Source organism: Variovorax sp. 160MFSha2.1 (assembly GCF_048305075.1).
Classification (GTDB): Bacteria; Pseudomonadota; Gammaproteobacteria; order Burkholderiales; family Burkholderiaceae_C; genus Variovorax; species Variovorax guangxiensis.
Window position 1 is genome coordinate 1,376,118 of sequence record NZ_CP157624.1, and the last position, 450,851, is coordinate 1,826,968.

At 67.5% G+C, this 450,851-nt stretch carries 414 protein-coding genes, 2 tRNA genes and 1 pseudogene (2 of these 417 cut by a window edge); 245 read left to right on the forward strand and 172 right to left on the reverse strand.

All coding sequences use genetic code 11. The annotated features are described in order from the left end of the window. Window positions 1-912, reverse strand: the 5' portion of a protein-coding gene (gene ilvA / locus ABL838_RS05875) for a threonine ammonia-lyase, biosynthetic (RefSeq protein ID WP_418124653.1). The gene continues 705 nt to the left of window position 1, outside the view; 912 of the gene's 1,617 nt are visible here — the first part of the coding sequence; it begins with the start codon at window positions 910-912; its stop codon lies beyond the left edge, outside the window. 50 nt (window positions 913-962) lie between these two features. On the opposite strand from ilvA, the gene ABL838_RS05880 reads away from it, so the two are divergent. Next, window positions 963-2,093: a hypothetical protein gene (locus ABL838_RS05880; RefSeq protein ID WP_418124654.1), complete on the forward strand. Its 1,131-nt coding sequence runs from the start codon at window positions 963-965 to the stop codon at window positions 2,091-2,093. 123 nt (window positions 2,094-2,216) lie between these two features. Here ABL838_RS05880 and ABL838_RS05885 read toward each other — a convergent pair whose 3' ends face one another. Beyond that, on the reverse strand, window positions 2,217-3,455 hold the full coding sequence (locus ABL838_RS05885; RefSeq protein ID WP_418125836.1) for a porin: 1,239 nt from the start codon (window positions 3,453-3,455) through the stop codon (window positions 2,217-2,219). A 270-nt stretch (window positions 3,456-3,725) separates the two neighbouring features. Between ABL838_RS05885 and ABL838_RS05890 the strand changes: the two genes are divergently transcribed. Then, window positions 3,726-4,175: an OsmC family protein gene (locus ABL838_RS05890; protein WP_126025708.1), complete on the forward strand. Its 450-nt coding sequence runs from the start codon at window positions 3,726-3,728 to the stop codon at window positions 4,173-4,175. Between the two features lie 10 nt (window positions 4,176-4,185). Here the strand turns inward: ABL838_RS05890 and coq7 are convergent, their stop codons facing one another. Then, complete coding sequence (coq7, locus tag ABL838_RS05895) at window positions 4,186-4,815, reverse strand: 2-polyprenyl-3-methyl-6-methoxy-1,4-benzoquinone monooxygenase (protein WP_126025688.1); 630 nt, start codon at window positions 4,813-4,815, stop codon at window positions 4,186-4,188. Window positions 4,816-5,097: 282 nt separating this feature from the next. Between coq7 and ABL838_RS05900 the strand changes: the two genes are divergently transcribed. From ABL838_RS05900 to ygiD, 8 genes are all read left to right on the forward strand, one after another. After that, window positions 5,098-6,360, forward strand: a complete 1,263-nt coding sequence (locus tag ABL838_RS05900; RefSeq protein ID WP_418124655.1) for a porin — start codon at window positions 5,098-5,100, stop codon at window positions 6,358-6,360. Between the two features lie 184 nt (window positions 6,361-6,544). Beyond that, window positions 6,545-7,525, forward strand: a complete 981-nt coding sequence (locus ABL838_RS05905; protein WP_418124656.1) for an ABC transporter permease — start codon at window positions 6,545-6,547, stop codon at window positions 7,523-7,525. Window position 7,526: 1 nt separating this feature from the next. Further along, a complete protein-coding gene (locus ABL838_RS05910) occupies window positions 7,527-8,801 on the forward strand; it encodes a M20 aminoacylase family protein (RefSeq protein ID WP_418124657.1) in 1,275 nt (424 codons plus the stop codon). Between the two features lie 31 nt (window positions 8,802-8,832). Further along, on the forward strand, window positions 8,833-10,419 hold the full coding sequence (locus ABL838_RS05915) for an ABC transporter substrate-binding protein (RefSeq protein WP_184634999.1): 1,587 nt from the start codon (window positions 8,833-8,835) through the stop codon (window positions 10,417-10,419). A 171-nt stretch (window positions 10,420-10,590) separates the two neighbouring features. Further along, window positions 10,591-11,502: an ABC transporter permease gene (locus tag ABL838_RS05920; protein ID WP_126025693.1), complete on the forward strand. Its 912-nt coding sequence runs from the start codon at window positions 10,591-10,593 to the stop codon at window positions 11,500-11,502. Window positions 11,503-11,635: 133 nt separating this feature from the next. Beyond that, complete coding sequence (locus ABL838_RS05925) at window positions 11,636-12,706, forward strand: ABC transporter ATP-binding protein (protein ID WP_126025694.1); 1,071 nt, start codon at window positions 11,636-11,638, stop codon at window positions 12,704-12,706. Beyond that, window positions 12,703-13,710, forward strand: a complete 1,008-nt coding sequence (locus ABL838_RS05930) for an ABC transporter ATP-binding protein (RefSeq protein WP_418124659.1) — start codon at window positions 12,703-12,705, stop codon at window positions 13,708-13,710. Before ABL838_RS05925 ends, ABL838_RS05930 begins: the two co-directional genes overlap by 4 nt. 82 nt (window positions 13,711-13,792) lie before the next feature. Beyond that, window positions 13,793-14,695, forward strand: coding sequence for a 4,5-DOPA dioxygenase extradiol (gene ygiD / locus ABL838_RS05935; protein WP_418124660.1), 903 nt, complete (start codon window positions 13,793-13,795; stop codon window positions 14,693-14,695). A gap of 22 nt (window positions 14,696-14,717) precedes the next feature. Here the strand turns inward: ygiD and zwf are convergent, their stop codons facing one another. Beyond that, window positions 14,718-16,190, reverse strand: a complete 1,473-nt coding sequence (gene zwf / locus ABL838_RS05940; protein WP_418124661.1) for a glucose-6-phosphate dehydrogenase — start codon at window positions 16,188-16,190, stop codon at window positions 14,718-14,720. A 180-nt stretch (window positions 16,191-16,370) separates the two neighbouring features. Here zwf and ABL838_RS05945 point away from each other — a divergent pair, with 180 nt between their 5' ends. The 4 genes from ABL838_RS05945 (at window position 16,371) to ABL838_RS05960 (ending at window position 21,497) form a co-directional block, all read left to right on the forward strand. After that, the gene (locus ABL838_RS05945) at window positions 16,371-17,387 is read left to right on the forward strand and encodes an ABC transporter substrate-binding protein (protein ID WP_126025698.1); all 1,017 of its coding nucleotides are present in this window, start codon (window positions 16,371-16,373) and stop codon (window positions 17,385-17,387) included. Further along, window positions 17,388-19,637 carry an ABC transporter permease gene (locus ABL838_RS05950; RefSeq protein ID WP_418124662.1) on the forward strand — a complete coding sequence of 750 codons (2,250 nt, stop codon included), beginning with the start codon at window positions 17,388-17,390 and terminating at the stop codon, window positions 19,635-19,637. It abuts the gene before it with no gap. Window positions 19,638-19,778: 141 nt separating this feature from the next. After that, entirely contained in the window at window positions 19,779-20,822 is a 1,044-nt protein-coding gene (locus ABL838_RS05955) for an ABC transporter ATP-binding protein (protein ID WP_418124663.1), read from the forward strand. A gap of 12 nt (window positions 20,823-20,834) precedes the next feature. Beyond that, on the forward strand, window positions 20,835-21,497 hold the full coding sequence (locus ABL838_RS05960; RefSeq protein WP_418124665.1) for an HAD family hydrolase: 663 nt from the start codon (window positions 20,835-20,837) through the stop codon (window positions 21,495-21,497). Here ABL838_RS05960 and ABL838_RS05965 read toward each other — a convergent pair. Beyond that, window positions 21,443-22,105 carry a lipocalin family protein gene (locus ABL838_RS05965; RefSeq protein ID WP_418124666.1) on the reverse strand — a complete coding sequence of 221 codons (663 nt, stop codon included), beginning with the start codon at window positions 22,103-22,105 and terminating at the stop codon, window positions 21,443-21,445. The two genes, ABL838_RS05960 and ABL838_RS05965, sit on opposite strands and share 55 nt — an antisense overlap. Window positions 22,106-22,406: 301 nt before the next feature. On the opposite strand from ABL838_RS05965, the gene tal reads away from it, so the two are divergent. From tal to ABL838_RS05980, 3 genes are all read left to right on the forward strand, one after another. Further along, the gene (tal, locus tag ABL838_RS05970; protein ID WP_418124667.1) at window positions 22,407-23,360 is read left to right on the forward strand and encodes a transaldolase; all 954 of its coding nucleotides are present in this window, start codon (window positions 22,407-22,409) and stop codon (window positions 23,358-23,360) included. Between the two features lie 2 nt (window positions 23,361-23,362). Continuing rightward, window positions 23,363-24,916 carry a glucose-6-phosphate isomerase gene (gene pgi, locus ABL838_RS05975; protein ID WP_418124668.1) on the forward strand — a complete coding sequence of 518 codons (1,554 nt, stop codon included), beginning with the start codon at window positions 23,363-23,365 and terminating at the stop codon, window positions 24,914-24,916. 144 nt (window positions 24,917-25,060) lie between these two features. Further along, the gene (locus ABL838_RS05980; protein ID WP_126025705.1) at window positions 25,061-25,399 is read left to right on the forward strand and encodes a DUF805 domain-containing protein; all 339 of its coding nucleotides are present in this window, start codon (window positions 25,061-25,063) and stop codon (window positions 25,397-25,399) included. 73 nt (window positions 25,400-25,472) lie between these two features. Here the strand turns inward: ABL838_RS05980 and ABL838_RS05985 are convergent, their stop codons facing one another. Both ABL838_RS05985 and ABL838_RS05990 read right to left on the reverse strand, forming a co-directional pair. Beyond that, a complete protein-coding gene (locus ABL838_RS05985; protein WP_418124670.1) occupies window positions 25,473-26,537 on the reverse strand; it encodes a 4-hydroxythreonine-4-phosphate dehydrogenase PdxA in 1,065 nt (354 codons plus the stop codon). 65 nt (window positions 26,538-26,602) lie between these two features. After that, entirely contained in the window at window positions 26,603-27,592 is a 990-nt protein-coding gene (locus ABL838_RS05990) for a Bug family tripartite tricarboxylate transporter substrate binding protein (protein ID WP_418124671.1), read from the reverse strand. Window positions 27,593-27,685: 93 nt separating this feature from the next. On the opposite strand from ABL838_RS05990, the gene ABL838_RS05995 reads away from it, so the two are divergent. The 11 genes from ABL838_RS05995 to xylB all read left to right on the forward strand — a co-directional run bounded on the left by ABL838_RS05995 (window position 27,686) and on the right by xylB (window position 39,662). Then, a complete protein-coding gene (locus ABL838_RS05995) occupies window positions 27,686-28,615 on the forward strand; it encodes a LysR family transcriptional regulator (protein ID WP_369659472.1) in 930 nt (309 codons plus the stop codon). Between the two features lie 186 nt (window positions 28,616-28,801). Continuing rightward, window positions 28,802-30,112, forward strand: coding sequence for an ABC transporter substrate-binding protein (locus tag ABL838_RS06000; protein WP_418124672.1), 1,311 nt, complete (start codon window positions 28,802-28,804; stop codon window positions 30,110-30,112). Between the two features lie 138 nt (window positions 30,113-30,250). Beyond that, entirely contained in the window at window positions 30,251-31,108 is an 858-nt protein-coding gene (locus tag ABL838_RS06005) for a carbohydrate ABC transporter permease (RefSeq protein WP_184635025.1), read from the forward strand. A 13-nt stretch (window positions 31,109-31,121) separates the two neighbouring features. After that, window positions 31,122-31,958, forward strand: coding sequence for a carbohydrate ABC transporter permease (locus ABL838_RS06010; protein WP_418124674.1), 837 nt, complete (start codon window positions 31,122-31,124; stop codon window positions 31,956-31,958). 119 nt (window positions 31,959-32,077) lie between these two features. Continuing rightward, complete coding sequence (locus tag ABL838_RS06015) at window positions 32,078-33,118, forward strand: ABC transporter ATP-binding protein (RefSeq protein WP_418119305.1); 1,041 nt, start codon at window positions 32,078-32,080, stop codon at window positions 33,116-33,118. A gap of 88 nt (window positions 33,119-33,206) precedes the next feature. Next, complete coding sequence (gene dalD, locus ABL838_RS06020; RefSeq protein ID WP_418125837.1) at window positions 33,207-34,598, forward strand: D-arabinitol 4-dehydrogenase; 1,392 nt, start codon at window positions 33,207-33,209, stop codon at window positions 34,596-34,598. Further along, the gene (locus tag ABL838_RS06025; RefSeq protein ID WP_418124675.1) at window positions 34,595-35,383 is read left to right on the forward strand and encodes an L-iditol 2-dehydrogenase; all 789 of its coding nucleotides are present in this window, start codon (window positions 34,595-34,597) and stop codon (window positions 35,381-35,383) included. Before dalD ends, ABL838_RS06025 begins: the two co-directional genes overlap by 4 nt. Window positions 35,384-35,390: 7 nt before the next feature. Beyond that, window positions 35,391-36,065 carry a transaldolase family protein gene (locus ABL838_RS06030; RefSeq protein WP_418124677.1) on the forward strand — a complete coding sequence of 225 codons (675 nt, stop codon included), beginning with the start codon at window positions 35,391-35,393 and terminating at the stop codon, window positions 36,063-36,065. 21 nt (window positions 36,066-36,086) lie between these two features. Then, window positions 36,087-37,061, forward strand: a complete 975-nt coding sequence (locus ABL838_RS06035) for a carbohydrate kinase family protein (protein ID WP_418124678.1) — start codon at window positions 36,087-36,089, stop codon at window positions 37,059-37,061. 14 nt (window positions 37,062-37,075) lie between these two features. Beyond that, window positions 37,076-38,020: an AraC family transcriptional regulator gene (locus ABL838_RS06040; protein ID WP_184635034.1), complete on the forward strand. Its 945-nt coding sequence runs from the start codon at window positions 37,076-37,078 to the stop codon at window positions 38,018-38,020. A 175-nt stretch (window positions 38,021-38,195) separates the two neighbouring features. Further along, window positions 38,196-39,662, forward strand: a complete 1,467-nt coding sequence (gene xylB, locus ABL838_RS06045; RefSeq protein WP_418124679.1) for a xylulokinase — start codon at window positions 38,196-38,198, stop codon at window positions 39,660-39,662. Between the two features lie 160 nt (window positions 39,663-39,822). Here xylB and groL read toward each other — a convergent pair whose 3' ends face one another. Together groL and ABL838_RS06055 are read right to left on the reverse strand one after the other, a co-directional pair. Continuing rightward, entirely contained in the window at window positions 39,823-41,475 is a 1,653-nt protein-coding gene (groL, locus tag ABL838_RS06050) for a chaperonin GroEL (protein ID WP_126022952.1), read from the reverse strand. A gap of 31 nt (window positions 41,476-41,506) precedes the next feature. Then, window positions 41,507-41,797 carry a co-chaperone GroES gene (locus ABL838_RS06055; protein ID WP_007835162.1) on the reverse strand — a complete coding sequence of 97 codons (291 nt, stop codon included), beginning with the start codon at window positions 41,795-41,797 and terminating at the stop codon, window positions 41,507-41,509. 597 nt (window positions 41,798-42,394) lie between these two features. On the opposite strand from ABL838_RS06055, the gene ABL838_RS06060 reads away from it, so the two are divergent. Beyond that, window positions 42,395-43,162, forward strand: coding sequence for a response regulator (locus ABL838_RS06060; protein ID WP_418124680.1), 768 nt, complete (start codon window positions 42,395-42,397; stop codon window positions 43,160-43,162). A 22-nt stretch (window positions 43,163-43,184) separates the two neighbouring features. Here ABL838_RS06060 and ABL838_RS06065 read toward each other — a convergent pair whose 3' ends face one another. The 4 genes from ABL838_RS06065 to ABL838_RS06080 are packed head-to-tail and all read right to left on the reverse strand — an operon-like array spanning window position 43,185 to window position 46,498. Further along, a complete protein-coding gene (locus tag ABL838_RS06065) occupies window positions 43,185-44,411 on the reverse strand; it encodes an NAD(P)/FAD-dependent oxidoreductase (RefSeq protein WP_418124682.1) in 1,227 nt (408 codons plus the stop codon). Window positions 44,412-44,429: 18 nt separating this feature from the next. Continuing rightward, on the reverse strand, window positions 44,430-44,747 hold the full coding sequence (locus tag ABL838_RS06070; RefSeq protein ID WP_126022960.1) for a non-heme iron oxygenase ferredoxin subunit: 318 nt from the start codon (window positions 44,745-44,747) through the stop codon (window positions 44,430-44,432). 8 nt (window positions 44,748-44,755) lie between these two features. Next, a complete protein-coding gene (locus ABL838_RS06075) occupies window positions 44,756-45,226 on the reverse strand; it encodes an aromatic-ring-hydroxylating dioxygenase subunit beta (protein ID WP_126022961.1) in 471 nt (156 codons plus the stop codon). Between the two features lie 3 nt (window positions 45,227-45,229). Next, window positions 45,230-46,498, reverse strand: coding sequence for an aromatic ring-hydroxylating dioxygenase subunit alpha (locus tag ABL838_RS06080; RefSeq protein ID WP_126022962.1), 1,269 nt, complete (start codon window positions 46,496-46,498; stop codon window positions 45,230-45,232). Window positions 46,499-46,636: 138 nt separating this feature from the next. On the opposite strand from ABL838_RS06080, the gene ABL838_RS06085 reads away from it, so the two are divergent. Then, a complete protein-coding gene (locus tag ABL838_RS06085) occupies window positions 46,637-47,554 on the forward strand; it encodes a LysR family transcriptional regulator (RefSeq protein WP_418124683.1) in 918 nt (305 codons plus the stop codon). Between the two features lie 19 nt (window positions 47,555-47,573). Here the strand turns inward: ABL838_RS06085 and ABL838_RS06090 are convergent, their stop codons facing one another. Beyond that, window positions 47,574-49,175 (reverse strand): phospholipase D family protein, encoded by a 1,602-nt coding sequence (locus ABL838_RS06090; RefSeq protein WP_418124685.1) that lies wholly within the window; start codon window positions 49,173-49,175, stop codon window positions 47,574-47,576. 178 nt (window positions 49,176-49,353) lie between these two features. Between ABL838_RS06090 and ABL838_RS06095 the strand changes: the two genes are divergently transcribed. The 4 genes from ABL838_RS06095 to ABL838_RS06110 all read left to right on the forward strand — a co-directional run bounded on the left by ABL838_RS06095 (window position 49,354) and on the right by ABL838_RS06110 (window position 55,129). Further along, a complete protein-coding gene (locus tag ABL838_RS06095; RefSeq protein ID WP_418124686.1) occupies window positions 49,354-51,468 on the forward strand; it encodes a TonB-dependent siderophore receptor in 2,115 nt (704 codons plus the stop codon). Between the two features lie 29 nt (window positions 51,469-51,497). Further along, the gene (locus ABL838_RS06100) at window positions 51,498-52,697 is read left to right on the forward strand and encodes a PepSY-associated TM helix domain-containing protein (protein WP_418124687.1); all 1,200 of its coding nucleotides are present in this window, start codon (window positions 51,498-51,500) and stop codon (window positions 52,695-52,697) included. Next, complete coding sequence (locus ABL838_RS06105) at window positions 52,694-52,906, forward strand: hypothetical protein (RefSeq protein WP_184635052.1); 213 nt, start codon at window positions 52,694-52,696, stop codon at window positions 52,904-52,906. Before ABL838_RS06100 ends, ABL838_RS06105 begins: the two co-directional genes overlap by 4 nt. A gap of 63 nt (window positions 52,907-52,969) precedes the next feature. Continuing rightward, the gene (locus ABL838_RS06110) at window positions 52,970-55,129 is read left to right on the forward strand and encodes a TonB-dependent receptor domain-containing protein (RefSeq protein ID WP_418124688.1); all 2,160 of its coding nucleotides are present in this window, start codon (window positions 52,970-52,972) and stop codon (window positions 55,127-55,129) included. Between the two features lie 24 nt (window positions 55,130-55,153). Here the strand turns inward: ABL838_RS06110 and metK are convergent, their stop codons facing one another. Further along, entirely contained in the window at window positions 55,154-56,338 is a 1,185-nt protein-coding gene (gene metK / locus ABL838_RS06115) for a methionine adenosyltransferase (protein WP_126022969.1), read from the reverse strand. A gap of 219 nt (window positions 56,339-56,557) precedes the next feature. Between metK and ABL838_RS06120 the strand changes: the two genes are divergently transcribed. Both ABL838_RS06120 and ABL838_RS06125 read left to right on the forward strand, forming a co-directional pair. Next, window positions 56,558-57,448: a lysophospholipid acyltransferase family protein gene (locus tag ABL838_RS06120; protein WP_418124689.1), complete on the forward strand. Its 891-nt coding sequence runs from the start codon at window positions 56,558-56,560 to the stop codon at window positions 57,446-57,448. Next, window positions 57,445-58,329, forward strand: a complete 885-nt coding sequence (locus tag ABL838_RS06125) for a lipid A biosynthesis acyltransferase (protein WP_418124690.1) — start codon at window positions 57,445-57,447, stop codon at window positions 58,327-58,329. The genes ABL838_RS06120 and ABL838_RS06125 overlap by 4 nt, the downstream gene beginning before the upstream one ends. On the opposite strand, the gene ABL838_RS06130 is transcribed toward ABL838_RS06125, so the two are convergent. Both ABL838_RS06130 and yihA read right to left on the reverse strand, forming a co-directional pair. Beyond that, entirely contained in the window at window positions 58,292-59,254 is a 963-nt protein-coding gene (locus tag ABL838_RS06130; RefSeq protein ID WP_418124692.1) for an alpha/beta fold hydrolase, read from the reverse strand. The genes ABL838_RS06125 and ABL838_RS06130 overlap by 38 nt on opposite strands. A gap of 88 nt (window positions 59,255-59,342) precedes the next feature. Beyond that, window positions 59,343-60,092, reverse strand: a complete 750-nt coding sequence (gene yihA, locus ABL838_RS06135; protein ID WP_369659459.1) for a ribosome biogenesis GTP-binding protein YihA/YsxC — start codon at window positions 60,090-60,092, stop codon at window positions 59,343-59,345. A gap of 72 nt (window positions 60,093-60,164) precedes the next feature. On the opposite strand from yihA, the gene ABL838_RS06140 reads away from it, so the two are divergent. The 5 genes from ABL838_RS06140 to ABL838_RS06160 all read left to right on the forward strand — a co-directional run bounded on the left by ABL838_RS06140 (window position 60,165) and on the right by ABL838_RS06160 (window position 66,386). Next, window positions 60,165-60,839 carry a c-type cytochrome gene (locus ABL838_RS06140; RefSeq protein ID WP_176667929.1) on the forward strand — a complete coding sequence of 225 codons (675 nt, stop codon included), beginning with the start codon at window positions 60,165-60,167 and terminating at the stop codon, window positions 60,837-60,839. A 114-nt stretch (window positions 60,840-60,953) separates the two neighbouring features. Then, window positions 60,954-63,116, forward strand: a complete 2,163-nt coding sequence (locus ABL838_RS06145; protein ID WP_418124693.1) for a cytochrome c biogenesis protein ResB — start codon at window positions 60,954-60,956, stop codon at window positions 63,114-63,116. A 14-nt stretch (window positions 63,117-63,130) separates the two neighbouring features. Beyond that, the gene (gene ccsB, locus ABL838_RS06150; protein ID WP_418124695.1) at window positions 63,131-64,447 is read left to right on the forward strand and encodes a c-type cytochrome biogenesis protein CcsB; all 1,317 of its coding nucleotides are present in this window, start codon (window positions 63,131-63,133) and stop codon (window positions 64,445-64,447) included. 118 nt (window positions 64,448-64,565) lie between these two features. Further along, on the forward strand, window positions 64,566-65,603 hold the full coding sequence (msrP, locus tag ABL838_RS06155) for a protein-methionine-sulfoxide reductase catalytic subunit MsrP (RefSeq protein WP_418124696.1): 1,038 nt from the start codon (window positions 64,566-64,568) through the stop codon (window positions 65,601-65,603). Between the two features lie 138 nt (window positions 65,604-65,741). Then, window positions 65,742-66,386, forward strand: a complete 645-nt coding sequence (locus ABL838_RS06160) for a sulfite oxidase heme-binding subunit YedZ (RefSeq protein WP_418124697.1) — start codon at window positions 65,742-65,744, stop codon at window positions 66,384-66,386. A gap of 49 nt (window positions 66,387-66,435) precedes the next feature. On the opposite strand, the gene lysA is transcribed toward ABL838_RS06160, so the two are convergent. Together lysA and lptM are read right to left on the reverse strand one after the other, a co-directional pair. After that, a complete protein-coding gene (gene lysA, locus ABL838_RS06165; protein ID WP_418124698.1) occupies window positions 66,436-67,719 on the reverse strand; it encodes a diaminopimelate decarboxylase in 1,284 nt (427 codons plus the stop codon). Continuing rightward, the gene (gene lptM, locus ABL838_RS06170; RefSeq protein ID WP_418119321.1) at window positions 67,716-67,997 is read right to left on the reverse strand and encodes an LPS translocon maturation chaperone LptM; all 282 of its coding nucleotides are present in this window, start codon (window positions 67,995-67,997) and stop codon (window positions 67,716-67,718) included. The genes lysA and lptM overlap by 4 nt, the downstream gene beginning before the upstream one ends. A 36-nt stretch (window positions 67,998-68,033) precedes the next feature. On the opposite strand from lptM, the gene cyaY reads away from it, so the two are divergent. After that, entirely contained in the window at window positions 68,034-68,366 is a 333-nt protein-coding gene (gene cyaY, locus ABL838_RS06175) for an iron donor protein CyaY (protein ID WP_184635074.1), read from the forward strand. Between the two features lie 16 nt (window positions 68,367-68,382). Here cyaY and ABL838_RS06180 read toward each other — a convergent pair whose 3' ends face one another. Further along, window positions 68,383-70,791 carry a penicillin-binding protein 1A gene (locus ABL838_RS06180; RefSeq protein ID WP_418124699.1) on the reverse strand — a complete coding sequence of 803 codons (2,409 nt, stop codon included), beginning with the start codon at window positions 70,789-70,791 and terminating at the stop codon, window positions 68,383-68,385. A gap of 241 nt (window positions 70,792-71,032) precedes the next feature. Here ABL838_RS06180 and ABL838_RS06185 point away from each other — a divergent pair, with 241 nt between their 5' ends. From ABL838_RS06185 to ABL838_RS06345, 33 genes are all read left to right on the forward strand, one after another. Further along, on the forward strand, window positions 71,033-72,112 hold the full coding sequence (locus tag ABL838_RS06185; protein WP_093196407.1) for a pilus assembly protein PilM: 1,080 nt from the start codon (window positions 71,033-71,035) through the stop codon (window positions 72,110-72,112). Then, complete coding sequence (locus tag ABL838_RS06190) at window positions 72,109-72,729, forward strand: PilN domain-containing protein (RefSeq protein WP_126022982.1); 621 nt, start codon at window positions 72,109-72,111, stop codon at window positions 72,727-72,729. The genes ABL838_RS06185 and ABL838_RS06190 overlap by 4 nt, the downstream gene beginning before the upstream one ends. Window positions 72,730-72,735: 6 nt before the next feature. After that, window positions 72,736-73,413: a type 4a pilus biogenesis protein PilO gene (locus ABL838_RS06195; protein ID WP_184635075.1), complete on the forward strand. Its 678-nt coding sequence runs from the start codon at window positions 72,736-72,738 to the stop codon at window positions 73,411-73,413. Next, a complete protein-coding gene (locus ABL838_RS06200; RefSeq protein ID WP_184635077.1) occupies window positions 73,410-73,949 on the forward strand; it encodes a pilus assembly protein PilP in 540 nt (179 codons plus the stop codon). The genes ABL838_RS06195 and ABL838_RS06200 overlap by 4 nt, the downstream gene beginning before the upstream one ends. Next, entirely contained in the window at window positions 73,946-76,096 is a 2,151-nt protein-coding gene (gene pilQ / locus ABL838_RS06205) for a type IV pilus secretin PilQ (protein ID WP_126022985.1), read from the forward strand. The genes ABL838_RS06200 and pilQ overlap by 4 nt, the downstream gene beginning before the upstream one ends. A gap of 23 nt (window positions 76,097-76,119) precedes the next feature. Next, entirely contained in the window at window positions 76,120-76,668 is a 549-nt protein-coding gene (locus ABL838_RS06210; protein WP_369659452.1) for a shikimate kinase, read from the forward strand. Window positions 76,669-76,703: 35 nt separating this feature from the next. Continuing rightward, window positions 76,704-77,816 (forward strand): 3-dehydroquinate synthase, encoded by a 1,113-nt coding sequence (aroB, locus tag ABL838_RS06215; RefSeq protein WP_418124701.1) that lies wholly within the window; start codon window positions 76,704-76,706, stop codon window positions 77,814-77,816. Then, complete coding sequence (locus ABL838_RS06220) at window positions 77,813-78,943, forward strand: deoxyguanosinetriphosphate triphosphohydrolase (protein WP_184635084.1); 1,131 nt, start codon at window positions 77,813-77,815, stop codon at window positions 78,941-78,943. The genes aroB and ABL838_RS06220 overlap by 4 nt, the downstream gene beginning before the upstream one ends. Further along, window positions 78,940-80,202, forward strand: coding sequence for a CynX/NimT family MFS transporter (locus ABL838_RS06225; RefSeq protein WP_418124703.1), 1,263 nt, complete (start codon window positions 78,940-78,942; stop codon window positions 80,200-80,202). Before ABL838_RS06220 ends, ABL838_RS06225 begins: the two co-directional genes overlap by 4 nt. Further along, a complete protein-coding gene (locus ABL838_RS06230; RefSeq protein ID WP_418124705.1) occupies window positions 80,199-80,774 on the forward strand; it encodes a DUF1415 domain-containing protein in 576 nt (191 codons plus the stop codon). The genes ABL838_RS06225 and ABL838_RS06230 overlap by 4 nt, the downstream gene beginning before the upstream one ends. Beyond that, window positions 80,771-81,649: a class I SAM-dependent methyltransferase gene (locus ABL838_RS06235; protein ID WP_418124706.1), complete on the forward strand. Its 879-nt coding sequence runs from the start codon at window positions 80,771-80,773 to the stop codon at window positions 81,647-81,649. Before ABL838_RS06230 ends, ABL838_RS06235 begins: the two co-directional genes overlap by 4 nt. Window positions 81,650-81,676: 27 nt before the next feature. Next, window positions 81,677-82,372, forward strand: a complete 696-nt coding sequence (locus ABL838_RS06240) for a transposase (protein WP_418124707.1) — start codon at window positions 81,677-81,679, stop codon at window positions 82,370-82,372. Between the two features lie 185 nt (window positions 82,373-82,557). Continuing rightward, the gene (locus tag ABL838_RS06245) at window positions 82,558-87,324 is read left to right on the forward strand and encodes a glutamate synthase-related protein (protein WP_184635092.1); all 4,767 of its coding nucleotides are present in this window, start codon (window positions 82,558-82,560) and stop codon (window positions 87,322-87,324) included. Between the two features lie 38 nt (window positions 87,325-87,362). Further along, a complete protein-coding gene (locus tag ABL838_RS06250) occupies window positions 87,363-88,841 on the forward strand; it encodes a glutamate synthase subunit beta (RefSeq protein WP_418124708.1) in 1,479 nt (492 codons plus the stop codon). A gap of 171 nt (window positions 88,842-89,012) precedes the next feature. Next, on the forward strand, window positions 89,013-89,843 hold the full coding sequence (locus ABL838_RS06255; RefSeq protein ID WP_418124709.1) for an ABC transporter ATP-binding protein: 831 nt from the start codon (window positions 89,013-89,015) through the stop codon (window positions 89,841-89,843). A gap of 82 nt (window positions 89,844-89,925) precedes the next feature. Continuing rightward, window positions 89,926-90,708, forward strand: a complete 783-nt coding sequence (mlaE, locus tag ABL838_RS06260; protein WP_184635095.1) for a lipid asymmetry maintenance ABC transporter permease subunit MlaE — start codon at window positions 89,926-89,928, stop codon at window positions 90,706-90,708. A 136-nt stretch (window positions 90,709-90,844) separates the two neighbouring features. Continuing rightward, a complete protein-coding gene (gene mlaD / locus ABL838_RS06265) occupies window positions 90,845-91,333 on the forward strand; it encodes an outer membrane lipid asymmetry maintenance protein MlaD (RefSeq protein WP_019654418.1) in 489 nt (162 codons plus the stop codon). 26 nt (window positions 91,334-91,359) lie between these two features. Further along, the gene (locus ABL838_RS06270) at window positions 91,360-92,094 is read left to right on the forward strand and encodes a VacJ family lipoprotein (RefSeq protein ID WP_206169519.1); all 735 of its coding nucleotides are present in this window, start codon (window positions 91,360-91,362) and stop codon (window positions 92,092-92,094) included. A 158-nt stretch (window positions 92,095-92,252) separates the two neighbouring features. Beyond that, window positions 92,253-92,909, forward strand: coding sequence for an MlaC/ttg2D family ABC transporter substrate-binding protein (locus tag ABL838_RS06275; protein ID WP_126022998.1), 657 nt, complete (start codon window positions 92,253-92,255; stop codon window positions 92,907-92,909). A gap of 16 nt (window positions 92,910-92,925) precedes the next feature. Beyond that, window positions 92,926-93,201, forward strand: a complete 276-nt coding sequence (locus ABL838_RS06280; protein ID WP_418124711.1) for an STAS domain-containing protein — start codon at window positions 92,926-92,928, stop codon at window positions 93,199-93,201. An 86-nt stretch (window positions 93,202-93,287) separates the two neighbouring features. Continuing rightward, entirely contained in the window at window positions 93,288-94,235 is a 948-nt protein-coding gene (locus tag ABL838_RS06285) for an ABC transporter ATP-binding protein (RefSeq protein ID WP_126023000.1), read from the forward strand. A gap of 5 nt (window positions 94,236-94,240) precedes the next feature. Continuing rightward, window positions 94,241-94,996: an ABC transporter permease gene (locus tag ABL838_RS06290; RefSeq protein ID WP_418125838.1), complete on the forward strand. Its 756-nt coding sequence runs from the start codon at window positions 94,241-94,243 to the stop codon at window positions 94,994-94,996. A gap of 21 nt (window positions 94,997-95,017) precedes the next feature. Continuing rightward, window positions 95,018-95,260 carry a BolA family protein gene (locus ABL838_RS06295; RefSeq protein WP_019654412.1) on the forward strand — a complete coding sequence of 81 codons (243 nt, stop codon included), beginning with the start codon at window positions 95,018-95,020 and terminating at the stop codon, window positions 95,258-95,260. Window positions 95,261-95,302: 42 nt separating this feature from the next. After that, a complete protein-coding gene (gene murA / locus ABL838_RS06300; RefSeq protein ID WP_418124712.1) occupies window positions 95,303-96,595 on the forward strand; it encodes a UDP-N-acetylglucosamine 1-carboxyvinyltransferase in 1,293 nt (430 codons plus the stop codon). A 28-nt stretch (window positions 96,596-96,623) separates the two neighbouring features. Further along, a complete protein-coding gene (gene hisG, locus ABL838_RS06305; protein ID WP_019654410.1) occupies window positions 96,624-97,265 on the forward strand; it encodes an ATP phosphoribosyltransferase in 642 nt (213 codons plus the stop codon). A 13-nt stretch (window positions 97,266-97,278) separates the two neighbouring features. Further along, window positions 97,279-98,649: a histidinol dehydrogenase gene (gene hisD, locus ABL838_RS06310; protein ID WP_418124713.1), complete on the forward strand. Its 1,371-nt coding sequence runs from the start codon at window positions 97,279-97,281 to the stop codon at window positions 98,647-98,649. A 38-nt stretch (window positions 98,650-98,687) separates the two neighbouring features. Further along, entirely contained in the window at window positions 98,688-99,542 is an 855-nt protein-coding gene (locus ABL838_RS06315) for a hypothetical protein (RefSeq protein ID WP_418124714.1), read from the forward strand. A gap of 5 nt (window positions 99,543-99,547) precedes the next feature. Then, window positions 99,548-99,898, forward strand: a complete 351-nt coding sequence (locus ABL838_RS06320) for a hypothetical protein (RefSeq protein ID WP_126023007.1) — start codon at window positions 99,548-99,550, stop codon at window positions 99,896-99,898. Next, window positions 99,895-100,992, forward strand: coding sequence for a histidinol-phosphate transaminase (gene hisC, locus ABL838_RS06325; RefSeq protein ID WP_184635106.1), 1,098 nt, complete (start codon window positions 99,895-99,897; stop codon window positions 100,990-100,992). Before ABL838_RS06320 ends, hisC begins: the two co-directional genes overlap by 4 nt. Then, on the forward strand, window positions 100,989-101,615 hold the full coding sequence (gene hisB / locus ABL838_RS06330) for an imidazoleglycerol-phosphate dehydratase HisB (protein WP_418124715.1): 627 nt from the start codon (window positions 100,989-100,991) through the stop codon (window positions 101,613-101,615). The genes hisC and hisB overlap by 4 nt, the downstream gene beginning before the upstream one ends. A 19-nt stretch (window positions 101,616-101,634) precedes the next feature. Then, the gene (gene hisH, locus ABL838_RS06335) at window positions 101,635-102,294 is read left to right on the forward strand and encodes an imidazole glycerol phosphate synthase subunit HisH (protein ID WP_126023010.1); all 660 of its coding nucleotides are present in this window, start codon (window positions 101,635-101,637) and stop codon (window positions 102,292-102,294) included. 63 nt (window positions 102,295-102,357) lie between these two features. Beyond that, window positions 102,358-103,098 carry a 1-(5-phosphoribosyl)-5-[(5-phosphoribosylamino)methylideneamino]imidazole-4-carboxamide isomerase gene (hisA, locus tag ABL838_RS06340; RefSeq protein WP_093299818.1) on the forward strand — a complete coding sequence of 247 codons (741 nt, stop codon included), beginning with the start codon at window positions 102,358-102,360 and terminating at the stop codon, window positions 103,096-103,098. 19 nt (window positions 103,099-103,117) lie between these two features. Further along, on the forward strand, window positions 103,118-104,290 hold the full coding sequence (locus tag ABL838_RS06345) for an AAA family ATPase (RefSeq protein ID WP_369659438.1): 1,173 nt from the start codon (window positions 103,118-103,120) through the stop codon (window positions 104,288-104,290). 9 nt (window positions 104,291-104,299) lie between these two features. On the opposite strand, the gene ABL838_RS06350 is transcribed toward ABL838_RS06345, so the two are convergent. Then, window positions 104,300-105,217, reverse strand: coding sequence for an amino acid ABC transporter substrate-binding protein (locus ABL838_RS06350; protein WP_418124716.1), 918 nt, complete (start codon window positions 105,215-105,217; stop codon window positions 104,300-104,302). Window positions 105,218-105,228: 11 nt separating this feature from the next. Further along, complete coding sequence (locus ABL838_RS06355; RefSeq protein WP_184635111.1) at window positions 105,229-106,533, reverse strand: dicarboxylate/amino acid:cation symporter; 1,305 nt, start codon at window positions 106,531-106,533, stop codon at window positions 105,229-105,231. Between the two features lie 170 nt (window positions 106,534-106,703). Here ABL838_RS06355 and ABL838_RS06360 point away from each other — a divergent pair, with 170 nt between their 5' ends. From ABL838_RS06360 to tatC, 9 genes are all read left to right on the forward strand, one after another. Continuing rightward, on the forward strand, window positions 106,704-107,537 hold the full coding sequence (locus tag ABL838_RS06360; RefSeq protein WP_418124717.1) for a D-hexose-6-phosphate mutarotase: 834 nt from the start codon (window positions 106,704-106,706) through the stop codon (window positions 107,535-107,537). Between the two features lie 26 nt (window positions 107,538-107,563). After that, window positions 107,564-108,349, forward strand: coding sequence for an imidazole glycerol phosphate synthase subunit HisF (gene hisF, locus ABL838_RS06365; RefSeq protein WP_126023015.1), 786 nt, complete (start codon window positions 107,564-107,566; stop codon window positions 108,347-108,349). A 58-nt stretch (window positions 108,350-108,407) separates the two neighbouring features. After that, window positions 108,408-108,806, forward strand: coding sequence for a phosphoribosyl-AMP cyclohydrolase (gene hisI, locus ABL838_RS06370; RefSeq protein WP_184605003.1), 399 nt, complete (start codon window positions 108,408-108,410; stop codon window positions 108,804-108,806). Beyond that, window positions 108,803-109,198 (forward strand): phosphoribosyl-ATP diphosphatase, encoded by a 396-nt coding sequence (locus tag ABL838_RS06375; protein ID WP_126023016.1) that lies wholly within the window; start codon window positions 108,803-108,805, stop codon window positions 109,196-109,198. Before hisI ends, ABL838_RS06375 begins: the two co-directional genes overlap by 4 nt. A gap of 13 nt (window positions 109,199-109,211) precedes the next feature. Then, complete coding sequence (locus ABL838_RS06380) at window positions 109,212-109,601, forward strand: DUF4870 family protein (protein ID WP_126023017.1); 390 nt, start codon at window positions 109,212-109,214, stop codon at window positions 109,599-109,601. Continuing rightward, a complete protein-coding gene (locus ABL838_RS06385) occupies window positions 109,591-109,950 on the forward strand; it encodes a histidine triad nucleotide-binding protein (protein ID WP_184635116.1) in 360 nt (119 codons plus the stop codon). Before ABL838_RS06380 ends, ABL838_RS06385 begins: the two co-directional genes overlap by 11 nt. A 65-nt stretch (window positions 109,951-110,015) precedes the next feature. Further along, entirely contained in the window at window positions 110,016-110,264 is a 249-nt protein-coding gene (gene tatA, locus ABL838_RS06390; protein ID WP_093196339.1) for a Sec-independent protein translocase subunit TatA, read from the forward strand. A gap of 16 nt (window positions 110,265-110,280) precedes the next feature. Continuing rightward, entirely contained in the window at window positions 110,281-110,742 is a 462-nt protein-coding gene (gene tatB, locus ABL838_RS06395; protein ID WP_019654392.1) for a Sec-independent protein translocase protein TatB, read from the forward strand. Between the two features lie 66 nt (window positions 110,743-110,808). Next, window positions 110,809-111,618 carry a twin-arginine translocase subunit TatC gene (gene tatC / locus ABL838_RS06400; RefSeq protein ID WP_126023018.1) on the forward strand — a complete coding sequence of 270 codons (810 nt, stop codon included), beginning with the start codon at window positions 110,809-110,811 and terminating at the stop codon, window positions 111,616-111,618. Between the two features lie 160 nt (window positions 111,619-111,778). On the opposite strand, the gene ABL838_RS06405 is transcribed toward tatC, so the two are convergent. Then, a complete protein-coding gene (locus ABL838_RS06405; protein WP_126023019.1) occupies window positions 111,779-112,939 on the reverse strand; it encodes a trypsin-like peptidase domain-containing protein in 1,161 nt (386 codons plus the stop codon). 294 nt (window positions 112,940-113,233) lie between these two features. Between ABL838_RS06405 and ABL838_RS06410 the strand changes: the two genes are divergently transcribed. Genes ABL838_RS06410 through pdxA form a run of 3 tightly spaced genes read left to right on the forward strand, consistent with a single transcriptional unit; the run spans window position 113,234 to window position 116,396 of the window. Continuing rightward, on the forward strand, window positions 113,234-114,589 hold the full coding sequence (locus ABL838_RS06410) for an MFS transporter (RefSeq protein ID WP_418124718.1): 1,356 nt from the start codon (window positions 113,234-113,236) through the stop codon (window positions 114,587-114,589). Beyond that, a complete protein-coding gene (locus ABL838_RS06415; RefSeq protein ID WP_418124719.1) occupies window positions 114,586-115,359 on the forward strand; it encodes a Nif3-like dinuclear metal center hexameric protein in 774 nt (257 codons plus the stop codon). Before ABL838_RS06410 ends, ABL838_RS06415 begins: the two co-directional genes overlap by 4 nt. Then, the gene (gene pdxA, locus ABL838_RS06420; RefSeq protein ID WP_418124720.1) at window positions 115,356-116,396 is read left to right on the forward strand and encodes a 4-hydroxythreonine-4-phosphate dehydrogenase PdxA; all 1,041 of its coding nucleotides are present in this window, start codon (window positions 115,356-115,358) and stop codon (window positions 116,394-116,396) included. The genes ABL838_RS06415 and pdxA overlap by 4 nt, the downstream gene beginning before the upstream one ends. Here the strand turns inward: pdxA and mscL are convergent, their stop codons facing one another. From mscL to ABL838_RS06435, 3 genes are all read right to left on the reverse strand, one after another. After that, window positions 116,397-116,828 (reverse strand): large conductance mechanosensitive channel protein MscL, encoded by a 432-nt coding sequence (gene mscL, locus ABL838_RS06425; protein WP_126023023.1) that lies wholly within the window; start codon window positions 116,826-116,828, stop codon window positions 116,397-116,399. A 59-nt stretch (window positions 116,829-116,887) separates the two neighbouring features. Then, a complete protein-coding gene (locus ABL838_RS06430; protein WP_418124721.1) occupies window positions 116,888-119,377 on the reverse strand; it encodes a tetratricopeptide repeat protein in 2,490 nt (829 codons plus the stop codon). A gap of 177 nt (window positions 119,378-119,554) precedes the next feature. Continuing rightward, window positions 119,555-121,807: a beta strand repeat-containing protein gene (locus ABL838_RS06435; protein ID WP_418124722.1), complete on the reverse strand. Its 2,253-nt coding sequence runs from the start codon at window positions 121,805-121,807 to the stop codon at window positions 119,555-119,557. 741 nt (window positions 121,808-122,548) lie between these two features. Here ABL838_RS06435 and ABL838_RS06440 point away from each other — a divergent pair. From ABL838_RS06440 to ABL838_RS06600, 33 genes are all read left to right on the forward strand, one after another. Then, a complete protein-coding gene (locus ABL838_RS06440) occupies window positions 122,549-123,352 on the forward strand; it encodes a LuxR C-terminal-related transcriptional regulator (RefSeq protein WP_418124723.1) in 804 nt (267 codons plus the stop codon). Between the two features lie 177 nt (window positions 123,353-123,529). Beyond that, the gene (gene petA, locus ABL838_RS06445; RefSeq protein WP_126023027.1) at window positions 123,530-124,147 is read left to right on the forward strand and encodes a ubiquinol-cytochrome c reductase iron-sulfur subunit; all 618 of its coding nucleotides are present in this window, start codon (window positions 123,530-123,532) and stop codon (window positions 124,145-124,147) included. Window positions 124,148-124,161: 14 nt separating this feature from the next. Then, window positions 124,162-125,598 carry a cytochrome b gene (locus tag ABL838_RS06450; protein ID WP_126023028.1) on the forward strand — a complete coding sequence of 479 codons (1,437 nt, stop codon included), beginning with the start codon at window positions 124,162-124,164 and terminating at the stop codon, window positions 125,596-125,598. A gap of 36 nt (window positions 125,599-125,634) precedes the next feature. Continuing rightward, entirely contained in the window at window positions 125,635-126,408 is a 774-nt protein-coding gene (locus ABL838_RS06455; protein ID WP_184635135.1) for a cytochrome c1, read from the forward strand. A gap of 96 nt (window positions 126,409-126,504) precedes the next feature. Continuing rightward, entirely contained in the window at window positions 126,505-127,116 is a 612-nt protein-coding gene (locus tag ABL838_RS06460) for a glutathione S-transferase N-terminal domain-containing protein (RefSeq protein WP_007835362.1), read from the forward strand. A gap of 157 nt (window positions 127,117-127,273) precedes the next feature. Further along, window positions 127,274-127,843 carry a ClpXP protease specificity-enhancing factor gene (locus ABL838_RS06465; protein ID WP_418119345.1) on the forward strand — a complete coding sequence of 190 codons (570 nt, stop codon included), beginning with the start codon at window positions 127,274-127,276 and terminating at the stop codon, window positions 127,841-127,843. 65 nt (window positions 127,844-127,908) lie between these two features. Next, window positions 127,909-127,984 (forward strand) — tRNA-Thr (locus ABL838_RS06470). A gap of 229 nt (window positions 127,985-128,213) precedes the next feature. Continuing rightward, window positions 128,214-128,480 carry a flagellar biosynthetic protein FliQ gene (locus ABL838_RS06475; protein WP_418124724.1) on the forward strand — a complete coding sequence of 89 codons (267 nt, stop codon included), beginning with the start codon at window positions 128,214-128,216 and terminating at the stop codon, window positions 128,478-128,480. Between the two features lie 27 nt (window positions 128,481-128,507). Beyond that, on the forward strand, window positions 128,508-129,296 hold the full coding sequence (gene fliR, locus ABL838_RS06480) for a flagellar biosynthetic protein FliR (RefSeq protein WP_418124725.1): 789 nt from the start codon (window positions 128,508-128,510) through the stop codon (window positions 129,294-129,296). Beyond that, a complete protein-coding gene (locus ABL838_RS06485) occupies window positions 129,296-130,393 on the forward strand; it encodes an EscU/YscU/HrcU family type III secretion system export apparatus switch protein (RefSeq protein ID WP_418124726.1) in 1,098 nt (365 codons plus the stop codon). Before fliR ends, ABL838_RS06485 begins: the two co-directional genes overlap by 1 nt. Further along, a complete protein-coding gene (gene flhA, locus ABL838_RS06490) occupies window positions 130,390-132,480 on the forward strand; it encodes a flagellar biosynthesis protein FlhA (RefSeq protein ID WP_418124727.1) in 2,091 nt (696 codons plus the stop codon). Before ABL838_RS06485 ends, flhA begins: the two co-directional genes overlap by 4 nt. Before the next feature lie 18 nt (window positions 132,481-132,498). Further along, on the forward strand, window positions 132,499-133,281 hold the full coding sequence (locus ABL838_RS06495; protein WP_418124728.1) for a flagellar hook-basal body protein: 783 nt from the start codon (window positions 132,499-132,501) through the stop codon (window positions 133,279-133,281). Between the two features lie 41 nt (window positions 133,282-133,322). Further along, a complete protein-coding gene (gene flgG, locus ABL838_RS06500; RefSeq protein ID WP_418124729.1) occupies window positions 133,323-134,111 on the forward strand; it encodes a flagellar basal-body rod protein FlgG in 789 nt (262 codons plus the stop codon). Further along, window positions 134,095-135,171 (forward strand): flagellar basal body P-ring formation chaperone FlgA, encoded by a 1,077-nt coding sequence (flgA, locus tag ABL838_RS06505; RefSeq protein ID WP_418124730.1) that lies wholly within the window; start codon window positions 134,095-134,097, stop codon window positions 135,169-135,171. The genes flgG and flgA overlap by 17 nt, the downstream gene beginning before the upstream one ends. Further along, window positions 135,168-135,770 (forward strand): flagellar basal body L-ring protein FlgH, encoded by a 603-nt coding sequence (locus ABL838_RS06510; RefSeq protein ID WP_418124731.1) that lies wholly within the window; start codon window positions 135,168-135,170, stop codon window positions 135,768-135,770. Before flgA ends, ABL838_RS06510 begins: the two co-directional genes overlap by 4 nt. 77 nt (window positions 135,771-135,847) lie before the next feature. After that, a complete protein-coding gene (locus ABL838_RS06515; RefSeq protein WP_418124732.1) occupies window positions 135,848-136,909 on the forward strand; it encodes a flagellar basal body P-ring protein FlgI in 1,062 nt (353 codons plus the stop codon). 61 nt (window positions 136,910-136,970) lie between these two features. Continuing rightward, window positions 136,971-137,354, forward strand: coding sequence for a flagellar basal body protein (locus tag ABL838_RS06520; RefSeq protein WP_418124733.1), 384 nt, complete (start codon window positions 136,971-136,973; stop codon window positions 137,352-137,354). A gap of 3 nt (window positions 137,355-137,357) precedes the next feature. Beyond that, on the forward strand, window positions 137,358-137,831 hold the full coding sequence (flgC, locus tag ABL838_RS06525) for a flagellar basal body rod protein FlgC (protein WP_418124734.1): 474 nt from the start codon (window positions 137,358-137,360) through the stop codon (window positions 137,829-137,831). Next, window positions 137,828-138,193 carry a flagellar hook-basal body complex protein FliE gene (gene fliE, locus ABL838_RS06530; RefSeq protein WP_418124736.1) on the forward strand — a complete coding sequence of 122 codons (366 nt, stop codon included), beginning with the start codon at window positions 137,828-137,830 and terminating at the stop codon, window positions 138,191-138,193. The genes flgC and fliE overlap by 4 nt, the downstream gene beginning before the upstream one ends. After that, window positions 138,190-139,731 (forward strand): flagellar basal-body MS-ring/collar protein FliF, encoded by a 1,542-nt coding sequence (gene fliF / locus ABL838_RS06535; protein ID WP_418124738.1) that lies wholly within the window; start codon window positions 138,190-138,192, stop codon window positions 139,729-139,731. The genes fliE and fliF overlap by 4 nt, the downstream gene beginning before the upstream one ends. Then, window positions 139,731-140,393 (forward strand): hypothetical protein, encoded by a 663-nt coding sequence (locus ABL838_RS06540; protein WP_418124739.1) that lies wholly within the window; start codon window positions 139,731-139,733, stop codon window positions 140,391-140,393. Before fliF ends, ABL838_RS06540 begins: the two co-directional genes overlap by 1 nt. Further along, complete coding sequence (locus ABL838_RS06545) at window positions 140,390-141,295, forward strand: FliH/SctL family protein (protein ID WP_418124741.1); 906 nt, start codon at window positions 140,390-140,392, stop codon at window positions 141,293-141,295. The genes ABL838_RS06540 and ABL838_RS06545 overlap by 4 nt, the downstream gene beginning before the upstream one ends. 1 nt (window position 141,296) lies before the next feature. Then, complete coding sequence (locus tag ABL838_RS06550) at window positions 141,297-142,709, forward strand: FliI/YscN family ATPase (protein WP_418124743.1); 1,413 nt, start codon at window positions 141,297-141,299, stop codon at window positions 142,707-142,709. Next, window positions 142,706-143,221 carry a hypothetical protein gene (locus tag ABL838_RS06555; protein ID WP_418124745.1) on the forward strand — a complete coding sequence of 172 codons (516 nt, stop codon included), beginning with the start codon at window positions 142,706-142,708 and terminating at the stop codon, window positions 143,219-143,221. Before ABL838_RS06550 ends, ABL838_RS06555 begins: the two co-directional genes overlap by 4 nt. Then, window positions 143,218-144,087 (forward strand): hypothetical protein, encoded by an 870-nt coding sequence (locus ABL838_RS06560; protein ID WP_418124746.1) that lies wholly within the window; start codon window positions 143,218-143,220, stop codon window positions 144,085-144,087. The genes ABL838_RS06555 and ABL838_RS06560 overlap by 4 nt, the downstream gene beginning before the upstream one ends. Next, a complete protein-coding gene (locus tag ABL838_RS06565; RefSeq protein WP_418124747.1) occupies window positions 144,087-144,488 on the forward strand; it encodes a flagellar hook capping FlgD N-terminal domain-containing protein in 402 nt (133 codons plus the stop codon). The genes ABL838_RS06560 and ABL838_RS06565 overlap by 1 nt, the downstream gene beginning before the upstream one ends. Before the next feature lie 36 nt (window positions 144,489-144,524). Beyond that, the gene (locus ABL838_RS06570) at window positions 144,525-145,715 is read left to right on the forward strand and encodes a flagellar hook protein FlgE (protein ID WP_418124749.1); all 1,191 of its coding nucleotides are present in this window, start codon (window positions 144,525-144,527) and stop codon (window positions 145,713-145,715) included. After that, entirely contained in the window at window positions 145,712-146,680 is a 969-nt protein-coding gene (locus ABL838_RS06575; protein WP_418124750.1) for a FliM/FliN family flagellar motor C-terminal domain-containing protein, read from the forward strand. Before ABL838_RS06570 ends, ABL838_RS06575 begins: the two co-directional genes overlap by 4 nt. Further along, window positions 146,677-147,114, forward strand: a complete 438-nt coding sequence (locus tag ABL838_RS06580; RefSeq protein WP_418124752.1) for a FliM/FliN family flagellar motor switch protein — start codon at window positions 146,677-146,679, stop codon at window positions 147,112-147,114. The genes ABL838_RS06575 and ABL838_RS06580 overlap by 4 nt, the downstream gene beginning before the upstream one ends. 57 nt (window positions 147,115-147,171) lie before the next feature. Next, complete coding sequence (locus tag ABL838_RS06585; RefSeq protein ID WP_418124754.1) at window positions 147,172-147,666, forward strand: flagellar biosynthetic protein FliO; 495 nt, start codon at window positions 147,172-147,174, stop codon at window positions 147,664-147,666. After that, complete coding sequence (fliP, locus tag ABL838_RS06590; protein WP_418124756.1) at window positions 147,663-148,628, forward strand: flagellar type III secretion system pore protein FliP; 966 nt, start codon at window positions 147,663-147,665, stop codon at window positions 148,626-148,628. Before ABL838_RS06585 ends, fliP begins: the two co-directional genes overlap by 4 nt. Before the next feature lie 14 nt (window positions 148,629-148,642). After that, window positions 148,643-149,527, forward strand: a complete 885-nt coding sequence (locus ABL838_RS06595; protein ID WP_418124758.1) for a sigma-70 family RNA polymerase sigma factor — start codon at window positions 148,643-148,645, stop codon at window positions 149,525-149,527. 40 nt (window positions 149,528-149,567) lie between these two features. Continuing rightward, a complete protein-coding gene (locus ABL838_RS06600; protein ID WP_418124760.1) occupies window positions 149,568-150,806 on the forward strand; it encodes a tetratricopeptide repeat protein in 1,239 nt (412 codons plus the stop codon). Here the strand turns inward: ABL838_RS06600 and ABL838_RS06605 are convergent. Together ABL838_RS06605 and ABL838_RS06610 are read right to left on the reverse strand one after the other, a co-directional pair. After that, window positions 150,803-151,270: a hypothetical protein gene (locus tag ABL838_RS06605; RefSeq protein ID WP_418124761.1), complete on the reverse strand. Its 468-nt coding sequence runs from the start codon at window positions 151,268-151,270 to the stop codon at window positions 150,803-150,805. The genes ABL838_RS06600 and ABL838_RS06605 overlap by 4 nt on opposite strands. Before the next feature lie 48 nt (window positions 151,271-151,318). Then, the gene (locus tag ABL838_RS06610) at window positions 151,319-151,903 is read right to left on the reverse strand and encodes a tetratricopeptide repeat protein (RefSeq protein WP_418124762.1); all 585 of its coding nucleotides are present in this window, start codon (window positions 151,901-151,903) and stop codon (window positions 151,319-151,321) included. Window positions 151,904-152,078: 175 nt separating this feature from the next. Between ABL838_RS06610 and ABL838_RS06615 the strand changes: the two genes are divergently transcribed. Continuing rightward, window positions 152,079-153,194 carry a tetratricopeptide repeat protein gene (locus ABL838_RS06615; protein ID WP_418124763.1) on the forward strand — a complete coding sequence of 372 codons (1,116 nt, stop codon included), beginning with the start codon at window positions 152,079-152,081 and terminating at the stop codon, window positions 153,192-153,194. Here ABL838_RS06615 and ABL838_RS06620 read toward each other — a convergent pair. The 3 genes from ABL838_RS06620 to ABL838_RS06630 form a co-directional block, all read right to left on the reverse strand. Next, complete coding sequence (locus ABL838_RS06620) at window positions 153,191-153,988, reverse strand: hypothetical protein (RefSeq protein WP_418124764.1); 798 nt, start codon at window positions 153,986-153,988, stop codon at window positions 153,191-153,193. The genes ABL838_RS06615 and ABL838_RS06620 overlap by 4 nt on opposite strands. 372 nt (window positions 153,989-154,360) lie before the next feature. Next, window positions 154,361-154,783 (reverse strand): SMI1/KNR4 family protein, encoded by a 423-nt coding sequence (locus ABL838_RS06625; RefSeq protein ID WP_418124766.1) that lies wholly within the window; start codon window positions 154,781-154,783, stop codon window positions 154,361-154,363. A gap of 45 nt (window positions 154,784-154,828) precedes the next feature. Next, window positions 154,829-169,720 carry a deaminase domain-containing protein gene (locus tag ABL838_RS06630; RefSeq protein WP_418124768.1) on the reverse strand — a complete coding sequence of 4,964 codons (14,892 nt, stop codon included), beginning with the start codon at window positions 169,718-169,720 and terminating at the stop codon, window positions 154,829-154,831. Window positions 169,721-170,112: 392 nt separating this feature from the next. On the opposite strand from ABL838_RS06630, the gene ABL838_RS06635 reads away from it, so the two are divergent. The 3 genes from ABL838_RS06635 to ABL838_RS06645 all read left to right on the forward strand — a co-directional run bounded on the left by ABL838_RS06635 (window position 170,113) and on the right by ABL838_RS06645 (window position 174,301). Beyond that, complete coding sequence (locus ABL838_RS06635; RefSeq protein ID WP_418124769.1) at window positions 170,113-171,150, forward strand: hypothetical protein; 1,038 nt, start codon at window positions 170,113-170,115, stop codon at window positions 171,148-171,150. Between the two features lie 20 nt (window positions 171,151-171,170). Continuing rightward, window positions 171,171-173,432 carry a YcaO-like family protein gene (locus tag ABL838_RS06640; protein WP_418124770.1) on the forward strand — a complete coding sequence of 754 codons (2,262 nt, stop codon included), beginning with the start codon at window positions 171,171-171,173 and terminating at the stop codon, window positions 173,430-173,432. 209 nt (window positions 173,433-173,641) lie between these two features. Further along, the gene (locus ABL838_RS06645) at window positions 173,642-174,301 is read left to right on the forward strand and encodes a 2OG-Fe(II) oxygenase (protein ID WP_418124771.1); all 660 of its coding nucleotides are present in this window, start codon (window positions 173,642-173,644) and stop codon (window positions 174,299-174,301) included. A gap of 108 nt (window positions 174,302-174,409) precedes the next feature. Here the strand turns inward: ABL838_RS06645 and ABL838_RS06650 are convergent, their stop codons facing one another. From ABL838_RS06650 to ABL838_RS06690, 9 genes are all read right to left on the reverse strand, one after another. After that, the gene (locus ABL838_RS06650; protein ID WP_418124772.1) at window positions 174,410-176,578 is read right to left on the reverse strand and encodes an SWIM zinc finger family protein; all 2,169 of its coding nucleotides are present in this window, start codon (window positions 176,576-176,578) and stop codon (window positions 174,410-174,412) included. Continuing rightward, the gene (locus ABL838_RS06655) at window positions 176,575-177,699 is read right to left on the reverse strand and encodes a VWA domain-containing protein (RefSeq protein WP_126023031.1); all 1,125 of its coding nucleotides are present in this window, start codon (window positions 177,697-177,699) and stop codon (window positions 176,575-176,577) included. The genes ABL838_RS06650 and ABL838_RS06655 overlap by 4 nt, the downstream gene beginning before the upstream one ends. Then, window positions 177,696-180,164: a DUF5682 family protein gene (locus ABL838_RS06660; RefSeq protein ID WP_418124774.1), complete on the reverse strand. Its 2,469-nt coding sequence runs from the start codon at window positions 180,162-180,164 to the stop codon at window positions 177,696-177,698. Before ABL838_RS06660 ends, ABL838_RS06655 begins: the two co-directional genes overlap by 4 nt. Before the next feature lie 245 nt (window positions 180,165-180,409). Beyond that, on the reverse strand, window positions 180,410-181,546 hold the full coding sequence (locus tag ABL838_RS06665; protein WP_418124775.1) for an ATP-binding protein: 1,137 nt from the start codon (window positions 181,544-181,546) through the stop codon (window positions 180,410-180,412). Window positions 181,547-181,554: 8 nt separating this feature from the next. Continuing rightward, window positions 181,555-185,706 carry a DUF4132 domain-containing protein gene (locus tag ABL838_RS06670; protein WP_418124776.1) on the reverse strand — a complete coding sequence of 1,384 codons (4,152 nt, stop codon included), beginning with the start codon at window positions 185,704-185,706 and terminating at the stop codon, window positions 181,555-181,557. Between the two features lie 207 nt (window positions 185,707-185,913). Further along, window positions 185,914-187,062, reverse strand: a complete 1,149-nt coding sequence (locus ABL838_RS06675; protein ID WP_418124777.1) for a diguanylate cyclase domain-containing protein — start codon at window positions 187,060-187,062, stop codon at window positions 185,914-185,916. A 149-nt stretch (window positions 187,063-187,211) separates the two neighbouring features. Further along, window positions 187,212-188,063, reverse strand: coding sequence for an SDR family NAD(P)-dependent oxidoreductase (locus ABL838_RS06680; RefSeq protein WP_418120443.1), 852 nt, complete (start codon window positions 188,061-188,063; stop codon window positions 187,212-187,214). A gap of 177 nt (window positions 188,064-188,240) precedes the next feature. Beyond that, window positions 188,241-189,962, reverse strand: a complete 1,722-nt coding sequence (recJ, locus tag ABL838_RS06685) for a single-stranded-DNA-specific exonuclease RecJ (RefSeq protein ID WP_418124778.1) — start codon at window positions 189,960-189,962, stop codon at window positions 188,241-188,243. After that, on the reverse strand, window positions 189,959-190,927 hold the full coding sequence (locus tag ABL838_RS06690) for a hypothetical protein (RefSeq protein ID WP_418124779.1): 969 nt from the start codon (window positions 190,925-190,927) through the stop codon (window positions 189,959-189,961). The genes recJ and ABL838_RS06690 overlap by 4 nt, the downstream gene beginning before the upstream one ends. A 55-nt stretch (window positions 190,928-190,982) precedes the next feature. On the opposite strand from ABL838_RS06690, the gene ABL838_RS06695 reads away from it, so the two are divergent. Both ABL838_RS06695 and lolD read left to right on the forward strand, forming a co-directional pair. Continuing rightward, window positions 190,983-192,239 carry a lipoprotein-releasing ABC transporter permease subunit gene (locus ABL838_RS06695; RefSeq protein WP_132796925.1) on the forward strand — a complete coding sequence of 419 codons (1,257 nt, stop codon included), beginning with the start codon at window positions 190,983-190,985 and terminating at the stop codon, window positions 192,237-192,239. Beyond that, the gene (gene lolD / locus ABL838_RS06700; protein ID WP_418124780.1) at window positions 192,232-192,993 is read left to right on the forward strand and encodes a lipoprotein-releasing ABC transporter ATP-binding protein LolD; all 762 of its coding nucleotides are present in this window, start codon (window positions 192,232-192,234) and stop codon (window positions 192,991-192,993) included. The genes ABL838_RS06695 and lolD overlap by 8 nt, the downstream gene beginning before the upstream one ends. Before the next feature lie 35 nt (window positions 192,994-193,028). Here lolD and ABL838_RS06705 read toward each other — a convergent pair whose 3' ends face one another. After that, a complete protein-coding gene (locus tag ABL838_RS06705; RefSeq protein ID WP_418124781.1) occupies window positions 193,029-193,802 on the reverse strand; it encodes a sigma-70 family RNA polymerase sigma factor in 774 nt (257 codons plus the stop codon). Window positions 193,803-193,911: 109 nt separating this feature from the next. Here ABL838_RS06705 and ABL838_RS06710 point away from each other — a divergent pair, with 109 nt between their 5' ends. Beyond that, window positions 193,912-194,508 (forward strand): ATP-dependent Clp protease proteolytic subunit, encoded by a 597-nt coding sequence (locus ABL838_RS06710; protein WP_418125839.1) that lies wholly within the window; start codon window positions 193,912-193,914, stop codon window positions 194,506-194,508. Here the strand turns inward: ABL838_RS06710 and ABL838_RS06715 are convergent, their stop codons facing one another. Beyond that, window positions 194,509-194,898: a RidA family protein gene (locus ABL838_RS06715; protein ID WP_093196278.1), complete on the reverse strand. Its 390-nt coding sequence runs from the start codon at window positions 194,896-194,898 to the stop codon at window positions 194,509-194,511. It lies immediately after the preceding gene. Window positions 194,899-195,105: 207 nt separating this feature from the next. On the opposite strand from ABL838_RS06715, the gene ABL838_RS06720 reads away from it, so the two are divergent. Genes ABL838_RS06720 through ABL838_RS06760 form a run of 9 tightly spaced genes read left to right on the forward strand, consistent with a single transcriptional unit; the run spans window position 195,106 to window position 205,515 of the window. Further along, window positions 195,106-196,680, forward strand: coding sequence for an ABC transporter substrate-binding protein (locus tag ABL838_RS06720; protein ID WP_418124782.1), 1,575 nt, complete (start codon window positions 195,106-195,108; stop codon window positions 196,678-196,680). 38 nt (window positions 196,681-196,718) lie between these two features. Continuing rightward, window positions 196,719-197,978 carry a lactonase family protein gene (locus ABL838_RS06725; protein WP_418124784.1) on the forward strand — a complete coding sequence of 420 codons (1,260 nt, stop codon included), beginning with the start codon at window positions 196,719-196,721 and terminating at the stop codon, window positions 197,976-197,978. A gap of 11 nt (window positions 197,979-197,989) precedes the next feature. Further along, a complete protein-coding gene (locus ABL838_RS06730) occupies window positions 197,990-198,931 on the forward strand; it encodes an ABC transporter permease (protein WP_418125840.1) in 942 nt (313 codons plus the stop codon). Between the two features lie 5 nt (window positions 198,932-198,936). Beyond that, window positions 198,937-199,776 (forward strand): ABC transporter permease, encoded by an 840-nt coding sequence (locus tag ABL838_RS06735; protein ID WP_093196271.1) that lies wholly within the window; start codon window positions 198,937-198,939, stop codon window positions 199,774-199,776. Between the two features lie 2 nt (window positions 199,777-199,778). Further along, window positions 199,779-200,822: an ABC transporter ATP-binding protein gene (locus ABL838_RS06740; RefSeq protein WP_418124785.1), complete on the forward strand. Its 1,044-nt coding sequence runs from the start codon at window positions 199,779-199,781 to the stop codon at window positions 200,820-200,822. Beyond that, window positions 200,819-201,817: an ABC transporter ATP-binding protein gene (locus tag ABL838_RS06745; RefSeq protein WP_418124786.1), complete on the forward strand. Its 999-nt coding sequence runs from the start codon at window positions 200,819-200,821 to the stop codon at window positions 201,815-201,817. Before ABL838_RS06740 ends, ABL838_RS06745 begins: the two co-directional genes overlap by 4 nt. After that, complete coding sequence (locus tag ABL838_RS06750) at window positions 201,814-203,115, forward strand: amino acid deaminase (RefSeq protein ID WP_418124787.1); 1,302 nt, start codon at window positions 201,814-201,816, stop codon at window positions 203,113-203,115. The genes ABL838_RS06745 and ABL838_RS06750 overlap by 4 nt, the downstream gene beginning before the upstream one ends. A 10-nt stretch (window positions 203,116-203,125) precedes the next feature. Next, a complete protein-coding gene (locus ABL838_RS06755; protein ID WP_126023046.1) occupies window positions 203,126-204,037 on the forward strand; it encodes a MurR/RpiR family transcriptional regulator in 912 nt (303 codons plus the stop codon). Continuing rightward, complete coding sequence (locus ABL838_RS06760; RefSeq protein ID WP_418124788.1) at window positions 204,034-205,515, forward strand: N-acyl-D-amino-acid deacylase family protein; 1,482 nt, start codon at window positions 204,034-204,036, stop codon at window positions 205,513-205,515. Before ABL838_RS06755 ends, ABL838_RS06760 begins: the two co-directional genes overlap by 4 nt. 6 nt (window positions 205,516-205,521) lie before the next feature. Here ABL838_RS06760 and ABL838_RS06765 read toward each other — a convergent pair whose 3' ends face one another. Together ABL838_RS06765 and ABL838_RS06770 are read right to left on the reverse strand one after the other, a co-directional pair. Then, window positions 205,522-206,772 carry a lactonase family protein gene (locus tag ABL838_RS06765; protein WP_418124789.1) on the reverse strand — a complete coding sequence of 417 codons (1,251 nt, stop codon included), beginning with the start codon at window positions 206,770-206,772 and terminating at the stop codon, window positions 205,522-205,524. A gap of 29 nt (window positions 206,773-206,801) precedes the next feature. Further along, window positions 206,802-208,334 (reverse strand): BBE domain-containing protein, encoded by a 1,533-nt coding sequence (locus ABL838_RS06770; RefSeq protein ID WP_418124790.1) that lies wholly within the window; start codon window positions 208,332-208,334, stop codon window positions 206,802-206,804. 313 nt (window positions 208,335-208,647) lie between these two features. Between ABL838_RS06770 and ABL838_RS06775 the strand changes: the two genes are divergently transcribed. After that, a complete protein-coding gene (locus ABL838_RS06775) occupies window positions 208,648-208,842 on the forward strand; it encodes a hypothetical protein (RefSeq protein WP_126023050.1) in 195 nt (64 codons plus the stop codon). A 38-nt stretch (window positions 208,843-208,880) separates the two neighbouring features. Here ABL838_RS06775 and ABL838_RS06780 read toward each other — a convergent pair whose 3' ends face one another. Beyond that, a complete protein-coding gene (locus tag ABL838_RS06780) occupies window positions 208,881-209,831 on the reverse strand; it encodes a LysR family transcriptional regulator (protein WP_184635173.1) in 951 nt (316 codons plus the stop codon). A 134-nt stretch (window positions 209,832-209,965) separates the two neighbouring features. On the opposite strand from ABL838_RS06780, the gene ABL838_RS06785 reads away from it, so the two are divergent. Together ABL838_RS06785 and ABL838_RS06790 are read left to right on the forward strand one after the other, a co-directional pair. Then, window positions 209,966-210,862, forward strand: a complete 897-nt coding sequence (locus tag ABL838_RS06785; protein ID WP_418119378.1) for an amino acid ABC transporter substrate-binding protein — start codon at window positions 209,966-209,968, stop codon at window positions 210,860-210,862. Window positions 210,863-210,865: 3 nt separating this feature from the next. Next, on the forward strand, window positions 210,866-212,161 hold the full coding sequence (locus tag ABL838_RS06790; RefSeq protein WP_418124791.1) for an aminotransferase class V-fold PLP-dependent enzyme: 1,296 nt from the start codon (window positions 210,866-210,868) through the stop codon (window positions 212,159-212,161). Here the strand turns inward: ABL838_RS06790 and ABL838_RS06795 are convergent. From ABL838_RS06795 to ABL838_RS06820, 6 genes are read right to left on the reverse strand one after another with little or no spacing between them, the layout of a single operon-like run. Next, window positions 212,149-213,600: an aldehyde dehydrogenase gene (locus tag ABL838_RS06795; protein ID WP_184635178.1), complete on the reverse strand. Its 1,452-nt coding sequence runs from the start codon at window positions 213,598-213,600 to the stop codon at window positions 212,149-212,151. The genes ABL838_RS06790 and ABL838_RS06795 overlap by 13 nt on opposite strands. Window positions 213,601-213,640: 40 nt before the next feature. Beyond that, window positions 213,641-214,360, reverse strand: a complete 720-nt coding sequence (locus tag ABL838_RS06800; protein ID WP_369659409.1) for an ABC transporter ATP-binding protein — start codon at window positions 214,358-214,360, stop codon at window positions 213,641-213,643. After that, window positions 214,357-215,109 (reverse strand): ABC transporter ATP-binding protein, encoded by a 753-nt coding sequence (locus tag ABL838_RS06805; protein ID WP_369659408.1) that lies wholly within the window; start codon window positions 215,107-215,109, stop codon window positions 214,357-214,359. The genes ABL838_RS06800 and ABL838_RS06805 overlap by 4 nt, the downstream gene beginning before the upstream one ends. Beyond that, on the reverse strand, window positions 215,106-216,044 hold the full coding sequence (locus tag ABL838_RS06810; RefSeq protein ID WP_184635184.1) for a branched-chain amino acid ABC transporter permease: 939 nt from the start codon (window positions 216,042-216,044) through the stop codon (window positions 215,106-215,108). Before ABL838_RS06810 ends, ABL838_RS06805 begins: the two co-directional genes overlap by 4 nt. Beyond that, complete coding sequence (locus ABL838_RS06815) at window positions 216,041-216,919, reverse strand: branched-chain amino acid ABC transporter permease (protein WP_418124794.1); 879 nt, start codon at window positions 216,917-216,919, stop codon at window positions 216,041-216,043. The genes ABL838_RS06810 and ABL838_RS06815 overlap by 4 nt, the downstream gene beginning before the upstream one ends. 4 nt (window positions 216,920-216,923) lie before the next feature. After that, a complete protein-coding gene (locus ABL838_RS06820) occupies window positions 216,924-218,114 on the reverse strand; it encodes an amino acid ABC transporter substrate-binding protein (RefSeq protein WP_418124796.1) in 1,191 nt (396 codons plus the stop codon). A 229-nt stretch (window positions 218,115-218,343) separates the two neighbouring features. Here ABL838_RS06820 and ABL838_RS06825 point away from each other — a divergent pair, with 229 nt between their 5' ends. From ABL838_RS06825 to ABL838_RS06835, 3 genes are all read left to right on the forward strand, one after another. After that, the gene (locus ABL838_RS06825; RefSeq protein WP_126023060.1) at window positions 218,344-219,300 is read left to right on the forward strand and encodes a helix-turn-helix domain-containing protein; all 957 of its coding nucleotides are present in this window, start codon (window positions 218,344-218,346) and stop codon (window positions 219,298-219,300) included. Between the two features lie 179 nt (window positions 219,301-219,479). Then, window positions 219,480-220,145 carry an N-acetylmuramoyl-L-alanine amidase gene (locus tag ABL838_RS06830; RefSeq protein ID WP_126023061.1) on the forward strand — a complete coding sequence of 222 codons (666 nt, stop codon included), beginning with the start codon at window positions 219,480-219,482 and terminating at the stop codon, window positions 220,143-220,145. Beyond that, complete coding sequence (locus ABL838_RS06835; RefSeq protein WP_418124798.1) at window positions 220,142-220,714, forward strand: hypothetical protein; 573 nt, start codon at window positions 220,142-220,144, stop codon at window positions 220,712-220,714. Before ABL838_RS06830 ends, ABL838_RS06835 begins: the two co-directional genes overlap by 4 nt. A 40-nt stretch (window positions 220,715-220,754) precedes the next feature. On the opposite strand, the gene ABL838_RS06840 is transcribed toward ABL838_RS06835, so the two are convergent. Then, the gene (locus ABL838_RS06840; RefSeq protein ID WP_418124800.1) at window positions 220,755-222,416 is read right to left on the reverse strand and encodes a SulP family inorganic anion transporter; all 1,662 of its coding nucleotides are present in this window, start codon (window positions 222,414-222,416) and stop codon (window positions 220,755-220,757) included. Window positions 222,417-222,537: 121 nt separating this feature from the next. On the opposite strand from ABL838_RS06840, the gene ABL838_RS06845 reads away from it, so the two are divergent. Together ABL838_RS06845 and ABL838_RS06850 are read left to right on the forward strand one after the other, a co-directional pair. After that, window positions 222,538-223,170, forward strand: a complete 633-nt coding sequence (locus ABL838_RS06845; RefSeq protein ID WP_418124801.1) for a DUF4337 domain-containing protein — start codon at window positions 222,538-222,540, stop codon at window positions 223,168-223,170. 174 nt (window positions 223,171-223,344) lie between these two features. Beyond that, window positions 223,345-223,599, forward strand: coding sequence for a hypothetical protein (locus tag ABL838_RS06850; RefSeq protein WP_418124802.1), 255 nt, complete (start codon window positions 223,345-223,347; stop codon window positions 223,597-223,599). Between the two features lie 21 nt (window positions 223,600-223,620). Here ABL838_RS06850 and ABL838_RS06855 read toward each other — a convergent pair whose 3' ends face one another. Continuing rightward, complete coding sequence (locus ABL838_RS06855) at window positions 223,621-223,863, reverse strand: hypothetical protein (RefSeq protein ID WP_184635203.1); 243 nt, start codon at window positions 223,861-223,863, stop codon at window positions 223,621-223,623. Between the two features lie 234 nt (window positions 223,864-224,097). Here ABL838_RS06855 and ABL838_RS06860 point away from each other — a divergent pair, with 234 nt between their 5' ends. After that, entirely contained in the window at window positions 224,098-225,414 is a 1,317-nt protein-coding gene (locus ABL838_RS06860; RefSeq protein ID WP_418124803.1) for an Nramp family divalent metal transporter, read from the forward strand. Between the two features lie 16 nt (window positions 225,415-225,430). On the opposite strand, the gene ABL838_RS06865 is transcribed toward ABL838_RS06860, so the two are convergent. Further along, window positions 225,431-225,922 (reverse strand): hemerythrin domain-containing protein, encoded by a 492-nt coding sequence (locus tag ABL838_RS06865; RefSeq protein WP_369659399.1) that lies wholly within the window; start codon window positions 225,920-225,922, stop codon window positions 225,431-225,433. Window positions 225,923-226,233: 311 nt separating this feature from the next. On the opposite strand from ABL838_RS06865, the gene ABL838_RS06870 reads away from it, so the two are divergent. After that, complete coding sequence (locus ABL838_RS06870) at window positions 226,234-226,386, forward strand: hypothetical protein (RefSeq protein WP_184635207.1); 153 nt, start codon at window positions 226,234-226,236, stop codon at window positions 226,384-226,386. Between the two features lie 35 nt (window positions 226,387-226,421). After that, window positions 226,422-227,621 carry a cardiolipin synthase ClsB gene (clsB, locus tag ABL838_RS06875; RefSeq protein ID WP_418124805.1) on the forward strand — a complete coding sequence of 400 codons (1,200 nt, stop codon included), beginning with the start codon at window positions 226,422-226,424 and terminating at the stop codon, window positions 227,619-227,621. Here clsB and ABL838_RS06880 read toward each other — a convergent pair. The 7 genes from ABL838_RS06880 to fusA all read right to left on the reverse strand — a co-directional run bounded on the left by ABL838_RS06880 (window position 227,614) and on the right by fusA (window position 233,443). Then, window positions 227,614-228,486: an SDR family oxidoreductase gene (locus ABL838_RS06880; RefSeq protein ID WP_184635211.1), complete on the reverse strand. Its 873-nt coding sequence runs from the start codon at window positions 228,484-228,486 to the stop codon at window positions 227,614-227,616. The two genes, clsB and ABL838_RS06880, sit on opposite strands and share 8 nt — an antisense overlap. A gap of 32 nt (window positions 228,487-228,518) precedes the next feature. Further along, window positions 228,519-229,154, reverse strand: a complete 636-nt coding sequence (locus ABL838_RS06885) for an isochorismatase family cysteine hydrolase (protein ID WP_418124807.1) — start codon at window positions 229,152-229,154, stop codon at window positions 228,519-228,521. A gap of 26 nt (window positions 229,155-229,180) precedes the next feature. Further along, window positions 229,181-229,453 carry a hypothetical protein gene (locus ABL838_RS06890; RefSeq protein WP_221297374.1) on the reverse strand — a complete coding sequence of 91 codons (273 nt, stop codon included), beginning with the start codon at window positions 229,451-229,453 and terminating at the stop codon, window positions 229,181-229,183. 142 nt (window positions 229,454-229,595) lie between these two features. Further along, the gene (locus ABL838_RS06895; RefSeq protein WP_184635215.1) at window positions 229,596-230,099 is read right to left on the reverse strand and encodes a DUF421 domain-containing protein; all 504 of its coding nucleotides are present in this window, start codon (window positions 230,097-230,099) and stop codon (window positions 229,596-229,598) included. Window positions 230,100-230,110: 11 nt separating this feature from the next. Further along, window positions 230,111-230,653, reverse strand: coding sequence for a DUF421 domain-containing protein (locus tag ABL838_RS06900; RefSeq protein ID WP_184635217.1), 543 nt, complete (start codon window positions 230,651-230,653; stop codon window positions 230,111-230,113). Window positions 230,654-230,778: 125 nt separating this feature from the next. Beyond that, a complete protein-coding gene (locus tag ABL838_RS06905; RefSeq protein WP_418124809.1) occupies window positions 230,779-231,252 on the reverse strand; it encodes a hypothetical protein in 474 nt (157 codons plus the stop codon). Window positions 231,253-231,379: 127 nt separating this feature from the next. Then, window positions 231,380-233,443 carry an elongation factor G gene (fusA, locus tag ABL838_RS06910; protein WP_418124810.1) on the reverse strand — a complete coding sequence of 688 codons (2,064 nt, stop codon included), beginning with the start codon at window positions 233,441-233,443 and terminating at the stop codon, window positions 231,380-231,382. Between the two features lie 334 nt (window positions 233,444-233,777). Between fusA and ABL838_RS06915 the strand changes: the two genes are divergently transcribed. Together ABL838_RS06915 and ABL838_RS06920 are read left to right on the forward strand one after the other, a co-directional pair. Beyond that, window positions 233,778-235,349, forward strand: a complete 1,572-nt coding sequence (locus tag ABL838_RS06915) for a TerC family protein (protein ID WP_418125841.1) — start codon at window positions 233,778-233,780, stop codon at window positions 235,347-235,349. Window positions 235,350-235,364: 15 nt separating this feature from the next. Further along, complete coding sequence (locus ABL838_RS06920) at window positions 235,365-235,973, forward strand: flavin reductase family protein (RefSeq protein ID WP_369659391.1); 609 nt, start codon at window positions 235,365-235,367, stop codon at window positions 235,971-235,973. Window positions 235,974-235,990: 17 nt separating this feature from the next. On the opposite strand, the gene ABL838_RS06925 is transcribed toward ABL838_RS06920, so the two are convergent. The 7 genes from ABL838_RS06925 to ABL838_RS06955 form a co-directional block, all read right to left on the reverse strand. Next, window positions 235,991-236,797, reverse strand: a complete 807-nt coding sequence (locus tag ABL838_RS06925) for a lysostaphin resistance A-like protein (protein WP_418124811.1) — start codon at window positions 236,795-236,797, stop codon at window positions 235,991-235,993. Between the two features lie 50 nt (window positions 236,798-236,847). After that, a complete protein-coding gene (locus tag ABL838_RS06930) occupies window positions 236,848-237,672 on the reverse strand; it encodes a ChbG/HpnK family deacetylase (protein ID WP_418124812.1) in 825 nt (274 codons plus the stop codon). Next, complete coding sequence (locus ABL838_RS06935; RefSeq protein WP_418124814.1) at window positions 237,665-239,284, reverse strand: ArnT family glycosyltransferase; 1,620 nt, start codon at window positions 239,282-239,284, stop codon at window positions 237,665-237,667. Before ABL838_RS06935 ends, ABL838_RS06930 begins: the two co-directional genes overlap by 8 nt. Next, the gene (locus ABL838_RS06940; RefSeq protein WP_418124815.1) at window positions 239,281-240,336 is read right to left on the reverse strand and encodes a glycosyltransferase family 2 protein; all 1,056 of its coding nucleotides are present in this window, start codon (window positions 240,334-240,336) and stop codon (window positions 239,281-239,283) included. The genes ABL838_RS06935 and ABL838_RS06940 overlap by 4 nt, the downstream gene beginning before the upstream one ends. Continuing rightward, the gene (locus ABL838_RS06945; protein WP_126023072.1) at window positions 240,333-240,929 is read right to left on the reverse strand and encodes a phosphatase PAP2 family protein; all 597 of its coding nucleotides are present in this window, start codon (window positions 240,927-240,929) and stop codon (window positions 240,333-240,335) included. Before ABL838_RS06945 ends, ABL838_RS06940 begins: the two co-directional genes overlap by 4 nt. Before the next feature lie 168 nt (window positions 240,930-241,097). Then, entirely contained in the window at window positions 241,098-241,550 is a 453-nt protein-coding gene (locus tag ABL838_RS06950; protein WP_184635231.1) for a hypothetical protein, read from the reverse strand. A 179-nt stretch (window positions 241,551-241,729) separates the two neighbouring features. After that, entirely contained in the window at window positions 241,730-242,362 is a 633-nt protein-coding gene (locus ABL838_RS06955; RefSeq protein ID WP_418124817.1) for an OmpA family protein, read from the reverse strand. Between the two features lie 345 nt (window positions 242,363-242,707). On the opposite strand from ABL838_RS06955, the pseudogene ABL838_RS06960 reads away from it, so the two are divergent. Further along, window positions 242,708-242,965, forward strand: a pseudogene (locus ABL838_RS06960) (hypothetical protein); the annotation flags it as partial. 92 nt (window positions 242,966-243,057) lie between these two features. Here the strand turns inward: ABL838_RS06960 and ABL838_RS06965 are convergent. The 15 genes from ABL838_RS06965 to ABL838_RS07035 form a co-directional block, all read right to left on the reverse strand. Then, window positions 243,058-243,618, reverse strand: a complete 561-nt coding sequence (locus ABL838_RS06965; RefSeq protein ID WP_418124819.1) for a methyltransferase family protein — start codon at window positions 243,616-243,618, stop codon at window positions 243,058-243,060. A 29-nt stretch (window positions 243,619-243,647) separates the two neighbouring features. Continuing rightward, window positions 243,648-244,406 carry an SDR family NAD(P)-dependent oxidoreductase gene (locus ABL838_RS06970; protein ID WP_418124820.1) on the reverse strand — a complete coding sequence of 253 codons (759 nt, stop codon included), beginning with the start codon at window positions 244,404-244,406 and terminating at the stop codon, window positions 243,648-243,650. Window positions 244,407-244,435: 29 nt separating this feature from the next. After that, entirely contained in the window at window positions 244,436-246,508 is a 2,073-nt protein-coding gene (gene paaZ, locus ABL838_RS06975; RefSeq protein WP_369659384.1) for a phenylacetic acid degradation bifunctional protein PaaZ, read from the reverse strand. A 152-nt stretch (window positions 246,509-246,660) separates the two neighbouring features. Further along, window positions 246,661-247,392, reverse strand: coding sequence for an ABC transporter ATP-binding protein (locus ABL838_RS06980; protein WP_418124821.1), 732 nt, complete (start codon window positions 247,390-247,392; stop codon window positions 246,661-246,663). After that, window positions 247,389-249,299 carry an ABC transporter permease subunit gene (locus ABL838_RS06985; RefSeq protein WP_418124822.1) on the reverse strand — a complete coding sequence of 637 codons (1,911 nt, stop codon included), beginning with the start codon at window positions 249,297-249,299 and terminating at the stop codon, window positions 247,389-247,391. The genes ABL838_RS06980 and ABL838_RS06985 overlap by 4 nt, the downstream gene beginning before the upstream one ends. Next, a complete protein-coding gene (locus ABL838_RS06990; RefSeq protein ID WP_418124824.1) occupies window positions 249,296-250,324 on the reverse strand; it encodes a branched-chain amino acid ABC transporter permease in 1,029 nt (342 codons plus the stop codon). The genes ABL838_RS06985 and ABL838_RS06990 overlap by 4 nt, the downstream gene beginning before the upstream one ends. Window positions 250,325-250,455: 131 nt before the next feature. Beyond that, window positions 250,456-251,601, reverse strand: coding sequence for an ABC transporter substrate-binding protein (locus ABL838_RS06995; RefSeq protein WP_418124826.1), 1,146 nt, complete (start codon window positions 251,599-251,601; stop codon window positions 250,456-250,458). A gap of 170 nt (window positions 251,602-251,771) precedes the next feature. After that, window positions 251,772-252,857 (reverse strand): 1,2-phenylacetyl-CoA epoxidase subunit PaaE, encoded by a 1,086-nt coding sequence (paaE, locus tag ABL838_RS07000; RefSeq protein ID WP_418124827.1) that lies wholly within the window; start codon window positions 252,855-252,857, stop codon window positions 251,772-251,774. 13 nt (window positions 252,858-252,870) lie between these two features. Beyond that, a complete protein-coding gene (gene paaD / locus ABL838_RS07005; RefSeq protein ID WP_418124829.1) occupies window positions 252,871-253,398 on the reverse strand; it encodes a 1,2-phenylacetyl-CoA epoxidase subunit PaaD in 528 nt (175 codons plus the stop codon). Next, complete coding sequence (gene paaC / locus ABL838_RS07010; RefSeq protein WP_184635253.1) at window positions 253,392-254,171, reverse strand: 1,2-phenylacetyl-CoA epoxidase subunit PaaC; 780 nt, start codon at window positions 254,169-254,171, stop codon at window positions 253,392-253,394. The genes paaD and paaC overlap by 7 nt, the downstream gene beginning before the upstream one ends. 10 nt (window positions 254,172-254,181) lie before the next feature. Further along, entirely contained in the window at window positions 254,182-254,478 is a 297-nt protein-coding gene (gene paaB / locus ABL838_RS07015) for a 1,2-phenylacetyl-CoA epoxidase subunit PaaB (protein WP_126023084.1), read from the reverse strand. Continuing rightward, window positions 254,475-255,485 (reverse strand): 1,2-phenylacetyl-CoA epoxidase subunit PaaA, encoded by a 1,011-nt coding sequence (paaA, locus tag ABL838_RS07020; protein WP_369659378.1) that lies wholly within the window; start codon window positions 255,483-255,485, stop codon window positions 254,475-254,477. The genes paaB and paaA overlap by 4 nt, the downstream gene beginning before the upstream one ends. A 38-nt stretch (window positions 255,486-255,523) precedes the next feature. Beyond that, window positions 255,524-256,834 carry a phenylacetate--CoA ligase PaaK gene (gene paaK, locus ABL838_RS07025; RefSeq protein ID WP_184635255.1) on the reverse strand — a complete coding sequence of 437 codons (1,311 nt, stop codon included), beginning with the start codon at window positions 256,832-256,834 and terminating at the stop codon, window positions 255,524-255,526. Between the two features lie 13 nt (window positions 256,835-256,847). Continuing rightward, window positions 256,848-257,312: a hydroxyphenylacetyl-CoA thioesterase PaaI gene (gene paaI, locus ABL838_RS07030; protein WP_184635257.1), complete on the reverse strand. Its 465-nt coding sequence runs from the start codon at window positions 257,310-257,312 to the stop codon at window positions 256,848-256,850. Between the two features lie 4 nt (window positions 257,313-257,316). Beyond that, a complete protein-coding gene (locus ABL838_RS07035) occupies window positions 257,317-258,120 on the reverse strand; it encodes an enoyl-CoA hydratase-related protein (protein WP_418124831.1) in 804 nt (267 codons plus the stop codon). A gap of 168 nt (window positions 258,121-258,288) precedes the next feature. Between ABL838_RS07035 and ABL838_RS07040 the strand changes: the two genes are divergently transcribed. Continuing rightward, entirely contained in the window at window positions 258,289-258,891 is a 603-nt protein-coding gene (locus tag ABL838_RS07040; protein WP_418124832.1) for a phenylacetic acid degradation protein PaaY, read from the forward strand. A 73-nt stretch (window positions 258,892-258,964) separates the two neighbouring features. Continuing rightward, window positions 258,965-259,603, forward strand: coding sequence for a TetR/AcrR family transcriptional regulator (locus ABL838_RS07045; protein ID WP_418124834.1), 639 nt, complete (start codon window positions 258,965-258,967; stop codon window positions 259,601-259,603). On the opposite strand, the gene ABL838_RS07050 is transcribed toward ABL838_RS07045, so the two are convergent. From ABL838_RS07050 to ABL838_RS07065, 4 genes are read right to left on the reverse strand one after another with little or no spacing between them, the layout of a single operon-like run. Next, the gene (locus tag ABL838_RS07050) at window positions 259,587-260,624 is read right to left on the reverse strand and encodes a VWA domain-containing protein (RefSeq protein WP_126023091.1); all 1,038 of its coding nucleotides are present in this window, start codon (window positions 260,622-260,624) and stop codon (window positions 259,587-259,589) included. The genes ABL838_RS07045 and ABL838_RS07050 overlap by 17 nt on opposite strands. Further along, entirely contained in the window at window positions 260,621-261,610 is a 990-nt protein-coding gene (locus ABL838_RS07055) for a DUF58 domain-containing protein (protein WP_418124835.1), read from the reverse strand. Before ABL838_RS07055 ends, ABL838_RS07050 begins: the two co-directional genes overlap by 4 nt. Next, complete coding sequence (locus tag ABL838_RS07060) at window positions 261,591-262,610, reverse strand: AAA family ATPase (RefSeq protein ID WP_418124836.1); 1,020 nt, start codon at window positions 262,608-262,610, stop codon at window positions 261,591-261,593. The genes ABL838_RS07055 and ABL838_RS07060 overlap by 20 nt, the downstream gene beginning before the upstream one ends. A 44-nt stretch (window positions 262,611-262,654) precedes the next feature. After that, window positions 262,655-263,665, reverse strand: a complete 1,011-nt coding sequence (locus ABL838_RS07065) for a S1C family serine protease (protein ID WP_418124837.1) — start codon at window positions 263,663-263,665, stop codon at window positions 262,655-262,657. A 97-nt stretch (window positions 263,666-263,762) separates the two neighbouring features. On the opposite strand from ABL838_RS07065, the gene ABL838_RS07070 reads away from it, so the two are divergent. The 7 genes from ABL838_RS07070 to ABL838_RS07100 all read left to right on the forward strand — a co-directional run bounded on the left by ABL838_RS07070 (window position 263,763) and on the right by ABL838_RS07100 (window position 270,568). Further along, a complete protein-coding gene (locus ABL838_RS07070; protein WP_418124839.1) occupies window positions 263,763-264,623 on the forward strand; it encodes a TatD family hydrolase in 861 nt (286 codons plus the stop codon). 132 nt (window positions 264,624-264,755) lie between these two features. Further along, window positions 264,756-265,175, forward strand: a complete 420-nt coding sequence (locus tag ABL838_RS07075) for a hypothetical protein (RefSeq protein ID WP_126023096.1) — start codon at window positions 264,756-264,758, stop codon at window positions 265,173-265,175. A 101-nt stretch (window positions 265,176-265,276) separates the two neighbouring features. Next, window positions 265,277-265,810 carry a DNA-deoxyinosine glycosylase gene (locus tag ABL838_RS07080; RefSeq protein WP_126023097.1) on the forward strand — a complete coding sequence of 178 codons (534 nt, stop codon included), beginning with the start codon at window positions 265,277-265,279 and terminating at the stop codon, window positions 265,808-265,810. Between the two features lie 12 nt (window positions 265,811-265,822). Further along, entirely contained in the window at window positions 265,823-266,599 is a 777-nt protein-coding gene (locus ABL838_RS07085; protein ID WP_184635266.1) for a spermidine synthase, read from the forward strand. Between the two features lie 16 nt (window positions 266,600-266,615). Next, window positions 266,616-268,412: a GspE/PulE family protein gene (locus tag ABL838_RS07090; protein ID WP_126023099.1), complete on the forward strand. Its 1,797-nt coding sequence runs from the start codon at window positions 266,616-266,618 to the stop codon at window positions 268,410-268,412. 136 nt (window positions 268,413-268,548) lie between these two features. Then, on the forward strand, window positions 268,549-269,037 hold the full coding sequence (locus tag ABL838_RS07095; RefSeq protein ID WP_019654302.1) for a tripartite tricarboxylate transporter TctB family protein: 489 nt from the start codon (window positions 268,549-268,551) through the stop codon (window positions 269,035-269,037). A 19-nt stretch (window positions 269,038-269,056) separates the two neighbouring features. After that, window positions 269,057-270,568 carry a tripartite tricarboxylate transporter permease gene (locus ABL838_RS07100; protein ID WP_126023100.1) on the forward strand — a complete coding sequence of 504 codons (1,512 nt, stop codon included), beginning with the start codon at window positions 269,057-269,059 and terminating at the stop codon, window positions 270,566-270,568. Window positions 270,569-270,761: 193 nt separating this feature from the next. Here ABL838_RS07100 and ABL838_RS07105 read toward each other — a convergent pair whose 3' ends face one another. Next, window positions 270,762-271,688: a LysR family transcriptional regulator gene (locus ABL838_RS07105; protein ID WP_418124840.1), complete on the reverse strand. Its 927-nt coding sequence runs from the start codon at window positions 271,686-271,688 to the stop codon at window positions 270,762-270,764. Window positions 271,689-271,787: 99 nt separating this feature from the next. On the opposite strand from ABL838_RS07105, the gene ABL838_RS07110 reads away from it, so the two are divergent. From ABL838_RS07110 to ABL838_RS07130, 5 genes are all read left to right on the forward strand, one after another. Next, window positions 271,788-272,762 carry a Bug family tripartite tricarboxylate transporter substrate binding protein gene (locus ABL838_RS07110; protein ID WP_418124842.1) on the forward strand — a complete coding sequence of 325 codons (975 nt, stop codon included), beginning with the start codon at window positions 271,788-271,790 and terminating at the stop codon, window positions 272,760-272,762. A 131-nt stretch (window positions 272,763-272,893) separates the two neighbouring features. Then, window positions 272,894-274,507 carry a gamma-glutamyltransferase family protein gene (locus ABL838_RS07115; protein ID WP_418124843.1) on the forward strand — a complete coding sequence of 538 codons (1,614 nt, stop codon included), beginning with the start codon at window positions 272,894-272,896 and terminating at the stop codon, window positions 274,505-274,507. A 40-nt stretch (window positions 274,508-274,547) separates the two neighbouring features. Then, window positions 274,548-275,504 (forward strand): DMT family transporter, encoded by a 957-nt coding sequence (locus ABL838_RS07120; protein WP_418124845.1) that lies wholly within the window; start codon window positions 274,548-274,550, stop codon window positions 275,502-275,504. 36 nt (window positions 275,505-275,540) lie between these two features. Beyond that, window positions 275,541-276,332, forward strand: a complete 792-nt coding sequence (locus ABL838_RS07125) for an SDR family oxidoreductase (RefSeq protein ID WP_418124846.1) — start codon at window positions 275,541-275,543, stop codon at window positions 276,330-276,332. A 32-nt stretch (window positions 276,333-276,364) separates the two neighbouring features. Beyond that, window positions 276,365-278,119: a DUF5672 family protein gene (locus ABL838_RS07130; protein WP_418124847.1), complete on the forward strand. Its 1,755-nt coding sequence runs from the start codon at window positions 276,365-276,367 to the stop codon at window positions 278,117-278,119. 9 nt (window positions 278,120-278,128) lie between these two features. Here the strand turns inward: ABL838_RS07130 and ABL838_RS07135 are convergent, their stop codons facing one another. After that, complete coding sequence (locus ABL838_RS07135; protein ID WP_418124848.1) at window positions 278,129-279,037, reverse strand: DMT family transporter; 909 nt, start codon at window positions 279,035-279,037, stop codon at window positions 278,129-278,131. Window positions 279,038-279,155: 118 nt separating this feature from the next. Between ABL838_RS07135 and ABL838_RS07140 the strand changes: the two genes are divergently transcribed. The 3 genes from ABL838_RS07140 to ABL838_RS07150 all read left to right on the forward strand — a co-directional run bounded on the left by ABL838_RS07140 (window position 279,156) and on the right by ABL838_RS07150 (window position 281,863). After that, a complete protein-coding gene (locus tag ABL838_RS07140) occupies window positions 279,156-280,142 on the forward strand; it encodes a quinone oxidoreductase family protein (protein WP_418124850.1) in 987 nt (328 codons plus the stop codon). A 116-nt stretch (window positions 280,143-280,258) separates the two neighbouring features. Beyond that, on the forward strand, window positions 280,259-280,660 hold the full coding sequence (locus tag ABL838_RS07145) for a response regulator (RefSeq protein WP_418124852.1): 402 nt from the start codon (window positions 280,259-280,261) through the stop codon (window positions 280,658-280,660). 192 nt (window positions 280,661-280,852) lie between these two features. Beyond that, the gene (locus tag ABL838_RS07150; protein WP_184635278.1) at window positions 280,853-281,863 is read left to right on the forward strand and encodes a bile acid:sodium symporter family protein; all 1,011 of its coding nucleotides are present in this window, start codon (window positions 280,853-280,855) and stop codon (window positions 281,861-281,863) included. Between the two features lie 27 nt (window positions 281,864-281,890). Here the strand turns inward: ABL838_RS07150 and ABL838_RS07155 are convergent, their stop codons facing one another. The 10 genes from ABL838_RS07155 to ABL838_RS07200 all read right to left on the reverse strand — a co-directional run bounded on the left by ABL838_RS07155 (window position 281,891) and on the right by ABL838_RS07200 (window position 293,969). Continuing rightward, on the reverse strand, window positions 281,891-283,552 hold the full coding sequence (locus ABL838_RS07155) for a Na/Pi cotransporter family protein (RefSeq protein ID WP_126023110.1): 1,662 nt from the start codon (window positions 283,550-283,552) through the stop codon (window positions 281,891-281,893). Window positions 283,553-283,625: 73 nt separating this feature from the next. Further along, window positions 283,626-284,477, reverse strand: a complete 852-nt coding sequence (locus ABL838_RS07160; RefSeq protein WP_418124855.1) for a phosphodiesterase — start codon at window positions 284,475-284,477, stop codon at window positions 283,626-283,628. Then, the gene (locus ABL838_RS07165; RefSeq protein ID WP_418124856.1) at window positions 284,474-285,538 is read right to left on the reverse strand and encodes an ABC transporter ATP-binding protein; all 1,065 of its coding nucleotides are present in this window, start codon (window positions 285,536-285,538) and stop codon (window positions 284,474-284,476) included. The genes ABL838_RS07160 and ABL838_RS07165 overlap by 4 nt, the downstream gene beginning before the upstream one ends. Continuing rightward, window positions 285,528-286,328: an ABC transporter permease gene (locus tag ABL838_RS07170; RefSeq protein ID WP_418124858.1), complete on the reverse strand. Its 801-nt coding sequence runs from the start codon at window positions 286,326-286,328 to the stop codon at window positions 285,528-285,530. Before ABL838_RS07170 ends, ABL838_RS07165 begins: the two co-directional genes overlap by 11 nt. Before the next feature lie 10 nt (window positions 286,329-286,338). Then, a complete protein-coding gene (locus tag ABL838_RS07175; protein WP_418124859.1) occupies window positions 286,339-287,178 on the reverse strand; it encodes an ABC transporter permease in 840 nt (279 codons plus the stop codon). Window positions 287,179-287,194: 16 nt separating this feature from the next. Then, window positions 287,195-288,205 (reverse strand): ABC transporter substrate-binding protein, encoded by a 1,011-nt coding sequence (locus ABL838_RS07180; RefSeq protein ID WP_418124860.1) that lies wholly within the window; start codon window positions 288,203-288,205, stop codon window positions 287,195-287,197. Window positions 288,206-288,255: 50 nt separating this feature from the next. Next, a complete protein-coding gene (locus ABL838_RS07185; RefSeq protein WP_418124862.1) occupies window positions 288,256-289,290 on the reverse strand; it encodes a LacI family DNA-binding transcriptional regulator in 1,035 nt (344 codons plus the stop codon). Window positions 289,291-289,435: 145 nt separating this feature from the next. After that, a complete protein-coding gene (gene lspA / locus ABL838_RS07190; protein ID WP_019654284.1) occupies window positions 289,436-289,951 on the reverse strand; it encodes a signal peptidase II in 516 nt (171 codons plus the stop codon). Further along, a complete protein-coding gene (gene ileS / locus ABL838_RS07195; protein ID WP_418124863.1) occupies window positions 289,951-292,800 on the reverse strand; it encodes an isoleucine--tRNA ligase in 2,850 nt (949 codons plus the stop codon). Before ileS ends, lspA begins: the two co-directional genes overlap by 1 nt. Before the next feature lie 131 nt (window positions 292,801-292,931). After that, window positions 292,932-293,969, reverse strand: coding sequence for a bifunctional riboflavin kinase/FAD synthetase (locus ABL838_RS07200; protein ID WP_176668057.1), 1,038 nt, complete (start codon window positions 293,967-293,969; stop codon window positions 292,932-292,934). A gap of 166 nt (window positions 293,970-294,135) precedes the next feature. On the opposite strand from ABL838_RS07200, the gene ABL838_RS07205 reads away from it, so the two are divergent. Next, the gene (locus tag ABL838_RS07205; RefSeq protein WP_176668058.1) at window positions 294,136-294,696 is read left to right on the forward strand and encodes an HNH endonuclease; all 561 of its coding nucleotides are present in this window, start codon (window positions 294,136-294,138) and stop codon (window positions 294,694-294,696) included. Window positions 294,697-294,709: 13 nt separating this feature from the next. Here the strand turns inward: ABL838_RS07205 and ABL838_RS07210 are convergent, their stop codons facing one another. From ABL838_RS07210 to ABL838_RS07225, 4 genes are all read right to left on the reverse strand, one after another. Beyond that, window positions 294,710-295,501: an enoyl-CoA hydratase gene (locus ABL838_RS07210; RefSeq protein ID WP_418124864.1), complete on the reverse strand. Its 792-nt coding sequence runs from the start codon at window positions 295,499-295,501 to the stop codon at window positions 294,710-294,712. An 18-nt stretch (window positions 295,502-295,519) separates the two neighbouring features. Beyond that, complete coding sequence (locus tag ABL838_RS07215; RefSeq protein WP_418124865.1) at window positions 295,520-296,878, reverse strand: alpha/beta fold hydrolase; 1,359 nt, start codon at window positions 296,876-296,878, stop codon at window positions 295,520-295,522. 92 nt (window positions 296,879-296,970) lie between these two features. Beyond that, complete coding sequence (locus tag ABL838_RS07220; RefSeq protein ID WP_418124867.1) at window positions 296,971-298,086, reverse strand: acyl-CoA dehydrogenase family protein; 1,116 nt, start codon at window positions 298,084-298,086, stop codon at window positions 296,971-296,973. 13 nt (window positions 298,087-298,099) lie between these two features. Continuing rightward, window positions 298,100-299,281: an acyl-CoA dehydrogenase family protein gene (locus ABL838_RS07225; protein WP_418124868.1), complete on the reverse strand. Its 1,182-nt coding sequence runs from the start codon at window positions 299,279-299,281 to the stop codon at window positions 298,100-298,102. A gap of 132 nt (window positions 299,282-299,413) precedes the next feature. On the opposite strand from ABL838_RS07225, the gene purN reads away from it, so the two are divergent. Continuing rightward, window positions 299,414-300,010 carry a phosphoribosylglycinamide formyltransferase gene (purN, locus tag ABL838_RS07230; protein ID WP_126023124.1) on the forward strand — a complete coding sequence of 199 codons (597 nt, stop codon included), beginning with the start codon at window positions 299,414-299,416 and terminating at the stop codon, window positions 300,008-300,010. A gap of 37 nt (window positions 300,011-300,047) precedes the next feature. Next, window positions 300,048-300,368, forward strand: a complete 321-nt coding sequence (locus ABL838_RS07235; RefSeq protein WP_184635304.1) for an I78 family peptidase inhibitor — start codon at window positions 300,048-300,050, stop codon at window positions 300,366-300,368. Window positions 300,369-300,438: 70 nt separating this feature from the next. Here ABL838_RS07235 and ABL838_RS07240 read toward each other — a convergent pair whose 3' ends face one another. Further along, the gene (locus ABL838_RS07240) at window positions 300,439-300,672 is read right to left on the reverse strand and encodes a DUF1653 domain-containing protein (RefSeq protein WP_126023126.1); all 234 of its coding nucleotides are present in this window, start codon (window positions 300,670-300,672) and stop codon (window positions 300,439-300,441) included. A 53-nt stretch (window positions 300,673-300,725) separates the two neighbouring features. On the opposite strand from ABL838_RS07240, the gene ABL838_RS07245 reads away from it, so the two are divergent. From ABL838_RS07245 to ABL838_RS07255, 3 genes are all read left to right on the forward strand, one after another. Further along, window positions 300,726-302,579 carry a M48 family metallopeptidase gene (locus ABL838_RS07245; protein ID WP_418124869.1) on the forward strand — a complete coding sequence of 618 codons (1,854 nt, stop codon included), beginning with the start codon at window positions 300,726-300,728 and terminating at the stop codon, window positions 302,577-302,579. Between the two features lie 40 nt (window positions 302,580-302,619). Then, window positions 302,620-303,891, forward strand: a complete 1,272-nt coding sequence (locus ABL838_RS07250; protein WP_418124871.1) for an RsmB/NOP family class I SAM-dependent RNA methyltransferase — start codon at window positions 302,620-302,622, stop codon at window positions 303,889-303,891. A 136-nt stretch (window positions 303,892-304,027) separates the two neighbouring features. Further along, the gene (locus ABL838_RS07255; protein WP_126023129.1) at window positions 304,028-305,242 is read left to right on the forward strand and encodes a fatty acid desaturase; all 1,215 of its coding nucleotides are present in this window, start codon (window positions 304,028-304,030) and stop codon (window positions 305,240-305,242) included. 182 nt (window positions 305,243-305,424) lie between these two features. Here ABL838_RS07255 and rpmG read toward each other — a convergent pair whose 3' ends face one another. From rpmG to trxB, 3 genes are all read right to left on the reverse strand, one after another. After that, on the reverse strand, window positions 305,425-305,598 hold the full coding sequence (gene rpmG / locus ABL838_RS07260; RefSeq protein ID WP_007830291.1) for a 50S ribosomal protein L33: 174 nt from the start codon (window positions 305,596-305,598) through the stop codon (window positions 305,425-305,427). A gap of 11 nt (window positions 305,599-305,609) precedes the next feature. Continuing rightward, window positions 305,610-305,843, reverse strand: coding sequence for a 50S ribosomal protein L28 (gene rpmB, locus ABL838_RS07265; protein WP_019654270.1), 234 nt, complete (start codon window positions 305,841-305,843; stop codon window positions 305,610-305,612). 171 nt (window positions 305,844-306,014) lie between these two features. Next, on the reverse strand, window positions 306,015-306,974 hold the full coding sequence (gene trxB, locus ABL838_RS07270) for a thioredoxin-disulfide reductase (protein ID WP_126023130.1): 960 nt from the start codon (window positions 306,972-306,974) through the stop codon (window positions 306,015-306,017). A gap of 183 nt (window positions 306,975-307,157) precedes the next feature. Here trxB and ABL838_RS07275 point away from each other — a divergent pair, with 183 nt between their 5' ends. The 8 genes from ABL838_RS07275 (at window position 307,158) to ABL838_RS07310 (ending at window position 316,484) form a co-directional block, all read left to right on the forward strand. Beyond that, on the forward strand, window positions 307,158-307,832 hold the full coding sequence (locus ABL838_RS07275; protein ID WP_126023131.1) for a Crp/Fnr family transcriptional regulator: 675 nt from the start codon (window positions 307,158-307,160) through the stop codon (window positions 307,830-307,832). A gap of 112 nt (window positions 307,833-307,944) precedes the next feature. Further along, a complete protein-coding gene (locus tag ABL838_RS07280) occupies window positions 307,945-310,401 on the forward strand; it encodes a DNA translocase FtsK (protein ID WP_418124873.1) in 2,457 nt (818 codons plus the stop codon). Window positions 310,402-310,558: 157 nt separating this feature from the next. Continuing rightward, entirely contained in the window at window positions 310,559-311,191 is a 633-nt protein-coding gene (gene lolA, locus ABL838_RS07285; RefSeq protein ID WP_176668072.1) for an outer membrane lipoprotein chaperone LolA, read from the forward strand. Between the two features lie 25 nt (window positions 311,192-311,216). Further along, window positions 311,217-312,509 (forward strand): replication-associated recombination protein A, encoded by a 1,293-nt coding sequence (locus ABL838_RS07290; RefSeq protein WP_418124875.1) that lies wholly within the window; start codon window positions 311,217-311,219, stop codon window positions 312,507-312,509. Window positions 312,510-312,760: 251 nt separating this feature from the next. Continuing rightward, the gene (locus ABL838_RS07295) at window positions 312,761-313,690 is read left to right on the forward strand and encodes a branched-chain amino acid ABC transporter permease (protein ID WP_019654264.1); all 930 of its coding nucleotides are present in this window, start codon (window positions 312,761-312,763) and stop codon (window positions 313,688-313,690) included. A 13-nt stretch (window positions 313,691-313,703) separates the two neighbouring features. After that, window positions 313,704-314,912, forward strand: a complete 1,209-nt coding sequence (locus ABL838_RS07300; RefSeq protein WP_126023134.1) for a branched-chain amino acid ABC transporter permease — start codon at window positions 313,704-313,706, stop codon at window positions 314,910-314,912. A gap of 20 nt (window positions 314,913-314,932) precedes the next feature. Beyond that, a complete protein-coding gene (locus ABL838_RS07305) occupies window positions 314,933-315,706 on the forward strand; it encodes an ABC transporter ATP-binding protein (RefSeq protein WP_126023135.1) in 774 nt (257 codons plus the stop codon). Window positions 315,707-315,722: 16 nt separating this feature from the next. Continuing rightward, entirely contained in the window at window positions 315,723-316,484 is a 762-nt protein-coding gene (locus ABL838_RS07310) for an ABC transporter ATP-binding protein (RefSeq protein WP_369662473.1), read from the forward strand. 24 nt (window positions 316,485-316,508) lie between these two features. Here ABL838_RS07310 and ABL838_RS07315 read toward each other — a convergent pair whose 3' ends face one another. Beyond that, window positions 316,509-316,967: a (2Fe-2S)-binding protein gene (locus tag ABL838_RS07315; RefSeq protein WP_184635311.1), complete on the reverse strand. Its 459-nt coding sequence runs from the start codon at window positions 316,965-316,967 to the stop codon at window positions 316,509-316,511. An 11-nt stretch (window positions 316,968-316,978) separates the two neighbouring features. After that, window positions 316,979-319,165 carry a xanthine dehydrogenase family protein molybdopterin-binding subunit gene (locus tag ABL838_RS07320; RefSeq protein WP_184635313.1) on the reverse strand — a complete coding sequence of 729 codons (2,187 nt, stop codon included), beginning with the start codon at window positions 319,163-319,165 and terminating at the stop codon, window positions 316,979-316,981. Between the two features lie 144 nt (window positions 319,166-319,309). Between ABL838_RS07320 and ABL838_RS07325 the strand changes: the two genes are divergently transcribed. Then, the gene (locus ABL838_RS07325) at window positions 319,310-320,068 is read left to right on the forward strand and encodes a Crp/Fnr family transcriptional regulator (protein WP_126023138.1); all 759 of its coding nucleotides are present in this window, start codon (window positions 319,310-319,312) and stop codon (window positions 320,066-320,068) included. Here the strand turns inward: ABL838_RS07325 and ABL838_RS07330 are convergent. Beyond that, window positions 320,040-321,020, reverse strand: coding sequence for a Bug family tripartite tricarboxylate transporter substrate binding protein (locus tag ABL838_RS07330; protein WP_418124877.1), 981 nt, complete (start codon window positions 321,018-321,020; stop codon window positions 320,040-320,042). The two genes, ABL838_RS07325 and ABL838_RS07330, sit on opposite strands and share 29 nt — an antisense overlap. 34 nt (window positions 321,021-321,054) lie before the next feature. After that, window positions 321,055-322,119, reverse strand: coding sequence for a CDP-6-deoxy-delta-3,4-glucoseen reductase (locus tag ABL838_RS07335; RefSeq protein WP_418124878.1), 1,065 nt, complete (start codon window positions 322,117-322,119; stop codon window positions 321,055-321,057). 85 nt (window positions 322,120-322,204) lie between these two features. Here ABL838_RS07335 and ABL838_RS07340 point away from each other — a divergent pair, with 85 nt between their 5' ends. Then, window positions 322,205-323,146, forward strand: coding sequence for an SDR family oxidoreductase (locus tag ABL838_RS07340; RefSeq protein WP_418124879.1), 942 nt, complete (start codon window positions 322,205-322,207; stop codon window positions 323,144-323,146). 203 nt (window positions 323,147-323,349) lie between these two features. On the opposite strand, the gene ABL838_RS07345 is transcribed toward ABL838_RS07340, so the two are convergent. Continuing rightward, window positions 323,350-323,434 (reverse strand) — tRNA-Leu (locus ABL838_RS07345). Between the two features lie 42 nt (window positions 323,435-323,476). Between ABL838_RS07345 and cysM the strand changes: the two genes are divergently transcribed. The 3 genes from cysM to ABL838_RS07360 all read left to right on the forward strand — a co-directional run bounded on the left by cysM (window position 323,477) and on the right by ABL838_RS07360 (window position 325,237). Further along, complete coding sequence (gene cysM / locus ABL838_RS07350; protein ID WP_126023198.1) at window positions 323,477-324,379, forward strand: cysteine synthase CysM; 903 nt, start codon at window positions 323,477-323,479, stop codon at window positions 324,377-324,379. 65 nt (window positions 324,380-324,444) lie between these two features. After that, window positions 324,445-325,020, forward strand: coding sequence for an NUDIX domain-containing protein (locus ABL838_RS07355; protein ID WP_019654253.1), 576 nt, complete (start codon window positions 324,445-324,447; stop codon window positions 325,018-325,020). Next, window positions 325,010-325,237, forward strand: a complete 228-nt coding sequence (locus tag ABL838_RS07360) for a sulfurtransferase TusA family protein (RefSeq protein WP_081265854.1) — start codon at window positions 325,010-325,012, stop codon at window positions 325,235-325,237. Before ABL838_RS07355 ends, ABL838_RS07360 begins: the two co-directional genes overlap by 11 nt. Before the next feature lie 68 nt (window positions 325,238-325,305). Here ABL838_RS07360 and galU read toward each other — a convergent pair whose 3' ends face one another. Continuing rightward, window positions 325,306-326,196, reverse strand: coding sequence for a UTP--glucose-1-phosphate uridylyltransferase GalU (gene galU / locus ABL838_RS07365; RefSeq protein ID WP_418124881.1), 891 nt, complete (start codon window positions 326,194-326,196; stop codon window positions 325,306-325,308). Window positions 326,197-326,295: 99 nt separating this feature from the next. Then, window positions 326,296-329,175, reverse strand: a complete 2,880-nt coding sequence (locus ABL838_RS07370; RefSeq protein WP_418124883.1) for a valine--tRNA ligase — start codon at window positions 329,173-329,175, stop codon at window positions 326,296-326,298. 104 nt (window positions 329,176-329,279) lie between these two features. Between ABL838_RS07370 and yaaA the strand changes: the two genes are divergently transcribed. The 10 genes from yaaA to ABL838_RS07420 all read left to right on the forward strand — a co-directional run bounded on the left by yaaA (window position 329,280) and on the right by ABL838_RS07420 (window position 338,840). Beyond that, entirely contained in the window at window positions 329,280-330,065 is a 786-nt protein-coding gene (gene yaaA, locus ABL838_RS07375; RefSeq protein WP_418124884.1) for a peroxide stress protein YaaA, read from the forward strand. Window positions 330,066-330,222: 157 nt separating this feature from the next. Then, the gene (locus tag ABL838_RS07380) at window positions 330,223-331,065 is read left to right on the forward strand and encodes a 2OG-Fe(II) oxygenase (RefSeq protein WP_184635326.1); all 843 of its coding nucleotides are present in this window, start codon (window positions 330,223-330,225) and stop codon (window positions 331,063-331,065) included. A 14-nt stretch (window positions 331,066-331,079) separates the two neighbouring features. Next, a complete protein-coding gene (locus ABL838_RS07385) occupies window positions 331,080-331,985 on the forward strand; it encodes an alpha/beta fold hydrolase (RefSeq protein WP_418124885.1) in 906 nt (301 codons plus the stop codon). Next, the gene (queF, locus tag ABL838_RS07390) at window positions 331,982-332,860 is read left to right on the forward strand and encodes an NADPH-dependent 7-cyano-7-deazaguanine reductase QueF (protein ID WP_418124887.1); all 879 of its coding nucleotides are present in this window, start codon (window positions 331,982-331,984) and stop codon (window positions 332,858-332,860) included. Before ABL838_RS07385 ends, queF begins: the two co-directional genes overlap by 4 nt. A gap of 122 nt (window positions 332,861-332,982) precedes the next feature. After that, window positions 332,983-333,888, forward strand: coding sequence for an SDR family NAD(P)-dependent oxidoreductase (locus ABL838_RS07395; protein WP_418124888.1), 906 nt, complete (start codon window positions 332,983-332,985; stop codon window positions 333,886-333,888). 82 nt (window positions 333,889-333,970) lie between these two features. Further along, complete coding sequence (locus tag ABL838_RS07400) at window positions 333,971-334,861, forward strand: LysR substrate-binding domain-containing protein (RefSeq protein WP_418124890.1); 891 nt, start codon at window positions 333,971-333,973, stop codon at window positions 334,859-334,861. Window positions 334,862-334,874: 13 nt separating this feature from the next. Further along, the gene (locus ABL838_RS07405) at window positions 334,875-335,762 is read left to right on the forward strand and encodes a LysR family transcriptional regulator (protein WP_418124892.1); all 888 of its coding nucleotides are present in this window, start codon (window positions 334,875-334,877) and stop codon (window positions 335,760-335,762) included. 113 nt (window positions 335,763-335,875) lie between these two features. After that, window positions 335,876-337,030, forward strand: a complete 1,155-nt coding sequence (locus tag ABL838_RS07410) for a mandelate racemase/muconate lactonizing enzyme family protein (protein WP_418124894.1) — start codon at window positions 335,876-335,878, stop codon at window positions 337,028-337,030. A gap of 71 nt (window positions 337,031-337,101) precedes the next feature. Continuing rightward, entirely contained in the window at window positions 337,102-338,115 is a 1,014-nt protein-coding gene (locus ABL838_RS07415) for a Bug family tripartite tricarboxylate transporter substrate binding protein (protein WP_418124896.1), read from the forward strand. A gap of 2 nt (window positions 338,116-338,117) precedes the next feature. Further along, window positions 338,118-338,840: an arylmalonate decarboxylase gene (locus tag ABL838_RS07420; protein WP_369659341.1), complete on the forward strand. Its 723-nt coding sequence runs from the start codon at window positions 338,118-338,120 to the stop codon at window positions 338,838-338,840. A gap of 6 nt (window positions 338,841-338,846) precedes the next feature. Here the strand turns inward: ABL838_RS07420 and ABL838_RS07425 are convergent, their stop codons facing one another. From ABL838_RS07425 to ABL838_RS07435, 3 genes are read right to left on the reverse strand one after another with little or no spacing between them, the layout of a single operon-like run. Then, a complete protein-coding gene (locus ABL838_RS07425) occupies window positions 338,847-340,208 on the reverse strand; it encodes an MmgE/PrpD family protein (protein WP_418124897.1) in 1,362 nt (453 codons plus the stop codon). A gap of 22 nt (window positions 340,209-340,230) precedes the next feature. Continuing rightward, on the reverse strand, window positions 340,231-341,394 hold the full coding sequence (locus ABL838_RS07430; protein ID WP_418124899.1) for an acyl-CoA dehydrogenase family protein: 1,164 nt from the start codon (window positions 341,392-341,394) through the stop codon (window positions 340,231-340,233). Window positions 341,395-341,404: 10 nt separating this feature from the next. Further along, window positions 341,405-342,190 (reverse strand): citryl-CoA lyase, encoded by a 786-nt coding sequence (locus ABL838_RS07435; protein WP_418124900.1) that lies wholly within the window; start codon window positions 342,188-342,190, stop codon window positions 341,405-341,407. Window positions 342,191-342,296: 106 nt separating this feature from the next. Here ABL838_RS07435 and ABL838_RS07440 point away from each other — a divergent pair, with 106 nt between their 5' ends. From ABL838_RS07440 to ABL838_RS07450, 3 genes are read left to right on the forward strand one after another with little or no spacing between them, the layout of a single operon-like run. Next, the gene (locus ABL838_RS07440) at window positions 342,297-344,618 is read left to right on the forward strand and encodes an acyl-CoA dehydrogenase (protein WP_418124902.1); all 2,322 of its coding nucleotides are present in this window, start codon (window positions 342,297-342,299) and stop codon (window positions 344,616-344,618) included. Window positions 344,619-344,660: 42 nt separating this feature from the next. After that, a complete protein-coding gene (locus ABL838_RS07445) occupies window positions 344,661-345,647 on the forward strand; it encodes a Bug family tripartite tricarboxylate transporter substrate binding protein (RefSeq protein WP_418124904.1) in 987 nt (328 codons plus the stop codon). Window positions 345,648-345,649: 2 nt separating this feature from the next. Further along, window positions 345,650-347,152 carry a class I adenylate-forming enzyme family protein gene (locus ABL838_RS07450; protein ID WP_418124905.1) on the forward strand — a complete coding sequence of 501 codons (1,503 nt, stop codon included), beginning with the start codon at window positions 345,650-345,652 and terminating at the stop codon, window positions 347,150-347,152. A 5-nt stretch (window positions 347,153-347,157) separates the two neighbouring features. On the opposite strand, the gene ABL838_RS07455 is transcribed toward ABL838_RS07450, so the two are convergent. Then, window positions 347,158-347,574: a nuclear transport factor 2 family protein gene (locus ABL838_RS07455; RefSeq protein ID WP_126023218.1), complete on the reverse strand. Its 417-nt coding sequence runs from the start codon at window positions 347,572-347,574 to the stop codon at window positions 347,158-347,160. Window positions 347,575-347,765: 191 nt separating this feature from the next. Here ABL838_RS07455 and ABL838_RS07460 point away from each other — a divergent pair, with 191 nt between their 5' ends. Both ABL838_RS07460 and ABL838_RS07465 read left to right on the forward strand, forming a co-directional pair. Then, a complete protein-coding gene (locus ABL838_RS07460; RefSeq protein WP_126023219.1) occupies window positions 347,766-347,945 on the forward strand; it encodes a DUF3606 domain-containing protein in 180 nt (59 codons plus the stop codon). Between the two features lie 191 nt (window positions 347,946-348,136). Continuing rightward, entirely contained in the window at window positions 348,137-348,817 is a 681-nt protein-coding gene (locus ABL838_RS07465; protein WP_418124906.1) for a hypothetical protein, read from the forward strand. On the opposite strand, the gene ABL838_RS07470 is transcribed toward ABL838_RS07465, so the two are convergent. Continuing rightward, entirely contained in the window at window positions 348,760-349,998 is a 1,239-nt protein-coding gene (locus tag ABL838_RS07470) for a DNA topoisomerase IB (RefSeq protein ID WP_418124908.1), read from the reverse strand. The genes ABL838_RS07465 and ABL838_RS07470 overlap by 58 nt on opposite strands. 149 nt (window positions 349,999-350,147) lie before the next feature. Between ABL838_RS07470 and ABL838_RS07475 the strand changes: the two genes are divergently transcribed. After that, window positions 350,148-351,206 (forward strand): purine-nucleoside phosphorylase, encoded by a 1,059-nt coding sequence (locus ABL838_RS07475; RefSeq protein WP_418124909.1) that lies wholly within the window; start codon window positions 350,148-350,150, stop codon window positions 351,204-351,206. A 2-nt stretch (window positions 351,207-351,208) separates the two neighbouring features. Beyond that, window positions 351,209-351,754, forward strand: coding sequence for a hypothetical protein (locus ABL838_RS07480; protein ID WP_418124911.1), 546 nt, complete (start codon window positions 351,209-351,211; stop codon window positions 351,752-351,754). A 13-nt stretch (window positions 351,755-351,767) separates the two neighbouring features. Here the strand turns inward: ABL838_RS07480 and ABL838_RS07485 are convergent, their stop codons facing one another. Continuing rightward, window positions 351,768-352,463 (reverse strand): TIGR02117 family protein, encoded by a 696-nt coding sequence (locus tag ABL838_RS07485; RefSeq protein ID WP_418124912.1) that lies wholly within the window; start codon window positions 352,461-352,463, stop codon window positions 351,768-351,770. A 7-nt stretch (window positions 352,464-352,470) separates the two neighbouring features. Next, a complete protein-coding gene (gene dinB / locus ABL838_RS07490) occupies window positions 352,471-353,664 on the reverse strand; it encodes a DNA polymerase IV (protein ID WP_221297428.1) in 1,194 nt (397 codons plus the stop codon). 192 nt (window positions 353,665-353,856) lie between these two features. On the opposite strand from dinB, the gene ABL838_RS07495 reads away from it, so the two are divergent. Next, a complete protein-coding gene (locus tag ABL838_RS07495; protein ID WP_418124913.1) occupies window positions 353,857-354,429 on the forward strand; it encodes a putative glycolipid-binding domain-containing protein in 573 nt (190 codons plus the stop codon). A 10-nt stretch (window positions 354,430-354,439) separates the two neighbouring features. On the opposite strand, the gene ABL838_RS07500 is transcribed toward ABL838_RS07495, so the two are convergent. Together ABL838_RS07500 and ABL838_RS07505 are read right to left on the reverse strand one after the other, a co-directional pair. Continuing rightward, window positions 354,440-355,435 carry a Bug family tripartite tricarboxylate transporter substrate binding protein gene (locus ABL838_RS07500; protein ID WP_418124914.1) on the reverse strand — a complete coding sequence of 332 codons (996 nt, stop codon included), beginning with the start codon at window positions 355,433-355,435 and terminating at the stop codon, window positions 354,440-354,442. After that, window positions 355,432-356,352: a LysR substrate-binding domain-containing protein gene (locus ABL838_RS07505; protein WP_418124916.1), complete on the reverse strand. Its 921-nt coding sequence runs from the start codon at window positions 356,350-356,352 to the stop codon at window positions 355,432-355,434. The genes ABL838_RS07500 and ABL838_RS07505 overlap by 4 nt, the downstream gene beginning before the upstream one ends. 121 nt (window positions 356,353-356,473) lie before the next feature. Here ABL838_RS07505 and ABL838_RS07510 point away from each other — a divergent pair, with 121 nt between their 5' ends. Genes ABL838_RS07510 through ABL838_RS07520 form a run of 3 tightly spaced genes read left to right on the forward strand, consistent with a single transcriptional unit; the run spans window position 356,474 to window position 361,597 of the window. Beyond that, window positions 356,474-359,221 (forward strand): tannase/feruloyl esterase family alpha/beta hydrolase, encoded by a 2,748-nt coding sequence (locus ABL838_RS07510; protein ID WP_418124918.1) that lies wholly within the window; start codon window positions 356,474-356,476, stop codon window positions 359,219-359,221. Continuing rightward, the gene (locus ABL838_RS07515; protein ID WP_418124919.1) at window positions 359,218-360,585 is read left to right on the forward strand and encodes a hypothetical protein; all 1,368 of its coding nucleotides are present in this window, start codon (window positions 359,218-359,220) and stop codon (window positions 360,583-360,585) included. Before ABL838_RS07510 ends, ABL838_RS07515 begins: the two co-directional genes overlap by 4 nt. Before the next feature lie 34 nt (window positions 360,586-360,619). Continuing rightward, window positions 360,620-361,597, forward strand: a complete 978-nt coding sequence (locus ABL838_RS07520; protein ID WP_126023231.1) for a tripartite tricarboxylate transporter substrate-binding protein — start codon at window positions 360,620-360,622, stop codon at window positions 361,595-361,597. A 10-nt stretch (window positions 361,598-361,607) separates the two neighbouring features. On the opposite strand, the gene ABL838_RS07525 is transcribed toward ABL838_RS07520, so the two are convergent. The 3 genes from ABL838_RS07525 to ABL838_RS07535 are packed head-to-tail and all read right to left on the reverse strand — an operon-like array spanning window position 361,608 to window position 363,594. Further along, complete coding sequence (locus ABL838_RS07525; RefSeq protein ID WP_418124921.1) at window positions 361,608-362,030, reverse strand: hypothetical protein; 423 nt, start codon at window positions 362,028-362,030, stop codon at window positions 361,608-361,610. A 54-nt stretch (window positions 362,031-362,084) separates the two neighbouring features. Further along, complete coding sequence (locus ABL838_RS07530) at window positions 362,085-362,621, reverse strand: GrpB family protein (RefSeq protein ID WP_418124923.1); 537 nt, start codon at window positions 362,619-362,621, stop codon at window positions 362,085-362,087. Window positions 362,622-362,640: 19 nt separating this feature from the next. Further along, window positions 362,641-363,594: a GlxA family transcriptional regulator gene (locus ABL838_RS07535; RefSeq protein ID WP_418125842.1), complete on the reverse strand. Its 954-nt coding sequence runs from the start codon at window positions 363,592-363,594 to the stop codon at window positions 362,641-362,643. Window positions 363,595-363,702: 108 nt separating this feature from the next. Between ABL838_RS07535 and ABL838_RS07540 the strand changes: the two genes are divergently transcribed. Continuing rightward, complete coding sequence (locus ABL838_RS07540) at window positions 363,703-364,716, forward strand: SLAC1 anion channel family protein (RefSeq protein WP_418124925.1); 1,014 nt, start codon at window positions 363,703-363,705, stop codon at window positions 364,714-364,716. Between the two features lie 7 nt (window positions 364,717-364,723). Here ABL838_RS07540 and ABL838_RS07545 read toward each other — a convergent pair whose 3' ends face one another. Together ABL838_RS07545 and ABL838_RS07550 are read right to left on the reverse strand one after the other, a co-directional pair. Continuing rightward, window positions 364,724-365,212 (reverse strand): DUF2938 domain-containing protein, encoded by a 489-nt coding sequence (locus ABL838_RS07545; RefSeq protein WP_418124927.1) that lies wholly within the window; start codon window positions 365,210-365,212, stop codon window positions 364,724-364,726. Continuing rightward, complete coding sequence (locus tag ABL838_RS07550; RefSeq protein WP_418124928.1) at window positions 365,205-366,068, reverse strand: class I SAM-dependent methyltransferase; 864 nt, start codon at window positions 366,066-366,068, stop codon at window positions 365,205-365,207. Before ABL838_RS07550 ends, ABL838_RS07545 begins: the two co-directional genes overlap by 8 nt. An 87-nt stretch (window positions 366,069-366,155) precedes the next feature. Here ABL838_RS07550 and ABL838_RS07555 point away from each other — a divergent pair, with 87 nt between their 5' ends. Further along, a complete protein-coding gene (locus ABL838_RS07555) occupies window positions 366,156-366,593 on the forward strand; it encodes a helix-turn-helix domain-containing protein (RefSeq protein WP_418124930.1) in 438 nt (145 codons plus the stop codon). Here ABL838_RS07555 and ABL838_RS07560 read toward each other — a convergent pair whose 3' ends face one another. Further along, a complete protein-coding gene (locus ABL838_RS07560; protein WP_311736981.1) occupies window positions 366,594-367,409 on the reverse strand; it encodes an IclR family transcriptional regulator in 816 nt (271 codons plus the stop codon). A gap of 161 nt (window positions 367,410-367,570) precedes the next feature. Between ABL838_RS07560 and ABL838_RS07565 the strand changes: the two genes are divergently transcribed. The 8 genes from ABL838_RS07565 to ABL838_RS07600 all read left to right on the forward strand — a co-directional run bounded on the left by ABL838_RS07565 (window position 367,571) and on the right by ABL838_RS07600 (window position 375,044). After that, window positions 367,571-368,458, forward strand: coding sequence for an amidohydrolase family protein (locus tag ABL838_RS07565; protein ID WP_418124932.1), 888 nt, complete (start codon window positions 367,571-367,573; stop codon window positions 368,456-368,458). Continuing rightward, complete coding sequence (locus ABL838_RS07570; protein ID WP_418124933.1) at window positions 368,455-369,972, forward strand: sugar ABC transporter ATP-binding protein; 1,518 nt, start codon at window positions 368,455-368,457, stop codon at window positions 369,970-369,972. Before ABL838_RS07565 ends, ABL838_RS07570 begins: the two co-directional genes overlap by 4 nt. A 28-nt stretch (window positions 369,973-370,000) precedes the next feature. After that, complete coding sequence (locus tag ABL838_RS07575; RefSeq protein ID WP_184635385.1) at window positions 370,001-371,041, forward strand: ABC transporter permease; 1,041 nt, start codon at window positions 370,001-370,003, stop codon at window positions 371,039-371,041. 58 nt (window positions 371,042-371,099) lie between these two features. Continuing rightward, window positions 371,100-372,056, forward strand: coding sequence for an ABC transporter substrate-binding protein (locus ABL838_RS07580; protein ID WP_418124935.1), 957 nt, complete (start codon window positions 371,100-371,102; stop codon window positions 372,054-372,056). A gap of 32 nt (window positions 372,057-372,088) precedes the next feature. After that, complete coding sequence (locus ABL838_RS07585) at window positions 372,089-373,366, forward strand: L-fuconate dehydratase (RefSeq protein ID WP_418124936.1); 1,278 nt, start codon at window positions 372,089-372,091, stop codon at window positions 373,364-373,366. A 25-nt stretch (window positions 373,367-373,391) separates the two neighbouring features. Then, on the forward strand, window positions 373,392-374,168 hold the full coding sequence (locus ABL838_RS07590; protein WP_418124937.1) for an SDR family oxidoreductase: 777 nt from the start codon (window positions 373,392-373,394) through the stop codon (window positions 374,166-374,168). A gap of 30 nt (window positions 374,169-374,198) precedes the next feature. Beyond that, a complete protein-coding gene (locus ABL838_RS07595; RefSeq protein WP_418124938.1) occupies window positions 374,199-374,528 on the forward strand; it encodes an L-rhamnose mutarotase in 330 nt (109 codons plus the stop codon). A 72-nt stretch (window positions 374,529-374,600) separates the two neighbouring features. Further along, window positions 374,601-375,044, forward strand: a complete 444-nt coding sequence (locus ABL838_RS07600) for a helix-turn-helix domain-containing protein (RefSeq protein ID WP_418124939.1) — start codon at window positions 374,601-374,603, stop codon at window positions 375,042-375,044. A gap of 36 nt (window positions 375,045-375,080) precedes the next feature. Here the strand turns inward: ABL838_RS07600 and ABL838_RS07605 are convergent, their stop codons facing one another. The 3 genes from ABL838_RS07605 to ABL838_RS07615 form a co-directional block, all read right to left on the reverse strand. After that, a complete protein-coding gene (locus ABL838_RS07605; protein WP_369659312.1) occupies window positions 375,081-376,415 on the reverse strand; it encodes an MFS family transporter in 1,335 nt (444 codons plus the stop codon). A 131-nt stretch (window positions 376,416-376,546) separates the two neighbouring features. Continuing rightward, window positions 376,547-377,704: an alpha-hydroxy acid oxidase gene (locus ABL838_RS07610; RefSeq protein WP_418124940.1), complete on the reverse strand. Its 1,158-nt coding sequence runs from the start codon at window positions 377,702-377,704 to the stop codon at window positions 376,547-376,549. 141 nt (window positions 377,705-377,845) lie between these two features. After that, a complete protein-coding gene (locus ABL838_RS07615) occupies window positions 377,846-378,739 on the reverse strand; it encodes a LysR substrate-binding domain-containing protein (RefSeq protein WP_418124941.1) in 894 nt (297 codons plus the stop codon). A gap of 106 nt (window positions 378,740-378,845) precedes the next feature. Between ABL838_RS07615 and ABL838_RS07620 the strand changes: the two genes are divergently transcribed. Then, complete coding sequence (locus ABL838_RS07620; RefSeq protein WP_418124942.1) at window positions 378,846-380,507, forward strand: L-lactate permease; 1,662 nt, start codon at window positions 378,846-378,848, stop codon at window positions 380,505-380,507. Here ABL838_RS07620 and ABL838_RS07625 read toward each other — a convergent pair. Continuing rightward, window positions 380,485-381,120, reverse strand: a complete 636-nt coding sequence (locus ABL838_RS07625) for a TetR/AcrR family transcriptional regulator (RefSeq protein WP_418124943.1) — start codon at window positions 381,118-381,120, stop codon at window positions 380,485-380,487. The two genes, ABL838_RS07620 and ABL838_RS07625, sit on opposite strands and share 23 nt — an antisense overlap. A gap of 86 nt (window positions 381,121-381,206) precedes the next feature. Here ABL838_RS07625 and ABL838_RS07630 point away from each other — a divergent pair, with 86 nt between their 5' ends. Together ABL838_RS07630 and cynS are read left to right on the forward strand one after the other, a co-directional pair. Further along, the gene (locus tag ABL838_RS07630) at window positions 381,207-381,629 is read left to right on the forward strand and encodes a DUF1348 family protein (protein WP_126022571.1); all 423 of its coding nucleotides are present in this window, start codon (window positions 381,207-381,209) and stop codon (window positions 381,627-381,629) included. A 177-nt stretch (window positions 381,630-381,806) separates the two neighbouring features. Then, window positions 381,807-382,250: a cyanase gene (gene cynS, locus ABL838_RS07635; protein WP_418124944.1), complete on the forward strand. Its 444-nt coding sequence runs from the start codon at window positions 381,807-381,809 to the stop codon at window positions 382,248-382,250. 2 nt (window positions 382,251-382,252) lie between these two features. On the opposite strand, the gene ABL838_RS07640 is transcribed toward cynS, so the two are convergent. After that, window positions 382,253-383,023, reverse strand: coding sequence for an SDR family oxidoreductase (locus ABL838_RS07640; RefSeq protein WP_369659306.1), 771 nt, complete (start codon window positions 383,021-383,023; stop codon window positions 382,253-382,255). A gap of 361 nt (window positions 383,024-383,384) precedes the next feature. Between ABL838_RS07640 and ABL838_RS07645 the strand changes: the two genes are divergently transcribed. Then, window positions 383,385-383,948, forward strand: a complete 564-nt coding sequence (locus ABL838_RS07645) for a nucleoside 2-deoxyribosyltransferase (protein WP_418124945.1) — start codon at window positions 383,385-383,387, stop codon at window positions 383,946-383,948. A 60-nt stretch (window positions 383,949-384,008) separates the two neighbouring features. Continuing rightward, the gene (locus ABL838_RS07650) at window positions 384,009-384,887 is read left to right on the forward strand and encodes an alpha/beta fold hydrolase (RefSeq protein ID WP_418124946.1); all 879 of its coding nucleotides are present in this window, start codon (window positions 384,009-384,011) and stop codon (window positions 384,885-384,887) included. A gap of 69 nt (window positions 384,888-384,956) precedes the next feature. On the opposite strand, the gene ABL838_RS07655 is transcribed toward ABL838_RS07650, so the two are convergent. From ABL838_RS07655 to ABL838_RS07665, 3 genes are all read right to left on the reverse strand, one after another. Then, complete coding sequence (locus ABL838_RS07655; RefSeq protein WP_418124947.1) at window positions 384,957-385,352, reverse strand: DUF1161 domain-containing protein; 396 nt, start codon at window positions 385,350-385,352, stop codon at window positions 384,957-384,959. A gap of 23 nt (window positions 385,353-385,375) precedes the next feature. Beyond that, window positions 385,376-387,607 carry an NADP-dependent isocitrate dehydrogenase gene (locus ABL838_RS07660; RefSeq protein WP_184635420.1) on the reverse strand — a complete coding sequence of 744 codons (2,232 nt, stop codon included), beginning with the start codon at window positions 387,605-387,607 and terminating at the stop codon, window positions 385,376-385,378. 148 nt (window positions 387,608-387,755) lie between these two features. Beyond that, a complete protein-coding gene (locus ABL838_RS07665; RefSeq protein ID WP_418124948.1) occupies window positions 387,756-388,685 on the reverse strand; it encodes a LysR family transcriptional regulator in 930 nt (309 codons plus the stop codon). 117 nt (window positions 388,686-388,802) lie between these two features. On the opposite strand from ABL838_RS07665, the gene ABL838_RS07670 reads away from it, so the two are divergent. Further along, window positions 388,803-389,669 carry an oxidoreductase gene (locus tag ABL838_RS07670; RefSeq protein ID WP_418124949.1) on the forward strand — a complete coding sequence of 289 codons (867 nt, stop codon included), beginning with the start codon at window positions 388,803-388,805 and terminating at the stop codon, window positions 389,667-389,669. A gap of 9 nt (window positions 389,670-389,678) precedes the next feature. Here the strand turns inward: ABL838_RS07670 and ABL838_RS07675 are convergent, their stop codons facing one another. Then, window positions 389,679-390,317 carry an ABC transporter ATP-binding protein gene (locus ABL838_RS07675; protein WP_418124950.1) on the reverse strand — a complete coding sequence of 213 codons (639 nt, stop codon included), beginning with the start codon at window positions 390,315-390,317 and terminating at the stop codon, window positions 389,679-389,681. Window positions 390,318-390,372: 55 nt separating this feature from the next. Between ABL838_RS07675 and ABL838_RS07680 the strand changes: the two genes are divergently transcribed. Continuing rightward, entirely contained in the window at window positions 390,373-391,164 is a 792-nt protein-coding gene (locus ABL838_RS07680) for a hypothetical protein (protein ID WP_418124951.1), read from the forward strand. Between the two features lie 16 nt (window positions 391,165-391,180). Here ABL838_RS07680 and ABL838_RS07685 read toward each other — a convergent pair whose 3' ends face one another. Next, a complete protein-coding gene (locus tag ABL838_RS07685; protein ID WP_418124952.1) occupies window positions 391,181-392,533 on the reverse strand; it encodes a CynX/NimT family MFS transporter in 1,353 nt (450 codons plus the stop codon). Next, a complete protein-coding gene (locus tag ABL838_RS07690; protein WP_126022587.1) occupies window positions 392,533-393,210 on the reverse strand; it encodes a FadR/GntR family transcriptional regulator in 678 nt (225 codons plus the stop codon). Before ABL838_RS07690 ends, ABL838_RS07685 begins: the two co-directional genes overlap by 1 nt. Before the next feature lie 354 nt (window positions 393,211-393,564). Between ABL838_RS07690 and ABL838_RS07695 the strand changes: the two genes are divergently transcribed. Further along, window positions 393,565-394,458: a LysR family transcriptional regulator gene (locus tag ABL838_RS07695; protein ID WP_184635428.1), complete on the forward strand. Its 894-nt coding sequence runs from the start codon at window positions 393,565-393,567 to the stop codon at window positions 394,456-394,458. Between the two features lies 1 nt (window position 394,459). Here the strand turns inward: ABL838_RS07695 and pbpC are convergent, their stop codons facing one another. After that, a complete protein-coding gene (gene pbpC, locus ABL838_RS07700) occupies window positions 394,460-396,733 on the reverse strand; it encodes a penicillin-binding protein 1C (protein WP_418125843.1) in 2,274 nt (757 codons plus the stop codon). Between the two features lie 278 nt (window positions 396,734-397,011). Here pbpC and ABL838_RS07705 point away from each other — a divergent pair, with 278 nt between their 5' ends. Continuing rightward, window positions 397,012-397,218 (forward strand): hypothetical protein, encoded by a 207-nt coding sequence (locus ABL838_RS07705; protein WP_126022590.1) that lies wholly within the window; start codon window positions 397,012-397,014, stop codon window positions 397,216-397,218. 96 nt (window positions 397,219-397,314) lie between these two features. Here the strand turns inward: ABL838_RS07705 and ABL838_RS07710 are convergent, their stop codons facing one another. From ABL838_RS07710 to ABL838_RS07730, 5 genes are all read right to left on the reverse strand, one after another. Continuing rightward, window positions 397,315-397,941, reverse strand: coding sequence for a LysE family translocator (locus ABL838_RS07710; RefSeq protein WP_184635434.1), 627 nt, complete (start codon window positions 397,939-397,941; stop codon window positions 397,315-397,317). Window positions 397,942-397,993: 52 nt separating this feature from the next. Beyond that, complete coding sequence (locus tag ABL838_RS07715; RefSeq protein ID WP_126022592.1) at window positions 397,994-398,395, reverse strand: GFA family protein; 402 nt, start codon at window positions 398,393-398,395, stop codon at window positions 397,994-397,996. 95 nt (window positions 398,396-398,490) lie between these two features. Beyond that, a complete protein-coding gene (locus tag ABL838_RS07720) occupies window positions 398,491-399,177 on the reverse strand; it encodes a class I SAM-dependent methyltransferase (RefSeq protein WP_418124953.1) in 687 nt (228 codons plus the stop codon). 55 nt (window positions 399,178-399,232) lie between these two features. Next, entirely contained in the window at window positions 399,233-399,514 is a 282-nt protein-coding gene (locus ABL838_RS07725) for a DUF2277 domain-containing protein (protein ID WP_418124954.1), read from the reverse strand. Window positions 399,515-399,563: 49 nt separating this feature from the next. Continuing rightward, on the reverse strand, window positions 399,564-400,628 hold the full coding sequence (locus ABL838_RS07730) for a hypothetical protein (RefSeq protein ID WP_418124955.1): 1,065 nt from the start codon (window positions 400,626-400,628) through the stop codon (window positions 399,564-399,566). Window positions 400,629-400,906: 278 nt separating this feature from the next. Here ABL838_RS07730 and ABL838_RS07735 point away from each other — a divergent pair, with 278 nt between their 5' ends. The 3 genes from ABL838_RS07735 to ABL838_RS07745 are packed head-to-tail and all read left to right on the forward strand — an operon-like array spanning window position 400,907 to window position 403,113. Continuing rightward, entirely contained in the window at window positions 400,907-401,173 is a 267-nt protein-coding gene (locus ABL838_RS07735) for a hypothetical protein (RefSeq protein WP_418124956.1), read from the forward strand. A gap of 16 nt (window positions 401,174-401,189) precedes the next feature. Further along, entirely contained in the window at window positions 401,190-402,353 is a 1,164-nt protein-coding gene (locus ABL838_RS07740; protein WP_418124957.1) for a DUF3182 family protein, read from the forward strand. Beyond that, complete coding sequence (locus ABL838_RS07745) at window positions 402,337-403,113, forward strand: alpha/beta hydrolase family protein (protein WP_126022598.1); 777 nt, start codon at window positions 402,337-402,339, stop codon at window positions 403,111-403,113. The genes ABL838_RS07740 and ABL838_RS07745 overlap by 17 nt, the downstream gene beginning before the upstream one ends. 16 nt (window positions 403,114-403,129) lie before the next feature. Here ABL838_RS07745 and ABL838_RS07750 read toward each other — a convergent pair whose 3' ends face one another. From ABL838_RS07750 to ABL838_RS07795, 10 genes are all read right to left on the reverse strand, one after another. After that, window positions 403,130-404,476 carry an amidase gene (locus tag ABL838_RS07750; protein WP_418124958.1) on the reverse strand — a complete coding sequence of 449 codons (1,347 nt, stop codon included), beginning with the start codon at window positions 404,474-404,476 and terminating at the stop codon, window positions 403,130-403,132. 2 nt (window positions 404,477-404,478) lie between these two features. After that, window positions 404,479-405,213 carry a DUF2848 domain-containing protein gene (locus ABL838_RS07755; protein ID WP_418124959.1) on the reverse strand — a complete coding sequence of 245 codons (735 nt, stop codon included), beginning with the start codon at window positions 405,211-405,213 and terminating at the stop codon, window positions 404,479-404,481. A gap of 3 nt (window positions 405,214-405,216) precedes the next feature. Next, window positions 405,217-406,545: an MFS transporter gene (locus ABL838_RS07760; RefSeq protein ID WP_418124960.1), complete on the reverse strand. Its 1,329-nt coding sequence runs from the start codon at window positions 406,543-406,545 to the stop codon at window positions 405,217-405,219. A 54-nt stretch (window positions 406,546-406,599) separates the two neighbouring features. Next, the gene (locus tag ABL838_RS07765; protein ID WP_418124961.1) at window positions 406,600-407,280 is read right to left on the reverse strand and encodes a hypothetical protein; all 681 of its coding nucleotides are present in this window, start codon (window positions 407,278-407,280) and stop codon (window positions 406,600-406,602) included. A 144-nt stretch (window positions 407,281-407,424) separates the two neighbouring features. Beyond that, window positions 407,425-408,342, reverse strand: a complete 918-nt coding sequence (locus ABL838_RS07770) for a LysR family transcriptional regulator (protein WP_184635449.1) — start codon at window positions 408,340-408,342, stop codon at window positions 407,425-407,427. 93 nt (window positions 408,343-408,435) lie between these two features. Further along, the gene (locus tag ABL838_RS07775) at window positions 408,436-408,801 is read right to left on the reverse strand and encodes a SnoaL-like domain-containing protein (RefSeq protein WP_418124962.1); all 366 of its coding nucleotides are present in this window, start codon (window positions 408,799-408,801) and stop codon (window positions 408,436-408,438) included. Between the two features lie 107 nt (window positions 408,802-408,908). Beyond that, on the reverse strand, window positions 408,909-409,262 hold the full coding sequence (locus ABL838_RS07780; RefSeq protein ID WP_418124963.1) for an NIPSNAP family protein: 354 nt from the start codon (window positions 409,260-409,262) through the stop codon (window positions 408,909-408,911). Continuing rightward, window positions 409,259-409,663: a 2OG-Fe(II) oxygenase gene (locus tag ABL838_RS07785; protein ID WP_126022605.1), complete on the reverse strand. Its 405-nt coding sequence runs from the start codon at window positions 409,661-409,663 to the stop codon at window positions 409,259-409,261. Before ABL838_RS07785 ends, ABL838_RS07780 begins: the two co-directional genes overlap by 4 nt. A 43-nt stretch (window positions 409,664-409,706) precedes the next feature. Further along, complete coding sequence (locus ABL838_RS07790; protein ID WP_418124964.1) at window positions 409,707-410,426, reverse strand: hypothetical protein; 720 nt, start codon at window positions 410,424-410,426, stop codon at window positions 409,707-409,709. A 97-nt stretch (window positions 410,427-410,523) separates the two neighbouring features. Then, window positions 410,524-416,550: an alpha-2-macroglobulin family protein gene (locus ABL838_RS07795; protein WP_418124965.1), complete on the reverse strand. Its 6,027-nt coding sequence runs from the start codon at window positions 416,548-416,550 to the stop codon at window positions 410,524-410,526. Between the two features lie 185 nt (window positions 416,551-416,735). Here ABL838_RS07795 and opgC point away from each other — a divergent pair, with 185 nt between their 5' ends. After that, the gene (gene opgC, locus ABL838_RS07800; RefSeq protein ID WP_126022608.1) at window positions 416,736-417,878 is read left to right on the forward strand and encodes an OpgC domain-containing protein; all 1,143 of its coding nucleotides are present in this window, start codon (window positions 416,736-416,738) and stop codon (window positions 417,876-417,878) included. A gap of 15 nt (window positions 417,879-417,893) precedes the next feature. On the opposite strand, the gene ABL838_RS07805 is transcribed toward opgC, so the two are convergent. From ABL838_RS07805 to ABL838_RS07815, 3 genes are all read right to left on the reverse strand, one after another. Then, on the reverse strand, window positions 417,894-418,652 hold the full coding sequence (locus tag ABL838_RS07805; RefSeq protein WP_418125844.1) for an SGNH/GDSL hydrolase family protein: 759 nt from the start codon (window positions 418,650-418,652) through the stop codon (window positions 417,894-417,896). 102 nt (window positions 418,653-418,754) lie between these two features. Further along, a complete protein-coding gene (locus tag ABL838_RS07810; protein ID WP_418124966.1) occupies window positions 418,755-419,510 on the reverse strand; it encodes an anti-sigma factor in 756 nt (251 codons plus the stop codon). Between the two features lie 46 nt (window positions 419,511-419,556). Next, window positions 419,557-420,150: an RNA polymerase sigma factor gene (locus tag ABL838_RS07815; RefSeq protein ID WP_418124967.1), complete on the reverse strand. Its 594-nt coding sequence runs from the start codon at window positions 420,148-420,150 to the stop codon at window positions 419,557-419,559. 139 nt (window positions 420,151-420,289) lie between these two features. Here ABL838_RS07815 and ABL838_RS07820 point away from each other — a divergent pair, with 139 nt between their 5' ends. Continuing rightward, complete coding sequence (locus tag ABL838_RS07820; RefSeq protein WP_126022611.1) at window positions 420,290-420,829, forward strand: hypothetical protein; 540 nt, start codon at window positions 420,290-420,292, stop codon at window positions 420,827-420,829. Between the two features lie 32 nt (window positions 420,830-420,861). Then, complete coding sequence (locus ABL838_RS07825; protein ID WP_418124968.1) at window positions 420,862-422,184, forward strand: hypothetical protein; 1,323 nt, start codon at window positions 420,862-420,864, stop codon at window positions 422,182-422,184. Window positions 422,185-422,206: 22 nt separating this feature from the next. On the opposite strand, the gene ABL838_RS07830 is transcribed toward ABL838_RS07825, so the two are convergent. From ABL838_RS07830 to ABL838_RS07840, 3 genes are read right to left on the reverse strand one after another with little or no spacing between them, the layout of a single operon-like run. After that, window positions 422,207-423,682 carry a rhomboid family intramembrane serine protease gene (locus tag ABL838_RS07830; RefSeq protein WP_418124970.1) on the reverse strand — a complete coding sequence of 492 codons (1,476 nt, stop codon included), beginning with the start codon at window positions 423,680-423,682 and terminating at the stop codon, window positions 422,207-422,209. A 31-nt stretch (window positions 423,683-423,713) separates the two neighbouring features. Then, complete coding sequence (gene argH, locus ABL838_RS07835) at window positions 423,714-425,111, reverse strand: argininosuccinate lyase (RefSeq protein WP_418124971.1); 1,398 nt, start codon at window positions 425,109-425,111, stop codon at window positions 423,714-423,716. A gap of 43 nt (window positions 425,112-425,154) precedes the next feature. Next, complete coding sequence (locus ABL838_RS07840) at window positions 425,155-425,337, reverse strand: hypothetical protein (RefSeq protein WP_260319190.1); 183 nt, start codon at window positions 425,335-425,337, stop codon at window positions 425,155-425,157. Here ABL838_RS07840 and ABL838_RS07845 point away from each other — a divergent pair. From ABL838_RS07845 to ABL838_RS07855, 3 genes are read left to right on the forward strand one after another with little or no spacing between them, the layout of a single operon-like run. Beyond that, window positions 425,312-426,250, forward strand: coding sequence for a sensor histidine kinase (locus tag ABL838_RS07845; RefSeq protein ID WP_418125845.1), 939 nt, complete (start codon window positions 425,312-425,314; stop codon window positions 426,248-426,250). The two genes, ABL838_RS07840 and ABL838_RS07845, sit on opposite strands and share 26 nt — an antisense overlap. Then, complete coding sequence (locus tag ABL838_RS07850; RefSeq protein WP_184635464.1) at window positions 426,247-426,996, forward strand: LytR/AlgR family response regulator transcription factor; 750 nt, start codon at window positions 426,247-426,249, stop codon at window positions 426,994-426,996. The genes ABL838_RS07845 and ABL838_RS07850 overlap by 4 nt, the downstream gene beginning before the upstream one ends. Beyond that, window positions 426,993-428,246, forward strand: coding sequence for an AI-2E family transporter (locus tag ABL838_RS07855; RefSeq protein ID WP_418124972.1), 1,254 nt, complete (start codon window positions 426,993-426,995; stop codon window positions 428,244-428,246). The genes ABL838_RS07850 and ABL838_RS07855 overlap by 4 nt, the downstream gene beginning before the upstream one ends. A gap of 15 nt (window positions 428,247-428,261) precedes the next feature. On the opposite strand, the gene ABL838_RS07860 is transcribed toward ABL838_RS07855, so the two are convergent. The 3 genes from ABL838_RS07860 to ABL838_RS07870 all read right to left on the reverse strand — a co-directional run bounded on the left by ABL838_RS07860 (window position 428,262) and on the right by ABL838_RS07870 (window position 430,636). Next, window positions 428,262-428,747, reverse strand: coding sequence for a winged helix-turn-helix transcriptional regulator (locus tag ABL838_RS07860; protein ID WP_369659277.1), 486 nt, complete (start codon window positions 428,745-428,747; stop codon window positions 428,262-428,264). 89 nt (window positions 428,748-428,836) lie between these two features. Continuing rightward, window positions 428,837-430,090, reverse strand: coding sequence for an MFS transporter (locus tag ABL838_RS07865; RefSeq protein WP_418124973.1), 1,254 nt, complete (start codon window positions 430,088-430,090; stop codon window positions 428,837-428,839). A gap of 12 nt (window positions 430,091-430,102) precedes the next feature. Then, the gene (locus ABL838_RS07870) at window positions 430,103-430,636 is read right to left on the reverse strand and encodes an N-acetyltransferase family protein (RefSeq protein ID WP_418124974.1); all 534 of its coding nucleotides are present in this window, start codon (window positions 430,634-430,636) and stop codon (window positions 430,103-430,105) included. A gap of 49 nt (window positions 430,637-430,685) precedes the next feature. Between ABL838_RS07870 and ABL838_RS07875 the strand changes: the two genes are divergently transcribed. Continuing rightward, on the forward strand, window positions 430,686-431,609 hold the full coding sequence (locus ABL838_RS07875) for a LysR family transcriptional regulator (RefSeq protein WP_418125846.1): 924 nt from the start codon (window positions 430,686-430,688) through the stop codon (window positions 431,607-431,609). A 31-nt stretch (window positions 431,610-431,640) separates the two neighbouring features. On the opposite strand, the gene ABL838_RS07880 is transcribed toward ABL838_RS07875, so the two are convergent. From ABL838_RS07880 to ppc, 4 genes are all read right to left on the reverse strand, one after another. Further along, on the reverse strand, window positions 431,641-432,894 hold the full coding sequence (locus tag ABL838_RS07880) for an MFS transporter (protein WP_126022621.1): 1,254 nt from the start codon (window positions 432,892-432,894) through the stop codon (window positions 431,641-431,643). Window positions 432,895-433,075: 181 nt separating this feature from the next. Then, window positions 433,076-433,618, reverse strand: coding sequence for a hypothetical protein (locus ABL838_RS07885; RefSeq protein ID WP_418124975.1), 543 nt, complete (start codon window positions 433,616-433,618; stop codon window positions 433,076-433,078). A 4-nt stretch (window positions 433,619-433,622) separates the two neighbouring features. Continuing rightward, window positions 433,623-434,024 (reverse strand): GFA family protein, encoded by a 402-nt coding sequence (locus tag ABL838_RS07890; protein WP_418124976.1) that lies wholly within the window; start codon window positions 434,022-434,024, stop codon window positions 433,623-433,625. Window positions 434,025-434,116: 92 nt separating this feature from the next. Next, a complete protein-coding gene (gene ppc / locus ABL838_RS07895) occupies window positions 434,117-436,960 on the reverse strand; it encodes a phosphoenolpyruvate carboxylase (protein WP_418124977.1) in 2,844 nt (947 codons plus the stop codon). 103 nt (window positions 436,961-437,063) lie between these two features. On the opposite strand from ppc, the gene hemC reads away from it, so the two are divergent. From hemC to ABL838_RS07915, 4 genes are read left to right on the forward strand one after another with little or no spacing between them, the layout of a single operon-like run. Beyond that, window positions 437,064-437,969 carry a hydroxymethylbilane synthase gene (gene hemC / locus ABL838_RS07900; RefSeq protein ID WP_418124978.1) on the forward strand — a complete coding sequence of 302 codons (906 nt, stop codon included), beginning with the start codon at window positions 437,064-437,066 and terminating at the stop codon, window positions 437,967-437,969. A 16-nt stretch (window positions 437,970-437,985) separates the two neighbouring features. After that, on the forward strand, window positions 437,986-438,759 hold the full coding sequence (locus ABL838_RS07905) for a uroporphyrinogen-III synthase (RefSeq protein ID WP_418124980.1): 774 nt from the start codon (window positions 437,986-437,988) through the stop codon (window positions 438,757-438,759). Then, a complete protein-coding gene (locus ABL838_RS07910; protein WP_184635486.1) occupies window positions 438,756-439,853 on the forward strand; it encodes a uroporphyrinogen-III C-methyltransferase in 1,098 nt (365 codons plus the stop codon). The genes ABL838_RS07905 and ABL838_RS07910 overlap by 4 nt, the downstream gene beginning before the upstream one ends. Before the next feature lie 10 nt (window positions 439,854-439,863). After that, window positions 439,864-441,147: a heme biosynthesis protein HemY gene (locus ABL838_RS07915; protein ID WP_418124981.1), complete on the forward strand. Its 1,284-nt coding sequence runs from the start codon at window positions 439,864-439,866 to the stop codon at window positions 441,145-441,147. A 16-nt stretch (window positions 441,148-441,163) separates the two neighbouring features. Here ABL838_RS07915 and ABL838_RS07920 read toward each other — a convergent pair whose 3' ends face one another. After that, window positions 441,164-442,711, reverse strand: coding sequence for an MFS transporter (locus ABL838_RS07920; RefSeq protein WP_418124982.1), 1,548 nt, complete (start codon window positions 442,709-442,711; stop codon window positions 441,164-441,166). Window positions 442,712-442,830: 119 nt separating this feature from the next. On the opposite strand from ABL838_RS07920, the gene ABL838_RS07925 reads away from it, so the two are divergent. Further along, window positions 442,831-443,709, forward strand: coding sequence for a LysR family transcriptional regulator (locus tag ABL838_RS07925; RefSeq protein WP_418124983.1), 879 nt, complete (start codon window positions 442,831-442,833; stop codon window positions 443,707-443,709). A 47-nt stretch (window positions 443,710-443,756) separates the two neighbouring features. On the opposite strand, the gene ABL838_RS07930 is transcribed toward ABL838_RS07925, so the two are convergent. Further along, window positions 443,757-446,933, reverse strand: coding sequence for an Rne/Rng family ribonuclease (locus tag ABL838_RS07930; protein ID WP_418124984.1), 3,177 nt, complete (start codon window positions 446,931-446,933; stop codon window positions 443,757-443,759). A 553-nt stretch (window positions 446,934-447,486) separates the two neighbouring features. Here ABL838_RS07930 and ABL838_RS07935 point away from each other — a divergent pair. From ABL838_RS07935 to ABL838_RS07950, 4 genes are read left to right on the forward strand one after another with little or no spacing between them, the layout of a single operon-like run. After that, complete coding sequence (locus ABL838_RS07935) at window positions 447,487-448,584, forward strand: RluA family pseudouridine synthase (protein WP_418124985.1); 1,098 nt, start codon at window positions 447,487-447,489, stop codon at window positions 448,582-448,584. Then, window positions 448,577-449,248 carry an HAD family hydrolase gene (locus ABL838_RS07940; protein ID WP_418124986.1) on the forward strand — a complete coding sequence of 224 codons (672 nt, stop codon included), beginning with the start codon at window positions 448,577-448,579 and terminating at the stop codon, window positions 449,246-449,248. Before ABL838_RS07935 ends, ABL838_RS07940 begins: the two co-directional genes overlap by 8 nt. 23 nt (window positions 449,249-449,271) lie before the next feature. Beyond that, complete coding sequence (locus ABL838_RS07945) at window positions 449,272-449,643, forward strand: Rieske (2Fe-2S) protein (RefSeq protein ID WP_184635494.1); 372 nt, start codon at window positions 449,272-449,274, stop codon at window positions 449,641-449,643. A gap of 5 nt (window positions 449,644-449,648) precedes the next feature. Further along, window positions 449,649-450,665, forward strand: a complete 1,017-nt coding sequence (locus ABL838_RS07950) for a S49 family peptidase (protein ID WP_126022635.1) — start codon at window positions 449,649-449,651, stop codon at window positions 450,663-450,665. A 7-nt stretch (window positions 450,666-450,672) separates the two neighbouring features. Here the strand turns inward: ABL838_RS07950 and ABL838_RS07955 are convergent, their stop codons facing one another. After that, window positions 450,673-450,851, reverse strand: the final stretch of a protein-coding gene (locus tag ABL838_RS07955) for an MFS transporter (RefSeq protein ID WP_126022929.1). It continues 973 nt past the right edge of the window; only the last 179 of its 1,152 coding nucleotides appear in the window; its start codon lies beyond the right edge, outside the window — the gene reads right to left on this strand; it ends in the stop codon at window positions 450,673-450,675.

A 450,851-nucleotide genomic window follows, 5' to 3' on the forward strand; every position in this document is an offset into this window, starting at 1 on the left:
GATGGCAGCGACCGCCAGCGCACCCGCCGGTTCGACGATGCTGCGCGTGTCCACGAAGATGTCCTTGATGGCGGCGCACACGGCATCGGTGTCGACGGCGATGTAGTCGTCGACCAGGTCGCTGGCGACGCGGAAGGTTTCCTCGCCGACGAGCTTGACGGCCGTGCCGTCCGAAAACAGGCCGACATCGGGAAGGTTCACGCGCTGGTGGGCCGCGACCGATTGCATCATCGCGTCGGAGTCGTTCATCTGCACGCCGATCACCTTGATCTCGGGGCGCACCGCCTTGATGTAGTTGGCCACGCCGGAGATCAGGCCGCCGCCGCCGATCGCAACGAACACCGCATCCAGCGGGCCCTGGTGCTGTCGCAGTATTTCCATGGCGATGGTGCCCTGGCCCGCGATGACGTCCGGGTCGTCGAAGGGATGCACGAAGGTCAGGTTTTGCTTTGTCTGCAAATCGAGTGCGTGCAGATAAGCATCCGAATAGCTGTCGCCATGCAGCACGATTTCTCCGCCGAAACCGCGCACCGCATCGATTTTGAGTTTCGGAGTGGTCACCGGCATCACGATCACCGCACGCGTGCCGAGCTTGCGGGCACCCAATGCAACGCCTTGTGCGTGATTGCCGGCCGATGCGCAAATCACGCCGCTTGCCAATTGGGCTGCACTCAGATGAGCCATCTTGTTATAGGCGCCGCGCAGCTTGAAGCTGAAAACCGGTTGCTGGTCTTCGCGCTTCAATAGAACTGTGTTGCCGAGTCGCTCGCTCAGCGCGCGCGCTTTCTCCAGCGCGGACTCGACAGCAACGTCGTAGACCCGGGCATTGAGAATTTTTCTGAGATAGTCGGCGGGCGTCAGTGTTGTTTTAAGAGGTGCGTCTTGCACGATTTTTTCCAAGGGAGTTTTCATTTGCTAACTGCCGATGATAAGAGGCATCGAGATTGCATGCGAGATATGGCATGGACACAAATGTCATAAACCTCCTCCACAAGGCACCAGCTGCAAATGATTCGGGATTTTTTGGACGCACCTATCCCGCGATCCATATGGCCGCCGATCAAATTACAAATGAGCAAAATCTGTTATCAATTTCTGTCAGCGACCTTTCGAAGAGGCTGATGCAGGCGGAAGCCGCGCGCGTTCAGAGAAAGGAAATCGGGCGTGCCACGTGGCAAGTGATGGGCAACAGATTGCGTGCGCACATCGTTCCGTTGCTGGGTGATGTGCCGGCGCAGTCGTTTGCAACGGCTGACGCGCAACGCCTGATCGATCACCTCGGCGAACAGGGTTTCACCAGCACGACCATTGCCCAGTACCTGGTGCTGCTGCGCAAGGTCGTGATGCATGGCGTCCACATCGGCGCGCTTCGCGATGCGCCTGCATTCCCGAAGGTCAAGGTGCGCAGCCAGCCGCGTGGCAGCTTCAGCGTTGCGGAGTACCGCGCGATCATCAGGACTGCGCGCAGCTTGCGCGGGCACTCGCACCCGGTGCTCGATCAACTGGCGGCGGGAGAGCGTTTCTGGATAGCGCGCGAACTGCTCGTGATGCCGGACGAACTGCCTTGGCTGGTCCGCTGGATGGTGAACACCTTCGTGCGTCCGAGCGACATCAAGTTCATGAAGCACAAGCACATCGAAGTCGTGCGCGGCAAGCACGTCTATCTGCGGATGAGCCTGCCGGAGACCAAGCGGCACAGCCAGCCCATCGTGAGCCTGTGCCCCGCCGTGCGGGTTTACGAATGCCTGATCGCCTATCGAGCGGAGCGTGGATATGGTGGCGCGGAAGACTACGTCTTCATGCCGCAACTGAAGAACCGCGAGCACGCCCTGGCGGTGCTCAACTTCTTCTTCCACTGGGTGCTCGAAAAGGCGGGGCTCGAGAAGGGGCCGCTGGGCCAGTCGAGGACCTTGTACTGCCTGCGCCATACCGCCATCACGTTGCGGCTTCTGTACGGGCAAGGAATCGACATGCTGACCTTGGCGCGCAACGCGCGCACGAGCGTCAATATGGTCGAGCGTTTCTACGCCTCGGTATTGAGCGGAGAAATGAATGTGGGGTTGCTGCAGAGCCGGCGTAGCCGGGCAACCTGAAACGGGACGGGGGACACGACAAAAAGCCGCCCGGCGCGAGCCGGGCGACTTGAGGCTTGGTTGCCGCTTCGAACTGGCAGGAGCCAGCATCGGGGTCAGGCAAAGAACTTGAAAGTTCGACGGTCAGAACGCGTGGCGAATGCCGAAGTCGTAGCCCGTCGACGTCTTCGGCTTGAACACGTTTTCGGAGGCCTGGTAGAAGCCAGGGCCGCCTACCGTCAGCGATGCGCCGTTCTTGTTGCTGACACGAGCGATGGTCGCGTACAGAGCCGTTCGCTTCGACAGGTTGTGCACGTAGCCCAGCGCGAGCTTGTTCGCCTTCGGATCGCGATTGTTCAAGCCGAACGGATTGAACGGCTGGTTGTAGTCGTACTTGACGGCCGAATAAGACGCACGGATGAGTCCTGCGCCGACGGGGACGGTCACACCGAGCAGGTAGCCGTTCAGATCCACGTCGGGGCGGGCTCCGATGATGGGTGTGATTGCATAGTCGCGCGAATTCTTGGCACGCGACAGTTCGCCGAACAGCTTGACAGGACCGAAGTCGTAGGAAGCACCCAGGTTGAACGTCTTCACGTAGTCCGTGGTACCTGCGTAGTACTGATCGGCGACCGTGCTGCTGCCGTATGCCACTGCGACGTCCAGCGGGCCATTCGCATAGCCGAAGCGACCACCGACGTAGCGCCCGGCGCGGCTCTTGGAGGTGCTGCTGTCCTTGGGTGTGAACCCGCCGTTGCTGTACTTGTCGTTCTCGTGGAAAGCGTACATCACCTGGCCATAGAAGCCGCCCAGGTTGGGCGGCAGGAAGTAGCCGATGGAGTTGCTGGCACGGGCATAGTTCTGGTTGCCCCCGAAGCCGCCGGTGTCCTTGGCGCCATAGGTCTCTGCGTTGTAGCCGTTGGCCGTGAATATCAGGTTGGCGCCCACACCGCTGGTGCCGAAGGGGTCGAAGACGGTGTCGTTCCAGAAAGTCGGGGTGTAGTCCCGACCGATGCGCAGTTCACCAAACCCGCCCGACAGGCTCACGGTCGAGCGACGAGCAAACGTCGAAATGCCGGTAGCGCCGTCGTCAGCAGTGATGGGAGCTTCGAGCCAGAAGCTGGCGGCCAGACCGCCGCCCAGATCTTCAGTGCCGCGGAAGCCAAGGCGGCTCGAGTTGTACCCAGAATTGAACACCCCCGTACGGCTGACCTTGACGCTGCCCCGGTTCGTGTAAGTGGCTGCCCCGAAGCTGTTGGGCAGAACGGTAGGCTTCAGATCACGCGAACTCGACGAGTAGCCGCTGATCGACGCGTCGACCACACCAAACAGCGTGACGGACGACTGAGCCGAGGCAACACCGGCAACAGCCAGGGCAGCCAGAGCAACTGCCCTTTTCGAGTGAAAGCTAGAGTGGTGACAGGGCGGACGAGGCCGTTCGGGCAAGAAAAAAGCCCCGAGCTTTGCAGCTCGGGGCTAAATCCACCAATTGGAAGGGTGGAGGAGACAACTGGGTGCGCATACGTTTGCGCAATGAAATAAAGTATATCGACTGTTTGTTGCGTTGCAACAAGCGAGTGATGCTTTTCCCACACACAAATGGATGTTGGCGTGCATTTTGCCCTGCATCCCAGACCTGGAAACCCGAAAACCATGGAATGCACAGTAAGTTGGACCGGCGATGCCGGCACGCGATCGGCCATGGGCTTCGTTGCCGAGACGGGCAGCGGCCACGTCCTGATGATGGACGGCGCCCCCGATGCCGCGAAGCCTGAGAATGGCGGCCAGAACCTGGCGGCGCGGCCGATGGAGACCGTTCTGGCCGGTACCGGTGGGTGCACCGCCTATGACGTGGTGCTGATCCTGAAGCGTGGACGGCACCGTGTCGAACGCTGCAGCGTCAAGCTGACCAGCGAGCGAGCCGAGAAAGATCCCAAGGTCTTCACCAAGATCCATATGCATTTCACCGTGGCGGGCAAGGGAATCCCGGCCTCCGCCGTGGAACGCGCGATTGCCCTGAGCCACGACACCTATTGCTCCGCCAGCATCATGCTGGCGAAGACGGCCGAGATCACCACCAGTTTCGACCTGATCGAAACCTGAGCCGCTCAGCCTAGATGCGGTGTGCCAGCGTGGTCATCACGCGGGAGGCGGCACGCATCATCGCCTTGGCTGGCGCCGGCAACTCCGCCGCGCCGGCGTCGACGGCCTGCGACGCATGGCGGGCTTCGTCGACTTTCATCTGCTCGACCACTGCCCTCGAGGCGCTGTCTCCAGATGGCAGGCGGTCGAGGTGGCTGTCCAGGTGGGCCTCCACCTGGCGTTCGGTTTCGGCGACGAATCCCAGGCTCAGCGGATCTCCCAGTCGGCCCGCGACCAGGCCGAGGCCGAAAGCACCCGCATACCAGAGCGGGTTCAGGATCGATGGGCGGGCGCCCAGTTCATCCAGCCGTTGCCGGGTCCATGCCAGGTGGTCGGTTTCTTCGTGCGCCGCCTCGATGAAGCGAGCGCGCAGCGCCGGATCGCGTGCCACAGCCGCCTGGGCCGTGTAAAGCGCCTGGGCGCAGACTTCGCCGACGTGGTTCACGCGCATCAGGGCCCCGGCTTCCCGACGCTCTGCTTCGCTCAATTCGCCCGTCGCCTGGGAGGGTGCTGGAATCGCCCGGGTAGCGTGGGGGCGGGCAAAAAGCGTGCGCAACGCCGAATCTGCCGCGGTCAGAACTGAGTCGATCATGAGCGTCATGGGGCTATTTGAACGCACATGGGAAATGCCCCGCCACCGGTGCACGATTTTTCACAATATGGTGTATCTCGGGGCATAAGTCCTTTGTTGCAGGCGTGCAACGAAACGCGCGGGCCATCCAAGATTTCGGGCGATTTGTTTTGCCCTGCCGCAGCGGCTCTGGTGCAATAGCATCAACTTCCCAAAAGGAGGTTGGCCCGGGGTCCGGTGGGAGCACAAAAGTGCCAGTCACGGTGAGCCCTTCGCACCGGAGCCCTATGTTTAACCTTGGAGAAACTTGCAATGAAAAAATCTCTAGTTGCTCTGGCTGCCCTGGCTGTTGCCGGTGTTGCCTCGGCTCAGTCGTCCGTCACGCTGTTTGGTGTGGTCGACGCGTCGATCAGCGGCTACTCGAACACCGCGCGCGACAACCGCGCGACCGTTTTCCCCAACGCTTTCGGCATTCCCGTCTACCTGAACCAAGGTTCGGTCAAGACCAGCCGTCGTGAACTGGCTAACTCGGCTTACAACTCCAGCCGTCTGGGCTTCCGTGGTACGGAAGACCTGGGTGGTGGCCTGGCAGCCAGCTTCTGGCTCGAAGCCCCGATCAACAACGACGACGGCAGCCAAGGCGTTGCAACGTTCGCTCGTCGTTCGACCGTCAGCCTGTCGGGCGGTTTCGGTGAAATCCGTCTGGGCCGTGACTACACCCCGACGTTCTGGAACGACACCGTGTTCGACCCGTTCGGCACCAACGGCGTTGGTACGAACCTGATCTCGACGGCTAACAACGGCTTCGGCGGCTTCGGTACCCCCGCAGCTACCGTTGGTTCGTTCGCCAACGTCGGTTCGAGCAACTACGTTCGCGCCAGCAACACCGTCGGCTACTTCCTGCCGCCGAACCTGGGCGGCTTCTATGGCCAGTTCCAGTACGGCTTCGCCGAGAAGACCAAGTACAACTCGGGCATCTTCACGCCTGACGTTGCTAACAGCCAGCGCCAAGGCCGTTACATCGGCGGCCGCTTCGGCTACGCAAACGGTCCTCTGGACGTTGCACTGGCTTACGGCAGCAGCACGGTTGGCGACAACTACTACGCTGGCACGACCACCAAGGTCAACACCCTGAACCTGGGCGCTTCGTATGACTTCGGTCCCGTGAAGCTGTTCGGTGAACTGTCGAAGGCCAAGAACAAGATCGACTACGAAGTGACGCCTCTCCTGGGCGGCCGTCCCGACATCGATCTGACCGGCTACCTGCTCGGCGTGACCGTGCCGGTCGGCGCTGGCCTGATCCGCGCTTCGTGGTCGCACGTCAAGTACGACACGAACACGCCTGCGACCCTGTTCGCTGTGAACACGCCTGATCCCAAGGCCAACAAGATCGCTCTGGGCTACGTGCACAACCTGTCGAAGCGCACGGCTCTGTACGCAACGATCGCTCGCGTCAGCAACAAGAACGGTGCTGGCCTGACGGTTGGCGGCCCGGCCTTCTACAACAACGCAGCTGGCGCCTTCACCCCGAAGAGCTCCACCGGCTACGACTTCGGTATCCGTCACGCTTTCTAATCTGACGCTGGCGCAAGCCAGCTTCGGTTAAAAAGTCAAAAAGCCACTCGGCGCAAGCCGAGTGGCTTTTTTTCGTCCGCCCTCGGCGTGAAGCCTCGGGGAAATCACGATGCGCACCCCCGGGGAACCACCGTGCGGGCACGCACCTTGCACTGCTAGCATGCCCGTTCACTTTGCTTGCTGAATGATCGCCTTTGTACTGCGCCGCCTGATCCAGGCCGTGATCGTGATGATCGCGGTCGCGTTCATCGCCTTCCTTCTTTTTCAATACGTCGGCGACCCTGTCGTGTTCCTTCTGGGCCAGGACGCCAAGCCCGAGCAGATCCGCGAGCTGCGCGCCGCATTGGGGCTAGACCAACCCTTCTTCGTGCAGTTCTGGCACTTTCTCGTGAATGCGGCGCAGGGCGAGTTCGGCCTGAGCCTGCGCCAGGGCGCGAAGGTGTCGCGCCTGATCGGCGAGCGCTTCCCGGCCACGCTCGAGCTTGCGCTCGTGGCGGCGGTGCTGGCGCTCTTCATCGGCATCCCGATGGGCGTGTACACCGCGCTGCGCCGCGGCACCTTCATGAGCCAGGTGTTCATGACCGTCTCGCTGCTCGGCGTGTCGCTGCCCACCTTCCTCATCGGCATCCTGCTGATCCTGGTCTTCGCTGTCACGCTGGGCTGGTTCCCGAGCTTCGGCCGCGGCGAGACAGTGAAGTTCGGCTGGTGGACCAGCGGGCTCTTCAGCGCCGATGGCTGGCAGCACATCGTGCTGCCGGCGGCGACGCTGGCGATCTTCCAGCTCACGCTGATCATGCGGCTGGTGCGCGCCGAGATGCTGGAGGTGCTGCGCACCGACTACATCAAGTTCGCGCGCGCACGCGGCCTGTCGAACCGCGCCATCCATTTCGGCCACGCGCTCAAGAACACGCTGGTGCCCGTGATGACCATCACCGGCCTGCAGCTCGGCGGCCTCATCGCCTTCGCGATCATCACTGAGTCGGTGTTCCAGTGGCCCGGCATGGGCCTGCTCTTCATCCAGGCCGTGACCTTCGCCGACATCCCGGTGATGGCCGCCTACCTGTGCCTCATCGCCCTGATCTTCGTGGTGATCAACCTCGTGGTCGACATGCTGTATTTCGTGGTCGATCCGCGCCTGCGCGTGGGCAAGGCGGGAGGACACTGACATGGCCGCAGCAGCCACGCCCATGGTTCCGCGCCTGAAGGCCTCCGGCCGTGCCTTCGCGCACATCGCGAACTTCTACCCCGAGATCGAGGCTTTCCGCCGCGACCTCCATGCCCACCCCGAACTCGGTTTCGAAGAGGTCTACACCTCCGGGCGCGTGCGCGAAGCGCTACGCGCCAGCGGCGTCGACGAGATCCACGAGGGCATCGGCAAGACCGGCGTGGTCGGCGTGATCCGCGGCCGCTCGACGGCCAGCGGCCGCATGATCGGCCTGCGCGCCGACATGGACGCGCTGCCGATGCGCGAGGACAACGACTTCGGCTGGCGCTCCGCCTGCGACGGCCTGATGCACGGCTGCGGCCACGACGGCCACACCGCAATGCTGGTCGGCGCCGCGCGCTACCTCGCCGAGACGCGCGACTTCGACGGCACCGCGGTGCTGATCTTCCAGCCCGGCGAGGAAGGCTTCGCCGGCGCGCGCGTGATGATCGAGGACGGCCTGTTCGACCGCTTCCCGGTCGACGCCGTCTACGCCATGCACAACTGGCCCGCGATGCCGGCCGGCACCGTCGGCATCAACCGCGGCGCGATGATGGCTGCGGCCGACCGCATCACCATCGAGATCAAGGGCAAGGGCGGCCACGGCGCGCACGCCTACCAGACCATCGACCCGGTGATCGTCGCGGCGCATATCATCACCGCGGCGCAAACGATCGTGTCGCGCAACGTGCGCCCGATCGACGCGGCCGTCATCAGCATCTGCGCGATGCAGGCCGGCGACCTCGGCGCGATGAGCGTGGTGCCCGGCGAGGCCACGCTGGTCGGCACCGTGCGCACCTTCAGCTCGCGCGTGCAGGCACAGGTCGAGCAGCGCCTGAACGAGCTGTGCGCGGCCATCGCCTCCGGCTTCGGCGCCACCGCCAGCGTCAGGTACGAGCGCATCTACCCGGCCACCATCAACACCTCGCCGGAGGCGATGTTCGCCGCCGACGTGGCCGAGTCGCTGGTCGGCGCGCGCAATGTCGAGCGCAGCATGGAGCCCAGCATGGGCGCCGAGGACTTCTCCTTCATGCTGCAGAAGAAGGCCGGCGCCTATCTGCGCATCGGCCAGGACGTGCGCGACGGCGCCTACCTCCACAACAGCCGCTACGACTTCAATGACGAGATCCTGCCGCTCGGCGCCGCGCTGCATGCCGGCCTGATCGAGCAGGGCATGCCGCTCGCCGCTACCCGCGGCGCGCAGCCAGGGAAAGCAGCCGCCACCGCGGCGACGTGATTTGTTCGATTCCAACCCGAGGAGTGTTCCCATGAGTTTCATCAAGAAGAATGTGGCCGCAGCCGCCGTTTTGTGCGCCTTGAGCGCCGTCAGCATGGTCGCCGGCGCGCAGACCATCCGCATCGCGAACCAGGGGGATGCGCTATCGCTGGACCCGCACTCGCTGAACGAATCGCTGCAGCTGAGCGTCACCGCCAACGTCTATGAAACCCTCGTGGGTCGCAACAAGGACCTGACCCTTGCCCCGCTGCTGGCCACCAGCTGGAAGCAGACCTCGCCCAACGTCTGGCGCTTCGAACTGCGCAAGGGCGTTGTCTTCCACGACGGCACGCCGTTCACCGCCGATGACGTGGTCTTCAGCTTCGCGCGCGCCCAGGGCGACGGCTCCGACATGCGCGCCACGCTCAGCGACATCAAGGCGGTGCGCAAGGTCGGCGACCTCGCCGTCGAGATCGAGACCAACGGTCCCTTCCCCATCCTGCCCGACGTGATCTCGCTGACGATGATCATGAGCAAGAAATGGTGCGAGGAGAACCAGGCCACCAAGCCGGTCGACCGCCGCAAGGGCATCGAGAACACGGCTTCGTTCAAGGCCAACGGCACCGGCCCGTTCCGCGTGCGCGAGCGCCAGCCGAACGTGCGTACCGTGTTCACGCGCAACGGCACCTACTGGGGCAAGATCGAAGGCAACGCGCAGGAGATCGTCTTCACGCCCATCGCCAACCCCGCTACCCGCGTGGCCGCGCTGGTCTCCGGCGAAGTCGACGTGATGGAGCCGGTGCCGGTGCAGGACATCGCCCGCATCAACGCCGCGCCCAACGCCCGCGTGATCACCGGCCCCGAGCTGCGCACCATCTTCCTGGGCATGGACCAGAAGCGCGACGAGCTGCAGTACTCGAACATCAAGGGCAAGAACCCGTTCAAGGACAAGCGCGTCCGCCAGGCCTTCTACCAGGCCATCGACATCGCCGGCATCCAGCGCACCGTGATGCGCGGCGCCTCGCGCCCGACCGCGCTGCTGGTGGGCCCCGGCATCAACGGCTGGAGCGCCGAGCAGGACAAGCGCCTGCCCTACGACGTCGATGCCGCCAAGAAGCTGCTGACCGAAGCCGGCTACCCCAACGGCTTCGAGGTGTCGCTGAACTGCCCGAACGACCGCTACGTCAACGACGGTCAGGTCTGCCAGAGCGTGGCCTCCAACCTGGCGAAGATCGGCGTCAAGGTCAACCTGGTCGCCGAGACCAAGGGCACCTACTTCCCGAAGGTGCTGCGCCGCGACACCAGCTTCTACATGCTGGGCTGGACCCCGACCACCTACGACGCGCACAACGCGCTGAGTTCGCTCACCGCCTGCCCCGACGACAAGGGCACCGGCCAGTTCAACCTGGGCGCCTACTGCAACCCCAAGCTCGACGAGCTGACCAAGAAGATCCAGTCGGAAACCGACAAGGCCAAGCGCAACGAGATGATCAAGGAGGCCTTCAAGATCCATGCCGACGACGTGGGCCACCTGCCGCTGCACCAGCAGTCGCTGGCCTGGGGCGTGAGCAAGAAGGTCGAGTTGGTGCAGCTGGCCGACAACTTCATGTACTTCAAGTGGATGAGCATCAAGCCCTGATGCCGCCGGCCGCCGGCTGATCGATCGAACAAGGCGGCCTGTCCATGGGCCCGCTTCCTGCGGGCCCATTCCTTTTTGCTTCACGATGAAAATTAACCCCCACGCTTCCCTTGCTGCGCAAGGTCCGCTGCCCCCCGAGGGGGCCGCTTTTCATCTTGGGGCGGCCCGGCGATGAAGAAGACACTCGCTCGTTGGCTCGACAGCGATGTCGGCTACAGCTTCCGCACATCGCCCGTGGCCATGGCCGCGGCGCTGATCGCGCTGGTCTGCGTGTTCTGCGCGGTGTTCGCCGGCTGGGTCTCGCCTCACAACCCCTTCGACCTCGCCACCCTCGAGCTGGGCGACGCGCGGCTACCGCCCGCATGGAGCGCCGAAGGCTCTTCCAAATACCTGCTGGGCACAGATGACCAGGGCCGCGACATCCTCTCGGCCGTGATCTACGGTGCGCGCATCTCGCTGATCGTCGGCCTCGTGTCGGTGGTGCTGTCGGTGGCCGTCGGCGTGGTGCTGGGCCTGCTCGCCGGCTTCTTCGGCGGCTGGCTCGATTCCTTCCTCATGCGCGTGTGCGACGTGATGCTGTCGTTCCCGCCGATCCTGGTCGCGCTGCTGATCGCTGGCGTCGGGCGCGCGCTCTTTCCGGGGGCGCACGAGTCGCTCGCCTTCGGCGTGCTGATCATCTCCATCTCGCTGACCGGCTGGGTGCAATACGCGCGCACGGTGCGCGGCTCCACGCTGGTGGAGCGCAACAAGGAATACGTGCAGGCCGCGCGCGTGACCGGCGTGGCGCCGCTGCGCATCATGTTGCGCCATGTGCTGCCCAACGTGCTGGGGCCGGTGACGGTGCTCGCCACGATCCAGGTGGCGACGGCGATCATCACCGAGGCCACGCTGTCCTTCCTGGGCGTGGGCGTGCCGCCGACCTCGCCCTCGCTGGGCACGCTCATCAGCATCGGCAACCAGTACCTGTTCTCGGGCGAGTGGTGGATCACGGTGTTTCCGGGCCTGATGCTGGTGCTGATCGCGCTCAGCGTGAACCTGCTGGGCGACTGGCTGCGCGACGCGCTCAACCCCAGGCTCAGATGATCACCCCCAGTCTTCGCGCACTTCGTGTCGCTTCGCCAACCCCCTTGCAGGGGGCAACACCTGCGGCCCGGCAAAGCCGGTTCCGCGGTGTTCCTGATATGTCACCCCGTGGAGTTCGGTGGAAGGTAGCGCCATGAGCCTGTTGCAAGTCAAAGACCTCGTCGTCGAATTCCCCCATCGCCGCGGCACGCTGCGCGCGCTGGACCGCATTTCCTTCGACATCGCGCCCGGTGAAATCCTGGGCGTGGTGGGCGAATCGGGCGCCGGCAAGTCGCTCACGGGCGCTGCCATCATCGGCCTGCTGGAGCCGCCGGGCCGCGTGGCCGGCGGCGAGATCGTGCTGGAGGGCCAGCGCATCGACAACCTCGGCTTCGAGGCGATGCGGCCCATTCGCGGCCGAAAGATCGGCGCGATCTTCCAGGACCCGCTGACCTCGCTGAACCCGCTCTATACCGTGGGCCGCCAGCTGGTGGAAACCATCCGCGCGCACCTGCCGGTGACCGAGGCCGAGGCACGCAAGCGCGCCATCGGCCTGCTGCAGGACACCGGCATTCCGGCCGCCGAGCAGCGCATCGACCACTTCCCGCACCAGTTCTCCGGCGGCATGCGCCAGCGCGTGGTGATCGCGCTCGCGCTCGCGGCCGAGCCCAAGCTCATCGTGGCCGACGAGCCGACCACCGCGCTCGACGTGTCGATCCAGGCGCAGATCATCCAACTGCTCAAGCAGGTCTGCAAGGAACGTGGCGCGGCGGTGATGCTGATCACGCACGACATGGGCGTGATCGCCGAGACCTGCGATCGCGTGGCCGTGATGTATGCCGGGCGGATCGCCGAGATCGGTCCGGTGCACGAAGTCATCCACCAGCCCGCGCACCCCTACACCTCGGGCCTGATGGGCTCGATTCCCGACATGACCAGCGACCGCGAGCGCCTCAACCAGATCGACGGCGCGATGCCGCGGCTCAATGCCATCCCGGCCGGCTGCGCCTACAACCCGCGCTGCCCGCGCACCTTCGCGCGCTGCCTGGTGGAGCGGCCCGAGCTCATGCATGCCGGCGCCACTCGCGCCGCCTGCTGGCTGCACGACGCCGCCGATCCGCATGCAGGCCAGGCCGAGATCGCCGCGAGGCACCACGACGCGATGGCGGCCGGCGAACGCGCCACGCCCGAAGCGGCCGAGACCATCGTGGAGGTAACCAGATGAGCGCTGCCGTGAACGAGCCGCTCGTCGTCGCCCACGACCTCGCGCGCACCTTCGACGTCTCGCCGCCCTGGCTCAACCGCGTGCTCGAACGCAAGCCACGCGTGCTGCTGCACGCGGTGGACGGCGTGAGCTTTTCCATCGAGCGCGGCAAGACGCTGGCGCTGGTGGGCGAATCGGGCTGCGGCAAGAGCACCGTGGCGCGCCTGCTGGTCGGCCTCTACGCGCCCACGCGCGGCGGCCTGAAGTTCGACGGGCAGGACGCGCACGCCGCCTTCAAGACCGCCGAAGGCCGCAAGCTGCGCCGCCGCATCCAGATGATTTTCCAGGACCCCTACGCGAGCCTCAATCCGCGCTGGATCGTGGAAGACATCATCGGCGAGCCGCTGCGCGAGCACGACATCCTCAGCGACAAGGCCGCGCTGCGCGAGCGCGTGGGCGAGCTGCTGAAGTCGGTCGGCCTCTCGCCGCTGGACATGAGCAAGTACCCGCACCAGTTCTCGGGCGGCCAGCGCCAGCGCATCTCCATCGCGCGCGCGCTCGCCACGCAGCCCGAGTTCCTGGTGTGCGACGAGCCCACCTCCGCGCTCGACGTGAGCGTGCAGGCGCAGGTGCTCAACATCATGAAGGACCTGCAGCGCGAGCAGGGCCTGACCTACCTCTTCATCTCGCACAACCTCGCCGTGGTGCGCCACGTGGCCGACCAGGTGGGCGTGATGTACCTGGGCCGGCTGGTCGAGGTGGCGGACAAGCAGGACCTGTTCTCGGCACCGCGCCATCCGTACACGCGCATGCTGCTGGACGCCATCCCGCAGATGAAGCAGACCGGCCGCGCCCGCACCCCGGTGCAGGGCGAGGTCCCGAACCCGCTGAACCCGCCCGCGGGCTGTGCCTTTCATCCGCGCTGCCCGTATGCGAATGCGCGCTGCTCGGCGGAGCGGCCGAAGCTCTCGAGCATCGGGGGCGTGCAGGTGGCCTGCCACGCGGTGGAAGAAGGGCGCATCTAGCGGCCGCCTTTTCGGCTTGCGGAAAAGTGTGCGTAAACGCACGGCGTTGCACCGCGAACCGCCGCAGAGTCGGGTGATGCCCATGACCACGACCCTCGCTACCTCCGACCTCGGCCGCCGCGGCTTTCTGATGGGCACCGCGCTCGGTGCGACTGCGGTGCTGGCTTCGCTGGCCTGCAGCGTGCAGGCCGCGGGCACGGCCGGGCGCCGCATGCCGGTGATCTTCATCGGCCACGGCTCGCCGATGAACGCCATCACCGACAACGCCTTCACGCGCCGGCTGGCGGCGTGGGGCAGGGAGCTGCCGCGGCCGTCGGCGATCCTCAGCGTGTCGGCGCACTGGCTCAGCCGGGGCGCCACCGGCGTCGGCATCCAGGAGCGGCCGAAGACGATCCACGACTTCGGTGGTTTTCCCCAGGCACTGTTCGACATCGAGTACCCCGCACCAGGTCATCCAGGGCTCGCCCGCGAGACCGTCGGGGTGGTGAAGCAGGCGCCGGTCATCGCCACCGACCAGTGGGGCCTGGACCACGGCACGTGGACGGTGCTGAAGTACCTCTACCCCAAGGCCGACATCCCGGTGTTCCAGCTCAGCATCGACTACGACAAGCCGGCCGCATTCCACTATGCGGTCGGGCGCGACCTGGCCGCGTTGCGCGACAAGGGCGTGCTGGTGATGGGCAGCGGCAACGTGGTTCACAACCTGCGCGCCACCGACCGTGGCACGCCGGACGGCCTGCGCGCGAGCCGGCCGTGGGCGCAGTCTTTCGACGATGCGGTGAAGTCGGCGCTCGCGGGCCGGGACGACGGGGCGCTGGTCGACTACGCGAAGCTGGAAGGCGCATCGACCGCGGTGGCGACGCCCGATCACTACTACCCGTTCCTCTACGCGCTGGGCGCCGCCGGAAGCAGCGAGCGCGCGAAGACGGTCTACGAGGGGTTCCAGTCGGGCACGCTCAGCATGCGTTGCCTGCAGTTCGGCTGAGCGGGCCCGGGGCGGCCAGGGCTTACTGCTCCTCGCCCCACGAGAAGCCGTCGCGCGCGATCATCGCGCTCGATGCGCTCGGGCCCCAGGTGCCGGCCGCATAGGGACGCGGGCCGCCGTCCGACTCCCAGCTGTCGAGCAGCGGCTCGACCCAGCGCCATGCTTCTTCCTGCTCGTCGCTGCGCACGAACAGGTTCAGCCGGCCGTCGATCACGTCCAGCAGCAGGCGCTCGTAGGCGCCCACGCGCTCGGAGCCGAAGCGCTTGTCGAAGTCGAGGTCGAGCTGCACGGGCGCCAACTGGGCGGCCGTGCTCTGGTTGCCGTTGGTGCGCTGGCGGTTGTCCTGGGCCTGCGCGAGCATGTGCAGCTCCAGCCCGTCCTTGGGCTGCAGGTTGATCACCAGCTTGTTGACGTTGCCGGCCGGCGCGCGGTAGATGGCGTGCGGCGTGGGCCTGAAGTTGACCTCGATGCGCGCGTCGCGCGAGGCCAGGCGCTTGCCGGTACGGATGTAGAAGGGCACGCCGGCCCAGCGCCAGTTGGCGATCTCGGTGCGCAGCGCCACGAAGGTCTCGGTGCGGCTGTCGGGGCTCACGCCCGGCTCGTCGCGGTAGCCCTGCACCCGCTCGCCGTAGGCAGTGCCGGCCGTGTACTGGCCGCGCACCGTGTGCAGGCCCAGGGTTTCGGGTGTCCAGGGCTTGAGTGCGCGCAGAACCTTGAGTTTTTCGTCGCGGATGGCGTCGGCGTGCGAGTTGATCGGCGGCTCCATGCCGATCGCGCACAGCAGCTGCAGTGCGTGGTTCTGCACCATGTCGCGCAGCGCGCCGGTCTGGTCGTAGAAGGCGCCGCGCTTTTCCACGCCCAGGTCTTCGGCGATGGTGATCTGGATGTTGGCGATGTGCTCGCGGCGCCAGATGGGCTCGAACAGCGCATTGCCGAAGCGCATCGCGAACAGGTTCTGCACCGAGGGCTTGCCGAGGTAGTGGTCGATGCGAAAGACCTGCTTCTCCTCGAGCACCTTGCCCACGGCGGAGTTGATGGCGCGGTTGGACGCCAGGTCGTGGCCCAGCGGCTTCTCCAGCACGATGCGGGTGCGCGGGCCGTTCAGGCCGGCCGCGGCGATCTGCTCGACCACCTGGGTGAAGAGCGCCGGGGCGGTGGCCACGTACATCACGACCGTCTTGGCGTCGCGCTGCTTGAGCAGGTCGGCCAGGCGGGCGTAGTCGTCGGGCTTGGAGAGGTCCATGCGCAGGTAGTGCAGCATGGAGGCGAACTTCTTGAACTCCTCGGGCGAGGGCCGCTTGGCGCCTTCGACGGCGCTGAAGCGCGACTGGATCAGGTCCCGGTACTGGTCGTCCGACAGGTCGTCCCGCGCCACGCCGACGATGCGCCCGTCGGGTGGCAGGCTGCCGTGGCGGAATGCCTGGAACAGCGCGGGCATGAGCTTGCGCCACGCGAGATCGCCAGTACCGCCGAACAGAACGAGATCGAAGCTCATGAGAAAACTTTCCTTCCTTGTCTGAATGCCTGGCCAGGCCGCCCTGGTCGCGACTCCTCGTCGCAAAGGCGACTGCGCCACCCGCGATGGTACTTGTACGGATTCGCGAAGCCTGTACTAAAGCTACGCTGCCCGATGGCCGCGAGGCCTTTTTTTATTGCTCAGAGGAAGAGAGACCAGATGAACAAGAACAAGTTTCTTGCCGCGGCAGCGCTGTTGGGCCTGTCGGCCACGGCTTCGGCCCAGACCGTCAACGTGATCTGCTCGGTGCAGGCCGAATGGTGCAGCGTGATCTCGACGGTCTACGCCCGCACCACGGGCGTGCGCATCAACATGGCGCTCAAGGGTTCGGGCGAGGCCCTGGCCCAGCTGATCGCCGAGAAGGACAACCCCAAGACCGACGTCTGGTTCGGCGGCACCGGCGATCCGCACCTGCAGGCGGCCGAGCAGGGGCTCACGCTCGAATACAAGTCGCCCACGCTGCCGCAGCTGCACCCGTGGGCGCAGCAGCAGGCCAAGCAGTCGGGCTACAAGACCGTCGGCATCTACTCGGGCCCCCTGGGCTTCGGCTACAACCCCGAGCTGCTGGCCAAGAAGAAGCTGCCCGTGCCCAAGACCTGGGCCGACCTGCTCAAGCCCGAGTACAAGGGCGACATCCAGGTGGCCAACCCGGCCTCCAGCGGCACGGCCTACACCATGATCGCCACGCTGGTGCAACTCATGGGCGAGGACAAGGCCTTCGACTACCTGAAGGCCCTGCACAAGAACGTCGGCCAGTACACCCGCTCGGGCACCGGCCCGATCAAGGCGGTGGCGCGCGGCGAGACGGCCGTGTCCATCAGCTTCGTGCACGACGGCCCGGGCGAGAAGATGCAGGGTTTCCCGGTCGAGACCATCACGCCCAGCGACGGCACCGGCGCCGAGATCGGCTCCATGAGCATCGTCAAGGGCGCGCGCAACCTCGACGCCGCCAAGAAGTTCTACGAATGGGCGCTCACGCCCGCCGCGCAGGAACTGGGCGCCGCCAACAAGCAGTTCCAGCTGCCGAGCAACGTGAACGCCAAGCTCGATCCGCGCATTCCCGACTTCAAGAAGATCAAGTTCATCAACTACGACTACGCCAAGTACGGCGCCAGCGCCGAGCGCCGCCGCCTGATCGCGCGCTGGGAGAAGGAAGTCAACTCGCTGCCGCGCTAAGTGAAAGCGGGTGCTATCGACGCGGGCGCGCCGGCCAATCCGGCATCGCTCGCCGCGGCCCGGCGCTCGCAGCGCTGGGTTCGGGCGTGGATCGCTCTGGGCTTCGCGGCCTACCTGCTGCTGCCCTGGTATGCGATCCAGGATTCGACCTGGTACGAGGCCGTTCCGCAGGTCTTCGGCCAGGGGGAGGGCGCCAACGGGCTGATGCAAGCCGCCACGCAGGGCCGCGTCTGGCTCTTCGTGGGCCTGGCCGGCCTGCTGCTGTGCGCCGTGGGCGCGTGGCTTCCGGCCGGCAGGACGCAGGGGCGCTGGCTGCTGGCCGGCGGCCTGATCGGCGCGCTGGGGCTCGCCGCTACCGGCTTCACCATCGGCGCGCGCGGCTGGAGCGTGGCCGTGCTCAACGCGCAGTTCGGCGAGCTGGCGGTCAACCAGTTCGGCCTCGGCGCGGGCGGCTTCGTGGCGCTCACGGCGCTGGTGCTGCTGGCGGCCTTCGGCATCGCGCGGCTGGGGCTCTTCAAGGGCGACCTGTTCGTGTCCGCCGCGGTGGTCGGCTGCGGCGTACTGATGGCGCTGTTCATCGCATACCCGGTGAGCAAGGCGCTGTCGGGCGCTTTCTTCGATGAAGATGGGCAGTGGTCGGCCGCCGCCTTCTTCGCTCGCGTATTCACCGAGCGCATCTGGGGGCTGGGCTGCCTTGCGGGCGGCGTGCGTTGCGGCGTGGCCTGGAACACGCTGGTGCTTGCGCTGCTCACGGCCGCCGGAACCACCTTCCTCGGCACGCTGATGGCGCTGATGGCCGAGCGCGGCAGCAAGCGCGGGCAGGGCGCGCTGCGGGTGCTGGCGCTGCTGCCGATCATCACGCCGCCCTTCGTGGTGGGGCTGGGTTTGATCCTGCTCTTCGGCCGCGCGGGCATCGTCAACCAGGTGCTGGAGAGCGCCTTCGGCATCGAGCCCACGCGCTGGTTCTACGGCATGCCGGGCGTGCTGGTGGCGCAGCTCTTCGCCTTCACGCCCATCGCCTTCATGATCATGCGCGGCGTGGTGCAGGGCATCGCGCCCAGCCTGGAGGAGGCCGCGCAGATGCTGCGCGCCGACCGCCGCCGGGCCTTCTTCACCATCACGCTGCCGCTGCTGAAGCCCGGGCTGGCCAACGCCTTCCTGGTGGGCTTCATCGAGAGCATCGCCGACTTCGGCAACCCGGTGGTGGTGGGCGGGCAGTTCTCGGTGCTGTCGACCGACATCTTCTTCGCCATCGTCGGCGCGCAGTACGACCAGGGCCGCGCGGCCTCGCTGGCCTGGGTGCTCACGCTCTTCGCGCTCGGCGTGTTCGCGCTGCAGCGCGGCCTGCTGGGCAGGCAGAACTACACCACCGTCAGCGGCAAGGGCGACGCCGGCATCCCGATGGCGCTGCCCGACGGCGTGCGCCGCACCATCCTGTGCATCGCGCTGCCGTGGATCGCCTTCACCGCGGTGGTCTACCTGTTCGCCTTCGCGGGCGGCTTCGTGCAGACCTGGGGCCGCGACTACACCTTCACGCTCAACCACTTCAAGACGGCGTTCTCGCTCGAATGGGGACAGTTCGGGCTGGTGTGGGCCGGCACCGCGTGGAACTCGCTGATCACCACGCTCAAGCTAGCGGGCATCTCGGCGCCCATCACCGCGGCGCTGGGCCTGCTCATCGCCTGGCTGCTGGCGCGCAACGAGTTCAGGGGACAGGGCCTCTTCGAGTTCGGCGCGCTGCTGGCCTTCGCGATTCCCGGCACCGTGCTCGGCGTGAGCTACATCCTGGCCTTCAACGTGCCGCCCTTCGAGCTCACGGGCACGGGGCTGATCATCGTGCTGTGCTTCATGTTCCGGAACCTGCCGGTGGGCGTGCGCGCCGGCACGGCGGCCTTCAAGCAGCTCGACCGCTCGCTGGACGAGGCCTCGCTGATGCTGCGCGCATCGACCTCGCAGACGCTCTTCCGGGTGGTGCTGCCGCTGTTGAAGCCGGCGCTGGTGGCCGCGCTGGTCTACAGCTTCGTGCGCGCGATGACGACGGTGAGTGCCGTGATCTTCCTGGTCACGGCCGAGAACGAGCTCGCCACCACCTACATCATCGGCCGCGTGGGCAACGGCGACTACGGCATCGCGCTGGCGTACTGCACGGTGCTGATGATCCTGATGTCGCTGGCCATCGCGCTGGTGCAGTGGGTGGTCGGCGAGCGCAGGCTGGGACGGCGCGGCACCGCGCCGGTGTTGACCCAGTGAATACGGGCAGCCGAACGCAGAGGTCGCAGAAGTTGCGCAGAAGTCGCGAAAGGAACATCCAGAAATTTCCTTTGGTTTTCTTTTGCGACTTCTGCGCAATCTTCGCGACTTCTGCGTTCTGAAATTTGGGGTTCTGACTTCATGAGCAACGGCATCGAATTCCGCAACGTCACCAAGCGCTACGGCGCAGACAAGAACGCGCCGCTGGCCGTCAAGGGCATCAGCTTCGAGGTGCCGGTGGGCACGCTCACCACCATCCTCGGCCCCTCGGGCTGCGGCAAGACGACCACGCTGCGCATGATCGCGGGGCTCGAGTCGCCCACCTCGGGGTCGATCCTGATGGGCGGGCGCGACGTCACCACGCTGGGGCCGGCCGAGCGCAACGTGAGCATGATGTTCCAGAGCTACGCGCTGTTCCCGCACATGAACGTGATCGAGAACGTGGCCTACGGGCTGCGCATGAGCGGCGTGAAGAAGGAGGAGGCCGCGGCGCGGGCGCGCGAGGCGCTGCGCGGCGTGGGGCTGGTCGGCTTCGACGAGCGGCTGCCCAGCGAGCTCTCGGGCGGCCAGCAGCAGCGGGTGGCGCTGGCGCGCGCGCTGGTGCTGGAGCCGGCGGTGCTGCTGTTCGACGAGCCGCTGTCGAACCTCGACGCCCGGCTGCGCCGCGAGATGCGCGAGGAGATCCGCGCGCTGCAGCAGCGGCTGAAGCTGACTGTGGCCTACGTCACGCACGACCAGAGCGAGGCGCTGGCGGTGAGCGACCAGATCATCGTGATGGACCACGGCGTGATCGCCCAGCGCGGCACGCCCGAACAGCTCTACGGCCGGCCCGAGAGCGAGTTCGTCGCCGGTTTCATGGGCGAGGCGATGGTGTTCCCGGCGGTGGCCGAGGCCGACGGCAGCGTGGCGCTAGGCCCCCTGCGCCTGCAGCCGCGCTATGCGGTGGCGCCCGGCACGGTGAAGGTGGCGGTGCGGCCGGAGGCGTGGCAGATCGGTGCTCCGGGTGGCTTGCCGGCCACGCTTCGCAAGGCCGCCTACCTCGGCAGTTTCTACGAATACGGCTTCGACACCACCCTGGGGCCGGTCTTCGTGGTGTCGACCGACCTGTCCAGCCCGCTGGCGACCGGCGCGCAGACCACCCTGTCCCTGGGAGCCCATGGCGTGAGCGTGGTGCCCGGCGCATGAAACAATGGGGCCATGAACGTGGTTTTCGACCTGGGCGCCGTGCTGTTCGCATGGGAGCCCACCCGGCTGGTACAGGCCCATCTCGCTCCACACGCACCCACTGAAGCCGCCGCGGCGGCCATGGGCCGCGCGCTCTTCCATCACGACGACTGGACCAGCTTCGACTGCGGCACCCGCACGCTGGCCGATTCCATCGCCCGCATGTCGGCCCGGCTGGCGCTGCCGCCGGAACCGCTTTTCGCCATGCTCGACGGGCTGGGCGAGCGGCTGGAGCCGATCGGCGTCACCGTCGAGATGCTCGAACGGCTGATCGCCCACCGCGACGCCGGTCAGCCGCTGCGGCTGTACTACCTGTCGAACATGCCCTCGCCTTATGCCCGTGCCATCGAGCGCCGGCATGCCTTCATGGGGCGCTTCGACGGCGGCGTGTTCTCGGGGGACGTGAAATTCCTCAAGCCAGAGCGCGAGATCTACGAGGTCCTGGCGACGCGCCATGCGCTCGACCCGGCGCAGACCGTGTTCATCGACGACTCGGCGGCCAACGTGGAGGCGGCGCGCGCCTTCGGCTGGCAGGCCATCCACTGCACCTCGCCGGCCATGCTGCCCTCGCAGCTGCAGCGTTACCTGCCGGTCAGCGTCACCTTGCCGGTGTCGAACCCCAGGCTGCGGGCGTAGTCCAGCTCGGCCTGCAGCACCGCGTCTTCCAGGCGCGGTGCGCGCGAGAGCACCCAGAGGTACTTGCGGTCGGGCGTGCCGACCAGAGACACCTGGTAGTCGCGGTCCAGCTTCAGGATCCAGTAGTCGCCCCAGACCATCGGCAGCCATCCCAGCCAGGCCGGGGCGAAGCGCACTTCGAGGCGGCCCGCGCCGGGCTGTCCTGCCACCGGCACCACGCGGGCCGTGCCGACGGCCTCGTCGAAATTCCCGTCGTCCCGCAGGCAGCGGTTGCGAACCTGCACCGTGCCATCGGGCTGGGGCGTGTACTCGGCGCTCACCGGGCCCGCGCATTGCTTCTGGAAGCGGTTCGGCAGACGGGCCTGTTCGTGCCAGATGCCGGCATAGCGCTGCAGGTCGACGGGCGCCACCACCTGCAGCGGCGCGCGCATCAGCGGGGCGCCATCGGCGGGGCCCGCGGGCTGGGCACGCGCCGTGCGTGCGGCACCCAGCGCGAACCACGTTGCCACCCCGCCCACGACGAAGGCCGTGGCCATCGCGCCGATCGCATGGCTGGTGCGGCGGTCGTCGAAGGGCCTGACGTTGGCGGGAGGTCGGCGAGTGGTCATGAGGGCTCCTGAAGGGAAAGACTTTGCGTCTGCTGAAACTGCTGAAGACATTCGCAGTACGGCAAAGCCTAGCCGTGCGGCGGGCGCCGGGCCGTCAGCCACGGACCACAGGCGCTGTAGGGCGCCAAGGGGAGAGCCAGGGGACACCAGCGGGGGCGGAAACCGTAGAAGAAACCGACAACCCCACTCGGCTCAGGCCGATGGAGCCGCGCGGAAACCCGTGCTACGGTGCGCATGAAAACATCGGCCGACGCGCAACTGCGTGCAGGTCTTGTCACAACCGGCACAGGATAATGATTTCATGAACCAACTCGATGCACTCCGCCAGTGGACCACCGTTGTCGCCGACACCGGTGACTTCAAACAGCTCAGCATGTCCAAGCCGCAGGACGCGACCACCAACCCGTCGCTGATCCTCAAGGCCGTGCAGAAGCCCGAGTACCGGCCTCTGCTCGACGAGACCGTGAAGAAGCACGCAGGCAAGCCGCTCGACGAAGTCATCGACCGCTTGCTGGTGCGCTTCGGCACCGAGATCCTCTCCATCATCCCGGGCCGCGTCTCCACCGAGGTCGATGCCCGCCTGTCCTTCGACACGGCCGCGACCGTCGCGCGCGGCGAGCGCATCGTGGCGCTGTACAAGGCCGAAGGCATCGACACCGAAAAGCGCCTGCTCATCAAGGTGGCCTCCACCTGGGAAGGCATCGAGGCCGCGCGCCAGCTTGAGCGCAAGGGCATCCGCACCAACCTGACGCTGCTGTTCTCCTTCGCACAGGCCGTGGCCTGCGGCGCGGCGGGCGTGCAACTGATCTCGCCCTTCGTGGGCCGCATCTACGACTGGTACAAGAAGTCGGCCGGCGCCAACTGGAACGAGGCGGAGAGCGCCGGTGCCAACGACCCCGGCGTGAAGTCGGTGCGCCAGATCTATGCCTACTACAAGCAGCACGGCATCAAGACCGAAGTGATGGGCGCGAGCTTCCGCAACGTGGGGCAGATCAAGGCCCTGGCCGGCTGCGACCTGCTGACCATCAGCCCCGAGCTGCTGGCGGAGCTGGCCGCGAGCAACGAGCCGCTGCAGCATGCGCTCGACCCCAAGGCCACCGGCGCCGACATCGCCAAGGTCAGCTACGACGAGGCGAGCTTCCGCTTCGCGCTCAATGAAGACGCCATGGCCACCGAGAAGCTGGCCGAAGGCATCCGCGCCTTCGCGGCCGACGCCGTGAAGCTCGAGAAGCTCATGCAGGAAAGCGGCAAGTAAAGATGGCCATGACCCTTCGCTGCGACCGCGCGCCGTCCTGGACGCAACTGCAGGCCGGCTTCGACACCGCGGGTCGCCAGTTCGACCTGCGTCATGCCTTCGTGGAAGACGCCGGCCGCTTCGAGCGCTTCAGCCAGGAGGCACCCTTCGTGTTCGCCGACCTGTCGAAGAACCTGATCGACGCGCGCACCGAGGAACTGCTCTTCAAGCTGGCGCGCGAATGCGGCCTGGAAGCGCATCGCGACGCCATGTTCGCCGGCGAGCACATCAACAACACCGAAGACCGCGCCGTGCTGCACACGCTGCTGCGCGCGCCGGCCGACGCGCCCACGGGTCCGAAGACGGCCAGCGAACTGCGCGAAGTGCATGCCACGCTCGACGCGATGCTGGCCTATGCAGAGAAGGTGCGCGCCGACCACACGATCACCGACGTGATCAACATCGGCATCGGGGGCTCCGATCTCGGCCCGCAGATGGCGGTGCTGGCGCTGGCCGAATTCGCCGCGCCGGGCAAGCGCTTCCACTTCGTCTCGAACGTCGATGGCCACGAACTGGCCGGCGTGCTGCAGGGCCTGGCGCCCGAGCACACGCTGTTTCTCATCGCCTCCAAGACCTTCACCACGGCCGAGACGATGACCAATGCGCAATCGGCCAGGCGCTGGTACGAGCAGTCGGGCGGCACCGACATCGCGGGCCATTTCGCCGCACTCACCACCAACGTGGAAGCGGCGAAGAAGTTCGGCATCGACACCACCTTCGGCTTCTGGGACTGGGTCGGCGGGCGCTATTCGCTGTGGTCGGCCATCGGCCTGCCGATCGCGCTGGCGATCGGTGCCGAGGGCTTCCGCCGGCTGCTGGCAGGCGCGCATGCGATGGACGAGCACTTCCGCACCGCGCCGCTGGAGCGCAACCTGCCGGTGCGCCTCGGGCTGCTCGATGTCTGGTACCGCAACTTCCACAAGTTCACGAGCCGCAGCATCGCGCCGTACCACAGCGCGTTGAAGCGCGTGCCGGCCTACCTGCAGCAGCTCGAGATGGAGAGCAACGGCAAGCAGGTCGACGCGGGCGGCAAGCCGCTGGCCTTCGGCACCTCGCCGGTGCTGTGGGGCGAGCCCGGCACCAACGGCCAGCACGCCTACTTCCAGATGCTGCACCAGGGCACCGACGTGACGCCGCTCGAGTTCGTGGCGGTGCGCGATGCCTCGCACGACCTCGAAGGCCATCACCCCAAGCTGCTGGCCAATGCGCTCGCGCAGGCGCAGGCGCTGATGGTGGGCAAGCTCGACGAGGGCGGCCACAGGAACTTCCCTGGCAACCGGCCGAGCAGCTTCTTCGTGTTCGAGAAGCTCACGCCCGAGGCGCTGGGTGCGTTCCTCGCGATGTACGAGCACCGCGTGTTCACCAGCGGTGCGCTGTGGGGCATCAACAGCTTCGACCAGTGGGGCGTGGAGCTCGGCAAGGTGCTCGCCAAGGACATCGAGCCGCGCCTCGCATCGGGCGACATCACGGGGCTCGATGCCTCCACCGCGGGGCTGCTGAAGCGGCTTGGAAGCTGATCGAGGGCCGCGGGAAAAGCGATTTCGGAGCCTTTTGTTTTAAGCCAGGCTATGGCTTCCGGCTGTATTTGCCGTTGAAAGACGCATCGATATGATGGCCCCGGGAAATTTCCCTGGGACCAATCACAAAAGAGGAGTCGAACAATGGATTTTCAAACAGCGGTCAAGACCTGCTTCAACAAGTACGCCGATTTCAACGGCCGTGCATCGCGTTCCGAGTACTGGTGGTTCGTGCTGGCCGAGGTGATCGTTCTGATCGTCGCCAGCCTCATCCACCAGTACGTCTACGGCATCGCGGCCCTGGCCTTCCTGCTGCCCGCGCTGGCAGTGGGCGCCCGCCGCCTGCATGACATCGGCAAGAGCGGCTGGCTCCAGCTCCTGATGATCATCCCGATCGTCAACCTCGTGCTGATCTACTTCTACGTCCAGCCTTCGCAGCCCGCGTCCAACAACTACGGCGAAGCGCCGGTTGTCTCTGCCTGAGTCTTCCGGGTTTTCAATGCAAGAGGGCCGCGCAAGCGGCCCCTTTTCTTTTTGCCTTGCTTCATGCGATGCGTCAGGCCGTCACCGCCTGTGCCTGCTCGCGCACGGGCGCGCCGCTGGCCATGCGCACGCACAGGTCGAAGGCCTGCTGCAGCCCCTCGATCTTCGCGATGCCCTTGCCCGCGATGTCGAATGCGCTGCCGCTGGCCGAGGTGGCCACCGGCACCGGCAGGCCACCGTGCAGCGTCACGCCCTGCTCGAATCCCATGAGCTTCATCGCGATCTGGCCCTGGTCGTGGTACATCGACACCACAGCATCCACGTCGCCGCGCCGCGCACCGATGAACACCGTGTCGGGCGAGAAGGGGCCGCGTGCGTCGAGACCCTCGGCGCGCAGTTGCTCGATGGCGGGCGCGATGATCTCGATCTCCTCCATGCCGATGGAGCCGCCGTCGCCCGCGTGCGGGTTGAGCCCCGTCACCGCGATGCGCGGCTGCGCCACGCCCGCGCGCTGCAGGGCATTGGCGATGATCTTCACCGCGTCGCTCACGCCCTGCACCGTGATGTGGCCGGCCACGTCCTTCAGCGGAATGTGCGAGGTCACGCGCGAGGTCCACAGCGAGCCCGTGAGGTTGAACTCGCAGACGAAGCCTTCCACTGCGAAGCGCTCCTGCATGTAGCGCAGCTCGTCCTCGTGCACGAGGCCGCCCAGGCGCAGCGAATGCTTGTTGAGCGGCGCGAAGAGGATGCCCTCGGCCTGCCCGCGCCGAACCGCCAGCGTGGCCAGTTCCAGCGCCTCGAACGAGGCCCGGCCCGAGTGTTCGTTCGACTCGCCGAGCACCGGCTCGCGGCCCTCCATCCAGTCCCTGGCGAGGAGGGTGGGGCGGCCGTCCTCGAAGCGCACTGCATCGAGGCTGTCGACCCGCAGCGGGTTCAGCTTTTCGCCCGCGATGCGCTCGCCGGACGCGAGCACGACCGGGTCGGCGATCAGCAGCACGCGCGCGGCGTCAAGGTTGCGCTGCCGCGCGAGCAGCTTCACCGCCATCTCGGGGCCGATGCCGCTCGGGTCGCCGAGCAGCACGGCGATGCGGGGCTTGGCGGAAGTCACGCCTGGAGTCTGGGAGGAGGAAATGGACATGGTGTCGGTCGGATGCGGTTGAAGGGGAAGGGCAGGGGGAAGGAGTGAAAGAGAGTCCGGCCGCCTCATTCGGCCTTGATGTTGGCGTCGCGCACAAGCTGGCCGTAGTGGTCGAACTCCTGCCGGTTCATCGCCGCGAAGGGTTCGCCGGTCAGCCCGCCGGGCTCGCCGCCCAGGGCCTTGATGCGCGTCTGCACGTCGGCCAGCTTCAGCGTGCGCGAGAGTTCTGCGCTCAGGCGCTCCACCGCAGGGCGCGGCGTGCCGGCGGTGACGTAGAGGCCGTACCAGGTCGACACGTCGGCGCCCTTGATGCCCTGCTCGGCCAGCGTGGGCACGTCGGGCAGCTCGGGCGAGCGCTGCGGCGCGCTCACCGCGAGCGCGCGGAACTTGCCGGCCTTGATCTGGCCCATGGCCGAGGAGGTGCTGTCGAACATCATGTCGACCTCGCCCGCGATGATGTCGACGTGCGCCTGCGAGCTGCCCTTGTAGGGCACGTGGATCGACTTCATGCCGGTGGCCAGGTTGAAGGCCTCGCCGCCCACATGCTGCGTGCTGCCGATGCCGGAAGAGGCGTACTTGAAGCTGCCGGGCTTCGCGGCCATGGCCGCCACCAGGTCCTTCACCGACCTGTAGGGCGAGCTGGCGGACACCACCAGCACGTTGGGCATCACGGCCACCAGGCCCACGGGCTGCAGGTCTTTCAGCGGGTCGTACTTGAGCTTGAGGATGTGCGGCGCCACCGCCTGCGCCGTGTTGGTGGCCAGCAGCAGCGTGGCGCCGTCGGCCGGCGCGCGGGCGGTGAGCTCGCCGGCGATGGTGTTGGATGCGCCCGGCCGGTTCTCCACCACCACGGGCTGCTTGAGCGCGGGCGAGAACTTGTCGGCCAGCACGCGCGCCAGGATGTCGGTGCCGCCGCCGGGCGAGGCGCCGACCATGATGCGCATGGGCTTGTCGGGGTAGGTCGGCTGCTGCGCGCCGGCCGGTGCCGCCGCCAGCAATGCCATGGTGGCCAACCCTGCCAGCCTTGCGGCGCGGGCGATAAAAGAAGGCTTCATCGGGTTTGTCTCCTGCTTGTTGTGGGGCAAGCGTAAGGAGCAACGCCCGCGCGATCCAATCGAAAAAGGCCGGGGCTCCATATACTTTTGTGCATGACCCAAGGGCCTTCCGACGCCTCGCTGATGCTCCTCGTGCGGCCGCGCCAGCTGCTTCTGCTGGCCCGGCTCGACACCCATCGCCACCTGGGCCGGGCGGCCGAGGCCATGAACATCAGCCAGCCGGCGGCCACCAAGCTGCTGCAGCAGCTGGAGGATTCGCTGGGCGAGAAGCTTTTCGAGCGGCTGGCGCGCGGCATGGAGCCCACGCCGTATGGCGAGATCCTGATCCGCTACGCCCGCCGCGTGCTCAGCGACTTCGGCACCGCCCGCGAGGAGATGCTGGCCCTGCGCTCGGGCCTCAGCGGCGCACTGCGCGTGGGCAGCGTGCCCGGCGCGGTGCCGCAGCTGCTGGCGCCGGCGCTGGTGGAATACCACCGCAGGCATCCGCAGGTGGCGGTGTCGGTGGTGGTCGAGACCAGCGACGTGATCCAGGCGCAGCTGGAGCAGGGCGACGTCGATTTCGTGCTGGGCCGCCTCACCGACGGCCACGACGAGGCGAAGTACGCGAGCGTGCCGCTCCTGGGCGAGTCGCAGGTGGTGGTGGTGCGCGCGGCCCACCCGGTGTTCGAGCGCGGCACCGTCACGCTGGCCGAGATGGCGGGCTGGTCTTGGGTGCTGCAGCCGCCGGGCTCGCCGCAGCGCGGGCGCTTCGAGGCGGCGATGCGCGAGGCGGGCATACGGGAGCGGCTGGACATCATCGAAACGGCATCGCCCATTGCCATCACCGCCTTGCTGGAGAACTCCGACATGGCGGCCGTGATGCCCGCCTCGCAGGCCGGCCACTACGCCCGTCTCGGCGTGCTGCGTGTGGTGCCGGTGGAGTTGCCGGTGCGCGTGCCGCCGATCTGCCTGATCACCCGCACCGACCGGGCGCTGTCGCCCGCGGCGGCGCAGCTGCGGCGCCAGCTGCTGGGCGGCGCCTGAAGCCTTTGTGCTGCTGTTTTCCATGCTGTATTGCGTTAACTAGGGAATTCACTAGCCAACTGGTGCATGAAAGTACTGGTGCTGGCGGCGCCAGTACCAAAACCGCAGGCACGCTTCTCCAGAATTCGCGGCACGGCGACCCGACAGGCAGAAAGAGGGCGTCGCTCACTTCCTCTAGGAGACAACATGAAGCGTTTTCTGAAAGCGGGCCTCGTCCTCGCACTCATCGGTACGGGCGTCGTCTCGCAGGCCGCCACCGAACTCGTGATCGCGACCGTGAACAACGGCCACATGATCGAGATGCAGAAGCTCACCCCCTTCTTCGAGAAGGCCAACCCCGACATCAAGCTCAAGTGGGTCACGCTGGAGGAAGGCACGCTGCGCCAGCGCGTGACCACCGACATCGCCACCAAGGGCGGCCAGTTCGACGTGATGACCATCGGCCTGTACGAGACGCCGATCTGGTCGAAGAAAGGCTGGCTCAAGCCCATCGCCACCGATGCCGCCTACGACGTGGACGACCTGCTGCCCGCCATCCGCGACGGCCTGTCGAACGAGGGCAAGCTCTACGCAGCGCCCTTCTACGGCGAGAGCTCCATGCTCATGTACCGCAAGGACCTGGCCGACAAGGTGGGCGTGAAGTTCCCCGATCAGCCCACCTGGGCGCAGGTGAAGGAGTTCGCCGACAAGGCCAACGATCCGAAGGCGGGCGTGTACGGCATGTGCCTGCGCGGCAAGCCGGGCTGGGGCGACAACATGGCCTTCCTCACCACGCTGGTCAACACCAACGGCGGCCAGTGGTTCGACATGCAGTGGAAGCCGCAGATCGACACCAAGCCCTGGAAGGACGCCATCACCTTCTACGTCGACCTGATGAAGAAGGACGGACCTCCGGGCGCCTCGGCCAACAGCTTCAACGAGAACCTCGCGCTCTTCAACGAAGGCAAGTGCGCGGCCTGGGTGGACGCGACCATCGCGGCATCGTTCATCAGCGATCCGAAGCAGTCGAAGGTGGCCGACAAGGTGGCCTTCGCGCAGGCGCCCACCGCCGCCACGCCCAAGGGCGCCAACTGGCTGTGGTCGTGGAACCTCGCCATCCCGGCCAGCTCGACCAAGGACGAGGCGGCGCAGAAGTTCATCAAGTGGGCCACGTCGAAGGACTACATCGCGCTGGTGGCCAAGGAAACCGGCTGGGCCTCGGTGCCGACCGGCACGCGCAAGTCGACCTACGCGAACCCCGAGTTCCAGAAGGTCGCCAAGTTCGCAGCGGCCGAAAAGAAGGCGATCGACAGCGCGAACCTGACGGACAGCACGCTGCCGAAGTCGCCTTATGTGGGCGTGCAGTACGCGGCCATTCCCGAGTTCCAGGCGATCGGCGTGGCGGTGGGGCAGCAGATGAGTGCGGCGCTGTCGGGCAAGGTCACTGTGGACCAGGCGCTGAAGACCTCGCAGACGGCGGCTGAGCGCGAGATGAAGAAGGCGGGCTACTACAAGTAAGCCGCCTTCTTACCCTCTCCCCTCGGGGAGAGGGCAGGGTGAGGGGGCGGCGCGCCCACCGCATGTGTCGCATGCCCTCACCCCAACCCTCTCCCGCAAGCGGGAGAGGGGGCAACAGCCCCCAGAGAGGAACACACAATGAAAAGACTCCTGCCACGCGCCCTCATGGCGCCCGCCGTGCTCACGCTCTTCCTCTGGATGATCGTGCCGCTGGTGATGACGTTGTACTTCTCGTTCGTGAACTACAACCTCATGCAGCCCGGCGAGCGCACCTTCGCGGGCATCGAGAACTTTCACTACTTCATCACCGACCCCGACTTCTGGCCGGCCACGTGGAACACGCTGCTGCTGATCGGCAGCGTGATCGTCATCACGGTGGTGCTCGGCGTGCTGCTCGCGCTGCTGGTGAACGAGCCCTTCCCGGGGCGCGGCATCGTGCGGGTGCTGCTGATCTCGCCCTTCTTCGTCATGCCCGCTGTCAACGCGCTGCTGTGGAAGCACATGATGATGAACCCCATCTACGGCATCCTGGCCGACGTGTGGCGCGCCTTCGGCGCCGAGCCTGTCGACTGGCTCACCGACGTGCCGCTGCTGTCGGTGATCATCATGGTGGCCTGGCAGTGGCTGCCCTTTGCCTGCCTGATCTTCATCACCTCGCTGCAGTCGCTCGACCGCGAGCAGATGGAGGCCGCGCGCATGGACGGCGCGAGCGCCATCCAGCGCTTCTTCTATCTCACCATTCCTCACCTCGCCCGTCCGATGGCGGTGGTGATCATGATCGAGATGATCTTTCTGCTCAGCGTGTTCGCGGAGATCGCCATCACCACCAACGGCGGCCCGGGCAACGAGAGCACGAACATGACCTACATGATCTTCAAGCAGTCGCTCATGAACTTCGACGTGGGCGTGGCCTCGGCGGGCGCGCTGTTCGCGGTGGTGTTGGCCAACATCGTGGCCGTGTTCCTCATCCGAATCATCGGCAAGAACCTTGACTGAGGAGCCGCGCACCATGCAACAGACACAAGCTCCCAGCAACTTCCTGCCGCAGCTGCTGCGCACCGCCGGTGCGTGGATCGTCGCGCTGCTGCTGTTCTTCCCGCTCGGCTGGCTGTTCCTCACGGCCTTCAAGACGGAGCTGCAGGCGATCCACGTGCCGCCGCTGTTCATCTTCGAGCCCACGCTCGACAACTTCGGCGAGGTGCAGCGCCGCAGCGACTACCTGCTGTACGCGCGCAACTCGCTCATCACCAGCCTGGGCTCGACCATCCTGGGCCTGCTGATCGCGGCGCCGGCCGCGTACTCGATGGCCTTCTTCCGCACGAAGAAGACGCGCGACATCCTGATGTGGATGCTCTCCACCAAGATGATGCCGGCCGTGGGCGCGCTGGTGCCGATCTACGTGATCGCGCAGACCGCGGGCCTCTTGGATTCGCTCACCGCGCTGACCATCGTGTTCACGCTGTCGAACCTGCCGATCATGGTGTGGATGCTCTACAGCGCCTTCAAGGACATTCCGCCCGAAATCCTGGAGGCCGCGCGCATGGACGGCGCGAGCCTCTGGACCGAGTTCCGCCACGTGGTGATGCCGCTGTCGGTGGGCGGGCTCGCATCCACCGGCCTGCTGTGCCTGGTGCTGAGCTGGAACGAGGCCTTCTGGGCGCTCAACCTCAGCTCGGCCAAGGCCGGCACGCTGGCCACGCTCATCGCCTCCTACTCCAGCCCCGAGGGCCTGTTCTGGGCCAAGCTGTCGGCCGCCTCGCTGATGGCCATCGCGCCCATCGTGGTGTTCGGCTGGTTCAGCCAGAAGCAACTGGTGCAAGGCCTGACCTTCGGCGCCGTGAAATGAACACCCCCAGTCTTCGCGCACTGCGTGTCGCTTCGCCAACCCCCTCGAGGGGGCGCTGCGCGCTTTCGAACAACGTCGGCGCATCGCTCGCCTGCTGGCAAAACATCAAGGAGTCGTGAATGGCCTACCTCGAACTCAAGAACATCAAGAAGAGCTTTGGTGAAGTCAACATCATCAAGGGCGTCGACCTGCAGATCCAGAAGGGCGAGTTCATCGTCTTCGTCGGGCCCTCGGGCTGCGGCAAGTCGACGCTGCTGCGGCTGATCGCGGGGCTGGAGCCGATCACCAGCGGCAACCTGCTGCTCGACGGCAAGGACATCACCTGGGCACCCTCGGGCAAGCGCGACCTCGCGATGGTGTTCCAGAGCTACGCGCTCTATCCGCACATGAGCGTGTACGACAACATGTCCTTCGCGCTCAAGCTGGCGGGCGTCTCCAAGAGCGAGATCAAGACGAAGGTGGAGTACGCGGCGAAGACGCTGAACCTCACGCAGTACCTCGACCGAACGCCCAAGGACCTCTCGGGCGGCCAGCGCCAGCGCGTGGCCATCGGCCGCGCCATCGTGCGGGCGCCGAAGGTGTTTCTGTTCGACGAGCCGCTTTCGAACCTCGACGCCGCACTGCGCGGCAACACGCGCGTGGAGATCCACAAGCTGCACCGCGCGCTGGGCGCGACCACCATCTACGTGACGCACGACCAGGTCGAGGCCATGACGCTGGCCGACCGCGTGGTGGTGCTGAAGGACGGGCTGATCGAGCAGGTCGGCACGCCGCTGGAGCTGTACGACCGCCCGGCCAACCAGTTCGTGGCGCAGTTCATCGGCATGCCGTCGATGAACATGGTGGCGGCCAACGCCATTCCTTCCTTTTCCGCCGCGACCGGCGGCAGGCTGCCCGCCGACGGCTTCCTGGGCGTGCGCCCCGAGGGGCTGCGCGTGCATCCGAAGCAGGGCGCGCCGGTGACCGACGTGCTCGGCCGCGTCGAGCTGGTCGAGGCGCTGGGTGCCGACACGCTGATCCACGTCGACGTGGGGGGCGTGCCGCTGATCGCGCGGCAGAACGACCGCACGCCGCTGCAGGCCGGCGACGACGTGGCCGTGGAGCTCGATCCGTCGGTGCTGCATCTCTTCAACCGCGAGGGCCGCTCGGTCGCCGCGTGACCTGACCCATCTACTCCTGTCCACCGTCTTTTCAACGGACCTTCTCGTGACCATTGCGCAAACTCCACCGGCTCTCTCCGAGTTCACGGTGCTCCATCTCGGCCTGGGCTCGTTCCACCGCGCCCACCAGGCCGTGTACCTGCAGCGGCTGATCGACGCGGGCGACACCCGCTGGTCGCTCTCGGGCGCCAACATCCGGCCGGACATGGCCGAGGTCGTCGCGGCGCTGCAGACGCAGGGCGGGCGCTACACGCTCGAAACCGTCTCGCCCGCGGGTGAGTACCGCTACGAAGAGATCTCCGCGATCCGCGAGGTGCTGCCCTGGGAGCGTTCGCTGGCGGGCGTGATCGCCCGCGGCGCGGCGCCTTCGACGCGCATCGTGTCGTTCACCGTGACCGAGGCCGGCTACTACCTCGATGACAAGGGCAAGCTCGATCTCTCCTTCAGCGACCTCGCGGCCGACGTGGAGCGCGCACGGCGCGGCGAGACGGGTGGCGACGGCGTGACCATCTACGGCGCCGTCTGCGCCATCCTGCGCGCGCGCAAGGCCGCGAACGCGGGCCCGCTGACGCTGCTGAACTGCGACAACCTGCGCCACAACGGCGACCGCTTCCGCGCCGGCCTGCTGGAGTTCATCGGCCTGGCGGACGATGCCGACCTGCTGGCCTGGGTGAACGCGAACACCCGCTGCCCCAACGCCATGGTCGACCGCATCACGCCGCGCCCGCCGCCCGAGTTGCGCGCGCGCGTGAAGGCCGCCACCGGACGCGACGACGCAGCCGCCATCACCGGCGAGAGCTTCATCCAGTGGGTGATCGAAGACGACTTCGTGGCCGGCCGCCCCGACTGGGGCCGCGTGGGCGTGGAGCTGGTCGAGTCGGTGCAGCCGTATGAAGAAGCCAAGATCCGCATCCTCAACGCCACTCACAGCTGCGTGGCCTGGGCGGGCACGCTGATCGGGCTGGGCTTCATCCACGAAGGCACGCACGATGCGGCCATCCGCAAGATGGCCTTCAATTACGTCACGGACGACGTCATTCCCTGCCTGAGCCCCAGCCCCATCGACCTTGCGGCCTACCGCGACGTGGTGCTCGACCGCTTCGGCAACCCGGCCATCCGCGACACCAACCAGCGCGTGGCGGCGGACGGCTTCTCGAAGATCCCGGGCTTCATCGCGCCGACGGTGCGCGAGCGCTTGGCTGCAGGCCAGCCCATCGAGAGCGTGGCGATGCTGCCCGCGCTGTTCCTGGCCTTCCTGCAGCGCTGGCACAAGGGCGCGCTGCCCTACGCCTACCAGGACCAGGGCATGGACGAGGCCGTGGCGCACGCGATCTGCGACGCTGCCGACCCTGTGGTCGCGCTGTGTTCCGACGCGGGGCTGTGGGGCAACATCGCGGGCGATGCGCGGCTGATCGATGCCGTGCGCCGCGCGGGAGAACGCGTCGCGCGCTTCGTGCAGGCCGCGGGGCACAAGCCATGAGCGGCAGGCTGCAGGGCAGGCACGTGCTGCTGACCGGCGCGGGCGGCGGCATCGGCCTGGCCGTGGCCGCGGCCTGCATCGCCGAAGGTGCGCGCTGCACGGTGATCGACCGCGCGCCCGCCGCACCCGAGGCCGTGCGCGCGCTGCAGCAGGGCCACCCCGACAGCCTGGCCTACATCGCGGCCGACGTGACCGACACGCAGGCCATCGCGCACATGCTGGCCGAGGCGCAGGTGGCCTTCGGGCCGGTCCACACGCTGTTCAACAACGCGGCGGTATTCGACCTCGCGCCGCTGCTCGACAGCGACGAGGCTTCGTTCGACCTGCTCTTCGCCGTCAACGTGAAGGGCATGTTCTTCGTGATGCAGGCGGTGCTGCGCCATATGGTGGAGGCCGGCACGCAGGGCGCGTCGGTCATCAACATGGCCTCGCAGGCCGGGCGGCGCGGCGAGGCGCTGGTGTCGCACTACTGCGCGACCAAGGCGGCCGTGATCAGCTACACCCAGAGCGCGGCGCTGGCCATGGCGCCGCACGGCATCCGCGTCAACGGCATCGCCCCCGGTGTGGTCGACACGCCGATGTGGGACTATGTCGACAGCCTGTTCGCCAAGGCCGAAGGACTGCAGCCCGGGGAGAAGAAGCGGCAGGTCGGCCTGGCGGTGCCGCTCGGACGCATGGGCGTGCCGGACGACATCGCGGGGGCGGCGGTGTTCCTCGCCAGCGACGAGGCGCGCTACATCACGGCGCAGACCCTCAATGTCGACGGCGGCAACGTCATGAGCTGAAGACCCGATGAACCAAGACTTCCACCTGTACCTCGACAGCGCCGACATGGCCGAGCTGCAGGCCTGCCTGCCGCACCCGGTGGTGCACGGCGTGACGACCAACCCCACGCTGCTCAGGCGCGCCGGCATCGGCCGCGCCGACGTGCCCGGCCTGCTGCGCCGCTGCATCGAGCTGGGCGCGCGGCAGGTGCAGGCCCAGGTGTATTCGCAGGACGCCGACGGCATGCTGGAGGACGCGCGGGCGCTGCTCGCGCACTTCGCGCCGGGCCAGCTGGTGGTGAAGATCCCGGCCACACGCCAGGGCTTCGCGGCCGGCGCGCGGCTCATCGAACAGGGCGTGCCCGTTACCTGGACTGCGGTTTACGCGCCCGAGCAGGCCCACTTCGCGGCGCAGCTGGGCGCCGCCTATGCCGCGCCCTACCTCGGCCGCCTGGAAGACTCCGGCGCCGACGGGCTGGGGCTGGTCGCGCAGATGCAGGCGCTGGTCGCGAAGCGGCCCGCGTCGGGCACGCGGCTGCTGGTGGCGAGCATCCGCTCGCGCGAGGCCTATCTTTCTCTGCTGCGGATCGGCGTGGGCGCCATCACCATTCCGCCGCGCCTGTTTTCCGAATTGCTCGATCATCCCGCCACGCTGGCCGCGGAAGGCGGTTTCCTCGCCGACGCGCGCGACCTGCCGGCCTGACCGCGCCAGAATCCAGACACCATGCGCATTGCACTTACGGGCGAAGCCCTCATCGATTTCACCGCCAGCGAGGCTGGCACCCTGGCGTTCCTCGGGCACGAGGGCGGTTCGCCGCTCAACACGGCCGTGGCCTGTGCGCGGCTGGGCCAGCCGACGGGCTTTCTCACGCAGCTCTCGACCGACCTGTTCGGCGAGCGGCTGATGGGCTTCCTGCAGCGCAACGGCGTGGACACCAGCTTCATCCTGCGCAGCGGCGCGCCTTCGACGCTGGCCTTCGTCGAGCGCACGCCACAGACCAACCGCTACGCCTTCTATACGCAAGGCAGCGCCGACGCCACCTGGGCGCCCGAGCCGCTGCCCCAGTTGCCGGCGGAGTGCCGCTTCCTGCACTTCGGCTCGATCTCGCTGCTGCAGGACCCGGCCGCCACGCGCATCGCCGACCTGGTCGCGGCGAACCGCGGGCAGCGCGTGATCGTGTTCGACCCGAACGTGCGGCCCAGCCTCATCACCGACATGGCCGCCTATCGCGAGCGTGTGAACGGCTGGTTCGGCATGGCCGACCTGGTCAAGCTCAGCGACGAGGACGCCGCGCTGCTCGCGCCCGGCCAGCCGGTCGATGCGCTGGCCGCCGAGTGCCTGAAGGCTGGCGCTCGCGCCGTGATCGTCACGCGCGGCGGCGACGGCGCGACGCTCTGGCGCACCGGCCATGCGCCGCTGAGCGTGGCGGCGCCGCGCGTGACCGTAATCGACACCATCGGCGCGGGCGACACCTTCACGGCAGGGCTGTCGGTGGCGCTGCTCTCGCACGGCATCGAGCAGCCCGGGCAGCTCGACGCGCTGACCGACGACGACTGGAAGGGCGTGATGGGCTTCGCCGCCACCGCCGCCGCCCTCAACTGCACCCGCGAGGGTGCCGATCCACCGACGCTGGAGGCGGTTCACGCCGCGCTGGCGAAGGCACAAAATACCGCTGTTGCTGCTGCTTCCCGGCCCTGAGCCGGGCTGCCATCATGACGACGTCCACCCGCAAGCGCTCGATTCCCCGCCAGCGTCAGCCCGAACTGGAGCGCGACTTCGCGCGGTCCCCCTCGCTGGGCTACGAGGCCCCCGAAGAAACCGGCGTGGTGCGCTGCCTGGCGCACGGCTTCCCGAGCCCGCTGGTGCGGTGGCACTTCCATGAAGAGTACGAGCTGCACCTGATCACCGAGACATCGGGCAAGGCCTTCATCGGCGACTGGATCGGGCCCTTCCAGCCCGGGCATCTGGTGCTGTGCGGGCCGAGGCTGCCGCACAACTGGATCTCGCTGGACGTGCCCGAAGGCGGCGCGGCGGGGCGCGACCGCGTGATCCAGTTCCGCCACGAGCCCATCGAGCACGCGGCGGCGCAGATTCCCGAGCTGCGCGAGGTGATGCAGCTGCTGGAGCGGGCGCGCCACGGCATCGAGTTCTTCGGCATGTCGCAGCAGGCGCAGTCGCACTGGGACCGCATCAAGGCCGCGCGCGGCGTGCGCCGCCTGGGCCTGTTCCTCGACTTCATGGCCGACCTGGCGCAGTGCACCGATTACCGGCTGCTGTCGAGCGTGCAGATGCAGGGTGCGCAGGGGGCAGACGGCGACGCGCAGGTCGACCAGATCAACGGCATCGTCAACCGCATCACCAACAACATGGCCGAGCCGATCTCGATGTCGGACGTGGCGGCCGAACTGGGCATGAGCGAGAGCCGCTTCAGCCGTTTCTTCAGGCGCTCCACCGGCAACAGCTTCACCGACTTCGTCAACCGCGTGCGCATCAACAGCGCCTGCCACCTGCTGATGCAGACCGACCACTACGTGACCGACATCTGCTACCAGGTGGGCTTCAACAACGTGGCGAACTTCAACCGGCGCTTTCTCGAGATCAAGGGCATGACGCCGAGCGAATTCCGCAAGCAGGCCGACACGCGCTTCGGGGTATGAGGTTCGCCGCCAGGCTGCGCGCACTCCGCGTCGCCTCGCCAACCTCCTCGCCGGGGCTACGCCTGAGGCCCGGCAAAGCCGGTTCCTCGGTGTTCCTTGAAAGGAAAGCGAGCTCTTCGTACATCCGCCGCGCGAAAGCACGGCTAGTCTGAACAAATCAAATAAGGGGCTCATCTTGTATCTGGGACTCGACCTCGGCACGTCCGAGCTCAAGGCGCTCTTGCTCGCCGACGACCATCGCATCGTGGGCGTGGCCCGCGCGCCGCTCACGGTCGAACGGCCGCAGCCGTTGTGGTCGGAACAGGCGCCGCAGCAGTGGTGGCAGGCGCTCGAAGAAGTGATGCGTGCGCTCGGCAAGTCGCACCCCGAAGAACTCGCGGCGGTGCGCGCCATCGGCCTTTCGGGCCAGATGCACGGTGCCACGCTGATCGACGAAGCGGGCGAGGTGCTGCGCCCCGCGATCCTGTGGAACGATGGCCGCAGCGGTGCGCAGTGCGAAGCGCTCGCGCGCGCCGTGCCCAGGCTCGGCGAGATCGCGGGCAACCTCGCGATGCCGGGTTTCACCGCGCCCAAGCTGCTGTGGGTGCGCGAGCACGAGCCCGAGATCTTCAGCCGCGTCGCCCGCGTGCTGCTGCCGAAGGACTGGCTGCGCTTCATGCTCAGCGGCGAGGCCGTCAGCGAGATGTCGGATGCGGCGGGCACGTTGTGGCTCGACGTGGGCGCGCGCGACTGGTCCGACGAACTGCTCGCCGCCACGGGGCTGACGCGTGCCCACATGCCGAGGCTGGTCGAGGGCAGCGAGGTGTCGGCGCAGCTCAAGCCCGAACTGGCCGGGCGATGGGGCTTGCCCGATGGCGTCAAGATCGCCGGCGGTGCCGGTGACAACGCGGCGAGCGCGGTCGGCATGGGGCTGGTCGAGCCGGGGCAGGGCTTCGTGTCGCTAGGCACGTCGGGCGTGGTGTTCGTGTCGACCGACCGCTTCCTGCCGAACCCCGCACAGGCGATGCACGCCTTCTGCCACGCGCTGCCGAAGCGCTGGCACCAGATGTCGGTGATGCTCTCGGCCGCCAGCGCGGTGAGCTGGGCCGCCAAGACTTTCAGGTTTGCCGACGAGGCGGCGCTGCTCGAAGCTGCCGCAAGCGTTGCGCCGGCGCAGCGCGAACGCTGCCCGCTGTTCCTTCCGTACCTGTCGGGCGAGCGCTCGCCGCACAACAACCCCAACGCGCAGGGCGTGCTCTTCGGGCTCACGCATGCGCACGGGCCGGCGGAGATCGCCTATGCCGTGGTCGAGGGCGTGAGCTTCGGCCTGCGCGACGGCTTCGACACCCTGCGGCTGCCGCAAGACATGCCGATGCGCGAGATGGCGCTGGTCGGCGGCGGCGCGCGCAGTGTGTGGTGGGGGCAGTTGCTGGCCGACATCTTCCAGGTTCCGCTCACGCTCTATGCGGGCAGCGAGACTGGTGGGGCGCTGGGCGCGGCGCGGCTGGCCTGGCTGGCGGATGGGGGCGAGGTGGCAGAGGTGTGCACGCTGCCGGCAGTGAAGCAGAAGCTGGTTCCCTCGACCGATGGAGCCGATGTCCGCAGGACGAGGCATACGCGCTTCCAGGCGCTCTACAAGGCGGTGCAGGCGCAATTCCAGTAGCAGAGCAATCACGACCGCCCATGAAAAAAGCCCGGCGCAAGCCGGGCTTTTTTCATTTCGCGAGACACCGCGGATCCGGCTCTGCCGGTCCGCAGGTGTCGCCCCCGGTAGGGGGGAGGCGTAGCGGACACGAAGTGCCGCGCAGCCTGGGGGCGAGCAATTACATGCCCATGCCGCCCATGCCACCCATGCCACCCATGTCGGGCATGCCGCCGCCGGCAGGAGCGTCGTCCTTCGGAGCGTCAGCCACCATGGCTTCGGTCGTCAGCAGCAGCGAGGACACCGAAGCGGCGTTCTGCAGTGCGGTGCGGGTGACCTTCGTCGGGTCCAGGATGCCCAGCTCGAGCATGTCGCCGTACGTGTCGTTGGCGGCATTGAAGCCGTAGTTGCCCTTGCCGGCCAGAACCGCGTTCACCACCACCGAGGCTTCGCCGCCGGCGTTGTTCACGATTTCGCGCAGGGGAGCTTCGATGGCCTTCAGCACCAGCTTGATGCCGGCGTCTTGATCAGCGTTGTCGCCCTTGACCTTGTCGCCCACGGCTTGCTTGGCACGCAGCAGAGCCACGCCGCCACCAGCCACGACGCCTTCTTCCACTGCAGCGCGGGTGGCGTGCAGGGCGTCTTCGACGCGAGCCTTCTTTTCCTTCATTTCGACTTCGGTGGCCGCGCCGACCTTGATCACGGCAACACCGCCGGCCAGCTTGGCCACGCGCTCTTGCAGCTTTTCACGGTCGTAGTCGCTGGTGGCTTCCTCGATCTGCACGCGGATCTGCTTCACGCGGGCTTCGATGTCCGGAGCAGCGCCCGAGCCGTCGATGATGATCGTGTTTTCCTTGCCCACTTCGATGCGCTTGGCCTGGCCCAGGTCGGCCAGGGTCACCTTCTCGAGGGTCAGGCCCACTTCTTCTGCGATGACCTTGCCGCCCGTCAGGATGGCGATGTCTTCCAGCATGGCCTTGCGGCGGTCGCCGAAGCCGGGAGCCTTGACGGCCACGACCTTCAGGATGCCGCGGATGGTGTTCACCACCAGCGTAGCCAGGGCTTCGCCTTCGACTTCTTCAGCGATGATCAGCAGCGGACGGCCGGCCTTGGCGACTTGCTCCAGCGTGGGCAGCAGGTCACGGATGTTGCTGATCTTCTTGTCGAACAGCAGGACGAACGGGTTGTCCAGGATCGCCGATTGCTTCTCGGGATTGTTGATGAAGTAGGGCGACAGGTAGCCGCGGTCGAACTGCATGCCTTCGACGACGTCGAGTTCGCTGTCCAGCGACTTGCCGTCTTCCACGGTGATCACGCCTTCCTTGCCGACCTTGTCCATCGCGTCGGCGATGATCTTGCCGATGGTTTCGTCGCTGTTGGCCGAGATCGAGCCGACTTGAGCGATTTCCTTCGACGTGGTGGTGGGCTTCGAAGCCTTCTTCAGCTCTTCGACCAGGGCAGCAACTGCCTTGTCGATGCCGCGCTTCAGGTCCATCGGGTTGATGCCGGCGGCCACGTACTTGAAGCCTTCGCGAACGATGGCTTGAGCCAGCACGGTCGCGGTGGTGGTGCCGTCACCGGCGTTGTCGCTGGTCTTGGAGGCCACTTCCTTCACGAGCTGGGCGCCCATGTTCTGGAGCTTGTCCTTCAGTTCGATTTCCTTGGCGACCGACACGCCGTCCTTCGTGACGGTGGGGGCGCCGAACGAGCGCTCGAGCACCACGTTGCGGCCCTTGGGGCCCAGGGTCACCTTGACTGCGTTGGCCAGGATGTTCACACCCTCGACCATGCGTGCGCGGGCTTCGCCGCCGAAGACTACGTCTTTTGCTGCCATGTCTAATTACTCCGAATGGGGATCTGTTGAATTACTTCTCGACGACCGCGAACAGGTCGTCTTCCTTCATGACGAGCAGCTCGTCGCCGCCGACCTTGACGGTCTGGCCGCTGTACTTGCCGAACAGGACGCGGTCGCCGACCTTCACGGTCAGAGCTGCCAGTTCGCCCTTGTCGTTGCGCTTGCCCGGGCCCACTGCCAGGACTTCACCCTGATCGGGCTTCTCGGCGGCTGCGTCGGGGATCACGATGCCCGATGCGGTCTTGGTTTCGCTGTCAACACGCTTGACGATCACGCGATCGGCCAAAGGACGAAGTTTCATTGCATCTCCTGGATGTATGGATAAGAAACGGGTTTGTGGTCGGGCGCCGGACCGGAGGCCGGCAGCCCATCAGCTGGAAGCGAGGGCTGTTAGCACTCGTCAGCAGCGAGTGCTAATCATAAGGGCAATCGATGACGTTTCAAGGCTGGGCGGCCGCTGGCGCCAGTTCCGCAGTCAGGAAATCCGAAATCGCACGGCCGTGCTCTTTCTGTCGCCGATGCGGCAGGAGGTGGCTTCCGGAGGCCCGGGAGGGGCGGCAGGGAACCGGGGCCATCAGTCGATGCACGGATCGATGATTCAGGCCCGACGCCGCTGCTCGCCAGGCCGGCAAGTCGCTCTTCGGGGCCAGGCAAGTGATGAGGCACGCGGGACGGCGCTCATGGGGCTGCTAATGGATTAGATCAATCAACGGCCCCGGCCCTATAAATCCCGGTTTTTCACCCGGCCTTGGGGCCGATGCCGAACTTGGCGGATCGAGCCGGTTTCCATGATTTTGCATTTGATTTTACGCAGGGCCGATGGCTCGCGCGGGCTGCGGGGAACGATGAGTTCGAGAAACGAGGCCCATCGCAGCCCGCCACCGAAAGACCCGCTCGCATGACCGCTTCCCCTCGCTGCGATGCGATCGCGGTCGTCGACGACGACCCGCGCCTGCGGCAACTGGTCGGCGGCTATCTCTCCCAGGAGGGCTACGAGGTGTTCGAGGCCGAGAACGGCAGTGCGCTTTCGTCGATCCTGCAGCGCCGCGCCATCGACCTCATCGTGCTCGACGTGCTGCTGCCGGGCGAGGACGGCTTCTCGGTCTGCAGGCGCCTGCGCGCCACGGGCACGCGCACGCCGATCATCATGCTCAGCGCGAAGGCCGAGGACGCCGACAGGATTGCGGGCCTGACGATGGGCGCTGACGACTATGTCTGCAAGCCCTGCAATCCCCGGGAACTGCGTGCCCGCATCCAGGCGATCCTGCGGCGCAGCCCTCCGAAGGAGGAGCCGGGCGGGCCTTCGATCGCGAACGAGGTCGTGCGTTTCGGGCCTTTCGAATTCAACATGGGCACGCGCACGCTTCGCAGGGACGGGCGCATCCTCGGCATCACCACCGTGCAGATCGCGATTCTCAAGGTGCTCGTGCGGCACACGGGCCAGCCGATGTCGCGGGAAAAGCTCGCGCAGGTGGCGCGCGGGCGCGAACTCGGCGCCTTCGACCGCAGCCTGGACGTGCAGGTCTCCCGGTTGCGCAAGCTGCTGGAGGACGGGGCGTTTTCCTATATCCAGACGGTATGGGGCGTGGGCTACATGTTCGAGCCCAGCGGCAAGGATGGCGGCATCCGGTATCCGTCAGGGCCCGGCCACGCGGCATCCTGGTAGCTCCGGGCTGCCTCGGCGCCGCTCAGAGCCTGGACAGCGGCACCTGAAGATCGGCAAGCTGCTCCGGCGTGACCTCGGTGCCGCGCTCGATGAGCCTTCGCGCAAACCGCAGATCGCGCGCCGCGTTCGGCCCCAGCGCGGCGGCGACCTTGCCGCCATCCAGAAAGAACACGACGAAGCTGTCGCTCTCCATGTCGCCGCGCACCACGGCGCGATGTCCCGGCGCCGGCATGCCGAATATCTGGAGGTTGATGCCGTACTGGTCGGACCAGAACCACGGAAGCGGCTGGTGATCGACCGCGATGCCCAGCGCGGAGCGCGCGGCCGCGATGCCCTGCTCCTGCGCGTTCTGCCACGACTCCAGCCGCATCCGCCGGCCGGCGCGCTCGCAGTGCCAGACGGCGACGTCGCCGGCGGCGAGGATGTCCGGGTCGGAGCTGCGGCATTGCGAGTCGACCACGATGCCGCCTTCGCACCGCAGGCCGGCCTCGCGCGCGAGCTCGTCGTTCGCGATCAGGCCGATGCCGGCCAGCACCACGTCGCATGCCAGCGTGCGTCCGTCGGCGAGCGTGGCGATCAGGCCGTTGCCGTCCGCGTCTTGCGCCAGGCGCTCGATGCCCATGCCCAGTTCGACATGAACGCCGTGCAAGGCGTGGAGCCGAAGCAGGTAGCCGGATATCTCAGACGGAACGGTGCGCTCGCAGAGGCGCTGCATCGCTTCCACGACCGTGACCTCCAGCCCCTTCCTGCGGGCGGTCGAGGCCACTTCGAGCCCGATCCATCCGCCGCCGATGACCAGCAGCCGCCTGCCCGGCATGAGCGCGGCTCCCAGCGCCGCGGCATCGTCGAGGTTGCGCAGCGTGAAGACGCCGGGCAGCTCCGATCCGGGAATGCCCAGCCGCCGGGCACGGCCGCCGGTGCAGAGAATCAGTTTGTCGTAGCCGACGACGTCGCCGCCGCTCAGGTGCAGTCGCTTCGCCGCGCTGTCGATGCGCGTCGCGCTCACTCCCGGGCGCCAGTCCACGTTGAGCGCGTCGAAGGCTTCGGGCTTCTGCAGGCTGGTCGTCTCTGGAAGGGCTTCACCGGCGAGAACCGATTTCGACAGGGGAGGGCGCTCGTAGGGGCGATGCGCCTCGTCGCCGATCAGCACGATCCTGCCGCCGAAGCCTTCGCTGCGCAGTGTCTGCGCGGCCCATCCGCCGGCCTGGCCGGCGCCGACGATCGCGATCGTCTTTTCTTCAGCGCTCATGGTTCGTACCGTTGCAGATCAGCCCAGCGAAAGAAACACCCGCCCGCCCTCGATCTTCACGGGATAGGAGCGGATCGCTTCGGTCACAGGCGCGCAGGTGGGCTTGCCGTTGCGCACGTCGAACTTGCCCTGGTGCAGCGGGCACTCGATCTCGTGCCCTTCGAGAAAGCCTTCGCACAGGCGGGCATGCCCGTGCGTGCAGATGTTGTCGGTGGCGTAGACGTTGCCTTCGACGCTGTAGAGCGCGACTTCATTGCCGCCCACGAGGACGGCGATCACGTCGTCCGCCGGTACGTCGTCGACCGCGGCGGCGTCGGTCCATTGCAGCTCACTCATGGCGGTCCTCAGATCGGATAGATGACGGAGTTCGGGATCATTTCGCTGTCGTAGATGACCTGGCGCGAGGCGAACTTCAGGCCCTCCTCGGTGCGCACCACCACGTCGATGTAGCGGCCCACGCTGAAGACGCTCGAAAGCTCCGAGAGCTTGGTGCGGAAGACGGCGTAGTTGGCCTCCGACTCGATGCGCCCGGGTTCGGCCTTCAGCACCACCGGCGCGCCCACCACGTGGCGCTGATAGTACGGGTCGTGGAAGAGGGTCTCGCGGATGCCGTAGACACGATCCTTCAGCATGCCCTTGCTCTCGAAGGAAAGCGTGGCGAGCGGAAAGCCGCGCTCGTGGTTCTCGCGCGGCTGCAGCCGGTAGACGCAGTCTTCCGTGAAGAACTCGGGCCAGAGTTCCCACTGGCTGGAGCTCACGGCCTGGGCGTAGCGGGCGTAGAGCTGCGAAAGCTCGAAGTACTCCTGGAAGTCCATCGCTCAAGCCTCCATCACCTTGCGCCAGTACTCGTACATGCCCCGGATCAGCGTCTCGGTGACCATGTGGTCCGTGTCGCCGACCTCGCGGCCGCCGAGTTCGGCGAGCGTGCGGTGGAATGGCTTCTGCTCGAAGCCCTTCTGCGAGAGCTCGATCACCTCGCCGTCGTCGGCCGACACGAAACCCGCGGGGCCGAAGAGGTTGGCCTGGCGCAGCCGGCGCTGCGTCATCTCTTCCGTGTCGTCCTCGAAGCCGAAGTGCGTCCAGACGAAGTCGAAGGCGCCGGGACCGCTGGGCTGGATGTGCCGCGTCGAGACGCTGTTGACCTGCTGCTGCAGGATCACGCTCGGGAAGAGCGTCATCATCACCGCCGTCGGCCCGCCCCACCAGGGCTCGGGCACGATGTCGAGGAAGCGCGGGTCGTTGAGCTGCATGCTTTCCTTGAAGCTCGACACCTGGGTCACCTGGTCTGCCTTGCCGCTCGCGCCGCGCGTGGAAATCATGGCGGCGTGGCGGTGGTGCCGGTCCATCTTCAGCTCCGACTTGTTGTCCGCGCGCCAGAGCCCGAAGGTCACGAACCAGGTGTGCAGCAGGCCCGGGTGGTACGGGTCCTTGATGTTCTCCTGCATGAGCTTCCAGTTGCCCGGAATGCGCTGGCGGTTGTAGCCGAGGATGGTGAGCTTGCGGCCGTTGAAGAGCCGGTCGAAGTAGCCGAGGATCTCCGGGCCCATGAAGTCCTCGAGCGATTCGACCTCGGGGTCGAAGGCCGCGAAGACCACGCCGCCGCGCCGCGCCACCTTGAGCTTGTTGAGGCCGTGCTCGGCCGGCTTGAAGTCGGCCGGCATGCCGCCGTTGACCTTGCCGTCCTGCTTCACGCCGCGGCGGAAGGGCACGCCCTGCAGGTCGCCTGCGAGCGTGTAGTTCCATTGGTGGTAGGGGCAGGTGAAGCCGCCTTCCTTGCGGTTGCCGTGCCGCTCGCGGCAGAACTGCATGCCGCGATGGGCGCACACGTTCTCGACCACGCTGATGGAGTCTTCCGCATCGCGCACCATGATCACCGAGCGCTCGCCCACCACAGTGCGCTTGAAGTCGCCGACAGCCGGAATCTCGGCCTCCAGGCCGACGTAGCTCCAGTGGTTGCGATAGAAGAAGCGCTCCAGCTCCTGGCGGTGCAGGTCGGCCTCGGTGTAGGCCATGAAGGGGATGCGGCTGGTGCCCTGGCTCTCCCAGTGGATCTTCTGGGGGAAGACCGCCGATGCGGTGTCGTCCATTCTTGTGTCTCCTTGGCCGTCCGGTGGAGGGCGGCGTTCGTCTCTCGTGGGTGCGTCGATGATCCGCATTCGGGCGTCATCGCTCAATAGAATGTGATCAATAGTTCATATTGATTTCAAGAATGTGAGAAGCCGGCGATGGAGCTGAAGGACATCGATCTCAACCTCTTGGTCGTCTTCCAGCAGCTGCTCGTCGACCGCCGGGTCTCCAAGGTGGCCAGCAGCCTCGGTCTCTCGCAGCCGGGCGTGAGCAACGCGCTGGCGCGGCTGCGCAAGCTCACCGACGATCCGCTCTTCCTGCGCACGCCCAACGGCATGGAGCCCACGCCCTATGCGCAGCAGCTCGCGGAGCCGACGGCGCGCGCGCTGCAGGTCATCCACGCGGCGATGAACCAGAAGGCCTCGTTCGATCCGGCCACGTCGAAGCGCGCCTTCACCGTCGGCATGACGGACATCGGCGAGATCTACTTCCTGCCCAGGCTGATGAAGGAGATCGCGCGCGTCGCGCCCAACGTGTCGCTGAGCACCGTGCGCAACACGGCGGTGAACCTGCAGGACGAGATGGAGGCGGGCCACGTCAGCCTCGCGATCGGCCTGCTGCCGCAGCTGAAGGCTGGCTACTTCCAGCGCAGGCTCTTCAGGCAGAACTATGTGTGCATGTTCAGGCGCGGCCATCCGCTGGACGGCAGGAAGAAGGTGGCGCTCGACGACTTCTCCGCCGCCGATCACGTCGTGGTGGTTTCGGACGGCACGGGCCACGGCAAGGCAGACGAATTCCTCGACCGCAAGAAGATCACACGCAAGGTGGTGCTGACCGTGCCGCACTACGTGGCCGTGGGGCACATCCTGCACGACTCCGACCTCGTCGCAACCGTGCCCGAGAGACTCGCGCAGGCACTGGCGGGGCCCTTCGACCTGTCCTACGTGCGGCATCCGGCGAAGCTGCCGGAGATCGCGATCAACCTGTTCTGGCACGGCCGCTTCCACAAGGACCCAGCCATCGCGTGGCTGCGCTCGCTGATCATCGGGCTCTATGGCGAGGGCGGGTCGGGCTGAGGAGCGGGCTTCGCCGCTGCTACAGCTGGTCGGTGGGTACGAACCACGAGAAAAGCAGCAGCTGCAGCCGGGTCAGCATGCTCGAGTCGGGTTCGCTGTCCAGCACCTCGTTGTCGACGTCGCCGGTACCGACCCACTGCACGCTCTGGCCGTCGGGCTTGAGGGTGACGCGGTACACGCCCTCGATGTCGTCGAGCTGGTAGGCGAAGAGCAGGGCCTGGGTCAGGTCGAAGCTGCGCACGCGCACGCCGAACTCGGTGTTCAGGCGGGCGGAGCGCGGGTCGAGGTTCATGGAGCCGAGCAGCACCCATTGCCGGTCGACCAGCGCCAGCTTGGCATGCAGCCGCCCGCGCGCCTTCTTGAGCAGGGTGCGGAACTGGTCGCTGCGCTTCAACTGCTGCGTGCTCACCTCGTACAGGTTCACGCCGAGCTTGAGCATGTCGACGCGGTAGCGGTTGTAGTTGATGTTGACCAGCGGCTCGTCGCTGTCGGCCAGCGAGTTGGTGATGACGGTGATGTTCACGCCATGCTCGCGGCCCATGCGGATGCGCTCCATGCCCTCGTCGCCCGGAATGAAGTAGGGCGAGATCACGACCACGCTCGAACGGGCCGTGGCCAGCATCTCGTGGAAGCGCTGCGCGAGCGGCTCGACCGGGTGGGCCATCACGCCCAGCGCCTTGTTGGGGCTGTCCGCGGAGGCGTGGGCCTCGGCGCGCATCCATTTCGCCTCGTCGATGTCGGCAAGCTGCGCGCCCAGCGGCGGATCGCCGAGCAGGTCGGAAAACGGCAGCGGGTCGGGCGGCGGCGCGTGGGCGGGGGAAGTCGCTTCCTCGAAATCGGCCTTCAGCGCCTGCGGCGTGCGGCTGGTACCGGCCACCCGCTGCAGCGGGTAGACCACGTCGCTGTTCCAGTAGGTGTCGAAGATGGCGGCGGATTCGGGCACCACGGGGCCGGCCAGGAGCAACTCGAAATCGATGAAGTTGGCGCTCTCGCTGCGCAGGAAGTACTCGTCCGCGAGGTTGCGGCCACCCGCGATGGCCATGGCACCGTCGGCCACGAACAGCTTGTTGTGCATGCGGTGGTTGAGCCGGCGGAAGTCGGAGAAGAACTCCAGCCAGCGCCCGGAGGAATGGTCGCGCGCATTCACGAAGGGGTTGAAGAGCCGCACCTCGACGTTGGGCTCGGCTGCGAGGCCGAGCAGCAGGCGGTCCATGCCTGCCGTGTAGAAGTCGTCGAGCAGCAGCCGCACGCGCACGCCGCGGCGGGCGGCGTTGCGCATCTCGCGAAGCAGCAGGCGGCCGGTCTTGTCGTTGCCGAGCTGGTAGGTCTGGATGTCGAGCGACGACTTCGCACGTCGCATCAGCTCGAGCCGCGCGTCGAGCGCGAAGGAGGCCTCGATCAGCGGCCGCATGCTGCTAAGGCCGTCGGGCGGGGTGTTGAGGCTGATGGCCGCGCGGCCCAGTTCGGTGACCGGCGAGGCGGGGATGGCCAGCGTGGGCGGCTCGGGCGTGCGCGGCGGCAGGCCGGCGCAGCCGGTGAGCGCGGCGACCGCCACGAGCGCCATCAGCCGCAGAGCCGGACCGCGCGATGCGGGAAACAGAAGGGCGATGAGCTTGAGCATGAAGGCTGCCAACGCACGGTGAGCGTGCGGGCGGCATCGTAGCCGTTTCGCCTTCGCGCAGAAGACGCAATTTCGCAACGCAACGCCCTTCATCCAAGGCGGTGATTCGGGAAGGCGGAAATTTGTCACGCATAAAATGCGAATCGTTCTTATTAATTTGTAGAGGAGCGGAGCGGGAATGAAGAGGTTGGTGGCGCGGCGCAGGGTCGCATCAGTGCTGGCGGGATGCCTGGCGGTCTACACACAGCATCAGGTGCTGGCCCAGACGACGAATGCAGCCTCGCTGCCGGAAGTGCGGGTCGATGCCGGGGCCGAGACGGCGACCACGCCCGTTATCGGCTACCGAGCGAAGAACGCCGTCACTGCCACCAAGACCGACACGCCGCTTGCCGAGACGCCGCAGTCCGTCACGGTGGTCACGCGCGACCAGATGGTCGACCAGGGCGCGACCAACCTGCAGGACGCGCTCACCTACGCCGCGGGCGTGCGTTCCGACGCCTACGGCATCGATTCCCGTTCTGACAGTTTCTCCGTGCGCGGCAGCGACCCGACCATCTACCTCGACGGCCTGCAGACCTACTCCTCCGGCTGGTACACCGCCACCGCGCGGCCCGACCCCTACACCCTGGAGCGCCTCGAAGTGCTGCGCGGGCCCTCCGGGATGCTCTTCGGAGCGGGCACCGCGGGCGGCGTGGTCAACATGGTCAGCAAGCGGCCCCAGCAGGAGGCCTACCGCGAGGTCGGCGTGCAGTTCGGCTCCTTCGGCCGCAAGCAGATCCAGGCCGACCTGACCGGCCCCCTGACGGCGGACGGCGACTGGTCGTACCGGCTGGTGGCGCTGCACCGCAAGTCCGACACGCAGGTCGACCATGTTCCCGACGACCGCTCCCTCATCATGCCGTCGCTCACCTGGCGGCCGAACGCCGCCACGTCGCTGACGCTGCAGGCCCTGTGGCAGAAGGACAAGACCGGCAGCACCTCGCAGTTCTTCCCGTGGCAGGGCACGATCCTGCCGAACGTCAACGGCCCGCTGCCGTCGAGCCGCTTCATCGGCGAGCCGGGCGACGGCTACGACACCGAGCGCAAGACCTTCGGCTGGCTGTTCGAGCACAAGTTCGGCGACCGGTGGACCTTCCGGCAGAACTTCCGCGCGTCGCGCACCTTCAACGACTCGCACTACCACTACGCCGATTCGTTCTCCGAGCCCGGCGGCTGGTCGCTCGACCCGGTCGGCCAGCGCCTGCTCGGCCGCTACAACGACAAGTCGCTGGCCTGGACCAGCATGGCCGGCATCGACAACCACGTCGAAGGCCATTTCGACACCGGCGCGGTGCGCCACACGCTGCTCGTGGGGGCCGAGTACTCCCGCCAGCGCCAGGACAAGACCGAAGGCTCGGTCTACAGCACCATCGACGCCTATGCACCGGTCTACGGCCTCGGCTACGTGCCGGTCACCGAGTTGACGCGCAAGCCCCGCACCACGCAGCGCAATGCCGGCATCTACGTGCAGGACCAGATGAAGTGGAACAACTGGATCTTCGTTGCCGGGCTGCGCCATGACCGCAGCACCGCCGGCACGGCGGGCAGTGCTTCTGAAACGACGAGCGCCACTTCGCGCCGCCTGGGCGTGATGTACGCGCTGCCCTCCGGCTTGTCGCCTTACCTGAGCTACACCGAATCCTTCACCCCGCAGGCAGGCACCGACGCCGACGGCAAGCTGTTGAAGCCGTTGCGCGGCGAACAGGTGGAAGCCGGCGTCAAGTACCAGCCCCAGGGCTCGCCCACGAGCTTCACTGCCTCGGTGTACTCGCTAAAGGAAAAGAACCGTACCGTCTTCGACAGCACCAATCCGAACTATGGCCGGCAGGTCGACGCGACGAAGAACAAGGGCGTGGAGTTCGAGCTCAAGACCACCCTGGCGCGCGACTTCGATCTCATCGCCAACTACACCTACATCGACGTCGACCACAAGCTCACCGACACGCCGCGCAACCAGGTGTCGGTGTGGGGCAAGTACCGCTTCTCGATCGCGGGCGTGCCGGGCTTCTCGGCCGGCGCCGGCGTGCGCTACATGAGCGGCTTCCGCGATGTGGAAGGCGCGGGTGCGGGGCCCTACGTGCCTTCGGTCGCACTGCTCGACCTGATGCTCGCCTACGAGTCGGCCAAGTGGCGCTACGCCCTGAACATCAACAACGCCACCGACAAGACCTACTTCAGCACCTGCCTCGCGCGCGGCGACTGCTGGTACGGCGCGCGCCGCAACATCGTCGCCAGCGCGACCTACCGTTTCTAGAACCCCTTCCTCGATAGAACAGCCACGACATGAACAGCAGAAAGATCAAGACCTGGGCCTGGGTGCACAAGTGGAGCAGCCTCGTGTGCACCGTCTTCATGCTGCTGCTGTGCATCACCGGGCTGCCGCTGATCTTCCACCACGAGATCGGCCACCTGCTGGGCACCGAGGTCGAGGCGCCGAAGATGCCGGCGGACACGCCGCGCGTCAGCCTCGACCGCGTGCTCGAGGTCGCGAAGGCCAGGCACCCCGACCGCGTGGTGCAGTTCGCCTCGCAGCCCGAGGACGATGACGGCCTGTGGTTCGTCACGCTCACGCCCACGCCGGCGCCCACGGACGACTTCAAGTCGGTCGCGGTCGACGCGCGCACGGGCGAGGTGCTCGCGCAGCCCAAGTTCGACGAGGGCTTCATGTACGTGATGTTCAAGCTGCACGTCGACCTCTTCGCGGGTCTGCCGGGCAAGCTGTTCCTCGGGTTCATGGGCCTGCTGCTGCTGGTGGCCGTGGTCTCGGGCGTGGTGCTGTATTCGCCCTTCATGCGCAAGCTCGACTTCGGCACGGTGCGGCGCGAGAAGCGTCCGCGCCTGAAATGGCTCGACCTGCACAACCTGCTGGGCATCGTCACGCTGGTGTGGGTGTTCGTGGTGGGCGCCACCGGCATGATCAACACCTGGGCCGACTTGGTCATCAAGTACTGGCAGTACGACCAGCTCAGCGCGCTGCTGACGCCCTACAAGAACGAGCCCGTCGTGGCGGTGAACGACCGCGCCTCGGTGCAGCGCTCGATGGAAGCCGCGATCCAGGCGACGCCCGGCATGAAGCTGTCGTTCATCGCGTTCCCCGGCACGTCGTTCTCGAGCCCGCACCACACGACCTTCTTCCTGCGCGGCAACGAACCATTCACGTCGAAGCTCTTCCAGCCGGTACTGGTCGACGCCAAGACGGCGGAGGTGACCGCATCGCCCAAGCTGCCCTGGTACCTGTGGGCGCTGCTGGTGTCGCAGCCGCTGCACTTCGGCGACTACGGCGGCATGCCGATGCAGATCATCTGGGCACTGCTCGACATCGCGACCATCATCGTACTGGGCAGCGGCCTGTACCTGTGGCTCAAGCGCGGCAACACCGCGCCGGCGGCCTCGAGGAAGGTGCTGGAACATGAAGAGAGCAAGCCCGAGCACGTCGGCGTCTCGCAACCCGAGCCGGCACCGGCGATGAAGGCGCAGGCATGAAGCCGCAGCACCATCATCACGGCTTCTGGCAGATGTGGGGCTGGCCCATCGTGCTGGGCGTGCTCACCACCTTCGGCCTGATCTCGGCGCTCTTCAGCGACGGCGGCCTGGGCGACGTCCTGGCCTGGATCGCGCTGGGCATCCCGTGCGTGGTGTGCGTCTGGTACGGCTGGTGCAGGAAGCGGGCCGAGAAGGCCAGCGAGTCCTAGTTTTCCCTGAGAGTCGCGCCACCGCGACACGCGCGGCCGGCGCGCCAAAGCAGAATCGGCGCGATGAAGAACCTCGCGCCCGTTGCCTTCACCGCCGCCGGCCTCCTCCTTCTGCTCGCCGCGCCGCCGGCCGCGCGGGCGCAGCAGGATCAGCCCGCCGCCGGCCCGGGCCCCGGCAGCAACGCCCCGAGCCTGCGCGAGATCACCGTATCCGTTCCCCGAGGCGAGGTCGCACCCTTCAACGTGCCCGGCTCGGTCGACCGCGTCGATGGCGACGAGATGCGCGACAGCCGCCTGCAGGTCAACCTGTCCGAAGGCCTCGGCGCGGTGCCGGGCCTGCAGGTGCAGAACCGGCTGAACTACGCGCAGGACCTGCAGCTTTCCATCCGCGGCTTCGGTGCGCGCTCGACCTTCGGCGTGCGCGGCGTGCGCCTCTACGTCGACGGCATCCCCGCGACCCTGCCCGACGGGCAGGGCCAGACATCGAACATCGACATCGGCTCGCTGGACCGCGTCGAAGTGCTGCGCGGACCGTTCTCCGCCCTCTATGGCAACTCCTCAGGCGGCGTGGTGCAGGCCTTCACCGCCTCGGGCGAGGGGCCGCCGCGCCTGTCGTATTCGCTCGCGGGCGGCAGCTTCGGCACCTGGCGGCAGTCGTTGAAGCTCAGCGGATCGCAGGGCGCGGTGGATTACCTGCTCGACGCGAGCCGCTTCCACACCGATGGCTGGCGCGAGCACAGCGCCGCGAAGCGCGACATCGCCAACGGCAAGCTCGGCATCGCGCTGGACAACGGCGACAGGCTCACGCTGGTGTTCAACAGCGTGCGCATAGCCGCGCAGGACCCGCTGGGCCTCACCGCCGACCAGTACGCCCTGGCGCCGCGCAACGCGCCGCTGGCCACGCAGTACGACACGCGCAAGACGGTCGAGCAGACGCAGGCCGGCCTGCTCTACGAGCACCGCATCGACGCCACGCAGGGGCTGCGGCTCATGGTCTACGGCGGCCAGCGCAAGACCGTGCAGTTCCAGTCGATCCCGCCGTCTGCGCAGCAGAACCCGCTGCACGCGGGCGGCGTGATCGATCTTTCGCGCCAGTACGGCGGTGTCGACCTGCGCTGGAACGCCGCGCTCACCCTGGCCGGCCGGCCCTTCGACATCGTGGCCGGCCTGGGCTACGACAGCCTGCGCGAAAAGCGCCGGGGCTACGAGAACTACCTCGGGCCGGTGTCGGCTCCCGTGCTCGGCGTGCGGGGACGGCTGCGGCGCAACGAGCTCAACGAGGCATGGAACCTCGACCCGTACGCGCAGGCCACATGGCGGCTCACCGACCGCTGGACGCTCGAGGCTGGCGTGCGCCGCAGCAGCGTGCACTTCGACTCGCAGGACCGCTACATCGTCGGCACCAACCGCGACGACAGCGGCAGCGCGCGCTACAGCAAGACCCTGCCGGTAGCCTCGCTGCGCTACCAGGCGACGCAGGACCTGGCGCTGTACGGCTCCATCGGGCGCGGCTTCGAGACGCCGACGCTGAACGAGCTTTCCTACCGCGCCAACGGCGCGAGCGGCCTCAATTTCGCACTGCGCCCGTCGGTCAACGACAGCATCGAGATCGGCGCCAAGGCGCGGCTCGCCGGCGGCCTGCTCACGGCAGCGCTGTTCCAGACCCGCACGCGCGACGAGATCGTGACCGACACCAACGTCGGCGGCCGCGCCACCTTCCAGAACGCGGGCCGCACGAAGCGCAACGGCCTCGAACTGGGCTGGCAGCACGAGACAGCGAACCACTGGCGCACGCAACTGGCCTACACGTGGCTGGACGCGACCTATCGCGACGCTTTCTGCTCGCCGTCTCCGTGCGGCACCGCGAACACCGTGGCTGCGGGCAACCGCATTCCTGGCATCGCGCGGCAGTCGCTGTTCGCGTCGCTGGGCTGGGTGCCGCCCGAGGGCTGGCGCGCCGGCATCGAGATGCGCGCGCTCGGGCGCATCCAGGCCAACGACGCCAACACGGCGAGCGCGCCGGGCTACGCCGTGGCGGCGGTGTATGCGGGCTACCTGAAGAAGTGGGAGCGCTGGGAGTTCAACGCCTTCGCGCGCGTCGACAACCTGTTCGACCGGCGCTACGTGGGCTCGGTGATCGTCAACGAAGGCAACGGCCGCTACTACGAGCCGGCGCCGGGCCGCAACTGGACGGTGGGGCTGAGCGGCGCCTACCGCTTCTGACGCCCCACCATCTTTTTCTCTTGCTTACTTGAGGCCGGCTGCCGCGCGCAGTGCGGCGGCCTGGGTGGTCGCTTCCCAGGTGAACTCGGGCTCCTCGCGGCCGAAGTGGCCGTAGGCGGCGGTCTTCTGGTAGATCGGGCGCAGCAGGTCGAGCATCTGGATGATGCCCTTCGGACGCAGGTCGAAATGCTCGCGCACCAGTTCGGCGATCTTCTCGTCGGGGATGACGCCCGTGCCTTCGGTGTAGACCGTGATGTTCATCGGCTGTGCCACGCCGATGGCGTAGGCCACCTGGATCTGGCACTGGCGCGCCAGGCCGGCGGCCACGATGTTCTTGGCGACGTAGCGCGCGGCGTAGGCGGCCGAGCGGTCGACCTTCGACGGGTCCTTGCCCGAGAACGCGCCGCCGCCGTGCGGGCAGGCGCCGCCGTAGGTGTCGACGATGATCTTGCGGCCGGTGAGGCCGCAGTCGCCCTGCGGGCCGCCGATGACGAAGCGGCCGGTCGGGTTGATCAGGTAGCGCGTGTCCTTCAGCCACTCCTTGGGCAGCACCGGCTTGATGATCTCCTCGATGATGGCTTCGTTGAACGATGCCTTCATCTTGGTGGGCGTCTCGCTCTGGTCGGGGCTGTGCTGGGTGGAGAGCACCACGGTGTCGATGCTGTGGGGCTTGCCGTCCACGTAGCGCATCGTCACCTGGCTCTTGGCGTCGGGACGCAGGAAAGGCAGGCGGCCGTCCTTGCGCAGCTGGGCCTGGCGCTCGACGAGGCGGTGCGCGTAGTAGATGGGCGCGGGCATCAGCTCGGGCGTTTCGTCGCAGGCGTAGCCGAACATCAGGCCCTGGTCGCCGGCGCCGGTGTTCAGGTGGTCGTCGCTCGCGTGGTCCACGCCCTGGGCGATGTCGTTGGACTGCTTGTCGTAGCAGACCATCACGGCGCAGCCCTTGTAGTCGATGCCGTAGTCGGTGTTGTCGTAGCCGATACGCTTGATGGTGTCGCGCGCGACCTGGATGTAGTCGACGTGCGCGTTGGTGGTGATCTCGCCGGCCAGCACGACCAGGCCGGTGTTGGTCAGCGTCTCGGCTGCCACGCGGCTGCGGGGGTCCTGCTCGAAGATCGCGTCCAGGATGGCGTCCGAGATCTGGTCGGCGACCTTGTCGGGATGGCCTTCGGAGACGGATTCGGACGTGAAGAGGAAGTCGTTCGCCATTTGTTCAAAACTCCTTGAATGACTTGGCGCGTTGCCAACTCTGCGGAGCTCTGGCGAACGCTTTAGCAGATGCCGATTTCTCGACCCGGCACAATCGCATTGCTGCGCTTGTGTTTGTCGCCCTGCAAGTTGTTCCGTAACTCGGCGACAATTTGCATTCTATTCGAGCCGCGCAATACCATGCGCGCGCGTCCGTGTTTTGACCCCCTCCCGTATTCGATGATCACCCTGTTCCGCCTGCTTGCCCGCGTGCCGATGCCGCTGATGCATCGGCTCGGTGCATTGCTGGGCTGGCTGGTCTGGTGGAGCGCGCCCGGCTACCGCCGCCGCTTCAAGGCCAACGCCGAGAGCGCGGGCTTCGGCCCCGAGCAATACCGTCCCGCCATCGCCGCCGCCGGCAAGATGGCGTCAGAGCTGCCGTGGCTCTGGCTGCGGCCCCAAGGGGAAACCGTGCTGCATCGCGTGGTGCGCTGGGAGGGCGTGGAGGCCTTCGAGGCGGCCATGCAGGCGAAAAAGGGCGTCATCCTCGTCGCGCCGCACCTCGGCAGCTGGGAGATGTGCGGCCAGGCCATCGGCGAGCGCTTTCTTTCCACCTACGGACCCATCACCGCACTGTTCCGCCCGGCCCGCAAGAAATGGATGGCCGACCTGATCGCCGCCGGCTCGCGCGACAGGCCCGGCCTGCAGACACTGCCCACCAACAACACCGGCGTGCGCGGCCTGATCCGCACGCTGCGCAGCGGCGGCTACACCGGCATCCTGCCCGACCAGGTCCCGCCGCTCGGCCAGGGCGTATGGGCGCCTTTCCTGGGCCGCCCGGCCTACACCATGACCCTGCTTCCCCGACTCGCGCAACAGACCGGCGCGGCCTGCTTCCTCAGCGTGTGCGAACGCCTGCCGAATGCGGCCGGCTACGTGATCCGCTTCGAGCCCATCGTCGGCACCGCGCTGACCGACCCGTCCGCTCCCATCGAGGATGCCGCTGCCGCGATGAACGATGCCATCGGCCGCCTCATCCACAGCCTGCCGGGCCAGTACGTCTGGGACTACGCCCGCTACAAGGAGCCGCGCGCCGAGCGCGTGGTTGCCGCCGCCGGGGAGGCCGCATGAGCCTGGGTTCCCGACTCGGCATCGGCTTCATGCGGGTGATCGCGCCGCTGCCGCTGCCCGTGGTGCGCGGTTTCGGTGCGTTCCTCGGCCGCATCCTGCACACCGTCGCGGTGCCGCGGCGGCGCGTGGTCGACACCAACCTGGCGGTCTGCTTCCCCGAGAAGTCGCAAGCCGAGCGCCGTGCGATCGCGAAAGAGACCTTCGTCTACGTGGCGCAGTCGTGGTTGGACCGCGGCTGGCTCTGGCATGCGCCCGAGAAGACGGTGGCCAGCCGGCTGAAGATCGTCGGCGCGGCCTCGGAGATCAGCGAGATCGCCCACGGCGACGAGCCCATGATCCTCTTCGCACCGCATTTCTACGGCCTCGACGCGGCAGCCACCGCGCTCACGATGCACACGGCGCGCCCCTCGGCCACCATCTACACGACCCAGCGCGACCCCATGATCGACGCCTGGATCCGCGAGGGCCGCACCCGCTTCGGCGACGTGGCGGCGCTCAACCGGGTGGACGGCATCAAGCCTGTGCTGCAGGGCCTGCGCAAGGGCGGCCTGCTGTACCTGCTGCCCGACATGGACTTCGGCCGCGACCAGACCATCTTCGTGCCGTTCTACGGCGTGCAGGCGGCCACCGTGCCGTCGCTGTCGCGCTTCGCGCGGCTGGGCAAGGCGAAGGTGGTGCCGGTGGTGGCGAAGCTCACGCGCGAGGGCTACGAGATCGAGATCCTGCCGACCTGGCAGAACTTTCCGACGGACGACGTCGAGGCCGACACGGCGCTCATGAACGAACGGCTGCAGGGGTATATCGACACGATGCCTTCGCAGTACTACTGGGTGCACCGGCGGTTCAAGACCCGCCCCGAAGGCGAGCCTCCCATCTACTGATCGACGCGGCCCAGGGGTTGCGCTGCAGGAAGCCCTCGATCTCGCGCGCGACCAGCTGCGGCTGCTCATGCACGATCCAGTGGGTCGCGTTCGGCACCTTCTTGATCTCGAGCTTGGGCACGTATTCGTCGAGCCCTTCGAGCAGGCCGGGCAGCAGGGCCGCGTCGTCGAGTGCCCAGAACACGAAGGTCGGCACTTCCACCATGAGCCGCTCGCGCGGCAGCACGGGGATGCCGTCGACGGTCTGGCCGGGCAGCGGCGGCTTCATCGGCGTCACGCGGTAGAGGTTGCAGGCGCCCGTGAGGCCCGCGCTCCAGACCTCGCGGTACTGCTGCTTCACTTCCTCGGTGAGCCAGCCGAAGCCGTCGGGGCCGGCCTTCATCAGCAGGAAGAAGGGCCACATGCGCTTGAAGTCGTCGGCCGCGAGCAGCGCCTCGGCGTCGGGGCGCGCGAGGAAGTTCATGTAGGCGCTTGCCTGCTGCTGCGCCGGGTTGTTGCGCAGCTCGCGGGTGAAGGTGCCCGGGTGCGGCGAATTGATGATGACCAGGCGTCCGACCTGCTGCGGGAAGGCATTGGCATAGCCCCAGCCGAAGGCGCCGCCCCAGTCGTGGGCGACCAGCGCGGCCATGGTGCCGTCGGCGCTCTCGGTGGCGGCGAGCTGCTGGATGTCCTGGATCAGCAGGGGCGCCTTGTAGGCAGCCACGTCGGCGGGCGAGCTCGACTTCTCGAAGCCGCGCAGGTTGGGCGCCACGCAGCGGTAGCCGCCGTGGGCCGGATCGGCGAAGTACTCGAGCAGTTCGTCCCAGATGAACGCGGCCTCGGGGAATCCGTGGAGGAACACCATCAGCGGCCGGCCCGGCTGGCCGGCGGCGCGGCAGCTCAGGGTGGTGCCGTTGGGCAGGCTGCGCTGGAATGTCTCGATCATGCTTCTTGTCTCCTTCGGGTTGACTGGTGTCGCTATTATTTTGATAGTGAACTTCGCAGACGGGACGATCGGTACAGCCTGTTCCGTATCAGGCGTCTTCCGGTGGTGGCGTCGGCTCGGGGCCGGCGGCCGGTGCCTGGGCGTCTTCGGGGTGCACCCAACGCCACAGCAGCTGCGCCGCCTCGCCCACGCCCTGCTTCTTCAGGGCCGAGAACAGTTTCACCTCGCCGCCACCGGCCTGCAGTCGCGTAATGGACAGCACCTTGGCGCCCTCGCTGCGGGTGAGCTTGTCGGCCTTGGTGAGCAGCACGAGGAACTTCAGGCCCTGCTGCACGCGCGGGCGGATCACGTCGAGCAGGATCTCATCGAGCTCGGTCAGACCGTGGCGCGGATCGCACATGAGCACCACGCCGCGCAGGTTCTCGCGCGTCATCAGGTAGTTGCCCATCACGCGCTGCCAGCGCAGCTTGGCCTCGCGCGGCACGGCCGCGTAGCCGTAGCCGGGCAGGTCGGCAAGCACCGCGTCATCGACCTTCTGCTTGCCGATGCCGAACAGGTTGATGTGCTGCGTGCGGCCGGGCGTCTTGGAGGCGAAGGCCAGGCGCGTCTGCTGGGTGAGGGTGTTGATGGCGGTCGACTTGCCCGCGTTGGAGCGGCCGACGAAGGCGATCTCGGGCAGGTCGAAAGGGGGCAGATGCTCCAGCTGGGGCGCGCTGGTGAGGAAGTGGGCGGTGTGCAGCCAGCCCAGCGCCATGCGTTCGCGTTCGGCAACCTTGGGGTCTGCGGCGGGCGCCGCGCGGGGAGGATAGGCGGCGGGCTTGGCGCGCGGGGAGGGCATCTACGGACTTTCGAAACAGGGCCCACATTGTAGAATCGTGAGGTTTTGCGCCATAAATTCGAAGCCCCCGATATGAAGTTGTTTGCCAATATTGTGCTTGCGGCCCTCGTGGGCATCGCATCCAGCGTGAGTTTTGCAGCCGATGAACACGCGGCCGCTCCTGCCGCCCCGGCGGCCGCCAAGCCGGCCAAGCCGGACCCCGCCAAGGGGGATGCGCTCTTCAACGCAACGCCGGCAAACAGCCAGAGCTGCGCCTCCTGCCACAACGCCGACGGCAACTCCGCCATCGCCGCCAACCCGAAGCTGGCGCAGCAACACCCCGAATACATCCTCAAGCAGCTGCAGGACTTCAAGTCCGGCGCCCGCAAGAGCGCGATCATGAAGCCGCTGGCCTCGGCGCTGTCGGAAGAAGACATGCGCAACATCGCCTGGTTCGTCGGCTCGAAGAAGGTCAAGCCGGGCTTCTCGAAGGACAAGGACACCATCGCCCTGGGCGAGAAGATCTACCGCGGCGGCATCGGCGACCGCCAGATCCCGGCCTGCGCCGGCTGCCACAGCCCCAACGGCGCCGGCATCCCGGCCCAGTACCCGCGCCTGGGCGGCCAGAACGCCGACTACACCGTGGCCCAGCTCACGGCCTTCCGCGACAACGTCCGCCTGAACAGCCTGCCCATGACCGGCGTCGCCGCCAAGCTCAACGACAGGGAAATCAAGGCGGTCGCCGACTACATTGCCGGTTTGCGTTGATGATGGCGCTCCCTGGAGCGTGACCAGCCGCCGATAACAACCCCAAACAAAGGGCGGGCCGATCCAGCAGGATGGCCCGCCTTTTTTGTTTTTTTCTCTTCCTACTCTCGCCCGATGTCCGTCTCCACCCATGGCCTTCGCGTTCATCGCGGACCGCAGATGCTTCGCGCCGCGGTGGAACTGCTGTCGTCGATGCGCTTCGCGATCGCGCTGCTCACGATCATCTGCATCGCGTCGATCATCGGTACGGTGCTCAAGCAGCACGAGCCGATCAACAACTACATCAACCAGTTCGGCCCGTTCTGGGCCGAGCTCTTCCGCGCCGCGCGGCTCGACTCGATCTACAGCGCCTGGTGGTTCCTGCTGATCCTGCTGTTCCTGGTGATCAGCACCACGCTGTGCATCGTGCGCAACACGCCGCGCATCCTGGTCGACCTCAGGACCTTCAAGGAAGACATCCGCGCTCAGAGCCTCAAGGCCTTCGGCCAGCGCGCCGAGAACCGTCTCGGTGAAACGCCGGACGTCGCCGCCAACCGGATCGGGCAACTGCTGGTGAGCGGCGGCTGGAAGGTCAAGCTGCAGCAGCGCGAGGCAACTGGCGACGGCAGGCAGGCCGCGGGCTGGATGGTCGCGGCGCGTGCCGGCGGTGCCCACAAGCTGGGCTACATCGCCGCCCACAGCGCCATCGTGCTGGTGTGCATCGGCGGCCTGCTCGACGGCGACCTGGTGGTGCGCGCGCAGACCTGGTTCAACGGCAAGAGCGTATTCACCGGCGGCGGCATGATCGCCGACGTGCCGCCGCAGCACCGGCTGTCGGCGAGCAACCCGACCTTCCGCGGCAACATCCTCGTGCCCGAGGGCGGGCAGGGCAGCGTCGCCATCCTGAACCAGTCCGACGGCGTGCTGCTGCAGGAGCTGCCGTTCTCCATCGAGCTGAAGAAGTTCATCGTCGACTACTACTCGACCGGCATGCCCAAGCTCTTCGCGAGCGAAGTGGTGCTGCACGACCGCGAGACCGGCGAGCAGGTGCCCGCGCGCATCGAGGTCAACCACCCGGCCAGCTACAAGGGCGTGGAGATCTACCAGTCGAGCTTCGATGACGGCGGCTCGAAGGTGAAGCTCAAGGCGGTGCCGATGGCCGCCGCGGCCAAGCCCTTCGAGGTGGAAGGCGTCATCGGCGGGCCCAGCACCGAGATCACCAACGGCAAGGACAAGCTCACGCTCGAGTACGCCGCGCTGCGCGTGATCAACGTCGAGAACTTCGCCGACGCCAACGCCATGGGCAGCGGCGCCGACGTGCGCAAGGTCGACCTGCGCCACGACATCGAATCGCGCCTGGGGGCAGCCAACAAGACCAACAAGCCGAAGGTGCTGCGCAACATCGGCCCGAGCATCGGCTACAAGCTGCGCGACGCCGCCGGACAGGCGCGCGAGTACCAGAACTACATGGTGCCGGTCGACACCGGCGACGGCCAGCCGGTGTTCCTGCTGGGCATGCGCGAGAAGCCCGAGGAGCCCTTCCGCTACCTGCGCGTGCCGGCCGACGAGCAGGGCTCGATGGACGGCTTCGTGCGCATGCGCGCCGCGCTAGGCGACGCCGCCACGCGCGAGCGCGCCGTCGAGCGCTACATCGCCAAGGCCACCGATCCCAAGCGCCCCGAGATGGCGGAGCAGCTGCGCGTGTCGGCCACGCGCGCGCTGGCGCTTTTCGCGGGCAGCGAGCGCGCCAAGGCCGACGCCACCACCGCGGGCGGCTGGCAGGCGATTGCCGAATTCATGGAAACCAACGTGCCCGAGGCCGAGCGCGAGCGCGCCGGCGGGGTGCTGGTGCGCATCCTCAACGACGTGCTGTTCGAGGTGCTCAACCTGAGCCGCGAGGGCGCCGGCCTGGCCGCGCTGCCCAACGACGAGAAATCGCAGGCCTACCTGACGCAATCCGTGCTGGCCATCAGCGACGCGCACTTCTACCCGGCCCCGGTCGCGATGATGATGACCGACTTCACCCAGGTTCAGGCCAGCGTGTTCCAGGTGGCGCGCGCCCCCGGCAAGAACATCGTCTACCTGGGCTGCCTGTTGCTGATCGTCGGCATTTTTGCCATGCTGTACGTGCGCGAGCGCCGCCTGTGGGTGTGGCTGGCACCCGACGGCACGGCTTCCGAAGGCGACGCACCCGCGACGACGGCCGCCACGATGGCTTTCTCGGTGAATCGCAAGACCATCGACAGCGACCGCGAATTCGAGCATCTCAAACGCAAGCTGCTCGCCCTGAACGCATAAGACCACGAGACGACATGAACACCACGACCCTCACGCTCAATGAAAGCTGGCTCTCGCGCCGCAACCTGTTCGACTGGGTGTTCGCGGCGCTGGTGGTGGCCGGCGGCTTGTTCGCCTTCGCGCGCTATGCGGGGTCGATGGATTACTACGAGAAGCCGATCCTCATCGCGGCGGTGATCGCGACCATCGCCATCGGCTGGTTCTGGCGGCCGCTGCGGGTGCTGGCCATCGTGGTGGCTGCGGCCTCGCTGCTGGCCATTGCCTCGTACCAGGGCGACCTGGCGCGTGCCGACACGGTGTTCTGGCTCAAGTACTTCCTGTCGAGCCAGTCGGCCATCCTGTGGATGAGCGTGCTGTTCTTCATGAGCACGCTGTTCTACTGGCTGGGCTTCTTCGGCGGCAGGCAGTCGGATACCTTCGACGCCATCGGCTCGCGCCTCGCGTGGGCTGCGGTGACGATGGCGCTGATCGGCACCATGGTTCGCTGGTACGAGAGCCACCAGCTCGGCCCGGACATCGGCCACATCCCGGTGAGCAACCTGTACGAGGTGTTCGTGCTCTTCTGCTGGCTGACGGCCGCCTTCTACCTGTACTTCGAGGAGCGCTACGGCACGCGCGCGCTCGGTGCCTTCGTGATGCTGGTGGTCAGCGCGGCGGTGGGCTTCCTGCTCTGGTACACGATCGTGCGCGAGGCGCATGAGATCCAGCCGCTGGTGCCGGCGCTGCAGAGCTGGTGGATGAAGCTGCACGTGCCGGCCAACTTCATCGGCTACGGCACTTTCGCGCTGGCGGCCATGGTCGCCTTCGCCTATCTCATCAAGGAGCAGGCCGAGGAGAAGCGCTGGTACAAGCTCACGCCGATCTGGCTGCTGGGCGTGGCACTGTGCTTCGTGCCGGTGGCGTTCCGCCAGCGCGTGCAGGAGGCCGGCGGCAGCTACTGGGTGATCTATGCGGGCATTTCCGCGCTGATCGCCGCGGGCATCCTGCTGGGGCGCAAGCGCATCGCCGCGCGCCTGCCGGCCAACGAGGTGCTCGACGACGTCATGTACAAGTCGATCACCGTCGGCTTCGCCTTCTTCACCATCGCCACCGTGCTGGGCGCGCTGTGGGCGGCCGACGCCTGGGGCGGCTACTGGAGCTGGGACCCGAAGGAGACCTGGGCGCTGATCGTCTGGCTCAACTACGCGGCCTGGCTGCACATGCGGCTGGTGAAGGGCCTGCGCGGCACCGTGGCGGCCTGGTGGGCGCTGGGCGGGCTGGCGGTGACGACCTTCGCCTTCCTGGGCGTGAACATGTTCCTGAGCGGGCTGCACAGCTACGGCACCCTGTGAGTGCAGGCCCGCGGGCTTTCGCGAAGAATTATTGAAACCGCGCGCTCCGGCGGCGCGTAACCGAATCGGGGTTGGCCACGAACTACCCTGAGAACAACGATTCCGCGAAAGGCCCGTCATGTCGTTCCCTTCCCATCCCAGCCGCCCCATCCGTCGTACCGCCAGCAACAGCGGCGACAACGGCTTCATCCATCCGCTGTCCAGCGAGATCACGTCCCGAGAGGTCTACGAGGGCCGCCGCGACATGCTCAAGCTCATGGCCGGCGGCGCAGCGGGAGCCGCGCTGGCGGCCTTCGCCTCGCGCGAAGCCCTGGCGCAGACCGAGCGCCCCAACAAGCTGGCGCCGCTGCCCGGCGCGAAGTCGGCGGTGCCCGGCGCCATGTCGATGGAAAAGGTCACCGACTACAAGGATGCCTCCACCTACAACAACTTCTACGAGTTCGGCACCGACAAGGCCGACCCGGCCAAGAACGCCGGCACGCTGAAGACGCGGCCATGGACGGTGGAGGTGGAAGGGCTGGTCAAGAAGCCGGGCAAGTACGGCATCGAGGATCTGCTCAAGCTCAGCGCGCAGGAGGAGCGCATCTATCGGCTGCGCTGCGTCGAGGGCTGGTCGATGGTGATTCCGTGGGTCGGCTACTCGCTGGCCGAACTCATCAAGAAGGTCGAGCCGCAGGGCAACGCCAGGTTCGTCGAGTTCGTGACCCTGGCCGACCCCAAGACCATGCCCTTCGTCGGCTCGCGCGTGCTCGACTGGCCCTACACCGAGGGCCTGCGCATGGACGAGGCGATGCATCCGCTCACGCTGCTGGCCTTCGGCATGTACGGCGAGGTGCTGCCCAACCAGAACGGCGCGCCGGTGCGGCTGGTGGTGCCGTGGAAGTACGGCTTCAAGTCGGCCAAGTCGATCGTGAAGATCCGCTTCGTCGAGAAGGAGCCCAGCACCGCCTGGAACAAGGCCGCGGCCAACGAATACGGCTTCTATTCGAACGTGAATCCCAACGTCGACCATCCGCGATGGAGCCAGGCCACCGAGCGCCGGATCGGCGACGGCGGCGGCCTCTTCGCAAAACGGCGCAAGACGGAGCTGTTCAACGGCTATGAAGCACAGGTCGGCCAGCTCTACGCGGGCATGGACCTGAAGAAGAACTACTGAAATGGAGCTCGCCCCCAGGCTGCGCGCACTTCGTGTCGCTTCGCCAACCCCCTACCGGGGGCAACACCTGCGGCCCGGCAAAGCCGGTTCCGCGGTGTTTCTCGAAGGTGCGATGCCTCTTCTTTCATGGAGTGCCTTGTGAACAAGCTGCTCATGCATCCGGCGACCAAGCCGGTCATCTTTTTGCTGTGCCTGCTGCCGTTCGCGCGGCTGGCCTACGGCGCGTTCACGGACGGGCTGGGTGCCAACCCCGCGGAGTTCCTGATCCGCGCCACCGGCGACTGGACCCTGCGTTTCATCTGCATCGTGCTGGCGGTGACGCCGCTGCGGGTGATGAGCAAGTGGAACGCGCTCGCGCGCTACCGCCGCATGCTGGGCCTGTTCGCGTACTTCTATGTGGTGCTGCACCTGCTGTGCTACAGCTGGTTCGACATGGGCTTCGAGTGGGGCGACATTGCGAAGGACATCGCCAAGCGGCCGTTCATCCTGGTGGGCTTCTCTGCCTTCGTGCTGCTGACGCCGCTGGCTGCCACGTCTTTCAACCGCGCGATCAAGGCGATGGGCGCGAAGCGCTGGCAGATGCTGCACAAGCTGGTCTACCTGATCGCGGGGCTCGGCCTGCTGCACTTCTTCTGGATGCGCGCGGGCAAGAACAACTTCGCGGAAGTGTTCGTCTACGCCGCGATCATCGCGGTGCTGCTCGCGTGGCGCGTGTGGAACTACTTCGCGAACAAGCGCGGGAAGGTGAAGCCGGCGTCTGCGGGTGCTGTGCGCACCGGCTGACGCCGGGAAGACCGGGAAGACCGGGAAGACCGGGAAGAGCGATCGGCGATCAGCCGTCGATCTCGCTGCGCAGCTGGTCTTCCATCGTCTCGCGACGGCGGATCAGCTTTGCGCTCGCGCCGCTCACCAGCACCTCGGCGGCGCGGCCGCGGGTGTTGTAGTTGCTGGACATGCTCATGCAGTACGCGCCCGCCGACAGCACGGCCAGCAGGTCGCCCGACACCACGTTGAGCGCGCGGTCGCGGCCGATCCAGTCGCCGCTCTCGCAGACCGGGCCGACCACGTCGTAGGTCGTGGCATTGCCCGCGCGGGTGCGCACCGGCACGATGCGCTGGAAGGCCTGGTACATCGCGGGGCGCGGCAGGTCGTTCATGGCCGCGTCGACGATGCAGAAGTTCTTGTCCTCGCCCGGCTTGGTGTAGAGCACTTCGGTCACGCACACGCCGGCATTGCCGACCAGCGAGCGGCCTGGCTCGATCACCAGCTTGCGCCCTCCGAAGCCGCGCGCGTCGAGCTTGGCCAGCAGCTGCTGCCACAGCGCATCGGCCTTGGGTGGCACCTCGCCGTTGTAGTCGATGCCCAGGCCGCCACCGAAGTCCAGGTGATGGATCGGCACCCCGGCTGCCTCGATGGCTTCCACCAGGTCGAGCACGCGGTCGCAGGCGTCGAGGTAGGGCGAGGCTTCGGTGATCTGCGAGCCGATGTGGCAGTCGATGCCCACCACCTCCAGCCCCTGCAGCCGTGCGGCATGCTTGTAGGCCTCGACGGCGCGGTCGTGCGCGATGCCGAACTTGTTGCCCTTCAGGCCGGTGGAAATGTAGGGGTGCGTCTTCGGATCGACGTTCGGATTGATGCGGATGCTGATCGGCGCGCGCTTGCCTTCGGCCACCGCCACTTCGTGGAGCACGTCGAGCTCGGCTTCGCTCTCGACGTTGAAGCAGGCGATGCCGGCAGCGAGGGCCTGGCGCATCTCGGCGCGGGTCTTGCCGACGCCCGAGAAGATGATCTTCTTCGGATCGGCACCGACGGCCAGCACGCGCGAGAGCTCGCCGCCGGAGACGATGTCGAAGCCGCAGCCGGCTTCCGCGAACACGCGCAGCACGCCGAGCGAGGAGTTGGCCTTCATCGCGTAGCAGATGAGCGCATCACGACCCTCGAAGCCGCGCTGGTAAGCCGCCAGGGCGTCCAGCATCCACTGCCTGGAGTAGACGAAGAGAGGAGTGCCGTGTTCGCGGGCCAGCGCGTCGAGCGCCACGCCTTCGACGTGCAGCGTGCCGTCGCGCTCGGCGACGTGCGGCTGGCCGGGCAGGGAGATGGGGGTGCCGGAACTCACTTGCGCTGCTCCGTGCTGGTGGTGCTGGTGCTGGTGCTGGTGCTGCCGGCTGGCGCGCTGGCCGCGGCAGCCGGAGCGGGCGCCGCCTGGCTGGAGGACGAAGATGACGACGAAGACCGCAGGCTGTCCGGCGTCATGAGCTCCGGCAAGGTGGCGCGCCCGGCGGCTGCCGGATCGGTCGGCAGGTACAGCGCACCGCGCTGTCCGCAGGCAGCGACGAGCCCGGCGGTGCCCACGGCAAGGCAGACCATGAGCGCGGCGCGGACGCGGGTGCTCACTAGAATTTGGTGAACGTTCAACATGGCGAAATTGTAATGACCGACACCGAATACATGGATCGCGCCGAGGCTGCGCTTGCCGCCATCGAGCTGGGCTGCGACCGCATCAACGAAGCGACCGACGCCGACATCGACAACCAGAGGGTGGGCGGGATGATCACGATTTCATTCCGCAACGGCAGCCAGCTGATCGTGAACCTGCAGAAGCCGTTGCAGGAAATCTGGCTTGCCGCGCGTTCCGGCGGCTACCACTACCGCCATGACGGCAAGGCCTGGGTGGACACCAAGACCGGCGAGGAATTCTTCGGCAACCTGTCGCGCGAGGCGACGCTGCAGGCCGGGCAGCCGCTGGACTTCGCGGCTCCCTGAACTCTGCCTGCGACGCTCAGTTGCGGAACAGATCGAGGATGCGGTTGCGCTCCTCGGGTTGCGCAGGAGCGCCGATCGGACCACCCGCCGGGGCTTCGACCGGCGCCGCCGGTGCGGACTCGACACCCAGGCTGGCAACGCCGCGTCCCGGCGCGTAGTCGTCGTAGTACCACTCGCCACCCACATTCACGATGCCCGCTGGCGGGTTGGCCGACAGTTCAGTCACCGGCACGCCCTTGATGGCGGTTTCCATGTAGGTGATCCAGATCGGAAGGCTCAGGCCGCCGCCGGTCTCGCGGTCGCCCAGGTTGCGCGGGGTGTCGTAACCGATCCACGAGATGGCCGTCATGGTGGGCTGGAAGCCGGCGAACCAGGCGTCGAGCGAGTCGTTGGTGGTGCCCGTCTTGCCGTAGAGGTCGGGGCGCTTGAGCATGGCCTGCGCCTTGGCCGCGGTGCCGCCGCGAGCGACGGAATTCAGCAGCGTGTCCATGATGAAGGCGTTGCGCTGCGGGATGACGCGCAGCGATTCGTTCAGGAGCGGCGGCTGCTTGTCGACCAGTACCTTGTCCTTGTGGTCGGTGATGCGCGTGACGAGGTACGGATTGACGCGGTAGCCGCCGTTGGCGAAGACCGAATAGCCCACCGCCATCTGCATCGGCGTGACCGAGCCCGCGCCCAGCGCCATCGGCAGGTAGGCGGGGTGCTTTTCCTTGTCGAAGCCGAAGTTGGTGATCCACTCCTGCGCATAGCGCGTGCCGATGGACTGCAGGATGCGGATGGACACGAGGTTCTTCGACTTCATCAGCGCGGTGCGCATCGACATCGGGCCGTCGTAGCCGCCGCCGTAGTTCTTCGGCTCCCAGGGTTGGCCGCCGGTGGTGCCGGCGTCGAAGAAGAGCGGGCCGTCGTTGATGACCGTGGCGGGCGTGAAGCCCTTTTCGAGCGCCGCTGAATAGATGAAGGGCTTGAAGCTGGAGCCCGGCTGGCGCCAGGCCTGCGTCACATGGTTGAACTTGTTCTTGCCGAAGTCGAAGCCGCCGACCAGCGCCTTGATGGCGCCGTCGCGCGGGTCCATGGCGACGAATGCGCCCTCGACCTCGGGAAGCTGCGTGATTTCCCAGGTGTTCTTGGGCGTCTTCACCACGCGGATGACCGCGCCGCGACGGATCTTGATGTTCGGCGGGGCCTTGTCGGAGAGGCCCGACTGGGCCGGCTTGAGCCCTTCGCCGGTGATCTGGACGGGATCGCCATTGCCGCGCACCGCGTCGATCTGCTTGGGCGTGGCCTTGAGCACGACCGCGGCCATCACGTCGCCGTTGTCGGGGTGGTCGTTGAGCGCGTCGTCGACTGCTTCGTCGAGGTCCTTGGGGTCGTTCGGCAGGTCGACGAACTTCTCGGGGCCGCGATAGATCTGGCGGCGCTCGTAGTCCATGATGCCCTTGCGCAGCGCCTTGTAGGCGGCCGCCTGGTCGGCCGCGACCAGCGAGGTGTAGACCTTGAGGCCGCGCGTGTAGGTGCTGTCGCCGTACTGGGCGTACATCAACTGGCGAACCGTTTCAGCCACGTATTCGGCGTGCAGGCGGTTCGGGTCGGCGGCGTCGCGCAGGTGCAGCTCTTCCTTCTTGGCTTCCGCCGCCTGTTCGGCGGTGATGAAGCCGGCCTCCTGCATGCGGTCGATCACGTAGAACTGGCGGCCGCGCGCGCGCTGCGGGTTGTTGACCGGGTTGTTCGCGCCCGGTGCCTTGGGCAGGCCGGCCAGCATCGCGGCCTGGGCGGTCGTGAGTTCCTGCAGGGGCTTGCCGAAATAGGCCTCGGAAGCGGCGGCGAAGCCATAGGCGCGGTTTCCGAGGTAGATCTGGTTCAGGTAGATCTCGAAGATCTGGTCCTTCGTGAGCAGGTGCTCCAGCTTGAAGGTCAGCAGCACCTCGTAGATCTTGCGGGTGAGCGTCTTCTCGGAGCTCAGGTAGACGTTGCGCGCCACCTGCATCGTGATGGTCGATGCGCCCTGGCTCTTCACGCGGTTCATGTTGGCCAGGCCGGCGCGGACCATGCCCTTGTAGTCGACGCCGCCGTGGTCGTAGAAGCGTGCGTCTTCGGCCGCCAGGACGGCGTCCTTCACGACCTTCGGGATGGCCGAGATGGGAGTGAGGTTGCGGCGCTCCTCGCCGAACTCGCCGATCAGGATGCCTTCGGCCGAGAAAACCCGCAGCGGCAGCTTGGGCCGGTAGTCGGAGAGCTCGCTGATGTCGGGCAGGTTCGGATACGCCACCGCGAGGGCCACTGCCACCACGCACAGCACTGCCAGCGCGCCGGCCAGGGCGATGCCGAAGCTCCAGAAGAAAAGGCGCAACAGCCATTTCAGCCAGGTCGGGCGAGTGGAGGGGGAGTTCTTGGCTGGCCCTTTGGGGCTGGAAGTTTCTTGCATGAGGGGCCGCACAGAGTCACCCGACATTATAAAAAGCCGCCCCTTCCGAACGATCCGATCTTTGCGGGGCTTGCATTGCCCTAATTCAAAAGTTACAAAATGCGGTTTTGCCGTCAGGTTTTGACAACGCTTGAGGAATTTGCCCTGCGGCGTCGCTTGGTTGCCGCTACGCCTGCTGCTAGCATGCAACCGAATTCAATTTTTTCTATTGGTTACAAATACAGGGGAAGAGGAACCTGCCTTGGCTGCTCTTGGATCATTGTTTCGTCGTCAGAACGCTCCCCTGCTGGGGCTGGACGTAAGTTCGTCCAGCGTCAAGCTGGTCGAGCTCGGCCGTGAGGCCAGCGGCAAGCTGGTCCTGGAGCGCTGCGCCATCGAGCCCCTGGAACGCGGCTGGATCACCGACGGCAACGTCGAGAAGTTCGACGAGGTGGCGGAAGCCGTCCGTCGCGTCATCCGCAAGAGCGGCACGCGCACCCGCAACGTGGCACTGGCATTGCCCCCGTCGGCCGTGATCACCAAGAAGATCATTCTTCCGGGCGGCATGAGCGAGCAGGAGCTCGAGATCCAGGTCGAGTCGGAAGCCAACCAGTACATCCCGTTCTCGCTCGACGAGGTGAGCCTCGACTTCTGCGTGACCGGTCCGAGCACCACCTCCGCCGGCGACGTGGAAGTGCTGATCGCCGCGTCGCGCAAGGAAAAGGTCCAGGACCGCGAGGGCCTGGCGGAAGCCGCCGGCCTGAAGGCGATGATCCTCGACGTCGAGTCCTACGCATCGCGCCTGGCGACCGCCCGCCTGATCGAGCAGCTGCCCGGCAAGGGCGTCGATTCGATCGTCGCTCTCTTCGAAGTGGGCGCCTTCACCACCAGCATGCAGGTGCTGCGCAACCAGGAAGTGCTGTACGACCGCGACCAGGCGTTCGGCGGTGCCCAGCTCACCCAACTGATCGTGCGCCAGTATGGCTTTTCAGCCGAGGAGGCCGAGGCGAAGAAGCGCAGCGGCGACCTGCCCGACGACTACGGCTCTGGCGTGCTCAAGCCCTTCGTGGAAAGCATCGCGCAGGAAATCGCCCGCGCGCTCCAGTTCTTCTTCACCAGCACGCCGCACAACCGCGTCGACTATGTGCTGCTGGCAGGCGGATCGGCCTCGCTGCCCGGCCTGACCAACGCGGTGACGCGGCAGACCTCGTTCGCCTGCTCCTTGCTGAATCCCTTCGAAGGCATGGAAATCAGCTCGAACGTCCGCGAGAAGAAGGTCCGCCGCGAGGCGCCGTCCTATCTGACCTCTTGCGGCCTGGCCATGCGGAGGTTCCTGCAGTGATCCTCATCAATCTGCTCCCGCACCGCGAAGCTGCGCGCAAGCGCAGGCGCGAGGCGTTCTACGGCACCTTGGGTGCCGCGGCGATCCTGGGCGTCCTGATCGCCGGCCTTGGTTATCTCTGGTTCGAGGCGCAGATCTCGGCGCAGCGTTCGACGAACGGCTTTCTGCAGGCCGAGATCAAGAAGCTCGAAGTCGAGATCAAGGAAATCTCGACGCTGCAGGAAGAAATCGCCGCGCTGCGCGCCCGCCAGCAGGCGGTCGAAGACTTGCAGGGCGACCGCAACCTGCCCGTGCACCTGCTCAACGAACTGGTCCGGCAACTGCCCGATGGCGTGTACCTGACCAACATGAAGCAGGACAACCAGACTGTCACCCTGCAAGGCATGGCGCAGTCGAACGAGCGGGTTTCGGAGTTGCTGCGCAACCTCGGCAACAACAGTCCCTGGCTGGTTAAGCCCGAGCTGGTCGAAATCACGTCGGCGAACGTGAACCTGAACCCGCGCGATCAGCGTCGCGTGGCGAACTTCACGATGCGCATTGGCCTGAAACGCCCCACCGATGCTCAGAAGGCTGCCGCCGAAAAGGCCCTGGCCGCAACGGCGCAGTCCAAGGGGTAACCGATCATGGCAAGCAATCGCCCCTCCCAGAAAATCGACGTCGCCGCTGCGTTCCAGCGCTTCGGCGACCAATTCCGCGGACTCAATCCGAACGATCCCTCGGCATGGCCGGCGGTGCCCCGCTATGCGCTCTGCCTGGTGGTCACGGCACTTGTGCTGGTCGCCCTCTGGTTCGTCTGGCTGACCAATTCGAACGACGAGCTCGAAAGCGAGCGCGCCAAGGAAGTCACGCTCAAGGCCGACTACCAGAAGAAGGTGGCTCAGGCCGCCAACCTCGAGTTGCTCAAGAAGCAGCGCGAGCAGGTGCAGCAGTACGTGACCCTGCTCGAGAAGCAGCTGCCCAGCAAGGCCGAAATGGACGCCCTGCTGTCGGACATCAACCAGGCAGGCCTTGGCCGCAGCCTTCAGTTCGAGCTGTTCCGTCCGGGACAGGTGTCGGTCAAGGACTACTACGCCGAACTCCCGATCGCCGTCCGGGTGACCGGCCGGTACCACGACATGGGTGCTTTCGCTGCCGACGTGGCGGGCCTGTCGCGGATCGTGACGCTGAACAACATTTCCGTCACCCCGCAGAAGGACAAGGACGTGCTGACGATGGACGCCACCGCGCGCACCTATCGTTACCTCGATGACGAAGAACGGGCCGCGCAGAAGCGCGCCTCCGCACCGAAGGCGAAGAAATGAAGATCGTCGCCAAAGTACTGTGGCTGACGCTGGCGGCGTCGGCACTGAGCGCCTGCGATTCGGGCCAGGAAGACATGCAGCGCTGGATGGCCGAGCAGCGTGCCCAGGTGAAGCCCTCGGTGCCGCCGATTTCCGAGCCCAAGAAGTTCACCCCGCAGGCCTATACCGAGGCCTCGGCATTCGAGCCCTTCAACATCCTGAAGCTGACGCAGGCGCTGCGCCGCGAATCGAATCAGCCGAGCACCTCGGAGCTGATCGCGCCGGAGCTCGCGCGCCGCAAGGAAGCGCTCGAAGCCTTCCCGCTCGACTCGATGGCCATGGTCGGCAGCATGAACCGCAATGGCCAGCCGGTGGCGCTGCTGCGCGTCGACAAGCTGCTCTACAAGGTGCGCGTCGGCGAATACCTGGGACTCAACTACGGGCGCATCACCCGTATCAACGAAACCGAAATCGCCTTGCGTGAAATCGTGCAAGACGCCGCCGGTGAATGGATCGAACGCGTCGCGACGCTGCAGCTGCAAGAGAGTGCGAAATGAACCAAAAGAAATCAAAAATGGCACAGTGGCTGCGCGCTGCCGGCCTGGGTCTGCTGGCCTTCGGCGCATTGGCCGTGGCTCATGCGCAAAACGCCATCGAGGCGGTGACGAGCTCGACGCAGTCGGGCTCCGAAGTGATCCGCATCGATCTGGCACAGCCGCTCACCGCGGTTCCTGCCGGATTCGCCGTGCAGACGCCTGCGCGTATTGCGCTCGACTTTCCTGGTGTCACGAATGCCATCGGCCGCTCCGCCATCGAGGTGAACCAGGGCAACCTGCGCTCGGTGAACGTGGTGCAGGCCGGTGAACGCAGCCGCGTGGTGCTGAACCTGAAGCAGGCGACCGCATACAAGGCCGAGATCCAGGGCAAGTCGCTGCTGGTGACGCTCGAGCCGGTGGCGGGCCCGGCGCTTGTCGCGTCGGCTTCCACGACCTTCGCGGAAAACCGCAATCGCGACACGCTGCCCCTGCGGGATGTCGATTTCCGTCTCGGTTCCGACAGCACCGGCCGGGTCATCGTCGATCTGCCGAACAACCAGGTGGGCGTGGACGTCAAGCAGCAGGGCAAGAGCCTTGTCGTGGAGTTCACCAAGTCGACGCTGCCCGAAGGGCTGCGTCGCCGCCTCGACGTGGCCGACTTCGGAACCCCGGTCCAGCTCATCACTTCGCAGCAAGCCGGCGACCGCGTCCGCATGACGATCGATGCCAAGGGCGACTGGGAGCACAGTGCCTATCAGAGCGAGAACCAGTTCGTGGTCGAGGTCCGTGCCCGCAAGGTCGATCCGACCAAGCTGACGCAGGGCGTGGGCTACAACGGCGAGAAGCTGTCGCTGAACTTCCAGAACATCGAGATCCGTTCGCTGCTGCAGGTGATCGCCGATTTCACGAACTTCAACATCGTGACCTCGGATTCGGTGACCGGCGCGCTGACGCTGCGGCTGAAGGACGTGCCGTGGGACCAGGCGCTCGACATCATCATGCAGGCGAAGAACCTGGGCATGCGCAAGAACGGCAGCGTGCTGTGGATCGCGCCGAAGGATGAGATCAACGCCAAGGAAAAGCTCGAGTTCGAGGCCAAGGCCGCGATCGAGAATCTGGAGCCGCTACGGACCCAGTCGTTCCAGCTCAACTACACCAAGGCGATTGCCATTGCTCAGGGCTTGACTGGCACGGGCGCTTCTTCTGGCGGTGGCGGCGGCAGCGGTACGACCACCCGGATCCTGAGCCCGCGCGGCAGCGTCATCGCCGAATCGCGTACCAACCAGCTCTTCGTTTCGGACATCCCTTCGCGTCTGGCCCAGGTGACCGAGCTGATCCAGAAGCTGGACGTCCCCGTTCGCCAAGTGCTGATCGAAGCCCGTATCGTCGAGGCGTCGGACACCTTCGGCAAGTCCCTTGGTGTACGACTTGGGGGCGGTATTGCTGGCGAGCGCTTCGCATCGTCCGCTGGCAACCGGGCGTTCGCCAATGTGGGTGCGATGCCCACCATCACGGCGGGCACCAACGGCGGTGCCAGCACGGCCACCACCACCTGGACGAACTCCAACTTCATCAACCTTCCCGCAGGCGATGCCGGCGGCACCGGCAACGCGGCAGGCACCTTCGCGATCTCGCTGTTCAATTCGAGCTTCTCTCGCATGCTGAACCTCGAGATCTCGGCGCTCGAAGCCGACGGCAAGGGCAAGCTGGTGTCCAGTCCCCGCGTGATCACGGCCGACCAGACCAAGGCGCTGATCGAGCAGGGCGAGGAAATCCCGTACCAGCAGGCCACTTCCAGCGGCGCCACCTCGATCTCGTTCCGCAAGGCGGTGCTGAAGCTCGAAGTCACGCCCCAGATCACACCCGAAGGCAACATCATCCTGACGCTGGACGTGAGCAAGGACGCCCGCGGCGTGAATACTTCGGCGGGTCCGGCGATCAACACCAAGCACGTGCAGACCGAGGTGCTGGTCGAGAACGGCGGCACGGTTGTCATCGGTGGTATCTTCGAGCTCACCGAAACCAATGACGAATCGCGCGTGCCGGTGCTGGGTGAAGTGCCCTATGTGGGTGCACTGTTCCGCAAGCGCGAACGCGTTGCCAACAAGACTGAAATGCTCGTCTTTATCACCCCGAAGATGATTACCGACCGCAACGCCGCGCGCTGACGCGCGGGCGTAGCAGCCACCGCGTGGCGGTCGCACTCGTCGGCTTGCCCGGCGCCGGAAAATCCGCAGTGGGCCGGCGCCTGGGGATGCGGCTGGACCTTCCCTTCGTAGATACGGACCACGTGATCGAGCAGCGCATCGGCTGCTCGATCCGTGATTACTTCGAGCGCGAGGGCGAAATCGCCTTCCGCGACCTCGAGCAGACGGTGATCGCCGACCTGGCCGCCAATCCCCAGGGCATTCTGGCCACCGGCGGCGGTGCGGTGCTCCGGGAGGCGAACCGCAAGCAACTGCGCGATCACTTCCATGTGATCTACCTGCGCTCCTCCCCCGAAGACCTGTTCCGGCGCCTGCGCCATGACGTCAAGCGGCCCCTGCTGCAGGTGGCCGATCCGCTGGGGCGGCTGCGGGAGCTGCACGATGCGCGCGACCCGTTCTACCGGGAAACCGCCCACGACGTGGTCGATACCGGCCGTCCGACGATCGCGATGCTGGTGAACATCATCGTGATGCAGCTCGAACTGGCCGGCATCGTCGAGCCGGGCGCCCACCCCGAAGAGCCCCCCGCCTGAGCCTGCCCGAGCCGCAGCGCCTAAACTCGCTGCCCATGTCCCTGTCCGAACTCTCCGCCCCGCCAGAACGCGTCGACATCCAGCTCGGCGACCGCAGCTATCCGATCCTGATCGGCGCCGGCCTGCTGGACGACCCGCGGAGCTTCGATGCCACGCCCGCCTCGGCCGCAGCCCTCATCGTCAGCAACACCACGGTGGCGCCGCTCTATGCCAGGGCGCTGCAATCCGCCCTGGCGGGCCGGTTCCGGGCGGTCCACCTGCTCGAGTTGCCCGACGGCGAGGCGTACAAGAACCTGCAGACGCTGAACCTGATCTTCGACGAGCTCCTTGGCCGCGGCAGCGACCGCAAGACCGTGCTGTTCGCCCTGGGCGGCGGCGTGGTGGGCGACATGACGGGCTTCGCGGCCGCCAGCTACATGCGCGGCGTGCCTTTCGTGCAGGTGCCGACCACGCTGCTGGCGCAGGTCGACTCCTCCGTGGGCGGCAAGACCGCCATCAACCATCCGCTCGGCAAGAACATGATCGGCGCGTTCTACCAGCCGCAGCTTGTGGTCTGCGATCTGGCGACGCTCCAGACTTTGCCCCCGCGCGAACTCAGCGCCGGCCTGGCCGAAGTCATCAAGTACGGGCCGATCCACGACATGGCCTTCCTCGACTGGATCGAGGCGAACATCGACGCCCTCGTCGCGCGGGAGCCGGCGGCGCTGGCCCATGCCGTCAAGCGCAGCTGCGAGATCAAGGCGCTGGTGGTCGGCCAGGACGAGCGCGAGACCGGGCTGCGGGCGATCCTCAACTTCGGCCACACCTTCGGCCACGCGATCGAATCGGGCCTCGGCTATGGCGAATGGCTGCACGGCGAGGCGGTGGGCTGCGGCATGGTGATGGCGGCACGGCTGTCGCAGCGGCTCGGCGGTGTCGATGCCGCCTTCGTCGAGCGGCTCACCCGGCTGATCGAGCGGGCCGGCCTGCCGACCGTCGGGCCCGCGCTGGGCGCCGACCGCTACCTGGAGCTGATGCGCGTCGACAAGAAGTCGGAGGCCGGCGAGATCCGCTTCGTGGTGGTCGACCGCCCCGGCTCCGCGGTGGTCCGCAGCGCGCCCGACGCGCTCGTGCGCGAAGTGCTCGCCCAGAGCTGCGCGCCGCGATGAGCCTCGCGGCCTACGCCTGCCAGCCCGCGCGCTCGCGCGGCCGTCGGCATGCGGAGCCGCCCGCGCCCACGCGCGATGCCTTCCAGCGCGACCGCGACCGGATCGTGCATTCCACCGCCTTCCGCCGGCTGGTCTACAAGACGCAGGTGTTCCTGAACCACGAGGGCGACCTGTTTCGCACCCGGCTCACGCATTCGCTTGAAGTGGCCCAGCTGGGGAGGTCGATCGCGCGGGCGCTGCGCATCAACGAGGACCTGGTCGAGGCGATCGCCCTGGCGCACGATCTGGGCCACACGCCCTTCGGCCACGCCGGGCAGGACGCGCTCAACGACTGCATGGCCGGGCACGGGGGTTTCGAGCACAACCTGCAGAGCCTGCGCGTGGTCGATGCGCTGGAGCATCGCTATCCGCAATATGACGGCCTGAACCTGAGCTTCGAGACCCGCGAGGGCATCCTCAAGCACTGCTCGCGCGCGAACGCCGAGCGGCTGGAGGCGGCGGAGCCCAATGGCGTCGCCCGGCGTTTCCTCGACCGCACCCAGCCGGGGCTGGAAGCCCAGCTGTGCAACCTGGCCGATGCCATCGCCTACAACGCCCATGACATCGACGACGGCGTGCGCTCGGGCCTCATCACCGTCGAGCAGCTGTCCGACGTGGAACTGTTCGAGCGTCATCGCCGCGAGGCACTGGCCGAGCATCCTCAGCTGCGGGGCCGTCGCGTGCTCTACGAAACCATCCGCCGCATGCTGAGCGCGCAGGTCTACGACGTGATCGACGCGACCCGCGCTGCGCTCGAAGCGCTCGCGCCGGGCGATTCCGACGCTGTGCGCAAGGCCCCGCCGGTCGTTTCGTTCAGCGAGACGATGCAGGCCCAGTCGGAAGACCTGAAGCGCTTTCTCTTCCGCAACCTCTACCGCCATCCCCAGGTCACCCAGACCACCGATCAGGCGCGGCAGGTGATGCGGGAACTGTTCGAGGCGTATCTGGAGCGCGGCTCCGAGATGCCGGCGTCCTATGCCGAGCGGCAGGACAGGCATCGCGCCGTGGCCGACTACATCGCCGGCATGACCGACCGCTTCGCCGTGCGCGAGCATGAGCGGCTGACCGGCCGTCGGGGCATCGCATGAGCGGCCAGGCCGGGCGCCCCCGCATTCCCGCTGCCGCGCTGGCCGTCCTGCTGGGCGGTGTCAGCGCAGCCTTGCACCTCGGCAAGCTGCCGCCCGCGGTGCCGGCGCTGCAGGCGTCGCTGGGCATCGATCTGGTCGAGGCGGGATTCCTGCTCTCGCTGGTGCAGGTCGCGAGCATGACGCTGGGGCTGCTGGTCGGCCTCGCGGCGGACACCATCGGCCTGCGACGCAGCATGCTGGCGGGGCTGGTCGTGCTGACGGTCGCCAGCCTGCTCGGCGGTGCGGCCGGCACCGGACTGGGCGGCGGCGGTGCGCATGCCGTGCAATGGCTGCTGGTGCTTCGCGCCGTGGAGGGCGTCGGCTTCCTGCTGGCGGTGATGCCGGGGCCGGGGCTGATCCGTGCGCTGACGCCGCCGGGCGCCGACAAGGCGGCGCTGGGCCTGTGGGGCGCCTACATGCCGCTGGGCGTGGCGCTCGCGCTGTTGCTCGGTCCGGCCCTGATCGCCTGGGGCGGCTGGGTGGACTGGTGGTGGGCGCTGTCGGCCGTGTCGGCCGGAGCGGCGCTCTGGCTCTGGATCGTGGTGCCCGCCGACCGGCTCCGGCCGGCCGCGGCAGGCCCGGCTTCGGGCGGATGGATGTCGCGGTTGCGCGCCACCGTCGGTGCGCGCGCACCCTGGCTGGTCGCGCTGACCTTTGCCGTGTATTCGTCGCAATGGATGGCGGTGATCGGCTTCCTGCCTGCCATCTACGCGGGCGCCGGCGTGCCGGCCGCGTGGAATGCGGTGCTCACCGCGCTCGCGGCGGCGATGAACATCGTCGGCAACGTCGCCGGCGGGCGCTGGCTGCAGCGCGGCGTGGCGCCCGAGAGGCTGCTGCAGCTCGGTTTCCTGACGATGGCACTGGGCGGCGTGGCCGCCTTCGCGCAGATGGGGCAGGGCGCCGACGCGTTGGGCCTGCCGCCTGTGCTGCGCTATATCGCCGTGTGCGCCTTCTCGCTGGGCGGCGGCATGGTACCGGCCACGCTGTTCCTGCTGGGCGTGCGACTCGCGCCCGGGCCGTCCACCGTGTCGACCACCGTCGGGCTGATGCAGCAGGCTTCCTCGCTGGGCCAGTTCCTGGCGCCGCCCGCGGTGGCCTGGCTGGCGCATCGCGTCGGCGGCTGGCACTGGACCTGGACGGCCACGCTGACCTGCTCGCTGGTCGGCATGGCGATCGCACGGCGACTGGGGCGCATTCGCCCCGCCGCGGAGATGGCATGACGCTCCCGGCGACAATCGCAGCCCCCCAGGCCGAAGCCGATACGCGGCGCTGGCTGGAGCGCGCTGTGATCGGCCTCAACCTGTGCCCCTTCGCGAAGGCCGTGCACGTGAAAGGGCAGATCCACTACGCGGTGTACGAGGCTGCCGAGGAAGCCGACCTGATGGATGCACTGCTGGCCCAGGCCCGAGACCTCGTGGCGCTCGACGCCGCCGTGCGCGACACAACCCTTCTGATTGCACCGAACGCCTTGCCCGACTTCCTGGATTTCAACGACTTCACGGCGCGCGCCGAACGCCGGCTCGCCCGCGCGGGATTCGACGGCGTGCTGCAGCTGGCGAGCTTTCATCCGCAGTTCCAGTTCGCCGGCACCGAGGCCGACGACATCGGCAACGCGACCAATCGCGCGCCGCATCCCACGCTGCATCTTCTGCGCGAGGACAGCGTGAGCCGCGCGGTGGAAGCCTTTCCGGAAGCCGAGGCGATCTTCGAGCGCAACATCGACACGCTCGAGGCACTGGGCGCGCAGGGCTGGGCCGAGCTGGACGTCGGGCCGAGGAGTGCCAAGCCATGAACACGAAGACCGCACCCAAGACGAACAAGGCCGCCAAGGCCGATGCCGAGCTGGCCGAGGTTCTGCGCCCCGGCCAGTCGGTCGAGCTGCTCAAGGAGCTTCACATACTGACCCGCGAGGGCCGGCTCAACCAGGACTCGCGGCGCAAGCTCAAGCAGGTCTACCACCTGTTCCAGTTCATCGAGCAGCTGCTGCGCGAGCTGCCGGACGAAGGGGCCGGCGCCACGCTGGCCGACCACGGCGCTGGCAAGTCGTACCTGGGCTTCATCATCTACGACCTGTTCTTCCGGGCGCGATCAGGCGGGGGGTATGTCTACGGCATCGAGACGCGCGGCGAACTGGTCGAGCGCTCGCGCGAGCTGGCCAAGCGCCTTGGCTTCGAGCGCATGTCGTTCCTCAACCTCACGGTGGCCGAGTCCGCGCAGTCGGGCGAGCTGCCGGCGCAGATCGACGTGGTCACGGCGCTGCATGCCTGCGACACCGCCACCGACGACGCCATCGCCTTCGGCCTGGCCAAGAAGGCGCGCTGCATGGTGCTGGTGCCCTGCTGCCAGGCCGAGGTGGCCGCCTGCCTGCGCGAGACCAAGGCGCTGGCGCTCTCGCGCACGCCGCTGGCCGAGCTGTGGCGCCATCCGCTGCACACGCGCGAGATCGGCAGCCAGCTCACCAACGTGCTGCGCTGCCTGTACCTGGAAGCCAACGGCTACAGCGTTACCGTGACCGAACTGGTCGGCTGGGAGCACAGCATGAAGAACGAGCTGATCCTGGCGCGGTACACCGGGCAGCGAAAGGCGAGCGCGGCCGCGCGGCTGCGCGAGCTGCTGGCGCAGTTCGGGCTCGACAGGCTGGGCGACACGCGCTTCAGCCTCGCCTGAACGCCGGCTCGCAGGCCGCCTGGCTCCATGGCCCGTCTTCCCCGTCTCACGCTGGCCGACGTGCCGCACCACGTGATCCAGCGCGGCAACAACCGCCAGCCGATCTTCATTGACCGCGCAGACCACGAGAAGCTGCTTGCCCTGCTGGCCGAAAGCGCCACGCGCTTCGGCATCGCGATGCACGCCTACGTGCTGATGGACAACCACTTCCACCTGCTGGCCACGCCCGCGAGCGCCACCGGGCTGCCGCAGTTCATGCAGTCGGTCGGCCGCGCCTATGTGCGCTACTTCAACGACCGCCACGGCCGCAGCGGCACGCTCTGGGAAGGGCGCTACAGGTCGACGCTGATCCAGACCGAGCGCTACCTGCTGACCTGCATGGCCTACATCGACCTCAACCCGGTGCGGGCGGGCATGGTGAACGACGCGCGCGATTTTCCCTGGTCCAGTCACGCTCACTACGCCGGCCTGCGGCACGACAAGCTGCTGACGCCGCATCCGCTGTACTGGCAGCTTGGCAACACACCGTTCGCGCGGGAGGCCGCGTATGTCGAGTTGGTGCGTGCCGGCGTGCGCGCGGCCGACCAGAGCGCGCTGACCGAAGCCACCCTGCGGGGCTGGGCGGCCGGCGACGAGGATTTTCTCGACAGCCTGCGCAAGTCCACCGATCGCCGCGTGGTCAAGGCCAAGGCCGGGCGACCGCCTTCGACGCCTCGATCCTGACCTGAAAAGCCTGTTCGATCCATTGCATGGATTGGCTTTTTTGCTCCTGTTTTTGATATGTCCCTAATTTAATTCCTATAGAAAAACTCAACATTTAAATGGAATCTGACCCCTATTAAAGTGTTTGGCATTCTTTGTGCAACGCAATATGCTCCGATTCCCTGCGAACACTGAAGGAGCGCGCCATGACGACGGCTGCCGAGATCAAGCATCTCCAAGAACACGGTCTTTATTCCGCTGCCGACGAGCACGACGCCTGCGGCGTCGGCTTCGTTGCACACATCAAGGGCGAGAAAAGCCACGCCATCGTGCTGCAGGGCCTGAAGATCCTCGAGAACCTCGACCATCGCGGCGCAGTGGGCGCTGACAAGCTGATGGGCGACGGCGCCGGCATCCTGATCCAGCTGCCCGACCACCTCTACCGCGAGGAAATGGCGAAGCAGGGCGTCACGCTGCCCCCGCCTGGCGAATACGGCGTCGGCATGATCTTCCTGCCGAAGGAACACGCCTCCCGCGAAGCCTGCGAGCAGGAAATGGAACGCGCCATCAAGGCCGAAGGCCAGGTGCTGCTGGGCTGGCGCGACGTGCCGGTCAACCGCGACATGCCCATGTCGCCCACCGTGCGCGAGAAGGAACCGCTGCTGCGCCAGGTCTTCATCGGCCGCGGCAACGACGTGATCGTGCAGGACGCGCTGGAACGCAAGCTCTACGTGATCCGCAAGACAGCCAGCGCCAACATCCAGCGCCTGAAGCTCAAGCACAGCAAGGAATACTACGTTCCCAGCATGTCGAGCCGCACCGTGGTCTACAAGGGCCTGCTGCTGGCCGACCAGGTCGGTACCTACTACCTCGACCTGCAGGACAAGCGCTGCGTCTCGGCCCTGGGCCTGGTGCACCAGCGCTTCTCGACCAACACCTTCCCCGAGTGGCCGCTGGCCCACCCGTACCGCTATGTCGCCCACAACGGCGAAATCAATACGGTCAAGGGCAACTACAACTGGATGAAGGCGCGCGAAGGCGTGATGTCTTCCCCCGTGCTGGGCGCCGACCTGCAGAAGCTCTACCCGATCAGCTTCGCCGGCCAGTCCGACACCGCCACCTTCGACAACTGCCTCGAGCTGCTGACGATGGCCGGCTACCCCATCAGCCAGGCCGTGATGATGATGATTCCCGAGCCCTGGGAACAGCACGCCACCATGGACCCGCGCCGTCGCGCGTTCTATGAGTACCACGCCGCCATGCTCGAGCCTTGGGACGGCCCGGCCTCCATCGTGTTCACCGACGGCCGCCAGATCGGCGCCACCCTCGACCGCAACGGCCTGCGCCCCTCGCGCTACTGCGTGACCGACGACGACCTGGTCATCATGGCTTCCGAGTCGGGCGTGCTGCCCGTGCCCGAGCAGAAGATCGTGCGCAAGTGGCGCCTGCAGCCCGGCAAGATGTTCCTGATCGACCTGGAACAGGGCCGCCTGATCGACGACGAGGAGGTCAAGGCCAACCTCGCCAACAGCAAGCCCTACAAGCAGTGGATCGAAAACCTCCGCATCAAGCTCGACAGCGTGAAGGCGGAGGCCGCCGAGGCGGTCAAGGCGCCGCTGTCGCAGGTGCCGCTGCTCGACCGCCAGCAGGCCTTCGGCTACACCCAGGAAGACATCAAGTTCCTGATGAGCCCGATGGCGCAGGCGGGTGAAGAAGGCATCGGCTCCATGGGCAACGACAGCCCGCTGGCCGTGCTCTCGAGCAAGAACAAGCCGCTGTACAACTACTTCAAGCAGCTTTTCGCGCAGGTCACGAACCCGCCGATCGACCCGATCCGCGAAGCCATCGTGATGTCGCTGGTGTCCTTCATCGGCCCCAAGCCGAACCTGCTGGACATCAACCAGGTCAACCCGCCGATGCGGCTCGAAGTGAGCCAGCCGATCCTCGACTTCGCCGACATGGCGAAGCTGCGCGACATCGGCAAGTACACGCAGGGCAAGTTCAAGAGCTACGTGCTCGACATCACCTACCCGCTCGCGTGGGGCGACGAGGGCGTCGAAGCCAAGCTGGCGTCGCTGTGCGCCGAGGCCGTGGACGCCATCAAGGGCGGCAACAACATCCTGATCGTGAGCGACCGCGGCGTGAGCCCCACGCAGGTGGCGATTCCCGCCGTGCTGGCGCTGTCGGCCGTGCACCAGTACCTGGTGCGCGAGGGCCTGCGCACCACCGCCGGCCTGGTGGTCGAGACCGGTTCGGCGCGCGAGGTGCATCACTTCGGCGTGCTGGCGGGCTACGGCGCGGAAGCCGTGCACCCCTACCTCGCCATGGAGACGCTGGTGGCGATGCACGCCGACCTGCCGGGCGAGCTGAGCGCCGAGAAGGCGGTCAACAACTACGTCAAGGCCATCGGCAAGGGTCTGTCGAAGATCATGTCGAAGATGGGTGTCAGCACCTACATGAGCTACTGCGGCGCGCAGCTGTTCGAAGCCATCGGCCTGAACAGCGAGACGGTGAACAAGTACTTCACCGGCACCGCCAGCCGTGTGGAAGGCATCGGCGTCTTCGAGATCGCCGAGGAAGCCATCCGCATGCACAAGGCTGCCTTCGGCAACGACCCGGTGCTCGCCAACATGCTCGACGCCGGCGGCGAATACGCCTGGCGCACGCGCGGCGAGGAGCACATGTGGACGCCCGACGCCATCGCCAAGCTGCAGCACAGCACGCGCTCCAACAACTGGAACACGTACAAGGAATACGCCCAGCTCATCAACGACCAGAACCGCCGCCACCTCACGCTGCGCGGCCTGTTCGAGTTCAGGATCGATCCGGCCAAGGCCATTCCGGTCGACGAGGTCGAGCCCGCGGCCGAGATCGTCAAGCGCTTCGCCACCGGCGCGATGTCGCTGGGCTCCATCAGTACCGAGGCGCACTCGGTGCTGGCCGTGGCCATGAACCGCATCGGCGGCAAGAGCAACACGGGCGAGGGCGGTGAAGACCCCGCGCGCTACCGCAACGAGCTCAAGGGCATCCCGATCAAGCAGGGCGACACGCTGCGCAGCATCGTGGGCGCCGAGAACGTCGAGGTCGACCTGCCGCTGAAGGACGGCGACTCGCTGCGCTCGCGCATCAAGCAGGTCGCGTCCGGCCGCTTCGGCGTCACGGCCGAATACCTGCACTCGGCCGACCAGATCCAGATCAAGATGGCGCAGGGCGCCAAGCCGGGCGAAGGCGGCCAGCTGCCGGGCGGCAAGGTCACGCAGTACATCGGCAAGCAGCGCTATGCCGTGCCGGGCGTGGGCCTCATCAGCCCGCCGCCGCACCACGACATCTACTCGATCGAAGACCTGGCGCAGCTCATCCACGACCTGAAGAACACCGCGCCGCACGCCAGCATCAGCGTGAAGCTGGTGAGCGAGATCGGCGTGGGCACGATCGCTGCAGGCGTCGCCAAGTGCAAGAGCGACCACGTCGTGATCGCCGGCCATGACGGCGGCACGGGCGCCTCGCCCTGGTCGTCGATCAAGCACGCGGGCAGCCCGTGGGAAATCGGCCTGGCCGAGACGCAGCAGACGCTGGTGCTCAACCGCCTGCGCAGCCGCATCCGCGTGCAGGCCGACGGCCAGATGAAGACCGGCCGCGACGTCGCCATCGGCGCGCTGCTGGGCGCCGACGAGTTCGGCTTCGCCACGGCGCCGCTGGTGGTCGAGGGCTGCATCATGATGCGCAAGTGCCACCTGAACACCTGCCCGGTGGGCGTGGCCACGCAGGACCCCGTGCTGCGCAAGAAGTTCTCGGGCAAGCCCGAGCACGTCGTCAACTACTTCTTCTTCGTCGCGGAAGAAGTGCGCCAGATCATGGCCCAGCTCGGCATCCGCAAGTTCGACGACCTGATCGGCCGCGCCGACCTGCTCGACATGCGCAAGGGCATCGAGCACTGGAAGGCCGCCGGCCTCGATTTCAGCCGCCTGTTCGCGCTGCCGAACGTGCCGGCCGACGTGCCGCGCTTCCACGTCGAGAACCAGGACCATGGCCTGGACAAGGCGCTGGACGTCAAGCTCATCGAGAAGTCGCGTCCGGCCATCGACAAGGGCGAGAAGGTGCAGTTCATCGAGGTGGCGCGCAACGTCAACCGCTCTGTGGGCGCGATGCTCTCGGGCGCGCTGACCAAGGTGCATCCGCAGGGCCTGCCCGACGACTCGATCCGCATCCAGCTCGAAGGCACGGGCGGCCAGTCGTTCGGCGCCTTCCTGGCGCGCGGCATCACGCTGTACCTGATCGGCGACGCCAACGACTACACCGGCAAGGGCCTCTCGGGCGGCCGCGTGGTGGTGCGCCCCAGCCTCGACTTCCGTGGTGAGGCAGCGCGCAACACCATCGTCGGCAACACCGCGCTGTACGGCGCGACCACCGGCGAGGCCTACCTGTGCGGCGTGGCCGGCGAGCGCTTCGCGGTGCGCCTGTCGGGCGCCACGGCGGTCATCGAAGGCACCGGCGACCACGGCTGCGAATACATGACCGGCGGCACGGTGGCCGTGCTCGGCAAGACGGGGCGCAACTTCGCGGCCGGCATGAGCGGCGGCGTCGCCTTCGTGTACGACGAGGACGGCCAGTTCGCCACGCGCTGCAACCTCTCGATGGTCTCCCTCGAGAAGGTGCTGACCTCTGCCGAGCAGACCGCCAGCGTGCACCGCAAGATCTGGCACGGCGGCGAGACCGACGAGGCCCAGCTGAAGAAGCTGCTCGAAGAGCACCACCGCTGGACCGGCAGCAAGCGCGCGCGCGAGCTGCTCGACAACTGGTCCGTGGCGCGCACCAAGTTCGTGAAGGTGTTCCCGAACGAATACAAGCGCGCGCTCGCCGAGCTGCACGACCGCAAGGTCGAGCTCACGAGCAGCGGCAACAACGCGCACATCGGCCTGGAGCCGCACGCGCTGGCAGCCCCCGCGCCGCAGTCGGCCCCGGCTTCGGTCTGAGCGCCCGCGAGTAAGTACAGAGAACAAAGGAAAGCACGATGGGAAAGATCACCGGCTTCATGGAGCATGAGCGCATCGAGGAGGGCTACAAGCCCGTCGAGGAGCGCGTCAAGCACTACAAGGAATTCGTCGTCGGCCTGAGCAACGACCAGGCCAAGGTGCAGGGCGCGCGCTGCATGGACTGCGGCACGCCGTTCTGCAACAGCGGCTGCCCGGTCAACAACATCATTCCGGACTTCAATGACCTGGTGTACCGCAACGACTGGCAGAACGCCTTCGCGGTGCTCGACTCGACCAACAACTTCCCCGAGTTCACCGGCCGCATCTGCCCCGCGCCCTGCGAGGCTGCCTGCGTGCTCAACGTGAACGACGACGCTGTCGGCATCAAGTCGCTGGAACACGCCATCATCGACCGCGCTTGGGACGAAGGCTGGGTGGCGCCGCGCGTCGCCAAGCACAAGACCGGCAAGAAGGTCGCGGTGGTGGGTTCGGGCCCGGCCGGCATGGCGGCGGCCCAGCAGCTGGCGCGCGCCGGCCACGACGTGACGCTCTTCGAGAAGAACGACCGCATCGGCGGCCTGCTGCGCTACGGCATTCCCGACTTCAAGATGGAGAAGTCGCACATCGATCGCCGCGTCGAGCAGATGAAGGCCGAAGGCGTGGTGTTCCGCACCGGCGTGATCGTCGGCGCCGCGAAGGATCCGCTGGGCAAGGGCTCCAAGGTCACGAACCTGGCCAAGGAAACCGTCACGCCCGAGCAGCTGCAGAAAGAGTTCGATGCCGTGCTGCTGACCGGCGGCGCGGAGCAGTCGCGCGACCTGCCCGTGCCCGGCCGCGACCTCGACGGCATCCACTTCGCGATGGAGTTCCTGCCGCAGCAGAACCGCGTCAACGCAGGCGACAAGGTCAAGGGCCAGCTGCGCGCCGACGGCAAGCACGTGATCGTCATCGGCGGCGGCGACACCGGCTCCGACTGCGTGGGTACCAGCAACCGCCATGGCGCGGTGAGCGTCACGCAGTTCGAGCTGATGCCGCAGCCGCCCGAGGAAGAGAACCGTCCGCTGACCTGGCCGTACTGGCCGATCAAGCTGCGCACCAGCTCCAGCCACGAAGAGGGCTGCGAGCGCGAGTTCGCGATCTCCACCAAGGAGTTCATCGGCGAAAAGGGCAAGGTCACCGGCCTGAAGACCGTTCGCGTCGAATGGAAGGACGGCAAGATGCAGGAAGTGGCCGGCAGCGAGCAGGTGCTCAAGGCCGACCTGGTGCTGCTCGCCATGGGTTTCGTGAGCCCCGTCGCCTCGGTGCTCGACGCCTTCGGCGTGGAGAAGGATGCACGCGGCAACGCCCGGGCGACGGTCGACTTCGTCGGCGGCTATGCCACCAACGTTCCGAAGGTCTTTGCGGCCGGCGACATCCGCCGCGGACAGTCGCTGGTGGTGTGGGCGATCCGCGAAGGCCGCCAGGCCGCGCGTTCGGTGGACGAGTTCCTGATGGGCTTCAGCGACCTGCCTCGCTGAGGAGAGGGTTCGCGGCGCCAGGGGCCTTTGTCCACGGGTTCCTGACGAGGGTCTGACGGCCGCCGCGCTGAATTTTGTTTCAGTTTCGCGGGGCCGGCCGCGGCCCCGTTATCATCCGCGTCAAACCGCATGCCGGGATGCTTGGAAAAGCGCCCCGGCTTTTTTATTGAGATGGACACCGCCACACCGCTGCCACATCCCTTCGTAGAGTTTCGCGACGTCAAGTTCGGCTATGGTGCGCGCACCATCCTCGACGGCGTCTCGTTCGCCGTACCGCGCGGCAAGGTGACGGCGCTGATGGGCGCCTCGGGTGGCGGCAAGACCACGGTGCTGCGCCTGATCGGCGGACAGCAGAAGGCGCAGCGCGGCGAGGTGCTCTTCGACGGCAATGATGTCGGCAGGATGGATGTGAGCGCCCTCTACGCCGCGCGCCGGCGCATGGGCATGCTGTTCCAGTTCGGCGCGCTCTTCACCGACATGAGCGTGTTCGACAACGTGGCGTTCCCGCTGCGCGAGCACACGCAACTTTCCGAAGCGCTGGTGCGCGACGTGGTGCTCATGAAGCTCGACGCGGTCGGCCTGCGCGGCGCGCGCGACCTGATGCCCAGCGAGGTGTCGGGCGGCATGGCGCGGCGCGTGGCGCTGGCACGGGCCATCGCGCTCGACCCCGACCTCGTGATGTACGACGAGCCCTTCGCCGGACTCGACCCGATCTCTCTGGGTACGGCCGCGCGCCTCATCCGCCAGCTCAACGACGCGCTGGGGCTCACCAGCATCATCGTGTCGCACGACCTGGAAGAAACCTTCCGCATTGCCGACCACGTGATCATCCTGGCCAACGGCGGCATCGCCGCGCAGGGCACGCCGGCCGAGGTGCGCGAGAGCGCCGATCCGCTGGTCCATCAGTTCGTGAATGCGCTGCCCGACGGGCCGGTTCATTTCCATTACCCGGGCGTCAGCATCGAGGACGACTTCGGCAATGTCGAAGGAGGGCGCTCATGAGCGCCGCGCTGGGCCGCCCCGAGCAAGCGAAGGCCCCCTCGGGGGGCAGTGAGGACACGAAGTGCCGAACGTGGGGGCAAACATGACCTGGTGGAAGCCATCCGATGCCGGCTTTGCCACGCGCAGCCATCTGGCCAACCTCGGCTACGGCGCGAAGCTCTTCATGCGCCTTGTCGGTCCGGGCGCGCAGATCCTGCGCCGCTTCGGCCTGGTGCGCGACCAGATCCATTTCCTGGGCAACTACTCGCTGGCCATCATCGGCGTGTCGGGCCTGTTCGTGGGCTTCGTGCTCGGTCTGCAGATGTACTACGCGCTGCAGCGCTACGGGTCTTCCGAGGCGCTGGGCCTGCTGGTCGCGCTGAGCCTGGTGCGCGAGCTCGGTCCCGTGGTGGCGGCGCTGCTGTTCACCGGGCGTGCCGGCACCTCGCTGACGGCCGAGATCGGCCTCATGAAGGCCGACGAGCAACTGAGCGCCATGGAGATGATGGCGATAGACCCCGTGCAGCGCGTGCTCGCGCCGCGCTTCTGGGCCGGCGTCATCACCATGCCGCTGCTGGCGGCGGTGTTCAGCGCCATTGGCATCATGGGCGGCTACGTGGTGGGCGTGCTGATGCTGGGCGTGGACCCCGGCGCGTTCTGGGCCCAGATGCAGGGCGGCGTCGACGTGTGGCGCGACGTCGGCAACGGCGTCATCAAGAGCATCGTCTTCGGCTTCACCGTGACCTTCATCGCGCTGCTGCAGGGCTACGAGGCCCAGCCCACGCCCGAGGGCGTGTCGCGCGCGACCACGCGCACGGTGGTGACGGCGTCGCTGGCGGTGTTGGGCCTCGACTTCTTGTTGACCGCCATGATGTTCAGCATATGACCAGGCAAACCCCCAGGCTTGCCCACTTCGTGTGGCCGCCAACCCCCTTGCAGGGGGCAACACCTGCAGCCCGGCAAAGCCGGTTCTGCGGTGTTCCCCGAATGAGCCAAACCGCTGGAATTTAGGAAGAGTCGATATGCAACGTTCCAACAACGACATCTGGGTCGGCCTGTTCGTCCTGATCGGCGCTGCTGCGCTGCTGTTCCTGGCACTGCAGTCGGCCAACCTGCTGAGCCTGAACTTCCAGAAGACCTATTCGGTTACGGCGCGCTTCGACAACATCGGCGGCCTGAAGCCGCAGACGGCGGTGAAGAGCGCGGGCGTGGTGGTCGGCCGTGTGGAATCCATCTCCTTCAACGACAAGACCTTTCAGGCAGACGTCACTCTGGCTTTGCAAAACCGTTACAGTTTTCCCAAGGACAGCTCGCTCAAGATCCTGACCAGTGGCTTGCTCGGCGAGCAGTACATCGGAATCGAGGCGGGCGCCGAGGACAAGAACTTGCAAGCCGGCGACACCATCACCGCGACCCAATCGGCCGTGGTGCTGGAAAACCTGATCAGCCAGTTCCTGTACAGCAAGGCGGCGGAGGGAAATTCCACGCCTGGAACAGCCAATAAGAAATGAAAACACGATCTTCTTTGTTTTTTGCTATGAATAGCGTAGCAAGCCGGACCCGCTGGATTGGCGCCGGCGCGGTACTTGCCCTGGCCGCCGGTTGTGCGACCGGCCCCAACGCCAACCCCGCCGATCCCCTCGAGCCGTTCAACCGGGGTGTCTCGCGCTTCAACGACGCCGTCGACGATGCCGTGCTGGTGCCCGCGGCCACGGCCTACCAGAACGCGCTGCCCTCCATGGTGCGCACCGGCGTGAACAACTTCTTCAACAACATCGGTGACGTCTGGAACCTGGTCAACAACGTGGCCCAGCTCAAGCTGCAGAACAGTGCCGAGACCTTCATGCGGCTGAACGTCAACACCATCTTCGGCCTCGGCGGTGTGCTGGACGTGGCGACCGAAGCGCGCCTCCCGCGCCACGAGGAAGACTTCGGCCAGACCCTGGGCTACTGGGGCGTGGGCTCCGGCCCGTACGTGGTGCTGCCGCTGCTGGGCTCCTCCACGCTGCGCGACACCGCCGCCAAGCCGCTCGACATGTGGGGCGACCCGCTGGGCTACGTGGAGGACATCCCCTGGCGCAATTCGCTGACGGTGCTGCGCGTCGTCGACACGCGCTCGCAGTACCTGCGCGCGAGCCGCCTGCTTGGCGACGCGGCGCTCGACAAGTATTCGTTCACGCGCGATGCGTACCTGCAGCGCCGCCGCAGCCAGGTCTACGACGGCAACCCGCCCGACGATGGCGGCGGCATGGACAAGGGCGCCGACAAATAAAGACGACGCAAGGGAGGGCCGCCCGCTTGCATCCGGTTGCAAGGCTTCACCTCCCGGACAGGAACCCCGTCGGCCCCGTGGGGCTCGAATCCGTTCCTGTCTCAGCAGCCGGTTTTCCGGGTGCCTGCGGATTTTCAAACTTGAATGAGGGACTCTCCATGAACAACAAGACCCTGCAACGTCGCGATCTCGGCCGCCTGGCTCTGGCCGGCGCACTGCTGTTCAGTGCCGCCGTCGCCTTCGTCCAGCCCGCCCGTGCCGCCGACGAGGCGCCCGACGCACTGGTCAAGCGCCTGTCGACCGACGTGCTCGAGACGATCAAGGCCGACTCGTCCATCAAGTCGGGTGACGTCAACAAGATCATGGTGCTGGTCGACAGCAAGATCATGCCGAACGTCAACTTCCAGCGCATGACCGCCTCTGCCGTCGGCCCGGCCTGGCGTACCGCCACCCCCGAGCAGCAGAAGCGCCTGCAGGACGAGTTCAAGGCCCTGCTGGTCCGCACCTATGCCGGTGCGCTCGACCAGGTGACCGACCAGACCGTCACCGTGCGTCCGTTCCGCGGCTCGCCCGACGACAAGGACGTGCTGGTGCGCACCGAGGTCCGCGGCCGCGGCGATCCGGTCCAGCTCGACTACCGTCTCGAGAAGACCCCCGGCCAGGGCGCCGGCTGGAAGGTCTACAACCTGAACGTGCTGGGCGTCTGGCTGGTCGATACCTACCGCACCCAGTTCGCGCAGGAAATCAACAAGAGCGGTATCGACGGCCTGATTACCGCGCTGGCCGCGCGCAACAAGGGCAACGGCAAGAGCTGAGCCGGAGCCGCGCGACATGCTGGTCCTGCCCGCCCGACTGACCCATGACGAAGCCCCCGCCTGCATGCACATGCTGCAGCAGGGGCTGAAGGGCCAGACCGACTCGTCGTCCACCGTGGTCGACGCGACGGCGCTGACCCAGTTCGATTCATCGGCGCTGGCCGTGCTGCTCGAATGCCGGCGCGAATCGAGCGCGCTGGGGCGCGGTTTCTCCGTCAAGGGGCTCTCGCCCCGGCTGCGCGAACTGGCGGCCCTCTACGGCATTGCCGGACTTTTGCCCGCCGCGCCCTGACCCGTCGGACCCGGCCGGGGCCGCATGAGGGTATCGGGCCGCTGCCCGGCAGCTTGTAAAGCGGCACCTTAAAATCGCGGGCTCCCATGCCCGCGATCTCATTCCAGTCGGTCTCCAAGACCTATCCCCCCTCCAGACAGCAGAAGGCCCAGGGCAAGCCGGGGCTCAAGGCGGTCGACGAGGTCAGCTTCCAGATCGAGGAGGGCGAGTTCTTCGGCCTGCTCGGCCCGAACGGCGCGGGAAAGACCACCCTGATCAGCATGCTCGCGGGCCTTTCGCGGCCTACGGCGGGTGCCATCAGCGTCCACGGATTCGACGTGCAGCGCGAGTACGCGCAGGCGCGCCGCCAGCTCGGCATCGTGCCGCAGGAGCTGGTGTTCGACCCCTTCTTCAACGTGCGCGAGTCGCTGCGCATCCAGTCGGGCTACTTCGGCATCACCAACAACGAAGCCTGGATCGACGAGCTCCTGCAGAGCCTGGGCCTGGCCGACAAGGCCACGGCCAACATGCGCCAGCTCTCCGGCGGGATGAAGCGCCGCGTGCTCGTGGCGCAGGCGCTGGTGCACAAGCCGCCGGTGATCGTGCTCGACGAGCCCACCGCCGGCGTCGACGTCGAGCTGCGCCAGACGCTGTGGCAGTTCGTCGCCAGGCTCAACAAGCAGGGCAGCACCGTGCTGCTCACTACCCATTACCTCGAAGAGGCCGAGGCGCTGTGCAGCCGCATCGCGATGCTCAAGCTGGGCAAGGTGATCGCGCTCGACCGCACCAGCGAGCTGCTGAAATCGGCAGCGAGCAACGTGCTGCGATTCAAGACCGACGCCATGCTGCCCTGGGCCATCGCGCAGCATGCGCGCATCACCGGGCGCATCGTGCAGCTGCCGGCGCAGAACGCCCATGAAGTCGAACAACTGCTGGCCGCCATTCGCGAAGCCGGCGTCACGGTGGAAGACGTGGAAATGCGCAAGGCCGACCTGGAAGACGTGTTCATCGACCTGATGGCCGGCGAGCAGACCCCGCTGGAGGTGGCGCGATGATGGCCGTGACGGGTTGGCGCGCGCTGCTCTACAAGGAAACGCTGCGCTTCTGGAAGGTCGGCTTCCAGACCGTGGGCGCGCCGGTGCTCACCGCGCTGCTGTACCTGATGGTGTTCGGCCACGTGCTCGAAGACCACGTGAAGGTCTACGGCACGGTCGGCTACACCGCCTTCCTCGTTCCGGGCCTGGTGATGATGAGCGTGCTGCAGAACGCCTTCGCCAACAGCTCGTCCTCGATCATCCAGAGCAAGATCATGGGCAACCTGGTCTTCGTGCTGCTCACTCCTCTTTCGCACTGGGGCTGGTTCTTCGCCTACGTGGGCTCGTCGGTCATCCGCGGGCTGGCGGTGGGGCTGGGCGTGTTCGTGGTGACGGTGCTGTTCGCGCAGCCGAGCTTCGTCGCGCCGGTGTGGATCCTGGTGTTCGCGCTGCTGGGCTCGGCCATGCTGGGCACGCTGGGGCTCATCGCCGGGCTCTGGGCCGAGAAGTTCGACCAGATGGCGGTGTTCCAGAATTTCCTGATCATGCCCATGACCTTCCTGTCGGGCGTGTTCTATTCGATCGGCTCGCTGCCGCCGTTCTGGCAGAAGGTCAGCCACCTGAACCCGTTCTTCTACATGATCGACGGCTTCCGCTACGGCTTCTTCGGCGTGAGCGACGCCTCGCCCTGGCTCAGCCTGGGCATCGTCGGCACCGCGTGGCTGGTGGTGAGTGCCATCGCCATCCATCTCCTGCGCATCGGCTACAAAATCAGAGGCTGAACGCCTCCTTCCACGACTCCCATGACCGCTGACCAGCTCCAAGCCATCATCACCGCCCACCTGCCGTGCGAGCACATCTCGCTGGAGGGCGATGGCCGACATTGGTACGCGACCATCGTCTCGGCCGAATTCGAGGGCAAGCGCTCGATCCAGCGCCACCAGCGGGTCTACGCCACCCTGGGTGCGAAAATGCACACCGACGAGGTGCATGCGCTTTCGATGAAGACATACACGCCGGCCGAATGGGCGGCGGTGGAAAAATGACTCCCCGGCCCCTGGCGGCCTCCTGATTTCGCTGGAACTTCGATGGACAAACTTCTGATTCGCGGCGGGCGAGAGCTCCGCGGCGAAGTACTCATTTCCGGCGCCAAGAACGCAGCGCTGCCCGAGCTGTGCGCGGCCCTGCTGACCGACCACCCCGTGGTGCTGCACAACGTGCCGCGCCTGCAGGACGTGTCGACCATGCTCAAGCTGGTACGCAACATGGGTGTTTCGGCCGAGCGCGATGACAACGGCACCGTGCAACTCAACGCGGCCGAACTCACCAAGCCGGAAGCGCCCTACGAGCTGGTCAAGACCATGCGCGCCTCCGTGCTGGCCCTGGGCCCGCTGCTGGCGCGCTTCGGCCACGCCAAGGTGTCGCTGCCGGGCGGCTGCGCCATCGGCTCGCGGCCGGTCGACCAGCACATCAAGGGCCTGCAGGCCATGGGCGCCGAGATCGTGGTCGACCACGGCTACATGGTCGCGCGCCTGCCGGCGGGGCGCACGCGGCTGAAGGGCGTGCGCATCCTGACCGACATGGTCACCGTCACCGGCACCGAGAACTTCCTCATGGCCGCCGCGCTGGCCGAGGGCGAGACGCTGCTGGAGAACGCCGCGCAGGAGCCCGAGATCGTCGACCTGGCCGAAATGCTGATCCGCATGGGCGCGAAGATCGAAGGCCACGGCACCAGCCACATCCGCATCCAGGGCGTCGAGAAGCTGCACGGCTGCGAGCACGCCGTGGTGGCCGACCGCATCGAGGCCGGCACCTTCATGTGCGCCGTTGCGGCCACGGGCGGCGAGGTCTTCCTGCGCCACGCGCGCGGCGACCACCTCGACGCCGTGATCGACAAGCTGCGCGACGCCGGCTGCACCGTCAAGTCCGAGAAGGACGGCGTGCGCATCGCGTCCAGGGGGCCGGCGTACGAGCACCTGAAGGCGCAGAGCTTCAGTACCACCGAATACCCGGGCTTCCCGACCGACATGCAGGCCCAGTTCATGGCCCTGAACGTGATCGCGCGCGGCGCCTCGATGGTCACCGAGACCATCTTCGAGAACCGCTTCATGCACGTGAACGAGATGGTGCGCCTGGGCGCCCACATTCACGTCGAAGGCAAGGTGGCGATGGTCGAGGGCGTGCAGCAGCTCTCGGGTGCCACCGTGATGGCCACCGACCTTCGCGCGTCCGCCAGCCTCGTCATCGCCGGCCTCGTGGCCGAGGGCGAGACGCTGGTCGACCGCATCTACCACCTCGACCGGGGCTACGACCGCATGGAAGCCAAACTGCGCGGCCTCGGCGCCGACATCGAACGACTGACCGGAGCCGCAGCCGCATGATCACCTTCGCATCACAGGAGTCGCAATCGTGATCACGCTTGCTCTGTCCAAAGGCCGCATCTTCGAGGAGACGATGCCCCTGCTGGCCGCCGCCGGCATCGAGGTCACCGAAGACCCCGAGAAGTCGCGCAAGCTCATCCTCGGGACCACCCGTCCCGACGTGCGCGTGGTGCTGGTGCGCGCCTCCGACGTGCCCACCTACGTGCAGTACGGCGGCGCCGACCTCGGCGTGACCGGCCTCGACGTGCTGCTGGAGCACGGCAACCAGGGCCTCTACCAGCCGCTGGACCTGCGCATCGCCGCCTGCCGCCTGAGCGTGGCCGTGCGCGCCGACTACGACTACGCCTCGGCCGTGAAGCAGGGCTCGCGCCTGCGCGTGGCCACCAAGTACGTGGGCCTTGCGCGCGACTTCTTCGCCAGCAAGGGCGTGCACGTCGACCTGATCAAGCTCTACGGCAGCATGGAGCTGGCGCCGCTCACGGGCCTTGCCGACGCCATCGTCGACCTGGTCTCCACCGGCAACACGCTCAAGGCCAACCATCTCGTCGAGGTGGAGCGCATCATGGACATCAGCGCCCGCCTGGTGGTGAACCAGGCCGCGCTGAAGCTCAAGCGCGAGCCGATCCGCCACATCATCGACGCCTTCGCGACCGCAATTCCTTCCGCCTGAAATCTCCCGCCTCATGACCTCGAAAGCAGCCCCCCTCCGCCTGTCCACGACTTCAGCCAGCTTCGATGCTGAATTCAAGGCGCGGCTGCATTGGTCGGCGGACGCCGACGCGGCCATCGAGAAAGTGGTGGCGGACATCCTCGCCGACGTGCAAAAGCGCGGCGACGAGGCGGTGCTCGAGTACACCCGCCGCTTCGACGGCCTCGGTGCAACCGCCATGTCCGAGCTCGAACTGACGCAGGCCGATTTCAAGGAAGCCTTCGATTCGCTGCCCGCCGCACAGCGCGATGCGCTGCAGGCCGCCGCCGACCGTGTGCGCAGCTATCACGAGGCGCAGAAGAAGGCCAGCGGCGAGAGCTGGAGCTACCGCGACGCCGACGGCACGCTGCTGGGCCAGAAGGTCACGCCGCTCGACCGCGTGGGCATCTACGTGCCGGGCGGCAAGGCGGCCTATCCGTCGAGCCTGCTGATGAATGCCATCCCGGCCCACGTGGCCGGCGTCGGTGAAATCATCATGGTGGTCCCTACGCCGGTGAAGGGCAGCGTGGCGACGGGCGGCGCGGGCGGGCAATCGTCCACGAAGGGCGAGCGCAACGTGCTGGTGCTCGCCGCTGCCTACGTGGCCGGCGTGACCCGCGCGTTCACCATCGGCGGCGCCCAGGCCGTCGCCGCGCTGGCCTACGGCACCGCCACCATCCCCGCCGTCGACAAGATCACCGGCCCCGGCAACGCCTACGTGGCCGCCGCCAAGCGCCGCGTGTTCGGCACGGTGGGCATCGACATGATCGCCGGCCCCAGCGAGATCCTGGTGCTGGCTGACGGCACCACGCCGCCCGAGTGGGTGGCGATGGACCTGTTCAGCCAGGCCGAGCACGACGAACTGGCCCAGAGCATCCTGCTGTGCCCCGACGCGGCCTACATCGACCGCGTGCAGGCCGAAATCGACCGCCTGCTGCCCACGATGCCGCGCGCGGAGATCATCGCCGCCTCGCTCAACGGCCGCGGCGCGCTGATCCACACGAAAAGCATGGAAGAGGCCTGCGAGATCAGCAACCGCATCGCCCCCGAGCACCTGGAGGTGAGCAGCAGCGAGCCGAGCCGCTGGGAGCCGCTGCTGCGCCACGCCGGCGCGATCTTCCTGGGCGCCTTCACGAGCGAGAGCCTGGGCGACTACTGCGCGGGGCCGAACCATGTGCTGCCCACCAGCGGCACGGCGCGCTTCTCGAGCCCGCTGGGCGTGTACGACTTCCAGAAGCGCTCCAGCCTGATCGAGGTCAGCGAGGCCGGCGCCCAGGTGCTGGGCCCCATCGCCGTGACGCTGGCCGAGGGCGAAGGCCTGCAGGCGCACGCCGAGGCCGCGCGGATGCGGCTGCGTAAGATCTGAATTCCAACAACAACCCGCATGCGGGGGGAGAACGCCTGATGATCGATCGTCTTTTCGGTTTGCGTTTGTTCGGTTTCTTCGGTTCGCGCCCGTTCAGGTTCGCCGCCACTGCCATCGCCGGCGCCGCGCTGCTGGCCGCCTGCAGCCAGATGCCGCAGGCGCCGCGCGAATCGGTGGCTGCTACTGCCACGCCCAGCGCCGCGCCGGCGGCGCCCGCGCCGCAGCTCGGCACGCAGTGGGGCGAGGGCATCGAATCGAAGACCCGCACGGTCGACGCCAAGCGGCTTTCCAGCCGGCCGGACGACGTGGCCTCGTTGGGCTACAACGAAGCCTCCGCCGTGCGCCGCGCGGTGGGCGGCAATCCCGAGCGTCGCCTGAACCTGCTGCTGGCCGACGGCGACGTCGAATGGTCTGTGCTCGACGAAGACGGCCGCCCGCTGCCGCTGCAGCGCGCCCGCCGCGGCGCCGGCGGCGACGACATGTTCCGCCTGGCCGGCGTCGAGGGCTCGCGCTACACGCTGCGCTTTCGCAACCTGAGCGAGCGCAGCTACGAGGTGATCGCCACGGTCGACGGCCTGGACGTGCTCAACGGCAAGCCCGGCAGCCTGCGCAACGGCGGCTACGTGCTGCGTCCGCTGCAGTCGCTGACCATCGAAGGCTTCCGCAAGAGCCAGAACGAGGTCGCCGCCTTCCGCTTTTCCGCGCCCGGCCGCGCCTATGCCGCCAACACCGAGGCCGGCGACGTGCGCAACATCGGCGTGATCGGCGCCGCGCTGTTCGAGCTGGAGGAGCGCGACGCGCCCCGCCGCCAGCGCCGCGACGCAGCCCCGGCGCAGCCCAGCGCCTTTCCGGCCGACGGCGCCTACGCGCCGCCGCCGCGCTACCGCAAGTGAGCCCCATGAAGCGTGCCGCCTTCCTGCTGCTCGCGCTGGCGGCGGCCGCAACCGGCGCGCAGGCCATGAGCATCCGCGAACTGCGCACGCTCGAAGCCGGCGAGAAAGATGGCAAGGCCTACGCCAGCTATTACCTCGTCGGCGTGCTCGAGGGGCTGCGCGAAGGCGTCGAGGCTTCTCAGCGCAATGGGCAGAAGCCCATCTTCTGCATCGAGGGCCGCCGCCTCGAGCCTTCCATGGCGCGCTCGCTCTACCAGACGGAGCTGAGCCGCAACGCCGACAGTTACGAAGCCGACATGCCAGTGCAACTGGTCATGGCCGGCGCCCTCCGCAACAGCTACCGCTGCACCCGATGACCGCTGCTCCTTCCGAATCCGCCCGCCTTCCGCTCGACCGCATCCGCGAGGACGTGCGGTCCATGAACGCCTACGCGGTGCAGGACGCCACCGGCTTCATCAAGCTCGACGCCATGGAGAACCCCTTCGGCCTGCCGCCCGCGCTGCAGGCCGAGCTCGGCGCGAGGCTGGGCGCACTGGCGCTCAACCGCTACCCGGGCGAGCGCGGCGCCGACCTGCGCCGCGCGCTGGCCGCGCACGCGCAGATGCCCGAGGGCTTCGACCTGATGCTGGGCAACGGCTCGGACGAGCTGATCTCGCTGCTGGCCATCGCCTGCGACAAGCCCGGCGCCACGGTGCTCGCGCCGGTGCCGGGCTTCGTCATGTACGCCATGAGCGCCAGGCTGCAGGGGCTGCGCTTCGTCGGCGTTCCGCTCACGGCCGACTTCGAACTCGACGAGGCCGCCATGCTGGCCGCCATCGAGCGCGAGAAGCCGGCCATCGTCTACCTCGCGTACCCGAACAACCCCACGGCCAACCTCTGGAACGACGCGGTGCTGGAGCGCATCGTCGAGGCCCAGGGCGCGCAGGGCGGCCTGGTGGCGATCGACGAGGCTTATCAACCCTTCGCCGCGCGCAGCTACATCGACCGCCTGGCAAGGCACGGCCACGTGCTGCTGATGCGCACGCTCAGCAAGTTCGGCCTGGCCGGCATCCGCCTGGGCTACCTCATGGGTCCGGCCCCGCTGGTCGCCCAGATCGACAAGGTGCGCCCGCCCTACAACATCAGCGTGCTGAACTGCGAGTGCGCGCTCTTCGCTCTGGAGCATGCCGACGTGTTCGAGGCGCAGGCCCGCCAGATCCGCGATGAGCGCGAGCGCCTGATGATGGGCCTCGGCCGCCTACCCGGCGTGAAGACCTGGCCTAGCGACGCCAACATGATCCTGCTGCGCGTACCCGATGCCGCCAAGACCTTCGAGGGCATGAAGGCCCACGGGGTGCTGGTGAAGAACGTTTCTAAAATGCACGATCTGCTCGCAAACTGCCTGCGCCTCACCGTCGGAACGGCCGACGAGAATGCGCGGATGCTCGCGGCACTCGAAGCCTCACTATGACCACCCCCACCACCACGGCCCCTGCGGGCGCTGCCGATCGCGTCGCGACCGTCACCCGCAACACGGCCGAGACGAAGATCACCGTCAGCGTCAACCTCGACGGCACCGGAAAGGCCAAGCTCTCCACCGGCATCGGCTTCTTCGACCACATGCTCGACCAGATCGCCCGCCACGGGCTGATCGACCTGGAGATCGACTGCCAGGGCGACCTGCACATCGACGGCCACCACACGGTGGAAGACGTCGGCATCACGCTGGGCCAGGCGGTGGCCAAGGCCGTGGGCGACAAGAAGGGCATCCGCCGCTACGGCCACGCCTACGTGCCGCTGGACGAGGCGCTGAGCCGCGTCGTCATCGACTTCTCGGGCCGCCCGGGCCTGGAGATGCACGTGCCCTTCACCAGCGGAATGATCGGCGCCTTCGACAGCCAGCTCACCTACGAGTTCTTCCAGGGCTTCGTGAACCACGCCTTCGTCACGCTGCACATCGACAACCTCAAGGGCGTCAACGCGCACCACCAGTGCGAGACGGTGTTCAAGGCCTTCGCGCGCGCCATGCGCGGCGCGCTCGAGCTCGATCCGCGCTCGGCGGGGATGATCCCGTCGACCAAGGGTTCGCTCTGAGGACGGCGGCTCGAAAGCTATGAAATCTGTAGCAGCAAACACCGTCGCGGTCGTCGACTACGGCATGGGCAACCTGCACTCCGTGTCGCAGGCCGTGCGCCACGCGGCCGACCAGGTCGGCGTGGAAGTGTTCGTCACCTCCGACCCGGACGTGGTCCGCAAGGCCACCCGCGTGGTGCTGCCGGGGCAGGGCGCCATGCCCGACTGCATGCGCGAGCTGCGCGACTCCGGCCTGCAGGAATCGGTGCTCGAGGCGGCGGCGAGCAAGCCGCTGTTCGGCGTGTGCGTGGGCATGCAGATGATGCTGTCGCGCAGCGACGAGGGCCCGACCGACGGCCTCGGCCTCATTCCCGGCGAGGTGGTCAAGTTCGACCTGGCCGGGCGCCTGCAGCCCGACGGCAGCCGCTTCAAGGTGCCGCAGATGGGCTGGAACCAGGTGCGCCAGGCCCAGCCGCATGCGGTGTGGGCCGGGGTGCCCGACCTCAGCTATTTCTATTTCGTCCACAGCTTCTATGCCCGCCCGGCAAACCCCAAACACAGTGTGGGCGAGGCGGAATATGGCGCGAGCTTTACCGCAGCCATTGCACGCGATAACATTTTTGCAACCCAGTTCCACCCGGAGAAGAGTGCGGACCATGGGCTGCAGCTATATCGCAATTTCCTCCACTGGAACCCCTGAACCTGTTTTCCCGACCGGGCCGAAGCTTTGACAGCCCGGAATTCGCATACTCGCGTCACTTCCATGCTCCTCATTCCCGCCATTGATCTCAAAGACGGCCACTGCGTTCGCCTCAAGCAGGGCGACATGGATCAGTCCACCATCTTCAGCGAAGACCCCGCCGCCATGGCGCGAAAGTGGGTCGATGCCGGCGCGCGGCGGCTGCACCTGGTCGACCTGAACGGCGCCTTCGCCGGCAAGCCGCAGAACCACGCGGCGATCAAGGCGATCCTGAAGGAGGTGGGCGACGACATCCCGGTGCAGCTCGGCGGCGGCATCCGCGATCTCGACACCATCGAGCGCTACATCGACGACGGCCTGCGCTACGTGATCATCGGCACCGCCGCGGTCAAGAACCCCGGCTTCCTGAAGGACGCCTGCAGCGCCTTCGGCGGTCACATCATCGTGGGCCTGGACGCCAAGGACGGCAAGGTCGCCACCGACGGCTGGAGCAAGCTCACGGGCCACGAGGTGGCCGACCTGGGCAAGAAGTTCGAGGACTACGGCGTCGAGTCGATCATCTACACCGACATCGGCCGCGACGGCATGCTCTCGGGCATCAACATCGAGGCCACCGTCAAGCTCGCGCAGGCGCTCACCATCCCGGTGATCGCCTCGGGCGGCCTGTCGAACATGGCCGACATCGACCAGCTCTGCGCCGTCGAGTCCGACGGCGTCGAGGGCGTGATCTGCGGCCGCGCCATCTACTCGGGCGACCTCGACTTCGCCGCCGCGCAAGCCCGCGCGGACGAGCTGACCGCCTGACGCTCCCGCCGCGCAGCGCGTGCTCTCCGCGCTCGCCATCGCCAACTACCGTTCGCTGCGGCAGCTGACCGTGCCGCTGGGCCGGCTCACGGTCGTGACCGGGGCCAACGGCAGCGGAAAGTCGAGCGTGTACCGCGCGATGCGCCTGCTGGCCGACATCGCCAACGGCGGCGTGATCCGCTCGCTGGTGCGAGAGGGCGGGCTCTCATCCACGCTGTGGGCAGGGCCCGAGCGCTTCTCGGCCGCGATGCTGCGCGGCGAGGTGCCGGTGCAGGGCACCACGCGCAGCGAGCCCGTGGCGCTGAAGCTGGGCTTCGCCGGCGCCGAGGCCGACGACTTCGGCTACGCCATCGACATCGGCCTGCCGCCGCCCGTTCCTTCCACCGCGTTCTCGCACGACCCGCAGATCAAGCACGAGGCCATCTGGAGTGGCCCGCTGCTGCGGCCGTCCACGCAGCTGGTCGACCGCAAGGGCGCCGCGCTGCGGCTGCGCGAGGGCAAGGGCTGGCAGGCCATCGGCCGGCCCATTCCGGCCTTTGCCAGCATGATGACCGAGCACGCCGACCCGCGCGACGCGCCCGAGATGCTCACGCTGCGCGAGCAGATGCGCTCCTGGCGCTTCTACGACCACTTCCGCTCCGACGCCGAGGCGCCCGCGCGCCAGCCGCAGCTGGGCACCTACACGCCGGTGCTCGCCAACGACGGCGCCGACCTGGCCGCCGCGCTGCAGACCATCCGCGAGATCGGCGACAACGAGGCGCTAGACCGTGCCGTGGACGACGCTTTTCCGGGCGCAGGCATCGAGATCCGCGTCAACGGCGACCGCTTCGAGACGCTGATGCACCAGCACGGCCTGCTGAGGCCGCTGACGGCCGCCGAGCTGTCCGACGGCACGCTGCGCTACCTGCTGTGGATCGCGGCGCTGCTCACGCCGCGTCCGCCCGCGCTGCTGGTGCTGAACGAGCCCGAGACCAGCCTGCATCCCGACCTGCTGCCCGCGCTGGGCCGCCTCATCGCGCAGGCGGCGCGGCAGTCGCAGGTGATCGTGGTGTCGCACGCGGCGCGGCTCATCTCCGCGCTGGACGACAGCGACGGCATGCAGCCGGTGGTGCTGGAAAAGCGCTTCGGCGAGACCCGCATCGCGAATCTCGACATGAGCGAGATCCCGCGATGGGAGTGGCCTGCAAGATAGCGGACCTGCCTATTCGGCCTTCACCGACATCGTCCGGATGATGGTTTCCAGTTGCGCGCTCATCGGCAGGTTGATGCTCTCGCCCGATGGCAGCTTGCGCAGGAACCAGCGCTTGTACTGCCGCTCGATCTCGCCGTCTTCCGCGAGCACCTGGAAGGTGTCGACGACCACCTTGTTGAGCTGAGCATCGCCCTTGCGGTACATGATCCCGTAAGGGTCGTAGGAGAGGAAGTCGCCGACCACCTCGTAGTCGGCCTTCGCGGCGTCCTTGGCGATCAGGCCGTAGAGCAGCACGTCGTCGGTGGCGAAGGCGTCGGCTTGGCCGCTCTTCACGAGGCCGAAGGATTCGGCGTGGTCGCGCGCCACCTGCAGGTCGATGTTCAGCTTGAACTTCTGCGACAGGTCGCGCAGCGTCTTCTCGTTGGTGGTGCCGGCGGTCACCGCCACCTTGCGGTTGGCGAGGTCGCGGAAGGACTTGATCGGCGAGCCCTTCTTCACCAGCACCTTGGTGCCCGAGACGAACATCGTCGGCGAGAAGCTCACGCGTTTCTGGCGCTCGAGGTTGTTGGTGGTGGAGCCGCACTCCAGGTCGACCTGTCCGTTCACGACCGCGTCGATGCGCGAGTCGGAGGTGACGGGCACCCACTTGATCGCGAGGCTCCTGTTCACCGCGTCCTCGATGGCCGTCACCAGCGCGCGGCACAGCTCGATCGAATAGCCGATGGGCTCGCCGCGCGCATTGAGGTAGGAGAACGGCACCGACGACTCGCGGTAGCCGATGGCGATGGTGCCGCTTTCGCGGGCCTTGGCCAGCGTGCCGGTGAGCTGCTCCTGCGCCCGCGCGGGAGCGGCGGGCAGTGCGGCAGCAAGAACCACGGCCGCCAGCAGGGCGGCGAAAGCGGATGGCAATGTGCCGATGCGCTTCATGGTGCTTCGGCTCAGGCGTGCGCCGGGTGGGCGAGGGTGGCGTTGGCTTCCTCGTCGAGCGCCTTGGCATTGACCTCGGCGTCGGCCTCCGAGAGCAGCTCGCCTTCCCATTTGGCGACCACAGCCGTGGCGATGGAGTTACCCACCGCGTTGGTGGCCGAGCGGCCCATGTCGAGGAAGGTGTCCACGCCCAGGATGAGCAGCAGGCCGGCTTCGGGAATGTCGAAGTGGTTCAGCGTGGCGGCGATCACCACCAGCGAGGCGCGCGGCACGCCGGCCATGCCCTTGGAGGTGAGCATCAGGATCAGCAGCATCGTTATCTGCGTGCTGATCGGCATGTGGATGTTGTAGGCCTGCGCGATGAAGAGCACGGCGAAGGTGCAGTACATCATCGAGCCGTCGAGGTTGAACGAATAGCCCATCGGCATCACGAAGCTGGAGATCTTGCGCTTCACGCCGAAACGGTCGAGCGCCTGCAGGATCTTCGGATAGGCCGCCTCGGAGCTGGCGGTGGCGAAGGACAGCAGGAAGGCCTCCTTGATGAGCACCAGCAGCTTGAGCACGCGCGGGCCCAGGAACAGGAAGCCCGCCAGGATCAGCACGCTCCACAGCACGAACAGGCCCAGGTAGAAGTCGCCCATGAACACCGCGAACTTCAGCAGGATGCCCAGGCCGTTGACCGCCACCGTCGCGGCCATGGCGGCCAGCACGGCGAGGGGGGCGAGCTTCATTACGTAGCCGGTGATCTTGAGCATCGCGTGCGACAGCTCCTCGATGGCGGCGACCAGCGTCTTCGCCTTGTCGCCCAGCGAGGCCAGCGCCACGCCGAAGAACATCGAGAACACCACGATCTGCAGGATCTCGTTGTTGGCCATGGCCTCGACGAAGGACTTCGGCACCGTGTGGCTCACGAAGTCCTTGAGCGTGAACTTGGCGGTGGCGAGGTTGGCCGAGGCGCCGATGTCGGGCAGCGGCAGGCCGAGGTTCTCGCCGGGCTTGAGCAGGTTGGCCATGACCAGGCCGATGACCAGCGAGATCAGCGAGGCGGTGAGGAACCAGCCGATGGCCTTGCCGAACACGCGGCCCACCGACTTGGCGTCGCCCATGTGCGCGATGCCCACCACCAGCGTGGAGAACACCAGCGGGCCGATCAGCATCTTGATGAGGCGCAGGAAGACGTCCGAGACGATGGAGACGTAGTCCGCGATTTCCTTGGCGGCCTTCTTGTCCGGAAAGCTGGTGAAGATCATGTAGCCGACGATGATGCCCAGCACCATCGCGATCAGGATCCATGCGGCCATCGGCAGCTTCTTCATTCGTATCCCCTTTTGTCGTGTGAGAGTGGTTTTTTCCGGGAGCGCGGGACCGGCCTGCACCTTGTCTCCCGATGCAGGCCGCCACAGGGTATCCAAGAAGGCCCCGGGCGCGCAATGGCCCGGGATGCCAGTTCCGTGCCACTGCACGGGCGCTGCCTACAATTCCTCACATGGAAACCAGCCTGATCGAGTTCCGCGGCCAGCCCGCCATGCGCGCCACGGGCGCCGACGGAAGTACCGTCACCATCGCACTGCATGGCGCCCATGTGCTCTCGTGGACCACGGCCGACGCCGTGGAAAGGCTCTACCTGAGCCCTCGCGCGGTGTTCGACGGGCAGGCAGCCATCCGCGGCGGCATACCCATTTGCTGCCCTCAGTTTAACCAGCGCGGCATGTTGCCCAAGCATGGCTTCATGCGCAATTTGCCTTGGGAAAACGCCCCTTCCGACGACCCTCAGACCCTGCACCTGACCCTGCGCGACAACGAGGCCACGCGCAAGCTCTGGCCGCACTCTTTCGAGGCACGGCTGGATGCCAACCTGAGCCCAGGTGGGCTGCGAACGGCGCTCACTTTGGTCAACACCGATGCGTCGCCGTGGTCCTTCGCGGCCGCGCTGCACACCTATCTGCGCGTCGACGACATCGGCCAGGCACGGCTCGAAGGCCTGCAGGGCGCCGATCGCTGGGATTCGCTGACCGACGAGCGCCATGCCGAAACGGCAGCGTCGCTGCATTTCGACGCCGAATTCGACAGCGTCTATGCCGCGCCCACCCAGCCGCTACGCTTGGCGCAACCCGGCGGCGCCCTCGAAATCTCGCAAAGCGCCACCTGCACCGAAACCGTGGTCTGGAACCCCGGTGCCGTGCTCGGTGCGAAACTCGCAGACATGCCCGAAGACGGCTGGCGCCACATGCTCTGCGTCGAGGCGGCCCGCATCGACGAGCCCGTGCTGCTGGCGCCCGGCGCCCAATGGCTGGGCTGGCAACAGCTGCGCGTTCTCTGATCACCCCACCGGCTCCTTACCCCACCATGCTTGCCAAACGCATCATTCCCTGCCTCGACGTCACCGGCGGCCGTGTCGTCAAGGGCGTCAACTTCGTCGAACTGCGCGACGCCGGCGATCCGGTCGAGATCGCCGCGCGCTACAACGCGCAGGGCGCCGACGAGCTCACCTTCCTCGACATCACCGCCACCAGCGACGGCCGCGACCTGATCCTGCCCATCATCGAGGCCGTGGCCTCGCAGGTCTTCATCCCTCTGACCGTGGGCGGCGGCGTGCGCACCGTGGCCGACGTGCGCCGGCTGCTCAACGCGGGCGCCGACAAGACCAGCTTCAACTCGGCCGCCATCGCCGATCCGCAGGTGATCAGCGACGCGTCGCAGAAATACGGCTCGCAGTGCATCGTGGTCGCCATCGACGCCAAGCGCCGCAGCCCCGAGGAAGCCGCCACGCGCGGCGCGGGCTGGGACGTGTACAGCCACGGCGGGCGCAAGAACACCGGCCTCGACGCCGTCGAATGGGCCACCGAGATGGCGCGCCGCGGCGCCGGCGAGATCCTCCTGACCAGCATGGACCGCGACGGCACCAAGAGCGGCTTCGACCTGGAGCTGACCCGCGCGGTGAGCAACGCCGTGAACGTGCCGGTGATCGCCTCGGGCGGCGTGGGCAGCCTGGACGACCTGGCCGACGGCATCCAGACCGGCGGCGCCGACGCGGTGCTGGCCGCGAGCATCTTCCACTACGGCGAGCACACGGTGGGCGAGGCCAAGGCCCGCATGGCAGCGCGGGGCATTCCCGTGCGCATCGACCGCTGAATGACCCTGCCGGAGGCCCGCCGGACGCCTGTTCGAGGGTCTTTGGCCATCCCCGACAATACCGTCCATGAACTGGCTCGATGAAGTGAAGTGGGACGCGAACGGCCTGGTGCCCGTGATCGCGCAGGAACAGGGCAGCAACGACGTGCTGATGTTCGCCTGGATGAACCGCGAGGCGCTCGAGAAGACCGCCGAGCTGGGCCGCGCGGTGTATTTCAGCCGCTCGCGCAACAAGCTGTGGTTCAAGGGCGAGGAGTCGGGCCACGTGCAGACCGTGCACGAGATCCGCCTGGACTGCGACAGCGACGTGGTGCTGCTCAAGGTCACCCAACTCGGCCACGAGCCCGGCATCGCCTGCCACACCGGCCGCCACAGCTGCTTCTTCAACAAGTACGACAACGGCGGCTGGAAGGCCGTCGAGCCCGTCTTGAAAGACCCGGAATCGATCTACAAGTGACGGCCACAGTGAACAACGACAGCACCTCCGACGCGCTCGCCCGCCTGGCCGCGGTCATCGAAAGCCGCCTGCCGGCACGCGGCGGCGACCCCGAGAAAAGCTACGTGGCGCGCCTGCTGCACAAGGGGCCGGACGCCTTCCTCAAGAAGATCGGCGAGGAGGCCACCGAGGTCGTGATGGCCGCCAAGGACGCCGACCACGGTGGCGACCGCTCGAAAATAGTGAACGAAGTGGCCGACCTGTGGTTCCACACCATGGTGGCGCTGGCGCACTACGGTTTTTCCCCGTCCGACGTCACGGCCGAGCTGGAGCGCCGCGAGGGCACCAGCGGCATCGAGGAAAAGGCGCTTCGCAAGGTGAAGGCACGGGAAGCCGAAGCACCCAACGATTGAAAGGACACCTGCCATGGCCAACGACATCGTGAACGTGGAACCCGACGACTCGCTCAAGACCTGGGGCTGGGTCAGTTACATCCTGCACCTGATCGTGGCCATCGGCGCCGTCGTGCCGGGGGCGCAGGCCTCCGTGCTGCTCCTGCTGATCGCGCTGGTGATCGACTTCGTCAAGCGCGACGACGCGGCGGGCACCTGGCAGGCCTCGCATTTCAGCTGGCGCATCCGCTCGGTGCTCTGGGCGGGGCTGCTGTACATCGTCACCTCGTGGCTCTGGCTGCTGTTTCTCGTGCCGGGCTGGATTGCCTGGAGCCTGATCTCGCTGTGGTTCCTCTACCGGATCGTGAAAGGCATGATCCGGATGAACGACGGCCGTCCCATGGAACCCAAAGATGTCATCTGATCCGAACTGCGTCTTCTGCAAAATCATCGAGGGCAAGATTCCCTCCCGCAAGGTCTACGAGGACGAGGACCTGTTCGGCTTCCACGACATCGCGCCCTGGGCGCCGGTGCATTTCATGCTGGTTCCCAAGAAGCACATCGCCTCGATGGCGCAGCTGACGCCCGAAGATTCGGCGCTCATGGGCAAGATCATGACCCTGGCGCCCAAGCTGGCCCTGGAGCAGGGCTGCAGGCCTTATCCGGAGGGGGGCTTCCGCGTCGTGGTCAACACGGGCGCGGAGGGTGGGCAGGAGGTTCACCATCTCCATGTCCATGTCATGGGTGGCCCCCGGCCATGGCTTCGCGGCTGACGGGCATTAGGACAAACTGTCACATTCCGCCCGACTAAAATCGGACACATTCTTAGGAGTTCTCCATGGGTTCTTTTTCTATCTGGCACTGGCTGATCGTGCTGCTCGTCGTGGTCATGATCTTCGGCACCAAGAAGCTGCGGAACATGGGGTCGGATCTTGGAGGCGCCGTCAAGGGCTTCAAGGACGGCATGAAGGACGGCGCGTCCTCCGATGCCCCGGCCGCCTCTTCGGCCCCCGCCCAGCAGGTGACCGGCCAGCCGGCCAACAGCGACAAGTCGGCGATCGACGTCGAAGCGCGTCAGAAGTCCTGAGCACGGGCAGCAGCACGTGCTCGACCTCGGCATTGAGAAGCTGGCGCTGATCGGCGTCGTGGCGCTGATCGTCATCGGCCCGGAAAAGCTGCCGCGCGTGGCCCGCACCGTCGGCACGCTGCTGGGCAAGGCGCAGCGCTACGTGAACGACGTCAAGGCCGAAGTCAACCGCTCGATGGAGCTCGACGAGCTCCGCAAGATGAAGACCACCGTCGAGGATGCGGCGCGCGACGTCGAGCACAGCATCCACACGGGCGCGAGCGAGTTCGAGAAGCAGTTCAGCGGTTCGGGCGAAACCCTCTCGGCGCTGGCCGAACCCGAGCCGCCACCGCCGCCGGTCTACAAGCACCCCCGCAAGAACTGGCGCCTGAAGCAGGGCGCCACGCCGCAGTGGTACAAGGCGCGCAACGGCGTGCGCACCAAGGCGCTCTCGGGCGCGGCGCGCGTCGCGCGCTTCCGTCCGCACAAGATCAACTAAGGGCCGGGCTCCCACTACCGCGCTCCCGGGCGCCGGCCGGCGTCACGCTATCTCCTCTTCTTCCCAATGGCCGATTCCGACAGCAAGAGCAAAGACAAAGAAGACGAGCTCGCGGGCACCGAACAGCCGTTCGTGGCGCACCTGGTCGAGCTTCGCGACCGGCTGCTCTACTGCGTCTACGGCCTCGTGGTCGCGGGCATCCTGCTGGCCATCTGGCCGGGCCCGGGCGGCCTGATCGACCTGATCGCGCTGCCGATCAAGGCGCACATGCCGCACGATGCGAAGCTGATCGCCATCGGCGTGTTCTCGCCCTTCTTCGTGCCTCTCAAGGTGCTGATGATGGCGGCCGTGCTCCTGGCGCTGCCCTGGCTCATGTACCAGGCGTGGATGTTCATCGCGCCGGGCCTCTACAGTCATGAAAAGCGTTTCGCGCTGCCGCTGATCTTCTTCGGCAGCCTGCTGGCCTATGCGGGCATCGCCTTCGTGCAGCTCTTCGTGCTGGACAAGATGTTCAGCTTCATTCAGCGCTTCGCGCCGGCCGCGGTGCAGGCGACACCCGACATTTCCTCCTACGTCGAGGCGATCCTGTCGCTCTACATCGCCTTCGGCGTGGCGTTCCAGGTGCCGATCGTCGTCATGCTGCTGGTGCGTTTCGAGATGGTGACCATCGAGAAGCTGAAGTCCTTCCGCGGCTACTTCATCGTGGTCGCGTTCGTCGTGGCCGCGGTGCTCACGCCACCCGACGTGGTCTCGCAACTGGCACTGGCCGTGCCCATGTGCCTGCTGTACGAGGTGGGCATCATCGGGGCCAAGTACTTCGCCAGCACCGGCAAGAAGCCCGAAGAAGAACAGAGCGCCGACTCGGCTTCCAGCTAGTTTCCAGGAGTCCGGCGGCGGTACTCAGCCCACGCTGCGGCCGTCAACGTCCCCAAGAAAATCCAGAAACACCGCGGAACCGGCTTTGCCGGGCCGCTGGTGTTGCCCCCGGAAGAGGGGTGGCGCAGCGACACGAAGTGCGCGAAGCCTGGGGGTGAGCCTATTCCTGTTGATTGGGCACCTGCCGCACCGGGCTCTTCGGCCGCAGGCCCGGCGTCACGTCCAGTTCCATCTTGTCGCTGCCGCGCTGCAGCGCGAAGCGCGAGGTGCTGCCGGGCTTCAGCCCGGCCACCGCGGTCAGCAGGGCCTGCACGTTGTCCGTCTTCTTCTCGCCCACCGAGGTGATCACGTCGCCCGGGCGGATGCCTGCCTTGGCGGCGGGGCCGTTCTGCAGCACCCCGGTGATGATCACGCCCGCGTCGGCCTTCACGCCGAAGGTCTCGGCCAGTTCGGGTGACAGGTCGCTGGGCTCCACGCCGATCCAGCCGCGGCGCACCTGGCCTTCCTTGACGATGCCCTCGAGCACGATCTTGGCCATCGACACCGGAATGGCGAAGCCGATGCCCATGCTGCCGCCCGAGCGCGAGTAGATCGCGGTGTTGATGCCCTGCAGGTTCCCGTTCACGTCGATCAGTGCACCGCCCGAGTTGCCGGGGTTGATGGCGGCGTCGGTCTGGATGAAGTTCTCGAAATTGTTGATGCCCAACTGGTTGCGGCCCAGCGCCGACACGATGCCGCTGGTCACGGTCTGGCCCACGCCGAAGGGGTTGCCGATGGCCAGCACCTGGTCGCCGACCTGCAGGCCGTCGGAGTCGCCCAGCACGATCACGGGCAGCTTGTCGAGCTCGATCTTCAGCACCGCCAGGTCGGTGTCGGGGTCGGTGCCGATCACCTTGCCGCGGGTGTGGCGGCTGTCGTTGAGCGTCACCTCGATCTCGTCGGCGCCTTCCACCACGTGGTTGTTGGTGAGGATGTAGCCGTCCGGGCTCACGATCACGCCGCTGCCCAGGCCCACCTGGGGCTGGTCGTCCTGGTCGCCGAAGAAGAAGCGGAACCACGGGTCGTTGCTGCGCGGGTGGCGCTGCGCGGCCTTGCTGGTGTTGATGCTCACCACCGCCGGAGAAGCCTTCTTGGCCGGCGCGCTCAGGCTGCCGGGCGCCGCGATGTTCGGGTTGCTCGCTGGCGCCTCGACGATGGAGACCACCCCGCCCAGCGAGGTCGCGCGCTTGTTGATCCACTCGGGCTTGAGCGTCGCGACGACGAAGTAGGCCGCCAGCAGGACGGTCACGGCTTGGGCAAATAGCAGCCAGGTGCGTTTCATGAAAGATTGGTGAAAAAGGCGTTGGAAGACCGCATGCAGCGCGGCAATGTTGTCAATTGTCCCTCAACCGGGCGGACCAGAACCCGCTCCGGCCGGTCGAGATTCGGGCCGCCGGGGGACGTGAATCCGGGTTAACACTTACGATTACGGGTCGGCCCCACCCGGTCCGTCTGTTTTCCGGCCTCCGTGCCGCCTATCCGGCGGCTGCGGCCAGGCCTTCCGTCGGCGCGCCATTCTTCCGTTTTCTCACCCGGTCCTGCGGGCTGGCGCGCGGCCAAGACCTTCCTGCCAGCCATGACTTCAGAAGCAACCTTTCCGGACGGCGCGCAGCCGGCACCGGCGCGCACGCTCGGTTCGAGCGATTACAAGACCCTCGGCCTGTCCGCCCTCGGCGGCACGCTGGAGTTCTACGATTTCGTCATCTACGTGTTCTTCGCCACCGTGCTGGGGGCGCTGTTCTTCCCGGCCGACATGCCCGACTGGCTGCGCCAGCTGCAGACCTTCGGCATCTTCGCGGCCGGCTACCTGGCGCGTCCGGTGGGCGGCATCGTCATCGCGCATTTCGGCGACATCTTCGGCCGCAAGCGCATGTTCACGCTGTCGATCTTCCTGATGGCTGCGCCCACGCTGGTGATCGGCCTGCTGCCGACCTACGCGAGCATCGGTGTCGCGGCGCCCCTGCTGCTGCTGGCGATGCGCGTGCTGCAGGGCGCGGCCATCGGCGGCGAAATGCCCGGCGCCTGGGTGTTCGTGGGCGAGCACGTGCCGGGCAAGCGCTACGGCCTGGGCATCGGTGTGCTGACCTCGGGCATCACCGGCGGCATCCTGCTGGGCTCGCTGATCGCGGTGGTCATCAACCGCCACTATTCGCCGCAGCAGGTGAGCGACTTCGCGTGGCGCATCCCGTTCATCCTGGGCGGCGTGTTCGGGCTTGTGTCGGTGTACCTGCGGCGCTTCCTGCATGAGACGCCGGTGTTCAAGGAACTGGCCGGTCGCCGCAGCGCCTCGCGTGAGCTGCCGCTGCGCACCGTGCTGCGCGAGCACCGCCTGGCCTGCGTGTACGTCGGGCTGCTGACCTGGGTGCTGTCGGCCGCCATCGTGGTCGTGGTGCTCTACACGCCCACCTATCTGCAGAAGGTGCATCACATTCCGGCCGCCATGGCGCTGGAAGCCAACGCGCTCGCCACGCTGACGCTCACGCTGGGCTGCGTGCTGGCCGGCTGGGCCAGCGACCGCATCGGCACCCGCACCGTGATGCTGATCGGCTGGGGCGGCCTGCTCGTCACGGCCTACCTGTTCTACAGCGGCCTGCCCGGGACGCCGGCGACGCTCTTCTGGCACTACGGCCTGGTGGGCCTGTTCGTGGGCACCATCGCCACGGTGCCGATCGCGGGCGTGCGCGCCTTTCCGGCGCCGGTGCGCTTCACCGGGCTCTCCTTCGCCTACAACATGTCGTATGCGGTCTTCGGCGGGCTCACGCCGGTGATCCTGACGCTCTGGCTGCAGCACGACACGATGGCGCCCGCGCACTACGTGGCGGCGCTGGCCGCGCTGGGCTTCCTGCTGGCGCTGCTGCCCCTGGCCGCGCGCGGCCATGCGATGCGCGACGGTGGCGTGGCGCCCGCGCACGGCGCGACAATGGGGCGATGAGCACAACCCGCCACGAACTGCTTCACGCACTCGACCTGCTGCTGGCCCCCGGGCGCTTCAAGGACTACGGACCGAACGGCCTGCAGGTCGAAGGGCGTACCGTGGTGCGAAAGATCGTCTCGGGCGTGACCGCCAGCCGTGCGCTGATCGAGGCCGCGATCGGCGCCGAGGCCGACGCCATCTTCGTCCACCACGGCCTGTTCTGGCGCGGCCAGGACGGCCGCGTCACCGGCTGGATGAAGCAGCGCCTGGGCCTGCTGCTGGGCCACGACATCAATCTCTTCGCCTATCACCTGCCGCTCGACGCCCACCCCGAACTGGGCAACAACGCCCAGCTCGGCCTGAAGCTGGGGCTTGTGGCGCATGCCGGCCCTGGAGGCCGCTTCGGCGAACAGGAGCTGGGTTTCATCGGCACGCAGGAAGGCGGCGGGAGCTTCGACAGTGCCAAGGCGCTGGCCACCCACGTCGAGAGCGTGTTGAAAAGACCGGTGACGCTGGTCGAGCCGGCGCAGCGTGCCGTGAGGAACATAGCGTGGTGCACCGGCGGCGCGCAGGGCTACTTCGAAGCCGCCATCGCGGCCGGTGCCGATGCCTTCATCACCGGCGAGATCTCTGAGCCGCAGGCCCACTACGCGCGCGAGATGGGCGTGTCCTTCCTCGCCTGCGGGCATCACGCCACCGAGCGCTACGGCGCGCCCGCGGTGGCCGCGCACGTGGCTGCGCGGCTCGGGCTGAAGCACGAGTTCATCGACATCGACAACCCGGCATGAGCACCGCCATTGCCATCACCTTGGGTGACCCCGCGGGCATCGGGCCGGAAATCATCGTCAAGGCCTTCCGCGACGCGCCCGACGCCACGCATGGCACCTTCGTCGCCGGCGACGTAGGCACGCTGCGCAAGGCATCGCAGGCCCTGGCCGCCGATGGCCGGCCGGGCTGGCCGGTGCTGGAAATCGAATCCGTCGCCGAGGCCGCGACCGTACCGCCGGGCTGCATTCCGGTGCTGCAGGTGATCGCGCCGCCCAAGGGCATCGAAACGGGCCGCATCAGCGCCGAGGCCGGCCGTGTGGCGGGCGAGTGCGTGGTGTGGGCCGCGCGGGCCGCGCTGCGCGGGGAGATCGGTGCCCTCGTGACCGCGCCGCTGCACAAGGAGGCGCTGTCGGCCGCCGGCTTTCCGTACCCCGGCCACACCGAGTTGCTGCAGGCGGAGGCGGCCGCGCACCTGGGGCGCACCGTCGCCGACGTGCCGGTGCGCATGATGCTGGCCAACGACGAACTGCGCACCGTGCTCGTCAGCATCCACATGTCGCTGCGCAAGGCCATCGAGGCGGTGCGCTTCGAGGGAGTGCTCGAAACGCTGCGCATCACGCACAGCGCGCTGAGCCACGCGCTGGGCCGCGCGCCGCGCATCGGCGTGGCGGGCCTCAACCCGCATGCGGGCGAGGGTGGGCTGTTCGGTTCGGAAGAGCGGGAAATCATCGCGCCGGCCGTCGAGGCTGCGCGCGCCGAAGGCATCGATGCCAGCGGGCCTCATGCGCCCGACACCGTCTTCATGCGCGCGCGCGCCAAGGCCGGCGTGCCGTCCAGCGGCGAATTCGACGTGGTGATCGCGATGTACCACGACCAGGGCCTGATCCCGGTCAAGTACCTGGGCGTGGAGAAGGGCGTCAACGTGACGCTGGGGCTGCCGCTGGTGCGCACCAGCCCCGATCACGGCACCGCGTTCGACATCGCGGGAACGGGGCTGGCCGATGCCTCGAGCCTTGTCGAGGCACTGCGCATGGCCCGGGTGCTCGGGGGCGTTTGATCAGGAGCGTTTGAGGCTGTCGCGGATCTCGCGCAGCAGCACCACGTCTTCGGGTGTTTCAGGGGCTGCGGCGGGCGCCGGCTCTTCGCTGCGCTTCAGGCGGTTGATCTGCTTGACCATCATGAAGATGATGAAGGCGAGGATCACGAAGTTGACGGCGATGGTGATGAAGTTGCCGTACGCCAGCACAGGAACGCCTGCCTTCTTCAGGTCGGCCAGCGTGTTCGCCACCCCTGGCGGCACGGTGCCCAGCACCACGTAGAGATTCGAGAAATCGAGCTTGCCGAACACCACGCCCACCAGCGGCATGATGATGTCGGCCACGAGCGAGTCGACGATCTTGCCGAAGGCGGCACCGATGATCACGCCGACCGCGAGGTCGATGACGTTGCCCTTGACGGCAAATTCCTTGAATTCACTGAGGATGCTCATGATTCAAAAGGCTGCTGGAGCTCTGCTGTTGAAGGAGAGCCGAGTATGCCCGCGATTGCTCACTTCTCCAGCGCACGCGCAGCGACGTCGACGTGCGCAGCCGGCAACCCTTCACGACTGCGCGCGGCAATTTGCCTGTAGCCGTCTTCCAGGTGGCGCACGAAGCGCGGCGTGTCGAAGTAGCCGCTGCGCGTGTCCTTGGCCCGCGCGAGCCGCGAGCGCAGCGCCGCCAGCTCTTCCCGGTGCGTGGCGTAGTGGATGGCCTTTTGGACATACTCCGCGTGGTTCGTGGCCACCAGCTCCGGCAGTCCGATGGCGCGCAGCAGGCTGCCCGCCATGCGCGACACCATCGTCGTGCCGGTGAGCGCCAGCAGCGGCACGCTCGACCACAGCACGTCGTTCGCGGTCGCGCCGCTGCTGTAGGGGAAGGTGTCGATGAACAGGTCGGCCAGGCCGATGCGCGCCAGGTGCTGATCGACCGGCATGCGCGGCGACACGATCAGGCGCTCGGCCGGCAGGCCCGCCTTCTCCCATTGCGCGCGCAGGTTCTGCTCGAAGCCGTTCGGGCCCTGGGCCAGCCACAGCACCGAGTTCGGAATGCCCTGCACGATGCGCACCCAGGCCTCGAAGGTCTCGGGCTGGATCTTGAAGGACTGCGAGAAGTTGCACAGCACGAAGGCGTCTTCGGGCAGGCCGTGCTCGGCGCGCGTGGGCCTGTGCGGATTGACCGGCCGCTGGGTGTCGATGACCTGGAAGGTCTCCGGCAGGCGCAGCAGCTTCTCGGAGTAGCAGTCTTCCGTGCCCGGCGGCGAGAGGAAGTTGTCGGACACCAGGTAGTCGTAGTTGGGCGTGCCGCTGGTGCCCATGTAGCCCAGCCACATGAGCTGCGCGGGCGCCGCGTGGTAGGCCATCACCTGCGGCTTGGCGCCGCGCGTGTCGCCCGAGAGGTCGACCAGGATGTCGATCTCGTCGTCGCGGATGCGCTCGGCCATCTGCTGGATCGACAGGCCCTGCAGGTCGACGAAATGTTCCGCGGTGGCGGCGATGCGCGCCCGTGCGGGGTGGCCGTCGTCGGGGCCGTAGGAGTAGATGAAGACTTCGAACTCCTTGCGGTCGTGCCGGCCATAGAGCTCTGCCGTCAGGTGCGCCACCGGATGGTTGCGGAAGTCGAAGGAGTAGTAGCCCACGCGGATGCGCGGCGAGGTGCGGCGCGCGCCCGCATCGGCAAAGGGCCTGATGGCCGTGTTGCGGTCGGCCAGCAGGGCGGAGCGCTGCGTCCAGTTCATGAGGCGGCGCGCGTCGTCGTAGTTCGACATCAGGATGAATGACGACACCGTCTGGTCGTTGCTCGGGTTGTCGAGCAGCGCCGCGATGCGCTCGCGCAGTTCGGGCACGCCGTTCCAGTCGGCGATGTGCGCCTTCTCGCCCAGCATCCACACCATGGCGGGCATGAAGTCGGGATCGTCGCGCAGGCACTGCTCGAACTCGGCGATGGCCTCCTTCGACTGGCCTGCCATCACGTAGGTCACGCCCAGGTTGCATCGCGCGAGCACCTGGCGCGGGTGCACCTCGAGCGCCTTCTTCAGCACCTCGATGGCAGTGTCGAAGCGGCCGAGCCGGAAGTTCACCGTGCCCAGGTTGTTCAGCAGCAGCTCGTGCTCGGGCAGGCTTTCGAGCGCGAGCCTGTAGAGCTCGGCCGACTCCGCGAAGCGCATCGACACGCCCTCGAGCGCGCCGCACACGCCGTAGAGCGCAGCCACGCCCTCGGGGTCGGACAGCGCCTTGTGGCGCTCCTCGGCCGGCCAGTTGCGCATGGCGCGCTGCATCGGTTCGATCGCCTCCTCGATGCGTCCGCAGGCCTGCAGCGCCCGGGAAAGCATGAACGCGGCCTCGCAGTCCATCGGGTCGGCGGCGGCCTTTTCATACGCGCCGAGCGCGGCGGCCCAGTCCTTCTGGTGCGCGCGGATCTTGCCGATGTTCTTGTGCGCGGCCGCGTAGCCGGGGTCCAGCGCCAGGGCGCGGCCGAACTGCGCGATCGCCTCGTCGAAGCGGTCCTGCTCCATGTCGATGGCGCCGGCGTTGTTCCATGCCGCGGGTGCCTGCGGCGCGAGCCGCGTGGCCTCGGCGGCGGCTTCGCGCGCCTGGCGGAACTTCTTCTGCTGGCGATACACCGCCGACAGGTTCACGTAGGCCTCGGGATAGTTGGGCTGCGCCTTGATCGCGCGGCGAAGGTCCTGCTGCGCTTCGTTCGGCAGGCCCATGTGCATGAAGATCGTCGCGCGGGTGTTGAAGTAGAAGTGGTGCGGCGAGCGCGCGATGGCCCGGTTCACGTAGTTCAGCGCCAGCTTGGGGCGGCCTTGCCGGTACAGCGCCTCGCCGCTCAGATGCAGCGCGTCGGCATGATCGGGGAAGAGCGACAGCAGCGCTTCGTAGACCTGCAAGGCCTCGGCGAAGCGGCCCACGCGATGCAGCGCCAGTCCCTGCTCCAGGAGCTGGCCGGCGTTCGCGGCCGGAATGGAGGGAGCGGGAGCGAGAGAAGGTGGGTTCATGAATCCGCGTGATGGACGGGTCGGCACAGGAGAGGGCCGCCGCTTCGGCGCCGGCCTTCGCGCGCAGCAGGGAGCCATGAAAAAGGCCGGTTACCCAGTATAGGGGCCGGCCTTTCGTTTGCATCCGCTGGCAATCCCGCGGCGCGCACGCTGGCGCCACGGGAGTGCCGGGCCGGATTACCAGGACCAGGAGGCGCCGATGCCGCCGCCGACCTTGCCGCTGCTGCCGCTGCCGATGTTGACCTTGATCTGCGCGCCTTCGCCGATGCGGAAGCTGGCGGCTGCCGCGATGGCCGAGCGGCCGTCGAAGGAGCCCACGCCCACGCCGATGCCGAAGCTCTTGCCCGCTTCGAGCGCCGGCACCGAGGCCGCGGCCAGCGCGATGGCCGCGCCGGTGCTGCTGGTCTTGCGCATGTCCTGCACCTCGTTGCGGACCTGGTTCAGCTGCGACATGTTCGCGGCGTCCGTCGGCAGGATGCCGGGGGCCACGTTCTGCACGCGGCCGTTGGCGACCATGCCGTTGCCCGCCGTGATGGTGCCGCCCGCGGTCACGTTGCCGGTGACGTTGACCGTGCCCGCGTTCAGCGTCGTGACGTTGCCGGTCACGGCGTTGATCGTGGTGATGTTGCCGGTCTGCGTGTTCAGCACCGTGATGTTGCCGTTGGCCGCAGTGATCGTCTGGAAGTTGCCGGTGGTGGCATTCACCGTGCTGGCGTTCACCGTCGTGGCGCTGACCGTGCCGGCGGTCAGGGCGTTGACCGTGGCGCTGGCAGCCGACAGGTTGGTGGTACTCACGTTCGTCGCGCTCAGCGTGTTGATCGTGCCGCGGCTCGCCGTCAGGTTGGTCGTGCTGACGTTGGTGGCGCTCAGCGTGTTGATCGTGCCGGCGTTGGCTGTCAGGTTGGTCGTGCTGACGTTGGTGGCGCTCAGCGTGTTGATCGTGCCGCTGTTGGCCGTCAGGTTGGTCGTGCTGACGTTGGTGGCGCTCAGCGTGTTGATCGTGCCGGCGTTGGCTGTCAGGTTGGTCGTGCTGACGTTGGTGGCGCTCAGCGTGTTGATCGTGCCGCTGTTGGCGGTCAGATCCGTGGTGCTGACGTTGGTCGCGCTCAGCGTGTTGATCGTGCCGTTGTTGGCGGTCAGGTCCGTGGTGCTGACGTTGGTGGCGCTCAGCGTGTTGATCGTGCCGCTGTTGGCGGTCAGGTCCGTGGTGCTGACGTTGGTGGCGCTCAGCGTGTTGATCGTGCCGTTGTTGGCGGTCAGGTCCGTGGTGCTGACATTGGTCGCGCTCAACGTATTGATCGTGCCGTTGTTGGCGGTCAAGTCCGTGGTGCTGACGTTGGTGGCGCTCAGCGTGTTGATCGTGCCGTTGTTGGCGGTCAGGTCCGTGGTGCTGACGTTGGTGGCGCTCAACGTGTTGATCGTGCCGTTGCTGGCGGTCAGGTCCGTGGTGCTGACATTGGTTGCGCTCAGCGTGTTGACGGTGCCGTTCGATGCAGACAGGTTGGTGGTGCTGACATTTGTCGAGCTCAGTGTGTTGATGGTGCCGTTCGACGCCGTCACGTTGGTGGTGCTGACGTTGGTGGAGGTCAGCGTGGCGATGCTGCCGGTGTTCGACGTCAGGTTGGTGGCGTCGATGTTGGTCGAGGTGATGCCGGTCGCCAGCACATTCGTCGAGGTGACGCCGGTCGCCAGGATGTTGGTCGAGGTCAGCGACTGGATCGTGCCGTTGCTCGACGACACGCTGCCGGAGGTCAGGCTGCCGGTGCTGATGGTGCTGGCAGTGATGCTGGTCGAGCTCAGCGTGTTGATCGTGCCGCTGCCGGCAGAAAGATTCGTGGCCGTGACGTTGGCAGAAGACACGGTGCCAGCGGTGATGCTGCCCGCAGACACGGTGCCCGAGCTGATGCTGGAGGAGGTCAGGTTGGTGACCGTGCCGCTGCCGGCGGAGAGGTTCGTGGCCGTGACGTTGGCAGAAGACACGGTGCCGGCGGTGATGCTGCCCGCGGATACGGTGCCCGTGCTGATGCTGGAGGAGGTCAGGTTGGTGACCGTGCCGCTGGTGGCGGACAGGTTCGTCGCAGTGACGTTGGCCGAGGACACGGTGCCGGCGGTGATGCTGCCAGCAGACACGGTGCCTGCGGTGAGCGTCGCCGTGCTGATGCTGGTGGACGTGAGATTGGTGGCCGTGGCCGATGCTGCGGTGAGGCTGGTGGAGGTGATGTTGGTCGCGCTCAGCGTGCGGATGGTGCCGTTGCTGGCCGTGACGTTAGTGGTGCTCACGCTCCCGGCCGTCAGCGTAGTCGTCGATACGCCGCCGACAGCGTTCAATACGCCGCCGCCGTTGCCAGTATTGAAGTTGCCTCCAACGTTGCCCGCATTGACTTCCGCCCCGCCGATCGTGACCTGGGCATGTGCGACCGGCAAAGTCATCACATAGCCAGCGCTCAGAAGCACTGAAGCGAGAAGCTTGCTGACGCCCGGACGGCGAACAATGAAAGAGCGGACACTGGAGCGCTGGGATGTAGTCATTTGGATTTTCTTCCTTGAAGAAATCAGTTGCCATTTCTGGTCTTTCACACGCCCTCGTCGCGTGAAAGCAGGGTTGGGTTTCATCGAGTTACCCAATGCAACCGATGCTAGGAATCGAGGTCTTCGCTGAACATCACCGGTATCCGTAGTTATGGATGTATGCATGTCGACGGCGCGCCATCGACGCATGCATACATAGCCTGCAAAACCAATGCACATGCGGGTTTGCGGCCATCGCATGAATCGCGTATTGACGTTTGGAGATGTGGTCTCGCACGCGTTTCGCGTGTCGCGGTGCTACGTAACAGGCGCGGTAACCCGCACGTAACAACGGCCTGAAAACGGCCTTCGCAAGGCCTTCGCGCGAGCTCGTTCTTCAGCTCGTTTCGGGCAATTTCTTCAATGAAATCAAAGTACTACACGCGTCCTTGCGTGATGTGCGCCGACGCTCGTCCGAGTGGGCATCGTTCCTGCGGTATCTGAAACGAAAGACAACATTTCGAAGCTACCCACGGGTGGCGAAAGAGCCAGAGGACGTCGCGTGATCAATTTTTTCTTGGACATCGGCAACGGCATCAGCGCATGCGGCACGGACCAGGTCCGCTGCGGCAAGGCAGGAGAAGACGCAGCAGGAGCGCGGACATGGAAATGAACATCCACTACACCTCCTCGGCCGCATCGACGCCGGTACTCACGGCAGCGCAGTTGTATGGCGGCGTCTTCCATGCCGCGCTGGTCGTCGCGGACGACGCTGCCTGCGCCGACCGCATGCGGCGCATCCTCTGCGAGCTCGCGCCGCATCGCCGCGTGGTGGTCGCATCGGGCCGGGCCGAGGCGTTCAATCTGCTGGCGGCATTGCCCTATGACCTCGTGCTGGTCGACATGCGGCTGCCGGGCAGCGACGGTGCCGCCGTTCTTCATCATGTGCGCCAGACCTATCCGCGCGTCGAGAGCATCGGCATGTCGGCGTCCGACGACCAGCAGCAGGTGAATGCCGCGATCGCGGCCGGCGCCATCGGGTATCTACTTACCGAAGCCGACGACGCGGAACTCGCCTATCTGCTGCGCTCCATCGAACGCGGAGGCTCGCCGATGGATTCGCGCATCGCGCGGCGCATCCTCGGTTCTATCGCCGCGTCCGCGAAGGCGCGCACGATCGAGGCCATCCGCGTGCAGGGCCAGCCGCCGCAACAGCAGCAGAAGCACAAACAGCAACCGCAGGGAGAAGCTCCCGATTCCAGGCTGCCGCAGGGCCTGCTGTCGCCGCGCGAACTCAAGGTGCTGCGCCTGATCGCGCAGGGCTGGAGCAACCGGCAGATCGCCGAAGCGGTGTACCTGTCGGTCAACACCATCGAGTTCCACGCGAAGAGCATCTATCGCAAGCTCTCGGTCAAGTCGCGGACCCAGGCGGTCCACGAGGCGATGCAGCACGGACTGCTGAACTGAAGTCTCCGCGGCGACAGTCTTCGTCGCCCTGTGCAGCCCCTGGCGGGCGCCCGCGGACGCGGCGCGCCCGGCCCGCGGCCGCCGGCCATGCGCATGGCGGCCATTGAATATCCTTACAGCGCCCCGCTACAATCGCGGGTTGACTCCTGCTCCAGCGAAGAAGACAAGAGGATCCCCATGAGTGACATGACCTCCGGCTCGCACCGGATCGACACCAGCAAGCGCACGTGGTTGATTGCATCCAGCTGCGCTGGCGTGGCGGGCGGCGTGGCCACCGCCATCCCCTTTGTGAGCACTTTCCAGCCTTCCGAGAAGGCCAAGGCTGCGGGTGCTGCGGTCGAGGTCGATATCTCGGGCCTCAAGGTCGGCGAGAAGATCACCGTCGAATGGCGGGGCAAGCCGGTCTGGATCCTCAAGCGCTCCCCCGAGCAGGTCGCGGAACTCCCCAAGCTCGACGGCCAGCTGGCCGATCCCCTCTCCAAGCGTCACCCCGACGAATTCACCCCCAAGTACGCACAGAACGAGCACCGCTCCATCAAGCCCGACGTGCTCGTCGTGGTCGGCATCTGCACCCACCTGGGTTGCTCGCCGACCGACCGCTTCCAGGCCGGTCCGCAGCCTTCGCTGCCGAACGACTGGGAAGGCGGCTTCCTCTGCCCCTGCCACGGTTCCACTTTCGACCTGGCCGGCCGGGTCTTCAAGAACAAGCCTGCGCCCGACAACCTGCCGGTGCCGCCGCACATGTACCTGTCGGACACCAAGCTCCTGATCGGTGAAGACTCCAAGAAGGCCTGAGGCGGAAGAAGAACATGGCTGAATTCCACGAGATTTCCCCCAACGCACCCGCCGGCGCCAAGCTGCTGAACTGGGTCGACAACCGTTTCCCGCTGAGCAAGCTGTGGAACGACCAGTGGGGCAAGTACTACGCGCCGAAGAACTTCAACTTCTGGTACATCTTCGGCTCGCTGGCGATGCTGGTGCTGGTGATCCAGATCGTCACCGGCATCTTCCTCGTCATGCACTACAAGCCCGACGCGAACCAGGCGTTCGCATCGGTCGAGTACATCATGCGCGACGTGCCGTGGGGCTGGCTGATCCGCTACATCCACTCGACGGGCGCCTCGGCGTTCTTCATCGTGGTGTACCTGCACATGTTCCGCGGCCTCATGTACGGCAGCTACCGCAAGCCGCGCGAGCTGATCTGGGTGTTCGGCTGCGCGATCTTCCTGTGCCTGATGGCCGAGGCTTTCATGGGCTACCTGCTGCCCTGGGGCCAGATGTCCTACTGGGGCGCCCAGGTGATCGTGAACCTGTTCGCCGCCATTCCCTTCGTCGGCCCCGACCTGGCCCTGCTGATCCGCGGCGACTACGTGGTGAGCGACGCCACGCTGAACCGCTTCTTCAGCTTCCACGTGATCGCCGTGCCGCTGGTGCTGCTCGGCCTGGTGGTGGCCCACCTGATCGCGCTGCACGAAGTGGGTTCCAACAACCCCGACGGCATCGAGATCAAGGCCAACCGCGGCCCCGACGGCCATCCGCTGGACGGCATTCCGTCGCATCCGTACTACACCGTGCACGACATCTTCGGCGTGGTGGTGTTCCTCACGATCTTCTCGGCGGTGATCTTCTTCGCTCCCGAGGCGGGCGGCTACTTCCTCGAATACAACAACTTCATCCCGGCCGACTCGCTGAAGACGCCGAACCACATCGCCCCGGTGTGGTACTTCACGCCGTTCTATTCGATGCTGCGCGCGACCACCGACGACATGGTCAACGTGTTCTCGCTGATCATCGCCGCTGCCGCCATCTGGAACTTCGTCAAGGGCAAGTCGGGCATGGGCCTGAAGATCGCGGGCATCGTCGTCGCGGCTGTGGTGATCTTCCTGCTCAAGACCTTCGACGCCAAGTTCTGGGGCGTGGTCGTCATGGGCGGCTCGGTCATCATCCTGTTCTTCCTGCCGTGGCTTGACCACAGTGAAGTCAAGTCGATCCGCTACCGTCCGGGCTGGCACAAGTATGTGTACGGCCTCTTCGTTTTCTTCTTCCTGATCCTGGGCTACCTGGGCATCCAGCCTCCCGGCGTCTGGGGCGAGCTGGCCATCGGTTCGTTCAAGCTGGACATCGCGCAGACCATCTCGCAGATCGGCACGCTCGTGTACTTCGGCTTCTTCCTGCTGATGCCGTGGTGGAGCCGCAAGGGCGAATTCAAGACCGTGCCCGAGCGCGTGGTCTTCGCCGCCCATTGATGAGAACCAGAAGCCAAGAGAGCTGAGAGAAACACGATGAAGAAAAGCATTTCCGGCTGGCTCGCGGTCCTGGGTCTCGCGCTGGGCCTGACCTTCTCCGCGGCGGCATCGGCCGAGTCCGGGGGGCTCGCGTGGGACAAGGCCCCCAACAAGACGAACGACGTGAGCGCGCTGCAGAACGGCGCCAAGCTCTTCGTCAACTACTGCCTGAACTGCCACTCGGCCGCCTTCATGCGCTACAACCGCCTGCAGGACATCGGCATCACCGAGCAGCAGATCAAGGACAACCTTCTGTTCACGACCGACAAGGTCGGCGAGACCATGAAGGCCAACATCGACGCGCGCCAGGCCAAGGACTGGTTCGGCACCACGCCGCCCGACCTGACGCTGGTCGCGCGCTCGCGTGCCGGCCACGGCGGCACTGGCGCCGACTATCTCTATACCTACCTGCGCACCTACTACCGCGACGAAACCAAGGCCACCGGCTGGAACAACCTCCTGTTCCCGAGCGTCGCCATGCCGAACCCCCTGTGGGAACTGCAGGGCGAGCGCCGCCCGGTCTACACCAAGGTCGAACAGCACGGCCACGAAACCGAGGTGTTCAAGGGCTGGGAGCAAGTCACTCCCGGCACCATGACGCCCGTGCAATTCGACAATGCGGTCGGCGACCTGGTGAGTTACCTGCAATGGATGGCCGAACCGGCTCAGAACACCCGCGTGCGCATCGGCGTGTGGGTGCTGCTGTTCCTGGCCATGTCGGTGGTATTCGTGTGGCGGCTGAACGCCTCGTACTGGAAAGACGTCAAGTAGTTCCGTGCACGCCGACCGGATACCTTCGGGCATCCGGTCCCACAGAGTGGGTTGCCAACGCGACCCACTCTTTTTGATTTTTAGGAGTCTCTCGCCATGATGGTCTTGTATTCAGGAACGACCTGCCCCTTTTCCCACCGCTGCCGCTTCGTGTTGTTCGAAAAGGGCATGGACTTCGAGATTCGCGACGTCGATCTCTACAACAAGCCCGAAGACATCAGCGTGATGAACCCGTACGGCCAGGTGCCGATCCTGGTCGAGCGGGATCTGATCCTGTACGAGTCGAACATCATCAACGAGTACATCGACGAGCGCTTCCCGCACCCCCAGCTGATGCCCGGCGACCCGGTCGACCGCGCCCGCGTACGCCTGTTCCTGCTCAACTTCGAGAAGGAACTGTTCGTGCACGTCTCCACCCTCGAGAACCGCACCACCAAGGGCAACGAGAAGGCGCTCGAAAAGGCCCGCTCGCACATCCGCGACCGCCTCACGCAGCTGGCGCCCGTGTTCCTCAAGAACAAGTACATGCTGGGCGACAACTTCTCGATGCTCGACGTGGCCATCGCTCCGCTGCTGTGGCGCCTCGACTACTACGGCATCGACCTCAGCAAGAACGCCGCGCCGCTGCTGAAGTACGCCGAACGCATCTTCTCGCGCCCGGCCTACATCGAAGCACTGACCCCGTCCGAAAAGGTCATGCGAAAGTAATTAAGATCGCCCCCAGGCTTCGCGCACTTCGTGTCGCTTCGCCATCCCCCTTCCGGGGGCAACACCTGCGGCCCGGCAGAGCCGGTCCCGCGGTGTTCCGCGAAGAGACGGCGGCCTGTCCGAGGCCGCGATTTCGCGATTGCACGGTACCAATTTCATGATCAACGCGCTCGAGTCGTCCTCCACCCGCCCGTACCTCATCCGGGCGCTGTACGAATGGTGCACCGACAACGGCTTCACGCCCTACGTCGCGGTGCAGGTCGACGAAACCGTGCAGGTCCCGCGCGAGTACGTGAAGAACGGCGAGATCGTGCTCAACATCAGCTTCGACGCGACCAGCTCGCTCAAGCTCGGCAACGACTTCATCGAGTTCAAGGCCCGCTTCGCGGGCACTGCGCGTGAAATCAGCGTGCCGGTGGGGCGCGTGATCGCGATCTACGCGCGCGAGAACGGGCAGGGCATGGCGTTTCCCGCGCCGGCTCCGGCCGTTTCGTCGGATGGCAACGTCGATGCGCCGATGCCCGTCCAGGCACCTGCGCGAGCGCCGCTGCGCGATGCCTCGCGCGGCAGTGGCTCCGAAGGCGATGCCGGCAAGATCGTCCACCTGGTGACGGGCGAAGACGGCAGCGAGACAGTCGATGCCGGCGCGCCCACCGACCCAGTCGACGAACCGCCGCGCCCGCCGTCGGGTGGCGGCGCCCGGCCGTCGCTCAAGCGCATCAAGTAGGCGGTCGCGAATGGCGCCTGGTCGGACCAGTCGGTACCGCCACTAGAATCACGCATTGGAATTCAGCCGCTTTAGCTCAATTGGTAGAGCACCCGCCTTGTAAGCGGAAGGTCGTCAGTTCGATTCCGACAAGCGGCACCATTAAATTAAAAGTTCTCAGATTTAACCCCTGAGCGATGTTTCGCTCAGGGGTTTTTTTATTGGCTTACTGTTGGACTATTTGAAAATTAGTATTTTTTTACTAATCAAATAGGTTTTGAAAAATATTTGAATCCAGAATAAAAAGAGTAACGCTAGGTTAAAATTATTATGAATGGCTGCTTGAGTTGCCTTTCACCTAAAAAAAGTTTGGTGCAACAGGGAGGATCGCATGCACGCGGACTTGGCGTTGAAGATGATGTCGGACCTTTTCTGGACGGGACTGTTGCTGTGTCTTCCCTTGTTGGGACTGACCATGCTGGTTGGAGTGCTGATCAGCATCCTCCAAGTAGTCACCCAGGTCCAGGAAATGTCACTGACATTCGTTCCGAAGCTGCTTACCGCAGCGGCCGTCATGATCGTTGCCGGTCCATGGATGCTCCGTAAACTCACTCAATTCACGGTCCAGCTCTGGAGCGGTATTCCCTCGCTGTTCTGAGCTTCGAGTCTTGATGTGAGCTCTCTCTTGCTCAATTCGTCGTGGCCGAGCCTTGTCGGTCTGCTCGCGCTGCGAGTGGCCGCGACGTTGCTCATGACACCCGTCCTCTACGCCATTCCGATGCCCGCCTCTGTTCGGACGCTGCTGGTGGTCGGCATTTCGATCGCATTGGCGGCGGGCTTGTCGGCGCCTTCGACGCAACCATTCGAAGGTTGGAGTGGTTTGCTGACCGCAGCCATGTCGGAGCTTGCGCTCGGTGCGGTCCTCGGGCTTGGAGTTCTATTGGCCTTTGCGGCATTTGCCATTGCCGGGCAACTGCTGGATGTGCAATTGGGCTTCGGCATGGCCCAGATCGTTGATCCCGTCACGAAGCGCCCGGTACCCATCCTAACCTCCGCATTCGGCTATCTGGCGGTCCTGGTCTTCTTCTTGATCAACGGACACCATGCCCTGCTGAGGGGCATCGCCTACAGCCTGGAGCGCTTTCCAGTCGGTGTGCCCTGGTCTGTCGCGGGTGCCGCGGCTCCCGTGCTGAAGCAGGCGGCCGGCCTCTTCGGCCTGGGCTTCGCGCTCGCCGCTCCGGTCGTCTTCTGCATCCTGCTGGTCGAGTTCGCCCTGGGGGTCGTCAGTCGCAACTTGCCCCAGATGAACATGTTCACGATGGGCATCCCTGTGAAGATCATCGTTGGCCTGGTGGCGCTGTCGCTCTGGTTCATTGGTATAGGCGGCGTGATGACCCGGACCTACGCAAGCATCACCGCTACCTGGGAAGGTATTTTTGCTGCGGCATCGCCGAAGACGGGGCAGGTGCGCTGATGGCCGAGCAGGATCTCGATCGCAACGAAGCGGCCACACCATACAAGCTGCAGAAGGCCCGTGAGCGCGGACAGGTAGCGAAGAGTGCGGACGTCGTTGCTGCCGTGGTGTTTGCTGTTGCCGTCGTGTATATGACCTGGCGCGGGTTCGGCGCCGTATCGACACAGTTTCGTTTCGACCAGGCGGTGCTGATCCATGCCGGGCGGATGGATGCCTCCGGCGTCGGGCTCTGGCCCATGCTCGACCGTGCCCTGCGTGCGACGTTGACGCTTGCCGCTCCATTCTTCGCGGCAGTCATGCTTGCTGCGGTCATCGGCAACATGATGCAGACCGGCCCGATCCTGTCCATGGATCCAGTGAAGATGGATTTCGACCGCATCAATCCGGTGAACGGTCTGAAGAAACTGTTTTCAATGCGCATCCTGTTCGACGGTGCTCGTGCACTCGTCAAGCTGGTGCTGCTCTCGCTGGTTGCCGTGCTGAGCCTCAAAGCGCTGACGAGCCAGTTCTATGCGCTGGCTTCACTGTCGGCAATCGGCTATCTGCGCATCCTTCTGGACGACCTGGCGAGCATCGGCCTCAAGATGGCGCTGGTACTCGGTTTGATCGCATTGCTCGACCTGATGTACACGCGGCGTGAGTTCGCGAAGAAGATGCGAATGAGTCAGCGGGAGCTCAAGGACGAAACCAAGAACCGGGAAGGCGATCCGCGAATCCGTGCGCGTCTTCGGGAACTGCGCCGCGAGATGCTCAAGCGCAGCCAGGCCTTGCGCCAGACACGCAATGCCGATGTGGTGATCACCAATCCCACCCACATTGCGGTTGCGCTGAAGTATGAGCACGGCAGGATGGCATCGCCTCAGTTGCTGGCCAAGGGCGCGGGGCATATGGCGGCCGCGATGCGCGAGATTGCTGCGCGCCATCGGATCCCGGTCGTCCAGAACCCGGTGCTGGCAAGGCGCATCTACAAAGACCTGCCGGTCGACCATCCGGTGCCGCCGGAGCTTTATGCCCAGGTGGCGCGAATCATCGTGTGGGTCTTTGCGATGCGGGACCGGCAGCAAGGCCGCGTGACGGCGGGAGCTTCGTCGTCGTGAACGCGCTCGGACGGGTCCTTGGCAGGCACAGCGACATCGCACTGGTGCTGCTCGTGCTGGGCGTGTTGGTCGTGCTGTTTGCGCCCATTCCCAGCGGGCTGCTCGATTTCCTGATCCTCTGCAATTTCAGCTTCGCCTTCCTGGTGCTGCTGCTGACCTTCTACATGGCAAGGCCCGTAGAGTTTTCGACCTTCCCGTCGCTGCTCCTGATCGCCACGCTGTTTCGTCTGTCGCTCAACGTGGCAGCCACCCGACTGATCCTTTCCGATGGCGACGCGGGTCGCGTCATCGGTGCCATCGGTGCATTTGTGGTCGGCGGCAACTACGTCATCGGCCTGATCGTCTTCCTGATCCTGATCGTCGTGCAGTACGTCGTGGTGACCAGCGGTGCGCAGCGCGTGTCCGAGGTGGCCGCGCGATTCACGCTCGACAGCATGCCGGGCCAGCAGATGAGCATCGACGCCGATCTCAACATGGGCTTCATCGATCAGGCGGAAGCTCAGCGCCGCCGCAAGAATCTCGAAAAGGAAGCCGGCTTCTACGGGGCGATGGACGGCGCAAGCAAGTTCGTCAAGGGAGACGCCATCGCCGGCATCATCATCCTGCTGATCAACATCATCGGCGGGCTGGTGATCGGCGTGATGCAGCACGGCATGCCGTGGGGCCAGGCACTGCAGACCTATACCCTGTTGACCATCGGCGATGGCATCGTGACGCAGGTCCCGGCCCTCGTGATCGCGGTGGGCACCGGCATCATCGTCACAAGATCGGCTTCCGACGCCAACCTCAGCCGGGAGGCATTGCGGCAGGTGAGTTCGTTTCCGAAGACGCTCCTCCTCGTCGCCCTGGCCCTGGGAGGGCTGCTGGCGTTGCCGGGTATCCCGGCGCTGCCCACGCTCGTGCTCTCGATCTGCTTCCTGCTCGCCGCCGTGATCCTGTATCGCATCGCGAACGCCAAGTCCGCTGCGCCGGGAGCCAGTACCAGCAGCGACGCCGCCGGCGATGTGGCGCCTACTGCGGACGGTTCGTCTGCTGCGTCGGCCGATGATCCGTATGCGCTGCTGCAGGTCGAGCCCATCGAGGTCCACCTTGGCGCCAACTGGGTTCCGGTGATCAACCAGCCCGGCAGCGTCTTCATGGAGCGAATCTCTACGTTTCGCAAGCAGCATGCACAGGAATTCGGCCTCGTGCTGCCCCGCGTGCGGTTCCGGGACTCGACGAGACTGTCGGCCGACCGATACGAAATTCACCTCGACGGCGTGCTCGTCGGCAAGGGTGAGGCGCGCGCCGACAGGCTGCTGGCCATTCACCCCGCGGGGGACATCAAGTCCATTCCCGGTGAGCCGACGCGCGATCCGACCTATGGCTTGCCGGCTCTCTGGATCGAAGAAAGCCGGCGCGACGCCGCGAGCCAGGCGAAGTACACCCTTGTCGATGCGCCGACCGTCTTCATGACGCATCTGACCGAGATGCTCCGCCGCGAATCGGCCACGCTGCTCACCCGGGCCGAAGTCGACCGGCTGCTGTCCCGCGTGAGGCAGAGCCAGCCCGGGTTGGTGGAAGAGCTCATCCCGACGGTGCTTTCATCGAGCGACGTCCAGAAGGTGCTGCAGAACCTGCTGAGGGAGAAGGTCTCGATCCGCCATGTGGAGGCGATCCTCGAGACGCTGTCGGATGCCGGCCGAACGACAAGGGATGCGAGCCAGTTGACCGAAATAGTCCGGCAGCGACTTGGCCATGCGATCTGCCAGGGGCTTCTTGGAGAGGCCACTTCGCTGCAAGTGCTGACGCTCGATCCCGCGATCGAAAGCCAGTTCCTGCAAAGCATCCACGCCGCCACCGAGGCCGCGGGCGCGCAGCCCTTCGTGCTCGACCCGCGGCTGACCGAACAGCTCATGAAGCGGCTGGTCCAGCAGGCCGAACGCATGATGAAGAGCAACCTTCTGCCCGTCCTGCTGTGCGCGCCCGAACTGCGGCGCCACGTGCGGTCGCTGTCGGAACGGGTCATGCCGCATCTGCGCGTGCTGTCCATGTCCGAAGTGCCTCACACCATCGAGCTGAAATCTTTCAGCGTCGTCCAGCTTTGACGAACCAGGAATCCATTCATGACCGACGTACTAGCCATCAGCCTCAACGGCATGCAGCAGGACATGGCTCGCCTGGAGCGCATCAGCATGAACATGGCAAACGCAGCGACACCGGGTTACAAGCGGGAGGTTGTTGCTTCGTTGCCGTCGAACGGTGCAGCCTTCTCCGATGCCATGCAGGCTGCAGGAGCAGTTGCCGGCGACATACGGGCTGACACGCCGGGCATCACGCCGGCAATGCTGTTGATCCAGAGCGATACCCGGCCCGGAACATTGAGGACGACAGGGCAAAACCTGGATGTCGCACTGGCCACGCCCGGCTTCTTCGAGATTTCAACTGAAGCCGGGTTGGCCTATACGAGGCAGGGCAGCTGGCAACTCGACGCGCGTGGGCGCCTCGTCACTTCGCAAGGCAATCCGGTCATGGGCGTAGGCGGCGAGATCGTGCTTTCCCGTCCCAATCCCGTGATCGACGCGGCCGGCCAGGTCTTCGAATCCAGGCCAGGCGGCGGTGTCGACTCGACTCCGGTCGCTCAACTGAAGGTCGTCCAGTTCGACGACACCAGGAATCTTCGGCGCATGGGCGAAGGACTCATGACAACCGATCAGGTGCCGACGCAGCTGAGGGACAGCGACGTGCAGCTGCGTCAGGGCTTTCTCGAGAACTCGAACGTGAATTCGATGCAGGAAATGGCCCAGCTGATCCAGTCGATGCGTCACTTCGAATCCATGCAGCGAATCGCCTTGGGCTACGACGAAATGATCGGCGGCGCTGTCCGAAAACTCGGCGAACTTTCCTGACGAGTTCTCTCTCTCCAATCCACTTTCAGCAGGCAACAACTATGTTCGATGCCCTCTACATCAGCGCAACCGGCATGCAGGCCCAGCAATTGAACGTCGACACGATCGCGAACAACCTGGCCAACGTCAACACCACCGGCTTCAAGAAGAACAAGGTCAGCTTCACTGACCTGATGGTGCGCGAGGCTGGTCGCATGGTGCCTGGCCAGGAGGATGCGGGCATTCTGGGCGCCGGCAGCCGTGTGGGAGCCGGCGTGGGCGTCGCATCGACTTCCAAGCTGTTCGACATGGGCGATCTCAAGAAGACGGAGTCGGCCTTCGATATCGCCATTCAGGGCGAAGGCTTTCTTGAGGTGACGATGCCCGATGGCTCGAGCGCCTACACAAGAGGCGGAACCTTCAGGGTCAATCGCGACGGCTTGCTGGCGACTGCTGGCGGCTTTCCGCTCAAGCCCAACCTGGCCATTCCAGACAACGCGCAGAACATGCAGATAGACAGCGACGGCCGGGTGCGCATTCAGGTTGCGGGGCAATCGACGCCGGTAGACATTGGTCAGCTGGAGTTGGTTCGCTTCACGAACCCTTCCGGCCTGCTCGCGCAGGGCGACAACCTCTATCGATCGAGCTCCAACTCCGGTGAGGCCATTGCCGGCAAGGCGACCGAAGACGGCATGGGCACCGTGTCGCAGGGTTTCCTCGAAGGGTCCAACGTCAAGTTGAACGAAGAGATGGTGAGCCTCATGGTGGCTCAGCGTGTCTACGAGGCCAATGTCAAAGTCATGCAGGCGTCCGACGAGATGCTGGGAATGATCAATGGCCTGCGCAAGTAGTGGTTGCCTGCGGGGCGGTTCGATCGTCCTGCGTGTTGCGCTCCCGGTGCTCTCCGCGGTGGCGTCGGCCGTGGCGGGCGCCGCTCCGCCCGCTGCGAGCCCTCTGGTTTCCATCGAGCTGCGGCAGCAGGTCAAGATCGAACAGACCAATGTCCGTCTGGGCGACATCGCATTCCTGACGACGCAGGACTTGCCCACATTGCGCCGCCTGATGGCCTTGCCCCTCGGGCCCGCGCCCCGGCTCGGATCCACTGCCCTTCTCGACCGCGACACCGTCGCGCGGTGGGTCGAAGCGCGAAGCGGCCTGCGGACGGTAGACAGTGCCCTTCGCATGCAACCGTCGACGATCCAATGGAGTGGCGCCGCTGAGGTGGAGGTCGCAAGCGCCGCGCAGCAATTGCCGGGCGAGACCGTCGTGGGTGCGGCGCGCGCAACACTTCTGGATTGGCTCTCGCGACGAAGCGTGCGAGCCGAGGTGGAGCCGGTATCCACTGCACGCGACCTGCTGTTGCCGCCCGGCACTCCGACGCTGCGGGTGCGTCCCATCGCCGAGCAGGCCCAGCCGAGCCGGCGAATGCTGGTATGGGTCGATGCGTGGGTCGACGGCCGCTTCGTACGGACGACGGCCGTGACTTTCGAAGTAGGAGCCTGGGCACCGATGACTGTTGCCACGACCGAGGTCGAGCGCGGCGTGGCGGTCGATCCGATCGTCATGCGCGGGGCGATGGCTGCGCGCGAAGTGGATTTGACGGCGGTCAAGCATGGGGCGCCGGTGACGGCAAGCGCTGCTATCGATGTGAGCGATGGGCATCAGCGCCTGCGGCGCCCACTCAAGCCTGGTGAAGTCCTCACGAGTTCGCATCTGGAGGTGGCCCCGGCAGTCACCCGCGGCAACTGGGCGCATCTTCTGGCGCGAAGCGGCGACGTTTCGGTGGAGAGCCGCGTAGAGGTGCTGCAGGACGGCCGCGAAGGGCAGGTCGTTCGCGTCAAGGTCCCGGGCGCGAGCGGGGAAGTGCTGGCCCGCGTGACCGGCCGCGGCCAGGTCGAGGTACAGCCGTGAATCTTCTCCATCTGAAGCGGCGAGTCGGCCAATACGCCTTGGCGACAGCTGTGGCCTTTTCCATCCTGTTGCCCGCTTTCGCAGAGAGTCTGTACCAGGAGGGCAGCTTCCGGCCGCTTACCGCGGACAACAAGGCGTTTCGCGTGGGTGATTCGCTGACCATCCAGGTTTTCGAAAACTCGTCTGCATCGACATCGGCCAACACCGGTACCAAGCGCGGCAACGACATCACCGGCTCCGTGACGCACACTGGCAACAGGGTCGTGGGACAGCTCGGGATCGGCATTTCCGGGGATTTCGATGGCGGGGGCCGCACCCAGCGCGCCAACAAGCTGCTAGCCACCCTTACCGTGACGGTGCAGGAAGTGCTGGCCAACGGTGAGTTGAAGGTGGCGGGGGAACAACTGCTCACGGTGAACGACGAGCTGCAGAAAGTCAATCTGGAAGGACGTGTCCGCCCGCAGGACATCTCCGACGGTAACGTGGTTCTGTCGACCCGCCTCGCCGATGCCCGGATTACCTACGTGGGCGAGGGCGATGTATCCGACCGCACGCGTCGCAGCGGATGGCGGCGAATTCTTGACTGGCTGGGCTTGTGATGCTCCGAATCATTCGAACTCTTCTCCTGCGCCGTGCGCTCCCGGCTGCCGCTCTTCTTTGCATCGGCATTTCCGCGGTGCACGCAGCCGATGCCATACGCGTCAAGGATCTCGGCAAGCTCAAGGGATGGCGCGACAACGCACTGTTCGGCACTGGCATCGTGACCGGCCTTGCCGGCACGGGCGATTCGCCTGCCAACCGGGCCACCCGTCAATCGCTGGCCAACGTGCTTTCGCAGTTCAACCTCACGATCGCGCCGGAGGCCGTGCAGAGCCGCAACGTGGCCGTCGTGATGGTGAGCGCAAGCCTGCCCACCTTCGCCCGCGAGGGCGATACCCTGGACGTGACCGTGAGCTCCGCCGGCGATGCGCGCAGCCTCGTCGGCGGGACCTTGCTGATCACGCCGCTGAAGGGCGCGAACGGCCGTGTCTATGCGTTGGCCCAAGGCGGACTGTCGGTCGGCGGCTATCGCTACGACGCCAACGGCAACGTGGTCCAGAAGAACCATCCGACTTCTGGCTCCATACCCAATGGAGCGACCGTCGAGGTCGGGGTCAACGCGGCGATGCTCGACGAGAAGCAGAGCGTGACCTTCGTTCTCTCCGAACCCGACTACACCACGGCCAGCCGGGTCGCCGCCGCCATCAACAGCCAGCTCGGTGGCGGCCTTGCCAGGGCGAAGGATGCTTCGGGCATCGAGATCGCGGTGCCTGCATCGCAGCGTGGCGAACTCGTCAGCCTTTTCACCCGTATCGAGAACGTCACCGTGGAGCCCGACCGTCGCGCGAAGGTGGTCATCAACGAGCGGACCGGAACCGTGGTGTCGGGCGGCGACGTGCGGATATCGAAGGTGGCGATCTCGCACGGCGACATCAAGATCGCCATTTCCAGCCAGAACACGGCCTCGCAGCCGATCAACATCTGGAACGGAGGTCCTGACATCCGCACCGCCATCGTGACCAACACGCGGGTCGACGTCGACGAGCAGAACGGCGCAGGCTTCGTGACCGGCTCCAACACGGTGTCCGACCTCGTCCAGTCGCTCGCCCGCCTCAAGACGAGCACCCGCGACGTCATTTCGATCCTGCGAGCCGTCAAGGCCGCTGGTGCGCTGCATGGCGAACTGGTCGTGCAATGACGACGCCCATTTCCTGCAACTCCATCCACTTCCATCCAGAAAAAGGCATCGGGAGAAAGACATGACAGATGGCATCGAAGCCGTGACCCGATCGGCGCTGGCATTGGCGCTCGACGCCGCGAGCCTGCGCCAGCAGGCGATCGCGACCAACATCGCCAATGCCAATGCAGCCGGCTATGTGCCGCTGCGGGTGAGTTTCGAAGATCAACTCGTCGAGGCACGACGCAGCATGGAGCAGTCGGGTCGTGTCGACGCATTCGCGCTCGGCCAGGTGCGCCCTCGTGTAGAGGCCGCCGTCGACGACTTTGGCGTCCCCGGGCAGGTGCAGCTCGATGTGGAGGCGGCGGAGATGGCGCGCAACGCGGTGCAATACCAGGCGCTGGTGAAAGGCCTCTCGCGTCATTTCGCAATTCTTTCAATGGCCGCCGGCGACGGCAGGAAATAAGTCATGGACTACACGCAAACCTTCGCAATCAGTGCGGCCGGAATGAACGTCGAGCGCATGCGCGTCGAGGTGGCCGCGCTCAACCTGGCCAATGCCAATACCGTACAGGGAGTGGATGGCCGCAGCTATCAGCCGCTGCGCGTGGTGGCCGAGGCTCGCTTGTCGGCCGGTGCATCGGCTGATGCGGCCGGTGGGTTCGCTTCCTTGGTCAGCAGTGCGGCGGGCGACATCGATGCCGCCTTGCAGGCCGGACCTCAGGTTCGTGTCATTGCGGCTGGTGTCATGCCCCGAATGGTCTACGAACCGGGGCATCCTCTTGCCAACGAGCGCGGATTTGTAGCGTATGCAAACGTCGATCCCGCCACCGAAATGGTCAGCATGATGAGCGCGACCAGGGCCTACGAGGCCAACGTTTCGGCCATGAACACAGCGCGCACGCTGGCTCTCAGGGCGCTCGACATCGGAAGCAACGCATGACCGGATTTCTCCCTGTCGAGGCGCTGGCCTCGCTTTCGTCGCAGGCGCAGGCCATGGTGGCTGCCGGCAGCACACAGACCCTGCAGGCACAGGCATCGACCGCGATGCCAGACGTGTCGAACGTGTCCTCGGAGGCCGTCGCCGGCTCGTTCGGGCAACTCGTGTCCGACGGATTAGCCAAGGTCAACGGCCAGTTGATCAGCAATCAGGTCGATCTGCAGAAGCTGGCCATGGGCGATGCGCAGAACCTGCACCAGATCATGATCAATCTGGAGGAGAGTCGCGTTTCCTTCCAGCTGATGATGCAGGTACGTAGCCGCCTGCTTGAGGCATACCAAGACATCATGAAGATGCCGATATGAACTTCTGGCAAGGATTGACGCCGCGCGCGCGCGCCGGTCTCGTCGGCGGAGTGGTGGCTATTCTGCTGGCGACTGGCGGACTCGCATGGTGGGTGTTCCACACCGAGTACCAGACCCTGTTCTCCGACCTGAAGCCGCAGGACGCGCAGGCAATGACCACCGAGCTGGAACGGCTCAAGATTCCCTATCGTTTGGGCGACAGTGGCACGTCGATCCTCGTCGACAAGGCGAACGTGCATGCAACGCGCATCAAGCTGATGGGCAAGGAGCTGCCGCTGCAGGGAGCTGTCGGGCTGGAACTGTTCAACAACACGGACTTCGGCATGACGGAGTTCGCCCAGAAGATCAACTATCAGCGCGCGCTCCAGGGCGAACTCACGCGCACGATCCAGTCCTTGTCCGAAGTGCGCGAGGTCAGGGTGCTGCTGGCGCTGCCCGAGCAGGGCCTGTTCAAGCAGGCAACCTCGAAAGCGAAGGCTTCCATCACGCTCATGATGCGGCAAGGGCAGGCACTGCGTCCCGAGCAGGTCATCGGGGTGCAGCGTCTTGTGGCGGCCGCGGTGCCCGGCATGGCGACGCAGGACGTCACTATCGTCGACGGCCATGGCGTGGCGCTCACCCGTGCGGAAGCGGGCAACGGCGATGCCGAGCTGAATGGCGCGCGGCTGGAGCTCAAGCGCGATACCGAGGCATACCTTGCGCGAAAGGTCGCGGCTGTGCTCGACCGCAGCTTCGGTGCCGGACAGGCCCTGGCCAGCGTCGACGTGACGCTGAACATGGACCAGATCCGCACGACCACCGAAGACGTCCTGCCCGCCGCCACGCGTTCTGGCCTGCAGGCCACGGGTGTGGTAGTGCGGGAGCGCGAGGTTCTGCGCGACGGAGGTGCCGTTGCCGATGCCAAGCTCACTGATACAGGCGGTTCCCGCAACGGCAGTGCGCAGCGCGACGTGGAATATGCCGTGGGACGCCGGGTCGAGCAGGTCGTGAGCCAGCCGGGTTCCATCCGGCGCATCCAGGTGGTTGCGGTCGTGCGTAAGTCACTGGACTTGGCGCAGGAAGAACAGCTCAAGAAGGTCATTGCCGCGGCGGTGGGCGCATCGCCCGATCGTGGCGATGCTGTCGTCGTGCAATCACTCGTCGGCGGTGCTATCCAGGCACCGGATGTCGCTGTGGCTGCTGCACCGGGCGATACGAATCCGGCCGTGGCGGATGAGCGCAGTGACAACTCCGGCAGGACCTCCCTGATGGATCAGGTGCCCCTCTCGTGGTGGCAACTGTTGGCCGCCGGGGTTCTTGTCGCCGCGTTGACGGCGCTTCTCGTACGGGCTAGTCGGGCAGGTGCTGCGGCTCGAGGGGCGCAACCGCGCGGCACGCCACTCTCCGAGTTGGAGCGTACGGTCGCTTTGCGCAAGGTGCGCGACTGGATGCGTGAGCCCGCTCCCGGGCAGCCTTCTGCGGGGTCACCCGTCCCGGGAAATGCAGGCGCACCGGGAATGCCGCCGGCCGGTATGGCTGGCATCCGGCGAGGCAACTGATGATGTCTGCGCCAAACCTGTCGCCGGGGCCGCAGCTGGGGGTCGATACGCCCGAGCCGCGGGGAGCACGTCATGCGGCGCTGCTGTTGCACGCGATGTCTCCAGCCGACCGCGAATGGATCCTCGGCGAACTGCCTTCGTCCGAGCGCGCCAACCTGCTTCCTCTGCTTGCAGAACTCGAGGCGCTCGGAATCGAGAGCGATCCAGCGCTGATCGATGACGCGATCTCCGGCGCCACTCCGGCCGGTTCTTCCACCGCGACGTTTTTCGCCGCCGAACGGCTCTCCGGCCCGATATCGGACGAAGCAGCCCTTCATGCGCTTGATGTTCAGCAGGTGCGCGTGCTGGTCGAGTGCCTGCGATCGGAGCCGTTGGGGCTTGTCGGCGAGTTGCTGCGTCTGGCCGACTGGCCCTGGCGCGAAGACCTGCTTGCCGCACTCGAGCCGGCCCAGCGCAGAAAGATCGAGGCCAGCCTGTCCGAAACGCCTCCGGGCTACCACGCACCTCCGGGCATGCGGTCGATGCTGATATCCGGCGTGTCGGCAAGACTGCGCGAGCGCTCCACCAGCAGTTCAGGTGGTTCATCGTCATGGAGCAGATTCAGCCAGCCTCTGCGGCACGTGCTGGGCGGCATATCGCTGCGCGGAAGGTTCGGCCGATGAGTTACCAATTGCCGGATGCGGGTGGTGCCGTGGCGAGGGCAGCGGAGGATACGTCTCCGAAGGCGATCATTCTGCGCGATGTCGTCATGCAGGGCCGTGTTGCGCTGGCTCGGCCCCAGGACCGGGCACGCCAGCATGGCGGCATCGCCGAACGCCAGGTAGCGTCGTCGCCCCCTCCTTCGGTGTCGGGTCCGGGTCTTGCGCACCTCCAGGCGGCCCGGCGGCCCGAACCAGCGGTGCCGGCTCAGCCTGCGCTTGCGGATGCGGTACGCATCGAGGAGGAGGCGCGCCAAAGAGGCTATGAGGAAGGTTTTGCCAAGGGCAGCATCGAAGGCCGCGCACGCGGTGACGAGGAAGCCCGGCAGCGCGCTGCCCAAGCCGCCGAAAAGGCCAGCCGCGAATTCGAAGACCATGCGCAACGCCTGACCCGAGAGCTGAAGCAGGAGGCGCTTGCCGGCTACCAGGCGCGTGTCCGGGTTCTCGATGGCTTGATCGCAGCCTTGCCACCAGCGATCGAAGCCCGGCTGGCCGCGGCGGAAGACGACATGCTTGCCCTATGCTTCGAAGTCGTCTGTCGCGTGCTCGGCGAAAGCGTGATCCGTCCCGAGGCTCTGCGCGCGCAGCTGGCGAAGGCGATGCAGGAGCTGCGCGGCCGGAAGCTGGCCGCGATTCACATGCACCCGGAAGACCTGGCCCTGCTTCAGCAGGAAAGCCAGGAGCTGTCGTGCGAGCCATCGGCGGGCGGTAGCGTGCAGTGGATCGCCAGCACAGACGTCGAACTCGGAGGCTGCATCCTTCAGTCCCCGGAAGGCGGACTCGACGCCCGTTTCGAAACACAGCTGAATGCGCTGCGCGAGTCGCTGCTTCAGACCCGGGCCGCAGCCCGGACGTCGGAGTCCTGAATTGAGTGCGCTCGCTGTCTACCGCCAGGCCTTGCAAGGCACCGAACTGAGCCGTCGTATCGGCTGGGTCAAGGAAATGCAGGGACTGGCCATCGATGCATCAGGGCCAGATGCCTCAGTGGGCGAACTGTGCCGGATCATGCTTCGGGCCCAAGGTGCTTCCGGTGGCGTGAATCAGCTCGACAGGCAGACCAGCGTGCTCGCCGAAGTGGTCGGATTGAAGCAGGGCCGCGTCACCCTGATGCCGTACGGATCGGTCGAAGGCATTGCCGTGGGCTGCGAAGTGCGTGCGCTGGGCGCCGAATCCCAGATCGGCGTGGGCGAGGCTTTGCTCGGCCGCGTGATCGACGGATTCGGCGAGCCCCTGGATGGCGGGGCCAGGCCGCAGACGCAGCGGCGGATGCCGCTGAAGGCCGCGCCCATCAATCCGATGCGCCGCCCGCCCATTGATCGCATCCTCGAAACCGGCATCCGTTCCATCGACGGCCTGCTGACTCTGGGCCAGGGACAGCGCATCGGGATCTTCGCAGGCAGTGGCGTCGGCAAGAGCACCTTGCTCGGGCTGCTGGCTCGACATGTGAAGACGCATGCCGAGATCGAGTCGCAAGCGAGCATCAACGTGATCGCGCTGATTGGGGAGCGGGGGCGCGAAGTGCGGGAGTTCATCGAGAAGCAACTGGGGCCGGAAGGGCTGGCGCGATCGGTGGTGGTGGTCGCGACCTCCGATCAGCCGGCGCTGGCCCGGCTTCGGGCTGCCTACGCCGCGCTCGCCATCTCGGAGTACTTTCGCGACGGCGGCCACAACGTCCTGCTCACGATGGATTCGATCACCCGCTTTGCGATGGCAAGGCGCGAGGTCGGCCTGTCGGCCGGAGAGCCGCCGACTGCGCGCGGCTACACGCCTTCGGTCTTCGCGGAGCTGCCGGAACTGTGCGAGCGCTGCGGCACTGCGCCGGGCGGCGGCTCGATTACCGCGCTTCTCACGGTGCTGGTGGAAGGCGACGATTTCAACGAGCCCGTGTCGGACGCGTTGCGCGCCATCCTCGACGGTCACGTCGTGCTCTCGCGGCATCTGGCGCACAGGGGGCATTACCCCGCCATCGACGTGCTCAAGAGCGTGAGCCGGCTCATGCCCGAGCTTGCCAGCGATGAAGAGCGTCAACTGTCGGTCCTGGCCGTGCAGCAGTTGGCGCTGCTTGAACGCAACCGGCAGATGATCGACATCGGTGCCTACGAGAAGGGCTCCAGTCCCGAACTCGATCGGGCCATCGAACTCGAGCCGGGATTGCAGGCATGGCTCAGGCAGAGCGTGGGAGGTGCTTCCCGGCGGGAGGCTATCCAGGCATTGCGCGACATTCTGTCTTCGGGGCCGAAAGCGATGCCCGCTCCACCATCCACGGGGCATAGGCCATGAACATTGCCTCGGCCAAGAGTCCATCGGCGGTACGAGACGTCGATGTTCGTGGCTTCGTCTACGAACTCGAGCCGGTCCGCCAGCGGCAGCAGTGGCACCTCGACAAGCTCATGGCGTCCCTGTCCCGCGCACAGCAATCCCTTGTGGAAACCGAGTCGCGCATGAGCGAAGTCCAACGGGCGCATGACGAGCAGGCGCGCACGTCCAGCCAGGCCTTGCTGCAGCGCATGGATCCGGGCGCGCATCGGCACGCACTTGGATTCCTTGCGCATCTGCGCGACCAGTGGAAGCAACTGGACATACAACGACAGGACCAGCTTGCCGAAAGAGACCGCCTCAGGAAGGAATGCATTGCAATGCAGCTGCGCCTCGACGGCCTGACCCGGCACAAGGAGGATGCCTTGACGCAATACGCCGACGAAATCCGGCAGCGCAACAACAGCGAACAGGATCGCGACTGGCTCGCGCGAACCGCAGCAAGCCGCGGGCAGGCCGTGGAGCCTTCGCGATGAGCGCTGTCAAACCATTGCGTGATTCCGCCGCCGGCACGGCAGCAGCTACGCGACATGGCGCATTCGGCGGGCAGGGTGATGCCGCCCAGCGGCAGGACGCCTGGCAGCGCGAAATGGAGCGCGCGCAGATGTCGGCCTGGTTCAAGCCGTCGCCGACCGCAGCACATGGAAATACCACCACGCCATCCGATCGGGAGGGCGTGGCGCCGGCTCGAGCGGGCATGCGCGAGGCTGCAGGTGTATCGCGGGTCAAGGCCATCCCTGCTGCCCCTGCGGCTTCTTCATCGCTTGATATGCGACGTAGTCTGCCGGCACCAAGCCCTCAAGCAGGGCGTGCGGGCCTTGCTGGTAGCACCGCGCAGCTGCCGCAGACCGCCAGCCATCCGATCCAGCTTCGGCAGGCTATCGTGAGCTCATCCCAGGATGAGCGCCTGGCGACTGACGTCCAGTCCAGGATGCGAGCCGGAGTCCTTGCGCCGCCGGCGGTGGACGAATCCGGGGCGGAAAGTGCCTCTGCACACGAGTCGCAAGGCGCGGAAGATTCCGCTTCTTCGCCAATGGAAGACCAGTCACCGCTGCGCCTGCACGAAGAATCTCTTCCCGAAGGCCAGGCCGTATGGATCGCGATGCGCGCGGACGATGATGCGCTGACGGCCATGCTGCCCCGGATCGTGGCCGACCTCCAGCGCGCGATGACTCTGGAGCGTGGCAAGCGCCTGTACCAGGTCGTGTGCAACGGCAGGCTGATCTGGCGCGACGGTGCTGATGCAGCCGCATCCATCAGCAGTTCCACAGGCAACAGTTCATCTTCCGGCGTCGATCGCCGGCCAACCGTGTTCGACACATTTCAATCCAAGGGGGCGTGATGGCAATCGATGCAATCGGCAGTTCGGGCAGCACCAATCTGCAGGCCAGCAGCCTGGGCATGGAGGACTTTCTCAAGATCCTGCTGACCCAGCTGACCTACCAGGATCCGCTGAAGCCCATGGACAACCAGCAGTTCATGGCGCAGATGGCGCAGTTCACCAGCCTGGAACAGACGCAGCAGCTCAACAACAAGATCGCGACGCTCATTACCAACCAGGCCGCGCTGCAGTCGGTTGGCCTGATCGGCAAGACGGTCGACATCAACACGTCGAGCGGTACTGCTACGGGAACGGTGAGTGCGCTTTCGTTGTCGGGTGATGCGCCGATGCTGACGGTACGTACGACGGCGGGTGCGACGCTCAGCAACATTTCTCTCAGCCAGCTCGTCTCGGTGCGGTGACCGCCAGGCTTGATCTGAATTCGCAAAGGACACCCCATGCTTGAATCCATCTACGTCGGCATGACTGGCTTGCTCGGCTACTCGCGCGGCCTGCGCGTGATCGCCAACAACACGGCGAACATCAACACGCCGGGCTTCAAGAGCTCCAGCCTCCAGTTTGCAGACATGTTCTATACCGGTGGCAACCTTGCTGGCGGCAATGCCAGCCAGAACCGGGATCAGGTCGGATTCGGCCTGAACACGACCGGCACCGCCATGTCCTTCAAGCAGGGTGAGCTGCGCCAGACGGGCAACAGTCTCGACATGGCGGTGGACGGGCAGGGGTTGTTCGTTCTGCAGGACGCCGAAGGCAAGACCACCTACACCCGCGCGGGCCAGTTCAAGTTCGACGACAACGGCGTTCTCGTCAGCCGGGCCAACGGGGAAAAGGTGATGGGTATGGACAGCAGCGGAGCGCTGGTCGAGATCTCGGTTGCCGGCCAGATGCTGGACCAGGGGCGTCCCACTTCGCGCCTCAAGTTCTCCGGCAACCTTTCCAATACCGTCACCGAACAAGCTGCCGTCGGAACGGTCCAGGTTGTTGATGCAGGCGGCGTGGTTCATACGCTGAGTGTCAAGTTCGTCACCACCGAGGCCACGACTTCAGGCACGACGATGCGGGTTGATTTGCTGGACGGCACTGCGGTAGTCGGGAGCGGGTCCATGGTCTTCATCGGCGGAAAGCCGACACCGCAGACCAGCGTGGTGAACATGACCTATGTGCCCGCCGGCCAGCCACCGATGACGCTGGCATTGGATTTCAGTGCCGACGTTGTGCTTTTTGCCGGCAGTACCACTCTGAAGATGGATTCGCAGGACGGCCTGGGGCCTGGGACACTCAGCGGGACTGCCTTCGATGCCAACGGCGTATTGCGGCTGAGTTACTCGAACGGGCAGACGGTCAAGGGTGCCAGCTTGGCATTGGCTCGCTTCGATTCGCCAGATGCCGTCGCTGCACTGGGCAATAACCAGTTCGAGATGGTGAACAAGAACGCCTGGCACTTCGGCAAAGCCGGCGAAGGCGCATTCGGCAGCGTGCGCGCAGGCCAGATCGAAATCTCCAACGTCGACCTGTCGCAGGAATTCAGCGACCTGGTGATCATGCAGCGCGGCTATCAGGCCAGCTCGCAGGTGATCTCCACCGCCAACGAGATGCTGCAGCAGCTGTTCTCGATGAAGAGCAAATGAACGTCGAATCGTCATCGCCGCTGCTGGATGCCACGGAGTCGGCGCTCAGGGCTCGACCGCTGCGCAGCTGGAGTTCGAAGCAGAAGGACGTTGTTCGCGACCGGTTCGCGGCATTGCATCGCGACTGGAGCGCCGAATGGATGCCAGTACGCGAGGCCGTGTCGACGGCGTCCGATGTGGAGGTCATCGAGCCCGATGGAACAGTGGTGTTTCCCTCGGACGACAGCGCCTGCTGGGCGTTCGCCGCTTCGTCTCGCCGCGCCGCTGGCACGGCGTTGTCGTCCGAGAGTCTCGACAGTTCATTTGCGGCACTCCAGGCCATCGCGAGCCGCATGTTCTTTTTCGACTTGGCCTCCGCGGTTACCGCGCCTGCCTCTCCTGTGATTGCACCCGCAATCGTGCGCGCGGCATGGGCGGATTGGCTGCAGCGCGTTGGCACGCTGCTGGCGGGCTTCGGCCTGACGCCGCAGCGATACAAAGATACGCCCGGCGCTCGCATGGCATCGAGCCCCTGGTCCGGTGCGCTGCTGGTGCGATGGACATGGTGTGGTGGTGTATGGAGCCTGGGACTGCCGTTCGAAGCAATCGCTGCGCTTCTCGGGCCCGAACAGGCTGCAACGCGTACCCCATCACCGGTCTCCGCGTCGCAGGAGCCCAAGGAGCGCCTGGATCGCGCTTTGGCCGGCCAGCAAATTTCACTGCGCGTCTTGCTCGAAGGCGCCGAACTCAACCTGGGGCAGCTTCAGGAATTGCGTCTGGACGACGTCGTTCCACTGGAGCATCTGCTCGACTCTCCGGCACTGGTCGTCGGCTCCGACGGTACGCCTGTCTGCAGCGGCTGGCTGGGCCAGAGCGAAGGCCGCATCGCCGTGGAACTGGCCGCGATGGCCGGTTTGCCGGCACCAGCTGCCGGGGCGGCAGGCGCTGCCCCCAACGCCAATACATTGAAGGGAAGAAAGTCATGACTCAAGCACTGGAAGGCATCGTCGCCGACAACCGCATCGGTGCCGCCAGCACCGCGGCCGAAGGCCGCGGCGAAACCAGGACGCGTGCAGCCGCAGGCGGCATGCCCACCGCGCAGATCATCGCGCTGCCGGATCTGCACCCCGGTTCCGAGGGAAATCCGGGGGAAGCGCCAATCCTCAAGGAGTGGAGTCCGCTTCACCAGATCAAGGCCAAGCTGCAGGTGTGCGTGGGCGAGGCCACGATCTCGGTCGGTGAGCTGCTGGGCGCCAAGGAGAACCAGGTGCTGCGCCTGGACCGCAGCTTCGACCAGCCCGTGGACCTCACCATCGAAGGCAAGGTCGTGGCGCGTGGCCAGTTGGTGGCCGTCGATGGCCACTTTGCGGTTCGCATCACGGAACTGCCTGTTGCACTGGGCTTGGCCTCCCGATCCTGACGGATGAATGCAGTGCCTTGGCGGGAGCGCGTGATAGCCGCCTGCCGGATATTCCTCATGAGTCTTGCCGTTGCGGTGGGGCTGTCGGTCGCCTCGCCGGGTGAGGCTCGGGCGCAGGCCCCGTCCGCCGCGGCCGAACCTGCCCAAGGCAGTAGCTTGCCGGCGAGCATTCCGGTCAAGCGCGAGCAGCCGGGAGAGGCTTCGACTGGAGCGAGCGATTCCTGGTGGATCGTCGTTGTCGTTGTCGTTGTCGTTGCGGGGGCGTTGCTGGCCTTCGCGGTTGTCGCCGCTCGCCGGCGAGCGCGACCCGTCGGGGCCAAGGGACTCTGGTTGGGGCGATTCGGCAGGCTCTTCGACGCGATGCCGTCGCGTGAGATCCAGCGGGTGTCCAGCACGCCTCTGTCGCCTCGTCACAGCCTGCACGTCGTGGTGTGGAATGGACGGCGCCTGCTGCTGGGGTGCACCGACCAGTCCATCCAGCTCCTGGCGGAAGCGCCGGCGGCCTCGGACGCCGAAGAGCCGGGGCCTGCGGAGCAGGAGCGCCCGCAATGAGCTTCGGCATGCAGCAAATCGGCTCGTACGCAAACAAGCATTGGCGCATATGTCTGGCGCTCGTGCTGGTTACCATCGCGTTGCTCGGCTGGCCGGTGAACGACGCCCGCTCTCAGGTGCCGGCAAGCACGGAGGCGCAAGTGGCGCCGGCGGATGCGCCGCAGGCGGTCTCGCCACCTCCGCCTGCCTCGGCTCCTGTGCAGGAGCCTCCTGCGGCTGCGGCCAGCGCTCCTCCCGCTGCGCCCAAGGCACCGGCAGCTGCAGCGAATCCGGCACGATCCAGGACGTCGCCGACGGCCGCCGTCGCTCCAGCTTCGCCTGTTACCCCAGCGACCGAAACCGCACAGGCCCTACGCGTCGTGCTCGGCCTGACGGTGCTTGCGATTCTTCCGGCCCTGCTCGTCTGCCTGACGAGCTTCCTGCGGATCATCGTGGTGCTCTCGATGCTCCGTCATGCCATCGGCATGAACGAGACGCCGCCGAATACCGTGCTGATCGGCCTGGCGCTTTTCCTGACGCTTTTCACCATGTCTCCGGTGCTGCAGAAGGTCAACCACGATGCGTTCGAGCCATTCATGGCGGGCAAGCTGTCGATGGAAGAGGGCTACAGCAAGGGCGTCGCACCGCTTCGTGAATTCATGGTGCGGCAGACGCGCGAGGCCGATCTGGCGCTGATGGTGGAGTTGTCGAAGGCGCCCGTGCCCAGGTCGATGGATGACATCAGCAACGTGCAGCTCATTCCTGCGTTCATGCTGTCGGAGCTGCGCGCCGCCTTCCAGATCGGCTTCGTGATCTTTCTGCCGTTCCTGCTCATCGACCTGATCGTCTCGAGCGTTCTCATGGCGCTGGGCATGATGATGATGCCGCCCACAACCATCGCGCTGCCGCTCAAGATCCTGATGTTCATCCTCGTCGATGGCTGGAGCCTGGTGCTCAAGGCGCTGGTCGGCAGCTTCCACTGACACGGCACGACGACATGACACGCCTGCGTTCGGCATTGCCCGCGTCTCCACCGCCGCCGCTTCTCGACGCGGCGGCGGATCTGCTTGAGAACACGGCAGATGCGCTTCCCGATGCCGGGGATCCAACTGCCGCACTCTGGGTGCGCTGGCGGGACGAGCAGGACGAAACTGCGCGTGAGCAACTGATCTGTCACTACCTGCCCTACGCCCGCATGGTGGCCGCGACCGTCTACAGCCGGCGTACCCACAACGACGTGGAGTTTGCGGACTATCTTCAGTTGGCACGTGTCGGCCTCCTGGAGGCGGTGGACCGCTTCGAGCCAGGGCATAAGGCTCAGTTCAAGACTTTCGCCGCCAAGCGTGTCCAAGGCGCCGTTCTCAACGGACTCACGCGTCTTACCGAGAAGAATCAGCAGATCAGCGTCAGCGTCCGTCTGCGGCAGGAGCGGCTGGATGCCGTCAAGGAAGCGGCTGCAGAGGAGGCCTCTGATGACGGCCGGGCCGGCAGTGCGCCTGCCTCTGCACGCAGCACAGACAAGCTTTTCAAGTACCTTGCCGAAGTGGGTATAGGGCTCGCGCTGGGCGTCATGCTCGAAGATACGGGCATGGTCGATGCCGAGGCATTCGACGGGAATGGCCAGGTACCGTCGGCGGAGGTGAGCTACTTCCGCAAGACCGAGATCGTTCAACTGCGCACGGTGCTGCGCGATCTCGTAAGCCAGCTCAGCGAACAGCAAAGGCTGGTGATACGCCACCACTACCTTCAGGAAATTCCCTTCGACGAAATCGCGACACTCATGGGCGTGACGCGCGGACGGGTTTCCCAGCTGCATCGCCAGGGTCTGACCCGCCTGCGTGAATTGCTGGGCAAGGACGCCCGCTGCGACGTGTCGTGGTGATCTTCTGCTTTTTTGGCCGCTAACCTACATTCTTCATCTCATGACGGACTCGAACGCATCTCCCGCATCCGCCGCGCGCCAGCGTCTTGACCGGCTCGACGGCTTCCTGCGCGAAGACCCCTCCAACAATGCACTGCTGATCGACGCATTCGAAACTGCGCTGTCGTGCGGCGAGTGGGAACGTGCACGCTTTCATCTGAAGCATGGCCAGACGCTGCTCGACGAGCCGCTCGCATGGCGCTTGCGCGAAGGCGATTTCTGGCTTGCGCAGCACCGTTACGACGAGGCGCTCGAGGTCCTAGAGGCGCTGGCGAGGACGCCCGAGCCGCCTCCGGGGCTGACAGAAGTGCTTCTCCACAATCTGGCCTTCATCGAGCTTCGGCGTGGCCGCTATGCGGATTGCGTCAACCGGCTGGCGCCAATGTTGGAAGCGCAAGATGGTGCAGGACAAGGAGTCGGCAACCGGCCACCAGTGGCAAACCGCGCCTTGCAACAGGTCTGGCTGAGGGCACTGCACCACGACGGTCAGCTCGACCGCGCGATGGATTGGGCGCTAAAGACCGAGCAGCAGAACAGTCTCGACGTGCAAGCCGCCGGTGTTGCAAGCCTCATTGCGGTCGACGCATCCGACTTCGCGGCTGCACAGAGATGGTCCGCCGCCAGCCTGAACGATGGTTCGCCGGCAGATCACCCGGTCGAGAGCCTCGTGAGCCAGGCTTCCATCGCGCTGGCTGCGCGAGACGCCGGGCGCGCCATCCAGTTTGCCGATGCAGCCCTGAAGCGACAGCCCGAGGATGGCCGCGCATGGTCGATGCGGGGTTTCGCAGCATTGCTCGCCAACGATCTTCCTGGAGCGCGCGCGGCGTTCCTGAAGGCAGTGGCTGCCATGCCGCAGCACATCGGTACCTGGCATGGCCTGGGCTGGACGCAAATCGTGCAAGGCGATCTCGACGCGGCACACAGCAGCTTCAGCACAGCCCTGGCGCTCGACCGCAACTTCGCGGAAAGCCACGGTGGACTTTCGGTGGTGTTGGCCATGCAGTCGAAGCGACAGACGGCCGCAGAGCATGCCGAGTTGGCCTTGCGACTGGACAAGGCCAACCTGTCGGGGCGTTACGCACAGGCGCTGTTGAGCGGTGAGGTGAAAGATGCCAGCGACGTGCAGCGCTTTGCACGGCGCCTGCTCGGTGGCCGTACCGCCCCGCTGGGCGGAGACATGGGCGACATCTTTGCGCCTGAGGTGACGCCGCCTGCCAGTAGCATCGATAAAGCTGGCTAGCGCTTCAGGGCAGCATTGCTTGCCCCGGGGCCTTTCGCATCCGCAAGCAGGAGGCTTCCTGCTTCGCGCAGCGCCGCATGGAGTTGCGGGTCGCTTTCCATGCGTTCGAGCACGGTGTCGACCATCTGGTCGAAGCCGCGGTCGTCCAGCCGGTCGCGGCCGAATGCTTGAACCAGCACCGATTCCAGAAAAAGTCGAAATGCCTTGCGCTCGCGATGCGGATCGTCGGCTGCGAGAGAACGTACCCGCAGCGCCACCATCTGCTGAAGCTGGACATCGTCGTTTCCGAGTGCGCTGCCCTTGTTCTCGTCGGCTTCGGACGATTGCCCGGTTCTGCCTTTCGCTGCCTGGGAATTGCGTTGGGCTCCCTCGCTGACGGCCGGACGCTCCTTGGTCTGAGCCCGGAATTGCGCCGCGAATTGCGCGCGAATCATCGCAGCCAATTGCGTCGACGGATCAATCATGGGAATGCATGCTGGCAGCCAGTGGAGGGGTTTGACGCAATCGCTGCATCAATGCGGCCGCCCTTGCTGCTGATAGTTGGCCAGAAGCACGTGATTGCCGGATTCACCTTCCGCGTCGTTCGATTGGTCCTCAGGAGCAGCGTTCGCGGTCAAGGCATTGATGCCTGCGATGACTTTTTCTATATCGCCCGACAACGCGCTGTTGGTGGTATTGAGCTCCAGCCCCTGCCTGTAGTGTTGAAGGGCTTCCTCGAAGCGGTCTTGGGCCAGTGCAGCAAAACCACGAACGAAATGCGGCAGCGGGTCGGTGTCGGGCAATTCGAGCAACGGCTGCCAGGTCAACAGCCCCACGCCGGCGCGCCCGGAACTGAATTGCAGCAAGCCCAATTGATATCGTGCCATCGGAAAACCGGGCGCCAGCAAGGTCGCATTGGCAAACGCCGTTTCAGCCTGGCTCATGTCTCCGAGGGCTGCGAATTCCGCTCCCAGCAGAAACTGCGGCAGGCCCGCGCTCGGGTCGGCCGCGCTTGCTTTCTGGAACCATTCGATGGCCTGGGCTCCGTCGTTGGCCTGGCTCGCGCTCATGCCGTTGGACATCAGGGCATCGAATGAAGTCGGGTCTGGGCTTTGCATCTCAAAACAACCTTTGCTGCGATGGCGCAAAAAAGAAGCGCCAAGGATGAGCGGTACTGGCGCTCGCCATCGCATTGTCATGCCTGAACGAGCTTGCCGGACGGAGGCGGAGTCGCTCAAGGGGGCATCGGCCTTCCTGCTAAACAAATCGCAGGAACGCTGGATGACTTGTCTCATGAACACCCGTACGTTGTATCCCCTCGCCACCGCTGCGCCGCAGGTCGAAGCCTCTCCATCGCAGGCAACTGATGTTCCTGCCGAGGCGTTTGCAGCTGCGTTGCGGCGCTCCGACTGGGGCGAGGCGGAGCGTCAATTGCGTGCAGGAGAAAGCCACGCAGGCGAGGGCGCCGAAACCTGGATCCTGCGCAGAAGCGACTGGTACCTTGCGCAGCAGCGGTGGGATGAAGCAGCAACCCACTTGCACGGGGCGCTCGACCATGAAGCCACGACCAGCCTGTTTCAGACCGTGGTGCGCCACAAACTGGCATCGATCGCTTTCATGCGCGGGGATGACGCAGGCTGCGTGGCCTGGCTGTCGCCGCTGCTCGAAGTCGACGGTGTCGCAAACACCGCTGCCCAGGGAGGGCGTGCCCTGGAAATCCTGTGGGTGAGGGCGCTGCATCGTTCGTGTGCGGCAGATCGGCTGCATCGCTGGGTTGCCCAGTTGGACGCCCGTGGCCTGCTTGATCCAGCCGTTGCCGGCGTTGCCAGTCTTGCCAGAGTGGAGCGCGGCGATGTCGCCTCTGCCAAACGGTGGATCGCAATGGGACGGAGCAGGAGCGACACGGTGTCCGCAGAGTGCCTCGTTGCAGCGGCTTACATGGCGATGAGCAGCCATGCCTCCCTTGAGGAGTTGTGCAGGCTGGCCGGCGAAGCCTGTACGAAATGGCCATCCGATGGGCGCACGTGGACGGTGCGCGGGCTCTCCGGGCTCCTGATTGGGGACACGGAGAACTCCATCGCCGATCTGGAGCGCGCCGTGGAACTGGCTCCTCGCCACGCGCCGGCTTGGCGGGGGTGGGGCTGGGCCCAGATTCTGTCGGGAAAAGCGGAGCTGGCGGAGCAGAGCTTCCTGTCTGCATTGACGCTGGATGACAAGCACTCGGAAAGCCACGGAGGGTTGGCTGTAGCGCTGTTTGTGCAGCAGCGGACGTCTGAGGCGCGAGATTCCTCCGCGGAGTGCTCGAGACTGAACGCTGCAAGCCCGTCAGGGGCCTATGCGGAACGTCTTCTGTCCGGAGATCCGCAGGCAGGGTTGAATCTTTCTGAGCTTCTTGCGCAGCTGGTCTAAGTCTCGCTATCAGGCTGCTGTGTCCTGCGGATGCCGCTCGGGCCGTTGCCCTCGTTGTCGTAGGTGTAGTTGACCACGCTGGCGGAGACCAGGTACTCGGCGGTGGCCTGGTGGATGAGGCGGCCGTTGGCGTCGTACTGGCTGAAGCGCCCCTGCAGGGCATCGGTGCCGTTGGTGCCGCGCAGCATGCGGTGCAGGTTGACGTAGTCCGCGCCCAGGGCACCGGGGGTGCTCTGGATGACGCGGCTGGCGCCGTCGTAGCCGCGAGCTTCCACCAGGGCGCCGTCGCGCACCACGGTGCTCAGGCGGTTGAGGTTGTCGTAGCTGTACTCCTCGACGATGTTGCCGGCCATGGACGTCCACTGGCCATTGACCTGCACGATGCGCACGCCCGCGTGCTCGTCGCGGGTGCGGTTGCCGTTCTTGTCGTAGCTCAGCCTGTGGCCCTCGGCGCCCAGCACGCTGCCGTCGGCGGTGGCCGAATCGACCAGCGTCTGGCGGTTCATCTGGTCGTAGGCGAAGTAGCGGTCGGTCTCCTCGCCGCCCTCGATGGGCGTGCCCTGCGGGCCTTGTGCGGTCAGCGCACTGTAGGCGAGCTTGGTGTGGATGTGAGTGCGGTTGCCGACCTTGTCGTAGTCGATGGTGATGTAGGCGTTGGTGTCGGCCACCCAGCGCAGGCGGCCCAGCGCGTCGTAGGCCATCTGGTTGTCCTGGTAGGTCACGCCACCCTGTACGGTGGTCTCGCGGATGCGACGCCCGCCCAGGTCATAGGCGTAGGTCGTGACCTTGCCCACGCCCGCGTCGTCGATGCGCAGCAGCTGGCCGGCCTTGTCGTACGAGTAGCTCAGGTTCTGGCCGCGCGAGTTGGTCTGCTGGGTGAGCTGGCGGGCGTTGTCGTAGCTGTAGCTGTAGACGAAGCGGTCGATGAAGTGATGGAGGCAAGGCCGATACGATTTCGGTGCTACCCAAGATCCAGCAATACCTCGTCAACGAAATGCTGGGGAACGGCGCTGACTCCGCACTGAGCAGTCGACGTCATCAAGGCCGCCGCTTTCACGAACCCCAACATGACGGCTAGAGCAATGAAGGCTTTCGGTTTCTCATTATTGAGATAAATCAAACGCTCACTAAAGATTTAAATTTGCCAATCATGAAAAGTGATCGAATTATTTTTTCTGATGAAAGGCATCTCGATACTGTTGAATTCCTCGGTGAATATATTCGGAAAATGATTCACAAATAATAAAAGGATCACTGCCTCCGTCATCAATTTGATATACGGCTGGGTCGGAAATTTCGTTGCAAAGAAAATAATGGAACTGAAAGCCTTGGTGCGCTCCAAAAACAAACGCTTCGGCAGGGATGGGGAATTTTATTTCTTCGTCCGCCAACATTTCTACAAGCTGTTTTTTTAGTGCTTTTATTTCGGGGAAGAAAAAACTTGCGTCACGCTGATACAAGCCGGCGCCCCTTCCGCACTCTTTCAAAAATTCACGATAAACAGCAGGAAGCGCGACTTGTCCTTGTGCGATTGCCAGTTCTTCTATTTCGGCGTCAGAAATTCCTGCGATGGAGGTTTCTTCGTCCAATCCGGCTGCTTGCAATAATTTTTTAAACATATTCAATGTAACCTCTTAATTAAAGAATGCCTTGCTTGCATTGGCGCCGGATTTCACGAATACGTTTATATTTGGAAACATCTCCTGAAATTGACCGACTACGCGGGAGCATGAATAGCAAACAATTAATTCCGAATGCAAATTGACTGAGCCTGAAACATCTGGAACAACGGCAAGTCGCTGAGGATTGTAGCGTTGCGCAATGGACTCAAAGAGTTTAACTTCTGTATCATACGCCCTATCCCAGCCGACTTCCATTGTGCTAAACATTCGGCGTTCAGGAACACCAATGGTTCCTTTGGGAGTGCTCTTGCCACTTAAAGCAAAGTCTCCACCAATATCACCGTTTATTTGATATTCGCTGTAAGCAAAGTTGCGTTGCATTTTGGCGTTAGATGTTAATCCCAGTTCGATCCGCTTATCAAGCAGCTTCTCGACAGTCGCATAGTATTCAAATTGACTGGAAGCATTGCCAGCTCTTGTGGCCTCGATATTGGCAAGAACTCGCTCTCGCATCGATTGCCGCGCAGCTGTTGCAGTAGCTATCTCCGCCTGAGATACCCCTGCCTTCATGGCTTGTAGCTCGACTCTCGTCGCCGTGCTCGCTCCACCGGTGACCACGGTCGCCGCCGCGTTGATCAGCGTATCAATGCGTCCATCGCGCTGCTGCACCAAGTTGAGATTCTTGCCGGTGGCCGGGTTGTAGCCATCGCGACTGACGAAGCTTGCCCATGCAGTACCACCTGCATGAGCTAACCCGCCAACAAGCTTGCCCGTAATGCTATTGCCCATCACATGCTGCACCTCAGGCGATAGCCACGTGCGTTCCCAGAAGGTAGGCGGCAGATTGGTGATAGTGCCTGTACCAGCACTATTGGGCGCAGGGTAATTCGACAGCTGTGCTGCTTCGCTGATGTCGTACGAGCCATCGTCTTCTCGCGAAGCTGTGACCGTGATCATTGGCAGTGTGGGGCCATCAAGTCTCTGCATCTTCGTTGAATCAGTCTGCTCGCGTATGGATTTGAGCTCGTCTATATTGCGCTGCAATTCATCGACCCTGGCCCGGCGATCTTCCGCCTGCCTTCTGTCCGCAATTCGCTGCTCTGAGTTGGGGTCACCAATGCGAATTCTCAAACTGTCGGCCGTGGGGTCGAATGAATTCACCGGCCCATACCCATCGCTTACCGTTTGTCCAGTCTGCAAGCGCTGTTCTGCGGCCATCGAGAAGCCGTAGTTCTGTCTTGCTGCTGCCGTGCTGCCGCTGGTGCTAGGCGCATCAGCGAAATACCCCAAGATACGCGACCTTTCGTCTGCACTCACTGGCCCTGGAATGCCGCTGTTAGCTGCAGCCAGGCTGTCTCCCAGCGCATTGCCAAAGGCATCCGCAGCCACCTGAGCTGCGCTAATTCTTCCTCCCCGCATTGCCGCTGTGGTCACGCCAGCGGCAAAGCCCGAGACGGCTCCACGCGCAACAGCACCACCAAACTCTCCCAAACCGCTGAACGCAGCAGGACGTACCGGGCCTGCCTGCCCCGCCGGCAAGACATCACCGCTCAGGGCTTGATTTACGCCCCAACCGACGCCCGCGCCCACGGCAGCGGCCGCTACTCCTTGCCAACTGAATTTGTCTTGCAATCCAACCGCAACACCAATGCCCTGGCTGATCGCATTACCCAAGGCAGCACGTGTCAAGGTGACCCCTAAGCCGTTACCCGCGAGGCCTTGCAACGCGGGGACTGCCCCATTGGCAACTGCCCCTAAGCCTCCAGAAATACCCCCGCTGATGGCGCTGAGGGCAACTCCCTTCCAATTGAAGGAGTCCTGTGCGCCGATCGCAATGCCCACGCCTTGGCTGGCGATAGACCCCGCGGCTCCGCCGATCGCGCCGGCTGCCACCGCAACACCTGCGCCATAAGTCCCTCCCAGTGCAGCAAGACCCGCACCGAATGTTGTTGTGCCCGCTGTCACTGTAGCCCCGAGATAAGGTGCAGCAGCCCCTGCCGTAAAGATCGTCACAACTACTGCAACCACCACCATGATGATCTGCCCGATCGCCCCGCATCCCCCTCCCTGGCTCTGCGGCGTCGCCATCATCGTCGGCGAGTCGTTAGCAATCTTGCTCGGGTCGTAAGGCTTGAACGTATTCGCGTTGTTCGCGCTGCTGGTCGCCGCCGGAATGCGCAGCACCTGCCCCGCACGCAGGTCGGCATTGCCGCTCAACCCGTTGGCATCCGCGATCAGGTACCACAGGCTCGAGTCGCCATACGCCCCCTTGGCGATGGTCTGCAGCGTGTCGCTCACGCCCACCGAGTAGCTGCCCGGCGTGCCCGCCGGGTAGTTGCCGTTGATGGGCTGATACCCGAAGCTGAAATCGCTCTGCGGCGTGAAGAACGGGCCGTTCTGCGCCAGCGGCGTGCCGTCGAAGCGGGTGTCCGACAGCAGCCCGTAGCGCCCGAGCACCTCGCCGTTGACCACCATCTGGCGCTGGCCGTTGACGCGCTTGTCGGGCGTGCCTTCATACGCGTAGTAGGCGTACAGGGCGTTGCCGTTGGCGTCGTTGATGAAGTTGTGCGTGCGCAGGTCCGGCTGGGCAGTCTGGCCGACGTCGCCGGTGGACTTCAGGTGGCCGTTGGCGTCGTAGTTGTAGCCCATGATGCCTTGCGACACGAGCGCGCCCGTGCCGGCTTTGGTGGTCAGGCTCACGCTGGCCGAGGTGCGGTAGCCCTCGGCCTTGTCCACCGTGTTGGTGGTGGTGGTGAAGGTGCCGTTGACGGTGTCGGCCACCAGATACGACAGGGCGTTGCCCTCGTTGTCGTAGGTGTAGTTGACCGCGCTGGCGGACACCAGGTACTCGGCCGTGGCCTGGTGGACGAGGCGGCCGTTGGCGTCGTACTGGCTGAAGCGCCCCTGCAGGGCGTCGGTGCCGTTGGTGCCGCGCAGCATGCGGTGCAGGTTGACGTAGTCCGCGCCCAGGGCACCGGGGGTGCTCTGGATGACGCGGCTGGCGCCGTCGTAGCCGCGAGCCTCCACCAGGGCGCCGTCGCGCTTCACGGTGCTCAGGCGGTTGAGGTTGTCGTAGCTGTACTCCTCCACGATGTTGCCGGCCACGGCCGTCCACTGGCCGTTGTCCTGCACGATGCGCACGCCGGCGTGCTCGTCGCGGGTGCGGTTGCCGTTCTTGTCGTAGCTCAGCCTGTGGCCCTCGGCGCCCAGCACGCTGCCGTCGGCGGTGGCCGAATCGACCAGCGTCTGGCGGTTCATCTGGTCGTAGGCGAAGTAGCGGTCGGTCTCCTCGCCGCCCTCGATGGGCGTGCCCTGCGGGCCTTGTGCGGTCAGCGCACTGTAGGCGAGCTTGGTGTGGATGTGAGTGCGGTTGCCGACCTTGTCGTAGTCGATGGTGATGTAGGCGTTGGTGTCGGCCACCCAGCGCAGGCGGCCCAGCGCGTCGTAGGCCATCTGGTTGTCCTGGTAGGTCACGCCACCCTGTACGGTGGTCTCGCGGATGCGACGCCCGCCCAGGTCATAGGCGTAGGTCGTGACCTTGCCCACGCCCGCGTCGTCGATGCGCAGCAGCTGGCCGGCCTTGTCGTACGAGTAGCTCAGGTTCTGGCCGCGCGAGTTGGTCTGCTGGGTGAGCTGGCGCGCGTTGTCGTAGCTGTAGCTGTAGGTGGCGCCGCCGATGTCGGTGTGGCCCGTGAGCTGGCCGAAGTAGTTGTAGCTCCAGGTGGCAAGTGCGCCGTTGGCGTCGACCTCGGCGATCTTGCGGTTCATCGAGTCGAAGGCCGCGCGCTTGACCTGGCCCAGCGGCTGGGTGGTGCTCACGAGGTTGCCGCGCAGGTCGTAGGCGTAGCGGATGGTCTCGCCTGCGCCGTTGGTCTGGCTCAGCTTGCGGCCAGCCTGGTCCCAGGTGACGGTTTCGACAATCTGCGCCGTGCCAATGACGGAAGGACCGAACGACGTGGCCCAGCCCCAGATGTCTGCGGCCATGCGCGTGGTGGTCAGCAGCCGGCCCACGTTGTCGTAGGTGAAGCCGGTGGAGCGGCCCTCGGCGTCGACCGTGCTCATCTTCTCGCCGAAGGCGTTGTAGCTGTGGGTGATCGTGCCGCCGTCGGCGTTGAGTTCCTGCACCAGGTTGCCGCCGGCGTCGTACACCTTGCCCTGGACGTTGCCGTTGGCGTCCTTGACCGCGACCTGGCGGCCCAGCTTGTCGTAGAACAGCTGGGTGACTGCTTCGCCAGTGCCGTTGGCATCGGGCTGCCTCTGCTCGACGAGCTGGTTGTTGGCGTTGTAGCGGTAGGTCGTGACCCAGCCCGCCGAACGCGGGTCGCTGATGGAAATGACGTTGCCCCAGCGGTCGGTGTTCTGGTTGACGACCGGGCGCGGCGAGCCGCTGCTGCTGTCCTGCCAGATCGCCTGGCTGCCCGGTGCACCGGCGGTGTTGTTCTCGCTCACGGCCGAGCTGCCCGGTGCTGTGGTCACGGTCGCCGCGAACAGCGGCGGCAGAGGCGGGATCACATAGCCGGGTGTGTAGGGCGGCGTGGTGTCCGTCACCGTCGGGGCGGGGGTAGTACCTGGCACCCAGACGTCGACCCAGCGCCATTCGGTTTGGATCTCGACATAGGGCACCGCGGTGACCACCCCGTTCACGATCTCGTAGCCCTTGCCGAGCGTGGTGGCCGGCCCCGATTCGTTGCCGTTGCTTGTCGGCACCATGACCGGCGGACCGTAGATGGGGCTGCCCGAGTGTTCGCTGATGATGAATTGCGATGGATCGGGCGGAGTGACGAGCTTGGGCACCTGCACCCAGACCGTCTGCGGCTGCATCTGGGTCTCGTAGCGGGTCTCGTAGATGATCTCGCCGGCCGCGTCGCGCTTGTAGACGGGCGTGCTGCCGACTTGCACCTGGTAGGTGTAGGGCACCTGCACGTACTGGGTTTCGTAGCGCGGCTGGTAGCCGATGATCCTCGGTCTTTGGACCGGCACCTGGACGGCGTAGGTTTCCTGCTGCCAGCCGGTCTGGACGATGACCCAGTCGTAGACCGTGCGGTAGCGTGTTTCGTAGACAGTGGAGTACTGGATGTTGCCCCACATGTCCCGCTGGTAGATCGGGTTGCCTTCGTCATAGTAGGCAACGATGGGTGGGCCCTGCACGGCTACCTGATAGGCCTCGACGCGCGGAACCTGGACCCAGCCATAGGCCGGAACCGTTCGCTGCTGGTACTGCGTCTCGTAGATGGTCTCGTAAATGATATTGCCGGCTTCGTCGCGGTCATATATCGGGTCAGTGCCCACCTGCACCTGCACGGGCACCGTCTGCGTTCCCGTCCGAGTCTCGTAGACGGGCGTGGTGATGATGTTGCCGGCCTCGTCCCGCTCCGGTACCGGGTCGCGGCCGACGGCCACCTGCACCGGCACCATCTGAGTGACCTGCACGGCCTCGTAGGTGTAGTACGGAATAGCCTTCACAGGGCCATAGACCACCGGACCCGATTCGTCGCCGCCGGAGATGATGTCGCGCCCGTAGCCCTGGCCGAAGATGGGTTGGCCGTTCGCGTCGGTACCGATCACCACCGGTGGGCCGTAGGTCGGGCCGGAGCCGGTCCAACCGATGATGTGGTTCGCCGGATCATCGGGCGTGATAGTCACCGGCTTGGGGAACGGCGTCAGCGTGGGAACGTTGTGCCCTTCGCTCGTGGGGCTGACGACCAGCTTGCCGGTTGCCTGCGCCACTGGGTTTTCCGTGCCGAGGACATTCTGGGTAACGAGCACCTGATACTCGTAGTTTCCAGGTGCCAGGCCGCCGATGTCGACCTCGCGGTTGCCTTTGATGATCGATTCGTCGTAGCTGACGTTTCCGCCGATCGGCAGGGTGAGCCATTCGCCGCTGCCCTGCAGACGGTAGCGGAACGACATGCTTTCCGTCGGCCCGAGGTTTGTCGCCGGCCATCGGATGACGGTCTTGGTGGTGGTGGGGCCACTGTTCGAGGACTCGTCATGGTCACCGCCCGGGCCGACCGTGACGGTGGCAACCTCGACGCCTGGAATGACCGGCAGGTTCACCGGCGGTACCCAGCGGGGCGGCTGGAAGCCCGTGCTGACGACCTGCCCGGTCGCATGCGCGTAGGGCACGCCTTCGCCGCTTCGGACCCAGAGCAGTTCGTAGTCGTAGGTTCCGGCCGCGATGAGCGAGAGATCGACGCCGTCCTTGCCTTCGCCGCGGGAGCTGACCACGCGCGTATCCCAAGCGCCGGTGCTGCCGGCTGGGCGGATGCGGAAGACCTGGTCGATGCCGCTCCCTGGCGACTGCCACGTGAACAGGCCCAGGCCGGTGACGCCGGTCTGGTAGAAGCCCATCGGCGTATCGATCGACTGCAGGGGTGGTGACGTCAGGTCGATGCGGCCGCTGCCGATCTGCGTGGTCACGCCGATCGCCGTGGTCATCAACGCCCGGTATTCGTAGTTGCCCGCTGGCAGGCCTGCCGCGTTGAAGCGCAGCACATTGCCGAAGTTGGTCAGCCCGACCGAAGCCCAACCCGAGTCGCCGCTGCTGCCGGCCGGGCGGATCTGCAACTGCACTGTCGAACTTGGGTCGTCCGGCGTGTCGATGTCGATGACCTGGCTGGCGTAGCCCAGTGCGCTCTGGTCGGAAATCTGCTGCCAGTTGCCGTACAGGTCTTTCTTGTAGAGCGTCAGGCGCGTGACTCGGCTGATGCCTCCGTTGCTCGCAACCGGGTCTTGCCACGTCAGCGTGACGCTGTCGGAGCCGTCCGGCGCGTTGCTGATGATCTGCGTGCGGCTGCGGAGTTCTCCTCCCGCCACGGACTGCGGGTTCGTGGGTAGTGGATTCGTCGACTCGTCGTTGTTCGTGCCGCCCCCGACGATCCAGGTCTGGGTCGCGTACTCCATGACGACCTTGACGTCGCCGGCACCCAGGCCATGCAGCGCAGACCAGGACAGCGTCACGGAATTCGTTCCCTCCCATGACACCGTATCGGTCGATTCACCCGTAGTCTTGTGGCTCGAACTGCCGATGATGGCGCTGGTATATGTGCGGCTGCTTTTGGGGCCGGTATTCAGCTCGTCACGATTCGGGCCCACTGTCTGCGTCACATGGCCGAGCGCGTCATACACCGTATCGGTGCGGCGCACGGCGCGCCAGGCAAGTTCGTCCGGCCGCTGGAACGAGCGGAGATTGAGGTTTTCGTAGGCCGCGCCGTAGCTCGTGAGCTGCGCGGTCTGCTTGCCCTGCAGGTTGTAGAAAGCCACCTTGTCTACGCCGTCACCGGAGTTGGTGCGCCAGATATGGCCTGCGTTGTCGTAGTCGAAGTACTCGCCCTCCACGCCATTGACGCTCTTTCGCGTAACCTCGCCGAATGCGTTGTAGGTGACGGCGGTATCGACGAGGCCGGCCTGCGCCTGGCTCACGGTGGTGATGGTGGAGCCGTTGAGCTGGCTGGTGGACGCTGGGTCGAAGATGTGTGTCTGCTGCCCGAGCTTGTCGTACTGATAGACGCGGAACATGGTGCTGGAAACACCATTGCCGTCGGTGACGAGCTGCCACTCCTTGGCGACATGGCCTTGTGCGTCGTACGAGCTGTAGCGGTTGACGCCGTTGGCGTCCATGCTTTGCGTGACGTGACCCATGCGGTCGTAGGCCGCGAACGTGGCGCGATCGGCCGCGTTGGCGCCCGCCAGCATGTAGCTGGTGTCGTTGGCGCTTGCAGCGCCGGCCGAACGGGCGATGGTGACCACGGCGTTGCCGTAGGCGTCACGCAGGAACTCGGTCACCGGCGTGAGTGCCGTACCGCCGGCAATGCGCACGGGCGCGGCCACGGCGCGAACCCGGCCGAGTGCGTCGTAGTAGCTGTAAGTGCTCGCGCCGTTGGCGTCGGTCGTGCGCGTCAGATTGCCCACGGCGTCATAGCCGTAGCCGGTCACGATGTCGGCACGGCTGTAAGTGCCGTTGGCGCTGCCGCTGTACTCGACCGACAGGCGGGTCTCGGCCGTCTTCCGCCCGCCGAGGTCGTAGGTGTAGAGCGTGGCGCGGTCGTCGTTGCTGCCGGGGGCGACCGGCGGCGTAGCGCTGGCTGCATTGGCGTTCCAGCCGGCGATGGCGGTGGCGTATTCCTTGTGCAGGACCATGTTCCCGGCGCCGTCGAAGGCTTCGGTGGTCAGGTAGCCCAGCGCATCGACCGTTGCGATCTTCTGCCCGCGCAGGTCGTAGTAGTTGTTGGTGCGGATCCACTCCTGCGTCTGCGCGTTCTTCAGCTCCGCCATCTGGGTCAGATTGCCGAACGCGTTGTAGCGGTTCACGGTCGTCTTGCCGGCCGTGAAGTACTTGACGGCGTCGGCGGCGCCGGCGTCATAGGAGAAGGTCTGAGGTTCGATGACCTTCGAGACACGGCCCGCCTGGTCGTATTCGGTGGTCAGTATCCGGTCGGAGCCGTGATCGATGCCCGCGGCGTTGACCGCGGCGCTCACTTGCGTCGTGCTGAGGCTGGTCGGGCTCCCGCTCGTGAGCCCCGTGGCGTTGGCGAAGCGCACAAGCTCCGTGACCTGGCCCCAGGCATTGCGCTGGTAGCCTGTGACGAAGCCGAGCGCATCGACTTCGTAGCGCACTTGGCCAAGCACGTCGTAGGTCTTGTAGCTCATGTTGCCGGCAACGTCGAGGTTGCTCACGGCATTGCCGAAGGCGTCGTAGCGGGTTTCGGTGAAGAGCGCCTTCAGCACCTCGGTGCGACCGCCAAGAGCGGCGTTTGCGGGGTTGTCCGCGTAGACGCCCACTTCCGGGAAGATGACCTTGACCTGGTGGCCGACGGTGTCGTACTGGTAGCTGGTCGTGCGCTGTTCGGGGCGGCCGAGAGCCTCGGTGCGCGACAACAGGTTGCCCAGCGCGTCGTAGGCCATCCGGGTGACCAGGGGGGTGGAGCCCGAGTGCGCACCATCCACCACGAGGTTGCCCGTGGCATCGGTCGTGACGGCTGTCATGTCCACCGCCGGAGCCGTTTCCTGCGTCAGGCGACCAGCCGCGTCGTAGTCATAGGTCCAGGTCGAGCCCTTCTTGTTCGTGAAGGAGATCTTCTGGCCCAGCGCGTTGTACCCGTAGCTTTCGACGAAGCCCAATGCGTCGGTGCTGCGCAGCAGGCGGCCGGCTGCGTCGTAGCTGAAGCTGTTGCTGCGATCTTCGGGGTGGGTGACTATCGCGGCGGCGATGGCGGCCGAAGTGCCACGTTCGCCGGCCGGAATCGCCAGCGCGTATGCGGTGCTCTGCGTCAGCCGTCCGAGCCCGTCGTAGCTGTTGTAGGTGACGTGGCCAAGCGAATCGACGGTGTATTGCAGGCGATTGCTCGCGTCGAATGTGCTCGACGTGACGCGGTCGAGTTGAGAATTCGCAAGCGAACGGACGTCTGCGTAGCCTGGAATGAAGGGCGGAGCTTTCGACGAATCGAGTCGGGTGGCGTATTGCACCGTGCGGATGCGATTGCCCACGCCGTCGTACGTGATTTCGGTGGCGGCACCGGTCGGATCGATGCTGATGACCATACGGCCGGCCACATCGTACGCGGCGCGTTCCACACGGTCGGCTCCCAGGTTTGGAGACGCGGATGACTTTATCTGCGCAGAAGTCGGTTGACTGTTGATGGTCGGCGGAGCGAGGCGGGACGCTAGTGTCCAACGCATGAGCACGTTGCCGTTCTTGTCGTAAGAGATAGAACTCAGTGTGCCGAGGGCATCGATCGAGTAGCTCAGGCGGTTGGCTGCGTCATACACCTTGTCGGTGATGCGGTCGCCCGCGCTCGGGGCAACCGAACTGGGGAGGGCAGAGCTGGAGATCGCCGTGGCGTACTGAATCTGCTTGATCAGATTGCCATTCTTGTCGTAGACCTGCTGCGTCACGGCGCCAGCGCCATCGGCGTGCCAGGTCAGCCTGCCTGCGCGGTCATAGACGAAGCGGTCGTGGGCATCGCGGGTCGCATTGGCGATGCCGGCGATGGCGTCCGCGATGGCCGCTGCGGAGCCAGGCGTGCTGACCGGGATCGGGGTGGCATAGCCAATGCGTTCGAGCACATTGCCGTTGCCGTCGTAGCTTTGCTGGACGACTGCACCTGTCCCGTCGACCGTATAGATCGTGCGACCCAGTTGGTCATAGACGAATCGCACGCGCTGGTCATGTGCCGCGTCGGGAACTGGCGCGGGCAGGGTGCCGGGTGTCCAGCCTTGAACCGGGACGCGCGTGGCATAAGCCACGCGTTCGACGACCTTGCCGTTGGCGTCGTAGCTGAAAGTGACCAGGTCGCCATCGCCGCTGATCGTGGCGACGAGGCGGCCGTCCTTGTCGAACACGCGGCGCTCGGTGCTTGCTCCACCTGCCTCGCTGGGCACGCGCGAGGCGATCTGCTGGAGAGTAGGCGCTGCGCCCAGGCCAGTGGTGTCGATCGGTGTCGCATAGGCCACCGTTCTCACGATGCGGCCTTCCGCGTCGTAGTCGTTGCGCTTCAGGTTGCCGAGCGCATCGAACGTGAAGACGAGCCGGTCGTCGGCATCGTAGACGTAGCGGCGGACATTGCCGTTCGCGTCGGTGTCGCTCGTGAGGTTGCCGTTCTTGTCGTAGGCATACGTGCGACGGAGATTCAGCCCGTTGGGGTCCAGTCGCTCCTCGATGCGGCGACCGAGGTTGTCGTACGCATACTTGGTGAGCGTTCCACCGGGACTCAGCACGCTCAGCGTCTTGCCGCGTGCATCGTAGGTGTACTCGGTGACGAGGTTCAGCCCGGCCGGGTCCAGCACCTGCCTCAGCAACTGACCCTTCAGGTCATAGACCATTTGCGTCAGCTTGCCGTTCGCATCGGTCACGCTGATCTGCTGGCCCTTGGCGTCGTAGGCATATTCCGTGACCAGGTTCAGGCCGTCCGGATCGACGGTGCGCTTGAGCAGCCTGTTGGCGGCGTCATAGGTGAAGGCGACGATGTTGCCGTTCGCATCCGTAGTCTGCACGAGCCGGTTCGAGCGATCGAACGCGCTTGATGTGGTGGTGAGCGGCGTCGTGGTCGTGAGCAGATTGCCGCTCTTGTCGTAGCTGAAGCTCGTGGTGTTGCCATTGCCGTCGATCACCCGTTGCGTCTGCCCGTGGCGGGTATGCACGGTAGTGACGGTGATGTTCTCCGGGGTGGTCACCGAAACGCTGCGCAGCACCTTGTCGTAGCTGTACGTGGTCGTGTTGCCCAGCGCATCCGTCTGGGTGAGGACGCGCCCGAACGCGTCGTAGCTGGTGGAGCGCTGCGCATTGAGCGGATCGACGGTCACGACCACGCGGCCGAGGCGATCGTAAGTCTGGGTGCGAGCATTGCCGTTCGCATCGACGATACGCGTCGCGCGCCCGAAGGCGTCGTAGACAGCACTGGTGATCGCGTTGACGCCGGAGGCGTCCGTGACCGTACCGACGACGAGGCCGCGACGGTCCAGCGTCTGGGTCTGCACCAGGTGGCGACCGTCGCCGATGGCCTGGTCGCGGCTTTCCTCTTCGCCGAACGCGTTGTAGGTTCGCTGCGTCACGTTGCCCAGCGCATCGGTGCTGGTGGAGAGTTGGCCGCCGGCGAGGTAGGTGAAGCTCTGTCGGCTGTCGAGCGCGTTGTTTGCGATCGCGTTGATCGCATTGGTCAGGCTGACGGTGACAAGCCCTCCCGACAGCCCGGCCACGCTGATGCGGCTGCCGTACTGGATGCTCGCGGTGAGTTGACCAAGCGTGTTGTATTGCTGCTCGGCGACTTCCCCCAGGGCGTTGACGGTATGGGTAAGACGCCCGTCCAGGTCGTAGAAGAACAGGGTCTTGTTGCCATATGCATCCGTGGTGCTGACGCGGCGTCCGGCTGCATCGTAGGCATGGGTGAGGCCGTACTGCGCCCAGATCGCATCGATCTGGGCCTGGGTCTGCCCGCCGACGAGAAGGGCGCTTCCGACACCGCTCAGCTCGCCGGTCAGCCGGCCCTGGATGTCGTAGCGAGCGCTCAACGTGCGTGCTTCCGACGTGCCTGCTGCGGTCGTGGTCGAAATCAGGTTGCCGACGCTGTCGTACGCATACTGCGTGACCGTGCCTTCGTAGTTGGTCTGCTGCGAGACGCGGTTGAGCTTGTCGTAGACGACAACGGTCGAACGGTCCTCGGGCGTGGACGAAGGGCGGATGTCGGCCACGGTGGTGGCGGCGGAGATCTGCGCGAGCAACGTGGCATTCACGCGCGTGGCGTAGCGCACGGTCTGCGTCACGTTGCCGTTGGCGTCATAGACGCGCTCGGTCAGGTATCCCTCTGCGTCAATCTCCGCGACGGTGCGGCCCTGCGCATCGTGCAGCCAGTACGACTTCTGGTCGCTGGCATTTGCCGCAGGGACGAGTTGAGCCAGCAGGCCTGTACCGCGCAATGCCGGATCGGTCGGGGTCGCGTACGAGGTCTGCCCGATCAGACGTCCCGCGCCGTCATAGCGCAGTTCGCTCAGATAGCCTTCCGCATCGAGCGTGGCTCGCAGAAGGCCGTCGGCATCGTAGAAGTTGCGGGTTACCCGGTCTTTTGCCGGGTCCAGGGGAGGTTTCGTTGCCGCGAGCGCGGGCGTCGATCCGAGGTTCGACGTATCGATGCGACCGGCGTAGCGGGTGATCGATGTGACCCTCGACGCGTCGTCGTAGGCGGTGTCGGTCACTGCACCAGAAGCGTCGATCGTGCGCACCGCGCGTCCAGCGTTGTCGTAGATGCGCCAGGCATGCTGGTCGGCCGAACTTTTTGCCGGCCTGAAGTTGGCGAACACCACCGGCACGTGAGTGGTTGCAAGATTCTGCAGTGCCGTCGTCAGCCCGGGCGAGGGAGTGGCGTAGACGATTGTCTCCACCAACTGGTTGTTCTGGTTGTAGACGTACTCGGTTACCCTGCCGGAAGCCGAGACCTCCGCGTTGATGCGACCCATGGCGTCGTAAACCGCCCACATCACTGCGCCAGTGGCATCTATCGTCTGGTAGGGACGGCTTTCTCCGGCGTTGTAGACGTAGGTCGTCTTGGAGAGAAGGGGGGTCGAAGTGCTACCTTGCTGCACGCTCACCAGCCTGCCGTTGCGGTCGTAGGCGCTCGTGGTCACAAGCCCGTTGGCCCGCGTCACGGTCGTCTTGTTGCCGGCGTCGTCGTAGCTGGTGACGGTGACGTTGTTCAGCGCGTCCTGGACGGACAGCTGCCTGCCCATCCCGTCGTAGGTGTACTGTGTGGTTCCGTCGGTGGCGCTGACGGTGCTCAGCAGTTGGCCGGCACGGTCGTAGACGTAGTGCGTGACAGATTCGCTGCCGTCTGCGATGCCGTTGCCGGAGGCATCGACTTTGCTGAAGACACTGATCTGCTGCACCTGACCACGTGCGCTGTAGACGATGTCGGTGCGGCTCGCGAGCGTGCGGTTCTCTCCGCCGACCCAACTGACCATCTGGGATTCGGAGGGCGTCGCAACGGGGCTCATCGCCGAGACATCGAAGGTGCCGCTTCCATATTGGAGGCTGCTGACCCGCTGGCCGTAGCTGTCGTAGCGATATTCCGTCACCCGGCCTTCCGGGCTCAGAACGAAGCGCAGCAGATTTCTGCCCGTGCCCTCGTACACATAACGGGTGGTCAGAAGTTGCGCGGGTGGCGGAAGTCCCAGGCCGTCCGGGTCGGGTATGAGATGGACGGTTTCGGTCAGCAACTGGTTGTGCAGGTCGTAGGTCCGGGTGATCGTGTTGCCCGCGGCGTCGCGCTGCAGCGTCTGGTTGCCGTTGCCGTCGTACTGCATGTCGACGGCATGACCTTCGCCGTCGACGATCTGGATCAAGTCGCCATTGGCGTTGTAGGCAAAGCTGGTCGTCTGGGTGATGCCATTGACGGCGGGTGCTTTGATCTGCAGCAACTGTCCACTTGCGTCGTAGGTGTAGGTGCTGACCCGGCCCTGCGAATCCGTCACCGATGTGCGGCGATTGGCCGTGTCATAGCTGTAGCTGGTCGTGTTGCCTTCACCGTCCTTGACAGTAGCGACCTTGTAGTCCGCACCGACCTGCACGTACGTGAAAGCCAGGCTGGAGCCGTCAGTCTGCGTCACCGAGGCAATGCGGTTGCTCGCACCATCGTAGGTGTAGGTCGTGACGTATTTCGCGCCATCGGCCGTAGAGCCATCTTCGGGGCTCAGGTCGACAGTGACGCTCGAAAGCCTGTTCGAAGCGTCATATGCGTAGTGCGCGCGGGTGACTGTCTTGCCGATCGCAGTGAGGGTCCGGATTTGCGCAAGGTTCGCGCCGACGTAGTCGAAGTAGGTGATCTCTCCGTTGGCATTGGTGAAGCTCTGCGGCGTGCCGTTCGTGTTGTAGGCCAGGGTGACGGTGTTGCCACTCGGATCTGTGGCAGAGAGGAGGCGGCCTTGACCGCTCGACTCATAGCGTTCGACCATGCCGGTTGTGCCGTCGGTCCAGGTGAAGCGCCCGGCCGTTGCGTCGTAGGCGATCGTGTCAAAGGCGCCCGAGCCCGCCGAACTCACATAAAGGTTGCGCGTACTGTCCCAGGTGTAGGCGGACTCCGCTCCGTCACGGTCGGTCCGTGTCAACACACTGGAAGCTGACCCAGCAGTCCCGCTCAACTGGATCTGCTGGCCGAACACACCGACTCGCCAGTTGTCGCCGTTGTCGTCGTTCAGCAGCCCCTGGCTGTTGTAGGTGCGTACGGCCCCAATGTCGAGACCTCGGCCCTCCAGCCGGTCGTCGAAGTCCTGCAGAACCAGATTGCCCGTGGCGATGTTGACGAAGGCTTGTTCCCCGTTCCGGCCTTGACCGGCCGTCCCGAGTGTGCCGCGCTGTCCCAGCGTAGCCAAAGAAGTCAGACTGAGACCAAGACTGTTGCCGCTGACGATCGCTACCATTTTTGTGTCCGTCTATCCAAAAAAGATGCGAACCGTGATCACGCAGCCTGCTCCGGGCCCGGTTCATGACGAATCTTGGGCAGAGCCCAGGGCCATCCCTGGTGGCCGCCAATCGCACTCGGGACGAGGGTTGGCGCACGGTTCTCCGCAATACATCCATCGCTGGAAAAATTTGTTTAGCTTTTTTCCGGAAGGGCACTAAACAAATCCTTGGTCGACTGGATATGCTCTACAGAAGGGGTCGCCTGCAGGGCTGCTGCGTTTGGTGCGAAGCAGCGAAGCAGTAGCGCAGTCGTTGGAGTTCTGAGCAGAGAATGGCGTATCTACTTGTCACGTTGAATCACTTCAGGGCCGTGCAGTCTTGGGCACAGCGCGCTGGGGCCCAAATCAACTTGGACGTTGCGAACTTCGAGTTGGAGATCAAGGTTCGCAATCGAGTCTATGTGTTGTATCCGCAGTTCTTCGCTGTACGCGATGACGGATTCAGTCATACGCCGGTGCTGTCGCCGGCAGCCGAAGGTTTCATCGGTTGGTTGCCCTACAAACCATTGAGCTGGGATCTGGCTTCTGAGAAACTGGCGTTCAAGCGTCTTCTCGAGCAACGCGGAGAGTCGACGCCGATGAGCTGGCTCGACGCTGGCCATGTTCCTGAGGACTTTCTTTTGAAGCGTTCCCGCGGTTCGTTCGGCTACGACCTGTTCGGCCCTTATGCCGCTGGAACAAATCTTGCCTCTGTTAAGGCGGTAGCTGGTGCAGGCAGATATCCAGAAAGCACCTTGTTCGCGGAGCAATTCGTCGCCGGCGAGAATTTGAAGGTATGGTTTTGGGGAGTGCGGCCTTTTTATGCGCATCTGCACCCATATCCAGTGATCGAGGGGGATGGGCAATCATCGGTCGCGGCACTGATTGACCGTAGGTTGTCGGTAGTACAGCGCACCTTCGACACGTCGCCAGATATGCTGGTTACCCGGTCGGTCCTGGAGTATCAGGGAATACGTCTCGATGATGTGTTGGCTTCAAGGCAGAAGGTCTGGCTAGACTACCGCTACGGGCGCCGCTATTCGCGCGATCCCAAGTCTGTCGAGGAAGATAACGCCCTTGGTCGACTTCCGGCGTCCGCGCGGGAGCAGATCGCTCGATTGGGGCAGACTTTGGGCGAGGAAATGATGCGCAAGCTGTCCGCCCCAGTTCTTTATTCGGTCGACGGCGTAGTGGATGGGCACGGCAAGGTCTGGTGGCTCGAGATGAATTCGAATCCGGTGATGCCTCCGCCAGGATATCCGCTGATGTTCCAGGATCTGTTTGGTGTCCCCGCGACCGAAGAATCCCCCACGCGCACGGCGCTTGCAAGGGGGGCTTTACCCTCTGGACCGCGAGTATCGCAAGGGATCGCAAGTGAGCAGCCTGCGCAGCTGGCAGTTGCACAGTGACGCAGACAGCGGTTTTTGCAATGCCCGAAACATCCCTTTCTATGGGGGATGACAAGGACGCCACCATCTGGTCTGTCGTTGCTGCCAGCTTGGAGGACAAGGATCGCCTGTGTCCTGTTCTGGCGGGAGTGGGCTGGCTTCAGGGTGAGCGCTTGCAGCTGCAACTGGCCGACGGCGACCTGAATGTAGTGGCTCCGTCCCGTCTCTTGCAGCGGGTTCTGAAGAGTTGCAACGGACAATCCAGCTTCAATGACATCGTGGCGCAAGCTAAGCCTGAAGAGCGCGAGGAATTCGCGTCCTTTCTGGACTTTTTGCTGGCTAGGGGAGCATTGGTCGATGCCATCAATCTCGCTGAAAAACTGGCGGGATTCGGCTTTCAAACCAGTCCCATTGGACAGTCTGCGCCTGAGGATCTGACGGATCGTCTACGGACGCGCAAGTCCGCCGCTTTTTCTGCACTACCTCCAAGGGGCGCAAGAATAGGAGCGACGCCTCTCGACGAATTTTTTGCTGCTCGGCGGTCTGCATCGACTTTTGACGATGCCGCTATTTCCGTCGATGTTCTGCATGCGTGGCTCTGGACAGCGGCAGGTGTGGTGGCAGACAGTCATCCACAAGCAGGCGCCGGCCAACAACACCGGACGCTGGCGTCGGCAGGCGGTCTCTACCTGCTGCGGTTTTTTGTCGTCCTGATTCGTTCGGTCGGGCCTTATCCGCCAGGTGTCTACGCCGTGGACTACGGAGCCGCGCGTCATATTGCACTCGAGCCTGTCTCCTCCGATGTGCAACTGCTTTATCGGTGCTTCTTCAAACCGTGGCAACTCACTTTCGCGTGTGGGGCCGTTTTTGTGATGGGGGATGTGCGTACTGCAGCCTTGCGATATCGAAACAGAGCCCTGCCGTACTTGCTTCTGGAGGCGGGTGCGGCGCTTCAGAATCTGGCTCTCAGTGGTGCAGCGATGGGCCTCGGCTCGGCCACGATCGGTGGCTACTGCGAGGAGCATGTCGCGGAACTGTGTCAAATCAATCAACAGATGGTGCTGGGCAGCGCTATTTTCGGAGCCCGTGCCACGCCCGAACAGCGGCAGGCTGTTGCGCTGACTCAGCCGATTGATTTCGTCTGGGGCAATACGCAGGCTGACGAGCGCCGTTTGCCATTTCATGTGGCACGTGCACGCGTCAAGGGAAAGACTGATCCACAGTTCAATACTTTTGGAAAGGATCGGGACCCGCGTCTTGCTTACATCAAGGCACATGCCGAAACGATCGAACGGCAGGCTGCAAGAGAACCCAAAGGCGTAACTGTTGGCCGTCTCGGTGATGTTCCGAACCCCTTGAACCCTGTTTCTCTCGTGGCGTACTCAGAAAGCCAGTACGCATCTGCGGGTTTTCCGTTTGGCAAATTCGATCCGACCTCCCTCCACCGTTGGATATCAGGAATCGATCTGCTGTCGGGCCAAGAGGTGAGCGTGCCAGCCGATCTCGTCTATCTTCGGAAATACATGGCGGAGCGTTGGCCAGTGGCCGGCAAGCCCTTTTCCGAGATGAATTCATCCGGTTGCGCGGCTGGTGATTCGCGCGAATTTGCGTTGCAGGCAGCTCTGCTGGAATTGATAGAACGAGATGCCTTCATGCAGCACTGGCTTGTGCAGCGACCGGGACGAACCGTACCGCTCGAATTTCTGTTGGAAGATGTGAGGGAGCGCATCAATGAGTTGAGAGACTTGGGCTGTACTGTCGTAGTGCAAAAACTCGATTCGGTAGCTGCTCATGCCGTACTTGTTTCCGCCACACATCCAAGCCGATATTTCACGTGTGTTGCAGCTGCCGCGCGTTTCGATCTGAATGACGCTATTGCTGCGGGGCTCGATGAGCTCCAAACCTCGGTCTATACGAGGCTTACTGGTATGGATTATGTGGCCCGCAAACCCGAAGAGGTGACAACGCCGGAGGATCACACGATGCTCTATGCCCAACGTCGCTACTTCGAACGTGCCCATCGATTGCTGACGCCTGTGCACGCAATCAATGGCTCGGATTCGGCGCAAACGGAACCTCATCTTGAGGCGTTGCTCGGCACGTTTGCGCAAAAGGGATTGCGTCCGTGCTTCGTGGACATTACTCCACAGCGCCATTTTCTCGATCAGGGCCGCATTCCAATTTCAGTTGTCAGGGCATTTGTGCCAACACTGATACCCATCTCTTTCGGCTACGGAAGAGAGCCTCGTGCAATGGTGGCGAAGGTTCATCGTTGTTCTTTTTTTCCTCATCCATTTCCCTGAAAGGACCTCATATGCAGAGCTCTCAAGAAAAAAACGCGCAAAAGTCGGAGTTGCCCAAAGATCAGGCAACGCAACAGTTGAAGCAAACGCAACCGGCGTGGCAGGCTACGTTCAGCAAGCGCCTGCCGCATCGCATTGGGGAGCCGCTTTCCTCAAGTGGCGGAGGCGACGGTTGTTCCGCTCCCTGAATTCAGTCGAGGATGGCTGTAATGGCCGTGCAATCGTTCTCCGAGCTGTTCACGATGCAACGTGATATCGGCGCGGAGAACGCTTGTGGGGACGCAGGAGTGTCGGTGAGCGTTCATGACGGCGAGATCGCGGATGACACACTGACAAGCCTTTCGCAGGCCTTGGCGTGGGTTCCGATGTATTTTCTGAAACGGACGGAGCGCGATCCGGAGGCGCACCCGCTCGACATGTATTGGTACTACCCTTTGGTTACGGTCAATGATCGTTACCAGGGTGACGCTGAGCCAGAGCTCGAGGCATTGCCCTCAAATCTGGAAGCGGTACAGCACGTTTGGCGTTCGGTACAGAAAATCGTGCCAGGTACTGTGCGGCTATATGAATGCGAGTACACCGCAAACAGTTTCGGTACCGAGGGACACCCCCATCATGATTCGCCACGTGAAGAACTGCGATCAAGGCATGTGACCGCAATCTTGTACTGCAATAACCAATGGAGGCTTGAATGGGCAGGGGAGACGGTGATCTTCAACGAGCGGCACGATATTCACGCTGCCGTGCTGCCGAAAGCTGGACGAATTTGCCTTATAGAAGGTGATCCATTGCATGTCGCCCGAGGCGTTTCGAGGATCTGTCCCGAGGCTAGGCGAGTTCTTGTTTTCAAGATGTGGAGAGAAGATTGATCAGGGCTCTGCGAGTCTAGGATTTTGTCGTCCGTGCCCGGAATAGATGAAGGAGGTGATTTAGTACCACGCAAAGACCTCCGAGTCCCGAACCCGGGTCAGTTTTTTTCATGCAGGGGCCGACTGCGCCACCCCCTGCATAGCCAACCCCAGCATCGCCAGTTGCCCCACCAGCGCCAGCCGCTGCGCCGAGCGCACGTTCTCGAGCACCGTTCCCAGCAGCGCAGCGCTGCGCCCCAGTCCGGCCTGCTTCAGCCGCAGCACCTGCGCCTGCGCCCGCGACAGTGCGCCGCCGCTCTGGTGCCGCAGGCCCTGGCGCAGCCACAGGGACAGTAGTTCCAGCGTGTCGCCGGCCAGCGCGTTCAGCGCGGGCGTCTCCTCGATGTCGCTTTGCAGGCCCAGCGGCTGCGGTGCGGCGGTCTCTACCTGGAGCACCACGGCGCGCTGATCGGTGAGCACGGTCAGCGGCTGCATGACAGCCTGGTCGCCCTGCAGGTGCACGGTGCCCGCCACCGCGCGCAATGCACCGTGCTCGCCGGCCAGGGTGCGGGCCAGGGCGTCGACGGCACCGGGGGTCACCGAGCGATGCGGCAACGCCAGGTGCAGCCACGATGCGTTGTCGGCCGCCGTGTCCTCCTCATCTTCCGTTTCCGGCGCCTGCCCCAGCCGCGCATGTAGCACCTGCGCCGCGGCATCCCACTGACACGATGCTACTTCCATGCGCTCGAAGGCCACCACGTGCAACTGGCCGGATGCGCCGGCCGAAGCGCCGCTCGCGGCCTGCCTGGGCTTCACGAAATCCGGCTGCGCCTCGCGCAGGTGCGCCACCAGCGCGGCCACGCTGTGCTGCCGCAGCGGCGCGACGAGGTCGTCCCACGACTTGGGCGACAGCGGCAGCACGCCGGTCTGCCGGGCGCCGGCGGTGATGTCTACCAGCCCGTTCGCGCGCCGGGTGGCGGTCTTGGTGATGACCTGTCCGCTCGCCAGCTGCCGCAGCGGAAAGCCTGCGACGCGCCGGTTCATGAGGCTGGGCGGCGCGCCGCCGGCGGCGGCGTCCGCCGTGCGTGACCACTGGCGCTCCAGCACGGTCACGTTCTGGGTGTCGGGGTCGGCAAAGAGGATGCTCGCGCCTTCGGCCGTCTCGTCGGACCAGAGCTCGGCGCCGAGCGAAACCAGCCGCAGATGGTCGAGCGCGACTTCGCCTTTCACACCGATGCCGAGGATCTGGCTGGCCGGCAGCGCGGGCCGGGCAGAAGAGCCATCCGGCGGATGGTCCGCGTGCGCCGCCGCCTGCAGCCGCGCCCACAGCTCGGTCGTCACGCGCAGCAGCCGCAGCGGCTCGAAGCGGCTGCTGCGCGCCTGTTGCGCCTGCAGGAGCTGCCAGAGTTCGTCGAGCGCGTCGTCCACCCAGCTCCAGCCCAGCGTGCGTGCCTGTTCGCGCACGGCCTCGAAGCGGGCGGCCAGCGCCATCGCGGGTTGGCTCGATCCGTCGAGCCAGAGCGACAGCAGCAGGGCGTCGATGCCCGAGCGCAGCGCGACGGCTGTCTTGCCCTGCATCACGGAGGTCGCCGGCGATGCAACCGAATCCTCTTCAGACGACGCGGCCGGCTGCACCTCGACCATCACCTCCGCCGAGCCCGGCTCCAGCGCTCCGGCCTGCCGGAACGCCCACAGCGCGATCACCACGTGCGCGCAGCCGCCGCCCTGCTTGCAGTCGCAGCGCGCATGAACCAGCGAACTGCGCGAGAAGAAACGCACGCTGCACATCGGCAGGCGCGCCACCGGCGGCGCGCTCGCGCTGCGCCAGGCCTGCACGCCGACCACGGGACGCGCGGCGGCGAGCTTGACGGCCTGGTCGAGCACCGAGGGCGCGAAGCTCGCGGCCAGCGCGGCATCGTCGAACTGCGCGGGGCTCCAGGCGGCGTCGGGCTCGGGCGGTGAAGTTTCGACGGACGCGATCGATGCAACGCCCGTCGCGGGCGCCGCCTTCGCAAGCGCCTGATAGGCCAGCACCAGCATGACCCGGTGCCTGCACATGCCGCTCGCGGGGCAACTGCACTGCGCGTCGCGCAGCGTGCGCCCCGGCGGCAGGCTGGTGCGCACGCCGTCGTCGAACTGCGCCTGCACCGTGCCGTCGGCCGTGGTTTCCATCTTCGGCAGCAGCCCGGCCGCCACGTCCTTCTGCGCGCGCTTGACGAAGCCGGCGTTGGCCAGCGCGGTCAGCGCCTCTGGCGTGAGTTCGAGCAGGTCGGCCCTCGATGCGATGTCGCCGCTCATCCCTGCACCTTCTCGGCCAGCCAGCCGGCAAGCTGGCCCGGCGTCATCGCGCCGATCTGCGCGCCTTCGCGCACCAGCCGCGCCGCCATCTCGCGGTCGTAGTTGGGCTCGGCGTTCGAGTCGAGCGCGGCCAGCCCGAGCACCTTGGCGCCGGATTCGACCAGCGCCTTCACGCGGCGCACCAGCTCGTATTCGCTGCCGCCCTCGTAGAAATCGCTCACCAGCACCACGATGCTCTTCGATGGGTTGGCGACCAGCGACTGCGCGTAGGCCACCGCCTTCGCGATGTCGGTGCCTCCGCCGAGCTGCACCTTCATCAGCAACTCCACCGGATCGGAGACGTCGGCGGTCAGGTCGACCACCGCCGTATCGAAGGCAACGAGCCGCGTGCGCATGCCGGGCAGTTGCCACAGGCAGGCGGCCATCACCGCGCTGTGGATCACCGAGTCGACCATCGAGCCGCTCTGGTCGATCAGCAGCACGATGTCCCATGGTTCCGCATGCCGCCTGGTGCGGCTGATGAACACCGGCCGCTCCACATAGAGCTTGCGGCGCTGCGGGTCGTAGCGGTGCAGGTTGGCGGCCAGCGTCTGCCGGAAGTCGAAGTTGCGCGCCACCTTCATGCGCGAGCGGCGGCGCCTGTCGCGGCTGCCGCTGAAGGCCTGGCGCACTTCGGTGGCGAGCTTTTCCATGATGCGCCGCACCACCTCGGCCACCAGCTTGCGCGCGGCGGCCAGCACCTCGGGGTTCATCAGGTGCTTGGTGTGCAGCACCGCGCGCAGCAGCGATTCCGAAGGCTCGATGCGCTCCAGCACTTCGAGGTTGGTCACCACCTCGTCGATGCCGTAGCGCTCGACGGCGTCCTGCTCCAGCCGCTCGATCACTTCCTTCGGAAAGAGCGTGTGGATGGTGTTGATCCAGTCGGGCGTGCTCAGCGACGACGGGCCCAGGCCCGCGCTGCGTTCGCCGCGGCTTTCGCGGTCGGTGTCGCGGCCGTAGAGCCAATCGAGCGCGGCGTCGGCGGCCTGCGCCTCGGCGCTCAGTCCGCCACAGGCCGATTCGGCCGGATCGCCCAGCAGCAGGCGCCAGCGCTGCAGCGGATCGGGAATGTCGAGGCTCATGGGCGGGGCGCTTTCTCGGTGTCTTTCTCTTCTTCGTCTTCCAGCGTCACGCCCCAGGCGGCCAGGCGCGCGAACACCGCGTCCTCCACCCGGCGGGCTTCGGCCAGTTGCTCGGGCGGTGCCTCGCCGCTGCGGTGGGCGGTGAGGGTGCGGCGCGACAGGTGCGTGGCGTCGTGCAGCGCCAGCACCTGGTCGGCGAGCAGGCCGCGCTCCTGCGGCGGCAGCCAGGCGAAGGCGGCGCGCAGGCTGGGCATGGCGCGCACGAAGTCGGCGTTGTCCAGGGCCTGCACGGTGCGGTCCATGCCGGCGACGAAGGCGGGCTCGGACGCGAGCTGCTCGCGCGCAAGCGCCAGCAGACCGGTGAGCGCATCGCCGAGCACCGGCGCGGGCAGCGACTGCAGCAGCTGCATCGCCTCGGCCGCGCCGCTCTCGCCCTGCGCATGCGGGTCGTCGGTGCGGCCTGCCAGGCTCAGCGTCGCTCCCAGCGCAGCGCCTCGGCTCAGGGGGGAAGCGGCGGGGTCGGCGGCCTTGCGCTGCCACACTGCGAGCGCGCGGGCCGGCTCCAGGTCGAGCAGTGGCTGGGCGTCCGAAGAATGATCCTGCGCATGCGCCAGCACGTCGGCCACGATGCGGCGCAGTGCCAGATGCCCTTCGAGGTGCGACTGCATATCGGCCGGCGCGATGGCCGCAGGCGGCTCCAGCAGCCACAGCGCGCGGTCGAAGCCCGACTCGATCACCACGCGCAGCACCGGCGCGTCGGCCATGCCCAGCATCTGGCCGTGGCGCAGCAGCGTGTGCAGCACCGACAGGGCGGGGCCCAGCGCCTCGAAGCGCGGCTCGGCGGCGATCGCGCCGCGCAGCTCGCGCAGCAGCGTGTCGCTCAGCGCGGAAAGCCCCGCCCACGCGGCCTGGTTGAGGCCCTCGGCCAGCGGGCCGATGCGGCCCTGGGCCTGGCGCAGGTCGTCCTCGAGCCGGGCGCGCGCCGCATCGTGGAGGCTCGCGCCCCAGGCGCCGGCCTCGATCAGCGCCGCCTGCTGCTCCAGCGGCTCCGAGAGCGACCACAGCTCGGTGCGCTCGCCCGACATCGCGAGCTTCGGCCCCTGCGTGCGCCGCACGCCGGGCAGCCGCAGGATCGCGAGGCGATGCAGAACGCGGCTCCTCGCGCGGTCGGTTTCGGTGAGCAGATCGAGTTTGAGCTGGCCGCGCAGCGCGATGCCGTGCGCCGCGAGCTCGGCCTGCGCGGCGGCCACCAGCGGCGGCTGCGGCGTACCGGGCGCGAGGCGGCCGACGGTATCGCCGGCCAGCACGTCCATGGCCTGCACCAGCACGGGGTCGGTGCCGGGACGCATCTTGCCGCGATAGGTCCAGGGCAGCGGCGCGTCTAGCGCGTCCTTGACCAGCGCGCCGGCCAGCGCGTCGAGCCAGTCGGAGCGCAGTGGCTTGTCGTGTCCGCGCAGCCGCGCGAGCCCTTGGGCGCGCAGGTGCACGGCCATCAGGTCGGCGGTGGAGGCGGGCAGCTTCTTGTCGCGCAGGCGCTGCATCACCAGCTGCAGCGCGCGGTGCGCGGCGCCCTCGGGGCCGTGGTCCCACACCCACTGGTAATAGGCGGGCGAGGGCATGCCCGAGGCATAGCCCGCGAAGGCGTCGAGGCGCTTGAAGGTGTAGGGCACGAGATAGGAGCCGAAGCGCAGCGGGGCCTGCGGACTGGCTGGCTGGACTGGTTGTGCCTCGTCGTCATCCTCGTCGGTGGTCTCCGGCGAAGGCTGCGGCGTCTCGGGCAGCGTAGCGGGAAGGCCCTGCCACAGCCGCGCGAGCGCCGGCGCGTGATAGCCGCCGCACACCACCAGCGCCTGCGCGCGGCCGGGTTCGCCCGGCTGCGCCATCGCCCATGCGATCCAGCGCGCCATCATGTCCTCGCGCGCCTGGTTGCCCTGCGAGCCGGGGTCCTGGCCGCGCAGGTGGTCGAAGTAGGTGGAAAGGCGCTGCGCGAGTTCGGCCACGTTGCAGCCGTCCTCGAACAGGTGGTCCCACAGCGCGTCGCGGCCCTGCACCGAGAGCTTCTCGGTCAGCGCGCGCTCATACGCTTCGGCGCGCTCCTCGTGCTCGTGGTCGGCCACGTCGGCATAGCGGTTCTCCATGCGCGAGAAGGCGTCGTGCCAGGCCGGCAGGTCGATGAAGCGCACGGTCGATCCGACCTCGCGCGCCACCTGCAGCGCCTGCCACTCGGGCGAGTGCTCGGCGAAGGGCGACCACGAGCCGCGGTGCGTGCGGTCGCTCGACAGATAGCTGTAGATCGCCACCGGCGGGCTGTGCTGCAGGTAGAGCTCGTCGAGCCGCTCGTTGAAGTCGGCCGGGCCTTCGATGAGCACGTACATGGGGAGCAGCGCGCGGATGCGCTCGGCCACCAGCCGCGCGCAGGCCGGGCTGTGGTGGCGCACGCCCACGATGTGCGGAAATTCATTCATGGCCATTACCACGGCGCGCCAGGCGAAAGCGAGGGCCCTGCGCGGAACACCGCGGAACCGGCTTTGCCGGGCCGCAGGTGTTGCCCCCTGCAAGGGGGCTGGCGAAGCGACACGAAGTGCGCGAAGCCTGGGGGTGAGTCCGAGTCCACCGCGGAACCGGCTTTGCCGGGCCGCAGGTGTTGCCCCCTGAAAGGGGGTTGGCGAAGCGACACGAAGTGCGCGAAGCCTGGGGGTTTGCTCATATATCAGGGCAGGCGGTGGCGGGCTTCGTAGTACGCGCGCCAGTGGGTGCCGCTGCGCTTCGCCGCCTTCTGCTCGAAGTAGCGCCGCAGCTTCGCGCGGTCGTCCGCGTTGTCCTTCACCACCGTGCCGGCGATGCAGTCGACCAGGTCGGCCGGCGAGCCCTCGCGCTGTTCGAGGAACCATGCGCGCACGCCCACCGCGTGCGCCACGTTCACCGCCTCGGCGGTGGACATCACGGCGGTGAGCCGGTCCATGGCTCCGTCGCTGCTGCTGCCGCCGTCGCCCTTCGCGGGCGCGCCGCGCAGGTCTCGGAAGGTGGACACCAGCAGCTCCAGCACGGGCGCGGGCACCGTCTTCGGAATGCCGCTCTGCGCGAGCAGCCGAGCCGACGACTCCTGCACCAGCGCCAGTTCGCGGTCGAAGTCGAGGATGGGGAACACGGTCTCGAAGTCGAAGCGGCGCTTGAGCGCCGCGCTCATCTCGTTCACGCCGCGGTCGCGCGTGTTGGCGGTGGCGATGATGTTGAAGCCCTCGCGCGCATACAGCATGCCGTGCTCGCCCGAGAGCTCGGGCACCGCCATCACGCGGTCGGAGAGCATGCCCAGCAGGCAGTCCTGCACCTCCAGCGGCGCGCGCGTGATTTCCTCGAAGCGCACCACCTGGCCCTGCTGCATGCCCAGGTACAGCGGCGCCGGCACCATCGCGCGCGGGCTCGGCCCCTCGTTGATGAGCAGCGCGTAATTCCAGCCGTACTTGATCTGGTCCTCGGTGATCGAGGCGCCGCCCTGGATGGTGAGCGTCGAGATGCCCGAGATGGCGGTGGCCAGCAGCTCCGACAGCATCGACTTCGCCGTGCCCGGCTCGCCCACCAGCATCAGCCCGCGCCCGGTGGCCAGCGTGACCAGCATGCGCTCGATGCTGGCCACGGGCGCGACGATCTTCGGCGCGATGTCGAGCGCCGCGTCGCCCAGGATGAACGAGCGCGCGGCCTTCAGGCTCAGCGCCCAGCCCGGCGGGCGCGGGTCCTTGTCCTGCGCGCGCAGGCGGGCGAGCTGGTCGGCGTAGAGGATTTCCGCCGGCGGGCGCTGCAGCGCGGCGGAAGCGGAGGTGTCTTTGGATGTCTTGCTTGCGGTGGCCATCTGGTCGTTCAGGCGCGAAGGCCCTCCATGTCACGAATGAGTTCGCTCGCCGAGATCGGATCGAGCCGGTCGAGCGTCTCCGCGTTCTGCATGTTGCCCCAGCCCGAAGGCTTGCCGACCTGCACTTCGCCGAGTTCCTGCTCGGGGTACTCGTCGACCATGCCGACGATGATGCCCGGGTCGAGGTACAGCTCGATCACGCGGTCGGTGCCCAGCGGCTTGGTGAAGTACCAGATGCCGCCGCCGTCCTGCGCCTCGCCGCGGCGCCAGCCTTTGTTGACCAGGCCGAGCACGCGGCCGGTGGGCACCTTGGCCTTCTTCCAGCGTTCGAGCTTGTTGCTGCCCTTTTCTTCGTCGGTGAGCGTGTAGACGTCGCGGCCGATCTGCGCGAAGGGCTGCAGCAGCTCGTAGTCGGCGAACACCTGGCCGAAGGCGGCTGCGTCGGCCGCCGAGAGGTCCAGCGCGTGCGGCACGCCGATGCGGATGTTCTCGCCGGTGGGCAGCTCGAACGCGTCGTCCTCGGCCGTGGTGTAGCTGCCATCCTCCGCCACGCGGAAGCAGGCCTTGAGCGTGCCGCCGTAGCTGCCGCCGCCGGCCACTTCGTACACGCCCCAGATCAGGCGCTGCACCAGGTGGCGCACCAGCGGATGCTCGACCAGGAAGGTGCGGAACACGTCGGGCGTCCAGCGGCGGCGGGTGCACATCGCGACCTCGAGGCGCAGCAGTTGCTGGCTCGCGATGGTGCGCGCGTCCTTCTTGAGAAGCTTGAAGCGCTCCACGGCTTCCTTGCCGAGCTCGGCGTCGTCGGTCTTCTTGGGCTTGGGCAGGTCGGGCAGGCGGGCGCCGGCCACGCCGTCGGCGCCGATCTCGCGCACGTAGGGCTTGAGCGTCTCGTCGAAGCCCACCTTGAAGGCGCGCGGGCCGAAATCGAGCCGCATGGTGCCCTGCTCGTCGAGGCCGAGGTCGGGCGCGAGCCGGTCCTCGAGTTCCTCGGTGCTCAGGCCGCGCGCCTCGGCGATGGCGTCGATCTTCTCGCGCGCCTTGTCCTGCAGGCCCTTGAACTTGACCTTCTGCGCGATGCCGTTGAGCAGCATCAGCGCCACGTCGCTGCCGATGTTGGCGAGCACGTCCAGGCCGGTGACGGCGCGCGCGTGCGCCGCCTCGCCGGGCCAGGCGCGTATGAAGGGCGTGAGCCTGCGCGCGGTGTCGTCGTTGCCCAGGTGGCCCAGGCTGGTGAGGGCCCAGCCTTCCTTGCTCGGGCCGCTGGCTTCCAGCCATGCGGTGAAGGCGTCCCAGGCGAAGTCGGCGAGCGAGGCGGCGTCGCAGGCTTCCTTGACCACGGCGATGCCTGCGTAGACCTCTTCGTTGGTCGGGAAGGTGAGCATCTGGCCCAGGTGCTCCAGCGCGTCGTCGGGCAGCGCCTTGCCGTTCTTCAGCACCGGGCGGCGCCAGCCGCGCGGCTGCCAGAACTCGGGCAGCTTCGCGCGCTTGGTGGGGAAGCGGTCGAGCGGGCTCTCGTCGAGCACGGCGCGCAGCGCCTCCACCACCTCGGGCCTGCCATAGCGGCCTGCCACTTCGAGCAGCAGCGCCTCGTGGCCGTTGGCATGCAGCAGGCGAAGCGCCGAGCCGGCACAGTCGCGTGCCTCGCCGGCCTTGCCCAGCGCGGGCGCGATCAGCCCGCAGGCGGCGTGCTCCGGGAACTTCAGCAGCCATTCGCGCCCGGTGGCGCGCAGCGTCTTGAGCTTGGCGAAGGCGCGCGCGGCGGGCAGCGCGAGTTCGGGCGCGCCGTAATAGAGCGCGAAGGACAGGTTCTCGCCCGGCTTGGCGCGCACCATCGACAGCAGGCCCGGCAGCACCGCCAGGCCGTGCGTCGCGAGGATGCGGCCGATGCCGTAGTCCTCGGCCTCGCCGGCGATCGCGTTCCAGAAGGGCACGCCGACGGCGGCCGGCAGCATCGCGGCGTAGTCCGACTGGAAGCGGAACCAGTAGTAGCGCTCCTTCTTGCGCTCGACCACCATCGCGCGCCAGCTGGCGATGAGCGCGTCGGCATCGCCGGCGGCGACCGCGGCCACGGCCGCTTCGTTCAGGCCGCGCAGCGGCTGCTTGCTGCGGTCGAAGCCCAGCTCCTCGAGCAGCACGCGCACGTCCTGCTGCGCGCTCGAATGGCGGCTCTTCTGCCACGAATTGGCGCTCAGCGCGTTCGCGCGCGCCGCCTCGTCCCAGCGCTCCACGGGCGCGAGCGCCAGCGGCTCCAGCACCAGCGCGCCTGCCGCCTTCTTCTGCACCTTGGCGAGCCACGGCGGCGCGACCAGCACGCCCGGCAGCTCGTCGGCGCCGGCCACTTCGGCGGGGCCGGCCAGCAGCGCGAGCTGGCGGTCGATGACGGCCTGCGCGCCGGCATCGAGCCAGGGCCGCAGGGCGTCGATCGAGCCCGCGTGCGCGCGCAGCAGGCGCGTGAGGCTGGGCGTGACGAGGTTGGCGTCCTTGCCGCCGGCGGCCACCAGCCGCGACAGCGCCACCAGCGCCGCCTGCGGCCAGCGGTCGACCGAGAGCGCCAGGCGCGCGAGCGCCGCCTTGGAACTGCCCGCCACGCGCGCCAGCGCCTGCACCGCCTCGGGCGTGCCGATGGCGGCGAGCCCGTCGCCGGCCTCGTCGCTGGCCGCGCCACGCTCCAGCCCTTCGACCGCATCGATGCCGCGTTCCTGGATCAGCGTGGCGACCATGTTGTCGTGGCCCCAGAAGCCGGTGGAGTAGCCCACGCGCGTCTTCGCGGCCAGTGCGATCGCGGCGGGCTCGGTGGCGGTGAGCGCCAGCCAGTGCAGCGTCTCGGGCGTGTCTTTTTCGGCCGCGAGCGAGTGCGCCAGCGCGTTCGAGATCTCGGGCGCATCGGGCAGCAGCATCGCGATGATCGGCCGGCGGCTCGCGTGCAGCTGCGGCAGGGCCGCCTCGATCCGGTCGCGGGCTTCCTGCCAGGCCTCCTGCGGGGCCGCGGCCAGCTGGCGCCGCATGGCCTGCTCGCCCTGGCCCAGCGGGCCGCGCCAGCCGTTGCTCATCGGGCGGGTCACGGCGCTGGTGAAGCGGCTCTTGCGGGTCTTGGTGCTGTGGCTGTAGTCGGTCTCGACCTGTACGCGCTGCGCGTCGAGCATGACGCCGGTGGCATCGGCCAGGCCGTACTGCGCGACCAGGTAGTCGACGATGGCCTCGGCCGGCTCGCTCTCGCCGTAGTAGCCGGAGGTGCTCAGCGCGAGCGCGAGCATCAGCGCGTCGGCTTCGGTGTCGGGGCCGGGCGCCGAGCCGGCGGCCGGCGCGCCCACGCGCTCGACCACGCGCTGCGCCGCGGGGCGCAGCGCCGCTTCGGTGCCGTCGAGGTCGATCGAGCCTTCCAGCTTGCGCTGCGCCAGGAACCACGCGGCCGTCACGCCACGGCTTTCCACCGGCTGCGGAAAGCGGCGCGATGCGAAGGCCACGCGCCGCATCTCGGGCGTGAAGCGCACCGGCGTGCCGGCGGCCAGCCAGGGCGGGGTGTCGGTTCCGGCTGCCGCATCGGAGGAGGGCAGGGCGGCCGGTGCCCCGGTGCCGCCGGATGCGGCCGCAGCTGCGAGCTGGCGGGCGATTTCCCTGGCGCGCTTGCCCGGCGTGGCGGTGGTGCCCCAGCCGGAGAGCAGGCCCTGGTCCTTCAGCCGCTTGAACGCGAGCGCCGCACCCTGTTCGCTCACGCCGTGCTGGCGCTTGAGCACCGCCGCCGAGATGGCATCCGTCGGCTTGAGCTGGTCGGCCTCCAGTTGTGCACGCACGGCTTCGAAGACACGGTCGGCCTGCGCGTCGATGCTCTCGGTGGGGGCTGCCGCCACCGGCTCCTGCGCTGCCGCCGCTGCTGGTGCTGCCGCTTCCGCCTTCGGCGCCGCCTCGGCCTTGGGCTTCGCCTCGGTCTTGCCGATGGCCGCGTCTGCGGCCACGCCGACTTCGCTGTAGCCCTTGCCGGTCTTCTCATTCACCAGCTTGGTCAGCGCAGTTGCCGCCTTGGCGGCGTCGGCGAACGACTTGGTCTGGCTCTGGCCCGCGGTGCCGATGCGGCCCCAGCGGATGTTGAGCTCGGTGTCTGCCTGCTCGATCTCCCAGAATTTGCTGGCGGTTCCCTCGATCAGTTCAAAACGGCGCATGGAAAAAACGTCCTCCTGTGAATCGATGAAGAGCGGTCGGAGACGGCGGCCCCGGGCCTTGTTGCCGGGCGCGCGGGCAGTTCCTTCCGCTGGGTCGCCGCCGAGGATAAGGGGCCGGCGTGAAGGCTCGGCCGCCGCGCGGTGCCTGTCGGCAAGAAGATTTCGCTTTCCGCACCGGCCGGTGCGTGGCGGTTACGAAGAAACTATTCAGGAGGCGCGCCCGAGCTCGTTCGCGAAGACATAGGCAGGCCCCATGCGCTGCCGGTTGCAGTGCGCCAGCGCGCGTTCGGCCGCTTCCAGCAGGCCGGCGAGCGTGTCGCCGTCGCCGGGGTGGCAGGCGATGCCCATGCTGATTTCACCGCCCGCGAGCAGCCGGCCCTCGTGGGCCACCGGCCTCGCGCCGGCTGTCTCGATGCGGATCGCCATCTCGGCGAGCTTCTGCCGCGGCGGCATGCCGACCAGCAGGATCGCGAAGCTGTCGGGGCCGAGCCGGGCCACCATGTCGTCCGCGCGCACCTGCTCGCGCAGGCGCTGCGCGATGGCTGCCAGCACCGCGTCGCCGCCCGCCTGCCCATGCCGTTCGTACACGGCGTCGAAGCCGTTCAGGCCGATCAGCATCAGCGAGAAGCTGCGGTCCTCGCGCAGCCATTCCTCGCCGCGCAGCTCGAAGCCGGCTTCGCTGGCGGCGCCGGTGAGCGCGTCGATGCCGGGAGCGGCCATCAGGGCCTGTGCGCGTGCCTCCAGCGCCCTTTCATCGCGGATGCGCGCGGCGGCGGCCAGGGCCAGCAGCGCGAGTTCGGCGATCACCGCGGCCTGCGCAAGGCTCGCGTGGCCCGGCGTCCACGGCTGCGCGCCCCAGGCGGGGAGATGCGCGGCCGAGACGCCTGCAAGCATCAGCACCGCGCCCACGCAGAAGAGCAATGCGGGCCATGGCATGCGGCGGCGCACCGTCAGCGCGCCAACCGCGAGGAGCACGGTGGAGGCCGCCACCAGCGCCTGCAGCACGCGCAATATCCAGGGCAGGCGGGTGTCGATGGCGGCATGAATCGTCGCCACGGCCAGCGCGGCGAGCAGCCCGAGCGCGATGCGATCCAGGCGCGGCGCAAGCCGGTTCAGCCGCAGCAGCTGCCGCGCGAACGCCACCCGGCAGGCGGCCCACAGCGTCAGCGCCGACGCGGCCCAGTGCGCGAGGGAACTGCCGGGTGCGATGCGGTCCAGCCCCGCGAAGCCCGCCAGCGCAAAGCCGCAGGCCAGCACGTACCAGCCATGCATGCGCGCGTTGCCGGACACCAGCAGCAGCACGAGGCCGCAGACCATGAGGCCGGCCAGCAGGCCGAAGCTCATGCCGGTTTGCATGGGCGATGGTGGTTGGCTGCAACGGGGCGAGGGCTGGGCGGCATCCGGTCGGCTTCAGGCAGAAAGTCGGAAGAAAGTCGCCGATCGTAGCCGGGGCCGGCAGCGCCCGCGCAAGCCCTGCGTGCGGGCACGCAGGAAAGGGAGTCAGCTCAGACGAAGGGCCGGGCGTGCTGCTGTTGCTGCTGGTGCACTTCGCCGCTGCCGGGTTCGGCGATCCGCCGGTGCTGTTCGGCGAGGCGCGGCGCCGGCATCACGCGCGACAGCGCCACCTGCATCTTGTTGCGCCAGCCGGCGATCACGCCGCTTTCGCCGCGCATCATCGCGTCGAAACCGATGCGCGCTACCTCGGCCGGGTCGGCCTTGTCGCTCTGCCGGCCGACGCGCGTGTCGAGCATGTCGGCGCGCGCGAAGAAGTGGGTGTCGGTCACGCCCGGCATCAGGCAGGTGACCGACACGCCCGTGCCCTTGAGCTCGTTGCGCAGCGCCATCGCGAAGGAATCGATGAAGGCCTTGCTGCCGTTGTAGACCGCCTGGAAGCTGCCCGGCTGGAAACCCGCGATGGAACCGGTGATGAGGATGCGGCCCCAGCCCGCTTCGCGCATCCCACGGCCCACGCATTGCACGAGGTAGATGGTGCCGGTGATATTGGTGTTGATGACGTGCTGCACGTCATGGAAGTCCTGGTCCAGGAAGCCGTGGCCCAGCCCGTGCCCGGCATTGGCGAACAGCGCGTCCACGCGGCGGCCTTCGGTGGCGGCCAGCAGCGTGTCCACGCCGTCGCGGGTGGCGAAGTCGGCGCGCACCGAGAACACGTTGGCCCCGAGCATGCGCAGCTCGGTCTCGGCCTGCGACAGCGGCTCGTCGGCGCCGATCAGAAGGTCGTAGCCCCTGCGTGCCGCGAGCAGCGCGAGCTGGAAGCCGATGCCGGAGGAGGCCCCGGTTACCACGGCAAGGGGGCGCGTGTCGAGGCGAGGCGGCGGCCGGGTGTCTGTGGTCTGCATGTCGTTCTCCTTGAAGCCGGCGATGGAGTTCATCCCATCGCTCAAGTGGCTGAAGTGGTGGTTGTGTTTTTCCACCGTAGAACGACGACTCGGCGCATGCGTAGGAATCCGTCCCGACCGCGCGCGCGTCATCGCTTGCGAACGGGAACCCCCGGGACCTTCCGCTGGAACTTTCTTCTAGAACTCCGCGCCTTCGACCAGGAAGCGCAGCCGCCGCACCCCCTGCCACTCGTCCGCGTCGAGCCGGAACGCCAGCTTGACCTTCGGCGGCAGCGGCTCTGTGTGGCTGAACCACATCGCGTCGATGGGCTGGCCCTGGTGCCTGAGCTTGAGCGACAGGTGCTTCTCGCCCACCAGCCGCTGCGATACCACTTCCACTTCCTCGCTGAAGGTGGGCGGCGCGAAGCCCTGGCCCCACACCTCGCGATGCAGGGTGTCGACGAGGTCGATGCGCATGTACTCGCGCGCGATGGGGCCATCGGTCTCGATCTGGCGCGTGAGCGCCGACTCGGCCAGCAGCTCGCGCGCGACCTGCGCAAAGCCTTTTTCGAAAGTCTCGAAATGCTCGCGCGCCACGGTGCAGCCGGCCGCCATCGCGTGGCCGCCGAAGCGCAGCAGCACGCCCGGATGGCGCTTGGCCACGAGGTCGAGCGCGTCGCGCAGGTGGAAGCCCGGAATGGATCGGCCCGAGCCTTTCAGCTCCTGCTCCTTGCCCGGCGCAGCGCTCGCGGCGAAGACGAAGGTGGGGCGGTGGAAGCGGTCCTTGATGCGCGAGGCCACGATGCCGACCACGCCTTCGTGGAAGCCCGCGTCGAACACGCTGATGGCCGGCGGCGGCGCTTCGATGCCCTCGCCGTCGGCGGTGAACAGCGATTCGGCCAGAAGCAGCGCCTGGTCGCGCATGCCGCCCTCGATGTCGCGCCGCTCGCGATTGATGCCGTCGAGCATGCGCGCGAGTTCCTCGGCACGGCCCGCGTCGTCGGTCAGCAGGCATTCGATGCCCAGCGTCATGTCGGACAGCCGGCCCGCGGCGTTGATGCGCGGGCCGAGTGCAAAGCCGAAGTCGAAGGTGGTGGCCACGGACGCGTTGCGCCCTGCCGCCTTGAAGAGCGCGGCGACGCCGGCCGGCATCGCGCCCGCGCGGATGCGGCGCAGGCCCTGCGCCACGAGGCGGCGGTTGTTGGCGTCGAGCCGCACCACGTCGGCGACGGTGCCGAGCGCGACGAGCGGCAGCAGCGCATCGAGCTTCGGCTGCGTGGCCGTGTCGAACACGCCGCGCTGGCGCAATTCGGAGCGCAGCGCCAGCAGCACGTAGAACATCACGCCGACACCGGCGATGCTCTTGCTCTCGAAGCCGCAGCCGGGCTGGTTGGGGTTGACCAGCACGTCGGCCGAGGGCAACTCGGGACCGGGCAGGTGGTGGTCGGTCACCAGCACCTGCAGGCCGCGCGCCTTGGCGGTGGCCACGCCCTCGACGCTGGCGATGCCGTTGTCGACGGTGATGAGCATGTCGGCGCCGCTCGCGGCCACGCGCTCGGCAATGGGCGGCGTGAGGCCGTAGCCGTCGACCACGCGATCGGGCACGAGGTAGCTCACATTCTTCGCGCCCAGCAGGCGCAGGCCGCGCACGCCGACCGCGCAGGCGGTGGCGCCGTCGCAGTCGTAGTCGGCGACGATGCACAGGCGCTTGTCCTGCGCGATGGCGTCGGCCAGGAGCGCGGCGGCTTCGCGCGTGCCGTGCAGGGTGTCGGGGGGCAGCAGCAACGCGAGGCCGTCGTCCAGCTCTTCCTTGGCGCGCACGCCGCGCGCGGCGAAGAGGCGGGCCAGCAGCGGGTGCACGCCGGCCTGTTCCAGCGCCCAGACGGTGCGCGGCGGGATCTCTCTGGCTATGATTTTCATAGCGCCTCCAGCACGGTGGCTGCCTGCTTGCGCTCGAACAGGCTCTTCGCCCAGCGGGCCAGGCCGCGCGGCTGCACGGTGTAGCGCTGCGAGGCGCGGTCGCCGCACAGCGTCAGCGAGATGTCGCTGGCGCCGCGCGTGTACTCGGCGAGCAGGGCGGCGAGCGGGCCGGCGTCGAGCGCCTGCCAGGCGGCGGCCCAGCCGATGCCGTCGTCGCGCAGGGCTGCGATGCGCAGGGTGTCGTTCACGGTCGGCGCGGTGGCCGTTCCTGTTTCTTCCTTCCTGAGTGCGCCAGTGCCGGCGAGCCAGAAGGAATTGATGGGCGGCACGCCGCGCGCGGCGCGCTCGTCGTTCACGCGCTGGGTGTACAGCAGCATCTGCATTTCGTTCTGCAGCCGGCGCAGCGGCCGGGCGCTGTCGGCCAGCGGCGACCACTGCGAGACGGGGTGGCCCACCGCGCGGTCGATGGAGGCGGTGGCCAGCCCGTCGAAGATGCCGGCGCGCGCCAGCCAGCGGCCGGGCACGGGCGAGGCATGCAGCGCGATGCCGTCTTCCTCGAAGAAGGGGCGGGCGGCTTCCAGCAGCGCGGCCGATTCGGTGGCGTCGATCTCGATGGCGGCCGGATCGCCCAGCACCACGTCGTCGATGCCGACCTGCCAGTTGCACAGCGTGACCATGCCCCAGCCTTCGGTGTCGCCCGGCGCGGCGATGCCCAGCCGGCGCGCTTCGAGCGCGGCCCAGGGAATGCCTCCGTCGGGCGCGGCGATGCCTAGTGCTTGCGCCAGCGCGCGTTCATGCGGAGGCGAGCGCGTGCTTTCGTCCTGCGTGTCGGTGTCCGCGAGGGTCAGCCGCGAGAGCAGGCTTTCGAGATTGGGAAGCTGAAGAGTGGGCAGCGCAGCGCGGCATGACGGGGAACCGCGGCCGGCGAAGGGAATCAGTAATTGGCGTGGGGAGGTTTCGGCCATTCCCCTATTGTCCGGGAAGGCTCAGGGCCATCCGGGATGCCACAATTCCGACCCTATGCGACTCCCCTACGAACTGCAGCTTGGCTGGCGCTACACGCGCGCAGGCCGGGCGACGCGGCGCAACGGCTTCATCTCCTTCATCTCCGGTGTCTCGATGCTCGGCATCGCGCTGGGCGTGGCGGCGCTGATCATTGTGCTCAGTGTGATGAACGGCTTCCAGAAGGAAGTGCGCGACCGCATGCTCGGCGTGGTGTCGCACATCGAGATCTTCTCGCGCGACGGGCAGGCGCTGCAGCAGCTCGACCAGATCATGGCGGCGGCGCGCAAGCACCCCGAGGTGGTCGGCGCGGCGCCCTTCATCAACACGCAGGCGCTCATCGCGCGTGGCGAGGACATGAAGGGCACGCTGGTGCGCGGCATTGATCCGAAGCTGGAGCCCGAAGTCACCGACATCAACGGCATCGCCTCCAGGGGCACCTTCGACAAGCTGGTGCCGGGCCAGTTCGGCATCGTGCTGGGCGCGGAACTGGCACGCTCGCTCTTCGTGCAGCCGGGCGACCAGGTAACGCTGGTAGCGCCGGGCGGGCAGGTCACGCCGGCGGGCGTGGTGCCGCGCCTGAAGCAGTTCACCGTGGTCGGCACCTTCGACTCGGGCCACTACGAATACGACTCCGCGCTGGCCATGGTGCACGAGCAGGACGCCGCCAAGGTGTTCCGCCTCGAAGGCCCGACCGGCATCCGCCTGAAGCTCAAGAACCTCAACGAGGCGCGCGACGTGGCCGACCAGCTCGCCGTGACGCTGCCGGGCGAGTTCCTCATCCGCGACTGGACGCGCCAGAACAAGACCTGGTTCGCGGCCGTGCAGGTCGAGAAACGCATGATGTTCATCATCCTCACGCTGATCGTGGCGGTGGCGGCCTTCAACCTGGTGTCCACGCTGGTGATGACCGTGACCGACAAGCGCGCCGACATCGCCATCCTGCGCACCCTGGGCAGCTCGCCGCGCAGCATCATGGGCATCTTCGTGGTGCAGGGCGCGATGGTGGGCGTGATCGGCACCGTGGCCGGCCTGCTGCTGGGCCTGGGCATCGCCTACAACATCGACGTGATCGTGCCTTTCCTGGAGCAGCTCTTCCACGCGAGCTTCCTGCCGAAGGACATCTACCTGATCAGCAAGATGCCCAGCGATCCGCAGCAAAGCGACATCGTGCCCATCGCGATCATTTCCCTGGTGCTGGCCTTCGTCGCCACGCTGTATCCGAGCTGGCGCGCCAGCCGCGTGAACCCTGCCGAAGCCCTGCGCTATGAGTGAACTGACCCCCACGCTCGGCACTGTCGTGTCCTCGCTGCCCCCCGAGGGGGCCGCTATTGGCTTGGGGCGGCCCGGCGCCAATAGTGTTGTTCTGAAAGCCCGTGGACTGACAAAACGGTTCCACGAGGGCAGGCTCGACCTGACCGTGCTGCACGGCGTGGACCTCGATGTTCATGCCGGCGAAACGCTGGCCATCGTCGGCGCCTCGGGCTCCGGCAAGAGCACGCTGCTGCACCTGATGGGCGGGCTCGACGAGCCCACCGCCGGCAAGGTCGAGCTGCTGGGCAAGGACATCGCCCATGCCGACCCGGCCGAGCAGGGCCGACTGCGCAACCAGCACCTGGGCTTCGTCTACCAGTTCCACCACCTGCTGCCCGAGTTCAGCGCGCTGGACAACGTGGCGATGCCGCTGAAGATCCGCCGCACTGAGCCGCATGCGGCCGCGCAATCGGCGGCGAAGATCCTCGAGAGCGTGGGCCTGGGCCAGCGCCTGCACCACCGCCCGGCCGAACTCTCGGGCGGCGAGCGCCAGCGCGTGGCGATCGCGCGCGCGCTGGTCACGCAGCCGGCCTGCGTGCTGGCCGACGAGCCCACCGGCAACCTCGACCGCAGCACGGCCGATACGGTCTTCGAGCTGATGCTCGATCTCGCGCACAGGCACGGCACCGCTTTCGTGATGGTCACGCATGACCAGGATCTGGCGAAGCGGTGTGATCGGGTGCTGCAGCTGGTCGCCGGTCGGCTGGCGGGCTGATTCCCGGTTTTCTCCTTCCTCCGTTGGGGAAGGGGCTAATACAGGACTGCTTCAGGCTCTTCGTCCGCCTGTCTCGCATCGAGCGGCAAGACACACAGCACCTTTCCGCCCAGCGTCAGCACCAGCCCGAGCCGGCCGCCCAACTGCACGACCTGGCAGATGGTGCGCGGGGTGCGCGGCGTTCCGTTGGCTGCGCTCGCCGACGTTGCGAGGGCGCGCGCAGGCGGCTGCCGCAGCATCGCGAACAGCACCCGCGCATCGCAGTCCTGCAGCGCCTGCCGGTAGACGTGGAAGACCGCGTCCGGTGATCCGGCTTCGTCCTCGCTCTTGGGCTGGCGCAGCCGCAGCAATGCGCGATGCAGCTGCTGCCTGCAGGCCGTTTCCGTTCTGCCGCTGGCTTCGGCAATTTCCTTGAAGCTGGCTTCGAAGACTTCGCGCAGCAGCACCGCGGCGCCGTCTGCTGGTGACAACCTGCCGGCGATCAGGCTCAGCGCCCGCTCTATGGATTCGGCCTGCGCCGCCTCCGCTTCTGCCGACGGTGCCTCGGACGCAAGCCCTTCCGTATCCTTCAGCCACCGCTGCATCCAGCCATCGCGCCGCAGCCTGTCGATAGCGAGGTTCTGCATCACCGTTGTCAGCCAGGCCTGCACCGAAGCGGGCGCGGGCCCGTCGCCGGCCTCCAGCGCGCGCAGGTAGCTGTCCTGCACCACGTCCTCGGCGTCGGCCGAGGTGCCGAGAATGCGCGCCGCCGCGCGAACCAGCCGGCTTCGCAGCGCCGGGAATTGCGAGAGGTAGCGTTCATCGAGCATTGGCGCAGCTTGCCATAGCCCGGAATGTCACGAAACTGTGGGCTTGTTCGTCAAGACAGTTCAACCACAGACAGGAGCTTTCTTCATGCACGCCATGCCCATGTTCTCGATGGAATCCGAAGACGACACCAAGCCCGCGGCCACCGCCGAGCCGCGCAATTCCTACCTGGAAGAAAAAGCGTTCAAGTCGCGCACGCTGCTGATCTTCGGCGCCATCAGCGATTCGGTGGCCGCAGACGTCACGCGCCGGCTCATCGCGCTGGATGCCGACAGTTCCGACAAGCCCATCGACATCCTCGTGAGCTCGCCCGGCGGGCACCTGGAGTCGGGCGATGCCATCCACGACATCGTGCGCTTCATCAGCGCGCCGGTGAACATGATCGGCACCGGCTGGGTGGGCAGCGCGGCCACCCACCTGTTCCTGGCGGCGCCGCGCGAGCGCCGCGTGTGCCTGCCGAACACCCGCTTCCTGATCCACCAGCCCAGCGGCGGCGCGGGCGGCCAGGCGACCGACATTGCCATCCAGGCGCAGGAAATCATCAAGGCCCGCCAGCGCATCGCGCACGAGATCGCACGCGAGACCGGCAAGCCCATCGACGTGGTGCTTGCCGACATCGAGCGCGACCGCTGGCTGTCGGCCGAGGAGGCCGTGGAGTACGGGCTGGTCTCGCGCATCATCCAGCGCAAGACCGAGCTGCACGGCTGATCAGGCCTTGGGCTTGTAGGCCACCACGTCGATCTCGACGCGCGCGTCGACCATCAGCCGCGCTTCGGTGGTCGAGCGCGCCGGCTTGTTTTCACCGAAATAGCTCATGTAGATGCGGTTGAAGGCACCAAAGTCGCGCGCGTCCTGCAGCCAGCAGGTGCTCTTGCACACGTCGTCGAGGGTGGCGCCGGCCAGTGCGAGCACGGTCTTGATGTTCTCCATCACCTGGCGCGTCTGGGCCTCGATGCCGCCGGCCACGATCTCGCCTTCCTTGTTCACGGGCACCTGGCCCGACACGTAGATGAAGTCGCCGGCGCGCACGGCCGGGGAGAAGGGGCGGACCTGGCGGTCGGAGGCCAGGGGCGGGGCGCCGAGGTATTCGAGGGGCATGGGAACTCCTAGGTAGTGAAAGAAGGTAAGAAAAGGACTGGGAAGAGGGAAAACGAGCCGCGAGTATCCCTCTGATTTGAAAATCTATTTCAAAATAACCCCTGAACGAGGGTTAACACGGATGATTAGGCATGAATACTGCTTCAAAGTCCGGGCCAACGAGAAAATTTCTTTCACAAACCGGCCCGCCCCATGAAGGAGTTCCCCATGCCCCACGTCGATCTTGTCCAGCGCCTGCCCATGCTGTCGAAGCGCAGCCTGCTGGGAGCCTCCCTGCTCGCGATGCTGTGCGCCGCGCTGCCCCAGCAAAGCGCCCATGCCCAGGGCCCGCGCAACTTCGCCACGCTGGCGATGGTGGCGGAGCCGCAGACGCTCGACCCGATGGCCTCGACCGCCGACCTGGTCGGAACCATCATGCAGCACGTGTACGAGACGCTCTACACCTTCGACGCCAAGTGGAACGTGGTGCCGATGCTGGCCGAGGGCATGCCGAAGATCTCGGCCGACGGCAAGACCTACGCCATCACCCTGCGCAAGGGCGTGATGCTGCACAACGGCCGCGAACTCACGGCTGACGACGTGGTGGCCAGCCTGCAGCGCTGGATGGACCAGTCGCCGCGCGGCAAGGCCGTGGGCAAGGAAGTCGAGAGCCTCAAGGCCAAGGGTCCGCTGGCGGTCGAGGTGGTGCTGAAGGAGCCCTACGCGCCGCTGCTCTCGCAGTTCGCGCTGCCCAGCGGCATGGCGGCCATCATGGCCAAGGACTCCATCGCATCGCCGCTGAAGGACTTCGTCGGCACCGGCCCCTACAAGTTCAAGGAGCGCCGCCCCGACCAGTTCGTGCTGCTCACCCGCTTCGACAAGTACAGCGCGCGCAAGGAAGCCGCCAGCGGCTATGGCGGCAAGCGCGAGGCGGCCATCGAGGAGCTGCGCTTCGTGCCCGTGCCCAACGCCAGCACCCGCGTCGAGGGTGCGCTGGCCGGCCAGTACGACTTCGCCGACCTGCTGCCAGTGGAAGCGCTGCCGCGCCTGGAGAAGTCGGGCGGCAAGACCGTGCCGATCATGACGCCCTCGTTCGGCTTCCCGTACCTCGTGCTCAACACCAAGGAAGGCGTGGCCGCCAGCCAGCCGGTGCGCCAGGCGATCCAGACCGCGCTGGGCGAGGGCGAGATGCTCGCCGCCGGCTTCGGCGACACGCGCTTCTTCACGGCCGAGGCCAACCACTTCCCGAAGGGCTCGCCGTTCTACTCGGCCGCCGGCGCCGACCAGTACAACCAGCGCAACGCCGCCAAGGCCAAGGAAGCCGCCGCCAAGGCCGGCTACAAGGGCGAGCCGATCCGCGTGCTCACCAGCCGCCAGTACGACTTCCACTACAACATGGCGCTGCTGATGGCCGAGCAGCTCAAGCGCGCCGGCTTCAAGGTCGACCTCAACGTGGTCGACTGGGCCACGCTGGTGCAGCGCCGCAACGACGCCAAGCTGTGGGACATCTACGTCACCCACTCGGGCCAGTTCCCCGAGCCGATGCTCTCGCCGCCGCAGCTCGGCGACGGCGCGCCCGGCTGGTGGGATTCACCGGCCAAGAAGTCGGCGCTGCAGGCCTTCAACGTCGAGAGCGATCCTGCCAAGCGCGGCGCGCTGTGGGGCAAGGTGCAGCAGGTGGTGTACGACGAGGTGCCGTACATCAACGTCGGCAAGTTCAACGGTCTCTCCGCCAAGAGCCCGGCGCTGGACAACTACCAGCCCGCGACCTGGCCGTTCTTCTGGAACGCGAAGATCAAGTAAGCAGGCACGCAGCAAGCAAGCCAGCAAGGAACACAGCCATGCCATCGCGTCGCCAACTTCTGCAAGCCAGCGCACTGGCCTCCGGCCTCGGAGCCCTTGGCCTCACGGCCTCCACCGTTCAAGCGGCCACCTCGGGGCCGGTCTACGCCTACGTCGGCACCTACAGCGACGGCGGCAAGCCGTGGCGCGGCGGGCGTGGGCAGGGCGTGCACCAGTTCGTGCTCGACAGCGCCACCGGTGCGCTCAAGCCCATCCCCGGCGCGCCGGCTGCCGTGGCGAGCACGGGCGAGGGTGCGAAGCTGCGCAACCCTGCCTCGCTCGCGCGCCACCCGAAGCTGCCGATGCTGTATGCGGCCAACGAGTTCGAGGCCGGCTCGGTTTCGGCCTTCCGCATTGGCGCCGACGGCGCGCTGAGCTTCGTGTCCGAGACGCCCTGCGGTGGCAAGGACCCGGCCTACATCAGCGTGCACCCCGACGGCCGCTTTCTGTTCACCGCCAACTACGCGAGCGGCGACGTCAGCGTGCTCGCGCTGCGCGCCGACGGCACGCCCGACGCGAGCATCGCCGCCGTCGTCTACAAGGACGTGGATGCCTGCGGCGCGGGCACGCCCTGCAAGCCCGGCGCCGACGTGGTGCCGGCTGCCGCGCGTTCGCACGAAGGCTTCGCCACCAGCGACCACGACGGCCCGCACGCGCACATGGTGCATGCCGACCCGAAGGGCAACTTCGTGCTGGTGGCCGACCTGGGGCTCGACCGCGTCATCTCCTATCGCTTCGACCGCATCACCGGCGTGCTGAGCCAGCCCAGCACGGTGGCCGTGTCGGAAAGCTCGGGCGCGCGCCACTTCGTGTTCCATCCGAACGGAAAGTGGTTCTACCTGGTGAACGAAGAGGCCTCGACCATCGCCTTCATGCGCTACGACAACGCCACCGGCGTGCTCGCGCTGGTGAGCGAGACCTCGGCGCTGCCCAAGGGCTTCAAGGGCACCAGCTACGCATCGGGCATCCGCATGCTGCCCGACGGCCAGCACTTCGTGTCGCTCAACCGCCTGCACGACTCGATCTCCATCTTCAAGGTCGACGCCCGCACCGGCGCGCCCACGCTGGTGCGCGAGGAATGGTCGCGCGGCAACTACCCGCGCAGCTGCACGCTCGACCCGAGCGGGCGCTTCCTCTACGTTTGCCACAACAAGCAGGGCGACAACGTGACCGTCTTCCAGGTGAAGGGTGGCGACATCAGGTTCACCGGCCAGTACGTTGCGGTCGGTTCCGCCGCCGCCATCGAGTTTTCCGCGTGATGAAGAAATCGCTGTTCCGCTACATCGCCTCCCGCGCCGCGGGCATGCTGATCGTGCTCGCCATCGTGGCGGTACTGGTCTTCGTGCTCACGCGCGCCGCTTCGGGCGACCCGGTCTCGGTGCTGCTGGGCGACCAGGCCACCGCGGCCGACATCGCCCGCGTGCAGAAGGAGTACGGCCTCGACAAGCCGCTGCCCGTGCAGTTCGGCTACTGGCTGCGCGAGGTGCTCCAGGGCAATCTCGGTCAGTCCATCTTCCTGCAGCGCCCCGTGACGCAGGCGCTGTGGGAGCGCTCCGAACCCACCACGCTGCTCGCGCTGATGGCCGTGGCCATCGCGGCGCTGATCGGCGTGCCATGCGGCATCGTCTCCGCCGTGTTCCGTGGGCGCGTGGTCGACCAGCTCTTCACCGGCATCGCGATGCTGGGCGCGAGCATCCCGAGCTTCTGGCTGGGCATCGTACTGATCCAGATCTTCGCGGTTTCATTCGGCTGGTTCCCGGTTTCGGGCTACGGCGCGCCCGATGCGCCATTCGCCGAACGGCTGCACTCGCTGGTGCTTCCGGCCACGGTGCTGGGCCTGCTGAATTCGGCGCTCATCATCCGCTTCACGCGCGCCTCGATGCTCGACGTGCTGGGCGAAGACTATGTGCGCACCGCACGCTCCAAGGGCCTGAGCGAAAGCACGGTGGTGCTCAAGCATGCGCTGCGCAATGCGCTGGTGCCCATCGTCACGGTGATCGGCCTGACGGTCGCGCTGATGATCGGCGGCGCGGTCATCACCGAAACCGTGTTCGGCCTGCCCGGCGTGGGCAACCTCGTGGTGAGCGCGGTGCTGCGGCGCGACTACCCTGTCATCCAGGGCGCGCTGCTCGTGATCGCCGCGATCTACGTGCTCATCAATTTCTCCATCGACCTGCTGTACGCGGTGGTCGACCCGCGCGTGAAGGTCTGAGAAAAATGCAGATGCCCCGAATGCTCCGCCAGCTGATGCACAGACGCATCGTGATGGTGTCCGCGCTGGTGCTGCTCGTGATCGCGGTGCTCGCGATCGGCGCGCCGTTGTTCGCCTCCATCGACCCCAACGACACGGCCGTGCTGGAGCGCCTGAAGGCGCCCAGCGCCGAGCACCTGCTCGGCACCGACGAGCTCGGCCGCGACCTCTATTCGCGCATCGTGCACGGCGCGCGCTACTCGCTGGCCATCGCCGCGCTCACCGCGCTGGGCGCCGTGATCGCCGGTACCGTGCTGGGCCTGATGGCGGGCTTCTTCCGCCGGCTCGATGCGCCGCTGATGCGCGTGGTCGACGCGATGATGTCCTTCCCTGACATCCTGCTGGCCATCGCGCTGGTGGCCATCCTCGGGCCCTCGCTGGTCAACACCGTGCTTGCGCTGGTGCTGGTCTACACGCCGCGCGTGGCGCGGGTGGTGCGGGCCTCGACGCTGGTGGTACGCGAGCTGCTGTTCGTGGAGGCCGTGCGCGCGCTGGGCGTGCGCACCTCGCGCATCCTTTGGCGGCACATATTGCCGAATCTGATGTCGCCGATCCTGGTGCAGGTGTCGTTCATCTTCGCCTACGCCATCCTGGCCGAGGCGGGCTTGTCGTTCCTTGGCGTGGGCGTGCCGCCCGAGATCCCGACCTGGGGCACCATGGTCGCGGGCAGTCAGCAGTACGCGCACCAGGCCTTCTGGGTGGTGCTGTTCCCGGGGCTCGCGATCATCTTCACGGCGCTGTCGCTGCAATTGCTGGGCGACGGCGTGCGAGACCTGCTCGACCCCAAGCTGAAGAAGGGCGCCTGACCATGACGACCGCCAACAACAACCAGACCCCACGCCTCACGGTCAGCAACCTGAGCACCAGCTTTCCCACCGAGGACGGCCTGGTGCGCTCGGTGGCCGACGTGAGCTTCTCGATCCAGCCCGGCAAGACGACGGCGCTGGTCGGCGAGTCGGGCTCTGGCAAGTCGGTCACCAGCCTCACGCTGATGCGCCTGTTGCCCAAGACGGCCAACGCGCAGGTCAGCGGCAGTGCTTCCTTCGTGACGCGCGAGGGCAAGACGCTCGACCTGCTGCAGATCGGCGAGCGCGAGATGCGCTCGCTGCGCGGCAACCAGCTGTCGATGATCTTCCAGGAGCCGATGACCAGCCTGAACCCGGTGTTCACCATCGGCGAGCAGATTGCGGAAAGCGTGCGCCTGCACAAGGGGCTCGACCGCAAGGCGGCGCTGGCGCATGCGCAGCGCATGCTGGAGCTGGTGGAGATCCCGGCGGCGGCGCAGCGCATCCACGAGTATCCGCACCAGCTTTCGGGCGGCATGCGCCAGCGCGCGATGATCGCGCTGGCCATGGCCTGCGACCCGACGCTGCTGATTGCCGACGAGCCCACCACCGCGCTCGACGTGACCATCCAGGCGCAGATCCTCGAACTCATGCGCCGGCTGCAGGCCGAAACGGGCATGAGCATCCTGTTCATCACGCACAACCTCGGCGTGGTCGCACACCATGCCGACGACGTGGTCGTGATGTATTCGGGCCGCGTGGTCGAGAGCGCGCCGGTGCGGCCGCTGTTCGCGCAGCCCGAGCATCCGTACACGCAGGGCCTGCTGGCCTGCCTGCCGGGCAAGGCGCGCCAGCCCGGCCAGCCCAAGCCCAAGCGGCTGTTCGCGATTCGCGGGCAGGTTTCGAGCCCGCTGGCGCCGCCGCCGGGCTGCGCCTTCGAGCCGCGCTGCGACCTGGCGCTTGCCGAATGCAGCGCCGCGATGCCGCCGCTGCTGGACATCCGGCAGGGCCGCCAGGCGCGATGCGTACGCGTGCAGCCCGACCAAACACTCGCGAGGGCCGCATGAGCGCCGTTGTTTCCTCTTCTTCCTCTTCCGCGCCCCTCATCGAAGTCCGCGGACTCAAGAAATACTTCGGCAGCAGCGACCGCCCGGTGCGCGCCGTCGACGACGTGTCCTTCGCGATCCAGCCCGGCGAAACGCTGGGCCTGGTCGGCGAATCGGGCTCGGGCAAGAGCACCATCGGCCGCACCGTGCTGCGCCTGCTCGAACGCACCAGCGGCCAGGTGTTCTACCGGGGCGACGACATCGGCGAGCTCTCGGCCGAGCGCATGCGCAGGCTGCGCAGCAAGCTGCAGATCATCTTCCAGGACCCGTACGCCAGCCTGAACCCGAAGATGCGCATCAGCGCGATCCTCGGGGAGGCGTTGTCCACGCACGGCCTGCACAAGGGCGCGGCGGCGCGCGACAGGCGCATTGCCGAGCTGCTCGAAACCGTGGGCCTGCGCGCCGAGCACGCCAACCGCTTCCCGCACGAGTTCTCGGGCGGCCAGCGCCAGCGCATCGGCGTGGCGCGCGCGCTCGCGGTGGAGCCCGAGTTCATCGTGGCCGACGAGCCGCTGTCGGCGCTCGACGTGTCGATCCAGTCGCAGGTCATCAACCTGCTGGCCGACCTGCGCGAGCGGCTGGGCCTGACGATGCTCTTCATTTCGCACGACCTCGACGTGGTCGAGTACCTGTGCGACCGCGTGGTGGTGCTCTACCTCGGCAAGGTGATGGAAGTCGCCAGCACCGAGGAACTGTTCGCGCGCCCCTCGCACCCCTACACCCGCGCGCTGCTGGCCGCGAGCCCCAAACCCGACCCGGAGATGACGACCGAGCGCATCGCGCTCAAGGGCGACATCCCGAGCCCCATCGCGCCGCCCTCGGGCTGCGTGTTCCGCACGCGCTGCCCGCACGCCATCGAGGCCTGCGCGCAGACGGTGCCGCCGCTGGAAGAGATTTCGGCAGGACACTACAGCGCCTGCATCCGCAAAGAACTGCTATCAAACATTGCCGCATGACCATGACTGCCGCCACCGATTTCACCGACCCGCTGCTGGGCAGCAATTTCAAGGGCTATCCGCGCACCGCCGCGCCGCGCCGCCGCAGCGAGATCGGCAGCGCCGGCTGGAACGTGCTGGCCGGAGACCTGCCGCTGCCGCTGGCCGTGCTCAAGCGCGAGGCGCTCGAACACAACCTGGCGTGGATGCAGTCGCGCGTGCGCGAGTGGGGCATCGACCTCGCGCCGCACGGCAAGACCACCATGTCGCCGCAGCTCTTCCGGCGCCAGCTCGACGCCGGCGCCTGGGGCCTGACCTTCGCCACCGTCACGCAGCTGGCCGTGGGCGTTGCGGCCGGCGCGCGCCGCACGCTCATCGCCAACCAGGTGGTGAGCGACGAGGACCTGGCCGGCATCCAGATGCTGCTGAGCGAGCATGCCGACCTGCGCATCGTGTTCCTGGTGGATTCGCTGGCGCAGCTCGCGCTCATCGAGGACTGGTCGGCGCGTCACCCGGCAAGCGTGCCCTTCGACGTGATGATCGAGATCGGCGTGGACGGCGCGCGCACCGGCTGCCGCACGCACGAGGAAGCCGTGGCGCTGGCCACGCGGCTGCGCGCCAGCGAGGCCGTGCGGCTCGTGGGCATCGAGTGCTACGAAGGGCAGGGCGCCACCGGCCAGAGCGAGCCCGACACAGCCTACGCCAAGGCGCTGATGGACCGCGTGGAAGCCGTGGCCCGCCACTGCGACGAGAACAAGCTTTTCGAGACCGACGAGGTGCTGGTCTCGGCCGGTGGCTCGGCCATCTTCGACCTCGTGGCCGGCCGGCTCAAGCCCGCGCTGGGCGCGCCGGTGCGCGGCCTGCTGCGCTCGGGCTGCTACGTGACGCACGACCACGGCTTCTACAAGCGCATGGTGAGCGCGGTGGACGAGCGCCTGGGCTGTAACTGCGGCGAGAGCCTGGTGCCGGCGATGGAAGTCTGGGCCACCGTGCAGTCGCGCCCCGAACCGGGCCTGGCGATCCTGGCGGTGGGCAAGCGCGACATCTCCTTCGACCTCTCGCTGCCCGTGCCCATCGCGCGCGCGGCGCGCGGCGTGCTGCAGCCGCAGGGCGTGCCCGCGGGCTGGAAGATCACCGCGCTGAACGACCAGCACGCCTACCTGCGCTGGGAAGCGAACGAGGAAGCCGAGGCGCCCAAGGTCGGCGACCGCGTGGGCCTGGGCATCTCGCACCCCTGCACCACCTTCGACAAGTGGCACTGGATGCCGGTTGTCGAGCAGGACTACCGCGTGAGCGACGCGGTGGCCATGCACTTCTGATTGCGTTGCGATGACCCCCTCACTGCTCCAGAAGATCGCGGACATCCGCAGCGACGCCCCGGCGACGCGGCGCGCGATTCTCGACCTGATCCTCGAAGACCCCGACCGCGTGCTCGAAGAAAGCTTCGAGCAGCTGGCCGAGCGCTCGCGCAGCTCGGTGCCCACCATCATGCGCACCTGCCGCGACCTCGGCTTCGCGGGCCTGCGCGAATTCAAGCTCGCGCTGGCGCAGGAGCTCGCGCTCGGCGGCTCGCCGCTGCACCGCCGCGTGAACATCGAGGACGCGGCCGACGAAGTGGTCGGCAAGATCGCGCGCAGCGCCGCGGCCTCGGTCTCTGGCGTGCGCGGCCAGCTCGACATGCAGGTGCTCGACGGCGCCGTGGCGGCCATCGCGGCGGCACCGCATGTCGACCTGTACGGCGCGGGCGCCACCTCGTGGTTCATGGCCAACGACCTGCAGGCGCGGCTCTTCCGCCTGGGCCTCTCGGCCAACGCCTGGGCCGACTACCACCTGCAGCAGGTGGCCGGCGCGGCGCAGCGCCCGGGCGGCGTGGTCATCGCCATCTCGCACGTGGGCGGCATGCCCTCGCTGCTCGACGCGGTGGACATCGCGCGCGGCCAAGGTGCCAAGGTGGTCGCGCTCACACGGCCAGGCACGGCGCTCGCGGCCAGGGCCGACTTCCTGCTGGGCCTGTCGGTGCCCGACGACGCGGTGATGCACGTGGGCATCGACGCCTACCTCACGCACCTCACGGTCATCGAGATCCTCACCGTGCTGGTGGCCCAGCGTCGCGGCGAGCCCGCGGTTCAGCGCCTGCAGCGCGCGCGCGAGGCCTTCCAGCGCCATGGCATCGACGCCACCACGCATCCGCTGCAGAGCTGGGACGGCGGCGGGGTCAACGACGGAGGGAGCGCATCGTGAGCGAAGACAACGGCAAGGCCATCCTGCTCGAGGCGGGCCTGGTGGTCGACGGCTCTGGCGGACCTTCGTGGCCCGGCGACGTGCTGCTGCAGGGCGACCGCATCGTCGCGCTCGGCGAGGGCCTGCGCGACCGGCTGCCGCAAGGGCTGGCGCTGGCCGACGTGGAAGTCGTCGACTGCCGCGCGAAGGTGATCGCCCCCGGCTTCATCGACGCGCACACGCACGACGACGCCATCGTGCTGCGCGACCCGTTGTGCCTGCCCAAGGTGTCCCAGGGCATCACCACGGTGGTGACGGGTAACTGCGGCATCTCGCTCGCGCCGTACCGCACGCCGCAGTCGCTGCCGCCGCTCACGCTGCTGGGCGCAGACTCGTTCAAGCACGCGACCATGGCCGAGTACCGCGCGGCCGTCGATGCGACGCAGCCCGCGCTCAACGTGGCCGCGCTGGTGGGACACACCACGCTGCGCTTCGCTGCCATGCAGGCGCTGGACCGTCCGGCCAGCGCCGATGAGCTGGCGCGCATGGAGGCGCTGCTCGACGGCTGCATGGCCGACGGGGCGCACGGCATGTCCTCGGGCCTGTTCTACGAAGAAGCCTTCGCGGCGCCCGCCGAAGAGGTGACCGCGCTGGCACGCGTGGTGAGTCGCCACGGCGGCGTCTACGCCACGCACCTGCGCAGCGAGATGCAGCAGATCATCGAGGCGCTGCACGAGGCTGGCGACTGCGCCTTCGAGGCCGGCGTGCCGCTGGTGATCTCGCACCACAAGTGCGCCGGCCCCGCCAACTGGGGCCGCACGAAGGAGACGCTGCCGCTGATCGAATCGCTCGCGCAGCGCCAGAAGATCGCGATGGACGTGTACCCCTACGTGGCCGGTTCCACCGTGCTGCGCGAGGACCTGGTGGACGGCGTGATCGACGTGCTGCTGACCTGGTCCGACCCGCATCCGGAGATGACGGGGCGGCTGGTGTCCGACATCGCGCGCGAATGGGGCGTGAGCGAGCAGGAGGCCTGCCTGCGGCTGAAGCCCGGCGGTGCCTGCTACTTCCAGATGCAGGAGGAAGACGTGGAGCGCGTCATCGCGCATCCGCTCACCATGATCGGCAGCGACGGCCTGCCGCATGACCGGCATCCGCATCCGCGCCTGTGGGGCGCTTTCCCGCGCGTGTTCGCGCGCTACTGGCGCCAGCGCCGGCTGTTCACGCTGGAGCAGGCGGTACACAAGATGACCGGCATGACCGCGCGCAACCTGCGCATCGCCGACCGCGGCCTGCTGCGCGCCGGCACCATGGCCGACGTGGTGGTGTTCGACCCCGAGACCATCGCCGACACCGCCACCTACGACAAGCCGCACGGCGTGAGCCTGGGCGTGGAGCGCGTGTTCGTGAACGGCGTGCTGGCCTATCGCGGCGGCGAGGCCGAGGCACGCGTGCTTGCGCGCGCGGGGCGGATGCTCACGCGGGGCAGCGCGAGCTAGCTCCGGTCAGGCGAACACCAGGCAGACCGGCGTCGGCACCTGCGCCACCTGCACCGGCTGGTCGAGCCGGCCGGTGGCGGGGTCGATGCGCAGACGCAGGATGGTGTCGCCCTTCTGGCTCAGCGCGTAGAGGTGCTTGCCATCAGGCGCGACGGCCAGCGCGCGCGGAAAGCGCAAGCCCTCGCTCCAGTGCTGCAGCGGCGTCAGGTTGCCGCTCGCGGCATCGATGCGGAACACGGCGATGCTGTCGGCCAGCGGATGCTCCGACTTCAGCCTGCGATTGCTCGCATAGAGGAACTGCCCCGAGGGATGCATCACCAGCGCAGCCGCGCTCTTCTGGCCGGTGTAGCCGTCGGGCAGGGTCGAGACGCGCTGCCGCTGCGCCCCGACAGCGCCGCTCGCCGCGTCGTAGCCGTAGCAGCTCACGGATGCATCGAGCTCACCCACCACGTAGAGATGGCGCTGCGACGGATGCAGCGCCAGGTGGCGCGGCCCGCTGCCGGCCTGCACGGCCGTGCGGCCGATGGGCGCCAGCTTGCCGTCCGCCAGCGTGAAGACGTTGATGCGGTCGCTGCCGAGGTCGGTCGCGAGCACGCGCCCACCCGAGGCATCGAACTGCACCATGTGCGGATGCGGCGATTCCTGCCGCTCGGTGTCGGGGCCGGAGCCGGTTTCCTTCTCGATGCCCGAGACCTTGCCGAGCGCGCCGTCGCTGCCGATGGGCAGCACGTTGTAGGCACCGCCGCCATACAGCGCTACCACCAGCGCCCGGCCGTCGGGCGACACGGCCAGGTGCGCCGGGATCACGCCCGAGAGCGACAGCGGCTGGCGGTTGACCAGCGTGAGCCGGCCGCTGCGCTCGTCGATGGCATAGGCCTCGGCAGTGCCGGTGGGCAGGCCCTGGTACGTGTCGATTTCGTTGATCGCGTAGAGGAAGCGCCGGTTCGGATGCACGGCCAGGAAGGACGGGTTCGCGCTTTCCACCGTCTGCAGCGGCGTCCAGCCTCCGTCCTGCATGGCGAGCACGTAGATGCCTTTCGAGGCCGGCCCGCCGGCGGTGCCGCCGGGAGCGTCGAAGGTGTAGGTGCCGACATAGGCGAAGCGGGGCGCCGGCCCGGCGGGCGCTTCCGCGGGCACGGCTGGGGCCGGGGCTTGTTGCGCATTGGCGGGCAGCACGGGCGAGAGCGCGCCGAGCGTGGATGCGCCGCCGAGCCATTGCATGACGGTGCGGCGGTTCTGGCCGGTCTGGGCTGTCATGGTGTCGTTCCTCTCTCGATCGGGCCTTGTCACGGACGCACCGACATCGCGTGGTGGAAGATGTTGTTCGGGTCGTAGCGGCGCTTCACCTTGCGCAGGAAGTCGTAGAGCCCCTGGTCGCCGTAGTAGAGCTGCGGCCAGAAGGGGTAGGCCAGCATGTCGTTGTCGGGGTAGTTGATGTAGCAGCCCTCGTAGCGCTCGCCGGGGTAGGGCGTGCCGGCGCGGCGCTCGGGCACGTCGGGCGTGCCGTACACGTCGCGGTAGAAGTCGCCGATCCAGCGCAGGTGGCCGGCGTCGTCCTTCGCGTCGCGCCAGTAGGTCTGGTACTGCAGCTTCATGATCGATGCGCGCTGCGGCACTGCGGTGTCGGCGATGCGCTCTGGTTTGTTGACGGCGCCGCCGTACGAATCGACCTGCAGCAGCGACTGGCTCAGGTCGACGCCGGCGATGGTGCGCGTGAGGTGCGTGTAGATGCGCTGCGCCTCGCGCGCGCTGAAGTTCTGCTTCATGTAGGCCGACTTGTACTTGCCGCGCTGGTTTTCGCCGGAGCCGTTGAGGTACTGCGTGGCGGTGAGCCAGTCGTAGCGCGTCACGGTGTGCGGCCTGGAGCACAGCAGCTGGCCCGCGTCGCGCTGCGGTGCCGGGCCCACGCCGGGCGGGCGGCCCTTGGCGGGCACGGGCGCGCAGGCGCGGAAGCGGTCGAGGAAGTCGTTGAGCACCGTCAGGTCGTTGCAGGTGCCGTCGGGGTTGCAGAACTGGGTGAGCATCACGATCTGGCCGGCCGAGCGGTGCGTGAGCTTCAGCAGCGAGAACATGCCCCAGGTGTCGGGGGACTTGCCGCGCGTGGCCCAGTAGTCGCCATAGGTGGTGAGCAGGGCGGTGAAGCGCTCGGGCGTCATGCTGGCCCAGTCGAAGGCCACCACCGCCAGCGCGACCTCGCGCGGCGCCGTGGGAAGTTTGTCGAACACGTAGCTGGTGATCGCGCCGAAATTGCCGCCGCCCGCGCCGCGGCAGGCGCGGAACAGGTCGGGGTCGCGGTCGGCGTCGACGGTGCGCGGCACCACCTTGCCGCGGTTGTCCACCGTGAGGATGTCCGCCGCAGAGAGCCAGTCGACCGTGAGCCCCTGCAGCCGCGACAGCAGGCCGTAGCCGCCACCGCAGATGTGGCCGCCCGCGCCCACCGAGTAGCAGGAGCCGCCGGGCAGGGTGACGTTGCCGCGCTTGTAGAGGTCGAGGTAGCCGGTCCAGTTCTGCGTGCCGGGGCTTATGCGGAAGCGGCCGTCGCCGCGGGCTGCGGCGCCGGCCTGGTCGAGCAGGCTCAGGTCGAGGATTGCGCCGTCGGGATTGTTGGAGACGAAATCCTCATAGCAATGCCCGCCGCTGCGCAGGGTGGGGCGCAGGCCCGCGTCGACGATGCGCTGCAGCGCGGAGGCCGCGTCGGCGGCGTTTTCCGCCAGCTCGATGCGGGAGGCGGCGTCCGTTTCCGTCGAGGGCCATCGCAGGTTGAAACCCTTCTTCAGGGTGTTGTAGCGGGCGTCCTGGCGTGTCACGGTGATGGTCATGGGCACCTTCCAACGGATGTCTTGCAACGGAGCTTTTGGTTTGTAGAAACGGCAAGGTTTGAAATGTTTTTTCTTATATGCCTTGTTTTTCGCTTGGATTTGGCTGTTTACTGGCTCACTGGCGCGAATTCTTGGCTGTATTGAAAAATACTTTCACCGTAGGAACCCTTAGATGCCGACCGCCCTGCCGGCACACTTCGTCGCAGTATTTCGACAGCTATAACCCTAAGACCGCTAAAGTTCTAACGTTCACGGTCAAAATCAGTCAAACTTGCGCATCTACATCGGCCGTCGAATTCCTACTGGAGCAAAGATGGACAAGGACGCTGAAGGCCTTGGCGCCGACTTCGAGCTGTGGCAACAGCTCACCGACGATTACGAAGCCGCGCTGGGCGCACTCGCCCGGGGCGAGCCGGGTGCGCGGGAGCGCGTGGTCCGGCTCTCGCTCGCGCTGCAGCACATGCATCCCGATCTTTCCGACCTTTCCCCGGTCGGCGACAGCCGCTGACGCGGCTTCATCAGAATGGGCGTCCTCGGCGGTACCGCTCAGGCCGGAGCCGGCCTTCCGTACTCCTTCTTCTCTTCCTCCCCTTGCGCCTGGAACATGCGCGTGAAGTCGCAGCACTCCTGCGCCAGCATCACGATCGACGAGGTGAGGGCGCTGCGGTGCTCGCCCTTGTGCATCGCCACGTAGCGCACCACCGGCAGGGCGGGCGCCACCTCGACCACTGAAAGCATGCCGGCCGTCACCAGCGGCTGAAGGCACTCGCGCGGCAGGTAGCTCACGCCCAGGCCGGACACCGTCAGCCCGGTCAGCGCCACCAGGTTGCTCACCACGATCACGTCGGCGGGCTGCACGCCCTGCTCCTTCATCCATGCGTCGTAGGCGCGGCCGGTGCCGGAGTTGTTGCCCTGCACCAGCATGCGGTGGCGCGCCAGTTCGTGCAGCCGCATGGCGGCGCCATTGGAAGGTGAAGGCACCACGCCCGGCTTGCACATCCACGCGCTCCTCACCTGGCCGATGACTTTGTGCGGCATGCGCGAGTCGGCGAAGGTGTCGGGCACGATGACCAGGTCGAGTTCATCGGCCAGCAGCTTGTCGCGCAGCTGCAGACTGTCGTCCACGTCGGGCTCGAGGATCACCTTGGGGTAGTGCTGCCGGATCAGGCCGACCAGCCGCGGCAGCCAAGTCATCGCCGTGAGCTCGGTCACGCCGAGGCGGATGCGCCGCTCCACCACGCCCGGCTTGCCGAACTGCTCGATGGCCGCGTCGCGCTGCTCCAGCAGCTTGCGCGCGAGCACGAACATTTCCTCGCCCTTCTCGGTGAGGCGGGCGGTGCGCTGGCTGCGGTCGAAGAGCTCGGTGTCGAAGAGCTGCTCGAGCTCGTGCACCCGCTTGGAGATGGCCGACTGCGAGGTGTGCAGCTGGTTGGCCGCCTGGGCGAAGCCGCCGAGGCGGGCGATCCAGTACAGGGCTTCGAGTTGCTTGAAGGTCATCACGGTGGAGCGGTCTCCGAAAGAACGCTTTTTCTCATGTAATTCGATCACAAAAAATCGCTTTTGGAAATTGATGGCGAGGCTGAAGATTCGCCCCGATCCACCGTCATCGACTCTTCTTCAAGGAAACCGCCATGGACTTCAGGAAACTGCCCCTCGCATTCGGACTGGCTCTCGCCTTCGCCTGTGCCGCCGCCAGCGCCCAGGACGGCGGCACGCTGCAGAAGATCAAGGACAGCGGCACGATCCAGATCGGCGCGCGCGACAGCCAGATCCCGTTCTCGTACAAGCTCGGCTCCGATGGCGACCCCATCGGCTTCACCAACGACATCTGCCTGAAGATCGTCGACGCGGTGAAGGCCAGGCTGGGCCTCGCGAAGATCGAGGTGCGCTACACCATGCTCAACTCGACCAACCGCATTCCGCTGCTGCAGAACGGCACCGTCGACCTCGACTGCGCGACCACCACCAACACCACGCAGCGCCAGCAGCAGGTGGACTTCGCGCCCAGCCACTTCGTGGCCAACATCACCGCCGCGGTGCGCAAGAACTCCGGCATCGACACCCTTGCCGACCTCAACGGCAAGAACGTGGCCACCGTGTCGGGCAGCACCTCGATCCAGCTGCTGCGCGTCGCACGCAAGAGCGGCGCCATCGAAGTCAACGAAATCCCCGGCAAGGACACCTCCGACGGCTTCCTCCGGCTGTCCAACGGCCGCGCCGACGCCTATGTGCTCGACGACGTCCAGCTCGCCGGCATGATCGCCAGCGCGCCCAACCCGGGCGAATACAAGATCCTGAAGGAATCGCTGCGCCAGGAGCCCTACGGGATCATGCTGCGCAAGGACGATCCGCAGTTCAAGGCGCTGGTGGACGAGACCGTCACGGGCCTGATGAAGTCGGGCGCCATCGAGCAGCTCTACACCAAGTGGTTCCTCTCGCCGATCCCGCCGAGGAACGCGAACCTCAACTTCCCGATGACGGACGCGGTGCGCGAGATCTACAAGAACCCGAACAACAAGGGCGTCTGAGCGATGGGTTCCGAGCTGTCTTCCAAACACCCCCACGGACTGGCCTTTCCTGACGCGCTCATGCGCGAGGTGAAGGCGCGCTTCCTGCAGGTCGACCACGACCACCATGGCCGCGAGCGCCTGTACTTCGACAACGCCGGCGGCTCCTTCCGCCTGAAGGCCGCGGCCGAGCGTTTCGCGCTGGTCGATGCCATTCCCGACAACACCGAGCGCATCCACGCCACGGCCGTCGAGCTGCAGCAGATCCAGGCCAGGGGCTGCGACGACCTGCGCACCATCCTCAACGCCACCGGCGGCAGCGTGTACGCCTCGCTCACCGCCTCGGGCGCCATGTTCGACATGGTGCGCGCGGTGGCCGAGAACGTGCCGGGCACGAACATGGTCACCACCGTGCTGGAGCACCCCTCCGCCTTCGACGCAATGAGCCTCTACGCCCAGCGCCTGGGCCGCGAGCTGCGCGTGGCGAAGAGCAACCCCGTCACCGGCGGCGTCGACGTGGACGAGATCGTGCGGCTGGTCGACAGGGACACCTGCCTGCTCAACGTGATCCATGCGTCGAACATCTCGGGCGCCAAGCTCGACATGGAAGCCATCGTGCGCCGCGCGCGCGAGATCAAGCCCGACCTGTACATCCTGGTCGACGCCGTGCAGCACGCGCCGCACGGTCTCATCGACCTGCAGAAGACGCCGGTGGACGGCATCAATCTCGCGCCCTACAAGTTCTTCGGCTGCCGGGGCTCGGGGCTGTCGTGGATGTCCGAGCGCGCGGCCGTGCTGCCGCACCACAAGCTCGCGGGCAAGAAGCCCGGCTACTGGGACCTCGGCAGCGCCTCGCCCTGGCAGTTCGCGGTGCTCACCGAGATCGTCGACTACGTGTGCTGGCTGGGCGGGCACTTCACCCAGGCCACGGATCGCCGCGCGTTGTTCGTCGCGGGCATCACGCACATCGAGATGCACGAGCGCGCGCTGCTCTGCGCACTGCTCGACGGCAACGCGAACGCCATAGGCATGCGCAAGATGGAAGGCGTCAACGTCTTCCTCGACTACGAGGACCTGAGCAAGCGCGACCTGATCCTGGGCATCGGCTTCGACCGCATCGACTGCACGCAGGCAGTGGTCGAGTACGCCAGGCGCGGCGTGACGGTCTACGAGCGCGTGGCGAGCAGCATCTACTCGAAGCGCATGCTGGAATCCTTCGGGCTCACGGGCACAGTGCGGGTGTCACCGCTGCACTGCCACTCGATGGCCGACATCGAGAAGTTCCTGCGCATCACCCGCGAGATCGCTCAGAACGGGTAGTGCCGCGGCGTGGTCTGCACGGTCACCCAACGCAGCTCCGTGAAGGCCTCCACGCCCGCACGCCCGCCGAAGCGGCCGTAGCCCGAGGCCTTCACGCCACCGAAGGGCATCTGCGCCTCGTCATGCACCGTAGGTCCGTTCACGTGGCAGATGCCGGACTCGATGCGCTTCGCCACGTTCCACGCGCGCGCCACGTCGCGGCCGAACACCGCTGAAGAGAGGCCGAACTCGTTGTCGTTGGCAACCGCCACCGCTTCTTCCTCGCCGTTCACGCGAACCACCGCCTTCACCGGCGCGAAGGATTCCTCGCGGTAGATCTCCATCGCCGGCGTCACATGGTCGAGCACGGTGGCGGGCATCAGCGTGTTGTCGGCCTTGCCGCCGCACACCAGCTTCGCGCCCTTGGCCAGCGCGTCGTCGATGAGCGCGTTGCAGCGCTTCACCGTGCTCATGTCGACCACCGAGCCGAGCACCACCGGGCCTTCGCGCGGATCGCCCAGCGGCAGCGACTGCGCGCGGGCCGCGAACCTGGCGACGAACTCGTCGGCCACCGCGTTGTCGACCACGATGCGCTCGGTCGACATGCAGATCTGCCCCGAGTTGGCGAAGGAGCCGAAGATGGCGGCGTTCACCGCCGCGTCGAGGTCCGCATCGTCCAGCACCACGAAGGGCGCCTTGCCGCCGAGTTCGAGCACGGCGGGCTTCAGGTACTTCGCGCAGGTCTGCGCGATGAGCCGGCCCACGCGCGTGGAACCGGTGAAGTTGACGCGCCGCACGGCCGGGTGCGCCACCATCGCCTCGACCACCGCTCCGGCGTCTGCGGGCGCGTTGGTCACGAAGTTGACGACGCCCCTGGGCAGCCCGCCTTCGTCCAGCGCCTCGATGATGAGCGCGTGCGTCTGCGGGCACAGCTCCGAGCCCTTCAGCACCACGGTGTTGCCGCAGGCCAGCGGCGTCGCGATGGCGCGCGTGGCGAGGATCACCGGCGCGTTCCACGGCGCGATGCCGACCACCACGCCCGCCGCCTGCCGCACGCCCATGGCGAGGCTGCCGGGCACATCCGAAGGAATCACCTCGCCCGCGATCTGGGTGGTGAGCGATGCGGCCTCGGTGAGGATGCCTGCCGCCAGGTGCACGTTGAAGCCTGCCCACAGCGCCGATGCGCCGGTCTCGCGTGCCATCGCCTGCACGAAGGCATCGGCGCGCGCTTCGAGCGCATGCGCGGCCTTCAGCAGCGCGGCGCGGCGCTCGCCGGGGCCGGTGGCCGACCATGCGGCGAAGGCGCGGTGCGCGGCCTCGACGGCGGCGACTGCGTCGGCCGGCGTGGCGGCCGGCGCGCGCGTGGCGATGCCGCCGTCCAGCGGGTTGCGGCGCTCGAAGGTCGCGCCGCCGGTGGCCGCGCGGCGCTCGCCGTCGATGAGCATGGAAATGTCGGTCATGGGAAGTCCTTTGCGAGGAGAAAAGAAGAAAGAGGGGGTATCAGGCGACGCCCAGGTAGGCCTGGCGCACCGCGTCGGAATTCAGCAGCGCCTGCGCCTCGCCCGAAGCCACGACGCGCCCGCGTTCGAGCACATAGCCCCGGTCGGCGGCCTGCAGCGCCTTGCGCACGTTCTGCTCGACCATCAGCACCGTCACGCCCTGCGAGGCGATGCGGCGCACGATGGACAGCAGCTCGTCGACCATGCGCGGCGCGAGCCCCAGGGAGGGCTCGTCGAGCATCAGGAGGCGCGGCCCGCTCATCATGGCGCGGGCCACGGCCACCATCTGCTGCTCGCCGCCGCTCATGGTGCCGGCGAGCTGCGTGGCGCGCTCCTTCAGGCGCGGAAAGTCGTCGAAGGCGCGCGCGAGGCGCTCGGCGCGCAGCCGCGCCGGAATGAGCCAGCCGCCAAGCTCCAGGTTCTCGGTGACCGTCATCTGCGCAAAGAGCTGGCGCCCCTCGGCCACCAGCGCGAGGCCGCGCTTCACGCAAGCGGCAGCGTCGGCCGAAGGCAGGGCGACGCCGTCGAGCAGCACCTCGCCGGTTCGCGGCAGCAGGCCGGCCAGCGCCTTCAGCAGCGTGGTCTTGCCCGCGCCGTTGGGGCCCAGTACGACGGTGACGCCGGGCTGCACTTCCAGGCTCATGCCCTGGATGACCTGGAAGCCGTGATAGCCGGCCGACAGGCCGCGCGCGCTCATGTGGCTCATGTTCGTGCCGCTCATGCCGTCGCCTCCACCTCGTCGCCGAGGTAGGCCTCGACCACCTCCGCGTTGCGCACCACCTCGGCGGGCGTGCCGTCGGCGATCTTGCGGCCCTGGTGCAGCACCAGCACGCGCTCCACGTACTTCAGCAGCGTGGCCACCGCATGCTCGATCCACACGACCGTGAGCCCGTGCTCGTCGCGCAGCCGGCGGATGCGCCGCGCCATCGCGTCGACCTCCGCCTCGGTGAGCCCGGCCGCCACCTCGTCGAGCAGCAACACGCGCGGCCGGGTGCCGAGCGCCATGCCGATCTCCAGCAGCCGCTGCTGCGAGGGCGTGATGCCGGCGGCGGTGTTGTTCGCGAGCGCGCCGAGGCCCAGCATGTCGAGAATCTCGCCCGTGCTGCCCAGCCCCGCGATGGGCTCGCGGTGCCTGCCCGCGAACTGCATGCCGAAGCGAACGTTGTCTGCCAGCGTCATGTCGGCCATCACACGCGGCGTCTGGAAGGTGCGCGCGATGCCGTGGGCCGCGTACAAGTGCGGGCCGCGCCGCGTCAGCTCGATGCCGTCCTCCACCAGCAGCCGGCCGGAGGTCGGCATGACCACGCCCGAGATGGCGTTGAAGAAGGTCGTCTTGCCCGCGCCGTTCGGCCCGATGATTCCGACGATCTCGCCCGAGCGCAGCGTGGCGCTCACCGAATCGACAGCGGTGAGGCCACCGAAGCGCACCGTGAGCTCGCGGGCTTCCAGCAGGATCCGCGGATTGCTCATGGCCGCGCCTCCCTCGACGCCGGCGCCTTGCGCCGCCACAGCGACGCGAGCCCGTCGGGCAGGTACATCACGCAAAGGATCAGCAGCAGCCCCAGCACCATCATGTAGCCGTAGGGCAGCTGCAGCCGCAGCGTTTCCGACAGCAGGCTGAACACTACGGCCGCCGCCACCGGCCCGCCGATGCTGGCCGCGCCGCCGATCATCGCGATCAGCACGGTCTGGAAGCCGATGAAGGGGCTGAACACCGCCGGCGGGTCGATGTAGGTCCAGCGCACCGCCATGGCCGCGCCGACCGCGCCCGCGAAGGCGGCGGTGAGCGCGAAGCCCATCACCTTCGCGCGGCGCGTGTCCACGCCCAGTGTCTGGGCACGCTGCTCGTCGGCGCCGATGCCCGCGAGCGCCAGCCCGAAGCGGCTGCGCTTGACGAGCAGCGCCGTGGCGATGGCGGCACCGGCTATGGCCAGCACCGTGAGATACACCGTCTCGTTCGATGGCACCACGCTCAGCACGCGGCCCACCGTGCCCGAGACCTGCTTCTCGACGAAGGTCACGGCGTGGCGGATCAGCTCCGTCATGCCGAAGGTCAGCACCGCGAAGTAGGTGCCGCGCAGGTGCAGCACTGCCGCGCCCATCAGCACCGCCACCGCGCTCGCGACGGCCGCGCCGCTCAATATCACCAGCGGCCAGGGCAGCACCTCGAGCAGCGTCGCGCTCGCGTACGCGCCGAGCCCGAAGAAGGCCGAGGTGGCGAGCGAGAGATAGCGCGTGGCACCGCAGAAGAGCGACCAGCTCGTGGCCAGTGCGATGTACATCAGGCAGCCGAGCGCGACCGAGGCCACGAACTCCGTCGCCACCCATGGCACGGCAGCCGCCAGCACGAGGCCGGCGCCGAGCACCCACCAGGGCTTGTTCGTTGCAGACGGGAGAAGAGTCATTTTCTGGAGAACAGTCCGTTGGGCCGCCAGATCAGCACGCCGATGAACACGGCGTAAGACAGCAGCATCTTGAGCGAGGGGCTGGTGAAGTGCATGCCCAGCGCCTCCACCACGCCCAGCAGCAGGCCGCCGACCAGGCTGCCCGCGACGCTGCCGAAGCCGCCGAGGGTAATGACGATCAGCGCCGTCACCGTGTAGGGCTCGCCCATCGAGGGAGAGATTTCATAGGTCATCGACAGCAGCGAGCCGGCCACGCCCGACAGGCCCAGGCCGATGCCGAACATCAGCGGATGCAGCCGCCTGGTGTTGATGCCCACCAGCTGCGCGCCGGTGGGCGACTGCATCAGCGCGCGCACCGCCTTGCCCAGCAGTGTGAGCTTGAGCAGCGCGATGAGCACCAGGCTCAGCGCCAGCGCCACGCCGAAGAGCACCAGCTTGTTGGCGGTGAAGCGCATCTCGCCCAGTTGCACCGGGTCGGCCAGGTAGTCGTAGCCGCGCAGGTCGCCGCCCCACACGAGCAGGGCGGTGTTCTGCACCAGGAACATCAGGCCGAAGCCCACCATCAGGCTGCGCGCCTCGAACACGTCCACGTTCGGCGCGCGCGCCGCCACCTGTCGGAAGCACAGCCGGTGCACCGCCATGCCCAGCGCCATCAGCAGCAGGAAGGCCACCGGCATGAACAGCAGCGGCGACACGCCCAGCGCGGTGTGCGCCCACCATGTCGCGAAGGCGCCCAGCATCAGGAACTCGCCGTGCGAGATGTTCATGATGCGCATCAGCCCGTACTGCAGGTTCAGCCCGATGGCCACCAGCGCGTAGATGCCGCCCGTGATCAGTCCGCCGGCCAGAAGCTCGGCCCATCCGGAGAAAGACACGTGCCTACTTCCAGGCTGGCTTCGGCATCAGCTGCGCGGTGGCGCGGTCCTTCGGCCAGACCACTTCGAAGTCGCCGCCCTGCCATTGCGACACCGTGCCCGGAATCGACGCGTTCTCGCTGCCCTCGAAGCGGGTCGGGCCGAGGATGGTCTTGAACTCGTTCTTCGCGATGTGCTCGCGCAGCGCCTTGCGGTCCAGCCCGATCTTCTCCACCGCTTGCTGCAGTATCTGCAGCCCGGCCCATGCATGGCCGCTGGCCCAGCGATCGGGCTCCTTGCCGAACTTCTTCGTGTGCGCGTCGAAGTAGGCCTTGGCCTCGGGGCTTGTCTTGCCGTTCCACGAGCCCATGCCGATCACGCCCTCGGTGTTGGCGGCCATCACGTTCCTGTAGAGCTGGAAGGCGGTGCCGACAGAAGCGTAGAAATGCTTCGGGTTGAATCCCACCTCGCGCGCCTGCCGGCTCGCGAGGATGGTGTCCGGCGGGTAGGTGATGCCGATGAAGGCGTCGGGGTTCAGGTCCTTGATGGTGCGCAGCACCGGCGCGAGATCTTTCACGCCCAGCGGGTAGCTCTTGCGCTCCACCACCTGGATGCTCGTCTTCTTCAGCGCGTTGTTCAGCGCCGCGAAGTTCTCCAGCCCGAACAGGTCGTCCATGTAGACGATGGCGATGGTCTTCACGTTGTTCGCCACCAGCATGTCGACCAGCGCGCCCATCATCTTGTCGGGCTGCTGGAGCAGCGAGAAGAAGAAGGGCAGGCGCATGTCGATCAGCTTGCGCGAGAGCGCGGTGGGCGCCAGCAGCGGATAACCGAAGCGGTTGGCCAGCGGCGCGACCGCGAAGTTGGCGCCGGAGCCCCAGGGCGGCAGCACCAGGTCGACCTTGTCGCTGCCCATGAGCTTCTCGAAGGTGCGAACGCAGGTCTCGGTCTCGCTGCGGTCGTCGTAGCCGATCAGCTCGATGGGGCGCTTCGTGCCTTTCACCGAGAGCCCGCCCGCCGCGTTGACCTGCTCGGCCCACAGCAGGTAGTTGGGTTCCTGGCTCACCTGCGCGCCTGCCGCCCAGGGGCCTGTGCGTGCGATGGCGTAGCCGATCTTCACGGGGCCGCTCTGGGCGAACAGTTGCGGCGCGACGGCGGCCGCTCCGAGGGCGGTGGCGGTGCCCTTGATCCAGGTGCGGCGATCGGGTCGAAGCATTGAAGTCTCCTCCGGGCGTCGGTATGCGCCCGCTGCCCGGAATCGTAGAAATCGCAGCCTTCGCGCGCTGTGCCAGCCGCGCACAAAGCACTTGACGCAGCGTGCACGCGCCTAGTGGTTAACCCGCAATCCCTTGGGCCGCGAAGGCGCTTCACAATGCGCGGCAACCCGGCTTCGTGCTGAAATCTTTCGTTCTCGTCTCCACTGCCGTTACAGCCGCCCAGCCTGCATGACCGCCTCGCTGCTCCTGTCCACCGACCAGATCCCGCCCAAGGAGCGCGGGCCGCTGTGGTGCGAATGGGTGTGGCGCCACTTCGGCGGACTGGGCTCCGACCTCTACGACGACAGCGAATTCGACGGCCACCTCGCGGCCTCGCACGCGGGCGACGTGATCCTCACGCGGCTGGAGGCCAACCGCCACCGCGTGCTGCGCACCACGCAGATGGCGCGGCTGAGCGAGGCGCCCTACCTGAAGATCGTCGCGCCCTGGCAGGGCTCGGCCGAGGTCACGCAGCGCGGCCGCGCGGCGGCGGTGCGCTCGGGCGGATGGACGCTCTACGACACCACCGCCGACTACACCGTGGCCAACCCCGAGCGCAGCGACCACCTGATCGTGATGCTGCCCAAGAACCAGATCGCATCGCCCGCGCTGCCGCTCAACGACCTGGTGGCGCGGCGCATCGGCGGCGGCAGCGGCATCTCGCGCGTGGCGCTGGAGACCATGCGCAACACCTACCTGGAGTTGCCCTTCATGAGCGAGGCCGCGGCGCGCGGCGCGGGCGAACTGCTGATCCAGCTCGTGCGCCTTTCGCTGATGGAGCTGGCGGGCCAGGAAACGCCGCAGACGCAGCGCGAGGCCCTGAAAGACCGCATCCGCCGCCACGTTGCGCAGAACCTGCACGACCCGGCGCTGTCGATCGACAGCATGGCCCTGGCCCTGCGCTGCAGCAAGCGCCTGCTGCACAGCGCCTTCGCCGACGACGACGAGACGCTCAACGGCTACATCCAGCACCAGCGGCTGGCGGCGAGCATCCGCGAACTGCTGGACCCGGCCAACGCCGCGAGGTCGATCACCGACATCGCGCTGGCCTCCGGCTTCGGCAACCTCTCCCACTTCAGCCGCGTGTTCCGCGAGCACACGGGTGGCAGCCCGAGCGAGTTCAGGCGGCAGGCGAAGCTGCGCTGACCGGCGCGAATACCGCGTCTGCTTTGATGCAGAAAAGCGGCAACTCGGGCCGCTGCAAATCAAATATTCGGACCGATATCATCCCGGGCGGGCGCATCGGAGCAAGCCTGCAGGTTGATGAACCTGCATGTTTCGGGGCACCCGCATCAACAACGAGAAATTAATTTCCGGGAGGCCGTATGGCAATTCAAATTGACACGGATGGAATGATCATTCACGCGAAAGTCCGCAATGCGCGCAGTCCTGCGATCGAACGCGGTAGACGTACAAGCACGATCACAGGCATCGTTGTGCACCAGACCGATGCGGAAACTTCAGCGTCCTCGCTGAACAGCTACAGACGCCCAAAGGCCAATGGCGCGCACTTTCTTGTCGACACTGATGGAACTATTTATCAGACCGCCGCGATCTATCAGCGCACGAACCATGTCGGGCCACTGAAGGCGAGGTGTCTGATCACCGGGAAGTGCTCTCCGCGAGACTACCCTGCGGGAGTAAACGCGGTGGACCCGATGCATCGCATCGAGATGCGCAGGGCACCTGGCGACCGGTATCCAGGCAACATGGAAGCCATCGGCATCGAGATGGTGGGCAGGGCCAGGCTGCCAGCTGGGTTCCAGGCACCACGAAACAACAAGCTCTCCATGGATGAATTGAGAGGAAGGTACGGTGTATACGACACACCGACCACTGCCCAGAATCAGGCACTTTCTTGGCTTGTCAAGGCGCTCGAGGACTCCATGCAGATCGCCCCGGGCGAGATATTCCGACATCCAGAGGCCAGCAGAAAAAATACGACAGAGGCACAAGGTGCGAATTGGAATTTGGTGGTTCCAACGCCATGAGAAAAGTCATCGTTCTTGCGGTAGCGCTGGCTACCGTCGCTATGGCCCTGCCGGTTCACGCGGCAGACAAGCGCTATCCGGCAGCCTTCGTAAAGTCGATCAAGATCGACAACCCGTCGGGGAAAACAGCGTGGGAGAACAAGGATTTTCTGGATTGTCAGGATGTTGTCTTGACCGTCGAAGATGTGTTCTACGCGCTACGTCATATGCGGAGGGTTTCAAAGAAGTCGTATCTCGTGCCGCAGGCGCAGGAAACCGGATGCGAGGGCAGCGCGCTCGTTACCTTCAAGAACGGAAAAATCCTCGCTATCGGCATCGAGCCCACGGGGAGAATCAGTACCGCTGAGTTGGACGAGGCGCTTGGGCCCACGACTGACCCCGGAAGCTACTACGACTGCGAACCCTGCAACGATCGCAAGATGGCACTGCTCAAAGATGCTCTGAATCGGGCAGATGAACGGCGCCTCAAGCGACTGGAGGCAGAAGGTCAGATTCCACCAGGTCAGGCGGAACTACGGCTCAAGGCTCTGCGGGAAAGCCGCGAGCCCAAACCAGTCCCAAGGAACTGAAATCCACCTGGTCAGGCACGCTGCCTCCGGCGGCAAGTGATCAAGAAGGCCGTGGCGTCCGGTTTTCTTGCGGCACTGCATCGTCCACGCTCCACGGCGCATACACCTCGGCGTGCAGATCGGGCGAATTCACCTTGGCCAGCAGGTCGCGCACGTCGTCCTTCACGCGCGCCAGCGACAGGCGCACGCCGCGCACGCGCACGTAGGCGGCGAAGTCGCACAGCGCCTCGATGCTGGTCGCGTCGAGGTCGGGCGACTCCTCCAGGCTCAGCACCGTGCGCTGCAGGCCCTGCTTGGCGTCGATGCGCGCGCGTATCGACGCGAACACCGCGTCCGCATTGCCGAAGAAGAGCGGCACCTCGGGCCGCGCGATCAGCACGCCCGGGGGCACCACCGCCTCGGGGTGGCGCGCGATGTCGACGAAGTCGTGGCTCTGGCCCAGCCGTCCGAGCCAGCTCACCGTGGTGCGCGTGAAGCCGCGCAAGAGCAGCAGGATGCTCACGCCGATGGCCGCCAGCAGCCCGTTGAGCACGCCCAGCACCAGCACGGCCGCGACCGCCACCAGCGCCACCAGCCGGTCGCGCCGCCACTGGAAGTAGGGCCGCAGCGCAGCCGGGTTCAGCGTGTGGCTCACCGCGTGGATCACGATGGCCGCCAGCAGCGGCTCGGGCGTGTGCGCGATCCAGGGCAGCAGCGTGAGCACCGCCACCAGCACCACCAGCCCCGCCACGATGCCGGCCGCGCGGCTCCTGGCACCTGCGGATTCGTTGGCCGATGTGGCCGAGTAGCCCGCCCCCACCGGCATGCCCTGGAACAGCGCCGACAGCAGGTTCGCGCCGCCCAGCGCGAGCAGGTCGCGATTGGCCGACACGTTGTCGCCGTGTCGCATGGCGAAGGTGCGGATGGAGCCGTATGACTCGGCATAGAGGATCAGCGCCATCGCGAAGGCCAGCCCGCCGAGGTTCTGCCACTGCGCTCGATCGAGCTGCGGCACCGCCGGATGCGAGAAGTCGAGCGAGATCGGCCCCACCGCCGCCACGCCCCATGCATGGCAGAAGCCCTGCACGTCGAGCACGATGCCCGCCACGATCACCAGCAGCGCCGCCGGCACCGCACGCCAGCGTGCGAGGCCGCGCAGCAGCACCAGCGCCACCAGCGCCATGGCCGCCCCCGCGATGTTCCAGTGCCGCCATTCGGCCACCAGCCCTGCGAGGAGCCTGAAGAAATCGCTGTGCGCCGGATGCACGTCGAGCACCTTGGGCAGCTGTTTGACCACGATGGTGAGCGCCAGCCCCAGCGCGAAGCCTCGCAGCACGGGCTTGGCGATCAGGCTCGACACCGCGCCCAGCCGGGCGAGGCCCGCGATCACGAAGAACACGCCGGCCAGCAGCACGATACCCATGCCCATCGCCAGCCGCGTGGCGGTGTCCACGCCCGTCACCGAGGTGGTGGCAGCGAACAGCACCGCGGCCGAAGAGGAGGTGGCGGAAACGATCGCGAAGCGGCTGCTGCCGAAGAGGCCGTAGACCACCAGCCCCGCGAAGAGGGCGACCACTCCGGCCTGCGGCGGCAGCCCCGCGATGCCCGAATAGGCCACCGCCTCCGGAAGCAGCAGGCCGGCAATGGAAATACCCGCCACGATGTCGGCGAAGCCGGGGCGGCGGGCGTTGGCTGTCGGAGTCGGCGGAGGTTCGGCGGCCATGGGCAGGCAAGTGTGCTGTTGTCGCCCCATGCTGGCAATGGCTGGCAGACCGGAAGCTGACTCATCCAGCGGGCATACTCCCGCGCGCTCGAAAACCATATTTCTCTACAACAAGGCTCCCATGTCAGGACACGGCTTTCACGTGCACGGCCCGCACGACCACGAACTCGAACACGCCGCATCGGGCGTCCACGGCGGCAGCCACGGCCATCACCCAGAGGCGGAATCGGCCGGCGAACACGGCGGCATGAGCACGACGAGCAAGATCGCGATGTGCACCGCCGTCATCGCCACCTTCGGCGCCATCTTCGCGTACATGGGCGGCGCCACGCAGGCCAACGCGGGCATCTACAAGAACAACGCCGCCATCAAGAAGACCGAAGCCTCCAACCAGTGGAATTACTTCCAGTCGAAGAGCACCAAGCAGGCCCTCGCCGAGTTCGCCCGCGATACCGCGGCCGACGAAGCGCGCAAGCAGGGCTGGCAGGCCAAGGTGGCGCGCTACGAGCAGGAGAAGACCGACATCCAGACCGAGGCGAAGAAACTGGAGGCGGAAGCAAGCAAGTGGGATGCGAAGTCGGATGAGCAGATGCATCAGCATCATCGGTGGGCTCAGGCGACTACCGTGCTGCAGGTTTCTATTGCGCTGGCTGCCATTGCACTGCTGACGAAGAACAAATGGCTGGAGCGGGCGATGTTCGGGGTGGCGGTGGCGGGGCTTGCCGTGGGTGGTTTGGCCGCATTCCACGTGTAACCCCCCGGGCCCCTCGGGCTCCGAAATCGCGCCGAAACCGGACACCCGTCAAGAAACCCTCCCGCCGGAATAAAGCTTGGCGCGCCAGGCAATGCGCGTATGGTGGGTTCACTTGTTGCTCGCGCCAACCCATCGATCCTGGTGGTACGCCTGTACTGAGTACCGGGGTGTGCCATGGATGGAGAAACTTTCGTCTACGACGGCCGGGCAGGGCCATGGACCTGCACCATTTATCTGCTGAAGGCCGATGACGGCAACTTCGCCGCGGTGGGGGACATCGCGTTCCGGGGCGAACACCGGTGCAAGCTGGTGCTGACGCGGCCCGGCATCTCGGTCGAGACCGGCATCGGCATCCTGAAGTGCCGCTGCATCGCCTGGATAGAGCAGGCGCAACTCGACGATGAAGAGCAGACGACGCTTCCCACCTGAGCAGCCTGCCTGCCTGTCTGCCTACTTCTGCTGCTGCGGAGCCGTCGGCGCCGTGGTGGGAGCGGTCTGCGCGCCACCCTGCACCTGCGCGGCCGGCGGCGGAGCTGTTTCACGCGAGGGGCCTTCGCCGCGCTTGTCCACGGCGTAGAAGTAGATCAGCGCGCCGAGCATCACGAGGATGGCCACTGTCACGCTGAACACGAACACGCGCTGGTTGTCGCGCCGGTCGTCCCTCGCCTGCTGTCTTCTCGATAGTTCGCTCATGGCATCTTTCCTTTCCTGCGACGGCGCGGATGAATGCAGGAGCGCAGACATCCGCACGTTCAAGGGAAACGCTAGGACTTCATGAGGCGCCATGTGTCGGACATCCACTGAGGCCCCTGTCGCGAAGACACCCGAACGCTGGCAACGCGAGATGCTCTTGTCCGACACCCCGGCACCGGTGCCTCGTCCAGATTGACCGGGCCGGCAGCCAGAGCACCCGGCAAGGAGCACGCGATGACTCAGATGGAAGCGGCGGGACCGGACGCGGGAGGAGAGCGGGGGCAGGCGGAGCCACCCGGGCGCAAGGGCTGGCTCTCCAAGCTTGGCCCCGGCCTCATCACGGGCGCGGCCGACGACGACCCCAGCGGCATCGCCACCTACTCCCAGGCCGGCTCGAAGTTCGGCTACGACATGGGCTGGACGCTGCTGCTGACCTATCCGCTGATGGTCGGCATACAACTCGCCAGCGCGCGTATCGGCCGGGTCAGCGGCCATGGGCTGACGGAGGCCTTCCTGCGGCTGTGGCCGCGCTGGGTGGTGTGGCTGCTGGTGGGTTCGCTGGTGGTTGCCAACGTGATCAACCTGGGTGCCGACCTGAACGCGATGGCCGATGTTTCCGCGCTGGTGGCGGGGGGCTCCAAGGCAGCCTATGCAATCGGCTTCGGCGTGGTGTCGCTGGCGCTGCAGATCTGGCTGCCCTACGAACGCTACGTGCGGGTGCTGAAGTGGCTCACGCTCTCGTTGCTCTCGTACGTGGCGGTGGCCTTCGCCGCCCACGTCGACTGGGCGGCCGCAGCCAAGGGCGCTCTGCTGCCGCACCTGCAGTGGAACAAGGATTTCATCACCACCTGGGTCGCGATCCTCGGCACCACCATCAGCCCTTACCTGTTCTTCTGGCAGGCCTCGCAGGAGGTGGAGGAGATCAAGCGCGTGCCGCAGGACCAGGCCCTGCGGCACGCGCCCGCGCAGGCGCCGGGCCAACTGCGCCGCCTGAAGATCGACACCTGGGTGGGCATGGGCTTCTCCAATGCCATCGCCTTCTTCATGATCATCGCGACGGCGGCCACCCTGCATGCGCACGGCCAGACTTCCATCGAGACGACTGCGCAAGCAGCGCAGGCGCTCAAGCCGGTGGCGGGCGAGGCGGCTTTCGTCCTGTTCGGCATGGGCATCGTGGGAACCGGGCTGCTTGCGTTGCCCGTGCTCGCCGGCTCGGCCGCGTATGCGCTGGCGAGCCTGCTGGGCGTTCGCAAGGGCCTGGACCATGCGCCGGGCAAGGCCCCGGCGTTCTACGCCATCCTTGCGGCTGCGATGCTGATCGGGCTGGCCATCGGCCTCTCGGGCATCAGCCCGATGACTGCGCTGGTCTATGCCGCCATCATCAACGCGCTGGCCTCGGTGCCGATCATGATCGGCGTGATGCTGGCCGCGTCGAGCCGCGCGGTGATGGGCGAACTGGTGATTGCGCGCCGCCTGAAGATCGTGGGATGGGCGGCCACCGGCGTGATGCTGGTGGCCGCCGTGGCGACGCTCGCTGCCGCGTGGTCCTGAGCGGGCCCGGCCCCGGTCAGGCCATCACCTCCATCTCGGCCATCAGCTCTTCCTTGCGCTGCGCAAGCTGCTCGCGCATGGCGACGAGGTCGAGCCCGCGCGTCGCGCGCGCCTTCACGAAGATCTCGTTGCGCTCTTCCTTCACGTGGTGGTCGATGTACTCGCCGAGCACCTTCACCTTGGCGTCGAACTTCTCGTCGATCTCGGTGGCGTCCTGGATCTGCGCGATCAGCTCCTTGGCGCTGGCGTGCTCAACCTCGGCCTCGTCGAGCAGGTCGGTCTCGCTGATGGCTTCGCGCAGGGCGGGGTAGAAGATTTCTTCCTCGATCTGCGTGTGCACCTGCAGCTCCATGCAGATCTGCATCGCCAGATCGCGCTTCTTCCCGGGTGCGCTCTGGGAGCGGGAGTGGGCGAGTTCGTCGTACGCCGTGAAGAGCTTCTTCACGTTCTTGTGGTCGGTATCGAGGAGGCTGCAGGCGTCGGGGGTTGCACGGCGGGTCGTTGACATCGTGGGCTCCATGGTGGGTTGATGAAAAGGGAACACAAAGAAGAAAAGAAGGTGAAGCCGCAAGATGGACCGCGGCTCGCCCGCTTCGCGTAGGAGAGCGTCGTACGCCCTTGGCGGCGCTTTTCTCTGCGCGCAACAAGCTGCAACACCGGTGTTCGAAAGCCGGCATCGCCAGCGAAATCCCACCCCCACGTAGTGCATGGCCTGACAGAGAGGCCCGGTGGGCGCGCTAGCGTGCATCGACGGCGCACCGATCCGGGTCGCGGGCGCGGTGCCCGCGAGGTCAGGTGCTTCGGCGAAAGGACGCTCCCATGATCCGCAAGCTCGCATCCGGCCAGTACCGCCTCTACGCCCGCAAGGTCGACCCGAAGACCGGCAAGCGGCGCAACCTCGGCACCTTCGATTCGCGCGAGGCGGCGCAGCAGCACGAGCGCGAAGTGCAGTACTTCAAGCGCCACGGCTGAGCCACCGGCACGAACAGTCAGCAAGGCCTCGGCAAGTGACGCGCGAGGACTGGACCCACGGTAACGCGGCGCGCCTGCTGGAGAATGGCGACGAATTCTTCCCGCGCGTCTTCGATGCCATCGCGCAGGCTCGCCAGTGGGTGCTGCTCGAAACCTTCATCCTCGAGGAGGACAAGGTCGGCCGCGCGCTGAGCGACGCGCTGCGCGAGTGTGCAGACCGCGGCGTGCGCACGGTGCTCACCATTGACGGATTCGGCTCGCCCCGGCTGTCGGGGCGCTTTCTCGCGCGGCTGACGCAGGCGGGTGTGGAAGTGCACGTGTTCGATCCGGGGCGGTCGCTCTTCGGCCAGCAGCTCAACCTGCTGCGGCGCATGCACCGCAAGCTCGTGGTGGTCGACGACACAGTGGCCTTCGTGGGCGGCATCAATTTCTGCGCCGACCAATTGCTGGACTTCGGCGAGCTGGCCAAGCAGGACTACGCGGTGGAACTGCGCGGGCCCATCGTCGGGCGCATACGCAGCTTCATGCAGCACACCGCGGGCGACACCCGCGTTCCCCAGGATATCGAGGCACCGCCGCCGGCCGCCGGCAAGGCCGCGGTGCTGTTCGCGCGAAGGGACAACAAGGCCTCGCCCGACAGCATCGAGAAGATCTACCGCCAGGCCATCCGCACCGCGCGCGCCCGCATCGTCATCGCCAATGCCTATTTCTTTCCGGGCTATCGCCTGTTCCGCGACCTGTGCCGGGCCGCCGCGCGTGGCGTGGAGGTGAAGCTGTTCCTGCAGGGCATGCCCGACATGAAATCGGTGCGCTTCGCGACCCAGCTGCTTTACGGCCACCTGCTGGGCGCGGGCGTGGAGGTGCATGAATACTGCGCACGCCCGCTGCACGGCAAGGTAGCCATCGTGGACGACGCATGGAGCACCGTGGGCTCGAGCAACCTCGATCCCCTGAGCCTCACGCTCAACATGGAGGCCAACGTGGTCATCGTGAGCCGCGCGTTCAATTCACAGGTGGCCAGGCACCTGGCGGCGCTGGAGACCGAATGCGAGATCGTGCAGCGCGAGAAGCTGTCCGCATGGAACCGATGGCCGCCGCTGGGCAGCTTCATCGTCTTCCACGTGCTGCGCTGGGTGTCGCGCATCGGCACCTGGCTGCCGGGCAGGCGGCAGAAACTGCAGGTGCTGCCGGGCAGCGATGGCGGCGCGCGCCAGCCGGCCCCGCCACTCAGATGAAGGGCACGCCCCCGGTCACCGCCACCGTGGCTCCCGAGATGTAGCTCGCCTGGTCGGAGGCGAGCAGCACGTACACCGCCTGCAGCTCCGCCGGCTGGCCGGGCCGCTTCATCGGTGTCTGCATGCCGAAGTTCTTCACCTTGTCGGGCGGGAGGGTCGACGGGATCAGCGGCGTCCAGAACGGGCCGGGCGCCACGCAGTTCACGCGGATGCCCTTCTCGGCCAGCAGCTGCGCCATGCCGCCGGACATGTTCTGGATCGCCCCCTTGGTCGCCGCGTAGGCCACCAGCGTGGCGTTGGGCTTGTCGGCGTTGACCGATGCGGTGCTGATGATGGCGCTGCCCGGCTTCATGCAGGCGGCCGCTGCCTTGCAGAGGAAGAAGTTGGCGTAGACGTTGGTGCGGAAGGTGCGGTCCAGCTCTTCGGCCGTGATCTCGGCCAGGTCCTTGTGCGCCATCTGGAAGGCCGCGTTGTTCACCAGCACGTCGAGCTTGCCGAAGCGCTCCATGGCGGTGTCCACCAGCTTCTTGCAATGGGGCTCCTCGCGGATGTCGCCGGGCACGGCAACGCAGGTGCGGCCCTCCTTCTCGATGAGTTCGGCGGTGCGACGGGCGTCGGGCTCTTCCTCCGCAAGATAGGAGATCAGCACGTCCGCGCCCTCGCGCGCGAAGGCCAGGGCGACGGCGCGGCCGATGCCACTGTCTCCGCCGGTGATGAGCGCCGCCTTCCCGACGAGCTTGCCGGAGCCGACGTACGAAGACTCGCCGAAGTCTGGCGGCGGATCCATCCGCGATTCGAGGCCGGGCGGGGCCTGGCGGGGTGTGTCGAAGGGTGGCTTCGGGCCGGATTGCATGGGGTGTGTCATGGCTTTCTCCAAAACGGGTTGAAACAACGGGCTCAACGCTTGCGCGCTCGCCCGGCGGGCAGGCGGATGCGCGAGCCGGAGGTGGTCGCGATGCCGAAGACCGTGTCGCACTGCTCCAGCAGCATCGCGTGGCGCCTGGCCGTCTGCGTGGCCGTGCAGTCCTTGGGAAGCACCACCTCGAAGCCGCGCATGCGCGCGTCGGAGGCCGTGCTCAGCACGCACTGGTCGCTGGCCACGCCGGTCACGACGAGGCGGCGGGCCTTCAGCACGCCCAGCAGCTGTTCGAGTGGCGTGGCGACGAAGGCGGATTGCTGCGGCTTGAGCACGAAGTAGTCGTCATGGTCCGGCGCGAGGCCGGCAGTGACGGCTGCGCCGGGGCCGCCGCCGGCCATCGACAGATCGACCAGCGCGCTGAAGTCGGAGCGCCAGCGCCCGCGGTTGTCGTTGGCGTAGATCACCGGCACGTCCCGCGCCTTGCACCGCCGCTTCAGGGCTGCGATGGCAGGCGCGACCGCCACGGCGGCGGGCAGCAGCCTGTCGGCGTCGGGAAAGTCCCAGCAGCTGATCATGTCGACGATGAGAAGGGCGGTCCCGCCATTGGCCGCCTCGACCGCCAGCGCGCCGCGCGGCGGCGACGAACTGGCGCTGAGGCGGCGAACTGTGGCCATGTGTCCAAACCGGAAAGGCCGCTCGCTCAGCTCTTGCCGGGGTCGCGATTGGTCTCGGGCGTGAGATCCTCGGTCAGGCCGAAAGGCGCGGAGTCGTCGTGCTTCGTGCCTTCCACGTCCTTTTTGCTGTCCTGCATGCGTTCGCGCGGCGCGGGGCCCGCGACGTCTTCGCCGGCCTTGGTCTTGCGCGCGGTGAAGGACTCCGCGCCGCCGATGTTGTCCACGCCGCCGCTGGTGGTGGGGCGGGTGCCATCTCCGGTGCCGGTGACGCGGGGGTTGCTGCTGGTGCTGCTGCTCATTGCGGTCTCCTTGCCTGCGATGAATTGGGGATGAAGAGGGGTCATCCTGCGCACCAGTGTTCGCAGCGGCTGCGCACGCGAGCGAAGCAATCGCCGCCGCTGCGGGTCGGTGGTTTCTTACGTGAGCGGCATGGGCTGCGGCTCAGGACCGTCGCTTGACGATGCTCAGCTTGCCGTCGCGCTCGAGCACCGCGCGTTCGACTTCGTGCAGAGGCACGCCGCCGGCCTGCTGGCGCAGGGCCTCGTCGAGGTCCTTGCGCGACACCAGCGCGTGGCGCATCGCGTTCTCGTCCATCCGGCCGTCGCGCACCAGCGTGATCTTGTGGCCGTTGATCAGGTCCTCGAAACCCTGCCACCGCATGCTCGCGAGCGCGACCAGCCGGTGCGTGACGACCAGCGCCGCGCCGGCCGCCATGGTGCTCCAAAAGGGCGAGGCACCGACCACCGCGCGGCTCAGCACCGCACCCAGCAGCACCGTGATGCAGGTGTCGAAGGGACTCTGCTGCCCGAACGACCGCCGGCCCGAGGCGCGGATCATCGCCAGTGCGAGGAAGAAGACGACCAGCGCCCGCGCGGCCATCTGCCACGCAGCGAGTTCGGAGCCTTCGCCGAAGAGCCAGTCGATGAACTGCATCGCCGTCGTCATCACCGCAGCCGCTATTGCACCGGAGGCTTGGAGGGCTTGGGTGCCTGATGGCTGTCGTCGCAAGCCTGCTTCTTCTCTTTCTTGAATACGCTGAGCGTTCCGTCGCTCTCCAGCCGCGCGACGCGCACCTCCGAGAAATCCGCCACGCCTTGCTCGCGCAGCTTGCCGAGCAGTTCGTCGGTCCTGATCATTTCGCGCCTGAGCGCCCGCCGGTTCAGGCGGCCGTTGCGGATGAGGACCTCGGGGCGCGGCTCCAGGAAACGCGCCACGGGCTCGAAGTGAAAGCTCAGCCAGTCCAGCGCGAAGTTCCAGGCGACGAGCGTCGCGAGCAGCACGAGCCCGTCGTCGATGGACTTGTATTCGCCCTGCATCGCGTTGCTCGACGCATCGGCGACCAGCACCACGAAGAGCAGGTCGGCCACGCCCATCGAGCCGATGTCGCGCCGCAGCACGAAGCGGAACACGAGAAGCAGGAACCAGTACACGACAGTTCCGCGCACCACCATGTGCCATACAGGAAACTCGCGCGCGAAAAGCTCGGCGACTTCGCTCATGCTGTCTGCCCTCTCGATCAGCCTCCAACATAGGTTCGGCCCTGATGGAGCCGTGTCGGCAGGCGCATGAGCGGGCTGTAGGCGATGGCCACCCCGGCCCCGGATGCACCCGCGCTACCGCGCGTTCACGCGACCCACCAGTTCACCGCGAGGAATGGCGTCGGGTCGTCGGGCAGGTGGAAGAGGATGTCGCCCCGGCCTGCGAGGGGGCCGGCCCTGCTTGCGAGGTAGCGGACCGTGACGTGGGGCTGCGGCTGGGGCGTGGTGCCGCAGAAGATGGAGGCCAGGCCTTGCTCGATGAAGCGGGACAGCAGATGGTGGGCGTCGGGGTCGAGCGGGGCCGGGGCGGCGTCGCCGCCCGATGCCGATTCCAGCAGCGCCTGGGCGCGTTGGCCATCGATGCGCGCCATGCGCTCCTCTTCGGTGCTCCACTGAATGGACGCGGCCTGCGCAAGCTGCTCCAGCTGAACTCGTGAGAGACGCACGATTGCATGTCCGACGGGCACGGCGATATCCGGCTGGGCGACGGAGAAGGGCAACGCGATCAGGCGTCTTTCGTCGGTGTCTTCACCGGCGCGAGGGCGAGAGGTATCGGGCATGGGCATCGTCGCGCGTGGTGTCGGGAAGGAAAGATGGCGTGGCATTCTCATTGTGCGCTCGACGCCAATCGAGGGCGGCGGCTCGACAGGGCGCGAAATGGCCACGCAGCGCGGCCTCACTGACCCCTCACTGGTCTTCTTCCCGCCCCCGGTACTGCGCCATCAAGACCTGCTGCACATTCGGCGGCACGGCCTCGTAGTGCGACAGCGCGATCGTGTACCGCCCCTGTCCGCTGGTCATCGCGTTGAGCCGCGACTGATAGCTCGCCAGCTCCGCCATCGGCACCTGCCCCCGGACCGCGGCGGCACCGGCTCCGATGGTCGACGTACCGGTCACCAGCCCGCGCCGTGACGACAGATCGCTCGTGACATCGCCCACCGCATGCTCGGGCGCCACGATCTCTATCTGCACGATCGGCTCCAGCACCACCGGCCTGGCCTCGCGGATGGCCGCCATGAAGGCCTTGCGGCCGGCGGTGGCAAACGCGATGTCCTTGCTGTCCACGCTGTGGTACTTGCCGTCGTGCACCACCACGCGCACGTCCACCACGGGGTAGCCGGCGATGGCGCCGCATGCCAGCACTTCGCGCACGCCTTTCTCGACGGCGGGAATGAACTGGCCCGGAATCGCTCCGCCCCTGACTTCATCGGCGAACTCGAAGCCGTCGCCGCGCGCGAGCGGCTCGATGCGCAGGAAGACTTCGCCGAACTGCCCCGCGCCGCCGGTCTGCTTCTTGTGGCGGTGATGGCCCTCCGCCGGCGCGGTCACGGTCTCGCGGTAGGCGATGCGCGGCGGACGGGTCTGCACCTCGAAGCGGTACACCTCGCGCAGGCGGTCCAGCACCATGCGCAGATGCAGTTCGCCGAGTCCGTAGAGAACGGTCTCGTTGGTCGCGACCACGTGCTCGATGCGCAGGCAGGGGTCTTCGGCCGCGAGCTTGCCGAGGATCTCCCATGCGCGCTGCTCGTCGCCATGGCGCTTGGGCTCCACGGCCAGTCCGTGCACGGGTATCGGAAACTCCAGCGGCGCGAGATGCACATGGCTGTCTTCCGCCGCGTCGTGCAGCACGGCGTCGAACTGGATCTCCTCCACCTTCGCCACCGCCACGATGTCGCCCGGCACGGCGCGCGGCACTTCCACATGGTCCTTGCCCTGGAGCATGAACAGGTGGCCCACCTTGAAGGGCTTGCGGCCGTCTCCGATGTAGAGCTGGCTATCGCTCGCCAGGGTGCCCTGGTGCACGCGCATGATGCCGAGCTTGCCGACGTAAGGGTCGCTCGTGACCTTGAACACATGGGCCAGCATGTGCAGCGAAGCATCGGGCCTGGCCTGCATCGGCTTTGCATCGGCGCCTTCGCCGAGCAGGAAGTCCGGAGGATTGGCTTCGCTCGGGTCGGGCAGAAGCTTGACGATGATGTCGAGCAGCTCGGCCGCGCCCGCGCCGCTGCGTGCCGAGATGAAGCACACGGGAATCAGGTGCCCTTCGCGCAGCGCCTGCTCGAGCGGCGCATGCAGCTCGCTGGCGTCCACGTCGCCATCGTTCAGGTAGCGCTCGACGAAGGCCGCATCGACTTCGACGACCTGCTCGACCAGCGCGCGGTGCGCCGCATCGACCGAACCGATGTCGGACTCGCCTTCGCGGTTGTAGAAGCAGTCGATCACGCGCGTGCCGCCGGCTGCCGGCAGGTTCAGCGGCAGGCATTCGCGGCCGAAGGTGGCCTGGATCTGCGCCAGCAGGCCGGCGAGGTCGGCGCCGGGGTCGTCGATCCTGTTGATGACGATCAGGCGCGCGAGGTGGCGCGATGCCGCGTAGTCCATCATGCGCAGCGTCATCGGCTCGATGCCGGCGCTTGCATTGACGACGATGGCGGCGGTTTCCACCGCTTCCAGCGCGGGCAGGCTCTGGCCCAGGAAGTCGGCGCCGCCGGGGGTGTCGATGAGGTGGATGCGCGTGCCGTCGTGCGCCAGGTGCATCAGGGTTGCATTGAGCGAATGCTGCATCCGCTTCTCGAGCGGGTCGTGGTCGCTGACGGTGGTGCCGCGCTCCACGCTGCCGCGTGCCCCGATGGCGCCCGCCTCGTGCAGCAGGGCCTCCGCGATGGAGGTCTTGCCGGACGCGGAGGCGCCGACGAGCGCCAGGGTTCGCACCGCTTCCATTTCGGCCGCGAGGCCGTTCGATCGGCTTGGCATGCGTGGCTCCTTCACGCCTGCAAACAGGCCCGGCGGCCCGCTTGGGCTCGGGTGCTGCGCGCGGACGCCGGGTCAGCCTACGGTATTGACCGTACCGATGCAAGCGGAAATGGCCGGGTCGCGAAGGGGGCCTTCGTTAAACTGCGCGGGTGAACTCCTCCTGCGAGCCTCCCAGTAGGCCGCTGGCCTGCGCCAGCAACAACCTGCAACGCGGCGCTGCGACCGATCCTTCCGCAGCCGCCTTGCGTCTTCAGTTTCCCCAGTCACCCGTTGCCGGAATGGCCCGCGCCGCTCCGGGACGCGGCCGTTTGCGCGCCTCTTTTCTCCAATCATGATCGAACTGCTCTCCGACCCGGCCGTCTGGCTCGGTCTCCTGACGCTGGTCGTCCTGGAGATCGTGCTGGGCATCGACAACCTCGTCTTCATCGCGATCCTCGCGGAGAAGCTCCCGCCGCGCCAGCGCGACAAGGCAAGGCTCATCGGCCTGAGCCTCGCGCTGTTCATGCGGCTGGGGCTGCTGTCCATCGTCTCGTGGCTGGTGACGCTGACCACGCCGCTGTTCTCCCTGTGGGGCCAGGATTTCTCCGGCCGCGACCTGATCCTGCTCGGCGGCGGCCTGTTCCTGCTGTTCAAGGCCACGTCCGAGCTGCACGAGCGGCTCGAAGGCGTTCCGGAGCACACGGCCAGCGGCCCGGTGGCCTATGCGGGCTTCACGCTGGTGGTCACGCAGATCGTGATGCTCGACGCAGTGTTCTCGCTCGACTCGGTGATCACCGCCGTGGGCATGGTCGACCACCTGCCGGTGATGATGGCCGCGGTCGTGATCTCCATCGGCATCATGCTGTGGGCCTCGAAGCCGCTCACACGTTTCGTGAACGCGCATCCGACGGTGGTGATGCTGTGCCTGAGCTTCCTGCTGATGATCGGCCTGAGCCTCGTGGCCGAGGGCCTGGGCTTCCACATTCCCAAGGGCTACCTCTACGGCGCCATCGGCTTCTCCGTGATGATCGAGGCGCTGAACCAGTGGGCGCGGCGCAACGCGCTGAAGCACGAAGCCCGCAGACCGCTGCGCGAGCGAACGGCCGAGTCGGTGCTGCGGCTGCTGGGCGGCAGGGCGCGCGGCGAGCCGGTACCAGCCGGCGCGAGCCCCTCCGACGCAACGCCCGAAGCGCAGGAAGAGCCCGCCTTCGCAGTCGAGGAGCGCAACATGGTGAGCGGCGTGCTCTCGCTGGCCGACCGCACCGTGCGCTCGGTGATGACGCCGCGCACCGACATCTCGTGGGTCGATCTCAACGACGACCCGGTCGCGGTGCGCGAGCAGTTGCTGGACACGCCGCACGGCATCTTCCCCGTGTGCCGGGGCTCGCTCGACGACGTGGTGGGCGTGGCGCGCGCCAAGGATCTGCTGGGCCAGCTGATGCGCCACGGCAGGATCGACGAGGGCGCCGGCCTGCGCGCGCCCATCTACGTGCCCGAGTCGACCACGGCCATCCGCCTCATCGACACATTGCGCGGCGCGCGCGGGCAGCTCGCGCTGGTGGCCGACGAGCACGGCACGCTCACCGGCGTGGTGACGCCCATCGACGTGCTGGAGGCCATCGCCGGCGAGTTCCCCGACGAGGACGAGACGCTGGAAATCATGCAGACCGCACCCGATGCATGGACCGTCTCCGGCAGCGCCGACTTGCACCTGCTGGAGCAGGCGCTGCAGACCCACGGCCTCGTGGGCGACGACGACAGCTACACCTCGGTCGCTGGCTTGCTGCTGGCGCGCTTCGGCGGACTGCCCCCGCGCGATGCCCGCTGGACGCACGACGGGTACGATTTCGTGGTGACCGAGGTTGATGCGCAGCGCATCCGCACGGTCATCGTCCGCCGGGTGCCGGTGGACGATCCCGGAACCTGACCTGCACCGACCACCATGATCGCCAACCACCGCCAGCCCGTCGCGCTGAACAAGGCTTATCGCCTGCTGAACCACGGCCCCACCGTGCTCGTGAGCGCCGCGCATGGCGGCAAGCGCAACATCATGGCGGCAGCGTGGGCCATGCCGCTGGACTTCGATCCGCCCAAGGTGGCAGTGGTGCTCGACAAGAGCACCTGGACGCGGGAGCTGCTCGAAGGCGCCGGCGCTTTCGCGCTGCAGGTGCCGGTGCGCGCCCAGCTCGACCTGACCGAGACGCTGGGCAACAGCTCCGGCCGCGAGATCGTCGAGAAGTCGGGTCATGACAAGTTCGCCGCCTACGGCCTCTCGACCTTCGCGGGCACGGCCACCGACGCGCCGCTGCTCGAAGGCTGCGCCGCCTGGCTCGAATGCAGGCTGCTGCCCGAACCGGCCATCCAGCAGCGCTACGACCTGTTCCTCGGCGAGGTGATCGCCGCGCAGGCCGACGAGCGCGTGTTTTCCAACGGGCGCTGGCATTTCGAGGGGCACGACGAATTGCGCACGCTGCACCATGTGGCGGGCGGGCACTTCATCATCGACGGCGAAGCGGTAGATGCGCGGCCGCTGCAGCGGCCGCCCCGCTAGGGAAAGAGCAAAGAAGCTCAGGCCGAGGAGCCGTCGCGCGCCGCGCGCGGCACCAGCATCACGCGCAGCACGAGCACGCCGCACACGGCCGCCGCCAGCGCCATCAGCACGGCCCACAGCAGCCGCGAGGGCGAGGCCGCATCGAGCCAGTCGCCCAGCAGAAGCGTGGTGGTGTTGTAGGCGGCATGCAGCGCGATGCACGGAATGAGCGAGCGCGTGCGTTCATAGAGCCAGCCGAGCACGGTGCCGATGACGAGGCCGACGATGAATTGGTAGATGTTCATGTGCGCCGCGCCGAAGAGGAGCGCCGAGATGAAGATCGCCTGCCATCGCGGATAGCGCGTGAGGAAGCCGCGCAGCACGATGCCGCGGAAAAGCATTTCCTCCAGCAGTGGTGCCACCACGCACACCGCGAGCACGGCCGCCACACTGCCGTCGGCCATGCGGCTGAACATCGCTTCTTCCCACGCGGAAGGCGGCGCGATGCGCATCATGATGTTGAGCGCCGAGGTGAGCGTCAGCAGCAGCGCGGGCACCAGCAGCAGCACCGGCGGCACCACGAGCATCAGCATTGCCCCGGCGGAGGCGCGCGACTGGTGGAACAGGCTGCGGTAGCCGAGGCCCTGCGAGTGCATCACCGCCGCGAACACGCAGCCATTGCCCAGCACGGCCGCGAGCACGCCGATCTGCATGCTGGTCAGGCGCAGCCACCCGTTGGCGTCGCGCAGCGCGGCGCCGATGACGAGTTCGCAAAGGAACAGCGCCACGAACAGGAGGACGGCTTGCGCCACCGAGGGGAAGGCGGCGCTTTTCGGGGAGGGCATGGGCGGAAGCGGGGCAGGGAGACGGCGCGCATGTTACGCGAGCGGCATGTTCAGCCGCGTTTCAGGCACCGTGAGAGTGGCGCGAGCGCGATCCCGCTGTATTGGCCGACCCCGAGCGCCAGCGCGCGCAGCGCCGTGTATTCGTGCAGCCGCGCGCCGCCATGCGGGTCGCCGGGCATGATGCCGGCGGCCGGGTGGCACATGAGCACGTCGCCGGTGCGGCAGGCCGAAAGCCATTCGGACAAACGCTGCTGGTGGCGTTCCATGTCGCCCGAGAAGTCGTAGACGCCCAGCAGCCGGCTGCTGGTGGGAATGCCGCGCCGGGCGGCCAGTGCGGCGAGCCGCGCGCCGCCCAGCGTGTGGATGACGCGGGCCTTCAGGCTGTCGGGCCCATGGCGCCAGCCCGGCGCCGTGTTGCGGACCCAGGGCGGCGAGGAGGGATAGCGCCGCGCGATCTCTTCCACCAGCAGCTCGCGCACCACCGGGAACTGGTGCACGTGCCGGTGCCCGTCCACGAAGGCGGGGGCACGGCCCATGGCGTCCTCGAAGCGGGTGAGCTGGTCGCGGATGTCGGCCTGCAGGCCGGGCGCGAAGATGGTGCGCGTGTACGTGCGCGCGAGCAGGCCGCCCAGCCCCGGCTCGGGGCCGCCGGCATGCGCGGGCCGCGTGAGGTCCAGGTGCAGGCCGGTGTCGAACTCCGCTGGCTCCAGGCGCCGCAGCAGCCTGGCTCCGGCCAGCCAGGCCTCGCGGCGCACCATGCCGCTGGCGGCGGAGATCTTGCCCTTCTCGGCGAGGTCGAGCACGGCCGAGTTGATGCCCGCGCTCATGCCGAAGTCGTCGGCGCAGATGCAGAGGCAGCGGGGCGATTCAGCCATTGCCGTTGGCGCCCGAGTGCGGGGCGGGAGCTGGGACTGCGGCGGGGAATGGGGCGGTATCCAGGCAGTGCGGGTCGCCGGTGGCGCTGCCCGGGAAGCGCCAGGCCGCCAGCCCGTCGTTCACCGCCACCAGCTGCGCATGGTGCAGCCAGGGGTTCGCGAGATGCGCCGTGTTCGAGCCGACGACCCAGGTGGCGTGCGGCACGCACAGCACGTCCGCGAGCTCGGTTCGGTCGACCAGCGTGCGCGCCGCGCGCGCCGGATCGAAGCGGCTGGCGTCGAAGATCTCCTTGCGCCAGTTGTCGCGCGTGTCCTCGGCCGCCGCCTTCCAGTCGTCCGCCACCAGCACCGGCTCGCGCAGGTTCCAGTAGAAGGGAATCTCGTAGTGGTAGCCGTCGAGCATCAGCACCTGTTCACCCGGTGCCACCGCTTGCCCAGCCGGCAGGCGCAGGCGCGTACCTGGCGGCGACGAGTACACCATGACCGCGACCACGCAGCCGATGCACACCGTTGCCGCCGCCAGCGTCATCGCGCGAACCTTCGGCAGCAGGGCTTCGAGCGAGCGGCTCGCCAGCACCCGCTGTGCGATCAGGTACGCCAGCGGCGGCAGTGCCGGCAGCACGTAGCCCACCAGCTTGGAGCGCGGCAGCGAGAAGAACACCACGATCACCGCGAGCCAGATCCACATCAGCCGGTCGATGTCCGGCTGCCGGGGGCGTGCCGCGTCGTCGCTCGCTCCCTCGTTCGACCCGCGAGGGACGAACACCCATGCGAACCACGGCAGCGTCAGGCCCGCCAGCACCGGAAGATAGAACCAGAAGCCGTGCTCGTTGTTGAAGCCCGAGGACGCGAAGCGCCGGAAGTGCTGGGTGACGACGAAGTAGTCGAAGAACTCCGGATACCGCAGCTGCATCGCGACGAACCACGGCCCGGCCACGGCCAGCAGCACGGCCCAGCCGGGCAGCCACAGCGCGAGCCGCAACGACGCGAGCCTGCGCGTCGTTGCGCACCAGATGAAGATCACCATCGCGGGCAGCACCAGTCCGATCAGCCCCTTGGCCAGCAGGCCGGCCGCGGCGAACAGCCAGGCGCCGGCCAGCAGCGCTCGCCACGGTTCCTCGCGCTCCCGGGCCAGCGCCGCGCCGGCCGCCAGCAGCACCGTGGCCGAGATGCAGCCCGCCACCAGCATGTCGAGGTTGGCGAACTGCGCGCCGAGGAAGAAGAAGGGCGTGGTCGCCAGCACCACCGTGGACAGCAGCGCCAGCCGCGCCGTCGACCAGCGTCGCAGGAAGAGGAAGAGCGCCGCCGCGGCCACTATGCCGCCCAGGACGGACGGCAGCCGCGCGGCCCATTCCACCGGACCGGTGACCGACATGGCCGCCGCGCCTATCCAGTAGAAGAGCGGCGGCTTGTGGAAGAAGGGCAGCCCGTCGAGCCGAGGCACCAGCCAGTCGCCCGAGCGAAGCATGGCGAGCGCGACGCCGCCGTAGCGGCCCTCGTCGGGCGCCATCAGCGGGCGCATCCATGCGGTGGCCAGCAGCCAGGCGAAGAGGGCGACGATGATCCATAGCGGTCGGGGGGAGGTCCACCATGCGGGAGCGGCCCGTTTCATGTCCGCCCGGTCTCCAGCCCCGTGCCGCGCTCGCGGCGCACCACGTAGAGCGGCCTTCCCTTCACCTCCTCGTAGATGCGCGAGATGTACTCGCCCACGATGCCGGTGGAGATCATCTGGATGCCGATGAAGAACATCAGGCTCGCGACGATGGTGGTCCAGCCCGAGACCGAGTTGCCGAACAGCAGGTAGTCGACCGCCACGAAGGCGCCGTAGGCGAAGGCCGGCACCGCCAGCATCAGCCCCACCACGCTGACCACCCGCAGCGGCCAGGTGGTGAAGGCGGTCAGCCCGTCGATGGCCAGCCCCACCAGCCGCCGAGTGTTGAAGCTGCTGGCGCCTTCCGCGCGCGGCGCGGGCGTGTAGGGCAGCGCCACGGCGCGGAAGCCCACCCAGGCATACAGGCCCTTCATGAAGCGGCTGCGCTCGGGCAGGCTCATGAGCGCGTCGACCACCTTGCGGTCCATCAGGCGGAAGTCGCCCGCGTCCCTGGGCACGGCGAAGCGGTCGGACGCGTTGACCAGGCTGTAGAAGAGCCTGCTGCCGAGCTGCTTGAAGCGGCTTTCGTCGCTGCGCTGCTCGCGCACCGCGTACACCACCTCGGCGCCGGCCACCCACTGCGCGATCATGGTGTGGATGAGCTCCGGCGAATGCTGCAGGTCGCCGTCGAGCAGCACCACCGCGTCGCCCGTGGCGGCGGCGAGGCCCGCGGTGAGCGCGGCTTCCTTGCCGAAGTTGCGCGACAGCGAGATGCAGCGAAAGCCCGAGAGCTCGCACCATGCCTCGGCAACGGCCACGGTGTCGTCGGTGCTGCCGTCGTCCACCACGATGATCTCCCAGCGCAGGCGCGTGGCCCAGAGGATGTCCTCCAGCAGCGGCAGCAGGCGCCGCAGGTTCGGCCCCTCGTTGAAGCAGGGGATGACGCAGGAGATGCTGCGCGCTTCATCCGGCGGCGCGAACGCGACGGCCGCGCGCGTCGCGGGAGCATCGTCGGCCTGTTGCAGCCGGATCGGGGCGCGCGAGTGCCGGCTGTTGTCGGTCGATGAAATCATGGATGCCTCCAGAAAGAAGCGGCCGCTGGCGTGTCGTCGCGAGTGCGGCCAACGGGCGACGCCGGAAAAGAAACGAAGCGGTGCACCAGCAACTGCGCGAGCGCGAGCAGGCCGGCGATGGCGCCCCCGAGCAGCATGCCGGCGACGATGTCGATCGGGAAATGCACGCCCACGTAGACGCGCGCCCAGCCCGTGACCGCCGCCAGCGCCAGCAGCGGCACGCCCAGCCTGCGCAGGCCGGGGCGCAGCAGGAAGGCCAGCGCCACCATGAACATCACGGTCGCGTGCGTGCTGGGCAGCGAGCCGCGGCCGGCGTGCTCGATGTAGGCAGGAGCAAGCCCGAGGACGAACGGGCGGGGCGTGTTCAGCGCCAGCGCGATCGCGTGGGAAGCCATCGATGCGAGGCCGGAGAAGGCCGCGACGATGAACAGATAGGCGCGTTCGGCGCGATGCCGCCACAGCGCGAAGACGAGCACGCCCGCGCACAGCCAGCTGCCCCAGAGCGCAAAGGCGGATGCGAAGGACAGCACCCACGGCGTGGGCTGGCTGCCGGCGGTGAGCCACTGGAAAAGCGTGATGTTCAGTGCGTTCATGACGCCACCTTCATGGGCGTGGTCGGGAACTGGAAAACGGCGGGCGAACGAAGCCACGCGGCGCCACGGGCGCAGCAGGAGAAACTTGACATGGTCGGACCTTTCGACAGGGAAGAGAAAGCCCGCTGCGAGGCGCAGCGGACCACCCGACGCGCGAGGCGCCGTGTCTCAAGTGACGGAAGGTGGTGCGACGGTAGGCGGCAGTCGACGCCAGGGTTGCGCCGGAGGTGGCGCGCCGCCGTGCGGCGGCACGTGTTCGGGCGCTTCGCGCGCGATGGGAACGGCGAGCCGCGCGGCGGCCAGTGCCAGCGGCAGCATCGCGAGCACCATCGCCATCAGCATGCCCAGCGCGAGGTCGAAGGCATCGGGGTGGTCGATGCTCGCAGCGGCCTGGGCGAACAGCGTGGTCTCGCGGTCGGACGGATGGTCCGCGCGGTCGTCGGCCTCGAATTGGGTGGTGTCGCTGGCGCTGCGCACGCGCAGCATCGGCTCGTCTTCCAGCCCGTCGCAGCGGAAGTGGGCCGCGATGAAGGGCTGCAGAAAAATCAGCAGCATGCCCGCGACGCACCACGCCTTGTGGTGTGCCTCGACGAAACGGCGAACGCGCGCGAGCAGCAGCATGCGCGAATGCTAGGAGGCTCGTGTGAACCGAACCTGATCGTGCGGGTCAGCATCCCGCAAGGTTGAAGATGACGCGCGTGTGAAGGGTTCCTGGGGTGAGGGGCCGTCGACCCTGTGTCGGCGGCCCTGCCCGGGCAGGGCCGCCTCCGGCAGGCAGCGGCCGGGGCGTACTGTCTCGCCTACTGCGAGACGGGCTTCAGGTAGATCTCGACGCGGCGGTTCTGCGTGCGCCCGTCCTCGGTGGCGTTGCTCGTCACGGGCTGGGTCTGGCCTCGTCCTTCGGTCGTGAGGCGCGCGCTCTTCACGCCATGGTCGACCAGGTAGGCACCCACGCTCTGCGCGCGGCGCTGCGACAGCGCCATGTTGTGCTCGGCATTGCCGGTGCTGTCCGTGTGGCCGACGACGCGTGCGTTGATGCTGGGCTCCTGCGCGATCGTCTGGGCCACGCCGTCGAGGACATTGCGGAAAGATGGCTTGATGGTGGCGCTGTCGGTGTCGAAGGTCACCTGGCTGGGGATGTTGAGCTTCAGCGAGCCGTCGGGCTGATCGATGATCTGCGTGCCGGTGTCGGCGGTCTGGCTGCTGAGCTTGTTGCGGATGGTGGTCCAGTTGTAGCCGACACCTGCGCCAACGGCGGCGCCGACTGCCGCGCCGATGGCTGTGCTCTTCCTGTCGCGACCGATGAGGTTTCCCACACCCGCGCCTACCGCCGCGCCGGCACCGGTGCCGACGGCCGTATGGGTTGCTTGCTCGGATGCGCAGCCCGCGAGGAGCGCCGCGACGATGGCGAGCGAGGTCATTGTGATTTTCATGTTCTTCCCTTTGCGATGTTTCTGATCCGGATCGGCAACGTCCGCGGTCTGCCGCGTCGGCGCTCGATCCGAAGGGAACAACTCATGCACGCTCACTCCGGCCGACAGCGTTGGCCTCGCGGAGGCCGCGAAGCCTCATCTCTTTCATGCGGCCGTGAAATAGGTCTCGCGCCGTACGGCTCGTCACACATCCGGGTGAACATTCGTCAACTGCGTTGCGGCGCGGGCGTTGGTCGCTGCATGCACGTGCTTTCGTGCGATCCACAAGGAGCGATTTTGAAGAAGACCCTTTTCCTGCTGGCGGCCAGTTCCTTCCTTGCCGTCTCCGCCTTTGCTCAACAGCCATCCGCTCCCGCGACGACCGCCCCTGCAGCCACATCGCCCGCTGCCGCCGCGCCTGCCCCGGCAGCGACCAAGCCCGCCGCAGCACCTTCCGCCGGCGCTCCCGCGGCGGTACCCGCCGCCGGCCAGGTATGGGTCAACGGCAAGGTCTATCACTGCGCCAACGACAAGTACTTCGGCAAGACCAAGCGCGGCTCGTACATGTCGGAAGCCGATGCGAAGGCCAAGGGCGCGCACGCTGCCCACGGCAAAGCTTGCTGAGCATCGAGGCCACGTGAAAAGCGCCCCTGACGGGGCGCTTTCTCCTTGGCACAGCGGAAGGCCTTGCGCCCTCTACAGCGGGGCGGCAGGTCCTAGAACACGAACGGTATGAAGCGCCGCGTGCCGCGCATGTACGCGCGGTAGTCGTCGCCGAAGTGCGCGATGCATTCCTGCTCGTCGCGCAGGGCGGTCATGAACAGCAGCAACGTGGCCGCGAGCACCAGTGCCAGCGTGAGCCAGGTGAACTGCTTGAGGAAGGCGCCCCAGGCCAGCAGCATCAGTGCGGTGTACATGGGGTGGCGGATGTAGCGGAAGGCGCCGCTGCTGACGATGGCCGATGTCTTCTCGAAGCCGTACAGGGCCGGATCGTCGTTGCGCGCGTCGCTGGGCTTGCCCTGCGCCTTGAGCAGCCGCACCGCGTGGATCGGCAGCCAGATCGACAGCACGAAGAAGAGCGAGGAGATGATCTGCCTGGCCGAGAACGGATCGTCATGCCACACGGGCAGGTTCAGCACGATCAGCACCAGCATGCATTCCCACGCGAAGAAGCGGTAGAAGCCGTGCGAGCCCGGCTGGCTCAGCGGGCCGCGCGACACGTACAGGAGCGCGGCCGTGCCGGCGACGAAGAGGAAGATCTGGATCCAGAAGAGCATGGCCGGCGAATTTACACGGCCCGCGGGCTTCAGCCCGAAATGGAGAAGCCGCCGTCAACGGGAATTGCGGTTCCCGTCACGTAGTCCGACGCGGCGCTCGCCAGGAACACTGCGGTGCCGGCGATGTCGACCGGCTGGCCCCAGCGGCCGGCGGCGGCGCGGACCTTGACGCGCTCGTACAGTCCCGGGATCTGGCTGCGTGCGCCGTCGGTCAGCTCGGTCTCGAACCAGCCCGGCAGGATCGCGTTGACCTGGATGTTGTCCGCCGCCCAGGAGAGCGCCGTCGACTTGGTGAGCTGCACGATGCCCGCCTTGCTCGCCGCATAGGCCGGGGCGTAGGGCGCGCCGAAGATCGACATCATCGAGCCGATGTTGATGATCTTGCCGCCGCCCGCGGCCTTCAGGTGCGGATGCGCGGCGCGGCTGCACAGGAAGGCACTGGTGAGGTTGGTGTCCATCACCTTGTGCCACTCGTCCAGCGCGAGCTGGTCGACCGGCTTGCGCACCGTGGTGCCGGCGTTGTTGACCAGGATGTCGAGCCGGCCGCAGCGCGCGGCGGCGTCGTCGAAGAGCTTGCTCACCGAGGCCTCATCGCTCACGTCGGCCTCGAGCGCGAAGCTGTCGCTGCCCAGCGCCCTCAATGCCTCGACTGCTGCGGCCGACTTCTGCGCGTTGCGCGCCGCGACGATGACGCGGGCGCCGGCCCTGGCCAGCCCCTGCGCCATGCCGAGGCCGATGCCTCCGTTGCCGCCCGTGACGAGCGCGACTTTGCCGGTGAGGTCGAACATGGAGGACTGGGAAGACGACGAAGAGGACATCAGGCGGTGGCCGAGGCGGCGGGTGCTTCGGGCTTCTTGGAAACGAGGGTCAGGATATCGTAGCTGGCGACCAGCTCGCCGTCCTGGTTCGTCACTTCAACGTCCCATGCCACCACGCCCTGGCCCTGGCCGCTCGCGTCCTTCTTGTTGCGGTCGATCTTGCGCTTGCAGGTCAGGCGCGCGCGGATGGTGTCGCCGATGGCCACGGGCTTGGTGAAGCGCAGCGTGTCCAGGCCGTAGTTGGCCAGCACCGGCCCCGGCGCGGGCGACACGAACAGGCCCGCGGCCGCCGACAGCACGAAGTAGCCGTGCGCGATGCGCTTGCCGAAGGGCGATTCCTTGGCCGCCACCTCGTCGAAGTGCATGTAGAAGTAGTCGCCCGAGATGCCGCCGAAGGCCACGATGTCGGCCTCGCTCACGGTGCGACGGTGCGTGAGCAGCGAATCGCCGACGCGCAGGTCCTCGAAGTAGCGGCGGAAGGGGTGCACCTCGCTCTCGCGCACGGCAGCGCCGCGCACGTGCTCGCCGGTGATGGCGGCCAGCATGGTGGGCGAGCCCTGCACGGCGGTGCGCTGCAGGTAGTGCTTCACCGCGCGCAGGCCGCCGAGCTCCTCGCCGCCGCCTGCGCGGCCGGGGCCGCCGTGCTTGAGCTGCGGCAGCGGCGAGCCGTGGCCGGTAGATTCGGCGGCGGCCTCGCGGTCCAGCACCAGCAGGCGGCCGTGCCATGCGGCGGCCACCGGAATCGCCTTGGCGGCGGTGGCCGGGTCGCGCGTGACCAGCGTGCCGACCAGGCTGCCGCGGCCGCGCGCGGCCAGCGCCAGCGCCTCGTCGATGCCGTCGTAGGGCATCAGCGTGCTGACGGGGCCGAAGGCTTCCACGTCGTGCGCTGCGTCGTGCTCGAGCGGCTTGCGGCTCAGCAGCAGCGTGGGTGCGAAGAAGGCACCTTCGCCCACGCCGTCGCCCACGGGCGAGAAGCCGTCGCGCTCGCCGTAGACCAGCTCGGCACCCTTGAGCAGCGTCGCCACGCGCTCGGCCACGTCGGCCTGCTGGTCGCGCGAGGCCAGCGCCCCCATGCGCACTTCCTCGCGCGAGGGGTCACCAACGACCGTTTTCGCGAGCCGCGCGCGCAGCCGCTCGGCCACAGCGTCGAGATGCTGGCGCGGCACGATCGCGCGGCGGATGGCGGTGCACTTCTGGCCGGCCTTGATGGTCATCTCGCGCGCCACCTCCTTCACGAAGAGATCGAACTCCTCATCGTCGGGCGTCACGTCGGGCGCGAGGATCGCGCAGTTCAGCGAGTCGGCCTCGGCGTTGAACGGGATCGACTGGCGCACGATGTTCGGATGCACGCGCAGCTTCGCGGCCGTGTCGGCCGAGCCGGTGAAGGTGACCACGTCGGGCCCTTCGAGCCGGTCGAGCAGGTCGCCCGTGCTGCCGATGACCAGCTGCAGCGCACCCTCGGGCAGGATGCCCGACTGCACGATCAGCCGCACCAGCGCTTCTGTGAGGTAGCTGGTGGCCGTGGCCGGCTTGCCGATGCAGGGCATGCCAGCGAGGAAGCTGGGCGCGAACTTCTCGAGCAGGCCCCACACCGGGAAGTTGAACGCGTCGATGTGCACCGCCACGCCGCCGCGCGGCACCAGGATGTGCGTGCCCGCGAAGCCGCCCTTCTTGCCCAGCGGGAAGGCGGGGCCCTCGTGCACCAGGTTGCCCGAGGGCAGCTCGTTGGTGCCGATGCCGGCGTAGGCGCTCAGCGTGCCGGCGCCGCCTTCGATGTCGATCCAGCTGTCGGCGCGCGTCGCGCCCGTGTGGGCCGAGATGGCGTAGAGCGTTTCCTTGTTCGCGGCGAGGAACTTGGCCAGCGCCTTCAGACGCTCGGCGCGCTGCTGGAAGTCGAGCTTCATCAGCGCCGGGATGCCGGTGCGGCGCGCGTACTGCAACGCCTCGGCGAAGTCGATGGCCTCGGCGTGCGTGGCGGCCACGGGCTTGCCGTTGACGGCGCTGCGCAGCTGCTGCGCGGCCTGCTGGCCGATCCAGCGGCCGGCGATGTAGCTTTGGAGGGTGGTGGTCATGGTGCGTGTCCTTTCGCGGTGTCTGTCTTGCTCCTTCCCCCTCTGGGGGAAGGTTGGGATGGGGCAGGCGGCATCGGTTCGGCGCAGTGCCTTCTCGGCCGCCGCATGCCCCCACCCCGGCCCTCCCCCAGCGGGGGAGGGAGGAATTCAGCTCACTCTTTCTTGCCGATGCCCAGATAGGTATCGATGATCCGCTGGTCATGCAGCAGGTCGCGCGCCTTGCCTTCGAGCGCCACGGCGCCCATCTCCAGCACATAGGCGCGGTCGGCCACCTGCAGCGCGGCGCAGGCGTTCTGCTCCACCAGCAGCACCGACACGCCGTGGCTGCGCAGCTGCGACACCACGCGCAGCACCTCGCGCACCACCAGCGGGGCGAGGCCCAGCGAGGGCTCGTCGAGCATCAGCAGGCGCGGCCGCGCCATCAGCGCGCGGCCGATGGCCAGCATCTGGCGTTCGCCGCCCGAGAGCGTCGATGCCATCTGCGCGCGGCGTTCCTTCAGGCGCGGGAAGATGGCGAAGATCTCGTCCATGCGCGTGCGCTGGTCGCGCTTGCCCTTGCGCCACTGGTAGAAGCCGCCGAGCAGCAGGTTGTCTTCGACCGACATCTCGCCGAACAGCTCGCGCCGCTCGGGCACCAGCGCGACGCCGCGCGCCACCATGGTCTCGACGCTGGGGCGCGAGACGCGCTCGCCGTCCAGCAGCAGCTGGCCGGTGGAAGGCAGCAGGCCCGTCGCCGCGCACAGCAGCGTGGTCTTGCCGGCGCCGTTGGGGCCGATGACGGTGACGATCTCGCCCTCGTTCACCTGCAGGCGCACGCTGTGCACCGCTTCCACGGTGCGGTAGGCCACGCAGAAGCCGTCGAGTTGAAGCAATGGGTGGCTCATCGTGCGTCTTCCAGCAGTTCGTCGTCGGCGCCGCCCAGATAGGCTTCGAGCACGCGCGGATTGGCCTGCACTTCGGCGGGCGTGCCGGTGGCGATGACGGTGCCGAATTCGAGCACCGTGATGCGGTCGGCGAGGTTCATCACGAACTCCATGTCGTGTTCCACCACCAGGATGCCGAGGCCTTCGGCGCGCAGCTGCGCGAGCAGTTCCGAGAGGGCGCGCTTCTCCAGGTGGCGCAGGCCGGCGGCGGGTTCGTCGAGCAGCAGCACCGAGGGCTGGCCGGCGAGCGCGCGGGCGATTTCCACCACGCGCTGCTGGCCGAGCGAGAGCGATGCAGCGGGCGTGTCGGCATGCGCGCCGAGGCCGCAGCGTTCGATCTGCCTGCGGGCTTCGGCCATCAGCGCGGCCTCTTCGGCGCGGTCCAGGCGCAGCATGGCCGACAGCCAGCCGCGCTTCGCACGAAGGTGGGCGCCGAGCGCGACGTTCTCGACCACGCTGCGCTGGCCGAGCAGGCGCACGTGCTGGAAGGTGCGGCCCAGGCCCAGCGATGCGAAGGCGCGCGAGGGCTTGCCCGACATGGGCTGGCCCACCAGGCGCACTTCGCCGGTCGTCGGATCGTCCACGCCCGAGATCATGTTGAAGAAGGTGCTCTTGCCCGCCCCGTTGGGGCCGATGAGCGCATGCACCTCGCCGGCCTTCAGCGTCATCGAGATGTCGTTGTTGGCCACCAGGCCGCCGAAGCGCTTGCTCACGCCGTCGGCCTGCAGCAGCAGCGTGCCGGCGGCCGGCACCGCGCGCTGCGCGAGCTGCACGTTGGTCGATGCGGCGGGGCCGGCACCGGCCGCACGCGGCACTTCGCGCACCCAGCGGCGCGACAGCCGCGCGAGCGTGGGCCACAGGCCATCGGCGAAGCGCTGCAGCACGAAGAGCATCAGCAGGCCGAACACCACCACCTCGAAGTTGCCGCTGGTGCCCAGCAGCGCGGGCAGCACGTCCTGCAGCTTTTCCTTCAGCAGCGTGATCAGCGTGGCGCCCAGTACCGCGCCCCAGAGGTGGCCCGCGCCGCCGACCACCGCCATGAACAGCATCTCGATGCCGATGTTCAGGTTGAAGGGCGTGGGGTTCACGAAGCGCTGCATGTGGGCATAGAGCCAGCCAGAGATGGCCGCGAGCAGGGCCGCCAGCACGAAGAGCTTGATGCGGTGGCGCGCAGTGTCCACGCCCATCGACTCGGCCATCAGCCGGCCGCCCTTGAGCGCGCGGATGGCTCGGCCCTCGCGCGAGTCGAGCAGGTTGTGCATGGCCCAAAGCGCCAGCAGCAGCACCGCCCAGATCACCACGCCCAGCATGCGCGGCGTGGCGAAGGAAACGCCCGCCACCACCAGCGGCGGAATGCCGGTGATGCCGGTCTGGCCGCCGAGGAACTCCATGTTGCCCAGCAGGAAGTACAGGCTCAGGCCCCACGCGATGGTGCACAGCGGCAGATAGTGGCCCGAGAGCTTGAGCGTGACCGCGCCGAGCGCCCAGGCCAGCGCGAAGGTCAGCGCCAGACCGAGCAGCAGGCCCAGCCAGGGCACCAGCGCCGAGCCCGCGAGGCCGCCGAGCCAGCCGGCGGCGGTTGGCGAGGTGCAGATCCATGCGGTGGCGTAGGCACCCATGCCGACGAAGGCGGCCTGGCCGAACGAGGTCATGCCGCCCACGCCCGTCAGCAGCACCAGGCCCACGGCCACCAGCGCGTACAGGCCGATGTTGCTGAGCACGCTGACGGTGAACTCGGGCAGCCAGCCCCAGGCCAGCGCGAGCGCGACGATGAAGACGAGGGTGAGCACGCGCGGCGTCACGAGCGGGCGGGCCTCGGGTGCCGCACTGGCGGCTGCGGGAGCGGTGGTCGGTGAAGACGGGTTCATTCCTCGTCCTCCACGTGATGGCTGTTCAGCGAGCGCCACAGCAGCACCGGAATGATCAGGGTGAAGACCAGCACTTCCTTGTATGCGCTGGCCCAGAAGGAAGAGAAAGCCTCCAGCAGGCCTACCAGCAGCGCGCCCGCGAGCGCCAGCGGATAGCTCGCCAGCCCGCCGACGATGGCGGCCACGAAGCCCTTCAGGCCGATGAGGAAGCCGGTGTCGTAGTAGACCGTGGTGATCGGTGCGATCAGCAGGCCCGAGATGGCGCCGATGACTGCCGCCAGCGCGAAGCTCAGGTCGCCCGAGAGTTCGGTGGGAATGCCCGACAGCCGCGCGCCCACGCGATTGATGGCGGTGGCGCGCAGCGCCTTGCCGACCATCGAGCGGCCGAAGAACCAGAACATCGCGATCACCAGCACCAGCGTGACGCCGACCACCACCAGCGACTGGCCGTTGACCGGAATGCCGCCGAGGTCGAAGCGCAATTCGGAGAACGCACTGGTGCGCGAACCTTCGGCGCCGAAGAAGAAAAGGCCCAGGCCCACGAGCACACCATGCAGCGCCACCGACACGATCAGCAGCATCAGCACGCTGGCATCCGCCAGCGGGCGGTAGGCGACGCGGTACAGCAGCGGGCCCAGCGGCGCGATCAGCACCAGCGTGGCGATCGACTGCATTGCGAGCGAGGTAGGCTTGAAGCCGAGCACCAGTACCGCAGCGATGGCCGGAAAGGCCACGCACCAGGTCAGCGCCGAGCGCCAGTCGACGGTGGCGCCGCGCTTCCAGCGCCAGGCTTCCACCACCAGCACGATGGCGGCAAGCGCCAGCAGCAGCCACAGCGTGGAGGGCGCGCGCCCGCCCTGCAGCGCGGCCATCGACAGCGCACCGAAGGCGACGAACTCGCCCTGCGGGATGAAGATCACGCGCGTGACCGAAAACACCAGCACCAGCGCGAGCGCCATCAGTCCGTAGACCGCGCCGTTCACGATGCCGTCCTGCCCCAGCAAAAGGGCAATCTGCAAATCCATAAAACAACCTTCGGGCGTCGCCCGTGACTCAATTCAGGAACACCGAGGAACCGGCTTTGCCGGGCCTCTGGTGTTGCCCCCGGTAGGGGGTGGGAGAAGCGACACGAAGTGCGCGGAGCCTGGGGGCGAGCTTATGGTTGGTACTTCCAGGCGCCGTTCTCGATCTTGACCATGACGCGTGCACGCTGGTCCAGGCCCAGGTGGTCCTGTGCGGTCATGTTGAACACACCGTGCGCGCCGGCCACTTCCTTGGTCTGCTCCAGCGCGTCGCGCAGTGCGGCACGGAACTCGGGCGTGCCGGGCTGGGCCTTCTTCAGCGCGACGGGCACGGCCGAGCTCATCAGCAGGCCGGCGTCCCAGGCGTGGCCGCCGAAGGTAGAGACCGAGCCCTTGCCGTAGGCGGCTTCATAGGCGGACACGTAGGCGAGCGCGGACTTCTTCACCGGGTTGCCGGCGGGCAGCTGGTCGGCCACGAGCACGGGGCCGGCGGGCAGGAAGGTGCCTTCCACGTCCTTGCCGCCCACGCGCAGGAAGTCGGCGTTGGCCACGCCGTGGGTCTGGTACATCTTGCCGGCGTAGCCGCGCTCCTTCAGCGTCTTCTGCGGCAGCGCGGCCGGCGTGCCGGAGCCGGCGACCAGCACCGCGTCGGGCTTGGCGGCCATGATCTTCAGGGCCTGGCCTGTCACCGAGGTGTCGGTGCGGGCATAGCGCTCGTTGGCCACGATCTTGATCTTCTTCAGGTCGGCGGCCTTGGCGAACTCCTGCGACCAGCCTTCGCCGTACGCGTCGGAGAAGCCGATGAAGGCGACGGTCTTCACACCGTTAGCGGCCATGTGCTCGGCGATGGCCAGCGACATCATGATGTCGTTCTGCGGCGTCTTGAACACCCACTTCTTCTTGGCGTCCATCGGCTCGATGATGCGCGCCGACGCGGCCACCGAGATCATCGGCGTCTGCGCCTCGCTGGCCACGTCGATCATGGCGAGCGAGGCCGGCGTGGTGGTCGAGCCCAGGATCACGTCGACCTTGTTCTCGGCGATGAGCTTGCGCGTGTTGTTGACGGCCGCGGTGGTGTCGGAGGCGTCGTCAAGCACGATGTAGTTGATCTTCTGCCCGCCGATCGTCTTGGGCATCAGCGAGATGGTGTTCTTCTCGGGGATGCCCAGCGAGGCTGCCGGGCCGGTGGCCGAGATGGTCACGCCGACGTTGACGTCGGCCCAGGCCGCGAGGGCCGTGGCGCACAGGGCGGCGGTCAGCAGGGGCTTGAAGAATTTCATGTTGCTTTGTCTCCGGGTTGAAAATCGATTGAGGCCTGAAGTATCTCCGTTGCAGGTGTCTTTTTCAGGGCACCCGTGGAACCGGCTTTGCCGGGCCACCGGGTGCGCCCCCTTGAGGGGGGATCCGAAGCGACACGAAGTGCGCGGAGATTCGGGGGTGGGTTCATCTTTCAGCGCTCGTCGAACGACAGCGTGACGCGTTCGGTAAGGGGGTGCGCCTGGCAGGTCAGTACGAAACCCGCGGCGACTTCATTCTTGTCGAGCGCGAAGTTTCTTTCCATGCGGACTTCCCCGTCCACGCACTTCGCGCGGCAGGTGCCGCACACGCCCGAGGTGCATGAGAACGGCACCTCGAGCCCCGCGGCCGATGCCGCATCGAGGATGCTGGGCTGCCCTTCGGTGAAGGTGATCTCGCGCTGCAGCCCGTCGCGCACGATGACGATGCGCGCCTGCTTCGCGTCGCCCGGCTGCGCCTCGTGCACCACCGCGCCCACCTGCGTGGCCGAGGGCAGGGCGACGCCGAAGCGCTCGATGTGGATGCGGTCTTCTGGCACGCCGGCCGCCAGCAGCGCGGCCTCGGCTTCGTCGTTCATCTGGAAGGGGCCACACACGTACACATGGTCGATGTCCGCTGCAGGCACCACGCTCGCGAGGAACTCGCCGATCTTCTTGCGGTTCATCACGCCGAAGCCCAGCGGCGAATCGGTGTGCTCGTCGGAGAACACGTGCTGCAGCACGAGGCGCGTCATGTAGCGGTTCTTCAGGTCCTCGATCTCTTCCTTGAACATCGTGGACTGCAGCTGGCGGTTGCCGTAGATCAGCGTGAAGCGGCTGTGCGGCTCGCGCGCGAGCACCGTCTTCATGATCGACAGGATGGGCGTGATGCCGCTGCCACCGGCAATGCCGACGTGATGGCGCGCCGAGCCGGGCTCGATGGGCACGAAGAAGCGGCCCTGCGGCGCCATCACCTGGATGGTGTCGCCGGGCTTCAGGCTCGCGTTGATCCAGTTGGAGAACACGCCGCCGCGCACCTTGCGCACGCCGACGCGCAACTCGCCGTCGTCGAGGCCGGCGCAGATCGAGTAGGAGCGGCGCAGGTCCTGGCCGTCGATCTCGTGGCGCAGCGTGAGGTACTGGCCCTGCGTGAAGCCGAAGACCTGCTGCAGATCGGCCGGCACCTCGAAGGAGACGATGACGGCCTCGGCCGTGTCGGGCTCGATGGCCTTCACGCGCAGGGGATGGAAGAGGGTGCTCATCGCGGGGGAAGTCTCAGATGGGTTTGAAGTGTTCGAAAGGCTCCTTGCACGCCATGCAGCGGTACAGGGCCTTGCAGGCGGTGGAGCCGAAGGCCGACAGCCGCTCGGTGCGCTCGCTCGCGCAGCGCGGGCAGGCGATGCGCTCGCCGGCGATGCGGCCGAAGAGCCTGATCGGCATGGCGGTGTTGGCGGCCTGCTCCGCGTTCAGGTGCGCGGGCGGCGCGATGCCGTAGGCCTTGAGCTTGGCGCGGCCCTCGTCGCTGATCCAGTCGCTGGTCCAGGCAGGCGCGCGGCGCAGGGTGGCGCGCGCGCGGCCGAGGCCGGCCTGCTCGACGGCGGCCAGCACGTCGTGCTCGATGGCCTCGGTCGCGGGGCAGCCGGAGTAGGTCGGCGTGAGCACGATCTCCAGGCCGTCGTCGTGCTCGATCACCTCGCGCACGATGCCGAGGTCGCACACCGACACGGCCGGCACCTCGGGGTCGGGCACGGTGTGCAGCACCGCCCATGCGGCATCGACACGCGAGGCCAGGGCGGTCACCACACGCCTCCGGGGAAGGTGCGCTGCAGGTGCTGCATCTCCGCGAGGATGTAGCCCATGTGCTCGCTGTGCACGCCGTGCTTGCCGGTGCTGCGGAAGGCGGCTTCCTTGGGCATGGCGAGGCCGGCGGCGTCCAGCACCTGCTGCATCTCGGCGAGCCAGGGCTCGCGAAGTTCGCTCCATGCCGGGCCGAGGCCGCTCGCGCTGGCGGCGGCATCCACGTCGTCGCTGAAGAACAGCTCGGGCATGTAGAGCCACAGCTGCTTCAGCGCCTTCTCGGTGCGGCGGCGCGATTCCTCGGTGCCGTCGCCCAGCCGCACCACCCAGTCGCCCGAGTGCTGCTGGTGGTAGCGCGCTTCCTTCAGCGCCTTGCCGGCGATGGCCGCCACCTCGGGGTCGTTCGATGCGGCCAGGCGCTGCCACAGCAGCTTCAGCAGCGTCGAAACCATGGTGTTGCGCACCACGGCGAAGGCGAAGTCGCCGCGCGGCAGTTCGGCGATGGTGAGGTTGAAGTAGTCGCGCTCGTCGCGCAGGTAGGCGAGCTGATCCTCGTCATGCTCGCGGCCGGCGCCTTCGAGCTTGCCGGCGTGCGTGAGCAGCGCGCGGGCCTGGCCGACGAGGTCGAGCGCGATGTTGGCCATCGCGATGTCTTCCTCCAGCACGGGCGCGTGGCCGCACCATTCACCCAGGCGCTGCGCGAGCACCAGGCAGGTGTCTCCGATGCGCAGCAGGTATTGCACGGCGGGCGTGCGGTTCAGTTCGATCGATGCTTGCATGGGGCGACGCTCACATGTGGTCGACCGACTTGGGCAGGGCATAGAAGGTCGGGTGGCGGTACACCTTGTCCTCGGCCGGGTCGAAGAACATGTCCTTGTCGCCCGGATCGCTGGCCACGATCTGGTCGGAACGCACCACCCAGATGCTGCTGCCTTCCTGGCGGCGGGTGTACACGTCGCGCGCCATCTGGATCGCCATCTTCGGGTCGGCGGCGTGCAGGCTGCCGCAGTGCTTGTGGTCCAGGCCGGCCTTGCTGCGCACGAACACTTCCCACAGGGGCCACTCTTGCTTCTGTTCGACGGTCATGCCGCCTCCTTCATAGGTTGTTTGTTGGCGTGGGCCAGCGCGGCTTCGCGCACCCATGCGCCGTCTTCCCAGGCGTCGACGCGGGCCTGCAGGCGTTCGCGGTTGCAGGGGCCGTCGCCGCCGATCACGCGCCAGAACTCGCTCCAGTCGATGGCGCCGAAGTCGTGCGCCTGGCGCTCTTCGTTCCACTTGAGGTCGGGGTCGGGCAGGGTCACGCCGAGGATGCGGGCCTGCTCCACGGTGGCGTCGACGAACTTCTGGCGCAGCTCGTCGTTGCTGAAGCGCTTGATGCCCCAGCGCATCGACTGCGCGCTGTTGGGCGACTGGTCGTCCGGCGGGCCGAACATCATGATCGAGGGCCACCACCAGCGGTTGACCGCGTCCTGCACCATGGCCTTCTGCGCCTCGGTGCCGTGGGTCATCATGGTCAGCAGCGACTCGTAGCCCTGGCGCTGGTGGAAGCTCTCCTCGCGACAGATGCGGATCATGGCGCGCGCATACGGCGCGTACGAGCAGCGGCAGATCGGCACCTGGTTCATGATGGCCGCGCCGTCCACCAGCCAGCCGATGGTGCCCATGTCGGCCCAGGTCAGCGTGGGGTAGTTGAAGATCGAGCTGTATTTGGCCTTGCCGCTGTGCAGCGCCTCGAACATCTGGTCGCGCGAGGTGCCCAGCGTCTCGGCCGCGGCATACAGGTAGAGGCCGTGGCCGCCCTCGTCCTGCACCTTGGCCAGCAGGATGGCCTTGCGCTTGAGCGTGGGCGCGCGGCTGATCCAGTTGCCCTCGGGCAGCATGCCGACGATTTCCGAGTGCGCGTGCTGGCTGATCTGCCGCACCAGCGTCTTGCGGTAGTGCTCGGGCATCCAGTCCTTCGCCTCGATGAAGTCGCCGGCGTCGATGTGCGCGTCGAAGCGCTCCTCGAGCTGCATCTCCTCTGCGGAGCGCACGGCCTTCTGCTTGCCGTCGCCCGCGTCCTTGCCCATGGTGTCCATCGCCTGGGTGTACATGTGCGTGTCCTTTCGGTCGGTGTTGGAAGTGGCTTGTGTCAGCGCGGGCGTGTGTCGATCACGCGGCGCGCCTTGCCGGTCTGGGTGCGTTCCATCTCGTCGGGGCCGTGCACCACCACGCGGGTGGAGATGCCGATGAGCGTCTTCACGCGGTGCTGCAGCCAGTCGCCGATGGCGGCGCGGTCGGCCGATGCGACATCCGCGGGCTTGAGCTCGCAGTGGATCTCGACCTGGTCGAGCTTGTCGGCGCGGCTCACGTGCACCTGGTAGAGGCCCGAGAGCGCCTGGTGCGCGAGCACGATCTCCTCCACCTGCGTGGGGAAGACGTTGACGCCGCGGATGATCATCATGTCGTCGCTGCGCCCGACGATCTTGCCCATGCGGCGGAACGAGCGCGAGGTGGGCGGCAACAGGCGCGTGAGGTCGCGCGTGCGGTAGCGCACGATCGGCATGGCCTCCTTGCTCAGCGAGGTGAAGACGAGTTCGCCTTCCTCGCCGTCGGCCTTCAGCTCGCCGGTCTCGGGGTCGATGATCTCGGGGTAGAAGTGGTCTTCCCAGATCACGGGGCCGTCCTTGCTCTCCACGCATTCGCTGGCCACGCCCGGGCCCATCACTTCGCTGAGGCCATAGATGTCGACCGCGTCGATGCCGGCCCTGGCCTCGATGTCGCGGCGCATGGCTTCGGTCCACGGCTCGGCGCCGAAGATGCCTACCTTGAGCGAGCTCTCCTTCGCGTCGAGCCCCTGGCGCTCGAACTGCTCGATGATCACCTGCATGTAGCTGGGCGTGACCATGATGATGTTCGGCTTGAAGTCCTGGATGAGCTGCACCTGCTTCTCGGTCTGGCCGCCCGACATCGGGATGACGGTGCAGCCCGCGCGCTCGGCGCCGTAGTGCGCGCCCAGGCCGCCGGTGAAGAGGCCGTAGCCGTACGACACGTGCACCATGTCGCCGGGACGGCCGCCCGCGGCGCGGATGGAGCGGGCGACGAGGTCGGCCCAGGTGTCGATGTCCTGCAGCGTGTAGCCCACCACGGTCGGCTTGCCGGTGGTACCGGAAGAGGCGTGGATGCGCGCGACCTTCTCGCGCGGCACGGCGAACATGCCGAAGGGGTAGTTGTCGCGCAGGTCGCTCTTCACCGTGAACGGGAACTTCGACAGGTCGGCCAGCGACTTCAGGTCGTCGGGGTGCACGCCCTTGGCGTCGAAGGCGCGGCGGTAGTGCGGCACGTTGTCGTAGGCGCGCTGCAGCGTGGTGCGCAGGCGGGCGAGCTGCAGCGCGGCGATCTCGTCGCGGCTGGCGGTTTCGATGGGCTCGAGCTCGCCGGGGGCGGGGCGTTTGACTGTCATGGGTGTTGTCTCCTCAGGCGGCTGCTGCGGCGGGCGGAACGGCCGGGCGGCCCTTGGCGGTGTAGGAGCGGCCGCGGAAGATCGCGACGCGCTCGCCGCGCTGGTTGGTGATCTCGGTGTCGTACACGCCGGTGCGCCCGGCCTTCGACACCTCGTGGCAGCGCGCGGTGAGCACGTCGCCCTCGCGCGCGGGGGCGATGAAGTCGATGGCGAAGCCCGAGGCCACGGTCAGCTCGTCGTACGAGTTGCAGGCGAAGGCGAAGGTCGAATCGGCCAGCGTGGCCATGAAGCCGCCGTGGCAGATCGCGTGGCCGTTGAGCATGTCGGGGCGCACGCGCATCTCGATGGTGGCCTGGCCGGGGCCGACCTCCACGATGCGCATGCCCAGGCCCTTGCTGGCGTTGTCGTTGGCGAACATGCCGTCGCGGACGTACTCGGCCGTCTGCTGGGGCGTGCGTTGCTGGTTGTTGTCGGTCATGGCTTCAGCGGTCCTTGAAGACGGGCGCGCGCTTGGCGCGGAAGGCTTCCACGCCTTCGCGGTAGTCATTGGCGTTGCCCATCTCGCGCTGGATGCGGGCTTCCTCGGCCAGCGCCGCGCCCAGGTCCATGTGCTGCGCGGCGGCCATGGCCTCGCGGGTGGCGACGAGGGCGCGCGTGGGCATGCCGGCGAGCTTCGATGCGAGGGCGGCTGCCGTTTCGGCGAGCGCTGCGTCGTCCACGCACTGCCAGATCAGGCCGATGCGCGCGGCTTCCTCGGCGGGCAGCTTGTCGCCGAGCATCGCGATGCCCAGCGCGCGCGCCGAGCCCACGAGGCGCGGCAGCAGCCAGGTGCCGCCGGTGTCGGGCACGAGGCCGATCTTGGTGAAGGCCTGGATGAAGCTTGCCGAACGCGCGGCCACCACGATGTCGCAGCACAGCGCCAGGTTGGCCCCCGCGCCGGCGGCCACGCCGTTGACGGCGGCGATCACGGGAACCGGCATCGAGCGCAGGCGCGCGACGAGCGGGGCGTACCAGGTGGAGATGACATGGCCCAGGTCTTTGGGCGCGGCGCCAGGCGTGGTGTCGGGCGCAACAGACGGGTCGGCCAGGTCCTGACCCGCGCAGAAGGCGCGGCCGGCACCCGTGAGCACCACGCAGCGCACGCTCCCGTCGGATGCCGCGGCTTCCAGCTCGGCCATCAGCGCTTCATGCAATTGCGTCGTGAAGCTGTTGAGAGCAGCCGGCCGGTTCAGGCTCAGCGTGCGGACGGCACCGGCGTTGCTGGTGAGTACCAAAGGCTCAGTCATCGCTTGTCTCTTTCATCCTTATGGGTACGGGCCGGCGTGCAAACACTATTGACCGACCGTTCGGTTGATTTTAGGATCGACCTCGATGGCGGCACAAGGCGGCTCGATCAGGGCAAACCCTGAGAGCGCGCTGAAAGCCAGCCAAGGCAAGACAAGGAGACAGAGCGAATGCCCAGCTATTCCATCGACGGCGTGATCCCGGTCGTCGATCCGAGCGCCTACGTGCATCCCACGGCCGTGCTGATCGGCGACGTGATCGTCGGCCCCAACTGCTACGTGGGCCCGTGTGCCAGCCTGCGCGGCGACTTCGGCCGCATCGTGCTGGAGGAGGGCTCCAACGTGCAGGACCACTGCTGCATCCACGGCTTTCCCGACAACGACACGGTCGTCGAGGTCAACGGCCACATCGGGCACGGCGCGATCCTGCACAGCTGCATCGTGCGGCGCGACGCGCTGGTGGGCATGAACGCGGTGGTGATGGACGAGGCCGAGATCGGCGAGAAAGCCATCGTCGCAGCGTGCGCCTTCGTGCCGGCCGGCATGAAGGTGCCGGCGCGCACGCTGAGCGCCGGCATTCCGGCAAAGGTCAAGCGCGAGCTGAGCGATGAAGAGATCGCCTGGAAGCTCGAAGGCACCCAGACCTACCAGGCGCTCACGGTGCGCAGCCTCGCGAGCCTGCGCGAGGTGGAGCCGCTTTCCAGCTTGGAGAAGAACCGCCCGAGCCTGCCGGCCACCGACGTGCGTTCGCTCATCGCGACGAAGCGCGGCTGAACCTCGCCGAGCTTCGGGCAAGATCGCGCGTTGCCTTCAACCCCAACACCGAAGAACCCAGGAACACGAACCGATGCCGCGTGGAAGATCCGCCACCTACGAGGACCAGCGTGAATTCATCCTCGCGCAGGCCGCCCAGCTGTTCGCGCGCAGCGGCTACCCTGCCACCTCGATGAACCAGGTGGCCGAGGCCTGCGGCCTCTCGAAGGCCACGCTCTACCACTACTACAAGGACAAGAGCAGCCTGCTCATCAGCATCGCGGAAACGCACGTGTCCAAGCTCGCGGCGCTGGTGGCCGAGGAAGAAGCCTCGACGCACACCGACGAGGAGCGCCTGCGCCGCTTCATCTACCGCATCGTCGAGGAATACGCCGGCGCCCAGGACGCGCACCGCGTGCTGACCGACGACGTGCGCTTTCTCGAAGAGGCCGACCGCGAGCGCGTGCTCGACAAGGAACGCGAGGTGGTCGCGGGCTTCGCGCGCGCAGTGTCGGCGCTGCGCCCCGGTGCGCCCAGCGACGACCTCGCCAAGCCGCTGACCATGCTGCTCTTCGGCATGATCAACTGGATGTTCACCTGGATGAAGCCCGACGGCCGGCTCGACCACGTGGCCATCGCGCCCATCGTGGCCGACCTGTTCCTCGGCGGCATCGGGGCGGTGAAGTCGCCCGAGGCGCCGGCGGCCCCCCGCGGCGCTAGAGAATCCGGTTGAACCAGAGCAGCGAGAGCCCGGCCGACAGCAGCGTAAGCACGGCCGCGCCCAGCGCGAAGAGCGCGGAAATTTCGGTTTCCTTCTTCTCCACCGTGAGCTTGGAGCTCAGCGTTTCGTAGACCTTCTTCAGGTCATTCGCGGTGCCGGCGTAGAAGTATTCGGCGTTGGTCTTGTTGGCGATGGCCTTGAGCGTGTCCTCGTCGAGCCGCACGCGCATCGACCAGCCTTCGAAGCCGATGGTCTCGCCGTCCACCGTGCCCACGCCCACCGTGTAGATGCGCACGCCGCGGTCGGCGGCCGCCTTGGCCGCATCGAGCGGGTCGACGCCGGTGGTGCGCTGGCCGTCGGTCAGCATGATGACCGCGGCCGAGGTGAACGAGCCCGGCGCCACCGGCGTGAACTCCTTGAGCTTCTTCTCGTTCTGGTCGATGGCCGCACCGCGCTGGCGGCTGGGCGAGCTGAACTGCTCGACGTCGATGCCCGCGTCGGGGAACAGCGTGGCCAGCGACACCACGATGGCGTTGCCGGTGGCGGTGGCGCGCTGCAGCTGGAAGCTGTCGATGGCGGTCACCAGGTCTTCATGGTTGGTGGTGGGCAGCTGCGCCACCTGCGCGCTGCCCGCGAAGGCGACGATGCCCACCTTCACGGTGCGCGGCAGGTCCTTGATGAAGCTCTTGGCCGCCTCCTGCGCCGCCACCAGCCGGTTGGGCTGCACGTCGGCCGCGCGCATGCTGCCCGATACGTCCATCGCCAGGATGATGGTCTGCTGGTTCGACGGCAGCACCACCACCGCCATCGGCCGCGCCGCGGCCACCAGCATCGCGGCCATGGCCAGCAGGAACAGCAGGGGCGGCAGGTGCCGCCGCACGCTCTGCCCGGCGCCCATGGCTTCTCGCACGATCGACAGGCTGGCGTAGCGCACCGCCAGCTTCTTCTTGCGCCGCAGCAGCCAGAGGTAGAGCAGGATCAGCAGCGGCAGCGCCGCCAGCAGCCAGAGGAATTGAGGCCAGAGAAAAGTCATGCTGCCACCGCCTTCAGGCCAGCCTGGCCGATGCGCGCGCGGCGCTTGCGCAGATCGGCGAAACGGACGATGGCTTCCACCAGGTCGTCATCGGTCGAGAGTTCGAGCGCGTCGACACCGGCCCGGGCCAGCGCCTCGCGCAATGTGTTCTCGCGCTCGGCCGCCAGCCGGGCGAAGCGCTTGCGGAAGCCCGCGTCGTGGGTATCGACCCACAGCTGCTCGCCGGTCTCGGCGTCGCGCAGCGGCACCAGGCCGAGGTCGGGCAACTCCAGCTCGAGCGGATCGAACAGGCGCACCGCGACCACCTCGTGGCGCTGCACCAATTGGCCCAGCGGGCGCTCCCAGCCGGGTTCGCTCAGGAAGTCGGACACCACGAACACGGTGGAGCGCCGCGGCATCAGGGTGGCGGCCGACTTGAGCAGGTCGGCCAGCCGCGTCATGCCTTTCTGCGCGGGCTCGGTGCCGGCCTTTCCGGCGCGCTTTTCCATCGCGTGCAGCAGGTGCAGCACATGGCGCCGCCCGCTGCGCGGCGGGATCACCGCTTCGAGATCGCTGCCGTAGACCAGCGCGCCCACCCGGTTGCCGTGCCGCGTGAGCAGCCGCGCCAGCACGCCGACGAAGCCCGCCGAGATCTCGCGCTTGGCTTTCAGGCCCGAGCCGAAGTCGACCGAGCGGCTCAGGTCGAGCACGAACCATGCGGCCATCTCGCGGTCTTCGGTGAACACGCGCACATGCGGCGTCTGCAGCCGCGCGGTGACGTTCCAGTCGATGTGGCGCACGTCGTCGTGGTGCTGGTATTCGCGCAGGTCGGCCAGGTCGAGCCCGGTGCCGCGCATCAGCGTGCGGTAGTCGCCCTGCAGCAGGCCGTCGAGGCGGCGGATCACGGTCCACTCGAGCCGGCGCAGCGCGCGTTCCGCCCCTCCGGCCTCCATGGCGAGCCGGTCGTCGTTCGCGGCCGCGGGGGCCTTACGCCACCAGCTTTTCATGTTCGAGCGGTTTCGGAGGAGCGGGGACTGCGCGCATGATCTTCTCGACCAGGCTGTCGGGCGTCAGTCCTTCGGACAGCCCCTCGTAGGAAAGCGTGACGCGGTGGCGCAGCACGTCGGGCACCAGCGCCGTCATGTCTTCCGGCAGCGCATAGCTGCGTCCGCGCAGCAGGGCGAGGGCGCGTGCACCTTCGGTCAGGCTGATGCTGGCGCGCGGGCTGGCGCCGAAGGTGATGAAGCGGCGCAGGTCCTTCAGCCCATGCTTCTCGGGCGTGCGCGTGGCCGACACCAGCTTCACCGCGTACTGGATGAGCGAAGGGTCGACGTACACGCACCGCGCCTCGGCCTGCAGCGCCGCGAGCTGCTCGGTGGTGGCGACCGGCGTGGCGCTGACGGGCGCGCCGATCACGCGCTGCACGATGACGAACTCTTCCTCGTCGGTGGGATAGTCGACCAGCACCTTCATCATGAAGCGGTCGACCTGCGCCTCGGGCAGCGGATAGGTGCCCTCGGTCTCGATGGGGTTCTGCGTGGCCATCACGAGGAAGGGGCGCGGCACCCTGTGTGTCTCGCCGGCAATGGTCACCTGGCGCTCCTGCATCACCTCGAGCAGCGCGCTCTGCACCTTGGCCGGCGCGCGGTTGATTTCGTCTGCCAGCAGCAGGTTGGCGAACACCGGGCCCAGCGAGGTGCTGAAGTCGCCGGTCTTTTGGTTATAGATGCGCGTGCCCACCAGGTCGGCGGGCACGAGGTCGGGCGTGAACTGGATGCGCTTGAACTGGCCGCGCACCGTGTCGGCCAGCGTCTTCACCGTGAGCGTCTTCGCCAGCCCCGGCACGCCCTCGACCAGCAGGTGCCCGCCCGCGAGCATGGCGACCATCACGCGCTCCAGGAAGCGGTCCTGCCCGACGACCACGCGCTTCACCTCGTAGAGGATCTGCTCCATCAGTTCGGCCGTCCCGGCCGGCGTGGGGTTGGCGGTGGTCTCTGCTGTGCTCATGCGAAGGGCTTTCGAGAGGAAGGGAAGAGAAGAAAGAAGATCGTTCAGAACGGCGGCGAGCCCGCGGCCGAGGCCGCGTTCTCGATGGGCACCGCGAAGCCGATGCCGATGAAGGTGCGCTGCTGCGTCGGGTTGAGGATGGCGGTGACGATGCCGAGCACCTCGCCGTCCATGTTGATCAGTGGTCCGCCCGAGTTGCCGGGGTTGGCGGCCGCGTCGAACTGGATCAGGTTGCCCAGCTCCTGCTTGCCCTCGGGCGAGCGGAACGAGCGCTTCAGCCCCGACACCACGCCGGCCGACACCGAGGGCCCGATGCCGAAGGGAAAGCCCACGGCCGCCACCTGGTCGCCGGGGCGCAGGTCGGCGGTGGAGCGCATGGTGGCGGGGATCAGGTCGTCGGGAATCTTCTGCGCCTGCAGCACCGCGAGGTCGTTCTCGGGCTGCACGCCGGTGATGGTGGCGGGCGCCTCCAGGCCGTCGTAGAAGGTGACCTTGATCTTGTCGGCGCCGGCGACCACGTGCAGGTTGGTGAGGATCACGCCCTTGTCGACGATCACCACCCCCGTGCCCACGCCGCGCTCGAACTCGCCCGGCGCGCCGCCGTCGTTGGGCGCCTCGGGCGGCTTGCCCTTGGCCATGTTGCGCCCGCGCTTCTGGGTCTTGGCCTCGGGCGTGTTCTTCTCCTCGCCGTAGCTCACCACCCGCACCACCGAGGGCCGGATGATGTCGGCCGCCTTGGCCGCGGGCGAGGGCAGGGTGTTGGTCTGCAGCGTGCGCAGCACAGCCGCGTCGATGTCTTTCTGGGTGAGAACCTTGGTGCCAGGGCGCGGCGCCCAGAGCACGGCGCCGGCGACCATCGCGGCCGAGAGCACGACGAGCAGCGCGAAGCTGCGGCGTCCGGGCTGCCAGCCTGCTTTCCTGACAGGAGTTTCGGGAGGTACGGAGCCCGCGCCGGCCGTCTCAGGCGATGCCGGCGCATCCGCCCGTTCGGCCGCCTCGTCTGCGGCCGGTGGCTGCGTGCGGGGCGAACGGCTGTAGAAAGCGGGCCTGCGCATCGGAGTACCTCCGGCTTAAAAAATCGCAATCGCGTGTAGAGGAGTTCACAGTAGCACGCTTTCCGCGCCTGCGCATCCCATCGGGCATCATCGCGCGATGGCTACCTTCATCGATACCCACTGTCATCTGGACGCGCCCGAATTCGGTGCGGAGATGCCGGTGCTGCGCGCCCATGCCGCCGAGCGGGGGGTGGCGATGTGCGTGATCCCGGCCGTGGCCGTCTTCAACTTCGCCACCGTGCGCGAGCTGGCCCACGCGCAGGGCGATGCCTATGCGCTGGGCATCCACCCGCTGTGCACCGGCGAGGCGAAGGACGAGGATCTGCAAACCCTCGACGCCGAACTCGCCGCCCGGCGCGACGACCCGAGGCTGGTGGCGGTCGGCGAGATCGGCCTGGACTACTTCGTCGAAGGGCTAGACGGCGAAAAGCAGGAGCGGTTTTTTCACACTCAGTTGCAACTGGCACGCAAGCACGGGTTACCCGTGCTCATCCACGTTCGGCGCTCGGTCGACAAGGTGCTCAAGCATCTGCGGCAGACGGCGGGCGGGCGGCCGTGGCAGGGCATCGCGCACGCCTTCAACGGCAGCGGGCAGCAGGCCGGCGCGTGCATCGAGCTCGGGCTCAAGCTCGGCTTCGGCGGCGCGGTGACCTTCGAGCGTGCTCTGCAGCTTCGGCGGCTGGCCTCCGCGCTGCCGATGGAATCGATCGTGATGGAGACCGACGCGCCCGACATCCAGCCACACTGGATCTACCGCACGCAGGCCCAGCGCGATGCCGGCGAGCCGCAGGGGCGCAACGAGCCGGCCGAGCTGCCGCGCATCGCCGAGGTGGTGGCCGATCTGCGGGGCATCGGCATCGATGCGCTGGCCGAAGCGACCACTCGCAACGCGGTCGCGGCGCTGCCGAAGCTCCAAAGTCTGCTGTCCGTGTCGGATGGCCGGAAACCCCTCGCGTAGGCCGATGCCCCGAGTTGCGTCCGGGCGTGCCAAGGGCCCGTTTTTGCTGTCATCCTTGAAGTTCGAAGTGGCGTTGGTTGTGCAGTGGCACATCCGTCACTCCCATACTTCACTCAAAAAAGGAGTTCTTTCATGACCAAGTCCTTTGTTCGTACCGTTCCCGTCGTCGTCGCCCTGGCGCTGGCATCCATCGGCCTGTCGGCCGTTGCGCAGACCGCAGCCACCACCGAGCCATCCACCACCGAGAAGGTGAAGGAAGCCGGCAAGGATGCGGTGAACGCCACCGAGCGCGGCGCGGAGAAGGCCTGGGACGCGACCAAGAGCACCACCAAGAAGGCCGTGAACGCTACCGAGCGCGGCTCCAAGAAGGCCTGGAACGCGACCAAGCGCACCACCAAGAAGGCAACCAACGCCACCAAGAACGCCGCCGCGAAGACCGGCGATGCCGTCGAGAACGCCGGCCACAAGACGGCCGACGGCATGCGTTCCACCGGCAAGGCGATCGGCGAGAAGATCCCCGGCACGGCCGAGAACGAAGCCGCCAAGAAGTAAACAGTTCCGGAACCCTTCCGGATCTCGCGAAAGAACCCGCTTCGGCGGGTTTTTTTATGGGCGCACGGGGCACGCGCCCGACAGTGGCACGATTGCCGACCATGAACCCCTCCGCCGCATCCACGGCCGCCGCGAGCCCGTTGCTCACGGGGCTCGCGCCCATCGTCTCGCCGGCCACCGTCGTCCTGATCCTGGGCAGCTTTCCGGGAGTGAAGTCGCTCGAGCGGCAGCAGTACTATGCACACCCCCAAAACCAGTTCTGGAAGATCCTGCAAGCCGTGTGGCCCGACATCCCCTTGCCCTCGGGCGCCGACAGCTACGGGCCGCGCTGCCGGTGGTTGCTCGACCGCGGCCTGGGCGTGTGGGACGTGTATGCGTCCTGCGAGCGCGAGGGCAGCCTCGACTCGGCCATCCGCGCGCCCGTGGCCAACGACATCGCCGGCCTGCACCTGCCGAAGCTCGCGGCCATCGCGCACAACGGCGGCGAGAGCTTCAAGCATGCGCGCCACACGCGCGCGCTGGGCGTGCCGGTCTACCAGCTGCCTTCCACCAGCCCCGCCAATGCGTCGTGGAGCTTCGAGCGCAAGCTCGCGGCCTGGCGCGAAGTGCTGGCTGCCCACAAACTAGTCGCCTGACCCGCTGCATCGATGGCATCGAGCAAAACTCCTGTTTCCCTCCCTGAAGTCAACTTTTCCGACTGGGGCGACATCCGCTATCTGCACCTGGGCACCGAATGGGTCCAGGGCTCGATGAAGCTCGATGCGCCCTTCGAGATCGAGCTCGAGTACGTGCAGCGCATGATGGCCTGGCTGCTCTTCGCCGACCCCAAGAGCGTGGCCGGCCGCCATGCCATGCAGCTCGGCCTGGGCGCGGCCACGCTGACCAAGTTCAGTCGCAAGATCCTGCGCATGCGCACCACCGCGATCGAGCTCAATCCGCAGGTGGTGTCGGCCTGCCGCGGCTGGTTCAAGCTGCCGCCGGACGACCCGAAGCTGCGCGTGGTGATCGCCGATGCCGCGGCCGAGATCCGCAAGCCCGAGTGGCATGGCACGGTCGACGCGCTGCAGGTCGACCTGTACGACCACGAGGCCGCCGCGCCGGTGCTCGACAGCGAGGACTTCTACGCCGACTGCCGCGCGCTGCTCACGGAAGACGGCTGCATGACGGTCAATCTCTTCGGCCGCTCGTCGAGCTACGAGCGCAGCCTCGAGAAGATTTCCTCCGCCTTCGGCGCCGATGCCGTCTGGGCCTTCAAGCCGACGCGCGAAGGCAACACGGTGGTCCTCGCGCAGCGCACGCCGAGCCGCCCGAAGCGCGAGGCGCTTGCCGAGCGCGCGCAAACGATCCAGACTCGCTGGGGCTTGCCCGCACCCAAATGGCTGCGGGTCTTCAAGCCGCAGAATCCGACACTCACCCGAACCTGAACCCGACCCACGGCACATGAGCGCTGTACCCGCTGCTTCCGCCCCCGCCCCGCTGGCCGCGCGCCACGAAGGCCCGCTCGACCTGCGCCGCCTGATCGAATGGCTCGCCGCCGATGGCGTGATTTCCCCGCACGAGGCCAAGCGCACCATCGCCCGCTGCGCACAGGCCGAGAGCCGCCAGGCGCCGCTGGTGCGGCTGGCCAACGTCGCCATGACGCGCGAGAGCGACAACAAGCCGCTCGACCTCGAAATGCTCACGCAATGGCTCGCGGGCCGCGCGGGCCTCTCCTACCTGCGCATCGATCCGCTCAAGGTCGACGTGGGCAAGGTGGCCGACACCATGAGCGCCGCATATGCCGAGCGCCATAAGGTGCTGCCGGTGCAGGTGCTGCCCAACGAGGTGGTGGTGGCCACGGCCGAGCCCTTCCTCACCGACTGGATCGCCGAGGTCGAGCGGCAGGCGCGCCGCTCGGTGCGGCGCGTGGTCGCGAACCCGGCCGACATCCAGCGCTACACGGCCGAGTTCTTCGCGCTCGCGAAATCGGTGCGCGCCGCGCAGAAGGCCGGCGGCAACGCCAGCACCACGAGCTTCGAGCAGCTGGTGGAGCTCGGCAAGAGCAACAAGCAGCTCGACGCCAATGACCAGAGCGTGGTGCAGGTGGTCGACTGGCTGTGGCAGTACGCCTTCGACCAGCGCGCGAGCGACATCCACCTGGAGCCGCGCCGCGAGCAGGGCGTGATCCGTTTCCGCATCGACGGCATCCTGCATCCGGCCTACCAGATGCCCATGGGCGTGATGAACGCGATGGTCGCGCGCATCAAGCTGCTGGGCCGCATGGACGTGGTCGAGAAGCGCCGTCCGCTGGACGGCCGCATCAAGACCCGCAACATGCGCGGCGACGAGATCGAAATGCGCCTGTCGACGCTGCCGACCGCCTTCGGCGAGAAGATGGTGATGCGGATCTTCGACCCCGACACCGCGGTGAAGGACCTCGACGCGCTGGGCTTCGCGCAGCACGACGCGCAGCGCTGGGAACAGCTCGTCACGCGCCCCAACGGCATCATCCTGGTGACCGGGCCCACGGGCTCGGGCAAGACCACCACGCTGTACTCCACTCTCAAGCGCGTGGCGACGGAAGAGGTCAACGTGAGCACGGTGGAGGACCCGATCGAAATGATCGAGACCTCCTTCAACCAGACGCAGGTGCAGCCGCAGCTCGACTTCGGCTTCACCGAGGGCCTTCGCGCGCTGATGCGGCAGGACCCGGACATCATCATGGTCGGCGAGATCCGCGACCTCGCCACCGCCGAGATGGCGGTGCAGGCCGCGCTCACCGGCCACCTCGTGTTCAGCACGCTGCACACCAACGACGCGCCGAGCGCCATCACGCGGCTGATGGAACTGGGCGTGCCCTCGTACCTCATCAACGCCGTGATGCTTGGCGTGCTCGCCCAGCGCCTCGTGCGCACGCTGTGCCCCAACTGCAAGCAGCCCGACGACACCGTCACGCGCGAGAAGCTCGAGGCCATCGTCAAGCCCTGGCAGATCACCGGCTCGGTGCGCGCCTACAAGCCGGTGGGCTGCGTCGACTGCCGCATGACCGGCTACATGGGCCGCATGGGGCTGTACGAACTGCTGAGCGTCAGCGAGCCGTTCAAGAGCCAGGTCACGAAGGAGCCCAACCTCGCCGGGCTGCGCCGCCAGGCCGTGATCGACGGCATGCGGCCGCTGCGGCTGGCCGGCGCGCTGCGCGTGGCCGAGGGCGTGACCACCATCGAAGAAGTGCTGAGCGCCACGCCTCCGCTGGAATGATCCGCCCCGGTTCCAGCCCCGGGAGCGACTGATGCTCCCGGGTTATCCCTAAGACTTTGGTTAGTGGAATCCACATCGGCCTGACCGGAAGCTGACTCGACAATCCCGCATCGAAATTTGTTCGAGGAGACTGTTCGTGAAGATCAAGAGTCAGAAAGACTTTTTCTCGGGTCTGATGTTCACGGTGGTGGGCGTGGCGTTCGCATGGGGCGCCACCACCTACACCGTGGGCACCGGGGCCCGGATGGGACCGGGTTACTTCCCGTTGATGCTCGGCATCCTGATGGCCCTCATCGGCCTCGGGATCATGTTCACCGGGCTCAGCGTCGAGACCACCGACGGCGAGAAGATCGGCAAGTGGGCCTGGAAGCAGGTGGTGTTCATCCTCGGCGCCAACCTCGCCTTCGGCGTGCTGCTCGGCGGCCTGCCGAGCATCGGCGTTCCGGCCATGGGCATGATCATCGCCATCTACGCGCTGGTGATCATCTCCAGCCTCGCGGGCCACGAGTTCAAGCTGCCCAGCGTGCTGATCCTGGCCACCGTGCTGGCCGTCGGCAGCTACGTCGCCTTCATCTGGGCGCTCAAGCTCCAGATCCAGGTCTGGCCGACCTTCATCACCGGTTGAGAAGAAAGCCGACCACATCATGGAATTGTTTGAACACCTCTCGATGGGTTTTGGCGTTGCCTTTACCTTCACCAACCTGCTGTACTGCCTGATCGGCTGCATCCTGGGCACGCTGATCGGCGTGCTCCCGGGCATCGGCCCGGTCGCGACCATCGCGATGCTGCTGCCGGCCACGTACGCGCTGCCGCCCGTGTCGGCGCTGATCATGCTGGCCGGCATCTACTACGGCGCCCAGTACGGCGGCTCCACCACGGCCATTCTGGTCAACCTGCCGGGCGAATCCTCGTCGGTGGTGACCGTGATCGACGGCTACCAGATGGCGCGCAAGGGCCGTGCGGGTCCGGCGCTCGCCGCCGCCGGCCTGGGTTCGTTCTTCGCGGGCTGCGTGGGCACGCTGATCCTGGCCGCCTTCGCGCCGCCGCTGACCGAGCTGGCCTTCAAGTTCGGCCCCGCCGAATACTTCTCGCTGATGATCCTGGGCCTGATCGGCGCCGTGGTGCTGGCCTCGGGCTCGCTGCTCAAGGCCATCGCGATGATCGTGCTGGGCCTGCTGATGGGCCTGGTCGGCACCGACGTGAATTCGGGCGTCGCGCGCTACAGCTTCGACATTCCGGAGCTCACCGACGGCATCGGCTTCGTGGCCATCGCCATGGGCGTGTTCGGCTACGGCGAAATCATCGCGAACCTCTCGCGCCCGGACGACGAGCGTGAAGTGTTCACCGCCAAGGTTTCGGGCCTGTTCCCGACCAAGGACGACTTCAAGCGCATGATTCCCGCGGTGCTGCGCGGCACTGCGCTGGGCTCGGCCCTGGGCATCCTGCCGGGCGGCGGTGCGCTGCTGGCTGCCTTCGCTGCCTACACGATCGAGAAGAAGACCAAGCTGAAGGCGGGCGAAGTTCCCTTCGGCAAGGGCAACATCCGCGGCGTGGCGGCTCCCGAGTCGGCCAACAACGCTGGCGCGCAGACCTCCTTCATCCCGCTGCTGACGCTGGGCATTCCGCCCAACGCGGTGATGGCGCTGATGGTGGGCGCGATGACCATCCACAACATCCAGCCGGGACCGCAGGTGATGACCAGCAACCCCGAGCTGTTCTGGGGCCTGATCGCCTCGATGTGGCTGGGCAACGCGATGCTCATCATCCTGAACCTGCCGCTGATCGGCATGTGGATCAAGCTGCTGTCGGTGCCCTACAAGTACCTGTTCCCGGCCATCGTTCTGTTCTGCGCGATCGGGGTGTACTCGACCAACAACAACACCTTCGACATCTGGATGGTGGGCATCTTCGGCCTGGTGGGCTACACCTTCTTCAAGCTGGGTTGCGAGCCTGCGCCGCTGCTGCTGGGCTTCATCCTGGGCCCGATGATGGAAGAGAACCTGCGCCGTTCGCTGCTGCTGTCGCGTGGCGACTGGAGCGTGTTCGTGACGCGCCCGATCTCGGCGAGCCTGCTGGCCGCGGCAGCCCTGCTGCTGATCATCGTGCTGCTGCCGGCCGTGAAGTCGAAGCGCGAAGAGGCCTTCGTCGAAGACTGATCCTTTACGCTCTGCACGACGGCGCCTTCGGGCGCCGTTTTTGTTTTGGGGGAGAGGATTCGGACAGCCGAACGCAGAAGTCGCGAAAGTTTCGCAGAGGTCGCAGAAGGAAGATCGAAGAAGTTTTCATGGTTTCTTCCGCGACCTTCGCGTGATTTTTGTATTTCTTCTGCGTTCGGCTGTCCGCTCCCCTTCAGAGCTTGCCCGCGCGCGGCGGCTTCATGTGCTGCCGCGCCATCGCCAGGAAGGCCATCGCCGCCGGGCTCAGCGGATGCTTGGCCAGCCGGATGGCGACCACCGGGTACTCCAGCACGGGCCGCGTCACGCCCACGGCGCGCAGGTTGCCGGGCATCAGCACTTCCACATAGCGCGGCGCCAGCGCCACGCCCGCGCCGGCCTGTATGAGGCCGAAGGCGGTGGACAGCATCGAGACGTGGTGCACCACCTGCGGATACACGTTGGCCACGCTCGCCAGCTGGCGGCTCACGGCGCGCCACACGTTGGCGTCGGGGTTCACGTGAATGAAGGGCAGCCCCTCCAGATGTCTGGCCTCGACCGATTCGTGCTGGGCCAGCGGATGGTCGTCGCGCACGAAAAGGGCCATGCGCTCGGTGAAAAGCGGCTCGGTCGCCAGCTCGGAATGCTTCTGGCCGATGTCCGAGCCGAAGCCCAGGTCGGCCTCCTGCGAGAGCACGCGCGAAATCATCTGCTCGGCCGTGCTGTCGAGCAGCGTGGCCGCGAGCGTGGGGTGCTTCTGCGAGAAGCGGCCCAGCAGCGGCGGCAGCAGGGCGCCCGCGGTCAGGTGGCCCACGGCCAGCACGATGCGGCCTTCGCGCAGCTGCGACTGGGAGCGGCAGGCGCCGACCGAATCGTCGATCAGCCGCAGCGCGCGAACGGCGGTGTCGACCATCATCTGGCCCGCGTTGGTCATGCGGATGCGGCGCCCGCGCACCACCAGCGGCTGCGCCAGTTCTTCCTCGAGCCGCTTGACCAGGTGGCTGATGGCGGGCTGGGTGAGCTGCAGGGCCTCGGCCGCCAGCGTGAAGCTGCCGGTTTCGGCCACCGCCGCCAGCGCCCGCAGCTGCTGCAGCGAGATCTCTTCGGCTAGGGCTCGTGTCATAAACGGCATTGATAGTTGAATAAGCCGAATTATCTGGCTTGATGCGCCAGCGGTGCATAGCATGCTCGGTTCCCACTGGCACAGAATTCTTTCCCGCACATGAAACGCCTCCAGTTCCTCCAGGTGCTCGCCGCCGCGCTGTTCGGCCTGGCCGCCTCGTCCGCCAGCCTGGCGCAGGGCTATCCGAACAAGCCGATCCGGCTGATCGTTCCGTTCCCGGCCGCGGGCGCCACCGACCTCTTCGCCCGTACGCTGGGGCAGAAGATGGGCGACAAGCTCGGCACCACGCTGGTGGTGGACAACAAGCCCGGCGCCGGCGGCGCCATCGGCTCCGACCAGGCCGCCAAGGCCGCGCCCGACGGCTACACCATCCTGCTGGCCACCACGAGCACGCACGCCATCGGCCCCGCGATCAGCAAGCTGCCCTACGACACGGTGCGCGACTTCACGCCGATCGCGCACGTGGGCGACGCGGCCAGCATCATGCTGGTGCCGGTCAATTCGCCCGCGAAGACGGTGCGCGAGTGGATCGACTACGCGAAGAAGAACCCCGGCAAGCTCAACTACGCATCGAGCGGCAACGGCACCATCGTGCAGCTCACGGCGGAGCTCTTCAAGGCGCAGGCCGGCGTGTTCGTCACGCACATTCCCTACAAGGGCACGGCGCTGGCCATTCCCGACCTGATCAGCGGCAAGGTCGACGTCCTGTTCGACTCGCTGCCCACCGGCATGCCGCACGTGCGCGACGGCCGCCTGCGCGCGCTGGGCGTCACTTCGCTCAAGCGCAGCCCGCTGGCACCCGAACTGCCGCCCATCGCCGACACGCTGCCGGGCTACGAGTCGAACACCTGGTTCGGCTTCTACGGTCCGAAGAACCTGCCGGCGGACATCGTTGCGAAGATCAACAAGGCCGCCAACGACGCGCTGGCCGACCCCGAGGTGAAGGAAAAGCTGGCGCGCCTGGGCATCGAACCCGCGATGCCCGGTACGCCCGACCAGTTCGCAAAGATGGTTTCGACCGATGCCGCCAAGTGGAAAAAGATCGTCGTAGACCGCAAGATCACCAACGAGTGACAGGCTCGCCCCCAGTCTTCGCGCACTTCGTGTCGCTTCGCCAACCCCCTGCCGGGGGCAACACCAGAGGGCCGGCAAAGCCGGTTCCTCGGTGTTTCCCGAATTGTTCACGCCATCCTTGAAAGCACGGTATGAAGTTCGATTACGCCAATCCCTATCTCTCCACGCGCATCCCGATCTTCGCGCGCAACGTGGTGTCGACCTCGCACCCGCTGGCCTCGCAGGCAGGCCTGCGCATCCTGCAGCAGGGCGGCAACGCGGTCGACGCGGCCATTGCCACCGCCGCCGTGATGACGCTGGTCGAGCCCGTGAGCAACGGCCTGGGCAGCGATGCCTTCTGCATCCTGTGGGACGGCAAGGAGCTGCACGGCCTCAACGCCTCGGGCCCCGCGCCCAAGGACTGGACGCCCGAATACTTCAAGGCCAAGTACGGCGCCGATGCCGCCACGCCGCCGATGCGCGGGATCGACTCGGTCACGGTGCCGGGCGCGGTGCGCGGCTGGGTGGCGCTGAGCGAGCGCTTCGGCAAGCTGCCCTTCGCCGACCTGCTGGCGCCGGCCATCGACATCGCCGAGCGCGGCTACCTCGTGCCGCCGGTGGTGCAGGGCAAGTGGGCCGCGGCCACGCCGATCCTGCAGTCGCAGCCGGGCTTCGCCCAGACCTTCCTGCCCTGGGGCCGCGCGCCCGAAGTGGGCGAGATGTTCCGCTTCACGGCCGCCGCACGTGCACTGAAGGCCATCGCCCGCACCAAGGGCGAGGCCTACTACAACGGCGAGATCGCCGAGGCGCTGGCCAGGTTCTCCGCCGAGCAGGGCGGCGCGCTCACCGTGGCCGACCTCGCGGCCTACCAGCCCGAGTGGGTCAAGCCCATCTCGCGCGACTACCGCGGCCACACGCTGCACGAGATCCCGCCGAACGGCCAGGGCATCGCGGCGCTGATCGCGCTGGGCATCCTGGAGAAGTTCGACATCGCCTCGCTGCCGGTCGACTCGGTGCAATCGCAGCACCTGCAGATCGAGGCCATGAAGCTGGCCTTCGCCGACGTGTACCGCTACGTGTCGGAGCGCAAGACCATGGAAGTGACGACCGAGCAGATGCTCGACGACGCGTACCTGGCCTCGCGCGCCCGCCTCATCGACCCGAAGAAGGCGCAGGACTTCAAGGCCGGCAACCCGGTCAAGGGCGGCACCATCTACCTCACGGCGGCGGACGAGAGCGGCATGATGGTCAGCTTCATCCAGAGCAACTACATGGGCTTCGGCTCGGGTTGCGTGGAGCCCGAGTACGGCATCAGCCTGCAGAACCGCGGCCACGGCTTCAGCCTGAAGGCCGAGAGCCCCAACGTGGTGGCACCGGGCAAGCGGCCGTTCCACACCATCATCCCGGCCTTCCTCACGAAGGGCGGTCAGCCGGTGATGAGCTTCGGCGTGATGGGCGGCAACATGCAGCCGCAGGGCCACATGCAGACGCTGGTGCGCATGCTCGACTACAAGCAGAACCCGCAGGCTGCCTGCGACGCGCCGCGCTGGCGCTTCAACGCGGGGCTGGAGATCAACGTCGAGGCCGCGATGAACCCGGCCACGGTGCAGGGCCTGCGCGAACTGGGCCATCACCTGGAAGTGATCGAAGACTCGTACCAGGACTTCGGCGCCGGCCAGTTCATCTGGCGCGCGGGCGAACCCTCGGTGGAAGGCTACGTGGCCGCCAGCGACCCGCGCCGCGACGGCGTGGCGGCGGGGTACTGAGCGCAAGCCAGGGGTTTGCGCTTGCCGCGATGATCGGGGGATGAACAAGACAGCCGCGTCGGCAGGCATCTCCCCCGCACCTCCCCGCGATGCCGCCAGGAAAGGCATCGCCACCGGCCTCGTGCTGGCCACGCTGGGCGCCATCGCGTTCAGCGGCAAGGCCATCATCGTCAAGCTCGCGTACCGCTACGGCGTGGACGCGGTCACGCTCATCATGCTGCGCATGCTGTTCGCGCTACCGCTCTTCGCGCTGATGGCTTGGTGGGCGGGGCGCGGCAAGCCGGCGCTCACAGGGCGCGACTGGATCGGCGTGATCGGCCTGGGCTTCTCGGGCTACTACCTCGCGAGCTTCCTCGACTTTGCCGGGCTGGCCTACATCTCGGCCAGCTTCGAGCGGCTGATCCTCTACCTCAACCCCACGCTGGTGCTGTTCTTCGGCTGGCTGCTCTACCGGCGCCATCCGACGCGCCCGCAGGTGCTGGGCATGGTCGTGAGCTATGCCGGCGTGCTGCTGGTGTTCGGCCACGAACTCTGGACCGGCGGCGGCGGCAAGGGCGGCGGCGCGGCGGCCTGGGGCGCGTTCCTCGTGTTCCTGAGCGCGGTGAGCTACGCGGGCTACCTCGTCTACAGCGGCGAGTTCGTCAAGCGACTGGGTTCGCTCAGGCTCGTGGGCCTGGCCACCACGGTGGCCTGCGTGCTGTGCATATTGCAATTCGTGCTGACGCGGCCGATGAGCGTGGCGATGGCGGTGGCGCCGGAGGTGATCTGGCTCTCGGTACTCAACGCCACGCTGTGCACGGCGGTGCCGGTGCTGATGGTGATGATGGCCATCGAGCGCATCGGCCCCGCGATGGCGGCCCAGACCGGCATGATCGGACCGCTGTCGACCATCCTCATGGGGGTGGTCATACTTGGCGAGCCGTTCACGCCGTGGATCGCGGCGGGTACCGTGCTCGTGATCGCGGGCATTTTCGTTTTCACGCGCAAGGGGCGCTGAAGCCCTGGCGCCTTTTGTTTTCACTGGAGCAAGAACATGGATCTGGGTATTGCAGGCAAGACCGCGCTGGTGTGCGGCGCGAGCAAGGGGTTGGGCTACGGCTGCGCCGAGGCGCTGGTGCGCGAGGGCGTGAACGTGGTGATCGTGGCGCGCGGCGCCGAGGCGCTGGGAGCCGCCGCGAAGAAGCTGGCCGAGGCGGCTGGTGCCTCGGGTCCCTTCGTCAAACACGTGGCCGCCGACATCACCACCGAGGCCGGCCGCGCCGCGGTGTTCGCGCTGGGCCATGACTTCGACATCGTCGTCACCAACGCCGGCGGCCCCCCGCCCGGCGACTTCCGCAACTGGGACCGCGAGGCCTGGATCAAGGCGGTCGACGCCAACATGCTCACGCCCATCGAGCTCATCAAGGCCACGGTGGACGGCATGGCCAGGCGCGGCTATGGCCGCATCGTGAACATCACGTCGAGCTCGGTGAAGTCGCCCATCGACATCCTGGGCCTGTCGAACGGCGCGCGCAGCGGCCTCACCGGCTTCGTGGCCGGCGTGGCGCGCACGGCGGTGGCAGCGCAGGGCGTGACCATCAACAACCTGCTGCCGGGTTCCTTCGACACCGACCGCCTCAAGGGCACGATGGCCGGCGCCGCGCAGAAGTCGGGCCAGGACTTCGACACCGTGTGGGAAGCCCGCAAGAAGAACATCCCGGCCAAGCGCTTCGGCACGCCGGCGGAGTTCGGTGCCATCTGCGCGTTCCTGTGCAGCATGCAGGCCGGCTACATGACCGGCCAGAACATCCTGGCCGACGGCGGCGCCTACCCCGGCACCTACTGAGCGCGGTTCACGAGAGCGGCGGGAGGCGCATCGTGAGCAGGGAGTCATTCAAAAAAATAACGCTGGTCTCGGTCACCGGCCTGCCCGACGCGCGCGGCGCGGCGCTGGCGCTGCAGCACAGCCAGGCGCAGATGCCCGGCGCCCGCGCGCTGCTGTGCAGCCCGCAGGCGCCCGACGACCTGCCGCCCGGCATCGAGCATCTGCCGATCGAACCGCTGAACTACCACGAGTACAGCTGGTTCATGATGTTCGCGCTCTGGCGCGTGGTGCAGACCGAGTTCGCGCTCGTGGTGCAGGAAGACGGCTGGGTCGTCAACGCCGCCAACTGGAGCGACGAGTTCCTGGACTGCGACTACATCGGCGCGCCCATCCACCTCGCGAAGATCGACGCCCCCCAAGGCACCTACTGGCGCAACCGTTTCGAGTGGGCCGACGAGCTCGGCAAGCCCGGCCACGTCGTCACGCCGATACAGAACGGCGGCTTCAGCCTGCGCAGCCGGCGCTTCATGCGCGCGCTGGTGGACCATCCGCAGATCCGCGTGGAGATCCCGCCGCCCGATGCGGTCGGCGGCGAGCCGCTCAGGATGCATTGGGAGCACAACGCGCTGCTCGAAGACGTGCAGCTCAGCGGCGTGCTGCGTCCCGCGCTCGAAGCCGTAGGCATGCGCTTCGCGCCGCTGGAACTGGCGCGCGGCTTCGCCATCGAGCACGCGGGGCCGCAGCTGCACCATGGCTACGACGCGATGCGGCTCTTCGGGCATCACGCGAAAGTGCGGCAGCTCGCGAGCCTGTCGCCGCTCACGCTGCGCTCGCTGATTCCACTGTCGCAGCTCGACGGCTGGTATGGCGAGCGCGACATCCTTCAGATGTTCGAGCGCAACGGCTACCGCATCGAGTTCGCGCAGGAGCCCGAGGCGACGGTGGCAGCAGTGCCCGCTCGCAGGGTCTACGACTGCATCACCTACAACGGCGAGGCCGACATCCTCGCGGCGCGGCTGCACGAGCTGTCGGAGGTGGTCGATTGCTTCGTCATCGTCGAGGCCGACCGCACCTTCAGCGGCGAGCCGAAGGCCCTGCGCTTCGACGCCGCCGACCCGCGCATCGCGGCTTTCCTGCCGCGCATCCGCTACATCGCGGTGCACGACATGCCGGTGGTCGACGAGGTAGCCGATGCCGCGGCGGTGGTGGGCGACTGGCATTCCGACACGCCGAAGTCCGGCTTCTGGATACGCGAGAAATTCCAGCGCAATCAGGTCATGCGAGGCCTGCACGATGCGGCGGCGCACGACCTCGTGATGGTGTCTGACGCGGACGAGATCCCGCGCGCCGAGATCGTCCGCGCAATGCGCGACGACCGGCGGCGCGATGTGTTCGGCCTGTGCCTGGCCTTCTACTATTTCTACGCGAACTACCGCAACGTCGAGGGGCCCGAGGCGTCTTCGGTGTGGACGGTGGCGGCCACGCGCGCAACGCTGGACAGGCTCACGCCCGACCAGCTTCGCATGCGCGTGCGCAGCGGCGCGCAGCCGGCGCTGATCCTGGCGGATGCCGGCTGGCACTTCTCGTACCTTGCGATGAGCGAGGACGCGGTGCGCGCCAAGATCCGGGGCTTCGCGCACCAGGAATACAACTCCCAGGCCTTTCTCGACGCCATCGACATTCCCGCGCTGCTGGCCTCGGGGCGCGATCTCTACGACCGCCCGGGCTATGCCTGGCGCGTGGTGGACAAGGCCCAGGCGCCGCGCTGGATGCGCGAGCAGGCCGACCTGGCGCGGCTCTTCGCCTGAGGGCTGCGCTCAGCGGCGCGACGCGACCACGATCCCGCCCACGATCAGCAGGAACGCCGCGCCGTGATACCAGTGCGGTGGCTCCCGCAGGAAGGCCGCCGACAGCACCGCCGCGAACAGCGGCGTGAGGTTCATGAAGATGCTCGCCGCCTGCGGCCCCGCGCGCTGCACGCCGGTGCCCCAGCAGCGGTACGCCACCACGGCAGGTCCGGTGCCGATGAACAGCATCGCCGCGACCAGCGGCCAGCCGAGCTCGATGTGCGCGGGCGTCAGCGTCCATTCGCCGGCGGCCAGCGCGCCCGACCACGCGAGGCCGAACACCAGCTGCGCCATCAGGAACGCGGCCCAGTCCTTGCGCACGGCCGCGGGCTCGTGCGTGCGCGCCAGCAGCCAGCTGTAGAAGGCCCACGAGATGGTGCCCAGGATCATGTACAGATCGCCCGGCACCAGCCGCAGCCCGAGCAGTTGTTGCCATTCGCCGCGGCTGAGCACCAGCAGCACGCCCGCCATCGACAACAGGGCGCCGCCGATCTCGCGGCCGCTGATGCGCGCGCGGAAGAAGAGGGCGCCCACCGCCAGCATCCACAGCGGCAGGCTCGAGCCGACCAGAGTCACGTTGATGGGCGTGGAGGTCTGCAGCGCCAGGTACTGGAAGGCGTTGTACAGGCCGATGCCAAGCAGCCCGAGCACGGCGTAGCGCTTCCAGTGCGCCCACAGCGGGCTGTCGCGGCGCAGCACCTGCGCGGCCAGCGGCAGCAGGAGCACGAAGGCGATGACCCAGCGCACGAAGTTCAGCGTGAGCGGCGAGACCAGCTCCCGCACCAGCCGGCCGACCACGGCATTGCCGGCCCAGAGCAGCGGAGGAACGACGAGAAGGAAGACGGTGAGGGGAGCGAGGCGCTGCGGCTGTGTCTGCATGGCCGCCGACTCTACCGGGCAATGATTCCCCGCGCCGTCGCCGGAAGCTCAAACATGGCAGGATGCCTTCCCCTTCTCTTTCCCCTTCTTTCCTTTCCAGAGCGTGGAGACCGCAACGATGAAGAGCAAAGCCGTCCGTATCGACCGCCATGGCGGTCCCGAAGAACTCAAGATCGTCGAGGTGGATCTCGGCGAGCCCGGCCCGGGCGAGATCCGCATCCGCCACAAGGCCGTGGGCCTGAACTTCATCGACACCTACCAGCGCAGCGGGCTCTACCCCTTCCAGATGCCGCTGCAGCTCGGCATGGAGGCCTCGGGTGTGGTCGAGGCGGTGGGCGAGGGCGTCACGCACCTGAAGGCGGGCGACCGCGCCGCCTATGCCAGCCAGCCGCCCGGCGCCTACAGCGAGCTGCGCGTGATGCCGGCGAAGAACGTCTGCAAGCTGCCCGACGACATTTCCTTCGAGACCGGCGCGGCCATGATGCTCAAGGGCCTGACCACGCAGTACCTGCTGAAGAAGACGCTGCCGGCCGAAGGCCTGCAGGCCGGCGACTTCATCGTGTTCCACGCGGCTGCGGGCGGGGTCGGGCTGATCGCCTGCCAGTGGGCCAAGGCGCTGGGCCTGCAGCTGATCGGCACGGCCGGCAGCGACGCCAAGTGCAAGCTCGCGCTGGAGCACGGCGCGGCCCACGCCATCAACTACAGCGCCGAGAACTTCGCGGCGCGCGTGAAGGAGATCACCGGCGGCAAGGGCGTGAAGGTGGTGTACGACTCGGTGGGCAAGGACACCTTCGAGGGTTCCATCGACTGCCTGCGCCCGTTCGGCCTGCTGGCCATCTTCGGTAACGGCTCGGGCCCGGTGCCGCCGGTCAATCTCGGCGTGCTGGCCTCCAAGGGCTCGCTCTACATCACCCGGCCCACGCTCTTCACCCACATGGCCACGCGCGAGAGCACGCAGGCGATGGCCGAGGACCTGTTCGCGGTGGTGCGCAGCGGCGCGGTGAAGATCCCGATCGACCAGCGCTACCCGCTGGCCGACGTGCAGCAGGCGCACCGCGACCTGGAAGCGCGCAAGACCACGGGCTGCACGATCCTCACGCTCTGACTCCGGGGCAGCAGGGCGCGCCGGTCTTGTCCTACCGGCGCAGGGGTGTCATGCCTTCGACTTGTGCCACGAGCAATTTGTAGCCTGTGGATACAGCACAGAGGCAAGCACTCCCAATGACCACCGTTCGCACCTTCATCGTCGAGGACAACCCCACCATCCGCCGCAACCTCGCGGGCACGCTGCGGGAGGTGGCGAGGGTCGAGCCGGTGGGCGAGGCGGAAACCGAGGCCGAGGGTTCGCGCTGGCTCTCGGGCAACCTTTCGCAATGGGACCTGGCCATCGTCGACCTGTTCCTGAAGGACGGTACCGGCTTTCGCGTGCTGGAAGCCTGCCGCAACCGCAGCCCCGCGCAGAAGATCGTGGTGCTCAGCAACTACGCCACGCCCGACATGCGGCGCAAGTGCGTCCACCTGGGCGCCGACGCGGTGTTCGACAAGGCCACCGAGATCGACGACCTGATCGACTACTGCCAGCGCCGTCGTCAGGCGCAGTTCAGTTCGAGCACGGCACACTGAAGCGCTGTGGTGGGGCATTCCCGGGCTGCCCGGCAGCGATGCCGGAACTGACCGAAAATCACCCCTTGAAGGCGCGAGGAGCACGCGCCGGGCTCCGCAAAGTGGCGACCAGATTCATGCGCGGAAATCACAAATTCCCCTGCTGAGTCGGCCTGCGCGCCTGCAACGCGCGGCGTTCGTCCAGGTTGCAACATGTCCCGCCCCCGTTTTCTTCCCGACAACTTCACCCTCGCGCTTCTCTCGGTCGTGACCCTCGCCAGCCTGCTGCCGGCCAGCGGGCAGCTCGCGCACTTCTTCGAGGGACTGACCACCGTGGCCATCGGCCTGCTGTTCTTCCTGCACGGGGCCAAGCTGTCGCGCGAGGCGATCGTCAACGGGCTCATGCACTGGCGGCTGCATCTGCTGGTGTTCGGCAGCACCTTCGTGCTGTTCCCGGTGCTCGGGCTGGTGCTCAAGCCCTTCCTGCTGCCGCTGGTGACGCCGGAGCTCTACACCGGCGTGCTGTACCTGTGCGTGCTGCCGGCCACCGTGCAGTCGGCCATAGCCTTCACCGCGATGGCCCGGGGCAACATGCCCGCGGCCATCTGCAGCGCATCGGCCTCCACCCTGCTGGGCGTTTTCATCACGCCGGTGCTGGTCAACCTGGTGGTGGTCCCCAGCGGCGGCCATGCGGCTTCTTCCTCGCTGGATTCCATCGGCCGCATCCTGCTGCAACTGATGGTGCCCTTCGCGGCGGGCCACCTGCTGCGCCCGCTGATCGGCAAGTGGATCCAGCGCCGTGCCGCGGTGCTGAAGTTCGTCGACCAGGGCTCGATCCTGCTGGTGGTCTACACCGCCTTCAGCGCGGCCGTCATCGAGGGGCTGTGGAAGCAGGTGCCGGCGCACGCCCTGGTCGGCCTGCTGGTGGTGTGCGCGGTGGTGCTGGGCCTGGCGCTGAGCCTCACGACCCTGCTGGCGCGCAAGCTGGGCTTCGACACGGAAGACGAGATCACCATCGTCTTCTGCGGCTCCAAGAAGAGCCTGGCCAGCGGCATCCCGATGGCGAAGGTGCTCTTCGCCTCGCACGCGGTGGGCGCGATCGTGCTGCCGCTGATGCTGTTCCACCAGATGCAGCTGATGGTCTGCGCGGTGCTGGCGCAGCGCTATGCGCGGCGCGGGCGTGACGAGACCGCGGTGCTGAAGACGGCCGAGCAGGCCAAGTAAGAAAGCAGCCGGGAGTCGGGAGGGCGCTCAGCCCTCGATCTTCCCCAGCCGCGATTCCCTCAGCCGGCTGGGCGCCAGCGCCCCGGCCGACTCCAGGATCGGATACGCGATCGAGCAGATGTGCGAGTTGATGCGCTTCAGGTCGCTGATCAGGTCGATGTGCAGCGAGCTGGTCTCGATGCTCAGCGTGGTGCGGTCCGACAGCCGGTCGAGGTGGGTGGTGGCGTAAGCCCGTTCCAGGTCGCGAAAGCGCGCCTTTTCTTCCAGCAGCTTCTGCGCGTCGCGCACGTTGCCGTTGAGGAACACGCTCATGCTCAGCCGCAGGTTGGCCACCAGCCGGCCGTGCAGCTCGACGATCTCGGCCATGCCGGCTTCGGAGAAGTTGCGCTGCGGTTTGATCTTCTTGTCTTCCACGTCGATGATCACGCGCTCGATGATGTCGCCGATCTGCTCCATGTTGATCGTGAAGCTGATGATGTCGGTCCAGCGGCGGCTTTCCTCCTCGCCCAGCGCCTCGCGCGAGATGCGTGTCATGTAGTACTTGATCGCCGAGTAGAGCTGGTCCACCGTGTCGTCGAGCTGGCGCAGCTCCTGCGCCAGACGCAGGTCGTTGTGGCGGATCACGTCGAGCACGCCGATCAGCATGGTCTCCACCACGTCGGCCTGGTGCAGCGCCTCGCGCGCGGCGTTCGAAATCGCGAGCGAGGGCGTCGACAGCGCCGAGGGGTCCAGGTGATGTGGCCGCGTGGAGCCCGCCGGTTGCTGCGGCTGGGGCAGCATGTGCGTCACCAGTCTTGCGACCAGCTGGGTGAGGCCGATGAAGCCCACGCTGATCACGATGTTGAATGCCAGGTGGAACAGCACCACGCCGTGCGTCTGGTTCGGCAGTTCGGGCTGCACGTAGCGGATCCACAGGCCGACGAAGGGCGCCACGATGGCCACGCCCAGCGCCTTGAAGAGCAGGTTGCCGATGGTCACCTGCCGCACCGATACCGCCGACTTGGCCGTGGTCAGCACCGCCAGCAGGCCGCTGCCCAGGTTGGCGCCGAGCACCAGCCCGAGCGCCACGTCCAGCGGCACCACGTTCGAGGTGGCCATGGCCGCCACCAGCAGCACCACCGCCAGGCTCGAATAAGCCACGATGGCCAGCACCGAGCCGATGGTGATCTCCAGCAGCACGTCGCTGTTGATCGACGCGAGCAACGCGCGGATGGCCGGCGAGGAGAAGAGCGGTTCGGTGGCTTCCACCACCAGTTGCAGCGCCAGCAGCATCAGGCCCAGCCCGATCAGCACCCGGCCGACGCGCCCCGCCACGGTGGCCGAGCGCGTGATGAAGAGCACCACCCCCACGAAGATGAACATCGGCGAGAGCCACGAAAGGTCTGCCGAGAACAGCACCGAGATCAGCGCCGTGCCCACGTCTGCGCCCCGCATCACCGCCAGCGCGGCCGGCAGCGTGACCAGGCCCTGTCCGACGAAGGACGAGGTCATGAGCGAGGTGGCGGTGCTCGACTGCACCAGCGCCGTCACGCCAATGCCCGAGAGGGCGGCCGTGAAGCGGTTGCGCATGCTCTGCACGAGGATCTTGCGCAGGTTGGCGCCGAACACGCGAAGAACACCGGTTCGGACCAGGTGCGTGCCCCAGACCAGCAGGGCCACCGCCGCCAGCAGATTCAGGAGGTGCTTCATGGAGGTCGGGTTCTATCCTTTCTTTTCGTTTTGCTTCGTTTCGACCCCATTTTCCACAAGTGAGCGCTCAGGGCTAGTCGATCAGCGCTCCGTTGTCGTGGAAGGGGTAAGGCCCCTCGAAGCTGCCCGAGGCGGCCAGATGGGTAACGAGCCTGCGCCCGCGCGCGGACCAGGCGTGCACCCGGAACGAGGGCGGCTCCAGCGTCCAGGCCGAGTCGGCGTCGGGTGCCAGGTCGAGGCAGACCTGATGGGCCTGCGCCGGAGAGGTCGAGGCGATGGTGCCGCCGAAACGCACGTCGATGGCCCGGTGCAGGTGGCCACAGATGATGCGCTCGACGTTCGGATAGCGCGAGACCAGGGTTTCGAGCGCTTCGGCGCCTTCCAGCAGGCCGATCTCGTCCATGTGGCCGATCAGCGTCTCGAAGGGCGGATGGTGCATGGCGATGACGACCGGCTCGCCGCGGCAGGCGTCGAGCTGCGCCTCCAGCCAGGCCAGGCGTTTCTCGCACAGCGCGCCGTGGCTGGCGCGGGGCACGCAGGTGTCGAGCGTGAGCAGCTGCAGCGCGCCGATGCGCACCGAATACTGGATGAAGCCGCCGTCTTCCGCGCCCAGGTAGGTGTGGCCAGGAAAGCTGCGGCGCAGCTGGTCGCGGTCGTCGTGGTTGCCGGGCATCAGGTAGACCGGCATGGTCAGCGGGGCCAGCAGGCGGGCGAGGTGCTCGTACTCGGCGGCGCGGCCGAAGTCGGTCAGGTCGCCGGTGACGACCACCGCGTCGGGCTGCTGGCGCAGCGCGAGCACCGACTGCACCGCGCGCTCCAGGTAGGGAGCCGTGTCGATGCGGCCGTAGGCCAGCCGGCCCGGCTCGCGGATGTGCAGGTCGGTGAGCTGGACCAGGATGGTGTTGGCGGTTTCTGTCGTCGTCATGCGATGGTTTCTTCCTGCGACGTCATCAGGCGCTCGGGCTGGATGCGGAGCCCCACCGTGTCGCCCGGCCCGAAGGGATTGTCGCGCCCCACGTCGGCCACCAGCATGGGCTGGTCCTGCGCGCGCAGGTGCAGCTGCACGCGGTCGCCGAGGAAGGTGCGGCGCTCGACAACGGCGGCGCCCCAGTCGAGCTGGGGCGTGCCGACCTCGATGTCCTCGGGCCGCACCAGCAGGGTCGCATGGCTGCGCCACGCCTGCGGGCAGGGCAGGGTCGTTCCTCCGAGTCGGACAACGCCCTGGGCGATGGCGTCCTGCCCGCGCTCCAGCCGGTTGACCCGGCCCAGGAACTCGGCCACGAAGGGATGCGAGGGCGCGCGGTACAGGTCTTCTCCGCGGCCCACCTGCACGATGCGGCCGGCGCGCATCACCGCGAGCCGGTCGGCGATGGCGAGTGCCTCCTGCTGGTCGTGCGTGACGTGGATTGCCGTGATGTGCAGGCGGCGCAGCAGCTCGGCCAGCTCGTCGCGCAGCGACTCCTTGAGCTTGGCGTCGAGCGCGGCCAGCGGCTCGTCGAGCAGCAGCACTCGCGGGCGCACCGCCACCGCGCGCGCCAGGGCCACGCGCTGGCGCTGGCCGCCGGAAAGCTCCGAAGGGCGCTTGTTCTCCAGGCCGCCCAGCCGCACCAGGTCGACCAGCTCGCCGACGCTGCGCTTCTCTTCCTCGGGCGACACGCCCCGGATGCGCAGGCCATAGCCGATGTTGGCCGCCACGGTCATCTGCGGAAAGAGCGCATAGCTCTGGAACACCATGCCCACGCCGCGATGCTCCACGGGGCGCTGCGTGACGTCCTGGTCGCCGAACACGATGCGGCTGCCCGCGTCGGGCGATTCCAGCCCGGCGATCAGCCGCAGCAGCGTGGTCTTGCCGCAGCCCGAAGGGCCGAGCAGCGCCAGCACCTCGCCGGCCTCCACGCGCAGGCTGGTGGGCTGCAGGCCGCGCGTGCCGTCGGCATAGGTCTTCGCGCAGTTGGCGATGTCGATGGGGATTCGTTCAAGTTCCATGGCGCTTCTGAATCAGGTTGGCAAGGTACTGCAGGCCCCACAGCACCGGGAGGATGACGGCGAAGAAGACCAGCGTGTAGGCCGATCCGATCTCGATGCGCATCGAGGCGTAGCTGTCGGCCAGGCCCACGGGCAGCGTGCGGGTGAGCGGCGTGTGCAGCATCCAGGTGAGGTTGAATTCGCCCACCGAGAGCGTGAACACCATCAGGCTGCCGGCCACGATGGCCGGGAACACGGCGGGCACCAGGATGCCCATGAAGCGCTGGCGGAAGTTCGCGCCCAGCGAGCGCGCGGCTTCTTCGAGCGCGAGCAGCTCGTCGCGCTGGAAGGCCGAGCTCACGGTGCGCACCATGAAGGGCAGCGTGAAGACGATGTGGCCCACGAGGATGAAGGCGAAGCTCTGGCGGAAGGCCGTGAGCTGGCCGTAAGCGAGGATCAGCGCGAGCGCCGTGGCCAGCCCCGGCACCGCGACCGGCAGCGTCAGCAGTTCCTCGAAGATGCGCGCCGCGCGCGAGCGGCTGCGCGCCAGCGCGTAGGCGCAGGGCACGCCCAGCAGCACCGTGCCGGCGACGCAGGCAGCGGCCAGCGCGAGCGACCACCCCACGGTGCCGCCGTAGTTCTCCCATACCTCGGACAGCCAGCGCAGCGTGAGGCCGCTCTTGAGGCCAGCGCTGTAGTTGTTGACCAGCCCGGCCATCACCGACAGCAGCATGGGGGCGATCATGAAGAGGCTCACGATCAGCGTCACCGCGAAGAGGAACGGCGCCTTCGGTTGAGTGTTCTTGTGCATGGTGCGAGCCTCAGCGTGCGACGGGGTTGGCGCCGAAGCGGCGCGCCACGAAAAGCACCAGCCAGGTCACTACGCCCAGCGCGATCGACAGCGACGCCGCCAGCGCGAAGTTGGCGTAGTTGGTGAACTCGTTGTAGATCGTGATCGGGATCACCTCGAATTTGCTCGCCAGCGTGAAAGCGGTGCCGAAGGCGCCCATCGAGGTCGCGAACAGGATCGCGCCGCAGGCCAGCGTGGTGGGCGCCAGCTCGGGCATCCACACGTCGCGTGCCACGCGCAGCCGCGAGGCGCCCAGCGAACGCGCGGCTTCTTCGAGCTGCGTGTTCATCGACTCGGCCGCCGCCGCGTAGGTGGCGATGGCGCGCGGCAGCGAGAAATACAGGTACGCGAGGAACAGGCCGAGCAGTCCGTAGGCGAAGGTGATGCGCTCGCCGAACAGGGTGTCGCCGATGTCGGCCACCACGCCCTGTCGCCCGCCGAGCAGGATCACGAAGAAGCCGATGATCACGCCCGGAAACGACAGCGGCAGCGTGAGCAGCGACAGCAGCACGCGCTTGCCCACGAAGGCGCGGCGCGCGAGGTAGATGCCCACGGCCGCGCCCAGCACCAGCGTGGCCAGCGTCACGGCGACCGAGAGCACCACGGTGTTGACCATGCTCGCGAGGTAGCGCGCGTCGGTCAGCACCGCGAAGTAGGTGGCCCAGCCCTTGCCGGCGGGCAATGCCATCAGGCGCACCACCGGCAGCAGCCAGAAGGCCGCGAAGAAGGCGGCCGCGGGCGCGACGCAGGCCAGCAGGCGCCAGCGCGGGTTCCAGGCGCTGGATGCGTTGGAGAGAGTGGCTTGCGTCATCGCACGCGGCGTCCGCTCAGCGGACTTCCTTCAGGTACTCGTCGGAGAAGGCCTTCTGCGCGGCAGCCATGCGGCCGTAGTCCACGCTCTTGGCGCGGGCGTACTCGCTGGCGGGCAGGAACTGGGCCTCGATGTCCTTGGGCATGGCGCTGGCGCGCACCGGGCGCAGGTAGGCCTTGGCCCAGATCGCCTGGCCTTCGTCGGACAGGGTGAAGTCGAGCACCTTCTTCGCGTCGGCCGCGTGCGGGGCCTTGGCGACCAGGCTCATCACGTAGGGCACGGCCAGCGTGCCTTCGCTCGGGATGACGAAGGCGACGTTGGCCTTGTCCTTGTACTTGGCACGGTAGGCATTGAAGTCGTAGTCGAGCAGGATCGCGATCTCGCCCGAGAGCACGCGCGCATAGGAGGTCTGCTTCGGCATGATGGGCTCGTTCTTCTGCAGCGCCTTGAAGTAGTCGATGGCCGGCTTGAAGTTGTCGAGCGTGCCGCCGCGCGCTTCGTTCACCGCGACCGCGCCGACGTAGCCGACGAAGGCCGAGGCCGGGTCGAGGTAGCCGATCAGGCCCTTGTACTCGGGCTTGAGCAGGTCGGCCCACGACTTCGGCACCGGCTTGCCCTTGAGCGCGTCGACGTTGACCATGAAGCCCAGCGTGCCCGAGTGGATGGTGAACCAGTTGCCGGCCGGGTCCTTCAGGCCGTCGGGAATGTCTTTCCATGCGGCGGGCTTGTAGGGCTCGACCAGGCCGTCCTTGGCGGCCTGCACGGCGAAGGTCACGCCGAGGTAGGTGACGTCGGCCACGGGGCTGGCCTTCTCGGCGGCCAGCTGCGCGAGCGACTGGCCCGAGTTCTTGTTGTCGGGCGGCACAGTGACGCCGGTCTTGGCCTTGATGGCCTTGAGCTGCGTGCCCCAGTCGGCCCATTCGGTCGGGCAGTTGTAGCAGATGGCGGTCTGCGCCATGGCGCTGCCGGCGACGAGCGTGGCGGCGAGCAGGCCGAGGCGGGCCAGGCGGTGGATGCGTAGGGACATGATCGGAAGCTCCTTGGATGGATGTAGGTGCAGGCAGGGAACGGGGAAGGTCAGGAAATCGCGGCGTTGTTGTCGTCGTTGTTTTCGTTCTCGTGCACCGAGGCGCACGACTCGCCGTCTCGGAATGAATGGGCAAGCAGCAGGCTCGCGTCGGCCTGCAGCGCGGCGCCGCTGGCCATGGCCTGGATCAGCAGCTCGACGCTGTGGCGGCCGATGTCGCTGTTGGGCTGGGCGATGGTGGTGAGCGCGGGCGTGAGGTCCTCGCCGAGCGCGATGCCGTCGAAGCCGACCACGCTGAGGTCGCCCGGCACCGACAGGCCGCTGAGGTGCGCGGCGCGGATGCTGCGGATGGCCAGCAGGTCGTTGGAGCAGATCAGCGCGGTGGGCCGGTTGCGTGCCTGTAGCTGCTTCGAGAGCGCATCGACGGCCGTTTCGACGAACGGCACCTCGACGAGCGCGGGTGCCGGCAGGCCGGCTTCGGCCATGCCCCTGCGGTAGCCGCGATAGCGCTGCTGCGCGCGGTCGGAGGCGGCGAGCGTGCCGCTGACCATCGCGATGCGGCGGTGGCCCAGCAGCACGAGCCGCGCCACCGCGTCGGCCACGGCGCTTTCGCTGTCGACCGACACGCAGGGGTGCTCGGGATGGCGGTTGTAGGCCAGCACGTAGGGCACGCCGGCCGCCTGCAGGCGGGGCAGGGCGGCCGAGGTCGAGGGGTTCGACACCACGAGGATCAGGCCGTCGACGCTGCCGGCCAGCAGCAGGTGCACGGCGCGCTCTTCCTCGTCGAGCTGGTAGCCGGTGGTGACCGGGATGATCGCGTAGCCCCCTGCGATGGCCGCGCGCGCGATGCCCTGCAGGCACTCGGCGAAGGTCGGGTTCAGCAGGGTCGGAAGCACCACGCCGAGCACGCGGCTGCGCTGGGTGCGCAGGGTGCGAGCGCTGGCGTTGGGCACGTAGTTGAGCTCGCGCGCCACGCGTTCCACCAGCTCGCGCGTGGCGGGCGTCACCTTGTCCGGAAAGTTGAAGGCGCGCGAGACGGTGGCCACCGAGACCCCGGCTTTGGCTGCAACGGCTTGGATGCTCATCGTGCGGTGTTCATGTAATCGATTACATTGAACCGCGGCAGTATGACTTTGTTATGACATCGGGAGAAAGCGGGAAAAACCCTCGGCCTTGGCGCGAGCGAAGGCCCAAATAAGAAGGGGCCCGGCGGGCCCCTTCGAGAGAACGTTACTTGCCCCTGCGGACCCGCCGGATCTCGTCCACGATCAGGCAGATCGCCCCGAGCGTGATGGCGCTGTCCGCCGCGTTGAAGGCCGGGAAGTACCAGTTGCCTGCGTGGAAGCTCAGGAAGTCGACCACGTAGCCGTGCATCATCCGGTCGACCACGTTGCCGATGGCGCCGCCCAGGATGCAGGCCATGGAGAACGAAAACAGCTTCTGCCCCGCGTGCGACTTCAGCATCCACACGATGAACACCGCCGCGCCCACGCCGATGGCGGTGAACAGCCAGCGCTGCCAGCCCGAGTGGTCGGCGAGGAACGAGAAGGCCGCGCCCGTGTTGTGCGCGCGCACGACGTTGAAGAAGCTGGTGACGTAGGTCGCGTCGCCCAGCTTGTAGTAGCCCAGGATCAGCGTCTTGGTGAACTGGTCGATGATCACGATGATCACCGCCAGCCCCAGCCACGGCCAGATGCTGCCGCCGCGCGAACGCGAGGCCGAGGACATGGAACGGGCGGCGGCCATCAGGCAACGCTCCGCGATTCGCCGGCGCCGAACAGGTTGCTGGTGCAGCGTCCGCACAGCGTCGGGTGGGCCGCATCGTGGCCCACGTCGTCGCGGTAGTGCCAGCAGCGTTCGCACTTCTGCGCGGTGCTCGGCGTCACCACCGTGGAAAGCGTCTCGCCGGCGGCCAGCGCGATCGCCGAGGTGATGAAGACGAACTTCAGGTCGTCGCCCAGCGAGCCCAGCAGCGCGAAGTCGTCGGCCGGTGCCGTCAGCTGCAGGTCGGCCTGCAGCGAAGAGCCGACCTTGCCTTCGGCACGCACCGTTTCGATGTCCTTGTTGACCACGTCGCGGATCTCGCGGATGCGGTTCCACTTGGCCAGCAGGGCCTCGTCGGGCGCGTCGAACTTGCTGTAGGTCTGCGTGAAGATCGAATCACCCGGCTTGCCGGTACCCACGATCTTCCAGGCTTCCTCGGCGGTGAAGCTCAGGAAGGGCGCCATCCAGCGCAGCATCGCCTGCGAGATGTGCCACAGCGCCGTCTGCGCGCTGCGGCGAGCCAGCGAACCCGGGGCCGTCGTGTAGAGGCGGTCCTTCAGGATGTCGAGGTAGAAGCCGCCCAGGTCTTCCGAGCAGTAGATCTGCAGCTTGGCCACCACCGGGTGGAACTCGTACACCTTGTAGTGCGCGAGGATCTCGGCCTGGAACTGCGCGGCGCGCGACAGCGCGTAGCGGTCGATCTCGAACAGCTGGTCGAGCGGCACGCCATCTTTCTCGATGTCGAAGTCGCTGGTGTTCGCCAGCAGGAAGCGCAGCGTGTTGCGGATGCGGCGGTAGGCGTCGACCACGCGCGCCAGGATCTTGTCGTCGCCCGCGATGTCGCCCGAGTAGTCGCTCGCGGCCACCCACAGGCGGATGATTTCCGAGCCCAGCTTGTTGCTGATTTCCTGCGGGTCGATGCCGTTCTTGAGCGACTTGCTCATCTTGATGCCCTTGGCATCGACCGTGAAGCCGTGCGTCAGCAGGCCGCGGTACGGTGCGCGGTCTTCCAGCATGCAGGCGATCAGCAGCGACGAGTGGAACCAGCCGCGATGCTGGTCATGCCCCTCGAGGTACAGGTCGGCTTCCGGCCCCGTGTCGTGGTGCACCGTGGGGTGCGTGCCGCGCAGCACGTGGGAGAAGGTCGAGCCCGAGTCGAACCACACCTCGAGGATGTCGGTGCTCTTGGTGTAGTGCGGCGCGTCTTCGGCGCCCAGGATTTCCTCGACGGTGACGCGGCTCCAGGCCTCGATGCCGCCCTTCTCGACGATGTCGGCGGCCTGGTCGAGGATTTCCATGGTGCGCGGGTGCAGCTCGCCCGAGTCCTTGTGCAGGAAGAACGGGATCGGCACGCCCCAGCTGCGCTGGCGGCTGATGCACCAGTCGGGCCGGCCGGCGATCATGTCGTGCAGTCGCGCCTTGCCGTTCTCGGGGTAGAAGCTGGTCTGCTCGATGGCGTCGAGCGCGGTCTGGCGCAGCGTCTTGGGCGCCTTGTCCTTGGTGAATACTCCTTCGCCCTCGTCCATGCGCACGAACCACTGCGCCGCGGCGCGGTAGATCACCGGCGTCTTGTGCCGCCAGCAGTGCGGGTAGCTGTGCGTGATGGTCTCGGTGGTCAGCAGGCGGTTGGCGTCGCGCAGCGCGGCGATGATTTCCGGCACGGCCTTCCAGATGTTCTGGCCGCCGAAGAGCGGGAAGTCGGGCGCGTAGCTGCCGTTGCCCTGCACCGGGTTCAGGATGTCGTCGTAAGCGACGCCGTGGGCGATGCAGGAGTTGAAGTCGTCCAGGCCGTAGGCGGGCGAGGAGTGCACCAGGCCCGTGCCGTCGGTGGCGGTGGCGTAGTCGGCCAGGTAGACGGGCGACAGGCGCCGGTAGCCGGCGTCCGCGTCGTACAGCGGATGCTCGAATTCCAGGCCGCCGAGCTTCTCGCCCTTGACCGTGGCCAGCACCTTGCCGTCGAGCGCATAGCGCGTCATGCACATCTCGACCAGCGAGTTGGCCAGGATCAGCAGGCCGCGCTCGGTGTCGACCAGCGAGTACTCGAGCTCGGGGTTGAGGTTGATCGCCTGGTTGGCGGGGATGGTCCAGGCGGTGGTGGTCCAGATCACGGCGAAGATGTCGCCGAGGATCGTGTGGTCGGTGCCGAAGGCCTTGAGCACCTTCTCGCGCTCATGCGCCTTGAAGGCCACGTCGATGGTCTGGCTCTTCTTGTCGGCGTACTCGATCTCGAACTCGGCCAGCGAGGAGCCGCAGTCGAAGCACCAGTACACGGGCTTCAGGCCGCGATAGACGAAGCCGCGCTCGATCACGCGCTTGAACGCGCGCAGCTCGCCGGCTTCGTTGGCGAAGTCCATGGTCTTGTAGGGATGGTCCCATTCGCCCAGCACGCCCAGGCGCTGGAAGTCGGCCATCTGCTGGGCGATCTGGCCAGTGGCGAAGGCGCGGCTCTTGGCCTGCATCTCGTCGCGGCTCAGGTTGCGGCCGTACTGCTTTTCGATGGCGTTCTCGATCGGCAGGCCGTGGCAGTCCCAGCCGGGCACGTACAGGGCGTCGTAGCCCTCGAGCTGGCGCGCCTTGGTGATCATGTCCTTCAGGATCTTGTTCACCGCGTGGCCCATGTGGATCTGGCCGTTGGCGTAGGGCGGGCCGTCGTGCAGGATGAACTTGGGCGCGCCGTGGCGGGCGTCGCGCAGGCGGTGGTAGCGGCCTTCGTCGTTCCATTCCTTCACCCAGCCCGGCTCGCGCTTGGGCAGATCGCCGCGCATCGGGAAGGGGGTGTCGGGCAGGTTCAGCGTGGAACGGTAGTCTTTGGGAGAAGCGGCGTCAGACATGTTGGGGTACGAAACAGGGGGCTTCGACAGGCTCGGCCCGAACTGCCCGGGAAAAAAGGAGCGCGTCGGTGCGGAAGGTAAAGCCGTTCGCCCTGAGCTTGTCGAAGGGCGGCAGCACGGTGCGTGCAGGGCTAAATTCGATCGCGCGTGGTCTGGCGATGGGTTTCTGCGTGGGTCGAGGCAAAGAACGCGCGGGCGTCGCGGCCATCCTTCGCGATGCCCGCGGTGAGGGCTTCGAGGCTGGTGTAGCGCAATTCGTCGTGCAGTTTGTGCAGGAGTTCCACGCGGACGATTTTACCGTAGGCCCCTTCGGCGCCCAGATGGGAGGGCCACTCCAGGCAATGGGTTTCGAGCAGCACCCGCCCGGCGTTGACGTCGTTGGCGTCCAGCGAGGGGCGAACGCCCAGGTTGGCCACCCCCGGCAGGGGCTGTTCGGACAGGCCGTGCACCAGCACCGCGAAGATGCCGCTGGCCGCCGGTTTCCAGTGCTTGAAGCGCAGGTTGAGGGTGCGAAAGCCATCGTCCTTGCCCGGCGCCGAGGCGCCCAGCGCCCGGCCCAGCTTGCGGCCGTGGACCACGTGGCCCGAGATGGTGTACGGGCGGCCCAGCAGGGTGTGGGCATCGGCCATGCGGCCTTCGGCCAAGGCCTCGCGCACGGCGGAGCTGGACACCCGCAGGCCGTGCACCTCGTAGCTGTTCATGCGGGCCACATCGAAGCCGTGGGCGTCGCCGGCCGCGTCGAGCATGGCGTAGTCGCCGGCCCGCTTGGCGCCGAAGCGGAAGTCGTCGCCCACCAGCACGTAGCGCGCGCCCAGGCCGTCGATCAGCACGTTCTGGATGAATTCCTCGGGCGACTGCGAGGCCAGCCGGGCGTCGAAGGGCAGCACGACAGTCTGCGCCACGCCGCAGGCGGCCAGCTCGCTGAGCTTGTCGCGCAGGGTGCCGATGCGCGCTGGCGCCAGGTCGGGCTTCTTGGTGACGGCGGCGAAATAGTCGCGCGGATGGGGCTCGAAGGTGAGCACGCAGCTCGGCAACCCGCGCTGGCGGGCCTCGGTCTGCAACAGCGCGAGCATGGCCTGGTGGCCGCGGTGCACGCCGTCGAAATTGCCAATGGTCAGGGCGCAGGCGGGGGCTACGCCAGGATGCCGGAAGCCACGAAAAACCTGCATCGGTGAGTATCTTTTTGATAGCGCCTTCCGCCCGTCTAATGGGCGAATCAGGCCGATTTGTCACAAAGCCGGTATATTGTGACGCAGTGCGCTGATCGGCGTGGGTCTCCAGCGCGCTCCGTGTCCCTGGTCTTTCCGTGTTCTCTCCCTTTTCGAGGAGGCGTGTGTGAAGGTCTTGAAGCTGTCGGCCCAAGGGCTGCCCCAGTCATGGATTTCGCTGGAACAGGCGGTGATCCACTACGCCGCGGACGAAGTCCGCTGGGAAGTGGGCGCGCAGGTGGCGGTGTTCCGTGGCGGCCACAACGCGATCACCGGCGAGCAGTCGCAGATCGCGATCAACAGCATCATCGGCACCAAGGGCGTGCCCCGCATCAACCCCTTCGCACTGCGCCCCGGCCTCACCAACAGCAAGCTCTTCGCGCGCGATCGCAACGTCTGCGCCTACTGCGGCGGCCACTTCCACGAAGACGAGCTCACGCGCGAGCACATCATCCCGTTCGCCCAGCGGGGCATCGACACCTGGATGAACGTGGTCACGGCCTGCAGGCCCTGCAACCACCGCAAGAGCAGCCGCACGCCCGAGCAGGCCGGCATGCCGCTGCTGTATGCGCCCTACGTGCCGAGCCTGTGGGAAGACTTCATCCTGCGCAACCGCCGCATCCTGGCGGACCAGATGGAGTTCCTGATGGCGCACCTGCCGCAGAGTTCGCGGCTGCATGATTCCTAGCTGACCGGCGCTTTCAGCGCTTCCAGTCAGGCGGGCGCTTCTCGATGAAAGCCTGCACGCCTTCCAGCGCGCTCTCGTCCATCATGTTGCAGGCCATGGTCTGGCTGGCGTCGGCCAGTGCGGCCTCGATGCCGGTTTCGAGCTGGCGGTAGAACAGGGCCTTGCCCAGCGCGAGGGCCGTGCGGGGCTTGGCGACGATGCTGGTGACCAGCGATTCGACCGCCGCATCCAGCTCTTCCGGCGGCGCCACGCGGTTGATCAGGCCCTTCTCGCGCGCCTCCTGCGCGCTGATGAATTCACCCGTCACCAGCATCTCGAAAGCTTCCTTGCGCCCGAGGTTGCGCGAGAGCGTAACGCTCGGCGTGGCGCAGAAGAGGCCCACGTTCACCCCGCTGACCGCGAAGCGCGCGTCGCTGGAAGCCAGGGCCAGGTCGCAGACGGCCACCAGCTGGCAGCCCGCCGCCGTCGCGATGCCGTGCACGCGCGCGATCACCGGCACGGGCAGCTTCTGGATCGACAGCATCATCGCGCCGCAGCGCTCGAACAGCTGTTCGTAATAGTCGAGCGAAGGGGCTGCGCGCATTTCCTTCAGGTCGTGGCCGGCGCAGAAGGCCTTGCCGGCCCCGGCGATGACCACCGCGCGCACGCTGCCGTCGGCGGCGACCCCGCCCAGCGCCTGCTCGAGCGCGCCGAGCATGCCTTCGGAGAGCGCGTTGAACGCGGCCGGCCGGTTCAGCGTCAGCGTGACCACGCCGCGCTCGTCGCGCGACTGCAGGATGAAAGGGGAGTCGGTGCTCTCGGTCATGACCTGCCCTTGCCTCGCTCAGTAAGTCAGTTCGAGCACCGTGACGTGCTCCTTCGCCGCCGGCCAAGTCAGGCCGGTGAGGCGCTCGCCGTTGAACTCGCCCGTCACCGGGCGCTGCGGCTCGGCGGCCGCGACGCGCAGCCGCGAACTCGACACGCCCGAGCCTTTGGGCGGCACGCCCGCCGGCGGGCTCTGGCCGTCGAAGCGCATGGTGTCGCGCTGCGCGTCGAAGTAGCCGCGCGGCCGCGTGAAGACGACGACCGCGCCGGCGCTGCCGTCGGCCGGCGTGACGCGCTCGGGCCGCAGGTTCACCACTCCGCTGCTGCGCGGGAAGAGGCTGCGGTAGATGTGGGTGGTGCCGTAGCTGGGCGTGGCCAGCACGAATTCGTAGGCCGCGTCGCCGCGTGCCTTGAAGGGGCCCCAGCGGCCGTCGGCGCCGATCGACTTGGTGAAGACCGCCTCGCCGAGCCGTGCGCCGCTGGCGGGGTCGACCGTGTAGACGGTCACCGTCGCGCCGTTCAACGCGAGGTTCTCGGCGCCGAGCGCGCGGCCGTTGAGCACGACATTCGCCTCCGGAGCCACCTCGGTGGTGCGCGGCGCCTGTCCGGTCAGGAACTGCCAGGTCGCGGCGAAGGCGGCGGGCGAGAACGAAGTCTCGCGGTGGTCGACGCGCGGCAGCACGATGTTGGTCGCACCCTTGAGCGCCGGTCCGTCGAAGCCGATGTTGGTCGGCTTGCCGGGCGCGCCGATCCACACGCCGTCGGGCTGGGCGTACTTGTCGTTGTTGTCGGAGCGCAGCGTCAGCCACTTCACGCCGGGCGTGACCTCCTCGCCGTTCGGGCCCTTCGGCGCATTGAGCTGCTGCATGAAGCCCGAAAGCCCCGAGAACTCGTTGTTCTCGCGCAAGCCCTTCACCGCCCAGATGCCGTGCGCCGGGTTGCCGCCCAGCACCACGTGGCTCACGACCGCCGCGCCGCCGCCGTTCTGCACATAGTTGCGGATGGTGTTGCCCCCGCGCGAGTTGCCGATCAGCACCACCTTGCTCGCGCCGGTGGCCTTCAGCACCTTGTCGACCTCGGCCTTGAGGAACACGGCCGATTCGCCGGTCGAGCTGCGCCCGGGTTGCGCCACGGCGTCGTCGTCGCGCGCGACCGGGTTGGGCTGGTCCACCGCGAACAGCCGCTCGCGCGGCCAGCCGTTCGATTCGAAGCGCCAGATCGTCGTCTGCCAGAGCGCGGCCGAGTCGCCGTTGCCGTGCATGAACACGATGGGCGGGCGCTCGGTGTAGGAGGGCGTGGGGGATGTGGCGCAGGCGGTCAGCATCGCGGTGGTGGTTCCTGCGGCCATGGCAACCAGAAGAGAGCGGCGGGTCTGCATGTTTCGTTCCTGGGGTCCTGGAGTGAGGGGCCAAGTGAAAACGCCCGCCAGCATGAAGCGGGCGGGCGTTGGATGCTAGGTGAAAACCGTGATCAGGCGAAGACGCCGGCGGTGTCCTGCAGGCGGGCCGACACTTCGCCCAGGTGATGCAGCGTGTCGCCGAAAGTCATTTCCATCTGCGTGAGCTTGCGGAAGTAGTGGCTGCCGATGTATTCGTCGGTCACGCCGATGCCGCCGTGCAGCTGCACCGAGTTGGCGGCGATGTAGCGCATCGACACGCCGAGCTGGTACTTGGCGCGTGCCAGCGCCTGGCGGCGCTCGTCGGCCGGGGCGTTGAGCTTCAGCGTGGCGTAGTAGCTCATCGAGCGGGCGAGTTCGAGCTGCATCTTCATGTCGGCGACGCGGTGGCGCAGCGCCTGGAAGCTGGAGATGACCACGCCGAACTGCTTGCGCTGGTTCAGGTATTCGACGGTGAGGTCCACGGTCTTGTCCATCACGCCCACGCCTTCGGCGCAGGTGGCGGCGATGCCGACGTCCACCGCGTATTCGAGCGCGGCGAGACCGTCGAGCGTCACCAGCGTGGCGTCGGCCTTGTCGAACACGACCTCGGCGGCGCGGGAGCCGTCCTGCGTGCCGTAGCCGCGCGCTTCCACGCCGCTGGCGCTGCGCTCGACCAGGAAGAGGGCGATCTTGCCGTCGACCTTGGCCGGCACCAGGAAGGCATCGGCTTCGTCGCCCACGGGCACCACGCTCTTGGCGCCGGTCAGCGACCAGCCGCTGCCCGCCTTGGCGGCGTGTGCCTCGCACACGTCGAGGCGGTAGCGCGCCTTGCGCTCCTGATACGCCAGCACCACGATGGCCTGGCCGCCCGCGATGCGCGGCAGCCAGCTTTCCTTGGTGTCGGCACCGGCGTAGCCGCTGAGCACCGCGCCGGCGATCAGCGTCTGCGCGAAGGGCTCCAGCACGATGCCGCGGCCCAGTTCTTCCATGACGACCATGCCGGCCACAGGGCCCATGCCCAGTCCGCCGTCGTCCTCGCCGATGTAGAGGCCGCCCAGGCCGAGCTCGGCCAGTTCGTCCCAGGCCTCGCGCGAGAAGCCGCCCTTGGCCTCGATGCCGCGGCGGCGCTCGAAGTCATAGCCCTTGTCGACCCACTTGCGCACGGCGTCGCGCAGCTGTTCCTGGTCGTCGGTGAAATTGAAGTCCATGCTTGTTGTCTCCTCAGCCCAGAACCGTCTGCGCGACGATGTTGCGTTGCACTTCGTTCGAGCCACCGTAGATGGTGGTCTTGCGCATGTTGAAGAAGGTCGACGTCAGCGGCGCGAGCGCCGGGTTGCCGCCAGGGAAATTGCCCTGCCAGCCGGCTTCCATCGCCTCGCGGATCAGCGGCAGCGAGTAGGCGCCGCCGGCCAGCATCATCAGTTCGCTGTAGCGCTGCTGGATCTCGCTGCCGCGGATCTTGAGCAGGCCCGCCACGTCCAGCGAGTTCTTGCCCGAGGTGGCGGCCGAGAGCACGCGCAGCACCATCATCTCGAGGGCGACGATGTCGACTTCGAGCTTGGCGATCTCGTCGCGGAAGCGCTGGTCTTCGTACACGCCTTCGGCCTTGGCGATGCGCTTGAGGCGCTCGAGCTCGCGCTTGGCGCGGTTCACGTCGGCGATGTTGGTGCGCTCGTGTGAGAGCAGGTGCTTGGCGTAGGTCCAGCCCTTGTTCTCCTCGCCGATCAGGTTCTCGGCGGGCACCTCGACGTTGTCGAAGAACACTTCGTTGACTTCATGGCCGCCGTCGAGCAGCTTGATCGGGCGCACGGTGACGCCGGGCGACTTCATGTCCAGCAGCAGGAAGCTGATGCCGGTCTGGGGCTTGCCCTCGCTGCTGGTGCGAACCAGGTTGAACATCCAGTCGCCGTACTGGCCGAGGGTGGTCCAGGTCTTCTGGCCGTTGACGATGTACTTGTCGCCCTTTCGCTCGGCCTTGGTCTTCAGCGATGCCAGGTCGGAGCCCGAACCCGGTTCGCTGTAGCCCTGGCTCCACCAGACTTCGCCGCTGGCGATGCCGGGCAGGAAGCGCTTCTGCTGCTCGGCGTTGCCGAAGGCCATGATGACCGGGGCAACCATCACCGGGCCGAACGGCACGATGCGCGGCGCGCCGGCCAGTGCGGTTTCTTCCTCGAACAGGTGGCGCTGGACGGCGGTCCAGCCCGGGCCGCCGAATTCCTTCGGCCAGCCGTAGCCCAGCCAGCCCTTCTTGCCGAGGATCTTGGCCCAGCCTTGCAGATCGTCGCGCGTCAGCTCGAGCGCGTTGTGCACCTTGTGCGAAATCTCCTTGGGGAGGTTGTCCTTGACCCATGCGCGAACTTCTTCGCGGAACTTCTGTTCTTCGGGTGTGAAGCTCAAATCCATGCGTGCCTCGCTGTGTTGATCGGTCCACCGCAGACGCGGTGTGTCTCCGGAACCACGAGTTTTAGCACGGTCGTGCTGTGATGCGGTGTCCGCGCGGCGACAAGTGGCGCGCCACGGATAATCCCGCCTCCAATGAAGAACATCGTGATCCTGATCTCCGGCGGCGGCTCCAACATGGAGGCCATCGTGCGCGCCGCCGGGCGCGACCGCTGGGCCGAGCGCTACGGCGCGCGCATTGCCGCCGTGGTGAGCAACAAGGCCGAGGCCGGCGGGCTGGCGATTGCCAGGGCCCAGGGCATCGACACCGCGGTGGTCCCGCACAAGGATTTCGCCACCCGCGAGGCCTTCGACGAGGCGCTGGCGAAGGTGGTCGACGGTTACGCACCGGCGCTGGTGGTGCTGGCGGGCTTCATGCGCATCCTGACGCCGGGCTTCGTCGGCCGCTATGCGGGCCGTCTGGTGAACATCCATCCCTCGCTGCTGCCGGCGTTTCCGGGCCTGAATACGCACCAGCGCGCCATCGAGGCGGGCTGCAAGGTGGCCGGCGTGACGGTGCACCAGGTTACAAATGAACTCGATCACGGGCCGATCCTGGCCCAGGCCGCGGTGCCGGTGCTGCCGGACGACACGGCCGCCACGCTGGCCGCACGGGTGCTCGCGCAGGAGCATCTGTTGTATCCGCGAGCCATCGCCGGCTGGCTGTCGGATACATCGCGTCACAATGAGTAAAGTTGTTTATATTCGCGGGTTTTCGGGAGTCCAGAAAGTGAAGAACCAATCGTTGCTGCTGGCGCTTGCCGGCGCCGCCCTGATGGCGGGCTGTGCAGCTCCGGCGCCCGCGCCAGCCCCCGCCGCACCTCCGGCTCCGCCGCCGGAGCCGGTGTACCAGTGCAATGCGGACGGCGCCCGCTTTGCCATCGGACAGCCGGTGACGCCCCAGCTCGAGGCCGCAGCACGCGTGCGTTCGGGCGCCGGCACCGTGCGAGTGCTGAAGCCGGGCGAAGTGACCACGATGGAACTCAACGGCGGGCGGCTCAATCTGGACGTCGACGCCCGCAACCGCGTGACGGACGTCCGCTGCGGCTGACCCTCATCCGGGTTGCTGCGAAAAAGGTAGCAACCCGTCCAGGCAGGATGGGCTTGCGCAGCCTGACTGGCTAGATCGGTGTGAATCTTCTGCGGGCGACGCCGTCTATCTCGATGGTTTCGCCGAACATTGCGGCCGGCCGGACCCAGAGGCCGTGCGCGCCGTACAGGGCCCGGTAGAGCGTCATCGGCTCCAGCGTCTCGCTGTGGCGCACGGTGCCGATCACTTCGTATTCGCCGCCCTTGTAGTGGCGGTAGCGGCCGGGAGGCGTTTCGATCAGGGGAGGGAGGTCTTCGTCGTTCAACGGCGGCTTGCCTTTCTTCAAAAAACTGGCGGGCTTGATTTGACTGGAGTCGGATGGATCGCGCTGATTTTGTTCACCTGGTTCGACTGAGCGAGCATGCCAGTGCGGACGACAGCGCGCGCTACCGGCGCAGCGTCGCGGCCTTTGCCGCGCTCGGCTACCTCTGGGTGCTGGGCTGCCTCGGGCTGTCGGTGGGCATCATCGCCTGGGTGCTTGCCTCCATCGGGGAGGTGCGCTTCAACTTCACGCGAGGCTGGCTGTTGCTGTTTGCGCTGGGACTTCTGTGGGCGACGCTGCGCGCGCTCTGGGTGCGCTTCGACGAGCCGGAAGGCATCGAACTCCATCGCGAAGACGCCCCGGCGCTCTTCGAGGCACTTGACCGCATCCGCGCCCGGATCAAGGGGCCGCCGGTCCACCACGTCTACCTCGACGACGACTTCAACGCCAGCATCCGGCAGGTGCCGCGCTTCGGACTCTTCGGCGGCGCTGTCAATTCGCTGAGCATCGGACTGCCGCTGCTGATGATGCTCGACCGGCGGCGGCTGCTGTCGGTGCTGGCCCACGAGTACGGCCACCTGCGCGGCAACCACGGGCGGCTGAGTGCCTGGATCTACCGCACGCGGCTGTCTTGGCTCAAGCTGGACGCCAGCCTGCAGCGCAACGAGGGCGTTATGGCGCTGTTCTCTCAGGCGTTCTTCCGCTGGTACTTTCCACGCTTCGCGGCCAAGACCTTCGCACTGGCCCGCCAGGACGAATACGAGGCCGACCGCATCTCGGGCCGCCTGCTGGGGGCGCCGGTGGCGGGAGCTGCGCTGACCGAGATCGCCATCAAGGCCAACTGGTACGCCAACGAGTTCTGGCCCTGGCACTGGGCCCGTGCCGAGCACGAGCCGATGCCGCCGGGGCCCTTCGAGGCGCTGCGCAAGCGCGTGCGCACGCCGCCCGACGACGACTTCGCCCGCCAGGCGCTGCGCGAGGCGATGCGCCGTGTGAGCGACCTGGAGGACACCCATCCGGTCTTGCGCGACCGGCTGGAGGCGCTGGGGCAGCAGGCGGCCATGCCCGAGTGGTCGATGCGCCCGGCGCTCGAAATGCTGGTCGACCGCAAGAAATGGATCGCGCATTTCGACAGCCAGTGGCGCCGCGCACACGCTGCCGACTGGAAGCAGCATCACGCGCACCGCTCGCGCATCCGCGAGCGCATCGCGGTGCTGGCCGCGCGCGGCGAGCGAAACACGCCGGACGAAATGGTCGAATGGGCCGATTCCGAGCGGCGGCTCGACCCGTCCGCCCCCGTGCGCGTGCGTTACGAAAGCGCGCTGCGGATCGCCCCCGAGCACCCCGGCGCGCTGCGAGGACTGGCCCAGATGCTGCCCGCCAGCGACCGCGAGGCGCGGCTCGCGGTGCTCGAGCGGCTGCACGGCTCCGGAGCGGCCAGCCGCTGGTGGGCCGCCAAGAGCGCCGTGGCCTCTCTCGAAGACCCGGACGCCGGTCCGCACGACGAAGAAGCGCTGAAGCTGTGGCGCGGCCGCCTCAAGGAGGCGGAGGAGGCCGAGACGCGCGCATGGGAGGAGATCACCGGTACGCCGTTCTTCAGCCAGATCTCGCGGCACGACCTCAACGACTACGAACTGGGCGAACTGCGTGCCGACCTGGTGCGCTGCCTGCCTGCCTCCCGTGCCTGGCTGGTGCGCAAGAACCTTCGCGAATTTCCGTGGCGCCGCGCCTACATCGTGTTCGTCGAGCTGCCGGGGCTCGATGACGAGGACCGCTGGAACCTCTGCCGCCAGCTGGAGCAGACGCTCACGCTGCCGGGCGCCGCGCTGGTGCTGTGGGCTGGCCATTCGCCGAAGCTGGAAGACATCGAGCGCGAGGCTTTCGGGGCGGTCTGGGTGCGCGACGCCTAGGCTTTCGGGCCGGGTTCCCCGCGGCTGAGACAATCGGGGGATGCATCCCAAAGCCCTGTTGGAGGCCGCCGCCGATCTGGTCGGCCTCGTCCTGAAGTTCGATCACCCCGCCGACCAGGTCGTGTCCCGGTTCTTCCGCGACCACCGCGAGTTCGGCCCGCGCGAGCGCGCGACGCTTGCCGAAACCGTCTACACCGTGCTTCGCAAGAAGCTGCTTTTCGATCACCTCTCGCCCTCGGGCAGCGGCTCGAAGGAGCGCCGGATGGCGATCCTGGGCTTCCATGGCCCGCGCGACTTCCTGAAGAGCGCACTCAACGACACCGAGAAGCGCTGGCTCGACAACTGCGACGCCGTCAGGCCCGACGACCTGCTGGAGCGCCATCGCCACAACCTCCCCGAATGGCTGGTAGCGCCGCTGAAGGCGCAGCTCGGCGACGGCTTCTGGCCGCTGGTCGAGGCCCTGCAGCAGCCCGCCCCGCTCGATCTGCGCGTCAATGCGTTGACCGACAAGCGCGCGGATGTAAAGGCGGAGCTTGCGCTGGCTGCTATCAAATCGGAAGCGACACCTTTTTCGCCATGGGGCCTGCGCATCGATGGCAAGCCGGCGCTGACCAAGCTGGACGCTTTTGCCCGGGGCGCCGTCGAAGTGCAGGACGAGGGCTCCCAGCTGCTGGCCCTGCTGCTGGACGCCAAGCGCGGGGAGATGGTGGTCGATTTCTGCGCCGGCGCCGGCGGCAAGACGCTGGCCATCGGCGCGACGATGCGCAACACCGGCCGGCTGTACGCCTTCGACGTCTCTGCGCACCGGCTGGACGCGCTCAAGCCGCGGCTGGCGCGCAGCAAGCTGTCGAACGTGCATCCGGCCGCCATCGCCCACGAGCGCGACGACCGGATCAAGCGGCTGGCGGGCAAGATCGACCGCGTGCTGGTCGACGCGCCGTGTTCGGGGCTGGGAACGCTGCGGCGCAATCCGGACCTGAAATGGCGACAGTCGCCCAAGTCGGTAGAGGAGTTGACGGTCAAGCAGGCAGCCATCCTGCAGAGCGCCGCGCGGCTGGTGAAGTCGGGCGGGCGTCTCGTTTACGCCACCTGCAGCGTGCTGCCGGAGGAAAACGAAGCCATCGCCGAGGCTTTCAGCGCCGCCAATCCCGACTTCGCGCCCGTGAATGTGGCGGAATTGCTGCAGGGGCTCAAGGTCGAGGGTTTCGAGGCGCTGTGCGCAGGCGGGGAGGGCGCCAGGCGCTATCTGCGGCTCTGGCCGCACCTGCATTCGACCGACGGTTTCTTCGCCGCGGCCTGGAACCGCAAATAGAGGGCGGACTCCAAACTAGGGTTAATCTGCGCTTTTCGTGAAGGTTTAAAGGGCTTGTTCTAGGCCCTCGGACCTTAAAATCGTGGGTTATCTGAAGGCTGCACCTTCGTGCGGCCATGATGGAGTACCTGACTCAATGTTGCTTCCTGACTCCGCCGTCCTCAACGCGGCCATCGAATGGCTCGGACACGGCCTTTGGGATCTCACCTGGTGGCAGATCGTGCTTTACACGCTCGCCACCACGCACATCACGATCGCCGCGGTCACGATCTTCCTGCACCGCACGCAAACGCACCGGGCCATGGATCTGGGCCCGATCCCGTCGCATTTCTTCCGCTTCTGGCTCTGGATCGGCACCGGCATGGTGACGAAGGAGTGGGTCGCGATCCACCGCAAGCACCACGCCAAGTGCGAAACCCAGGACGACCCGCACAGCCCGCAGGTCAAGGGCATCGAAGAGGTGCTCTGGCGCGGCGCCGAGCTGTATCGCGCCGAGTCGAAGAACAAGGAAACGATGGAGCGCTACGGTCACGGCACGCCCGATGACTGGATCGAACGCAACCTGTATTCCCGCTACAGCTGGCAGGGCGTCGGCCTGATGCTGGTCCTGAACCTCGCGCTGTTCGGCGCGCTCGGCATGGCGGTGTGGGCTGTGCAGATGCTCTGGATCCCGATCACCGCCGCCGGCGTGATCAACGGCATCGGCCACTACTGGGGCTACCGCAACTTCGAGGCGCCCGACGCCAGCCGCAACATCATGCCCTGGGGGCTGATCATCGGCGGCGAGGAGCTGCACAACAACCACCACACGTACCCCACCTCGGCCAAGTTCTCGGTCAAGAAGTACGAGTTCGACATCGGCTGGATCTACATCCAGGCTCTGCAGAAGCTGGGCTGGGCCAAGGTCAAGAAGGTACCGCCGAAGATGCTCATGGGCGACATCCAGCCCGTGGCCAACGAGAAGACGCTCGAGGCCGTCATCGCCAACCGCTACGAAGTCATGGCCGGCTATGCGCGCGAAATGCGCCGCGCCACCAGCCAGGAACTGGCTGCCCTGAAGAACAAGGGTGCCGACCTGTCGGTGCTCAAGGCCGCCAAGCGCTGGCTGCATCGCGACGACGACAAGGTGCCTGCATCGGCTCGCACCCATGTCTCGCAGGCTCGCGCCGCCCACCCGGTGCTCGACAAGATGGTCACGATGCGCGAAGAGCTGCGTCAGCTGTGGCTCAACACTTCGCAGTCGCGCGAGCAGCTGGCGGCTGATCTGGCTGCCTGGTGCCATCGTGCGGAAGCCAGCGGCATTGCCGGTCTGCGCGACTTCTCGACCCGTCTGCGCGCTGCTCGCGCCTGACGCGAACTGGAGCTTTCCCCGAACAAAAGCCGGCCTGAGGGCCGGCTTTTTCATGTCCGTCGAATTCTTGAGGATGCCAAATCCCCAATGAAAAAGAAGGCAAGGCGAAATACGAAATAGACGGGCAATAAAAAACCCGCTGTGTTTGCAGCGGGTTTTCTATTTGGAGAAACCGGGCCGAATTACTTCAGCTTGATTTCCTTGTATTCGACGTGCTTGCGCGCCTTGGGGTCGAACTTCATGATCGACATCTTTTCAGGCATCGTCTTCTTGTTCTTGCTGGTCGTGTAGAAGTGGCCGGTACCCGCGGTGGATTCCAGCTTGATCTTTTCGCGTCCGCCTTTGCTCGTTGCCATGATTCAGCTCCTTAGGCTTGGCCGCGTGCGCGCAGGTCTGCGAGCACGGAGTCGATACCGTTCTTGTCGATCAGGCGCAGCGCGGCGCTCGAAACACGCAGGCGAACCCAGCGGTTTTCACTTTCGACCCAGAAACGGCGGTATTGCAGGTTCGGCAGGAACCGGCGCTTGGTTTTGTTGTTGGCGTGGGAAACGTTGTTTCCGACCATCGGGCCCTTGCCCGTTACGTCGCATACGCGTGCCATGAGGACACTCTTTCTTGAACAGCTGGCACCGGTGCAATCAGGGCGATCGCAGGTGTTTTGCAGCTTGACCTCGCCAGAAAACGGGTGGCGGTACCCCGACCTTGCCGCGGCTCGTGGAAGAGCCATGTTTCGGCAAAGCCTTGGATTATAGCCCTTTTGGAGGCTCGGTGGTTACAGCGTGCCGTCCTGTTCCAGGAAGCGCTGTGCGTCGAGCGCGGCCATGCAGCCGGTGCCGGCGCTGGTGATGGCCTGGCGGTAGACGTTGTCCTGCACGTCGCCGGCGGCGAAAACGCCCGGAATGCTGGTCATCGTGGCGAAGCCCTGCAGGCCGGAGCGGGTCAGGATGTAGTTGTCCTTCATTTCCAACTGGCCCTGGAAGATGTCGGTATTGGGGTGGTGCCCGATGGCGATGAAGCAGCCCTTGAGGTCGATCTGCTCGGTGGCGCCGGTCTGCGTGTTCTTGATGCGGATGCCCGTCACGCCCGTGTCGTCGCCCAGCACCTGGTCGAGCTCGTTGTGTAGCTTGAGCTCGATCTTGCCCTCGGCGACCTTCTCCATGACCTTGTCGATCAGGATCGGCTCGGCGCGGAACTTGTCGCGGCGGTGCACCAGGGTGACCTTGTTCGCGATGTTGGCGAGGTAGAGCGCTTCCTCGACGGCCGTGTTGCCGCCTCCGATCACGCAGACCTCCTGCTCGCGGTAGAAGAAGCCGTCGCAGGTCGCGCATGCGGAAACGCCGCGGCCCATGAACTTCTGTTCGGAGTCGAGGCCCAGGTACTTCGCGGAAGCGCCGGTGGCAATGATCAGCGCGTCGCAGGTGTAGGTGCCGCTGTCGCCCGTGAGGGTGAAGGGGCGCTTGCTCAGGTCGACCTTGTTGATGTGGTCGAAAACGATCTGCGTCTTGAAGCGCTCCGCATGCTCCAGGAAGCGCTGCATCAGGTCGGGGCCCTGCACGCCGTGGACGTCGGCCGGCCAGTTGTCGACCTCGGTGGTGGTCATCAGCTGTCCGCCCTGGGCGATGCCGGTGATGAGCAGTGGCTGCAGATTTGCGCGTGCCGCATAGACGGCGGCGGTATAGCCGGCAGGGCCGGAGCCCAGAATCAAAACCTTGGCGTGTTGGGGAGCGGACATGAGTAGAAAACCTAGGATGGACGCTGCTTCAGCGTGTACATTTTCAGGGTGGTAGCGATATATATGGAGTATCACTGCCCGGTTCAACACCGGGTAAACGGTGTTTTCAATGCGCGCGATTGTAGTAATCCATCGGCTTGCTGCTTTCTGGATTGCTCCGCCCGCTGTCTCAGGGATTGATAAATGTCGATGCTGTCCAACCTCGAATTGCTTCGGCGCGTTCCATTGTTCGCGTCGTTGACGGCCACGCAGTCCGCTAGCATCGCGGACGCGATCATCAAGAAGCGCTTCAAGCGCGCGGAAGTCGTTGTGGAGCAGGGCAAGAAGTCCGATGCGCTCTACATCATCCTGACCGGACGTGCGCGCGTCACCAGCGCCGACAGCCGCGGGCGCGAGGTCATCCTCGCCACGCTGCACCCCGGCGACTATCTTGGCGAGATGAGCCTGATCGACGACGAGCCGCATTCGGCTACCGTGCGCACCGAAATCCAGTGCGACGTGCTCATGCTGGGCCGCGACGCCTTTGCGCGCTGCCTGCCCGAGAACTCTTCCATGGCGTACAACATCATGCGCGGCCTCGTGCAGCGCCTGCGCCATGCTGACCGCAAGATCGAATCGCTGGCGCTGATGGACGTCTACGGGCGCGTGGCCCGTTCGCTGCTCGAATTCGCCATCGAGGACGGCGCCGGAAATCTCAAGGTGCGCGACAAGATATCCCGCCAGGACCTGGCCAAGATGGTCGGCGCCTCGCGCGAAATGGTGAGCCGCGTGATGAAGGATCTCGAAGAGCGCGGTTTCGTCCAGACGCAGGACGACGGATCGATGATCGTCAAGGAACGGCTCCTGTCTCTGGCCTGAGCCTCCAGGGCCGGGGCCGGGGCCGGGGCCGCTGGTAACGGCGGCCCCGGCCTTTTGTTGTAGTGTTCGTGCATCCGGCCCCGTTTCACAGGGACCGGGCGCCGTGTTTTTCATGACCTATTCGCTGAATACGCTTCAATCTTCTTCTGCCGCCGAGGGGCAACCCGTGCGCGTGCGCGCCATGCGCTTCGCCCACGAGATCACGCTGATCGCAGGATTCGCAGCGCTGCTGTTCTGGCTGCTCTCGATGCTGAGCTTCACGCCCTCCGATGCCGCCTGGTCTACCTCGGGCACGGGGGGCGAAATCAAGAACTGGGGCGGCCGCATCGGCGCCTGGCTGGCCGATGGCAGCTACTACGCCGCCGGCTATTCCGTCTGGTGGTGCCTTTTCGCCGGGCTGCGCGCCTGGCTGTCTTCGCTGGCCAACTGGCTGCGCGGCGGCGAACCCTCAGCGGCCGAACAGGCAACCCCGCGCGGGCGCTTCAACCGCAGCCGCCTTGCCTTCTGGCTCGGCCTGATCCTGCTGCTTTGCGCGAGTACCGTGCTCGAGTGGTCGCGGCTGTACCGGCTCGAAGCGCACTTGCCAGGCTCTGGCGGCGGTGCGCTGGGATACCTGGTCGGTCCCGCCAGCGTGCGCTGGATGGGCTTCACCGGATCGGCGCTGGTGGCCATCGCCGGCGGCGTGATCGGCTCCGCGCTGGTGTTCCGTTTCTCCTGGAGCCTGATCGCCGAGCGCATCGGCGCGCGCTTCTATTCGCTCTTCGAATCGCGCCGCGAAAAGCGCGAACTCGCAGCCGACATCGCCATGGGCAAGCAGGCCGCCCGCGAGCGCGCCGAGGCCGACGACCACGGCTTCACGCGCGGAGACGTCGACTCCGGCCGTTCCGAGCCCTCGCTGTCGCCTTCGTCCGGCGCCTATGCCGGTGGTGGCAGTGGCGGCGGCGATGACGAAATCCTCATCGAGCCGCGCCCCAAGCGCCGCCCGCCATCGCCGCCGGTGCAGATCGAGCCCGCGATGACCGAAGTGCCCCGCAGCGACCGCGTCGTCAAGGAGCGCCAGAAGCCGCTTTTCAACGAACTGCCCGACAGCAAGCTGCCGCAGGTCGACCTGCTCGACCCCGCGCAGGCGCGCCAGGAAACCGTCTCCGCCGACACGCTCGAGATGACCTCGCGCATGATCGAGAAGAAGCTCAAGGACTTCGGCGTCGAGGTGCGCGTGGTGCTGGCCTCGCCGGGCCCCGTCATCACGCGCTACGAGATCGAGCCCGCCACCGGCGTCAAGGGCTCGCAGATCGTCAACCTCGCGAAGGACCTTGCGCGCTCGCTCTCGCTGGTGTCGATCCGCGTGGTCGAGACCATCCCCGGCAAGAACTACATGGCACTCGAGCTGCCGAACGCCAAGCGCCAGTCGATCAAGCTCAGCGAGATCCTGGGCTCGCAGGTCTACAACGAAGGCAAGTCGATGCTCACCATGGGCCTCGGCAAGGACATCATCGGCAACCCGGTGGTGGCCGACCTCGCGAAGATGCCGCACGTGCTGGTGGCCGGTACCACCGGCTCGGGCAAGTCGGTGGGTATCAACGCGATGATCCTGTCGCTGCTCTACAAGGCCGAGGCGCGCGACGTGCGCCTGCTCATGATCGACCCGAAGATGCTCGAAATGTCGGTCTACGAAGGCATCCCGCACCTGCTGGCGCCCGTGGTCACCGACATGCGCCAGGCCGCGCACGGCCTGAACTGGTGCGTGGCCGAGATGGAGCGCCGCTACAAGCTCATGAGCAAGCTGGGCGTGCGCAACCTGGCCGGCTACAACACCAAGATCGATGAGGCCAAGGCACGCGAGGAGTTCATCTACAACCCCTTCAGCCTCACGCCGGACGATCCCGAGCCGCTCAAGCGCGAGCCACACATCGTCGTGGTCATCGACGAGCTGGCCGACCTGATGATGGTGGTCGGCAAGAAGATCGAGGAGCTGATCGCCCGTCTGGCGCAGAAGGCGCGCGCGGCCGGCATCCACCTCATCCTCGCCACCCAGCGCCCCAGCGTGGACGTGATCACCGGCCTGATCAAGGCCAACATCCCGACCCGCATCGCCTTCCAGGTGTCGAGCAAGATCGACAGCCGCACCATCCTCGACCAGATGGGCGCCGAGGCGCTGCTGGGCATGGGCGACATGCTCTACATGCCCAGCGGCACCGGCCTGCCGATCCGCGTGCACGGCGCCTTCGTCAGCGACGACGAAGTGCACCGCGTGGTGGCCTACCTCAAGAGCCAGGGCGAGCCCGACTACATCGAAGGCGTGCTCGAAGGCGGCACGGTCGATGGCGACGGTGACGGCGACCTGCTCGGCGGCGGTGGCGACGGCGAGAAGGACCCGATGTACGACCAGGCGGTCGAAGTGGTGCTCAAGAACCGCAAGGCCAGCATCTCGCTGGTGCAGCGCCACCTGAAGATCGGCTACAACCGCGCCGCGCGCCTCGTCGAGGACATGGAGAAGGCAGGCCTCGTCAGCGCCATGAGCGGCAGCGGCCAGCGAGAGATCCTGGTGCCCGCGCGCGCGGCCGAATGACGGCCGCAAAGCCCCGGATCACGCACGTTACGTGCTGAAAGGCAATTTGCAAAAGCGCCTTTCGGCATTGCAAATCTTCATCAAGGCCTACACCTGCCGCAATTCGCGGCGGGTAGGGTCGAAAGCCTGGTGCCACAGCCATTCAGAGGAATCCAAATTGAAATTGCGTCACTGGCTACTGATCGGCCTGCTGAGTTCCGTCAATGCCTGGGCAGGCGGGCTCGACAGCCTCGAAACCTTCGTGAAGACGGTGAAGTCCGGCCGCGCCGACTTCACCCAGACCGTCACCGCGCCCGCGCGTGAAGGCCAGCCGGGCCGTACCAAGACCTCGGCCGGCACCTTCGAATTCCAGCGCCCCGGCAAGTTCAAGTTCGACTACCAGAAGCCCTTCGCGCAGAGCATCGTGGCCGATGGCAAGACGCTGTGGCTCTACGACGCCGACCTGAACCAGGTCACGCAGCGCGCGCAGGCGCAGGCATTGGGCTCCACGCCCGCGGCGCTGATCGCCGCGGCGCCCGACCTGAAGGCGCTGCAGGCCGACTTCACGCTGGAGTCCGCGCCCGACCGCGACGGCCTGCAGTGGGTCAAGGCCACGCCGAAGAACAAGGACGGCCAGCTGCAGAGCGTGCAGGTCGGCTTTCAGGGCGATGCGCTGGCGGCGCTCGAGATCCTCGACAGCTTCGGCCAGCGCTCGGTGCTGAAGTTCAGCAAGGTCGAAGTGAATCCCTCGCTGCCCGCCAGCGTGTTCGACTTCAAGCCGCCGGCCGGCGCGGACGTCGTCAAGCAGTAATCCATAAACAGGCAAGCCCACCGGATTGGCCACTTCAGCCCACCAGCCCCTTGCCGAACGCCTGCGTCCCAAGACCCTGGGCGAGGTGATCGGCCAGCAGCACCTGCTCGGCCCGGGCATGCCGCTGCGCATCGCCTTCGAGTCGGGCCAGCCGCATTCCTGCATCCTTTGGGGCCCGCCGGGCACGGGCAAGACCACTATCGCGCGATTGATGGCCGATGCCTTCGACGCTCAGTTCCTGAGCATCAGCGCGGTGCTCGGCGGCGTGAAGGACATCCGCGAAGCGGTCGAGCGCGCCACTGCTGCGCGCGACGGGCTCACGCAGCAGCGCACCATCGTCTTCGTCGATGAGGTGCACCGCTTCAACAAGAGCCAGCAGGACGCCTTCCTGCCGCACGTGGAGTCGGGCCTCTTCACCTTCATCGGCGCGACCACCGAGAACCCCTCGTTCGAGGTCAATTCGGCGCTGCTGTCGCGCGCGGCCGTCTACGTGCTGCAGTCGCTCGACGAAGGCAACCTCAAGCAGATTGTTGCGCGCGCGCAGGCCATACAGGCCGTGCCCGCCATCGACGACGCCGCGGTCGACCGCCTCGTGGCCTATGCCGACGGCGATGCCCGCCGGCTGCTCAACACGCTCGAAACCCTTGCGGTCGCCGCGCGCGCCGAGAAGCTCGACCACATCACCGACGAATGGCTGCTTCGCGTGCTCGGCGAACGCATGCGCCGTTACGACAAGGGCGGCGAACAGTTCTACGACACCATCAGTGCGCTGCACAAGTCGGTGCGCGGCAGCGACCCCGATGCCGCGCTCTACTGGTTCGTGCGCATGCTCGACGGAGGCGCCGATCCGCGCTACATGGCGCGCCGTCTGGTGCGCATGGCCAGCGAAGACATCGGCCTGGCCGATCCGCGCGCGCTGCGCCTGGCGCTCGACGCCGCCGAGGTCTACGAGCGGCTGGGTACCCCGGAAGGCGAGCTGGCGCTGGCCGAGTGCGTGGTCTACCTCGCGATCGCGCCCAAGTCGAACGCCGTCTACAAGGCCTACAACGCGGTACGCGCCCTCGTGAAGACCGACACCACGCGCCCGGTGCCCATGCACCTGCGCAATGCGCCGACCAAGCTCATGAAGCAGCTCGACTACGGCAAGGGCTACCGCTATGCGCACGACGAGGAGGGCGGTTTCGCCGCCGGCGAGCGCTACCTTCCCGACGGCCTGGAAGGCCAGGTCTTCTACGAACCGGTGGAGCGTGGACTCGAAATCCGCATCGCGGAAAAGCTGCGCGACCTTCGCCGCCGGAACGAAGAAGCCAAGGGCTGATACAGCCGTCTATACCCTGTTGCACCATGTGCGCGAAGCGTGCATGACCCCACGCGCATACAGCATGACGTGAGCGGGTAAACCCCGGTCCGCGCGCACCGAATCGGCGCTGGTGCGTGACTACAATCCCGCCCACAAATCCGCCGGCGACACATGTTGGCTGGTTTTTTGCTTGTCAAGCCAGGGGCGCCAAACCGGTGACCCGGTGGGTGAATGGCACCCCAACGGTGCAACACATAGGAAATCGCGTTATGGACATTTTGCTGCAGCAGATCATCAACGGTCTGGTTCTCGGCAGCATGTACGCCTTGATAGCCCTGGGCTACACAATGGTGTACGGCATCATCAATCTGATCAACTTTGCGCATGGTGAAGTGCTAATGGTGGGGGCGCTCACGAGCTGGACCATCATCGGACTCATGAAGGACGGCATGCCCAACACACCGGGATGGCTGATCCTCTTCATCGCGCTGATCATTGCCTGCGTCGTCGCGGCAACCCTGAACTTCGTGATCGAGAAAGTGGCCTATCGGCCGCTGCGCAACAGCCCCAAGCTCGCGCCGCTCATCACCGCCATCGGCATGTCGATCCTGCTGCAGACGCTGGCGATGATCATCTGGAAGCCGACCAACAAGGCGTATCCCACCCTCCTGCCTTCCGACCCCATCCACCTCGGCGGTGCGGTCATCTCGCCCACCCAGGTCATGATCCTCAGCGTCACGGCGTTCTCGCTCGTGGTGCTCATGTGGCTGGTCAACTACACCAAGCTCGGCCGCGCGATGCGCGCCACTGCCGAGAACCCGCGCGTCGCCGCGCTCATGGGCATCCGCCCCGACATGGTCATCTCGGCCACCTTCATCATCGGCGCGGTGCTCGCGGCGATCGCCGGCGTGATGTACGCCTCCAACTACGGCATCGCGCAGCACGCCATGGGCTTCCTGCCCGGCCTCAAGGCCTTCACGGCGGCCGTGTTCGGCGGCATCGGCAACCTGGCCGGCGCGGTGGTCGGCGGCATCCTGCTGGGCCTCATCGAGGCCATCGGCTCGGGCTACATCGGAACGCTGACCGGCGGGGTGCTGGGCAGCAACTACAGCGACATCTTCGCGTTCATCGTGCTGATCGCCATGCTCACGCTGCGTCCTTCGGGCCTGCTGGGCGAACGCGTGGCCGACCGCGCCTGAGGAGCTTGCCATCATGAAGAACAGCAAGAACCTCGCCCTGTACGTCATCGGCGCCATCGCCGTGCTCGCGCTGCCGCTGCTGCTGCAGATGCAGGGCAACGCCTGGGTGCGCATCGCCGACATCGCACTGCTCTACGTGCTGCTGGCCCTGGGCCTGAACATCGTGGTCGGCTACGCCGGCCTGCTCGACCTGGGCTACGTGGCCTTCTTCGCGGTGGGGGCGTACCTCTTCGCGCTGATGGGCTCGTCGCACCTGTCCGAGACCTTCGAGTGGTTCAAGATCACCTTCCCGAACGGCATGCACACCTCGCTGCTGATCGTGATACCGCTGGCCTTCGTGCTCGCGGCGGTGCTCGGCGTGCTGCTGGGCGCGCCAACGCTCAAGCTGCGCGGCGACTACCTCGCCATCGTCACGCTCGGCTTCGGCGAAATCATCCGCGTGTTCCTGAACAACCTCGACCAGCCGGTGAACATCACCAACGGTCCGAAGGGCATCACCTCGATCGACTCGATCAAGTTCTGGGGGCTCGACCTCGGCAAGGCGCTGAAGTTCGACGGCTTCACCATCTCGTCGGTCACGCTCTACTACTACCTGTTCCTGGCGCTGGTGCTGGTCACCATCCTCATCTCGCACCGCCTGCAGCTTTCGCGCATCGGCCGCGCCTGGATGGCCATCCGCGAGGACGAGATCGCAGCCAAGGCCATGGGCATCAACACCCGCAACATGAAGCTGCTGGCCTTCGGCATGGGCGCGAGCTTCGGCGGCGTCTCCGGCGCGATGTTCGCCGCCTTCCAGGGCTTCGTGTCGCCCGAGTCCTTCAGCCTGATGGAGTCGGTGATGATCGTGGCCATGGTCGTGCTCGGCGGCATCGGCCACCTGCCCGGCGTGATCCTGGGCGCCATCCTGCTGGCTGCGCTGCCCGAAGTGCTGCGCTACGTGGCCGGTCCGCTGCAGTCGCTGACCGACGGCCGCCTCGACGCTTCCATCCTGCGCCAGCTGTTCATCGCGCTGGCCATGATCGTCATCATGCTGGTGCGCCCGCGCGGCCTGTGGCCCTCGCCGGAGCACGGCAAGTCGCTGACGAAGAAGGGCGGCGTGCCCGTCGACCCGACCCACGCCGCGGTCGCCCCCGGCTCGCTGCAGACCCACGCGCCGGGCGTCGACACGCCCGCAGACGAACTGCCGGGCGCGGCTTCCCGTCCCATGTCGATCAATCCCTGAACGCGCGAGGAAGAATCAACATGACGACTGACACCATCCTCGACGTCCGGGGCATCTCCAAGCGCTTCGGCGGGCTGCAGGCCCTGTCCGACGTGGGCATCACCATCAAGCGCGGCCAGGTCTACGGCCTGATCGGCCCCAACGGCGCGGGCAAGACCACCTTCTTCAACGTGATCACCGGCCTGTACACGCCCGACAGCGGCACCTTCGAGCTCGCAGGCAAGCCCTACCAGCCGACGGCCGTGCACGAAGTGGCCAAGGCCGGCATCGCGCGCACCTTCCAGAACATCCGACTCTTCGCCGAAATGACGGCGCTGGAGAACGTGATGGTCGGGCGCCACATCCGCACCCATTCGGGCGTGCTGGGCGCGATGTTCCGCACCGGCGGCTTCAAGGCCGAGGAAAAGGCCATTGCGGACCGCGCGCACGAACTGCTCGACTACGTGGGCATCGGCAAGTTCGCCGACTACAAGGCGCGCACGCTGTCGTACGGCGACCAGCGCCGCCTCGAGATCGCACGCGCGCTGGCCACCGACCCGCAGCTCATCGCGCTCGACGAGCCGGCCGCTGGCATGAACTCCACTGAGAAGGTGGCGCTGCGCGAGCTGATCGACCGCATCCGCCGCGACAACCGCACCATCCTGATCATCGAGCACGACGTCAAGCTCATCATGGGCCTGTGCGACCGCGTGACCGTGCTGGATTACGGCAAGCAGATCGCCGAGGGCACTCCGATGGAGGTGCAGAAGAACGAGAAGGTGATCGAGGCCTACCTCGGTACCGGAGGACACTGAGATGACGACAGCAACGATGAGCGAGCAAGACACCGCCGCCGGCACCGCACAAGCCAGGACTGCCGGCAAGACCCTGCTGAAAGTCAGTGGCCTGAAGGTCGGCTACGGCGGCATCCAGGCCGTAAAGGGCGTGGACTTCGAGGTGCGCGAGGGCGAGCTGGTCTCGCTGATCGGCTCCAACGGCGCCGGCAAGACCACCACCATGAAGGCCATCACCGGCACGCTGCCCTCGGGCGCCGGCCACATCGAGTTCCTGGGCCGCAGCATCAAGGGCCGCGGCGCATGGGACCTGGTGGAAGAGGGCCTTGTGATGGTGCCGGAAGGCCGCGGCGTGTTCACGCGCATGACCATCACCGAGAACCTGCAGATCGGTGCCTACATCCGCAAGGACAAGGCCGGCATCGCGAGCGACATGGAGCGCGTGTTCGTCACCTTCCCGCGCCTGCGCGAGCGCAAGGACCAGCTGGCCGGCACCATGTCCGGCGGCGAGCAGCAGATGCTGGCCATGGGCCGCGCGCTCATGGCGCGTCCCAAGGTGCTGCTGCTGGACGAGCCCACCATGGGCCTGTCGCCCATCATGTGCGACAAGATCTTCGAGGTGGTGCAGACCGTGGCCTCGCAGGGCGTGACCATCCTGCTGGTCGAGCAGAACGCCAACCGCGCGCTGCAGCTGGCCGACCGCGGCTACGTGATGGAGTCGGGGCTCATCACCATGAGCGGCGATGCCAAGGAATTGTTGAGCGACCCGCGCGTGCGGGCCGCCTACCTCGGCGAATAAGGCCCTTTCTCTTTTTTCCCCTGCCTATCCCATCGCCGCAGCCGCAGCCTTGATGGCCTCGCGGATGCGGCCGTAGGTGCCGCAGCGGCACACGTTCTCGATGGCGTCGATGTCGGCGTCCGTCGGGTTGCGCGTGCGGCGCAGCAGGTCCACCGCGGCCATGATCTGCCCTGGCTGGCAGAAGCCGCACTGCGGCACGTCGAGGTTCAGCCAGGCCTGCTGCACCGGATGCAGCGTGTTGCCGTTGGCCAGCCCCTCGATGGTCGTCACCTGGCGGCCGCGCACGTCGGACACCCGCGTCGAGCAGGTGGTGACCGCCTTGCCATCCACGTGGCAGGTGCAAGCCTTGCACACGTTGATGCCGCAGCCGTACTTCGGCCCGGTGATGCCGAGCTTGTCGCGAAGCACCCAGAGCAGGGCCATGTCGTCGGGCGCCTCAACGTCGACGTTCTGGCCATTCACCTTGAAAGATTGCACTGGCATGGGAGGCCTCCTCAGGTCGGGATCGGAACGTTGACGGGCGTGGGCAGCTTGCCCGGCGGGATCGGCGTGAAGTCGACCGGGAAGTTCAGCGGAAAGCTGCGCGGCTTGATGCCGGTGGCACGCGCGTATGCGTTGGCGATGGCGCCCGAGCTCGCCGACAGGCCGACCTCGCCCAGGCCGCCGATGGCCTCGTTGCTGGGCGGCATGATGATGACCTTCACGTCCTTGGGGTAGTTCTTCATGCGCGAGAAGTGGTACTGCGAATAGCTGCCTTCCAGTGGCAGCCCGTTCTGGATGTGCAGCCCGGCGCTGAGCACCAGCGCGATCGATTCGCACAGGCCCCCCTGCAGCTGCGCCTCGATGCCCGAGGGGTTGATGGGCGTGCCCACGTCGATCGCGATCGTCGCGCGCACCACCTTCGCAGCCGAAGGCACCCGCGCGTCGATCTCGACGATGCAGGCCGTGAACGACTTCGTTTCCTGGTGCACGCCCACGCCCTGCGCGAAGCCCGCGGGCATCGCCTTGCCCCACTGCGCCGCCTCGGCCACCGCCTTGAGCACCGCGCGAGCGCGCGGCAGGCGCAGGTATTCGAGCCGGAAGGCGACCGGGTCCTTGCCCGCCGCCCTGGCCATCTCGTCGACCAGGATCTCCTCCACCAGCCGCGAGGGCTGGATGTGCACCGAGCGGTACGAGCAGGTGTTCATGTCGATCGGCACCGGCGTCAGCAGCTTGGTCGTCACGCCGAAGTTGTAGGGCGAGGAGACCATGGTCTTGAACATGATCTGCTCGATCGCGAAGTTGCCCACCGTCTGCGGAAAGGCGTTGGGCAGCGCGATGGCCGCGGCCTCCAGCATGTTGCCGAAGCCGTGGCGCGTGTCGAGCCGCACGCCGGCTATGCGCTGCTCGAAGGCGATCACCTGGCCCAGCAGCATCGTCGCGCGCGCCTTGTGGAACATCGGCGGGCGCATGCGCGTGTGGCGCATGTCGTCGGTGCGGTGGTACATCAGGCGGCAGGGTCGCCCGAGCGCCTTTGATACCTGGATCGCCTGCAGCACCGGGTCCCAGAAGAGGCGCCGTCCGAAGGAGCCGCCCGAAGGCACCACATGCACGGTCACCTTGTTCAATGGCAGGCCGAGTTCGGCCGCCACCGCCTGCTGGGTGACGATGGGGCTCTGCAGCCCGGCCCAGATTTCGGCCCGGTCCGGGCGCACGTCGGCAATTGCGCATTCCACTTCCATCGGGCAGTGCGAGACCGGCGCGAACTCGAATTCGCCCTCCACGGTCAGCGCACCCAGCGGCGGCAGCGCGAACGGAAGCAGCGCCGACTTCAGCTTGCGCATGAGGGTGGCGTTCGACTCGCCGTCGATCGGGCCGGCGGCCCAGGTCACGTCGAGCGCATTCACCGCGGCCCATGCCTGCCCGAAGGTCTCGGCCATCACGGCCACGCCGGGCGGCGTCGGCGTGATGCCGTTGGTCGATGGAATCGGTACCACGCCGATCACCCCCGGCATGGCCATCACCGTGTTCATGTTGTTGATGCTCACGAACTTGCCGTTGATGGTTGGCGGGCGCCGCACCATCGTCGGCATGGCGCCGGGCACGGCCTGGTCGAGCGTGAACTTCTTGCGGCCGGTGACGATGTCGAGCGCATCGAGCCGCGTGACGCGCTGCCCGACCACCGATGGCGTGGAGCCCGAGAGCACGCCGCCCAGGCCGCCCAGCAGCGGCATCCCGGCATGCAGTGAGCGCACGCTCGACGAACCGCCGGTGAGCTGGTTCCAGATCAGCTCGGGGCTGGCGTCTGCCGAGGTCACCTCGATCGCGCTCAGCGGCAGGCGCAGCTTGTCGGCCAGCATCATCGCGGTGGCCGTGGCGATGCCCTGGCCCACCTCCAGCCGCGGCAGCGCGAGCCGCACGCGGCCGTTCTCGGCGTTCGTCACTTTCACGAGGGGCATGGTCGGCAGCGAAGTCACGGTCACCGCATCGCCGATGTCGATCAGGTCGGTGGTGTCGGGCGGCGTCATCGGCAGCAGCGCTGCGACTGCCCGGGAGGATGCGGTGAGGCTGCCCAGGCCGGCGGTCGCCGACAGCAGCGGCGCAGCCGTCGCATAGCCCAGCACCTCGCGCCGTCGCAGGCCCGGCGAATCGTCGTCGTCCGGCCGGCGCGAGGGGCGCGGCCTCTCGTTCGATCGCTTCATCGTTGTCTCCTTGTTGTGGTGGCGAACGCGAGCGACTGTGGCATCATGGCCGCGCCGAGGATGTCGTTGGAACGACATTTCTTACGGCCCGCGATGGACCGGCTCGCGCGACGGGCCGCCCGTGTCCTGGGAGGAGACCCGACGATGTCGACGAGCGCGCTGGAGAACATGCTCCGCGAGAGCCTGTGGGCGCGAGCCCTCACGAGCGAGGAGCTCGACCGGGTCGTGCAGGAATCCCATGAGCGCACCGTTCCTGCCGGAGGTTTCGTCGTGCGGCGCGGCGAGCCCGCCGATCACTGGGTCGGCGTGATGGACGGTCTGCTCAAGATGTCCGTGTCGCTGCCTGACGGCCGCGTTTCCACCTTCACCGGCGTCACTGCCGGAGGCTGGAGCGGCGAGGGCTCCCTGCTCACCCCCGGCCCCTGGCGCTACGACGGCGTGGCGCTGCGGCCCACCCGCGTCGCCTGCATCCCGAAGCACAGCTTCGAGCGCCTCTTGGCCTCGAACATCGAATTCAATCGGTTTCTGTTGTTACACATCAATGCGCGGCTGAGCCTGTTCATCGGGCTCATGGAGTTCGACCGCCTGCTGGGCCCGGACGCGCGCGTGGCGCGCTGCCTTGCGAGCCTGTTCGATCCGATCCTGTATCCGCGTGCCGATCGCTTCGTGCGGCTGAGCCAGGACGAGATCGGCCTGCTGTCGGCGGTGTCGCGACAGCGCGCCAACCGCGCGCTGCACGCCCTGCAGCGCGACGGCCTGCTGCGCGTGGAGCATGGCGGTGTCGAGGTGCTCGACCTCGCGGGGCTGCGCAGCTATTCGGGCGATGCCTCCTCGGTGGCGTTGCGCCGCGAGGAGGCCTTGCCCGAGGACCTCGTCAGTCCACCTTCGCGCCGGTGGCCTTGACGACCTTCTCGTACTTGGCGAGCTCGCTCTTCATGAAGGCGCCGAATTGCTCGGGTGAACTGCCCACCGGCTCGGCCAGCAGCGAGGCGAAGCGGGTCTTCGTTTCGGGCGCATTCAGTGCCGCCACGAAGGCCTGGTTGAGCTTCACGACCACGTCGTGCGGCGTGCCGGCCGGTGCGATCAGGCCCCACCATGTGTCGATGGAGAAGCCCTTGAGCGTGTCGGCCACGGGCGGCACCTCGGGCAGCGAACTGCTGCGCTGCAGCGTCGTCACCGCGAGCGCCTTGAGCTTGCCCGAGCGGATGTTCGGCGCGGCGGTGGCGAGGTTGTCGAAGTTGAAGTCGACCTGGCCCGAGATCAGCGCCAGCTGCGCCGGGTTGCCGCCGTTGTACGGAATGTGCAGCGCGAAGATACCGGCCTCTTTCTTGAACAGCTCGCCCGCGAGGTGCCCTGCGCTGCCGTTGCCGCCGCTGCCGTAGTTGAGCTTGGCGGGGTTGGCCTTGGCGTAGCGGATCAGGTCGGCCACGCTGTTGATGTTCAGGCGCTTGGCGGTGTCGGCGTTCATCACCAACACGTTGGGCACGCGGACCATCTGCGTGATCGGCGCGAAGTCGGTCGCGGCGTTGAACGGCATCTTGCTGTAGAGCCACGGGTTCACCGCGTTGGTGGCGGTGGCCGCGATGCCGATCGTCAGTCCGTCGGCCGGCGCCTTCGCCACCGCGTCGGCGCCGATGTTGCCGCCCGCGCCGGGCTTGTTGTCGATGATGACCGTGCCCAGCGTGTCCTTCACGCGCTCGGCCAGGATGCGCGCCGTGTTGTCGATCGGCCCGCCCGCCGCGTAGGGAACGATCAGGCGGATGGGGCGCTGCGATTGCTGCGCCAGGGCCTGGCCGGTGCCCATGAGGGCGGTGGCGCTTGCGAGGAGGGTGAGAAGGAAGTGTCTCGTCTTCATCTTGTTCTTGGGGTATCGCAGTGGATCGGAAAAATCAGGGGAGCGCCTTGTCCGCCTCGGTGGTGAACGCGTCGGCGTAGAACTCTTCTTCGGGCAGCCCCGCCAGCGCAACGTAGTCGCGCTTGGCCGAGTCGACCACGATCGGCGCGCCGCAGGCATACACCTGGTGGCCGGAAAGGTCGGCGAAGTCCTCGAGCACGGCTTTGTGGACGAAGCCGGTGCGGCCGGTCCAGTTGTCCTCGGGCGTGGCGTTGGACACGACGGGCACGTAACGCAGGTTGGGCATCTGCGCCATCTGCTCGCGCAGCCAGCCGTCCATGTACAGGTCTTCGGGTCGGCGGCCGCCCCAGTACAGCGTGGCGGGGCGGTCGATGCCCTTGAACTGCATGTGCTCCAGCAGCGCCTTGATCGGCGCGAAGCCGGTGCCGGAGGCCAGCAGGATCATCGGCTTGTCGGAGTCCTCGCGCAGGAAGAAGCTGCCGAAGGGGCCTTCGATCCGCAGAATCTCCTTTTCCTTCATTGCGCCGAACACATGGTCGGTGAACTTGCCGCCGGGCAGGTGCCGCAGGTGCAGCTCGATGCCCGTGCCGGGTTGCGCCAGCGTGTGCGGCGCGTTGGCCATCGAGTAGCTGCGGCGCGCGCCGTCGCGCAGGATGAATTCGACGTACTGGCCCGCGTAGAACTGCAGCGGCTCGCCGGCCGGCAGCTGCAGGCGCACCAGCATCACGTCGTGCGACTGGCGCGTGAGGGCCATCACCCGCACCGGCATCTTGCGGATCGGCAGCGCGCCGGCCTCGGTGACCTGGCGCGATTCGAGCACCACGTCGCTCGTGGGATGGGCGCAGCAGGTGAGCACGTAGCCGGCCAGCTGCTCCTCGGCGCTCAGCGCCTTGCTCTGGTGCGGGCCCAGCGTGACTTCGCCCGAGAGCTTCTTGCACTTGCACGAGCCGCAGGCGCCGTCCTTGCAGCCGTAGGGCAGGCCGATTCCCTGGCGGATGCCCGCGGCCAGGATGGTTTCGTCGCCCTGGACCGTGAAATGGCGCCCGCTGGGCTCGACGGTGATGGAAAAGCCCGCTTCGTGCGGCGCTGTGGCTGTCATCGGTATTCTTCGAGGGGTAACGCTTCCTCCGGGCCGCTGGCGGCCGGGGGAGCTGGAACTGAATTGGGAAGACGGGAACAGGATTTTGCCTTCAATCAATAGCCCCTCCGGCGCGCTGCCAGCGCGGTTCCGGCGAGAACGCCTGCTGATCGTCGGTTGCGGCGACGTCGGCCAGCGCGTGGCGCGTGACCTGCGCGGTCGCATGCAGCTGGTGGCGCTCACTTCATCGGCCGACCGCGTGGCGGCCCTTCGCGCGGCCGGAATACGTCCCCTCGTGGGCAATCTCGACGATCCACGCACCCTGCGCCGGCTCGCCGGCATCGCCACCCGCGTGCTGCACCTGGCGCCCCCTGCGCGCGACGGCGGCCCCGCCTGGTGGCGCGACCAGCGCACCACCATGCTGGCGCGGGCCCTGCGGCTGCGGTCCTTGCCCTCGGCCTTCGTCTACGGCTCCACCAGCGGCGTCTACGGCGACTGCGGCGGCGCCCGCATCGACGAAACCCGCGCCGTGCGGCCCGACACCCCACGTTCCCACCGCCGCGTCGACGCCGAACGCGCCGTGCGCTGGCTCGGCCGCAGCGCCGGCGTGCGCGCCAGCATCCTGCGCATCCCGGGCATCTATGCTCCCGACCGCGAGAACGGCACCCCCCGCGCCCGCCTGCAGCGCGGCACGCCCGTGCTGCGGCAGGAGGACGACGTCTACACCAGCCACATTCACGCCGACGACCTCGCCCGCGCCTGCATCGCCGCGCTCTACCGCGGCAAGCCGCAGCGCGTGGTGCACGCCGCGGACGACACCGAACTGCGCATGGGCGACTACATCGACCTCGCCGCCGATATCTACGGCATGCCCCGCCCGCCCCGAGTGGCCCGAGGCGAAGCCGAACGGCAACTGCCGCTGCAGCTGCTGAGCTTCATGGGTGAATCGCGACGGCTGGACAACTCCAGGCTGAAGCGTGAGCTGCGGGTGCGGCTGGCGCATCCGACGGTGCACACCGGCCTGCAAGAACAGACCGAATCGAGATAAGACAGGGGAGGGCCAATTCCAGGGACACCGTGGAACCGGCTTCGCCGGGCCACCGGTGTCGCCCCCGGAAGGGGGTGGCGCAGCGACACGAAGTGCGCGAAGCCTGGGGGGAGAGCCAAGTTTTGCCGGGCCGCCGGTGTCGCCCCCGGAAGGGGGTTGGCGCAGCGACACGAAGTGCGCGAAGCCTGGGGGAGAGCCAAGCCTGGTGCCCGGGGCCGGAATCGAACCGGCACGCCTTGCGGCGGGGGATTTTGAGTCCCCTGCGTCTACCAATTTCACCACCCGGGCAGGGTTCTGAACGAAGCCCAAAATTATGGCACAGTGGCTGGCATGAACTATCCGACGATCGAAGACGCCATCGGCAAGACCCCTCTGGTCGCGCTGCAACGCATCAATGCAGCAGAAAACGCCAGGCGCGGCAACGTGATTCTCGGCAAGCTCGAAGGCAACAACCCCGCCGGTTCGGTGAAAGACCGGCCGGCCCTCTCGATGATCCGGCGTGCCGAGGAGCGCGGCGAGATCAAGCCCGGCGACACGCTCATCGAAGCCACCTCCGGCAACACTGGTATCGCGCTCGCGATGGCCGCGGCCATCAAGGGCTACCGCATGGTGCTCATCATGCCGGAGGACCTTTCGGTCGAACGTGCGCAGACCATGAAGGCCTTCGGCGCCGAGCTCGTGCTCACGCCCAAGAGCGGCGGCATGGAATACGCCCGCGACCTCGCCGAGCAGATGGTGGCCCAGGGCAAGGGCCGCGTGCTCGACCAGTTCGCCAACCCCGACAACCCGCGCATCCACTACGAGACCACCGGCCCCGAGATCTGGGCCGACACCAAGGGCAAGGTCACGCACTTCGTGAGCGCCATGGGCACCACCGGCACCATCACCGGCGTGTCGCGCTTCCTGAAAGAGAAGAACCCTGCCATCCGCATCATCGGCGCGCAGCCGGCCGAAGGTTCGCGCATCCCTGGCATCCGCAAGTGGCCCGCCGAATACCTGCCGAAGATCTTCGATCCGAGCCGCGTCGACGAGGAAATCAGCGTGAGCCAGAGCGATGCCGAAGAGATGTGCCGCCGCCTCGCGCGCGAGGAGGGCATCTTCGGCGGCATCTCGGCCGCAGGCGCGCTGTGGGCTGCGCTCGAAGTGTCGAAGACGGTGGAGAACGCGACCATCGTCTTCGTGGTCTGCGACCGCGGCGACCGATACCTCTCCACCGGCGTCTTCCCGGCTTAGGCTGCGACCGAACCGGCGTCTGCCCAACGCGAGCAGGCGCCAAAGAAGAAAGAAAAGAGACCCCCATGCCCCACCCCAAGTTCTGCCAGGTCTGCGCCACGCCGCTCGAGTGGATCGCACTGATGGAAGACGGCGGCCCCAAGGAGCGGCTGCGCTGCCCCAACTGCGGCCACACGCACTGGAACAATCCGACGCCCGTGCTCGCGGCCATCGTCGAATACCGTGGCCAGGTGCTGCTGGCGCGCAATGCCGCGTGGCCCGGCAAGATGTTCGCGCTCATCACCGGCTTCATGGAGGCCGGCGAGACGCCCGAGGAGGGCATCGCGCGCGAGGTGAAGGAAGAAACCAACCTCGACGTGAGCGCCACGAAGATCGTCGGCGCCTACGACTTCCAGCGCATGAACCAGGTCATCATCGCCTACCACGTGGTGGCCGATGGCGAGGTGAAGCTCTCGCCCGAGCTGGTCGACTACCGCCTCTACGACCTGCCCGATCTCAAGTGCTGGCCCGCCGGCACAGGCTATGCGCTGGCCGACTGGCTGCGCACGCGCGGCCACGAACCGGTGTTCTTCACCGCCGCCGAGAATGAGGAGCGCCGCCGCGGCCTCAACTTGCCTCCGGAGCCCGGCAATGCAAGTTGATCGCGAACTCGACACGCGCGGCCTGAACTGCCCGCTGCCCATCCTCAAGGCGAAGAAGTCCCTCAACGAGATGACGAGCGGCCAGCTGCTGAAGGTGGTGTCGACCGACCCCGGATCGATCCGCGACTTCCAGGCTTTCGCGCGCCAGACGGGCAATGAGCTGATGGAGCAGGAAACCGTCGGCACCGACTTCATCCATGTGCTCAAGCGCCGCTGAGCGCGACGAGCCGAGAAGAAAAAAGGGCCGCTGCTGCGGCCCTTTCTGCGTGTGCTCGAAGCTGCGGATTACAGCTTCAGGCTCTTGAGGTACTCGCGGAAATCCGCGCCCACTTCGGGGTGCGCCAGCGCCAGTTCCACCGACGCCTGCAGGAAGCCTTCCTTGCTGCCGCAGTCGTAGCGGATGCCCTTGTACGAGTAGGCGTAGACCGATTCCTTCTTCATCAGCGCCGCGATGCCGTCGGTCAGCTGGATCTCGCCGCCCGCGCCCTTGGGCTGGTTGCGGATCTCGTCGAACACGCCCGGCGTGAGGATATAGCGGCCGGCCACGCCCAGGCGCGAGGGAGCCTCTTCGGGCTTCGGCTTCTCGATCATGCGGCTGACCTTCACCAGGCCTTCCTCGATCGCGTCGCCGGCCACGATGCCGTAGCGCTTGACGTGTTCGAGCGGAACTTCCTGCACCGCCAGCAGCGAGCCGCCGAGGCGGCCGAAGGCTTCGGTCATCTGCGCCAGCACGGGCTGGCCGCCGTCGGGGCCGACCATCAGGTCGTCCGCCAGCAGTACGGCGAAGGGTTCGTTGCCGACCAGGTGCTCGGCGCACAGCACCGCGTGGCCCAGGCCCAGCATGCGCGGCTGGCGCACATACGAGCAGGTCATGTCGTCGGGCATGACCGAGCGGGCAATGTTCAGCAGCGCGGTCTTGCCGCTGGCCTCGAGCTGGCTCTCGAGTTCGTAGGCGGTGTCGTAGTGGTCTTCGATGGCGCGCTTGTTGCGGCCGGTCACGAAGATCATGTCGCGGATGCCGGCTGCGTACGCTTCCTCGACGGCGTACTGGATCAGCGGCTTGTCGACCACCGGCAGCATTTCCTTGGGTTGCGCCTTCGTGGCCGGCAGGAAGCGAGTGCCGAAGCCTGCAACGGGAAATACGGCCTTGCGGATGCGGGTCGCGGATGTGGACATGGGCGGTTCAGCGTCTTTCGTCAAAGAGGGGGATGGCAGGATGCGAAACGGCGCGCAGCCGCTCCAAGCATCCTAAACGCCTTCGAAACCCGGAGTCTGTCAGCCGAGGCGTACAAGCTGGTCGCGCAGGCGCTCCAGAGTGGCCGTGAAGTCAGTCAGACGTTTACGTTCCTGCTCGATCACGGCCGGCGGGGCCTTCGCGACGAACGCTTCGTTACCCAATTTCGAGTGCACCTTGGCGATCTCGCCTTCGACGCGCGCCACTTCCTTGCCGATGCGAAGCTTCTCCGCGGCCTTGTCGATTTCCATGTGCAGGCACAGGCGCGCCGCGCCAACCACGGCCACGGGCGCGGCTTCGGCTGCGGCCGACCACGAGGCCTCGTCGTCGAAGACCTTCACTTCCTTGAGCTTGGCGAGCGCTTGCAGCACCGGCGCCGATTCGCGCAGGAAGGCCGCGCCCTCGGCATCGTCGGCCACCGCGTACAGCGGCAGGCGCGTGGCGGGCGACACGTTCATCTCGCCGCGCAGTGTGCGGCACGCATCCACCAGCGCCTTCAGCCGCGCCACATGAGCCTCGGCCGCCTCGTCGATCTTCTCGGGCTGGCTCTTCGGATACGCGGCGATCATGATCGATTCGCCCTCACGTCCTGCAACCTTCGAAACCTTCTGCCACAGCTCTTCCGTGATGAACGGAATCACCGGGTGCGCCAGGCGCAGCAGCGTCTCGAGCACGCGGATGAGCGTGCGGCGCGTGGCGCGCTTCTGCGCGTCGTCGCCGGTCTGGATCTGCACCTTGGCGATTTCGAGGTACCAGTCGCAGAACTCGTCCCAGGCGAACTGGTAGATCGCGGTGGCCACGTTGTCGAGGCGGTATTCCTCGAAGCCCTGGGCCACCTCGGCCTCCACGCGCTGCAGCTTCGACACGATCCAGTAGTCGGCGCGGCTGAACTTCAGGTAGCCGTGGGCCTTGCCGCCGACCTTGCAGTCTTCCTTGCTGTGCTCCAGCAGGCCGCAGTCCTGGCCCTCGCAGTTCATCAGCACGAAGCGCGTGGCGTTCCACAGCTTGTTGCAGAAGTTGCGATAGCCCTCGCAGCGCTTCGAGTCGAAATTGATGCTGCGGCCCAGCGAGGCCAGCGATGCGAAGGTGAAGCGCAGCGCGTCGGCGCCGAAGGCCGGAATGCCGTCCGGAAACTCTTTTTGCGTGTTCTTGCGAACAGCCGGCGCCGTCTCGGGCTTGCGCAGGCCCTGCGTGCGCTTGTCCAGGAGCGCGGGCAGTTCGATGCCGTCGATCAGGTCCACCGGGTCGAGCACGTTGCCTTCCGACTTGCTCATCTTCTTGCCCTGGGCGTCGCGCACCAGGCCGTGGATGTACACGTGCTTGAACGGCACCTTGCCGATGAAGTGCTTGGTCATCATGATCATCCGGGCGACCCAGAAGAAGATGATGTCGTAGCCGGTCACCAGCACGGTGGAGGGCAGGTACAGGTCGAGGTCCTGCGTCTTCCCGGGCCAGCCCAGCGACGAGAAGGGCACCAGCGCCGACGAATACCAGGTGTCGAGCACGTCCTCGTCGCGCGTCAGCTTCCTGCCGGGCGCCTTGGCCTGCGCTGCGGCTTCGTCTTCCGCCACGTACACGTTGCCTTCCTCGTCGTACCAGGCGGGAATCTGGTGGCCCCACCAGAGCTGGCGCGAGATGGTCCAGTCCTGGATGTTCTCCATCCAGTGGTTGTAGGTGTTGACCCAGTTCTCGGGCACGAAGCGCACCTCGCCCGACTTGACCACGTCGATGGCCTTCTGCGCGATCGACTGGCCGTCCGCGCCGGGGCGCGTCATGGCCACGTACCACTGGTCGGTGAGCATCGGCTCGACGATGGCGCCCGAGCGCGCGCAGCGCGGCACCATCAGCTTGTGCTTCTTTACCTCGACCAGCAGGCCCAGCGCGTCGAGGTCGGCCACGATGGCCTTGCGCGCCACGAAGCGGTCGAGGCCGCGGTACTTCTCGGGGGCGTTGTCGTTGATGGTGGCGTCGAGCGTGAGCACGCCGATCATGTCCAGCTTGTGGCGCTGGCCGACGGCGTAGTCGTTGTAGTCGTGCGCGGGCGTGACCTTCACGACGCCGGTGCCGAACTCCTTGTCGACGTAGTCGTCGGCAATGATCGGAATCAGCCGTTCCACCAGCGGCAGCTTCACGCGCTTGCCGATCAGGTGCTTGTAGCGCTCGTCCTCGGGGTGGACCATCACGGCCGTGTCGCCGAGCATGGTTTCGGGCCGGGTGGTCGCCACGGTCAGCGTGCCGCTGCCGTCTTCCAGCGGATAGGCGATGTGCCAGAGCGAGCCGTCTTCCTCCTCGCTCTCGACCTCAAGGTCGCTCACCGAGGTCTTGAGCACCGGGTCCCAGTTGCCCAGGCGCTTGCCGCGGTAGATCAGGCCTTCTTCGTACAGCTTCACGAAGGTGTGGGTCACGACCTTGGAGAGGTCGTCGTCCATGGTGAAGTACTCGCGGCTCCAGTCCACCGTGTCGCCCATGCGGCGCATCTGCTGGGTGATGGTGTTGCCCGACTTCTCCTTCCACTCCCACACGCGCGCCACGAAGTTCTTGCGGCCCAGGTCGTGGCGGCTGACCTTCTGATCCTGCAGCTGGCGCTCCACCACGATCTGCGTCGCGATGCCGGCGTGGTCGGTGCCGGGCACCCACAGCGTGTTGTCGCCCTTCATGCGGTGATACCGCGCGAGGCTGTCCATGATCGTCTGGTTGAACGCATGGCCCATGTGCAGCGTGCCCGTCACGTTGGGCGGCGGCAGCTGGATCGCGAACGACTCGGCGCCTTCCTTGGGTTGCTGCGTGCCGCGGAAGCCGGCCTTGGCGTAGCCGCGCTTCTCCCATTCGGGGCCCCAGTGCGCCTCGATGGCGGCGGGCTCGAACGATTTGGAAAGGCTGTCCAGACCAGGCTGGGCGGGAGGGGTGGTGGGTTCGCTCATGGGAAATGCAGGAACGGCCCTTCGGGGGCCGTCGGGGACACAGGGAGGTAGCCGGCGATTTTACCGGGGCCGCCCCTGTCATGGCCGCCACTGATAATTCCGGCATGCTGTTCCTGCTTTCCCCTGCGAAGTCGCTCGACTACGAAACCCCCGTCCCCTCCGAAATCCCTGCCACCCAGCCCCATTTCGAATCGCCCCGCGGCCCTTCGGTCGAACTCATCAAGCTGCTGCGCGAGAAGTCGCCCCAGCAGATCTCCGAGCTCATGAGCCTGTCGGACAAGCTCGCGGCGCTGAACGTGGCCCGCTACGAGGCCTGGTCCAGCAAGAGCAGCCCGAAGAACGCCCGCCAGGCCGCCTTCGCCTTCGACGGCGACGTCTACGGCGGCCTCGACGCCCGCACCCTCACCAAGGCCCAGCTGGCCTGGGCGCAGGACCACGTCTGCATCCTCAGCGGCCTCTACGGCCTGCTGCGCCCGCTCGACCTGCTGCAGCCCTACCGCCTCGAGATGGGCACCCAGCTCGCCAACCGCCATGGCAAGGACCTCTACGCCTTCTGGGGCTCGCGCATCGCCGAGCACCTGAACCAGCGCCTCGCGGCCGACAGCTCGCCGGTGGTGATCAACGTCGCATCGAACGAGTACTTCAAGTCGGTGGACCGGAAAGTGCTCAAGGCCCGTGTGGTCGAATGCGTGTTCGAGGAGTGGAAGGGCGACCGTTACAAGATCGTGAGCTTCTTCGCCAAGCGCGCCCGCGGCCTGATGGCGCGCTGGGCCGCGCAGCACAAGGCGGCCACGCCCAAGGCACTGGAAAAGTTCGATCTCGAGGGTTATGGTTTCGACGCCGATGTGTCCAAACCAGACAGATTGGTGTTCAGGAGAAGGTTGGACTGACCCCCAGTCTTCGCGCACTTCGTGTCGCTGCGCCAACCCCCTTGCAGGGGGCAACACCGGCGGCCCGGCAAAGCCGGTTCCGCGGTGTTCCTGGCATTGGGGGCGTGGCGGTTTTTTCATGCGTTGCGGGGGTGCCGCAACGTGCAGGAGTATTGAGATGTCCCAAGCGATCAGTCCGGAACTGCGCGAGTGGCTGGTAGCCCAGCTCGCAGCCGGGCATTCGGTGCCGGCGCTGCGCGCTTCCATGCGCGCGGCGGGCTGGCACGACGCCGCCGCCGACGTGGCGCTGGCCCAGCTCGAAGCCGGCTTCCCGAACGTGGAAGTCGCGCTGCCCTCCGTGCAGGCGAAGATGCCCGGGCCCGACCTCGACGGCGCGCCGCTGTACATCGATGCGGGCGATCGCCGCGTGCAGGTGCTGCAGACCATGCGGCACCCGCGCGTGGTGGTCTTCGGCAACCTGCTGTCGACGGAGGAGTGCGAAGGGCTGATCGCCGCCGCGCGCGTGCGGCTTGCGCGCTCGCTCACGGTCGAGACGCGTACCGGCGGCGAGGTGCTCAACGTCGACCGCACCAGCGACGGCATGTTCTTCGAACGCGGCGAGAACGAGATCGTCGCCCGCGTCGAGCAGCGCATCGCCGCGCTGCTGCGCTGGCCGCTCGAATTCGGCGAGGGCCTGCAGATACTGCGCTACGCGCCCGGCGCGCAGTACCGCCCGCACTACGACTACTTCGACCCCAACGAGCCCGGCACGCCCACCATCCTCAAGCGCGGCGGCCAGCGCGTCGCCACGCTGGTGATGTACCTGCAGGAGCCAGAGGGCGGCGGCGCCACCACCTTCCCCGACGTGGGCCTCGAAGTGGCCCCGGCGCGCGGCTGCGGCGTGTTCTTCAGCTACGACCGGCCCGACCCCGTCACCCGCACCCTGCACGGCGGCGCGCCGGTGCTGGCGGGCGAGAAGTGGGTCGCCACCAAGTGGCTTCGCGAGCGCGAATTCAAGTAGCAGGCAGTTCCCGGATGAAAGTCACCGCCAACGGGCTGCAGATCGAAGTCGACGACACCGGGGGCGAAGGCCGCCCCGTCATCCTGCTCATCATGGGCCTGGGCATGCAGCTCGTCGCGTGGCCGACGGCCTTCGTGCAGCAACTGGTGGACGCGGGCTTTCGCGTGGTGCGCCACGACAACCGCGACATCGGCCTGAGCCAGGGCTTCGACCACGCGGGCGTGGGCAACATCGTGTGGGAGACGATCCGCCACCGCCTCGGCCTGAAGGTGCGCTCGCCCTACACGCTGCAGGACATGGCCCTCGATTCGCTCGGCGTGCTCGACGAGCTGGGCATCGAAAGAGCCCACATCGTCGGTGCCTCCATGGGCGGCATGATCGCCCAGCGCATCGCGGCCTTCGCACCACAGCGCACCGCCAGCCTCGTGAGCATCATGAGCTCCAGCGGGGCGCGCGGCCTGCCCGGCCCGCGCCGCGAGGTCACCTCCATGCTCATGCGCCGCCCGGCGGGCCGCGACGAGGCGGCGCTGGTCGCACACAGCATCCGGCTGCTGCGGCTCATCCAGAGCCCGGCCTATCCGCAGACCGACGAAGAGCTCTCCGAGCGGCTCGTCTTCAGCATGCGCCGCTCCTATCACCCGGCCGGCCTGATGCGGCAGATGCTCGCCATCGGCGCCGACGACGAGCGCCCCGCGCTGCTGCCGCGCATCCAGTCGCCCACGCTGGTGCTGCACGGCGAGGCCGACGCGCTCGTGCCCATCGCCTGCGGCGAAGACACGGCCCGGCGCATCCCGGGCTCGAAGTTCGTTTCCGTTCCCGGCATGGGCCACGACCTGCCGCCCGAGGTGTGCGACATCGTCGCCCGCCACATCGCACCGTTCGCACACGCGGCCGATGCCCGAGACACAGCAAGACCATGAGCCACGATCCGCACACCCCACACAACCCGAACACGCCCGAGCAGTCGCAGCTGGGCCGCGCCTCGGCCTACGCCGACCACTACGACCCGACGCTGCTCTTTCCCATCGCGCGCGCCACGCAGCGCGAGGCCATGGGCATCAATGCTGGCGCGCTGCCCTTCTTCGGCGCCGACCTCTGGAGCGCCTTCGAAGTGAGCTGGCTCAACCTGCGCGGCAAGCCGCAGCTGGCCATCGCGCACTTCACCATCCCCTGCGAGACGCCCAACATCATCGAGAGCAAGAGCTTCAAGCTCTACCTCAACAGCTTCAACAACAGCCAGTTCGCGAGCGTCGACGCGGTGCGCGAGCGCCTGCGCGCCGACCTGTCGGAGGCCGCATGGCGCGGCAGCGACCAGCAGGCCACCATCGGCGTGACGCTGCTCGCACCCGACATGTTCGACCGCGAGCCGGTGCACGAGCTCGACGGCCTCGACCTCGACCGCCTCGACATCGAGTGCAGCCACTACCAGCCCGCGCCCGAGCTGCTGAGCAGCGACGCCACGCAGGCGCCCGTCAACGAAACGCTCACCAGCCGGCTGCTCAAGAGCAACTGCCTCGTCACCGGCCAGCCCGACTGGGGCAGCGTGCAGATCCGCTACAGCGGCCCGCCCATCGACCAGGCCGGCCTGCTCGCGTACATCGTCAGCTTCCGCAACCACAACGAGTTCCACGAACCCTGCGCCGAGCGCATGTTCACGGACATCTGGACCCGCTGCAAGCCGAACAAGCTCGCGGTGTACGCGCGCTACACGCGCCGCGGCGGGCTCGACATCAACCCCTTCCGCACGAGCTGGCCGCAGGCGCTGCCACCGAATATCCGGACCGCGCGGCAGTAAGCAGGCCGGGCCCGGCCGAAGCCCCTCTTCGGAAACCCGAAACCCGCTCCAACCCGCCCTGTGGCATTCTGGATTTCGCCCGCGACCCCGCGGGCGAACGAACATCCACAGCAGAGGCAAGCATGGTCGAAGGAAAAGTGGTCGTCGTCACCGGCGCGGGCGGCGGCATCGGGCGCGACATCGCGCTGGCGATGGCGGCGCATGGTGCGAAGGTGGTGGTCAACGACATCGGCGCGGCGCTCGATGGCGCCGGGGGCAGCGCCGGCCCCGCGCAGCAGGTGGTCGACGAGATTCGCGCCGCCGGCGGGCAGGCCGTGCCCAGCACCGACAGCGTGGCCGATGCCGCGAGCGCGGCGCGCATCGTCGAATGTGCAGTCGAGAGCTTCGGGCGCATCGACGCCGTGGTGAACAACGCGGGCATCCTGCGCGACCGCTTCTTCCACAAGATGTCGGTCGACGAATGGGATTCGGTGCTCAAGGTGCACCTGTACGGCGCGTACTTCACGAGCCGCGCGGCCGCCACGCACTTCAAGGAGCAGGAGTCGGGCGCGCTGGTGCACATGACTTCCACCTCGGGCCTCATCGGCAACTTCGGCCAGGCCAACTATGCGGCGGCGAAGCTGGGCATCGTGGCGCTGTCGAAGTCGATCGCGCTGGACATGCAGAAATTCAAGGTGCGCTCCAACTGCATCGCGCCCTTCGCCTGGAGCCGCATGATCGGCGCCATTCCCACCGACACCGACGAGCAGCGCGCCCGCGTCGACAAGATCAAGCAGATGACGCCCGCCAAGGTCGCGCCGCTGGCCGTCTACCTTGCGAGCGATGCCGCGGCGGCGGTCAACGGGCAGATCTTCTCGGTGCGCAACAACGAGATCTCGCTCATCAGCCAGCCGCGCCCGGTGCGCTCCATCCACCGCTCCGAGGGCTGGACGCCGCAGAGCATCGCCGAGCACGCCATGCCCGCGATGCGCGCCAGCTTCTTCGAACTCGACCGCTCGGCGGACGTCTTCAGCTGGGACCCGGTCTGAGGACAAACCCGCAGAGGGCTGCGAGCGGCTTCATTCGCCGGACAATGCGCGTTCCCTTCCTCCTTTCTCGCGGCCGCGCCCGGTGAATCTGCACTTCGACCTGTTCGACCTGAAACTGTTCGTCTATGTGGCGGACGCGCACAGCCTCACGCGCGGCGCGGAGAAGGCCTGCATCTCGCTGGCCGCCGCCTCCACGCGCATCAAGCAGATGGAGGAGGCCGTGGGCGGCAAGCTGCTGCATCGCAGCGCGCAGGGCGTGAGCCTCACGGCGGCGGGGCAGGCGGTGCTCTACCACGCCAAGCGCGTGATGCAGCAGATGGAGCACCTGCGCTGCGACATGCAGGACTTCGGCAAGGGCATCAAGGGCCACGTGCGCGTGTTCGCCAACACCACCTCCATCACCGAATACCTGCCCCAGAAGCTGGCGGGCTTTCTCACGCAGCATCCGGCCGTGCAGGTGGACCTGCGCGAATACCTCAGCGAGGAGATCGTGCGCGCGGTGGCCGACGGCGAGGCCGACATCGGCATCCTCGCGGGCGACGTGCACACGGGCGACTTCGATGCGCAGCCCTTCGGCAGCAACCAGCTCGTGCTGGTGGTGCCCACCACGCACCGCCTCGCGGGCGTGACCTCGGTGGCCTTTGCCGACACGCTCGACGAGCAGCACGTGGGCCTGCACCACGGCAGCGCCATCCACCGTTTCCTGCAGCGCCGCGCCGAGCTCGCGGGGCGCGGCTTCAACCCGCGCATCCAGGTCAGCAGCTTCGAGGCGATCTGCCTGATGATCGAGGCGGGCGTGGGCGTCGGCGTGTTGCCGGCGTCGTCGGCGCAGCGGCTGTCGATGGCCATGCGCATCTCGACCGTGGCCCTCAGCGACGCCTGGGCCGAGCGCGAGCTGAAGCTGATCGCGCGCAGCCGCGAGCAGCTGCCGGCCCTGGCGCGCGAGTTGTTCGACCACCTCGCGACGCGCTGAGGAGGCCGCAGCCATGTCGGCCGACCTGAAGTCGCTGCGCCTGTTCGTGGCCGTGGCGGACCACGGCAGCATCAGCGAAGGCGCCAAGCGCTGCCACATCGCGCTGGCCGCGGCCAGCAAGCGCATCTCCGACCTCGAGGCCCGCGCACGGCTGCCGCTGCTGGTGCGCCATGCACGCGGCGTCACGCTCACCTCGGCGGGCCACGGACTGCTGCTGCATGCGCGCGCCGTGCTCTCGGCCATGGACCGGCTGGGCGCCGAGCTCGACGACTTCCAGAACGGCGTGGCCGGCGTGGTCAGCATCACGGCCAATGCGTCGACCATCGCGCAGTTCCTGCCGGCGCAGATCGGCTCCTTCCTGCGGCTGCACCCGGTGCTGAAGATCGACCTGCAGGAGCGGGCCAGCACCGAGGTGGTGAAGGCGGTGCAGGCAGGCCTCGCCGACATCGGCGTGATCGAGGGCAACACGCCCGCCGAGGGCCTCGAATGCCTGCCCTACCGCACCGACGAGCTGGCCGTGGTGGTGGCGCGCGACCATCCGCTCGCGCGGCGCAGGCGCATCGGCGTCGAAGAGGTGCTGAGCCACGACCACATCGTGGTGCGCGAAGGCACGGCGCTGCACCGGGTGCTGCTGTCGGCGGCGCTGGAGGCCGGCGTGCCGCTGAAGGTGCGCATGCAGGTGGGCAGCTTCGACATGGTCTGCCGCATGGTGGAGCAGGGCGCGGGCATCGGTGTGCTGCCCTATGCGGCCATCCTGCCGCAGCTGCAGATACTGAAGCTGCGCTGCCTGAAGCTCGACGCGCCCTGGGCCAACAGGCGCCACCTGCTGTGCGTGCGCAGGCAGCAGGAGCTGACGGTGGCCGCGCGCTCGGTGCTGGAGCATCTCGGCCTGCCAGACTGAGGCACCGCATCCGTCGAGGCTTCGCGCCGCGCGAAGCCTCGCTCCCGCCAAAAACGAATTGTTCTCCGGCGGCGCGCGCGCAAAGATGCGCGCTCCAACAAAGGAGACAAGACTTGAAGATCGTTCGCGTCAGCGCCACGCCGCTGAACATTCCCGTCACCATCGACGTGGTCGGCATGAACAAGCAGACCTCGCTGTCGCTGTGCCTCACCGAGATCGAGACCGACACGGGCCTCGTCGGCCACGGCATGACGGCCATCACCGAGGAAGAAATCATCGCCGCCGCCGTGCGCGAGGTGGCGGGCCCCGCGCTGATCGGCGAGGACCCGATGGCCACCGAGCGCCTGTGGGAGAAGCTCTACTGGCTGCTTTCGCCGCGCGGCCAGACCGGCTATGCCAGCCACACGATTGCCGCGCTCGACATCGCGCTGTGGGACATCAAGGCGCGCGCGCTCGGCCAGCCGCTGTGGCGCCTGCTGGGCGGCGCACGCGCGAAGGTGCCGGTGTACGCCACCTTCGGCTTCGGCTTCTTCGAGCGCGACCAGCTCGCCGCCGCCGCGAAGCTGTGGGTGTCGCAGGGCTTCCAGCGGCTGAAGATGACCGTGGGCAACCACGCGCTCGCGCGCCGCGACGAGCCGCGCCCGCTCGACGAAGTCATCGCGGAAGACGTGCGCCGCGTCGCCGCCGTGCGCGAGGCCGTGGGCCCCGACGTCAAGCTCTACGTCGACGCCAACTGCGGCCTCGACCTGTTCCACGCCACCGAGCTCGCGCACCGCATCGAGCCCTACGGCATCAGCTTCTTCGAGGAGCCGCTCACGCAGAACGATGTGCGCCAGATGGCCCAGCTGCGCTCGCGCACCCGCATCCCGCTGGCGTGCGGCCAGAACGAGGGCCTGGCCTTCCGCTTCCGCGACCTGCTGGTGAACCAGGCGGCCGACGTGCTGCAGCCCAACGTGACCATCTCGGGCGGCTACTCGCAAGTGCTGAAGATCGCGGGCATGGCGCAGGCCTTCAACGTGCCCATCGACAACGGCGGCGCCTGGCCCTTCCACAACATGCACCTGCACGCGGGCGTGTCGAACGGCGGCCTCGTCGAGTACCACTACGTGGCGGTGCAGATGCTCAAGCAGATCTTCGATGGCCTGCCCGTGCCCGACCAGGGCTGGCTCACACTGCCCGAGACGCCGGGCCTGGGCTTCGCGCCCAATGCCGAGCGCGTGCGCGAACTGGCGAAGCTGCCGACCTCGCACGGCAAGGGCAAGGCCTGAGCCACACTTTCTTCCCAAACGACCGGGCCGCGACAGACGGCCGGCGTCCGATCAAAGACAACGGAGACATGATGAAAGCCAGACAAGCGATTCGACCACCCGCGCGCCGCCATGCATTGCGCGCGATGGCCGCCCTCGGACTCATGAGCGCCCTTGCGACGCCCGCGGCCTGGGCCCAGGCCCAGAAGTACCCCGACAAGCCCATCCGCCTCATCGTCGGCTATTCGGCCGGCGGTGGCGTCGACGCGGTGGCGCGCCTGCTCGGCACGCGGCTGTCGAACGTGCTGGGCCAGCAGGTGCTGGTGGAGAACCGCACCGGCGCCACCGGGCTCATCGCCGCCGACTTCGTCGCCAAGGCGCCGCCCGACGGCTACACGCTGATGATGGGCGACAGCGCCTTGCTCGCCGCCAAGCTGCTGCAGCCGAAGATCGCGCTGGACCCGCTCACCAGCTTCAAGCCGGTGGCCGGGGCCTTCATTTCGCCGCTGATGATCGTGGCCGGCAACGACTTTCCCGCGAAGACGCCGGCCGAACTGGTGAAGGAGCTCAAGGCCAACGCCTCGCGCTACTCGTACGCCACCTCGGGCGTGGGCACGGTGCAGCACCTGGGCTTCGAGATGCTCAAGCAGGCCACCGGCAGCCCCGTGGTGCACGTGCCGTACCGCGGCGCCGCGCAGATCGTGCCCGACGTGATCGGTGGCCAGATTCCGATCGGCGTGGTGAGCGCCACCGCCGGCATGGCGCAGGCCAAGGCGGGCAAGCTGCGCGCGCTGGCGATGATGAACACCGCAAAGCTCGAGGGCGCCGAGAGCGTGCCGCCGCTGGCCGATGCCCTGCCGGGCTTCGACGTGGCGCCGCGCATCTTCGTGCTGGCGCCGGCCGGTACGCCCAACGACATCGTCGACAAGCTCTCGGCCGCGGTGAAGTCGGTGCTCGACACGCCCGAGGCCGGCGCCGCGGCCGCCGCGCAGGGCACGCTGCGCGCGTACGCCACGCCGGCCCAGCTCGGCAAGGACATGGCGGCGGAGACCTCGCGGTGGAAGAAGATCATCGCGGACCAGCACATCGTGGCCGAGGGGAGCTGAGCATGGCGCAGCCTCATCTGGGCCTGATCGTGCCGCCGGCGGCAGGCGCCGTGCCGGTGGACGGGCCGCTGCTCTACGGCGAGCGCATCCGCTTCAGCGCGCGCGGGCTGGGCCTGGGAGAAATCTCCACGCGCGGCTATCTGGACGTCATCGACTCCGTGGTCGCGAAGGCCGTTGCGCTCAAGGAAGAGGGCGTTTCCGCGATCTCGCTCATGGGCACTTCGCTGAGCTTCTTCCGCGGCGCGGCCTTCAACCGCCAGCTCGAGATCGAGATGGCGCGCGCCACCGGCCTGCCCTGCACGACCATGAGCAATGCCATCGTCAACGGGCTGCGCCACCTGAAGGTGCGGCGCGTCGCGGTGGCCACGGCCTACATCGACGAGGTCAACGCGCAACTGCGCGGCTATCTGCAGCAAAGCGACTTCGAGCCGCTGGCGCTCGAGGGCCTTTCCATCTCCGACGTGCAGGCCGTGGGCAAGGTGCCCACCAGGGCGCTGGTGGACCTGTGCGTGAAGGTGTTCGAGGCGCAGCCGGGCGCCGACGGCATCCTGATCTCCTGCGGCGGGCTGGTCACGCTGGACGCAGTGCGCGAGGTGGAGGAGCGCCTGCAGGTGCCCGTGGTGTCCAGCTCGCCCGCCGGCTTCTGGGACCTGGCGCGCACCGCGGGGCTCGATGCGCGCTCGCCGGGCTGCGGCCGGCTCTTCGCCTGGACTGCACCGGCCTGAAGGCCTTCAGGCCAGCCAGCGCCCCACGCGCGGCGTGTCGGCCAGCTGCCAGACGCGCTGGCACAGCGCCCTGGCTTCCTCGGCCGTCGCGCCTTCGCCGTAGTGCGCGAGGCGCTGCATCTTGTCCTCGATCTCGGCGCGGCTCAGGCTGTTGCCGGGGTCGCCCTTGGGCTCGTCCACGCGACCGTGCAGCGTGCGGCCGTCGGCGGTCCGCACGCTGACCTTGCCGATCCAGCGTGCGGGGTAGGCGGTGTCCACCTCCTCGTCGAGCTGCATCGTTACCTTCTCGCGGAAGGCCGAGACCTCGGGCGCGAGGAAGTCGCGGTCGAACTCGCCCAGGCCCGCTCGGCCGTGCACCGCGATCAGGCCCAGCACCGTGCCCATCGAGAACTTGCCCTGGTGCACCGTGGCGGGCACGTCCACGCGGCCCAGCACGTCGATGGCGCCCTGGTGCACGTGCGTGGTCACGCCCGACACGTCGGCGGGCTTCAGCTTGTTCTGCGTCATCACCTGCAGCAGCGCGTCGGCGGCCGGGTGGGTGTGGCGGCAGGAGGCGTGGTACTTGAAGGAGGTCTCGGCCAGCGTCCAGCGCGTGCCCAGGCCGTCGGTGAGCCTCGCCGGGTCGGCGTCGCTGGACATGCCCACGCCCAGCCCCTGCGCGCCTTCGAGGATCTTCGCGGCGCCGGTGAAACCGTCCTGCGCGAGATAGGCCGACATCAGCCCGCTGGCGGCGGCGTGCGCACAGTGCAGCTGCTTGGAATCCGCCGCGTCGCGCAGGAACTCCCAAACGCCGGCCGACTGCGTGCCGGCTGAGCCGAAGGCGTGCAGCATCTGCTGCGGCGTGAGTTCCAGCAGCCGGCCCACGGCTGCTGCGGCCGCGAGCGTGCCCGCCGTCGCGGTCGTGTGGAAGGTCTTGTAGTGCGAGCGGCCGAGGAATTCACCGACCCGGATTCCGACTTCATAGCCCGCGACCACCGCCGTGAGCAGCTGCGCGCCGCTCGCGCCGATGCTTTGCGCCACCGCCAGTGCAGGCGCGATGACGACTGCGGCCGGGTGGAAGACGGAGCCGTTGTGCACGTCGTCCTGCTCCACGAAGTGCGAAGCCGCCGCGTTGACCAGCGCCGCGAATACCGGCGAGGTCGTGCGCCGCGAGGTCAGCAGCTCGCTGGGCCCGTCGGCGGGGCCCATCATCTGCGCGAAGCGCTCGATGTTGCGCACCGGCCGCGCCGTGCGCGCGGCGAGCACCGAGCCCAGCCAGTCGAGCATCAGGTCCTCGGTGCGGCGCAGCACGGGGGTGGGGATGGCGTCGAACTTCAGTTCGGCGGCGAAGGTGGCGAGCACCTTGCTCGGATGATCGACAGGGTTCATGGCAATCGCGTCCTTCATTCGTTCAGAACGAGCGTGGGAGGCCGAGCATGTGCTCCGCCACGTAGCTCAGGATCAGGTTCGTCGAGATCGGCGCCACCTGGTAGAGCCGTGTCTCCCTGAACTTGCGCTCGATGTCGTATTCGCAGGCGAAGCCGAAGCCGCCGTGGAACTGCAGGCAGGCGTTGGCCGCCTCCCAGCTCGCCTTGGCCGCAAGGTATTTCGCCATGTTGGCCTGCGCGCCGCAGGGCTGGTGCGCGTCGAAGAGGCGGCACGCTTCGTAGCGCATGAGGTTCGCTGCCTCCACCTCGATGAACGACTCGGCGATGGGGAACTGCACGCCCTGGTTCTGCCCGATCGGCCGACCGAACACCACGCGCTCCTTCGTGTACTTGGTGACCCGGTCGATGAACCAGTAGCCGTCGCCGATGCACTCGGCCGCGATCAGCGTGCGCTCCGCGTTCAGCCCGTCGAGGATGTACTTGAAGCCCTGGCCTTCCTCGCCGATCAGGTTCTCGGCCGGGATCTCCAGGTTCTCGAAGAACAGCTCGTTGGTCTCGTGGTTGACCATGTTCAGGATGGGCCGCACTTCCAGCCCCTTGCCGATGGCCTCGCGCAGGTCGACGATGAAGATCGACATGCCCTCCGACTTCTTCTTCACATCCGACAGCGGCGTGGTGCGCGCCAGCAGGATCATCAGGTCGGAGTGCTGGATGCGGGAGATCCATACCTTCTGCCCGTTGACGACGTAGCGGTCGCCCTTCTTCACGGCGGTGGTCTTGATCTTGGTGGTGTCGGTTCCGGTGGTGGGCTCGGTCACGCCCATGGACTGCAGGCGCAGTTCGCCGTTGGCGATCTTCGGCAGGTAGGCGCGCTTCTGCGCCTCGCTGCCGTGACGCAGCAGCGTGCCCATGTTGTACATCTGGCCGTGGCAGGCGCCGGAGTTGCCGCCGCAGCGGTTGATTTCTTCCATGATCACCGAGGCCTCGGTCAGGCCCAGGCCCGAGCCGCCGTACTCCTGCGGAATCAGCGCGGCCATCCAGCCGGCCTTGGTGAGCGCGTCGACGAATTCGGCGGGGTAGCCGCGCTCCTCGTCGATCTTGCGGAAGTAGGCGTCGGGAAACTGCGCGCACAGGCCGCGCACCGCATCGCGGATGTCGGGAAAGTTCTTGTCGTTGGCGTTGTTCATCGATTTCTGCTCAATCCTGGCGGGGGCCGCCCGCTTCTTTTTCCACGCGCTGCCAGATCTCGATGGCCATCGGGTCGTCGATCTCTTCCAGGATGTGGCCCACGAGGCCGATGGCGCGCGCCATCACGCCGAACCCGCGGATGATCTTCCAGGGAAAGCCAAACTCGGCCGCGATGGCGCCGATGGCACCGGTCGCGTTGATCGGCAGCGACTTGCCCGAGACGCGCTCGGCTTCCTCCTGCACGGCCTGCATCAGCGCGACGTAGTGCGTGGAAAGCCCGTTCTCCGCCGCGATCTGGAAGAGCCGCGGCGTGCGCGGGTCGACGGGCTTGTGCAGCGGGTGGCCCAGCCCCGGCACGATCAGCTTGCGTGCGCGGTGGTCGGCCACGATGTCCTTCGCCATGTCGGCCAGCGGGCGCGAGGGCTTCTCGCCGAAGGGAATGGCCTCGTAGAGCATCCTGGCGGCGCCCTCGGTGCTGCCGACGAACACCGTGCCCAGCCCGCACAGGCCCGCCGCCACGGCCGCCTGCAGCGCCTCGGGCGCGCCTGCGTAGGTGAGGCGCGCAGCCAGCGCGCTGGGCGTGACGCCGTGCTCCACCAGCGTGACGACGATGGCGTTGAAGGTCACCGACTCCTGCGGCGTGGGGATGCGTCCCGTCAGCTCCAGGAAGGCCATGTCGCCCAGGTTGAGGTGGCCGAGGATCTCCGAGGGCAGGTCGCGACCGCGCACGGTGATCCTGTCGGGCGTGCTGTGGCCCAGTTCCGTGTGCAGGGATTTCTTGATCTTGGTGGTCATGGAGCGAATCTAGCCCGCGTACGCGCGAGGCGGCTCTCTGATTGCGAAACCCTCCCTTCGGCAAATGCAAATGCCGCCTGGCGAAGTCTTGGGGCACGCTGCGGCGATGGACCTTGAATCACTTTCGGCGGTGCGCGAATCGGCGCTCGACTACTTCAACCGCAGCCGCGCCCTCCAGCGGCGGCGCGGGCGCATCGAGCACCCGGACGGCGACGAGGCCGAGGGCTGGCAGGACGTTGCCGCGCTCGGCTGGCCCGGCATGCTGGCGCCCGAATCGGCCGGGGGCCTCGCGCTGGGGCTCGACGGCGCGGCCGAGATTTTCCGCGCGGCGGGCGAGCATGCCGCGCCCGAGCCATTGCTGGCCGTGGCCGGCCTCGGCGCGCTGCTGCTGGCCCGGCTGGGCACGCCTGCCGCGGATGCGCTGCTCGCCGAGCTGGCCGCGGGCCGCAGCCTGCCCGCGCTGGCCTGGCAGGAGAGCGCGGGCGACCTGAGCGCGGTGCCGCTGGCCTGCGGCTGCGAGTCCCGACCCGGGGGCGGCGTGCTGCTGCAGGGCGAGAAGCTCATGGTGCTGCCCGGCGCGGCCGCCAGCGGCTGGCTGGTGTCGGCGCGCGGCGACGACGACGCCGTGCTGCTGTGGGTGCCGCGCGGAACCGCCGGCGTCAGCGAAACACCCGTGCCGCTGATCGACGGCAGCCAGGCCTCGAACCTGCGCTTCGAGCAGGTCGCGCTGCCGGCCGGTGCGGTGCTGGCCGAGGGGCCGGCCGCGCAGGAGGCGCTGCGCCATGCGCTTGCGGCGGGCCAGATATTGCAGTCGGCCGAGCTGCTGGGCGCGGGGCAGGCCATGCTCGCGCAGACCCTGGCCTACCTGCGCACGCGCTCGCAGTTCGGCAAGCCCATCGGCAGCTTCCAGGCGCTGCAGCACCGCTGCGTCGACATGTTCATCCACCTCGAAGTGGCGAAGGCCACGCTGGACGAGGTGCTCGGGCTGGCCGCGCAGGGCCTGCCGGCGCAGCGGCTGGAGGCCGAGGCCAGCCGTGCCAACGCGCGCTGCACCGCCGCCGCGCTGCAGGCTTCGCGCGCGTCGGTGCAGCTGCATGGCGCCATCGGCTACACGCAGGAATGCGATCTGAGCCTGTTCTACAAGCGCGTGCTGTGCCTCTCGGCATGGCTGGGCAACGCGAGTGCGCATCAGCGCCGGCATGCCGTGCTGTCGGGCGATGCAGAGGTCGCACCGGGCGTGGCCGAGTGGAGCGGCGAGTTCCCGCGCACCGCCGACTGGTCTTCGATGCCCGAGACCGACTTCCGCCGCATGGTGCGCGCCTTCCTGCAGCAGCGCTATCCGCAGCAGTTGCGCTACCTCTCGCACCGCGCACGCTGGAGCGAGATGCGCGAGTGGTATCTCACGCTCTCGGCGCAGGGATGGATCGCGCCCGCATGGCCGCAGTCGCACGGCGGCATGGGGCTGCCTGCGGACAAGCTCATCGCGTGGATCGAGGAGCTGGAGCAGTACGGCGTGGCACGTGCACCCGACCAGGGCATCGTGATGATCGGGCCGCTCCTGATCCAGCACGGCACTCAGGAACAGCAGCAGCGCTTCCTGCCGCGCATCCTCAGCGGCGAGCATGTGTGGTGCCAGGGCTATTCGGAGCCCAACGCCGGCTCCGACCTCGCGGGCCTGCGCACCGAGGCGATGCCGGCGCGCGACGCGCAGGGCGAGCATTTCGTGGTCAACGGACAGAAGATCTGGACCACGCTCGCGCAGGACGCCAACCACATCTTCATGCTGGTGCGCACCGACAAGGACGCGCGCAAGCAGGAGGGCATCAGCTTCCTGCTGTGCGACCTGCGCACGCCGGGCATCACCATCCGTCCGATCCACACGCTGGCGGGCGAGCCGGAGTTCTGCGAGGTGTTCTTCGACAACGTGCGCGTGCCGGCCGAAAACCTCGTGGGCAAGCTGCACGGCGGCTGGACGATCGCGAAGGCGCTGCTGGGTTTCGAGCGCATCTTCCTCGGCAGCCCCAAGCAGTCGCAGTACGCGCTGGGGCAGCTTGCGCGGCTGGCGCAGGCGCGGCGGCTGTTTGCCGACCCGGTGTTCGCACAGCGCTTCGCGGCGCTGCGGCTCGACGTGCTCGATTTGTCGGCCGCCTACACCGGCTTCGCGAATATCGTGCGCGCGGGCAGGCCACTGCCGTCTTCGGTGTCGCTGCTGAAGATCTGGGCGAGCGAGACCTACCACCGCATCGGCGCGCTGCTGGTCGAGGCGGGCGAGGAGCAGGGGGCCGTGGCCGGCGACCAGGTGCTCGACGGCCAGACCTTCAACGTGCTCTCGCCGCTCATCGGCTCCACCGCCGCAATGATCTACGGGGGCACGAACGAGATACAGCGCAACATCCTCGCGCGGCAGGTGCTCGACCTGCCCGCCTGAGCGACGCGGCGCCGAAGAAATACACAAAAGGAGACAACGCTCATGACTTCCATCGACCTATCGCGCCGCCACATCGTGTCAGCGCTGGCGGGCAGCGCGGCGCTGGCCGCATTGCCTTCGCGCGTGTTCGCGCAGCAGCCATTGCCATCGCTCGTCAAGCTGGTGGTCGGCTATTCGGCCGGCGGCCCGGTGGACGGCGCGGCGCGCCTGCTGGCGCCCGCGTTGAGCCAGGAGCTGGGCACGCAGGTGATCGTGGACAACCGCCCCGGCGCCAGCGGCTCGCTGGGCGGCGACGCGGTCGCCAAGGCCGCGCCCGATGGCGCCACGCTCTTCTTCGGCGCGAGCCCGACCATCACCATCAACCCCAACGTGCAGCGCCACATGGCCTTCGACCCGATGAAGGACCTCGCGCCCATCGCACCGCTGGTGGACTACACCAACGTGCTGGTCATCAACAACGATGTGCCGGTGCGCAGCGTGGCCGAGCTGCTGGCCTATGCGAAGGCGCGGCCGGGCAAGGTGTTCTACGGCTCGGCGGGCGTGGGCGCCTCCAACCACCTGAGCGGCGCGCTGCTGGAGAAGATGGCCGGCGTACAGCTCACGCACGTGCCCTACAAGGGCAGCGCACCGGCACTCGCCGATGTGATGGCAGGCACCGTGACCATGATGTTCGACATCATCGCGACCTCCAAGCCCTTCATCCAGACGGGCAAGGTGCGCGCGCTGGCCGTCACCTCGCGCCAGCGCAACCGCATGCTGCCGGATGTGCCGACGATGGTCGAGTCGGGCGTGGCCGGCTACGACGTGGGCGGCTGGTTCGGCCTGTACGGGCCGGCGCGCATGGAGCAGGCGCTGGTCGCGCGCATGAACGTCGCCGCGCGCAGGATGCTGGCGCGCGAGGACATCGCGAACCGTCTGCGCGAGCAGGGCTACGACGTCTGGTCTGGTGCGCCCGAGGTGCTGGCGATCAAGGGCAAGGCCGACCGGCAGCTGTGGGCGACGGCGTCCAAGGGCATCGAGGCCGAGTGAGCATGCAGAGAATCCACCATCTGCTCGAAGAGCGCGCGGCGCGCACGCCCGACGCAGTGTTTCTCCATGAGCCCGGCGGCACGACGACCTATGCGCAGCTGCAGTCCATGGCCGACGCCGCCACGCAGGACCTGCTGGACGCCGGCGTGCGGTCGACCGACCGCGTGCTGCTGGTGGCGGAGAACTGCGCCGCGCACATCGCGCTCATCATGGCCTGCAGCCGCGTGGGCGCGTGGTCTTGCGGTGTGAATGCGCGCATGTCGCCGGGCGAGATCGCGGCCATCGCCGAGCGCGCCGACGCGCGGCTGTGCTGCTACACGGCCGTCGCATCCGAAGCCGCTGCAAGGCACGCGCACGGCGCCGGTGCGAAGCAGACTTCGCTGGAGGGCGTGATGCGCTCGGCCACCCGCGAAGACGCGCGCCCCGAACCCGACCCGGCGCTGGCCGACACGGCCGCCATCATCTTCACCTCCGGCACCTCGGGCACGCCCAAGGGCGTGATGGTGTCGCACCGCGGCCTGCTGCACTTCGGGCGCGTGTCGGCGCGGATTCGCGCGCTGGACGGGCGCGACCGCGTCTATGCCTTCCTGCCGATGACGCACATCTTCGGCATCGGCACGGTGCTGATGGCCGCGCTCACCGCAGGCGCGGCGCTGGTGCTGCGCGGCAGCTTCTCGCCGGCCGACGTGCTGCAGGCGCTGGCGCACGAGCAGGTGTCGAACCTGCTCGGCCCGCCGACGATGTATGCGCGTCTGCTCGCGCACATCGAGGCCGAGCATGCGGTGCCGCGCTTTCCGCACCTGCGCTACGTCTACACCGGCTCGGCGCCGCTCGATCCGGCGCTCAAGCAGCGCGTGGAGCGGCTCTTCGGGCAGCCGCTGCATTACGGCTACGGGCTGTCGGAGTACGCGGGCTCGGTGTTCCTCACCCGCACCGAGTCGCCGCGCAGCGATACCTCCGCCGGGCATGCGGTGGAAGGCGGCGAAGCCCGCATCGTCGATCCCGATGGCAACGAGGTAGCGCAGGGCGGCACCGGCGAGATCTGGCTGCGCGGCCCGGGCCTGATGCTCGGCTACTTCCGCGACGCGGCCGCCACCGCGCAGGTGATGCGCCCCGGCGGCTGGTACGCCACCGGCGACCTGGGGCGCTTCGGCGAGGACGGCGCGCTCTTCGTGGTCGGGCGGCTGAAGGAAATGATCATCCGATCGGGCTTCAACGTGTACCCGGCGGAGATCGAGGCGGTCATCGGCCGCTTCGAGGGCGTGCACCTGTGCGCGGTCATCGGCGTGCCCGAGGCCGACGGCAACGAGCAGGTGGTCGCCTTCATCGAGCCGAAGCCGGGCGCGGCGCTCGACGAGGCGGCGCTGCGCGCGCACCTGGCCGAAAACCTCTCGCCCTACAAGCGGCCGGCGCGCATCGAGCTGATCGACGCGATGCCGACCACGGCCAACGGCAAGCTGCTCAAGCGAGAGCTGCGGGCGCGCTGCGTCCCGGCCGCCGGCTGACCCGCTCAGCCGAAGATCGCCGCGTGGCCCTTGCGCGTGTCCATGTACTCGCGCATGCGGGCGATGCGGCCTTCGCGCAGCTCGAAGACGAAGCAGTAGTCGTTGTCGTAGGGCTTGCCGCCGGCCAGCGTGGCCTGCATGCGCTCCTCGAGGATCACGGTGTCGCCATCGCACCAGAGGTGCGAGAAGCTCACGGCCACGTCGGCGACGAAGAGCCTCGGAAAGTCCTCGGCCAGGAAGCGCGCGATGGCGGCCGGTCCGATCATGTGGTCGGGCACGCCGAGCGCCACCGCGGTCGCGTTGCCCCGAGGCGCGAGCCATTCGGCGTCTTCGGTGAAGACGGCCTCGATGCGCTGCCGGTCGCGGCTCGCGAAGGCTTTCCATGCGTCGGCGACGGCTTGCTTGTTCTGTTCGGGTGTCATTTCGTGCGCAGCGGCAGTTGGTGTGGCCCGAAGCTAAGGGCAGGCACGGGCGGCGGCGCGCCGCTTCCGGACATCTCCAACCGGGCCGCCTCGGATTTTTCCTGCAAGCGGGTGCGCCGCCGTCCGCCAGAAGGAGCCGCGCGGGCGTCTCAAGGTGAAGCCTTCTGCAAAGCAAACACAGGAAACACACCATGGCCGATGACCTGACCAAGCGCGGACCGCAGGATGCCGCCCGCATCAACGTGAACGAGGCGCACGAGGTGCGCTACTGGACCCAGACGCTGGGCGTGACCGAGGCACAGCTGCGCTCGGCCATCGCGGCGGCGGGCGTCGAGGTGAAGGACGTGCGCGCCTACCTCGGCAAGCCCTGAGCCCGAGCCCTGAACTCCGCGAAAAGGCGCGGCTGCAGCCGATGGCCGCCCGCTGAGGGGCGCAATCACGGTAGGCACCCTCCTACACCTGTGGGCGGGCGTGTACTTCATACTTGTTACCAGATCGTTTCTGGAGGCAAGCTGCTCTTGATCCTGCCGATGTTGAACCCGAATCCCGTGGCCGCCGCGCGATGAAATCCTCACCAAGTGCGCGCAGCTGGATTGCCGCCGGCGTGCGCCACGAACTTCTCACCCGCGCACTGCCAGCCCTGCGGCACGACATGGCAGCCCCGGTCTCGGTGATCCGCATGGCGCTGCTGATGCTCAAGCGGCAGATCGGCGCCCCCACTGTCGACGCCGCGGCCTGCGAGGAGCGGGTGGGGCTGATCGACAACCAGGTCTCCGAACTGGTGGAGGCGATCCGCTCGCTGCGCGACTGGGAGCTGGCCACCGTCGACGACGGCATCACCCGCAGCGCGCTGGTGTCCCAGTGCGTGACGCTGATGCGCTCGGCCTTCGACCTGCACGGCGTGTCGCTCGAAACCGACGAGTCGCTGACCCCTTCGGACGACGAGCACCGCTGGCCCGCCGCGGCGGCCCTGCGCTACCTGTTCCTTGGCGCGATGGGCTACCTGCATGACGGCGCGGACGAGGCGGGCACCATCCGCATCGAGGCCGATGGCGCCAATGCGCTGCGGCTCACGGCGCTGCCGCGCGAGCCGGGCGCCACCGAGGCCGTGCTCGACGCGCACCGCGCGCCGCGCGCGCTGGCCATCGATGCCGTGGCGCTGCAGAACCTCGCGGAAGACCTGGGCTATGCGGTGGCGCTCGATGCCGCCAGCGTGCGCCTGGTGCTCGCCACGCGGACCTGAGTTTTCCCGCTCTTTCTTCCGGCGGCTGCGGCGGTGCGCCGTTGCTCGCGCCGGTGCGCCTTCAGGAACGACAGCAGCCGGCGCTCCGCCGCGTAGAGCCCGCGCGAGGGCCTCGCCTTGTTGCTGCCGCCGATCTTCTCGAACAGCGCGGCGGTGGCCTCGTCGCCGTCCGACAGGGCACTGCCCAGGGCCAGCACCGCCGGGTGCACGTAGGCCTTCTTGCAAACGGCGGGAGTGTTGCCCAGTTGCTTGGCCACGGCGCCCAGGATCTCCCTGGCGCTGTAGCGGCTGCCGTCGGCGGCGGTACGGCCGGGCTCGCAGGCCAGTCGGGTGAGTTCCAGTGCCTGCACCGTGCCGTGCCAGGTGCGGAAGTCTTTCGCGGTGAAGCGCTCGCCGCCGGCGGCCTCGGCCAGGTAGTCGTTCACGTCGGTGGAGGAGACGCCGCGCAGTTCTCCTTCTTCGCCATTGCCTTCGTCGCCGGCGTCGACGTACTGGAAGAGCGCCTGCCCAGGCAGTTGCTGGCATTGCCGCACCACCTTCGCCACGCGCGGATCGTCCAACTGGGCCTCATGCATCACGCCGCTCTTGCCGCGAAAGCGCAGCCTGAGAGCCTGCCCCTTCACCGCCGCGTGCCGGGTGCGCAGCGTGGTGAGTCCGAAGGAGCCGTTGCTGCTCGCGTATTCCTCGTTGCCCACGCGCAGCAGCGTGGTGTCCAGCAGGCGCACCAGCGCCGCGAGCACCTGCGCGCGGCCGGGCGCCTTGCGGCCCGGGGGCAGCCGCAGGTCGCGCGCCACGCGGGCGCGGATGCCCGGCAGCGCGAGCGCGAAGGCTTCGAGCCGTTCGAACTTGGTCTCGTCCTGCATCGAACGCCAGTCGGCGTGGTAGCGGTACTGCTTGCGTCCCCGCGCGTCGATGCCGGTGGCCTGCAGGTGGCCGTTGGGCAGGGGGCAGATCCACACCTGGGTGTAGGCCGGCGGAATGGCCAGCATCCGGATGCGCGAGAGTTCGTCCGTATCGCGCACCCACCTGCCGCGGGCGTCGCGGTAGCGGAAGCGGTCGCCGTGCTTCAGGCGGCGGATGCCGGGCATGTCGGGGTTCACGTAGACCAGGCCGTTGGCGATGGGCGTCGGCTTCGACGCAGGCTTGGGATTCGATGGCGAAGAAGAGGATGAGGCCGGCATGGGGCTTGCGTGGTGGCGGTACACCGAGCTTTTGCCAGCACCGACAATCGCCGGGTGTAGGACGCCGCAGGCGCCGGCGGTGCGCCGGGCGCTTGCGGCTCCAGTCCTTCCGTCTTGTCCGCAGTTTTCCTCTCTCACCGGGGTTCAGAATGAGTTCGTCCAAGTCTTCTCTTTTCGCCGCCCGCTGGCTGGCCGTGCCCGCCGCGGCGCTGCTCTTCACGGCCTGTGCTTCCACGTCCAGCACTTCCACCACGACCGCCGCGGCGCAGGCTCCGGCCGCGCCCGTGAAGGTCAAGGTCTTCGTCGCCGCCATGTTCGAGATCGGCAAGAACACCGGCGACCGCGCCGGCGAGTTCCAGCACTGGTACGAGCGCTACTGGAAGGACGCCAAACCCATCGCCGTGCCCGGCGCGCTGCAGCCCGTGTACTGCAACGCCGATGGCGTGTGCGGCTCGGTGCTGGGCATGGGCAAGGTGAATTCGTCTTCGTCGATGCAGGCCATCCTGCTGAACCCGCAGTTCGACTTCTCGCAGAGCTACTACGTCATCTCCGGCGTGGCCGGCACGCCGCCCTCGCGCGGCACCATCGGCGAGGTGAGCTGGGCCACCTGGCTGGTCGACTACGACCTCGGCCACCGCTGGGCACCCGAGGAGAACAAGCCCGGCGAGCCCACCTTCATGCCGCGCAAGGGCTACGAGGAATACCGCCGCTTCAGGCTCAACCCCGACCTCGTGGGCTGGGCCATGAAGCTCTCGGCCGACACGCCCCTGAAAGACTCCGAATCGGCCCGCAAGTACCGCCTGCGCTACCCCGACGCGGCCGCGCGCCGCGCCCCCTTCGTCGGCACCGGCACCCACATGACCGGCGACACCTTCTTCCACGGCCCCGGCATGTCGAAGCAGGCGCAGTACATCGCCAAGCTCTACGGCGCCGACGACTACGTCATCACCGAGATGGAAGCCGCAGCCATCACCCTCGTCATCAAGCGCACCCACGGCACCGACCGCGTGATGAGCCTGCGCGGCGCCGTCAACTTCGACCAGGGCAACCCCAAGGAAACCACGCTGCAGCACCTGGACCCGGCACCGGGCGAGACGGCAGGCGGCTTCGCGGAGACGGTGGAGAACATCGAGCTGGTGGGCAGCCGCGTGGTCGACCACATCGTCGCGAACTGGCCGAAGTGGTCGGGCGGGGTGCCCAAGCCCTGAGCGTGACGGGCGATCCCGCCATGTGGCTGGCCGTGCAGAGCATCCGGTGCCTCTGGACGAAGGCTGGGCGCGATGCGGAGCACGGCAGGCGGCGCGGACAGGCGCCGATGCGCCTGCCCCTCACTGGGCTCGAGGCGCAGCTGCTGCAACCGCCTGTCGCGGGCGGCGTGCTATGGCAGGAGATCCCGTTGCGCCCCGACGGCGGGGCGTTCGGGAACGCGCCTGTCGCGCCGGCCGCCTGGAAGTCATGGAACGCGCAGCAGCTGCGCGAGCAGGGGTATGAATGGCACGTGCAGCCGGGCGGCATGGCCATCGGCTGGTGGCACGCCGGCGGGGTGCGGCACACAGGTCAGCCGCAACCGCTGGGTGTACTGCGGCCCGGCCAGTGGCTGCGCGTGGTGACGCACCGGCGCACCAACGGATGGGATCACTGGGCCTGGGAGAAGCGCGTGACCAACCTCATGTGCGTGGACCGCACGCATGCGCTCGACGTCTTCGCGAGCACGCCGCCGGTGCGCGTGATCGACGAGGAGCCACACCTCTACTGACTTCTACTGACTTCTACCGGATCGCGCCGGGCGGCGCCGGCTTCAGGTGCCACGTCACCGTGAAGTCGAACGGCGTCCAGCGACTCACGGTGACGCCTGAGCGTCGCAGGCCGCGGCCGGTCCAGGTGTTGCAGGTCTCGAAGAGGTTGTAGCCGCCTTCGGCCTCGTAGAAGGCGTCCTGGTTGTCGTAGTGCGCGCCTGCGATGGGCGTGGCCTTGCCTGATGGCAAGGCGGCGCGCACGTAGGCGGCGAGCTGCGCGTACTGGGCCTGCGTGAGCGGCAGCGCGAAGGCGCCTTGCCCGAGCTGGCTGCGCCGCAGGTAGCTCACATGAAGCAGCGCGCGGTTGCCTCTGGCCAGGGCGCCGAGCGCGCGCGATGCGGTCAGGTCGGCCCAGGTGGGCGTGTTCAGGTAGAACTCGCGGTCGCCCCAGCCGATGGCGATGAGCTCCGCGTCGGGCGGTGGCGCCTTGAAGTCCGAAAGCGGAAACAGCTGGGGCCAGTCGATGGTGGCGGAACGCACAGGGAACACGTAGTCGGTATGCACGCCGTTGCTCAGCACCCAGGCCTGCACTTCGGCCCTGGCGCTCTCCGGCGGACCGGGGTTGGCGGGCCAGAACACCAGCGCGCAGGCCGTCGCCACGTACAGGCCCACCAGCGCAATGAAGCCCAGCAGCGTGAAGGCGATGCGGCGCAGCCAGCGTCGGACCATCGCGTACTCAAAAGAGCGAAGCGGTGGTCGCCACCGGTTCGGCCGCCGCGCGGTGCGCGCCGGAGCCGGCGGGCGCCAGCGCCTCGGGGCTGCCGGCCTTTGCCAGCGCGCCCACGCGCACGCCCAGCAGCCGCAGCGGGCGCTCCAGCGGCACGCGCTTCAGGCACAGGCCGCCGGTCTGGCGGATGGTCTTCGCGTCGTCGGTGAAGCGGTCGATGGTCTGGTCGCGCGTGGCGATCCTGAAATCGTCGTAGCGCAGCTTGATGCCGATGGTCTTGCCCACGTAGCCCTTGCGCTGCAGGTCGGCGGCCAGCTGCTCGCACAGCTGCGTGAAGATCGCGCCCAGCTCGGCGCGGTCGCGCACCGCGTGCAGGTCGCGGTCGAAGGTGGTCTCGCGGCTCATCGACACGGGCTCGCTCTCGGTCACCACCGGGCGGCTGTCGCGGCCCCATGACACCTCGTGCATCCACGCGCCGGTGGCCTTGCCGAAGTTGGCGACGAGCCAGTCGCGGTCGCGCGCCGCGAGCTGGCCCACGGTCTCGATGCCGAAGCGCTTGAGCTTCTCGTCGGCCTTGGGGCCGATGCCGTTCACCTTGCGGCAGGGCAGGGGCCAGATGAGCTTTTCCAGGTCGTCCTCGTAGACGACAGAGATGCCGTTGGGCTTGTTGAACTCGCTCGCCATCTTGGCGATGAGCTTGTTGGGCGCCACGCCGATGGAGCAGGTGAGCCCGGTGGCGTCGAAGATGGCCTTCTGCAGCAGCCGCGCCAGCGAGCGCCCGCCCTCGCGCTGGCCGCCGGGCACGTCGGTGAAGTCGATGTAGACCTCGTCCACGCCCCGGTCTTCCATGAGCGGCGCGACCTCCAGGATGATCTTCTTGAAGGTGCGCGAATAGCGGCGGTACTCGTCGAAGTCCACCGGCAGGATGATCGCCTGCGGGCACAGCTTGGCCGCCTTCATGAGCCCCATCGCCGAGCCCACGCCGAACTGCCGCGCCGGGTAGGTGGCGGTGGTGATCACGCCGCGGCCGGTGTAGTCCTTCAACAGCGGAAAGGCCTCCACCGGAATGTCGGCCAGCGTGCCGCCTTCGGGCAGGTTGCGGATGGCCTCGTCCACGCGCCTGCGCCCGCCGCCGATCACCACTGCCTTCCCCTTGAGCTGCGGATAGCGCAGCAGCTCGACCGACGCGTAGAAGGCGTCCATGTCGAGGTGCGCGATGCGGCGGATCTTCGGTGCCGATGGGGTCTGGGAGCTCACGGAAACAATTGTCTCGCGGCTGGGCGCCGCCTGCGCATGCGGGGCGATTCGCCGACGCGCACGCCCAGCAGCGTGCCAGGCCGACTTTTTTCGGGGCGGCGGGTCATTGCTTGCGCGCCGCGGCATGCCGGTGCCATCATGCGCGCCATGCAAACGGTCGCTTCCATCCTCTGGCGCAGGCTCGACGTACCGGGTCACGATGCCTGCCGCCTCGAACGCAATGCCTCGGCCTGGCAACTCGACGGTGCGGCGGTGTTCCGCCTGGAAGACGGCCGCATCGGCCAGCTGCACTACCGCGTGCGCTGCGATCTGCTGTGGCACACCCAGTGGGGCACGGTGCGCGGATGGCTCGGCGACTCGGCGGTCGACCTCTCCATCGCCCGCGACCCGCGCGGCCACTGGAAGCTCAACGACGAGGCCGTGCCCGACCTGTCGCACTGCATCGACCTCGACCTCGGCTTCACGCCCGCCACCAACCTGCTGCAGCTGCGCCGCCTGGGCCTTGCGAAGGGCGAGGGCGCGGATGCGCCTGCCGCATGGCTCGATATCGATGGCGGTGGCGGGCTCAGTGAGCTGATGCAGCGTTACGAGCGTCGCGGCGAGACCGAGTATGCGTACGAGGCGAAGCGCTTCGACTACGCGGCCACGCTGAGCGTGACGGCCGACAGCTTCGTCAGCGACTACCCCCGGCTCTGGGTGGCCGAGGGCTGAGTCGGAAGACTCAGTCGAACTGCGCCCGATCCCCCGTCACAAGCTCCCGATTGCGCCGCCGGTCCAGCGCGATCTCGTGCGCGAAGGCGTCGCTGCCGCCACCCGCCGGCAGGTTGTAGGCCGCTCGCAGCCGTGCGCGCACCGCGTCGCTTTCCAGCACGCGGTTGATCTCCGCATTGAGCATCTGCACCACAGCTGGTGGTGTGCGCGCGGGCGCGAAGATGCCGAAGAGCGAGTCGCGGTTGGCCTTCCCGAAGCCCAGTTCCGCGAGCGTGGGCACCGTGGGCAGTGCCTCGATGCGCGCAGGCGCGCCCACGGCCAGCGCCTGGAATCGGCCACCTTCGATGTACTGCAGCTGCTGCGCGGCGACGTTGGTGGAGAGCACCTCGAACTGGCCGCTGAGCGCATCGTTGAGCTGCGGACCCCCGCCCTGGTAGGGAATGTGCGTGATGTCGGCACCGCTTTGCGCGCGCACCTGCGCCAGCACCAGGTGGCCGATGGTGGCCACGCCCGACGTCGCCCATCGCACTTCGCCCGGCTGCCTGCGCGCCTGCGCGATCAGCTCGCCGAAGCCTCGGCCGGTGAAGGCGGGCGTGCCCACCACCAGCACCGGTGTGCGCATGACGCTGGCCACGGGCACGAAGGCGCGCATCGGGTCGTAGGGAACGCGTGCGAGCAGAGGGTGCAGCGTGAGCGGGCTGATGGCCGAGAAGGCCAGCGTGCTGCCGTCGGGCGTGGAGCGGGCGAGTGCGTCCATGCCGAGGCTGCCGCCCGCGCCGGGGCGGTTCTCGATGAGCACCGGCACGCCGAGCGAACGTGCGAGCGGCTCGGCCAGCGCGCGCGCCATTCCGTCGCTCACGCCGCCGGGCGGATAGACCACGATCAGGCGCACCGGACGGTTCGGCCACTGTGCCGGCGCCGCGTGCAGCACGCGCGGCAATGCGCAGGCCGCCGCGAGCAGGGCGCTGGCGCGCTGCAGCAGGTGGCGACGGCGAAGCCGGATCATGAGCCGGGGTTCTCCTGCGCCAGCCTGCGCAGCAGCGCCGCGAAATTCAGAGCGGGCAGGTTGTCTTCGTCCGCGCGCGAGACCAGCGTGAGCGGCGCGTCGAGCTGCCCGCCGTCGGCGAGGCGCGTGTAGGCGATGGCGTGCGCGTGCACGCCATGCATCGACGCCGGCACCACCGAGAGGCCGACACCCGCGGCCACGAGATTGAGGTTGGTCATCATTCGATCGACTTCGGCCACCACGCGCGGGCGCAGCCCCTTGGCGTGGCACAGCGCGAGCAGGTCGGCATACAGGCCGGGCGCGCCCGGGCGCCGCACGAGGATGATGCCTTCCTCGCAGAGCTTCGCGAGCGGCAGCGGGCGCGAGTCCTTGTCGCGGCCGAGGGCAAGGCGATGGTCGCTGGGCATGGCGACCAGCACCGGCTCGCGCAGCAGCGTCTCGAACATCAGCCCCTCGGGCCGCGCGACCGGCACGCGCAGCAGGCCGCAGTGCAGGCGGCCGGCGGCCAGCGCCTCGGTGAGCTCGGCGGCGTTGTCTTCGCGCAGCTGCAGCTCCACGTCGGGGTAGGCGCGGCGGAACTCGCGCAGCGCCTCGGGCATGAAACGGTGCGCCGCCGCCGAGCTGGTGAAGCCCACCGCGAGCGTGCCGGCCTGGCCCTTGGCCACGCGGGTCATGCGCTGCTTCATCGATTCCATGTCCTGAAGCATGCGCAGCGCCTCGGCCTGGAACAGCCGGCCCGCGTCGGTGAGCGCCACGCCGCGCGGATGGCGCCGGAACAGCAGCACGCCCAGCTCGCGTTCGAGCGCCTTGATCTGCAGGCTCAAAGGCGGCTGCTGGATGCCCAGCTGCTCGGCCGCGCGCGTCATGTGGCCGGTCTCGGCAACGGCGGCGAAGTAGCGCAGTGCCCGTATGTCCATATGTTTTTTGTATGAAAAGTGCCTTGTTATTTTATTTGACCCTAAGTCACCCCGAATCTATCTTCCGGCCGCCCATTCAAGAACAAGCGGTCCAACGAGACCGCATGCCGGAGACAAGTCCATGCGCAAAGAGCGCCCCGCATCGAAGTTTCTCGCCGTCGCCAGTGCGATCGGCATCTCATTGGCCCTGACCGCCTGCGGCGGCGGAGGTGGGGGAGGGGGTGGCGGCTTCGGCTTCCTGCCCCCTGCGTCCTCTACGCCGCCCGCCGGCGGCATCGACAACCCGCCCGCGGGCGACCAGCCCGACAACCCGCCGTCTCCGGCCGTGCAACCGGTCGTCGCCTGCGCCGACCTCGCGGGCAAAAGCCTGCCTGCCCCGCTGATCAGCCTGCCCACGCAGGGCGCCACCGTCACCAGCGCCACGCCGGTCGCCGCGAGCGACGCCGGCAACACGCTGGGCGATTACTGCCGCGTGCGCGGCACCATCCAGCCGGTGGACCCCAATTCGCAGTCCATCAACTTCGCGGTCAACCTGCCCGAGAAGTGGAACCAGAAGACCATCCACTTCGGCGGCGGCGGCTTCGACGGCGTGCTCATCGACGGCACCGAGGTCATCCGCTTCGGCCCCGCCGGCAAGCCCGCGCCGCTCGCGCTGGGCTATGCCACCTACGGCGACGACTCGGGCCACCAGTCGGGCAGCATCACCGACGGCAAGTTCGCGGCCAACGACGAGCAGCTCGCCAACTACGGCGGCAACTCGCTCAAGAAGACGCGCGACGTGGCGCAGGCGCTGGTGCTCGCGCGCTACGGCGTGGCGCCGAAGCACGCCTACTTCCTGGGCACCTCCACCGGCGGGCGCGACGCGCTGAGCTACATCCAGCGCTGGCCGCTGGACTACGACGGCGTGATCGCCAACGAGCCCGCGCTCAACTACACCGGCACGCGCCTGTCGAACGTGGCCGTGGGCCGCGCGCTCTACAACAACGGCGGCGCCGGCTGGATGAACGTGGCGAAGACGCTGCTGGTGCAGAAGGCCGCGATGCAGGCCTGCGACAAGCTCGACGGCGCGGCCGACAGCATCGTGAGCAATGTCGAAAGCTGCCGCCTGCTGAACAGCCAGATCCTGGCCTCGCTGCGCTGCACCGGCGGCGCGGACACGGGCGACACCTGCCTGTCGGACGCGCAGCTCGACACCGTGCGCGCCATCGAATCGCCGCTGGACTTCACGACCTACGCGCTGGCCAACGGCGTGAAGCGCGCAGGGGGCTACAACCTGCTCGAGGGCGCGCTGGTGGCCGGCCCCTTCACCACGCGCGACCTCGGCACGCGCAAGGTGCCGGCCAACCCCGCCACCTCGGCCGACGCCAACATGTACGTCACCGGCGACCAGTGGGTGAAGTTCTTCGTCACCCGCATCGCCAACTTCGACACGCTGACCTTCGACCCGCTGGACCCGGGCAGCTATGCGGCGCGCGTGACCGAAGTGTCGAACCTCACCGACGCGACCAACCCGAACCTCGCGCCCTTCTTCGCGCACGGCGGCCGGCTCATCATGCTGCACGGCCTGGCCGACGAGGTGATCAGCCCCAACTCGACCATCGACTATTACAAGCAGCTCATCGCCACGGTGGGCCAGGCCTCGGTCGACCAGAGCGTGCGCTTCTACACCGTGCCCGGCATGGGCCACGGCACCGGCAGCTTCATTCCCAACTGGGACTCGCTCGCCGCGCTCGAAGGCTGGGTGGAGAACGGCCTCGCGCCCGCCACCGGCGTCGCGGTCGATGCGGTGGCCGGGACCTACGGCCGCACCCGCCCGCTGTGCCTGTTCCCGGCCTGGCCCAAGTACCGCGGCAGCGGCAGCCTGGACGCGGCCGTCAATTACAGCTGCGTGACCGAGGTCGGCGACCCGCTGGCCTGCCCGAACCTGCCCGCGGCCGTCACCACCTACAAGGGCGGCGACAGCTTCGGCGAGGAGCTGCGCGTGCAGATCGACCCGGCCACCATGGCCTACACCGTGACCATCGATGCCAGCCTGCAGCGCACGGCGGGCACGGTGCGCAGCGGCACGCTGGTGTCGGAGGGCAACTGCAGCTATGCCAGTGCGGAGAGCGGGGCGGTGTTCACTTTTGCGGCGGGCGGCGTGCTGGCGGGAGGCGTCAACGCACCGGTGGGTGGCGGCTTCGCGCCACTGCTCGCGTTCCAGAGCACTTTCGAGAATGCCGCCAGCCCCACGACTTTCAATCCGGTCGCGTTCGAAGGCAACGTCGCGGGCGTGCGGCAGGACACGTCAGGGTCGGCGATGGTCACGTCGGCATCGCGGTTCGCCGTGAAGCTGCGCAATGCGGGTACCTTCCAGTACTGTCGTGATCCGGTCCTGGGCTTCGTGCCTTACCTCGCTACTTGCGTGAGTCCCGAAAAGGGCTATCTCACCTACAACTCGACTCGCAATGCTTTCGACGTGCATACCACCGACCCGAACGGCTCCGCGACGACCACGGGAGGGGTGGTCACCGGCTCGATGGTGATCGGTCTGGTCAATGGCAAGCCTGTTCCTCTGCACCTCGTGCGCGAGTCCCAAGCCAACGCCGGCCTGCGCATGTTCGCCCCCCAGGCATCCCTCGCGGTCGGCACTGCCGATGGCACCTATGCCGTGTCCGGCGTGGATGGGCGCAATCGAGACGCCATGGTGGCAGGCACCAGCTTCAATCTCGGCGGCGCCGCAGCGAACCTGAGCTACGACGTGCCCGTGCTCGGCGTGGCACAAGCCGATGCTGGCCGTCCGGGCAATTTCATATTCAACGGCGGCATCCTTGCCTTCGTCACGACTGACGGAGTCAATGCCGCACTGGAACTCGGAGTACGCCATTGAAAAAACGACTCTCCCGCCTCGCGGCATCCGCGGCCTTCGCGCTTCTGGGAGCGGCATCGGCCATGCACGCACAGGCCGCACCCTCCGGCCCGAAGCCCGCAGCCTGCCCTTCGCCGGTACCCGAATCCGCCCGCTGCTACACCGGTGAAGACGGCGCGGGCTCGTTCTACTGGATCGCCATCCCGAAGGACTGGGCGAAGGATGCCGGCCGCGTGCTCGTGATGCACGCCCACGGCGGCCCCGAGACCGGACCGCCCAAGCTGGAGCGCAGCGAGGAAGACCTGAAGCGCTGGGCCGTCACCGTGAAGGCCGGCTATGCGTGGGCTGCTTCCACCTACAGGCGCGGCGGCTACGGCGTGACCATGGCGGCCGAAGACACCGAGCGCCTGCGCCGGATCTTCGTGCGCCATTTCGGCCAGCCGCACCGCACGCTGCTGCACGGTCAGAGCTACGGCGCGGGCGTGGCGGCGAAGGCGGCGGAGCTCTATGCGCCGGCCGGCGGCGCGAAGTCGCCCTACGACGGCCTGCTGCTCACCAGCGGCGTGCTCGGCGGCGGCAACAGCGCCTACGACTTCCGGCTCGACCTGCGCGTGGTCTACCAGTACGTCTGCCGCAACCATCCGCGCCCCGACGAGCCGCAGTACCCGCTGTGGATGGGCCTGCCGCTCGATTCGAAGCTCACGCGCGCCGACCTCGCCGCGCGCGTGAAGGAGTGCACCGGCGTCGGCCTGCCCGCCGCGCAGCGCACGCCCGAGCAGGCGGCGCGGCTGAAGACCATTCTTTCGGTCGTGAAGATCCAGGAGCGCTCGCTGCTGGGCCACCTGAGCTGGGCGACCTGGCTCTTCCAGGACCTGGTGCAGAAGCGCCTGGAGGGCCGCAACCCCTTCGGCAACGTCGGCGTGGTCTACAGCGGCTCGGCCGACGACGCGGCGCTCAATGCCGGCGTGCTGCGCTATGCGGCCGATCCGCAGGCCAAGGGCGCGCTGGCGGCCGACAGCCAGCCCACCGGCCGCACCGCGCTGCCCACCGTGGGCCTGCATGCCATCGACGATCCCACGGCTTTCGTCGAACTCGAAAACTCCTACCGCCGCATCCGCGACGCGGCCGGTACCGGCAACCTGCTGGTGCAGAGTTTCAGCAGCGAGCGCGAGCACAGCTACCTGAGCGACTCGGAATACCCCGCGCTCTTCGCCGCGCTGCTCGACTGGATCGACAAGGGCGAGAAGCCCACGCCCGAGGGCCTCGCCCAACGCTGCAAGACGCTGATGCCGCGCTACGACACCGACGGCAGGAACGGCTGCCACATCCAGCCCGCATGGCAGCCGCCCGCGCTGGAGAGCCGCGTGCCGCCGCGCGCGCCCTGAATTCCTTTTTTCAATCCAACCTCACGGAGACTCCATGAAGAAACTGTTCGCCCTCGCGGCGATCGCCGCTGCCGCCGTCGCTGCCCATGCGCAGGACTTCCCGGGCGGCAAGCCCGTCACCATCGTCGTGCCCTTCGCGGCCGGCGGCCCGACCGACCGCGTCGCGCGCGACCTTGCCGAGGCGCTGCGCAAGCCGCTGGGCGGCAGCACCGTCATCATCGACAACGTGCCCGGCGCGGGCAGCTCCATCGGCGCGGCCAAGGTGGCGCGCGCCACGCCCGACGGCTACACGCTGCTGCTCAACCACATCGCGATGGCCACCGTGCCCAGCCTGGTGCGCAACGTGCCGTTCAAGGTCGAGACCGACTTCGAGTACCTGGGCATCGTCAACGACGTGCCGATGACGCTCATCTCCAAACCCAGCATTCCGGCCGCCAACTACAAGGAGCTCAGCGGCTGGATCGCCGCCAACAAGGGCAAGATCAACCTCGGCAACGCCGGCGTGGGCTCGGCCTCGCACCTGTGCGGCCTGCTGTTCCAGAGCGCCACCAAAACCGAGATGACGCCCGTGCCCTACAAGGGCACCGCGCCCGCCATCACCGACCTGATCGGCGGCCAGATCGACCTGCTGTGCGACCAGACCACCAACACCACGCCGCACATCCAGGGCGGCAAGGTGAAGGCCTTCGCCGTCACCACGTCGAAGCGGCTCGCGCTGCCGCTGTTGAAGGACCTGCCCACGCTCGACGAGGCCGGCCTGAAGAACTTCCAGGTCACGATCTGGCACGGCCTGTACGCGCCCAAGGGCACGCCCGCGCCGGTGCTGAAGAAGCTCAACGACGCACTCAAGGTCGCGCTGAAAGATCCGGACTTCATCCACCGCGAGGAACAGCTCGGCGCCGTGGTTGCCACCGACGGCCGCGTCGAGCCGGCGGGCCACAAGAAGTTCGTGATCGACGAGATCGCGAAATGGACGCCCGTGATCAAGGCGGCGGGCGTCTACGCCGACTGAGAGCCGCAAGCTACCGCCCCACGGCGACCAGCGTCCAGACGATCGCCACCAGCTGGGCGATGTTGATCAGGATCGCGACCACGTGGGTTCTGCGGAACCCCGGGATCGCGTCCATGTAGTTCGACTGGATCTGCGTGCCCAGCGCGTCCATCTTCGGAATCACTTTCTTGCGCAGCACGACGGCGATCGCGGCCAGCGCCGCGGCGCCGGCCGCGATGCCCAGCCGGCCTGCGGAGGCAAAGCTCACCGCCGTCGCGCTCGCGGTGATGAAGGCGGCGACGTAGTAGATGTTGAAGAAGCCGCGCACGAAGCGCGCGTCCAGCGGCGTGTCGTGCTTGAGCACCAGCAGCGGGATGGAGCCCATGATGAAGTAGGCCGTCGTGACGAGCAGCGCCACCGTGAAGAACAGGGCGGCGAACATGGCAGCGGACATCTGGACTCACCTCCGTGCACAGGCCTCTTCGGGCCTCCTGCGGCGCTGGAACGGCTACTCCCTGGGAATCTGGGCCTCGATTTCCTTGATTACAGCCTCTTTCTGGCGGTTGTATATCTGGGGATTGGCCGGATCGACCGCGTGGGCGCGGTCCTTGGCCTGCTCGTACTTCAGGCGCAGGTCGGGGCGGCGTTCGAGGATGCCGATGAAGGCCAGCGAATCCCTGTGGACCGGATCGCCGCGGTGGCAGACGTGGATGTTGATATTGAAGCGCCGTCCTGCGTGCAGCACCGAGCCGCAGACGTACGGCTTCTCGTCGCGGTCGACCCAGACCGGGCGGCGGTGGAAGCCGATGCCTTCGAACTGCGCCTGCTCCTCGCGCAGGTTCTCGCGGGTGGTGATGGCGGCCGTGTCGATCATGGGCTTGCCGCGCAGGCCGACGATGGCCGTGCTGCCGATGTGCACCAGCTCCACGGCGGGCAGCCGTGTCTGCACGTACTCGCGCGCGGCGGCGAAGACTTCGGCGTACGCCGGGTCGTAGGCGACGATGTTGCGCTGGTCCAGTCCCTCGTCGAATGGCTCGATCTTCATGGGTCGCTCCGGTGTGTCGTCAGCTGGCGAAGCGCCTGCGGTACTCCACGAGGCTCACGCCCAGGCGGCGGCCGAATGCGCGCCTGAAGCCGTCAACGTTCGCGTAGCCCACCGCGTCGGCCAGCCGCTTGGCCGGCAGGTCCGACTCCTCGGCCATGCGGCGGGCGGCGTCGATCCTCGCATTCTCGACAAACTCGGCCGGCGTGGTGCCGGTTTCGCTGCGGAAGATGCGCGCGAAGTTGCGCTCGCTCATGCCGGCGCGCCGGGCGAGGGCGGGCACGGAGAGGTCGCCCTTGAGGTTCGCGAGCACGTGGTCCTGCACCTCGCGCATGCTGGAGCGCTCGGAGGTCTGGGCCGCCAGGTGGGCGCTGAACTGGCTCTGGCCGCCGGGGCGCTTGAGGAACATCACCAGCTGCCGCGCCACGCTCAGCGCGAGGTCGCGGCCGTGGTCTTCCTCCACCATGGCCAGCGCGAGGTCCATGCCGGCCGTGACGCCGGCGGAGGTGAAGAGCTGGCCGTCGCGCACGTAGATGGCGTCCGACTCGACGCTGGCGAGCGGGTAGTCGGAGGCGAGCTGGCCCGCGAGCTTCCAGTGCGTGGCCACGCGCTTGCCGTCGAGCAGCCCGCTGGCGGCCAGCACGAAGGCGCCGCTGCACACCGAGCCGTAGCGCCTCACGGTGCGCGCCTGGCGCCTGAGCCACTCTTGCAACTGCGTGTCGGCCGCCATGTCTTCCACGCGGGGGCTGCCGGCGACCAGCAGGGTGTCGATGGCGCCGCGATGCGTGGCCACCGTGGAATCGACGCCCAGCCGCAGCCCGCCGCTGCTCTTGAGCATGCTTTCGCCGCTGGAGATCACCTGGACGCGATAGGCGCGCGGGTCGCCCAGCTGCTGCGATGCCTCGGCGAAGACGTCGGCGGGGCCGGCCACGTCGAGCAGCTGGAAACGGGGAAAGGCGAGGATGGCGACACGCATGGCAGACAAGGTCCGGGGATTGGCTGAAAACGCCGTGAGTTGGCGGAAATGGCTTCGGTAGTCTGGCGGAAAATACACACTAATGCAAATCCAGCCAAGGACGACAACATGCAAAACCAGGCTCTGAACCCTTCCTCCCCGGTGATTTCATCGGTCGCCGCGGTTGCGCCGCGCGCGCAAGCCTCCGTGCGCAACCTCCCGGTCAACCTCTTCGCCTCCGTGATGGGCTTTTCCGGGCTGGCCCTCGCATGGCGGCTCGCGCATGAGAGCCTGGGCGCGCCGGCCATCGTCGGCGAAGCCATCGGGGCCTTCGCGCTGGGCGTGTTCGTGCTGATCGCGGCGGGCTACCTGACGAAGCTGGTGAGGCATCCGCAGGCGGTGCACGCGGAGTTCCATCATCCGGTGGCGGGCAACTTCTTCGGCACCATCGCGATCTCCATCCTGCTGCTGTCGGCCGTCATCGCGCCGTACAGCGCACCCCTCGCTCACCTCGCATGGACGATCGGGCTGCTGGCGACCTTCTCGCTGAGCTTCGCCGGCCTGTCGCGGCTGCTGAAGGGGCAGGTGGATGCCTCGCTCGCAGTGCCTGCGTGGATCATCCCCGGCGTGGCCACGCTCGATATTCCCGTGACCGGCGCGCACATGCCGATGGCCTGGGCGGCCGAGGCCAACCTGGCTGCCAGCGCCATCGGCGTGGTGCTGGCCCTCGTGCTCTTCACCATGATCATCGGCCGGCTGGTGCATCGCGATCCGCTCGCTCCCGCCATGGAGCCATCGCTGATGATCCTGGTGGCGCCTTTCGCCGTGGGCTTTCTCGCCTACACCAACATCGTCGGCGAGATCGACCGCTTCGCCTCGCTGCTCTTCTACTTCGGCCTTTTCATGTTCGCCGTGGTCGCGCCGAAGGTGTTCCGCCGTGGCGCCAGTTTCGCACCGAGCTGGTGGGCGATCGGCTTCCCGATGGCCGCGCTCGCCAACGCCGCGCTGAAGTACGCCGAGTCGCATCCGAGCGAGCCGCTCTGGGCGATCGCCATCGTGCTGCTGGCTGCGCTGAACGTGGCGCTGGCGGTGCTCACGGTGAAGACGGTGCGGATCGCGCTCAACGGGAAGCTCTTCGCCTGAGCTTCGCTCAGGCCAGGGCCCGGCCGGTCGCGTAGAGCCCGAGCCCGAAGACCGCGTGCGTGACCAGGCTGTGCAGCCGCGCGATGGCCGGCCGTGGCGTGCGGCTGGCGGCGATGCCGGCGCCCATGGCCGGCTGCATCACGAAGAAGGGAGCGGCCACGCTGCCGATGCCGATGAGCATTGCGGGGCCGAGCGTGGGAGCAAGCAGCCAGCCATGGCCCCAGACGGCGAGCAGCACCGCCGCGAATGCGATGCCGATCGCGTAGTGCGCCACCCAGCCGAGCAATCGTTCTCCACGCACGGGCGGCGTGGCGGCAATCGGCATGTGGAAGAAGCGCCCGCGCGGCAGCCAGGCGAGCCAGCGGCCGACCAGCGCGTAGTCGAGCGATGGAACGCCGAGCAGGCGTTTGCGGGCGACGCCCCAGAGATCGATGAGCGCGGTGGCGCCGGTGCCGATCAACACTGCACTGGCAAGAAGCTTCATCGCGTCAGGCATCGGCACGCCCCTTGACCAGCCAGCAGGCTGCGGTCAGCCGGACCTCGTCGCCATGCACGTAGGCCTCGAAGGCGGCGCGCACCGTGTGGATGACCCGGGCGCGCGTTTCCTCATCCGCCTGCAGCAGCGCAATGCCGACCGGACCGAGGCGGCTCAGATAGCCGATCAGATCCCTCTCGGGCATCGTGCAGTGCAGGTCGACGGGCCGGATGTCGATGCAGTGCCAGCCGCTTTCCTCGAGGACGGCCTGCACCCGCTCGCGGTCCGCGAAGGCGAACTGGCCCGGTGCGCCCGGAACCCGGGGCGGCAGGTTCGGCAGCAGCGGCGCGGCTGCGCGTTCGGCGGTCGTCATGAACGGGTTCTCGGCCGCGCTTCGCCATGCGACGAAGCTCAGCCCGGCGCCGTCCTTCGCGGCGTGCCGCAGGTTGGCGAAGGCGCGCACAGGGTCGTCGAAGAACATCACGCCAAGGCGCGAGACGATGCTGTCGAAGCCCGCGGGCTCGAATGCGTGGGTCTGTGCGTTCGCGCAGACGAAGCGCGCGGGGATTCCTTCGCGCCCGGCACGGATGCGGGCGGCGGCGATCATCGGCTGCGAGATGTCGATGCCGGTGCATTCCGCGCCGCCGCCCACCGCTCGCGCGATGGCCAGCGTGGTGCCGCCGGTGCCGCAGCCGACGTCGAGCACGCGGCTCCCGGGAGCGGCGCAGGCCGTCTCGACGAGCAGTTTCTCCAGCGGGCCGAAAAGCTGGTCCAGCGTTTGCTGCGCATCGACCCAGGCGTGGCCGGCCGGGCCGTTCCAGAGCCGGGCCTGTGCGTCGCCGGCCGCTTGCGTGGCGGGGTGCATGGTTTTCTCCATGATCGTTTCCTCTTGCTTGCCTTCACGAGGCGGAAGCCGCACTATGCAAATTCAAGCCGGCTTGAAGTCAAGAGGAGGAGGAAGCACATGGATATCGCCGAAGTGGCCAAACGCTCCGGCCTGCCCGCGTCCACGCTGCGCTACTACGACGAGAAGGGGCTGATCGCCTCCACCGGCCGGCAGGGCCTGCGGCGCACATTCGATAAAGGCGTGCTGGAGCGGCTGGCGCTGATCGCGCTGGGCCGCGCCGCCGGTTTCTCGCTCGACGAGATCGCGCGCATGTTCGGCCCCAACGGCCAGCCGCGCATCGACCGGCTGATGCTCAACGCCAAGGCGGACGAGCTCGACCGCACGATCCGCAACTTGAGCGCGATGCGCGACGGCCTGCGCCATGCGGCCGTCTGCCGCGCACCCAGCCACATGGAGTGCCCGACCTTCCGGCGCATTCTTGGCGCCGCGGCGTCGGGGGCGATCGGCGGCCGCAGAGAGAAAAAGAAGAAGCAGCAGCCTCCGCCGGCAGGCTGATCAGGCGTTCGCCAGCAGAGAGAGATCGCGCGCGGCCTGCAGCATGAGTTCTCGCGCGCGGTCCAGCGACGGAATCGCGTGCCGGTCGATGCGCCGGATGTACGGCGTGGTGAGCACCGCCAGCGCATGCCCGTGCGGCCCGAGGATGGGGCAGGAGATGTCGATCACGCCGAAGTACTGCATGCTCTCGCGCTGCCGGTAACCGGTGGCGCGCACGGCCTCGAGCATGTGCTCCAGCTCGTCAGGCGGAATCTGTACCTCGCCGTCGAGCGCGACGTGCTCCGCCAGCATCTGCCGGCGCCGCTCTTCCGACTCGCAGGCCAGCAGCACCTGGCCCGAGCCGGTGTCCAGCAGGTTCACGCGCGTGCCGGGCCGCACCGTCATGCTGCTCGCCGCGGGGCTGTTGACCTGCGCCACGATCTGCACGTTGCCCCGGTCGTACACGCCCAGGTGGCAGGACTGCTCGGCCTCCTTCACGTAGCGGTCCATCACCGGCAGCGCCTGCGTCACCAGCCGGTGGTTCGGCGGATAGCGGTGCGCCAGGTCGAACATCTTCAGGCTCAGGCTGTAGCGGTCGCCCGCCAGCGAGCGCAGCACGTACTGGCGCGCCACCAGCCGTTCGAGCATGCGATAGATCTCGCTGGGGCCGCGGTCGAGCGCCTTCACGATCTCGCCGCGCGTCAGGCCTTCGGGCTGGTCGGCCAGCAGTTCGAGGATGTCCAGGCCCTTGTCGAGCGCGGGAGCGCGGTAGCGGTCTTGCTGCTCCTGCTCTTCGGCGGGCTTGCCGAGGATGTCCGGTTGAATCGATTTGTTCACCAATGAATTTCAACAGCAAGGATCGTCGTTTGCAAGTTTCGTTTTACGGGAAAGCACCCATGAAGCGCGCTTGACGCTGAAAGTTCGTATGTAAATACTATGTTCACGAATGGACTAGAGAGGCAAGGCGTTCGGCAGCCAGGCGCTGCCCGCGACCCGAAATGATCCAGCGAATCGACTCGCATCAGCACTTCTGGCGGCCCGCGCGCGGCGACTACACGTGGCTGCGCGCCGACGTGCCCGCGCTGGCGCCGCTCCTGCGCGACTTCATGCCCGAAGACCTGCAGCCGCTGCTGCATGCCCACGGCGTGAGCCGGACCGTGCTCGTGCAGGCCGCCGATTCCCACGCCGAGACCGACTTCATGCTCGATCTCGCGGGCAGCCGCGACGAGATCGGCGGCGTGGTCGGCTGGGTCGACCTGAGCCGGCCCGACGCCGCCGCCTCGCTGGAGCGGATGGCGCGGCATCCCAAATTCAAGGGCGTGCGGCCGATGCTGCAGGACCTGCCCGACGACGACTGGATCGCGCGCCGCCCGCATCCCGATGCGGTGAACGCCATGCTGAAGCTCGGCCTGCGCTTCGACGCGCTCGTGAACCCGCGTCACCTTCCGTGGCTTCTGCGGTTCGCGAAGCGTTGGCCGCAGTTGCCGATGGTGATCGACCATGCGGCCAAGCCACCGGTGGGCGCGCACGGCAGCGAAGAATTCGCCCGCTGGCGCGAAGACATGGCGGCCATGGCCGCGCTGCCCCAGGTCTGCTGCAAGTTCTCGGGCCTGTGGACCGAGGCGCGGCCCGCGATGCAGCGCGATGCGGATGCCTTCGCACAGGCGGTTCGCCCTGTGTGGGAGCACCTGCTCGAAGTCTTCGGCCCGGCGCGCCTGATGTGGGGCAGCGACTGGCCCGTGCTCACGCTGGCCGGCGATTACGCGGGCTGGGTCGCGGTGAGCGAAGCCTGCATCGGCGGCCTTTCTCCCAACGAGCAGGCCGAGGTGTGGCACGGCACCGCCCAGCGCTTCTACGGCCTGGCGTCGATTCAGGACCCCTCATGACGCAACCCATCGTCACCATTCGCGACCTGAGCAAGTCCTTCGCCGGCGTGCGCGCGCTCGACAGGGCGCAGTTCGAACTGCTGCCCGGCGAGGTGCATGCGCTCATGGGCGAGAACGGGGCCGGCAAGTCCACGCTGATGAAGGTGCTTGCGGGCGTCTACCGCAAGGATTCGGGCGAGGTGCTGCTCGACGGCCGGCCCGTGGACATCGAGAGCCCGCGCGCCGCGCAGGCATTGGGCATCGGCATCATCCATCAGGAGCTCAACCTGATGAACCACCTGAGCGCCGCGCAGAACATCTTCATCGGCCGCGAGCCGCGCGGTCGCTTCGGCCTCTTCATCGACGAGGAGGCCATGTGCTGCGAGGCGCAGCGCATCTTCGAGCGCATGAACCTGAAGCTCGACCCGCGCACGCCGGTGGGCGAACTCACGGTGGCACGGCAGCAGATGGTGGAGATCGCCAAGGCGCTCTCGTTCGAGTCGCGCGTGCTCATCATGGACGAACCCACCGCCGCCTTGAACAACGAGGAGGTGGCAGACCTGTTCCGCATCATCGGGCGCCTGCGTTCGCGCGGCGTGGCCGTCGTCTACATCTCGCACAAGATGGACGAGCTCAAGCGCATCGCCGACCGCGTGACCGTGATGCGCGATGGCCAGTACATCGCCACCGTGCCGATGGCCACGACGCCGATGGACGCGCTCATCGCCATGATGGTGGGCCGCCAGCTCGCCGAAGCCGGGCACGAGATGCCCGACACCTCGGGCAACGAGGTGGTGCTGGAGGCCAGGGGCATCTGCCGGGGCGCGATGGTGCGCGACGCCAGCTTCGTGCTGCGGCGCGGCGAGATACTCGGCTTCGCGGGGCTGATGGGCGCGGGCCGCACCGAGCTGGCGCGCGCCGTGTTCGGTGCCGACCGCATCGACGCGGGCGAAGTGCTCGTGCAGGGGCGGAAGGTGTCGATCCGCTCCCCCGAGGATGCGGTGGCCCACGGCATCGGCTACCTGTCGGAGGACCGCAAGCACTTCGGCCTGGCCACCGGCATGGACGTGGAAACCAACATCGCGCTAGCGAGCATGAAGCGCTTCCTGTCGGCGGGCTTCCTCATCGACCAGGCGGCTGTCGAATCGGCCGGTGAGCGCTATGTGCGGCAGCTCGGCATCAAGACGCCGTCGGTGCGCCAGCAGGTGCGGCTGTTGTCGGGCGGCAACCAGCAGAAGATCGTCATCGCGAAGTGGCTGCTGCGCGACTGCAATGTGCTCTTCTTCGACGAGCCCACGCGCGGCATCGACGTGGGCGCCAAGGCCGAGATATACCGCCTGCTCAACGAGCTGGCCGCGCAGGGCAAGGCCATCGTCATCATTTCCTCGGAGCTGCCCGAGGTGCTGCGCATGAGCCACCGCGTGCTCGTGATGTGCGAGGGCCGCATCACCGGCGAGCTCCGGGCGCGCGAGGCCTCGCAGGAAAGGATCATGCAGCTCGCCACCCGGCGCGAGACCGCGCACGCCGCCCCTTGACCACGCACGACACGACTGGAGACTCCCCTTGACGACCCCCACCGTGACCACCGCAGCCACCGCAGCGGGCTTCTCGCCGAAGACGCTGAAGGACAGGCTCCTGCGCCCCGCCACGCGGCAGAAGCTGCTGGCCTTCGCCAGCCTCGTCGCGCTGATGGTGTTCTTCAGCTTCGCGTCGCCGCAGTTCCTGCAGGCCGACAACCTCGTGGGCATCCTGCAGTCGACCGCGGTGAACGGCGTGCTCGCCATCGCCTGCACCTTCGTCATCATCACCTCAGGCATCGACCTCTCGGTGGGCACGCTGATGACCTTCTGCGCCGTCATGACCGGCGTGGTGCTCACCTACATGGGCATGCCGCTGTGGCTGGGCATCTGCGCGGCCATCTTCTTCGGCGCGCTCAGCGGCTTCGTCTCGGGGCTGCTGATCGCCAAGCTGAAGATTCCGCCCTTCATCGCGACGCTGGGCATGATGATGCTGCTCAAGGGCCTGTCGCTGGTGATCTCGGGCACCAAGCCGATCTACTTCAACGACACGCCGGGCTTCACCGCCATCTCGCAGGACTCGCTGATCGGCGACATCGTGCCCTCGCTGCCCATTCCCAACGCGGTGCTGATCCTGTTCCTGGTGGCGGTGGCCGCGAGCATCGTGCTCAACAGGACGATCCTCGGGCGCTACACCTTCGCGCTCGGCAGCAACGAGGAGGCGGTGCGCCTGTCGGGCGTGAACACCGACTTCTGGAAGATCGTGGTCTACACGGTGAGCGGCGGCATCTGCGGCATCGCGGGCCTGCTGATCGCATCGCGCCTGAACTCGGCGCAGCCCGCGCTGGGGCAGGGCTACGAGCTCGACGCCATCGCGGCGGTGGTCATCGGCGGCACCTCGCTCAGCGGCGGCACCGGCACCATCGTGGGCACGATCATCGGCGCCTTCATCATGAGCGTGCTCACCAACGGCCTGCGCATTCTTTCGGTGGCGCAGGAGTGGCAGACGGTGGTCACCGGCGTGATCATCATCCTGGCCGTGTACGCCGACATCCTGCGCCGCCGCAGCGGCAGCAAGGCGCGCTGAACTCCCGCCCGTTTCCGATCCCGATCCGTTCGTTCCCCACAACCACAGGAGACATCGCATGATCCAGAGAAGAACAGTCGTCGCTTGCGCGCTGGGCGCGGCCCTTGCCGGTGTGTCGGCACTCGCGCAGGCACAGCAGGCGCAGGAGATCTACATCCCGCTCGTGTCCAAGGGCTTCCAGCACCAGTTCTGGCAGGCCGTGAAGTCAGGCGCCGAGCAGGCCGCCAAGGACCTGAAGGTGAAGGTGAGCTTCGAAGGCCCCGAGACCGAGGCCATGGTCGACAAGCAGATCGACATGCTCTCGGCCGCGCTCGCCAAGAAGCCGCAGGCCATCGGCTTCGCCGCGCTCGACAGCCAGGCCGCGATTCCGCTGCTGAAGAAGGCGCAGGCCGCGAAGATCCCGGTGGTGGCCTTCGACTCGGGCGTGGACAGCGACATTCCGGTGACCACGACCACCACCGACAACAAGGCCGCCGCCGCGCTGGCCGCCGACAAGATGGCCGAGCTCATCGGCAAGAGCGGCGAGGTGGCGCTGGTAGTGCACGACCAGACCAGCCGCACCGGCGTGGACCGGCGCGACGGCTTCGTCAACCGCATCAAGTCGGCTTACCCGAACATCAAGATCGTGAGCGTGCAGTACGGCGGCGGCGACCAGCTGAAGTCGACCGAGATCACCAAGTCGATATTGCAGGCATCGCCCAACCTCAAGGGCATCTTCGGCGCCAACGAGGGCTCGGCCATCGGCGTGGTCAACGGCGTGCGCGAGATGAAGCGCACCGGCAAGGTGGTGGTCATCGGCTACGACTCCGGCAAGCAGCAGAAGAACGCCATCATGGACGGCAGCATGGCTGGCGCCATCACGCAGAACCCGGTGGGCATGGGCTACAAGACCGTCGAGATGGCGGTGAAGGCCGTCAAGGGCGAGAAGCTGCCGAAGATCGTCGACACCGGTTTCTTCTGGTACGACAAGACCAACATCGCCGATCCCAAGATCGCGGCTGTGCTGTACGACTGATCCGCAGGCGAAGAAAGAACCCATAGGAACCCATGACCATCGTCCGCTCCATGCGCGTGCTAGACGTGCGCTTTCCCACTTCGCAGCATCTGGACGGCTCGGATGCGATGAACCCCGATCCGGACTACTCGGCGGCGTACGTCGTGCTCGAGACCGACCAGCCGGGGCTGGAGGGCCATGGGCTCACCTTCACCATCGGACGCGGCAACGAGATCTGCTGCGCGGCGATCGAGGCGATGCGGCATCTGGTCGTGGGGCTCGACCTTGCATGGGTGGCCGAGGACATGGGGCGCTTCTGGCGGCATGTGACTTCCGACAGCCAGCTGCGCTGGATCGGCCCCGACAAGGGCGCGATCCATCTCGCGACCGGCGCGATCGTGAATGCGATGTGGGATCTCTGGGCCAAGTCCGAAGGCAAGCCCGTGTGGCAGCTGGTGGCCGACATGTCGCCCGAGGAACTGGTGCGCTGCATCGACTTTCGCTACATCACCGACTGCATCGCGCCCGACGAGGCGCTCGCACTGCTGCGCGAAGCATCGAAGGGCAAGCAGGAACGCATCGCCACGCTGAAGGCCGAGGGCTACCCCTGCTACACGACCTCCGCCGGCTGGCTGGGCTATCCCGACGAGAAGCTGCGGCGGCTCGCGCAGGAGGCGATCGACGCGGGTTTCAGCCACATCAAGCTCAAGGTGGGGCGCGACCTGCAGGACGACATCCGCCGCCTGAAGGTGGCGCGCGAGGTGCTCGGGCCCGACAGGCATTTGATGATCGACGCCAACCAGGTGTGGGAAGTGGGGCAGGCCATCGACTGGGTGCGGCAGCTCGCCTTCGCGAAGCCGTGGTTCATCGAAGAGCCGACCAGCCCCGACGACGTGGAAGGCCACCGCAGGATCCGCGAGGGCATCGCGCCGGTGAAGGTGGCCACGGGCGAGATGTGCCAGAACCGCATCATGTTCAAGCAGTTCATCATGCGCGGCGGCATCGACGTGGTGCAGATCGACGCCTGCCGGCTGGGGGGAGTGAACGAGATCCTGGCGGTGATGCTGATGGCAGCGAAGTACAAATTGCCCGTGTGCCCGCACGCGGGCGGCGTGGGGCTGTGCGAGTACGTGCAGCACCTGTCGATGATCGACTACCTCTGCATCTCGGGTACGCGCGAGGGCCGGGTGGCCGAGTACGTCGATCATCTGCACGAGCATTTCGTGGAGCCCTGCGAGGTTCGCAACGCGGCCTACATGCCGCCGAAGGGCGCGGGCTTCTCGATCACGATGAAGCCGCAGTCGCTGGAGCAGTACCGCTTCAAGGGATAGACAGCAAGGAAAGGCATCGCCAGGCATGGACCTGCATCTGAAGGACAAGGTGGTGATCGTCACCGGCGGCGGCAGCGGCATCGGCGCGGCCATCTCGATGACGCTGGCGCAGGAAGGAGCGGTGCCGGTGATCTTCGGCAAGAACCCGCTCGATGCGCCTTTCGAGGAAGCGCTGCGCAAGCTGCAGCCTCGCACGCGCTTCTTCCAGCTCGAACTGATGGAAGAGACCGCCTGCGTCAAGGCCATTGCCGACACGGCCGCCGCGTTCGGCCGCATCGACGGGCTGGTCAACAACGCGGGCGTGAACGACAGCGTGGGGCTCGAGGCGGGGCGCGATGCCTTCGTTTCTTCGCTGGAGCGAAACCTCATTCACTGCTACGTGATGGCGCACCATTGCCTGCCGCATCTGAAGGCCAGCAAGGGCGCCATCGTCAACATCTCGTCGAAGACGGCCGTCACGGGACAAGGCAACACCAGTGGCTACACGGCGGCCAAGGGTGCGCAGCTGTCGCTCACGCGCGAATGGGCCGCTTCGTTGCTGGAAGACGGCGTGCGCGTGAACGCGGTGATCCCGGCTGAAGTGATGACGCCGCTCTACCAGCGCTGGATTTCCGCCTTCGACGAACCCGACCGCAAGCTCGCCGACATCACCGACAGGATCCCGCTGGGCCGGCGCATGACCACGCCCGAGGAGATCGCGGACAACGTCGTGTTCCTGCTCTCGGAGCGCGCCTCGCACACCACGGGGCAATGGGTGTTCGTGGATGGCGGATACACGCATCTGGACCGGGCACTGACCTGATCGTCTCGAAGCTTTTTCCTGGAGCTGTGCATGCGCCATTTCCTGGCCCTCGATTTGAAGGACGACCCGGCGCTGATCGCCGAATACGAGGCTTATCACCGCGATATCTGGCCCGAGGTGCGCGAACACCTGAAGGCGCATGGCGTGACTGCCATGGAAATCCATCGCCTCGGCACGCGCATGGTGATGCTGATGGAAACCGACGACGCGCGCCACGACCCCGAGGCGATGGCGCTTGCCACGCGCGACGACCCGAAGATCAGGCAATGGGAAGAGCTGATGTGGAAGTTCCAGGCGCCCACGCCATGGACGCCGGAAGGCGAGAAATGGACTGCAATGAGGCGGATATTCTGTTTGTAATCAAAAGATTCAAATTTGATCGGGGATCGGTATTTTTGCCATGTGTTTACATTTGCTGGGCAAAATGCCGCCATGCCAAATATTGCATCCATTCTTAAATCGGAGATTTCGCGCGTGGCCCGCAAGGAAGTTCGCGCGGAAATGGAAACCCTCAAGAAGGCATCTGTTCACCATCGCGCGGCCATCGCTGCATTGCGCCGCCAGATAAGTTCGCTGGAAAAGGAACTGCGCAATGTCGCCAAGGGCACGTCGCGCGGCGCGCGCGCGAGCGAGCCCGACGAGTCCGGCGAAGACGGACCGAAGCGCAGGTTCAGCGCGGGCAGGCTGGCCTCCCACCGGGCGAAGCTGGGTATCTCCGCTGCTTCCTACGGAAAGCTGGTGGGCGTGTCGGGCCAGACGATCTACCACTGGGAACAGGGCAAGGCCCGGCCCCGGGCCGCGCAGCTCGAAAGCCTCGCCTCCGTGCGCGGGCTGGGCAAGCAGCAGGTGGCGCAGCGGCTGGGCGAGGCCGAGTAGCCCGCCTCAGCCCTTCAGCCCTCTTTTCTTCCTGCGTCAGTGATCGTGATGCAGGTAGCTCGCCTGCCTCGGCAGCCTCAGGCTCACAAGGAAGGCGATGACCATCATCGCGCTCACGTACCAGAAGAAGGCCGACTCGTGTCCCAGTGACTTGAGCCCCAGCGCCACGTATTCGGCCGAGCCGCCGAAGATCGCGTTCGCGACCGCGTAGGCCAGCCCCACGCCCAGGGCGCGCACTTCGGGCGGGAACATCTCCGCCTTCACGATGCCGCTGATCGAGGTGTAGAAGCTCACGATGGCCAGCGCCGCGATGATGAGAACGAAGGCCAGCACGGGGCTGGTCGTGTGCTGCAGCGCGGTCAGGATGGGCACCGTCGTCAGCGCGCCGAGGCCGCCGAACAGCAGCATGTTGTTGCGCCGCCCGATGCGGTCGGACAACGCGCCGAACACCGGCTGCATGCACATGTAGACGAAGAGCGCGCATGTCATGACGTAGCTTGCCGTCTTGATCGGCAGGTGCACCGTGTTAACGAGGTACTTCTGCATGTACGTGGTGAAGGTGTAGAAGATCAGCGAGCCGCCGGCCGTGTAGCCCAGCACCGTGAGGAACGCCGGCGTGTGGTGCCTGAAGAGGCCGCCGATGCTTCCGGCTTCCTTGTTCTTCCTGGCCTCGTCGGTCTGCGTCTCGTGCAGCGTGCGGCGCAGCAGCAGCGCCACCACCGCCGCGATGGCGCCGATCACGAAGGGAATGCGCCAGCCCCAGGCCTTGAGCTCGGCCTCGGTCAGCAACTGTTCGAGCACCACGATCACTAGCACCGCGAGCAGTTGCCCGCCGATCAGCGTGACGTACTGGAAAGAAGAGAAGAAGCCGCGCTGGCCGCGCAGCGCCACCTCGCTCATGTAGGTGGCGGTGGTGCCGTATTCGCCGCCCACCGAGAGCCCCTGGAACAGCCGGCATACCAGCAGCAGGAAAGGCGCCCACGCGCCGATCTGCGCATAGGTGGGCAGGCAGGCGATGACGAGCGAGCCGCCGCACATCATCGTCACCGAGATCAGCATCGAGGTCTTGCGCCCGAGCCGGTCGGCCAGCCTCCCGAAGAGCCAGCCGCCGATGGGCCGCATGAGGAAGCCGGCCGCGAACACGCCGGCTGTGTTCAGCAGCTGCGCGGTGGGATCGGACTTGGGAAAGAAGGCCGGCGCGAAGTACAGCGCCGAGAAGGCGTACACGTAGAAGTCGAACCACTCGACCAGGTTGCCGGAGGAGGCCGCCATGATCGCGAAGACGCGGTGGCGCTTTTCTTCTGCCGTGTAGTGCGGGGGAGATGAAGCAGAGGCCGCTGGGCCTCCCGAGGTAGGCGTGACTGCGCTCATGGTGCCTTCTTGTGCCGTGCAGGCAATGTTGTTGTTTCCAAAACATTCTGCGCCGGCACGAAGGGACCGCGTGTCGGCCGATGCCGCATCGGCCTACCTCCGCAGGGGCCTTCCGGTGAAGCCCTGCAGGCTCAGAAAGTGCCAGGCAGCAGGATGCTCGAATCGACGTCGTCGATGTTCGTGCGGCCGCAGAAGGCCATCGTGATGTCGAGCTCCTTCTGGATGATCTGCAGCGCGCGGGTCACGCCCTCCTGCCCGAAGGCTCCCAGGCCGTAGAGGAAGCTGCGGCCGATGAGCGTGCCGCGGGCGCCCAGCGCGCGGGCCTTGAGCACGTCCTGCCCGCTGCGGATGCCGCCGTCCATCCACACCTCGATCTCGGTGCCCACCGCGTCGACGATGGCGGGCAGCGCCGCGATGGAGGAGGGGGCGCCGTCGAGCTGGCGCCCGCCGTGGTTCGACACGATGAGCGCGTCGGCGCCGCTTGCGGCCGCGAGGCGCGCGTCCTCCACGTCCATGACGCCCTTGAGGATGAGCTTGCCGCCCCAGAGCTTCTTGATCCACTCCACGTCGGCCCAGCTCAGCGCGGGGTCGAACTGCTCGGCCGTCCATGACGACAGCGACGACAGGTCCTTCACCCCCTTGGCGTGGCCCGCGATGTTGCCGAAGGTGCGGCGCTTGGTGCCCAGCATGCCCATGCACCAGCGCGGCTTGGTGGCGAGGTTGATCAGGTTCTTGATGGTGGGCTTGGGCGGCGCGGTCAGGCCGTTCTTGATGTCCTTGTGGCGCTGGCCGAGGATCTGCAGGTCGAGCGTGAGCTGCAGCGCGGTCACGTTGGCGGCCTTGGCGCGCTCGATCAGGCGCTCGATGAAGTCGCGGTCCTTCATCACGTAGAGCTGGAACCAGAAGGGGTGGCGGCCGGTGTGCTCGGCAATGTCCTCCAGCGAGCAGATGCTCATGGTCGACAGCGTGAACGGAATGCCGAAGGCCTTGGCTGCGCGCGCGCCGAGGATCTCGCCGTCGGCGTGCTGCATGCCCGTGAGGCCGGTGGGCGCGATGGCCACGGGCATCGCGGTTTCCTGCCCGATCATGGTGGTGCGCAGCGAGCGGCCCTCCATGTTCACGGCCACGCGCTGGCGCAGCTTGATCTTCTGGAAGTCGCTCTCGTTGGCGCGATAGGTGCCCTCGGTCCACGCGCCGGAGTCGGCGTAGTCGTAGAACATCTTCGGCACGCGCCGCTTGGCGATCACCCGCAGGTCTTCGATGTTGGTGATCCTGGAAAGGTCGGGCACGGGCGGTCTCCTGGCGGGTTCTCTTGGTGGATCGGCGGAAGCTAACCGGCCATTATCTGCAGGCAGGGCGGGACGCCATCTGAAAAAAGCCGGCCCCGCTGCTGAAAAAAATTCAGGCCGACTGCATGCGAGGTGCCCTGCTCAGGCCGCTCGCTCGCGCAGCGCCTCGCGCAGCCACTCGACGAAGGTCGCGCACTCCCACCGCTCCATCGCGCCCGGCTTCCAGCACAGGAAGTAGGCGTTGGGCGAGGGCACGCTGCGCCGCGACAGCCGCACCAGCCGGCCGTTGTCGAGCCAGGCGCTGCCCAGGCGCAAGTGCATGAGCACCACGCCGAAGTCTTCGGCGGCTGCATCGAGCGCTAGTCCGAGGTCGTTGAACTGGTGGCCCGTGGCGGGCTCGGGCAGGCCGATGCCGCAGGCCTTGAACCAGGTGCGCCACGACTCCAGCGGCGTGCGCAGCAGTTGTGCGCGCGACACCTCGGCGTCGGTCTCGAAGCCTTCGAAGGGGCCGTGGCGTTCGAGGTAGGCGGGGCTGCACACCGGGGAGACGTCGTCGGCCAGCAGCTGGACGAACTCGCGGTCGTGGAAGGGGCCGGTGCCGAAGCGCAGCTCGATGTCGGCCTCTTCCACCGTGGTGTTGCGCACCGGCATGGTCACCTGCAGCATCAGCTCGATGTTCGGGTAGGCATCGCGAAAGCGCGCCAGCCGGGGCAGCAGCATCTGGCGCGAGAAGGTCGGCGTGACCGCCACGCGCAGCCGCCGCACTTGCGACTCGGGCTCGCGCCCCGGCACCTGCCGCAGCGCCGAGATGGCCTCGCGCACCCGCGCCAGGTAGGCCATGCCGTCGGCGCTGAGGCTGAAGTCGCTGCCGGTGAAGAACTTCAGCCCCAGAAGCAGTTCGAGCTGGCGGATGCGGTGGCTCACCGCGCTGGGCGTCACCGCGAGCTCCTCGGCCGCGAGGTTCACGCTGCGCAGCCGCGCGACGGCCTCGAAGGCCTGCAGGCCCTGGGTCGAGGGGAGACGCGGAGAAACCATCTTTTGTCGTGAGGGGTAGCGGGGTAGGATGGTATCGAACGCTTCCGGTCCTGCCCGGCCGAAGCACCGGCTCAGAAGAATTTCCATAACAACAGGAGATGAGCGAATGGTCTGGCAACAGGTTTACAACCCCTTCGGCAACATGATCGTATCGACGGCGCTGGCCGCGATACCGGTGGTGGTGATGCTGGTGTGCCTCGGGTTGCTTCACGTCAAGGCGCACTACGCGGCGGGGCTGGGCCTGCTGAGCGCGGTGCTCATCGCGGTGTTCGCCTTCGGCATGCCGGCCGACATGGCAGGCAAGGCGGCCTTTCTCGGCGGCATCACCGGCCTGCTGCCGATCGGCTGGATCGTGCTGAACATCATCTTCCTGCAGCAGCTCACGCAGCAGAACGGCAGCTTCCAGGTGCTGCAGGACTCCATCGCCGGCATCACGGAAGACAGGCGCCTGCAGCTGCTGCTCATCGCATTCGCCTTCGGCGCCTTCTTCGAGGGCGCGGCGGGCTTCGGCACGCCGGTGGCGGTCACCGCGGCCATCCTCATCGGGCTGGGTTTCTCGCCGCTCGCGGCATCGGGGCTCTCGCTCATCGCCAACACCGCGCCGGTGGCCTTCGGCGCATTGGGCACGCCGGTCATCACGCTGGCCAAGGTGCATGGCTACGACCTGATGGCGGTCACCGCGATGATCGGGCGGCAGCTGCCGTTCTTCTCGCTGCTGGTGCCGTTCTGGCTCATCTGGGCCTTCGCGGGGCGCAAGGGAATGATGGAGGTGTGGCCGGCCATCCTGGTCACGGGCGTGTCCTTCGCGATTCCGCAGTTCCTGGTGTCGAACTACATCGGCCCGGAGCTGGTGGACATCATCGCGGCCATCGTCTCGATGGTGTGCCTGGTCGCGTTCCTGCGCGTGTGGAAGCCGAAGAAGGTCTGGACCTCGGTGTCGCTCAAGGGACACGAGGCCGACGGCGGCGAGGCGTCCGCGGCCGTCGCGCCGACGAAGCATTCGAGCGCCGCCGTCATCCGCGCCTGGACGCCGTGGCTCATCCTCACCGTGTTCGTTTTCATCTGGGGCCTGCCCTCGGTGAAGACCTGGCTCAACGGCATCTTCGCGCCGAGCTTTCCCATCGACGGGCTGCACAACATGGTCGAGAAGGTGGCGCCGGTGGTGCCCAAGCCGACGAAGGAGGGTGCGGTCTACCAGCTGCTGCTGCTCTCGGCCACGGGCACCGGCATCCTGATGTCGGCCATCGTAGGCGGGCTGGTGATGAAGTACAACCCGATCCAGCTCGTGGCCGCCTATGGCCGCACGCTGTGGCTGGTGAAGTTCTCGCTGCTCACCATCGTGCTGATGCTCGCGCTGGGCACGCTCACGCGCTACTCGGGGCTGGACACCACGCTGGGCCTGGCCTTCGCCAACACCGGCGTGCTGTATCCCTTCTTCGGCACGCTGATGGGCTGGCTGGGCGTGGCGCTCACCGGTTCCGACACCGCATCGAACGTGCTCTTCGGCGGCATGCAGAAGGTGGCGGCCGACCAGCTCGGCCTGAGCCCCAACCTGATGGGCGCGGCCAACAGCTCCGGCGGCGTGATGGGCAAGATGATCGACGCGCAGTCGATCGTGGTGGCTTCCACCGCCACGCGCTGGTTCAACCATGAAGGCGAGATCCTGCGCTACGTGTTCTTCCACTCCATCGCGCTGGCCTGCCTCGTGGGCTTCTACGTGACGCTGCAGGCCTACGTGTGGCCGTTCACGCTGATGGTCGTGAAGTAGCGGCTGTCGAGGCGGGCAGCGTGGCCGCCAGCGCCTGAAGCAGCCGGCGCAGGTCGTCGACCGCTTCGCGCGCGAGCGCGGCGCCGCCCATCTGCGCCTTGACGATGGCGCCGTCGACGCCCAGCGCGGCAGCCTGCGCAACCGCCATGCGGCGCGGGCTTTCCAGTGATTCGGGCAGCAGCCCGGCGATCACCTCGACCATCTCGCGCTTGTGCTCGCGCGAGATGTCGCTCGCGCCGCTCACGCTGCCGCCCACCTCGACCACCGAGTTGATGAAGGCGCAGCCGCGGAAGGTCGGGTCGGCGAACCACTCGGCCATCGCGTCGGCCAGCACCTCCAGCGCCTGGCCGCCGCCGATGCGTTGCTGCGCGCCGAGCCGGCCGAGCGCATCGACGAACCATGCCATCCACAGGCCGTGGCGGTGATCGAGGAAGGCCCGCACCAGGTCGTCCTTCGACGGGTAGTGCCGGTAGAAGGTGACCTTGGTGACGCCCGACGCGGCGATGACGCGGTCGATGCCGGTGGCGCGGATGCCGTCGGCGTAGAAGAGGTCGTGCGCGGTGCGCAGGATGCGCTCGCGCGCCGGCAGTTCGGAGATGGAAGAGATGTCCATGGCGCGATTGTAGGCATGTAGACAGGTCTGTCTACATGTGGCACATTCCGGCGCATTCCCCTTCAACCTCCATCGAAAGAAGCACCATGGAATCACGCCCGCCGCTGCCGCCCTTCACCCTCGAATCCGCCACGCAGAAGGTACAGGCCGCCGAAGACGCCTGGAACTCGCGCGACCCCGTTCGCGTGAGCCTGGCCTACACGCCCGACACCGAATGGCGCAACCGCGCCGATTTCGTCAACGGCCGCGAGCAGGTGGTGGAGTTCCTGTCGCGCAAGTGGACGCGCGAGCTCGACTACCGCCTGAAGAAGCAGCTATGGGCCTTCATGGACAACCGCATCGCGGTGCGCTTCGAGTACGAATGGCACGACGACTCGGGCCAGTGGTATCGCAGCCATGGCAACGAGAACTGGGAGTTCGCGGAGAACGGCCTCATGCAGAGGCGCTTCGCGAGCATCAACGACCAGCCCATCAAGGAATCGGACCGCAAGTTCCACTGGGCGCGCTGACCTCGTGTTGTTCCCTCTCCCCTCGGGGAGAGGGTCAGGGTGAGGGCCGGAGCGCCAATGCCGCCGCGCTCCATCCATCGCCGACGCGCCCTCACCCCAACCCTCTCCCCGAGGGGGAGAGGGGGCAAGACCCCGGCATGGCTGTTGCTTGCCTGAGCTCACTCAACAGGAGACCCCATGAACCGCAACGACGTCACCGAGAAAATCATCGCCACCAAGGTCAGCAAGGGCATCCAGTGGGCCGACGTGGCCAGGAAGGTGGGCCTCTCGAAGGAGTGGACCACCGCCGCCTGCCTGGGCCAGATGACGCTCGACGACAAGCAGGCGAAGATCGTCGGCAAGATCTTCGGCCTCACCGCCGAGGAGCAGAAGTGGCTGAAGGTGGTGCCCTACAAGGGTTCGCTGCCCACGCCGGTGCCCACCGATCCGCTCATCTACCGCTGGTACGAAGTGGTGAGCGTGTACGGCACCACCATCAAGGAACTCATCCATGAAGAATTCGGCGACGGCATCATGAGCGCCATCGACTTCAGCATGGACATCCAGCGCGAGGCCGACCCGAAGGGCGACCGCGTCAACGTGGTGCTGTCGGGCAAGTTCCTGCCCTACAAGACCTACTGAGCCTACTGAGCGTATTCGGCCGGGCGCGGCCGCTGCTGCTGATGTTGCCTGGCGGGCGGGCGCACTGCGCCGGCGGTGATGCCGTAGCCCTCGATGGCGCCCGCGATCGAGCGCGCCACCGCATCCACCGGCACCGCGATGCGCCGGTTGGTGCGCATGCGTTCGCGCGCGTAGCTGGCCGCGATGCGCTCGGCCAGCGGATCGATGGGGCCGTGCACGTCGGGGCTCACCACCGTCACGTGCAGCCGGCCGGCATGCTCCTGCCGCAGGCCCTCGGAGATCGCGTTCACCGCGTACTGCGTGCCGTGGTACACCGCCGAGCCCGGCGACAGCCCGTGCATCGCCACCGGCGCCACGTTCACGATGTGGCCCCAGCCCTGCTCCTGCATCGTCGGCAGCACCGCCGCGATGCCCAGCAGCACGCCGCGCAGGTTCACGTCGATCATGAGTTCCCACTCCTCGATCTTGCGGTTCCACAGCGGCGACATCGGCATCACGCCCGCGGCGTTGACGAGCACGTCGATCTGCTCGTGCGTCTCGAGTGCGAATTCGGCGAACGCTTCCATGTCGGGCCGGTGCGTCACGTCGAGCCGCTGGAAGCTCGCCGTTCCGCCCGTGGCCGTGATCTCGGCCGCGAGCGAGGCGAGCCTGTCGGTGCGGCGCGCACCGAGCACCACCTTGGCGCCGCGCCGCGCAAGCAGCCTGGCGGTCGCTTCGCCGATGCCGCTGCTCGCGCCGGTGATGAGTACGACTTTTTCCTGGATCGTGGTCATGGTGAACTCCTCGTGCTGATCTGTCTGCCGTGGGGCGCACACTGGAATGAGCGTGGGCCGGGCATGCAGAGAAGTGTGCGTTTTCGCGAGCCCGAAGCGGTAGACGAATCGAACGCGGTTTTTGCCTGATCCTGCAAACTGCGATGCCGGCTGCGCCACGCCGCTTCCCTCGCTCGGTGCCGCGTAGTGCTTTTGCGGTAGAGAAGGCTCAAGCGGAGCGTTTGGCGCTTCGTGCGAGCTTCTTGCCTGATTCCCCGAAGCAGCAGCGGCAGGGGCGGCGGGCCGATGCATCCATCGGTAATTCGCTTTGCACCATGTCGCAAGGATTGAGCAAGAGCCCGAAATCGCCGATGCTGCGCCGATGGACAAGCAGCCTCCCCGGAACACGGCCCGCCCGCGCATCTACCTCGCGGGGCCGGACGTCTTTCGCCCCGACGCCAGGGAGCATTTCGTGAGGCTGTCGGCCGCGTGCGAAGCAGCGGGCCTCGCGGCCCTGCTGCCGGCCGACGGCAACGAAGAGCTGAGCTCCGAGGCGCCCGAGAAGCAGATCTACGAAGCCAACATGCAGCGCCTTCGCGGCGCGGACGGCGTCGTCGCCAATCTTGCGAGCTTCAGGGGCATGGAGCCCGATTCGGGCACCGTGTTCGAGGTCGGCGCGGCGATCGCGCTGGGCATCCCGGTCGTGGCCTACGGCGTTCCCGAAGGCAGCTACGCAGACCGCGTACGCGCCGCGCTGCAGTGCGAAGTCGACGCGAACGGCGTGCTGCGCGAAGCCGGAACTAGCATCGCGGTCGAGGACTTCGGGCAGCAGCTGAACCTGATGCTGGCGTGTTCGATTCACATCGAGGCTACGCCGGAGGCGGCGTTGAAGAAGATGTCGCACTTGCTGACTGTCCACCGCGCGACAAAAGCAGGAAACCCCTGATCGAAGCGCCACTCACCAGCCCCTAGGATCGGCTCCATCGATCACTGTATGGAGCACTGCATGCCGACCACCGAGACCCACTTCGAGCTCACCGCCAACGACGGCGTCACGGTGGAGGTCCATCGGTGGCTGGGCACGGCGACGGCGCCGCGCGCCATCGTGCAACTCGCGCATGGCATGGGCGAGCATTCGCTGCGCTACCGGCATCTGGCCGAGTCATTCGTGCGCGCGGGGTACGTGGTGTATGCGAACGAGCATCGCGGGCATGGCAAGGGTGCGCAGGCGCGTGGTGAGCTGGGCGAGTTCGGGCCGCGCGCGTTCGCCGGGCTGGTGGACGACATGGCGCTGCTGAGCCGCCACGTGCGAGGCGTGCATCCCGGGCTGCCGCTGATCCTGCTGGGCCACAGCATGGGTTCGTTCGCGCTGCAGTACTACCTGGTCGAGCACGGTTCGCTGCTCGCGGGCGCGGCACTGTCGGGCACCTCGGCGCTCGACCTGCTGGGAACCGCGCTGCAGTCGGGCTTCAAGCTCGAAGACATGAATGCCGCGCTGCCCGACGTGCGCACGCCCTTCGACTGGCTCAGCCGCGACCCCGCGCAGGTCGATGCGTACATCGCCGACCCGCTGTGCGGCTTCACGGTCTCGCCGGAGGGGCTGGGTTCGATGTTCGCGAAGCTGGACGCCCTGACGCCCGAGGCCATGCGCAAGACCATCCGCCCCGAACTGCCCCTGTACCTGTTCATCGGCGGCGAAGATCCGGTGAGCAACAAGGCCGAGTGGTTCTATCCGCTGGTGGAGCGCTACCGAGCGGCCGGGCTGCGCGACGTGTCGTGCCACGTGTTCGGCGGCGCGCGCCACGAGGCGCTGAACGAGACCAACCGCGACGAGGTCGAGGCGGTGCTGCTCGCGTGGATCGCGCGGGTGGTGGCGAAGGGCTGACGAGCCGGAAGACTCCGGCCGTAACAATGGATGGGGCTGGGCCAGGCGGCAGGCGCCGCCAGCTTGCCGCTACTGCTTTCTGCAATCGCCCATGGTCACGGTGCCGTCCTTGCACTCGGTGATCATGGGGTCGTCCGCTCCCTGGGCCGCAGCCGTAGCAGGAGGCGTCGGGGCAGATGCAGGGATGGATGCAGGAGCAGGAGCCGGTGCGGCCCCCGCGTCCTTCAGATAGACGACCTTCTTCGTGCCGAGCTCGCAGCTGCCCACCACCTGGCCGTTCGCCGATGCGTTCGCATCGATGACGGTGACGGTGAAGCGCGCCACGCCGCTCGCGGCGATCTTCGATTCGATGCGGGTGCGCAGCGCCTCGCAGTCCTCGGCCGCATGGGCTGTGCCCGCCGCGCCGGCCAGGGCCAGCACGGCGGGAAGCATCGCGAGCCTGAAGGGCTTCATGGCGACTGCCATCCGCACGATGTCGATCGGCCTTCTTACGCCGAAGCCAGCGCCGCGTTGAGCGTGGCGCTCGGGCGCATGATGGCCGAGAACTTGACCGGGTCGGCCAGGTAGTAGCCGCCGATGTCCACCGGCTTGCCCTGCACGGCGGCGAGTTCGTCGACGATCTTCTTCTCGTTGGCCGCGAGCGTCTCGGCCAGCTTGCTGAAGGCGGCCTGCAGTTCGAGGTCTTCGGTCTGCGCGGCCAGTTCCTGCGCCCAGTACATCGCCAGGTAGAACTGGCTGCCGCGGTTGTCGAGCTGGCCGGTCTTGGGCGATGGGTTCTTGTTGTTGTCGAGCAGCTTGCCGGTGGCGGTGTCCAGCGTCTTGGCGAGGATGGTCGCCTTCTTGTTGTTCGTCTTCAGGCCCAGGTCTTCCAGGCTCACGGCCAGCGCGAGGAATTCGCCCAGCGAGTCCCAGCGCAGGTGGTTCTCTTCCACCAGCTGCTGCACGTGCTTGGGGGCCGAGCCGCCCGCGCCGGTCTCGTACATGCCGCCGCCGGCCATCAGCGGAACGATCGACAGCATCTTGGCCGAGGTGCCCAGCTCCATGATGGGGAACAGGTCGGTCAGGTAGTCGCGCAGGATGTTGCCGGTGGCGCTGATGGTGTCCAGGCCGCGGACCACGCGCTCCAGCGTGTAGCGCATGGCGCGCACCTGGCTCATGATCTGGATGTCCAGGCCCGTGGTGTTGTGCTCGTGCAGGTACATCTTGACCTTGGTGATCAGCTGCGCCTCGTGCGGACGATAGGCGTCGAGCCAGAACACCACCGGCATGCCGGAGTTGCGCGCGCGGTTGACGGCCAGCTTCACCCAGTCGCGGATCGCGGCGTCCTTGACCTGGCACATGCGCCAGATGTCGCCCTGCTCCACTTCCTGGCTCATCAGCACTTCGCCGGTGTCCAGGTCGGTGATGTTGGCGACGCCGTCCTCGGCGATCTCGAAGGTCTTGTCGTGCGAGCCGTATTCCTCGGCCTTCTGCGCCATGAGGCCCACGTTGGGCACGGTGCCCATGGTCTTGGGGTCGAAGGCGCCGTGCCACTTGCAGAAGTTGATCATCTCCTGGTAGATGCGGGCGAAGGTCGATTCGGGCATCACGGCCTTCACGTCCTTCAGGCGGCCGTCGGCGCCCCACATCTTGCCGCCGTTGCGGATCATCGCGGGCATGGAGGCGTCCACGATCACGTCGTTGGGCGAGTGGAAGTTGGTGATGCCCTTGGCCGAGTCGACCATCGCCAGCTCGGGACGGTGCTCGTGGCAGGCGTGCAGGTCGCGCTTGATCTCGTCCTGCGTGCTCTGCGGCAGCGTGGCGATCTTGTTGTAGAGGTCGACCATGCCGTTGTTGACGTTGATGCCCAGCTCGTCGAACAGCTTGCCGTGCTTCTCGAATGCTTCCTTGTAGAAGATCTTCACGCAGTGGCCGAACACGATGGGGTGCGAGACCTTCATCATGGTGGCCTTCACGTGCAGCGAGAACATCACGCCGGTCTTGTGCGCGTCCTCGATCTCCTTTTCATAGAAGGCCAGCAGCGCCTTCTTGCTCATGAACATGGAGTCGATGATCTCGCGGTCGAGCAGGGCGACCTTGGGCTTGAGCACGATGGTCTTGCCGCTCTTGGTGATGAGCTCCATCTTGACGTTGCGCGCGCGGTCGAGCGTCATGGACTTCTCGCCGTGGTAGAAGTCGCCGCCGTGCATGTGCGAGACGTGCGAGCGCGAGGCCTGGCTCCAGTCGGCCATGCTGTGCGGGTTCTTGCGCGCGTATTCCTTCACGGCCTTGGGGGCGCGGCGGTCGGAGTTGCCTTCGCGCAGCACAGGGTTCACCGCGCTGCCGGTGCACTTGTTGTAGCGCGCGCGGATGTCCTTGTCCTCATCCGTGGTCGGGTTCTCGGGGTAGTCGGGAATCTTGTAGCCCTTGCCCTGCAGTTCCTTGATGGCCGCCTTGAGCTGGGCCACCGAGGCGCTGATGTTGGGCAGCTTGATGATGTTGGCTTCGGGCTTGAGCGTGAGCTTGCCCAGTTCGGCGAGGTTGTCGGGCACCTTCTGCTCGTCGCTCAGGTAGTCGGGAAACTCGCCCAGGATGCGGGCCGCCACGGAGATGTCGCTGGTCTCGACGTTGATGCCGGCCGGGTTCGTGAAGGCGCGGATGATCGGCAGGAACGCGTAGGTCGCCAGCAGGGGCGCCTCGTCGGTGAGGGTGTAGACGATGGTGGGTTGCTTCGAGCTCATGCGCTTCTTCCGTAGATCCTGGTTGTCGGGGTGGCTGGAACTTCCGGCTTTCCGGGGGTAGCCCGTTTTTTGCCGGAGCCCCCGATTGTCGCCCGCCGGGACCGTGTTTCGCCATGCGGGTTGCGAAGCCCCCGGCGCGAAGCGCGTCTTAACGGGGCTGCGGCTGGCCGGAAGCGGACTTTTCGAGCATTTCCCGGGCCAGGTCGACGAAGGCGCGCAGCTTGGGCGCCTGGGCCGCGCGGCGCGGAAAGTACAGGAACAGCCCCGGCTCCCCGAAGGCCGAGCGCGGCAGCAGCTGGCGCAGGCGGCCTTCGCGCAGTTCGGCGCGCACCAGCGGCTCGAAGATGTAGGCGATGCCCACGTCGGCCAGCGCCAGGTCGCGGGCGTAGAGCGCGTCGGTGACCCGCACGGTGCCCGGCACCTCGACCGAGACGTGGGCGCCGGCCTGGTCGCGCAGGTCCCAGGCGTACACGCCACCCGAGGTCACGAAGCGGAAGCCGATGCAGTTGTGCCGCTGCAGCGCCTCGATGTCGCGCGGCTCGCCCGCCGTGGCCAGGTAGCGCGGGGTGGCCACCAAGATGGCCTCGAAGGGTGGGGTGAGCCGCACCGCCACCATGTCCTGCGCGACGGTGTGGCCCAGCCGCACGCCGGCGTCGTGGCCGCTCGCCACGATGTCGGCCAGGCCGTCGTCACAGGTGATCTCGATCACCAGCCCCGGGTGGCGGCGCGCCATTTCGGCCACCAGCGGGGTCATCGCCAGCGGCAGCGCCACGTGGGGTGCGTTGACGCGCAGCACGCCGCTCACCCGCCCGAGCGACTCGCCGAAGCGGTCCACCGCGTCGGCGATCTCGCCCATGGCCGGGGCCAGCATGCCGATGAAGCCGGCGCCGGCCTCGGTCAGCCGCACGCTGCGGGTGGTGCGCGCGAAGATCGGCTGGCCCAGGTGGTCCTCGACGGCGCGCACCGCGTGGCTCACAGCCGAGGCGCTCATGCCCAGCTCGGCGGCCGCGGCGGCGAACCCGCCGCGCCGGTGCACCGCCAGCACGATGGCGAGATGCGGGAGCAGGGTTCGGTCCATTCATGCACTGTATCGCACAGTGCATTCGATTTGAACCGGCTAGTCGTTTAGTGCGATTGCTGGAACAGTCACGCCATGCCTTCACGGCAACCCTCAACCCTTCAAGGAGCCAGCATCATGTCCAACATCGCCATCACCTCTTCGCAGACCCGCCAGACCTGGTTCATCACCGGCGCCGCTTCCGGCTTCGGCCACGCCTTCGCCGAGCACGCGCTGGCCCTGGGCCACAACGTGGTCGCCACCGCCCGCGACGCCGGCCGCCTCGCCGACCTCGTGGCGCAGGCACCCGACCGCGTGCTGGCCACGCCGCTGGACGTGGACGCCGCCGGCGCCGCCGAAGCCGCCGTCGAGGCCGCGGTGGCCCGCTTCGGCCGCATCGACGTGCTCGTGAACAACGCCGGCTACGGCGTGGTCGGCGCGCTGGAGGAAACCTCCGACGCCGAGCTGCGCGCGCTGATGAACACCAACTTCTTCGGCGCCATGGCCGTCACCCGCGCCGCGCTGCCGGTGCTGCGCGCCCAGAAGTCGGGCGCCATCGTGAATATCTCCAGCCTCGGCGGGCAGCTGTCGTTCGCGGGTTTCAGCGCATATTCGGCCTCGAAGTTCGCGCTGGAGGGCGCCTCGGAAGCGCTGGCGCAGGAGGTCGCGCCCTTCGGCATCAAGGTGCTGATCGTGGAGCCGGGCCAGTTCCGCACCCAGCTCGCGGGCAGCGGCATGCGCCACATGCCGGTGATCGAGGCCTACCAGCCGGTGGTGGGCGCCACACGCGAGTTCGCGCACAGCATGCACAACACGCAGGCCGGCGATCCGCGCAAGGCGGCCGTGGCGATCGCGAAGGCGCTGGAGGCCGAGCACACGCCCCTGCGCCTGCAGCTGGGCGGCGACTCGGTCGACGCGGTGCGCGCCCATGCGCAGGCGTTGCTCAAGGACACGGAAGCCTGGGAAGCCCTGAGCCGCAGCACCGACTTCGACGCTGCAGCCTGAAGGCAGGCCTCAGCGCAGCGGCAGTTCGATGGTGGCCGCCAGCGGCACGGTGTCGATGCGCGCCGCGCTGGCCACGACGACCGCCTGCTTCGACTGCGCAGCAATCTCAGAGAGCGTGGCCCACAGGCAGCGTGTAGAGGGCATGTCCAGGCCGGCGGTCGGCTCGTCGAGCAGTACGAGCGGCCGGCCCGACGCGAGCCCGGCGGCCATCCAGACCTTGCGCTTCGAGCCGGTGGACAGCATGAACATCTTCTTGTCCAGGTGCGGCGCCAGCGAGAAGCCGTCGGCGATGGCCTGCCACTTCGCCTGGTCGAAGCCCGCGTCGCCTTCGGCGAGCGAGGCCGTGCATTCGCGCGCGCTGAGCTGGTCGAAACGGTCGGTTTCGGGAGCGACGAAGAACACCTGGCGGCGATAGGCCTCGGGCGCGGCATTGAGGCTCGTCCCGGCCACGGTCAGCCGTCCGGCGGAGGCGGGCAGCGCACCGGCAATCACGTTGAGCAGCGCCGACTTGCCCGTGCCGGTATCGCCGTAGAGCAGCGTGACGCCCGGGCCGATGGATGCATTCCAGCCGGACACCAGCGCGGGTTGGTCGGGGTAGGCGAAGCGCAGCGCGTCGATCCGGAGCAGGGCGGGAGAAGAAGGATTCATGGTCGCGTGCGACTTTATCAACCAGCCGCGCCGCCGGTGGCTACCATCCGGCTCCATGACAAAGCTGCCGCTCCTGTTCGCCCTGCTGCCGTTCGCCACCGCGGTGCTTGCCGCTCCCGATCTTTCCGCGCCGTCGGCGCAGGTGTTCGATGCGGTGAAGAAGCCCGATTCGCTCGACGCGCAATGGCGCACGCGCCTGTGCGCCCTGCTGCCGCAGCCCTGCGACGCGCAGCAACTGGGCCTCTATCGTCCGCGCGGCGCCGCGGCGGGCGACTATGTGGTGCTCTCCGCCGAGCCGCTGGCCATGGCGCGCATCAGGCGGGATGCCGCAGACGCCAAGGGCTGGCAGCTCGCTCGCCTTCATGATTTCTCCGGCTACGCCCAGGCCCTGAAGAAAGACAGCGATGCCAGCCGGTCCGAGGCGCGCCTCTCGCTCGCGCCGGCGCTCTACCCGGTGGCCGAGGGCAAGTGGGCCGTGGCCGTGCTGCAGACGGTGTCGGAAGGCTATTCGGGCGGCGGCGCCTCGTTCGACACCGCCGACTTCGTGCCGCTCGAAGGCGGCAAGGCGGTGCAGGAGGGCATTCCGTTCTCGTGCTCCAAGATGATCCGCGCCTGCTTCAGCGAGAAGGAATACAAGACCTCGAAGCACTGCCACGACGAGAGCTTCGGCAGCCTGCGCATCGCCTACGGCGAGACATTCAAGCCCGGCTCGCCCTACGACTGGCAATACACCTGGGTGCAGACCGAATGGCCGCAGAACGAGCCGCGCGGCGCGGCGACCACCACGCGCGTGTTGTTCACCGCCAGGACCACCGAGCGCGCGGGCTTCTGCGGCGGGCCGCAGTAGACAGCGGGCTCGCGCCTCAGTGGCGCGGCACGGTCGTCGTGCCCACGTGCATCGTGCGTCCTGCCCCCAGCCCAGCGATCACGAGCGCCACGCCCAGCCCGATGAAGAGCCACGACGAGGCGCGGAAGCTTCCCGTCCAGCCGTGCAGCAGCCCGGCCACCAGCGGCCCGAAGGCCGCCACCATGTAGCCCACGCCCTGCGCCATGCCCGAGAGGTGCGCGGCAACGTGCGAGTCGGGCGAGCGCAGCACGATCATCGTGAGCGCCAGCGCGAAGGTGCCGCCCTGCGCGATGCCCAGCAGCACCGCCCAGGCCCACACGCCGAAGAAGCCGTCCAGCGGCGCGAAGAGCATCGCCAGCATCGCGCCCACCGTGAGCAGCGCCAGCACGACCGCCAGGCCGCGCTGGTTGCGCAGCTTCACCGCCAGCGCCGGCACCACGAGGCAGGTCACCACCTGCGTCATGACAGACAGCGACACCACGTAGCCGGCCGTCTCGCTGCCCAGGCCGCGCTCGCGCAGGATCGGCGCGAGCCAGCCCATCACGATGTAGGCGAGGGCGGACTGCAGGCCCATGAAGAAGGTGACCTGCCAGGCCAGCCTGTCGCTCCAGAGCCCGCGCACGGTGAAGCCCGATTCGCTCGCCACCGGCTTCAGCGGCAGCGCCTGGGGCGCCCAGATCAGCGTGACCAGCGCGGCCGGCAGCGCCCACATCGCGAGCGCCATGGTCCAGCCGCCGCCCAGCACGTGCTCGATCGGCACCGTGAGCCCGGCGGCGCTGGCCGCGCCGCCGCACACCGCCATGGTGTAGAGGCCCATCATCAGCGCCGCCTGCGAGGCGAAGTCGCGCTTCACCAGGCCCGACAGCAGCACGTTCGACACCGCGATGCCGCTGCCCGCGATGGCCGAGGCCAGAAAGAGCAGCGGGATGTTGCCGGTGCCGCGCAGCACCGTGCCGACCAGGATCAGCACCATGCAGCCGAGCAGCGTGCGCTCGGTGCCGAAGCGCCGGCCCAGGCCCGGCGCGAGTGGCGCGAAAACGCCGAGGCAGACGATCGGCAGCGTGGTCAGCAGGCTGGCGGCCGTGGGCGAGAGGCCGGTGGCCTTGATGATTTCCGGCAGCACCACCGAGAGGCTGGCGAACACCGGGCGCAGGTTGAAGGCGATCAGCACCACGCTGGCGCCGAGCAGGATGCGGCGCGCGAGGGTGGGGGCGGGCGTGGGGCGCGGCGCGGGCAGGCTGTCGGCCTCGGCGTCGATCAGCAGTTCGTCGCCGCAGCGGTGGGCGGAAGCGGAAGAAGAGGAGGAGGAAGAAGAAGAGGAGGAAGAAGAGGCGCCGGCATTGCCGCGTGCGAAGGTGGCCGAGTTCATCACGACCCCAGCGCCAGTGCGTTGATCATCGGCGCCATGAAGGTGCGCACCGCCGCGGCGGCCACGTCGGGGTCGCGGCTGGCGATGCCTTCGATGATGGCGCGGTGCGCGGCATCGTCGGGCTCGGGCAGGGCGCTGCCCATCGAGCTCGCGATGGTCTCCTTGATGTAGCCGGTGATGAAGCGGCAGGTTTCCGCCAGGGCGAGGTTGCCGGAGATGTCGACGATGGCGAGGTGGAAGGCCAGGTCGCGCTCGATGAAGGCCGCGCCGTTGTCGGCGGGATCGAAGCCGCCGCGCTTGTCGAGCAGCACGTGCAGGCGGCGCAGGTCGCGCGCCGTGTGGCGCACGGCGGCGAGCCGGGCGGCTTCCACTTCGAGCGCGCGGCGCACCTCGAACTGGTCGCGCAGGCTCGCGAGCCGCATCTTCTGCAGGCTGGACGAAGGATCGAAGCCCGATCGAACATAGGTGCCCGAGCCCTGGCGCACTTCGAGCAGCCCGCGCGACACCAGCGTCTTGACCGCCTCGCGCACCGTGCCCCGGCTCACGCCCAGCAGCTGGGCGAGCTGCGGTTCGATCGGGATGCGGGAGCCAACGGACCAGCGGCCGGCGGAGATCTCGGCGCGGATGCTGTCCGCGGCGGTGTCTGCAAGTGAAGTACGGGGAGCTTGGGCAAGCATCGGGAGTGAGCCTGGTCGTTCAATGATTGGATGAATTTTGCCTCCAAAAAGAAACCGGACTCCCCGCGCGGCGATTGATCCGGGTAGCACCCCGTAGAAAACCGCAACCCCTGTCCGCAGATCGCGCAAGCCGATTTCGCGGATTTGTCCTCATTAAGTGAATTTTTCCCGGCCTTGGGCAGCTGTTGCCGAAAGTGTTGTTTGTCTGGAGCGTCCTGTCAGAGAATGAAACTAAAGGTAGCTTGTGAATCGGCAAGTTGTTCTGCTCCACGGTCCGGCCCTCCCTTCCCGACCTTCCTGCGGAGCGTTCAGGGGAGCGCAAGAGAAATACGAAATACGGACCGCGGCGGCGATATGAAGGACTTTTCTTTGTCGGATGTGCGGCTGTTCGCCAAGGCCGCGCAGCTCGGGGGACTGACTCCGGCCGCCGAAGTGCTCAACGTGCCCAAGGCCTCCGCGTCGCGCCAGCTCCAGAGACTGGAAGCCACCGTCGGCCACCTGCTGCTGCATCGCGGCGCCACCCGCTTCGCGCTGACCGAGGAAGGCCGCGAGTTCCTGGCGGCGGCCCAACATGCGCTCACGATCCTCGACGACGTCATGCTCAACCTGTCCTCCGACGGCAGCGCCGTCACCGGGCGGTTGCGCATCGCCGTGCCGCACTACTATGGCCGCGAGTTGCTGATGAACCACCTGCCCGCCTTCATGACCGCCTACCCGCGGCTGGAGGTCACGGTCGAGACCGGCAAGGACCGCGCCGACCTGCGGCGAGACGCGGCCGACGTGGCCATCGGCTACGGCCGTGAGGGCGGCGACGAGCTGGTCGTGCGCCACCTGAAGCAGGAGCCGCTGATGCTGTGCGCCGCGCCGGCGTATCTCGCGCGCCACGCTCCGGTGCAGGACCTGCCCGATCTGTCCGCGCACCGCTTCCTGACCACCGACGCCGAAGGGCGCAAGCGCGAGATCAGCCTCGCGGCCATCGAAAAGACGCACCGCGTGCGCGTGGAAAGCGTGTTCCAGTCGGACGACCCTGAAATGGTTTTGCGGCTCGCGCTGTCGGCGCGCGGCATCGCGCTGGTGCCGCAGTCGCTCGCGCGCCCCCAGATCGACGGCGCCACGCTGGTGCCGGTGCTGCCCTCGCTGGCCCTGAAGCCGCACGACATCCACCTGAGCTACCTGCCCGCGCGCCGCAACACGCCGAAGATCCGGACCTTCGTCGACTACTTCCTCGACGTGTTCAGGGCCCCTTGAATCAGCGCCGCGCGCCGCTGCCGTTGTTCTTCGCGACCACACCCGCGCCGCGCACCTCGAGCCGGCGCTGGTCGACCACCTTGCCGCCGGCGTCCACCAGCTCGATCAGGTGGCGCCCCGGCCATGGAAACCATTGCACGGTGTTGCCGCGCGCCAGCGGCTTGCCGTCGATGCGCCACTGCACGCCACGGCCCTCGGAATCGAAGCGCACGCGCTGGCGCTGCGGCGGGATGTCGGGGTCCAGCGCGATGATGGTGCCGTCGGCCGGCGCGGTGATGCGCGCCGGGGCGGAAGCATCCGTCGTCATGCCTGTGTCCAGCGCGAAGAGCGGCTGCTCCGTGCCTTGCAGGAACCACTCGCTGCGCGAAGCCTCCAGCGGATTGCCGTCGGCGCCGGGGCCAAAGCTCACCTGCATCTGGACCAGGCCCGGCGGCGGCGAAGGCGCGCGGCTCGGCTCGCGCGCGTGCAGGAAGCGCATCACCTCGGCCCACACCGGCGCGGCGCCGCTGGTGCCGCTCACGTCCCACATCGACTCGCCGCTGGCGTTGCCCACCCACACGCCCACCGTGTAGCGCTGCGACCAGCCCACGGCCCAGTTGTCGCGCATGTCCTTGCTGGTGCCGGTCTTCACGGCGGTCCAGAAGCGGGTGGAAAGAATGCTGTCGAGGCCGAAGGTGCGCGTGCGCGCGTTCGGGTCGGAGAGGATGTCGCCCACGATGAAGGCCGCTCGCGCGTCGATCGGCGTCGGCGGCGAGGCCGGCGCGGTTTTCGATTTCTCCGCGGGCCGCGGCGCCAGCGTCGTCGTTCCGTAGCGCCCGCCGTTGGCCAGCATGCGGTAGGCGTTGGTGAGCGACAGCAGCGACACCTCGGCGCTGCCGAGCGCGAGGCTGTAGCCGTAGTAGTCGCCGCTTTCGCGCAGCGGCAGCCCGGCGGCGCGCAGCTCGCGCGCGAAGGCCTCGGGCGACACCATCACCAGCGTGCGCACGGCCGGCACGTTCAGCGATGCCGCCAGCGCGGTGCGCGCCGACACCGGGCCCTTGAAGCGGCGGTCGTAGTTCTGCGGAATGTAGAGGCCGCTGGCGGTGCTGATCTGCGCCGACGAGTCCTCGATCAGCGATGCCGCCGTGATGCGCTTCTCGGCGATCGCCTGGGCGTAGAGCAGCGGCTTGAGCGTGGAGCCGGGCTGGCGCAGCGCCGTGACGCCGTCGACCTCCGCCGCCTGGCTCAGCGGGCCGGAGGAGCCGACCCAGGCGAGCACCTCGCCGGTCGCGTTGTCGAGCACGACTAGCGCGCCGTCTTCGACGTGCCGCTCGCGCAGCTCGCGCAGGTGGCGCTGCAGCGTGTCGAGCGCGAAGCGCTGCAGCGGCGCGCGCAGGGTGGTGCGCACGCCAGTCTCCTTCTCCTTGCCCTTCGGCACGGGCGCTGCGCTGGCGGCAGCGGGCGCAGCCGCCGAGTTCGCGTCGCGGATCTCGCGCAGCACGCGCCGCGCGGCGTGCGGCGCGATCCCTTCGTTCGGCTCGAAGGCCCGGCGCTGCACGGCCGCGCTGGTGAACATGTCCAGCGCCTCGCAGTCGGTCTTCTGCTGCGGTTCCATGGTGCGCAGCACCTCGCAGGCGCGCTGCGCCACCACGGCGGGCTTGGCGTTGGGCGCGCGCACCAGTGCCGCCGCCACGCTGGCCTCGCGCGCGTCGAGCCCGCTGGGCGCCTTGCCGAAGAGCGTGCGCGACAGCGCGTCGATGCCCACGATCTCGCCGCGGAACGGCACGGTGTTGAGATACGCCTCCAGGATCTGGTCCTTGCGCCAGTTGCGCTCCAGCTGCGCGGCCGCCACCGTCTGCCCGATCTTCTGCGTGAAGCTGCGGCCGCCCGAGCTGCGGCGAAGGTCCTCGTCGAGCAGGCCCGAAAGCTGCATCGTGATGGTCGATGCGCCGCGCGTGCGCGTGTTCCAGAGATTGCCCCAGGCGGCGGCCGAGACGGCGCGCCAGTCGATGCCGCTGTGCTCGTAGAAGCGCTTGTCCTCGCTCAGCACCATGGCCGTGCGCAGCGCCGGGGACACGTCGGCCAGCGCGGTCCACTGGCCGCGGCGCGCCGTGGGGTCGGTGCGCACGCGCTGCAGCAGCTCGCCGTTGCGGTCGAGCACGGCGGTGTCGGACGAGCGGAAGTCGCGCTTCACTTCCTCGAAGCTCACCACGGCCCGGGCCGGGAGCGTCCATGCCGCGGCGATCAGCAGGGCTGCGAGGGTCTTGCGGGAGAAAGCGGAGGGCGCGGGCTGCATCGGAGGAAAGGAGGCGGTATCCAGAAGCGAAAGCATGAGCGCCGCCATTCTCTCTCGCCGGTTCGCCACGGGAATCGCGCCTACTGCGCGACGGGCTGCGCGCTGCCTTGCGGCTTGCGCACCCCGGGGCAAAGTAAATGCCGGGTGCCACATCCCGTAACGAACTTCACGCGAGGGCTTCAATGCGGAAACCCGGCGCGTACCGGCGTGGCCTTCAATGCACTACCGGCTCGCAGGAGGCGAACCCCGGTTTCACAAACACTCCAAGGAGAACTCGCATGACGAAGACATTGGCGATCCTTCTGGCCGCATCGGCCATCCTCGCGGGCTGCGTGGTCGCACCCTACGACCGCCCGCCGCCGCCGCGCCCGCACTACGGCGACCGTGACCGCGACGGCGTGCCCAACCGCTACGACCGTGACCGCGACAACGACGGCGTTCCGAACCGCTACGACCGCAATCCCAACAACCCGTACCGCAACTGATCCACAGCGCTGCGACAAATGAAGAAAAGGCCGCGAAGCTCCGTGCTTCGCGGCCTTTTCTTTTGAGTTGCTTTTGCGTTCCGAAGGGCTGCCCGCTCACCCCGGCCGGCGCGCCATCAGCGCCCAGATGCCCGCCGCGCCCAGCAGCGAGCCGCCCGCGAGGTTGAAGCGCCGCTGTGCACGCGGCGACGACAGCAGCCTGCGCGCCGATCCCGCGAACACCGCGTAGAGCGTGGCATTGGTCGCGGCCAGCACCACGAAGGTGACGGCCAGCACCCACAGCTGGCGCGTCACGTCGGCGGCCGGGTTGATGAACTGGGGCAGGAAGGCCACGAAGAACACGATGCCCTTGGGGTTCAGCGCGGTCACCAGGTAGGTGTTGGCGAACAGGCGCAGGCGCGAGGCGGGCGCGGCCGGCGTGGCGATCTCGGCGGAGGTGATGCCCGCGCGCAGCAGCCTGATGCCCAGATACAGCAGGTACAGCCCGCCCACCCACTTCACCACCGTGAACCAGAAGGCCGAGGTGGCCAGCAGCGCGCCCAGCCCGAGCAGCGACACCACCAGCGCGGTGGAATCGCCCAGCGCCACGGCCGCCACCAGCGGCAGGTTGGCGCGCCGCCCGTGCGACATCGAATAGCTGATCACCGTGAGGATGGTGGGCCCGGGAATGACCAGCATGAGGGCGGAGGCCGCGACGAAGGCGAGCCAGAGTTCGATGGACATGTGCCTGTCTCCAGTAGTGGTGGGTTGTTGTTGCGGGAAGCGATTGTCTTCGTCAGATGCCGATGGCTGCGCGCGCGGCGTGCCAGGTGCCGCGGTGCCCGTCCACGTAGCTGATGGGCGAGCTGGCGAGGTCGTCGAGATCCACGTCGTCCAGGCAGGTCACGTTCACGCCGTAGGCGCTCTCGCCGGTGGCGGGCGAATGGCCCACGCCGAAAGCCCGCACGCCGCAATGCCTGCAGACGATGTAGTGGCTGTTGCGGGTGTCGAGCATCTGCTCGCTGAGTTCGGATTCGCCTTCGATCAGCCGGAAGGCATCGGTCGCGACGATGGCGGGCCAGAAGCGGGTTTGGGTGCAGATCGAGCAGTTGCAGCGCAGCGTGCCGAGGCCGAGGTCGATGTCGGCCTCGAATCTCACGGCGCCGCAATGGCAGCCGCCTGTGTAGGTCTTTTTCATGTGCTCGGACTTCGCATGGTGGTGCTGGCAAGCACCATATCAAAGGCCGGGGGGCGGCGCTGCGCTGTGGTCATGGCCCGGCCATCACCGCCGGCTCAGGCGCGGGCGACCCAGCCCCGGAACGTGAAGCCCATGAAGAAGAGGCGGATGTCCTTGAACCCCGCCTCGCGCAGCACGGCCTCGTCCTGCGAGGGCGAGAGGATCGACAGCTCCTTCTGGACCTTCTCGCGTGCCGCAGCCGCCTTGTGCGGATCGGCGCCCGACGCGACGAGGAAGGCCGCGTAGCGCGACATCCAGAGGTCGCGTTCGCCTTCGCCGTCTTCCACGCTGAGATGCGCTGCGACGAACGGGGCGCCCGGCTTCAACCGGCGATGGATCTCGCGGGCCGTCGGCAGCCGCTGGTCCGTCGGCACGAAGTGGAAGGTCAGCAGGCAGGTCGCGCCATCGAAGGGGCCGGCGGGCGCGTCCTGCACATAGCCTTCGTGCAGCGCCACGCGCGACATCAGCGGGCCCAGCCTCTGCGATGCGAGCTCAAGCATCGGGCCGCTGGGGTCGACCCCGTCGAGGGTCCAATCGGGGTTGGCCCGCGCGAGGTCTTCCACCTCCAGGCCACCGCCCGCGCCGACCACGAGCACCCGGCCATCGCTGGGCACGTGTTCCTCGAGAAGGATGCGCGTCATCGGCAGGAGCCCGCTGTATCCGGGCACGTTGCGCTTCGGGCCTTCGGCGTATTTGGCGACTGCGTCCGAGGTGCTGAAGGCGCTATGGGGTGTGTTGCTCATCCGAAGATGATGGCATGCGGGCGCGCAGCCATCGGCCACAGGGGGCAAGGCACGATCAGGCGGTGGAGCCGCTGCCGAAGCGCATCGCCGAGCGGGCCCTGGCGCGTTCCGCCTCCACAGCACGGTCGCGCGGTTCGGCCGTGGTGACAAGCGAATCGATCAGCCGCGCCGCCGTGGCGGCCACGTCATCGACCGCGCGATTGAATGCCGCCTCGTTGGCCTTGGAGGGCACGTTGAAGCCACTGAGCTTGCGCACGAACTGCAGCGCGGCGGCGCGGATCTCCTGCTCTGTGGCGGGCGGCTCGAAGTTGTAGAGGGTCTTGATGCTGCGGCACATGGGCGCTCTCCGTTCGATGGCGAGGTGGCGCCAGTCTAGCGGCCGGAATTCAGGGGAGCCCGCTGACGAAGCCGCCGTACCAGCTCGCGAGCTTGCTCCATGGAATCTCGATCCGGTTCTCGCTGCTGTCGCGGCCCCAGGTGACGAGGTCGAAGATGGCGCCGTTGGCCGTCACATCGACGGAATTCACCAGCATGAAGTGGCCGCCGAATACACGCATCGTCATGTCGTCGCGCAGGCTGCGGCCCAGCGCCATGTTGGCCAGGCTGCCCGCGGCACACATCATGACGGTGTGGCCAGCGTTGCGCTTGTGGCGCATCTGGTTCAGGTGCGGGCCCACGGTGTTTTGGCCGACGCTGGTGCGGTGCGCCTTGATGAGCAGGCCACGCAGGCGCCAGCTGCCCATGTGACTGTGGTCCTCCACGTGCTGGTAGCCGGTGTCGCGCATCCACCGGACCATGTCGGCCGGCGAGGTCGCGCCTTCGAGCATCGTGTGAGTGAAGGGCGAGCGGTAGGCCAGGATGTTGCTGCCGTCGCGCAGGCTGGCCAGCGCGATGTAGTCGGCCTCGCAGATCCTCGGCGAGCCGGGGGCGCTGTTGATGCGCTTGCCCAGCAGCGAGGAGCCCGACTTGACCTTCACGGTCATCTGCCCGAGGGGGCCGCGGCGGTTTTCCGCCAGGCCGATCACGTAGGCCGCGTAGGCCAGAGGGGTTCGCTTCGCGATGTCGTGCATGAACGTGACCGGGCCGCACAGCGAATGGTGCTGCTGCTCGATGTACCTGTAGTCCGCGATCCGCACGATCAGCTGCAGCGCGATCCGCTCGCGCGAAAAATGCCGCCAGGGGAGCGCGGCGTTTCCGCGCAGGAAACCGCCCTGGTAGCTGTGCGGCTGGTTCTGCGGGTCGGGGCGCACGCCGATCACGAGGTCCAGCGCGGCGGCAGCCTCGGCACTGGGAACCCAGCGCCCGTTTCTCAGCAGGCGGCGGCTGTACTGCTCGACTTCGTCCGCGGTCGGTACCGTGTCCACGTCGGCGCCGGCGCGCAGCAAGGTTTCCCGAGCGATCGTCTTGTCTTTCCACAAGGCCTGTTGCAGCACCTGATCGAGCGTCGGCATGGTCCGTCCCCTGGTGTTGAGTCATCGGCTGCCCGGCTTGGGCGGGCGGCAAGATAGCACCCGCGGTGCAGGGCCGTCGATCCCCGAGAACAGGTAGGGCGGCGCACCGTCGCCGCGCGCAGGGGAGGAGGAGGGGCTCAGCCCTCGGGGCGCTGCGCATATGAAGCCCACCGACGGCTCCGCGCCGGACTGTTCCCACACGCATCCGCACCTCTCTCCCACCAACCGCGGGCTGCGCTCGCACAACATGGGGCGGTGAACAAGCCAGGAGGCCATCCATGACTTCGAAGCAGCAACAGCCGGAAGAGAAAGAAGAGAAATCGCCGGGGAAATTCCACTTTCCCACATCCGGCAACCCTGAGCAGGGCAAGGTCGAGAAGGCCAGGCCGACGGAGCAGCCTGCCAGCGAGGAGGCGCTGGACAGCGGTGTGGAAGAGTCCTTTCCGGCCAGCGATCCGGTGTCCGTCACCGTGACGAAGGTGAAGCTGCCGTCCTCGGAAAAGAAGAAGGACGTCGAAGAGAAGGCGAAGGCCGGCAAGGGCTGAAGCCAGGCACACCGCCGTGCAAGCGCTTTCCTCCGAAGCCAGGGCGGCGGGCACAGTGCCCGGCCCGTGCAGCGTCGTCACGCTGGACGTGGACCCGCGCGGCTACTGCACCGAGCACGAGCATGCCACCCGCGCCAACTACGGGCGGCGGCTGGCGGTGCTGATCGGCTGCGCTTTCGAAGGGGAGTACGTCTCCCCGGCGCCCTCGGGCTCGCGGCACTATTTCGTGCCCAGCGACACCCTTTCCGACCCGGCCCGGGTGCACGCCATGGGCATCGCCGGGGTGGACGACCTGTTCGGCGGCGTGGTGCCGCATGCCTTCGTCGCCACCAAGGTCATCAGCCACCCGCTGATCGACGAGAACAGTGCCGCGAGACCGGACGGCTGGTCGACGTGCTTCGCCCGCGAGGTCGGCGACGCAGTCCTGCCGGGCTTCTCGTGCTTCTCGGCCGGCGAGGCGCTGAGGGCAGGGCGCGCGATGCTCGATGCGGGGCCCGTGCGCCTCAAGCCGGTGACGGCCACCGGCGGGCGCGGGCAGATCGTCGTCGAGCGCACCGAGGCGCTCGGCAGCTGCATCGCCGAGATGAACCAGGCCGGCCTCGCGCGAAGCGGCCTCGTCCTCGAAGCGAACCTGGAAGACCCCGTCACCTGGAGCGTCGGGCAGCTGCTGGTGGCCGGCATGATCGTCAGTTACTGCGGCGTGCAGCGCACCACCGGCGACAACGCCGGCGAGGAGGTCTACGGCGGCTCCGATCTGGTGATGGTGCGCGGCGACTTCGACGCGCTGATCGCCGGCGTCGCGTCGCCCTCGCTGCGCCGCGCCATCGAGCAGGCGCGGCGCTATCACCGGGCGGTGATCGACTGCTACCCCGGCTTCTTCGCCTCGCGCGTGAACTACGACGTGGCGCAGGGCGTCGACGGCAGAGGCGAATGGCGCTCGGGCGTGCTGGAGCAGTCGTGGCGCGTGGGCGGCGCCACCGGCGCCGAGATCGCGGGGCTCGAAGCGCTGCATGCCGACCCCGGGCGGCGCGAGGTGCGCGCCTCGTGCTTCGAGGTCTACGGCCCCTCGGTGCTCGTGCCCGCCGATGCCATCGTGGCCTACCAGGGGACGGACAGCCGCGTCGGCCCGCTCGCGAAGTACACGATCCTGCCTGGGGACCGCCATGCCGACGCGCCATAGCACCATCGACATTCCGGTCGACGGCCAGCATATCGAGGGCACGCTGTTCGCGGCCTCGACGACCGTGCCGGGGGTGCTGCTGGTGCATGGCTGGGACGGCAGCCAGGAGCAGTACGCCAGGCGCGCGCACGAACTGGCCGCACTTGGCTGCGTGTGCCTGACCTTCGACCTGCGCGGCCACGCGCGCCACGCCGCGCAACGCATGGAGGTGACGCGCGAGGACAACCTGCGCGACGTGCTCGCGGCCTACGACGCGCTGGTCGGCCACCCGGCGGTCGATCCGGCGGCCGTCGCCATCGTCGGCAGCAGCTACGGCGGCTACCTGGCGGCGCTGGTCAGCGCCATGCGGCCGGTGCGCTGGCTGGCGTTGCGCGCGCCCGCGCTCTACCGCGACGGCGAGTGGGACACGCCCAAGGGGCAGCTCAGCCGCTCCGACCTGGTCGCCTACCGCCGATCGCTGGTCGGGCCCAAGGACAACCGCGCGCTCGCGGCCTGCGCGGACTTCGCCGGCGACGTGCTCATCGTCGAATCGGAGCACGACCAGATCGTGCCGCACCCGGTGGTCGAGAACTACCTCGGCGCCTTCAAGCGCGTGAAGTCGGTGACCTACCGCGTGCTCTCCGACGCGGACCACGCGCTCTCGAAGCAGGAGTGGCGCCAGGCCTACGGCGCGCTGCTGGTGTCGTGGATCACCGAGATGACGCTCGGCGCCAAGGCGACGGCCACCCTCACCAAGCCGGTGACCACCGCCACGGCCTGAGGCCGCCGCCCACCGTTCACCGCTGCAGCGCGGCCTCGGCCGCCAGCGCCACCGCCGCCAGCCGCGCGTCGTCGCCGCGCACCGAGGCCAGCATCAGGCCCACCGGCAGATCGCCTGGCGCATGGCAGGGCAGGCTGAAAGCGCAGCCGTCGAGCAGGTTGATCGCGAAGGTGTTGCGCAGCAGCAGGCCGTTGGCCCTGAAGAAGGCGGCGTCTTCCGCCAGTGCCTCGATAGCCGGCGCGACGATGGGCACGGTCGGGCACACGAGCGCGTCGAAGCCTTCGATGGCGCGCTCGACGCGTCCGATCCAGCCGCGGCGGCGGTCCTGCATGGCGATGTAGTCGGCGGCGCGCACCTCGGTGCCCAGCGCGATGCGGGCGGCCACGCGCGCGTCGAATCCGTCGCGTTTCGCGGCGAAGCGCTCGCGGTGCACGGCGGCGGCTTCCACCGGCGAGAAGCCGCCGGGCGCGTTGACGCTGGCGATCTCGGCCAGTTCCGCCAGCGTGATGTCCACGACCTGCGCGCCCGCGGCCGAGAGCGCCTGCCGCGCGCGGTCGAAGGCGCGCGCCACGGCGGGTTCGATGTCGTCGAACACCAGCGTGCGCGGCACGGCCAGGCGCATGCCCTGCAGCGGACGGCGGCGCACCGCGAGCGGCACGTCGGCGATGGCGGCATCGGCGACAAGGCAGTCTTCCACGCTGCGCGCCATGGCGCATACCGTGTCGAGCGAGCGCGCCAGTTCGAAGGCTCCCGTGCGCGGCACGCGCGACTGCGTGCTCTTGAAGCCGACCAGCCCGCACAGCGCGGCGGGAATGCGGATGGAGCCGCCCGTGTCCGAGCCCAGCCCCGCCACCGCGAGCCCGAGCGCCACCGACACCGCCGCGCCGGACGACGAGCCGCCCGGAATGCGCGCCGTCTGCGTGTCGACCGGATTGCGCGGCGTGCCGTAGTGCGGGTTGATGCCCACGCCCGAGAACGCGAACTCCGTCATGTTGGTCTTGCCGACGATGGCCGCGCCCTGTGCGCGCAGCCGCGCCACGGCGGTCGCGTCGTGCGCCGCGGGCGCCTCGCCTTCGCAGACGGCGGAGCCCGCCATGGTGGTTTCGCCGGCCACGTCGTAGAGGTCCTTCACCGACACCGGCAGGCCGGCGAGCGGTGCCGTCTCGATGCCGGCCTTGCGTGCCGCATCGGCATGGCGTGCGGCGGCGCGGGCCGCGTCGGCGTACAGGCGGGTGAAGACATGCTGCGCGGCAGGCTGTCCGGCCGCTTCGAGCACTTCGTCGATCAGCGCCTCGTGCGAGAGCTCGCCGCGCGCGATGCGCCCGCGCAGCGCCGCGATGGTGTTGTCGCTCTTCATCGTCATCGTCACGCCACCACCGGCAGTGCTTCCACCGCATAGCGATGCACGATGCGGCGCTGCAGCTTCGCATCGTGCAGCTCGATCTCCATCTGCGTCGCGGGCCGGATGCCTTCGCCCTTGGCGTTGGGCAGCGCGCCCAGCGTGCCGCAGGTCATGAAAAGGCCCTCGGGCGCGGAGCCTGCGCCGGGCATGCCGTCGCGCAGGCCGGCCAGCGGGCGGATCGATGCGAGCGTGCCGCGCTGGTAGTCGACCCAGCGGCCGTCCTCCAGGATGCGCGAGCGCAGCTCCAGCGTGTCCTGGTGCGCCTGCACGTCGCGCCAGCGCCATGCGGTCTCGGCCACGGGCTTGGCGCACATCTGCTTCGACACGGCCACCGAGTAGCTCTCGACCTGCCGGTCGGTGTGGTCCGAGGCCACGCTCAGCCACCACTCGCCTTGCGAGAAGAACAGCACCGGCTCGGCCTCGCCGGAGCTCCGGTCGCCCAGCGCCTCGATGGCGCTCGATTGCGTCAGCAACTGGGCCGCCACGCGGTAGTACAGCGGCACGCTCGAAGGGCGCGGCACGCCGAGCTCGGCCAGTTCCTCGATGTGGTGTTCGATGGCGGCGATGTCGCGTCCGGTCCAGCCCGCCACCACCAGCGCGCGCGGCGCGACCAGGTGCACGGCGGTGGAGCGCGTGCCGTCGTCGGCGATGCTTTCGCAGGCGAAACGCAGCCGCGAATTCGTGTTGCTCGTCGTCATCGATCAGCTCTCCAGCGGGCGCTTGGCGGTTTCGCGCGCCACCAGCAGGGCGATCAGCGTCACGCCCAGCGCGGCCATCACGTAGAACGACACGGCCACCGTGCTGCCCCACGACTTGAACAGGCTCGCGATGATCAGCGGCGCGAAGCCGCCGCCCAGGATGCCCGCCAGCGTGTACGCCAGCGAAGCGCCGGCATAGCGCACGCGGCCCGGGAACTGCTCGGTGACGAAGGCGGCCTGCGGGCCGTACATCATCGCGTGGATCAGCAGGCCCACCACCACCGCAGCGCAGATCGCGACCGGGTGCGCGCTGTCCATCAGCACGAAGAACACGAAGGCCCAGACCATGCCCAGCAGCGCGCCGGCGATGTAGACCGGGCGGCGCCCGATGCGGTCCGACAGGCTGCCGAACCACGGCACGGCAATGGCGTTGCCGGCCGCGCCGATCATCGTGGCGGTGAGCGCCAGCGGACGCGACAGGTGCAGCACGGTGGTCACGTAGGTCAGCGTGAACACCACCACCAGCGCATACAGCACGTCGGAGCCGATGCGCGAGCCGCCGGCCACCAGCAGGCGGCGCCAGTGCTGCGTCAGCACTTCCTTGATCGGCGTCTTGGCGGTGGCCTTCTTCTCCTCCATCTCTCGGAAGACGGGCGTTTCGTCCACGCCGCGGCGCAGCCACAGGCCGAACAGCACCAGCGCCACGCTGGAGATGAAGGGAATGCGCCAGCCCCAGTTCTGGAAGTCTTCCGGGCTCAGCCAGGCCGACACGGCGGCGATGAAGCCGGTGCCGATCAGCGTGCCGCACGAGGGGCCCACCTGCGTGAACGAGGCGTTGCGGCCGCGCTCGTCGGGCTTGCCGTGCTCCATCGACAGCAGCACCGCGCCGGCCCATTCGCCGCCGAGCGCCACGCCCTGCACGAAGCGCAGTGCCACCAGCGCGACGGGTGCCCAGATGCCCCAGCTCGCGTAGGTGGGCAGCAGGCCCATCAGGCCGGTGGAGACGCCCATGATGACCAGCGTGGCCACCAGCACGAAGCGCCGGCCCAGCCGGTCGCCGAGGTGGCCGAACACCACGCCGCCCAGCGGGCGCGAAATGTAGCCGACCGCGTAGGTCGAGAACGCGAGGATGGTGCCGGTGAGCGGGTCGAACGAGGGGAAGAACACCGCGTTGAAGACCAGCGCCGCCATGATGTTGTAGACGGTGAAGTCGTACCACTCCAGCGTGGTGCCGATGGAGCTGGCCATGGCCAGCCGGCCCATCTTGGCGGAAGCAGGGGCGGCCTGCCCGGGTGCCGCGGAGCCCGCGGCGGGAAGAACATGTTCGGTCATCGGATGCCTTTGTTCGGTGAGAGATGAGGTGAGAGGGGGCGGATGGCCGCCGCGTCAGGCCAGCTCGGCCGCTGTCAGCTTCCAGCCGAGCGCGAGCAGCCAGCCGCCGGCGGGATCGGCGTCGAATGCGGCGGCGGCCGTGGCGCGCGCCGCGCGGGCGGCGGCTTCGCTGCTGGTCTCGATCACCAGCAGCGGCTGCAGCACGCGGCCTTCGGTGGATTCGCGCGGCAGCGGCGTGCTGAGCGCGGCGTCGGGCACGAGCAGGTACGACTGCACGAAGCCTGCCTGCTCCTTGCGCAGTTGCGCGCCGATGCCGGCGGCGTGCGCCACTTGCGCCTCGGCATCGGCGGCGGCCACGAGCGGAAGCACGGCCACGTGGCTGCCGCTGCCGAAGCCGGTGACGGCGCGCACCGCGCACACGCGGCGCATCGGCTGGCGCATGCGGTCGAGATTGGCGACGGACCACGGCGTCTGCTTCTCGAACGCGGCGCGGTAGCCGGGCGAGCCGAACACCGCCAGCGACTCGGTGCGGTAAAGCCCCAGGTACTTGCGGCCGCCTTCGAGCGAGAAATAGCGAGCGCCGGAGAGAAAGCCGGGAATGCGCACACGCTCTTCCACGTGCTCCCGGTCGTACCAGCGGTTGAAGTCGGCCTCGTCGGCTGGGGCGACGCCGGAAGCGACGAACAGCAGGCCGTTCACTGCTGCTGCGGAGGAAGAGGAGTCAGGTGTGTTCATGGCGGCGGAAGAAGAGGCGGGCCTTCGAAAAATGAAGGCGCGATCTTCCGTCGCAGGGTCGGGCTGTCACAAACGAGTTTTTCTGGGCGACAGCCACAAGAATTACTGGCCCCTTTTCGGGGCCGAAATGCGCCAAACCGAGGGTTAACCCTCTGAAGTCGTGCTCCAGGTTGGTGCGACAGCCGATGTCGTGAACTGGTCGGAGGCCCGGCAGGCCAGTTCGGCCACGAGCCGGATGGCGTCGGAGTCGGCGGCTTCCAGGTGGCTCACCACGATGCGCTGCGGCGAGATGAGCGCGTCGCACTCGATGATCTTCACGTCGCCGGCCGCCACATATTCATAGCAGGGCGGCAGCGGCACCAGCGCGTTGCCGAAGCCCGCCTTCACCAGCCGCGCCAGCGCCGAGATCGAGCTCACGCAATGCACCTTGCCCAGCGGAATGCCCGCCGCGCGGAACAGGTTCTTCAGCGCCTCGTGCGGCTGCGAGCCGGGGCTCATCGTGAGCACGGGTTGTCGCAGCAGTTGTTCGACCGTCTGTACGGGCTCGGCGCCGGGCGCGCCCACCCAGCCCATGGGCATCGGCAGGCAGGGCGTGCTCACGATGCCCGCGCCGGCGATGTGGTCGGTCTGCAGCGCGATGTCGAGCGCGCCCTCGCGCAGGCCTCGGTGCAGCGCCAGCGTGGTCTCGGAGGTGAGCTGCACCTCGATGCCCGGGTAGGTGGAGCGCAGGTTGGTGAGAAAGCCCAGCAGCCAGGTGTGGACCACGGTTTCGATGGCGCCGATGCGCACCAGCCCCAGGATGTCTTCGCGCGGCCGGCCGAGCGAGACGATCTCGCGGCGCAGCTCGAGCAGGCGTTCGCCGTAGTCCATCAGCCGCACGCCCACGGGCGTGAGCCGCAGTTCGCGCGCGTCGCGTTCGAACAGGCGTGCGCCGATGTCTTCTTCTAGGGAGGCGACGCGGTTGGACACCGCCGCCTGCGTGATGTGGAGCCGGTCGCTCGCGGCGCGGAAACTGCCCAGCCGCGCGGCCCAGAGGAAGGCTTCTACAAATCTTGTGTTCATGGGGGCACCTGCGGGCATTCTGCCCGCGTCGCGCCCGCACGAGAACTTGCCGTCCGCCGGACCCGTACCGGCATTGGCGGAAGCAGCCGCTTGCTAGCCGGCGTCGTAGAAGAACTCTTCCCGCACGATGTTCCCGTCCTTGACGGTGTAGAGCGCCATTTCCTCCATGGTGAAGCGGTGGCCGTTGGCCTTCATCGTCACGTCGAAGCGGAAGCCGACGATGAAGCGGTCGTCGTGCGGCCACGGGCCGGCAACCTGCATGGAGTGCACTTCATGATTGGCGGTCCACCACTCGCCCTTGGCCCTGATGGCCGCAAGGCCGACCGCCTCGCGCGCCTGGCCGGGCGGGGCGCTGGCCTCGACGCTCACGGCCTCGGGCGCATAGAGCACCTGGGCGCCTTCGAAATTTCCGTCCTTGCACAGCGCCACGAGCTTGTCGGCGATTTCCTTGGTGTTCATGGGTTTCTCCTGCGAACGTTGAGAGGGAACGAGCGAGCGAATGAATGAACGAAGACCGGGGGCGCAGTTTAGGCCTGCGGTGGCTGTCTTTCGCCGGCTTTTCTTTCTCAGGAGGAAGCGGGGCCGTTGAGCGCGCGCATGCTGTCTACTGCTTCGGGCGAGGCCCACAGCAAGGTGTTCAGGTAGGTCTCGATGCGGTCCACCAGCGCGCCGCGCGGGCCCTCGCGCCATTTCGGGGAGCCGTAGAACGCGGCCTGCCCGGCTTCGAGCGCTGCGCGGTCGGCATAGGCTCGCACAAGGTGGTAGGTCTCCTCCTCGTGGTCCGACTTGCCGTAGGCGACCACGTCCATGCCCTTGCCGCGCAGCATCGGCACGGCGCGTTCGTGCATGGCCTGGTGGAAGGCATCGAGGGTGCCGGGCTTGAGCCGGTAGGTTCGGATCTCCAGCAGCATCTGCTTCATGGCGGCGGCCTTTCTCCAGCGTCGGACCTGCCCGGCAGCACCCAGCCGAGCGAGAACACATAGCGGCTGCCGCCCACCACCCGCGTCACGCTGTGCTCGCAGGCATCGGGGCGGAACAGCTTGATGCGCCGCGTCGCGAAGATCGGCGTGGCGCACACGAACTCGCCACCCGAGCGCGGCGATTTCAGCACGACGTTCAGCCGGTAGTGCCGCCCGGCCTGCACCGGGTCGGTGTGCGGCGGAATCTCCGAGCCCTCGGGGTAGCGGATGAGGTAGCTGTCGAACGGCAGCGGCCAGCGCGCCGTGAGCAGCAGCATCTTGTCGTAGCCCGTGCCCTGGCGGCCGCGCTGCCAGCGGAAGGCCAGGGAGAAGTAGCTGCGCAGTGTGGTGGCAAAGCTCATGAGTGAAGTCGTGGAGCCTCCATGCCGCGCATTCTCTGGCGATTCAGCAGAAAACGATCGCCGTCCTGTGCTCGATGCTCAGCCGCGCCGATTCGTACAGCAGCAGCCAGGACACGTATTCGCGGTACAGGCCGTTGTCGTCGTCGATGAGTGCATCGATGCGTTCGGCTTCCTCGTCGGAGAGCTTGCCGTTCTCGAGGCGGATGCCCAGGGCGGGAGCGACGAACACGAGTTCCTCGAGCAGGCGCTGGGAGGAACCGAGCATGCCGCCGGGCAGGCCGCTCAGTTCTTCGAGGTCCGCGTCGCCTTCGGCCTCGTCCGCTTCTTCCTGTGCGTCGTCTTCTTCTTCATCCTCGTCGCTGCCGTCACCGTCGAACAGCACTTCCTGGAAGTCGATGGGAACGTAGAAGCCTTCGGCATCGGAGTGGCACAGCAGATGGCTTTCCGAGCCGTCCAGCAGCGCCTGGATCTTCGGATCGGCCGTGGGATCGACGTCGTCAGCCAGCGGCGTGGCGACCCAGTCGGGCGCCAGCACGCGGTGGGCGTACGCGCGGCGCAGGTAGTGGATGAAGGAATAGGGAAAACCGTCGATCGAGGCGCGCGAGTCGAGTTCGAGGGGGCCGCGCGGTTCGGTGTGCGGGGGCAGCCCCGCGGCGGCCAGCACGCGGTTGATTTCGGCCAGTTCTTCCTCGAAGCCCTCGGCGCTTTCGGGATCGTCCTCGAGCAGTTCGGCGAGCATGCCGACGCAGACAGCCAGGCCCATGGTGTTTTCCTCCAGGTTGTTGGTTCGCCGCGATGGTGACGGCGGCCGGTGAAGGAGCGATGACCGGCCGCCGCTCCTCCACCGTACCTGGCGATGCTTACTTCGCCGCCTCCACCTTCACCCGCGCGTTCGGCGCCTCGCCGAACATCTCGGGCGCGTACATCGCCTCGACGCGGCTGGGCGGCAGGGCGAAGTCGCCGACGTTGTTCAGGCGCACGGTGTACTCCATCTTCACCACGCCCTTGGGCAGGTACTCGTAGTAGCTGCGGAAGGCCTCGAAGCTGCGTTCCTCGAAGGCCGGCCAGCCGGCGCCCGACTTCTTCTCGCCCTGGGTGGCGATCTGCGAGTCGCGGCCCAGGCCGCCGCCGAGGATGGTGGCGCCGCCCGGGATCGGGTCGCTGATGACGACCCAGGTCATGTCGGCGCTGGCGTTCACCTCCAGCGTCACGCGCAGCACGTCGCCGCGTGTGTACTTGCCGGCGGTGGCCTGCTCGACCGGGGTGATGGTCTTCTTGATGGCGTAGCCGGCGGCGAACGGCGCCTTCAGCTGCACGGCGGCGATCGACTGCAGCGTGAGCCACGGCTTGCCGGTGCCCTGCTGGGTGACCAGCAGCGTGTCGCGCACCGGGGCGCCAGACGGCGATGCAGCCCACGGCAGGAACATCGTGTTGTTCTTCAGGTTGCCCGGCGAGGCGGGGGCGCCGAAGAAGGTGGTCTGGTTGGGCGCGCCGGTCGCGTCGCTGGTCTTCACGCGCTCGACCTTGCTCCAGTCGACCTGCGCCTTCACCGCGCCGAGCGTGGCGGCGGTGACGCCGGCCACCGGCGTGCTCTCGAACACCTTGCTGAACTTCTCCAGCGCCAGACCGCCCCACAGGTTGGCGGTGGTGGTGTGCCAGGCGCCGTTCTGCTGGCGGCCGATGAAGCCGTTGGCGAGCTTGCCGATGTCGTCCTTCCAGGCGGGGTCGTCCATCACGCTGAGCAGCAGGCGGGCGGTGTTGACGTCGCCGTTGGTCATCAGCCACCACCAGTAGTCGTCCTGCTCGGTGCTGAAGATCAGCTTGGTGCCCTGGTACGACAGGCGCGCTTTCAGCACGTTGTTGGCCTCGTCCAGGCGCTGCTGGCGCTGAGGCACGTCGTTCACGCGCTTGAGGATGTTGAGCCAGTCGATCACCGCGCTGGTGGGCCACTGGTTCGGCGCGATGGTGATGCTGCCGAGCATTGCCCCACGGGCCTTGCCGTAGCGCGAGAGCGCTTCGAGCGCAGCCAGCTTGCGCACGTCGAGGTCCTTGCGCGGGCTCCAGAAGTCGCGCGTGATGCGGCCTTCGACGAAGGCGATCAGGCCCGACTCCATCGGCGCGCGCACGTCGTCGGCGAGCGCGAAGGCGGGGTTGAGCTGGGCCGCTTCATTCGTCGCCGCGAGCAGGTACGAGGTGAGGATGTCGCTGCCGCGGTTGGCCTCGCCGTCGCGCGGCGGGAAGTAGCTGGCCAGGCCGTCGCTGTCGAGATAGGTCGGCAGCGTCGCCAGCACGCCCTGCCACATCTTCGCGTCGCGCAGGCCGACCGACTTGCTGGTCTTTTGCTCCAGGCAGATGAAGGGGTAGTTGGCGAACCAGTCGCGCACGCCCGGCAGGCCTTCGGCCAGCTTGGGTTGCAGCGAGAGCTTCAGGCCGCCGCGGCCGGGCAGGGCGTCGGCCGGCGGCGCCACGTCGAGCGTGAACGGGCCGTCGACCTGCACCAGCGTGCCTTGCTGCACCGTGAGCGGCACCGAGGGCACGATGCGCTGGCGCACCTTCAGCGCATCGCGTGCGCCGCCGAGGGTGTCTTTCGCTTCGATCTCCCACAGGATGGCTTCGGCGCGCGTCTGCCCGAGCTGCGCAGGCGCGGTCACTGTCCATGCCACCTCGCGGGCCTCGCCGGCCGGGATGTCGACCGTCTGCGGCTCCAGCGTGAGCAGGGTGGCGCGCGGCGTGGCCTCGACCTTCATCGGCTTCTGCGTGGTGTTGCGCAGCGTGATCTGGGCGCGGAACTGGTCGTCCTCGCGCACCAGCGGCGGCAGGCCGCTGATGATCTGCAAATCTTGCGTGGCCTGGATGCTGGCCTGGCCTGTGCCGAACAGGTTGGCGCCCGAATCGGCCACGGCCACGATCTTGAAGGTGGTGAGCGCGTCGTTCAGCGGCACCGTCACCACGGCCTGGCCGTTGGCGTCGAGCACCACCTTCGGGTTCCACACGAGCAGGGTGTCGAGCAGTTCGCGTGTCTGTCCCTTGCCGCCGCCGCCGCCCGCGGGCACGGCCTTGCGGCCGTAGTGGCGCCGGCCGACGATTTCCATCTGCGCGGTGGAGGTGCTCACGCCCCAGCTGCGCCGCTGCAGCATCGCGTTGAGCAGGTTCCAGCTGTCGTTGGGCATCAGCTCCAGCAGGGCCTGGTCGACCGCCGCGAGCGCCACTTCGGCGCCGGCGGCCGGCTTGCCGTCGGGCAGCTTGGCGCTGATGGTGACCTGCGCCTTGCTGCGAATCGGGTAGCTGGGCTTGTCGCTGGTGACGCTCACGTCGAGCTGGTGGGCGCGCGTGCCGACGCGGATCTCAGCCATGCCGAGGCGGTAGGCGGGCTTGCTCAGGTCGACCATGGCGGTCGGCGCCACGTATTCCTTGCCTTCGTACCAGAAGGCCGTCCACCACTCGCGCGGCGACTTGAAGCCCCAGGTGAAGAAGCTGTACCAGGGCACCTCGCGCAGGCGGCCGCGCAGCGCGAGCACGCTCACGTAGGCGTTCGGGCCCCACTCGGGCTTCACTTCGAGGGTGACGGTCGGGTCCTTGCCGTCGAGCTTGACCACGTGCGTCTCGATGATGCCCTCGCGTTCCACCGCGACCAGCGCGGTCGCGAAGCGGAAGGGGCTGCGCACCTGGAACTTGGCGATCTCGCCGGGCTGGTAGCTCTTCTTCTCGGGCAGCACGTCGATGCGGTCGTTGTCCTCGCCGCCGAACCACAGCTCGCCCTGCTTGGTCACGTAGACCGAGCTCACGGCCCGGGCGTCGCGGCCTTCGCTGTCGGTGGCGCTGGCGATGAGTTCGACCTCGCCCGCTTCCTTCAGCTCCGATTCGCACAGCAGCAGGCCGCGCGCGTCGCTCTTGCCGCTGCAGACGGTGCCGATGTCCTTGGTCTCGGTCTTGTTGTCGTAGGTGTAGAAGCCGCCCACCATGCGCTTGCGGCTGGTGGTGGTGATGCGCGCCACGGCGCGCACGTTGAGCGTGACGTTGGCCTGGGGCTTGCCCGAGAGGTCGAGCGCGAGCGCCTGGAACTTCAGCTTCTGGGCGGTGGAGACCCAGCCCTCGGTCTTGATGCCGGCGATGACGGAGGCCGGCCACAGCGTCTGCGTGCTGCGGATGGTCTGCACCTCGCCGTTCGGGTCGGCGTACGTGGCCTCCAGCAGCAGCTCGCGCGCGGCCTTCACCTTCGGCACCTTGTCGATCGTGACCTTGCCGGCGCCGTCCTTGTTCAGCGTGAGCGGCAGCTTGTCGGCGATCACGCGGGTGTCGTTCACGCTGTTGAGGTCTTCCTCGCCCGAGCCGGCCTCGGCCGCGGCGGTGACCGCCGTGGCCGCCTCGCTGCCGTCGCCCTGCGAGGCGCGCGGCGGGTTGAAGCTGAAGGCGTCGTAGTCGGAGAAGCTCAGGCTCTTGCCGCGCACCATGGCCGACACGCGCACCGGCAGGTTGGCTGCGCCGCCGCCGGAGACGTAGTTGATCTGCACGTCGGCGGGCACGCTGGTGGCGGCCACCAGCGGCTTCTTGTCTGTGGGCGCGATGCGGCCCTCGAGCACGGGCAGGCGGAACTCCTCGACGCGGAAGCTGCCGGTGGAGAAGCTGCGGCCGTAGCCGTCGTCGTCCTCACCTTCGCCCTCGCCGTTGGCGTCCTTGCCCTTGCCGCTGCGCAGCATCACCTCGTACACGCCGAGCTTGGCGGCCGGCGGAATGGCGAAGCTGTTCTCCGCGCTCAGGCCGCCGGTGGCGGTCTTGCGCCAGTTCAGCGGCTGGGTGAAGCGCTGGCCGCTGCCCACGTGGGTGATGACCAGCGTGTCGGGGCGGTTTTCGGGCAGGCCGAAGCCCTTGCTGGTCTGCGTGCGGATCAGGCTCTTCATCGACACCGTCTCGCCGGCGCGCAGCAGCGTGCGGTCGAAGATGGTGTGGGCGACGCGGTCGGCCTCGGCCTGCAGGCTGGTGGGTACGTTGAAGCGCCAGGGCTCGATGCCGCGCTGCCAGTCGCTCCAGGTGAAGGCGAGGTCTTCCACGCCCTTCTCGTCCTTGGCGCGGGCGCTGACGAACCATGCGCCGCTGTCGTATTCGTTCGGGCCGTTGCACGAGGGCGCCTGCGGCGAGACGCCGCTGAGCATGACCACGCCGTTGGCGTCGGTGGTGCCGCTGGCCACGGCCTTGCCGTCGCAGCTCGAAACGCGCACCTCGGCGCCGGCCACGACCTTGCCCTTGTCCAGCGTGGTGACCCAGGCCATCGAGTTCTCGCGGCCCAGCTTGAAGTGCACCGCCAGGTTGGTGGCCAGCGCGGTGGTGCGCACGTACATCGTGCGCCCGGCGTTGTAGCGCTCGTCGAGCAGTGCCTCGCCCAGCTTCTGCGAGGCGATCTCGAGCACGTGGAAGCCCGGCGTCAGCGGGATGCCGATGACTTCGAAGGGGCGCGGATCGCCCGAGTCGGCCTTGGGCATGTCGAGCGCCTTCACGCCCGGCTGGCCGGCCAGCAGCGACAGCATGCGGGTCTGCAGCGTGGTGCGGTCGTCCTTGTCGATGACCGGGGGCAGCGGGCCCTTCACGTCCTTGCGCGCCTGTTCGCGCGAGACGGTGAAGTTGTCGTAGCGGCGCACCTTGCGGAACCACGCGATGATTTCCGCGTCGGTCTTCGGGTTCATGTCGCTCACCTTGCCGGGCGTGAGCGCGTTCACCATCAGCTTCGGCTCCACGCGGCGCACGGTGACCGGCATCATCGCCGGCGTGTCCGGCTCGGCCAGTCGCTCGACCACGCCGAAGGGCGAGGCGGCGAACTTGGCCAGCGGCGGCATCGCGCCGGTCGCCACCTTCATCGGAAAGTTGCCGGGCGTGGCCAGCGGGCGGCCCGAGGCGTCCTCGAACTTGGAGGGCAGCTCGATGCTGTATTGCGCGCTCTCGGCCAGCGGCGGCTCGAAGCTCACGCTGTTGACCACGTCGTCGTCGCTCTGCGAACCGCCTTCGTTGTCCAGCTTGGCCTTGATGGTCTTGTCGCCCTTGAGCTGGATCTGCGAGGCCAGCTTGCGCGTGACGGGCGCGTTGAACTGCAGCTGCATCGGGCGCAGCGGCAGGCAGGCGGCCTGCGCGTTCTCGCGCTCGCAGGTGAACGAAGCCGCGAAGGGCTCGCGTACCTGGAATTCGAGGCGGCGTTCCACGTTGTTGGCCACACCCGAGGGCGTGGCCACGCCCTTGCCGTAGACGACCTGCACCTTGGCGCCGGGCGTGAGCGTGCGGTTGCACTGCATCGTGATGAAGCGCAGCGGGTCTTTCTCGGCCGACTTCTCGCGGCCGAAGGCCTTGAGCAGGCCGGCACGCTGCTCGCCGTCGAGCAGCTTGACGGGAATGCGCTCGCCCACGCCGTCGGCCGTGCACCAGACGTTCTGGCGCACGCTCTCCAGCGTGGCCGCGCCGTTGAGCTCCAGCATGAACATCTGCTGCTCGTCGATGCGGCTGTAGCTGCCCGGCATGTAGTTGCGCACGAAGGGGCCGCCGGTGTTGAACTGATAGCGCTCGGGGCCGGTGAGCTCGCCCGAGGCGGGCTTGAAGGTGGGAATGCGGGTGACCGTGCAGCGCACGCCGGGCGGCAAGTCGTTCTCGAAGTCGTAGACCCAGGCCTTGGCGTCGGTCCAGCGGCCGGTGCCCTTGGCGGCCTGCGCGTCGTTGCAGCTCACCGCGAGCGGGGCGGGGGCCTTGGGGTCGCCGAAGTTGACGGCCGGCTGGTCGAACTTGGCGACCACCTGCCGAACCCGCGCCACTTCGCCCTGGGGCGAGAGGCTGATGATCTGGAGGGCAAAGCCCGGGCTGGACGCGAGAACGCCGCCGGCCAGGAGCAATGTTGGAAGGAAACGGTTCACTTTTTTATATCTCCACCTGAGAGGCAGCGCGCAGCGTAGCCGATTTGCACGACGGTTCGGGAGTGCCAACAGTCATAGGCCGTCGGCCCGGTTGCGGGTGCGGCGGTCTTTACGCCGCTCTTCTTACAATCGGGGCCGTCGTGCGTGCGCCGCGCGGACCGCCACCAAGACCTCGCCGCCGACCGATGAAACGCTACTGGGAAATAGACGCCTTGCGCGGGCTGATGCTCGTGCTGATGACCGTCACCCATCTGCCCACCCGATTGACCGATCCGCTGGGCCAGCCCTTCGGTTTCGTATCGGCCGCCGAAGGCTTCGTGCTGCTGTCGGCCTTCGTCGCCGGCCTGGTGTACAGCCGCATCGGCCATGTGCGCGGCGTCGACTCGATGCGCCAGGCCTTCTGGCGGCGCGTGCTCAAGGTCTACCTGGCGCAGGCGGCGACCCTGCTGTTCCTGTTCACCGTGATCACGGCGGTGGGCCTGCACATCGACCAGCCGGCGGTGAAGAACCTGGTCTCGTACTACCTGGCGGAGCCGCGCGAGGGCTTCATCTACGGGCTGCTGCTCATCTACGAACCGGCACTGCTCGACATCCTGCCGATGTACATCTTTTTCATGCTCATGAGCCCCTGGGTGCTGGCCTTCGCCATGCGCCACGGCTGGACCTGGGTGATGGTGGCGAGCGCCACCGTGTGGGCGGCGGCGCAGTTCGGCATCAGCGAATGGGTCTACGGGCTGGCGGTGCGCTACCTGGGCGTGCCGGTGCCCTTCCACGAGATGGGCGCGTTCAATACCTATGCGTGGCAGTTCCTGTGGTTCGCGGGGCTGTGCATCGGCGCGACCCGCAATGACCCCGGTGCCCGGCCGCTGCGCTTTCCGGCGTGGCTGCTGGCGCTGGCCGCGGGCATCGCCCTCTACGGCTTCTACTGGCGCCACACAGGCATCAACGGACAGGCGCCGTTCGGCGGCGATGTGGAGCTGAACCTGCTGTTCGACAAGTGGCAGCTGGGCCCGCTGCGGCTGGTGAACTTGGTGGCGCTGGGCGTCCTGGCGGTGCGCTTCGGGCCCTGGCTGATGCGCCGCATTCCCCGGCTGCGCTGGCTGGAGGCGATGGGCTCGGCCTCGCTGCCGGTGTTCTGCGCGCACCTGATCGCGGTGCTGCTGGTGCTGGCCTTCTACGGCGACAGCCAGACGGCGCGGCCCTGGTGGGGCGACGGCCTGCTGCTGGCGGCGGTGTTCTCGGGGATGTACTTCGTGGCGCGCTTCACGCGCGGGGCGGACGTTCCGCCGCCGGCGGACGATGTACCGTCGGAGCCCGCGCCGGCCTGAGCGGATGCGCCCGGCTCAGGGCAGCCCGGCCGTCGGCGCCGGCGGAGGGCTCGGCAGGTGCGGCGCGATCACCGAATGCCAGAGCCGGTAGCCCTCGTCCGAGAGGTGCAGCCTGTCGCCACGGAAGAGCTCCATGCGCGGGCGCCCGTCCGCGCCCAGCATCGGCGTGTAGATGTCGATGAATTCGCTGTTCGGCAGCAGGTTCAGGTAGGCCGAAACGACGTGGTTGGTCTCGCGGATCTGTGGCAGCAGTTGCTCGCGCGAGGGGCTGGGCTTGACCGAGATGAAGCTGATGCGGGTGTCCGGCAGTTCGGCGCGCACCGCATTGGCGAAGCGCGCGAAGCTGTCGAGCACCTGCAGCGGCGTGCGGCCCTCGGCCAGGTCGTTGTCGCCCGCATAGACCATCACCTGGCGCGGCTTGTAGCGCACCACCAGGTCGCGCGCGAAGAGGGCGCAATCGGCCAGCGTGGAGCCGCCGAAGCCGCGGTTGACCACCCCGCCGGGCACGCGCGCGAAATCCTGCGACAGGCGCGTCCACATGCGCACCGTGGAACTGCCCACGAACACCACGCCGCCGGGGGCCGGAAAGCGCTCCTGGTCGGCGCGCGCGAAAGCGGCCAGTTCGTTGTGCCAGCGGTCCTTGGCGGCCAGGTAGTCGCGCGCGGCTGCAGCCTCGGCGGCGGCCGTTTCGGACTCCTGGGGGAAGAAGCTGGACTGGGCCTGCGCTCCAAGCGCGGCGGTCAGTAGGGCGACCGCGGCCAGCACGGTTTTCATCGAGGACATTGGAAGAACGAAAAAAGAGGCGGAGGGCGGGGCAGGCGGGTTTTCTACCACGACGCCCCAGGCCGGGCGGTCGTTGACAGTGGCAGCCGCCGGCTAGATGGTTTTCTCGATGAGCGCGCCCTTGAACAGGATCGGCCCCTTCGGCCCGCTGCCTGCGGGCACGCCGCCCTTGGCCTCGAGCGAAATGGCCAGCGCCGGCACGGCCTGCACGTCGGACTCCGACGCCGTCAGCTTCAGGGCCGGCGCGTTGCCGAGCACGCCCAGCGATCGCGGCGCGCCGCCCGGTGGCAGAGCCCAGAGCTGCAGCGACTTGTCGTCGCCTTCGCGGTAGTCGCCCACGCGCTGCAGCACGAGCTGCTTCTTCTTCGGATCGAAGGTCACCAGCATCGAGGCGGCGGCCTTGTCGTCGCTGAGCACGGCCACGTACTGCACCACGGGCGCGTTCTGCAGCTGGTCGCGCAGGTTCAGCCCGACCGTCACGGCCACCACGGTGGCCAGCGCGCCGGCTACCGCGGCGCCGCGCCACAGCGCGAGGCTGCGCAGCCAGCCGCCCTGGCGGGGCTCGCCGGCGGCACTGGCCGCCGCGCGCTGGCGTTCCAGCGCGAGCGTGGACTGCTCGGCGTCGATCATGTTGCGGATGCGCGTCCACACGGCCGCGTCGGGCACGACGGGCGACTGCAGCTCGGTCATGCTCGCGAGCCGGCCCTGCCAGACCAGCGCCGCGGCGCGCACCGGCGCCTGCTCGCGCGCCATGGCCTCGAAGCGGCGGCGGGCGCCGCCGCGCAAGGTGCCCAGCGCGTGGCTCGCCGCCAGCAGCTCCAGCAATTCGGGGTGTGCGATGAGATTCATGAGGGGGCAAACGCCTTTTGAAACGCCTTCTTCGTCGTCACCGCTGTCACGCGAAGCGTCCCATGCAGACGCGCAGCTTTTCGAGCCCGCGCCGTATCCAGCTCTTGACCGTGCCCAGCGGCAGCTCGAGCTGCCGGGCCAGTTCGCCGTGGCTCATGTCGCGCAGGTAGGCCAGGCTCACCACCTCGCGCTGGCGGCCCTCCAGCTGGCTCAGGCACTGGTGCAGCGCCCAGGCCTGCTCGCTGGCATCGGCGTTCTCGGCAGGGCCGGGGGTGTCGGCCTCGATCTGGTCGGCCATCTGCTCGTCGAATTCCTGCGTGAGCCGGATCCGGTCGGCGGCGCGGCGGCGCAGCAGGTCGAGCGCCCGGCTGCGCACGATGAGCCCGAGCCAGGCCAGCGGCGGGCTGAGCGAGGCGCGGTAGTCGCCGGCCACGCGCCAGACGGTCAGGAAGCTTTCCTGGAGCACGTCTTCTGCCCATTCGCGCTGCCGCACCACGCGCATCGCCAGGCCCATCAGCCGGGGCGCGGTCCGGTCGTAGAGCTGCCGCAGGGCGGCTTCGTCGCGACGGCCGATCCGATCGATCAGCGCCATCAGTTCGGCGTCGGGGCTGGGTGCGGGCATCCGGGGATTGTGGGGCATCGATGCGCATGCCCGGAGTACGGAGCAACCTGGCGGGCGGATTCACTGTGCCGGCCAAATGAAGTCTTTTGGAAACATTTGTGAACGTATACTGCCCCGCAAAAACCGAGGGACCGCGCGCACGCGCGGACGGAGAAGAATGAAGCAAATTGCGATCGTGATCGCGCTCTGCGTGGGCGCGTGGTACTTCTTTATCGGCGGGCGCAAGCTCGACGAGCCGATGGTGCGCGACTACTACCAGAAGGAGGCCCACGCCATCTATTCGCGCGATGCAGAGGCGCTGTGCAAGCAGCTCAGCCGCAAGGCCCGCATCGAGAGCAGGACCACGATGATGGGCAAGACGGTCGAGCACTCCCACAACCGCGACGAGGCCTGCCAGGCGACGCGCGAAGCCTTCGAGACCTTCAGCAAGGTCGGCGAACGCATGGGCGGCATCCTCACCATCGAGTACGAGTACAACATCGACGGCATCGAGGTGGCCCCCGACCGCAAGAGCGCCACCGTCAAGGGCACCAGCGTGCTGAAGATGGGCGAGTCGCTGCTGCAGTACAAGACCAGTTTCACCCAGCGCCTGGAGCGCGAACTCGGCCAGATGCGCCTCGTTCATGCCGACGAGGCCACGGTGATGCGCATGGGCGGCGCCGGCGCCATGAGCCAGAGCGATTTCTTCCGCAAGTAGGAAGAAGAGAAAAGGAAGCAAGGGGAGTTGCCATGATCGTCGTCAAGGATGCGCTGCCGCCGCCACCGCCTTTCTGGCGCCGGCTCAACAGCTTCTTCGCTTTTCCGTTCCAGATGCGGCCGCTGGCCTACGGCCTGCTGCTGTCGTTCTGCAGCCTGCTGTTCGACGCGATCTTCTTCCTGCCCGATGCGCTGGCCCTCTTCGTGATCGAGGTCGGCATCATGCTGGCGTCCAGCCGCTACGGCTTCAAGATCATCGCGCTGGGCGCGCGCGGCATCCGCGACTCGGCCGACTTCGGCCGCGAGTCGAGCGACGAGTGGACCTACCTGCCCTGGAAGCTCTTCGCCATTTCCCTGGTGCAGGCCTTCCTGATCGGCTGGCTCGCCTGGTATGCGCCCATCCTCGGCACCGTGGGCCTTTTCGTCATGTCATTCACCTTCCCGGCTGCGGTGATCGTGCTGGTGCAGTCGGGCAGCTTCTTCCAGGCGATGAACCCCGGCCACGTGATGGACGCGATGCGCACCATCGGCTGGCCGTATGCGCTGCTTTGCTTCTTCCTGTTCCTGCTGAGCACCGGCGCGCAGGTGGCGTTGGCGATGGTGCTTCCGATGTTCGACGGACGCATCGTGCTGCCGATCGTCAACTTCGCCTTCATCTACTTCGGCTGGGTCATGGCGAGCCTGCTGGGCTACGTGATGTTCCAGCACCACGACGCCTTCGGCTTCGACGCCGTGCCGGGCAGCGAGCTGCCCGACGGCGCGCCGGCCGACCGCCGCACGCCCGCGCAGATCGAGGCGCAGCGCATCGACGCCGAGGTGGCGCAGTTCATCACCGAGGGCGACCTCGCCGCGGCACTGGGCACGGCCTACGAGGCGCAGCGCACCGCCGACTCCAACGACCTCGCGGCGCAGCGCCGCTACCACCGCGTGCTGGCGCTGATGCCCGAGAAAAAAGACACCATGCTCGACCAGGCGAAGCGCTTCATCCCGCTGCTGATGCGGCGCGACCTGGCCTCCGAGGCGCTGAAGGTGTTCAAGGCCTGCAAGGAGCGCGACAAGGCCTTCGCGCTCGACGATCCGGCCATGGTCATCGCCATGGCGCGCGCCGAATGGCGCAACGGCGACGCCCACTCCACGCTGGCGCTGCTGTCGGGGTTCGACAAGCGCTTCCGCGGGCACGAGGCCATTCCGCAGGCCTATGAGCTCGCGGCGCGCGCGCTGGTGCAGGGGCTTGGCCGCGCCGACATGGCGCAGCCCATCCTGACGACGATGGAAGCGCGCTACCCCGACAGCGAGCAGACGCAGGAAGTGCGCTGGCTGCTGCGGCCGGCGGCGCCGCCCGCGCAGACGGCATAGGTGGCGCAGACCCCAGGCACCTTCAGGCGTTCTGCAGCGCCCGCGTCACCATGTCGTTCGGCGCAAGGCGCAGCAGGTGCGGCAGCAGGCCGATCGCCTTGTCGCGCAGGCCCGCGTGCAGCAGGCCGTTGGCGCAGGTCGAGAGCGTGTCGGCCAGCTCGGGATGGTCGGGCGCCGTTTTCAGCAGGATGCGGCAGAGCCGGTCGGCGTCGTCGAACTGGCGGATGCGGGCGAAGCGGCGCGCGAGGCGGGCCATGTCCTCGGGCTTGAGCCGCACGCCGGGGCGGGCCTGGTCGAGGTAGGTCTGGAAGCTCGCGTGCTGCAGCGCCAGCGTGTCCTCGTCGGTGGCGGGCAGGCGGAAGATGCGGCGCGCGGCCTGGTGGAAGTCGTCGCTCGCGGGCTGAAGGCGCGCCGTGTTGAACCAGGCGCGCAGCGTCTCGGCGTCGCCGGGGCGCAGGGCGGCGGCGGCGCGCCATTCGGCGCAGGCGCGGTCGAACTTCATCGCGGCGCCGTACTTGCGGGCCGCGGCCACGTGCTCGTCGAAGCGGTCGTCGTCGTTGACCATCTCCGACTTGACGGTTTCGGGTGTCTTCACCCGGCCCATCAGCATGGCGCCGTACATCAGCGCCGCGCCCGTCAGCAGGCCGCCGAGGTGGGCCATGTAGGCGATGCCCTGGCCGCCCAGCCAGTGCTGCATCAGCTCGTTGGCGATCCAGGCCGGCAGCAGGAGCAGGGCCGGCGCGGTGACGTAGTTGAAATAGAAGAACAGCTGGTAGAAGAAGCGGATGCGCCGCAGGCGGTACATCACCGCGTACATGCCCATCAGCGCCGAGACCGCACCCGAGGCGCCCAGCCCGTAGGTGCCGCCGGCATAGGCCCAGCCGGCCAGCACCGAGGCGCCGACCGCGCCCAGCAGGTAGAACGCGAGGTAGGTGCCGCGCCCCAGCGCCAGCTCGACCGAGAAGCCGAAGAGGAACAGGAACAGCATGTTGCCCAGCAGGTGGCCGGTGCTGCCGTGCAGGAAGGCGTTGGTGATCCAGGTCCAGGGCCTGAATTCGGCATCCGTCGCGTAGCTCTGCGCCCACCGCTCGGTGAAGGGCGCGGGCAGCATCGACTCGTACTGCTGGCGGGCGCGCTTCCACTCGTCGTACTGCGGGTTGTCGGGCTTGATGATCTCGTCGGCGCGCAGCTTCTGCAGGAACTTGCGGTCGTTCTGCAGGCCCTCGAGAAGCTGCGGATAGGCCTCCTCGTGGCGCAGCATGCGGCGCGCGAGCTTGCCGCGCTGGGGGTCGGCCTTCTCGAGCCACTCCACGAAGGCGGGCAGCTCCAGCCGGGGCAGCGCGCTCTTCACGTAATAGGCGGCTGCGCGCTCCTGCCCTTTTTCTTCACTGCGCTGCGGCCCCCAGAACACGATCATGTTCACGAGGATCAGCAGCACCGTCATCCACGGCGGATTGCGCCAGCTCGGTTTGTTCTCGAGCGGGATGGCGTAGAACACGGCGCGGCCGCTGCTGCAGTTGCGGCCGCGCTCAGCCGAGGCGGGCGCGGTGGCGGGCCACTTGCGCCTTCACCTGTGCCGGTGCGGTGCCGCCCAGGATGTTGCGCGCGTTCAGCGAGCCGCGCAGGCTCAGCACGTCGTACACGTCCTTCTCGATACTCGGATTGAACTGCTGCAGCACGGCCAGCGGCAGCTCGGCCAGGTCGACCTGGTGCGAGGTGGCGGCCTTCACGGCGTGGGCCACCGTTTCGTGCGCGTCGCGGAAGGGCAGGCCCTTCTTCACGAGGTAGTCGGCCAGGTCGGTGGCGGTGGCGTAGCCGCGCAGGGTGGCGGCTTCCATGGCCTCGGGCTTCACGGTGATGCCGCCGATCATCTCGGCGAAGATGCGCAGGGTGTCCTTGAGCGTGTCGACGGTGTCGAACAGCGGCTCCTTGTCTTCCTGGTTGTCCTTGTTGTAGGCCAGCGGCTGGCCCTTCATGAGCGTGATGAGCGCCATCAGGTGGCCGACCACGCGGCCGGTCTTGCCGCGCGCCAGCTCGGGCACGTCGGGGTTCTTCTTCTGCGGCATGATCGACGAGCCGGTGGTGAAGCGGTCGGCGATCCTGATGAAGCCGAAGTTCTGGCTCATCCAGAGAATGAGTTCCTCGCTCATGCGGCTCACGTGCACCATGCACAGGCTGGCGGCGGAGGTGAACTCGATGGCGAAGTCGCGGTCGCTCACCGCGTCCAGGCTGTTCTGGCAGACGCCGTCCATGCCCAGGGTCCTGGCGACCAGCTCGCGGTCCAGCGGGTAGCTGGTGCCGGCCAGCGCGGCGGCGCCCAGCGGCAGCCGGTTGACGCGCCTGCGGACCTCGCTCATGCGCTCCGCGTCGCGGCTGAACATTTCCACGTAGGCAAGCATGTGGTGGCCGAAGCTCACCGGCTGCGCCACCTGCAGGTGGGTGAAGCCCGGCAGGATCACGTCGACGTTCTTCTCGGCGATGTCCACCAGCGCCTTCTGCAGCTCGACCAGCAGGTCGCCGATCAGGTCGATCTCGCCGCGCAGCCACAGGCGCACGTCGGTGGCGACCTGGTCGTTGCGGCTGCGGCCGGTGTGCAGGCGCTTGCCGGCGTCGCCGACCAGCTGGGTCAGGCGCGCCTCGATGTTCAGGTGCACGTCTTCCAGGTCGAGCTTCCACTCGAAGGCGCCGGATTCGATCTCGGAACGGATCTGCGCCATCCCGCGTTCGATGGCGGCGTGGTCCTGCACGCTGATGATGCCCTGTGCGGCGAGCATGCCGGCATGGGCGAGCGAGCCCTGGATGTCGGCCTGCCACAGGCGCTTGTCGAAGAAGACGCTGGAGGTGTAGCGCTTCACGAGGTCGCTCATCGGTTCGGAGAAAAGGGCCGACCAGGCTTCGGATTTCTTGTCGAGTTGGTTTTGGGTCATGGGAGCCGTCCTGGAGGCAATAATGGGTTGGTTACCCGATGGATCAGATGTCTGCGATGCGCAACCCGGCGATTTTATCGGCCAGCTCTTCACCCACGCCCCCGCCGTCGTCGGAAAGGGCGCGCGCGGCCGCGTCGTCCGCGCGCGGCGGCCCGTCGATCTTCGACGCCTGCCAGATCGGCGTGGTGCTGCGCACGGTGGTGTTCGTCGAGGCGGTGGTGGCCATCGCAGCCCTTTTCGTGGTGTCCACGCCCGGCGAATGGCTGGTGCAGACCGCCACCATCACCGGCGGGGCGCTGCCCGCCACGCTGCTGTGGCTGGTGAGCGCCTGCGGCCTCAAGAAGCCGCTGCGGCGGCTACCGAAGCACTGGCAGTACACGGCCGGCGCGCTGCTCGGCGCGCTGTCGGCAACCTACGGCTGCGGCCTGCTGCGCCTGACGGGCGTGCTGGCCAGCGCGCCATGGCTCGCCAGCGCGCTCACGGGTGCCCTGTTCGCGGGGCTGGTGATGGCGGCGATGGTGCTGCGCGCCCGGGGCCAGACGCCGGCAGCCACCACGGCGCGGCTGGAGGAGCTGCAGTCGCGCATCCGCCCGCACTTTCTTTTCAACACCCTCAACAGCGCCATCGCACTGGTGCGCGAGGAGCCGGCCAAGGCCGAGACCATGCTCGAGGACCTGGCCGAGCTGTTCCGCCAGGCGCTGGCCGACCCCGGCGAATCGGGCACGCTGGCCGACGAGATCGCGCTGGCCGAGCGCTACCTCGCCATCGAGCAGGTGCGCTTCGGCGACCGCCTGCGCATCCGCTGGGACCTGGACGCCGCCGCCAGCAACGCGCGCCTGCCGCCGCTGCTGCTGCAGCCGCTGGTCGAGAACGCCATCAAGCACGGCGTGGAGCCCAGCCCGGAGGGCGCCAGGCTGCGCATCCGCACCGAGCGGCGCGGCGGCATGGTGGTGATCGAGGTGGTCAACAGCCTTCCGCCGCTGCGCTGGGCCGACGAGCCGCTGCCGCGCGGCCACGGCATCGCGCTGGCCAACGTGCGCGACCGGCTGCGGCTGCTGCACGACATGCAGATGCAGTTCAGCGCCGGGATGGACCAGAAAAGCTACAGAGTACGCATAGCCATTCCCGCCGAATCATGACCCTCAAGACACTCATCGTCGACGACGAAGCTCTGGCGCGCTCGCGCATGCGCACGCTGCTGCGCGACTGCACCTCTCCCGGCGCCGAAGTGGTGGCCGAAGCCTCGCAGGGCGGCGAGGCGCTGCAGCAGCTGGGCACGCTGGCGCTCGACCTGGTGCTGCTCGACGTGCACATGCCCGGCGTCGACGGCATCGAGGTGGCGCGCGCGCTGCGCAGCCGCTCCAACGCGCCTGCCGTGGTGTTCGTGACCGCCCACGCCGCCCATGCGGTGACGGCCTTCGACCTCGAGGCCGTCGACTACCTCACCAAGCCCGTGCGCGCCGAGCGGCTGCAGCAGGCGCTGCAGAAGGTCGAGCGCTTCCTGAAGGAGCGCCGCGCGCTGCAGCAGGCCCAGGCCGCGCCCGAGACGGTGCTGATCCAGGACCGGGGCCGTGCGGAGCGGGTGCCGCTGTCGGAGGTGCTCTACCTCAAGTCCGAATACAAGTACCTCACGGTGCGCACCGCCACGCGCAGCCACATCCTCGACGGCTCGCTCAACGAGTTCGAGGAGCGCTATCCGCAGCGCTTCCTGCGCGTGCACCGCAACGCGCTGGTCGCGCGCTCGGCGATACGCGCGCTGGAGAAATACGACGACGGCGAGGACGCCGAGGGCTGGGCCCTGCGGCTGGATTCCATTCCCGAGCCCGTGGCCGTGTCGCGCCGGCAGCTCGCGGCGGTGCGCGAGGTGCTGAAGGAAACGCGATGAGCGACGACAAGCCCATGGTGGCGGAAGCTGCGCCGCCGACCGAGCCGGTTGCCGAACCTGCGCAGCCGATGGCGGCCGAGCCGGCCCCCGGGCCGGAACCTGAACCGCCTGCACCCGCCCCCGAGCCGCCCGCCCCGGCGCGCGAGCGCCTGCTGCTGCACATGCCCGTCGACGTGCGCAGCGCCTCGCTGGTGGTGCTCGCGGTACTGGCCAGCGTGTTCGCGCTGCAGTGGGGGCAGGCCGTCTTCATTCCGCTGATGCTGAGCCTGCTGCTGACCTATGCGCTGTCGCCGCTGGTCGAGCTGCTGCATCGCTGGAAGCTGCCACGCTGGATCGGTGCGGGGCTGATCCTCATGGGCCTCTTCGGCGGCCTGGGCTATACCGGCTATTCGCTCTCGGGCAGCGCCACGCAGCTGCTCGACTCGCTGCCCGTGGCCGCGCAGAAGCTGGGCCAGGCCATGCGCCGCGACCGGGGCGCCAGCGCCACGCCGCTGGACAACGTGCAGCAGGCGGCGGCGCAGCTCGAGAAGGCGGCCGAGGAGAACTCGGCCCGCGTCGCTTCGCGCAAGGGCGTGGCGCGCGTCATCATCGAGCGGCCCAGCTTCAACGTGCGCGACTACCTGCTCAGCGGCACCGTCGGACTGCTCAGTGCAATGGGGCAGTTCACGCTGGTGGCCTTCCTGACCTACTTCGCGCTGTGCTCGGGCGACACCTTCAGGCGCAAGCTCATCAAGATCACCGGCTCGAGCCTGCAGAAGAAGAAGGTGACGGTGCACGTGCTGGACGACATCACGCGCAACATCGAGCGCTACCTGCTCGTGCAGATCCTGGTGAGCGCCATCGTCGGCGTGGCCACGGGCCTCGCGTTCTGGGCCGTCGGCATGGAGAACGCGGCCGTGTGGGGAATCATCGCGGCCGTCACCAACCTCATTCCCTATATCGGCTCGGTGATCGTGCTGGCGGCCGCGGGGCTGGTGGCCTTCCTGCAGTTCAACAGCCTGCAGATGGGCATCGTGGTGGCCGGCATGTCGCTGGGCATCCACACCGTCATCGGCAACCTGCTGATGCCCTGGCTCACCAGCCGCACCAGCCGCATGAACCCGGTGGCGGTGTTCGTGGGCGTGATCTTCTGGGGCTGGCTCTGGGGCATCTGGGGCCTGCTGCTGGGCATTCCGATCACGATGGTGATCAAGTCGATCTGCGACCGGGTGGAGGACCTGCAGCCGATCGGGGAGCTGCTGGGCGAGTAGCCCGCGCGCGCCGCGCTATGAGGTCGCGCTTCGCGCCTTCGCAGCCCGGGCGGTCGCGGGAAGCTTCTTCACGAAGGTCGCGGCCGGATCGAGCGGCTTTCCATCGCGCGTTCGCAACTCGATCTTCGGCACCGGCTTGCCGCTGTCGCGCTCGACGAGCACCGAGTGCGGCTCGCCCTTCGCGTACAGGTGCGCCTCGCCCCAGTGCCGCAGGCCGACCACCACGGGGAACAGGCCCTTGCCCTTGGGCGTGAGCACGTATTCCTGGTAGGCAGTTCCGTCGGAGGCGGGCACGAGCTCGAGCACGCCTTCCTGCACCAGGTTCTTCAGCCGGTCCGACAGGATGTTCTTGGCGACGCCCAGGCTCTGCTGGAATTCGCCGAAGCGCTTCATGCCGTCGAAGGCATCGCGGATCACGAGCAGCGACCACTGGTCGCCGACGATGTCGAGCGCGCGTGCCATCGGGCATGCATCGGCCTTGAGGCTTTTTCGTTGGGCCATGAGGAGCGTTTCTTTCCGGATCGAGTCTGGCTGGGCCGGCGATTGCCGGCATCAGTTTTATTTTAAAACCCGAGGTGCAGGACGCGCGTTCAGCGCGCCGCCATGTGCGCCCGATGCAGCCGCGAGAAGCGCGCGATCATCAGCGGCCCCAGCAGCGCGCCCAGCCCGGCCGAACTCCATGCCGCCACCCACGCATGCGTGCTGCCGATGCCGAAGCTGCCTTGCCCCCAGTCCAGCGCGAGGCCGAACACCCAGGGGCTGAGCGCGCCCGCGCCGAAGCCCATCACCGAGCGCACCGAGAAGGCCACGCCCAGCCGGTGCGGCGCCACCACGTCGGCCAGCGCGGTCGAGTAGACCGACGAATCCGCGATGGCCAACAGGTTGTAGACGGCCGCTGCCGCCGCCAGCAGCCACAGCGGCCAGCTCCACATCCAGCCGAAGGCGAAGGACATGCAAAGGCTCGCGACGGTGGCGATCATCATCACCCGCGCGCGACCCAGCCTGTCGGAAGCCGCGCCGCCCGCGATGCTGCCGAACACGCTCACCAGATGGGCCAGCGCCGCCAGTGCGATGCCGGCGCCTTGCCACGACGAGGCCACGCCCGAAGAGGCGACCAGGTACGCCGGCAGCCATGCCCAGAGCGCCATCAGTTCCCAGCAGTGGAAGGCGTAGGCCCAGTTGCCGGCCATCGCGGGCTTGTCGCGCACCGTGGCTGCCAGGGCGTGCAGGGTGCCTTCGCGGATCGCACCGGGCGCGGGGGGCGAGGGCAGCCGCATGCGGCGCAGCGCTTGCGCCGTGAGCACCGCGCCAGCCACCGTGCAGGCCGCAGCGGCCAGCAGCCCCAGCCGCCACTGATGCAGATGGCTGAACGCCGCCGCCACCGCGAGCGAGAGTGCATAGCCCATCGACGACGATCCGATGAAGAGCCCCATCGCGCGCCCGCGCACGGCGGGCTCGGTGTTGTGCGCCAGCAGCTGCAGGCCCGGCGTGTACGAGGCGCCCGCGCACAGTCCGGCCAGGCCGTAGAGCAGCATGGCCGAGAGATGGTCGCGTGCGAAGAGCGCAAAGGCGAGCGCAGCCGCCGCGCTCACCGCGCTGCCCGTGAAGAAGATGCGCTGCGGCCCGTAGCGGTCGGCCAGCAGGCCCACGGCGAACAGCGAGCTCATGTAGCCCACGTGCCAGGCGCTCTGGATCGAGCCGGCCTGCGCGGCCGTCATGTGCCAGTCGGCCATCGCGAAGGGCAGCACGCCGGAGTAGGCGGTGACGATCATCGATTGCAGCAGCCGGCTCGCGCACAGCAGCGCCAGCCAGCCGCGCGCGGGGCCGGCGGTGTTGCCCGACATGACGACGCAGCCTCAGCGCAGGGCGCGCTGCATCAGCACGGTGTCGACCCAGCGCCCGAACTTGAAGCCGATGTCGCGCAGCACGCCGACCTGCGCGAAGCCCAGGCTTTCATGCAGCCGCAGCGAGCCCGCGTTGGCGCTGTTGCCCACGCAGGCGACCATCTGCGTGAAGCCGGCTTCGGTGCAGCGCCGGACCACCTCGCGCAGCAGCGCCTTGCCGATGCCGTGGCCGTGCATGCCCTGCGCGACGTAGACCGAGTCTTCCACCGAATGCCGGTAGGCCGAGCGGGCGCGGTAGGCGGTGGCGTAGGCGTAGCCGGCGACCTCGCCGTCGAGCATCGCCACCAGGTAGGGCATGCCGCGCGCGATCACGTCGGCGCGGCGCTGCTGCATCTGGTCGACAGAGGGCACTTCCTCCTCGAAGGAGCACAGGTCGTGCAGCACGTAGTGGCTGTAGATGGATCGAACGGCGGCCATGTGATGCGGCATGGCATCGAGGATTTCTACGGCGGTGGAAGCGAGGGGAGCGGTGGATGGCGATGACATGGCCCCGATCTTGACGATGCGCCATCGATAAGTGAAGCTTCGTCTGCCTATGCAGGGCATGAGAAAAACTTTGGATAAATCGCTCAACCTCGACCAGCTCCGGTCCTTCGCGCTCGTCATCGAAACCGGCAGCTTCTCGGCCGCGGCAGACAGGCTGGGCCTTTCGCAGCCGGCTGTGAGCCTGCAGATCCGCCAGCTCGAACGCCGGCTGGCGGTGCGCCTGGTGGAGCGCGTCGGCAAGCGCGCGCAGGCCACGCCGGCGGGCATGGAGCTGCTGCGCCACGCGCAGAACATCGAGACCGCGGTGGAGAACGCCATCGACGCGCTCGCCGATCACGCCAGCGGCATCGCGGGCCGCGTACGGCTGGGCACGGGTGCGACGGCCTGCCTGCATTTCCTGCCTTCTGTGCTGCGCGGGCTGCGTGAGCGCTTTCCCGAACTCGGCGTGGTGGTCAGCACCGGCAACACAGAAGACCAGGCGCGCAAGGTGGAAGAAAACAGCCTCGATCTCGCGCTGGTCACGCTGCCCGTGGCCGGGCGCTCGCTGGCGGTGATGCCGGTGCTCGACGACGAGTTCGTCGCCATCGGCCGGCAGGACCTCGCACCGCTGAAGTCGAAGGTCGCGCCGGGCGATCTGGCCGGTCTGCCGCTGGTGCTGTTCGAGCCCGCGGCCAACACCCGCAAGCTGGTCGACCGCTGGTTCGCCGCCGAGGGCCTGCAGCCGCAGCCGGTGATGGAGCTGGGCAGCGTGGAGGCGATGAAGGAGATGGTGGCCGCGGGGCTGGGCTATGCCATCGTGCCCGGCATGGCGATGACAGGGCGCGGCGCGCACCCGGAGCTGAAGGCCAGCCGGCTGAACCCTCGCATGCACCGTGCGCTGGCCATCGTGGTGCGGCGCGACAAACCCGTCGGCAAGGCCTTGCGCGTGGTGCTGGATGCGATCGTGGCGGCCGGGAAGCCCGGCCGCCACTGATCGCGGAATTGCCTGTAGGAATTGCCTGTAATTACTCGGGCACGGCAGCCAGCGAGGCACCGCCGCGCGCGCGGCCCAGCGTGCCGACGATCAGCGCTGCGATCAGCACCAGCACGCCGCTGAGCACCATCGCGCTGGAGATGCCGAAGCTGTCGACCGTCACGCCGCCGATCAGCGCGCCGGAGGCGATCGCCACCTGGAAGCCGCTCACCAGCAGGGCCTGGCCGGCCTCGGGTGCGTCGGGCACGGCTTCCATCATCCAGCCGGTGAGCGCGACCGGGATCAGGCCGAAGGCCACGCCCCAGATCACGACCACCACCGCGCCGGGCACGAAGCCGGAGCCGATCACCGTCGTCAGCAGCAGGGCGGTGGCCAGCATCAGCGCCGCCAGCAGGGTGGTGCCGCGCACGCTGCGCGCCACCAGGCTGCCGCCGAGGAAGGTGCCGATGAAGCCCACCGCGCCGTACACCAGCAGCAGCGTCGACACCGAGTTGGGCGCGAGGCCGAACACCTGCTGCAGCAGCGGCTTCAGGTAGGTGTAGGCCGCGAAGTGGCCGGCGATGAAGAACAGCACCGCGAGCAGGCCGACCTGCGCCATGCGGCGCGTGAGCGGCGTGAGCAGGTCGCGCGCGCCGATGGCGCGCACCGGCGGGATCGAAGGCAGCAACCACAGCTGCACCACCAGCACGGCGGCCGCGAGCGCGCCCGTCACGGCGAACGATGCACGCCAGCCGAACAGCGTGCCGAGGAAGGAGCCGGCCGGCACGCCGAGCACGGTGGCGGCCGACACGCCGGCCAGCACGATCGACATCGCGCGAGCCTGCGAGGCATGCGGCACCAGCTGCGTGGCGGCGGCGGGAGCGAAAGTCCAGAAGCCGCCCACGCACAGGCCGAGCAGCAGGCGTGCCACCAGCATGGTGGCGAAGTTGGGCGCGAAGGCCGCGAGCAGGTTCGATGCGATCAGCAAGGTGGTGAGCGCGATCAGCACGGTGCGGCGGTCGAGCTTGCCCGAAGCGACGATGAGCGCCGGCCCGGCGAAGGCGGCGAGCACGCCGGGCATGGTGACCATGAGTCCGGCCGTGCCGTCGGACACGTTGAGGCCGCGCGCGATGTCGGTGAGAAGGCCGATGGGCATGAACTCCGTCGAGACCATCGCGAAGGTGCCGACGGCGATGGAGCCGACGGCGAGCCATGCGGAGCGCGAGGCCGGAACGTGTGCTGCCGCGGCCTGCACCGGTGCTCCGAGTTCGTCGATGCACGGGTTGCTGCTGGGTGAATTCATCATGATGGGAAGCTGTCCTTTGGAGCGTCGGCGGCGGCGCGCGCACCGATGCCGTTGAAGAGGCATGGAGTGTGCGAGCCGTCGCGCTTGCGACAAAGGTGCCGCGCGGCAGCAGACAGTTTCCCGGGGATGAACAATGGGCCCTTTTGATGGCTATCGCCATCCATGGGGCCTCTGCAGCGGCCTAGCTGAGCGCGGGTCGCAATTGCAGTATTCGGCCATCGGCGACGAAGGAATCGCCGATCAGTACGCGAAAGGTTGTACCGGGCTGGAAGCGGGGCAGCGCGACGGCGGGCGAGAGGAACTCGACTTCGAGCGCGGCGGGCTTGCCGCGCTCCAGCGCATCGCCCGCCGGCACCATCCAGCGCGCCGAGAAGCCTTCCTTGTCGAGCACCAGCGCGCAGCGGTATTCGCCCGGCGCGATGGGCGTGTCCTGCGAGGGCAGGGCGGGCTTGCGGAAAGTGATCTCCGCGAGCGCACCGGGCGTGAACGCACCCAGCGCATCGAAGCCCGGCGGTGCTGCGGCAGGCGCACGGCGCGGCCACTTGCCGATCAGCCAGGCGATCACGTTGCCGATGATCGGCACCCACAGCACCATCAGGAGCGTCGCGATATCGCGCGTGGTCGAGCCTGGCGCCGCGTAGTGCCGCACCACCGCGCCGCCCACCGCCACGCACAGAAGGATGGCGACGATGAGCCTGCGGCGGGAGCCGATCTTCGTGCTCATGCGCTCATGCCTTCGCCGGCGGTGCTTCGGGGAACGACGGAATCTCTGTCGTGTGATCGAGCCATGGCACCTCGTGCGAAGTCCAGATGTGCGAGGCGGGGCGCTGGCCTGGGTCGTCGTCGAGCGAGCCCAGGCGCAGGATGACCTGGGGCTTGTCCACCCACTCGGCCACGAGGTGCGTGCCGCAGCGGGTGCAGAAGTGGCGCAGCTTGCCGGGCGTCGATTCGAAGGAGCCGATGGCTTCCTCGCCCGCGGTCCAGCGGAAGTCTGCGCGGTCGACGCGGCCGGTCGTGGTGAACGCGGCGCTGTGCGCCTTGCGGCAGGTCGCGCAGTGGCAGTGGACGATGGGGCCGGCCAGGCGCGCGGCTTCGTACCGGACGGTGCCGCAGAGGCAGGAGCCTTTCATGGCGTTCTCTTTCGGTGGATAGGGCTGCGAGTCTATGCGCGCTGCAAACGACGACGGGCCCCGAAGGGCCCGTCCCGGCTCGCGCGGTGGCGTCAGCCCGTGTTGCGCAGGCCCGCCGCCACCCCGTTGATCGAGATATGGATGCCGCGCTGCAGCCGCTCGCCGCCGTCGCCCGCGCGGTAACGCCGCATCAGCTCGACCTGCAGGTGGTGAAGCGGGTCGATGTACGGGAAGCGGTGGCGCACCGAGCGCTGCATCTCGGCGTTGCCCTCGAGCCGCTGCTTCGCGCCGGTGATGAGCGTGAGTGCATCGGAGGTGCGGTGCCATTCGGCGTCGATCATCGAGAACACCTTCTGCCGCAGCTTGCGGTCGGTCACCAGCTCGGCGTAGCGCGAGGCCAGCGCGAGGTCGCTCTTGGCGAGCACCATGTCCATGTTCGACAGCAGCGTGCGGAAGAAGGGCCACTGCGCGTACATGCGCTGCAACAGCGCCTGGCGCTCCTTGCGGCCCGCCGCGTTGCCGGCGGCGGCCAGGAACTGCTCCACGCCCGAGCCGAAGCCGAACCAGCCCGGAATCGTGAGGCGGCACTGGCCCCAGCTGAAGCTCCACGGCACCGCGCGCAGGTCGTCGATCTTGTGGCTGGGGTTGCGCGACGCGGGGCGCGAGCCGATGTTGAGCTCGGCGATCTCGCGGATCGGCGTGGAGCCGAAGAAGTAGTCGCCGAAGCCCGGGGTTTCGTACACCAGCTTGCGGTAGGCCGCCATGCTCGCCGCGGAGAGTTCGCTCGCGGCCGAGAGGAAATTGGCGGGCGCCGACTTGCCCTGCGGCAGCAGCGTGGCCTCGAGCGTGGCGGCCACCAGCGTCTCGAGGTTGCGCCGGCCGATCTCGCGGTTGGCGTACTTGGAGCCGATGACTTCGCCCTGCTCCGTCAGCCTGATCTGCCCGCGCACCGTGCCCGGCGGCTGCGCGAGGATGGCCTGGTAGCTCGGGCCGCCGCCGCGCCCCACCGTGCCGCCTCGGCCATGGAACATGCGCAGGCGGATGGGGTTGGCCTTCTTCTTGTTGAGTTCGTCGAAGAGCGACACCAGCGCGATGCCCGCGCGGTACAGCTCCCAGTTGCTGGTGAAGATGCCGCCGTCCTTGTTGCTGTCGGAGTAGCCGAGCATCACGTCCTGCTCGGCGCCCGAGCGTTCGATGAGCGCCTGGATGTTCGGCAGCGCATAGAAGGCGCGCACGATGGGCGCGGCGTTGCGCAGGTCCTCGATGGTCTCGAACAGCGGCACCACGATCAGGTCGCAGGTGGCCTTGCCGTCCATCGCGCCGCGCAGCAGGCCCGCTTCCTTCTGCAGCAGCAGGGCTTCGAGCAGGTCGCTCACCGTTTCGGTGTGGCTGATGATGTAGTGGCGGATGGCGGCGGTGCCGTAGCGCGCACGCGCGGTGCGCGCGGCCGAGAAGATGGCCAGCTCGCTCCTGGCGAGCGGCGAGTAGTCGGCGTCGGGCACGCGCAGCGGCCGCGCGTCGTCGAGCAGCTTCAGCAGCAGCGTCTGCTTGGCCTCCTCGGCCAGCGACGCATACGAAGGCTCGATGCGCGCGGTGGCCAGCAGCTCGGCGATCACGGCCTCGTGCTTGTCGGAACTCTGGCGCAGGTCGACCGTGGCCAGGTGGAAGCCGAACACCTCCACCGCGCGGATCAGCGGCAGCAGGCGCGGCGCGGCGAGCACGCTGCCGTGCTTTTCCTCCAGCGATTCGGCGATGGTGCGCAGGTCGGCCAGGAACTCCTCGGCGCTCTTGTAGGGGTTCTGCGGCGCGACGGCGTGCCGCGCGGCCTCTCCGCCGGTCAGCTCGCGCAGCGTGGCCGCCAGGCGCGCGTACACGCCGGTGAGGGCGCGGCGATAGGGCTCGTCCTTGCGGTGCTCGCTGGTGTCGGGCGAGCGCTCTGCGAGTGCCTGCATTTCCACCGACACGTCGACCAGCGTGGCCGACAGCGACAGCTCGCCGCCGAGGTAGTGCACCTCGGTGAGGTAGTAGCGCAGCGCCAGCTCGCACTGGCGGCTCAGCGCGTATTCGAGCGTCTCGGCCGTGACGTTGGGGTTGCCGTCGCGGTCGCCGCCGATCCACTGGCCCATGCGCAGGAAGGGCGCCACCGACGGCGCCTGGCCGCCCTGGGCCAGCGCCTTTTCCAGGTCGGCGTACACGCGCGGGATCTCGCGCAGGAAGGTGGCTTCGTAGTAGCTCAGCGCGTTCTCGATCTCGTCGGCCACGGTGAGCTTGGAAAAACGCAGGATGCGCGTCTGCCAGATCTGCGTGACGCGGGTGCGGATCTGTGTTTCGTTCTCGGCAAATTCCAGCGGCGTGAGCGTGTCCTTGCCCGAGGCATAGGCGCTCTGGCGCAGCCGGATCTCGTCGCGCACCGTCAGCAGTTGCGCGATGGCGCGTTCGGCATCGAGGATGCTCTTGCGCTGCACTTCGGTGGGGTGCGCGGTGAGCACTGGCGAGACATAGCTGTGGGCCAGCGAGGCGACGATCTCGTCGGGCTTCACGCCGGCCTTGCGGATGCGCGCGAGCGCGGTCTGCAGGTCGCCCTCGACGCTCTCGCCGGCGCGCTCGGTCTCGGTGCGGCGGCGGATCTGGTGGCGGTCTTCGGCAAGATTGGCCAGGTGGCTGAAGTAGGTGAAGGCGCGGATCACGCGCACCGTCTCGGCGGCGCTCAGCCCCTTGAGCAGGTTCTTCAGCGCCCGGTCGGCCGCCTGGTCCGCATCGCGGCGGAAAGCCACGGAGAGAGTGCGGATCTTCTCGACCAGTGCATATGTCTCTTCTCCCTCCTGCTCCCGGATCACGTCGCCGAGGATCCGGCCCAACAGCCGGATGTCTTCGATCAGAGGCTGGTCTTCGGCCTGGCGGCGCTTGGGCGGAGCAGGTGTCTTGCTGGCTTTCATTCGATGTTTGTCCTGGACTTCTTGAATGGAGTGCCGTCTTCGTTGTTGCGGCGCAACATGCTAGCATTCCCGCGGTTTGGAACACGTACTTTTGAGGCCGGTCTTGAGCAATATCGTGATCGCCACGCGCGAAAGCCGCCTGGCACTGTGGCAAGCCCAACATGTGCAGGCGCTTTTGCAAGAAAGAGGCCACACCGTCAGCCTGCTGGGGCTGACCACCACCGGCGACCAGATCCTGGACCGCACGCTCAGCAAGGTGGGCGGCAAGGGGCTCTTCGTGAAGGAACTCGAACTCGCACTCGAGGAAGGGCGCGCCGACATTGCCGTCCATTCGCTGAAGGACGTGCCGATGGACCTGCCCGAAGGCTTCGTGCTGGCCTGCGTGCTCGAGCGCGAAGACCCGCGCGACGCGCTCGTCTCCCCCCGCTACGAATCGCTCGACGCGCTGCCGCAGGGCGCCGTCGTCGGCACCTCCAGCCTGCGCCGCATGGCGCTGCTGCGCGCGCTGCGGCCCGACCTGCGCATCGAACCGCTGCGCGGCAACCTCGACACCCGCCTGCGCAAGCTCGACGAAGGGCAGTACGACGCCATCGTGCTGGCCGCGGCCGGTCTCAAGCGGCTGGGGCTGGAAAGCCGCATCCGCGTGGCCTTCGACGCCGACACCATGCTGCCTGCCGCGGGGCAGGGTGCGCTCGGCATCGAAGTGCGCGCCGACCGCAAGGACCTCATCGAACTGCTGGGCCCGCTGGCCCACCAAGGCGACTGGCTCTCCACCGCCGCCGAGCGCGCCGTGAGCCGCGCGATGGGCGGCAGCTGCTCCATGCCTCTCGCGGCCCACGCTCGCTGGCAGGCCGACGGCGCGCTTCGCATCGATGCCGCCTGGGGCGACCCCGAAGGCAACGTGCCGCTGGTGAGGGTGCACGCGCTGGCATCCGTCGGCGACTTCGCCCAGGCCGACGCGCTCGGCGAGCATGCTGCGGCGCTGCTGCGTGCCGGCGGAGCCCACTGACACCGGTGGTCATCGTATGACCGGCCGTCCCGTCATCGTCACGCGGCCGGCGCGCGAAGCCGCGCAATGGGTCAGCGATCTGCGCGCAGCGGGGATCGAGGCGGTGGCGCTGCCGCTCATCGTGATCGAACCCGCCACCGACATCGAGCCGCTGCGCGCGGCATGGCGGCAGCTCTCGGACTATGCCGCGCTGATGTTCGTGAGCGCCACGGCGGTCGAGCACTTCTTCCAATACAGAGGTGCCGCCGATTCGCTGGCAGGTTGCCGCTTCTGGGCCACGGGCCCTGGTACGAAGCGCGCCTTGCTGCGTGCGGGCGTGCCGTCCGATTCCATCGACGCGCCGCCGCCCGAAGCCACGCGCTTCGATTCCGAGGCGCTCTGGGAGCGTGTCCACGCACAGGTGTCCAAGGACGTGCGCGTGCTGATCGTGCGCGGCGGCGACGAAGCCGGCCAACCGGCCGGTCGTGATTGGCTGGCCAACGAGATCGATGCGGCGGGCGGCCATCGCGACACCGTGGTGGCCTATCGCAGGCTGCCGCCATCGCTGGACGTCGTACAACACCGCCTCGCCATGGACGGCGCCGAAGGCCGGGCGATCTGGCTCTTCAGCAGCTCGGAGGCGATCGCCAATCTGCAGCGCGCGATGCCGGGCGTGCAGTGGCATGCCGCAAGCGCGGTCGCCACGCATGCGCGCATCGGCGAAGCCGCGCGTGGCGCGGGTTTCGGGGCGTTGCGTGTATGCACGCCCCTGCTGGATGCGCTGGTCGCGTCTATAGAATCCTTGGCATGAGCGCCGCGTCCCCCACAGACGATCTTTCTCCTTCCCCATCCGCTGCCACGGCGCCGGTGCCAGCCCCGCTGGCACCGCATCAGACACCTGCCGCGCAGGCCGCGGGCGCACTGCTTCTCTCCCGCATCGGCTTCGGCCTGGTGGCCCTGGTGGCGCTGGTCGCACTGCTGATGTCCATCGCGCTCTGGCAGAAGGTCGGCGGCATGAAGGAGCAGCTGGCGCGCCAGAGCGCCGACGCCATCGCGCAGTCGATGGAGGCGCGCACGCTGGCCCGCCAGGCCAGCGACACGGTGCGGGATGCCTCGGCCCGCGTGGCGCTGGTCGAGACCCGCGTGGCAGAAGTCGCGCTGCAGCGCTCCCAGCTCGAGGAACTCATCCAGAGCCTCTCGCGTTCGCGCGACGAGAACCTCGTGGTCGACATCGAGTCGGCCGTGCGCCTTGCCCTGCAGCAGGCGCAGGTCACCGGCAGCGTCGAGCCGCTGCTGGCCGCGCTGAAGGCCGGCGACACACGCATCGCACGCGCCGCGCAGCCGCGGCTCACTCCGCTGCAGCGCGCCATGCAGCGCGATGCCGACCGCCTGCGCAGCAGCGCCAGCAACGACGGCGCCGAGGCGCTGCAGAAGCTCGACGAGCTGATGCGCAACGTCGACGACCTGCCCACGCTCAACGCGGTGGCCGTGCGCGGCACCGGCACCAATGCATGGCAGCCCGAGCCCATACCCGCCGATGCGCCTTGGTGGCGCCGCGTGCTGCTCACCGTGCGCGGCGAGGCCCGCTCGCTGGTGCGCGTCGGCCGCATCCAGAGCCCGGAGGCGATCCTGCTGGCGCCCGAGCAGTCGTACTTCCTGCGCGAGAACCTCAAGCTGAAGCTGCTCAACGCGCGCCTGTCGCTGCTGTCGCGGCAGATGGAGGCCACGCGCAGCGAGCTGTCGCAGGTGACCGCCTCGCTCAACCGTTACTTCGATCCCGCATCGCGCCGCACCCAGGCCGCCGCCACGCTGCTGCAGCAGTTGCAGTCGCTGGTGAAGACGACCGAGCCGGTCCGCATCGACGACACGCTGGCGGCGCTCGCGACTGCCGCAGCAGGGCGCTGATCGGACATCCATGCGCGCAGCAATCTGGCTTCTTGCCCTCTTCGCCGTCGCGGCGGCAGTCGCTCTCTTCGCAGGCAACAACCAGGGCACGATCACCGTGTTCTGGCCGCCGTGGCGTGTCGATCTTTCGCTGAACCTCGTGCTCGTGATCCTGCTGGTGGCCTTCGTGCTGCTGCATGCGGCCTTGCGGGCGCTGGCGGCGCTGTTCTCGCTGCCCACGCAGGCGCGCCAGTGGCGGCTGCAGCAGAAGGAGCGCACGCTGCACGCAGCCCTGCTCGATGCGATGGTGCAACTGATCTCCGGCCGCTTCTCGCGCGCGCGAAAGGCCGCGCAGGCCGCGCTCACACAGGAGAAAACGCTCGCCGCGCTCGGCGCCAGCCTGCCGCAGGCGCAGCAGGTTCGCGTGCTCTCGCACCTGCTCGCCGCGGAAAGCGCGCAGGCGCTGCAGGACAAGGCGGCGCGCGACGCGCATCTGCAGCAGGCCCTCAACGAAAGTGCGGATCGCACCGTGCTCGCCAGCCCCGAGACGCGCGAAGGCGTGCAACTGCGCGCTGCGCGCTGGGCCCTCGAAGATCGCGATGCAGCAGCCGCACTGGCGCGGCTCGAAGAACTGCCGCAGGGCGCGCAGCGCCGCACGCTCGCACTGCGGCTGCGCCTGAAGGCCGCGCGTCAGGATCGCCGCACGCTCGAAGCACTCGAAACCGCGCGCCTGCTGGCCAAGCACCGCGCTTTCTCGGATGCGGCCGCACAAAGCATCGTGCGCGGCCTCGCGACCGAGCTGCTGTCGGGCGCGCATGATCCGGCCCAGCTGCTGCGTGCCTGGACCGAACTCGATGCCGGTGAGCGCGAGATGCCCGAGGTGGCGATCCACGCGGCCCAGCGCATGGTCGCGCTGCGCGGCGATCTGGCACTGGCGCGCGGCTGGCTGCTGCCGGCCTGGGAGCGCATGGTGGCCAATCCGCGCGGGCTCGGCGACGGGCTGCGCGTCAAGCTGGCGCGCGCGCTCGAAGCAGGGCTCGACTCGGTGGACGCCGAATGGCTCGCGCGCATCGAGAGCGCGCAGCGCAACAACCCGCGCGACGCGAACCTGCAGTACCTCGCGGGCATGGCCTGCATGAAGCGCCAGCTCTGGGGCAAGGCCCAGCAGCTGCTGATGCAGGCCGGCATGGGCCTGCAGGACACGGAGCTCTATCGCCGCGCCTGGCTCGCACTGGCGCAGCTGGCGGAAGACCGCGACGACGCCGAGCAGGCCGCCGAGGCCTGGAAGCGCGCGGCGCAGGTCGAGAACTCCTGAGGCCAGCCTACAAGGGCTAGGGGCACGCGGGCCGCACCGATGGCTTCTTGCTGCCGCTACCGAATACCAGCCAGCTGATGCCGGCCAGCAGCCATACGCCGGCGCCTCCGTAGAGCATCACCAGTCCGAAGCCGTGCGCCAGCGCGGCATGAACCGTTGCTCCGGACGGATCGAGCTGCGGCAGCGCGGGAAAGCTCTCGCCCAGCGACGCGAAGCTGCCCGCCGCGACTTTCTCCGCCAGCGCGCGCAGCTGCAGCGCATCGAGCGATGCGGACAGCGCGCCGCGCAGGTGCGCATGGACGCCCTCGAGCAGCACGAAGCCCATCAGCGCGATGTTGATGGCCAGCGTGATCAGCCGCGCGCTCATGTCCATGCCCGAAGCCATGCCCGCGCGCGCGCTGGGCACCGAGCCGGTGGTGGTGTTGGTGACGGGCGTGTTGGTCAGCCCGAGCCCGATACCCGCGAGCAGGCAGCCGGGGAGCATCGTCATCCAGCTCGCATGGGCCATGCCGCTGCCGTAGCGCATGGCCATGAAGCCGAGGCCGATGACGAAGAGGCCCGCCGGAATCACCACGCCCGGGCGGTAGCGCAGCGAGAGCCGCTCGGCCAGCGGCGGCAGCACCAGCGTGGGCAACGTGTAGGCCAGCAGCGAGGAGCCGGCCACTACGGCGTCGTAGCCCAGCGCGCCCTGGAAGAAGATGGGCAGGTAGATCATGAACGGCCAGAAGCTGAAATTCATGCCGATGGAGCCGATGATCGAGCCCGAGAAGTCGCGGATCCTGAAGACCGAGAAGTCGAACATCGGATGCGGGTTGATCTTCTCCACCCACAGGAAGAGCGCGAAGCTCGCGGCCGACGCGGCGGCGATGCCGATGGCCAGCGGGCTCGAGAAGCCGAGGCCGGGCCCCTGCGTGATGAAGCAGGTCAGCCCCAGCACCGCGAGCGACAGCGTGACGATGCCGGGCAAGTCGAGCCGCTGCGCGTCGGGGTCGCTCGACTCCTCCACGCTGCCGAGCACCAGGGCCAGCGCCGCCGCCGCGAGCGGCGCGTGGACCAGGAACACCCATTCCCAACTCGACAGCGCCACGATCGCGCCGCCGATGACCGGCCCGAAGCCCAGGCCCATGCCGAACACCACACCCCAGGTGGCGAAGGCCCGGCTGCGTTCCTTGCCTTGCTGGAACTGGTGCGACAGCACCGCGAGCTGGCAGATCAGCATCGCGCCGCCGCTGAGGCCCTGCAGGAAGCGCGCGGCGATCAGCACCGGCGCGTTCTGCGCGAGCCCGCAGGCCAGTGAGGTCAGGCCGAACAGCGCCACGCTGACGACGAGGATGCGCTTGCGGCCGTAGCGGTCGGCCAGCGTCCCGGCGGCCATCAGCACCGTGGTGCAGGCGATGGTGTAGGCGTTCATGATCCACTGCATGTCGCTGAAGTCGCCATGCAGCGCCTTTTCGAGCGTGGGAAGGATGACGGGCACGCTGGAGATCTCCAGGCCGAACATCAGGGCAATGAGGCAGATCGCGGCCAGTGCGACGCGGTTCTTGCCGGTGTGGGAAAGGGGCATCGGAATCTTTCGGAAGTCCTTGAAGGCGACAGGTCCGGGCGATTCTGGGTAAAGCCTCTTCATGATGGAAATGATTTAATTTCCTGAGACCCATTAAAAGCCATCATTTATTCATTGCCATGGACTTCGACCCCGCACTGCTGCGCGCCTTCGTGGCCGTCAAGGAAACCGGCGGCTTCACGCGCGCCGCCCAGCGGCTGCACCTGACGCAGTCGGCCGTGAGCCACCAGATCAGGCGGCTGGAAGAGCAGGTGGGCCGGCCGCTGTTGCATCGCACGACGCGCCGCCTCACGGTGACCGAGGACGGCGAAGACTTCCTGCGCTATGCCCAGCAGATCCTCGAGACGCTGGACGCGATGACGCGGCGCTTCCAGCCCTCGCCCATCGCTGGCGTGGTGCGCTTCGGCGCGCCGGATACCTTCATGGGCGAGCGTCTGCCTCCGTTGCTTTCGCAGTTCGCTCGCTCTTTTCCCGCCACGCGCATGGAAGTCAGCGTGAGCATGCATCTCGACTTCCGCGCCATGGTCCGCGCGGGCGAGCTGGATCTTGCGGTGGTGATGTCGCCACCCGGCTGCGAGGAGGGCACGCGCCTGCGGCGCACGCAGCTGGTATGGGCGGCGGCCGAGACCTTCGAGGCGGCGCCCGGTGCCTCGCTGCCGCTGGCTTTCTTTCCCAAGCCCTGCGTCAACCGCGAGGTGGCGAGCGAGGCGCTGGATGCGATGGCGCTCGACTGGCATGTGGTCTTCACCTCGGCGAGCCAGCACGGCATTCGCGCGGCGGTGCTCGCGGGGCTGGCGGTGACGGTGCTCACGCGCGAGGACGTGGAGCCGGGAATGAAGATCGTCGACGGCCGCTATGGATTGCCGCAGCTGCCGAGCGTGGATTTCTCGCTGATCTGGAGCGAGAACGGCAAGACCGAATGCGCCTGCCGCTTCGGGCAGCTGATCCTGGAGATGCCCGAGCTGCCTCAGCCCGGAAAGGCGATGCAGAAGGCATGAATGAAAACGGCGCCAGTGGCGCCGTTTTCATTTGCTTCCAGCAGGCTTTACTGCTGTTGTTGCTGCTGCTGTTGTTCGAACGGCAGCGACATCGAGCCGAGGTCGCGGCGGGTTTCGACCAGCACCAGCGGGCCCTCGTCGAGCACCACCAGCGGCGGGCGCTCGCGCGGCACGTGCACCGGCTTCGGCTCGGCTTCGATCGCGGCGCGCGCCTGGGCGATGCGCTCGGCGTCCGAGTTGACCCACTGCAGGCCCGAGCTTTCGGCGATCTGCGCGAGTTCTGCCAGCGGCAGTTCGAAGGGCTGGACCTTGGGCAGCGCGCGGCCGTTGGCGGCCGCGGGTGCCTTGGCGGAAGCGCTTTCGATCACGATCTGCTCGGCTGCTGCTTCAGCAACGGCGACGACCGGCGCGGGGCGCTCGGCACGGGGCTGCTGTTGCTGCGGTGCCTCGCGGACTTCCGTTGCGACGGCAACGGTTTCCACTGCTTCGACGCGCTCGGACGCCAGCGGCAGTTGCTGCTGGGGCTCCTGTGGCTGCCCCTGCTGTGAGAAGCCTTCGGCGGAAGCCACTGCGGCGCCGGCTTCGGCTTCTTCGCGCGGGCCGCGTTCGCGGCGGTCGCGGCCGTAGCGGTCGCGCGAACGGCCGCGGCGCTCTTCGCCGTCGCGGCGCGGTGCCTGCTCGCCATTGCCGTTGATGGCGGCTTCGCTGCCTTGCTCGGCGTCGGCTGCAGCAGCTTCGGCGCCGCGTGCATCCGCTTCGGCTTGCGCTGCGTCGTTGCCGCGGCGTTCACGGCGGCCGTCGTTGCGGTCGCCACGGGGGCTGCGCTGTTCATCGCGACCGTTGCGGGGCTGGCGCTGCTCGCCTTCGCCGGCCTCGGCTGCGTTGCGTTCGCGGTCGCCATTGCGTTCACCACGCTCGCCACGCTCATTGCGCTCGCCACGTTCGCGACGCTCGCCACGGGCGCGCGGTGCGCGTTCGGCCGTGCTGCCTTCGTCGCCCGCAACGGCGCCGGCCAGTTGCTGGGCTTCGAGGTCGGTGCCCGCCAGCGCATCGGCCGGCAGCACGCTGCTGCGACCTTCGCGGCCTTCGCCTTCGCGGCGCTCGCCGCGTCCGTTGCGGCGCTGTTCGCCGTCGCGCGGTGCGCGTGCCTCACGGGCTTCGCGCGGCTCGCGTTGTTCGCGCGGCTGGTTGTTGGCGCCTTCGTTGCGTTGCTCGTTGCGCTGTTCGCCGTTGCGGCCTTCGCGGCGTTCGCCGCCACGGCCACCGCGGCGCTGTTCGCCGTCGCGGCCGCCCTGGCGTCCGCCGTTCTCGCCACGGCCCTCGCTTCGCTCGCCGCGTTCACCGCGGCCTTCGCCGTTGCGGCCGCCACGGCGCTGTTCGCCGCCGCGAGCTTCGCCGTCTCGGCCGGGGCGGCCGTCGCGGCGGGGCTTCGGTGCCTCGACCGGGATCGGCGCCGGCGCGGGAGCCGCGACCGGCTCGGGCTTGCCGCCGAACAGGTTCTTGATCCAGGCGAAGAAGCCGGTCTGCGCCGGAACGGGCGCGCTCACCACGGGCGGAGCGACCGGCGCCGGTGCGGCGGGTGCGCGCACGGCTTCGGGCTTGGGCGGCACAACCGGAGCCGGCGCGTCGGGCAGCACGCCCTTGATAACGGGCGTCTGCTTGTTGGTGGGCTCCTGCGAGCGGCGGGTGACCGAGGTCGGGTCCTCGATCTCGTCGGCCATCTTGTAGCTGGCCTCGATGTGGTCGAGGCGCGGGTCGTCGTGCTTCAGGCGCTCGAGCTTGTAGTTCGGCGTTTCGAGGGTCTTGTTGGGCACCATCAGCACGCTCACGCGCTGCTTGAGTTCGATCTTGGCGATCTCGGTGCGCTTCTCGTTCAGCAGGAAGGAGGCCACTTCTACCGGCACCTGCACGTGCACGGCGGCGGTGTTGTCCTTCATCGACTCTTCCTGAATGATGCGCAGGATCTGCAGCGCGCTCGATTCGGTGTCGCGGATGTGGCCCGAGCCGCCGCAGCGGGGGCAGGGGATCGACGAGCCTTCGGACAGCGCCGGCTTCAGGCGCTGGCGGCTCATTTCCATCAGGCCGAACTTGCTGATCGAGCCGAACTGCACGCGGGCTCGGTCCTGGCGCAGCGCGTCGCGCAGGCGGCTTTCGACTTCGCGGCGGTTCTTCGACTCGTCCATGTCGATGAAGTCGATGACGATCAGGCCGCCCAGGTCGCGCAGGCGCATCTGGCGGGCCACTTCGTCGGCGGCTTCGAGGTTGGTGCGGGTAGCGGTCTCCTCGATATCGCCGCCCTTGATGGCGCGCGCCGAGTTCACGTCGACCGAGACCAGCGCCTCGGTGTGGTCGATGACGATGGCGCCGCCCGAGGGCAGCTGCACGGTGCGGGCGTAGGCCGACTCGATCTGGTGCTCGATCTGGAAGCGGCTGAACAGCGCCGCGTCGTCGCGGTAGCGCTTCACGCGCGAGGCATGCTCGGGCATGACGTGCGCCATGAACTGCTGCGCCTGGTCGTAGATGTCGTCGGTGTCGATCAGGATGTCGCCGATGTCGTGATTGAAATAGTCACGGATGGCGCGGATGACGAGCGAGGATTCCTGGTAGATCAGGAAGGCGCCCTTGCCGCCCTTGGCGGCGCCGTCGATGGCGCTCCAGAGCTTGAGCAGGTAGTTCAGGTCCCACTGGAGTTCGGGCGCCGAGCGGCCGATGCCGGCGGTGCGCGCGATGATGCTCATGCCCTTGGGGTACTCGAGCTGGTCCATCGCCTCCTTGAGCTCGGCGCGGTCGTCGCCCTCGATGCGGCGCGAGACGCCGCCGCCACGGGGGTTGTTCGGCATCAGCACGACATAGCGGCCGGCCAGCGAGATGAAGGTGGTGAGGGCCGCGCCCTTGTTGCCGCGCTCTTCCTTCTCAACCTGCACGACCAGTTCCTGGCCCTCGCGGATCGCGTCCTGGATGCGGGCCTGGCTGGCCGACACGCCTTCGGCGAAGTACTGCTTGGAGATTTCCTTGAACGGCAGGAAGCCGTGGCGGTCTTCGCCGTAGTCGACGAAACAGGCTTCGAGCGAGGGCTCGACGCGCGTGACGACCGCCTTGTAGATGTTGCCCTTGCGCTGTTCGCGCCCTTCGATTTCGATTTCGTAGTCGAGCAGTTTCTGCCCGTCGACGATGGCCAGGCGGCGTTCTTCGGCCTGCGTGGCATTGATCAGCATCCGCTTCATGATGCGTTGTCCTTATATGTATCGTTCTACCGGCCCTTGACGAGCCAACGATGCACGGACGACGCCCGCGAAACCAGGGAATTGCCGCTTGGGCCCCGGATGCTGCCGCTGCCGCGCAGGGCGCGGGCGGGCTTCTCGAGCGTTAGCTCAAGAAGACAGCCGGGGTGGGGGCGCGTGGATGGGCGCGAGCCAGATTCGGTGTTGGGTAGCTATCTTTTTAATAGCTGGTTGCGCAATGATGGCGCGCGCTGCGGACGGCTGAATGGCCGAAGCCACCGGCGCAAGCCAGTGCAGGCACATTCGAATCAGCAGCATCAACACAACAAGGGACTCGCTTCGATCCGCCGGCAGCTTGGAAGCTGCAGGCTGGGGTATTCCGTATCGGTGTTTCGTGGGTGTCGGCTTGACTTGGGCGCCTTGTCTGCCACTTTGCGCGATTGCGCGGGGTTTGCAGCTCGGCGCCAAAGCGGCATCGACCTCCCAGCGCCGCCCTGGGTATTTGATGGCAGTGGACTAAACTTCTGTCTAATCAAGCACTTACATGACCGCGCTGGTGAAAAACATTATAGGTGCGAAGCAAGGGCCCGCGGCTGCTCGAAATCCCGCAGGCCCCGAAGCCACGAACGAAGCCGGGGCGCCGCATTCGGCCACCAGATTCCTCACGGTCGATGCCGAATCCGCCGGGCAGCGGCTCGACAACTTCCTTTTCCGCCATCTGAAAGGCGTTCCGAAGACGCACGTCTACCGGATCATCCGGTCGGGAGAGGTGCGCATCAACAAGGGCCGGGTGCAGGCCGAGACCCGCATCGAAGCCGGCGACGTGCTGCGGCTGCCGCCGATCCGCATTTCGCAGCGCGCGGAGGAGGGCGCCGCCCCGCCAGCGCCAGCGCGCGAATTTCCCGTCCTGCTGGAAGACGACGCCGTCCTGGCCGTCGACAAGCCGGCCGGGGTGGCCGTCCACGGCGGCAGCGGCGTGAGCTTCGGCGTGATCGAGCAACTGCGCACCGCGCGGCCCGGGGCCAAGTTCCTGGAGCTGGTGCACCGGCTGGACCGCGAGACCTCCGGCATCCTGCTGGTGGCCAAGAAGCGCAGCGCGCTGGTCGCGCTGCAGGACCAGTTCCGCGAACGCGAGACCGGCAAGACCTATCTGGCGCTGGTCGAAGGCGACTGGCCGGCCAGCAAAAAGGTGCTCGACGCGCCTCTCGCCAGGTATCTGCTGCCCGACGGCTCGGCCGGCGCGGGCGAGCGCCGCGTACGTGTGGTTGCCAAGGACCACCCGGACGCCATGCGCGCCGTCACGCTGGTGCGGGTGCTGGCCGGGCTCTCGCTGCCGGGCGAGTCGGCTCCGATGTCGCTGCTGGCGGTCACGATCAAGACCGGCCGCACGCACCAGATCCGCGTTCATCTCGCCTCGGCCGGCCATCCGATCGCGGGCGACGACAAGTACGGCGAAGCCGATCGCCAGCGCGCCCTTCACAAGCTGGGCCTGCGGCGCATGTTCCTGCACGCGTGGCGGCTGCAGTTCAATCACCCGGCCAGCGGCGAACGCGTTGCGCTGCAGGCCGGCCTGCCGCCCGAGCTGCTCTCGCTGATGCCCCCGGCTGCCCTCGAGGCGATGGCCCGACACCCCACCTCCAAGGTTCATGACTGATTCCAACAGACCCCCGCGCTTCGACCTGATTGCTTTCGACTGGGACGGCACGCTCTACGACTCCACCCGCCTCATCGTGCGCTGCATCCAGGCCGCGGTGATCGACGTGGGCGGCGCCAAGCCTAGCGAGAACGACGCCGCCTGGGTGATCGGCCTGGGCCTGGCCGAGGCGCTCGCGCGCGCGGCGCCCGATGTGCCGAAGGAGAAATACCCCGAACTCGGCGCGCGCTACCGCTACCACTACCTGCAGCACCAGGACGACATCGTCCTCTTCGATGGCGTGCTGCAGATGCTCGACGCGCTGCGCGAGCGCGGCCACCAGCTGGCGGTGGCCACCGGCAAGTCGCGCCGCGGCCTCAACGAGGCGCTGAGGTCGGTCGCGCTGCGCGACCGCTTCGACGCCTCGCGCACCGCCGACGAGACCTTCGGCAAGCCGCACCCGCGCATGCTGCTGGAGCTGATGGAAGAACTCGACGTGCCGCCCGAGCGCACCCTGATGATCGGCGACACCACGCACGACCTGCAGCTCGCGCAGAACGCCGGCTGCGCCAGCGTGGGCGTGAGCTACGGCGCCCACGAGCCCGCGAGCTTCGACGAATTCAAGCCGCTGCATGTCGCCCATTCGGTGGCCGACCTCGAAGCCTGGCTGCTCGAAAACGCCTGAACAGAATCGATCAAGATGCCGCCATGAGCGATCAAGAACGCATTCCGCTGTGTAACGCCTGCGACCTGGCCGAAGGCGGCCTGGCGGTGCCCTTCGACGTGATCTACGGCGGCGAGACCTGCCGCGCCTTCGCGATACGTTTCGAGGGCCGGCCGCATGCGTTCCTCAATCGCTGCACGCACGTCGCGATGGAGCTCGATTTCCAGCCCGACCGCTTCTTCGACGACACCGGCCAGTGGCTGCTGTGCGCGACGCACGGCGCGGCCTATCGGCCCGACACCGGCGAATGCGCGGGCGGCCCGTGCCGCGGCGGCCTCGTGAAGATCGCGCTGAGCGAGCATGACGGCGTGGTGCACTGGCATACTGACTGGAACCTTCACCCCCTGACTTTCTGACCGACATGACCGACCCGAACCGAACCGAACCCTCGGGGTTCGAACCATTTGAGCGGGCCCCTTCCACGAACATGGCCAAAGATCCCACGCAGCGCCCCGGTTGGGAGCGCGCAACCCTCGAGAAGCTCGCCTTCGCCTCGCTGAACGAACAGAAGGCCGCGCGCCGCTGGAAGACCTTCACGCGACTGGCCTGGCTGGCCTTCTTCGTCTTCCTGGCTTGGGCCGCGTTCTCGCGCAGCACGCCGAGCACGGCCAAGACCTCGGCGCACACGGCCGTCGTCGAGATCAAGGGCGAGATCGCCAACGGCGGCGACGCGAGCGCCGAGTTCGTGGTCGCGGCCATGAAGACGGCCTTCGAGGACGAGGGCGCCAAGGGCGTGGTCCTGCTGATCAACTCCCCTGGCGGCAGCCCGGTGCAGGCCGGCATCATCAACGACGAGATCAAGCGCCTGAAGGCCAAGTACAAGAAACCGGTCTATGCCGTGGTCGAGGAAACCTGCGCTTCGGCGGCCTACTACATCGCCGCCGCGGCGGACAAGATCTACGTCGACAAGGCCAGCATCGTCGGCAGCATCGGCGTGCTGATGGACGGCTTCGGCTTCACCGGCGTGATGGAGAAGGTGGGCGTCGAGCGCCGCCTGCTGACGGCCGGCGAGAACAAGGGCTTCCTCGACCCGTTCAGCCCGATGAGCGACGCGCAGCGCGCGCATGCGCAGACCATGCTCAACCAGATCCACACGCAGTTCATCAATGTGGTGAAGGCCGGCCGCGGCGACCGCCTCAAGCTCGATACCCCGGGCCTGTTCAGCGGCCTCTTCTGGAGCGGCGAGCAGGCCGTCGAGTACGGCCTGGCCGACCAGCTCGGCAATGTCGACTACGTGGCGCGCGAAGTGATCAAGGCCGAAGAGGTAATCGACTACACCCGCCGCGACAACGTGGCCGAGAAGCTGGCCAAGAAGTTCGGCGCGGCGATGGCCGAGACCACCGTGCGCCTGATGCACGCCACGCCGGCGCTGCGCTGATCGTTTCTTACCTGGCTTCGCCGCCGGCCGTGTAGCGCGCCGATGCCGCCAGCGCCGCGGCGAAGACCACCACCACGTAGAGCGCCGCCGTCAGCGAGGTCGCGCGCGCCAGAAGGCCGATCACCGCCGGGCCTGCCATGAACCCAAGATAAGCCACGGCCGAGACCGACGCGATGCCACGCGCGG

Coding starts and splice junctions, on each gene's coding strand:
- ABL838_RS07655 (WP_418124947.1), bottom strand. CDS start 385,352: ATGGCAGTCGCCATGAAGCCCTTCAGGCTCGCGATGCTTCCCGCCGTG.
- ABL838_RS06800 (WP_369659409.1), bottom strand. CDS start 214,360: ATGAGCGGCACGAACATGAGCCACATGAGCGCGCGCGGCCTGTCGGCC.
- ABL838_RS07120 (WP_418124845.1), top strand. CDS start 274,548: ATGAACAAGACAGCCGCGTCGGCAGGCATCTCCCCCGCACCTCCCCGC.
- argH (WP_418124971.1), bottom strand. CDS start 425,111: ATGACCCAAAACCAACTCGACAAGAAATCCGAAGCCTGGTCGGCCCTT.
- ABL838_RS06680 (WP_418120443.1), bottom strand. CDS start 188,063: ATGCAGACCACAGACACCCGGCCGCCGCCTCGCCTCGACACGCGCCCC.
- ABL838_RS06410 (WP_418124718.1), top strand. CDS start 113,234: ATGACTTCAGAAGCAACCTTTCCGGACGGCGCGCAGCCGGCACCGGCG.
- ABL838_RS06805 (WP_369659408.1), bottom strand. CDS start 215,109: ATGAGCAATCCGCGGATCCTGCTGGAAGCCCGCGAGCTCACGGTGCGC.
- ABL838_RS07055 (WP_418124835.1), bottom strand. CDS start 261,610: ATGAAAAGCTGGTGGCGTAAGGCCCCCGCGGCCGCGAACGACGACCGG.
- ABL838_RS07035 (WP_418124831.1), bottom strand. CDS start 258,120: ATGACTGAGCCTTTGGTACTCACCAGCAACGCCGGTGCCGTCCGCACG.
- murA (WP_418124712.1), top strand. CDS start 95,303: ATGGACAAACTTCTGATTCGCGGCGGGCGAGAGCTCCGCGGCGAAGTA.
- cynS (WP_418124944.1), top strand. CDS start 381,807: ATGAACCGCAACGACGTCACCGAGAAAATCATCGCCACCAAGGTCAGC.
- ABL838_RS06235 (WP_418124706.1), top strand. CDS start 80,771: ATGAACACGAAGACCGCACCCAAGACGAACAAGGCCGCCAAGGCCGAT.
- ABL838_RS06580 (WP_418124752.1), top strand. CDS start 146,677: ATGACTCAAGCACTGGAAGGCATCGTCGCCGACAACCGCATCGGTGCC.
- ABL838_RS06920 (WP_369659391.1), top strand. CDS start 235,365: ATGATCGCCAACCACCGCCAGCCCGTCGCGCTGAACAAGGCTTATCGC.
- yaaA (WP_418124884.1), top strand. CDS start 329,280: ATGCTGTTCCTGCTTTCCCCTGCGAAGTCGCTCGACTACGAAACCCCC.
- paaE (WP_418124827.1), bottom strand. CDS start 252,857: ATGAGCACCCTCTTCCATCCCCTGCGCGTGAAGGCCATCGAGCCCGAC.
- ABL838_RS07180 (WP_418124860.1), bottom strand. CDS start 288,205: ATGTCCCTACGCATCCACCGCCTGGCCCGCCTCGGCCTGCTCGCCGCC.
- ABL838_RS07630 (WP_126022571.1), top strand. CDS start 381,207: ATGGAATCACGCCCGCCGCTGCCGCCCTTCACCCTCGAATCCGCCACG.
- mlaD (WP_019654418.1), top strand. CDS start 90,845: ATGCAACGTTCCAACAACGACATCTGGGTCGGCCTGTTCGTCCTGATC.
- ABL838_RS06900 (WP_184635217.1), bottom strand. CDS start 230,653: ATGAGCGAAGTCGCCGAGCTTTTCGCGCGCGAGTTTCCTGTATGGCAC.
- ABL838_RS06675 (WP_418124777.1), bottom strand. CDS start 187,062: ATGCAAACCGGCATGAGCTTCGGCCTGCTGGCCGGCCTCATGGTCTGC.
- ABL838_RS06705 (WP_418124781.1), bottom strand. CDS start 193,802: ATGCTCGATGAACGCTACCTCTCGCAATTCCCGGCGCTGCGAAGCCGG.
- ABL838_RS06880 (WP_184635211.1), bottom strand. CDS start 228,486: ATGACACACCCCATGCAATCCGGCCCGAAGCCACCCTTCGACACACCC.
- rpmG (WP_007830291.1), bottom strand. CDS start 305,598: ATGGCAACGAGCAAAGGCGGACGCGAAAAGATCAAGCTGGAATCCACC.
- ABL838_RS07370 (WP_418124883.1), bottom strand. CDS start 329,175: ATGAGCGAACCCACCACCCCTCCCGCCCAGCCTGGTCTGGACAGCCTT.
- ABL838_RS06255 (WP_418124709.1), top strand. CDS start 89,013: ATGGACACCGCCACACCGCTGCCACATCCCTTCGTAGAGTTTCGCGAC.
- ABL838_RS06985 (WP_418124822.1), bottom strand. CDS start 249,299: ATGAACCCGTCTTCACCGACCACCGCTCCCGCAGCCGCCAGTGCGGCA.
- aroB (WP_418124701.1), top strand. CDS start 76,704: ATGTCCCTGTCCGAACTCTCCGCCCCGCCAGAACGCGTCGACATCCAG.
- ABL838_RS05880 (WP_418124654.1), top strand. CDS start 963: ATGGACACAAATGTCATAAACCTCCTCCACAAGGCACCAGCTGCAAAT.
- ABL838_RS07580 (WP_418124935.1), top strand. CDS start 371,100: ATGATCCAGAGAAGAACAGTCGTCGCTTGCGCGCTGGGCGCGGCCCTT.
- ABL838_RS06855 (WP_184635203.1), bottom strand. CDS start 223,863: ATGAGCGAACTATCGAGAAGACAGCAGGCGAGGGACGACCGGCGCGAC.
- ABL838_RS07780 (WP_418124963.1), bottom strand. CDS start 409,262: ATGAAGCAGATGCTGCTGGAGATCCGAACCTACCGGCTCAAGCCCGGC.
- ABL838_RS07865 (WP_418124973.1), bottom strand. CDS start 430,090: ATGTCGGGCAACACCGCCGGCCCCGCGCGCGGCTGGCTGGCGCTGCTG.
- ABL838_RS07225 (WP_418124868.1), bottom strand. CDS start 299,281: ATGGATTTGAGCTTCACACCCGAAGAACAGAAGTTCCGCGAAGAAGTT.
- ABL838_RS06380 (WP_126023017.1), top strand. CDS start 109,212: ATGGCCAACGACATCGTGAACGTGGAACCCGACGACTCGCTCAAGACC.
- ABL838_RS06040 (WP_184635034.1), top strand. CDS start 37,076: ATGACGACGTCCACCCGCAAGCGCTCGATTCCCCGCCAGCGTCAGCCC.
- ABL838_RS06890 (WP_221297374.1), bottom strand. CDS start 229,453: ATGAGCAGCAGCACCAGCAGCAACCCCCGCGTCACCGGCACCGGAGAT.
- ABL838_RS06000 (WP_418124672.1), top strand. CDS start 28,802: ATGAAGCGTTTTCTGAAAGCGGGCCTCGTCCTCGCACTCATCGGTACG.
- hisB (WP_418124715.1), top strand. CDS start 100,989: ATGACCACCCCCACCACCACGGCCCCTGCGGGCGCTGCCGATCGCGTC.
- ABL838_RS07665 (WP_418124948.1), bottom strand. CDS start 388,685: ATGGACCGAACCCTGCTCCCGCATCTCGCCATCGTGCTGGCGGTGCAC.
- ABL838_RS05930 (WP_418124659.1), top strand. CDS start 12,703: ATGAGCGCTGCCGTGAACGAGCCGCTCGTCGTCGCCCACGACCTCGCG.
- ABL838_RS07360 (WP_081265854.1), top strand. CDS start 325,010: ATGCAAGTTGATCGCGAACTCGACACGCGCGGCCTGAACTGCCCGCTG.
- ABL838_RS07395 (WP_418124888.1), top strand. CDS start 332,983: ATGGTCGAAGGAAAAGTGGTCGTCGTCACCGGCGCGGGCGGCGGCATC.
- ABL838_RS05945 (WP_126025698.1), top strand. CDS start 16,371: ATGAACAAGAACAAGTTTCTTGCCGCGGCAGCGCTGTTGGGCCTGTCG.
- ABL838_RS06555 (WP_418124745.1), top strand. CDS start 142,706: ATGAACATTGCCTCGGCCAAGAGTCCATCGGCGGTACGAGACGTCGAT.
- ABL838_RS07840 (WP_260319190.1), bottom strand. CDS start 425,337: ATGGCCACCACCGCCTCGACGAACACCACCGTGCGCAGCACCACGCCG.
- ABL838_RS06130 (WP_418124692.1), bottom strand. CDS start 59,254: ATGATCGAGACATTCCAGCGCAGCCTGCCCAACGGCACCACCCTGAGC.
- ABL838_RS07060 (WP_418124836.1), bottom strand. CDS start 262,610: ATGAGCACAGCAGAGACCACCGCCAACCCCACGCCGGCCGGGACGGCC.
- ABL838_RS06560 (WP_418124746.1), top strand. CDS start 143,218: ATGAGCGCTGTCAAACCATTGCGTGATTCCGCCGCCGGCACGGCAGCA.
- hisA (WP_093299818.1), top strand. CDS start 102,358: ATGCTCCTCATTCCCGCCATTGATCTCAAAGACGGCCACTGCGTTCGC.
- ABL838_RS07570 (WP_418124933.1), top strand. CDS start 368,455: ATGACGCAACCCATCGTCACCATTCGCGACCTGAGCAAGTCCTTCGCC.
- flgA (WP_418124730.1), top strand. CDS start 134,095: ATGGCCTGCGCAAGTAGTGGTTGCCTGCGGGGCGGTTCGATCGTCCTG.
- ABL838_RS07145 (WP_418124852.1), top strand. CDS start 280,259: ATGACCACCGTTCGCACCTTCATCGTCGAGGACAACCCCACCATCCGC.
- ABL838_RS06735 (WP_093196271.1), top strand. CDS start 198,937: ATGCAGATGCCCCGAATGCTCCGCCAGCTGATGCACAGACGCATCGTG.
- ABL838_RS07720 (WP_418124953.1), bottom strand. CDS start 399,177: ATGAGCAACACACCCCATAGCGCCTTCAGCACCTCGGACGCAGTCGCC.
- ABL838_RS07555 (WP_418124930.1), top strand. CDS start 366,156: ATGGATATCGCCGAAGTGGCCAAACGCTCCGGCCTGCCCGCGTCCACG.
- ABL838_RS07485 (WP_418124912.1), bottom strand. CDS start 352,463: ATGGTCCGACGCTGGCTGCGCCGCATCGCCTTCACGCTGCTGGGCTTC.
- ABL838_RS05905 (WP_418124656.1), top strand. CDS start 6,545: ATGATCGCCTTTGTACTGCGCCGCCTGATCCAGGCCGTGATCGTGATG.
- petA (WP_126023027.1), top strand. CDS start 123,530: ATGAGTGACATGACCTCCGGCTCGCACCGGATCGACACCAGCAAGCGC.
- ABL838_RS06905 (WP_418124809.1), bottom strand. CDS start 231,252: ATGCCCGATACCTCTCGCCCTCGCGCCGGTGAAGACACCGACGAAAGA.
- ABL838_RS05920 (WP_126025693.1), top strand. CDS start 10,591: ATGAAGAAGACACTCGCTCGTTGGCTCGACAGCGATGTCGGCTACAGC.
- ABL838_RS06795 (WP_184635178.1), bottom strand. CDS start 213,600: ATGACCGACATTTCCATGCTCATCGACGGCGAGCGCCGCGCGGCCACC.
- ABL838_RS07735 (WP_418124956.1), top strand. CDS start 400,907: ATGACTTCGAAGCAGCAACAGCCGGAAGAGAAAGAAGAGAAATCGCCG.
- flgG (WP_418124729.1), top strand. CDS start 133,323: ATGTTCGATGCCCTCTACATCAGCGCAACCGGCATGCAGGCCCAGCAA.
- ABL838_RS07950 (WP_126022635.1), top strand. CDS start 449,649: ATGACCGACCCGAACCGAACCGAACCCTCGGGGTTCGAACCATTTGAG.
- ABL838_RS06740 (WP_418124785.1), top strand. CDS start 199,779: ATGACGACCGCCAACAACAACCAGACCCCACGCCTCACGGTCAGCAAC.
- ABL838_RS07460 (WP_126023219.1), top strand. CDS start 347,766: ATGGCCGATGACCTGACCAAGCGCGGACCGCAGGATGCCGCCCGCATC.
- ABL838_RS06990 (WP_418124824.1), bottom strand. CDS start 250,324: ATGGATTTGCAGATTGCCCTTTTGCTGGGGCAGGACGGCATCGTGAAC.
- ABL838_RS07135 (WP_418124848.1), bottom strand. CDS start 279,037: ATGCAGACACAGCCGCAGCGCCTCGCTCCCCTCACCGTCTTCCTTCTC.
- rpmB (WP_019654270.1), bottom strand. CDS start 305,843: ATGGCACGCGTATGCGACGTAACGGGCAAGGGCCCGATGGTCGGAAAC.
- hisD (WP_418124713.1), top strand. CDS start 97,279: ATGACCTCGAAAGCAGCCCCCCTCCGCCTGTCCACGACTTCAGCCAGC.
- ABL838_RS06870 (WP_184635207.1), top strand. CDS start 226,234: ATGATCCGCAAGCTCGCATCCGGCCAGTACCGCCTCTACGCCCGCAAG.
- ABL838_RS07380 (WP_184635326.1), top strand. CDS start 330,223: ATGTCCCAAGCGATCAGTCCGGAACTGCGCGAGTGGCTGGTAGCCCAG.
- ABL838_RS07760 (WP_418124960.1), bottom strand. CDS start 406,545: ATGACCGAACATGTTCTTCCCGCCGCGGGCTCCGCGGCACCCGGGCAG.
- ABL838_RS06090 (WP_418124685.1), bottom strand. CDS start 49,175: ATGCTCAAGCTCATCGCCCTTCTGTTTCCCGCATCGCGCGGTCCGGCT.
- ABL838_RS07330 (WP_418124877.1), bottom strand. CDS start 321,020: ATGAAGACGAGACACTTCCTTCTCACCCTCCTCGCAAGCGCCACCGCC.
- ABL838_RS07810 (WP_418124966.1), bottom strand. CDS start 419,510: ATGAATCTCATCGCACACCCCGAATTGCTGGAGCTGCTGGCGGCGAGC.
- paaC (WP_184635253.1), bottom strand. CDS start 254,171: ATGCAAGCATCGATCGAACTGAACCGCACGCCCGCCGTGCAATACCTG.
- ABL838_RS06785 (WP_418119378.1), top strand. CDS start 209,966: ATGGACTTCAGGAAACTGCCCCTCGCATTCGGACTGGCTCTCGCCTTC.
- ABL838_RS06930 (WP_418124812.1), bottom strand. CDS start 237,672: ATGGCTGAATCGCCCCGCTGCCTCTGCATCTGCGCCGACGACTTCGGC.
- ABL838_RS06655 (WP_126023031.1), bottom strand. CDS start 177,699: ATGAGCCTCGACATTCCCGATCCGCTGCAGCGCTGGCGCCTGCTGCTG.
- ABL838_RS07825 (WP_418124968.1), top strand. CDS start 420,862: ATGATCGTCGTCAAGGATGCGCTGCCGCCGCCACCGCCTTTCTGGCGC.
- mlaE (WP_184635095.1), top strand. CDS start 89,926: ATGACCTGGTGGAAGCCATCCGATGCCGGCTTTGCCACGCGCAGCCAT.
- ABL838_RS06965 (WP_418124819.1), bottom strand. CDS start 243,618: ATGCTCTTCTGGATCCAGATCTTCCTCTTCGTCGCCGGCACGGCCGCG.
- ABL838_RS06270 (WP_206169519.1), top strand. CDS start 91,360: ATGAATAGCGTAGCAAGCCGGACCCGCTGGATTGGCGCCGGCGCGGTA.
- ABL838_RS07110 (WP_418124842.1), top strand. CDS start 271,788: ATGAAACGCCTCCAGTTCCTCCAGGTGCTCGCCGCCGCGCTGTTCGGC.
- ABL838_RS06275 (WP_126022998.1), top strand. CDS start 92,253: ATGAACAACAAGACCCTGCAACGTCGCGATCTCGGCCGCCTGGCTCTG.
- ABL838_RS07685 (WP_418124952.1), bottom strand. CDS start 392,533: ATGAACTCGGCCACCTTCGCACGCGGCAATGCCGGCGCCTCTTCTTCC.
- ABL838_RS06835 (WP_418124798.1), top strand. CDS start 220,142: ATGAGAAAAGTCATCGTTCTTGCGGTAGCGCTGGCTACCGTCGCTATG.
- ABL838_RS06945 (WP_126023072.1), bottom strand. CDS start 240,929: ATGAACGCACTGAACATCACGCTTTTCCAGTGGCTCACCGCCGGCAGC.
- ABL838_RS07040 (WP_418124832.1), top strand. CDS start 258,289: ATGCCCAGCTATTCCATCGACGGCGTGATCCCGGTCGTCGATCCGAGC.
- ABL838_RS06710 (WP_418125839.1), top strand. CDS start 193,912: ATGGAATCCGAAGACGACACCAAGCCCGCGGCCACCGCCGAGCCGCGC.
- ABL838_RS07815 (WP_418124967.1), bottom strand. CDS start 420,150: ATGCCCCACAATCCCCGGATGCCCGCACCCAGCCCCGACGCCGAACTG.
- ABL838_RS06605 (WP_418124761.1), bottom strand. CDS start 151,270: ATGATTGATCCGTCGACGCAATTGGCTGCGATGATTCGCGCGCAATTC.
- ABL838_RS06250 (WP_418124708.1), top strand. CDS start 87,363: ATGGGAAAGATCACCGGCTTCATGGAGCATGAGCGCATCGAGGAGGGC.
- ABL838_RS07420 (WP_369659341.1), top strand. CDS start 338,118: ATGGCGCAGCCTCATCTGGGCCTGATCGTGCCGCCGGCGGCAGGCGCC.
- ABL838_RS05925 (WP_126025694.1), top strand. CDS start 11,636: ATGAGCCTGTTGCAAGTCAAAGACCTCGTCGTCGAATTCCCCCATCGC.
- ABL838_RS07475 (WP_418124909.1), top strand. CDS start 350,148: ATGAGTTCGTCCAAGTCTTCTCTTTTCGCCGCCCGCTGGCTGGCCGTG.
- ABL838_RS06025 (WP_418124675.1), top strand. CDS start 34,595: ATGAGCGGCAGGCTGCAGGGCAGGCACGTGCTGCTGACCGGCGCGGGC.
- ABL838_RS06690 (WP_418124779.1), bottom strand. CDS start 190,927: ATGGCCGAAACCTCCCCACGCCAATTACTGATTCCCTTCGCCGGCCGC.
- ccsB (WP_418124695.1), top strand. CDS start 63,131: ATGAACACCACGACCCTCACGCTCAATGAAAGCTGGCTCTCGCGCCGC.
- groL (WP_126022952.1), bottom strand. CDS start 41,475: ATGGCAGCAAAAGACGTAGTCTTCGGCGGCGAAGCCCGCGCACGCATG.
- ABL838_RS07165 (WP_418124856.1), bottom strand. CDS start 285,538: ATGGAACTTGAACGAATCCCCATCGACATCGCCAACTGCGCGAAGACC.
- ABL838_RS06850 (WP_418124802.1), top strand. CDS start 223,345: ATGGATGGAGAAACTTTCGTCTACGACGGCCGGGCAGGGCCATGGACC.
- ABL838_RS07450 (WP_418124905.1), top strand. CDS start 345,650: ATGCAGAGAATCCACCATCTGCTCGAAGAGCGCGCGGCGCGCACGCCC.
- ABL838_RS07085 (WP_184635266.1), top strand. CDS start 265,823: ATGGCATCGAGCAAAACTCCTGTTTCCCTCCCTGAAGTCAACTTTTCC.
- ABL838_RS07320 (WP_184635313.1), bottom strand. CDS start 319,165: ATGAAGCGATCGAACGAGAGGCCGCGCCCCTCGCGCCGGCCGGACGAC.
- ABL838_RS05900 (WP_418124655.1), top strand. CDS start 5,098: ATGAAAAAATCTCTAGTTGCTCTGGCTGCCCTGGCTGTTGCCGGTGTT.
- ABL838_RS06225 (WP_418124703.1), top strand. CDS start 78,940: ATGAGCGGCCAGGCCGGGCGCCCCCGCATTCCCGCTGCCGCGCTGGCC.
- ABL838_RS07245 (WP_418124869.1), top strand. CDS start 300,726: ATGGATCGCGCTGATTTTGTTCACCTGGTTCGACTGAGCGAGCATGCC.
- ABL838_RS06720 (WP_418124782.1), top strand. CDS start 195,106: ATGCCCCACGTCGATCTTGTCCAGCGCCTGCCCATGCTGTCGAAGCGC.
- ABL838_RS07405 (WP_418124892.1), top strand. CDS start 334,875: ATGTCGGCCGACCTGAAGTCGCTGCGCCTGTTCGTGGCCGTGGCGGAC.
- ABL838_RS07415 (WP_418124896.1), top strand. CDS start 337,102: ATGAAAGCCAGACAAGCGATTCGACCACCCGCGCGCCGCCATGCATTG.
- ABL838_RS07645 (WP_418124945.1), top strand. CDS start 383,385: ATGGACAAGCAGCCTCCCCGGAACACGGCCCGCCCGCGCATCTACCTC.
- ABL838_RS07470 (WP_418124908.1), bottom strand. CDS start 349,998: ATGCCGGCCTCATCCTCTTCTTCGCCATCGAATCCCAAGCCTGCGTCG.
- ABL838_RS07885 (WP_418124975.1), bottom strand. CDS start 433,618: ATGAGCACGAAGATCGGCTCCCGCCGCAGGCTCATCGTCGCCATCCTT.
- ABL838_RS06575 (WP_418124750.1), top strand. CDS start 145,712: ATGAACGTCGAATCGTCATCGCCGCTGCTGGATGCCACGGAGTCGGCG.
- ABL838_RS06060 (WP_418124680.1), top strand. CDS start 42,395: ATGACCGCTTCCCCTCGCTGCGATGCGATCGCGGTCGTCGACGACGAC.
- ABL838_RS07105 (WP_418124840.1), bottom strand. CDS start 271,688: ATGACACGAGCCCTAGCCGAAGAGATCTCGCTGCAGCAGCTGCGGGCG.
- ABL838_RS07295 (WP_019654264.1), top strand. CDS start 312,761: ATGGACATTTTGCTGCAGCAGATCATCAACGGTCTGGTTCTCGGCAGC.
- ABL838_RS07050 (WP_126023091.1), bottom strand. CDS start 260,624: ATGACTTTTCTCTGGCCTCAATTCCTCTGGCTGCTGGCGGCGCTGCCG.
- ABL838_RS07565 (WP_418124932.1), top strand. CDS start 367,571: ATGATCCAGCGAATCGACTCGCATCAGCACTTCTGGCGGCCCGCGCGC.
- ABL838_RS05915 (WP_184634999.1), top strand. CDS start 8,833: ATGAGTTTCATCAAGAAGAATGTGGCCGCAGCCGCCGTTTTGTGCGCC.
- ABL838_RS06520 (WP_418124733.1), top strand. CDS start 136,971: ATGACAGATGGCATCGAAGCCGTGACCCGATCGGCGCTGGCATTGGCG.
- ABL838_RS07715 (WP_126022592.1), bottom strand. CDS start 398,395: ATGAAAAAGACCTACACAGGCGGCTGCCATTGCGGCGCCGTGAGATTC.
- ABL838_RS06320 (WP_126023007.1), top strand. CDS start 99,548: ATGAAGCGTGCCGCCTTCCTGCTGCTCGCGCTGGCGGCGGCCGCAACC.
- ABL838_RS07070 (WP_418124839.1), top strand. CDS start 263,763: ATGGCTACCTTCATCGATACCCACTGTCATCTGGACGCGCCCGAATTC.
- ABL838_RS06465 (WP_418119345.1), top strand. CDS start 127,274: ATGATCAACGCGCTCGAGTCGTCCTCCACCCGCCCGTACCTCATCCGG.
- ABL838_RS06015 (WP_418119305.1), top strand. CDS start 32,078: ATGGCCTACCTCGAACTCAAGAACATCAAGAAGAGCTTTGGTGAAGTC.
- ABL838_RS06460 (WP_007835362.1), top strand. CDS start 126,505: ATGATGGTCTTGTATTCAGGAACGACCTGCCCCTTTTCCCACCGCTGC.
- ABL838_RS06820 (WP_418124796.1), bottom strand. CDS start 218,114: ATGCTTCGACCCGATCGCCGCACCTGGATCAAGGGCACCGCCACCGCC.
- ABL838_RS05960 (WP_418124665.1), top strand. CDS start 20,835: ATGAACGTGGTTTTCGACCTGGGCGCCGTGCTGTTCGCATGGGAGCCC.
- ABL838_RS06790 (WP_418124791.1), top strand. CDS start 210,866: ATGGGTTCCGAGCTGTCTTCCAAACACCCCCACGGACTGGCCTTTCCT.
- ABL838_RS07170 (WP_418124858.1), bottom strand. CDS start 286,328: ATGCACAAGAACACTCAACCGAAGGCGCCGTTCCTCTTCGCGGTGACG.
- ABL838_RS07535 (WP_418125842.1), bottom strand. CDS start 363,594: ATGCGTGTCGCCATCCTCGCCTTTCCCCGTTTCCAGCTGCTCGACGTG.
- trxB (WP_126023130.1), bottom strand. CDS start 306,974: ATGTCCGCTCCCCAACACGCCAAGGTTTTGATTCTGGGCTCCGGCCCT.
- ABL838_RS06075 (WP_126022961.1), bottom strand. CDS start 45,226: ATGGACTTCCAGGAGTACTTCGAGCTTTCGCAGCTCTACGCCCGCTAC.
- ABL838_RS07945 (WP_184635494.1), top strand. CDS start 449,272: ATGAGCGATCAAGAACGCATTCCGCTGTGTAACGCCTGCGACCTGGCC.
- ABL838_RS06715 (WP_093196278.1), bottom strand. CDS start 194,898: ATGCCCCTCGAATACCTCGGCGCCCCGCCCCTGGCCTCCGACCGCCAG.
- tatC (WP_126023018.1), top strand. CDS start 110,809: ATGGCCGATTCCGACAGCAAGAGCAAAGACAAAGAAGACGAGCTCGCG.
- ABL838_RS06005 (WP_184635025.1), top strand. CDS start 30,251: ATGAAAAGACTCCTGCCACGCGCCCTCATGGCGCCCGCCGTGCTCACG.
- ABL838_RS07300 (WP_126023134.1), top strand. CDS start 313,704: ATGAAGAACAGCAAGAACCTCGCCCTGTACGTCATCGGCGCCATCGCC.
- ABL838_RS07200 (WP_176668057.1), bottom strand. CDS start 293,969: ATGCAGGTTTTTCGTGGCTTCCGGCATCCTGGCGTAGCCCCCGCCTGC.
- ABL838_RS07325 (WP_126023138.1), top strand. CDS start 319,310: ATGTCGACGAGCGCGCTGGAGAACATGCTCCGCGAGAGCCTGTGGGCG.
- tal (WP_418124667.1), top strand. CDS start 22,407: ATGAACCAACTCGATGCACTCCGCCAGTGGACCACCGTTGTCGCCGAC.
- ABL838_RS06110 (WP_418124688.1), top strand. CDS start 52,970: ATGAAGAACCTCGCGCCCGTTGCCTTCACCGCCGCCGGCCTCCTCCTT.
- ABL838_RS07925 (WP_418124983.1), top strand. CDS start 442,831: ATGGACTTCGACCCCGCACTGCTGCGCGCCTTCGTGGCCGTCAAGGAA.
- ABL838_RS06140 (WP_176667929.1), top strand. CDS start 60,165: ATGAAGTTGTTTGCCAATATTGTGCTTGCGGCCCTCGTGGGCATCGCA.
- ABL838_RS07820 (WP_126022611.1), top strand. CDS start 420,290: ATGAAGCAAATTGCGATCGTGATCGCGCTCTGCGTGGGCGCGTGGTAC.
- ppc (WP_418124977.1), bottom strand. CDS start 436,960: ATGAAAGCCAGCAAGACACCTGCTCCGCCCAAGCGCCGCCAGGCCGAA.
- cyaY (WP_184635074.1), top strand. CDS start 68,034: ATGACCGACACCGAATACATGGATCGCGCCGAGGCTGCGCTTGCCGCC.
- ABL838_RS05955 (WP_418124663.1), top strand. CDS start 19,779: ATGAGCAACGGCATCGAATTCCGCAACGTCACCAAGCGCTACGGCGCA.
- ABL838_RS07850 (WP_184635464.1), top strand. CDS start 426,247: ATGACCCTCAAGACACTCATCGTCGACGACGAAGCTCTGGCGCGCTCG.
- ABL838_RS07140 (WP_418124850.1), top strand. CDS start 279,156: ATGAAGAGCAAAGCCGTCCGTATCGACCGCCATGGCGGTCCCGAAGAA.
- yihA (WP_369659459.1), bottom strand. CDS start 60,092: ATGCCCTCCCCGCGCGCCAAGCCCGCCGCCTATCCTCCCCGCGCGGCG.
- ABL838_RS07125 (WP_418124846.1), top strand. CDS start 275,541: ATGGATCTGGGTATTGCAGGCAAGACCGCGCTGGTGTGCGGCGCGAGC.
- ABL838_RS06035 (WP_418124678.1), top strand. CDS start 36,087: ATGCGCATTGCACTTACGGGCGAAGCCCTCATCGATTTCACCGCCAGC.
- fliP (WP_418124756.1), top strand. CDS start 147,663: ATGAGCTTCGGCATGCAGCAAATCGGCTCGTACGCAAACAAGCATTGG.
- ABL838_RS06030 (WP_418124677.1), top strand. CDS start 35,391: ATGAACCAAGACTTCCACCTGTACCTCGACAGCGCCGACATGGCCGAG.
- ABL838_RS07605 (WP_369659312.1), bottom strand. CDS start 376,415: ATGAGCGCAGTCACGCCTACCTCGGGAGGCCCAGCGGCCTCTGCTTCA.
- ABL838_RS06810 (WP_184635184.1), bottom strand. CDS start 216,044: ATGACTCTTCTCCCGTCTGCAACGAACAAGCCCTGGTGGGTGCTCGGC.
- mscL (WP_126023023.1), bottom strand. CDS start 116,828: ATGAGCATCCTCAGTGAATTCAAGGAATTTGCCGTCAAGGGCAACGTC.
- ABL838_RS06280 (WP_418124711.1), top strand. CDS start 92,926: ATGCTGGTCCTGCCCGCCCGACTGACCCATGACGAAGCCCCCGCCTGC.
- ABL838_RS07525 (WP_418124921.1), bottom strand. CDS start 362,030: ATGTCCGCTGCCATGTTCGCCGCCCTGTTCTTCACGGTGGCGCTGCTC.
- ABL838_RS06385 (WP_184635116.1), top strand. CDS start 109,591: ATGTCATCTGATCCGAACTGCGTCTTCTGCAAAATCATCGAGGGCAAG.
- ABL838_RS06360 (WP_418124717.1), top strand. CDS start 106,704: ATGGAAACCAGCCTGATCGAGTTCCGCGGCCAGCCCGCCATGCGCGCC.
- ABL838_RS06955 (WP_418124817.1), bottom strand. CDS start 242,362: ATGAAAATCACAATGACCTCGCTCGCCATCGTCGCGGCGCTCCTCGCG.
- ABL838_RS07075 (WP_126023096.1), top strand. CDS start 264,756: ATGACCAAGTCCTTTGTTCGTACCGTTCCCGTCGTCGTCGCCCTGGCG.
- ABL838_RS07855 (WP_418124972.1), top strand. CDS start 426,993: ATGAGCGACGACAAGCCCATGGTGGCGGAAGCTGCGCCGCCGACCGAG.
- ABL838_RS06230 (WP_418124705.1), top strand. CDS start 80,199: ATGACGCTCCCGGCGACAATCGCAGCCCCCCAGGCCGAAGCCGATACG.
- ABL838_RS06455 (WP_184635135.1), top strand. CDS start 125,635: ATGAAGAAAAGCATTTCCGGCTGGCTCGCGGTCCTGGGTCTCGCGCTG.
- ABL838_RS06200 (WP_184635077.1), top strand. CDS start 73,410: ATGAAGATCGTCGCCAAAGTACTGTGGCTGACGCTGGCGGCGTCGGCA.
- ABL838_RS06950 (WP_184635231.1), bottom strand. CDS start 241,550: ATGCTGCTGCTCGCGCGCGTTCGCCGTTTCGTCGAGGCACACCACAAG.
- ABL838_RS06995 (WP_418124826.1), bottom strand. CDS start 251,601: ATGAAATTCTTCAAGCCCCTGCTGACCGCCGCCCTGTGCGCCACGGCC.
- ABL838_RS06895 (WP_184635215.1), bottom strand. CDS start 230,099: ATGACGACGGCGATGCAGTTCATCGACTGGCTCTTCGGCGAAGGCTCC.
- coq7 (WP_126025688.1), bottom strand. CDS start 4,815: ATGACGCTCATGATCGACTCAGTTCTGACCGCGGCAGATTCGGCGTTG.
- ABL838_RS07445 (WP_418124904.1), top strand. CDS start 344,661: ATGACTTCCATCGACCTATCGCGCCGCCACATCGTGTCAGCGCTGGCG.
- ABL838_RS07910 (WP_184635486.1), top strand. CDS start 438,756: ATGAGCGCCGCGTCCCCCACAGACGATCTTTCTCCTTCCCCATCCGCT.
- ABL838_RS07880 (WP_126022621.1), bottom strand. CDS start 432,894: ATGATGAATTCACCCAGCAGCAACCCGTGCATCGACGAACTCGGAGCA.
- ABL838_RS07710 (WP_184635434.1), bottom strand. CDS start 397,941: ATGTCCATCGAACTCTGGCTCGCCTTCGTCGCGGCCTCCGCCCTCATG.
- ABL838_RS06120 (WP_418124689.1), top strand. CDS start 56,558: ATGATCACCCTGTTCCGCCTGCTTGCCCGCGTGCCGATGCCGCTGATG.
- ABL838_RS06495 (WP_418124728.1), top strand. CDS start 132,499: ATGACCGACGTACTAGCCATCAGCCTCAACGGCATGCAGCAGGACATG.
- ABL838_RS06670 (WP_418124776.1), bottom strand. CDS start 185,706: ATGCGCCGTTTTGAACTGATCGAGGGAACCGCCAGCAAATTCTGGGAG.
- ABL838_RS06935 (WP_418124814.1), bottom strand. CDS start 239,284: ATGAAACGGGCCGCTCCCGCATGGTGGACCTCCCCCCGACCGCTATGG.
- ABL838_RS06745 (WP_418124786.1), top strand. CDS start 200,819: ATGAGCGCCGTTGTTTCCTCTTCTTCCTCTTCCGCGCCCCTCATCGAA.
- ABL838_RS06630 (WP_418124768.1), bottom strand. CDS start 169,720: ATGGTAGCGATCGTCAGCGGCAACAGTCTTGGTCTCAGTCTGACTTCT.
- ABL838_RS07625 (WP_418124943.1), bottom strand. CDS start 381,120: ATGGACATCTCTTCCATCTCCGAACTGCCGGCGCGCGAGCGCATCCTG.
- ABL838_RS07550 (WP_418124928.1), bottom strand. CDS start 366,068: ATGGAGAAAACCATGCACCCCGCCACGCAAGCGGCCGGCGACGCACAG.
- ABL838_RS07930 (WP_418124984.1), bottom strand. CDS start 446,933: ATGAAGCGGATGCTGATCAATGCCACGCAGGCCGAAGAACGCCGCCTG.
- ABL838_RS06125 (WP_418124690.1), top strand. CDS start 57,445: ATGAGCCTGGGTTCCCGACTCGGCATCGGCTTCATGCGGGTGATCGCG.
- ABL838_RS07705 (WP_126022590.1), top strand. CDS start 397,012: ATGACGAAGACATTGGCGATCCTTCTGGCCGCATCGGCCATCCTCGCG.
- cysM (WP_126023198.1), top strand. CDS start 323,477: ATGAACTATCCGACGATCGAAGACGCCATCGGCAAGACCCCTCTGGTC.
- pdxA (WP_418124720.1), top strand. CDS start 115,356: ATGAGCACCGCCATTGCCATCACCTTGGGTGACCCCGCGGGCATCGGG.
- paaZ (WP_369659384.1), bottom strand. CDS start 246,508: ATGACCACCACCCTCCAAAGCTACATCGCCGGCCGCTGGATCGGCCAG.
- ABL838_RS07725 (WP_418124954.1), bottom strand. CDS start 399,514: ATGTGCCGCAGCATCAAGACCCTCTACAACTTCGAGCCGCCCGCCACA.
- ABL838_RS07590 (WP_418124937.1), top strand. CDS start 373,392: ATGGACCTGCATCTGAAGGACAAGGTGGTGATCGTCACCGGCGGCGGC.
- ABL838_RS06865 (WP_369659399.1), bottom strand. CDS start 225,922: ATGTCAACGACCCGCCGTGCAACCCCCGACGCCTGCAGCCTCCTCGAT.
- ABL838_RS07175 (WP_418124859.1), bottom strand. CDS start 287,178: ATGACGCAAGCCACTCTCTCCAACGCATCCAGCGCCTGGAACCCGCGC.
- ABL838_RS07600 (WP_418124939.1), top strand. CDS start 374,601: ATGCCAAATATTGCATCCATTCTTAAATCGGAGATTTCGCGCGTGGCC.
- ABL838_RS07255 (WP_126023129.1), top strand. CDS start 304,028: ATGTTGCTTCCTGACTCCGCCGTCCTCAACGCGGCCATCGAATGGCTC.
- ABL838_RS06145 (WP_418124693.1), top strand. CDS start 60,954: ATGTCCGTCTCCACCCATGGCCTTCGCGTTCATCGCGGACCGCAGATG.
- ABL838_RS06885 (WP_418124807.1), bottom strand. CDS start 229,154: ATGGCCACAGTTCGCCGCCTCAGCGCCAGTTCGTCGCCGCCGCGCGGC.
- queF (WP_418124887.1), top strand. CDS start 331,982: ATGAGCCACGATCCGCACACCCCACACAACCCGAACACGCCCGAGCAG.
- ABL838_RS06055 (WP_007835162.1), bottom strand. CDS start 41,797: ATGAAACTTCGTCCTTTGGCCGATCGCGTGATCGTCAAGCGTGTTGAC.
- ABL838_RS07510 (WP_418124918.1), top strand. CDS start 356,474: ATGCGCAAAGAGCGCCCCGCATCGAAGTTTCTCGCCGTCGCCAGTGCG.
- pilQ (WP_126022985.1), top strand. CDS start 73,946: ATGAACCAAAAGAAATCAAAAATGGCACAGTGGCTGCGCGCTGCCGGC.
- ABL838_RS06665 (WP_418124775.1), bottom strand. CDS start 181,546: ATGGCCACCGCAAGCAAGACATCCAAAGACACCTCCGCTTCCGCCGCG.
- ABL838_RS07620 (WP_418124942.1), top strand. CDS start 378,846: ATGGTCTGGCAACAGGTTTACAACCCCTTCGGCAACATGATCGTATCG.
- ABL838_RS07250 (WP_418124871.1), top strand. CDS start 302,620: ATGCATCCCAAAGCCCTGTTGGAGGCCGCCGCCGATCTGGTCGGCCTC.
- ABL838_RS07425 (WP_418124897.1), bottom strand. CDS start 340,208: ATGAACCCTGTCGATCATCCGAGCAAGGTGCTCGCCACCTTCGCCGCC.
- ABL838_RS07520 (WP_126023231.1), top strand. CDS start 360,620: ATGAAGAAACTGTTCGCCCTCGCGGCGATCGCCGCTGCCGCCGTCGCT.
- ABL838_RS07185 (WP_418124862.1), bottom strand. CDS start 289,290: ATGAGCATCCAAGCCGTTGCAGCCAAAGCCGGGGTCTCGGTGGCCACC.
- ABL838_RS07530 (WP_418124923.1), bottom strand. CDS start 362,621: ATGAAGATCGAGCCATTCGACGAGGGACTGGACCAGCGCAACATCGTC.
- ABL838_RS06980 (WP_418124821.1), bottom strand. CDS start 247,392: ATGAGCCACCCATTGCTTCAACTCGACGGCTTCTGCGTGGCCTACCGC.
- recJ (WP_418124778.1), bottom strand. CDS start 189,962: ATGAAAATCATAGCCAGAGAGATCCCGCCGCGCACCGTCTGGGCGCTG.
- ABL838_RS07680 (WP_418124951.1), top strand. CDS start 390,373: ATGACAAAGCTGCCGCTCCTGTTCGCCCTGCTGCCGTTCGCCACCGCG.
- ABL838_RS06600 (WP_418124760.1), top strand. CDS start 149,568: ATGACGGACTCGAACGCATCTCCCGCATCCGCCGCGCGCCAGCGTCTT.
- ABL838_RS07215 (WP_418124865.1), bottom strand. CDS start 296,878: ATGCAGACCCGCCGCTCTCTTCTGGTTGCCATGGCCGCAGGAACCACC.
- ABL838_RS07675 (WP_418124950.1), bottom strand. CDS start 390,317: ATGAATCCTTCTTCTCCCGCCCTGCTCCGGATCGACGCGCTGCGCTTC.
- ABL838_RS07875 (WP_418125846.1), top strand. CDS start 430,686: ATGCAGGGCATGAGAAAAACTTTGGATAAATCGCTCAACCTCGACCAG.
- ABL838_RS07730 (WP_418124955.1), bottom strand. CDS start 400,628: ATGCCGACGCTCGATCAGGTGCTGCAACAGGCCTTGTGGAAAGACAAG.
- ABL838_RS06285 (WP_126023000.1), top strand. CDS start 93,288: ATGCCCGCGATCTCATTCCAGTCGGTCTCCAAGACCTATCCCCCCTCC.
- ABL838_RS07210 (WP_418124864.1), bottom strand. CDS start 295,501: ATGACCGAGAGCACCGACTCCCCTTTCATCCTGCAGTCGCGCGACGAG.
- ABL838_RS07100 (WP_126023100.1), top strand. CDS start 269,057: ATGGAATTGTTTGAACACCTCTCGATGGGTTTTGGCGTTGCCTTTACC.
- ABL838_RS06765 (WP_418124789.1), bottom strand. CDS start 206,772: ATGACAGCCCAGACCGGCCAGAACCGCCGCACCGTCATGCAATGGCTC.
- ABL838_RS05910 (WP_418124657.1), top strand. CDS start 7,527: ATGGCCGCAGCAGCCACGCCCATGGTTCCGCGCCTGAAGGCCTCCGGC.
- opgC (WP_126022608.1), top strand. CDS start 416,736: ATGAAACGCTACTGGGAAATAGACGCCTTGCGCGGGCTGATGCTCGTG.
- ABL838_RS06195 (WP_184635075.1), top strand. CDS start 72,736: ATGGCAAGCAATCGCCCCTCCCAGAAAATCGACGTCGCCGCTGCGTTC.
- fusA (WP_418124810.1), bottom strand. CDS start 233,443: ATGCCAAGCCGATCGAACGGCCTCGCGGCCGAAATGGAAGCGGTGCGA.
- ABL838_RS06100 (WP_418124687.1), top strand. CDS start 51,498: ATGAACAGCAGAAAGATCAAGACCTGGGCCTGGGTGCACAAGTGGAGC.
- zwf (WP_418124661.1), bottom strand. CDS start 16,190: ATGAGCTTCGATCTCGTTCTGTTCGGCGGTACTGGCGATCTCGCGTGG.
- ABL838_RS06220 (WP_184635084.1), top strand. CDS start 77,813: ATGAGCCTCGCGGCCTACGCCTGCCAGCCCGCGCGCTCGCGCGGCCGT.
- ABL838_RS05985 (WP_418124670.1), bottom strand. CDS start 26,537: ATGTCCATTTCCTCCTCCCAGACTCCAGGCGTGACTTCCGCCAAGCCC.
- ABL838_RS06080 (WP_126022962.1), bottom strand. CDS start 46,498: ATGGACGACACCGCATCGGCGGTCTTCCCCCAGAAGATCCACTGGGAG.
- ABL838_RS07335 (WP_418124878.1), bottom strand. CDS start 322,119: ATGACAGCCACAGCGCCGCACGAAGCGGGCTTTTCCATCACCGTCGAG.
- ABL838_RS07940 (WP_418124986.1), top strand. CDS start 448,577: ATGACTGATTCCAACAGACCCCCGCGCTTCGACCTGATTGCTTTCGAC.
- pgi (WP_418124668.1), top strand. CDS start 23,363: ATGGCCATGACCCTTCGCTGCGACCGCGCGCCGTCCTGGACGCAACTG.
- lolD (WP_418124780.1), top strand. CDS start 192,232: ATGAGTGAACTGACCCCCACGCTCGGCACTGTCGTGTCCTCGCTGCCC.
- ABL838_RS06755 (WP_126023046.1), top strand. CDS start 203,126: ATGACCCCCTCACTGCTCCAGAAGATCGCGGACATCCGCAGCGACGCC.
- ABL838_RS07690 (WP_126022587.1), bottom strand. CDS start 393,210: ATGCTTGCCCAAGCTCCCCGTACTTCACTTGCAGACACCGCCGCGGAC.
- ABL838_RS06840 (WP_418124800.1), bottom strand. CDS start 222,416: ATGGCCGCCGAACCTCCGCCGACTCCGACAGCCAACGCCCGCCGCCCC.
- ABL838_RS07150 (WP_184635278.1), top strand. CDS start 280,853: ATGTCCCGCCCCCGTTTTCTTCCCGACAACTTCACCCTCGCGCTTCTC.
- ABL838_RS07465 (WP_418124906.1), top strand. CDS start 348,137: ATGAAATCCTCACCAAGTGCGCGCAGCTGGATTGCCGCCGGCGTGCGC.
- ABL838_RS05990 (WP_418124671.1), bottom strand. CDS start 27,592: ATGAAGCCTTCTTTTATCGCCCGCGCCGCAAGGCTGGCAGGGTTGGCC.
- ABL838_RS07670 (WP_418124949.1), top strand. CDS start 388,803: ATGTCCAACATCGCCATCACCTCTTCGCAGACCCGCCAGACCTGGTTC.
- ABL838_RS05890 (WP_126025708.1), top strand. CDS start 3,726: ATGGAATGCACAGTAAGTTGGACCGGCGATGCCGGCACGCGATCGGCC.
- ABL838_RS07805 (WP_418125844.1), bottom strand. CDS start 418,652: ATGAAAACCGTGCTGGCCGCGGTCGCCCTACTGACCGCCGCGCTTGGA.
- ABL838_RS06245 (WP_184635092.1), top strand. CDS start 82,558: ATGACGACGGCTGCCGAGATCAAGCATCTCCAAGAACACGGTCTTTAT.
- ABL838_RS05980 (WP_126025705.1), top strand. CDS start 25,061: ATGGATTTTCAAACAGCGGTCAAGACCTGCTTCAACAAGTACGCCGAT.
- ABL838_RS07920 (WP_418124982.1), bottom strand. CDS start 442,711: ATGCCCCTTTCCCACACCGGCAAGAACCGCGTCGCACTGGCCGCGATC.
- paaK (WP_184635255.1), bottom strand. CDS start 256,834: ATGACAGTCAAACGCCCCGCCCCCGGCGAGCTCGAGCCCATCGAAACC.
- ABL838_RS06355 (WP_184635111.1), bottom strand. CDS start 106,533: ATGAAGAAGCTGCCGATGGCCGCATGGATCCTGATCGCGATGGTGCTG.
- ABL838_RS06940 (WP_418124815.1), bottom strand. CDS start 240,336: ATGATTTCATCGACCGACAACAGCCGGCACTCGCGCGCCCCGATCCGG.
- ABL838_RS06565 (WP_418124747.1), top strand. CDS start 144,087: ATGGCAATCGATGCAATCGGCAGTTCGGGCAGCACCAATCTGCAGGCC.
- ABL838_RS07755 (WP_418124959.1), bottom strand. CDS start 405,213: ATGACGACGAGCAACACGAATTCGCGGCTGCGTTTCGCCTGCGAAAGC.
- ABL838_RS07430 (WP_418124899.1), bottom strand. CDS start 341,394: ATGAACAACGCCAACGACAAGAACTTTCCCGACATCCGCGATGCGGTG.
- paaI (WP_184635257.1), bottom strand. CDS start 257,312: ATGACCGACAACAACCAGCAACGCACGCCCCAGCAGACGGCCGAGTAC.
- ABL838_RS06095 (WP_418124686.1), top strand. CDS start 49,354: ATGAAGAGGTTGGTGGCGCGGCGCAGGGTCGCATCAGTGCTGGCGGGA.
- ABL838_RS07860 (WP_369659277.1), bottom strand. CDS start 428,747: ATGGCCCAACGAAAAAGCCTCAAGGCCGATGCATGCCCGATGGCACGC.
- ABL838_RS07615 (WP_418124941.1), bottom strand. CDS start 378,739: ATGGTTTCTCCGCGTCTCCCCTCGACCCAGGGCCTGCAGGCCTTCGAG.
- ABL838_RS07080 (WP_126023097.1), top strand. CDS start 265,277: ATGAACCCCTCCGCCGCATCCACGGCCGCCGCGAGCCCGTTGCTCACG.
- ABL838_RS07275 (WP_126023131.1), top strand. CDS start 307,158: ATGTCGATGCTGTCCAACCTCGAATTGCTTCGGCGCGTTCCATTGTTC.
- ABL838_RS07775 (WP_418124962.1), bottom strand. CDS start 408,801: ATGAACACCAAGGAAATCGCCGACAAGCTCGTGGCGCTGTGCAAGGAC.
- ABL838_RS06435 (WP_418124722.1), bottom strand. CDS start 121,807: ATGACTTTGCCGGTCGCACATGCCCAGGTCACGATCGGCGGGGCGGAA.
- ABL838_RS07440 (WP_418124902.1), top strand. CDS start 342,297: ATGGACCTTGAATCACTTTCGGCGGTGCGCGAATCGGCGCTCGACTAC.
- hisC (WP_184635106.1), top strand. CDS start 99,895: ATGACCGCTGCTCCTTCCGAATCCGCCCGCCTTCCGCTCGACCGCATC.
- ABL838_RS06770 (WP_418124790.1), bottom strand. CDS start 208,334: ATGACCATCACCGTGACACGCCAGGACGCCCGCTACAACACCCTGAAG.
- ABL838_RS06595 (WP_418124758.1), top strand. CDS start 148,643: ATGACACGCCTGCGTTCGGCATTGCCCGCGTCTCCACCGCCGCCGCTT.
- hisF (WP_126023015.1), top strand. CDS start 107,564: ATGCTTGCCAAACGCATCATTCCCTGCCTCGACGTCACCGGCGGCCGT.
- ABL838_RS06415 (WP_418124719.1), top strand. CDS start 114,586: ATGAGCACAACCCGCCACGAACTGCTTCACGCACTCGACCTGCTGCTG.
- ABL838_RS06585 (WP_418124754.1), top strand. CDS start 147,172: ATGAGTCTTGCCGTTGCGGTGGGGCTGTCGGTCGCCTCGCCGGGTGAG.
- ABL838_RS06405 (WP_126023019.1), bottom strand. CDS start 112,939: ATGAAACGCACCTGGCTGCTATTTGCCCAAGCCGTGACCGTCCTGCTG.
- ABL838_RS07115 (WP_418124843.1), top strand. CDS start 272,894: ATGAAGTTCGATTACGCCAATCCCTATCTCTCCACGCGCATCCCGATC.
- ABL838_RS06860 (WP_418124803.1), top strand. CDS start 224,098: ATGACTCAGATGGAAGCGGCGGGACCGGACGCGGGAGGAGAGCGGGGG.
- ABL838_RS06105 (WP_184635052.1), top strand. CDS start 52,694: ATGAAGCCGCAGCACCATCATCACGGCTTCTGGCAGATGTGGGGCTGG.
- ABL838_RS07750 (WP_418124958.1), bottom strand. CDS start 404,476: ATGACGATGAAGAGCGACAACACCATCGCGGCGCTGCGCGGGCGCATC.
- ABL838_RS06475 (WP_418124724.1), top strand. CDS start 128,214: ATGCACGCGGACTTGGCGTTGAAGATGATGTCGGACCTTTTCTGGACG.
- ABL838_RS07280 (WP_418124873.1), top strand. CDS start 307,945: ATGACCTATTCGCTGAATACGCTTCAATCTTCTTCTGCCGCCGAGGGG.
- ABL838_RS06315 (WP_418124714.1), top strand. CDS start 98,688: ATGATCGATCGTCTTTTCGGTTTGCGTTTGTTCGGTTTCTTCGGTTCG.
- fliE (WP_418124736.1), top strand. CDS start 137,828: ATGACCGGATTTCTCCCTGTCGAGGCGCTGGCCTCGCTTTCGTCGCAG.
- ABL838_RS07745 (WP_126022598.1), top strand. CDS start 402,337: ATGCCGACGCGCCATAGCACCATCGACATTCCGGTCGACGGCCAGCAT.
- ABL838_RS06825 (WP_126023060.1), top strand. CDS start 218,344: ATGACCGCCTCGCTGCTCCTGTCCACCGACCAGATCCCGCCCAAGGAG.
- ABL838_RS07385 (WP_418124885.1), top strand. CDS start 331,080: ATGAAAGTCACCGCCAACGGGCTGCAGATCGAAGTCGACGACACCGGG.
- ABL838_RS06350 (WP_418124716.1), bottom strand. CDS start 105,217: ATGAAGCGCATCGGCACATTGCCATCCGCTTTCGCCGCCCTGCTGGCG.
- ileS (WP_418124863.1), bottom strand. CDS start 292,800: ATGTCTGACGCCGCTTCTCCCAAAGACTACCGTTCCACGCTGAACCTG.
- ABL838_RS07770 (WP_184635449.1), bottom strand. CDS start 408,342: ATGAACACAAGATTTGTAGAAGCCTTCCTCTGGGCCGCGCGGCTGGGC.
- ABL838_RS07765 (WP_418124961.1), bottom strand. CDS start 407,280: ATGAACACACCTGACTCCTCTTCCTCCGCAGCAGCAGTGAACGGCCTG.
- ABL838_RS07315 (WP_184635311.1), bottom strand. CDS start 316,967: ATGCCAGTGCAATCTTTCAAGGTGAATGGCCAGAACGTCGACGTTGAG.
- ABL838_RS06775 (WP_126023050.1), top strand. CDS start 208,648: ATGGACAAGGACGCTGAAGGCCTTGGCGCCGACTTCGAGCTGTGGCAA.
- ABL838_RS06545 (WP_418124741.1), top strand. CDS start 140,390: ATGAGTTACCAATTGCCGGATGCGGGTGGTGCCGTGGCGAGGGCAGCG.
- ABL838_RS06540 (WP_418124739.1), top strand. CDS start 139,731: ATGATGTCTGCGCCAAACCTGTCGCCGGGGCCGCAGCTGGGGGTCGAT.
- ABL838_RS06610 (WP_418124762.1), bottom strand. CDS start 151,903: ATGCAAAGCCCAGACCCGACTTCATTCGATGCCCTGATGTCCAACGGC.
- ABL838_RS06065 (WP_418124682.1), bottom strand. CDS start 44,411: ATGAGCGCTGAAGAAAAGACGATCGCGATCGTCGGCGCCGGCCAGGCC.
- ABL838_RS07545 (WP_418124927.1), bottom strand. CDS start 365,212: ATGCCTGACGCGATGAAGCTTCTTGCCAGTGCAGTGTTGATCGGCACC.
- dinB (WP_221297428.1), bottom strand. CDS start 353,664: ATGGACGCCTTCTACGCGTCGGTCGAGCTGCTGCGCTATCCGCAGCTC.
- ABL838_RS07310 (WP_369662473.1), top strand. CDS start 315,723: ATGAGCGAGCAAGACACCGCCGCCGGCACCGCACAAGCCAGGACTGCC.
- ABL838_RS06845 (WP_418124801.1), top strand. CDS start 222,538: ATGTCAGGACACGGCTTTCACGTGCACGGCCCGCACGACCACGAACTC.
- ygiD (WP_418124660.1), top strand. CDS start 13,793: ATGACCACGACCCTCGCTACCTCCGACCTCGGCCGCCGCGGCTTTCTG.
- ABL838_RS06010 (WP_418124674.1), top strand. CDS start 31,122: ATGCAACAGACACAAGCTCCCAGCAACTTCCTGCCGCAGCTGCTGCGC.
- ABL838_RS06240 (WP_418124707.1), top strand. CDS start 81,677: ATGGCCCGTCTTCCCCGTCTCACGCTGGCCGACGTGCCGCACCACGTG.
- paaB (WP_126023084.1), bottom strand. CDS start 254,478: ATGACCGTCGAACAGAAGCAAGAGTGGCCCCTGTGGGAAGTGTTCGTG.
- ABL838_RS07500 (WP_418124914.1), bottom strand. CDS start 355,435: ATGATCCGGCTTCGCCGTCGCCACCTGCTGCAGCGCGCCAGCGCCCTG.
- ABL838_RS06925 (WP_418124811.1), bottom strand. CDS start 236,797: ATGCCCTCCCCGAAAAGCGCCGCCTTCCCCTCGGTGGCGCAAGCCGTC.
- ABL838_RS06485 (WP_418124726.1), top strand. CDS start 129,296: ATGGCCGAGCAGGATCTCGATCGCAACGAAGCGGCCACACCATACAAG.
- pbpC (WP_418125843.1), bottom strand. CDS start 396,733: ATGCAGCCCGCGCCCTCCGCTTTCTCCCGCAAGACCCTCGCAGCCCTG.
- ABL838_RS07870 (WP_418124974.1), bottom strand. CDS start 430,636: ATGTCATCGCCATCCACCGCTCCCCTCGCTTCCACCGCCGTAGAAATC.
- ABL838_RS07155 (WP_126023110.1), bottom strand. CDS start 283,552: ATGAAGCACCTCCTGAATCTGCTGGCGGCGGTGGCCCTGCTGGTCTGG.
- ABL838_RS06650 (WP_418124772.1), bottom strand. CDS start 176,578: ATGAGCGGCGACATCGCATCGAGGGCCGACCTGCTCGAACTCACGCCA.
- ABL838_RS06430 (WP_418124721.1), bottom strand. CDS start 119,377: ATGAACCCACCTTCTCTCGCTCCCGCTCCCTCCATTCCGGCCGCGAAC.
- ABL838_RS06295 (WP_019654412.1), top strand. CDS start 95,018: ATGACCGCTGACCAGCTCCAAGCCATCATCACCGCCCACCTGCCGTGC.
- ABL838_RS07650 (WP_418124946.1), top strand. CDS start 384,009: ATGCCGACCACCGAGACCCACTTCGAGCTCACCGCCAACGACGGCGTC.
- ABL838_RS07915 (WP_418124981.1), top strand. CDS start 439,864: ATGCGCGCAGCAATCTGGCTTCTTGCCCTCTTCGCCGTCGCGGCGGCA.
- ABL838_RS07640 (WP_369659306.1), bottom strand. CDS start 383,023: ATGACCACGATCCAGGAAAAAGTCGTACTCATCACCGGCGCGAGCAGC.
- ABL838_RS07785 (WP_126022605.1), bottom strand. CDS start 409,663: ATGAGCTTTGCCACCACACTGCGCAGCTACTTCTCCCTGGCCTTCCGC.
- ABL838_RS06725 (WP_418124784.1), top strand. CDS start 196,719: ATGCCATCGCGTCGCCAACTTCTGCAAGCCAGCGCACTGGCCTCCGGC.
- ABL838_RS07890 (WP_418124976.1), bottom strand. CDS start 434,024: ATGAAAGGCTCCTGCCTCTGCGGCACCGTCCGGTACGAAGCCGCGCGC.
- ABL838_RS05995 (WP_369659472.1), top strand. CDS start 27,686: ATGACCCAAGGGCCTTCCGACGCCTCGCTGATGCTCCTCGTGCGGCCG.
- ABL838_RS06440 (WP_418124723.1), top strand. CDS start 122,549: ATGGAAATGAACATCCACTACACCTCCTCGGCCGCATCGACGCCGGTA.
- ABL838_RS07455 (WP_126023218.1), bottom strand. CDS start 347,574: ATGACACCCGAACAGAACAAGCAAGCCGTCGCCGACGCATGGAAAGCC.
- ABL838_RS07065 (WP_418124837.1), bottom strand. CDS start 263,665: ATGCGCAGGCCCGCTTTCTACAGCCGTTCGCCCCGCACGCAGCCACCG.
- metK (WP_126022969.1), bottom strand. CDS start 56,338: ATGGCGAACGACTTCCTCTTCACGTCCGAATCCGTCTCCGAAGGCCAT.
- ABL838_RS06660 (WP_418124774.1), bottom strand. CDS start 180,164: ATGAATGAATTTCCGCACATCGTGGGCGTGCGCCACCACAGCCCGGCC.
- ABL838_RS07090 (WP_126023099.1), top strand. CDS start 266,616: ATGAGCGCTGTACCCGCTGCTTCCGCCCCCGCCCCGCTGGCCGCGCGC.
- ABL838_RS07045 (WP_418124834.1), top strand. CDS start 258,965: ATGCCGCGTGGAAGATCCGCCACCTACGAGGACCAGCGTGAATTCATC.
- ABL838_RS06780 (WP_184635173.1), bottom strand. CDS start 209,831: ATGACCTTCAAGCAACTCGAAGCCCTGTACTGGATCGCCCGCCTCGGC.
- ABL838_RS06450 (WP_126023028.1), top strand. CDS start 124,162: ATGGCTGAATTCCACGAGATTTCCCCCAACGCACCCGCCGGCGCCAAG.
- msrP (WP_418124696.1), top strand. CDS start 64,566: ATGTCGTTCCCTTCCCATCCCAGCCGCCCCATCCGTCGTACCGCCAGC.
- ABL838_RS05965 (WP_418124666.1), bottom strand. CDS start 22,105: ATGACCACTCGCCGACCTCCCGCCAACGTCAGGCCCTTCGACGACCGC.
- ABL838_RS06570 (WP_418124749.1), top strand. CDS start 144,525: ATGCTTGAATCCATCTACGTCGGCATGACTGGCTTGCTCGGCTACTCG.
- ABL838_RS07495 (WP_418124913.1), top strand. CDS start 353,857: ATGCGCGCCATGCAAACGGTCGCTTCCATCCTCTGGCGCAGGCTCGAC.
- ABL838_RS06970 (WP_418124820.1), bottom strand. CDS start 244,406: ATGTTCGACCTCACCGGCAAAGTCGCGCTCGTCACGGGCGGCAACGGA.
- ABL838_RS06640 (WP_418124770.1), top strand. CDS start 171,171: ATGCCCGAAACATCCCTTTCTATGGGGGATGACAAGGACGCCACCATC.
- ABL838_RS07435 (WP_418124900.1), bottom strand. CDS start 342,190: ATGACCACCAAGATCAAGAAATCCCTGCACACGGAACTGGGCCACAGC.
- paaA (WP_369659378.1), bottom strand. CDS start 255,485: ATGTACACCCAGGCGATGGACACCATGGGCAAGGACGCGGGCGACGGC.
- ABL838_RS07790 (WP_418124964.1), bottom strand. CDS start 410,426: ATGGGCCTGGCTGTCTGCGTCGGCATGCTCGCCGAACTGCTCGAGGAC.
- ABL838_RS06830 (WP_126023061.1), top strand. CDS start 219,480: ATGGCAATTCAAATTGACACGGATGGAATGATCATTCACGCGAAAGTC.
- ABL838_RS07505 (WP_418124916.1), bottom strand. CDS start 356,352: ATGGACATACGGGCACTGCGCTACTTCGCCGCCGTTGCCGAGACCGGC.
- ABL838_RS07355 (WP_019654253.1), top strand. CDS start 324,445: ATGCCCCACCCCAAGTTCTGCCAGGTCTGCGCCACGCCGCTCGAGTGG.
- ABL838_RS07305 (WP_126023135.1), top strand. CDS start 314,933: ATGACGACTGACACCATCCTCGACGTCCGGGGCATCTCCAAGCGCTTC.
- ABL838_RS06695 (WP_132796925.1), top strand. CDS start 190,983: ATGCGACTCCCCTACGAACTGCAGCTTGGCTGGCGCTACACGCGCGCA.
- lspA (WP_019654284.1), bottom strand. CDS start 289,951: ATGGCCGCCGCCCGTTCCATGTCCTCGGCCTCGCGTTCGCGCGGCGGC.
- ABL838_RS06180 (WP_418124699.1), bottom strand. CDS start 70,791: ATGCAAGAAACTTCCAGCCCCAAAGGGCCAGCCAAGAACTCCCCCTCC.
- ABL838_RS07660 (WP_184635420.1), bottom strand. CDS start 387,607: ATGAGCTCGAAGCAACCCACCATCGTCTACACCCTCACCGACGAGGCG.
- flgC (WP_418124734.1), top strand. CDS start 137,358: ATGGACTACACGCAAACCTTCGCAATCAGTGCGGCCGGAATGAACGTC.
- tatA (WP_093196339.1), top strand. CDS start 110,016: ATGGGTTCTTTTTCTATCTGGCACTGGCTGATCGTGCTGCTCGTCGTG.
- ABL838_RS07595 (WP_418124938.1), top strand. CDS start 374,199: ATGCGCCATTTCCTGGCCCTCGATTTGAAGGACGACCCGGCGCTGATC.
- purN (WP_126023124.1), top strand. CDS start 299,414: ATGAAGAACATCGTGATCCTGATCTCCGGCGGCGGCTCCAACATGGAG.
- hisH (WP_126023010.1), top strand. CDS start 101,635: ATGAAATCTGTAGCAGCAAACACCGTCGCGGTCGTCGACTACGGCATG.
- fliF (WP_418124738.1), top strand. CDS start 138,190: ATGAACTTCTGGCAAGGATTGACGCCGCGCGCGCGCGCCGGTCTCGTC.
- ABL838_RS06645 (WP_418124771.1), top strand. CDS start 173,642: ATGGCCGTGCAATCGTTCTCCGAGCTGTTCACGATGCAACGTGATATC.
- ABL838_RS07585 (WP_418124936.1), top strand. CDS start 372,089: ATGACCATCGTCCGCTCCATGCGCGTGCTAGACGTGCGCTTTCCCACT.
- ABL838_RS06070 (WP_126022960.1), bottom strand. CDS start 44,747: ATGAGTGAGCTGCAATGGACCGACGCCGCCGCGGTCGACGACGTACCG.
- galU (WP_418124881.1), bottom strand. CDS start 326,196: ATGTCCACATCCGCGACCCGCATCCGCAAGGCCGTATTTCCCGTTGCA.
- ABL838_RS07695 (WP_184635428.1), top strand. CDS start 393,565: ATGAAGGACTTTTCTTTGTCGGATGTGCGGCTGTTCGCCAAGGCCGCG.
- ABL838_RS07905 (WP_418124980.1), top strand. CDS start 437,986: ATGACCGGCCGTCCCGTCATCGTCACGCGGCCGGCGCGCGAAGCCGCG.
- ABL838_RS07540 (WP_418124925.1), top strand. CDS start 363,703: ATGCAAAACCAGGCTCTGAACCCTTCCTCCCCGGTGATTTCATCGGTC.
- ABL838_RS06085 (WP_418124683.1), top strand. CDS start 46,637: ATGGAGCTGAAGGACATCGATCTCAACCTCTTGGTCGTCTTCCAGCAG.
- ABL838_RS07220 (WP_418124867.1), bottom strand. CDS start 298,086: ATGGACTTCAATTTCACCGACGACCAGGAACAGCTGCGCGACGCCGTG.
- ABL838_RS06750 (WP_418124787.1), top strand. CDS start 201,814: ATGACCATGACTGCCGCCACCGATTTCACCGACCCGCTGCTGGGCAGC.
- ABL838_RS07160 (WP_418124855.1), bottom strand. CDS start 284,477: ATGACGACGACAGAAACCGCCAACACCATCCTGGTCCAGCTCACCGAC.
- ABL838_RS06615 (WP_418124763.1), top strand. CDS start 152,079: ATGAACACCCGTACGTTGTATCCCCTCGCCACCGCTGCGCCGCAGGTC.